Below are 461,373 nucleotides of genomic sequence, written 5' to 3' on the forward strand. Positions count from 1 at the left end.
TTGGCATAATACCAGCCACCAATGGCTGTGCGTTGGTATTGATACCACGTTTCTCTAGTGTGTCACGCAGATATAAATAGCTGTCTGCATTATAAAAGAACTGCGTAATCGACGCATTGGCACCAGCTTGGTATTTATTTACCAGATTATCGATATCAAACTCAAAGCTACGCGCTTGTGGGTGCATCTCAGGGTAGGAAGCCACTTCGATATGGAAGTGATCCCCTGAATGCTCACGAATGTACTTTACCAAATCTACCGCAAATGGTAGCTCACCCATGCCCACCTGACCTGATGGCAAGTCGCCACGCAATGCGACAAGACGTCTGATCCCTAAGCTTTTGTAAAACTCAAGCAATTCAGCGATCTCAGACTTGTCGTCACCGATACAAGACATGTGCGGCGCAATTTCGGTATCTCCGCGTGCGCTTAGTGCTTTTACGATATCTAAGGTACGGTTGCGGGTCGAACCACCAGCACCGTAGGTCACTGAAAAATACGCTGGTGACAGCGTATTCAACTCATCATAAGTTCTGAGAAGCTTTTCGTGACCCAGCTCGGTTTTTGCAGGAAAGAACTCAAAGGAGAAAGCAGGCTTACTCACAGTCAGGCTCCTTTTAGTATTTATAAGCATCAGGCTTGAACGGGCCTTCAACGGGCACACCCAAATACTCAGCTTGCTTTTCGGTCAGCTTAGTTAGGGTACCGTTAAAACCTGCAACCATAGCAGCGGCTACTTCTTCGTCCAGCTTCTTAGGCAATACTTTGACATATAAATTGTCAAAACGCTCATCAGTGGGCAGATCAGCGAACTTTTCTTCGAACAAGTACATTTGAGCCAATACTTGGTTGGCAAATGAGCCGTCCATTACGCGTGATGGGTGACCAGTAGCATTACCTAAGTTTACTAGGCGACCTTCAGCAAGCAAGATCAAATAATCGTTTTCGTCATCTGAGCGGAAGATTTGATGCACTTGTGGTTTGATCTCAACCCAGCGCCAGTTGTCACGCATAAACTGAGTGTCGATTTCGGTATCGAAATGACCGATGTTACATACAACAGCACCAGGTTTTAGGGCTGCTAGCATATGACGATCACAAACATGGTAGTTACCAGTGGTTGTGACGATCATGTCAGTGTCTTCAAGCAAGCGTTTGTTGATGTTGTCTGCGCCGCCAGTGTTGTCACCGTCGATGTATGGTGATAATACTTCAAAGCCGTCCATACATGCCTGCATGGCACAGATAGGATCAACTTCTGAGACACGTACGATCATGCCTTCTTGGCGTAAGCTCTGCGTAGAGCCTTTACCTACATCGCCGTAACCGATAACCAAAGCGCGGCGACCAGCAAGGAACATGTCGGTAGCGCGTTTAATAGCATCGTTTAAGCTATGGCGGCAGCCGTATTTGTTATCATTTTTAGACTTGGTAACTGCATCGTTGACGTTGATGGCAGGTACTTTGAGTGTGCCGTTGCCAAGCATTTCAACCAGACGATGTACACCAGTGGTGGTCTCTTCTGAGATACCATGGATGTTATCAAGAAGCTCAGCATAATCATCATGGATAAGAGCGGTCAAATCACCACCATCATCCAAGATTAAGTTGGCGTCCCAAAGCTGACCTGACGCTTCGCCGCCAACATGTACTTGCTGACGTAGGCACCATTCATACTCTTCTTCTGTTTCGCCTTTCCAAGCATAGACAGAGATACCAGCAGCAGCGATAGCCGCAGCAGCATGGTCTTGAGTTGAGAAGATGTTACATGATGTCCAGCGTACTTCAGCACCTAGCGCGACTAGTGTCTCGATAAGGACAGCCGTTTGGATGGTCATGTGGATACAGCCAGCGATTTTCGCGCCTTTAAGCGGCTGGTCTGCTTCGTAGCGACGACGCAAACCCATTAGGGCAGGCATTTCGGCTTCGGCTAGCGTGATTTCACGGCGGCCGTAATCAGCAAGGCTAATGTCAGCGACTTTATAGTCAGTGAAAGAGGGATCGATCGTATGGGCAGATGGTGTAGTAGACACTGCGTCCATAATATGCTCCTATCAGTGGTTAACGAATGATAAAAAGAATAAAAACGCAGGTGCCGTTGTTTGCGCTGTGAGCGACTAAAAATATGGTCTCTCGACAGTTAACCGAGCCTAACATAACCTGTGATTGCATAACTTTAGAATATTAATGCAGTAAATCACTATTATGGCGCAACACCTCTCGGAGGTCGTTATTGTAATAGATGAGTGGTTAATTGTCACCTATTGACTGAGATAAATGATAGGCAGTCATGGCATAAGCCTCTGTATACTTTTCATAGGTATAAAAAAAGGCCACCTGTAGATGACCTTTTATATTTAGATGTTTTTTGATACTACTCAGCCAAAATTAGTACCAGTTGTAGGTTAGAGAGGTAAAGTAGTTAATACCGTCAGTATTATAGCCAATATCTGTTATATAATCTTCGTTAGTAATATTATTTAGACGTGCAGTCATAGACAAGTTATCAGTAAGTTTGTAGTTACCACTGATATTCAACAGTCCATAATTGTCCACAAATTGAGCGTCAGTATTGGTAATTCTGCTGTAATAGTTTCCCACATACTGATATTCAGCGCGTATATCTAAACTTGGTAGACGGTATCCGACATATACCAATCCCTGATGCTTAGGGCGATAGGGAAGATAGTTGCCATCATCACTTCCACCACTATTGTCTTTTGCCTTCTGGTAATCATAGCTGCCGCCAAACAGATAGTCGTTCATTTCCCAGTCAGAAGTTAATGAGATACCTTTGATTTTAGCTTCATTGATATTTTGACTAGCTCCTGCATAAGGATTGCTAGGCGTAGGGCTTGCGACGTAACTGATTAAATTTTCAACATCATTATAATAGCCAGTGAGACGTGTAGACTGTAGCAGAGTGTTGTATTCAGCAAAAGCTTCGTAGTTGTCGCTAGTTTCAGGCTTTAGATCGGGGTTACCACTATATACAGGGCTTAAATCATTAAAAACAGGTGCGCGGAAGCCTTTAGCATAGCTCGCACCAACGCGGAAATCAGGACTAAGATGCATTGCACCGCCCAAATTATAGGTGGTTTCATCACCATAGCGTGAGTCATCATCGTAGCGTAGGTTGGCTTGTGCATCAAAGCGGTCATTGGCGATGACATAGCCAGCAAAGGCACTTTTGACATTACGGTCATCAATACTGTAAGCCGTGCTGTCTAAGTCTTGAGTGAGGTATTCGAGACCATAAACACCTTCACCAGCTAGCAGCTTGTTTTTACCAACTAAGCTAATCTGGTCTTGAGTACTATCGAATACATTTGGATACTTAGCATAAGACTCGCTTTTATCAATAGAGTGACCATATTGGAGCTTAACAGAGGCATCAGGCATATATTGCCAGTCGACATAAGCTTGTGCTGCGCCGTTTTCTTGATCAGCATGAGCGTCTTCAAAAGTACCATCGTCATATTCAGTAGTGGATTTACTGTACAAGATGCTAGCACCTGTCAGTAACGTGTCGCTAAAACGCTGATTGACTGCTAAGCTTACACTGTCGCTCTCAAAACCATCATCGTCTTTATTATAAGGGTCATTTTGATTACTGGGATCTGGACGGGTCGCATTGATACCATCTGTTTCGTTGTGACTGGCTGAAAGGCTTAATGTAGTACCATTAGTATTGGCAAGTTGTGCGCTTGCACCGTATACATAATGATCGTTTGAGCCGATACCTGCGGTAACTGACATACTGCTTCGATCTATATTGCCGCCTTTAGTGAATACTTGAATGACACCGCCCATCGCATCCGCACCGTAGATGCTAGAACCTGATGCTCCATAGAGAACTTCAATTCGATCAATTTGATCAGCAGGTAGCAAGTTTAACGCGGCGCCTCCAGCGCTGACTGAGCTATAACGTATACCATCAATTAACACGAGAATTTGTTTGCTGTCGTAGCCGCGCATGTAAAAATTTGAAGTAGTACCAAGACCACCGTTTTGTTTAAAAGCGACGCCTGGTTGACGTTTGAGTACGTCCAAAACAGTCTGACCTTGATAACGTTGTAGCTCTTCCTTATCGATCACCCGTGTCTGCGCAATTACATTACTTGTCTTAGTAGGTGTGCGAGTGGCTGTCACGACAATTTCATCAAGCTCAACTTGTGGTAGGTTACTATCATTGATGGAAGCGTTTTCAGAAATGGCTGCCATTGCGGTATTTACTGCAAGTAAGCCAAGCGCACTTAAGATACTTAGACGAAGATAGGTATTCGATGACGAACGTGAAAAAAACATAATCAATTCCAGAGTAATCCCATAAAGGATGGCAAAAATAAAAGGTAACTATTGTGATGTGATGGGCATTAAAAGTTACAAAAAAAAGCATATAAGTAAGGCTGCGCTCATTATCTATAAAAGTTAGCACTTTATAAACCACTTTAACTTAATATTTATTCAGGGTAGCGTGAGTGGAATTCATGATGAGATGTTGATCCTTTGATCAAAGGTAACTTCCTCTTGATTATGGAGAGAGATGAATAATTAGGATCGCTCATTCACATAGATGACAACAAAAACGCATAATCAAAAGCACTGCTGTTATAAATAATTGTTATCATAGTACAGATATTATATGTTCTTCATCGTGCCACCTATAAAGTTAAGAGGTTTGCCTTGTCTACTAAGCATAATCTGCCGTCTACTACTGCGTTTTTTTCACTAAACGCCATTACTAAAATACCGTTAGCAGTTATTTTGCTTTTGTTGGTCACGATAGTGGGTATTGCGGTGCCCAATAAGGCTTTTGCTCTTGAGGCAGGCGCGCTTGGGGTAGGTGGCGACAGTAGTGAAGAGATGGTAAGTGGACCATTACCTGATTCATTTGGGCGCGATACGCCGCGTGATACCGTGCAAGGATTTATCAGTGCGCTGGGCGAAAACGATTATTTGCTGGCGAGTAACTACCTAAACCTATCTAAGTCTGATAATCCAACGACCGTTGTGCGTCAGTTCAAACAAGCATTGGATGCAGGAGGGCGGTTCCAACCTGATTTGCAGATTAGTAATCTGCCTGGTGGTAATCTCACCGACCAGTTACCACCTAACCAAGAAAATGTGGGTGTGATCAGTATTGGTGAAAAAAACGTGTCATTGTTACTAGAAAGAGTAGTATCCGAAGATAACGAGCAGTACTGGCAGTTCTCAAGTGAAACGCTCGCTTCCGTACCAGAAGTCATAGAAAATACTGAGCCGACGTTGGTATCGCGTTATACCTTTGACTCACTTGACGGCAAAAAACTCTTTGGCTATCAGTTGGCTGACTTGGTCGCTGCGCTAACGATGATTGTGAGTAGTTTTGTGCTCACGTATATTGCTGTGTGGCTACTGTATCATTTACTAAGAATCACTTATCCTCGTGTGCGTGGTACGCCATTACCATTACCGAACAAAGTAATATTACCACTTGCTGTCGTTATTATGGCGCTGATATTGTCAGAGGTTATGGTCTATGCTGGCGTGTCAGTCACGCTGCGTGAGCCTGTCAATCGCTTTACTGATATTGCTTCATGGGTAGCAACCACTTGGCTGTTGCTGCGGGTTATCGATGCTATATTTACGCGCGCGGTCAATCTAAGCTATAAGAAAAACTACACTGAGCGTGTCTCGATACTGGGACTGATGCGAAAAGTGGTCAAAGCGTTGCTATTGATATTTGCGGTCATCGTGATTTTTGGCAATTTGGGTTTTGACTTGACGACTGGTATTGCTGCATTGGGTGTGGGTGGTTTAGCCTTAGCACTTGGTGCGCAAAAGACTATTGAAAACCTCGTTGGTAGTGTCGTGGTGGTGGCAGATTCGCCCGTACGTATCGGTGATTATTGTAAGTTTGGTACTTACGAAGGCACCGTTATCGATATTGGTATTCGCTCCTCGCGCGTACGCACCTTATCACGAACGATTGTCACCGTACCGAATGGTGATTTTTCGTCGATGCAAATTGAAAACTTTACCTCTCGTGATATGTTTCAGTTTTACCATAAGCTATATCTCAAACGTACCGCTGATATCGATGTGGTATTCAAAATGGTCACAGATTTGGATAATTTCCTAAAAGAACATGACATGACCAACCAAGAGTGGAACCAAGTCAATATTTCAGAGCTGCGTCAAGACTGTTACGTGATTCAGCTACAGGCGTATCTTAACGCCAATAACGTCGTTGATTTCTATGACAAGCAAAATGTATTGTTCGTTGAGGTATTGAACCAAGTGGCAAAATACAAGGTCGAACATGCATTGCCCACCCAGCAGCTGATCGTCAATCAGGCTGAGCTTGAACATCATATAGACAGTACGGCAGATGAAACAATAGAAGAAGATACGTCAAATGATAGCAGCGGTAATGGTGATGAGACAACGGTAAGCACAGACAGCAGTGACAATCATGCTAGTACTGGCCTTAACGACAATATCAAAAACGATACCAGTAAACCCAATTCATCTATGGCAACCGTTACCAGAAAAGGGGCGCTTAAAGCATTAAAACATAAAAGCCATATGCTTAGAAAAAGTAAATTTAAGCACACAAAAAACAAATTCAATCTCTCTATATGGAATCAACCATAAGCGCTATGCCGACAGGTGTGAAGTTCAACAGAGTTGTGTTCAATAGCATCATGTTTCATGACAGTAGTTGTTACAACGGCACAGCGGTTTTATTACGTAGTGAGCCGTAGTATGACCAAAGCAGTAGGCTGGCAGCGCTGCGATAGGGTGACCAATGCTGAGTAAGGTTTTTGAGTTGCTTAGGTGTTGGTCGTTCTGCTAATCCTAGTAAATGCATGGCGCCAACTTTGATGGCTAGATCATCAACAGCAAACACATCTGCACGCTTTAAAGAAAATAATAAGTACATCTCAGCAGTCCAGCGGCCAATGCCTATCACAGCTGTCAAGGTTGTTATAACCTCTTCATTTGGTAAGGTTTCCAATGCTGCAAAGTCGATATCATGATCGACTAATGAGCGGACGTAGCGGGTTTTTTGTTTAGATAGTCCTTGAGCTTTCAGGTCTTCGTCCGTCGCTTGATGTATTGCCTGCGGCGTTATTAACTCTGCATTAACCAAACGTTGCCATATACTAGCCGCCGCCGCTACAGATAATTGCTGACCGACCATCGCTCTCATCAACTGCTCAAACCCACCTGCATTGTGTCTTAGACTAGGTGTGCCTACCTGTTCATAGACGGAGGCAAATTTTGGCTCAATAGCAATCAACGCAGTGATGTTCTCCTGTAGCTCTTGACTGTTTTCAATAGTTTGTATGCTCATAATAAGATCGCTTTTCTAATGAGTAGATATTTTGATGGATATCATAGCAAAGAGTGGTGGGTTTATATCAGTAGGCAAGTGGCTAAACGTTAGTAGGCAGAGGGCTAAACGTTAAACAATTAGAAAAATGTATAAGCTACAGACAAAAAAAGGACTACTTGGTTGTAGTCCTTTTTTTAATACCGCTCAATTGTTAGCGAGTAATCTATTCGCCGTCTGCCTTTGGCTTCTTGAGCAATACGAGTACAGCGCCATTACCGCCGTCTTTTGGCGGTGCAGAGCAAAAGGCCAGTACTTCTGGTAATTGACGCAACCACCCGTTGATACAGGTTTTTAGAATTGCTTCACTACCTTTGCCATGTACGATTTTTACCATGGTCTCGTTACTTTGTTTTGCTTGGCTCAGCAGCTTAGTCATGGCATCGCGCGCTTCTTCTATCGTACAGCCATGAATATCTACTGCATCGTACCAGCGCAACTTACCTTTTTTAAGCTGATCGAAAATTTTGTTTTGGAGCGTTGGCTGCTTATAGGACAAATAAGCTTCAGCTGCAACAGGATTCAGTAGGGCTTGCATATCTGACAATCCTGCACCTAAATCACTGGCTTCGCTACCCTGAGCTGCTGCACGTTTTGAAAGTGTCGCTGCATCAGGTTTGCCTGCTTTAGTTGTGCTAGCAGGTGAGCGGACGTTCTTGTCTTCTAACTGATTCACCCCGTGCATGGCTTGCATGAACAGCACCTTATCATCATCGATATGTTCGCTATCGAGCTGTTTGACGGTTTTTTTGACTTGTTTTTGAGTCAATAGTGATACAGGCTCAGTTGGTTTTTGGTTCTCACCTTCAGGTGAATTGGTATCACGACCTTTACTCAATTGGCCTTTTAGTTCTTTGAGCTGGTCTTGCATTTCTTTTGAAAACAGAGAGTTTGACATAAAAGTTAACGTATCGTTGATTAATGAATGTTGGGTTAGCTGATAGCACGCCTGCTTTGTAGAAACTATTTGGTGCTATCGCCGCTTGAATATGTGAGTTACTTTACTCGTCTACTGTAACGCCCGCAAGTAAGGATTGTAACGCTTGTCCAGGATGGTCGGTTTTCATAAACTGTTCACCGATCAAAAAGTGCTGAATTTCATTGTTGAGCATCAGACGAATATCATCGCTACTATGAATACCACTTTCGGTCACGATCAGCGGTTTTTTATCAGCGTTATCTGCATCACTATCAGTAGCGAGTGCTTCGATCAACCTGCTTTTTAGATCAAGCGTGGTTTGTAGATCCACATCGAACGTATTCAAATCACGGTTATTGATACCATAGATATTATGCTCTGAACGTGGCAATTGTAGGGCTCGCTCAAGTTCGGACTGGGTATGTACTTCTATCAATACATCCATACCAAGCTCGATACTTAGCGCGTGCAGCTCTTGTACTTGTGCATCGTCTAAGCAGGCCATGATGAGCAGAATACAGTCAGCACCCATCAAGTAAGATTGATATATTTGATACGCATCAATCATAAAGTCTTTGCGCAGTATTGGCAGGCTTGAGGTGTTGGCTGCTTGAATCAGGTAGATGTCATCGCCCTGAAAGTAGTCACGATCTGTCAGCACGGACAGACAGGTGGCGCCTGCTTGCTCGTACTGCTGAGCAAACAGAGTAGGGGTAAAGTTATGATTGATGACCCCTTTAGATGGTGAAGCTTTTTTGATCTCAGCGATGATACCAACGCCATTGCTCGTAGAGCTGACGGCACGTAAGGCAGCTGCAAATCCACGACGGGATTTATGATCCGCTGCGACCTGTGCTTGCAAATCCTCAAGGGGTAGTGCTGCACGAGCTGCTTTTACTTCTTCTACTTTGGTGGCGACGATGCGTTGTAGTACCGAAGGTATGTCTGAGTGAGTTGTGGTCATACGAGTGTCCGAATATCGTTAAATTGAGTAGAAACTAATGAACAAGTTTATGTTTTATGAATGGCAGTAAACTAATCCTGAGCCACGAGCTGTTGTGTATAAGCAGCCAAAGATTCAAGTTTAAGTAAAGCATCACCATTTTGTATGACTTTTTGTGCTCGGCTGACACCATTAGGGTAGTTACTGGCAAGGCCTGCAGTATATATCGCCGCACCTGCATTCAACGCAATCATGTCACGTGCTTTGAGGACGGCGCGATCATGAGTATCATTACCAGACAGAGCGGCGCGAATAAGCTCAAGGCTTTGCGCTGGAGAATCAACATCGAGACCGATCAGGGTTTGGGATTCGATACCTGCGTCTTCTGGCATCATCTCATAAACAGAGATTTCTCCATCTTTCAGTTCAGCGACTGTGGTCGACGTTGCCAGACTGATCTCATCTAGACCATCTTTTGCACCGACAACCATGACATGACGTGCACCTAGGTTTTTCATTACTTTTGCGATCGGCTCACACAACTGCGCGGTAAACACACCGATGACTAGGTTAGGCGTACCTGCTGGATTGGTCAATGGTCCCAAAATATTAAAGATCGTGCGCGCTTTTAGTTCACGGCGCACAGGATTGGCATAGCGCATGGCGCTGTGATGATTGGGAGCGAACAAAAAGCCAATACCTTCGTTCTCAATACAGTCTTTTGCTTGTGCTGGACTAAGCGCTAGACTGATACCTGCCTGCTCAAGCAAGTCTGAGCTACCAGACTTGGTCGAGACGCCGCGATTACCGTGTTTGGCAACCTGAGCGCCAGCCGCCGCGACCACTAATGCTGATGCAGTCGAAACATTAAATAAATTAGCACCATCACCGCCAGTACCAACGATATCAACTAAATAATCGCAGTTCTTTGGTTCAATATTGGCGGCTAGTGCACGCATGGCACTGGCTGATGCGGTAATCTCATCGATCGATTCACCCTTCATGCGTAGACCTGTCAAGATAGCGCCCATCATGGCATCACTACATCTGCCTTGCATGATGATAAGCATCACTTGATACATCTCATCAAAGGTTAGGTCAATATGCTGAAAAATTCTACCGAGCGCTGACGTTAGCAGTTGATGCGTTTGGTCGTCAGACAGTTTTTCGATACTCTCTGGGGTGTGCGTTTCTTCTGTTTTTGTTGTATTCATTATGATCTCGCTTATGATTATTCTTTATGTAAATCTGTGTGAAATTTGGAATGAGTTTATGCAAACAGTATTTTTTATCGACATGCTTTTAGTTAGATCTAACCAACTTGTGGTAGCTCATCGGATGTCAGGGTAGCCAAACCATGAGTCTGCAAAAAGTTATTGAGCAACTGGTAACCTGCTTCGCTCAATATTGACTCAGGATGGAACTGGACGCCCTCTACAGCCAACTCTTTGTGACGAATACCCATGACTTCTCCGATACTACCGTCACTGCTCTGTGTCCATGCAGTGAGCTCAAGACAGTTGGGTAGGCTACTCTTGTCAATGACGAGTGAATGATAACGTGTCACTTTTGATGGGTTGGGTAGTCCAGAAAATATACCTTGGTCATTATGATACACAGCAGATAACCGCCCATGCATGACTTCACCAGCTTTAACAACTTGTCCACCAAATGCTTGCCCAATAGCCTGATGTCCCAAGCAAATACCAAGTATAGGAATCATCCCTTTGAACACTTCAATCACCTCTAGCGAAATACCAGCGCGATCAGGGTCGCAAGGACCTGGGCCAATAACAATCACAGTAGGGGCAAGGGTCTGAATCTGCTCAATAGTGACCTGATCATTACGCCAAACCATGATGTCTTGTTGCAATTCACCGAAGTACTGTACGATATTGTACGTAAAACTATCGTAATTATCGATCATCAGAATCATGAGCGTTCCAAATTATTGGTTTTTTATACTTCTCAGAATGGGGCATACATATGGGGTAGATATTGATAGAGAGCATCAAATAGCAAACATCAACAAGCCATGATGTTCTCGGCTTCTGGACGCCGCCGTTATCTTACCACTATTTTCTCCGCTATCAAATGTAGGACACATACAAGCTAGGCAACCGAGGCTCGAAATAGATTTTTTATCATACTGATCGACCTGGGTTAATTATTACAAATAAAATCGTAACTTAATATTTTGATAGCGCACCACAACAGAACAATGGCATCATTACGACTGTCATTAGCACTAACTTGGTGCTTTATGTTTACTGTTGGTGCGTTAAGTAAAAGCAAAATAAAAGGCGATTGAATAAATATTACTGCTGACAACTACTGGATTTTATTATAAGACGCTGTAATTATTGAAAATAAGCATTTGTATGAGCCGATTTTTGGTAATCAATTTAATATATTGGCACACCCTTTGCATTGACGCTGCTATGATTGTCTATGATTACAAAAAGTGGTCTCAAATGATCGTTAATCAGTGATCGTCAATAAGTGCCTGAAGCGTTCAGTATTATCAGTTATATACTGCTAGAATGACGTTAGAATTGACTTGGCGTATTTTAGACTATTAAGATGGAGCGGGTCTAATTAAGTAAACGTCTTAGATCAGTGTCTTGACTAATACGATAAATAGTGCTGATAATAAGCATAATATCGAATGCGCTGTTTGGTATTGAAAAGAGTACACTTGGAATACTTGAACAAGAAAATGGTACCAATAATTTTAAATTGCAATAACGTGACCAACACAACGGAGATTATGTATGTCGAACAAATTATTAGATCTTATTCAATCCTCTAATGCTAAATGGGTTGACTTTCGCTTTACTGATACACGCGGCAAAGAGCAGCACATCAGCTTTCCAGCATCTACTGTTGATGAAGATGTCATGGAAGATGGCAAAATGTTTGACGGTTCATCTATCGCTGGTTGGAAAGGTATCGAAGCGTCTGATATGATCTTGCGTCCTGATCCAGAAACGGCATTTATCGATCCGTTCTTTGATGCAGTTACTGTCGTCGTAACTTGCGATATCATCGAGCCATCAACGCTACAAGGCTATGATCGTGACCCACGTTCTATTGCTCGCCGCGCAGAAGAGTATTTGAAGTCTACTGGTATCGGTGACACGGCGTATTTCGGTCCTGAGCCTGAATTCTTCGTATTTGATGACGTTAAGTGGTCAGTTGACATGTCTGGCGTTAGTCATAAGATCACTGCTGAAGAAGCAGCATGGTCGACTAATGAGTCGTATGAATGGGGCAACATGGCGCATCGTCCACGTGTCAAAGGCGGTTACTTCCCAGTACCACCAATCGACAGCTCGCATGACATGCGCTCTGTTATGTGTGAACGTATCGAAGAAATTGTTGGTGAAGGCCGCGTCGAAGTTCATCACCACGAAGTTGCTTCTTGCCAGTCTGAAATCGGTGTTGCATTCAACACGATGGTACGTAAAGCGGATGAAGTTCAGCAATTGAAATATGTGGTGCATAACGTTGCTCACCAGTTTGGCAAAACAGCGACCTTTATGCCAAAACCAATCGTTGGTGATAATGGCTCAGGTATGCATGTTCATATGTCAATCTCAAAAGATGGCGTAAACACGTTCTCTGGTGATGAATATGCCGGTCTATCTGAGACAGCATTGTACTTTGTTGGTGGTATCATCAAACACGCTCGTGCATTGAACGCAATTACCAACCCATCAACGAACAGCTACAAGCGTCTGGTGCCACATTACGAAGCACCTATTAAGCTTGCTTACTCAGCGTCTAACCGTTCAGCGTCTATTCGTGTGCCACATGTAAGTAGCCCAAAAGCGGTACGTATCGAAGCTCGCTTCCCAGATCCAACAGCTAACCCATACTTAGCATTTGCTGCGCTATTGATGGCAGGTCTTGACGGTATTCAGAACAAGATGCATCCAGGCGAAGCTGCTGACAAGAACTTGTATGACTTGCCACCAGAAGAAGAAGCACAGATCCCAACGGTTGCAGAGAGTTTAGATGTTGCACTACAAGCATTGAAAGATGATCACGACTTCTTATTAAAAGGTGACGTGTTCACTAAAGATATGCTAGAAGCCTTTATTGCATTGAAAGAAGAAGAAGTACAACGCCTGAATGTTACTGTGCATCCTGTTGAGTTTGATATGTACTACAGCTGCTAATAATGAATTAATCTGTTGAGTTAATTCAACAAGAAAGAACCAGTCAAGTTAATCTTGGCTGGTTTTTTTGTGCCGTTAAGACAAGAATGTACTAGCATCAGATAATGCTATTTGAGATGAATAGTGAAGCCACACCAAACATTGCTGATTTTGCATCGAAAATATCGCATAATGATTGATATACTATTATATTAATAGCAGACACTAATTAGGCTGATTGACCATGACTTTGTTATCAACGCAACACTCTATACAAGGCAATGTAAAGGTAGGACTATTGATGGTTGCTGCGATAGCAAGTCTTTATGCACCGCTAAGCAATGCAGCACCTATCTATAAAGTGGTTGATGAGCAAACCGGTCAAGTCACTTTTACCGATCGACCGCAGGATTATGAGCAGCAAGCTGGCAAACAAGTCAGTCAGATGTCTATCACGACAGGCAATGAGACAAGCAGGTCAGCCAGCTCTAGCATGGCAGGTAGCTCTAATGCAAATAGCCTGCCATCGAATGTATCACAAATGGGAGTCACTCCTACGGCTTCTGCCGCCAATACTCAGACCAACGCACCAGTAAACTATCAATTGGCAATTGCTGAGCCTAGCAAAGAAAGAGCCTATCGTCGTCCAGCGCAAAGTATCGATGTCGCTGTACAGGTTAATCCTGCGCTACAAGCGGATGACAGCGTGGGTATTTATCTAGATGATAAGGAAGTAGCACAAGGATTGAGCGCGTCGATTGGGACTGTAGATGTGCTACCAGGTGCCCATACGATCAAAGTGGTCATACAAAATAAAACTGGTCAGGTGCTACGGCAAGTCACACGTACGGTATACGTCATCCAAAACAATACGACACTACAAAACAATAAAAAAATTGCGCAGCAGCTCTTGGCTTATCAGAACTTGCCTTGGTATCAAAAGGTACTGTTGAAACTGCGTCAACAGGAAGTGGCTCAGTCTCAGTAACGACTAATTGAGATAGATATCATTCGCCAAATAAAAAGGCAAGCACCACCGATGATGCTTGCCTTTTTTAATGTCAGTTGATTATTTGAGAGGTAAGTTAACTTACTTGGTTAGCTCGATGGTACCGTTAGCAGTGACTGAGATGGTACTGTTACCAGATTCAAAGCTTTGGCTTGGTACTGACTCGTCTGCCATGCCTGATTTCATGCTCATGGCGCTGTACATAGGACGTGGGTAGTTACTACCAGTGTTTAAGTTAACATTTATGACACGATAGCCACGCGCGTCCCAAGCACGGGTAAGGCTCTTAGCTTGCTGTTGAAATGCGCGGGAGGCTTCCGTCATTAGTTTTTGCTCTAACGCATCTTTTTTGGTATCTGAGACACCAAAGTTCAAATTGTCCATGACCAAGGTTGCTTGTAGATCAGCAATAAGTTGGCTAGTAGCGGCAAAATCGGTACTTTTCAAATCTATATTTGCTTGACCTGTCCAACCGATGATTTTATCGTTTTTATCGTAGCGTGGATAGGTACGTTGTTGTCCTGTGGTCACAGTAACGCTAGGATAGCGTTTGGCAATTTTTATGGCATTATTAATTGAGGTATTGAGCGTCGTGGCTAGCATTTTGGCATCCGTTGCCTGCGCCTTTTTGTACAAGCTGGCTCGTACTTCGTCGTTCTGGATTTCTTCTTTTATTTCTGTCTGAAATGTCAGTTGATCGTAGCCTGTTGGTTCTGCATGGGCGCTTCCCATCATTGCCGTCATTAGACAAACCGTACCAGACGCTAGCGCTGCTTTATTAAGTAACGTGTTTTTCATCATTATCTCCTTAATTGATTTTGTTAATTTTTATATGAATGTCTTACCATCCATTTTTATATGAGAAGCTGTCTCTTTTGTGCTCTAAATGTTGACATGTGTGCAACTTCATTCCCTAAAATAGCAAAATCTGTCTGATTTGCTGTGAGAATTTTGTGAGCTACGTTACTCAGTTATTAAATTAAACCATTAATATAATCGTGGCGGTTTTAGCAGGATTTTATTCTTTAGAGCACTAATAGTGTTTTGTGCGATTGAGCGTTTTTTACGAGCTACGGATAATGGGTTAGACACCAAGCTTTGGTCAGTGTCAGAAGAAAAAACATCGTTTGAGTGGGAGCTATAACCGACTTATTAAAAGCAGTTTGGCCGCAGGGGTTGCAAAATAAAAAAATCCTTGTATAATCTACATCCGGTGGCTCCATTGGTAGCCTCGCAACATTGTTCTATGAATCCCGCCAGGACCGGAAGGTAGCAACGGTAATAGTTATAATGTGTGCCGAGGATGTGCTGATGGAGTCGCTTTTTTTTGCCTAAAATTTGATACTGACATCGACAAAGCACTAAAGATACTTTTTATTAAAGCTAGTTTTTATTTGAAATGCTTTTACGATTTGCCCAGCCCTTCATTGCAGAGGGCTTTTTTTGTCCAAAATTTCATCCAAGCTTTGGTTTGATGTGCCACTTAATTTCTTGTTCAATTCAAAAGCTTCATTGGTTAATATGAGTTAAAATACAATGTATTAACTTTTATTAACATTCTAGACACTTTGAGGTTTGGTTATGAAAATGTTTGTTTGGCTATTCATTGCGTTTGTAGTACTGGTAGTCGTATTTGGCGTGTCAGTATTTAATAGATTGGTACGCGCACGTAACCAAGCAAAGAACGGCTTTGCTCAAATAGACGTGCAATTAAAGCGTCGTCATGATCTCATTCCAAACCTAGTCGAAACTGCTAAGCGTTATTTGAGCCACGAAGAAGAGACGCTGACACGAGTGATTAGCGCGCGTAATCATGCTCAAGACTTACAAGATTCTAATAAAAATCAGCCAGATTCACTAGAGCATATGGCACTGTTTGCCAAAGCAGAAGGGATGCTGTCTAAAGCGCTAAGTCAGTTTTCGGCAGTTGTGGAAGCCTATCCTGAGCTCAAAGCCGATAGGATGATCAAGGAGCTCATGGATGAGCTGACCAATACTGAAAACCGAATCGGTTTTGCCCGCCAGCATTACAATGACAGCGTCATGTTCTATAACAATGACCGAGAAGTATTTCCTAATAATCTTGTCAGTACGACCTTTGGCTTTCGTCCGCTCAGTCCTTTAGTGTTCGAGGACAGAGAAGCCATTGCTCAAGCACCGAACGTCAATATGGGCTAAGGCTTCGACAAATTTAGCAAATACTAGGTAGCCTACGATCATGGATTTTTTTGGTGAGCAGCGCATACGTACGCGGCGCAGTCTATTGCTATATGGGCTGTTTTTTTTAATTGTGCTTGCTCATATTGCAGTAGCGCTCGCTGTCATGGGCCTACTATTGACGATATTTACAGGCGGTGTATACCGCTGGGTATTGATACTGGTTATTATCCTGACGCTAGGCAGTTTTTTTGTTGGTAGTTTTTTAGAGTATCAGCGCTTAAGAGCGGGTGGACGTGCTATTGCTCAGCGGGTAGGGGGCGTTAGATTGTTCATTGATAATAGTCAGGTACCCTGGCAGCACAGTCAAGGGGTGACGCATCAACATAAAAGTGAAGACAAGGTTCGTTATAGCGCGCGCCATATTGCAGTAAGTGACGAGCGTGACTTTCCACCAGTTTATCGGCGCTATTATGAAATAGCACAGCAACTAGCAATTGCGTCGGGACTGAGTACACCAATACTATATGTATTGCCTGATGAGCAAGGTATTAATGGTTTTGTCGCTGGTCGCCACAGTCAAGATATGGTACTTGTCGTTACCCAAGGAGCGCTAGATAAACTATCTGATGAAGCGCTATATGGGCTCATTGGTCATGAGTATGGTCATATTTTGCATGGTGATGCCAATTTTAATTTAAAACTGATGGTGGTGCTGGCAGGTTTGCAAATACTGTATGACTGGAGTGATCCGATCTCTAATCACCGCTACTTTGATAGCGATACCACCTCCCAAAAGTCACTATCACAAAGGCAGGTTGATGTACTTGCACGCAGTACAGAAGCGCAAACGGCCAGTTTTACCACACATAGTGAGTGGGTGACGTACTGGCAGACACAGTCGCAGCAACAGCAGTCGTCTGCCAAGCGTCAATCTAAGTGGGTGCAAAATAAACCAACGTTTGATCGACGTGCCCCGCGTAGTATGTGGACATTGCTGCTGCATGGTTTGAGCTTCTCGAGCATGGCAAGTGCTCAGCTGATTAAGCATAGCTTTAACCGTCAGCGTGAGCTACTCGCTGATGCAACCAGCGTACAATTGACGCGCACACCTGCCATTTTAGAGACCTTAAAAGCCATTCACCAAGACTCGCTTGGGTCACGTTTGACTGGTATTGCCGATATCAATGGGCTTAGTCATTTTTTCTTTGCCAGTAGTGGTGCTGATTTGGGAGACGTATCATGGTTTGCCACTCATCCAAGCTTAACCGAGCGTATGAGTGCTATTAATGTAGATGCCTATCATGACTTTGCCATACAAGTGGCGACAGAAAAACGTCTCAACCAACAAAAAATTAAAGAAATATATAGGCAGCGCCGAATAGGTAACTGGGGTGAAGCAGAGGCAGTGACTACTCAAAATAGCCTAAGCAAAAAAACAAAAATAACAAATCAATCTTTACGCCGATTACCTTCAAGTTTCAGTCAAAAAAGTAGCACTGAATATGAGAGCATAGATGAGCCCATAAAGGGGTACTGTAATGATAGTTCTTGCGAACAGCGATCTATTTCTGATAGTCACAAAAATAAAAACAGTTATCAAGCAGACGAAGCTCTTGAATTCACTCAAGAGACAGACAAGATTATTGATGGTCGCTTACAATTAGAAGCTGTATCTGTAGATGACGATAGTACGCTAAAGCCATGGCAAGCAAAACCTGATGTTGATTTACCAAAAAATACATTGGTAGAAATCAGCGATAGGCAAAAGGTATTACTACCGCAATACATCATCGATCATAGCCATCATCCTCTAGGCGCGCTGGCATTGATTGAGGCAGTTATGCTTTGTCATCAAAGGCGACCACTATCAACGAATGTGTTTTATAGTTTGATAGATATTTGGAGCGCGGCTGGCGCGGTGGAAACTAACAACTCTAGCGATGAGCAGCTTTTATCACATAGGGTAGATACTAAGCTATTGACGCAAGTTGCCAGTGTGGATCGACGTCTAGATAGCGCTTTGATTGAGCTTGCATTAAAGCAACTAAGACAACATGATTTATCTGAAACATTCATAAAAAAATTAAAGCACAAGAGTCATGATAATCATAGTCATGACAGCCATCAGTACTATAAACAACAAGAGAACTGCCGTACGATGTTGTTGCGTTATCAGCAAGGGATATTAAGTTTATTGAACCAACAATTTACATCTGATGTCACCCAATGCCTCACTCATCATTTATCTGACAAAAAGTCAGTTAAGGACATCATTTATTCAAGCTCGACTTCTTGGAATGATTTGGCAGCTTTGGCGCAGCAGCAGTCACCAATATCTTCATTATGGCAAGCGCTACATCTACTGCAATTGCTACCGATGCTGTCTGAGGTTTTACACGATACAGACGCGCCATCTTTGGAGCTAGAGACACTGAGTTCTGGTATAAAAGACATATGTACGCAGCTAGATCCGTCAGGACAGGTATTTGAAAGTCTCAATACAGCTGAGGTATCGATTATAGTGTTACTGGCTTATCGATTATCAAAAGATGCCAAAGGTCAGATGATCTCAATGCATGCTCGGTCGCGATTGAGTGAAGGTGATGAGAGTGTGGTGCATTATATTGTTGACTTGAGACGTCATGTGCGCTTGATTGATATCGATCTGTCGACAGTTACAGATGCAAACTTACAATGGCTATTGTTGACTGCTCAACACTTAAATAGTATACAGTTATTGGCAGTTGTTGCTGCCGTTCCTGTTATTACCAAACAGTCGATCAATGGCTCCAAAAGTGCTCAGAATGTTGATAATGATCAAGAGAGACAACAGCATGACAGTCAAATAGATTATAATGATACTGATGCACTCAGACCTACTCATAATGACTATCGACAGTGGCTAAGTACATTGCATACTGTGATGCTACACGATACGATAATCAGCCAAGATGAGTATGATTGTTTGCTTGCGATGGCAGAATACTGGCTGGGTGTTCGAGAGCTTTTTTGACTCATGCTTGATTGATTCTTGCGCGATGATTCGCGCTCAATAGATAGTATGATGCCTGTGCCATCAAAACCATAACACCATCTGTAAATAGTATAGACAACATAACCAGGACAGTAGAGTCGTATGAGTGATATCCAAGACCCACTGAATGTATTGCAGCGCCGTATGCAGCAACGCCAAATACTAGCGATGATGGGTATCGATCACTGGGTGCAGCCTGCGTCAAAAACCATAAATATAGCGGATATTGCGGCAGTACCAGTTGATCAATCAAATACTGACCATCCTACTATTGAGTTAGCAAGTGACCAGTCGAGAAATACTGAGTTAACGAGTACCGATTCTATAGACGTAGTAGATCCGTCACTGATGGATTATGATACTGATAGCTCTGATATCGTAAGTTCTGATATCACAAGCTATGACGACATCAGTAGTGATGTTGATGGAAGAGATGACGGTGCGCCGCAAGCCAGCGCTCAAAACCCCGTCACATATAGCTTTGATACGCTGTCGGAATATGACAATACCTCAAGTTACGATGATACCTCAAATATAGAGCCAGACCAATCAACCATCAATGAAACAGGGCAGTCGACAACCGAACCTGTAGCGATGCATTCATTTGCTCAAGGCAGTAATAATGATGCTGGCTCAAAGAAGGTAGCGCCATTCAATTTGCAAGGTGGCCGTTATGGTGACTGGGTGATATTGGTAGATATTCAAGCACTCAATAGTGACAGCCAAAAGCTGTGGCAAAATATTACCCAAGCGTTATCACTCACTCATGAGACGACGTCGTTCCCTATTTGCGCTGGTATGGACACAGCTGAGCTTGCTAATGCCAGTCTTGCTGGTTATATCTTTCGAATCGGTCTGCGCGAAGAGATACAAGTTGCTGCATTGACGGCGCTACCTGATGGTCTTTATCATCCCAATCTGACTATCGTACCGACACTAGACGATATGCTTGCAGACAGTGATACTAAACGACAGTTGTGGGAACAGATATCTTTGTAAAATACGTCTACACTAATACTGCTATACCTTTTTTATCAACAAACCGAAATAAAATAAGCTTATTTATTTCCCTATACCTAGGATCGTGACTATGCCCACCAACCCAACTGACAGTACCTCACCACATCGCTTACCAAACTTCTGTGCTGGACCTGCGACGATGCCAACAGCGGTATTAGAGCGCGCCCAGAGTGAATTGCTTGACTGGCAAGGACGTGGCCTATCGGTCATGGAAGTGAGTCATCGTAGTAAAGAATACATGGCAATCACTGATAAAGCAGAAGCCAAGCTACGCACGCTTATGGAGATACCAGACAACTATAAAGTGCTGTTTTTGCAAGGCGGTGCCAGCTTGCAGTTCTCTGCTATTCCATTAAACCTATTAAATAATGGGCGTGGTGATTATTTGACGACAGGCGCGTGGTCAGGTAAGGCAATCAAAGAAGCCAAGCGTTATGAAGCGCTCGGTTTGGGTGAAATTAGCTTGGTTGCAACTGGCAAAGAAGGCAACTTTACTAGCGTACCGCCTCAAAGTGACTGGCGCGTAAGTGAAGATGCTGCTTATTTTCACTACTGTGCCAACGAGACCATTCATGGGTTGCAGATATTTGAGCCGCCACAAGTAGAGGCGCCAATCATTGCTGATATGTCATCCTCTATCTTGTCGCAGCCTATCGATGTGTCCAAATTCGGTATGATCTACGCGGGTGCTCAAAAGAACATTGGTCCTGCAGGTTTGGTTATCGTCATTATCCGTGATGATTTACTTGGGCAAGCTAGCGAGTGGTGCCCTATGCTGCTGAGTTATGAGCACCAAGCAGATAAAGAGTCGATGTCTAACACACCAGCAACGTATTCTTGGTACTTGGCTGGATTGGTATTTGATTGGTTAGAAGAGCAGGGCGGCGTCGCTGCTATCGGTAAGATCAATCAACAAAAAGCAGATCTACTCTACAAAACAATTGATGACAGTAGCTTTTATAACAACCCAGTAGACCCTCAGTACCGTTCTATCATGAACGTACCGTTTACGTTAGCGGACAGTAGTCTGGATAAGGTGTTTTTAGAAGAGTCAGAAAAAGCCGGCCTACTCAATCTAAAGGGCCATCGTGATGTGGGTGGTATGCGTGCCAGTATTTACAACGCCGTACCGCTTGAGTGGGTACAGCAGCTGGTTGACTTTATGATCGCGTTTGAACAAAAACACGCTTAAGTAAGTCGATCAAGAGGTGGCTATAGAATTTAATACGTACCTCAATGTCTCAATGTCGAAGGACGCAAGTACATAAACTTATAAGTAAGTAGGCGCAACTGATAACGGTTGCGCCTTTTTTGTGAGTCTATTTACTAGCATAAGTTTAAATATTTATGATTGATAATGCGACATCTATACTGGGCAACATAGCAAACCATTAGGTTAAAAAACCTAAGTTTGTTATGATAAAATTTTGCGATGATGATATTTTGCCGTCAGTATTTCATTTTTTGTACTTAAATTGGTTAGCACAGAGGTCGATTAGAAGAGCATGATGATAAAATATACTCTGCTAAAAGCTGCGTTGCTAACCGTCACTGTCAGCTGGATACCAAGCAGTATCGCTGCGCCCATTACAAAGACAGCGCTTGGGCATAATAGCCCTACCGAGTACGTTAATGCACCCTACATGCCCTATGCCAATCCAAGAGCACCATCAGGGGGTACGCTCTCTCTCGATGCCCGCGGCACGTTCAACAGTGCTAACAAATGGATGACCACGGGTGTGGCAATGATCGGTACCGATTATCTGTACGATACATTGATGACGGGTTCACTGAACGAAGCTTTTACCATGTATCCGCAGCTAGCAAGCAAAGTGACCTACGACCCAGATGATACGAGCTGGATTATTTATCATCTTAATCCTGCAGCCCGTTTTTGGGATGGATCACCTGTGACCAGTTACGATGTCAAAGCAACTTTTGATGCGCTATTGAATAAGGGTCCCATGTACATCCGGAGTTACTTGGGAGATATTAAGAACGTTGAGATTGTCGATAATCAGCAAGTAAAGTTCGTCTTTGCCTCTACTGAAAACAAAGAAATATTACTAACAGTCGGACAGTTTCCTATCTTTGCCAAATCCTCAATCGATGCAAATTTTGAGACCATTAGCCTGACGCCCTTAATGGGCAGTGGCCCTTACAAATTAGGGCGCGTTGATGCAGGCCGTTCAGTCAGTTATATACGTGACCCTAATTACTGGGGCCGTGATTTGATGGTCAATCGCGGTCGCTATAATTTTGACATGATTAAGTTTGTTTATTATCAAAGCGATGAGATTGCTTTTGAGGGTTTTAAGTCTGGTCAATACCGCTTCCGCCCCGAAAACAAAGCCTCGAACTGGGTAAGCGGCTATAACTTCCCAGCGGTAAAAGCAGGACTGATCAAAAAAGAAACGATAACCAGTCAAAACCCAGTGCCGATGCAAGCGCTGGTCATGAATATGCGTCGACCGATCTTTCAAGATATTAGGGTTCGTCAGGCTTTAACAGCGGCTTATGACTTTGAATGGATGAATAAAACTTTGTTTCATGGTCAGTATGAGCGATTGCAGAGCTTTTTTCATGGCTCGGAGCTTGCCGCAACAGGCACACCGTCTGACGCAGAGATGCAGGTACTAACGCCTCTATTGTCTGAGCTTGAACCTATTCAGCGCAAAGCAACAGTAGCCGAATGGCAGCTGCCTACCAGTGACGGCAATGGTTTTAATCGTGCAGGATTGTTAGAAGCGCGGCAGTTACTACTGGCGGCTGGGTTTTATTATGACGATATGAAGTTATATCAGCCTGATGGTCAGCGCGCCCAGATCGAGATGCTGATGACGGGTGAGACCATGGGCCGTGTATTATTGCCCTATATTCGTAATCTAAAGCGTTTGGGGTTTGATGCAAGTTTGCGTCAAGTAGACGGGCCGCAGTACTATGAGCGTATGCGCCGATTTGACTATGATATGGTCGTTGACGTGTTCGCTCAAAGTTTATCTCCTGGTGCTGAGCAGGCTGCGTTTTGGGGTAGCACTGCCGCTGATGAGCCAGGCAATCACAATAGCGCTGGTATCAAAAATGCTGCCATCGATAAGGTCGTTGCTGCACTTGGTAGTGCTAAAGACCGCGATGAGATTGTACTGTATACGCAAGTGCTAGATCGGTTGCTGCGAGCGGGTCATTATGTCGTGCCATTATATGGCAAGTCTGGGACCAATGTGGCGTATTGGGACCAATATCGCCATACAGCAACCTTGCCAACCAATGCCGTTGGTATCGACTACTGGTGGGTTGATAAAGAAGCAGAAGGGCGCATCAATAAGTATTTAAAGCAATAATCAGCGCTCAAAGTAATATCCCGCGTCTATTGACAGCGCTGATCTTACAATAACTGATGGTCAGATGTGCAAGCTTCGGTTATGGAATAAAATCGATATTAAATAACTCAAAAATAACGAGCAACAAAAATAACTATTGGTAAGGATTTAACATGAGTATCCGTATTCACCCTATTAAAGCATTCAATGATAACTATATTTGGACGTTAATTAATGACAATAATAAACAAGCAATCGTCATTGATCCCGGTCAAGCTGAACCAGTCATTGATTATTTGGAGACAAATGAGCTGGAGCTGACCTCGATTTGGACCACTCACCATCATCATGATCATATCGGCGGCGTTGTAGCGTTGCAAGAGTCGTATCCTATGACCCATCTGGTTGCGCATAGCGAGCATGGGGTTGATGAAGACCAAACGATAAAAGATGGTAGCACAGTAAGTGCATGGGGCTGCTCAGCACAGGTTTGGGATGTATCAGGGCATACGGCTAGCCATATGGCTTATATCTTAGATATCGATGGGCAAAAACATTGCTTTTGCGGTGACACGCTATTTAGTGCAGGTTGCGGTCGTGTATTTACAGGTACCATTGAGCAATTGCATGATAGCTTTAAGCGCTTAAATGGTCTGTCTGAAGATACGCTGTTGTACCCTGCACACGAGTATACGGCTAGTAATCTACGCTTTGGGCTATCTATCGAGCCTGCCAATGAGCAAATGCAGCAAGCGCTCGCGCAGGCTGAGACGAATACTGCCCAAGGCGTGCCAACCCTACCAGTGACCTTAGAGCATGAGCGCGCGGTCAATGTGTTTTTGCGTACGCAAGAGCCAAGTGTCATTGCTGGGGTTGAGTCCAAAACGAGTATCGATGATGAGAAGTCTTTAACGGTATTTGCGGCATTACGCGAGCTAAAAAACAACTTTTAAAGCACGTTTTTGATGCGGCGACTGCTTTCTTGCTTATACTCAACACAACATAATCCGCTGCTGTCGTTATTACCATCTCTCTCTATCTCATCTAGGAAGTCGCCATTATGGGTCGTTATATCTTAAAAAGACTACTGCTGATATTGCCGACACTATTTTTGATATTGCTTGCCAATTTTGTCATTGTACAAGCGGCGCCTGGGGGTCCTGTTGAGCAGCAGCTGGCGCTTATTGAGCAAGGCGCAAAAGACAGCGCGCTCAGTGGTAATATCGGTGCGGGTAGTGCAGGTGGTAGTGACAGTACTTATCAAGGTACGCGTGGTCTCTCTGAGGAGATGGTCGCTGCAATCAATGCTCAATATGGCTTTGATAAATCAGCACCAGAGCGGTTTTGGTTAATGCTAAAAAACTATGCTCAATTGGACTTTGGGGAGTCGTTTTTTAAGGGTCAAACAGTAACTGACCTTATTGTAGAGAAGCTACCAGTCTCAATATCGCTTGGGCTATGGAGCACACTGCTTATTTATATGATTGCCATTCCACTAGGTGTGTATAAAGCCATGCACCATGGTTCAGGTATTGATAAAGCCACAGCCATGCTGCTTGCTATTGGGCATGCGATACCTGTGTTTGTGTTTGCCGTGATCTTACTGGTGTTTTTTGCAGGGGGGAGCTACTGGAATATTTTCCCGCTACAAGGATTGACGTCTGAGAATTTTGATCAGTTAAGCGCGCTTGGTAAGGTTAAAGACTATTTTTGGCATCTGGCACTACCACTGCTGGCAAGCACAGTGGGCGGATTTGCAGGATTAACGTATCTGACCAAATTTAGCTTCTTAGAAGAGCTGGGCAAACAGTATGTATTGACTGCTCGCGCTAAGGGGTTAGGTGAGCGTCAAGTGCTATACGGACATGTATTTCGTAACGCGATGTTGATCATCATTGCTGGTATTCCTGCTGCTATTGTGGGTATTTTCTTTGCGGGTAACTTTTTGATTGAGATTATTTTTAAATTGGATGGCTTGGGCTTGTTAGGTTTTGAAGCGATTCAGCAGCGCGACTATCCAGTGATATTTGGTACGCTGTTTATCTTTACGTTGGTGGGACTGCTATTACAGTTGATTAGTGATTTGAGCTATCACTTGATCGATCCCCGCATTGATTTTGAGGGACGCTAATGTCAAGCAATCAATCTCCATTAAAGAGTAAGACTGGTAATAGTGAACCAGATAAATTGCAAACCCATGAGCAACCATCTATACCAATGAAACAGCGCTTAAATCCTATTTGGCAAGCAAGGCTCACGCGCTTTCGCCAAAACCGGCTTGGCGTGATATCGCTGTTTGTTTTTGCAGTGATATTTGTCATTTGTATGGCGGCCAATGTCATCGCCAATGACAAACCACTGCTGGTGAAGTATCAAGATGACTATTATTTCCCTGTCTTAAAAGCCTATCCTGAAACCACTTTTGGCGGTGTGTTCGAGACTGAGACCAATTATAAAGACCCTGCAGTGCAGTCGCTAATCGATGAGCAAGGTTACTATGTGATGCCGCCCATTCCGTTTGCTGATCAGACGCCCAACGTTGAGCTTGGTCTGCCTTATCCCGCGGCGCCCAATGCGCAGAACTGGCTAGGTACTGATGATATGGGGCGCGATGTGCTGGCGCGGATACTATATGGGTTGCGAGTGTCGTTATTGTTTGGTCTAGCGCTAACCCTAGCTGGTGCCTTGATTGGTATTATCGTAGGTGCAGTGCAGGGCTATTATGGTGGCTGGGTGGATCTGGCAGGACAGCGATTCATGGAAGTATGGGGCGGTATGCCGCAGCTCTTCATGATTATTATCTTAGTGAGTCTGTTTAGTCCCAGTATCAGCATGCTGTTTGCTATGATGCTGCTTTTTGGCTGGATGGGTCTGGTAGGTTTGGTACGGGCAGAGTTCCTACGCGCTCGTAACTTTGACTATGTACGCGCCGCCCGCAATTTGGGCGTTTCTGATAGTCAAATCATGCTCAGACATATTCTACCCAATGCGCTCGCGTCAAGCTTATCGCAGCTGCCTTTTATTTTAACCGCCAATATCATTGCGTTGACCGCGCTGGACTTTTTGGGATATGGGTTGCCACCTGGTTCACCATCTTTAGGGGAGCTTATGGTGCAAGGAAAAAACAACCTTGATGCCCCTTGGCTGGCTTTATCAGGGTTTTTTAGTCTGACTTTTATTTTGTCACTGCTCATCTTCGTCGGCGAAGCACTGCGTGATGCATTTGATCCGAGGCGCTCTTGATATGACTGATACTATAATTGCTACTAAAAACGACGTATTAGAGACGCCAGAAAAAGGCATTCATCAGACGAAAGGTAAGCTTGTGCTGAGCGTAGATCAGTTGATGATCACAACCGTTACAGGTATCAATTTAGTAGACAAGCTGTCTTATGAGCTACGACAAGGGCAGACTCTAGCGATCGTTGGTGAGTCAGGCTCTGGCAAATCGATTGCCAGCCTAGCGCTCCTAGGTCTGCTACCAGAGAGCTTGACTATTGATGGTACCGTTCAGCTGGCAAGTACATCAGGCATGTCCAAATTACCTATAGCGAATGACAAAGCACGTAACGCAGCTCTACGTCCTATTCGTGGGCAGCGTATAGGCATGGTATTCCAAGAACCAATGACAGCGTTAAATCCGCTGCATACAGTCGCTAAGCAAATTGCGGAGTCTTTACGTCTAAGCGGCGTACCCAAAAAGCAGTGGCGTGACACCAGCATCGCGCTGCTAAATGATGTCAATATTACCGATCCTGCTGATAAGTTAAATCGCTATCCGCATGAACTCTCAGGTGGTCAGCGTCAACGAGTGATGATTGCTATGGCGCTAGCACAGCAGCCTGACATATTGATTGCTGACGAACCTACCACAGCACTAGATTTGACCTTGCAGCATGAGATTTTGACACTATTGGATGATCTCAAACGCCAACATAATATGGCAATGATACTGATCAGCCATGATCTGAATTTGGTCAGGCGCTACAGCGACGAGGTTATCGTCATGCGTCAAGGTCAAACGATAGAGCAGGGTCATACCGCTACTGTATTTGAGCAGCCCGCAGCAGACTATACTCGTACGCTCATTCAGCAAGACTTCGGTCAAGCATTAACGCTAACGGGCGATAACGCAGATACACGCTTGAACGTACTACAAGTGAGTGATCTCAAAGTACAGTTCCCTATCGAAAAAAGTCTATTCGGCAGTACCAAGCGCTGGTTTGATGCGGTCAAAAATGTCGATATGACCCTGCAAAAAGGACAGGCACTCGGTATCGTTGGTGAGTCTGGCTCTGGCAAAACCACCATTGCTCTCGCGCTCAGTCAATTACTCAGTAATCAAGCACATATCGATGGACAGATAATGGTCAATGGGCAAGATATCTCGGCTTTGTCAAAGAGTGCATTGCGTACGTTCCGCTCGCAGATACAGATGGTGTTTCAAGACCCGTTTGCTAGTATCAATCCTCGCATGACAGTCATGCAGATCGTGGAAGAGGGACTGTTGGTACAAGGCGTGGATAAAGGTACTCGTCAGCAAGCAGTGATGGAGAGCCTAGCAACAGTACACCTGCCTTTATCCTTCGCGCAGCGCTATCCACATGAGCTATCTGGTGGACAACGTCAACGCGTGGCATTGGCGCGCGCGCTCATCATGAAACCAAGTCTACTCATATTGGATGAGCCTACCTCTGCACTAGACAGTACCACGCAAGTCGCTGTAGTCAGTCTACTGCGTGAAATTCAAGAAAAACTGCAAGTCAGTTACGTCTTTATCAGCCATGACCTAAAGGTAGTACGCGCACTATGTCAGCACATTATGGTACTAAAACAAGGCACGTGCGTGGAATCGGGACATACCGAGGATATTTTTAACAACCCACAGCACCCATATGCACAGCAGTTACTAAAAGCGAGTACAATTTAAGCTAGACGTATTATTTTGAGTGAAATGTTGAGCGAATCTACCAAATCGAAATTTAGAGTAGTAGCCTGGAGCAACGAGCTGCTAGCAATCAGGACATAGCAGTTCATAATAATAGCGACATACCAAAAAGCGCAGTGGTACAATTATTCTCAACAGTCGCCAGAGCTAACCAAATTTTAACTAAGTTCTAGCTGAGCCTTTTTGTTGTAGGCATAAGTATTTATTCTGCCAATAGTAATCAAACACCATCAACTGGTCACACAGTTGTTATCGCGGTTAAAATCATCATTGAAAAGGATTTTTGTACCCATGAAAAAACAAAACAGTATGACCAAGCTGGTCAATAGCACAGGACTCCAGCATGCTGGCTACTTGGCCGTTGCTAAGACACGTGCCAAAGTACTAAAAGCAGTCTCTTATGTGATACCTATCAGAAGACCGATGTTATTTGTTGGAGAGTCTTCTTGTGACGAGCTGTGTGATATGCTCATAAATGAAGGTAATACCAACGTGTTTATCGTCACTGATGCCGTGCTAAATAAGCTTGGTATACCTGCAAAGATTACTGACTATCTAGATGCAAAAAATATTCGTTATCATGTTTATGATGGTATTACGCCAGATCCAACCTTCAAGGTTGTTGAAGAAGGACTGCGTCAGTCTATAGATGCCAATTGCGATGCTGTCTTAGCTATTGGCGGTGGTTCAGTGATTGATGCTGCCAAAATGATCGCGATGTCTCAAGGCAACAAGTGCAAGCCTCAAAAACTAATCGGCATTCTTAAAGCAAGAAAGCCTTCAGCACCACTATATTGTGTGCCGACCACAGCAGGTACTGGTTCAGAAGCAACGCTTGGTGCGGTCGTCTCTGATGACAAAACACACCAAAAAGCCCTGTCTATCGACCCAAGAATGGTGCCGCTCGCCGCTGCGATTGACCCTGTTATCATGAAAGGCATGCCAGCCCATATCACAGCCGACACGGGCATTGACGTATTGACACATGCATTAGAAGCATGGATGAGCGCTAATGCAAGCGTAGAGACAGACTACTATGCAGCCTCTGCCGTCAAATCTGTTGTGAATTATCTGCCACTGGTGTATAAAGATGGCGGCAATCTAAAGGCTAGAGAGAAGATGGGGATCGCTGCCCATTATGGTGGAATCGCTTTTAACAAAGCAGGTTTGGGTTATGTTCATGCTATCGCGCATCAGTTAGGCGCTTATTATAGTATTCCTCATGGTCGCGCTAATGCCATCGTGTTGCCTTATGTACTTGACGTCAATCGCAAGGCAAGTAAAAAGAGACTGGCAGCACTGGCAAAAAGAACAGGTATGGTACAAGATGGTCAAGCAGGCAATGGTGATAGTGAAATAGCAAACCATCTCATTGCACAAGTCAGAGAGCTGATTGCCGACTTGAATATCGACCCAACCGTTAGTGGTATGCAAACCAGTGATTTTGATGACATTGCAAAAGCTGCTGCAAAAGAAGTCAGTGATACCTATGCGGTACCGACGTATCTCTCAGCATCTGAAATCAAAGAGATATTAACGAAAATTAAGCAGGCAAGTGACAATGAAGCAAAAGAAGACATCCAAAAGGTGTCATAGTTTTTTACTAACACGCTTATGATAAATAAAGAGCCTATTCTTCTTTTGAGGATAGGCTTTTTTAATACGTTTGAGACAATAACGTGATCAGAAGATCTGCCAAATATCTAGTTTTTCTTTATACATCGATCATAATTTTTATATACTGTATTGATTAAAATACAAGATGATCATCATATTATTGTTTAATTTATCTTCTACTCATTCGTATTTGATAAAAAATAACTTAATAAATTGTAATATGTAACAATACAGGAATGTTATGGTGACACATAGGCGTTAGGATAGTTAAATAACATTACGTTTAGGAGATTTTTATGAATCGCATATTGCCCTCTAAGATCATGGGACTGATTGTCATTGCGAGCAGTGCGCTTTATGCAGGCTGTGCATCTACCGAGAACAGCACCACTGTAAAAAATACAACAGATGCTAATCCCTATGCACCGACTACTCCAGGACTGGCAGTAGCCACAGTAGCTGGCGGGTGTTTTTGGTGTGTTGAAGCAGGCTATGAAAAAATCCCAGGCGTAGTTGAAGTGGTATCTGGCTACACGGGAGGCAATACCGAGAACCCAACCTATAAAGAAGTATCAGCAGGGGGTACGGGTCATACAGAAGCGGCGCAAGTATACTATGATCCCAAAAAAATCACATATAACGGTATAGTGCAAGCATTATGGAGAATTGCTGACCCCACTGACGATCAAGGACAATATGTCGATCGTGGTACACAGTATCGCCCAGCGATTTTTTATAACAATGCTCAAGAAAAGCAAATAGCAGAATCTGCCAAGCAAGCATTGCAAGATTCCGGGGTATACGAAAAACCAGTCGTGATTGAGATTGTACCTACGAGCACGTTTTATCCTGCTGAAGAGTATCATCAGGATTATTACAAAAAGAACCCAATACGCTATAAAGCTTACACGTTCAATTCTGGTCGATACCAGTTTATCGAAAGCGTATACGGCAAAGACTATGAGCTAGATTTTAGCCAGTTTGCACCTACTGCAAGTAGTGCAGAGCCAATGATATCTAGCCAAACGATCAGCAGTACAGTCAGCACAGGGTTCAATCCAGATACCTTTGTGAAACCTGCACAAGATGAGTTAAAAAAATCGCTCACTGATATTCAATATAAAGTCACTCAAAAAGACGGTACTGAGCGCGCCTTTGACAATGAATATTGGGATAATAAAGAACCTGGACTGTATGTCGATGTGATATCTGGTGAGCCATTGTTCTCTTCACGCGACAAATACAAATCTGGCACGGGCTGGCCAAGTTTTACTCGTCCATTAAATACTGAGCTGGTCGTTGAAAAAGAAGATCGCGGTCTTTTTTCGACGCGTACTGAGATTCGTAGCCGCTATGCGGACTCGCATGTCGGTCATGTATTCAATGATGGTCCAGCACCGACAGGTAAGCGATATTGCATGAACTCAGCAGCACTACGTTTTATTCCGCTCGCACAGATGGAAGCCGCTGGTTACGGTCAATGGATAGATGAAGTTAGACCAATGAGCTAGTACCGTTTTTTATAATCTACTCAAATAAAAAGGACGCTAAATGCGTCCTTTTTGCTATTTATAATAGGTGAAATCATCCACAGCATTTAGAAAGCAGGCTGACGTTTAGGTACAGCGCCCAAAAACTCGTTACGAGCTTGGATATTGTGACTGTATTCACCAAGCATCGCCGTACTACGCGTAGTCGAATGCTGTTTGCTGACGCCGCGCATCATCATGCACATATGTGATGCGTCCATAACGACCGCCACTCCGCGGCAGCCAGTGACATCCATGATAGTTTGTGCAATCTGCTCACTCAGGTTTTCTTGTATTTGTAGACGGCGAGCAAACATATCGACAATACGGGCAAACTTCGAAAGCCCTAGTACCTGGCCATCAGGTAGGTAGCCGATATGAGCGACACCATGGAACGGCAGCATATGATGCTCACACAATGAATAGAACTCAATGTTCTGCACCAGTACTAGCTCACGATTGGTCGATGGAAAAACAGCATCATTGACCACTTCCTCGATGCTTTGATGATAGCCTTGAGTCAAGTGAGCAAAGGCTTTTGCAGCACGTATAGGCGTATCTAGTAAACCCGGACGATCCAAGTCCTCGCCAGTCGATCCAATCAGTTGGCGATAAGATTCGGTACTTTCTTTATAATCTGGAGTTGTTATTGGGGTGTTACTCATAAGTTTGGCAGCCATCCAAAATGTGGGTGTAGCTTAACGCTGAGTCCTATCATGTGAGGACTCTTATAAAAATTGTGCAAGCTGGGAAGGGCTGTGATTATACTCGAAATCTGCTGAACTTCATACTGCTGTGGCGAGCGGTTGAGTCTTTAATCAATAAGGAAGTGTTTGGTACTTAATCGCAACAGTGCAGCGTTAGTATTTGAAGTACGATTTTGACAAACAATAAGCTAAATATTAACGTTCACGCGTTTTATTGTGAGGCGCCAATGCTAAAATGCACTTCAATGACTCGCAAACAGCGTTCGTTGATGACATTGCTTGAATTAATAAATCGCTGTTAGGCATTTTTATTTGATTAGCTGGTTGTATTAGCGAATCTACAGACAAGAATCAAATACAGTTTACGACTGTTTACTTAAATGAATTCGTGTATAATAACTCATCTTTTCATTTGTACTATTTAGTAGTCTCAATATTCTAATTACTCTAAATAAATTTTTATTCTAAATCATCTCGATTGATTCAAAAGGAAATCTTATGCTACTGCAAGGACAACGATTTGTCGTAACTGGCATCGCAAGTAAACTCTCTATCGCTTGGGCTATCGCAGAAGCGTTGCACCGCGAAGGTGCATCTTTGATTTTGACTTATCCAAACGACAAAATTAAAAAACGCGTCGATATGGCTGCCGAAAAGTTCGAAGCAGATTTGGTGCTAGAGTGTGATGTTGCTTCTGATGACTCAATCGCTGCTTGTTTTGAGCAAGTGACTGCCCACTGGGGTGATGGTATCGATGGCGTCGTACATGCGATTGGTTTTGCGCCGATGGATCAGCTAGATGGCGATTTTGTCAGTGCTACCACACGTGAAGGCAGCCATATTGCGCATGATATCTCAAGCTATAGCTTTGTTGCATTGGCAAAGGCCGCTCGTGAGTTGTTAGCGATGCGCCATGGCTCTATGTTGACCTTGACTTACGAAGGCAGTATTTCAGTGTTGCCAAACTACAATGTCATGGGTATGGCAAAAGCCAGTCTCGAAGCTAGCGTGCGTTACTTAGCGACGTCTATGGGCGGTGAAGGTATTCGTGTGAATGCAATCTCAGCTGGTCCTATCCGTACGCTTGCGGCTAGCGGTATTAAGTCATTCCGCAAAATGCTTGATGTCAGCGAAAAGATTGCACCACTGCAACGCAATATCACCCAGACCGAAGTAGGTAATGCAGCATTATTCTTACTATCGCCGTGGGCATCTGGTATCACGGGCGAGATTATGTTTGTAGATGCAGGGTTTAATACCGTTGCTATCAGCGAACAGCTGATGATGCTTGATGAACCAGCAAAGTAATGGGTTACACACTGTTTGTGAGTGAGAGTCATGTCTGTTCACTCAGCAGCGTGACTAGCATGCATAACGGTTGTTAAAATAATTCGTTCAGTGATATAAAAAGACAGCCGATAGGTTGTCTTTTTTGCTTATACTATCATTGTTGTTCGCTAGGCCACGCAGTTGTGTTGTCGACTGACTCCCGCACCATCTTATTATTAAGGTAGCATCGGATTCTTATACTATTATCGGGTATTGTTTTTTTGGTGCTAGTCTAGTAGGGTGTGATTTACTAATGTTGACTGTGATCCTCTGGTCGTTCTGACCACAGTCGTAGGACAACAAAGCTTGTGCAAAAATCAGTTTTTATATCTCTGTTAAAAAACGGTCAACATTAAAAAAGCGCTTATCAAAATGATAAACGCTTATTATGTTTACTGTTTGTGTTACATAAGCAAGCGACTATATTTAGAATTGGCCTGCCCTAAAACACTATTCTTTGTCTTACTCTTTGTGGTCTTCGTGTTCATGCATACCTTGCATCATATCGAGCATAGAATCATCAGTACGTTGCTGATCTTCTTTGGCTAAGCCATCTTGGTTGATGTCCTTTGGTGCCATTTTAGTCGTTGCATCGGTTTTATTTGAGTCTGTCATAAAGTGCTCCAGTTTATTTTTATTTGGTTTCCAATAGGAAAACTTACGCCAAGCCTGTACCAGTTATGACGTAGGTAATGTTTAACTCATCTAGTATGAAAGACCAATGCTACGTTGTACATATAAAATATACGCTTGTTTAGTGACGATGTGTAACCAACCATTAGTGCCAATTTTAGACAGAATACGTTACCAGAGGTAACCGCTTTAATTATTATCTATATTAGATATAGATAATAATTAAAAATATATATTAGTAGCATGTGTAGGGAATTTTACCTTAATTAAAGTTTGCATTTAAGGTAATGAGAAGAGAGTCGCTAGTAAGAAAAATGCGTCTTTATATTGGGTTTTTTATACCGTCTTTGATTCAATAAGGACATTTTATGTCAGAGCAAAAACTGGACAGCCATCTGCCTAATGATGGCAATGAATATTTATTTACCGATAGTTTTCCAAAGGGTACGGGTAAGGGGTTGATCGTTGTCGCCATTGCGGCGATTATTGCAATGGTTATCTACAATGTATTGCCATTCGATATCAATGCAAATAAGGGTCTTGCCGTACTGTTTTTTATTGGAGCGTTATGGCTCACAGAAGCTGTGCACGTCACTATTACAGCGCTGCTAGTAGTCGTGGTAGGCGCATTGGTTGGTATACCAGATTTCGATGCTGAGATTGGGTTGCAGAGCTTTGCTAGTCCCACTATTTATCTGTTTTTTGGTGGCTTTGCATTGGCAGCCGCGTTACACGTACAGCAGCTAGACAAAAAAATAGCCCTCAAGATTTTATCGATGTCCGGTGGCAAGCTCAGTACCGCTGTATTTTTGATATTTGGTGTGACTGCGTTCTTATCCATGTGGATATCGAACACAGCTACAGCAGCGATGATGCTACCGCTAGCTTTAGGTATTTTGACACAGGTCGATCGTGAAAAAGACCGAGGAACGTTTGTCTTTGTATTGTTAGGTATTGCTTACTCAGCCAGCCTTGGCGGACTAGGTACAATTGTCGGCTCCCCGCCGAATGCGATTGCGGCAAAAGCGCTAGATATTGCATTTGTTGATTGGATGAAGTTTGGTATCCCTATGATGCTGGTACTGCTACCGCTATTACTGGGTGCCATGTATGTATTCTTAAAACCCAATCTCAATCGCAAAGTCGTGCTCGCCGAAGATGAGCCCATTGCTTGGAATAAGCCACGTATCGCCACTATTATTGTCTTCATCATCACGGCACTGAGCTGGATTTTTTCTAAGAAAATTGGGGCGGCTTTCGATATTACGGATACGGATGCCATTATTGCACTGGCAGCCGCGGTGGCGGTAGTGAGTTTAGGACTGGTGTCTTGGAAACAAGTATCAGACAATACCGATTGGGGTGTACTCATGCTGTTCGGTGGCGGTATTGCGCTATCGACTATCTTAAAAGTATCAGGTGCGTCATTGGTGCTGGGTGAGACCGTGGCAAGTGCACTGTCTGCTGCACCGCTGTTGGTTGTTATGATAGCGGTATCTGCATTCATTATTTTCTTGACGGAGTTTGCTTCCAATACGGCATCGGCGGCGCTCCTAGTACCTGTATTTGCAGCGATTGCAGAGCAAATGGGCTTGCCACATGAAGTGCTGGTATTGGTCATTGGTATCGGTGCGTCGTGCGCCTTTATGCTGCCAGTTGCCACGCCGCCAAATGCTATTGTATTCGGTACGGGTTTAATTAAGCAGACAGAGATGGTGCGCACTGGTATTATATTGAATATTATTGCGACCATTATTATTGGCTTCTGGGCATATTTTTTCTTGCTATAGTTAAGTAGCCAAAAACCCAGTCATACGTACTGGTGACAAATCAAACCCGATGTTTAAGGCCGACTTAAGCATTGGGTTTTTTTATGACTTGTTATGCTACATAACGCTAAACTACTATAATTTGCTCTTATACCCATAGTGAGTAGCAGTTGGATAAACATTGATGATGTACGTCAGTTGTAGTCAGTCGCAACTGATCGTCAATCGATATCTAAAAACAGTACTTAAGAATAATACTTAAGAACAACACTTAGGATTATACCTAGGGATAATACTCGAAAGAATACTTAAAAAAATACTTAGAAAAAACGCCCTAACTTAATGTCATATTATTAAATGGACTTGATCACATGACACAGTATTTATTAAAAATAACGGTCTTTCTTATCTTGGCTATAGTTGTTGTGCTAGTAGCACTCATAGCATTATATTGGGCACCAGACCGTACTGTTACTGAGCTAAAGCGTTGGCAGCAACCTAATAGTGAATTTATAGACATACAAGGTACGCAGGCACATGTGACGCAATCCGGTATATGTCATGCAAACCGTAGAACAGCATCAATAGACGCAGGGGCTGATACCTCTCCTGATACCACTTCTACTAGCACCATTGTTTTGTTACATGGAACATCAGCAAGCTTGCATACGTGGAGTGGCTGGACAGAGGCGCTTTCTAATCAATACTGTGTTGTGAGTATGGATTTACCAGGATTTGGTCTAACAGGTCCTTATATTGACCAAAGCATACAATATAGCAGTGAGCGTTATGCTGAATTTGTCATCCAAGTGCTTGATCGCTTGGATATAGACCGTGTCATTCTAGCAGGCAATTCGCTGGGCGGTAAAATTGCTTGGCGTACCGCAGCCTTGTATCCTGAGCGTATAGGACGGCTCATATTAGTGGATTCAGTGGGTTATCCAGCAGCACCCAAACATATTCCTATTGGCTTTAAGGTTGCAGGCTATCCTGCAATAGCGCCTATTTTAAATTATATCTTGCCCAGAAGTGTCGTCGAAAAAAGCGTCGTGAGCGTGTATGCAGATGAGAGTAAGGTCGACGATGACTTAGTTGATAGATACTATGAATTGACACTACGCCAAGGCAATCGGCAAGCCTTGACTCGTCGTCTAAAAGAAACCGATAGTGATAGTCATCAAGAACAAATCAAGCAGTTGGATATACCGACATTGATATTATGGGGTGCAAAAGATAACCTCATACCTGTAGAAAACGCGGCATTATTTCACAGGGATATACGTAACAGTCAGCTTGTGGTGTTTGATGATTTGGGTCATGTACCGCATGAAGAAAATCCGATAGCAACTGTTGATGTTGTGAAGCAATTTTTGATGAATGAGTAGAGACATGAACAAGATAATAAAAACAACAACCATCGCTGCGATTTCAGACATTCATAGTAATGTCTTTGCTTTGGAGGCAGTGCTTGCTGATATCAAACAACGCGGTGCTGATCAGATCGTAAATCTTGGTGATATTTTATATGGGCCAATAGCGCCTCAGGCTACCTATGAGCTGTTAATGGAACATCAAGAAGACATTATTACCATACGAGGTAATCAGGATAGGCAGATTTATGAAGCAACGACAGCAGAAATTGTTAGCAATTCAACGTTGAGTTTTATTGTCACAGAATTATCTAAAGATGCGATTGAATGGATGCGGTTTTTGCCGTTCGATTATCATTTAAGTAAGGATGTCTACCTATGCCACGGCTCACCAACCGATGACATGATGTATTTACTAGAAGATATTAAAACAGGGCAGCCAGTAGTACGTGATGATGCCTCTATTTCATCACTGCTTGATGGTGTCGATAGTGCGGTCATTGTCTGTGGTCATACCCATATTCCACGAACAGTAGTATTATCATCAGGTCAAACAGTTATTAATTGTGGTAGCGTCGGTTACCCCGCTTACGAAGATGATTTGCCTATCATCCATAAAATGCAGACCTATTCACCTTATGCTAACTATGCTCTTATAACATCCATTGATACTCAACAAGGTAAACGTTGGCAAACTGAGCATATCAAGGTGGCTTATGATCATAAAAAAGCAGCTACACTGGCCTCCAAAAATGGACGCGAAGACTGGGCGTTTGCTTTAAATACTGGGCGAGTATTGTAGTGTGGAAGACTCAGCATTATTGCTAGCCGAAATGACTAAAGCCACCAACCATGATCTACCATTAAATTATTATAAGGACGGTGTTACATGCTCACTCTATATATGGTTCAACTTGGTGGTCGTCCCAAAGGGCGTCTGATAGAGCAGCACGACATGTTTTTTGGTGTCGCCAATCAGGTCAGTGGACTGGTAGCAGATATCAACCAACATTGGTCAGAGGTCAAAAATAAATGGCATATTGATTCGTATCGAGCGATTACTAAGGTTGATGGTTACACGATCAAACTGCTTGAGTCAGGTGAGCAAGTCAGTACAGAGGCCGACCTAAAGCTGTTCTTTATCAATTTGGGCGGTTATCAGCGGGGCAGTTTTGAAGAGTTTCATTATAAATTGCTTGTTGTCGCCACCAGTCAGGCACAAGCGATTAAGCAGGCTAAACAAAGCGATTTTTATAAACAGTTCACCTTCACAGGTATCGATTCACCTCTCGATGCCGCCTCTCATATCGATGATAAGTTTGAAGTGGATATAGATGATATCTATAACGTGAATGATCTGATCTCAAATGTTCAGCTGTTGATCGAGCCTATCGCTGAGATAGGGGAGGACAATATTGAGATTGGAGAAGATAAAGAGTATGTGGGATACTTGAGTATCAAGAATCTAAGGAAGTTGTCATAATATGTCTTTAAATATGCACTACAAAAGTGGTCTAATCCGCAAAGCGCGCTGCCAGATATCTGATGACCTACTGCCCATACTTTATCAAATTCATAATAACGCAAAATTTCCACGATTGACGTGGCTAATTGACAACCTTTATGAAAACCCGCAGATTTGTCCTGACGTAGCGAGAGAGTTGGCTAATGAGATGGTTGGGTTTGAAAAACTGATACTGTCGCTACATCTGCCTTTTCCTAGACTGTCATTACAAAAAATACATGCCTTTTTCGAGGGTGCTGCTACCAGTCAACAGATTATTTATACCAAAGCCTATCCCAATAGTGATTAATGTTACTAGCTGATCCTTCTCTGCGGCTTTAAGTATGTGCAATCTAATGTTTATATCCATGCTATCTCAGCTACGTGCGTCGATACTTTTATCACAGCTAAGACAGGCGTTCTATCGCGCATAGTTATAGTGTGAATTTCAGGTGTGTAATCAATACAGGACTCACTTGAATCGCCTGCTATTTGCCTCCATAATCTAATCACTTATTAATAATAAATAGCCTAAGCAAATATGCCAGATACTTCCGAGAAAAACAATTTAAGCACTCCTAGTACAAATGAAATTGAAGATACAAAAAGAGCGGTGGAACCATTAGCCGACCTACCTGTACTTGCTAAAGATAATTACTATTTAAACCGTCTTGAACGGGAGCTGACGCGTGCCGCCGTGTCTAAAAATAAAAAATCCAATCATGATTCTGAGCAAAAAAACAATCAAGACGATGTGCTGACTAAGAAGCGTGCCCAATACGATAAGATAAAAACGCGCTCTCAAGCAGCAGTACAAGCCCGCATCGACAGTATTCCAAGCGATTTGCCCGCTAAGTTAAATCTTGATCTGCCAGTAAGTCAACGTGCAGAAGATCTGGTACAAGCCATCATCGACAATCAAGTCATTATCGTGGCGGGTGAGACAGGTTCTGGTAAAACAACGCAATTACCTAAGCTTGCCATGCTAGCAGGACGCGGTATTACTGGACAGATAGGGCACACGCAGCCAAGACGCTTGGCCGCGCGTAGCGTCGCAAACCGTATTGCAGAAGAGCTCGGAGAGCAGCTAGGCAATACGGTCAGTTTCAAGATTCGCTTCAACGAGCAAGGATCAGCGCAATCTGTCGTTAAGCTAATGACTGATGGTATTTTGCTCGCTGAGCTGGGTCATGATCGTTTTTTGAGTAAATACGATACGATTATCATTGATGAAGCACATGAGCGTAGCTTAAATATCGACTTTATCATGGGTTATCTCAAAAAGATGCTACCCAAACGTCCAGATTTAAAAGTAATTATTACCTCAGCGACCCTTGATACCAAGCGCTTTAGTGAGTACTTTAGCCGTTATGATGCTAAGCTCAAACGGCAAGTGCCTGCGCCTATCTTCAATGTTGAAGGACGCAGCTTTCCAGTAGAGGTGCGCTATCGTCCACTGACCGATGAACCAGTAAATAGCTCAGAAGACGACAGCTATGATGATTTTGAAGAAAATCTACCGCGTGCGGTGGTTGCTGCTGTCGAGGAGTGTTTTAGCGATGCGCAGAGTAAAGGTCATGCTGACCAAGCAGATATATTGATATTTGCCGCGACTGAGGCAGAGATTCGCGAAACACAAGAAGTGCTTGAGCGCCACGGTCCACGCCATACCGAAGTGTTGCCACTGTTTGCACGGCAGACCTACGAAGAGCAGCAGCGTATCTTTCAGCCGTCAGGTCGAGGTCGACGTATTGTCATCGCGACCAACGTCGCTGAGACGGCGTTGACGGTACCGGGTATTCGATATGTAATCGACTTGGGATTTGCGCGTATTTCGCGTTACTCATATCGCTCACGCGTACAACGTCTACCGATTGAAGCAATTTCGCAAGCGGCAGCCAACCAGCGTAAAGGTCGTTGTGGCCGTGTCGCGCCAGGGGTTTGTATTCGCCTATATTCTGAGGAGGACTTTAGTGGTCGTCCTGAATTTACTGAGCCTGAGATCTTACGTACCAATCTAGCCTCTGTGATATTGCAGATGGCAAACCTGCGTTTGGGTAGTGTTGACAACTTTGATTTTATTGAGCCACCTGATAGTCGATTGGTCACTGATGGTCACAAGCTGCTTGATGAACTGGGCGCCATCACATCCAAACAAGATACTACGCAAGATAAAAACAAATCATCAAAGCGTCAAAAAGGGCTCGATCATCTTCGCCTAACAGCAACAGGTCAGAAAATGGCACGTATGCCAATCGATCCAAGGCTGGCACGTATGCTAGTGGCTGGTTCTGACTTTGATTGTATTCGTGAAATGCTCATCGTGGTTGCTGCGCTTGCGGTACAAGATCCACGTGAGCGTCCTGCTAATAAGCGCACGCAAGCCGATCAAAAACATGCGGTCTTCCGTCAAGACGACTCTGACTTTTTATTCTATCTAAGTCTGTGGAAGGCACTGTTTGAAAAAGACGAAGACGGCAATAAACTGTCCGGTAATCAGCGTAAGCAGTTTGCAAAAAAGAACTATCTAAGTTTCCCTCGTGTACGCGAATGGCACCAGACGCATCGTCAATTGGTACAAATGGTCACTGAGCTTAAGTTAACCGATGTCAATGACTCACAAATATCGGATAAAAATGTTGCCAAGAATGACCCAACAGCGATCGAAGACGAAGCGTTAAAAGCTGTCAAATATGCCAATTTGCATAGAGCCTTATTGACAGGTTTGTTGTCTATTATCGCGCACAAAACTGAAAGTCGCGGTGAGTATTTGGCGGCGCGCCAGCAAAAAGCCAAGATATTCCCAGCCAGTACGGTATTTAAACAGATACCGCCTTGGGTTATGGCATTTGAGATGGTCGAAACCTCCCAAGTGTTTATGCGTACCGTTGCCAAAATTGAACCCGAATGGATTACCTCGGCGGCAGGAGACCTACTCAAATATCATTACTTTGAGCCGCATTGGTCCAAAAAGACAGGACGAGTCAAAGCGTACGCGCAGATTAGTTTATTTGGCTTGATTATTATCAGTAAGCAGCTCACCAATTACGAGCAAGTAAACTTGGTCGAGTCACGAGAGATATTCATTCGTGATGGCCTTGTGACTGGTAATTTCGGTCGCAATGCGCCATTTTTGCAGCATAATATGGACAAAGTTGCTCATGTTGAGCGCATCGAAGACAAGCTACGTCGCCGTGATTTATTGGTTGATGAAGAAACGCTCTATCAGTTCTATGACAAAAAGATTCCTGAGTATGTTGCCAGCCGCAAAACATTTGAAGACTGGCGGGCAGAGGTAGAGAAAAACGACAACAAGTATCTGTTTTTTACTGACGAGGATGTACTCACTAGCCAAGCACCAACCACGGGCGACTTCCCAGAAGTATGGAAGCTGGGTGATCTAAAACTGCCGCTGCGTTATATCTTTGATCCAGCAAGCGATGATGATGGCGTGACCATACGCGTACCGCTTGCCGCATTACCACAGCTCGATGCGATTGAATTGCTATGGGGTGTGCCAGGATGGCGCTATGAGTTGGTGCTACAGTTGCTCAAATCATTACCAAAAGATATCCGTCGCCAGATCGTCCCGATACCTGATACCGCAGATAGCCTATTTGACGAGTTGCAGCAACAAGGCGGACAAGGGTTATTAAAACAACTGTGCCAAGCGCTCAATCGCCGCGGTATTATGTCTGTGACGCCGGAGAGTTTTAGCCCCTCTACGATTGATCGTTATTTGCAACCACAAATTTGTGTGGTTGATGACAAGAACCGTATCATCGAAAAAGGTCGTGATCTGCAAACGTTGCAGATTCGCCATGCTTCCGAGACTAGCCAAGCGGTTAATGAGCAACAAGGTGCGCATACTGACTTCCCTGAACATTTTGCCTTTAGCAAAAACCATCATAGCGCAGGCGTGGTCATGAAGCAGTTTGCTGCGCTCGTTGCTGATGAGGCAGGAGGGGCAGTATCCATTCACCAGTACACCGATGTCAATGCAGCACTACAAGCGCATCGTATCGGCGTATTAACCTTGATCAAAGGGAAGCTTGGTGCGAAGAAAAAACAGCTGACCAGTCAAGTAGATAAAATATTCAAACTGGCATTTGCACCGCTGGGTGATATGGAAAAACTAAAAACAATCGTTATTGATGCCACATTGGATGCCGCACTCGAAGAGCACTATGTCCTGTTTGACCATAGCGAAAACCTACCAGAGAGCGCTGATGATATCGCAGTGGGTCTGAGTGAGGAGCTACCATTTACCCCTGAAGAATATGCACAGACGCTCGAAGTTGTGCTGAGTAATTTCTTATTGACAGGTCAAAGCGTTATCAAAACGCTCAAAAATGTCTATACGCGCTGGCAGCGCATTCGCCAGGGGCTACTGATGCTAGACCGTGAGGTGTTTGGAGAGTCTATCGACGATATTGAAGATCAATTAGAAGACTTACATTTGGCTGATTTTGTTTACCGTATGGATTATAGCCATTGGCAACAGTATCCGCGTTATCTTGAAGCGCTAGAGATTCGCCTTGAGCGTTTAGAGCACAATTTAGACGCCGATCTTGATGGTGTCTACGCGCTAGACTTGCATATGGAACGATTAGCAGGACGTGCGGACAAGGAAGCCATCAGTGAGTATCGCTGGATGGTGGAGGAGTATCGGATCCAGCTATTTGCTCAGCCGATGAAAACCCGTATGGCGGTATCACCCAAACGTCTTAGCAAAATGTGGGATAAGGTAAGCTAGCATAGAGTATCTTTATATATTAAACCCAAAAAGAGGACTAGATTAGTCATTACTAATCTAGTCCTCTTTTTTATTGGTAGTTAATGACTGATTCTTTCTGTCAGTACTCCCATGCTATAGAGCATAAACGCAATGGCGGTAAATGCCACGATAAATGGTGTCAGTATCCAAATCACCACATTGATCAGGATGGATGGGAGTAAACCATTAAATAGCTCGATATCTGGGGTAAAAAAATCTGTCATTACATCCACTGCACGTTTGGCAATGGGGAAGAGTAGTGTGCTTAGGGCTAACATGTATAGATATTTACTAAAGCCGGGGTCACTCATGACAACCAAGAAGTAAAACACTGAAAAATAAGTGATACCTAATGCCCAGCATTTGAGGGTGTAGCTTAAACGAATCATGTCATTTCCTCCCCAGCGTATCTATTAATGAACGTAGATTTATTTACGTCTATATATTCTTTTATTTGAATATATAATACATGTTATAATACGAATATAAAGGCAAGTCAAACAATTTTTCCATATATTTAAAATACGCCATAAATTGTTTAATTTAAAAACGATCATTTCTGAAGAAGGGGTTTGAACGATACGATATAAAATAGCCTAAGTAGGACAACTTATACTATTGAAAGATAGCATAATAACTATAAATCACTGCTCGGATTCACACCGAACAGTCGCTTATATTCTCGGCTAAACTGGCTAGGGCTTTCATAACCTACTTGCATGGCGATCTGTGATATTTGTGCTCCGTGCCTCTTAATCAGACGCCTTGCCTCCATCAACCGCAGGTTTTTTTGATATTGCAATGGGCTTAATTGGGTTATCTCTTTAAAGTGCTGATAAAACCCCGAGACGCTCATACCGCATCGACTGGCGAGATGCTCGACCATGATAGGTTGATTTAAATGTGCCTTTATCCAGTCAGTAGCTTGGGCGATGCGATGTGTATGACTGCCATCGACGACCAATTGCCTAAGCTTGTTTCCTTGTTCTGCTGAGAGTAGGCGATAGTATATCTCCTGCTGAATCAAAGATGCCAAAAACCCGATACCATTTGGATAATCAAGCAAGTTTATCAACCGTTCAAACGCCGCCATTATCGTATCGTCTAATTGCCACTTTATGCCTGAGTGACCGCTTGCTATTGTTTGGTTAGCAGGTATTTGCGCTAAAATATCTCTAATCATCGCTAGGTCTAGTTTCATGGATAAGACAATGACAGGGTTTTCAATAGAAGCGTTTTTGATATGCATGCTGAGCGGGATATTTACTGGGCAAAACATCAGGTTGCTATTATCAAACCTTTGGCAGTCTGCTCCTAAATAAATCTCTCGCTCGCCTTGTAAGACAATACATATGCTTGGCTCTTGTATATAGCTGACAGCTTTGCTCGGCCTATCAGCACAATAAAAGAACAATCCTGCTACAGCTGATTCGATGGTTTTGTTTTTGGGTAGTACTCTGAGTAGTTGATCTATCGTTGTCTGATTCATCGTGGCAGCTTGTTTTAGGTTGTTGCCTGATATTATGAAAATTTATAGGATTAGGCAAGAGTTATAGAGGTCTGTTCTAACGCCTATAAGCAGACGTCACTATAATAGTCTTATCGCAACAGCGTAAGCACGACCTCTAATAATATGAAACAAGGAGTTATTGATCATGAAAATATTTTATAAAACTCGCGCGACAGCTACTGGTGGACGTTCTGGTCATACTGGACTAGACGATGGCTCATTGGGCTTTGATTTGGTTTCTTTTCAAGAGCAAGACAAAGAAGGCGTCAACCCAGAACAGCTTTTTGCTATGGGTTATGCAGCTTGTTTTGACAGCGCTTTGAGCATGACTGCGCAGCATATGAAACTGCCTATTACTTCTTCTAAAACTTCTGCGCAAGTAGGTATCGGTATGAAAGCAGATGGCAGTTACAACTTGGACGTAGAGTTGTATGTTGAAGTGTCAGGTATCGACGAAGCGCAGGCGCAGCAGTTGATTGAAGCCACGCATCAGGTATGTCCATACTCTAATGCAACGCGTGGCAACGTTGAGACTCGCTTAGAAGTTACTGTTGTCTAACGGTGTTTTATGTTGGCTTTGATTGGCCTCTAGTAGCCATTTGGCAAAAGTAATAGCTCATATAAAAACCGCCCCGATTTATACAAATCGGGGCGGTTTTCGCTTGTCTGATATATATCAAATGACTTGGTCTATAGACTATAAGTGAGCTCATAGCTATGACTGTATATCTCAACGATATTACCAAATGGATCTTCCATATAAATCATGCGGTAAGGTTTTTCGCCTGGATAGTAATAACGGGGTTGTTTCATACGTTTTTTGCCACCGGCAGCGATGATGCTCTCTACAAGCTCCTCAAGATTCGGATCTTGAACACAAAAATGAAAAATACCTGTTTTCCAGTATTCAAAATTATTTTCGGGATCTTCTTGGTTTTTGAATTGAAAAAGCTCTACACCGACTCGGTCAGCAGTAGACAGATGCGCTATATGGAGATGACTCCATCCCTCGCCAAATATTTCTGTACACATCTGACCGACAGGACTATCATCTTCTACGATTTTGGTAGGGGCTACGATAGTATACCAACCCATGACTTCAGTATAAAACTTGACGGCCTTGTCTATATCAGGGACTGACAGACCAACATGCGAAAAACTTCTAGGATAAACATTACTCATTACTTGTACTCCTATGTGGGTATGACTCAGTGGGCAAACATCCTTGTGCTGTTTAAAAATAGCACCATGAGGAATACCACTGCGTTGTAAAAACACAGGCATATTGCAATGAACTGTAAGGTGTCAGGTATAAATAATTTATATATTTCAATGCGATAGTGAGTAAAGGCTCTGTCTAAAATATAGATGACTCGTAAGATGGGCTAACACTTTGGTAAATCAGCATGGTCTAAACAGGCGCTCTTTTATTCAAAATAAATACTAAGACGGCGCCCAAAATCACGACGCTTGCAATAATAAATGGCATAGTGAGCTGCTCAGACAAAAATACCACACCTAGCACCGCTGCAATCACAGGTACACACAGCTGAACAATAGCCGCTTGTGTATTCTTCAATAATGGCATCGCGCTATACCAAATACTGTAACCCAGACCAGAAGCGATCGCTCCTGATGCACAGGCCAGCAGTATTCCTTCACTCGTGATGCTTTGCATCTCAATATTCGATAAACCCATATCGTCCAAATACATCATGCCCACCAACAGTAATATGGGAACGGCTACCAAACTTCGTACAAAGTTAAATCCTGTCGCTCGCAGTGGTGAGACACACGATTTGCCGCGTATGCTGTATACTCCCCAAGCTGCACCGCTCATCGCCATCAGTGATGCAGCCAAGGGTGAGGGGATAGCGGCTGATGGCAGCATCAGATAGACAAACCCTGCTACGGCAATGATAAATGCTAGCCACTGCAATGTACTCAGCGTCTCTTTTTGGTAGATACCCCAGCCAATCATCGTAAGCTGTACTGCTGAAAACAAAATCAATGCTCCAGTGCCTGTATCAAGCTCTACATAGGCAATCGAGAAGCACAATGCATAAACAACCAAGCTGATGCTACTGAGCCAGCTGCCTTTATCATTCAAAATTGCATCAGTGGCGGCGCTGTCAGTCGTGCGAGATTGACGCTTTAGACGGTAAGCGTGAATCGCCATAATAAAAACTAAGCACACAGCCGCACTTAGTAGGCGAATAATCGTAAAGCTCCAAGCGTCGATATAACCCTCTGCCAATGCCATTCGGCAAAAAAGAGAGTTTGCGGCAAAGGCAATTAACGCAATGATGGTATAAATAGTGGCTTTCAAAGATGATTCCTAAAATGAGTAAGTGTGTCTAAATAGACAAGCATTGTGTTTTGTTTTTATCTTAATTTTTGGCCTATAGTCTTGATTTCTAGTTTTTGGTTTTAACTTCTGGCTTTGATTTCTTAGGTATGTCGCTATAACGATAGCTTATTTATTAGTAGAAGTAATAATGAAAAAGATAAAAATTAGAGCGACAGTGGGTTTATAAGGTTAGATATTTTGTCGTACTTGTGACAAAAAATCTTTGTTAAATGAGAATAACGATAGTTGTATTAACGATAAGGTTTGGAGTATAGAGGTAATCTATTTTGCATCAAATGAACCATTAGCAAAACAAGCATTAAACACAATAAACCAGATAAATAAATAGGAAGTAGTAGTATGGATTGGGCAAGTATTTTTATTCATGACACCACTTGGTTGTTTGCCGTTGAAATTTTAATACGTGTCACTGTCATGTTTGTATTGATTATTACGTTCTTGCGATTCACAGGCAAGCGCGGCGTTCGTCAGCTCTCTATCTTTGAGCTGACCATTATTCTATCGCTAGGCTCTATTGCAGGCGATCCCATGTTCACCGAAGATCTGCCTATTATTCAGGCGGTATTGATCATGGGTACGGTCATCTCCCTCTACAGGTTTTGCACCTGGGCGATGATGAAGTTCCAGCCTTTTGAAGACCTGTTGGAGGGAAGATCACTTTATATTGTAGAAAATGGCATGTTGGTACTTGATAAAATTAAGCAAGGTGAGATGTCACATGATGAGTTTTTTGCTGAGATGCGCCAGCAAGGGGTTGAGCATTTAGGGCAAGTTCGTGTTGGTCTGCTCGAAGCTGACGGCAATTTTAGTATTTTATTGCACACCGCTGAAAAAACAGATTACGGTATGCCGTTGTTCCCTAAACAGTATCAGGCAGTCGAAGAAGTAGAAGAGGGGGTTTACTATGCTTGTATGTACTGTGGCTACATCGACTATCTCTCAGAGCATAATCAGTGCTGTCCGCGTTGTGAGGATAACTGTAACAACTGGGCTAAGGCGCTAAATAACAAGATCGTCAAATAATGAGTATACCGTGCTGTCTTATATACAATGATGTAAGACAGCACGATAGCTTATGACTCTGAAGCCAGGTAGCTCATAAACTAAGTTGCTCCTGTAAGTGTTACTTGTAAGTGTTCTAAGTATCAGTGCTTTTTGGTATCGCCGACCACTTTATCCATAACAGCAAATAATAAGCCTGACAATACAAAGGTCATGTGAATGATCACTTTCCACATCAGCTTATCAGCATCGAGCTCACTCATTCCGCTAGAGATATCCATAAAAGATTTCAGAAGATCGATTGCCGAGATCGCGACGATAGCTCCGATGACTTTGAGCTTTAAACCAGAAAAATCTACTTTGCCCATCCAGCTAGGACGGTCGTCATGAGCGCCAGTGTCAATTTTTGAGACAAAAATCTCGTAGCCACTAAATATAATGATGAGTAATAAACTGGCGACTAACGAGATATCAACTAATATCAATATATCTACAATCACACTGGCTTCCGAGGCTATGAGTATATCGGCAAACATATGCCATAGTTTTTGAACAAACTTAACAAATAGTAAAACGATGCCTAGTACCAATCCCAGATAAAAAGGTGCCAGTATCCAGCGGCTGTTGAATATTGTTTTTTCTAAGTACAGCTCAAACTTCTTTAGCATGGATATCTCTTAAGTTTTAAAAAACAAATGATATTAATGGTGGGTAAAGTACAGCCTTTTTTTAATAGTGCAATTTTTTAGTGTGTAGCACAATATCTACTCTATGTGTCTACGTGAGTAAGCTGCGCTACTACTTGCTGAACGCGCTGCTCCCTATCCCCGCCAACGCGCTGGAATGGCTTTTTATACTTGTTTAGTTGATTGATAAAGTAGTCACTTATCTCATCACGTTGGTGCGGACTATCACGTAAGTCATCAGCGACCCACGGTATATCTACATCAGTCAATAGTATCAAATCATAGTGATGTGCCAATGCTGCTTGCTCAAGGGCCTCAGGGCAATCGCCATAGTACCAATTAGAATAAGTCATCAGCTCAAACAAACTGGTATCACAAAATAAGTAACGGTTTTTATCAGGGGTTTGGGCGACTTGCTTGGCTAAGGTGTTCTCCAGTTGGATCTGTCCTTGTGCGATAGGCAGTAGATCCTCCCAAGTACAAGTCAGCTGCTCATTATCCCATTTTGCTTGTAAATAAGTGCGCATGTATTCTGATACCCACACACTGTCGAAATGCGCTGCCAAATCACGACACAACGTGGTTTTGCCCGTGCTTTCTGCGCCTAGTACAGCGACAGTAGTAACAGATTTAGGCGTATGCTGCTCGAGGTTGTACACGGTAGCGTCGTTGCCATTCATAATATGCCCAGATTGCGATAAGAGTGAAGACTACATACTGTAGTGCGGTAAAAGTGAAGCCTTTATAAAAGTATAGCGGTACTGATATCGCATCCGCGATAATCCAAAGTATCCAATGCTCGATTTTGCGCCGTGCCATGAGCCACATCGCCATAAGAAACAAAGCTGTAGTGAGCATGTCAGTATAGTCGACCCAAGTAAATAGATGCATGCCAAGTACTGCACCGTCGAAGCTAAAACCGTTATTGATCACTGGACGGAAATAATAAACCAATCCTACAAAAGCTACTGTCCCTGCTGCCAAAGCGGTAAGTATAGGAATATCCCTTGCGTGCAAATGCTCAATACGGACGCGATTGACGTCTGATTGCTTGTGTTCAATAGACTGATTTTTCTTGTTCTTTGACCAGTTGATCCAGCCATACAAGCTCATTACGGTATAGTAAGCATTGATGAACATATCGCCAAACAATTGCCATTTCCACAGTAGGTACACGAATATAGCAGTGCTAACCAATCCAATAGGAAAGACGAGGATATTGGTTTTGCTGGCAAGTAAGACACTAGCCACACCAAAGACAACGGCAATTAACTCAAGCACAATAAACGTTGTAGAGTAGTCGGCGTATTGACCAAATAACCAGTTGAAAAGTTCTACCATTAGCATTCCTAAATATGAGTGTATAGCGATATGTATGGTTGTTTAGAATAGAATGGCGCTAATTATAACGTAGCCATTACGAAATGAAGTCAGTCTTTGCTTATTTATGGCAAGAAACAGATTATTTGTAACAAAGTATTAGAAAAATTATAATATTCAGGCATAATAAACACACTGATTTTAAGTTTACAGTTATTCACTGAATTTGAATGGCTATTATTTTTTCACTTTTATGCTTATTCCAAGCACTATAGTAGTAGACAAGGAAGCTTATCATGACGACTTGTATCACAGGCACAGGCTTGTATATCCCACCTTATAGCATTAGTAACGAAGAGCTAGTAGAGTCATTCAACCAGTATGTTGAAAACTATAATACCGAACATGCTGACGAGATAGCAGCAGAGACTGTGACCGCACTTGAGCCTTCTTCAGCCGCTTTTATTGAAAAAGTATCTGGTATCAAATCACGTTATGTGATGGAAAAAGACGGTATCTTAAATACTGAAATCATGGCACCAGTTATCCCATACCGTAATTTGGGCGAAGAGCTATCAGTGATGGCTGAAATGGGTGCAGCAGCACTCAGAGACGCTTTGGCTGATGCAGGACTTGAAGCCAATGACTTAGACGGTATCATCCTTGCTTGCTCAAATTTCCAGCGTACTTATCCTGCTGTTGCTATCGAAATTCAGAATGAGATCGGCATGGTTGGTGGTTTTGCATACGATATGAACGTTGCGTGTAGTGCGGCGACTTTTGGCCTATCACAAGCCCACGGCTCTATTATCTCAGGTTTGGCCAAGCGTATTGCTGTGGTCAACGTTGAGATTACCTCAGCGCATCTAAACTGGCGCAACCGTGACAGCCACTTTATCTTCGGCGATGTAGCGACTGCCTCTATCGTAGAAGAGCTTGATACGCCAAAGGGTTACGAGATTCTAAACTCTAAACTATTTACGCAGTTTTCGACCAACATCAAAAACGAATATGGCTTTATGGATCGCTCAGAATACCTAGCGGCACAGACAGAGATGTATCCAGATATCAAAGCACCGGTCACTGACAAGCTATTTTTGCAAAACGGTCGCAAAGTATTCCGTGAAGTTTGCCCGAAAGTTTCTGAAATTATCACTGAGCACTTGCAAGAAAACGATATCCCAACATCTGATGTTAAGATGATGTGGTTACATCAAGCCAATGCCAATATGTTGGATTTGATCTTACGTACTGTCGTCGGTAAAGATGCAGATAAATCAATTGCACCAAGTGTGATTGCTGAATTTGCCAATACCAGCTCAGCGAGCCCTATGATTGTATTCCATCGCCACAAAGATGATCTATCATCAGGTGATTTGGGTGTTATCTGCTCATTCGGTGCAGGTTACTCTATCGGGTCAGTACTGGTGCGTAAAGTTTAATGCCTTAGTTTATTACTAAGGTTTAATACTAAGTGACCAGTAATTAGTACTAAGTAACTAGCAACTAGACAAAAAATAGCCAAGAATGTTCTTGGCTATTTTTTTGGCTATCATTTTTGCCATTGAAATTAGGTCCTGACATCTAAATATAAAGAGAGATGTTTAGAAAGATAACATCAAGATTACTGAGAATATCGACAAGAATGACCAGAGGTTTTAATTTAACCCAAAAAATTTGCTATAATCACGCTCTTATTCCCCTCATTTAAATAAAAGTCCTTTTATGAAAGAATCCTTACGCCTGCGTTTAGACCAGATGGTAGACCGTTATGAAGAGGTCACCGCCTTGTTATCAGATCCTAGTGTCATTAGTGATAATAATAAATTCCGTGAATTGTCTGTCGAACATAGCGACTTGATGGACATCACGACGTTATGGCAGAACTATCTGGGTGCAGAAACGGATCAGGCTGATGCAGAAGCAATGCTAGCCGATGCGACCGATCCTGACATGAAAGAGATGATGCAAGATGAAATTGAGACGGCACGCGATACCATCGTAGAGATGGAAGAAGCCCTCAATGTAATGATGCTACCAAAAGATCCGAATGATAAAGTACCTGCATTCTTGGAGATTCGTGCAGGGACTGGCGGTGATGAGGCGGCGATTTTCTCTGGTGATCTGTTCCGCATGTACCAAAAATATGCACAGACCCAAGGCTGGACACTAGAAGTGCTCTCTGCAAACGAAGGTGAGCATGGTGGTTATAAAGAGATTATCACTCGTGTATCTGGCAATAGTGTATATGGTCGCCTAAAGTTTGAATCGGGTGCTCACCGCGTACAGCGTGTTCCTGAAACCGAAAGCCAAGGTCGCGTGCATACATCAGCTTGTACGGTTGCCGTCATGCCAGAAGTTGAAATCGATGATACGGTAGACATCAATCCTGCGGATATCAAGATGGATACCTTTCGCTCAAGCGGTGCGGGTGGTCAGCACGTTAACACCACTGACTCAGCCGTACGTTTGACGCATATTCCGACGGGTACTGTGGTAGAGTGTCAGCAAGAGCGTAGTCAGCACAAAAACCGTGCACATGCGATGAAAATGCTGGTCTCTAAAATCCAGCAAGCCAAAGTACAAGCGCAGGTCGATGTAGCGGACTCTATACGCCGTGACTTGGTCGGTAGTGGCGACCGCTCAGAGCGTATTCGCACCTATAATTTCCCGCAAGGGCGCATGACCGATCATCGTATCAACCTTACCTTATACAAGCTTGATTCTATCATGGAAGGTGACTTGGATGAGATTCTTGATGCACTGTTACGTGAGCATCAGGCTGACTTGATGGCCAGTATCGGCGGCGAGATGTAAGCCATAGCGGTGAACTATGCGAGTGAGGTTAAGAAGGGGTATAGCGATTAGCGTTGCTATATTCCCAAATTGGGAATATAATTGGATGCTATATACTAAGTCATATGAGAGTTATTGCCAAAAGCAGTTTACGTAAATTCTGGGAACAGCCTAACAATGATGATGCAAAAGGTCAGCTAGAAGCTTGGCATGATTTTGCACTAAAAGCCAGTTGGCAATCACCGCAAGATATCAAAAACGATTTTAAGAATGCGAGTATTTGCGCTAATAATAGAGTCGTTTTTAATATTGCAGGCAATAAATACCGATTGGTGGTTGAGATGCAGTATCAGGCTGGTATTGCTTGGGTCAAGTTCATCGGTACTCATAGTGAATACGATAAAATTGATGTGGAGGTTGTCAGTGAATATTAAACCAATTCGTAATGATCAAGATCTAGCACATGCATTTGCTCAGCTACAAGCTGTGTTTCAAGCTGATGAGGGTACACCTGAGGCTGATGAGCGCGAAGTGCTAGTAACCTTAATTGAAGCTTACGAAAACAAATATTATCCTATCGAACATGCCGAAGCTGTCGATGCTATTATTTTTCAGATGGAAAATCTAAATTTAAGTAGAAAGGATTTGACACCTTATTTGGGATCGGCAAGTAAAGTATCTGAAGTATTAAATCGTAAACGCCGATTGAGTTTGCCAATGATAAGAAAACTACATGAAGGGCTGCACATTCCTTATGAAAGTCTTATTCACTAGGTCTCCTCTATTTGAGATACTATTGTTTTGAGTATCAAATATTAACTAAAGATAGTTTACGGCTATCGTATTATGAGAGTTTTATGTCAAGAAATAACCAAGACCAAACCCAAGCGCCAGAAGACACCAATGAACTGATCGCGCAACTTCAAGCCAAGCTAGATGATATCACTGCCTCAGATAAACAGCCGTACCCAAACACCTTTAAACGCACCCATTATGCAAAAGATTTGCAAACGGCTTTTGATGGTGTGTCAAAACAAGAAATTGAAGAAAAAGCGGCGAATGGTGACAAAACACAGGTCAATGTGGCGGGCCGTGTCATGTTAAACCGTGGCTCATTCATCGTTATCCAAGACATGACAGGTCGCATCCAATTATATGTGGCACGTAAAGAGCTTGATGAGGAGACGCGTGCAAGCATCAAATCTTTGGATTTGGGTGATATTGTTGGTGTGTCAGGCTATATTGGTCGCTCGGGTAAAGGCGATTTATATGTGCATATTGAAGAGATTACGCTGTTGACTAAGACCCTACGTCCGATGCCAAATAAGTTCCATGGCCTAGCAGATGTAGAAGCGCGCTATCGCAACCGTCATCTTGATTTGATGACCAATGAAACGACTCGCGATACCTTTATGGTTCGCAGTCAGATTATCAGCGGCATTCGTCAGTTTATGCTGAATGAGCGTTTTATGGAAGTTGAAACGCCAATGATGCATCCGATTCCAGGTGGCGCGGTAGCTCGTCCTTTTGAGACGCACCACAATGCTCTAGATATGCCTTTGTATTTGCGTATTGCGCCTGAGCTTTATCTCAAGCGCTTGGTCGTTGGTGGCTTTGAGCGTGTATTTGAGATCAACCGCAGTTTCCGTAATGAAGGGGTCTCAACCCGTCACAACCCTGAATTTACCATGATTGAGTTTTATCAAGCCTACGCTGACTATCATGATCTGATGGATTTGACTGAGCGTATGTTTAATCAGTTAGCAAATGATGTGTTGGGCACAACAGAGCTGACTTATCAAGAAGAAGCCATTAGCCTAAAAGCACCATTTGCTCGTCTATCTATGTCTGATGCGATTGCAAAGTATGCAGAAAACTTCGACATGGCACGTATCAATGATCGTGAATACCTAGCAGAGTACGCATCAACGACGCTGAAACAGCAAGTAAAAGATGTGTTTGGTGTGGGTAAACTACAAACGATTATTTTTGAAGAAACGGCTGAGCATCAACTGTGTCAACCAACCTTTATTACTGAGTATCCAGCTGAGACCTCACCACTCGCGCGCCGTAGTGATGACAATCCTGAGATTACTGATCGTTTTGAGCTGTTCGTTGGCGGTCGTGAGCTCGCTAATGGTTTTAGTGAGCTCAATGATCCAGCAGACCAAGCCGAGCGTTTCCGTGGTCAAGTTGCCGAAAAAGACGCAGGCGATGACGAAGCCATGCATTTTGACGAAGAGTACATCGAAGCATTGTCATACGGTTTGCCGCCGACAGCAGGTGAAGGTATTGGTATCGACCGCTTAGTAATGCTGTTTACTGACTCAGCCAGTATCCGTGATGTGATCTTGTTCCCGCATATGCGCCGCAAAAATGATTAATATTTAATTAGTCGTTAACCAAAGTCGCTTATTGAATGCGGCTCAGTCATAATCAAACTTGTGAGAAGCCAGACGAATGCGCTGGCTTTTTGCTATAATAAATATCGAAAAACAGCATCTAAAATAAGAATTTTAACCACTTGGCACAATGGATAGCTATGTCGCAGCAATATCAAGTTTTAGCTCGCAAATATCGACCCAAGAACTTTCATGAGTTGATTGGGCAGACGCATGTCTCGCAGGCGCTGATTAATGCAATTGATTATAATCGTCTGCATCATGCTTATTTATTTACTGGTACGCGCGGTGTGGGTAAGACGACGATTGCGCGTATTTTATCTAAATGCTTGAACTGTGATACTGGTATTACGAGCACACCGTGCGGGGTATGCGACAACTGCGTCGCTATCGATCAGGGGCGTTTTATTGATCTTATTGAGATTGACGCGGCTTCCCGTACCAAGGTCGAGGACACGCGCGAGCTGTTAGACAACGTGCCTTACGCGCCAAGCCAAGGGCGTTATAAAGTCTATCTGATTGATGAAGTGCATATGCTGTCGACGCATAGTTTCAATGCGCTTCTCAAAACGTTGGAAGAGCCACCTGAACACGTAAAGTTCTTGCTGGCGACGACTGATCCACAAAAACTGCCGATTACGATTATCTCGCGCTGCTTACAGTTTGTGCTACGCCCACTACCGCAGGTATTACTTAGCGAACATTTGGCAAATATTTTGACCAAAGAGCAGGTTGACTACACGCAGCCGGCCATTTGGCAATTAGCAAGCGCTGCCAAAGGCTCTGTGCGCGATGCTTTGTCACTGACAGATCAGGCGATTGCTTTTGGTCAAGGGTCACTGGATGATGCGACTGTCAATGCCATGCTCGGTCTCATTGATGCGGCTGACCTCATCAGCTTGATCACAGATATTTATAATCATGATAAATCAGCCGTTGCCGCACATATCGAGCAAATGCGCGCGCAGATGGTAGATGCGACCAGCATGTTTGATGGGTTGGCTGAGCTGTTGCATCAGTTGGCATTGACTCAGCTGTTGCCTGAGGTCGCTCTCAATGTTAATGAGGCGCAAGCAAAAGATATTTGTACGCTAGCTCAGCATATCAGCCCTGATGTCTTGCAGCTGTATTATGAGATTGTTGTGCAAGCACGTGAAGGCGTCAAGCTTGCTAGTACCCCTATGCAAGCGCTTGAGATGTGCATTTTGCGCTTACTAGCGTTTCGTCCTTTGCCGGTCGATGAAGTACTCAATAATACCTACGACGGGGAGGTATCTGCTACCAGTACACCAGTAATAGAGTCGACTGATTCGCCGTCTTCTTCAGAAAAAACGTCTTCAACTGTCACGACGCATGGCGCATCAGAACCACTACAGTCTTATGAGATTGATGACCAAGCGCAACGTTATGATGAGCAGCAAAGTAGCACTCATGATAACGAGAATTTTCGCTCTGAGTATATTAGTGACCAAGAGTACAACTTAGTACAGTCAGCTGTCAGTACTGAGCCTGAACCTGTTGTTGAGCCTGAACCTGTTGTTGAGCCTGAACCTGTTGTTGAGCCTGAACCTGTTGTTGAGCCTGAACCTGTTGTTGAGCCTGAACCTGTTGTTGAGCCTGAACCTGTTGTTGAGCCTGAACCTGTTGTTGAGCCTGAACCTGTTGTTGAGCCTGAACCTGTTGTTGAGCCTGAACCTGTTGTTGAGCCTGAACCTGTTGTTGAGCCTGATGCAAATAATTCTCAGTTACTATTACCATCTGATGAAGACCCGCGCACTTTGTTACGCTGTACGTCCCAAGAACTGACGGGGGAGTGGAACTCGGAAAAATGGGATTACTGGCTGCAGACTGCTCGTGAAGCAGAAGTATTAGCTCAAGATGAGTTGGCACTTGCTCGTCAAGGCACAATGACAGGTCAATGTAATGGCAATGCAACGTTCTTGACTAGTGTGGACAGCAAGCATTTACAAGCGACTTTTCAGCAACTGGCTGCAAAGTTGCAACAGCAATTCACACAGGCACAGATTGATTTAAAAATCGATAATAGCATCATGCAAAGTGATGATAAAACACCAGAGCGTCGTCAACAAAAACGATTAGAGCAAGCAAAAACGGTTGCTGAGACAAAATTGCTGAACACACCAGTGATGCAGTATTTGACGGAGCGGGGCGAGGGCAAAATGGGCAAGGTCCAACTGTATTAAGTTCTAAAAAACGGTTATTAAAACCATTTCAAATATGAATATGTTTTAAATACGGTTTTATATAAGATATCAAGGTGATGATACGCTATCGCCTTGATATTTTTGTTTTTACCGCAGCACAAATGGGCGCTCTTATATAAGAGAAAATATTTAGTAACGATAAGATAAATCAAAAGTCGTTATAATGATTAAGTTATATTAAAAACTGAAATGAAGTTTAGGTGAGAATATGTTGGATAATTTACGCGGTATGGCTGTGTTCGCCAGTGTGGTCGGACATGGTTCTTTTAGTGGCTCAGCTCGTGAGCTTGGTATTACCACCAGTGCAGTCAGTCAGCAGATTCGTTCACTAGAGAATGAGCTAGGTGTTGTGCTATTACACCGCTCAACTCGTAAGCTAAGCTTAACAGAAGCTGGTGAGAGCTTTTATGAGTCTGCAAAAGATGTGGTCAGTGCTGCTGAACAAGGTCGAATTAAAGTTAATCAGTTGCGTGATGAGCTCGCAGGTAGTTTACGTATATCGACGACGCCTGAGCTTGGTGTAAACCATATATTACCAGCGCTATCCACATGGATGGCGGCGCATGATGATCTTAGTGTCACCTATCTGGCAGATAATCACTATATCGATATGATTGATGAGCGTATCGATATTGCGATTCGTATGAGTCCATCGATCAATGATGCAAGCCTAAGTAGTCATCCGCTCACCGATGTACGTCAGTTGCTCGTAGCGTCGCCTCAATATCTACGTCACCACCCTAAGCTTAATACACCAAAAGACTTGGCCGACCATCAACTGATATCTATTGAAATCATGAAAGAGGCCAATCAGGTTGATATGATTCAAACAGAGACTGGTAAGAAAACACGTATCAAAATGAACTCGCGTATTTATACCAATAACGTCTTTATGGCCACGACTCTGGCAAAAGAAGGTCATGGCTTGATTAGAATGATGGAAATGGACATCAAAAAAGAGCTTGAGAGTGGAGAGCTAGTAGAAGTGTTAACTGGCTATCAACTGCCAAGCTTTGTTCTCTATGCGGTCACTCTAAACCGTGACCAACAACCTGCCAAAATCACTCGTTGTCTAGAAGTGTTAAAAAAATATTTCCATGCACATTAGAGCGGTTTGTTTTAGACAGTCGTATTATCAAATAAATAGCTAGAAAAAAGCCTATAGATAATGATATCTATAGGCTTTTTTGATTATATATATTCAAGCATTCCTTAGAATGAGGGTCTTAGTAGGTCAATCAAGCGCTCAGCAACTTGTGTGCTCTCATCACGGCTCATATTAAGTGGAGGTAGTAAACGGACGACATGACCCCCCGTTACATTGAGGATTAGGTTTTGCTCATCACGCGCACGATCTACCAACTGGCTACAGTCCATATCTTCTGGTAGCGCAATACCGATCATCATACCAGCCCCGCGGCTACTCACACCATGTTGTCCTAATGCATTAACGAGGCTTTCACGAATGAACAAACCTTCAGTCACTGCATTTTCCATAATGTCACTATTGGTGAGTACATCGTACACGCTATGTACCACGCGACTGGCTAAAGGTGTGCCACCGTAAGTAGAGCCATGGCTGCCTGCACCAAACAAACCATTAGCACGGCCTCGCACCATACAAGCGCCGACTGGAAAGCCATTACCTAAGCCTTTAGCAGTCGTCAATACATCAGGACGAGCACTGCTATGCTGATAAGCAAAATATTTACCAGTACGGCCATTACCTGTTTGTACTTCATCGAGCATAAATAGCCAGTTGTGAGCATCACACTCTGCCTGTAACTCTTCTAAATAAGTGAAACCATTTGCCGCAGTATTTAGACCACCTTCACCTTGGATTGGCTCTACAAAAATGGCGCAAATATCCTGATGATCCAAAGCTGCCTGCTTAACTGCAGCAATATCACCAAATGGCACACGGATAAAGTCTTCATCTAGCGTATAAAACCCTTCACGAGCCTTTGGGTTGGCAGTAGCTGATAGCGATAGTAATGTACGACCATGGAATGACTGCTCCATCACGATCACTTTTGGACGTGTAAATCCTTGCTTGTGTGCATACAAGCGTGCAATTTTCAGTGCGGCCTCATTTGCTTCAGCGCCACTATTTGCAAAAAACACACTGTCCATTTCGGCAGCCGTACATAAAGCCTCTCCCGCACGCTCTTGCCAGTCAATACCGAACAAGTTGCTGGTATGAATTAAGGTAGACGCCTGCTGCTCAATCGCCTCTGTCACTTGTGGGTGGCAGTGACCGAGCCCGCACACCGCGATACCAGTTAGAGCATCTAGGTATGGCGTATCATCTTTGGTATAGAGCCAACTACCTGCACCACGTGTAAAACTAATAGGTTGACGGTTGTAGGTAGGCATGAGGTAGGTAGCAGACATGTAAGACATCCTTGGTATAGTAAATTGAGTAAAATAGGGGGTTATAATTCGTCAGAGAAGGGCGTGGTTTCTGCAGGTAGCGTATAGTCTTCATTTGCCCAAGCCCCTAAGTCGATTAGCTTACAGCGACTACTACAAAATGGCTTGTATTTATTGTCTTGCCAGGCAGTCTGTGTGCCGCAGCGTGGGCAAGGGTAGGTTTTGGGCGTAGCATGGGAATTAGAGTCAGTCATAATAAAAGTGGGAGCATCCTTAATGTTATTAGTATCATTTACGCGCAGTCTTCTTCTATCATCATCTACATTAGGATGCATTTTGAAGGACTGGTCATCACTATATTACTATTAAATTAGATTGGCTATATAATAGCATGGGGCCGAATAATGACAAAAGACAAATGCTTTAAGGATAATAAATGACAGACAATACTGAGCTCACTCATCAGCAAGCGCGAGCGTTTCAACCACAGAGACTCTCAGCACCGCGTGACTTTGTGATACCTAAAATCATCAACGAAAATTTGAGTGAAAAACCGCTGATACTAGAGATCGGAGCAGGGAAGGGCAAGCACGCGCTAAGCTTTTCAGCGCAGAATCCTGACAAGCATTTAATAGCGATTGAGCGCACCCGTAATAAATTTGAAGCTTTCTCAAAACAGACTACGCTACAGGCCTTATCAAACCTAGATGCGATTCATGCGGATGCTATTGCTTGGACCGTACATGCTATAAAGCCCAATAGCCTGTGCAAGATTTTTATTCTTTATCCTAACCCCGAACAGCAGAACCCCAATCAACAATGGCTAAATATGCCTTTCTTTGAATTTCTATTGTCTCGCTTGCAGGTAAATGGTGAGGTAGTAGTGGTCACCAATATTGAAGCATATATGGACAACGCAGAGTTTCAGGCAACTAAGGTATGGTGTCTTCCAAATTCTCGTTATCAAGTCCCTGCAGATAGTCAGCGTACTCACTTTGAAGTGAAGTATTTGGCACGGCAAGAAGTGTGCTGGGAGTTGAATATCCGTAAGCCTAAATGGTATAAAACCAGATTTGATGATTGGCAAGCGACATCATTGTGTGAAGGAAAATAATCGAGGTAAAAGAAGAATGCTAAATATTAGGTTGAATATAAAATAGCCTAAGCGACTAAAAATAGAAAATAAAGAACTGCTCCTAAAGAGCAGTCCAAAAAATTTCAAACTTAAAGACTAGAATTAACGACTATAGGTAAGGTTTAACCAAATTATTAGAATTGGTATAAGCGTCAAGAACTGTCAAAAGAGTATATGCGCCAATGAATTTGCGACTAATGAACATAAACTCTTTTGGCGGGAGATTGAATTCGAAGGATTGCATTGCGCGAGTGGCTTTGGTGGATAGGCGCGAATGCAATTTACTGTTAGCCCAAATATAACACTTTTCCCCATCCAAGCACTCACTAGGAATATCTTTATTATTTTCAGGATCACTGAAAGGCTCTGTCGCCAGTAAAAATAGCGAGGCAATATCAGAGCGTACTTTGTCACTCATACTGTCGAAAAAGTCGTATCCTGTCATCGCAAGCATCATTGATTGATGATCATGACGGTATCCTGCTCGTAGCAGTCCGCGGGCTATAGTCAGTAAATGATTATCGAATTGGCGGATAGCGCCAAAATCTAACAAAACAAGCTTATCGATGTCGTCGCCTTCGCTGACTCGCACTAAGTAGTTGCCAAAGTTAGGATCTGTCTGCATCTCACCCCATACAAAAATCTCTTGCATCATGATTTCGATAGCAGCTTGACCGATTGCACTGCGGCGCTCATGAGGTAATAGTTGTAATTCATCAGAGACCACAGTGATACCTGGCTCATAAGACATGCAAAGTAAGCGCTTTTTAGAGTAGGTACGGTTGATCTTCGGAACGATATAGCGCGGGTCGTCACTTAAACGATCATAAAAGCGCTCTGTCGTTGCGGCCTCTGCTTCGTAATCAACCTCATGGTGGAGTAGGTCACGTATCTCCTCAAACCAAGCATCAAGTGCGCGTGTTTGAGGAACGATATTACTTACTTTTAGCAACTGCTTGAATAAAGCAAGGTCGGAGTTGATGGCATCAGCCACGCCTGGGTATTGAATCTTTAGTACCACTTGTTCACCTGTCGCCAGTACGGTAGCGCGATGAACTTGAGCAAGAGACGCTGTTCCAATAGGAATAGGGTCGACATCTAGCTCGCTTAGTTTTTCACCCAATAATTTATGCAATGTTTTTTCAATCGTAGGCCACGTCAACGTTGCGGTGTCATCATTGAGCGTTTGTAAGGCACGTGTAATCTCCGGCGGCAGTATGTGCTCGCCATAGATTGCTAGCATTTGACCGATTTTGACGACTGAACCTTTTAACTTGCCAAGCTCTGATGCCAGATAATTTGCCTGAGCTTCCATAAACGCTTGGTTACGTGCTGTGCGTGCTTCTTTATTTAAAAACATGCCAGACACGCTATTGCCCGCCCAACGACGACCAATATTCAAGGAGGTTTTGGCAATCGACATTCGGCGATCAAACCCTGAGGTTTTTAGACTATCAATTGATTGCTTGTTGCTAGAAGGTTTAGACGTATCATTTGCCATAAATATAATCATTCATCCAGTTGCTATTGATTTGCGGGTTCGATACCCACAATACAAGGGAGATGTGATGCACGGGTATAAAATTGTACCATATAAAGCACATTGGGTTTATGAGCGTAGGCTGGCTGTTGATAGTTACTTTGTAAGCCGTGAGATGGTTCGAGTATTATTACTGAGCGTTATACGGCGTACCAAAAATAAGACCCAGCATAAAGCTAGGTCAGATAGTGCTGTAAAGTATAAGCATCGATTTTGAAACGACAACGCAAGATGAGCGTTTAATGGCTCTTGATGGGTATAAGCTCGTTACGCATTTTCACGAGTGATGGCATGATGACCAATATCACGGCGATATTGTGCACCGTCAAAGCTAATGGCAGCAGTGACTGCTAGTGCTGCTTGCTGGGCTTCAGAGATATTGCTTGCTAAGGCAGTAATACATAATACACGACCACCATTAGTGACGATCTCATTTTCATTATTATCAGAAAACGCTGTACCTGCATGGAATACTTTGACAGCATTGTTGTTTGTCGAATCTAGTTCTGGCAAGCCTGCGATGACATCGCCCTTCGATGAGGTTTCAGGATAACCTTTTGAGGCAACAACGATACCCAAAGCAGGACGCTCATCCCATTTTGCTTCGCTAGGTAGTTGACCTGATAAGCCTTGCGCGACCAAATCTACCATCGATGATTGCAGACGCATCAAGATAGGCTGCGTCTCTGGATCACCAAAACGGCAGTTGAATTCGATCACATATGGGTCGCCTGCTTGGTCAATCATAAGACCTGCATATAAAAATCCAGTATAGGGATGTCCTGCGTCTTTCATTGCATCAACAACTGGCTGAATGACGCGCTCAATAACTTTATTATGCACATCTGCGGTCACGACAGGCGCAGGGGAATACGCACCCATCCCGCCTGTATTCGGACCTGTATCACCTTCAAAAGCACGCTTGTGATCTTGGCTGGTTGCCATGGGTAGGATGTTTTCCCCATCGACCATACAAATAAAGCTGGCTTCTTCGCCTTGCAAGAACTGCTCGATCACCACACGGCTACCAGCATCTCCAAATTTGTTGTCCGCGAGCATATCATCGATTGCTTCGTGCGCTTGCTCGACGGTCTCAGCCACGATGACGCCTTTACCAGCGGCAAGTCCATCCGCTTTGATCACGATGGGTGCGCCTTGCTCATCGACATAGGCTTTAGCCGCAGTAGCCTCTGTAAACCCTTGATAAGCGGCTGTTGGGATATGGTTCTGCTCCATAAACTCTTTGGCAAAGGTTTTAGAACCTTCTAGTTGCGCGCAGTGAGCAGTAGGACCCCATGCCTTAATACCAGCCTCGCGGCAGGCATCAACGATACCTGTAACCAAAGGTGCTTCTGGTCCAACAATAACCATATCAATACTATTATTTTGACAAAATTCGATGACAGCGGCATGCTCACTCGCATCAGCGTTCGCAGACGCTAAGACGACGTTTTGGCATTTAGGTTCAAGTGCACTGCCTGCATTGCCTGGAGCGACATAGACATTTTCGACATTGTTATCTTTTGCACACTGCCATGCCAGTGCGTGTTCGCGACCACCTGAGCCAATCACCAAAATATTCATCATACCGTTTGCCCTTAGCATTAAGTTAATAATGAGCTAGTCGTACGCTCGTAAATATGTCGACATATTCTAACAAAAAAACAGTCTTGATTACTATGAGTATCCACGTGCCAGCATTTAATCTTGAATATTACTGGCTGCGTCATCATTGTCTCATTAGCAAAGGTTATCGACATATCACTGATTCATGAAATGATGTTGTACGCTTTAGCTAACGCCGCAGGTGCGTTAAACTTCACTGTAATAGTAGGATTACATCCTGATTGCTACATATTTATAAAAATAAGAACGAAAAAGGAGAAAATCTGTAGAAGTTATAAAATAATAAGTCACGTGACTGGACACACTGCCATTATATTGCAATTTTTGACAACGATTCTGTGAAAAGAAATGTGCAATAAAAGCAGTTGATACGGATTGATAAACATAAATAAAGAGACAAACCAAATCTATAAAAAGGACGAAGGACAATGCCAAACTCCCTCAGTATCGCAAAAGAGCGCATTAGCCAGATAAGCGATATTGCTACCGGCTATGTACAAAAAGACAAATCACTATTTGATCATTTTATTCATAGCTACTATCAGCCGCTGCATCAAGAGACTGCAGAGGCGATTAGCAATGCTGACTTGGCGGGCATGGCGCTACATCATTTTACGTTGCTCAAAGCCTATGATTGCAGCAAGCCGCAGCTAGCCGTATTTAACCCATTGGCGGAAGAGCAACACTTTCATAGCTCACACACGGTGATCCAAATCGTCGCATATGATAGACCGTTTTTAGTCGATACCATCTTGATGAGCCTTGAGGCTGAAGGCATCGATGTGCACCGCACGTACAACATCATCGTTAGTGTTAAGCGTGATGATGACGGTCAGATTACCTATGTTGAAGGCGCACATGAAAGCGCAACCTCTCATTTGTCATTGATTCACTGTGAAATCGCTTATCAAGATAATGAAGACTTGGATGCTCTACAGCAAATGCTGCTGTCTAAAATCGATACGCTTGATACGGTCGTTGGTGACTGGAAACAAATGCGTACCCAGCTCAATGACATCAAAGCTGAGTTGTCTAACAAACCACTACCAGAAGTGTTTTATTCACAGCAAGAAATTCAAGCGTTCTTGGATTGGATATTAGATGACCACTTTATATTCTTAGGTTATCGCGAATATCGCTTAGAAGGTGGTCACGAAATCGAAGTAAGCGAACCGACCAATTTAGATCTGTTTGCCATTGGCAATAGTGGACTTGGTCTGTTACGCGGCTCTGAACAAGACAAATTGTCAGAGAGCTTTAGTCAACTACCTAAAGAGCTAAAGCAGTTATTGACTGAACCGCGCGTATTGATGCTGTCCAAATCAAGTCGTGTATCACCGATCCATCGCTCGGTATATATGGACTTTTTGGGTATCCATAAATTTGATGATAATGGTAAGTTGGTTGGTGAGTATCGCTTTATCGGTTTGCTCACGTCACAAGCGTATCAGCTGACGGTTCAGCAAATTCCGCTATTGCGCGAAAAAGCCAATAAGATTATGGCTATGGCAGACTTGCCACGTGATGGTCATGCTCATCATAAGATGATGCATGTGATCAATACCTTGCCGCGCGATGACTTGTTCCAAGCCAGCGTTGAAGAGCTATATCCAATTGTCTCTGGTATCAGCCAATTACAAGATAAGAAAAGCCTACGTCTATTTAGCCGTATCGATCATTACCAGCGCTTTGTGTCGTGCCTAGTCTATATCCCGCGTGATAAGTTCAACACGGAGCTACGCATTAAGGTACAGAACGTCCTAAAAGATGCCTACAACGGCATGTCATCAGGGTTTACGACTGAATTTAATGAATCTGCGCATGCCCGCGTACATGTCCATGTGCGTACTGTGCCCGGTCAGGTAAATGACGTCAACATTGCAACGCTTGAAGCCAAACTATCAGCACTCATGCAGTCATGGGATGATAACTACCAAAAAATGCTACTCGATAATGTCGGTGAGCAACAAGCCAATGCCTTGAGTCGTCGCTTTTTAGATTATATTCCCGCGGCATACCAAGAGCGTTTTGATGCGCGTACTGCCGTCGAGGATACCAAGCGTTTGGCTGGATTGACTACAGAGAACCCGATGCTGTGGCATTTATACCAGTCGACAGGCGATGCACGTAATCAGCTCCACCTAAAACTTTATGGTCGCGAGCAACCTGTTATCTTGTCAAAAGTATTACCGATACTCGAGAACTTTGGTGTGTCAGTCATCTCAGCACAGACATATGAGTTTGATTTGCCAGAGCAGCCTATCTGGATGCAAGAGTACGAGTTGACCCTTGAGCATGTCGATACCGTCAATATGCAAGTCGTACGTGGTCAGTTCGAAGACAGCCTAAAACAAATCTGGGCAGGACGTGTTGAGAGTGATTCATTCAATGAGCTTGTACTAACTACTAAGCTTGATACTTATGATGTGGTGGTGCTGCGTGCACTGTCGCGCTACATGTTACAAGCACGCGCGCCTTTCTCTAGTACCTATATCCAGCAAACGGTAGTCAAAAACAGTGATATCAGCGTGGCGTTAGGTAGTTTATTTGATGCGCGTATGAATCCTAAGCATAGTGAAGACGATCGCCAAGCAAAAGCTACGCAAATCCAAGAGCAAATAACCGCTGCACTTGTAGATGTAGATAGCCTAGATGAAGATCGTATCTTGCGTTGGTACTTAGATCTGATTAACGCGATGGTACGTACCAACTTCTATCAGACGGATAATGATGGTCAGCGCAAAGATCGCTTGTCGTTTAAGTTCTTGGCCGCAGATATTCCAAATCTGCCAAAGCCAAAACCAATGTTTGAGATATTTGTCTACTCACCGCGCGTCGAAGCCGTGCATTTACGTGGCGGAAAAGTGGCTCGTGGTGGTCTGCGCTGGTCAGATCGTATGGAAGATTTCCGTACCGAAGTACTGGGTCTCGTCAAAGCACAAATGGTCAAAAACGCAGTGATCGTGCCTGTTGGCTCTAAAGGTGGCTTCATCGTCAAGACCAAGAGTATGGCCGATGGTCGTGAGGCGTTCCAAGCCGAAGGTATCGCCTGTTATCAGACATTCTTGCGTGGTATGCTCGATGTCACAGACAACATCGTTGATGGCACGATTGTCCCGCCAGCCAACACGGTACGCCATGACGAAGACGATCCATACTTAGTTGTTGCTGCGGACAAAGGCACTGCGACATTCTCTGATATCGCCAACGCGCTAGCAGCAGAGTACAACTTCTGGCTTGATGATGCCTTTGCATCAGGTGGGTCAGTAGGGTATGACCATAAAGCGATGGGTATCACGGCGCGTGGTGGTTGGGAGTCAGTCAAACGTCATTTCCGTATGCAAGGCAAAGATATTCAAAACCGTGATGATTTCACTGTGGTCGGTATCGGTGATATGAGCGGGGATGTATTTGGCAATGGCATGCTGCTATCAACGCATACTAAGCTGGTTGCTGCCTTTAACCATCTGCATATTTTTATTGATCCCAATCCAGATACTGCATCCTCATATGCTGAGCGCGCACGCTTGTTTGAGTTGCCACGCTCATCATGGGCAGATTACGAAGCCTCATTGATCAGCCAAGGTGGCGGTATCTTCTCTCGCCAAGACAAAACCATCGCGATCAGTCCTGAGATGAAGTCTCTCTTTGAAATCAGTGCTGATACGTTAACTCCCAATGAGCTGATCAGTGCTTTACTCAAAGCGCCAGTCGACTTGCTATGGAATGGCGGTATTGGAACGTATGCAAAAAGTGTGAATGAGACGCATGCGGACGTTGGCGATCGTGCCAATGATGTGCTGCGTGTGAATGGTAGTGAGCTTGGCGCCGCAGTCATTGGCGAAGGTGGTAACTTAGGTTTCACCCAGCAAGCCCGCATTGAGTACGCCCAAAATGGTGGTCGTGTCTATACCGATGCGATTGACAATTCAGGTGGTGTTAACTGCTCGGATCATGAAGTTAATATCAAAATCCTACTGGGTAAAGTGGTTGAGCAAGGTGATATGACGCTCAAACAGCGTAATGAGCTACTTGAGAGTATGACGGATACCGTAGCAGAACTGGTACTGCGTCAGAACTACTTGCAGCCACAAGCGATTGAGCTGAGTCATATCAGAGCCGCTGCTAATTTAAGTGATCATCAGCGCTTTATTCAGATGCTAGAGGGTGAAGGGCGTCTTGATCGTGCGATTGAGTATCTACCATCAGACGAAGAGATTGCAAAACGTCAAAAAGCAGATAGTGGTCTGACCAATCCTGAGCTAGCAGTCGTCTTGGCATATGGCAAAATGTGGGTGTATGACAGCCTGCTATTGTCCGATCTTCCAGATGATCCATACTTCATTAATGAGCTACGTAAGTACTTCCCAGATGAGCTTGCCTCGCGTTTCTTTGATGAGATGACGGAACACCGCTTGCATCGTGAGATCATCAGTACTTACTTGACCAATAGCGTGGTCAACCGCTTAGGTATTGAGGCGCTATTCCGTCTATTTGAAGAAACTGATCAATCGTTGGCAACCATCGTCCGAGGTTATGTGATCAGCCGCGATGTATTTAATGTATCGCGCGCTTGGAAGGCACTAGAAGCGCTAGATAATCAGGTAGATGCAACACTGCTGTTGAACCTTGAGCTGCGTTTACGTGATTCATTAGAGCGCGGTGTGGTCTGGTTTATCAATGCCTTTGGGCAAAATCTGCAAGTCGCTGATATGATTAGCCGCTTTAGTGACAGTGTTGAAAAACTGACCAAACCAAGTGGCTTTATCGAGCAGCAATTTGCTCAATATCTGCAAGAAGATACCAAGCATTTAATGCAAAAAGAGCTGTCTGATAACGATGCTACGCTATTTGCAATGCTACCGTATCATGTCGATGCGCTTGATGCTGCGTTGCTTGCTGAGCAATATGAGCGTCCTGTCGATGAGATCGCAACTTTGTATTTCGAAGCTTATCAAGTGTTGCAGTTAGATTGGATGATGGACAATATTGCCAATTTACCACAGCAAGACTACTGGGATCGCCGTGCACGTCATGCACTAGTCAATGAGCTGTCACGCAGCTTGCGCCTACTGATGGATGCAATACTATCAAAACCAGATGCCAAGCAAGCCTTTAGTGAGTGGAGAGCACGACACGTTGACCAACTGGCAGCGGTCACTACAGAAATGCAGAAGCTTGACGATATGTATAGTGACGATGCAGACGCTCAAATTGGTCTCTCAACACTATCCGTACTGATGAGTGAGCTGAGTGGCCTAGTAACTAAATAAGTAGTCACTAAGTAACGAGTAGCTGAATGATTAGCCACTAAACACAAAATAGCCGTATGTTCAAAAAAACCACCGAGCGCAATGTTCGGTGGTTTTTTATTTTTGCCTTATGAGACGCGTGCAATAACAAAACGTTAGCTCGCGATTCGCTGACAGCCTTGTCCTGTTATCTGACTGAATCCACCTGAGAGCTTTTCTACTTTGATTTGGGTCAAAATACGATCTTTTAATGCCTGCACATGGGATATCACGCCAATTAATTTCCCTTCTTGCTGCAAATTAGTCAGCGTATCCAGCGCAATATCTAAAGACTCTTCATCCAATGTCCCAAAGCCTTCATCCAAAAATAGCGAGTCCACGCGAATGTTTTGACTGGCCATCTGTGATAGTCCGAGTGCTAGAGCAAGACTAATAATAAAGCCTTCACCGCCTGATAGGTTTTTGGTGCTACGAATCTCGCCGCCTTGATAGTTGTCAATGACATTGAGCTCAAGTGGGCTGTCATCGTCACGCGCTAGCAGATAGCGGTCACTCATTTTTTGCAGCTGAGTATTGGCATGATTAACCATGAGGTCAAAGGTCAAACCCTGTGCAAAGGTGCGATACTTTTTGCCATCGGATGAGCCAATCAATTTGTGTAGTTGTTGCCACACTTGCAGCTTATCCTTTTGAGCATTGATGGCCTCTATCTGTGCCTGTTGGGTGCTTTTCTTGTCCTCATTGTCTTTTAGTCGCTGACTAATAGCGCCAATTGCTTCAATGCGTTTATTAGACGCTTCTTGTGCTTGAGTATGCTGTTGAGTGAGTGTCTCTTTGTCGTCTGTTGTCAGCGGGTTAGCTTGCTTATCTTCCAATGCTTTCTGTGTTTCTTTTAATAAAGACTGCGCTTGCTTTAGCGCATAATCAATACGTTCTTGCTGCTGCTTGAGCGTATTACGTTCATCAATGGGCAGGCGCGCATTCGCAAAATCCGTTTCATTGGTGAAATTGGAGGCGGTAAGTATTGATTTAAAAGCGTCCTCTTGAGTATTGAGCGCACCTATTACGGTGGTCACTTGCTCAGTCACGTGAGATTGTTTGTTAAGCAATTGTTTAAGCTCAAGCTCAGAGTTATCGAGCTGCCGCTGTGCAGAGGTTTGCTCGATTTGTGCTTGTTCTAACGCCTCACGCAAACGCTTTTCTTCTGCTTCAGGGTCTTTATCAGCAAAAACATCTTCTCTGTTTGTTTTTAGCTGATAAAGCGTCTCTGTCTTTTCAGTCACGAGCTTAACCAGCTTATCAAGCTCCTGTTGGTTGTTGTCCAACTGGTTTTGTTTGGTATCGATCTGTATGTCTAGACGACCTAATGATGTCGTCAGCGTTTGCTGCGTTTCTTTAGATTGATTGAATTCATCTCTTATACTGAGTAACGCTGCACGCTGCTGACGAAATGTATTGATATGCGTATGGTAATCCGCCTCACTTAGTATGAATTGGTTATCAATACTATCCATCAGAGGGGATAAAGTGAGCTGCGAAGTACGTATCTGTGCTAGCGACTCTGACTGAAATCTGCCAGCAGTATATTTGGTTAACAACTGTACGATATCATTCTTGAGAGTTACCAATTTGGAGAAGTTATCGTGAACCTCTTTGTTAATATTATCTATACTCGCGGACTTAATTTTAATATCCGTCTCAATCTCATTAATATCGCTTGCCAGCTTATGCTGCTGTTGCGCTAGCGCGCTTATGTCATCGAGTATGGTAGATATATTCTCACCAAGTGTTTCGTAGTTGAACAGCGTGTCTTTAAGAGCAATTCTACGTTCAGCAAGTTGATGTTGAATACGATCTAATAGAGGTAGTATATTTACCTGTGGCTCACGTTGCTGCAATGGCAGTATCGTTGCCGCTATAAACGGCGAGTAGCTTCCATCAAGCACCAAACGGACTGACTGATTGGTATCAGCCGCTAGTTTTTGTGCTTGATCTTGTAGCGATTTTTTCTGATCTTGCTGCTGCTCAAGCTGCTGCTGTTTGGTCGCCTGACTGATACGATGCGCAGATAATCGGTTTTCCAAATTGGATATGGTAGTGTCTAAATCTGTTATATGCTGCTTAATCTGATCCGCTTCGGTATCTGATATCAAATGCGGATGGTTTGTGCGATAAGGATGCTCAAGCGATCCGCACAGCGGGCAGGCTTGACCGTCTTTTAAATCGGCAATGTGACTTTCTAGCGTGGCTACTTTTTGTAGTAGATACAGCTGTGTTTGTTTGTCTTTCCGCTTATCTTTAGCAGCGTGGATAGCAGATACTTTATCATCAATGATGTTAGTCAATTCTACTAACTCGTTTTTTATCACTGGTAGCGTGATATCTATGTTTTTGGTATGTGCACTAATCTCATTAAGCTGACCTGCTTTTAGCCCCATTTGTTCAAGTTGACGATTGAGGTTATCGATCTGCTCTTGTTCATTCCGCATCTCAGATAAAGATTGTACTTCAGTTAAAGTGGTTTGCTCTTGTTGCAGTGCTGTGGTCTTAGTTTGCAGCGATTGTTCTTCGATTACTTGTCTCTCTTGCTGTTCATGCAAGGTCTTAAGACGGCTTTGATACTGCTCTATATCGCTTTGCTGGCTGGTTTTGTTGATGTTTAGGTCAACATTGTCTTGTAGCAATGACTTTAGATGTTTGCAATAACTCTCAAATTTAGCAATATCGCTGTCAATGTCGCTAAGCTCGTTATTATGTGTGAGATAACCTTCTACCTCTACTAACTGAGTTTGATTATGCTCAGCTGACTTTTTATAATCATCTATTTCTTGACGCAAATGTTGAGTGCTCATAGATAAAGCGTGTTGTCTTTGTTCAGTCTCTTCTAAAGCGTACCTATTTTGCGCAATGTCTGTATCCAATTTACGCGCCTTTGCAATATCGGGCAGAGTATCTCGTAACGCGTTACTAGCCGTTTGCACTCGGACTTGTGCGGTCTCTAGACGGGTCTTAGCTTGTTTTTGATGGTCTTTTTGCTGAGGTAATGTCTGATTTATCTGCTGCTGCTCATCTTGCAAGCGTTTTAGGTTGTCGCGGCTATGAGTCAGCTGGCTAAACTGACTATCAAGCTCCAACGCCATATTGGCGGCAGTTAAACGCTTGGCATTAGGGATGAAATCTTGCTGCGCCTGCTGGGCACTATCAAGATTGCGTTGATAGCTACTCAGTTTTTCTTTTGCTTCTGCAACACTATCTAGCCATTTAATTTTTTCTGCCAAATTTTGAATGTCTTGCTGCTGCGTATTTTGAACACTTTGAGATGACTGCAATTCGGCTCTTAATTGACTTTCTTCTACAGTATCTAAAAGCGCTAAGCCATCTAAACCATACTGTAATTTACTCAGTATCTCTTGTTCGGTGCGATGCTTTTCATGAACCTGCTTGGAGATAATGGCATAAATGCTCGTGCCTGTTATTTTCTCTAATATTGCCCCTCTTTTATCAGAGTCTGATTTTAGAAAAGCAGCAAAACTGCCTTGAGCGAGCATGATAGAGCGCGTAAATTGATCAAAATCCATACCTAACAAATTTTGTATATAGGGAGCAGTTTTAATCTTCCCATCTTCTAGGATTTTGCCTGTTTCAACATCACTAACTTCATGTTTAATAGCTAACAAATTTCCCTTAGCTTTTTTATGAGCACGATGTTGATACCACGAGCACTGATAGCGTTTTGAGTTTATTTCAATAATAACTTCTGCTGAGCATTCTCCAGCGCCTTGAGTCATTATTTCATTATAAGCACCTGTTATTTTACCTAGTCTTGGCGTACAGCTATATAGCGCCAAACAAATCGCATCCAATATGGTGGTCTTGCCAGCGCCAGTCTGTCCTGTGATAGCAAAGATACCTTCATTGATAAATGCTGTATCAGCAAAATCAATATGCCATTCACCTTTGAGAGAGTTGAGGTTTTTGAGTCTGAGTTCGATTAGGCGCATGGAGGTGTCTTATTATTAGTGATAGCAGCAGCTGCGAAAATTTAGAAAGATAGAAAATAGAAGTGTGATAATGATTTATCCCTTATATCATTCCGCCTGTTTGTCCTCATGACGTAGATTATAGAGTATCTGACCATAGGCATCGCGCAACGAGTCTTTTTGTGACTCAGCCACGCCATTTAGATTTAAGCAGCGCTCAAACACATCCATTTCATTCAAATCCTGTAAGGTTTCGGAAGTCTGCTGCTGATTTAGTACTTTATTATAAGTGCGGGTGTTTTTAATCTTTAGCACCTCACATGGCAGTCCATCAACCATCGCTTGTACTTGCTCACGTAAGTCACTCACAATCTCGTCACCCGTATAGACCACCTCTAACCAAACAGATTCAGCTGGTGTGAGTGACTCTATCGTTTGTGAGATTATAGTCAGGTCACCAGATATCTGCGCCAGCTGTTGGAATTTTGGAATGGGTAGGGAAACTACTTGCATCTGATTGGCATCGTTTCGGTGCAGCATTTTATTGGCAGTGGTAGTCTTAGCAGGTATTGTTTGACTGCTTTGATCTTGCTGAGTAGAAGTGCCATTGGGAGTCACTGTTTTTTCTGCTTCTGTATCTTCTATTGGCTCGTCAAAACCAAACAAATCGTCCATGAACAGCTCTACTTGGCTAACTGCTTTTTTAGCTGTTTTCTCTATTGGCTTTTCAATTTTTGCGGTTTGGACAGTAGCGTCTGTGCTGACCAGCTGAGGGATAACGTTTAGACTTAAGCTATCATTATCAAAAGATTCGGAATTGCCAAATTGTATAAGTAGTACTTGTTTTTGTTGCTTGGCCTCTCCAAAACCCATGGCAATAGGTGAGCCTGAATAGCGAATACTCTCATGACCACCAACGCGCTGTGGCACATGTAAATGCCCAAGAGCGACATAATCAAAACCTTCATCGAACATATCAGCGGATATTTTGCCAAGTGAGCCAACATAGAGATCACGCACGCCATCATCGTCGGTTGTTTTGCCGCCTGCTGCGAATAGGTGACCTGTGGCAATGATGGGAATATGCCGTTGATGTGCCTTGATTAATTTGGCCTGTTGTGCCTTGGCAATGCTTGCTACTGCATCATAGTGGGCGCGAATACCTTGGATGACATTGGCGTCTTTGCTATCCGCAGACTCACCCGCGCTACTGCTACGCACATCACGATCGCGCAGGTAGGGTACGGCAGCGATGATGCAATGAGGATTGTTATCATCATCACCTAAAACCAATACCTCATCTTCTAAATCATCACAAGCCGTACCAATCACATGGACGTTCAAAAATTTGAGCACATTGCTTGGCGCATCCAAAAATGTTGGTGAGTCATGATTGCCTGCGACAATGACCACATGCTGACAGCACGAGCGCGAGACCCTACCTAAAAACTCATAATATAGCGCTTGGGCTTTATTGCTGGGGGTCATGGTATCAAAGATGTCACCTGCGACAATCAATATATCTACTTGCTGTGTGCTAATGATGTCTTCTAGCCACTGTAAAAACGCCTCGAACTCTTCATAACGCAGACGACCATATAGACGTCGACCCAAGTGCCAATCAGACGTGTGCAATATTTTTAAGGGTTTAGTAGAGGTATATTTAGGAGCAATAGATGGAGGCATAGTTCGGCTTATTATTAAACGTCAGAATAGGGGTTAGGTAGCTTTCATTCTAGCAAGAATCGTTGGGATTTTCTCTGTTGCCAAAATAAAACCCTACCAATAGATGATTGGCAGGGTTTTTTATAGTTATAAAGAAAAATCTTTTTGCTGATAAGCTTTACATAGTAAGGAAAGGCTAATCAATAATCAGTTGCTCGGGTCCATCCTCTTGCTGCATCGCGAGGTTTGCTACCATCGATAGTGCATGTGCTTGCTGGTCTATAGGCTGTTTAGTAGCTTCGCCTGTGACTCCTCCGCGCAGCCAATTCTTAGCCAAAGCATCACTATGTTGCTGATTTTGCAAGTTATACCAAGCCAAATCATGATGCAGACTAACCACATCTCCCATGATCAATAGGGCAGGCGTGGGCAGCTGAGCGTCCTCTTGTTTGGCAACAATCGTGGCAAGCGTACCTGTCAGTACTTGCTGATTGGGCATGCTCGCATTAGAGACGATGGCAATGGGTGTATCAGCGCTACGGCCAGCGTCAACCAAGCCTTCGGTCAAACGTGCCAGCGAGTGCAAGCCCATATAAAACACGATGGTCTCATCAGTGTTTAAGAAATTTTTAAAATTACTATTGGGTGCGCCTGCTTTTAAGAACCCTGTCACAAAACGTACGGATTGTGAATGATCACGGTGGGTGAGGGGAATACCAGCGTAACTTGCAGCGGCATTGGCAGCGGTAATACCCGGTACAACTTGGTAGGGCACATTGTTTGATCGTAAGCTTTCAATCTCCTCGCCACCGCGACCAAAGATAAAAGGATCACCGCCCTTTAAACGAACGACACGGCGACCTTCTTTGGCGCTATTGACCAACAACTCATTGATGCCAAGCTGAGCGACCGTATGGTTACTGCGTTTTTTACCAACAAATACTTTATCAGAATCACGGCGGCAAAGATCCAGCACTTGTGGCGATACCAAGGCATCATAATAGACAATATCTGCTTGCTGCATCAAACGCAGCGCTTTAAACGTCAATAGCTCCGGATCACCAGGACCTGCACCAACGATATAGACTTCACCGACAGGAGGTGCTTTGTTATCTGAATCATCTGATAGCGTAGGCGTTGTATTTACTGGGGTATCAGAGTGGGTTTTATCATGAATAGCAGCTGCGGTACTGTCTAAATCAGCTTGCAACTGGGCAGTAGCTTCTGTTTCGTTACCAGCAAACATGAGCTGGCTGACCTGACCTTCAAACGCGCGCTCCCAAAACTGACGACGCCCAGTAAGCGTGGGTATTTTTGCTTTTACCTCACTGCGGAAGTCACCAGCCAGCTTGGCCAATTTGCCATAGCCTTGTGGAATTAAGGTCTCAAGACGGGCACGTAATAGCCGTGCCAATACTGGCGCTTTACCATTTGATGAAATACCAATCACAATAGGGTTACGATCAATGATGGCTGGAAAGATAAAATCACACAAGGGCGGCGTATCGACCACATTGACCGGAATATTTAGCTCAGTTGCATCTGCGTGAATCTCATGGTTCAGCGTTTCATCGTCAGTCGCGGCAATGATCACGCGTGCCCCTAACATATAGCGCTTGTTATAATTCTCGTAGATAAACTGGTGTTTATCATCCGTTAGCAAAGCTTGCAACTCATGGCTGATATCTGGCGCAAGAATCGTAATGCACGCGCCAGCGCGGCTAAGCAAATCCGCTTTACGCAGTGCCACTTCGCCGCCGCCCACTATGAGCACTTTACGGTCTTCTAATTTAAAAAATAGCGGGAAGGTGTTCATAATGTCACCATATATTTAATTGTTTATTATAAAAGGTAGAAAAGATATAAGGAATGTCGCCATTATGAGGTATCACAGGCACACTCTCACCTAGTGAATTGGCATTAGTATATTCGTTTTTGTCATGTTAATGATGGTTTTTTGTGAGAAAGGGAATAGATTTTATGAGATATGATAGGCGTACTAGAGGTTTAGAAGGGCATAATTTTATATTTTTTAATTCAGAACAATTATGAAGGCATCATAATGAGTCAAAACAATACGTTTAATAGACTAAAAAAATCAAGTACTGTCTTTTTCGGACTTATTTTAGGGTTGCTAGTTAGTTCAGATGTACTAGCAGAATGCGCGTTGGCTGAAGGTTATAAGTTACCAAATGGGGTTGTATTTGATGAACACTGTGAGTTTGATGGTGAACTCGCGCCCGTAATAAAAGGTAGTAAGTATGGATTCATCGATAAGCAAGGTGTGATAAAAATACCAACACAGTATGACTTTCCAATTGCTTTTGTAGAAGGTCTAGCAAGTGTTCATAAGGACAACTTATCCGGATACATTAATATGCAGGGTGAAGTTGTTATACCTCTCAAATACAGCCTTACTTATCCATTTGAAGATGGTTTAGCTGTGGTTGTGGTAGATAATAGAAGAGGAGTCATTGATAAACAGGGACAGATAATTATTCCGATAATGTACGATGATTTAATGGGTTTTAATGAGGGTTTATCTGCAGTTGAGAACGAAGGGAAGTATGGATACATTGATATTAATAATAAGTTAGTTATTCCTTATGAATATGATTCTACTATTTCCTTTACAGAAGGCCTAGCAGCGGTTGAAAAAAATGAAAAGTTCGGATTTATAGATAGGCTAAATAATATCGTGATACCCATTGAATATTATAGTGTGACTTGGTTTTCAGGTGGTTTAGCCGTCGTTAATAATGATGATAAGTTTATGATCATTAATAGGTCGAATCAAGTAGTCAAAGAGCTAGACTATGCAATGGTCTTCCCCTTCATTAACGGATTAGCACTTGTCTATGATAACGGTAAGCATGGATTTATTGACAAAAATGGTGATGTAGCAATTGAATTAGACTATGATGACATTCCATTTATTGATCCTTTTAAAGATGGTACCGCCTATGTCAAAAAAGATGGTGAATGGTTCTACATTAATAGACAAGGTAAACGTGTAGAAAAAAAGTTTTAAGTCCAATGAAAAACTGAAAAAAGCCCTTTCTTAAATAAAAGAAAGGGCTTTTCAAATTCATAAACAGCTGAAATTACAGCTGAGTATGCAAGCCACACTCACGGCTTTCTTCTACTTTCGTTGGATCAAAGTAGTCATGCTCATTTGGTAAGTTATGCTCTTCTAGATATACGTCTAAATCAGCATCTGTTTTTTCAAACAATGGCGCTACTTTCAATACGCCATCTTTTGATAAGCTAAGCACATCAAGACCTTGACGGAATTCAGTTTGGTCTTTACGAATGGCATTGAACCATACATCTGGCTTTAGCTCATCTAGTGCACGGCGGAATGGCTCAAGCTTTACTTGCTCAGTGAACTCATCGTGCTGTGGGTTATCGATACCTGGGATACCGTTCATGGTCGCGTCACGGTGGGCGGCTGTTTGTTTTGGGATATAGGTCACAACGTTTAGATCAAGATCACGAATCAATTTGTTAGCAAACTGATAGGTTGCATCTGTGTTGTAACCTGAGTCTACCCACAGTACCGTGATATCAGGACGCTGCTTAGCAACCAAATGTAAAATCGCTGACTCATATGGACGGAAGTTGGTGGTGATAATTGGGTTTTTGGCTTGAGTCAGTGCCCACTCAACGATTTGCTCAGGTGATTTACCTTGCAAGTCTTGGTTGGCTTGGTCAATATCTAGGTTTGGGTGTAGTTGGCTCATAATACGTTCCTTAATGGTTATTAATATAAAATTATCAGTGATGAATATAAAGTTTTGTAGTTAATACGACAACTATGCGACCGATGGCTCTGATGATGCAAACATCGGTAAATCCGAAGCACTTCGACCATCATAGCTACTAGCAAGGGCAGTAAAGGCTTGCTCAATGCCAAATTTAGAATCAGCTTCTAGGTCATGCTCACTCAATACAAAGCTATCAACGCCCACACGTAACATATAAGCAATTTGATCACGGCCAAACGCGCCAGCAACACGAATCTCACCTGTATAGCCGATTTGGCGCAGGGTGCGTGCAAAACTAAAGTGACGACCATCAGCGAACTTAGGCACATCAATTACGATCAATGCCTGCGCTGATAGTAATTCACTAATGCCTTCTAGTGCATCAGCGTCAGTATCGGCGGTAACCCACAATCCAAGTCGGCTACTGTGCTGTACGATCAGCTCATAAACCTCTTTGATCAAACCACCAGCCTGCGCGCCTGACTCGTTTAATAGGTCAGCAAGCGGTACGATGACGTCAGGCTTTTCTTGCTTTTGTAGTAGCTCAAGCAACGTGATATTAGTCGATACGATACTCTCAGGCAGATCGTCCGTAGCAAGCACATGCCAGGTGTCTTGGCTGCTAATGTCTGCGCCATGATTGTCCAAAATATGATGATTAGCCATAGACCTTCTCCTTAAATGGATCAATACCAACGCGCTCAACCAATTGACCGAAACTCTCGACGTCATTGTCTGTGCTGGCACGTAAGTCCACATACACATCAACGATCTGTTGTATGGTGCTGGCGACCTCAAGCGCAGGGACAGACTTACCTAAGATTTTGCCAAGTTTGGCATCATCGCTAGAGTTACCGCCAAGACTGATCTGATACCAATGTTCACCTTTTTTATCAACACCCAAGATACCGATATCACCTGTATGATGGTGCGCACAGGCATTAATACAGCCAGACATGTTCAGACGAATCTCACCTAAATCATACAGATAATCAAGATCATCGAATTGCTTTTCGATTTGCTCAGCGATGTTATGTGTGGTCGCATTGGCAAGCGAACAATAGTCCCAACCTGGGCAGACAATCATATCTGTTAGGGTATTGATGTTTGCACGCGCTAAATGTAGGTCGGACAGCTGCTGCCACAACTCATAAAGGTTATTTGTCTGCACATCAGCGAATACTAGATTTTGCTGATACGTACCGCGCAGCTCACCAAAGCTGTATTTATCAGACAGATCAGCGAGTGCATCCATTTGCGAGTCACTGACATCACCAGATGGTACGTATTTACCATCAACCAAGCCCGCTTTAAGCGAGATTACGACTGCACGGTAACCTGCTACTTTATGCGCTACGGTGTTTTGGTTGTACCAATTGGCAAAGTCTCTATCAGCGTTTAGTTGCTGTTGTAGCTCAGACTGTACTTGTAGTGCGTCGAACGATGCATAGTCAGGCTCACTAAAGAAACCAGTCGCTGTTACAAAGTTCTCATCAGTCAAGGTAAGTGGGCCGTCTTTGGTGTGGGCTTCCCATTCAGCATTGACCAATTTGGCAAACGCTGGACCGCCCATGCTTTCGACCAAAATTTTGATACGAGATCTGTATTTGCTGCCTTTGTCACGGCGGCCATGCAAGTTATAGACACGCAAGATAGCATCTAAATAGCTCAGCAGATGCTGACGTGGCAAGAATTTATTGATAACTTTGCCAAGGACAGGAATACGTCCAAGACCGCCACCAACCAATACTTCAAAACCAATCTCACCGTCATCGTTGGTTTTTACGTGTAGACCGACATCGTGTACTTGCGTTGCTGCGCGGTCATCATTGGTACCGATCACAGCAATCTTAAATTTACGCGGCAAAAAAGCAAACTCAGGGTGGAAGGTTGACCACTGACGAATAATTTCACAATAGGGACGTGGGTCAGCAATCTCTTCTTTATGAATACCAGCGTACGGATCCGTTGTGGTATTACGGATACAATTGCCTGAGGTTTGGATGGCATGCATCTGTACCGATGCCAATTCAGCTAGGATATCTGGCACATCTTCAAGCTTTGGCCAGTTCAGCTGGATATTGGTACGCGTGGTAAAGTGCCCGTAGCCTTTATCATACTTGCGGGTAATCTCAGCCAATTTTCGTAATTGATAGCTGGCAAGTAAGCCATAAGGAATGGCAATACGCAACATTGGCGCATAACGCTGGATGTACAGGCCGTTTTGCAGTCGCAGTGGCAAAAACTGCTCTTCTGGCAGCTCGCCTGCCAAATATCGCTCAGTTTGGTCACGAAACTGGGCAACTCGTTCCTCTACCAAAGTCTGGTCAGCGTAATTATATTGATACATGACGTAATCTCAGTTTTGTTTTTAATTTTAAAATCAGCGACGAAAATGATTTGCGTGTGTAGTAGATTTTATTGCCGGGTGCAATGTGAATAATTCAGCTATACATGATATAAGCTTGCACTCAGAATCATAAATTCCTTTCAGACATATCCATATCCAAACACAGCATAAATTTTCATAACGAAAGTTAGGTAGCCTATGCGTATCAAATTCAACGCATAACTATTTTCAACGTATAACTATTATCGCTTTATTTATCTTCTATTAGGTATTTTATTGCTCATTTTTTATATAACGCTTCGTTTATTCGACCGTTTCTTTTATAAGAGGTTTCAATAACTATATGTCTCAGACCACAAATCAGACCCAATCAAAATTGGTTCCGCCACATGGCAGTGAAGTACTCAAGCCACTACTATTGAATGATGATGCGCGTGCTCAAGCCTTAGAGCTTGCCGGCACACTGCCGTCTATCACACTGAGCTCACGTGAGCGCGGTGATTTGATTATGTTCGGCATTGGTGGTTTCACTCCGTTGAATGGTTTTATGAATCAAGCGGACTGGCAGGGTGTGGTCGATAACATGCGCCTGCAAAGCGGTGAGAATGCTGGTTTGTTTTGGCCAATTCCTATCACGCTATCTGCACCAAAAGAGACTGCGGATAATTTGAGTCAAGGTGACAAAGTAGCCTTAGTTGCTCAAGATGGCGAAGTCATGGGCATCTTGACGGTAGAAGAAACCTACACTATCGATAAAGAGCACGAGTGCCAGCAAGTATTTACGACTACCGACCCAGAGCATCCAGGTGTTCAGCAAGTACTGAATCAAGAAGCCGTCAATATTGCCGGTAGCGTTGAAGTACTTAGCGAAGGCGAGTTCCCAACACTATATCCAGAGATCTATAAAACGCCAGCAGAGACGCGTGAAATCTTAGACGCTAAAGGCTGGAAGACTGTTGCGGCATTCCAAACGCGTAATCCAATGCACCGCTCACACGAATATCTGGCCAAAATTGCAATTGAGATCTGCGATGGGGTACTGATTCATTCATTATTAGGCGCGCTAAAGCCGGGCGACATCCCAGCAGAAGTTCGTCAAGAAGCGATCAAAACCTTGATTGATAACTACTTTAGACAGGATACCGTTATCCAAGCGGGTTATCCGTTAGATATGCGTTATGCTGGCCCACGTGAGGCGCTATTACATGCGCTATTCCGCCAAAACTATGGCTGTAGTCATCTGATTGTTGGCCGTGACCATGCGGGTGTTGGCGATTACTATGGTGCGTTTGATGCACAAACGATTTTTGAACATGTTGGTAAAGATGACCTTATCACCCAACCACTAAAAATTGGCTGGACGTTCTGGTGTAATGCTTGTAATGCAATGGCCTCTGACAAGACTTGTCCGCACGATGCCTCCGAGCACGTTAAAGTCTCAGGTACTAAACTGCGTAAAGCACTATCAGAAGACATGGATGTGCCAGACAACTTTAGTCGTCCAGAAGTATTACAGATTTTGCGTGATTACTACGCCGGTATCGCTCGCGAAGAACGTGCTGAGGTTAAATTAACAGGGGCGTCTGCGGTATAACGACTGGTTATCAGTATAAACAACGCGTACGAAACCAGTTATAAAAAAGGTGTCAGACTTATGGTCTGGCACCTTTTTTTCTACTATTTCCAAACACCAGCGCTGACTATTAGATCTCTAGACCTGCTGCCAACTTTTTATATTCTCCAGCAAGCGAGCCACCACCTGAGCAAAAATAGTTCAGTGCATACTTGTTGTCTGTACTGTCGATGGTGAGAGTGTCATCTTTAAATTGAAAAAAGGCGGTGCTGTCATTTACCTGTGCCTGAAAAATCGTACCGTGAGCGGCATCTTGCCCCATGAGTGTCGCCTTGCCATCGAAGTGACAAGTAGGTTTTTTGATATCGCTGCGTGAACGAACTTTAATGTCAATCTGCTGATCACTCTCTGCTCGTACCATTACGCCAACCCAGTCATAGCCTTGAGCACGTTTATCGTAGTCTGCAGAAGCATAATCCGCTGAAAGTTTGTCTGCAAAAACTTCATCTGCTGAACTAGTGACTGATTTGATAGTGCTGTGATTGGCGCTATTCATAGTAGGCGACACATTATTACAACCTATTAAAGTTACAAGGGTAGAGGTGATCATCATGAGTCTACCAGCAGAATAAAAGCGACGGTACGAAAGAGTCATATAAATGCCTTTGGTCGAGTAAGAGTATAGATTTTCAAATCACTATGGTCTGAAAACCTTATCGTATACAAACAATGGTACCGATTACCCAAATTATAGTCTACTGAATAAACCTGCCAGCAGTGATGTACCTTTTTTTACCCCTCATGCTGTCAAAAAAAGACTGACAGCACTTATGCCAACATCACTATTCGATAAGCGAATTCGTCACTAAGCGTTTGCTATTTATGCTGATAGCATAGCTTTCATCCTCCCCAAAACCCAAAAATAAAAACGTCCTCCAAAATAGTCATTCATAGTGAAAATTATTTTGGCACAAACGTTCTATTACCTTTACTGAGAATCTCATGCAAAAAACAACAAACATTCAGTTCGTGAGTGACCGCCGCCTATCCGCCAAGACTCTTGGTATCAGCAGTATCATTACTGCAGCGGCCATAATGACTGGGTGTAGCCCAACTGAAGCCACACAGAATGATGCCGCCGCAGCTGGCAATAACGACTCACAAGACGTTAGCCTGCTCAATGTCTCTTATGACGTATCTCGCGATTTTTATAGAGACTACAATGAGCTATTTCGTACTGATTATCTCAAATCCCATCCAGACAGCGAGGTAAAGGTCAACCAATCACATGGTGGCTCAAGTAAGCAAGCACTGTCCGTGGCCAATGGTTTGCAGGCTGATGTGGTGACTTTTAATCAAGAAACCGATATGAACTTATTGGTCGAGAGAGGCTTAGTCAGCACTGACTGGCAGCAAGCGTTACCCAATGGCGCTGTCCCTTATACCAGTACGATGGTGCTACTGGTTCGTACGGGCAATCCAAAAAACATTAAAGACTGGTCAGATTTGGCACGTAATGATGTCGAAGTCGTTATCCCTAACCCCAAGACCAGTGGCACGGCACGCTATGCGTTCTTAGGTGCTTATGGCTATGGGCTGCATCAATTTAAAGAAAAGAGCAGCGAAAACCCTACTAAAACTGATGGCTTTATCAAAAAGCTGCTAGCAAACGTAGTCACTTATGACAATGGCGCGCGTGCAGCAACTACCAGCTTCACTCAGCGCGGCCTAGGGGATGTGCTGATTACGACTGAAAACGAAGCGCATTTGACAGCCAAGCAGTTTGCCAAAGGTCAGGTCGATATCGTCTATCCAAGCTACTCTATTACCATCGCCAACCCAGTAGCAGTGGTCACGGCAGTGACTGAAAAATCAGGTAAGACGGCAGCGGCAAATGCTTATCTGAAAGGTTTATGGGACAAGCCTGCACAAGAGCTCATGGCAGAGATGTACATGCGCCCAAGTAACGAGCAAGTCCTAGCCACTCACAAAAATACATTACCTGATATCGAGACGTTTGATCCTGTGACGGTCTTTGGCTCATGGAACCAAATTATGGATGGATTTTTTGTCGATGGCGGCCGTTTTGATCAGCTGGCGAGCACCAAGACGAGCACCAAGTAGCCGCTGATGGTTTGATTTATAGAACTGTCTATCTTGCCTATCATTACTAAGGTACATACAAGAAGGCATATATAAGGCAGATCGCATTTGTGCCAGTAGCAACACTGTCCATTGCTAAACCAACAGTTATACATAATTTGAAGTGCGATAAATTATTGATATGTTTAGAGTTGTCCGCTTGTTATTCCCTTTTGGCAATAACATACGCATATTCATCATTAAACATAATAAGATGGCACTGTTAGCATACTTGCATCACACAACAGACATCTTTGAGGTATTTATGACAGACGTAGCCGGTTATCAACAAAAAAGTAAAACTCTCAGTGGCTTCAGTGCCTTAAGTATTGCTGGTGTTGCCTTGACACTTGGTCTGGCTGGCTGTAGCAATAGCGAGACGACTGATGCGGCTGCTAACGCTGATGGTGCAGCAGCAGAAGGGCAGAGCATTGAGCTACTGAATGTCTCATACGATGTGGCACGTGACTTTTATAAAGACTACAACCCATTGTTTGTTGAGCACTATAAAGCTGAGAACCCAGACAGCGATATCTTAATTAAGCAATCGCATGGCGGCTCAAGCAAGCAAGCGTTGTCTGTTGCTAACGGCCTACAAGCAGATGTTGCCACTATGAACCAAGGCTCTGATATCGAGCTACTTGAGAAAAAAGGCTTGGTTGAGTCAGATTGGGAAAGCAAATTCCCAGACAACGCAGTGCCGTTCACCAGTACAATCGTATTTTTGGTACGTAAAGACAATCCAAAAAATATTCAAGACTGGGAAGACTTGACCCAGGATGGTATTGAGATTGTCATGGCCAATCCGAAGGTCACAGGTAACGGTCGTTATGCGTTCTTAGGTGCATACGGTTATGGTCTACATGCTTTTAATGAAGATGAAACAAAAGCTAAAGGCTACGTCAAAGACATGCTAAAAAATGTCAAAGTTTATGAGAATGGCGGACGTGCAGCAACGACGACTTTCGTACAGCGCGGTATCGGTGATGTTTTGGTCACTTTTGAAAACGAAGCAAACCTAGCAGCGACTGATTTCGGTGCTGGTCAAGTCGATATCGTGTATCCAAAATACTCAATCAAATCAGAGAGCCCTGTGGCTGTCGTGAAGACCGTAACAGATAAAAAGGGCACTACAGACGCTGCCAAAGCGTATCTTGATTACTTGTGGAGTGAGCCTGCTCAGCAGCTAGCAGCTGACCTATACTTGCGTCCTAGCGTCCAAAGCGTACTTGAGAAAAACGGTGACAAACTGCCGCCAGTTGAGACTTTCCGTCCGAACGATGCCTTTGGCACATGGGACGAGATCATGAGCACGTACTTCAGCGATGGTGGTGTGTTTGATCAGTTAGCGATTAATGCACCGCAGTAATTGTTAGTCAATGATTTAGAGCCGCTACTGCGTCACAACTAAAACTGACCAACGCTTAGTTCAGTCAGTCATGAAGCACCCCATAAAGGACATGGTCGTACGCACTATGTCCTTTATATCATAAGCCGACCAATAATAATTTTTATAACAATAGTAATAATGGTCTTACGGTGAGCACCCTCGCTAAGTACCACCAGTTAGGCAATAGGACATCACTATGAGTGCAACATCTTCTTCTGCCAGTAAACCCGCCCACAAAAAGGGTTGGCTAACCCGTTTGCGTCAGCGCAATGTGCTACCTGGGTTTGGTCTGAGCATGGGTATAACTGTCTTTAGCTTGTCGTTATTGGTGGTACTACCGTTTGCCATGATGGCCTATACCACAACCCAGATGGGGTGGACTGGGTTTTGGGATACCATTACTCAGCCGCAGGTCACTGCTGCTATCAAGCTGAGCTTATGGATGTCGTTTTTGGCGATGCTGACCAATATGGTGTTTGGTACATTGGTCGCTTGGGTGCTGGTTCGCTATGAGTTTTGGGGAAAGTCACTCATCAATGCTTTGGTCGATCTACCATTTGCGTTGCCAACGGCAGTCACAGGTATCTCACTGGCGACGCTATATGCGCCTAATGGCTTGATTGGTCAATGGTTTGCCAAGTTTGATATTCAGGTGGCCTTTACGCCAATAGGTATTTGGTTGGCACTGGTCGTCGTCAGTTTCCCCTTTATCGTTCGTGCCGTGCAGCCAGTACTCGCTGAGCTATCAGTCGAGTTTGAAGAAGCATCTGCGGTTTTGGGTGCCAATCGTCTCACGACATTTCGTAAAGTGATCTTGCCAGAGTTATTGCCTGCCTTGCTGATGGGTGCAGGTATGATGTTTGCTCGTGCGACTGGTGAGTATGGCTCGGTTATCTTTATCGCTGGCAACATACCGATGCAGTCTGAAATTTTGCCACTCATTATCATCAGTAAGCTTGAGCAGTTTGACATTCAAGGCGCCTCTGCGGTCGCACTATTTATGCTGCTCATATCGTTTATTATCTTGTTGACCATTAATATCATGCAGTGGAAACTGTCGCGCCGTGTAGGAGCTCGCTAATATGCAAATATCTAATAGCTACGACTACCAAAAAAACGCAGCGACTAAAGATTCCCCATGGATACGCCGCACCTTTATTGTTATTGCCGTGCTGTTTATGGTCTTGATGCTTGTGGTGCCATTATTGGCTGTGTTTTATGAAGCGTTCAAAAATGGCTGGCAGTTATATCTTGCCTCATTAGTTGATCCTGAAGCACTACAAGCAATCAAGCTTACGTTGATTACCGCCGCCATTGTGTTGCCGATCAATATGGTGATGGGTATTGCGATTGCATGGTTGGTCACACGCTACCAGTTTAAAGGCAAGCAGCTGGTGACCACGTTGCTTGATTTACCATTCTCAGTATCACCAGTTGTTGCCGGTTTAATGTTTGTGCTGCTATTCGGTCTGAACTCTACAATCGGTGGCTGGCTTGAGAGTATGGGCTTTCAGGTGATTTATGCCGTACCTGGTATCATTTTGGCGACACTATTTGTGACCTTTCCTTTTGTTGCGCGTGAGTTGATACCGCTGATGCAGACCCAAGGCGACTCCGAGGAGCAAGCAGCGTTAACCTTAGGTGCGAGTGGTTGGCAGACTTTTTGGCATGTGACACTGCCTAATATCAAATGGGCACTGCTGTATGGTTTGATTTTGACCAATGCGCGTGCGATGGGTGAGTTTGGTGCTGTCAGCGTTGTATCTGGTCATATTCGCGGTGAGACCAACACCATGCCGCTATTGGTTGAGATTGCCTACAACGATTATAACTTTACTGCTGCGTTTGCTTTATCGAGCTTACTGGCCGCACTTGCCTTGATAACGCTATTGATTCAGCAAGTCATGACCAAAATGCAAGAACGTAAGTTTGCAAAGTCTGAGCGCTTAGCGAGTGCACCTGAGCTACCAGTAAGTGCCAATGCAACGACTGCAACAGCTGAGAGTGTTGATAAGTGATAAGTGACGCGATTCAACGATATCCAACTTGGCAGTGTTAATAGGACTGATATAGTAACTACCCAGTACCTTGCTACGATACGACAAAAGACATAATAAGAGATACGATTATGAGCATTGAGATTCGCAACGTTAATAAAAAATTCGGTAACTTTACGGCTTTAGATAATATCAATATCACTGTACCGACTGGCAAGTTGACGACGCTATTAGGTCCTTCAGGCTGCGGTAAGACCACGTTGCTACGTATTATCGCAGGCTTGGAATACGCTGACTCTGGGCAGGTATTGTTTGATGAGTTAGATGTCACCAATACCCCTGTACAAAAGCGCCATATTGGTTTTATGTTTCAGCACTATGCGCTATTTCGCCACAAGAACATCGCAGACAATGTCGCCTTTGGTCTAACACTACTACCAAAAAATGAGCGACCTAGTAAAGCGGATATCAATAAGCGTGTGGCAGAGCTACTAGATCTGGTACAGCTCCCACAAGTGGCCAATGCTTATCCACATCAGTTATCAGGTGGTCAACGTCAGCGTATTGCACTAGCGCGCGCACTCGCTGTAAAGCCAAAGCTATTACTGCTTGATGAGCCATTTGGCGCGCTAGATGCCAAAGTACGTAAAGAGCTACGTACTTGGCTAAAAAACATCCATCATGAGCTCGGTATCACAAGCATCATGGTGACTCACGATCAGGAAGAAGCTCGCGCCGTATCAGATGAGATTGTGGTGATGAACCAAGGGCGAGTAGAGCAGGTAGGGACGTCAGAGGAGCTGATACATCAGCCAGCCAATGCGTTTATCAGTGACTTCTTAGATCTGACATAAGCAGTTGACGAGCCAATAAAAAAGCCTACTTATGTAGGCTTTTTTATTGGCTGCTCTCATCATCTTAGTTACAGTGAACTGAACTGTCGCCATTATGATACTTAAGCAGGTTTTGACTCGTCTTTGTCGATATCACTTGGGGCGAGTTGATCATAAGTGATGTCTAGAATATCCTGACACCACTCTGGTAAATCATCAGCGACCTCATACCACATCCATGTACCGTCACGTACACAGCTTAAGATACCTAATTTTTTCAAATGGTTCAAATGCCGCGATATCGTGGGCTGCGGCTGATCAAGCATGTCTACTAGATCGCCCACGCAACGTGTTTCTTTTTTGAAAAGAATTTGAAATATTTTTAGGCGTGTCGGATCAGATAAGACTTTAAACAAATCAATAGGTCGTATCGTAAAATTATTATCAGACATAGGAAAATTCCAATGGGCTTCGTTTATAGGGGTTCAATATAACAGCAGTCATCTACAAAATCGATTAAAAAATAAGCAAAATTACAGTTCATCGTTAATTCACTACCTTCGACAATATTCGGTTACATGCACGCTTATATCCACTTACATAAATAGATGAAAAAAGACATAGTAATACTGCTGCGACTAAAAAAAGATGTTAAATGTTATTGAAAATGATAATAGTTATCGTTATTATACTGCATATCGTGATTCATCGAATAAGTAGTGGTATTCAGAGGAGCCTGTTCATGTACGTATGTATCTGCAACAACGTAAAAGAAAAGCAAATCAAGGCAGCTATTGCATCGGGTGTCGATACCCTTGATGGTCTAAAAGACACTCTAGATGTGGCAACGTGCTGTGGATGCTGCGAGCCTATGGTTAATGACTACTTGGACGAGCATCATGCCAGTCTCGATGTTTTAGCATATGCAGTTTAAGTATATTTAGCGTAAGCTATTGTATTTCCAACATAAAAATATATATTCAATATATTGCATTTACTCTTTCATTATACATAAGGGGTAGGTTGCAAGCGTCCATATAACCTCTTTGATACACCGACCTACTTGCTACAGACTTGTATCAAGTATCCTGATTAGCAATTGTAGACAATTATAATTCTCAATTAGCATCTTATTCTTAGTTCACAACATTACATGCTATATAGCGCCTGTATGCTACTATATCTGTCTAAGATTGTAAGATGTTTTGTTGACTTTGCTCTTTACTGACCAGTTTACCAATCATGCTGTCCTTATATATTTAATTGTGAATATAAGGTGAAGTGCAAAAAATAAATAGAGGAGTACGCATTATGATAGGTAGCCAAAAAGTTATTGATTATTTGAATTTTTTGCTAGGCGGCGAGCTTGCCGCTCGTGACCAATATTTTATCCACTCAGAGATGTATGCTGAATGGCACTACGGCAAATTATATGATCGTATCCATCACGAAATGGATGATGAGACGCTGCACGCACAGGCGATTGTCCGCCGTATTTTGATGCTGAGCGGCACCCCTAAGATGACAGTCGATAAAATCAACATCGGTAGCACTGTTCCTGAGATGTTGCAGCTTGATTTAGATTTAGAGTACCAAGTACAGCAGCATTTAAAAGATGGCATCGCGCTTTGTGAAGCAGAGCATGACTATGTCACGCGTGAGATGTTGGTTGAGCAGCTAAAAGATACGGAAGAGGATCATGCACACTGGTTAGAGCAGCAGCTGCGTTTGATTGATATGATTGGTCTGCCCAATTACCTACAAAGCCAAATGGCTGAGGTGACTCCTAATCTTGTCTGATATCATAATAGACATGAATAAAACACCATAGCATTTAGTATAAATATGAAAGGGAGAGAGGTAATGAGAGGGGATAAAGAAGTTATTCGCGCACTAAACAAAGTGCTTGGGCAGTCGTTGATTGCAATCAATCAGTATTTTTTGCACGCGCGTATCGCTCGTCACTGGGGATTAGAGGCGCTTAACGATTCACTCTATAAGCAATCTATTGCTGAGATGAAGTGGTCAGATGATTTGATTGCGCGTATTTTACTATTAGGTGGCCTGCCAAACTTACAAGAACTGGGTAAAGTGTTGGTTGGTGAAGATGTGCCAGAGGTCATCGATTGCAATCTACGTTTAGAGAAACAGAAATTTAGTATTATTACTGATGCCATCACTCTATGCGAGACAAAGTCTGATTATGTCTCTCGTCAACTATTAGTCACTTTGAAAGATGGTAATGAGGAATATCAGGACTGGTTAGAGACCCAAGAAGATCTGATTGAGAGTATTGGTGCAGAGCGCTATATCCAATCACAGATCAACGATGATGACGCGCCTTAGGTCATTATTATAGATAAGCATAATATGAACTTGCCAGCGTACTATTGGTTTTGAGCCAGTGATACGCTGGCTTTTTTATGTGTGTACGCTTTGCCTCTAAAAGTAATGATGTCATCTATGACATGATTTTTGACAGCATTGTCTTTTAACGACCTTTAACGATGTGTATTTTTAGAACCGTTATCGTCAATATTCAATATAAGCCGCGACCGTCTTCAGGTTTTAGGCGCAAAAAGTATAACCCTGATAGTATCGTCAAGATCCCTAATATCCAGTAGGTGGTTTGGAAGGCGACTAGCGTATCCATTTGCAAGCGCTCACGCAGGATATTTAGTACCGCTGCCCCAAAAGCAATGCCGAAGCTAATAGCCAACTGCTGATTGACCGCCATCAAGCTATTCCCGCTACTGGTCTGCGCTCCTTGCAAATCACCGATTGTAATGGTGTTCATTGCACTGAACTGCATTGAGTTACAAGCGCCCATTATGGTTAGTATGGGTATAAACCACAACCACTGCGAGGCATCATTAAACTGCGCCAATACAATGATGAGAGAGCCCATAAATAAAGTGTTGTATACCAGAACCTTGCGATAGCTAAAACGCTGGATAATTTTGCTAACCCAAGGCTTGATACCGATAGCGCCAACAGCAATGGGGGCGAGCAACCACCCTGCCTGCGAGGGTGAATATTCAAACACCACCTGTAGCAGTAGCGGTAGCAAAAACGGCACAGCACTGATACCAAGGCGAGTGAATAGATTGCCAGTAATTCCAATACGAAAGGTACGAATATCAAATAAACTCAAGGGGAATAGAGGCGTTGATCGTCGCTTGGCATGCCAAACATAGGCGCCCATCAATAAACTCGCGCCCAAACCAAATAATAAGCCATAAAGTCCGCGCCCTGTATGTGAGCCAAACTCGACGGCAAGCGTAAACCCACAAGCGGCAGCGGCAAACAGTAAGAACCCTGTCCAATCCAGACGCTTGGTATCTTCAAATAAAGCAGGCACCAGTTTTTTGCCCATGATAAACCCTGCTATCCCCATTGGTATGTTAATCAAAAATATCCAATGCCAGCTGGCATACTGCACGATATAGCCGCCCAGTACCGGCCCTACCAAGGGCGCGACCAACGCTGGTATGACCGCAAAGTTCATGACGGTGAGCAGCTTATTGCGTGGGTATGACTTCACCAATATCAAACGAGCAACGGGCGTCATCATCGCACCGCCAATACCTTGTATCACCCGTGAACCAATCAAAAAATCTAGGGTAGGCGAGGCGGCGCACAGTACTGAGCCAATACAGAAGATCACAATCGCTGATAAGAACACACGACGGGTGCCATATTTATCTGCCAAGAACCCGCTGATAGGAATAAAAATCGCTAATGTCAGTGCGTAACTGATGACTGCCCACTGCATCTTTAAGGGAGACTCACCCAATGCTTGCGCCATTTGCGGTAATGAGGTATTCAAGATAGTGGCGTCTAAAATTTGCATAAACAGCGCTACCGCCAGTACATAGGGTAGATATTTATCTTGTGTCGGGGTAAGCGTTAGCATGTCAATCCCATTAGGGGTCTGATTATGAAGTAGGAAAGATCGTAGGTTTGCGATCAGAGTGCGCCATACAAGCTGAGTAGTATAAGAAAGCCTGAATGATAATAAAAGTGACTCAAGGTAACGGAACTTGCTGATAGACTATGTGGCGAGCTATAGCATTTTCCATACGGTATCTATTAATCGCCTAACGTCATTACAGGCATGGAATCGCAACATTGATTACAAGATAGGACTTTAATGTCAGTAGAGGTTGTCGTTATAGTAAAGTCTTGCCAGCCAGTGGTATTATCGAGTGACTAAGAAGACAGTCGCCAAACAATAAGAGCAAATACAAGCTGAATAATAACGAATAGTCATCACTAAGGATATTTTATGAGTACTGAAGCAACCGACAATGTACACAATGACAAATATGTACCACCTAAAGTCTGGACACAAGATAAAGATAATGGCGGTAAGTTTGCCAGCATCAATCGCCCAACATCTGGAGCACGCTATGACAAAGAGCTACCGATAGGGGATGCGCCGCTACAACTATACTCCCTAAACACACCCAATGGTGTCAAAGTAAATATATTATTAGAGGAGCTGGCTGAAGCTGGTATTAGTGGCGCTGAGTACGATGCATATAAAATTGATATCTCTCAAGGTGAACAGTTTGGCTCTGGTTTTGTGGAAATAAATCCCAATTCAAAAATTCCAGCCTTGGTTGACCATTCTGCAGATACCGCAGGCGAGCCTATCGCACTTTTTGAGTCAGGTGCTATCTTGATGTACTTAGCAGAAAAGTTTGACAAATTCTTGCCTTTATCACCAGGCAAAGCGCGAGCAGATTGCCTATCTTGGATTATGTGGCAAATGGGTAGTGCGCCTTTCTTAGGTGGCGGTTTTGGACACTTCTATGCCTATGCACCAGAGCCATTAGAGTACCCAATCAACCGCTATACAATGGAGACTAAGCGTCAGCTTGATGTATTGGATACTCATCTAAAAGACAACCTATACCTATGTGGCAATGACGAGGCTGACTACAATATAGCGGATATGATCGTGTGGGCATGGTATGGACAGTTGGTACTCGGTAAGCTCTACGATGCGGCAGAGTTTTTACAAGTACAAGACTATAAACATGTACAGCGCTGGGCTCATGCCATTGCTGAGCGCCCTGCCGTCAAACGTGCGATAGCATTGGAGCTAAAGCCAATCAACTAACCTAGACGTTGTAGGCTGTATAAGCATCATAGCAAGGCTGATAAGTGGTTCACTTATCAGCCTTTTTTGCTTTAATGTTGGTTTATGGATATAGGGACAGAGGTGCACTTTATTTTATGCTTACATAATGCTACATTAGAATAACAGATAGAAACATTGGTACGTTAAGATAGCGGTTTATTGTCGTAATGGACAGGTGTTTATACTTATTCGATTGATGGGTAATGACTATGAAGGACTATAACAACACGAACACAGGATCACTGCTGAGCTGTTCTGATCATTTGGGCGTCAATGGCTTGAGTGATGATAATGAGGTTGATCACCGCATGGATGTAAAGGGACGAAATTGTGATGCTCATAACGTGGATAGTGACGGGCATTTGGAGTCTGATGCTAAAATAATAAAAAACGCCTCTGTCTTTCGCACAAAAAACAAAATGCGCTTACCCATGATTGCCGCTATCGGGGCTGCATTGTTCAGTACAGCGAGTGTGTCACATGCACACACCGAATTTACCAGTCAAGACTGGCAAGTGGTCTGTGACAATACCCGCACTTGCCGGCTGGCAGGGTATCAAGCAGAAAATAACAGCGAGTTTCCCGTATCTATATTGTTGACACGCCGTGCAGGGGCAGATGCCGGTGTGGATGGCAAGGTAAAACTTGGCGGCGCAAGAGACAGCTCTTCTAAAGCTTTAATGCAGTTGGGTAACCGTCATCGAATATCCCTATCTATCAATGACAGAAATTACGGTGAAACCAAGCCATACTCTACAGCGGCAGGTAACGCTGAGCTCACTCAAGCACAGGTGACAGCGCTCATCAATGCACTGCAGAGATCGAGTAAGATCACATTGACGCTGCGTAACTCACGCTGGGAGCTTTCAGACAAAGGCGCTAGTGCGGTCATGCTAAAAGCTGATGATGTCCAAGGACGAGTAGGCACGCCAAGCGCTTTTATCACTAGTGATGGCACAGCGAAGTCGAATAGCAGCGTACTACCCCCTAGAGCGGTACCAGTATTACGTTTTGTAGAGCCAAGTGGTAAAGCTGATTCGAGTAATGACAAAAAATTTGTCATGAAATCTTCTCAATTAGCGTCATTAATGAAGAGCACAATGAAGGATGTAGATGGCGACTGCCCAAATCTATCGGACAAGTCTCCTTGGCGTGTCAGTCGTTTGAATGGTTCACAATTGCTGGCACAGCATGATTGCTGGACAGCCGCTTATAACGCAGGTGGCGGTGCATGGGTCCTCAATGACAGCAAACCATATAAACCGACATTGGTGACGACCAGTGCCACAAGCTACGACAAAGGTAAGCTGAGCTCAGTACAAAAAGGACGCGGTATCGGCGACTGTATGAGCAAAGTCGACTGGGTATGGACAGGACGCGCGTTTGAGAAAAGTCACGAGAGCACCACTGGACTTTGCCGACTTATCGACGCGGGCGGTGCTTGGCAGCTACCGACCTATGTCACTGATGTCAAAGTCGTCAGATAGTCATATATCGTATGACATCAACTATTTAATAGTCTCAATATTGATGATATAAAGCCTATTTACTCGGTATCTGAAGAAATAGGTACATATAATTTTTTATTGTGCTATACTGCGTCGCCACGTTAGCTCAGGCTATCGTGAATTATGAGATTGATAACATCGCCTGCGATTTTGGGTCTAGGATGACCATAAGTAATTGTTGCCGATGATTTTGTGTACTTAAATAACCTTTTTATGACAATATCCGTTATTTTTGACTCATATCTTATCTACTGCCCCATAAATAGGGTCTAGATTGGTTGCTGTTTGCCTTTATCTGCTTTGGACAAAGCATCGATAATGAGCGTATATCAAGCAAGGATAAGACACTCGGCACTACCACCAAAATACGTCAGACAGCACGAACGCATTTATTATAAAGACGCTAAGCTCTATTGGCTTGGTTTCTAACTATCGACAATTTTATATTGCTCGGTCGTCAGTTAATAAGAGCAGCGTGGTGAACGGTTATCAGTGGTATGCATCAAGTTTGCTGAATTTACAGCAGCTTATACTTACCAAGGATTCTTATGACTGACATCTTATCTACAATTGCCGCTGAAAACGGTATCATCGAAAGCACTGACACGCCAAACACTACTACAAATACTGAAGCGGCTGCTACTGACGCCACTGAAGAAAACAAAGTCACCTTTACCGATCTTGGCATTGCTAAGCCAATTCTTACTGCGCTTGATCGCAGTGGATATACCAATCCAACCCCTATTCAAGAACAAGCCATTCCTTTTGCATTAGCAGGTCGTGACCTTCTATTATCAGCGCAAACGGGTAGTGGTAAAACAGCCGCATTCGTTATTCCTGTACTCGATCGCTTGAGCCGTGCGACTAGCTTTGACAAGCTAACTAAAGCACTTATCCTAACGCCAACGCGTGAGCTTGCTCAGCAGGTACACGATAGCGTACGTACATACTCTAAAGACATGCGCGGTTTGTTCTGTGTGCCACTAGTTGGCGGCGCACCATACAACGGTCAGATCACTGCTTTGAAAAAAGGCGTTCAAGTTATCGTGGCAACCCCTGGTCGTCTACTTGACCATATCAATGCAGGCCGTGTTGATCTATCAAACCTAGAAGTATTGGTACTTGATGAAGCAGATCGCATGCTAGACATGGGTTTTGCTGATGATATCAGTGACATCCTTCGTGCAGCGCCAACAGATCGTCAAACCATCATGTGTTCAGCGACTTGGGATGGCCCAGTAGGTAAAATCGCGGCTAGCTTCACTAAGAACCCTGAGCGTGTTTCTATCAAAGTAGAATCTGCACACATCGAAGAAAAAGTGTACTACTGTGATGATTTTGAACACAAAAATAAATTGCTTGATAAGATTGTTTGCCATAAAGATATGGAACAAATCATTATCTTTGCTGCTACTAAACGCAGTACTGAAAAACTGGCAAAACAGCTACAAGAAGCCGGTCATAAAGCAAGCTTCCTACATGGTGACTTGCCACAAAGCAAGCGTAACCGTATTGTTCAAGACTTACGTAATGGTAAATGCAAAATCCTAGTAGCGACTGATGTTGCTGCTCGTGGCCTAGACGTGCCAGCCATCTCGCATGTCATCAACTATGATTTACCACGTCAGACAGAAGATTACGTCCATCGTATCGGTCGTTGTGGTCGTGCTGGCCGTACTGGTGTCGCCATCAGCTTATGTAGCATGGATGATCGTCCACAGCTAAATGCCATCAACCGTTACTTAGATCGTAAGATGGAAGTATGTGTTATCGAAGGTATGGAGCCTAAGAAAACGTACGTACCTAGCGAAAACAAAGGTAAAGGTCGTGGCCGCGGCCGTGGTCGTTCTAACGGCGGTGGTGGTCAAGGTCGTGGTCGTTCAAGCGGTGGCTATGCTGGTAAATCTAGTGGCGGTGGTCAAGGCCGTGGTCGTTCAAGCGATAGTGCCTCAACTGGCCAACGTGCTAGTAACGACAGCGGTTATCAAGGTAAGCCACGTGACTCATCTGGCAAGCCAAATGAGCGTTCAGGTGGCAAGCCGTATCAAGGCAAGCGTACTGGTGGTCCTAGCCGTGGCGATAGCAATGGTGTTCCACGTGGTGAGCGCGCTGCAACAGGTCGCGGTCGTCCAAGCGGTAGCCAAGGTCGTCCAGCGGGTCGTTCTGACAGCCGTGGCCAAGGTCGCTCTAACGGCGGCAACCGTGGTAACAACTCGTAGTACTGTTATATTGAGCGATTGATATCATTGATCGCTTATATATAGTAATAAAAGGCCAGATACTTGTTATCTGGCTTTTTTGTGCGTGTCTGTTTTTTATGTGGTCTTGCCATACTTTTAAGTACTTAGTGAGTGTTTTGGCTACTGTGGTTTTGCTATTTCAATCAAAGAGCATTCAGCAAATTAATCATTGATGGCTGCTTGCGCGAGTTTTTTGCCTTGTCTATACTGATTTACTTTTGTCTGTTGTCTGTCTTGGAGCACGTTGATGCCTGCCACCTCAAATCTAGCAATCGATAACTTGCCATTGGCCTTTGGTATTATCATGGCCATCATTGGTCTGGTTTTTTATACTCAGGGCTTGCCAGGTAAGTTTTGGCGTCGGTTTTATGCAGTATTGCCTGGTATTGTGCTCTGCTGCTTTATCCCAGCAACCCTAAACAGCTTAGGGGTATTCGCTGATGGGGTTGGCGCGCAAATTTATGGGTTTACCGCCACTTATCTGTTGCCAGCCAGCTTGTTACTGATGACGCTATCTATGGATGTACCCAAAATATTGGGCTTAGGCTGGAAGGCCATTGCCATGTTCTTTGCCGCCAGTGTCGCTATTGTTATCAGTGGACCTATCAGCTTAGGGATTGCTAAGTGGGTGTCACCTGCCATGTTCACTGACGATACGTTATGGCGTGGGTTTTCTGCAGTGGCTGGCAGTTGGATAGGCGGTGCTGCTAACCAAGCGGCCATGAAGGAGCTGTTTGGGGTCAGTGATGATTTGTTTGGTATGATGATTTTGGTCGATGCTACCAACGCCTCATTGTGGCTACTCGCTATTTTGGTCATGGCAAAGCATAGTGCCAAGATTGATCGATTCTTAAGGGCAGATACCAGTAGTATCGATAAAGTCATTAAAGCTGTCGAGAGCTATGAGCGCGATCATGCCCGCCCAGCGACTATCAACGATTTGATGGTGATGTTTGGCTTATGTTTTGCCATGGTTGGGGTCGCACACTTTGTTGGTGGACAAATTGCTGCCTTCTTTGCGCCATACAAATGGGCAGTACAATATAGCTTTGCCAGTTCATTTTTTTGGATGGTTGTCATTATCACCTTGATAGGGGTGGTATTTTCGTTCACCAAAATTCGTCGCCTTGACCATGTGGGCGCATCCAAAGTAGGGACGGTATTTATTTTTGTACTGATCGCTGCGATCGGTATGCAAATCAATCTGGCCGGTATCGTCTCTCAGTGGCGATTATTGCTCATCGGCCTACTATGGATGAGCATCCATGTCGTGATTATCTTTGCTGTGGCTAGACTCATTCGGGCACCGTTTTTCTTCTTAGCAGTGGGTTCTAATGCCAATACGGGTGGTGCATCGTCAGCGCCTATTGTTGCAACTGCGTTTCATCCGTCGCTTGCACCCGTTGGTGTCTTCTTGGGTATTTTAGGTTATGCCGTCGGGACATTTGGCGGTTATATCAGTACCCAGTTGATGCGGTTGGTCGTGTCTTAACCTACAAGTCACTGTTATCCTAACTTTAGTACTAAATAAAACCCGCATTAATGTGGGTTTTTTATTACTAAATACTGGAGAGCTTGAGTTATTGTTTTGTCTATCTATGCTATTGATACGTAAGCCCAGCCATGGCCTTGCATGGGTACGTGTTAGTATTTCTGGTAATTAAATACAGATAACTAAGAATACAGACAACTAAACATGTCAGGAATCAATACGACTAAATAGGAAAATAGCATTATGGTCAACCCAAAAGAAATAGAAAAGACGGTCAATAAGACTAGCGCAGTGAAAAATGCTCTATACAACCCTGATCAAGAAAATATTCAGGTTAGAGGTGCACGCGTTCATAATCTAAAAAATATTGATGTTGATTTACCGCGTAACGCGTTGGTGGTCTTTACTGGTATATCAGGCTCAGGAAAATCATCATTGGCATTTGGTACATTGTTTGCCGAGTCACAACGTCGTTACCTTGACTCGGTGTCACCTTATGCCAGACGCCTGATTGATCAGGTTGATGAACCAGATGTCGACGCTATAGAAGGGCTACCGCCAGCAGTCGCCTTGCAGCAGCAGCGAGGGACACCTTCTGTACGCTCTTCTGTGGGTAGTGTGACGACGATATCAAATGGTTTGCGCATGTTGTACTCGCGTGCAGGGGACTATCCAGCAGACCAAGCAATATTATATGCCGATGCATTCTCGCCCAATACGCCAGATGGGGCTTGTCCGACCTGCTCAGGTATCGGCCGTGTGTTCGAAGTTACCGAAGAATTATTGGTTCCAGATAACACCAAGACTATACGTGAACGTGCGATTGCGGCGTGGCCACCAGCCTGGCAAGGACAAAATCTTAGCCGTATATTGACCACACTAGGCTATGATATTGATAAGCCTTGGCACACACTCCCCCAAAAAACACGCGATTGGATTTTGTTTACGGATGAGACACCAACAGTGCCTGTCTATCCTGAATACAATATTGAGCAAACACGCGAGGCGATTGAAAAGGGCGAAAAGCCAAACTACATGGGTACGTTTACCAGTGCCAAAAACTTCATTTTGCACTCTTTTGCTACCACCCAAAGCCCGCGTACCAAAAAACGTGTCTCGCAGTTCATGCAGATATCTGAGTGCCCAGAGTGCCACGGCAAAAAACTAAAAAAAGAATCGTTATCAGTCAAATTTGCAGGTCTTGATATCGGTGAGCTCTCACAGCTCACGCTTACAGATATGGCAAAAAAACTAGAGAAAACTGCGCGTACCAAAGTCGCTGATGACACCCCAAACCGCGAGAAGGCTATTGTCGCTCAGCGTATTGCCAGCGATATACTCTCTCGCGTTGAAGCACTGACGAGACTTGGCCTGGGTTATCTCTCGCTTGAACGTACCACTCCGACACTTTCTCCTGGTGAGCTACAACGACTACGACTGGCGACCCAGATACGCTCGCAGCTGTTCGGGGTGGTTTATGTGCTTGATGAACCTTCTGCTGGTCTACATCCTGCCGACACACAAGCACTACTTTGCGCGTTAGATGAGCTGATTGCCGCAGGTAACTCCGTGTTTGTTGTTGAGCATGATGTCAGTGTCATCAGACATGCTGATTGGGTGGTTGATGTTGGGCCAAAGGCGGGTACGCGCGGCGGCGAGATCGTTTATAGTGGTCCGGTAGAGGGGCTACGCGACGTCACGCAGTCGCATACGGGTCGATACCTCTTTGCCGATAAAACATCTAATGCTCAATCAAAATCTAATACAAGGCAACCCTCAGCATGGCTTAAGCTTGCAAGTATCGAGCGAAACAACATAGCAGATTTAGACGTTGAGTTTCCGCTTGGGGTGATGACGAGCGTCACAGGGGTATCAGGATCGGGCAAATCAAGCCTCGTCAGCCAAGCGCTGGTTGATCTTATCAATGAAGCACTGGGACAAAAAACAATTACAGAGGCGCCAGTAGGTGAGGCTGATTTTCTTGAACAAGAGCTTGAGTCGGTAACCGGCGGAGAGATTGTTGCTGGCATGGAGCATATACGCCGTCTTATCAACATCAATCAAAAAGCGATCGGACGGACGCCGCGCTCGAACCTAGCAACCTATACAGGGCTGTTCGATAACGTACGCAAGTTATTTGCCGCAACCGAGCAAGCAAAAGCATGCGGCTATGATGCTGGCAGGTTTTCGTTTAATACGACCAAAGGACGCTGCCCAAACTGTGAAGGTTTAGGGTTTGTTAGTGTGGAGCTATTATTTCTACCAAGCGTCTATGCGCCTTGCCAAGTCTGTCATGGACAGCGCTATGATGACGAGACGCTTGCTGTCACGTATCGAGACAAAAACATCGCTGAGGTGCTGAATCTAACCGTTGAGGCGGCTCATGAGTTTTTTGCTGATGAAGCGCCTATACTGCGTGCCCTAGATGCGTTGCTACAGGTTGGGCTTGGATATTTACGCTTAGGTCAGCCGGCTACTGAGCTATCAGGCGGTGAAGCCCAGCGAATTAAACTTGCTACCGAGCTGCAACGCACCCAGCGAGGTGATACCCTTTATATACTAGATGAGCCAACCACAGGACTACATCCTGCTGATGTGTCCATGCTGATGACTCAGTTAAATGGTCTCGTCGATGCAGGCAACACAGTCATCATGGTTGAGCATGATATGCAGGTGGCTAGCAATAGCGACTGGATGATTGATATTGGACCGGGGGCTGGTGATGCAGGCGGGCTGATTGTCGCTCAAGGGACACCAGAAGAAGTAGCCCAATCAAAAGACAGTCGTACCGCACCGTTTTTGATGGTGTGATTTTATGGATATGACGACTGGTCTTTAAATTGGGTTTAAGGGCACGCCCTAGTAGAAAACACTACCCCCAATAACCATCAGGACATTTAGGCAGTTCAACCAAAGTGCGACGTAGCGCCTCTGACCATTGATGACGAATCGTATTAAAGTATTCATCATTCTCATCGATACGGCGGCCTACTGGTAAGGTTAAACTGTCATTGTCATAAAGCACAAAATCTATAGGCATACCTACTGACAAGTTTGATTGGATGGTTGAGTCGAATGAGAGCATCAAGGCGCGCGCTGCATGTCTCACATCCGTGTCGTAGCTGACAGAACGATCCAAAATAGGTTTACCATACTTGCTTTCACCCAACTGAAAAAATGGCGTGTCTTCTGTGGCTTTGATGCAATTGCCTTCAGGATAAATCAGGTATAGCTCAGGTGGCTGACCTTTGATTTGACCACCAAGCATAAATGAGCTGGTAAAAGCACCATCGCGACTAGAATTAGCGACTGATTTGGCATAGTTCATTTTTTCACGCATACATTCACCAACCATTTGCGCAGCATCAAACAAAGTGGCGACCGTATTAAGATTACTCTCAAGACGCTGATCAATGTCGTTTTGTAGTTTGTTGAATACCGCTTGCGATGTCGCTAAGCTACCAGCAGTCTGCAGCACCATGAAGCGCTCGCCTTCAATTCCGTATTGATACAGTTTTCTAAATGTCGATATGTGATCAACACCAGCATTAGTGCGCGTGTCACTGGCAAAAACCATACCGTCTTTTAGACGAATGGCAGCACAATAGGTCATAAGGTATCCTCAATAAATAAACGTAATAATAATAGCAAACGCTATGATAGCTTTGTGACCAGTACAAGACTGTAAAGATTTTCGTAGCCGCCGCCCATGCGCACGCCGCGTACAGGTGCCGTATCTAGATAATCTCGTCCAATAGCCACATATACGTGTGAGTTCGGCGTAAATGCCTGATTTGAGATATCAAAAGTATACCAGTAACCATCCAGCCACACCTCAGCCCATGCGTGACTCGCCATATGATTTTCGGTATGGTCATACAGATAACCAGACACATAGCGCGCTGGAATCTGTTGATCTCGTAGGACACTCAAAAATACATGCGTATGGTCTTGGCATACACCTGCACCAATCGCAAAAGACTCTGCAGCAGTTGTGCCCACATGCGTGACGTCTTTGACAAAAGGCATTTTCATGATAAGTGCATTTGCCATCGACTTTAGGCTGTCATGGGTAGGCGTTTTTAGATACGGCGCTGCAAATTCGCGCATCTCTTGTGAGCATTTAGTCAGCGGGGTTTGTACCGTAAATAGCAGGTAGGGGACATGATCCATGTCCTCCAAGCGTTCGGTTTCGGTGTTGATCTCAACGACACCAGATGCTTGCATCTGTAAGTTGTTATGTGCCTCGTTACGACTGAGCGTGAGCCAATCATTACCGAACCCGTCCTTTTGGCTGGTTGCCACTTTAGGAAGCATGACATTCCATTTATGGATGGTCTGGTGCGGCATCTGCATGGGTGTCATGCGTATATACTGTACACTACGCTGCGCTAGGTCATCGTAATAATAGTTGGTTTGATGACTGATTTGAAGTTTCATGGCATTTTCCTTATAGCATCTTTCTATTTTTTGTTTATTTCATATGTCTAAATAGGCCGTTATTATTGATTTTGGCTAGACACCTCTATTCACACTCTAAACACCCTGACGCAGTATGAGGTTGAACTCCTTGCTAATCAGCTCAAAGTCACTAAATTTCTTCGATCGAATCATCTGATTGGTCAAGCGGATAAGCTCACGCCAGCGGGTGTTCTCTGGTAATTGATTGATCCAGTACTTGAAGTCAAGGCTGATCTCTATTGAGTCCTCCTGCAATAAGACGGCCCGCTCAAGCTGCTCAAAGTGACGTCCCAATTGCCAGAAGCAAGTCACTGTTGGGTTCTCTTGCTTCATCGCTGCATTACACGCATGTAGCTGCAAAGTCGCGGCGCGATAAGTACCAGCACTTGATAGACGCTTAATCAAGTTATAGAGCTCAGCCGTATCTTTACCAATGACACCTTTGGCTTCTTGTACATTGTCTTCAATCGACTGCACGATATTGGGAATGATGTTTTGTTCCAGATCAGACACCATTTGTACTTTCATGGCTCTAAGGGACTCTTCACTATCGGCATTGAACCCTAAGTGACTAATCAGATGTTTGACCTGAGATTTTTTGAGATCACCTTTGATGAGCTGTTTCATGACATCGTCATAGTGATAAAGGCGTTCGCTGTATCGACCTAGCCATATTAAATGACTGGCGGTAGAGAGTAGCAGTATCATAGGTGCATCGTCTAAACTCTCGTAACCTGCCTCCAAGGGTTGTACGCGATCATAGTAGTTTGCATGCCCTGAAACGTTGTTTGACGCATTGGCGTCGACTGATGATAAAGATGTACACTTGCCAGCTGGCTGAGTCTCTGAATGACTGTCATCGACAATCCAAGTGTCTTTGATACCGCCGCCTTGTGATGAGTTGACGACTAAAGAGCCCTCAACCATGGCCACGCGGGTCAATCCGCCCGGCACAATATCTACCGTGCCATCACCGTGACTGAGAATAAAGGGACGCAAGTCGATATGTCGCGGCGCGATACCGTCGCTTACAGCCGTAGGGTTGGTCGAGAGCGAGATGGTTGGCTGGGCAATGAAGCCGGCTGGATTTTCAAGCAGACGTACGCGATAGTCTTCGATTTCTTCTTTGGTTGATGTCGGACCAATAAGCATCCCGTAGCCGCCTGAGCCTTGCGTTTCTTTTACTACCAGCTTGTCCAGATTATCAAGCACATATTTGAGATCGTCGGGCTTACGGCACTGGTAGGTCTCGATATTAGGCAAGATAGGCTCTTCATTTAAGTAGAACTTAATCATATCTGGTACAAAAGGATATAAACTCTTATCATCGGCCACGCCCGTACCTGGTGCGTTAACAATAACCACGTTGCCAGCGCGATACGCACTCATGAGCCCCGACACACCCAAGATAGAATCTGAGCGGAATGCTAAAGGATCAATATAAGGATCATCAATGCGGCGATAGATCACATCGACCTGTACCTTACCGCGAATACCCTGCATATAGACTTTGCTGTCCTCAACGACCAAGTCATAACCATGTACGAGTGGCACATTCATCTCATGTGCTAAAAAGGCATGCTCATAATAGGCACTGTTGAAACGTCCTGGGGTCAAAATGACGACTTGTGGATCATATTTGGAGGTTGAGCTGGCAAGACAGGCTTTAAGACGGCTAGGGTAGTCGCTAATACCCATAATAGGAGTATCAGCGAACATGTCGGACAGTAGTGTCTCTGATATGTTACGGCTTTCAAGCATATATGAGACACCTGATGGTGTACGCAAATTGTCCTCTAGAACACAAAACTTACCCGACTCGTCTCGAATCAAATCGATACCACTGATATGTGAGTAGATCGGTTTGTCGAGTTCAATACCCATCATCCATGGCTCATAGCAGCCACTGGCATACACATAGCTGGCAGGTACGATATCGGCTTTCATAATGGCTTGGTCATGGTAAATATCATGCAAAAAAGCATTCAGAGCGGTAATACGTTGCTTGCAGCCAGCCTCTATTTGTTTCCACTCACTCGCGGCAATAATACGCGGAATAATATCAAACGGAATCATACGCTCAATATTTTTGGCATCGCTATAGACCGTGAAGGTAACCCCTTTGCGGTAAAAGATGTTTTCTGCCTGTTCGTTTAGATAATTGAGGGCGTCCATATTGATGTTATCAAGCCAATCACCAACGGCCTTTGCAACTGGACGATACTGACCTTCGCTTATTTGGAGTTCATCAAAGCTGGGTGCTTGTGAGGGGGTGGCATCTGCTGAATTTTGTGATTGGTTTTGCGCTTGCTCCGAAACATTATCCTTATTTTTTATACTGGTGTCAGAGGTGGCTTTGGCTTTATTCGAGTTTTGCGTCTGACTTTGTTCTTTGGTTTGATCTTTTGAAGAGTCTTCTTGAGATTGACTCTGAGACTGGGATTGAGATGATTTTTTGTTCATAAGTACCTCACGTATCCTTGGTAAAGTTATACTTTATGACGACTACGCTGTCTGTGCTAAGCTAGGCAGCACTTGTATTTCGCCCAACAGGCAGTCTATCTCCTGTATGAACTATACAACGGTTACTGAGTAACATACAACAAGAGTTAAATAATAGGTTTTAGAAAATAACAGCTTGATGATGATAAATTTAATTTAATTGGTATAGAAACAGGAGCAGGCATGAAGCTACGGGGACGGTTTTCGCTGCTGGCGAGTATAGGACTCTCATTTGGTATCGGATTGACTGGGTGCAGTAGTGAACCACAGAACCAGGTATTGCCCGCTGGTAGTACGGTGATAGCGCTTGGGGACTCACTCACCTATGGCTATGGCGCTAGTACAGAGACAGCTTACCCTAGCGTGCTTGCTGACTTGAGCCAGTGGAAAGTGGTGAATGCAGGTGTCAACGGTGATACCTCTGCCGATGTGCTGGCTCGAGTAGAAGATATCACCAAACAGTCCCCTGATTTGGTACTGCTTGGGGTGGGCGGGAACGATGTATTGCAGCGTATTAAGCCTGATACGACCCGTGCCAATATTGAGAGAACGGTTGACACCTTACACTCTGCAAATATTGATGTCGTCCTGATTGCTGAACCATACCTAAGTGCCAGTGCATTATTCGGTAAAGTAAGTGACAATCCGCTGTATGAAGAGGTAGCTGATGAGAAGGACATACCTCTATACTCAAACGGCTGGTCAGCGGTACTATCTGATGACACACTAAAATCCGATAGAATCCATGCCAATGCTATAGGATATCGTCAGTTTGCAGAAGGACTGCATGATTACTTACAAGAGGAAGGTTTGGCGCCTTGAGCTTGTTCAGCTTAGGTCTTGAAGTTATAGTCTCTAAAAACTTAACTTGAGACTTCCCAATAAAGACCTGACACAAAAAAGCAGCGAGCGCAGCAACTGGCTCTCTGCTTTTTTATATAATGTTATTAGCAGCTAATTAGTTATTAGTAACGAATAAACAGTCACTTTGACTTATATCAATCTTCATCCTTCATGACCACTACCAAGCCTTTATCAGCATCTATCCTGCCATCACAGATATCTTGATAAGCACTTAATAAACCATCTACTCCGTCAAGCTCTTGAATGTTCAGCCATGAACTGGTCTTTGCCATGCTCATCATAATGTAGCGCATAGAGCGCTCATTGAACGCTTCAGGGCCCCATTCTTTCATACGCTGCTGCACATGACTGGGTGCAAAGAACTGCTGACTACGCGCTTGAATGATGCCCTCAGAATGTCTCGGCTCATCCCAATGGGTAAGACCGACATTACTGGTGTAACGCATGTTGTCGCCTAAGTGCTTATGTAGCCTACTCAGGACATCGGTATTGGCTGACATATCTACAATAACAGTAGGTTTGGTTGCATCAATTCGCTCAAGAGCGTCATAGCTCAATACACTGTCATAAGTATCAATCGAATCAACGAAGTCTGTATGGCGGTCCGAGGTAAGACCGACGACATGCAGGGCATCTGTATCCTCGGCCAGACCGTATGCCAAACCTATACTGGTCTTGCTCGAGGCACTGATGATAACGATCTGGTCTGCATCAAACCAATCATTACTCTTTAGTAAGTCATATAAGCAAAATGAGGTGAGATGCAGTACAAATAGCAGCATCCGCTGGTTGTCGTTGGCGCGAACATAACCCTGCTCATGATTGACGCGCTGATATAGGTTATAACCAGGGGGTAGCTCGGCGCGGTGGGTGCTACCATCCATCAGATTGGTTTGCGTGACGCGTTTGGGCGTGATGATCAGCTCGTTCGCTGGCGGGAAATAACCGAATAGACGTTCACCAACAGGTAGGGCGTCGCTACTAGACTCCACTACATCACCAAACCCCCATACGGGAATGACTCCCCATTTCTCAGGCTCGTCACCATTCGGCGGAAAAAATTGCCAATATCGCAGCTGATTACCCATGACAGCGTAAGTAATATTATTAGCTGTAAAGGCAAAGCGATCGACTTTGACACGTACTTCACCCTCATTGAGGATACAAGCTGGTGTTTCCTGTAAACGTGCTTTGGAAAAATCTGTTTTGTTGGTCTGAAATTCTCGCATGTCTATCTCCTTGGTAACTATCTGTTTAGGCGTGGGTAGCATTAGTTTGACGCTCTGCATTGATTTGCACGACTTCACCCATCAGTTTAGGCATATTGGCGGCGGCTTGTGGCATCGCTTTTTTTAGACGCTGCAAGATAGCCAGCTCTTCAGGCGTTCTACTCTCACAGGGCTGTACCAACTTGGTAAAACCGTCCAAGCGATTGTTCACCAACCATTCACGTAGTGCAGGCTCTTGTGACCAGCGCATCTGGTTTTGCATTTGTGCCACGATACCTACCAACCAGTCCGTGTCATGATTGGGTAGTGGTACCACGCGGCATAGATTATTTTTGATGGCGTCATCATCATAACTGGCTTCAATGTGCGCGATAAATGCGGCACTAAATACAGGCTGGTAAGTACGCATATTTTGTACGATGATGGTGTTATCCTGAAATACGGTATAGGTCTCTGTTACTGGTACCGCACGGGCAGAGCAATCAATATGCATAGTGTTGGTCGTCGTTGGGATATGCGTATCAGCAAAATAAATAGTGTCTTTATCTATGCGAGTGATGCGGCCCTTACGTATGATGTTTTTGACTCGGCGTAGCTGTTTTATCTCTTCACTACTGACGGTGGCACCATGGAACATTTTCGGTCGTACATTTGGATCGATGCGCATCAACACGCCACCTTGCTCTAAACGATCAAACAAATCGCTGATACTTTTAGCTTCAGCAATTGCCTCTGCTTGAGTAGCCTGTGCCCCAATAGTATGCACAAAGAAGTCGCGTGATGGTTGAGTGTTTTTGCGATCAATCAACCAAGCATCCCTAGGCATAATCCACGTGATCTGATCAGGGTCAATTTGGTTTTCTAATAGCCACAAAACTGCATCAATACCTGTTTTACCTCCGCCAACGACCACATAACCATCGCATGGTTCAGTGAGGTTTGGTAAGTCGTTCAATGGACCAAATTTGACGCCATCAGCAATGTCAAAGCTTGGCGTGTGGGTTGCTGGCACGGAGGTTTTGAAATAAGTACCATCGATGACCTTTTTATTGACTTTGACCTTGTGAGTAGTGCCTGACAGCAATGATGTAAAGTGACCCTCTCCTTGATACTCACACATCGGGAAGTACTGGACACGCCCGCTGGGTAAAAAGGTATGTCGCATGACTTTATCGTAGTAAGACATGATCTCAGCGCCTGTCGCTAGCTCAGACAATCCTTTATTTGAGCCTATATTATCAAGGGTACTGCCGCATAGCTCGCGCGAACTGACGCCATAGAATGATGATGGCTGATGTAGTGTGACAAATGAATAGGCATCATTCCAATGACCGCCTGGCTTATGATGCTTATCAACGATAATGATATTGGCATCTGTCTCTGCTAGCAGTACGTCAGCAAAAGCCATGCCGACTGCACCACTGCCTATAATTAGGTAGTCCGTTTCTAGTTGTTTAATACTCATCGCATCCTTGCTCCTAAGGTAATGGTTCATCCATGATATTTAATAACAACTGTTTGTATATAACAGTGTTATATACTAAAATAACACTGTTATAATTGTCAAGACATAGTGAGAATCTAATGGACGCTAGAACTAAAATCCTAAATGCAGCCTCCCAACTGTTTTTGGAGGGTGGCGGGAGTGCTTTGAGTGTACGTGCTATCTCTAAGCGTGCAGGACTATCGACCATCGGTATATACAGTCATTTCCAAGGTAAGCAAGGTATATTAGATGCATTGTATATCGAGGGGTTTCATCTGGTACGTGAAGCCATGGATGTCATACCTGATGATGGCAGAGCCAGCAAAGCGCAGGTACTAGAGTCATGCCTGGGATATCTCAACGTGGCTGAAAAATATGAAGCGCATTATCGGCTAATTTTTGGAGAGTCTGATGCAGGCTATCAGCCATCAGAGGAAGCCATTGCTGCACGGGACAGCGCATTTGCAAAATTGGTACGAGTCGCAGGATCTTACTTATCCGAAGATACGAGTATGATAGAGCGTCAGCAAATCGCTCTAGACATATGGGCAATTGTGCACGGGTATGTCAGTATCAGTCATCATGTGGTATTTACTGATGGTTTGGACTTGGACTGGAAATCAATGGCGCTGCGTGTAGTGGAAGTACAGCTTGATTCGATAGGTTAGAAGAGGATGAATAAGGTAAAAAATAGTCCGATTTTATGAGTAATATAACGCTCATAAATTTGTAAACTATTTTAATATGATAAATATATTACTCATAATCAATAAATTCTATATATAATGAGTAATATATTTATCATATATCTGAGTTGATATGACTGATTTATCACTAACCATACAAGCCTTTCTTGATGATAGCTGGCAAGACATTGCTAAGCTAATATTTAATGATGACAAAGAATTGATAGAGCTTATATATAGTGATGAAACGACAAGTCTGTCTCAAGATAATAAAGGCAGTGATAATTATAGCTATGAGCATTTTTTAGCTGATAATCACTTTGCCGTATCTATCAATTATCCTGTAGAACTATTTGGTACGACAATAACAAAGGGTTGGTTACCTGTCTTAGATGACATGATACCAGCTGGTGCTAGTCGCAGATATTGGATGCAACGTTTAGATTTGACGCGGCTATCAAAGGCAGAGCAGGATTATGAGCTGCTCAGGCGTGCAACTATCGCACCGATAGGTCATTTGCGTATCAAAGAGGCTGTCCCTCTGCCTACACAAGACGAGCAGCGTTTATTTACGCTGGCTGATATAGCAGATCGTGACGTCACTTTTTTGGAGTATGCAAGTGAGCAGGGCGCCATGGCGGGCGGTGCAACGGGTGCTGGCGGTGAGGCTCCCAAGTTACTATTACGCTGGCGTGATGACGAAGCGATTTGGATCGATAATCAGCAACTGGCGGACAGCGAGGATAGGTATTATTTGGTCAAATACCCTCGAGGTCAGCGGACGAGTCTAGACTGTGACATCTTGCGTGCAGAGTATCATTATTATCATGAGTTGACGGCTATGGGGTTTAAGACGGTTGATATCGATGGTATGAGGCTAATCGAAGGTGATAGGTATCCTTCATTGTGGTTGCCTCGTTTTGATATTCAGATAGGTCAGTCAGCTTCGCCTTATAAGCGCTTTGCGATAGAGTCTATTTATAGCATGCTGAAAAAGGGTGCAGGTGCTATGTTGGATCATCATGCAGTGATACATGAGCTCATTGCACTCATTGAAAGCTCAAACATGGTGGATGAGGGCTTTTATTTTGATAAGCAAGCCTTTGTCATCGAATGGGTACAGCGTGATTTATTAAATATTGCTTTTGGCAACTCAGACAATCATGGACGTAATCATGCTTTTATGCGAGATGCAGACCAGATTTGGCTGACACCTATATACGACTTTGCACCGATGCGTGCAGACCCTGAAGGGATACCGCGCAGCATAAAATGGAAAACGGCAGATGCACGGTCACCTGATAAGCTTGAATCAGGAGGTCGTTATCGCTTTGATTTGATCGCTGAGCAACTAGCAGACGTAGTACCGCCTGAAGTGTTATTAGGCGAGCTTAAAACCACAGCCAAAAATCTGTTGAATTTGAAGACGCGCTTAGCTGCTAGGGGTGTGCCTGAGCGCATTTTATCCTTTCCAGCCATTGGTTTTGATTATTTACCCCAAAATTTAGAAGCATGGCGACTGCTGAATTAACATGACCCATATGAATTGCATGATATGCATAATTGAGAAACTTAAAGATCGACCGATAGCACAGGCACTATCAGACGTATCGAAGATAAAGGTAGGATGATGAATTACCATAAAGATATTCATGAAGACAAGGTTTTACTCATCAATAATAACCAAAAACAGCGTGCATCAAAAAACGCACTGCCACTTGACAGTCATGCACGTAAGGCATTCAAAAACAACGTCATCGAACAGTTACAAGATGGCATAATCACTCAAGGCGAAGCATTAAAGATATTGCGTGTACAAGTATTAAACGTACGCCAAGAGCAGTTTGCAACGCTTGTAAAAGTATCGCGTAAGACGATATCAGATATAGAAAATGATAATGGCAACTATAGTGTAGATCTGCTTAATCAAGTATTTCGCCCATTTGGCTTGCAGGTAGGCTTAGTACCAATGAAAAATAGATAATATATAACTTTAAAATAGGGTAGCGACTATGTTTGGCATTATAAAAGACTGGCGTGAGCAGCGTATATTAGACAATAGTGAATTCACTCATGCTGATTGGGTGCAGGCTGCCAAACGTATCGTTATCTTAGATCGGTTAAATGCTGATGAGAGGTCACATTTATTTGATTTAGCGACTTTATTCTTAGCTGACAAATCAATCACTGGTGCCCATGACTTTGAGATTACCGATGCTGTTAGACAGTCCATTGCACTACAAGCGTGTCTGCCGATCTTAAACCTAAGTCTTGAATGGTATGCTGGTTGGTCATCTATTATCATTTATCCTGGCTCATACAAGAGTAGCAGTAGCACAGTAGATGAGTTCGGTATTGTCCACGAAGGTACTCAGCACCGTAGTGGAGAAGCATGGCTGCGCGGGCCTGTCATTCTCTCGTGGAAGGATGCCAAGCATTCGGGTGAACGTGACGGGCACAACGTAGTTATTCATGAGTTTGTCCATAAGCTCGATATGATGAATGGCCGCGCCAATGGCTTTCCACCAATGCAACCCGATATGGATCCTGCGCGATGGACAAAGATTATGAGCCGTGATTTTGAGGATTTTCAAACACATCGCAAGTCAGGTTTAGATCGCTATGGAGCGACCAATCCCGCGGAGTTTTTTGCGGTGCTTAGTGAGGTGTTTTTTGAAACCCCGCAAAAGCTGTTAGATGCTTATCCCGATATTTATGAGATTATGGTGAAGTTTTTTCGTCAAGAGCCTCTCGAGTCAAAACAATAAAAAATTCTTTTAAATGAATATATATTATTAAAAATCAGAAAAGGGTAGTACGCTACGATAATTCTTCCTTAATTTTAGTATCCATCTTTGAAGTCTTTAAGTCGTCCATTGATCGTTAATAACCGCAATGAGATAACGTTTGCCTTGATATTCATCAAATACCAAGCGTAGTACGCGCCAGTCCATACCGGCATACGCTTCAGTACCATTATTATAAAACTCTACAACCTCAGCTTGTGGGTATATCTCTTTTAAATTATTGATTGAATTACCATTGTTAGTTGATTCGTTAATCCTAATGGCTACGTTATCGAACGTTTCACCATTCACCCATGTATCCAAATATGTAGGTAGTGTCGTGATGAGTAAATCGCCAGTGCCGTCTTTTTTGCCCCAAGTAAAGCGAATATTGGACTGACTCAAATATTGCTTATATTGCATGCGACTAAAGACTTTATCAGATTCAGGACGTACATAAGCATACATGGAAAAACGAACGCCGCGTGTGGGATGAATGTCATTAGTAATCCTAGAAAAGTCCTTATTTGCCAGTGCGTGTTGTATACGTAATGCTTGCTGTCTAAGGGTTTGTTGACTTATATCAGTACTGATAACTGTTGATGGACTACTCATAATCTGAGAGTTGGTAGTTTCGACGGGCTCAGCGGCAGACTGGCAACCAGTCGCAGTCAAAGTAGCTAATAAGAAGCTACTACAGGCCAATGTTACAGGTTTTTTCTTATAAGAAGTGGTCAATATAGCCATAGAAACGGTCCTTGGCAATGAATGAATTAGTCCCGTAAATCATCGTAGAAACCGATAAAGGGAACAATATAAAAGCACTATGTAATCAAGATCTTGGTAAGTAAACCTGAATGATACGATATTACATCATAGTCCTAATATGGCTATGATGTAATAGACCGTAACACTTATAGGATAAAGCTTGTAGAGACTGACATGTCAACGTATAGAACGCTAACATTGCTATCAATCATAGGACTGACAACCGTCGGTAGTGCTATAGCAGATGTAACACAAATAGATGACACAAAAGCCGCTATGAAAATCGCTGCCATCACCAAGATGTATAAACAAGACATCGATGACGAAGGTTTGAGTAATCCTACCGTGTTACGGCAGTATGCTGATGATGATCTGCAAGCAGCCATACAGCTCGAACAGGATTATTTTGACAAGCACCAAATGTCATGCAATGTAGATTACGATGTGCTGTGGAACTCTCAAGATCCTGACTATACGCAGGATAAAAAGTTTTCAGTAACTGATAAAGGATTGGTTCACGTCAGCTTAGCGCAAGGTAGCGATATTTATTATGAGTTATCATGTGATGATAAGAGTGCTAATTGCCAAGTTGCAGACGTGATTTTAAACAAAGATGGCGATACTTTGCGTAATCATTTGCTTGAAACTTGCCGCTAACAACGGCCAAACTAATATTGAAAATACTGAGCCAAGATAAAACACACGGCAAAGAATATAAATTATATTATGACTAACTGCTATTCAGTCATTTACTAAAACCGTTGGTTTGTTTTCGTATAATGTATATTATGTTAAATAAGGTCTATAAAAGATTGTGTTCATAGATTATGTTCATAGTTCCTTGTACATTAAGTACATGAAAACCAGAATAAGTTAAAACTATTCTATTATTTGAGTTGTCGCAAAATTTGCGACAACTGCTTTCTAAGTATTTAATAAATTATCGCTATTATTACTATGAGCTACCGAATCATCCTCGGTAATCTCAATTTCGCAAATGACATTTTGCGGAATGATTCAGATCTGGATTAGTACTATTGTCTGCAACCCAACCTTTATTTCAAACTATTTATTATTCTCAATTGAGCGCTAGCCTAGCGCTTAAACCCAACCTTCTTCTAACAGGTGCTCAGTATTGCTAACTTTGAACTCATTGCATAAGTCATAAAACGCCATTGGATCTTCAACATTACCGAGCAGCTCACGTTTATTTAGTGCCACAAACAGAGCCAGTGCGTAGGCTGCATTATGAATAGATTTTGCAGGATTAAAAGTAATATCAGTAAAGGCTTGATATTGCATTACCTCTTCATGCAAATGAGGATTTTGCTTGAGCGCATTCACATATAGCCAATCATAAAACGTCGTCAATGGCTCTACGCCCCATTCCATACCGAAGTAGTCGTAAACAGTGAGCTCTCCTGATGTCATCAATCGCTCATCTTTTCTGGCTTGTCTGGGTGCTACAGTCAACAAGTCTTCATAAGGACCACCATCTTCAAACACCATACTGGCTTGAAAGGCATTTTCGACACTATACTGCTTGCCATCATACTCATTAGTGATTTGTAGGCTAAATGGACTCAGCGGAAAACTCAGTTTATTGCCCGATTTACTGGACAGCTCCAGCACTTGTTTAAACCCATACTTTTTACGAATGACTTGATGCAAGTCATTGATCGTTTTTTTCTTTTGTCTACTCGCAAATCCCACATGCCGCTCAACTCTTACCATATCTGTTTTTACCAGATTATCACTGTTGACTTTGGGCATGAATACAGGTTTATGTTCTATAGCGTTTTGTGTTGGTTCCATAGTAATTCACCTTAATATCAATAATCTTTTATAAGCGCTCTTTTATGCTCGACCTACTATACTCCTAACTGATTACTCTATTCTCTTGCTCAGCGTTATCCGTTTTGGCTAATAACTCTTGGCAATCTAATACCACTGCTTAGTCTGAAATAAAATATATCAAGTCAACGCTTGCGATGGCAGTTTATCTTATTCTTTGTCATTTATCCTACCCTATTTAAATATTATTGATATCTTCTATAGATTCGGCGTAAGTAATCCATAAAACACTCACTGCTATTTTTAGATCTCTACGATCAATCATCTGTTACTTTTAGAACATATTTATTTTTAGGATAAAAGATACAAATATAGACCTCAAAATACGCTCTCCTACTTGCATAGAACCGTACTACCACCCTGTTTATTATATTCTATGCAAGTATAAGGCTACTGATTTAGTAAATAATCGTCTGTAGCGCTTACCAAATAAAGTGTTTGGCTTATTTTTTTATAAATTTATGTCTTTAAATAGTGGTTAAAAATGCTCTATAACTCAATTTTTACGTAGTCTACTGGATATATAGGTAAATATGGTACAATTATCCCCAAGTGAACCTTGGGGATAATTAAACGTTTCAGACCTTGTAAAATAAGATATTTTTTATTTTTAGAACAAATACCAGTGTCCATATTGGTGTCCAATGACTATTTGTACGTTTTTGAAGAATACTCTTCTTTGGTTATTAACCTTATGCAACTGCCCAATCAAATTTACGGATATACCTTATGGCTGTCGATCACATAAACGATATCAATAAGCTTGAATACCGAGACAAGGACTATTCAGTTAGTGTCTCAGGTGTGGCAGGCTTGAGCATTCGTGTCTACCCAAACGGCAAAAAAGAATACTACCTGCGTTACTCTCATCCGCATATCGAGGGCAAGCGCCCCAGAATGATGCTCGGTAAAGTTGAAGATATTGATTTATATGAGGTGAAGTACAAAGCCGAGACTATCCTCAACATGGTCGCCAAAGGCTCTGACCCTAAAGCTATTCAGCAAAAAGAACAAGTCAACAGATACACACACCTCAAAAATGCAACGTTTTCTGAGATTGCACAAGCATGGCGCGATCACAAGACAGCAGGTCGCCACCAAAATAAGTCTAAAAGATTCGCATTTAGTGACTCTACCCTCAAATTTTGGGATTTATGTTTGGGGTATATGTGTAGCGAGATTGGTGATTTGAGAATGAACGACATCACCAGCGAGATGATACTTAGTGTGTGTGAGTCAATTCAAAATAATGACAATCAAGCGACTTTCGTTGGTGCGAGCACTCGTTTGTATACGGAAAAAGTGTTTTCATTTGCTGTTGCCCGAGGATTATGCGATAGAAATGTGGCGATTGATACCCGTGGTGAGCTAGCACCTGCCAATTCAGGCAATCACTTGCCAGCCATTACTAAGCCTGACCAATTTGCGACGCTTCTAAAAGATATGTCTGAATTTAGAGGTGCAAGTAAAGTCACATTAGAGGCTATAAATCTACTACCTTATGTATTCGTACGTAGTATCGATCTGCGATCGATGCGCTGGGATGACATCGATTGGGATAATAATACATGGGCATTCTCCCCTACCAAAGGCGAAGGACGCGACGACATGGTCTCGCACTTAGTTATTCCCTTAGCCACGCAAGTAATTGTGCGATTACGAAACATTCAGTCAATTACTGGGCATAAGGAATATGTATTCGCGTCGATGCGCGGTTCAAGTAATGCGTATATCAGCAAAGCGACGTTGGTACAGGTTTTTCATCGGCTCGGATATAAAGACGTGCAATGTGCACATGGATTTCGAGCATCGGCTAAAACCTTGCTCATGGAACAGCCTGAGCTACGCTATTCAGATATCGTCACAGAGTTACAGCTGGGTCACAGGATAAAAGACACACATGGCGGGGCCTACAACAGACTCGATGAAATCGATACTAGGGTGCAGATGATGCAGGATTGGGCCGATTATATAGATGAGCTGCGAGGTAAATAAATTGTAAGACAATCATAGAACGTAATTAGGACAAACTTGTACTAAAACCAGTTAGATATATGAAGAAAGTTAGAAACAAACCAAGCCAAACATAAGCAATAGTATGATGAGGGTCAACAAAACAAACAATTGACCATTAACATTAAGCAGGTATCACCTATTTATGTTAAATTGCAAAAAACCATAAGGATATTGCGCATAAGATAACCATAGTATTATATCCATTCATTTGAGAAGGAGTTTGAAGATGACACTAGATAACAACGTACTACGTAAACGCACCAGCCTGTTGGGTTCATTATTAGGTGATGCTATTTCTCGCCAATCTGGTGAGCAGACGCTAGATACGATTGAGACGCTGCGTAAAGGCTTTATTCAACAGCGTCGTGAGCCGAATGAGGCACATAAACAGCAGCTTATCGATTTTATTGCTTCTTTGGATAATCAAACCTTAAAAAACGTCATACGCGGCTTTTCTATCTATTTTTTCCTAGCCAATCTAAGCGAAGAGAATTACTTACGTGAGCAGCGTCATGCGCAGCGTATGCAGTCTGAGCAAAGTTGGGAAGGATCATTTCGTCGTACCTTACTTGAGTGTCGTGAACGCAATATCGAGCCTGTTCAAATGCAAGAGCTGATTGATCAGCTAAAGTTTACACCTGTATTTACGGCGCATCCTACCGAAGCGCGTCGCCGTACTACGATGAATATCTTACAAAGTCTATTCACACATAGTGATGCTTTAAACAACGTGACCGAAAACAGCTTCGCCTACGAGCAAGCAAAAGAACAAACGGCGCAAACGATTGATCTATTATGGTCGTCTGATGAAGTACGTACCCGTAAGCCGTTGGTATATGATGAGATTAACAATGGCCTGCATTACTTTAATGCCAGTTTGTTCAACGCCATTCCTAAAGTGTATCGTAATATCAAAAAAGCCATTGTCGATATCTATCCAGAGCTCACAGACTATCCGCTACCTGCGTTTATGAGCTTTGGTTCATGGATTGGTGGTGATAGAGATGGCAATCCTTTTGTGACTTTTGAGACCACAGAACTTGCTGTATTGATGCATGCTGATACCGTGCTGCGTCACTATCAAGTACTACTCAAAAAACTGCGCCGCCAGCTGATTCATAGTGACACCATTGTCACCGTCTCACCTGACGTATATGCCAAAATCAAAAGTTATGATGAGCTCGATCAGCGTGTGTTTGACTATAACCTAGATGACTATGGCAATGAGCCATATCGTCGCCTGCTCTCTATCATTCTGACTAAAGTCAAAGCCACCAATCGCCGTATCCAAAGCAAAGGTACGGATATCGAGGCCGAAAAAGATGCCTATGCCAATCCAGAAGAATTACTAGAAGATCTGCGCATTATCCGTCGAAGTGTCAATACACACGATACGGCACACGCAGAAGGATTACTTCTAGATGTGATTCGTTTGGTCAAAACTTGCGGCTTTCATTTGGCAGCGCTGGATATCCGTCAAGAGTCGTCATACCATGGCGAAGTGATTGCAGATATCTTTGCCAGTGCTTCTAACCTGCCTGATTATCAAACGCTAAGCGAAACCGAACGTCAAGAGTGGTTGACGCGCTTGCTAGAAAAACCAGGCACGCCGCTTATCTATACTGACAACCTGACAGACAAAACTCGTGAACAATTGTCACTGATAAATTCGGTCGCTACTCTACGCAAACTGGTGGGACAGGCTACTTTTGGTAGCTATGTGATCTCGATGACCAACAATGCTAGCCAGCTACTAGAAGTGTTGCTATTGATGCGGTTTGCAGGCTTATGCAGAATTGATGACGAAGGCCAGTTGTCTGCTGATTTGCCAGTTGCACCATTGTTCGAAACCATTGAAGATCTAAAAAATATCGATAAAATATTGCCTGCCGTGTTAGATAATCCACTGTATCGTGGCCTGCTACAGAATACGGATAATACACAAGAGATCATGCTGGGTTATTCAGACTCATCAAAAGATGGCGGAATCATTACCTCAGCATGGCGACTTTATAGTGCCCAGCAGACTATCAATAGTATTGCTGAAAAATACGACATCAAAACGCGGTTGTTCCATGGTCGTGGTGGTTCAGTCAGCCGTGGTGGTGGATCAACGCACAAAGCCATTGCCGCACAGCCAGCCGGCACGCTACATGGGCAGATTAAAGTAACTGAGCAAGGCGAAGTGCTCTATGCTAAGTATGCCAATACAGATACTGCTGTATTTGAGCTGACCATGGCCATCACGGGTACACTCAAAGCCTGCTCAACAAGGTTTGTGGTACAACCGACCGAGCTGCCAGAGTATGAAGCGCTGTTTACACGCTTAGCGGACGCGGGCGAGCAACGTTATCGCGAGCTGACGGATCACACCGAAGGGTTTTATCAGTTTTATTCAGAGGTGACGCCTGTACAAGAGATATCTCTATTAAATATTGGCTCACGTCCTGCCCACCGCAAAAAAGGCCTCCCAAGTAAAACTACCTTAAGAGCCATCCCTTGGGTATTTGGCTGGTCATTGGCACGCTTTACCCTACCTGCTTGGTACGGCGTCGGCAGTGCCCTAGATAGCGTTAGGGCTGACGAAGCATTGATGAAAGAGATGAACGCTAAATGGCCGTTCTTTAGTGTGTTTATGAGCAATATTGAGATGGCCTTTACCAAAGCCAATATGAATATTGCCGAGGCCTATAGCCAACTGTGTGACGATGAGCCGTTACGTGAGAAAATTATGAGCGAAGTCCTCGATGAACATAAACTAACCTATTCAGGATTGAACTCCTTGCTTGAACAAGGTTCTTTATTGTCTAGCCAGCAGAATCTTGCTTCATCTCTGCAGTGGCGAGACGCTTATCTAGACCCCATCAACTATATACAGATTGAGCTATTAAAGCGTGCCAGACAGCAAGATACTGTGAGCAGTGACGATTCTGATGACATTAACGTAGAGGATCCATTAATCCGTAGTATCAATGCACTGGCAGCGGGTTTACGCAATACCGGTTAGAGCCGTTTTGGGACAAACAAAACACTTATATCAATTGAGGCTTCGTTCGCGAAGCCTCAATTTTTTTTAAAACCCTTCAAAAAATAGCTCACCAAATATTAATCGCAGTTTAGTACTGCGTTGATTGATATTGCCCATTAGGTGATTCGTAATTCAGTGTTTGAATAACCGATCTCAGCAATATACCGTAAAATATATTTTTACTTCATGTATATGTAGGGTCTGCTCCAATGGAAATGCCTCAAGCAACACCATCTCTAGACATCGCCGTAGCAAATGACTTTCAAATAGAATCCGTTGCACTCATTGACCGTGCTATTCAAATACGCTGGAGTGATGGTATTAATAGTACGTATCACTATATTTGGCTACGTGATAACTGCCCATCGGCTTTTCATCCGCAAACTGGCGAGCGTAGCTTTGATTTACTGAGTATCTCAAAAGATATCCATCCGCTATCCGTCTCTTTTGATGAGACAACACTGACGATTGAATGGTCAGAACAAAAACATGTCAGCCACTTTGAACAAAGCTGGTTACGTGAGTTTGGTTATTCTAGTGCATTGGCCAAGGACCATAGCAGTCCTTATGAAAGCTGGGATGGCACGTTTATTGACCACATTCCTATGTATGACCAACAGAACATCATGACCAGTGACAGTGCTTTATATGAGTGGATGAGTGCGCTGGATAAATATGGGCTTACTATCATTGATAATATGCCAGATGACTCTGATGCTGGTGTACAGACCGCCATGCGAGTTGATTACCTGCGTCAGACTAACTTCGGTATGACATTCGATGTGATATCAGAAAAGTCACCGATTAATTTGGCTTATACCTCGCTCTCATTACCTTTGCATACCGACTTACCAAATCAGGAGTTACCTCCAGGCTATCAATTTTTGCATTTTTTGAGTAATGAAAGTATAGGTGGCGAATCTACTTTTGTAGATGGGTTAAAGGTGTTAGAAGGGTTACGAGAAGAGCAGCCTGAATATTTTTGCTTGCTTGCAGAATATGCCATCCCCTTTCGTTTTCATGACACTGCTCATGATATCTGTGAGCACCACCCCGTCATCAATCTAGACAACTTTGGTAATATTGTCGAAATCAAATACAACGCCCATCTTGCAGATGTTTTTGATTTACCAAGTGATGTTATGTACGACTACTATCTTGCTTATCGAGAGCTGATGGCTCGATTAAAAGACAGTCGCTATAAGATTGAGTTGAAATTAGCAGCGGGTCAAATGGTGGTTTTTGATAATCGCCGCGTCCTGCACGGACGTAATGCATTTGATGAAAATATGGGCGAGCGTCGTCTCAAAGGCTGTTATGTTGACCGCTCAGAATTTAAAAGTCGTTTACGAACGCTTAAAAAGCAACTGGCTTAATTAAAACGAAAACCGTCTGATGCTGTTGGCAATACAGCATCAGATGGTTTGACGAGGGTTGGCCAAGGATTATTAGCCCTTCCCTTTTTCTACTTTATCTCTATCGCACTATAGCAATCTATCAAGCAGCTTTACGAGCTTTCACAAATAAAACCATGCTAATGATGACACTGAACACGCTGCACATAATAAACACGTTGTGCGCGCCGCCCGGCATGTACTCCATAAATGACGTAAAAAACTGACCCGAAAACACCGCCATCGTAAAGTAAGATAGGTTGCGGCCACGTACGTTAGCAGCACTTAGCTCGATGGTCATGTGGTTCAACAACGGAATACTGAAACCAAAGCCAATACCGATCAATAGCGCGCCTAATGTTAGTAGCAAGGTACTGGCTTGCGTAAAGCAGATGTATGACAATGCAAATGCTAAAAACGCCAATGCCAATACTTTAGGTTCATTTAACCGCTTGATTATTTTAGGCATAAAGCCTGCGGTAACGACCGCTACCAAAGAAATAAAGGCCAGAAGTTGACCAATTTGTGATTCGTTATAGCTCAACTCATTCATGGTGATGGGCAGTAACACGGTCGATGTGAAAAAGATGGTCATCGCTAAGGTTGAGATAAAATACACATTTTTTAGAGATAAGCCACTAATGATGGTTTTGCTATCGTCCTCATTAATCTGCTCATGGTTTACAGCAGTTGCATGATGCCGTGGTACAAACAGTAGTAGCATGGCTAAGAACACCCACGCAATCAAATAAATCGATAGCGGTAATGCCCAAAACTGTGAAGCCAGCAAGCCACCTAAAAACAAGAAGATGACCCCGCCCAGCTCAATGGACATCCCTTGCTTGGCAATCATTTTTAGGCGCGCCTCTCCCTGATACCATGTAGAAATTAGTACTGTACAGCTCGCCATGACGACTGACGTTATACCGCCCAATAGAAACCGATTACTAAACACCTGTGCTGGTCCATGTAAAAGATAAGCACTGGCGCCCGCAAGTCCATATAAAAACAAACCGATTATCAATAGTTTATACGCGCCATATTTATCGATTAACTTGCCAGCCAGTGGCGCAAATACCACCGCACCCAATGACGGCAAGGTAATTAACAGCACGCTGTTGTCGGTAATACCCAAGCCTGTCGAAATGCTAACTAAGCCGGGTGCCAGTAACGTACCGACCATAATGGTCAAACTGGCAATACACAGTAAGGTTAAACTACCTGCGGTTTTTAATTGGTTCATATGTGTCCTTAGTCGTTTCGATATCTATTACTGGTATAACTGTTCGGCTTAATAAATCATGCCGCAAGTATAGAATCTATCAAGCCATAACAAAAATGATAGTATGTGATTGAATCCATACAACTAACGTATGAATATATAAAATAGGCGTGGTGAGATGGTAGTGCTATGAATATAAAAACACTCAAAAGCTTTATGGCGGTGGCCAAATACCAGAGCTTTTCGGAAGCGGCGCGTGAGCTGTATACCGTACAACCTGCTATCAGTCGTCATATTTCATCATTAGAGACAGAATTGGGTGTTGTTCTGTTTAATCGCACTTCTCGTAAGGTAACTATCACGCCCGCTGGCGAGCAACTGCTAAAAGACGCTGCCACTATTTTGAGCTTAGCAGAGCAAGCGAAGACACAAGTCAAACGAGCCCATGATGGACAAGTCGGCACACTCAATATTGCGCATCTAAGCTCGGCCTGCCTAACCTTTATGGCTAAACTGGTACGCAGTTATAAAGAAAAATTTCCGCATGTGCATGTGTCACTGTTTGAGATGACGGTGACCGAACAAATAGAAGCATTCAACAATGACCGCATCGATATTTCTTTTTCAAGACCATTGCCAAGCGCCATTGCCAATGACTTTATCAGCCACAGTATTTATGTCGACAGGTTGGTAGCAATTGTGAACCAAAGCTATGCGTTAGCCGATCAGACAACCATTGATTTAGCGCAACTAAAAAACGATAAATTTATTATTTTTAATCGTGATGAAGCGGTTGGTCTCTTTGATGAGATCATCACACTGTGTAAGCAGGCTGGATTTTCACCCAATATCATTAGCCAACCAAAACACATGCAAACTTTGGTGACTGAAGTGGCTGCAAGCTTAGGGGTGGCGATTGCGCCCTATTGTGTACGCAAGCTTTATAGTGAAGGGTGTCACTTTATGACACTAAACAATGTCAGCACACACATACCCGTGCATATCCAATACAAGCAGTCTAATAACAGTGCGACAGTTGCCGCTTTCGTCGCGGTAACGTTGAGCGCAACAGATGACATACAAAAGAGCATGATGTATTAAACCAAAAAAATCCTCATCTCTGTGTACAGCAGATAAATGAGACGTGATATCAAGCGTATACCAAATCGTAATGATCATTAGCCAATAGCTTAGTGATAACTGGCAATGATCAAAGCACTATATATTTGCCGTGCAATCAAACAAAAGTTGTGCAATAATAAATTAGATATATTTGTTTTATGGTTTCTGTAGGCATCCTTAATAATTATTCTACTCACTAAACTGGTCACTGAAGGTGCTGAGCAGGTACATATAAAAACGCTACGTTGTATTGATAAACGCTCGAAATAATAATTTTGGAGAATAATCATGTCATCGAAAAAACACCTAATTACTACCGCTTTTCTTGCTATTAGTAGCTTAGTAGCCGTTTCTACTGCTCAGGCCGCGACTGCAACAGGCACCTTTGATGTTAAGCTAACAATCACTTCTTTTTGTTCTGTCGCCTCCACAACAGGCAATCAAGATATTAATTTTGGTGCTTATGTGGCCAATACAGCGATAGTAGATATTGCTGAACAATCATCTGCCAATGACATCTCCGTAACCTGCTCTAAGAACACGCCTTATATCGTGAACTTAACACCATCCAATAACGATACATCAGGCGCTGGTGTTATGACAGGACCTGATAGCGCCACGATTGGTTATCAGTTGACGCAGACAGCAGGTGGTTCTGCTTGGGGCAATACTGGAAACCTAACTGACGATGGCAATGGCGTCTCTGGTATCGGTAATGGATTGGCGATTGCGGCCGACAGCTATAAGGTCTATGCCAAAGTGACTTCTACAACAGACGTTGAGCCTGGTGTTTACTCTGACACTGTCGCTGTCAATGTGACCTACTGATAACCATGTTAGGTCACAGGTTACGACACATTGCGACATGCGGATTCTTTGGAATACTGATGTATGGCAGTGGCGCGGGCGCAAGTGGGCTACAGGTATCCCCTATCTCTCTTACACTACAGAGCCACCAAAATGCTGACGGTTTGACATTGATGAATACAGGCAATGATAGGATCAGTGCACAAATACGTGTGTATCACTGGACACAAGATAGTACGGGTGATCAATTACAGCTATCACGTGGGCTACTTGCCAGTCCGCCGATGCTATCGCTTAACCCTAGTGAACAGCAGCTTGTTCGTATAATCAAAACCAATACGCAAATAAAAAAGGGCGCAGGCGTAGAAGATGCCTATCGTTTATTGATCAATGAGTTGCCTGTTGACACGACCAATGAAAAACCTGGGATACAGTTTGTTTTAAGTTACTCTGTGCCAGTGTTTATTCAGCCCAAATTTGTAGAGAAACCTCAGCCGATATTACAGTGGCAGATGCAGACACAGCCTAGTACCAAGCAGATAACCTTGCAGGTGAGCAACAGTGGCAATGCTCATGCCCAGCTCGCCGCACTAGGCTTTGTAGACAAGCATAACAACCGTACTGTTCTTACCAGAGGTTTATTAGGTTACGTATTACCAGGTGCTACCATGACATGGGTGTTCGAGCTGCCACCCACCGTACTTACCACAGGTGGTCAATTTGAGGTGCTTATGAATGGAGATAAAATCATACCCGACATCACGCTATCAGGTATTGCTAACTAACCTGGTGCTAGGCATTACTATCACATCTAGTGGCCATGCTACCAACTCGCTAGTAGATCAAGCTGATCAGCAAAGACTGGCAAAACTTGGTCTAAGTGATCATAGCGATTCATATATAAAGGACGTACGTGCAGAGTTAGATGCAAACGACCCGGATGATGGTCTTGATTTATATCTAGAAGTGACGTTGAATGGATCGAATGTCGGCTTGGTTCATTTCATTCATCATGATGATCAGCTATGGGCAAGCGCCAATGTATTACGGCACATTGGTTTTTTGCTGCCCCCTAGCACAGTGACACCGCTCTCACTAAGTGATATCCCTGGACTGAGTATCGATTATAATGCTCGCTTGCAAACCCTAACCCTTATAGCGCCCATCGATGCTCTGGACATAGAACCAGCGGTATATCGCACTTATCGCCCTAAACATTCAACGGCTCATACATCGCCTGGCGTCTTGTTAAACTATTCGCTATATGGCACATACGGTGATGATAGTACCCATAGCCTCAATGCTTATACAGAGATGCGAGCATTCAATCAACTTGGGGTGCTAAAAAACACAGCAATCACGGCAGCACAAAGTCATGCTCAAGATGGTTGGGACCATCGTACGGTACGCTTAGATACCAGCTGGCGTCAGTCATTTCCTGATAGCCTGCTGAGTATTCAAGCAGGTGATATGCTGACCAGTGCATTGTCATGGACGCGCCCCACACGTCTAGGTGGCCTACAGATCGGTAGCAATTTTGCGCTGCAACCTTATAAGACAACCACACCGCTACCGTCATTTTTTGGTAAAGCGACGCTGCCGTCGGCAGTGGAACTCTATGTCAATGGACTTAAGCAGTTTGATACCAACGTGCCTGCAGGTCCCTTTGAGCTTACCACCGTGCCAAGCTTTGAGGGTGCAGGTATGGCACAATTGGTTGTAACTGATGCCCTAGGTCAAAACCAAACGCTCGATTTTCCTTTGTATAACACACATCGATTATTGCAAGCAGGGTTATCAGACTGGTCATTTGAAGTAGGCGCTGTCCGTAAAGATTACGGTATTGAGTCCTTTCATTATGCTAAAGACATCGCAGCTAGTGGTACGTGGCGTTACGGTCTAAACAATAGATTCACTGCAGAAACTCACATAGAAGCAACCAAGAATCTCAAAAATGTGGGTGTGGGCGGCACATGGCTGTTAGGACGTACCGGTGGGGTTTTGTTTGCATCGCTAGCGGGTAGCCAAGATATAGACGCTGATGGTATGCAATATAGTGCAAACTATTCGTGGAGCAACCGTCGTTTCAATGTGGGGATTGGGGTTACTGGTACACAGGGTAACTATCGCGATATTGCTGCTAAATACGGATCCACCCCTATTCATAGAAGCGAGCAGATTTCAGCAGGTTATAATACACAATATTCAGGAAGCTTTGGTATTGGCTACAATAAAGTCACGTACGATCAGCAGGACTCAATAAAGCTTGCACGTGCCTACTGGAGCAAAAACATAGGTCAGCGTATACGGCTGATTGCCAACCTGAACCATGACTTTCACAATGCTGATAATAGCAGTGTGCTCATTGGTGCCTCTATATCACTGGGTCAACAGCGCGCAGCAAGTAGCAGTTTGCAACAGCAAGGGCAGCAATCTTTGTTGGTCGCTGATATGGTACAAGCGGCGCCTAATACTGGCGGTATGGGCTGGCGCGCACAATCCCGCTATAGTGCGGACCGTCACGACATACTAGCAGAACTGGACCATCTGGGAGGCTATGGGCGATTAAAAGCAGGTATAACCGTAAGTGAGGATCATCACTCTTTGTATGGCGGTGCGTCAGGTGCTCTGGTTATGATGGGCGGCGGGCTATTTGCATCAAAGAATATCAACAGTAGCTTTGCCGTTGTCTCCACAAGCGGTGTGGCCGATGTGCCAATTCTATTGCAGAACAGTCCAATTGGTAGAACCAATGACAAAGGGTTATTGCTACTATCCCCGCTCAATGCCTATCAGGATAACAAAATAAGCATCGATCCTATGGACTTGCCTGCCAACATGAGAATCGATCAAGTCAGTATGACAGCAACGCCAGCAGAACAAGTGGGCATGATGGTAAATATAGACATGACACCAGTGAATGCAGCATCTGTCATTCTACAAGACGGTACAGGTACCCACTTACCCTTAGGTAGTCAGGTAAAGGTAATATCGAACAAAACTGTAAATAATGTAGATACATTAGATGCTTTCGTGGGCTTTGATGGTGAGGTATATCTAGATATATTGGCTGAAAAAAACGTACTACACGTCACTACACCTGATGGCAATACTTGCCAAGTACGCTTTGATTATCAGAATCAGGACAATAACATTCCGCTTATTGGTCCGATCACTTGCGAAAAGGAACAGCCATGAAGTCGGTATCTCAATGGTGTTATTGGTTTGTATTACTGATTGGCTGCTGTCTACCTGCTCACCATGCCAATGCTATTTTGACAGCAGACTGTAACGCAAGTGTCAGCCCTAGCCTTATTACTGTAAGCACAGCGCTCACACCCAGCAACGCTGATGACGCCAGCATCAACGCAACGCTGAACTACACCTGTAAAAATACTGACCTGTTGCTTAGTATGAAGGTATCTGTTTGCCTATCAGCTGATGGTGGTGACAACAACCCAAGTGTGATATCGCCACGATTTTTGAAGAACACCATTAATAACTCTCGCCTAGCCTTTAATATGACGTTACCAGGAGAGCGAATATGGGGCAATACGCCTGGTTCAGTCTACAAATCGGTCGTACATACCATTGCCCCCAGAGGTAGTATCTCAGTCGATGTGCCAATCAAGCTGTCTTTATTACCAAGCTATAGTAATAACCTTGCCACACAAGGCACATATATCAATAATTTTAACACCAGTGGTACCGCTATTACTTATTCGGATACCTTAGCGCTATTATCTACCCCTAACTGTATTACCGACACTGGCAAGGAAACAAAACCCTTACTATTTAGCGCTCAGGCAACAGTAGTGCCTAGCTGCCTTATCAATGCAACCTCTGATATCAATTTGGGCAATCAAATGGCCAATCAGACCACTGTTGTCGGCAGTAACAATGATGCTATCGACATAACTTGTACAAATGCAGCGCCCTACTATATCGGGCTGGCACCATCAAACGATGATACAGCTGGCGCTGGTGTGATGAGTGGTACTGGTAGCAATACAGACAAGGTACCTTATCAGTTACGCCGTACTGCAGGTCCTAGTGGTGCCATATGGGGTAACGTAGCAAACGCGACTGGCAATGGCGTCACTGGTAGTGGGACCGGTACGAGCACTTCTCAGACAGTATACGTCACTGTCCCGAGTACGGATTTTATGCCCGATCAGTACACCGATACGGTAACCATTACCATCAACTATTGAGGCTCAATACTCACTATCACGGTATAAGGTTTTATCCGCTTCAGATCTAAAGCCTTCCGCGCTAATCGTAGGCGCGATACTATGTGGATTGGACTGCGCCTGTATGATTTCCTCTTCTTCACGGAACAGTATGTTTTGAGCTTCTTGTTTAAACTCATTATAGTTAATAATAGTGTCTGTTTCTCTAGCATCAGTTATGACATGGCTGGCTTGGATACCTAGGCTCTGGGTGTGTTCTGGGCTAGAAAACAAGGAGAGGTCATGGTAGAGGTCATGGTTTGTAGTCAAACCAGTCCCCGAGTTTGAGGTTTGAGAGAGGGTTGATGAGATGCGATAAGAGACAAATGCGGTCACGACTACAAAAATAAGAAAGACACTAGCTATGGTAAACACAGTGCTTCGTCGTTTACTGTTATTTGTAGGAGATAATGTGCTGGTAGGTCGATTTATACCTTTACTATCTGAATTTTTTAAGCTGTCCATAAGTAAGTACCAAATCAGTCCATATGATTGACGGTTTGCTAATCGCCTTATATGTATAATAATATGGTATTTTTGTTACATTGCAATGTCTTTTGGTACCAATGGGCAGGATCAGATGACCGATGGCACTAAAGTGTCAGTTTTTTACAGCGTTTTTAATAAATTTAGAAAATAGCGGTTAGATGGTGTCAGTTGCTAGATAGAATGTTACGGGATGATGATAGATGCCAACACGATACTACATACTGAATTAATCGTTGGTCTCGCGATATAGTGTGGTCTGTGACTCTTCCCTGAAATCCTCATAAGTGATGGCTGCCTCGGCCTCTGAGGTAGCAACATCGCTGGTAGGCTCTTCCTCTCCCTCATCGCTCACAGGTATGTTTTGTACATCCTCCTCTAGATTGCTTTGTTGTACAACTGGTACTAGCTCGTCGTCGTCAGAGCTGGGTTCTACAGTAGGTTGATTTTCAGCATTAGCAGTAGTTGAATCAGGGTCTACAGCTGGCGTATCGGTTGCAACTGTTGCTTCTGTGCTATTGTCGAGACTACGATCAGCATCAGATGTAGAGGTTGATAATACACCTGTGAATATGAGTGTGAGCACTATTATAGCGATCAGTAATGAACCAAAAATCATACCAATGATGATAGGTTTTTTATTACTGGTGGCAGTACTCTGTGAGGGTGCTGTCTCTGCGATATGTGGTTCTGATGATGACCCTTTAGTATCCGAATCCTCATCAGTAAAAGAAGTATCCGTCTCCTCATTATTGTCTACATACTGATCATCCAAGCTGGTATCGAGGCGCTGGGTTTGCGTATGATCGTTCTTGCTCAGAGCACTGTTAATAACAATATTGTTATTAACAATATTGTTATTAACAGCCTTGTTCCTAGGCGCATCTATACTCGGTCGACTGGTCTGCGACACTGCATTTTGATTCGAAAAATCAAAGGTAGCATTTGTTGTTTTGATATCTACTGGTTCTAAAACTCGCGCTTGATCGCTATTGTCTTCTTCAAAAAGTAGCAGCTCTGTTGCACTCAAAGGCTCAAAAGCAGGTAGCTTATCTGCTGTGTTCAGTGGTTTTGACTTATCCGTGTTACTTATGTTTTCATCATCTTCAGTGCTTTCAACACGGCTAATAAAACGCTCATAAATGTTGTTTTTGGTACGCTTACGCGACTTTTCTTGCACCAGTTTGGCCAACTCTTCATCAAAGTCAGTACCGATGTTCTTTTTGTCGTCGCTCATAGAATAACACCAAGCCAGTTCGTTCTACTGGCAGTAAATGACTGCTAAGATGAATGATAATTTTCTTGCTAAAATGTAACAGCACCATTAGTTCTCAATATAGTTGCTCACACTCCTATCTTCAAGCACAATTTGTTCGATATCACTAATATTTATGCGTATCATCTCAAATGATTGCGCACACATCTATTCAGACAACACCTAATGAAGACTATATATCATGATAGGCTCAATAATATGGATTTAAAACAGCTTAATGCCTTTATTGCGGTCGCAGATTTACGTAGCTTTAGTGCTGCTGCGACAAAAACAGGGCTGTCGCAGCCAAGTTTGAGCCGTCTACTTAAGCAGCTAGAAACCGATATCGGTGTGGTGCTGATTGATCGTTACCATAGACCTCTGCATCTGACTGAAGCGGGCAGTTTCTTTTACGATAAGATAAGCACCATACTGACAGAAATCGAGACCGTGACCAGTATGACCCAGCGCTTATCCGCGCCAAGTACTGCGCTCAACATTGGGTTTGTGCCCTCGGTGCTATATGGTCTACTACCCGAAATCATCGCCAAGCTAAAGCAATCTAACCCTGATATCGAGGTTAATCTAAAAGATATTAGCTCATATCAGCAAATGGAGGCGCTCAAGTCTGGTGATATTGACGTGGGTTTTGGGCGTTTTGCGCATCAAGACCCTTGGATTCAGCAAATACTACTGCGTCATGAGCGCTATGTGGTCGCACTACCCAAATCGCATCCTCTTGCCTATGTAGATGAGCAGCGGTTGATAGATCTGGCAAACAACCGCTTGATTTTATACCATCAAACGCACTTACCGATAGCAGCCACAGTAACGCCTTCGGCGCACGCTCGTAGTTATTCAGACAACACCCAATTAGATAAACCAATCAGAGCTGATGCCGGTGAGCAGCTTGCATCTAATAAACCGATCACTGAACCTTTACTACATTTATTTGCACAGTACGGCATATCTCCGTATATGACGACGACGGTAAGTGACTTGCAAGTAGCACTAGGTTTGGTCGCGGCTGGAGAAGGTATTACTTTGGTACCTGCCAGCCTAAAAACCGTACGTACCGAACAAATAAGCTATCAACGTTTGGTGCACGAAAATGTCACCTCCCCTATCTACTTACATACCCTCAAAGACTTTGTCCACCCAAGTATCTCTAATTTATTGAGCGCCATCTATCAAGTATACGAGCAGCGAGGTATTACGTACCGACCGCAAAAGTTTGTCTCTCAAGCTTAAATGAGCAGATATCGGATAGATATTGTGTTATAAAGAACCGCTAAAAAATAGTCACTCACTAATGCTTGATATTAGCGAGTGATTATGCTAACCAAAAAGAATGGCAATGCAAACAAATAGTAATAACTATCACTATTAATAAATAGAATAATCATTCTCCTGAAGCGTATTGGTGTGCTAAAGTCGATACAAGATTAATCGTTATAGAGAAAACAACTCATAAATCGATTGTCTACTGATCATTGGCAAGCTGACACAGGTAAGTGATAATTTGCCGTTTTAAACATTTAGAGGTATTCATGACCACACAACCACTCAATAACCCAAGTACCACTGACGATACGGTCACTGCACAGCAAGAAGGCTTTAGTTGGCGCATCTTTGGTCCAGGTATTTTAATGGCGACCGCTGCAATCGGTGGATCGCATCTGATTTCGTCAACACAGGCTGGTGCCATATATGGCTGGCAGCTTGCAATCATGATTGTTTTGGCCAATGTTTTTAAGTATCCGTTTTTTCGCTTTGCAACGGATTATGTCTACGATACTGGTGAGAGCTTGATTGCAGGCTACGCCAAACGCTCAAAGCTATATCTATGGGTGTATTTTATTCTCTCTATCCTATCAGCGGTCATTAGCACTGGTGCGGTCTCACTGATTGCGGCAGTAATTTTGGGCTTTATGCTACCCGCCTCCCTTGGACTATCGACGATGGCGTTGTCTCTCATCATCGTTGCGGTCTCTTGGTTCTTTTTGATAGCCGGTCACTATAAGCTACTCGATGGCGTCACCAAGTGGATTATGATTGCGCTTACGACAACGACCATCGCAGCGGTTATCATTGCTGCTGGCAAGCCCACCGTGATGGCAGTAGATTTTGTTGCCGCCTCTCCTTGGAATTTGGCGACATTAGGCTTTATTGTAGCGCTGATGGGCTGGATGCCAGCACCGCTTGAATTTGCAGCGATCACTTCTATGTGGACTTCTGCCAAGGTGAAAGCAGATCACACGACACACAGCCAAGGCTTGTTAGATTTTAATGTGGGTTATGCGGTTTCAGCGGTTTTGGCGTTGTTTTTCTTATCATTAGGTGTATTCGTCCAGTATGGCTCAGGGCAAGAGATTGAATTGGTTGGCGGCGCGTATATCAACCAGCTGATTAATATGTATACCGCAACTATTGGTGAATGGTCGAGACTACTGGTAGCCTTTGTCGCCTTTATGTGTATGTTCGGCACGACTATTACCTGTGCTGATGGTTATGGACGCGCCAACGCTGAGTGCTGGCGTTTGCTTAAAGGTGAGAGTGAAATCAACAAAAAGCAGATCGCTTTTTGGACGACTTATGCTATCGGTGGCGGGCTCGTGATTATTACCTTCTTCACAGGGCAATTAGGCGCCATGCTTAAGTTTGCCATGATATCGGCATTTGTCTCTGCGCCTATCTTTGGTTGGTTGAATTACTCACTGGTCAAAAAACATAAGAAACTATCAGCAGGTATGAATGCACTATCTATCGCAGGTTTGGTATTCTTAGCAGGTTTTGCATTGTTATTCTTAGCAAACCTAGCAGGTCTATTCTCTTAAACTAAGATTTATAGTCTGGCTCAAACAAAAGCCCTAATAGCTAAGCTATTAGGGCTTTTTTGATAGTTAACTCTCAAAAAAGGAGAAAATATAGGTCTAGTAATTGTAACTAAATGTAAAATATGCACTATTATTTAATACGGTTATTTGAGCAATATGAATACTTATTCTAGTGGAACATTAGCATACACATAATGCTATTCATATTATGAATAATGTTAAATATTTTAATATGCATTTTTAGTTTAGATAATTAATAATTCTATTAGCAAGCTTTTTAGAGGTCAATAATTGGGTATAATCAGTCACAACAACGATAATACTTTCTCTATCTGCAAGGATACTAGCATGACAACTTCTTCAGCAGGCGCGCGCTTTCGCAGTGCTCTCACTCAAAAAAATGACAATAATCAACCATTACAAATCGCAGGTGCTATCAACGCTTATACAGCGATGATGGCTACCCAAGTCGGTCATCAAGCGTTGTATCTCTCTGGTGCTGGCGTGGCCAATGCTTCATTTGGTCTACCTGATCTTGGTATGACCAGTCTCGATAATGTATTAGAAGATGCTCGCCGTATCACTGACGCAGTCGATACACCGCTGCTGGTAGATATCGATACAGGCTTTGGTGGCGCGTTTAACATCGCTCAAACCATTAGAAAAATGGAAAAAGCAGGCGTCGCTGCTGTACATATCGAAGACCAAGTCGCTCAAAAGCGCTGTGGCCATCGCCCTAACAAAGAAATCGTCAGCATCTCAGAGATGGTAGATCGTCTAAAAGCAGCATTAGACGCCAAAACTGACCCTGATTTTGTAGTGATGGCTCGTACTGACGCCTTATCGGTAGAAGGGTTGGATGCTGCGGTTGAACGTGCTGTTGCATTCCAAGAAGCGGGTGCAGATATGATTTTTGCAGAAGCGCTAACCGATATCGAGATGTATCATAAGTTTACTGATGTATTGGACATTCCTGTACTGGCCAACATGACAGAGTTTGGTCAGACAGATCTATACACCACTGACCAGTTGTATAGTGTGGGCGTCGAGATGGTGCTGTATCCGCTATCAGCCTTCCGCGCCATGAACAAAGCGGCACTGAACGTCTATCAGCATCTACTCAATGATGGCACACAAGACAAAGTCGTCGATACCATGCAGACTCGCATGGAGCTTTATGACTTCTTAAATTATCATGAGTTTGAGCAGACATTAGACAAGCTATTTGCTAGTAACAAGTAACTAGCGATTGGTTGTTATTAATGCTGCGAAGATAAACTACCTCTGGGTGTTTTATCTTCTTAAAATTCGTATTCATTTACCTTTAGGTTATTTATGTCATTGCTTACTTCTCATACTGCTTTTAGAGCGTCACTACTCAGTAGTACGCTGGCTGCACTACTACTCATAACTGGCTGTGATAACACGCCAGAAACCGTCGATAACGTTGACACGACTACCAGTGAAGCAACCGATACAGTTGCGACCCAAGCTGTGCCATCAGATGCTGTCTCTCAAGACGACTTGGTCATGACGACAATTACGTTAGATACCGTTAACAGTCTACTGTTTGCGCCAATTATCAATAGTGGTGCGCTCAGTGAAGAGCAAGTCAGCTGCCTTGAATCGCGTGATAAGGACTTGGGTAAAGCCGAAGTTGATAGCTTTTATAGAGGTCAATTCACCGATGCAGAGTTAAAAGAGCTAGATAGCTTTTATACGTCGGATGTAGGTAAAAAGCTGCTTGCTTTTGGCAATGAGCAATTGCGCGTCATGAATGGCGAAGAAGTCGCAACCCCAATGGCTGACCCCACCCCAGAAGAAATGACTGAAATCCAGACATTTATGGAGTCGCCACTGGGTGTCAAGTATATGGAAATCAATAATGCAGAAGGCGAAGGCAGCGCGATGGAGGTCTTGAACGGCCCTATTGAAGCTGAGTTTAAGCGTTGTAATGTCGACTTAGACGGTCCACAGCCTGAACAGCCTGCATAACGCTCAACTGGCGCTATAGTCAGTCATTAACCAATAAATTTCTCATCAGAAACATCGTTAGATATACTGTTTTCACCCAAAAAAGCTACCCACAAAAGGAATGTAAACATGGCAGCACAAAACCAATCAACCAAAGTATTGTCAGGCGCAGGTCTACGCGGACAAGTCGCTGGTAAAACCGCTCTATCTACCGTCGGTAAATCAGGCTCTGGTCTGACCTATCGCGGCTATGACGTATCAGAGCTAGCCGACAAGTGTATTTTTGAAGAAGTGGCGTACCTGCTGCTATACGGTAACTTGCCTACGCAAAGCGAGCTTGATGCCTATCAAGCCAAGCTAAAAAAACTACGCGGGCTACCACAAGCATTAAAAGATGTGCTTGAGCGCATTCCAAGCGACGCGCATCCAATGGATGTGCTACGTACTGGTTGCTCAATGCTCGGTAACCTTGAAACTGAGACTGACTTTGCTCAGCAAAATGATCAAACTGACCGTATGCTGGCAGCTTTCCCGTCGATCATCAACTATTGGTATCGTTTTAGCCATGATAATGTGCGTATCGAGACTGATACAGATGATGCCACTATTGGCGGTCATTTCTTGCATTTGCTCAAAGGCGAAAAGCCAAACGAGCTACACGAAAAAGTCATGAACGTCTCGCTTATCTTATATGCAGAGCATGAGTTCAATGCGTCGACTTTTACTGCTCGTGTCTGTGCATCTACTTTATCTGACATCCACTCTTGTATTACTGGTGCCATCGGCTCATTACGTGGTCCATTGCATGGCGGCGCAAATGAAGCAGCGATGGATATGATTGAAGGTTTTAGCTCACCTGATGAAGCTGAAGAAGAGATGATGGGTATGCTGGCTCGTAAAGACAAAATCATGGGCTTTGGTCATGCGATCTATAGCGAGTCAGATCCACGTAACGTGGTGATTAAAGGCTGGGCTGAGAAGCTAGCTGCTGACGTCAGTGATGAAGTGTTATACCCAGTATCAGTACGCTGTGAAGAAGTCATGTGGCGCGAGAAAAAACTGTTCTGTAATGCTGATTTTTTCCATGCATCTGCCTATCACTTTATGGGGATTCCAACCAAGCTATTCACACCTATCTTTGTCTGCTCACGCTTGACTGGTTGGGCTGCTCACGTGTTTGAGCAACGTGCTAACAACCGTATCATTCGCCCAAGTGCAGAATATACGGGTGAAGATCTGCGTCCAGTGCCAGATATGAGCGCGCGTTAAGACAGTTAGTGTTAAATGCTTATTATTAGGCAGCTTATTAAGTAACGTTATCAGCGAGCAATAGTGCTGGCTGATAACGATATGACGATTGAGTATTGTTATCTGATTAGACTCAATTGTCATATCTTATGTTATGTACAACCCTTTTAAGTACGACCCCTGTCTTCCCAATTTCGTTTTTTTAGCAAAGTCTACAACAACTGATGATTTTGCTAAAGCAATGAATTTCTACCCAATATTGACGTTTAACTATTTATTAAAATTAGCCAACAGCCAAAGGTGACTTATGGACAACGCCCTCGTACAACCCATGAACGATGAATTCAAAAAACCACTTCCCGATACTGACCTTTACTACTTTGACACCCGTGAAGCGGTCGAGCGTATCGAAGAAGGTGCTTATGACAAGCTATCATTCTGCTCAAAAGTATTGTGTGAAAATTTAGTACGCCGTTGCCCACCAGAAGAGTTAACCGATGCCCTAAAACAGCATATCGAGGGTAAGCAAGATTTAGACTTTCCTTGGTACCCTGCCCGCGTAGTCTGTCATGATATCTTGGGTCAGACGGCCTTTGTTGATTTGGCAGGCTTGCGTGACGCCATCGCTGAGCAAGGTGGTGATCCGTCTAAAGTAAACCCTATTGTGCCAACTCAGCTTATTGTTGATCATTCTTTGGCCGTTGAGCATGCAGGCTTTGAAGAAGATGCATTTGAGAAAAACCGTGCGATTGAAGAGCGCCGCAACGATGACCGTTTTCACTTTATTAACTGGTGTCAGTATGCTTTTGACAATGTAAACGTCGTACCGCCTGGTAACGGCATCATGCATCAGATCAACCTAGAGAAAATGTCACCTGTCGTACAGGTTGTGCACAATAAAGCAGGTGAGGAAGTCGCGTTTGCCGATACGCTAGTTGGTACTGATAGTCACACGCCGATGGTCGACGCCCTAGGTGTGATCTCAATCGGTGTCGGCGGTCTAGAAGCTGAAAGCGTCATGCTAGGCAACCCATCATATATGCGTCTGCCTGATTACGTTGGTGTTAAACTAACGGGTAAATTACAAAAAGGCATTACCGGTACGGACTTGGTACTGGCGATGACTGAATTCTTACGTGATGCAGGTGTGGTCTCTACTTATATTGAGTTCTTTGGTGAAGGTGCCCGTCAGCTGACCGTTGGTGACCGTGCCTCAATCTCTAATATGACACCTGAATATGGTGCCACTGCCGCGATGTTCTATATCGATGAGCAAACCACTGACTATCTACGACTGACTGGTCGCAGTGAAGAACAAATAAAATTGGTTGAGCAGTATGCCAAGCAGACAGGTCTATGGGCTGACGGCATGGAAAAAGCCGAGTACGCACGTGTGCTTGAGTTTGATCTGTCATCAGTCGGTCGCAATATGGCAGGCCCGTCGCGTCCCCATGCCCGTGTATCTACCGATGATTTGGTGGCCAAAGGCATCGCCCACGCGCCCGATCAAAAGCTACCTGAACCAAAAGACGGTCTGATGCCAGATGGCGCTGTGATCATTGCGGCGATTACCAGCTGTACTAATACTTCAAACCCACGCAACATGGTGGCCGCAGGCCTCGTTGCCCGTAACGCCAATGCCAAAGGCTTATTACGTAAACCTTGGGTGAAGTCATCCTTAGCACCTGGCTCAAAAACGGTCAAAATGTACCTAGAAGAAGCAGGTCTGATGCCAGAATTGCAAGAAATCGGCTTTGATGTGGTTGGCTTTGCTTGTACGACGTGTAACGGTATGAGCGGTGCGCTAGACCCTGATATCGAAAAAGAAATCATTGATAATGATTTATTTACCACGGCAGTGCTGTCGGGTAACCGTAACTTTGATGGTCGTATTCATCCATACGCTAAGCAAGCATTCTTAGCGTCACCGCCACTGGTCATTGCTTATGCCATTGCAGGTAACATTCGTTTTGATATTGAAAAAGACGCATTGGGTAAAGACACGGATGGCAATGACGTCTATCTAAAAGACATCTGGTTCGATGATGATGAAGTCGATGCCATCGTTGCGGCGGCTGTTAAGCCTGAGCAGTTCAATTCTGTATATATTCCTATGTTTGATGAAGCCAAAAAAGACACAGGTAAGGCGTTAAGCCCACTATATGACTGGCGCGAAATGACCACTTATATCCGCCGTCCGCCGTATTGGGAAGGCAAAATGGCTAAGAAAAACAAACTGACAGGCCTACGTCCACTTGCTGTCCTAGGTGATAATATTACAACCGATCATATGTCACCATCGAATGCCATTCTTGGCTCATCGGCAGCTGGCGAGTACTTAGACACCATGGGCTTGCCTGCTGAGGACTATAACTCGTACGCGACCCATCGCGGCGATCATTTAACCGCACAACGTGCCACCTTTGCCAATCCTAAGCTATTGAACGAGATGGTACGTGATGAAAGTGGTGAGGTTGTCCAAGGTTCACTGGCACGCGTCGAACCAGAAGGCCAAGTCATGCGCATGTGGGAAGCCATTGAAACCTACATGAACCGTGAGCAGCCGCTTATCATCATCGCAGGTGATGGCTATGGTCAAGGCTCAAGCCGCGATTGGGCTGCCAAAGGCGTTCGTCTTGCTGGCGTAGAGGCCGTCGTTGCTGAAGATTTTGAGCGTATTCATCGCCAAAACTTGGTGGGTATGGGCGCGCTACCGCTACAGTTCGAAGAAGGTACGACTCGCCATACGCTAAATATCGATGGTACAGAAACATTTGATGTTACGGGCGAAGTGTCTGCTGGCGGGCTGATGACTCTAGTGATTCATCGTGCCGATGGTAGTACCACTGAGACACCTATTATCTGCCGCTTAGATACGGCTGATGAAGTAAAAATGTACAATGCTGGTGGTATGCTACAACGTTTTGCTAAAGAGTTTATCGAAGGTACGCTAGATATTGTCTAGAATTATCCTATAGGTTTTAGCATGATAAATAGCAAGATATAAAAGTCGCCGATGTTGTATAACTTGTTTATATGACATCGGCTTTTATTTGCTTTCACGTTCTATACATTGGCTTCCTCATTTGTATCTAAATATTAGGTAGTAGCTAAATATTGAGTTTGCTTAATTAATGGCGTAATATGTACTATATATTGTACAAGTTACAAAGTACATCATGAGAGGAGTGAGCCATGAGAGTCGTTAGTTTTTCAGAAGCCAGAAAGCATCTAAAGTCCGTCTTAGATACGGTAAACGATGATGCCAACGCTACTATCGTAACCCGCCGTGACGCTGATGATGCGGTTGTGATGTCGCTTGATTATTACAATAGCCTGATGGAAACCGTCTATCTACTAAAATCTCCTGCCAATGCGGCGCACTTAGCGGACTCTATTGCCCAATATAAAGCTGGCAAGACGATTAAGCGTGAGCTAATTGATATAGCAGAAGGCAGTGATAAAAGTAACGGTAGCAGCGATGACAATGAGCATACGGATAGCGACATTGAAAATGCTAGAACTCAAAGGCTCTAATCAATCCAAAGGGTCTAATAATGAGTGAGCACCTAGCATGGACAGATGCTGCGTGGAAAGATTACCTGTACTGGCAAACCCAAGACAAAAAAACACTCAAACGTATTAATAAACTCATCACCGAATGTAAGCGTAATCCGTTTGAAGGTATTGGCAAACCTGAACCTCTAAAAGAGAACCTATCCGGATTTTGGTCAAGACGCATCGATAATGCCAATCGCTTGGTATACGCCGTCGATGACAACTATCTGACGATTATCTCTTGTCGCTATCATTATTAACGAGTGCCCTTAGTCGTTCATACTTACTTGCTGATGACACCATACCCAATCTTATAACAATATAAAAAGGACTTAATGCAGTGGCTCAAACCAATTCTAAAATCAATCCTAAATCTAAGCCCTCTTTTGCCCCGCAACTATCAGTTCCGGCTACCTATATGCGAGGTGGTACCTCAAAAGGGACGTTTTTTAAATTGTCTGATCTACCTGAACGCTGCCAAGTTGCTGGTGAGTCACGTGATAACTTCTTATTGCGGGTCATTGGTAGCCCCGACCCTTATGGTAAGCAAATCGATGGCTTGGGCAATGGTAGCTCTAGCACCTCAAAAACAGTTATTTTATCGACCTCCTCTAGCTCAGATCACGATGTGAATTATCTGTTTGGACAAGTTAATATCGCAAAGCCTATGATTGATTGGGCGGGTAACTGTGGCAACTTAACTGCAGCCGTCGGCGCCTGTGCCATCAATATGGGTCTGGTTGATGCTGACAAGATTGCTAATAGCATCGATGAGCATGCAGACAGCAGCATTTGTGAAGTACGCATTTGGCAAGAGAATATCGGAAAAACCATCATTGCCCATGTGCCCGTCTATAAAGACACGAATGATAAAGTACAAGTTCAAGAGATGGGCGACTTTGAATTAGATGGTGTGACCTTCCCAGCGGCTGAAGTCAAAATTGAGTTTGTCGATCCTGTAGATGCCACCAGCGACATGTTCCCTACTGGTAACTTGGTCGATGATTTCGATGTGACGGGCTGTGGTCTAAATTCTGACAGCGTCAAAGCCACCTTTATCAGCGCAGGTATACCAACCATCTTTATGAACGCAGAAGATCTGGGTTTTACTGGTACTGAATTACAAGGCGACATCAATAGCAATGCTGAGCTACTTGCCACCCTTGAGAAAATCCGTGCCACAGGCGGCGTGGCGATGGGATTATTTAAAAACGTGGACGAGGCACAGACCAGCCAACACATTCCTAAAATCGCTTGGGTGGGTGCAGCACAGAGCTATACGGCCTCTAGTGGTAAATCGGTCGGTGCAGACGAGATTGATTTAGTCGTGCGTGCCATGAGTATGGGACAGCTGCATCATGCGATGATGGGCACAGCCGCGGTCGCGATTGCAGCAGCAGCGACCACACAAGGTACGCTTGTTAATAAGGCAGCTGGTGGTGGTGAGCTGACAGAGGTGCGTTTTGGTCATCCATCAGGGACATTGCTCGTCGGTGGAAAAACAGAACAAGTCGACGGTCGCTGGCAAGCCAAAAAAGTGTCTATGAGCCGCTCAGCAAGGCGTATCATGGTTGGTGAATTTTTTGTGCCAGCGGATGCGTTTTAGATAAATTTTTTTAATATTATTAAGTGAATAAGTCTTCTATACACCGTTTATCATATGGGAGACTTTATTTATTATAGTACTGAGTATCGCTTATTCATTATGTTTTAGGCATGTACCAAAACCATCACTTCTTATTGAGAACAGCCTTCATAAGCTTTGTTTTAGAGTCGATAGCACCCTTCATAGGCTGCTCATTTTCATTATTAGCTACTATTTAGTGTATGCTATGATTATACGCTGGCATTACTAAGGGCTTTTTCTGTCGTTCTCACTAAAAGGAAAAAACATGAAGCTATTGTCATTTTTAATTTTATTTTTATTTTCGAACCAATACGCTATGGCCCAAGAGGAAGCAGCCACTGAAAAATGTCAGAACTTAGAAACGACATTAGATAAAAAGACCGATTATTTAAACAACCTTAGACTAGAAATAGACAAAGAAGAAGATCATCTTAGAGATACCGTCAGGAGTATTAACAATACCGAAGTTGCACTAGAGTACCTCGTTGAAAGGTGCGAGGAAGACGGTAGAGGGTGTAGTTCTACGAATCGGAAGATAGATGCGCTCAATGATGATAAGAGATTCTATAGAAACAAGATTAGACAAATAGACGAAATGATAACTGAGTACAACGATGGGATTGAATATTTGCGAACTCTAGAAGAGGGTTATCAAATCAGGATATGCCGCGTTTTTTTAATGTGACTGAAGATAAAGTAGTTCGTAATTTACGTACATATCAAAAAGCTCTAATCAGGCTAAAGAGGAAGGAAGTATGAAGCTAATTCTATTATCATTATTCATCTTGTTTTTAGCTCAACACACCATGGCACAATCCTCTTTGGATCATGAAACAAGTATCAATCAATGCAATTCTTATGAAGAAATATTAAATGAAATGTTAATAAACCTAAACTCTTTTGAAGATAAGATATTTGAAAGAAGAAACTGGCTTAGAGAGATCAAGCTAGATCTCGATGATACAAGAGAGGAGTTGAAAGTTCTTTCAAGAAAATGTGAATATAACTACAGTCAATCCTGTGAATCAGCAAACCAAAGGATCGATCAGTACAATAATGGCAAAAGGTTTTTCGAAGATAAGATTGTAGTACTCAACGAAATGATAGATAGATACAATAAAGAAAATAGATATTTTAATACTCATAAAAGAAGTTATCAAAAAGAATGTAGACCTTAGAGATATAAATAAATTCTATCTATGCCAACATCTCCCCAGCCACGCCGTGTGCAATTAGATAAAAAACCTCCCGTCGAGAAAAAAGAACGACGGGCGCTGCTGTGGGATATTCTAAAAAAACTGGCGGTATTTGCTAAACCTTATCGCTTGCTTATTATCGCTACCTTGGCGCTGACCGCATTAGGCTCCTTTACCGCACAGGTCAATGCATTTGTACTGCGTTATACCGTCGATACCTTGACCGAGATTGCCACGCTTGCCGAGCCATGGCAGGCAGGTCTGCGTATGCTAGGCATTATTAGTGCGGTATTGCTGACCAAAGAGATACTGTCGATATTCATCTCTTTTGGTCAGCGTTTTTTTGGTGAAAAAATTCGCATCAACTTGTCTCGTGATTTGTCCCAAAAAATCATTGAACGCATCCTGACCTATCGCATGGCGTTTTATACCAGCAGTGAGAACGACAGTGGTAAATTGCAAACCCGTATTGATTACGGGGTCAGCAGTTTAACCAGCCTCGTGCAAAACTTCTTTATCGATATGCTACCGCTATTTGCCAATGCGATTGTGGCACTTATCATCATGTTTTCGACCAATTTTTGGGTTGGCATGGTCGGCCTTGTCATCATACCTATTTACTTTTTTATCAGCCAAAAGCAAGCACGCCGTCTGCAAGGCTTTCGTCGGCAGATGCGCGGGTTTCGCGAAGCCAAAAGTGGTTTGGTAATCTCCTTGATCAATTCGATCAGCGTCGTCAAATCTTTCGTTCGTGAGTCTATCGAAGCTGAGAAGCACTTAGCCATTCAAAAAGAAATGACGGATAATCAGCTGCGTATTCGCAGTATTGGTTTTGTTTATGACGCTATCAAAACCTTTATCGAGCAGATTGGCGTCGTGGTTATTATCTTACTCACCGCGTATTTTGTGCTACAAGGTGAGATGACTATTGGTATGATTTTGTTTCATGTCATGCTATTTCAGAATGTCGCCGCCCCTATCCGTCAATTACACCGTATCTACGACCAGATCAATAATGCATTGACCTATGCCGAAGGTTTCTTTGATATTTTAGAAGACGATAAACAAGTCGAAAATATTGCTGGCATCAGTAGCGAAAACCTAAAAGGCCATATCGAGCTTAAAAACGTTGATTTTACCTATCCGAATGGTACACAAGCGCTAAAAAACGTCAGTTTTACCATCAAGCCCAATCGTATCACTGCATTAGTGGGTCTCTCTGGTGCTGGCAAAAGCACCATTATTAATCTGTTGGTCAAGTTCTACGCGCCAGACGCTGGCACGATATGTTTAGATGGGCATGATTTGGCCGACTGCGATACCCACGAGCTGCGTCAGCGCATTGGGCTAGTACTACAGAGCAATCATATTTTTTCGGGTACGATCAGTGAAAACATCCGCTACGGCAATATGAATGCCAGCATTGATGACATTATTATTGCGGCAAAAAAAGCCTCTATCCACGAGCAGATTATAGGGTTAGCTGATGGCTATGAGAGTACCGCCAAATCCTTATCAGGTGGTCAGCAGCAGCGTATCGCGCTGGCAAGGATGTTTCTAAAAGACCCACCTATTGTGTTCTTGGACGAGCCGACCGCCAGCTTAGACGCTATCGCCAGTCAGCAGGTCAAAAAAAGCTTAGATCTCATCAAAAAAGACCGTACCGTCATCATGGTCTCACACAATATTGCTCAAATCATCGATGCTGATGATCTGGTAGTCATAGAAAATGGTGAAGTGGTCGAGACAGGCACACATGAAGTACTGTATGCCCAGCGCGGTAAGTATTTTGAGATCTTTAGTGCTATGTCCGATAGTCTAAACTTAGACAAAATCAGTCAAACCTTAAATGGTTAGGCATGGTGAATGCCTGTCTAAATCGTTATAATGCCCCTATTTTACCGCCTATTGCCAGAAGCTATACCATTATGAATTGTGAATTTTCTCTAAAAACCTTTGACGAGCTGACCTCAGTTGATCTTTATCATATTCTAAAAGCACGCTCGCAAGTTTTTGTTGTCGAACAAAACTGTGCGTATCAAGATATGGATGAGGTCGATTTTGATTGCTTGCACCTTATTGCTCATCAAAACGCAGCGTTAGTAGGCTATTGCCGCATCGTCCCGCCCGAATTTAATAAATTAAAATCAAATCTATCGGTTGCTGATCCTGCCATCAAAACCAACCACACTACTATGCCAGCTATTGGTAGAGTGCTCGTACTGTCCGAGCATAGAGGTGACGGTCTAGCACGGCAAATGATGACACAAGCGATTGCCCACTGCCGCAAAAAATATGGCAAAAAGCGCCCGATTATTATCTCGGCCCAGGTGTACTTGCTAAGTTTTTATGAGTCTTTGGGCTTTGTGCCTGAAGGCGAGCATTATCTCGAGGACAATATCGAGCATGTAAAAATGGTACTGTATGTCGCCAAGAAAAATAAAGTCAAAAAAGAGAGCACGGACACCGCATCAACCACAACCAAAGTTTTGAGTTTTCTGCTGTTTATTATAGCGGCGCTGTTTATCTTAGGGTTGCTATATCTCATGATTTAAACGGCAAGTAAGGTCTTAATTCTTAACACAATTCAAATTGGTTGTTCCATATTGAGTGTGCTACTTTTAAATGACGATGGCTTTAAAAGGATAACCAGAATCATTGGTTAATAAAGCGGCACACTCAAGGAAGAGGACACAACCATGTCAAATAATCATTCAAATACAGCCAATGCAAATACAAAAAATGCAACCGTAGAGAGCAATGTTCGTCCGGAATACGACGTCGAAATCCAAAAGATTGCCGATTATGTGCTTAATTATTCAATAGATGACGAATCATCGAACGCTGCTGAAGCATGGAGCACCGCGCGTTATTGCCTGATGGACACCATTGGCTGCGGTCTGCTGGCGCTGAGATTTCCTGAGTGTACCAAGCACTTAGGCCCTAATTGTTCCGACCAGATAACACCACATGGCGCGCGTGTTCCTGGTACTGCTTATCGGCTAGATCCAATCAAAGCCGCTTTTGATATCGGCTGTATCGTGCGCTGGCTTGACTACAATGACACGTGGCTCGCTGCCGAATGGGGACATCCTTCTGATAACTTGGGTGGTATCTTGGCGGTCGCGGACTATATCAGTCAGAAAAACATCAGTCAAGGACGAGCGCCGCTTACGATGAAGGCCGTGCTTGAAGCGATGATCATGGCGCATGAGATTCAAGGCGTACTCGCGCTTGAAAACTCATTCAACCGTGTGGGGCTCGATCATGTGTTTTTGGTCAAACTGGCTTCAACTGCGGTGGTTGCCAAACTCTACCAGTTACCCCGTGAGCGCATCATGGCAGCTATCTCACAAGCCCTCGTTGATGGTCAGGCACTGCGTACCTATCGCCATGCCCCCAATGCTGGCAGCCGCAAATCATGGGCAGCCGGTGACGCTACCAGTCGTGCAGTACGCCTAGTAGATATCACCGCGCGTGGCGAGATGGGTATCCCCGGCGCATTGACCGCATCGCAGTGGGGGTTTTATGATGTGCTATTTAGCCATACCAATCAGGATCTGGCTACAAAGCCGGAAGACGAGCGACGTTTTACCTTTCAGCGTGATTTTGGCAGTTACGTGATGGAAAATATTTTATTCAAAATAAGCTTCCCTGCTGAATTTCACGCCCAGACCGCTTGTGAAGCAGCGGTCATTTTGCATCCACATGTCAAAGGCCGAGTGGATGATATCGAAAAAATCGTTTTGACCACGCATGACTCTGCGATTCGTATCATCTCAAAAGAAGGCGCGCTTGATAACCCAGCGGATCGCGATCATTGCTTACAGTATATGGTAGCCGTGCCACTGTTGACGGGTGATCTAATGGCGGAGCACTACGAGGACGACTATCACGAGGAGCATCTATCCATCGATGAGCTGCGCGGCAAAATGGTAGTAGAAGAAAACGTAAAGTACTCAAAGGACTATCATGATCCCAGTAAGCGCTCTATCGCCAATGCCATTCAAATATTTTTTGCAGATGGCAGCAGCACAGAAAAAGTTGCCATTGAATATCCCATCGGTCATAAGCGCCGCCGCGCCGAAGGCATTCCTGTATTAGAGGCAAAGTTCCGTGCCAGTCTGGCAACCCGCTTTGTCGACAGCCGTTGTCAGCAGATCATTGAATTGTGTGACGATCAAGAAAGACTAGAACAAACACCGGTAAATGAGTTTATGGACTTATTTATGGCTTACTAATTACGGCTGATTAACGGCGCATCTTTTATGGTCTTATTTAGCTAATATAACTGCTACCAAGGTATGGACTCTCCTGCCCAATCGACGAAACTGCCTGATTGGGCTGCCGTCATCCCTAATAGGACATCTAATAAGCACTTCGCGCTATATGCTGGTGAGAACAGATGTCCTTCAGCAACATTGCCTTGGAACGGCGCGGAGAGCTGAGTATCAACAGTGCCTGGTTGCATGACAACCACGCACACTTCTTTTAGTGACCTGCCCCATTCGATACTTAGATTTTTCATACCCATATTGAGCGCCGCCTTACTCATTCTATAGCTATACCAACCGCCGAGCTGATTGTCAGTAATACTGCCAACACGGGCCGATATGGTCGCAAAAATCACTGGATGCTCAGCACTACGTTCAGCTTTGGCGAACAATGGCTTGATGTGCTTGGCGATGAGCAACCCTGCTAGCGCATTGATTTGCATATTTTGCAAAAAAAACTCGGTATCTATTTGTCGCAGCGCTTTCTCTGGCTGCGCGGTATCTGTATGCAATAACCCCACGCAGTTGATGACCCAATCTAGATGACCGACTGTTTGCTTAATGGTATCGGCCGCTCTTTTGATGCTGTCCTCATCGCTGATATCCACCGGTAGCCAGTGCAGGTTTTCTGTTTCGATATCAGGCTCAGTGCGATGATAAGTGGCAAATATTTGTACACCATGGCTGTTATTGGCTTGCACCAGCTGCTGGACCATAGCTTGACCAATACCGCCTGTACCACCGATAATCAGGTAAATTTTGTCATTCATATGATACTTTTCCTTGTTTATAAGTCTTTATTTATTTTGGCTGATTTTATGAGGGTTTGCTATAGTCAATATAGGCTACAATAATTGCTAGCGATTAGACCGACGTTTTGTTGTATCTTATTTTTATATTGATGTTTTTATACGGATATCAGCGCCTTATGCTATCACCTCAAGACCAATTGACCGAACTAGTACGTGCCTTAGAGAGCGATCAGCATGTGTTTGCTACTGACCCGTTACTTATCACTGAAAAACTACAGGGTGAGGATGGCACACCTATCCAAAAATTGCACAGACGTGCATCTCGTATCGATAGCAATGGGGCGCTCGCTCGGGTACTTGGTAAAATTGATGGTCGCATAAAAGGCATTATGATTGTTATGAGTGTGGTGTGGTGCCTATCAGGGTTTTTGGGATTGTTTACCCTCTTGCAGTCCAACGTCGTGAATTTCTTTTATGTACTGGTCTGCTTGCTTGGGTTTCACACTATTATGCTTGGCGGTTGGCTTGTCATGACACTCGTCAATCGAGACCAACAAGCACCCAGTTGGTTTGCCAGCTTTGTCAGTCCAAGCTACCTCATACGTGGTAAGGACGATGTGACCAAGGCGGCAGTCGATCTGTATGAGCGACAATTGCAGCATAGCGGTATGCGCTGGTATCTGGGTAGATTCAGCCATCAGTTGTGGCTTGCAACGCTGACGGGTATGCTGCTTGCGATTATATTTTTGTTAATTGTACGCCAGTATAGCTTTAGCTGGGAGTCGACTTTGCTCTCTGATCAGGCACTAGTAAGCTTGACTCAAATCCTCGGCTGGTTGCCAAGTATGGTTGGGTTCGATGTGCCAGACAGTACCGCCATTGCCCAAAGCCGCCTTGTGACAGACGCCATGCCATTGTCTGTTGCACGGCAATGGGCAGGCTTACTAGTGGGTAGCTTGCTTATGTACGGCATTGTGCCGCGCGCAATCGCATGGGCATTTTGTGCCTTGATGTTCCGCCGCAAAAAAATGCGTTTAGACATCAAGCAGCCGTATTATCAAAAGATAATCAATTTTTGGCAGCGCCATGTGGTTGATGCCGATGACTTTACAGAAGCGCCAGCACCTATCGCACCCAAAGCGGCGGTGAGTGCTGGCAAGAAACTGGTTGCCCTACTCGAATACCCCTCAGATCAGCAAACATGGTGGCAGTCAGGTCTTGAAAAATCAGAAAGCATTGAGAATTTCGGTATTGTGGATGACCGTGAGGACATGGCACGTCTCAAAGACTACTTGGATGAGCATCCAGTACAAGTACTACTGGGTATTCATAGCAAGGCATTGCCTGACCGTGGTACGCTACGTAAGCTTGACCAAATCGCCGCTCATGCAACAGATGGACTGATTGTACAGCTACTCGGTGACACTCAACCAGTTACTGATGCTAATCTGACATCTAACAATGTGCCCATAGACAAACAAGCCGTTCGCTATCAGCAGTGGCAAACCGCACTCTCTGCGCGAAACATTGGCTTAGTTGACGCTAATTATTAGACTATTGACTCTTTTAGAGTCGTATTTTTAACGGCACTTTTTTCATGGCAATTGTCATCGTAACTAAAACAACATAAAACAAGTATGATGGATAAACGGTTGGATTTCTCATGACCCGATAAAAATTAGCGATAAAGGTCATTGAGTTAACAAGGATGTTTTATAGTGGCTAGGAGCCCGATATGGCAGCAGACAATACTCTCTTGACGCTCGGTCAGTATGGTCAGGTATTAGACGATTACAAAGAGGCACTAAACCAAAGCATACTAGCGGCCGCCCCCGAGTCATGGCAGCCGATGCTGGCAAGTATCTTACCTGCACACTGGCAAGAATGGTTATTGCCGCTGGCAGGCGGCCCTTTTTTCTTATTGTTTTTGGCGGAGTGGTTCTATCAGTCTAGACGTGGTAACGGTAAGCACTTTAGCTGGCGCCGTGCGATGACCAATTTTAGTTTGGGCGGTTCTTATTTGGGGTTTGAGCTGATTGTTCAAGCACTGATCGTGCTACCTATTTGCCTGTGGCTGTATCAGTATCGATTGTTCACCATCGAGGTGACATGGCTGACAGCCATCCCTATATTTGTCGCTGTTGAATTTAGCTACTATTGGTTTCACCGTGCATCACACCGTATGAATTGGTTTTGGTCAGCGCATGTGGTACATCATTCAGATGATAATATGAATTTATCGACTGCTATGCGCCAGAGTCTGCTGTACTCAGTAACGGGATGGTGGTTGTTTTTTGTCCCACTGATGATGTTGGGCGTACATCCTGTCTGGGTATTCTTCTTTTACGCGTTAGATTTGATCTATCAGTTCTTTATCCATACCGAGACGGTTGGGAAATTCCCAAAATGGATTGAGTATATTTTTGACACACCATCCAATCACCGCGCCCATCATGGCACCAATAACGAATATATTGACCAAAACTACGGCGGCGTCCTTATTATTTTTGACCGTTGGTTTGGTACTTATGTAGAAGAAGATATAAGCAATAATCCCGTCAGATATGGTGCAGTTGGTGAGGATAGCCATGACAAGATTATTAGTCTGATATTTGGGGTCTTTTACCGCATGTGGCAGCGGTTTTTTCGTGCTAAAGGGTTTAAGAAAAAGCTCAAGGTACTATTACGCCCGCCTAGCGCAATCTCATAGGTGATTTATAACAGCGATGTATCGAAGCAATAGTACGTATGCATAACCAACACTCAACCAGATTTTTTTACTATATATGGCTATTTTAGTCATCAATAATTATAAGACGCAATTATGAATAATGATAATAAAAAAGATGATCACGAAAACCATAAGCCTGTTGGTCTCTTTGCAGATAAGGCGTTGCCTCGTGACTCAAATAACTACGACAATCTCAATAGTAGCCCCAATAGCTCGCAAACGGCAATCGATCAGCCAAAGCTGACTGATGACAATCAACCGGTATCAAATGAATCAGCAGCGCCAACTGCAACCAAAAATACGACAAAGAAAACCATTGCCAGTGGCGAAGCACTAAAATTAGCAGTGGTTGGTCATACCAATACCGGTAAAACGTCCATACTGCGTACCTTATTGCGAGATGTGTATTTTGGTGAGGTCAAAAACGAAGCAGCAACCACACGCCATGTAGAACAAGCAAGCCTGACAGACAGTAAAACGGGGGAGATACTGGTAGCATTGTACGACACGCCAGGTCTAGAGGATGCATCAGGACTGATGGACTGGTTGGAGGATAATACCGCCAGTCGCCGTGATGGTATTGAGCGTTTGCAGCAATTTTTGGCTGCCGATGTTGCTCAAGGTGCAGACAGCTATGACTTGTCCTATGATTATAGCCAAGAAGCCAAGGTGATTCGTCAGCTGCTAGCAAGTGATATGGCCATCTATGTGGTAGATGCGCGCGAGCCTGTATTGGGTAAATATAAAGACGAGCTGGCTATTTTATCTTGGGCGGCTATTCCTGTCATGCCCGTTTTTAATTTTACTGACAGTCAGGATGCCAATATCGATGACTGGCAGACCATGCTGGCAAGACGCAATCTACATATCTCTACACGTTTTGATTCCGTTGCGTTTGAGTTTGAGGACGAGATGCGTTTATGGACCAATCTTGCTACCATGCTCACCCACTCTGAGATGCTTGAGCAATTGATGCAGTGCCGGACTGAGGACTGGGCACAGCTGTATGATGAAGCCAATATCATCATTGCGGATTTTTTATTGAATGTCGCTGCATTCGTACGTGAGATTAACGAAGATGATGACCCGATGCCTGTATTGGCCCAAATGCAAGAAGCGGTCAGACAAAGTGAGCGTGCGATGCAGCACAACCTTCTTAATCTTTATAAATTCTATGACAATGCCGTCGCGGCAACCCCACTTGAACTGCAAGCCTACCAACAAGACCCATTCGATCCTGAATTGCTCAAAAGCTATGGTATCCGCACCACGTCTGGTGCCGCAGCGGGTGCGCTACTGGGGTTGGGTATTGATGCAGCGGCGCTTGGCACGACATTGGGTTTAGGTGCTGCAATTGGCGGTATCGCAGGCGGGTTACTGTCTAATACCAGTAGTATTGCTGATAGAATCACAGGAGTAAAACGCTTGTATATCGATCCTGCGACATTGACATTGCTTGCGACCCGAGCGATAGACTTACTCACTGCCTTGCGTCATCGCGGTCATGCTGCGACAGACGCCACTCAACTGTTATACAAAGGCGAAAAAGATAGCCTTGAGACATCGTTAAATAATGATGACGATAACGAAGAGGTTCAATCTATTACCGTGTGGCCCACACATAAATTACCAAGCGAGCTAAAAAAAGCTCGCGGCAAACCGCAATGGTCATCGCTTAGCAGTGGCAAGTCAGAACAAGCGCAGTTGCTACGCACAGACATGGCATGGTCGCTGTCAGGTAAGCTGCAATCGTATAAGCGCGAATCGTAACCATATACAGTAAGCAAAACCTAATAGGGCTACATTAGTTTTGTGCCGCTAGTTTTGTGCCTCCAATAAAGCACTTAATGCCTCTGTGCCGCGTACGTCTGTTTGCTGTAGATAAATCGGATACAAGGGATACTTGGAGAAATTCTTTTCAATATCCTGCATTAACTGCTGTTGGCGCTCCGCACGGCGGCGCCAAAACTCATCCGACTGAGTGGGCGTTATCAGCTGGTTAATAACTATCGCTGCTGGCGTGAGCTTGCTCTCTTCTAGCTGTTCAATAGCTCGCTTAGTCTCTGCTAACGGCAGAACATCCGCAGTCATAACCAACACAATTGAGGTTTGGGCGCGGTCATGTAGTAGCAACCCTGCCTGCCGAAATAATTGTTTGCGCCTCTCTAGCACTGATACCGCCTGCTCCCAGCGGTCAGATTTTTTTGCTGCAAATGGGTTTGGCACCTCTTTTGTAAGGGAGTCGGTTTGATTGCTCTTTTGATTACTTTTCTGATTATGACTGTCCAAATGCGTCGCCACTGAGCGCAGTTTGGCTTGTCTGCGCTGCTGCGCTAGTAGACCATCTGTCCATGCTCCCATCATCTCTGGTAGTACCAATAATCTTAAGGTATGTCCCGTAGGTGCAGTATCAAAGATAATATGTTCATAACCTGCACTCGCGCCTGCAACCAAATGCTGACACATTGATTCAAGCATCGCTGCTTCCTGGGCACCAGGTGCTGACTTTGATAGTCTCAAATGCTCACGAATTTTGGGCATCATATCTGGATTGGCATAGGACTTAATCGTACGCTCAACTTGGGCAAAGTGCTCGTCAACGATAATATCAGGGTCTAACTCGATGGCATCTAGGTAGGGAGAGATGACTGTTTTCTCGTTCTTTAAACGGGTATTTAGGACATCACCCAAACTGTGTGCGGGATCGGTTGAAACAATTAAGGTTTTTTGCTGTTGGCTTGCGTAATAGCTGGCAAGTGCAGCCGCAGTGGTGGTTTTCCCTACACCGCCCTTGCCTCCGATAAATATAATCGGTTGTGTCGTTAGCTGTTCTACGAATCCATGTAAGGGATGTAATGCCATATCTCTATCTCATTTTTCAAACTGTTTTTATTTTTCTCTAGCTACCAAACCACTAGCAACAACCAACATGATCAAATGGACATCTATCCATGCCCATACGCGTATGCCACTCATGAAAGTTCTCTAAAAACAACGGCTGCAACTCTAACGTATAAAAGCTGGCAGGATTATCGATGCCCAAACTCTCAGCAAACATGAGTAGCATAAAAAAATCTTCTTCATCACGGGCAGCTCGTGCCATTGTCTGTCGATAAGGCGCATGATAAAACTCATTTAGACCAGCAGCAAACCGTTGCCACCATGGTTGGGCGCTTTTGGTGTCTGCTAAGATATTTTTATCTTCCATAATATACTTACCCCTTTTCTTATTTATTGTTATCTATCATGCCTATATGATACAAAAAACGCCAGCAATTGCTGCTAGCGTTTTTGTTTGGTAAACATGTTAGACAGCTAAGAGCTTAAACCTCTCTGCCTTTACCTTTGTGTATCGACCACTCTTTACGGAGTACGGATAGACTCTCGAACGTCACTAAGACTGTAGCGATCAAGATAATGATATCCATAATGATCAGCAGCCAATTTCCATCCGTGAAGAAGGTTTTTAACTGAATCAGTAGTGCAAAAACAGTCATAACCAACAGGAACGACAACGGTGCTAAGGTGTACCAGACTGGCTTGCCTTTACGTAGCAAAATGACCGTTACAATCATTAAGGTCAAGGCTGCCATGAGCTGGTTAGTCGTACCGAATAATGGCCAAATAATCATACCACCAGCACCATCAATACCACCAGCACCAAAGGCTAATAGTAAACAGCTACCAACAGCAAGCAACGTCGCTACGACACTTTTATTCAGTATTGGTAAATTATAAAACTCGCCAAACTCTTGGAAAATATAACGTTGTAAGCGTACGCCAGTATCCATGGTCGTACCTGCAAACAATGCTGCCATAACTGTAAGCATCGTCTGTGATAACACCATATCGATACCCACACCAGCATTCAAAATCGTCGCACCGCCATCAATAAAGGCACCGATAGAACCATCACCAAATTTTTGATAGACCGCTTGCCAATCTCCGAGTGTCGCAAAGCCTGCTGTTGCTGCTAAAATTGCGCCCAGCGCCAACATGCCCTCACCTAATGCACCAAAATAACCAACGAAACGCGCGTCTTCTTCTTTATCAATCTGCTTAGATGTCGTCCCTGTTGCAACCAGTCCATGGAATCCAGATATCGCACCACAAGCAATGGTCACAAACAATAGTGGCATAAGTGACGGTGTATCAACGGGCAATGTTGTATTTATCGCTGGCGCCACGATGTCTGGCGTACCAATAAAAATAGCAGCATATAACAGAATCAAACCGACAAACAGCTGCAATCCGTTGATGTAATCACGAGGCTGAAGCAGCATCCATACAGGTAACAACGAGGCGACAGCTGCATAGCTGAACAAAATAATAATCCAGACCGCATTATCAGGCAGTCCAAAGACAGTCTCAGGCAATACAATCGGGAACATAGGGCCAAGATAGATAAGGCCATATAGTGCACTAACACCGATGATAGATACCCAAACGAGATTCATCTTGTAGCGGTAAATACACTGACCGATGATAAGCGCAACTACCAAGGCACCCCAAACTGGCAGTACAGCAGATGGGGTTTTGATCATCATGTTTGCAATAGCGACACCAAATACGGCGTTGACCATCAGCAATAGCAAGAAAATCACAACCATCATCAGACTACGGACACGCGTGCCCATGACAGTACCAGCAATAGAGCCAATCGATTGACCTCTGTTGCGCATACTTGCCCAAATGGCAGACATATCATGGACACCAGCCATAAAGATGGTACCAAATACTACCCAAATAACGGCAGGTACCCAGCCCCAAATGACGGCAATTGCAGGACCGATAATAGGTGCAGCACCTGCCACCGATGTAAAGTGATGTCCCCAAAGCACATACTTATTGGTTGGGACATAATCGACCCCATCTTTCATAGTGTGTGCTGGCGTGGGACGGCTGTTATCCAATGCCAATATCTTAGTAGCAATGAATTTTGAGTAAAACACGTAGCCGCACAGCATGGCAGCAACGCCGAATAGAAGTACAATAGCACTATTCATCTCATCTCTCCCTAGACAAGTAGTAGGTAGCCGTATAAGTTCAAGCTTTTTAAATCAAAATATAAAAAATATGCTAAATTAGTGTGCGGTGAGTGACTCATCTCACCCATAGTTGGATAAATCGTAGGAATGTCGAAAGACAAATATCAGTACAATCTTGCATTTTACAATTAGAGCACGTCACTAAGTAGCATATAGTGTTGTGAGTCTTTATTTAAAATTCTGGTTGAATAGTAACCGATTTCACGACAAATGTAACGTATGTAAGAGATGAAAAACAACAAATAAAGGAAGCGCAATGGCACATTATTTTGGATTCCACCCTTCAGATAAATTAAAAGCATTAATTAGTGAGGCCGAACAAGTCGTTGCTTCAGATGAACATGTGGAATATTATCCTTATCGCGACGCGCTTACACATCAGACTGCTCGTGACTTGACGGACAATTTATTGATTGGTTTGGTAGAGATTATTCCAAACCCTGAGCGTCAAGCATCTATGCGTAAAATCGTTGGAACGATTGAAAGTACCACCGATACCCTACTCAATATCTTATTGGGTAAAGAAAATAACGAAGAAGTATTACCGAGCTTTCATTTTTTGAGAGATCATGCGACATTTATCGATAATGAGGGAGCCAAACGGGTCGGCTTTAAACTGTCTGAAACAAACGCAAAAACCATCGTTGAAGGGTTTGCTGCTATCACGCCAGACCACGTAGATAGAGCCAAATTCAAGACAGCACTAGAAACGATGAACGATGCCACACTAACCCATTTTGTGACTCGCTATGCCGAAACGCTAAAGCTCGGTATGATCAAGCGTAAGTCAGTACCGGTTGCGAAATCGGCAATTGATAAGGGCATGAATATGGCTCTCAATAAGCTATTACCTGATCTACCCAATGACTCGCTTAACCGTTTAGCAAATTATTACCGCCCATTTATTGTAGAAAAGCCAGAATAACCCCAAAAGTTAGATTAATTTTGTCCTAAACGCTTTATGACGTTGGGCAAATTCACTAAAATTTGCTAAAATAAGCGGCACTTTTTACCAAAGGCGCACCCGATGACCCAAATCAGTAACCAAGAAATCGAAAAAACATTACGCAACTCAGAGTGCCTTATCAGCAGTATCGAAGTAGCCGCTGCTTATGAGCGCCTAGCCGCTCAGCTCAATCTACACTACGCTGGTCTGAACCCAATTGTAATGGTTGTTATGAATGGCGGATTGATTCCAGCTGGCCAGTTACTTACCCACCTGACGTTCTATCATCGTATGCACTATATCCATGCGACGCGTTATCGTGACAACGAAGGTACTAATGACCTCGACTGGAAATTCAAGCCTGACGTGAGCATTGAGGGCGAGCACGTATTGTTGATTGATGATATTTTTGACGAAGGCATTACCCTAAAAGCCGTTGTCGAAGAGCTAAGCAAAGAAAAACCGTTATCACTTGAGTGCTGTGTACTATTAAACAAAGAACACGAGCGTAAAGTTGCAGATTTTGACGTTGATTTTGTAGGTATCAACGTGGCGGATCGCTATGTATATGGCTGTGGTATGGATTTCCACGGTTACTTGCGTCACCTACCCGGTATTTATGCTATCAAAGAAGATAAAGTGTAAGCCTTATACTCTTTGAAATGTGTCAATCATAAAAAAGCATCCAACTTGGATGCTTTTTTATTGTATGAAAAACAGAATAAATACTACAATAGCTAAAACTGCAAGGCTAAACCAGTATGACGCTCCGTTGGCGTCTTAACTGCTATTTCAAAAGCATGTTTGGTGCTATATATCGTCACCTTTTTCTTGGCACGCGTGACTGCTGTATAAATAAGCTCTTTGCTCAGTAATCTAGTATGGCTGTTGTCAAAAGTAATTGCCACATGATCAAACTCAGACCCCTGTGACTTATGGATAGTCATTGCATATGCTGTAGCAATTAGTTCCTCATTCAGTAAGTTGACCGCAATCCCTTGCGTCTTATTTTCAAAAAACACCTCTAAACGGCTCTTATCATCTGAGGTTTGTAAACAAAACCCAATATCACCATTAAATAGTCCTAACTCATAATTGTTCTGTAGCACCATGATTGGGCGACCATGAAACCATGTGTTTTGACCGAGTGGTAGTTTTAGCTCAGTCAGATGCCACTGGGTAAGATAATTATTAATATAATGATCGCCCCATTCTCCACTATGACCAGCACTCAAAATTCTAAATTCGTTGAAGGTTTCTGTTAGTGATGCGACTGTAGTTTTTACCGAATGTGGCACAGATTTTTCTATCGGAATTTTCAAAAGACTTTTTACTTTTCTTAGATAGTTTTTATAACTCTCTGTTACTTTTAAAATATTTTTTTCATTGCTTAGGCTATTTACTAGTTTGTTACCTTTAGAGTCTTCTGTCTGGATCGTATTTATATGTTGAAAGTTCAATGCGTTATCATTTTTTAGGAGTTGCCAAATTGCTTTTGTGTCTGCTTTTGTATTGTTGATTTCGTAAGCTAATCTTCCGATACCTGAATCGGCACTAAATCGGCGACTTTCAGTTAACTCCGCATGTATAGGTTGTAGTAATGGAATGCGGCACAGGTCTGCCAATACTGCTCCTGCATCGACTGCTGCTAGTTGATTGGCGTCTCCTAATAATATAAGTCTTGCGCCTGGTTTTACCGCACTGACAAGATAATTTGCAAGCTCAACCCCTAACATTGATGCCTCGTCAACGATAATGATATCTTCGCCCAGTGGATTATCAGCACCATAGCGTGGACTACCCGTTCGACCAATACCTAATAAACGATGAATCGTTTTCGCTTCTTGCAATTGCAGCTTTACATCTGCTGCATCTAGAGCCACTTGTAGAGACTCTTGCATACGCTGCGCTGCTTTCCCAGTTGGTGCTGCTAACGCTAAGCTGGCACTATCTGTACTAAATATAATATTCTCTTCAGTACCCCTACCCTCTGAAGCCTGTTGTAGTGCGATCACTAGTTGAGCCACAGTATATGTCTTGCCCGTGCCTGGGCCACCGGTAATAATACTAAACGCGTTATTGTTAGCGACATTAATCGCCTTTATCTGATTTTCGTGAAGACTTTCAGGTATTGTTATTTGTAGAGGGCTTACTTGTTGATTCAAAATATTGTTGATATTTTTTGCTAAATTAAATTCAGCCTGCCACGCACGATGAAGCCAAAAAGTTATAGACCTTCCTGCACTTTTGTTGCAGATTTCTTTGTATATAATTGGTTTATTTTTTTTGCTTAGGCTATTTTTATTATTATTGCTACTAGTTTCAACTTTTTCGAACAAAGCATGAACATTAATTAAATGCATGAAAGAAACTAAATCCATATCTCTTAGTACTTGATATAGCATAGCAATCGTATCAAAACGCTTGTTTAGCATGTCCTTTTCATGGTTACTGAGCGAGAGCTGTGTCCAAAGCTGATCTCGCTTACTAAATAAAGTATCTAATAAATCAAACAAGGACATTTCGGCGCCAGCGTCATCACTTGGCTGTACATCATCTATCAGAACAAAAAGCGGCATAGCTAGCATTTCCAATAACTGTTGCTGCCAGCCATATAGCGTGACTACTTCATGGTTAATTTGACCTTGTAACGGTACTTCATGCTCAATAGCGGTGATAGTCAATACAGTATGCCCCTCCTCTAAATGAGTTGCTAGTATCATAAATAAAGCAGTAAATAAGTAGCTGTCTTCTAACTTATCGGTTGGATCATCGGTTAGGCTGCTACCAGTATCAGCTTCTATATCTATCGCTTGATACGCTGAGTAGGTTTGCCCGCGACGCAGTAGAATATAGTCACTAATAGTATTGGCCCAGCTTTGTTGTAGGCCAACCGTCGCTTTGCTTTTGTTGTTGCTCTTGTTACTCATGATATGTCTCTGTGATGATCTGGTGAATCAATATAATGTTTTTGGGTATCAAATCGTTGTACAGAGCCCACTAGTCAGGCATGCCAAACAGCGCATCCAACCCCTTAATAAAATCAATTGGAATATCCCAAATAACGAGCCCATAGCGACCGTTGTAGGGTGATTCGCTCGTTTCATTAGCCGCTTGCGATACGGTAGCAGCTGCTTGACCGTTGGGGTTATATACCCCTCGTAGGAAGATATACTCTACCGCTCCCAAATACTTGTCCTCATTACCCGCATAATCAGCGATTCTCATTGAAAGGAATCGATGTAATGCTACTTGGTAAATCGCTGCTTGTAGCCAGTAGCCTGCTTTAGACATGGCTTTTTTGAGTGTACTTTCATTATAATCGCTTAGGCTATTTCCTAAATAATTACTCTTATAATCGACTACGTAATACTTGCCAGCATGTTCATAAACCAAGTCAATCTCACCGCGCAAGTAACGATACAAGTGCGTTCTATTTTGCGGCACGAGATTGACATGTTTGTCTGTGTCATCCGGTAGATACTGTTGAAACAGTTTACTGATATCCTCTGCTTTAAAGCGCTCTGACAGTCCCATATTGAATTCTAACTCGGCAAAACGCTGTCCTGCATCCAGAGCACATAAGGGTTGATTGGACGCCAATAAGGGGGTATTTAGTACCTCTTCAATCCAAGCAATCAACGCCTCGTGCTTCGTTGTATCTATTGCGTCAGCGTTAAGTGAGACAGCACTCTCTTCTCGGTTGCCTTGTGCTCTACGGCTTTGATATTCAGCACTACTATACACCAGCGGTAGCTGATAACTACTGATAGCTCTATCGATCACGCCAGACCACTGCAATTTGTTATTAAAGTCAATTTTTTCGAATATCTCATGCAAAAACGTACCTGCATTAGCGCCTTTTATGAAGGTAAAGCGAATATCGTCTTCAGACTTAAGACTCATCTCATCAATTTTGTCGAGAGACGCATTACTATTAAGGCTACTATTAGGATAAGACTCAGCCAATCCAGCAGTGTCTGCCATATCAATATCTATCGCATCATCAATACGCTCATCTACGACAGCCATTGCTTGTGTTGATTCGTCTAGCTGACGAGCTAACGCCGTAAAGCTGGTCTTAGCCCAACCATAAAAATAGCTCGTTTTCATGACATCAGTAAAAGCAGCATACTCAATAGTTTCTGTCGTGGGTGCGATGGTAAGCTTGGTATCTGTCGACGTTACTGTTTTAGCATAATGACTATTATAAAACTCATTGATATTATGCCCTCTAAGCATGCCTATCGTGCCTTTTAGCCTGTCAGGTAATTCAAATTTTGCGTCTGCAGAGTCAAACCAATAAAATACTGGCCTTAATTCAGGATTTGTATTCTTCTTGGGATCTCGCAACACCACATAAAGTTGCTCACTAGCCCGCGTAAATGCCACATATCCAAGCCGGCGCAGCTCATCAAAACCTTCATTTGTCTCGATATCAGTGAAGTAAGCATCTTTAGTGGCAGATCCTTGTAACGCAGAAAAACGGCGCTGATTACCTATTGACTGACCTTCTGTGGATTGCTGTACTAACGCTGAAGGCGATTGCTGGGCATTATATAGATATAGACCATGCTTCTCATTATTGCCTGACTTCCTACTGGCGTCTCCCATACCCAGTACATAGACAATGGGGAACTCAAGCCCTTTTGACTTATGAATAGTCATGAGCTGCACGCCAGACTCTGTCGGTAGCGGATACTGCTTCGCCCAATCACTATTGGGTGCGGTCTCTATGTGTTGCCTAAACCAAGCCAGCAGCTCATGCTCACCCATGCCTAAGCCATACTGTGCCAATACATCCATCACATGGCGTAAATCCATGATATGTCGATCACCTTCTGGATGAGCGGCTAGAGCTTGCCAAACGCCTTGTGACTGTATGGGGCTTCTATCCAATAAATAGTGCAGCGCTGACAAGATACCAAAGTGCTGCCAACGCTGTGCCCCTTCCTTTAGATACGTAATAAAATCCTGATAGCTCTTTTTATATTCTATATTTTGAACATCGCTACTATTTGGATTAATACTATTAAGTCTGTCATCACTCTCAACCACACCTGATTCATGATCCGTCATCATAGCTTGGACATCTTTGATGCTCAGTCCGTACAGATGGCTGGTCAACACTCGATTAATCATGTCATGACGATACGGGTATAGCATGGCACTAAGTAGCGCTGCGATATCTTCTGCCATGATCGTTTCAAAGATGCTGACGTCGCTGGTGGTCAAGGTGGGTACGCCCAGTTTGACTAGCTCATCTTCAACCTGTTTTAGATCTTTTTTGGTACGGGCTAGCACCCCAATATCACTGGGCTGAATCGGCTGATCGTTTAATGTCTGACCACTACTGAGCAAGCTAGCAATATGACGTGCGGTGATTTCATACTCATCATAGTCAAGCTCGCTATCCTTTCCATTAGGCAAGTGTAGTACACTCACTGGCTGAGTAGAGAGTACCTCTGTCATCAAACCACTATCTTTTGCGTCTGAATTCTTAAACCAAGACAATTCACTCTGCTTTTTTGCGGCTTTGCTGTGCTGATAATAAATACCACTACCTAGCTGCGCCAGCTTGTTCTCAGCAGTTGTTGCTGTAGGTATACCAAACCAGCAGTTGAGGGCATTAATCAAACTGAGAGTGGAGCGCCGGTTAGTGTTGAGCGTCCAAATGGTACTTTTGTCAAACTGCGCTTTCATATAATTATAGTTGGTCACGTCACCGCCACGAAACCCGTAGATCGCCTGCTTTGGGTCACCAACCAGCAGTAAAAACTCATGGTTGGATTTTTTGGCGGTAGATTGCTTGTCATTATCCGACTGTTTGCGTTTACTCTTTGGAAAATAGATACTTTCGATCATAATGGCCTGCTCGCCATTAATATCTTGCGACTCATCAATTAATGCAATGGGGTAATGGTGACGTATATAACGCGCCAGCTTATCGCCTTGCCGACCCGTTAGTGCTTGGTTTAAGCGCACCATTTGCAGACTAAAGGTCGTCTCCCCTCGCTCCTCTAAAATCACTGGCAGTCTATTGCGTACCGCAAGCACGATATGACGATTAAGGTTGGCTAAAACCAATAAAACATGCTGATTTAACCCTTCAACCATATCTAAGAGCGCCATCAACTTACTAATGGTCTCTAACTCAAAAAGGGACTGATGCTCTTTCTCCCTATTCTTATTAAAGTTTTTAATTTTACCGTCTTCATTTGGATATCTGGCATCCTGCAAAGACGTTAATATCTTGTTTTCACGCTCATTCAAGTAACTGCTAAATGTCAGCTGATATTGCCCTACCTTTTGATGAACATCGACAAGAGCATCAAAATGATTGGTTAAATTAGAGTTTCCACGAAATCCTTGAGATTTTCTGTAATCAAGGCTTAGGTAAGGTTGGATATCTGCTAAATCTAACTGGGCAAACTCATAAATAAATTTCTCATACGTATTGAAATCAAAACCTTGCTCTAGCGTTATCTCATCAATCGGCGCAGAAATAAAATTAAGCGAGCGAGAAACGAATTTTTTATGATCACCTACTGCTGTCAGCTTACCTTGCTGATCCATAAGCGCATACAGTTTGGGCTGCTCATGATACAAACGGCTTTGAAACTGACGCAGCTCATCGTGAATAATACTATCGGTAACCTGCTCGATACTGCTGTCTTCAATAATCGCCATACCTTGCTGATGACCAGTTTCGCTACTGTACTCGATCAGCCACTTTTGAGCCAAGCTATCGAGCGTTCCGACAAATAGCTTATCTAACGTCGTTAACACTAGTGCGGTGCGCCGGATCGCCTCTGCCATAGGATAGCTATACACGTGATCAAGCAAATAACCGACCAAGTGCAGATTCACGGGATCTTGCATGATGCCATCTAGGCGTACATGTTCGGCTTGCTCTATTAACCACTCTTCACGCTGTTTTTTGACTTGTGCGCGCTTTTCTCTAGCCATCTGCTTATCATGGCTAGCATCCTGATTAAACTCATCAGCATCTATTTCGGTATTTGATTCGACGCTTGAATCATTGCTTTCCGACTTACCCTTGTTATTATTGTTATCGTTACTGTCAGGCAGTACCTGCAATAGGTTGGGATATAAGTTATCTTTATTATTGGTATCTGCACTCAGGTTGTTGACCCACTGTAATAGCTGATAGAACTCTACCAGACGGTCGTGGATGCGCTGACGCATTTCGGCGGCGGCAGCTCGAGTAAAGGTTGTGGCGATGATTTGCTCTGGCGCACGCCGTGCCTCAATCAATAGTCGCAGCACAATACCAGTCAGCGTCCACGTTTTGCCTGTACCTGCTGAGGCTTCGATAAGATGCCGACCCGTTAATGCAACCGCAACCGCTGGCGCTATTTCTTCTTTTTCTTCAGCTATAGCCCCTAAGTCACCCAAAACATCTGAATGATCATCAAATAGATTTGGTTGTACAGAAGGTTCAGTAATATCGGCTGTATCAGTAAAATCTGTCATATAAGCGCATACTTTTAATTATTATTAATGAGATCAAAAGAATAAAAATAGACACTAAGCACTAGTTATCCAATTTTTTTAGTGCCGTAAACATCGGCGCATACAATGGCTGCGCCAAAGTGGTTAGTGATGCTGATAACGCTCTAAATGCATCTTGGTCACGTAATACGTATTGCCAAATGGCATGCTGAGAGCAAGTGTCATATACCTTGTCTGAGTTATAATTAGGTCTTAGCCAGTCTGAGAAGTCACCTCGTTTTGGCCAATATCTGGTGGCATTCTCGCCCTCACTTTCTTCTACTTTTGAGCACTTATCCAAATAACTTAATGCATATTCAGGCAGTAATGTCATGGGGACTTGGCCCGACAACTTACCAAAGACTGCCCATTTTATCAGTTCGATCAGCGCATCTTCATAGACGATGGGGCTTAGCTGAAATGCGATGACATTCTTGTAGGCACTTACCTGTGCGGTGGGTTTATTAAAGCGCCAAATACTCACGCCATCATCCAACGCCACTTGCTCAGCCGTGGTGCGTCTGGCTACTTGCCAGTATAGATGGGACAGCCAAAACTTGAGTAGGTGTTTTGGACTGGCAGAATTGGGCAATATATTTAACCACTGCTTGGGTGACTGCTCAGCATAGGCAGTCGCTGTCTCAACAGCAGCGCGGCTAGCATGATTATTTATAGGGACTGATGGTGCTAGTGGTTGTGGTTGTGGTTGTGACTGTGATATCGGCACCATCCCTTTTATCTTAACCATTTCGGGTAATAGCTTGCACAGTATTTCGTTATCAGTACCATTCAAGATTATTGGCAGCGCCACCTGAATAGGATGCTCGGCGGTGGGCGTTAGTAGTCGTAGACCTGTAATATCGTCTTCTACGCCTTCACTTAGCACGCTACTGTCCCCAAATCCATTGGCAATTAATTGCTCTTCAAACTCTACGCACTGCTGCTGCAGCTTTTGTTGTTGGTTAGGCAAGGTTGTTTGGCGCGCTACCCCTGCTGGGATAATTTTTTGATACATCAAGGTTGAGATATCTTGCGGAGCAGTATTGTCAATACTCTTATCAGCAGCCAATTTATTGATTAAATACTCTTTAATCTGATAAGTCGTTAAGCTGTCCAAAAATAGCGGTTCCTGATGTGCTAACGCACCTTCACCTTGTACCACATGTACCTTTTGGGTACGCAAAAAAGCTTTGGCGGGATGGCGTACTTGATATATCAACATACCTTCAACATCGATCTCACCGATGTTGAATACGCTATCAGATACTGCTTGGATAAGCGCTGCTCTATTCATACTGTTAGTATCGCTATTGCCTAAAAGTGTCTCTAGACCCAGCATATCAGCCAATGTAGACATGGTTTGGTCATCTACCTGTCCAAGCTGACCCATACTACGACCAAGCAGCTTAGCTATTGACTCATACTGCGCTTTTGTAGGCAAACCAACCAGTTGTGGGTATTTGCTGGCTTCTCTTCTTTGTAGTGTCTCAAAAACAGCGTGCCACAGCGGCGCAGGTGGGAATTGTTTTTTCTGAGCAAGTTTGGTGCTTCGCATAGCTTTACTTAATAAATTGTCTAGCTCATCGGCCGCAGCGGTAGGACTGCTATTCTGAACATTGTCAGTAGCATTGTTTGAATTAAGATTAACACTGTAAGTGTCAGTCTGTGGCTCAGAGGCATGTTCAATATCTGTCTCAAATAGGCTCTTATGAAAAGGCAGGGCTGGGTGCTCAGTGACCAGCCATTGCTTGATGAGTCTTGGTAAATAACGCTTAAGGCTTTCTGTCGTTGGATCAATACTTTCAGGCAACGTATCAAGAGAGTTGACCTGCCACTGTACCTCACCTTGCAAGAATTGTAGCAATTCACTTACTGGGTTGGCAGGTAGGTGTTCATGGGTATCGGTCAAGCTTTGGCCATTGTAGAACATCCAGCATGCACTGCGAGCGCACAGTAGCGCATCCAAAAATGCCCCATTGTCGTCATCTTCGCTGACTCTGTCACCGCGACGTGAATTGGTCGCTTTCATCAAATCATACCGGTTGTCACGATCACGTCCAGGAAACTCAGAGAGATCCATATTGAGCATCACCACCAGTTCAAAAGGCACGTTTCTGAGCGCTCCAAACCGCCCAAAAGTAATCACTCCAGTAGGCTCCGCACTAACCTGCTGACTCTCAAGCTCCGCTTCGATACTGTCTAGCATAAAGCTCAGCTTTAGTGGCAGCTGTTCAACGCCTGCCAGCTTTTGCTCCACTTCTCTGTTGTCAATATCACCGCTAGAGTACTGTCTATAGTGACGATTGGCCCGTAAGCTTGATTTAAAACCATTCATCGCATTATAGATGGCACGCATCGTACGCGTCTGATCGACATCGCCAAAGTAGCGGTGGATCACTTGGGTCTCAATCTGATCTAACCAATCTTCTGCTTTCATTTTTTGTGTATGATCATCACGCCTTGCCACCAAACCTGTATATATACGGCAAAGCGCTTCTACAATCATGGCATCATTTAGGCTGACCTGCGCCAGTGGCAAGCTCATCTCGGGCACAGCAGTACCTGGCCATTCTCCCTCCTTTAAAGCGTATAAGCAGTCGCTGAGATTTGCTTCTGGCATCACAAGACCCAAGGTCAACCTATCTAATGCTTGCGCAAAACTAAAGCGATAATCATAGTCGTTAATATCTAGAGTTTGTTTCAGATGACGCTCATCAAAACCACGAACAAAGCCAGCTTCTAGCAGCAAATCGCAGCCACGGCTCATTTGCTCACGGGTCAATCCAAAACTCTCAAACAAGGGCGGTAGCATCAGCCAGTCTAAAACCTCGGCCGCCTCAAAACGGGCACTATGACTGCCGAGCAGCTTATAAAACCCAATGATCGCTTCCCACAACTGACGGATATCAGCATCGACAACGCCCGTCACTTTAGCAGGCAAGGTCAAGCCATCTTGACCCTTACCACTAACAAAAATAGAGCCAATCAGCGCATGATGACGTTCAACATCTGGCAATAACACCACGATATCTGATATATGGCGTTTTTTCTCACCAGTTTTAATAGGTTCATTGAGCCAACGGCCAATCATAATACGTAGTACTTCAAGCTGACGCTGCAAATTATGACAGGAGTGAATGCTTAGGCTATTGTCTTGAGCAGAGATTGCCCACAAACGATCCTTTTCAAAACGCTTGTTTTCTAGTACGTCATCGTCATACCATGGCGACTCTGGCTCAGCGCCCAACACTATTTGCTCATTTACGGCTTGAGAAACTGTTGTTGCCGCAGCTTGTTGGGTCGATTGCTCATCAAGCATCAATACGTCATTTTGCAAACGTCGCAATAAACTTGGGCTGTTTTGTATGGCTTGAGAGCGACCAGAATCAGCCATGCTGTGCTCACTTTCATCACTGATACGGCTCAGATCATCATCAAAACTATCGTGCCACTCTACCAAATCATCTTGATATTGCTCGTTACCTGATAAATTGGCAAGCATGGCAAAAGTATCACGAGACTGCTTGCCCAAACGTGACAGTAAGCTATGTCCATAATCACGTAAAAATACGCTTTCAGGGTTAATGATTTGCTGGCGCTGTAGCCAAGACTTATCGACAATATCTGCCCAGAATAGCTTAGAAGGATTATAATGTAATAGCGTGATTTTCATATATTTGGACAACTGCTGCAAAAAATCGAGCTCGGTTTGCGGCAGTTGCTGAATAGTAAAAATACGCAATACTTTGGGCAACTGAGCACGCTCATTCGCGTTATTATTTTCCAGAGCTGACCAAAAAGTGTTTTCAATGCTTACACGGTGTTGATGCACGTCGGCAAACAGATGCGACCATAAGAATCGCTGCGCTGCCTCAAGCTCTACATAATGCGCCACCAACCACTCCGGCGTGCCGCGTGCGTACTGATCAAAGCGTAGTGATAACGCATCTTTATCTGCTATCAATGCGTCTACATTGAGCGGCGTATTATGTGACCATAGCGCAAGCCAATCCTCACGGTGTGTTAAGTAACGATTAAACACTCTTGCCAAATCACTTGCCAGCTGCCAAATACGGGCGTCTTGTTGTGCCTTATCTTTTTGCGCATTGTCTTGTTGTACGCCCTCTTGCGTCGTTGCTACTTGCGGGTCATCAATCAAGGATGCCAATAGCGGATGTACTGGGTGGGTGTCATCCTTAACAATCAACTCTTGATAGTAAGTGAGATAACCAAACAGGCGCCACTGCATCACCGTTGGTGACAACACAGCAACTTCAGGCACATTCAATGTAGCCGCTTCAGGATCTGCTTCTAACAAATAGGCATTGTGCCGGGTGAGCACATCTTGCATGAGTGTCCATTGATACTGACCCCAAAACTTAGTACGCACCAATGTACTAATCCCCGCGCGGCTGGCAATTGTTTTATCCAACCAATCACCCAATACCATCGAGGGCACAATAACAATAAAGGGCTCAAAAACATGCTGGCTTTTTGACTGGTATTGTTCAAGTAGTTGATCGACAAGGTTTTCGGTACGGTGCGACTGAATGATGGTAAACATAGACAATAATCTGATTAAAGTAGGCGTAGAATATAAATGTCAAGAAAGGCTGTTTATTGTGACTGACAGGCTAAAACATACTAGTAAAAGCCTCGTATTAGCAATCAATCATGTATGGACAGCGCTGAAGACAACACTCATCAATGCATGTTTGGTAGTCGTTACTGTACGGCATTTCTGCTAGTATATGGGTCGTTATGCTAGTTATCATGAGCAAAAGTTATTATATATATGACCCAAGCGCATTGGTAATGATAGTAATAGATATTGAGAGGATAAAAAATCACTCTATTTATCAGTGTGCCATTGATGGTTATCGTTTGCTAGTATAAATACCAGTATTATAATATCTTGCGACATCTATTGTCGCATTGAGCATGAGCATAGTTACAAGTGTTTTGATTATGAAAAGATGAAGGGCGTGGCTTTTTTCAAATCAGCTGTTACACCCTATACTAAAACGATACTTTTTACAGGGTAATTGAATATTATGCCATTACGTCCTATTGATGCTATTTTTGTCCATCCTAAGCAGCGGTCGTACGTTGTTTATTATCGTGGTGAGCTTTGGTGCCTACCACGTATGAAAATCGATGACAGATCATGGCAAAACAGGCGTCCGTATGTTGATGATAGTCGCTCACTATACCTTAGTATTCATCAAGCTATTAGCGACCCTGTACTGGCACAAAAACTACGCACATTAGACTTACCTGCCGCAGTGCGTGGTAGCACATTATTGCGTTTTGAGTTGTGGTGGGAGACACATGGCTTTAAATGGTTAAAAGATAAGCTTACAACAGGTCAGTCACCATTAGCAGCCCATCAAGGCATGAGCTCTGAAGAAGTGACTGATAGCGAGACTATTTCATCATTTTCCATGGAAAAAGATGTGTTTGCAGATATGTTGGCCGAGTTAACTGATGAGGTTATGGATCACAAGCTTTGAATACAACGCTAATATATAGTGCCTGATACAAATTTTAAGATGACCCCATTAATAGATAGAGAGCAGTAATATATGAAAGACTACAAACTGCTACTGGTTGGACTAATTTCACTGCTAGTAGCAATTTTTATCGCTCTCTTTACTTGGTTGTGGACCAGTAATCACAAAAACACAGATCCACTGCCTATCATGACCAGTGAGAAGCAACCTGCACCTGCCACAAATGAAGAAAGCACAGATATCTCCCCTGAGAGTACGCTTTCTATTCGTGCAGAACAAAGCCTACAAGTACCGATAGATGACATTATTGTAAGCTTTGAGTCTCGCTATCCACATATACAAGTTTTGGCGAATTATATTCCTGCTAATACGTTACTAACGATATCGAACGACGAACGCTCTGATCTTATCTCTGATACAGATATTATTATTGCCAATAACGAGCTGTCCAAAGAGCGTCTCTCGCCCCTACAAGACAAGCTAAAGGCCACTCAACATAGTAGTAATCAAAATCAAACAGGTGCTAATTCGGTCAATAGCAATACGGATAACGATAAGGCTGATAAGGCTGACATTACTGCCAATAGCACCAACAAAGAAGCACGCACGCTAACCTCTTTCAATTATGCTCTAAAAGATGATCAAGCACTTGAAGGTGTGGTTTTGACCGATAATCCTGTTGCCGTTAGTTTCCGTAACTTTTTACTCTCAAGTGCTGGTCAAACTATATTAGAAAAATACGAGTACTATAATATCAATGGCTATGAGAACAGTGTAAATGACTTATTTGAACCCTCTTCGCAGGCGAGCAAGGCATCCGGTAATAACCCAGTAAATGTCGCTGATGCGCTTGGTAATAGCGAATCGCAATAAATTATTTGTATTTACCTTTTTGCTGATTGCTTTTGTTACTGCTTTTTTCTACAATGTCACTCCATAATGCGCCTATAGCTCAACAGGATAGAGCAGTTGCCTCCTAAGCGATCGATCCGAGTTCGAGTCTTGGTGGGCGCACCAATCATTGTATTTAGACATAACCTTGCATTACTTAAAACCTCCCTAAACCCTATCATACCTAAGCATCAGTCTTTATTAAACACTTGTCATTACCTACTAGCACCTCTACAATGTTGTACATACTGATGTACATAAATGAAATTACCGCTATTTTGTTGTACACAAATCGCACTATTGTTGTACATGGTAATTATTAATCATGGCTAATCGAGGTGTGGCAATGGCTGAGCGCGAAAACTACCTATTAAACGTCAATGGTGTGAAGGCTATTGCTAAGCTTGCACCACCAGCCAAACGCAAAAGATACAGTGATGGTGATAGCCTTCATCTAGTACACGATCCGAAGGGTTCGCTGTACTGGGTAATGACTTATCGTTATCAATCAGATAAAGATATTAAGCCCAAACAAAAAACCTTTCATATTGGAACATATAGATCATCTAAGAAAAATGTTGATACCGTGTTCAAACCTGATGTTAGCCTTAAACAAGCCCGTTCTTTGCGTGATAAAGCTAAGGCATTACTTGCTGATGGTATTGACCCTGCCATTGATAAGAACAAGCACAAGAATAATGTTGAGCAAAAAGACTTATTCAATGTGATAGCGCAAAGCTATATCAATGATAAGTCGGACACCACACCCAAAAACGTGCAAAAACTTCAAACCTATCTAGATAAGCATGTGGCGCCGCATATCGGTGACTACCCTATTCAAGCTATCACGGCTCAAGATGTGATCAAGACAGGATTAGCCGTACAAACTTACTTTGAGCAGCAAGGTAAATTGACAACTGACACCGCCCATAAGAGTGTGGCGTTTATAACGTCAGTGTTTGAGTATGCTATCAATACACTAGGCTATGACATTATCAATGTGGCTTACGGACGTAGTAAGGCGCTTAGACCGCACAAAGCCGAACGCATGAAAGCAGTAGAGCAACACCAATTCCCTGACCTACTCCGCAATATCGACAACTACGGTAAAGATAACCCCAACGGACATCTTCAGACAGTGGCAGCCATGCAGCTAATGACGCTGTGTTTTGTTAGAACTAAAGAGCTCAGGTTCTTTGAATGGTCAGAGATTGATTATCATAAAAACGTATGGCGCATACCAGCGCATAAGATGAAAATGCGTCAAGACCACATCATTCCACTGTCACCGCAAGCAATGACTATTATTGAGCGTATGCGTCCCCTAACGGAGCAGACGGGTTACGTGTTCTATAACTTTGAACGCAGTCAACCCTATAGTGAGGTATGGTTCAATCAAGCACTCAAACGCATGGGTTACACAGGCGACCCCTACCCTAAGATGACAGGTCATGGCTTTAGGCAGCTTGCCAGCACAGGATTGTACGAGTTGCAGTTTAGTCAGAACCTTATAGAAATACAATTAGCCCATCTTGAACAGTCAAGCGTCAAAAAGCGTTACGACTTATCAGCGCATTTAGCCGAGCGACAAATGATGATGAATAAATGGGCGAATCATCTTGATGATTTACGCGCTGGCAAAGCGGTCAGCTTTGATTTATTGACGCCTGATCAACTCAATAAAGAAATGGATAGCCGTAACGAGCAAGCTACTGATATAGCGCTACATGACAAGGACATACTGATAAAGAGCTTACAAGCACAAGGCGTATCGCCAGAAGTATTAGCCAAACTTGCCGAGCAGCTTTAACAACATCGTTTTACTAACTATCGTCAGCGTTACGCTGGCAACCTGATATTGATAGCATCAATCGCTGTCATAATCGATTGCAAGGCTAGGACTAATTACCCGAACGACAGCAACCGCACCCTTAGCTGTCAGTGCCTTGCTCCTATCTTGATTCAAGGGTGTGAGGGTGCGGATGATGGGGTTAATGGATAAGCCTAAAATGGTCTTTGATAATGAATATGTATCTATTGATAATTTTCTTTTCTATATTGCATTTACTCAAGAAGAAACAGTAGAAGACGTTACTTCATGGTTACTTTACAATTATTTTTCTGAAGATATTAAATCTTACGAAGTGGACCGTCATTATAGAGTGTGGCAGGGTAAGCGAAAATATGGGGCTGATAAAAACATAGAAAGGTTCTTTAATCAGATTACTGTTGATGGTTATCATTCTTATTTTGCATATATGAAATTTATGGAAGAAAAAGGTGATGATAGTAGCCCTTGGAAAGATGGCTTTGTAAATGAACAACACTATAAACTAGTTTCCCCCAACTTCTATCTCAATATTGAAGAACTTTACAAGCTAGATTATATAAAAAAGTTTGATATAGATTTTAGAAAAGCTAAAGATTATGTTTACCGTATTTATCTATGTGACAACATTGAAGCTAAGCCAAAAAGTAAAAATTCCCTTTACCATATTGGTACTATCTGGTGTGATAATACACTGAAAGAAGTCAAAAATAACAGAAAAAAACTTACACTAGAGCAAGAGGAATACTATAGACAACAGTCGGATGCTATTAGAGAAAATATAAGTAAAGTAATTGAATGGGCAGCATCTGGCGAGTTAACGCCGGAAGAGAGTAAAGAACCAACTAAAGAAATAACAGAAGATATTAAAGAGATTATTACAGATAAAGAGAAATATGAACGTTTGACGCCTATTCAAAAATATACATTCTATATGAAAAATATCGTATTGCCTTTATCTCGAAAAATATGGACTTTCGATAAAGAAACTAATCTGCTCATGCGAAAACAAGTAGCTAGATTAGTAGTAGAGCTTTTACCTAATTTTGACTTAACAGAAAATCAAGTTGATGACTGGTTGAAAGAGTCTAACTTAGTACCAACAGCAATCACTGACAGATGCGCACAACACGATTACGGAAACACCAAACCTGAAAAAGAAAAGCGTAAAGTGATTTTGCAGAAAATACGAGATAAAGTATCACCTGAGATACAATCACTTATCGAAAATACTCCCAAATTCTAGAATTACCCCCCTACTACTAGTACTCCCATCTACAAAGCATCTTTATCACCCCGTAACATTCATTCCATAGCGAAGCCAATTACTGGCCATAACCAACCCCGCTATGGAGTGACCTATCATGACACTTATCGACCAGTACCTAAGAATGGCAGACCTTGCCAATCAACCAGCGCGAACCGCTAAGACCTACATTGCAAAGTCAGGTCAACAGCGCACCATCACCGCAAAAGCCGCCACACGCGGTATCACCGGCTTTAGTGCTAAGCATATTTACCACCTTATCAATGAAGGCAAATTTCCAAAACCTTTAAAGATTGGAAGGGCGAGTCTATGGCGCTTGTCTGATATTAATCGCTGGCTAGAGAGTCATACCGAGACTTTAGACAGTCATGCCACTACTGATACGACAGAGAGGGCTTAATATGATGACTTCAACCACTGCCCCCATCACCAACGAGCCAGCTCCCAAGACCCAAATAGAGATAATCAGAGCGCACCTAATGACAGGCGCACCTATCACTATATGGGACTCTATCCGCCTTTATAGAATTACAAGTCTAGCCCCTCGCATATATGACTTGCGAGCGGAAGGACTGCTTATTCAAAGTGAAATGGTCAAGCATAATGATAAATGGTTCGCGGTCTATTGGCTCGATGAACAGACCTTACTTGAAAGCGAACTATCTAGCAGTAAGGTGACCCCATGAGCCAATCAAATGACATTCTACCGCCGCGCTTAGTCGCAGTTGATAGCCATACGCTTAGTCTAGTAGATGATTATATTCAGAGCTATTCAATGGAGTGTGAGAACTTAGGTCATGCACTCAACACTTTAAACCAAGCACTAGCAGACGATCACACTAGCAAGGGCGTTTTAGCAGCTGTACAGTCCGCTTTATTTAAAATAAGCCTACATGCTGAGGAAACAAGCGAAGGCATTATGGAGCAGCTTATTTTGATGCCTGAATTGGAGATGAATCCTTATGAGAAACGATAAGACCAAAACCAACTCAAAGCCCCATCACGGGGCACACAGTTGCAAGCGGACTGGCAAAAGCGGCTTATTGCTTAGCTCTATCATCTTCATGGCATGGGTAGCAACTATTAGCTTGCTACTGTCATTAATGTCGTGCCAGCCAAACGAACCTGTAATCTTTGCAAGGATGGCAACCCTATGAAAATCTACCCACAGCCAAAGGATAGCCGTAAGTATGCCAAGCGCAAAAGCTGCTATAAGAAATATAGAGCTACGCGCCAGCCGAACCAGTCGCAAGCAAGGGGGACTTGATGACCACTCAAACCACAGCCAATAAAAAAGCCCATGCGGACAACATGGGCGTTAATAGCGTATTGGGTGACCATGCACCAGTGACCGAACAAGTGCTTCAGGACGATAAGCTATTAAGTGAATTATACCATCTGCTTGAAAGCAATGTTTTGTTAGATATTCAATCAAAGATTGCTCCTAAAGCTGGAGATAATGCTGCAGTCTATCAACAGACTACAGGGACAGTGGCGCTACCACTACAGAATAAAGATTATGAAACGGTCAGCCTGTTATGTATCAGACCGAACGTGACCGACCACAGTAGATATCATGTGACCGATACCAGCAAGCTGTGTGCTGCATTTTTGGGTGTACCTACAGCTGGGCATGAGCTAGTTATGGTAGATGACTTAGTTGACGCGGTAGCTATGGCAAGCCACTTCCTATGCAATAAGGTAACCGTTTTAGTCAGCCCAACCTCGCATCTGTTTATAGATAGCGTCAAGCACTTTGCACAAGATGCCGCAGTAACGATATTCCCAGATATAAGTCACAAAGACAAAATGTCTAAGCAGCTGGCAGGTTATAACGTCAAAATGGTTATTCCTGAATTGCCAATGATGGCGCATGTTGAAGCCAATATAAGCTATGCAGAGATTTTGTCTTATCCTGACACACAGGTTATTGAGTTAGCACAATTAGGCTGGCCCGACCCCAGACCTATCAATCACACCTTGCCACCAGTGACTAGCATAACTAGAGATATGCTACCTGAACCTCTATATAACTATGCTATCAATACCGCTGAACGTCTAGGCGTACCGATTGAGTTTGTAGCTGTACCCCTAGTAGTAGCATTAGGCAGCGTTATTGGTACCAAGGTGGCTATTATGCCGAAGCGCTATGATAACTGGGATATAGTGCCTAACTTATGGGGCGCCGTTATAGGCAAGCCATCTAGTAAAAAAAGCCCATCGATTACAGAAGCAATGAAGCCCATTGATAACCTAGTCAGCAAAGCACGGGCAGACTATGAGCTGAATAAACAGGAGCATGAGACCCAAAAGCTCATTAATGACAGTAAAGCCAAGATAGCCGAAAAGGAGCTAAAGAAGCTCGCTGATACGCTGGCTAGTCAAACTGATGACGATGACAGCACTGACAAAGTGACTGATGATGACTTGCGACAAAAAGCTGCCTTTATAGCAGATAGCAAAAAGCAAGATGAAAGCATACCCATACCGCGCCGACACATGGTAGGTAATATTACTATGGAAAAGCTTGGTGAAATCGAGAACCAAAACAACAATGGCGTGTTACAGTTTCGTGATGAGCTATCAGGGTTTTTAGCCAGCCTTGAAAAGGACAGTGAGCAAGAACAAAGGGCATTTTATCTATCAGGGTTCAATGGCACAGGCAGCGAAATGGTGGATAGAATAGGACGCGGTTCACTATTCATCGAAAATCATTGTCTATCTGTCATGGGTGGCATACAGCCCGACAAGTTAGAGATGTACTTAGAACAGACAATGCGAGGGTTAGGCAACGATGGCTTAATGCAACGCTTTCAGATGATGGTTTACCCTGACCCACTGCCAAGACGTAAAGAAAAAGATATAGCAGTAAATAAAGAAAGCCGTGACGCTGTGTATGAGTTGTTTATAGCTGCTGATGGACTGTTTGAAGGCAAACTTGCCAGCTATGGCGCTAATAAGCCAAACGAGTATTACAAGCGCCCTTACTTCCGCTTTGCTGATGATGCTTATAACGTCTTTATGGGTTGGTACGATGCACTACAAGCCAAAGCTGATGATGCAGAACATGAAGTCATAGCCCAGCACTTACTTAAATATGGCAGGCTGATACCAGCACTGGCATTGATATTTCATTTAGTGGACTGTATCGAGATTGGCAGCCGTTTAGGTGGAGTTAGTCTAAATGCACTAAAGGCAGCCATTGCATGGGGTGATATGTTAGAAACACACATGCTGAGAGTGTATAGCTGTATTACTGATAATTCACACCTCAAAGCGTCTTTATTATCTAATAAAATACTGGCAATGCTTAAAAAGCCAAGTGACAAAACCGACAAAACCGATTGGATTAGTCACGGCTTTACTGCTCGCAGTCTTAAGCGCAAGAACTGGAAGGGTTTAACTGATGATAATGCTGTTCAAACTGCTATAGACGTATTGATAGAACATGACTGGCTCGCCTATAAGGAAGTCAAAAGCACAGGGCAAGGCGGCAGACCGACAGAACGCTACTGGATTAACCCTAAGTTAAAGAGTTTCATCTAGTTTCGTCAGTTTTGGCAGTACAAAAAAAGGGCATTATAAATAAATAACGCCCTTTTTTGATACTTATAGTGATGTAAGTATCTATTCAATGACTAATCGAGATAGCTATTATAGATGTGCTGTTCAAAGACAAGCGTGATCACCTGCTACCTTATACCAAAGCGAACATACTTAATAAAGTTATACGCTAGTTCCTAAGAAAGAAGAACCTGTGTATATTAGGAGCTAACTCAATTAAGATAAGTATTCCAATAAAATAGAGAATTGCCAAAGTAATATTATTTGAATGTAACCGTTGGTCTGGAGTTATTGAAAGCTCCTTATCTGAAAAATCTTGGTCGTAGTAAGAGCCACCATGTTTACTATTCCAACATCCTCCACCTAACTGATCAGCTTTATAATCCTCGAAAACTGTTCCATCCCTACATATCGAATAGACATCATCTCCTACTTCTTCTCTCAATTCTAGTTCTTCATGATAAAGTTGCCAAGCCCAAGACAAATCATCCTTGTCATTCGTCTGAACATATATAAAACTAGTGATTGCCGATAATATAAGTACACTTATCCAAAACCCACCAAGAGGTATGGCTTGCTCTATCTTTTCTAAAAGTTTATACATAAGCATCTACAACTATGTCATATAACCAACAAATCGAGGAATAATAGAGTTAGAGACTACAGCTCATAGTAAAAACACTGCAATCTCTCGTTGATCGCACTCGCTCACTTATCCGACGACATCTATCGTGTCAATTTGCTGCATAATCTCATTAGTCAAACTAAGAGCTGCAATGATATTCAGGTAATGCTTAATATCATGATGGTCTAGCATGCGATCACGGCGGTCTTTTAGCCACTTTTGCGCAGGCTGATAGCCACCGATATAGAACTCCCATGCCACTAAAGGTACATTGGTAAAATACTGAGTATCGTTAAGCCAAACTTTACCCATGCTGCTATCTACTTCGTCAGGCTCAAAGCCAACGCTGGTCTTGGTCATCTTACGGGTGACGCTGTTATCACCCACTATTGGATAGCCAAGACTGAGCGCCTTAATCTGTGCGGCAAGCTTTGACGATTCTAATAAGTGAATTTGGCGTAGCTCGCCACCGAGTGCGACCAACTGCCAAAAAGTATCGGCATCGTTGGGATAAGGCACGCGTGGGAAGTCAATTTTAAGGAACTCTTTATAAGTTTCACGATATGTCGGGCTGTGTAATACGGCATAGATATAATCAAGAATATCTATCGGCGCAAACGTGTCAGCCTCAGCCGTCTTTTCACTGGTAAAGGTTAATCCAACAGCTTTAGCAATGTCTGCCACAATTTCAGGATCAAGATTTGGCGTTCGAGCTGGCGTGTCTTGACCTTCTGAATCTAACAGCTTATTTTGCCCTACAGTTTTCAGGTCTGTGTATAGGTAAAGTGGAAATATACTTGGTCCACCTCTTCGATAAAAATTGGTATCTGTAATCATATTACTTATAAACAAACTGACCCCTGCCGTCAATCCCGTATATATAAACTTGGGAGATTTTGATTACGCAGCCTGACGATAATAATCAAACCACACCTGTCTTGGCGATTTATAGCCTAAACCCTTTTGAATCCTAGTCTGATTATAATATAACTCAATATATCCAATGATATCTCTGATAGCTGCAAACCTTGTTTTATAGTCTTGGTGATATACTAGCTCGTTCTTCAATATGCCCCAGAAGCTTTCTATGGGTGCGTTGTCAAAGCAGTTGCCTTTACCGCTCATTGAACCTGTAAACTGATGCTGCTTGATGATCTTGTGGTAAGCATGGCTACAGTACTGACTGCCTCTGTCAGAGTGAACGACTAGCCCTTTGCTTGGTTGTTTATTCTTGATGGCCATGTTCAATGCTTTGCATACTAGATCTGCGGTCATTCGCTTATTGATCGCATAGCCGACCAGCTCTTTGGTATATAAATCTTTGACTCCCGCTAAATACAACCAGCCCTCAAGCGTCCAAATATAGGTGATGTCACTGGCCCACGCTTGGTTAGGGCGACTGGCATCAAACTCTTGATCCAACACGTTTGGATAGACCAGTTTGTTGTGATTGGAGTCGGTGGTGACTTTAAAGTGTTTGTGGCGACGGCATTTGATGCTGTATTCCTCTTTGATGCTTCTGACCATGTAGGGACTGATGTTATGACCTTGCTCACTTAGATGCGCATGCAGACGCTCAACACCATAGCGCTCATGAGTTTCACTGTGAGCGGCTTTAACGAGTAGCTCACAATGGTTGCGATGTATCTGCTGCTCGCTGATATCGCGACTCAGCCAGTCGTAGTAACTTGAATGCTTAACCCTTAGCACGCGGCACATAGTGGTGATGGTAAAGAAGTGCTGGTTATCTTTGATGAAGGCGTACCTGACTAGCTGTTTTTCGCGAAGTACGCCGTCGCCTTTTTTAATATCTCTCGCTCCTCTTCGGCTACTTTAAGCTGCCGCTTGAGCTGCTTTATTTCTTGAAGAGCACTCATGAGATCAGGATCATATTGCTCTGTGCCAATCAGCTTGCCTTGATTGGCTTTGTTGTTCCAGTTCGATAAGGTTTGCATGGCGATGCCAAGCTGCTTTGCAGTCGCTGAGATATTGCCATTATTGTCTGATATCTTCTTAACGGCTTCAGCTTTAAATTCTGTGCTATAGGTTCTTATTTTCTTGACCATGATAAACTCCGATTAATATGCTTAGTTTACCAAGTTTACTTGTACGGTTTCTTCAGCATAGCTCAAACAATCAAAAAAGTCACTATTTGCAACCTGTGGTTGAGCCACCATAATTAAGCCAATATTATCTCTCAACATATGGTGCAAAGTATTTTTTCTAGATCTTTCAACTAAATCGTTTGAGTAATATATCCAACAAGTATCAAATGGACGGTAGCTTATTTTTTGGAATAGACTGCTGTCACTTTCTCCTTTTCTTTTTTCATGAAGCCAACTAGCTTTAGCTTTAAAATCACAAAACTCTAGGACATTATTATCACTATTACTTTCATCAAAAAAGACCTCAACTTTTTTTTCTAGAACGTCTCTTTTAGCATTAATTAAAAAAGAATCTCTATGAGTTTTTGTACCGCTAGAACTAAATTTGATAAGCTCAGTTACTTGAAAGCCCTCCCTGTATGATGCAGAAACTTTAGTATCTTGCTTTATAAAATAGTACTCTGGAGCTTCTATATCAACTTTTTCCCAGTCAATACTGTTAAGGCTAGAGTTATTAAGTTCTATGTACTTATCTTCTCTTTTACCAAATAAATCATAGGTAAAAACCTTGCCCAATTCACCTTTTTGCCTTTTACTATTTTTCACGAAAATATTAATAGATACACCAGCCATAATATCGAAGACATTTTCGTCTTTACTACCGTCAGGTGCAGTTTCCTGCTTGCGAGCATTGCCATGCAAGTTAAGGATATAAACCTTATCAAAGGCTTCTAATAAACTCTTACGCATTTGGCGATGAATGACACCATCGATAAAGCTATTATTAGTGATAAAAGCTAAGATACCCTCACCGTTCTTCTCTATATAGTGCTGACCATAACGGATGAACTTAATATAATCATCTGATAAAGGCTGAATATTGCGTTCATTCAAGTCCTTTTTATAATCAGTCATTAAGCTCTCAATCCATTCTCCTTTATTGGTACTACTCACCGCATACGGTGGATTACCAATCACTACCATCACTGGTGCATCGCGCTTTATGGCATTGGCTTCGTTCGCCTCAGCCGATAGCCAGCCAGCAAATAGCGTCCCTGTGTCAGGATTATGCTCCTCCAATGAGTTGGTGAGGTACACCTGCATACGTTTGGGCTTGATCGGTTCATACCCTGTATCAGCAAGTAGCATATCAAGCTTTAGATGTGCCATTGCATAACTTGCCATCAGTAGCTCAAAACCATGTAAGCGTGGCAATAAATCTTGCTCAACATAGCTGCTCCACATACCGCCCATATTCTCAAACTGACTATGAAATATATGCTGGATAACGGCAGCAAGGAACGTGCCTGTACCGGTGGCAGGATCAAGTATTTGTACTTTATGCACTAACTCTTTGATAGTTTTGAAACCTGATTTGGTTCGACTATCAGGGGTTTGTGTTTGTTTTTCAATTTCTATTTTGCTGGTATCTGCAATACCATCTACCAAATTAAATTCAGACTTCAAAATATCATCTACTGCACGGACAATAAATTGTACAACTGGCTCAGGTGTGTACCAAACACCGCGCTGTTTGCGAAGCTTTGGGTTATATTCAGCTAGAAAGGTTTCGTAAAAATGAATGATAGGGTCTTGTGTTTGTGTCGTTTTACCAAAGTTTTGCAGAATAGCCGCTACATCGGTAGCTCTAAAAACTTCAGCTAAATTATCTACCGTGGTCTTTATACGGTCGTCAATATCAACCCCAGCTACGTGAGAGAAAAGTTTTCTTAAGAATGGATTAGTCTTAGGGATAAGCTCAGCAGCCTCTTGGCGGCTAAAGGTATCTAGCGTGTCGTCATGCAAACGCGCCGCAAACATTCCATAAGCTAATGTTTGTGCATAAATATCAGCAAAATCTATGGGTGTTAAATCGTGGATCAAGACCGTCTTAAAAGTCTCAAACTGATCACGTAAGTCTGAGTTATCATCTGACTTTTCATCGCTGGTCAATGCATGATAAAGCGTATTTTCGAGTAGTCTTGCTTTACCAGCCATCATTACTGCAAGACGTTGAGCAGATTTTATGGTTTGACCTTCATAACCACAGAAACTCTCTAGTGTTTCAATAAAGGTTTCGTAGTTTTCTTCACAGTGCACGTTACCTACTAGAGAAGTTTCATAGTTTTTATCGTTCTCTGAAATATAAGCCAAACGAATGGTCTTTTTAAGCTCGCCATACTCATAAAATTCAAACACCGTGTAATCAGTGATTATCAAGTTATCAAGTGCGGCTTTATAACGATCAAACTGTTCTTTATACAGTTTAGAGCTTAAATCCTTGCCAACATCTTTAGCTTCAATAAAACCAATAGGAATATCTTTTTTACTGATTAAAAAGTCGGGGTTACCACAATCGGTAATTTGACTAGGCTCATTAGTGACATTGACTGCTGGCACGAGCGTATTGATAAGGATTTCAAGATCTCCACGAAAGCTGTGCTCAGAGGTATGACCAGCTTTAATGCGTTGGGCGATCTTATTGACATAGTTAGCGACAGATTGAATAGAGTTAGACATAGAATATTCTTAGTATATTGGAAGGCTATTGATTGAAATTTGAGACAGCAATTATTCTATCAATATTAGTTTGGAACGTGGGATATATTTAGGACTGTTTTAAACTGGATTATCTGGCAATAGCATATTCACTATTAAGATTTCCTTTTTGATTGAATCAAGCTAAATGGCTATCAACGCTAGTACAAATTAGTTAGATAACTTCATTACTATCAAAGTATAAATACAACGCACCAAGAGCGTTTAGCAAAACAACCCCATGTAAACAAAGTACAAGTTAATTTTAGTATCAGTAGCTCACAACAATATATTCCAATACCAGTCGTCACTGTGCACCCAAAGGTTAGTGTCTTTAGTACACAAACCTACTTCAGTTTTTACGAGTAAGTGCGAATAGTTGCGAGCTAATGCCGTGATTTGTGATGCTAATAATCGTACTGCAAACGCGCTATATGCTGGCAAGTATCATAAAACTCACTGGAAACGATGCAATGAAACGCATAATAAACGCACAAATTTAAGCGCCACTATTGCGTGTGCAATACTAACTATTAATAAGGTACGTCCATGACTGAGTGCATCTATTACAGCGCCTAATAGGCCCACCAGTAGCAGTGATAAGGTATATTTTCGGATAGTTGGAATATGAATTGATAAGCACAAACGCATAGAAAACGCGTGAAAAACGCTTAGCTTTTATCGGCATTATTGAGCGTGTGCAGCTATCAGCGACATGCCCCCATGACAACAAGTTGCAAGCAATTAATTATAGTTAGTCTGTGACAGATAATAGGACTCAACTAATACTATCTTGCCATAGTTTATATATTAAGAAATATTCCACTTCTACGATAAAAAATGACACAGATAAGAATATTATTTGTAATCAATCTTTATTAATCTCAATAGCGAAATAACAGAGTAGCGATAGCAAAATGTTGTACATAATGTTGTGCATGTAACAATATTAATAACCATAACCCTTACTAATAAAGGTTTACATCTTAAAGATTGAAGCGTGGTGGGCGCACCAATCATTGTATTTAGACACCTCCTTATCTCAGCCTGTTTTATCCCGCTCATATTCCATGGTTCTCTTTGTTGACTGCCTATTACTACCCAACAGCACTAATGCCCACTCTTTTATCACCATTAATTTGGTAGCGAATTACTAATATATCGCTTAATACCCATACCACCCTCTTCCCTTCTCCATAACTTTATTAATAGTTTTTTTGACATCAACAGTCATTAAAAGTGTCATCATGATATTAGATTAGCCTTCAGTTATCACAAAATAATTAGGTGTGAAGCTAGCAATGTATTCAGCAAATTATTGAATTTTTTGACAATATAAAAGTCAAGATAAGTTCGCATATCGGGTGCTTAACTAGCAATGTTTTCAGTACACTGATAAAAATTAAGGTTGAATAATCGCGCAAAACAATCTAATAATAGGTTTGTAGGTTCTAGACATTTATCTAGCAACTTATATCCACTATATTTAGGAAATGACTACAATGACGTATAAGAATGTAACTGTCGCGGGAAGCGGCGTCCTAGGCTACCAAATTGCCTTTCAAGCCGCGTTTCATGGTTTTAATGTCAGTGTCTATGACATCAATGACGAGGTATTAGAAAAGGCAAAATCAAAATTTCAATTGATGTGTAAGGCTTTTCGAAAAGACTTGAGAGCAACTCAAGAGCAGTTAGACAAGGCCTTTGACAATCTGAGCTATACTTCAGATCTAGCAGAATCAGTCAAAGATGCTGATCTCATGATTGAAGCCATTCCCGAAATCCCTAAGATCAAAATCGAATTTTACGAAAAACTTGCTAAGCTTGCCCCAGAGAAAACCATATTTGCCACCAATACTTCAACCTTACTTCCTAGCCATTTTGCAGAATCAACAGGCCGCCCTGCCCAGTTTTTAGCGCTACATTTTGCCAATAAAATCTGGATGCACAATGTCGCTGAAATCATGGGACATCCTGGCACAGATCCTCAAGTATTTGATGATGTTGTTGCCTTTGCTACTGCCATTGGTATGGTGGCAACGCCGCTAGATAAAGAGCAGCCTGGCTACATCATGAATAGTTTGTTAGCGCCTTTTATAGATGCAGCTTTGCAATTGGTGGCAAAAGAGGTTGCCGATCCGCATACGATAGATAAGACGTGGATGATAGTCACTGGCGCGCCGTCAGGTCCATTTGCCATATTGGACACTATCGGTATCAACACTGCCTATAACATCACCAAAATATCTGCTGAAGCCACTCAAAACCCGGTAAGGTTCAAAGCTGCTCAATATTTAAAAGAGCAGTTGATTGATCAAAACAAACTAGGGTCCGCAACTGGTGAAGGGTTCTACACTTATCCAAACCCTGCCTTTATGAGTCCTGATTTTTTGAAATAATAAAGAATATAAACTCTGCTAAATAAAGCGGTAACTCCACCAGTTATCGCTTAGTAGACTATTAGCTTGGTAGACTGGTAGAGCTGCACTGATGACTATTTGAAAAACAAAGAACCCTTGTAGATTAAATACTACAAGGGTTCTTTGTTGTCTATACCTTAAGTGGTAGCGTTTTCTTAAAGCATCGAAGCTCGCTGCTCTGTTTCATTAACTACTGATGATATCAACTACTCGATGTCATCAACTGCTGACCTATTCATAATTTTGGTTAAAGATAACAGACAATTCACTCGCGGCTTCTTGCATCAACGGCACATAGCTGAGTAACTCATCCATACTTTTTCTGACAGTTGGACCATGAGTAAACAACGTGGCAAATGCTTGCTGCTCGCCATTGGGAATCATCACCGCACAGGCGACCATCCCCGGAATAAACTCTTCGTTATCTATGCCCACCTCGGTCTCACGTGTCTTTACAATTGTCTGCATGAGTTGCTTTTTATCCGTTTGGGTATGGGTCGTGAGCGCATGTATCGACATCTTTTCAATGATACGCTCACATTTGTCATCTGACAGCTGTGCCAGTAGTAACTTGCCACTGGCACTGGCCCACACGGGTACATGAGTACCGGACGGTAGAAATATCTGTAGTGGCCAGTCTGACATGACGCGATCAACATACACCACATCTAAGTCTTGCAAAATCGCAATACCAACTGTCTCTCCTATCTTCGCTGATAGCTCATTTAGTATTGCCAATCGCTCATTTTTAAAATCACTATTTTGCAACAAGTTCATAGCAAGCTTGTACGTGCGCTTTCCGCAAGTGACTTTCCCTGGCAGGTCTAGTTGTATAAACCCCAGACCCTGCAATTGATCCAGTAATCGATACATACTGGGTACCGGTACCTCCAAGGTTTCTGATAAATCACTGACACTCATTGGTCTTTGAGAGCTTGCCAGCACCTCTACAATCTGTAAAACACGTTCAACACTCGATCCTTTCTTCTTTTTAGCCTCACTCATTAATTACTCCAAAACTTGTAGCTGACGCTCAGCAAATAAATTTATTCATTATAACGATAAAATTTATGCTTTTGCGTCTTGTCATTACAAACATATTCTGTTACCTTTCACATAACGAGAAAATATTTATCGTTATGTGAAATTTAATTGTTAGGTATGATTGATTGTGCCGGTAATACGCATGATAAATAAGCGACCTAGCAAGCTGATAATGGAAGTCATTAATACAAGGATTAGTAATTATGTCGCACAGTATCCTTCTGCCAAGGACCATGGAGATTGGACGCGATGCTTGCCAAAAGCTACCGCAGATATTAAAGAGTTTGGGTATCAAAAAACCCCTGATTATCACCGACGATATGATGGTCAAACTTGGCTATGTCGATAATATCCAACACATTTTAGAAGAAGCGAAAATCAGTGCTGATGTGTTTTCGGACACCGTTCCAGAACCTACTGAGATGTCTATCAGCGCAGGTGTCTCACAAGTCAAAGCGCAAGACTATGATGGTCTTATTGCACTAGGCGGCGGTAGCCCTATCGATAGCGCCAAAGCTATCTCAATACTGGGTAAGTTTGGCGGGGTCATGCGTGACTATAAGTTTCCTCGTCAAGTCGATGAAACTGGTTTACCTATCATCGCTATCCCAACAACTGCTGGTACAGGTTCAGAAGTCACCCGCTTTACCATCATCACTGATGATGAGAACAACGAAAAACTGTTGTGCGTGGGTATGGGATTCATGCCTATAGCAGCGATTATCGACTATACCCTAACGCTTAGCGTACCGCCGCGCACTACTGCAGATACAGGCATTGACGCGATGACTCATGCCATCGAAGCGTATATCAGTCCCAAACGAAATGCCTATAGCGATCAGCAAGCATTGGCGGCACTGCGTCTGATTGGACCCAATATCCAAACGGCTTATCATGACGGCAAAGATGACACGGCCCGCGAGACCATGATGCTCGGCTCTACCTTGGCTGGTATCGCTTTTTGCAACTCTTCAGTTGCGCTCGTACATGGTATGAGCCGTCCGATCGGTGCGTTTTTCCATGTGCCACATGGTCTATCGAACGCCATGCTACTGCCAACGATTACCGAATTTGGTATCTCAAGTGCGCCCGACCGCTATGCTGACTGCGCACGTGCATTAGGCGTCGCTGACTCTAGTGATACAGATGATGACGCCAACACCCGTTTAATCGACTTTCTCAAAAACTTAAACAAAGAATTGCATGTGCCCACATTGGCAGAGTTTGGTGTGCAGCGAGCCGACTTTGACAAGCTCGTCAATACCATGTGCGAGCAAGCATTTGCATCGGGCTCACCCAATAACAACCCACGCATACCCAATTTAGAAGAAATGATTCAGCTTTATACCATGCTGTGGGATGACAGCAGCACAGATCACGCCTAGCACTCTGTGATACCAACATTACACCCATTTACTATCGACCACCCAATAACATACCTGTTTAAAGGACATAAACTATGCAAACTATCGGTCATTTCATCAACGGTAGCTTAGTCAACAATGACAGCCAAACTCAAGACGTCTACAACCCTTCAACGGGCGATGTCAGCAAAAAAGTTGAGTTAGGTGGTGCAAAAACCATCGGCGAAGCGGTCGCTGCCGCCAAGGCTGCCTTTCCAGCGTGGAGCAAAACGTCGCCACTAAAACGTGCACGCGTAATGTTTAAGTTCAAAGCATTGCTCGAGCAAAATGCAGATGAGATTTGCCGCCTGATCGGTGAAGAGCATGGCAAAATCGTCCATGATGCGGCAGGTGAGCTACAGCGCGGTATTGAGAACGTCGAATACGCTTGCGGTGCACCTGAGTTATTAAAAGGGGAACACAGTCGTAATGTCAGTACAGATATAGACTCTTGGAGTGAATTTCACCCCTTAGGTGTTGTGGCTGGTATCACACCATTCAACTTCCCTGCTATGGTGCCCCTGTGGATGTTTCCGATGGCGATCGTTTGTGGTAATACCTTTATCCTAAAGCCATCTGAGCGTGATCCAAGCTCTACGCTGTTTATCGCGCAGCTACTACATGAAGCAGGGCTTCCAGAAGGCGTCATCAACGTCGTCAATGGTGGCAAAGAAGCGGTTGATGCTATTTTGCATCATCCAGATGTCAAAGCAGTCAGCTTTGTCGGCTCTACCCCTATCGCTGAATACATCTATACGACCGCAGCGGCACAAGGCAAACGCTGCCAAGCCTTAGGCGGTGCAAAAAACCATGCGATCGTGATGCCAGATGCGGACTTGGATAATGTCGTGACCTCATTACTTGGTGCTGCTTTTGGCTCATCAGGTGAGCGCTGTATGGCGTTGTCTGTCGCTGTGGCTGTCGGTGATGAAACTGCGGATAAGATGATTGCCGCTCTACAGCCAGCTATCGAAGCGCTAAAGTTTGGCGTCCATTCAGAGAAGAATAACGACTTTGGCCCTGTCATTACCAAGGCACATAAATCTAAAGTCGTCGAGCATATCAAGAGTGCTGCCGATCAAGGTGCCACCTTAGTTGCAGATGGCTCTGATGTTCAACCAGAAGGTTATGAAGATGGGTTTTTTGTTGGTCCAACGCTGATTGATCATGTCACAAAAGACATGGACAGCTACAAGTCTGAAATTTTTGGTCCAGTACTGCAAGTCATGCGCGTACAAACCATGGCCGAGGCAATACAGCTTATTAATGACCATGAATACGGTAATGGTACATGTATCTACACCCGCGATGGTGAAGCGGCACGTCACTTTATTGACAATATTGAAGTTGGCATGGTCGGTATTAATATCCCGCTACCCGTACCCGTAGCATCACAAAGCTTTGGTGGCTGGAAACGCTCATTATTTGGCGACTTGGCCATGTACGGACCAGACGGCGTGAGATTTTTCACTCGACGCAAGACCGTCACTCAGCGCTGGCCGAGCACGGCAGTGAGAGATGAGAAGCAATTCTCCATGCCCACTTAACCCTATTACCTCTTAAGAGCACCACCTCACCGTTGCTCTCAAAAACATTACATAGTATGTCAAAAACTGGTGCTTGCGTCTTACCCACATCACTCGTGGATAGATAGCGAGCACTCTGACTGTGTCAGTTTGATGGTCTCTTATGTCAGTTTGATGGCCTCTAGTGTATCGGCTATCAAACCCCATGACGTTCTGGCTTTTTGTAGTAACACCATAATATTCTAAGGATAGATAACTATGCGAGAAACTTTTGAATTACCACTCGTAGGTGTCAAAGTCATCGATTTTGGTCAATATATTGCAGGTCCTGCTGTTGGCATGATGCTTGGCGATCTCGGCGCTACCGTGGTTCATATAGACCCGCCGTCAGGTCCAAAATGGCACAGTCCGGCTAATGCCGTATTAAACCGCAATAAATTAATGCTAAAAATCGATCTTAAGACTGCTGAGGGCGTGGCGCAAGCTGAAGCGTTGATCTTGGAAAGTGACATTGTGATTGAAGGCTTTCGCCCTGGAAAAATGGCAGAGATGGGGCTTGATCTGGTAGCACTTCGCAAAAAACGTCCACAACTGATTGCCTTATCGATTCCTGGATTTGCCTCAAACGATGAACATCGCCGTGAGCTTCGTGCGTATGAGAGTATCATCTCAGCAAGCTCAGGGGTGTTTACTGACATGGGGCTCAACCGCGTACTCATGGGTATCAACCCATCGTTTTCGCCGCTACCGCTACCTTCTGCTTATGGTGCCATGCTGGCAGGCTCTGCCGTTGTCTTTGCTCTACAAGCTCGTGAAAACACCGGGCTTGGCGACGCCATTGAGGTTCCGCTTGCAGCGGCTGTCATGGAAGGTCTCTGCTACAATTCGATAGAAATCGAGGACTTACCTGAGCGCTATTTGACTCAGCGTGAGGTTGAGATTCAACGCCGCCGTGTCGAAGGCATTCCAATGAACATGGGCTATGAAGAGCTACAAGAATTACTAGATCCTTTTTATCGCAGCTATATGTGCAAAGACGGGCGTATGTTTTACGTGGTATGCCCCAGCCACAAACATCATGCAAAGCGTTGCCTAGAGGTTTTAGGGTTGTACGATGAATTAATTGAGGAAGGGTTAACTGAAGAGGAGGATACTTATGTACCTTCTAGTCAGTGGCAGTCTGATACCTCGCTTGGTGTTTATCCGATGCCAAAATACTGGGCAGATCATATCGCTGAAAAAATGAAAGGCGCTTTCTTGAAACGCACCTCAAAAGAGTGGCAAAAGATCTTTGGGAAACGCGGTATACCTGGGGCGCCCCAACGTTGGCTACAGGAGTGGATCCATGATGATCATGCCGAAACCACAGGACTGATGATCGAAGTCGAAGACCCCACCTATGGCAAGATGATTCAGCCAGGCCCAATTGTGTGGCTTGAAGAGTGCGGCGAACAAATGCTGCAACCCAAACCGCCGATGCCTATAGATTTTGATAAGGCTTTTAAAAAACTAAAGAGCATCAAGACCAAGCTGCCTTCAGTGAAAGACAGTGATGAGACCTATGGCTGGCTAGATGGTATCAAAGTTCTTGATCTATGTAATGTAATTGCCGGACCGCATTCAGCAGCTTACTTGGCACGGTTTGGTGCAGAGGTCATCAAGCTCGATCCTGCGTCACCACTGTACGATAGCTGGAACACCGTTATTTACGGTATGTCTCAAATGGTAGGCAAGCAGTCGATACTTGCTGATATTCGTTATGGACAAGGACGGGACGTATTCGAACAACTGGTTCGTTCCGCTGACGTCATTGTTTGGAATGCAACAGACACACAAATCAAAAAAATGGGCTTGGATACTGAGGGTTTAAAAGCATTAAACCCTGAGGCGATCTTCTGCAAGCTAGATTGTTTCAGTGGCGTTCGCAAAGGCCCATGCAGTGACTTCATTGGTTATGACGATGTCGTTCAGGCGTCTACTGGCATCATGTTACGCTGCGGCGGCGCTATGGATACGCCTGAAGAACATGCGCATGTCGGTACCATCGATGTTATGTGCGGTTTTGGCGGTGCAATGAGCATTGGCGTAGCGCTCTATCAAAAGTATCGTACAGGCCAAATTGGGCGTGGTCGTACCTCATTAGTCGCAAACAGCGCGTTGTTACAAATCCCATACTGCTATGACTTTGAAAAACGGGGTTTGTTCGAAGAACCCTCAGGCCGAGAGACCAACGGTTACGATGAATTGACGCGTTTTTACTACACCTCTTCGGGGAACTATTTGCTACTGAACGCTTATGAAGGCGACGTCGAAAACTTTGAGAAAGTCGAAGGTTTGGAAGGCTTTAGCCAGCTCGACAAAGATGACCGCGCGGCCTTCTTATCCAATATTTTCCAAAAAGCACCCGCTCATGATTGGATAGAACGCTTGCAAGCGGCTGATATTGCAGCGGTCATTTGTGCAGATATCAATGCGTTGCGTGCCGAATACAGTCACCCGGCAGACAACACGCCAGGCACTGATCGTGGTAGTTACTCTTTCTCAATTTATGAAGACCATCCAAGTGGTCATAGAGTTACGCAGCTTGACCCCTATGCCATTAGACCCTCTAATAGCAAAATATACGCGCTTTCTAGACCTGAAAAGTTCGGCAAATCAACCCGCCAAATCATGCTAGATCTTGGCTATAGTGAGGCGGACATCGAAGCGGGTATCGCCAGTGGCAGTTTGAGTGACAGTTGGGGTGATGAGTTTTTACCAAGTTAAATCAAAATTTAGCCCACAAAAAAGCACCAAGTGACCCAAAGGATTGTGGAACTTGGTGTTCACTTAAGCAAAGAGATATCATCTAAAGGATTAGTCATGAGATATAAAAACAAACCCCCTTTAACCAAACTGCCAATAAAGGTCGCAACCAAAGGCTTTTATGAAGGGTTTAACAAAGACGTTACCATCACCGCTAAAATATTACTTGGCCTACTCATTGTTTGGGCTGTCATATCTCCTGAAAACTCGATGACCGTATTGGGTTCGATCAATAGTTTTTTACTCAATCACTTCTCGACATGGTACATCTTAGCCGTCGCTTCTTTCTTGATTTTAGCGATGCTTTTGGCATTTATCCCACGCTATGGCAAGCTGATTTTGGGAGATTCAGGTGACACGCCTGAGTTCTCTAATTTTTCATGGTTTTCTATGATCTTCGGCGCAGGCATTGGTGTGGGTATGTTGACCTTTGCGACCGCAGAGCCCATGTATCATTTTGCCAATAATCCTGAAGTCATCAAAGGCATGGCAACTGGTTATGATGCTGATAATGTGCGATACGCCTACAAGTGGGCTTTTCTACATTGGGGCTTTAGTGCTTGGATTTGTTATTCCTTAGTCGGTCTGTCGATGGCGTACTTTTCTTTTCGGCGCAAATTACCGCTTACTATCCGTTCAGGACTTGCACCGTTATTTGGCAAAAGACTCTCCGGCAGGCTTGGTGATGCAATCGATATTGTCGCCGTTATTGCGACTATTTTGGGCGTGGCTCAGACACTAGGATTTGGGGTTGAGCAGTTTGTGTCTAGTATGCACCGTGTCGGTATGGGCGATTGGTTAATCAACACTGATGGAAAATCGTCAGCAGCAGCGATTATCGTCGCGCTGGTTGTTATCGTTGGCGTTGCCACACTCTCAGCACTTTCTGGTCTCGGCAAAGGGGTTAAATGGCTATCCAACCTAAATATGGGTTTAAGTGTTATTCTCTTTGCATTTTTCTTAATCTTTGGTTCAACATTCTTTGGCTTACAGTCCTTTTTCGTCGGTTTGTTTGACTATGTTGTCGCGTTGCCAGAATTGCTCGTGACCGTTTGGCAGCCAGATGGCACACCTGTTGGCGAGACCCTTGCTACCTGGCAAAAGGACTGGTCGGTGTTTTATTGGGCATGGTGGATTGCTTTTGGTCCCTTTGTTGGTGTGTTCTTTGCCCGTATCTCACGGGGTCGCAGTATTCGCGCTTATCTACTTGGTACGGTCGTTCTCCCCGCGCTCATGTGTTTTATTTGGTTTTCAATTGTGGGCGGTACCGCGATTGACTTAACGCTAGGTGGTACGGATGCCATATCAAGCGTAGGACAGGAGTCTCAATTACTAGCGATGCTCGATGTCATGCTATCGCCAACTGCTGCTTGGGCAATGGCTTTGTTGGTTTTAGTGTTACTCCTAACTTACTTAGTGACCACGTTAGATTCAGCCATTTTGGTCATCAATACGATCAACTCAGGCGGTAACGAAGGTCCAAAAGGTCGTCCACATATCATTTTTTGGGGCGTCATATTGGCATTGGTTGTTGGCGTGCTCCTGATCAGTGGTGGCTTAGGGGCGATCAAAACCGCAATGGTTATTGGTGCCCTGCCCTTTAGCTTTGTTATGGTACTGATGGGCATAGCGCTTATAAAAGCCATTCTCTACGACACCAGTCACGATAACGTGGACAACATAAAGTCAGTCGATGAATAATCATGCTAAAGCGCATCATGTGATACTGCAAGTCGCCTCAATGTTTCTATCTTGAGGCAACTTGATTGATCGTTCAACAAATCAATAACGGTTGACGTACAAACCCATAACGGCGAAGGCCATAATATTTTTAGCATTAATGTATTATGGATTTCGTCAGGTTGGTTTGTCTTACGTCAACAAGGTAGCTCTTGATAAAATCATGCTGTCCTATATTTTTGCCACCTCACGCTCTTGTTATTTCAGCAATATTACTGTTTGGCAAGACTGATGGGTTTGGTGTTCTATTGAGATGGAACAGTTGATCGAGCATAGAGAATGATAGTGAGATAAGACCATACACTTCCTGAATAATCACTTTACAAAACCACGATTACTGATATTCATCTTTAGGAGAATGGTATGAGCACTAATATAACAAGAAACAGTACATATATTGATGGGCATGAAATTTCATTTTTGGAGCAAGGTTCTGGTAGTCCAGTTATCTTGCTACATGGTATTCCAACCAACAGCCTTATGTGGCGCAATATCATTCCACAGCTTGCCAAAACACATCGTGTCATCGCCCCTGACCTTCTCAATTACGGCAAATCTGCGAAGCCAAAACGTGCTGACGTATCTATCAATGCTCAAAGCAGCATGGTGGTAAAGCTCATGGATGCGCTAGGTGCGCGTCAAGCGGATGTTATTGGGCATGATATTGGTGGAGGTGTTGCTCAACTGATAGCACTCAGCTATCCAGAAAAAGTTCGCAAGCTTGTATTGATCGATAGCATCTGTTTTGATTCGTGGCCTATCCCAGATTTTGAGCCGCTACAAGAGCCTGGCGCTGAATCAGACATGAGTTTAGAGGACTTTGTTAGCATGATGCATGGTTTTATGCCAAAAGGCGTAGAAGACAAAAACGTCATGACTGATGAGCTGATTGAGACTTACGTTAAGCCTTGGTCAACTGAAGACGGTAAGCAGGCGTTTTTCCGCAATCTGAGACGGTTAAACAAAGAATATACTCAGGCCATTACTGACGAGCTGCGCAATCTACCTCATCAGACCTTGATACTGTGGGGTGATCAAGACCCTTTCCAAAAGCCAAAATATGCGCCAAAATTAGAAAAGGCCATTCCAAATGCTCAGCTCATCTGGATCAATGACGTTGGTCATTGGCTGATTGATGAAAAACCAACTGAGATTGGTGAACACGTTATTCAATTCCTTGGCTAACGTATGAGCGGTAAATAAATATACTACCCTACCCGACAGAGCGCTGTACCAAATAGTAATGACATTATACTATTTGATACAGCGCTCTGTTATATAGCTTACTGTTTCCGATATGGCTATTTTCGGCATTGCTTTTTATCGTTAGAAAACCGTTATCAATACGGTCTTTTACTGATATTACCTATTATCGATATTGTCTGTTTTATAGGCTACTCACCATAGTATCAGGCGATAAAATAGCGGCTAACGCCTCATCACTGAGTAGTTTTTCTTGTTTGACCAATTCCGCCACACCTGAACCACTCAGCAATGCATGTCCTGCAATACGACTGGCATTTTCATAGCCAATATGCGGCACTAGTGCGGTGACAATACCGATACTGTTTTCGACATGCTGTGCGCAGCGCGTTTCATTTGCCGTAATTCCTTGAATACAGCGCTCATCCAACATACGAATCGATTTTTCCAATATACGTGTGTTGTTGAGGAGGTTATAAACGATTAGCGGCTCCATTGCATTTAACTGCAACTGACCTGCTTCTGCGGCCATAGTGATCGTCATATCTGTCCCCATCACCTGAAATACCGCTTGGTTCATGGCCTCAGGGATCACAGGATTAACTTTACCTGGCATAATGGATGAGCCAGGCTGCATGGCTGGTAGATTAATCTCTCCAAATCCTGTACGCGGTCCACTCGATAGCAATCGCAAATCATTGCTCAACTTAGATAACTTGATAGACAAGCGTTTGAGCGTACCAGAAAACGCCACAAACGCACCCATATCCGCACTCGCTGTAATGAGGTCTTCAGCTGTCTTTACAGGTAGATCGCTGATCGCAGCCAACTCATCAATCGCTACCGCAGCATAACCCTTTGGTGCATTGATACCCGTTCCAATAGCGGTGCCTCCTAAATTCAGCTCACACAGCTGCAGGCAAGCCTGTTCGATTTGTGCGATTTCGCTACCGATATCACTGGCAAAGGCACGGAACTCTTGACCCAATGTCATCGGCACAGCATCTTGTAATTGCGTACGCCCCATCTTTAGAACACCACTGAACGCCTCTGCCTTATCCATTAAACTGCCCTGTAGATTAATGATCGTATCCTTTAGAGGCGCTGCTGCAAATACAATAGCCAAACGCGCAGCACTAGGATAGACGTCGTTAGTAGACTGCGAGCGATTGACATCATTATTGGGATGTAGGTACTCATATTGACCGTACTTCAGCCCCATTTTTGCAAGTCCAATGTTAGCAATCACTTCATTGGCATTCATGTTTGTGGACGTGCCTGCCCCGCCTTGTATCAAATCAACAATGAACTGCTCATGGTACTTACCATCGATGATGTCTGTGCATGCATCGGTGATAGCGCTAAGCTTAGCATCACTGAGCAAGTCATAACGGTGATTGGCTTTGGCAGCCGCTGACTTAACCATAGCCAGCGCTCTAATCAACTCAGGAAAATGACTGATTGAAACTCCTGTGATATTAAAGTTCTGATACGCTCGCTGCGTTTGAATACCATACAAGGCAGTCGCTGGCACAGCTTGCTTGCCAAGTAGGTCTTTTTCAATACGGGTGGGTGTTTGGTCATTACTTAGACGTTCAGTATGGTTCATATATTCGTTCTTCTTATAAGTTAATCAAATAGAAAAGGTGGCAATATAAAAGTGGCAATATGATTGTTATATGCTGATCATTTGACAGCTCATTGATAGCAGTTGCTAAGCACAAAGGACTAGACGAACATGAGTATACTCAGCGCCATGCGCTATAACCGTTAGATCTAGAACCAATCAACAACTGCTCTCAACCACATAAAACAGAGCCATCGTAACGGAGAAGAGGCAACAAGAAAAACGTAAACATTCTGCTCTCAGCCCCAAAAATTTTGGTGCTTATTGACATAGGTAGCAAATAAGATTGTCCTACGAAGAGAACAATGTTATTTAAAACTGCTTTAAGAGATTTCTTGGAAGAATAAAGCTTGGAAAATACGAGGCACACAATAAATAGGAAAAGAGTTTTTAGACGCTCTTACTTATAAGAATAAGCGTTTTATGATTTGAGCATAGCGGATAAAGAAACGCTGTAGGGAGGATGACCATACAGACAACGACTGGCACGAGACTAGATATAAAAAACTGGTTATCACAGACCCAATACTTGCTTTAAGGCAATAATTTGTGGCTGCTGACGGTCTACGTAACGGTAGGCAAGCACCACCTCTCGAGCCAGACTATTATCACCCAAATGATGAATCTGGACTGGTGCCGTACTCCTGATCCACAGCCCAGCATATGGAATCAGCGCCACACCCAAACCAGACTCAACCATTCTGACAATTGCATCGAGATCATTGATCTCCATAATGGTGTTTACCTTGATGTCTTGCTGCTTAAAAAACTTGCTCAATTTTGCCCCAGAAGAAGACTGCAAGCTGTAATGAATAAAAGGATGTTGCTCAAAGGTTTGTTTTAGGCTATGAAAAGGCCATTTTTTTGGTGTGATCAGTACATAAGGCTCAGTCATAATAGACTGAGTAACGATGTCTTTGGGCAAGGTAAACGCCGGCTGTATCGTAATGGCAGCGTCGATACTCCCAACTGCCAGTTTTTCAAACAACTCTATAGAACGCCCTGGGATGATCTCAGTTTGCATCAGCGGCGCCAATATCGTAATGGCTTTTAGCGCCTCTGGCAAAATACCGACTTGAACTGAGTTGATAGCACCAATTCTAAGTTGACCATAATAGCTGGCAATATCTGTGTCTGAAGGCGACTGCATGGTTGCATAGAGCTGCAATATCTCTTTAGCGATTGGTAGTACCCGTGCCCCTTGCGGATTAAGCGTGACAGCACGAGCAGAGCGAATAAAGAGCGCCAAACCCAGCGTATCCTCCAGACTTTTTATCTGCGCACTCACAGCGGACTGGGTAAGATTGATGTGCCGAGCAGCCGCTGCAAAACTGTCCAATTCGCAAACTGCAACAAAGGTTTTAAGCTCTCTTATCATTGGTGTCACCGCATATAGTGTTGATATTTGCTTCAGACTTTTTTTAGGCTCTACGGCTATTATCACTTCTGTACAAAGGCAATAGCAATTGAAGTTAGCGTATAAATGAATACTTCGTTAAGTAGTATAAGCTAACGCTTCATTAACATCTAACAAATTGACAGCAAGGGTTGGCTTATACTACCATTGAAAACTCACTTTATTAATCTTACCTATCACATGTAAGATCGTTTCGGAGTAACCTCATGCAGTGGACTAAACCAGCTTTTCAAGACATCCGTATCGGTTTCGAAATCACTATGTATTTTGAAGCACGCTAAAAACTCATAAACCTGAATACATTAAAAGCCCTAGATGATTAGGGCTTTTACTTTTTTAGCAATTTGGAAATATTGATCTATGTATATTCACGTTTTAGGCTCAGCAGCGGGCGGCGGCTTTCCGCAGTGGAACTGTAACTGCGAAAACTGCCACGGTGTACGCCAAGGAACCATCGACGCACAGACCCGTACCCAGTCCTCAATTGCCATATCAGAAAATGGCGTTGACTGGATTTTATTTAACGCATCCCCTGATATTCGCCAGCAGCTATTTGACTTTAAAGCGGCTCAGCCAGCCCGTCATTTAAGAGACACAGGCATCACCGATGTGGTATTGATGGACAGTCAGCTTGACCATACCACGGGTCTATTAACACTACGTGAAGGCTGTCCCATCTCTGTTTGGTGTACCGACATGGTACATGAAGACCTCAGCACAGGGTTTCCGCTGTTTAACATGTTAAAGCATTGGAATGGCGGTCTACAATACAATCAAATCGACCCGAAACAAAGCTTTCAAATTGACGGTTACAGCAATTTAGAACTAACGCCTTTAGTCATTAGAAGCTCAGCACCGCCATACTCGCCGCATCGCAACGACCCTCATGATGGCGACAATATCGCACTGATTGTAAAAGATTTAAAAACACAAAAGCAGCTGTTCTATGCGCCAGGCTTGGGCAAAATTGATGATGAAGTGATGCAAATCATGAAAGCGTCTGATTGCGTGATGATTGACGGTACGCTATGGACAGACAACGAGATGCAAGAACGCGGCGTTGGTACGAAAACGGGCCAAGATATGGGTCATTTGCATATTAGCGGTGATAACGGCTCGCTGCATTATTTAGATCAGCTCGACAATGCTCGTAAGGTTCTCATTCATATCAACAATACCAACCCGATATTAAATGAGCAATCTGAACAAGCAGCGACATTAAAACAGTATGGTGTTGAAGTGGCCTTTGATGGTATGCAGATAGAGCTTTAAGACAAACGGTAAGACAAAGACAGCAATCGCAAGGTAAAAATAATGCAAGAACAAACCGCAGCACTCAGCCCAGAAGCGTTTGAACAAGCGATTATGGCAAAAGGTCAGTATTATCATATTCACCATCCTTTTCATATCATGATGCATGAAGGGCGCGCGACGCAGCAGCAAATCCAAGCGTGGGTCGCCAATCGATTTTATTACCAAATCAATATCCCACTAAAAGACGCGGCGATTATGGCAAACTGTCCCGATCAGCGCGTGCGTCAAGAGTGGATCCAGCGCATGATTGATCAAGATGGCGTTTATCCTGATGGTGGCGGCCGTGAAGCGTGGCTTGGTCTGGCAGAAGCGGTTGGACTGACGCGTGAGCAAGTGATTTCGGAAGAGTTGGTTTTGCCCGGTGTGCGTTTTGCTGTTGATGCTTATGTGAATTTTGCCCGCCGCACGTCATGGCGTGAGGCGGCGAGCAGCTCATTGACCGAGCTGTTTGCGCCGCAGATTCATCAGTCGCGTCTAGAGTCTTGGCCCAAACACTACCCTTGGATTAAAGAAGAAGGCTATACCTATTTTCGCTCGCGTTTGAGTCAAGCTCGCCGTGATGTTGAGCATGGCCTGACCATTACCCTTGATTCGTTCAAGACGGCCGAAGAACAAGAACGCATGCTTGAGATATTACAATTTAAACTCGATATTTTGTGGACGATATTGGATGCCTTGAGTCTCGCCTATGTGCATGACCAAGCGCCTTATCAAAGCGTCACCACTGACCATGTCTGGCATAAAGGATTGTTCAAATGAGTATACCCGCTAGTTTACCTGAGCTGGATCAATCGTTGGTTCCTACATGGCGTCATGGCTATCGCTTCCAGTTTGAGCCAGCGCAAGACGCGTATGTCTTGCTCTACCCTGAAGGGATGATCACACTCAACGACAGTGCCAGTATCATTGGACAGCATATTGATGGCACCGCATCGGTTGCTGATATTATTCAAAAAGTGAAAGCGATGTTTGGCGATGTCCCTGAAATCGAGCAAGATATCATTGAATATATGCTGGTTGCTCAGCGCGAACATTGGATTGATTTAGTATGACTGCACCCGTCGGACTGCCGCTATGGTTACTCGCTGAGTTGACCTATCGCTGCCCCTTACAATGCCCGTATTGCTCCAACCCCATTGATTATGCTCAGTATAAAGACGAGCTGACGACAGCGGAGTGGTTTGATGTGTTTGATCAGGCGCGGCAAATGGGCGCGGTGCAGCTTGGGTTTTCTGGCGGTGAGCCACTGGTGCGTCAAGACTTGGAAGAAATGGTCGCTTATGCGCATCAGAAAGGTTTTTATACCAATCTCATCACTTCAGGTATGGGACTGACTGAGGCTAGAATCGCGAGCCTAAAAGAAGCCGGCCTACAGCATATTCAGATCAGCTTCCAAGCCAGTGATCCATCAGTAAACAATGCCCTAGCAGGTTCCAAACATGCTTTTGAGCAAAAGTATGAGATGTCACGTCTGGTCAAGCAGTACGACTATCCGATGGTGCTTAACTTTGTGATTCATCGGCAAAACATCGATCAGATCGACCAGATTATTGAGCTGTGTTTAGAGTTAGAGGCCGATACGGTTGAATTAGCTATCTGTCAGTTTTATGGTTGGGCATTTGAAAACATCGAAGGCCTATTGCCGACCAAAGAACAAGTAGTCAGAGCCGAGCGCATCACTAATGAATACCGTAAAAAAATTGAAGAGCGCGGTATCAAATGCAAACTGATTTTTGTGGTGCCTGATTACTACGAAGAGCGGCCAAAACCTTGTATGGATGGCTGGGGCAAGATTTTCTTGACTGTGGCACCTGATGGCATCGCCTTACCTTGTCATGCTGCTAGACAGCTACCCATGTCCTTTCCCAATATCAGGCAAACGCCATTAAAAGAAATCTGGTATGACTCAGACAGCTTCAATCAGTATCGCGGTGATGAATGGATGCCTGACATGTGCCAAAGCTGCCCCGATAAAGAGCGCGATTATGGCGGCTGCCGTTGCCAAGCGTTTATGCTGACGGGCGATGCCAAAAACGCCGATCCTGTATGCGGCAAATCGCCATATCACTACCTGATCGAAGAAGCACGTGTTAATAGCGAGACGCCAACTCCGTTTGAAGAGCTGCGCTTTAGGAACCCTAAAAACTCTAAGCAGCTAAGTGGCAGAAAAGCCAATGAAACACAAACGAGTCAAGAGCAACTGATTCCCACGCGTACGGTCACGGATTAATGATGAATAACCAGCCTATAATTTTTGATGGTCATAATGATCTACTAACCCGCCTTTGGCTAAGCTCGGCTGATGATCCTGTGCATGATTTTATTTATGGCACACTACCGGGACATTTGGATCTAGATCGTTGTCGACAAGCAGGATGGATGGGCGGCTTGTTTTCTATCTTTTTGCCGCCCTACGCTTATGTGAAAAACAACCATCCTGATAAGTTATCCAACCCATCAAACTCAGACTTCACTGCGCAAGAAATCGTTGATATTTGCTGTGCGCAACTAGAACTTGCCCAGCAATTACAAGCACGATCAGACGGTCAGATTCAAATCTGTACGTCTGTTGCACAAATTCAAGCCTGTCAGCAGAACCAGCAACTGGCCATTGTTTTGCATCTTGAAGGCGCTGAGTTTTTGGCTATTGAGCCTGACTTGCTGGATGTATTTTATGAGGCAGGACTCAGAAGTATTGGCCCACTGTGGAATAGGAAAAGCCTATTCGGTGATGGTTTAAATGCGTCTTTTCCGCACTCGCCAAATACAGGCTCTGGTCTAACCCGTGAAGGCAAAGAACTTATTTTGGCATGCCGTGATAAGCATATGCTGATTGACGTGTCCCATATGAATGAGCGCGCGTTTTGGGATACGTTAGAGATTGCGAATCAGCCGATTGTCGCAACCCACTCCAATGCGCACGCATTATGTCCGCAAGCAAGAAACCTGACTGATCGACAGTTGGCTGCCATTAAACAAAATGGTGGTCTAGTTGGGGTGAACTTCGATGTGGCTTTTTTGCGTGCGGATGGGCAGCGAGATACGCAGACCTCCCTTGATGTCATTGTCGATCATCTTGCTTACTTGATTGACCATTTGGGCGAAGATCACGTTGGCTTTGGCTCTGATTTTGATGGTTGTCTATTGCCGGATGAATTGTCTGATATCAGTCAAATCGCCAAACTGATTGAGCGGATGCAGCAGCGGCACTTCTCTGATGCGCTTATTGAAAAAATCACGTCAAAGAACTGGTTTGCTGTGTTAGATAAGATATGGAAGGAGTAAGCTAGATGAGTTTTACGAAAAAAGGTAGCAGTAGGACTAGATAGCAAATATTTTTCAGTAAATAGTAATATAGTTAAGAGCGATGTAAAAACACTCAATATTGTTATCTAAAACGTTTTTAAGACAGCCATAAAGGGAGTCTATCTATAAGCATCAATTCCCTAGAAGCCTATCATTGACTACTTGTAAAAACTAGTACATATCTAAGATGAAATAATGGCTATCAGAACAAAGTAGGCGGCACTTGATGGTTAGTATCTACACGAATGAAAAAGACTGAGTCCTACAAATTGTAGAACTCAGTCTTTGAAGTAAAATAGCACACTCCAATTAAGCTTAACCGTCATTATGTATTTTACATAATTAATTGCTAAGCTCTATGCTAGCTCTAATCAATGGAAATAACTATTAATTAATAAGGAAAGAAACCCCTAAATTACCACCTTGTTCATCGCTGTTGCCGCCGAAAGCACTATTGAACCCAAATTTACCATCTACTGTTGTGTAGTTAACGCCTAGCGCGTAACCAGTTTCACCCGACCAGGTGCCACCTGCTAAACCAACACTGAACTTACCTGGTACAGTTGAATATTTAAGACCAGCAAATGCTAATGATGAGGCTAACCCTTTGTTTTGACGATCTTCTAATGAGTTAATCTCACGATCTGTATAGCCAAATGCTGCAGCTTGACTTTGGAATAATTGACCACCGTTCACAGCGTCGGTTGATGACGCAGAGACTTCGCCCGCTGCTACATTCCTTACAACATTATTGCCCATACTAACTGTAGCACCTCTACTAGCAATAAGTGACTCCGACACTTCTAGCGTTTGTGTACTAATGTCATCAGGTCTAAAAGTATTTGTTAGAACCAATTCATTAGCAGTCACACTACCTGCTACTGATAAATTACCTGTAGTACTGATGTCACCAGTATTAACAATACCATTAGTAGTCGTGGTACCTGTTGCTGTCAAGTTGGTAGTAGTCAGACTATCCGTATTGATAGCGCCTGTGTTAGCAATACCATTTGTAGTTGCTTGACCGGCAACACTTAATGTATTCCCTAGTGTAGCTGCGCCAGTATTCGTTAGTGTGCCTGTGTTGGTAATGTCACCATCGTTAGCCAAAAGACCTGTATTGTCAAGACCATTTGTAGTGATGGTACCTGTTGCTGTCAGGTTGGCCGTAGTCAAACTGTCCGTACTGATAGCACCGGTATTGTCTAAACCATTAGTACTAGATTGACCGGCTACGCTCAATGTATCTTCTAATGTTGTTGCGCCTGTGTTGGTCAGGGTGCCTGAGTTAGTCAAGTTGCCTGTGTTAGCCAAAAGACCGGTATTGTCTAAACCATTAGTACTAGATTGACCGGCTACGCTCAATGTATCTTCTAAGGTTGTTGCGCCTGTGTTGGTCAGGGTGCCTGAGTTAGTTAAGTTGCCTGTGTTAGCCAAAAGACCGGTATTGTCTAAACCATTAGTACTAGATTGACCAGCTACGCTCAATGTATCTTCTAAGGTTGTTGCGCCTGTGTTGGTCAGGGTACCTGAGTTAGTCAAGTTGCCTGTGTTAGCCAAAAGACCGGTATTGTCTAAACCATTAGTACTAGATTGACCGGCTACGCTCAATGTATCTTCTAAGGTAGTCGCGCCTGTGTTGGTCAGGGTGCCTGAGTTAGTCAAGTTGCCTGTGTTAGCCAAAAGACCGGTATTGTCTAAACCATTAGTACTAGATTGACCGGCTACGCTCAATGTATCTTCTAAGGTTGTTGCGCCTGTGTTGGTCAGGGTGCCTGAGTTAGTTAAGTTGCCTGTGTTAGCCAAAAGACCGGTATTGTCTAAACCATTAGTACTAGATTGACCGGCTACGCTCAATGTATCTTCTAAGGTTGTTGCGCCTGTGTTGGTCAGGGTGCCTGAGTTAGTTAAGTTGCCTGTGTTAGCCAAAAGACCGGTATTGTCTAAACCATTAGTACTAGATTGACCGGCTACGCTCAATGTATCTTCTAAGGTTGTTGCGCCTGTGTTGGTCAGGGTGCCTGAGTTAGTTAAGTTGCCTGTGTTAGCCAAAAGACCGGTATTGTCTAAACCATTAGTACTAGATTGACCGGCTACGCTCAATGTATCTTCTAAGGTTGTTGCGCCTGTGTTAGTCAGGGTGCCTGAGTTAGTTAAGTTGCCGGTGTTAGCCAAAAGACCGGTATTGTCTAAACCATTAGTACTAGATTGACCGGCTACGCTCAATGTATCTTCTAAGGTTGTTGCGCCTGTGTTGGTCAGGGTGCCTGAGTTAGTTAAGTTGCCTGTGTTAGCCAAAAGACCGGTATTGTCTAAACCATTAGTACTAGATTGACCAGCTACGCTCAATGTATCTTCTAAGGTTGTTGCGCCTGTGTTGGTCAGGGTACCTGAGTTAGTCAAGTTGCCTGTGTTAGCCAAAAGACCGGTATTGTCTAAACCATTAGTACTAGATTGACCGGCTACGCTCAATGTATCTTCTAAGGTAGTCGCGCCTGTGTTGGTCAGGGTGCCTGAGTTAGTCAAGTTGCCTGTGTTAGCCAAAAGACCGGTATTGTCTAAACCATTAGTACTAGATTGACCGGCTACGCTCAATGTATCTTCTAAGGTTGTTGCGCCTGTGTTGGTCAGGGTGCCTGAGTTAGTTAAGTTGCCTGTGTTAGCCAAAAGACCGGTATTGTCTAAACCATTAGTACTAGATTGACCGGCTACGCTCAATGTATCTTCTAAGGTTGTTGCGCCTGTGTTGGTCAGGGTGCCTGAGTTAGTTAAGTTGCCTGTGTTAGCCAAAAGACCGGTATTATCTAAACCATTAGTACTAGATTGACCGGCTACGCTCAATGTATCTTCTAAGGTTGTTGCGCCTGTGTTGGTCAGGGTGCCTGAGTTAGTTAAGTTGCCTGTGTTAGCCAAAAGACCGGTATTGTCTAAACCATTAGTACTAGATTGACCGGCTACGCTCAATGTATCTTCTAAGGTAGTCGCGCCTGTGTTGGTCAGGGTGCCTGAGTTAGTCAAGTTGCCGGTGTTAGCCAAAAGACCGGTATTGTCTAAACCATTAGTACTAGATTGACCGGCTACGCTCAATGTATCTTCTAAGGTTGTTGCGCCTGTGTTGGTCAGGGTGCCTGAGTTAGTTAAGTTGCCTGTGTTAGCCAAAAGACCGGTATTGTCTAAACCATTAGTACTAGATTGACCGGCTACGCTCAATGTATCTTCTAAGGTTGTTGCGCCTGTGTTGGTCAGGGTGCCTGAGTTAGTTAAGTTGCCGGTGTTAGCCAAAAGACCGGTATTGTCTAAACCATTAGTACTAGATTGACCAGCTACGCTCAATGTATCTTCTAAGGTTGTTGCGCCTGTGTTGGTCAGGGTGCCTGAGTTAGTTAAGTTGCCTGTGTTAGCCAAAAGACCGGTATTGTCTAAACCATTAGTACTAGATTGACCGGCAACATCTAGTGTGCTCTCTAAAGTAGTCGCATTTTGAACTGCTAGTGTACCATTTAGATCCGTTGCACCATTATTGGTTAAAAGACCTGTGTTGGTGACACCATTTGTGGTCGTTTGACCAGTAACGTCTAGTGTGCTCTCTAAAGTAGTCGCGTCTTGAACTGCTAGTATACCATTTAGATCTGTTGCACCATTATTGGTTAAAAGACCTGTGTTGGTGACACCACTTGTGGTCGTTTGACCAGTCGCATTAAGGGTATTAGTGCCAATATTACCAGTATTTGTAATATTACCTGTGTTGGCAATACCGTTTGTCGTCGTTTGACCTGTAACGCCTAGCGTACCATTTAGTTGACTTGCACCATTGTTAGTTAAAAGACCTGTGTTGGTGACGCCATTTGTGGTCGTTTGACCAGTCGCATTAAGGGTATTAGTGCCAATATTACCAGTATTTGTAATATTACCTGTGTTGGCAATACCGCTTGTCGTTGTTTGACCTGTAACACCTAGCGTACCATTTAGTTGACTTGCACCATTGTTGGTTAAAAGACCTGCGTTGGTAACACCATTTGTAGTCGTTTGACCAGTCGCATTGAGGGTATTAGTGCCAATATTGCCAGTATTTGTAATATTGCCAGTATTTGTAATGCCGTTGGTCGTCGTCGTACCAGTCGTAGTAATGGTACCTGTACTTATATTACCAGTGTTAGTAATACCGTTTGTCGTCGTTGTACCTGTTATTGTAGCTGGACCTGCTACCGATAGAGAACCACCATTGCTACCATTTGCAATAATTAAATCCGAGTTTAAAGTAGAACTGGTAGCACAGTTTACTGTCTCCGCTCCACCTGCTCCACATTGTACTACGCCCGGAGTACCAGCTGCCATAACTGGTGATACAAACAATGCACCTGTCGCGGTGGTAATTGCTATAGCCAAAAGCTTGCGCTGAAAGTTGGTTTGCATAATATTTCCTCTCTGAATAATTTAATTAAATACTAAACTGTGGTGTTGAAAGAACGTGTTATCGACCTATCGCGAAAGCAAGCCCACCTTGATATAGAATGTCGTCGCTTCCAGCATATGCAAATCCTCCTGTTATCTTATAGTTACTTTCCTTACTCAGATATGTCATCCCAAGTGCCATAGCTGTGTTACCCTTGAAACTTCCTACTCCAACCATACCTGCTAGCTGACCAGGTCTAGCTACCGCATCTGAGCCGTTAGACAACGCCGCTGACATTGCGATACCTTTATAGGCGATCTCATCACCTTGTCTGCTGTACTCATAAACTTTTGATAACTGTCCGACATTGACAGCATCGTTATAATTAATTCCTGGAGATACGTTGGTTATTCTAGTATTAGCAGCATTTATGCCATTACTAGACATGCTAGGACCATTGTTCACTCGAATACTATTCAACTGAATATCATTACTTAGTCCTACACTAATGCCATCCCCTGTCGTCTGAACAGACAGATTTTGGTTGGTACTCTTTATTGCAACTGTGTCACCTAACTGGTAAGTATTGCTACTATTGCCATCACTAAACGTCACTCCTTGAGCGATCTTAGTAGTATTCTGCTGGACGGCTGAACCCAGATTAGCAACGTTAGCATCAGTACTTACCAAGTCACTTTTGTTTTTGGCAATCGCTGTATTTGCAGTTACTAAGCTTTCGGTATTCTCTGTAATCGCTGTATTTGCTGCCATTAATCCTTCGGCATTCTCTGCAATAGCGATATTGGCCGTTGTTAGATTATTAGCATTCTCTGTAATCGCTGTATTTGCTGCCATTAATCCTTCGGCATTTTCTGTAATAGCGATATTGGCCGTTGTTAGATTGTTAGCATTCTCTGTAATCGCTGTATTTGCTGCCATTAATCCTTCGGCATTCTCTGCAATAGCGACATTGGCCGTTGTTAGATTATTAGCATTCTCTGTAATCGCTGTATTTGCTGCCATTAATCCTTCAGCGTTTTGTGAAATAGCGATATTGGCCGTTGTTAGATTGTTAGCATTCTCTGTAATCGCTGTATTTGCTACCATTAATCCTTCGGCATTCTCTGCAATAGCGACATTGGCCGTTGTTAGATTATTAGCATTCTCTGTAATCGCTGTATTTGCTGCCATTAATCCTTCAGCGTTTTGTGAAATACTACTGATGTTCCTAGTTATCTGACTATTAGCAGTAGATAGACTCTGACCGTATTTCAAAATATCATCCGTGTTTTTTGAAATTTTGGTATTGGCAACAACAAGATCTGTTGCATTTTGCGAGATATTATTGTTGTTTTGAGTTATTTGGCTACTCGCTAACGCTAAGTTTTGAGTGTTTTGCAGGATATTATTGGTGTTGTTTGAAATTTTGGTATTGGCATTTGCTAAATCGTTTGTGTTTTTTAAAACATTTGATTCAACGACAATCAACTTTCCTGAATTTTCTGCAATGGCAACTGTATTTTCAGAAATTAAATTATTAGCTGTAACCAAATCACCAGTGTTTTTTGCAATCGCTGCATTAGCAATAATTAACGCACTTTCATTATTGGACACACTTCTGTTAGTGTTGCCCAAAGCAGTGGAGTAATTAGCAATCGCATTAGTATTTTGAGAAATAGCATTATTAGCTGTCAATAAATCGGCAGTATTTTTAGAAGTTGAGGCTTTAACATTGACTAAATCAGTCTTATTAGTTGCAATATTTGACGTATTCTGAGAAATAAGATTATTCGCTGTGGTCAACGCAGTCCTGTTCTCATTAATTTCAACTTTCGCAGCGGTAATGTCACTCTGATTCTGAGTAGCCATATCTCTGTTTAGTGAGACATTTTTAGCCACAGAATACAATTGGCTGCCATTGATAGCATCTGAAGAGGTTTGCGAGATTTCACCAGCGGCTAGGTTTTGAATTCTTCGCTCGTCATTGGCTGACCCGACTGAGATGACACCATTTGCAGTACTTGCTGCAAAATTGCTGTAGTCGACGCTACCTATTACTGTGTTTATTACTCTGCCAGTATTGCCAGCAGTCGTTGTACTACCTTGTTGTCCATCACTCTGCAACAATTGTGTTCCTACTTTATCGCCAGTAGTGGCAATTGTATTGCTACCCAAATAAACCGAGTTTGTAACCGTATCACCTACTGGAATGGCATTACCAAAGCTATCAGTTTGTCCTGAGTTATTGATGTTGGAGCCTAGAACAAACGTATTACTAGAGGTAATAAGATTATTATTTCCAAGTGTGTGACTGTCTGATATATCATTTGCTGCTCTGATAGTGCTTGGGCTTGTAGCTCTTATAATATTAGACTGCCCAATAGTAGAGGATCCTTCTGCCTCAACGATGTTATTAGAACCGATCGATAGAGCCCTACTCGCCAAAGATTTATTCGATGAACCTATAGACAACGAATCGATACCACTCGCAATAGCACTACTCCCTAACGCTGTGGCACTATCTTGGGTAGCTTGTGCATTTTGTCCATTAGCCGTACTGTTTGAGCCTGTTGCTATTGAGTTTGCACCCGTTGCTGTGCTGTTTAGACCTGACGCTACGCTATCATAACCTGATGCTGTTGCACGATCTGCTGTTGCTTCACTTTGTGCACCACTTGCGGTTGTGCCAAACCCAGAAGCAATTGCTCTACTGCCTGAAGTAGTCGCATAAGCACCTGATGCTGTGGTCTCAAAGCCTGTTGTGGTAGCTTCTAGACCAGTCGCCCTGCTATTGACACCCATTGCGGTTGTGTTATCAGCAGTGGCTTGTGCATTTTGTCCATTAGCCGTGCTGTTTACACCTGTCGCTCTACTGCTTGCACCCATGGCTGTTGTGCTTACGGCCGTTGCTTGTGCATTTTGTCCGGTTGCTGTGCTGTTTTGACCAGTTGCGAGTGAGTTTGCACCGGTTGCTGTACTATTATTGGCTGAGGCCACACTGTCATAACCTGCTGCTGTTGCGCGATCTGCTGTTGCTTCACTTTGTGCACCACTTGCGGTTGTGCCAAACCCAGAAGCAATTGCTCTACTGCCTGAAGTAGTCGCATAAGCACCTGATGCTGTGGTCTCAAAGCCTGTTGTGGTAGCTTCTAGACCAGTCGCCCTGCTATTGACACCCATTGCGGTTGTGTTATCAGCAGTGGCTTGTGCATTTTGTCCATTAGCCGTGCTGTTTACACCTGTCGCTCTACTGCTTGCACCCATGGCTGTTGTGCTTACGGCCGTTGCTTGTGCATTTTGTCCGGTTGCTGTGCTGTTTTGACCAGTTGCGAGTGAGTTTGCACCGGTTGCTGTACTATTATTGGCTGAGGCCACACTGTCATAACCTGCTGCTGTTGCGCGATCTGCTGTTGCTTCACTTTGTGCACCACCTGCGGTTGTACCAAACCCAGAAGCAATTGCTCTACTACCTGAAGTAGTCGCATAAGCACCTGATGCTGTGGTTTCAAAACCGGTTGCGGTGGCTTCTATACCCGTCGCTTTACCTCTAACGCCCATTGTGGTGGTGTTTATATTGTCTGCCAATGAATCTTGGCCAATTGCCGTGCTGTTTACACCTGTCGCTCTACTGCTTGCACCCATGGCTGTTGTGCTTACGGCCGTTGCTTGTGCGTTTTGTCCGGTTGCTGTGCTGTTTTGACCAGTTGCGAGTGAGTTTGCACCGGTTGCTGTACTGTTATTGGCTGAGGCCACACTGTCATAACCTGATGCTGTTGCACGATCTGCTATTGCTTCACTTTGTGCACCACTTGCGGTTGTACCAAACCCAGAAGCAATTGATCTACTGCCTGAGGTAGTTGCATAAGCACCCGATGCTGTAGTCTCAAAACCTGTTGCGGTGGCTTCTATACCTTGCGCTGTACTATTGACACCAGTTGCGATTGTATTGACGGCGGTGGCTTTCGCATTGCGACCTAACGCTGTTGCATTCGCTTGGGTGGCTTGTGCGTTTTGTCCGGTTGCTGTACTGTTTAGACCAGTTGCGAGTGAGTTTGCACCGGTTGCTGTACTGTTATTGGCTGAGGCCACACTGTCATAACCTGCCGCTGTTGCACGATCTGCTGTTGCTTCACTTTGTGCACCACTTGCGGTTGTACCAAACCCAGAAGCAATTGCTCTACTGCCTGAAGTAGTCGCATAAGCACCTGATGCTGTGGTCTCAAAACCGGTTGCGGTGGCTTCTATACCTTGCGCTGTACTATTGACACCAGTTGCGATTGTATTGACGGCGGTGGCTTTCGCATTGCGACCTAACGCTGTTGCATTCGCTTGGGTGGCTTGTGCGTTTTGTCCGGTTGCTGTGCTGTTTAGACCAGTTGCGCTACTGCTCACACCGGTTGCAGTTGTGTTCAGTTTGTCGGCTAGTGCACCTTGTCCAAGTGCCGTTGCATTCTCTGCAATAGCTTGTGCATTTTGTCCGGTTGCTGTGCTGCTTAGACCCGTTGCTCTACTGCTTACACCTGTTGCTGTGCTGCTTGTATTGGTAGCTTGTGCGTCTTGTCCATTAGCCGTACTATCTGTACCCGTCGCTCTACTGCTCACGCCCATTGCTGTTGTATTCGTATTGGTAGCTTGTGCGTCTTGTCCATTAGCCGTACTATCTGTACCCGTCGCTCTACTGCTCACACCCATTGCCGTTGTATTTGTATTGGTGGCTTGCGCATCCTGTCCATTAGCCGTACTATCCGTACCCGTCGCTCTACTGCTCACACCCATTGCCGTTGTATTCGTATTGGTGGCTTGCGCATCCTGTCCATTAGCCGTACTATCCGTACCCGTCGCTCTACTGCTCACGCCCATTGCCGTTGTATTTGTATTGGTGGCTTGCGCATCCTGTCCATTAGCCGTACTATCCGTACCCGTCGCTCTACTATTCATACCTGTTGCTGTAGTATTCAGCTGGTTAGCTAATGCGCCTTGTCCAACAGCTGTACTGTTCTCTCCTATCGCTCTACTACTTGCACCCGTTGCGGTGGCGTTGTTTTCAGTTGCCTGAGCATCTCGTCCAATTGCAGTACTGTTTTCGCCTGTCGCTTGAGACTGTCCACCATAACTACTTGAATTTAATCCACTAGCTACGGCGGTTTCCCCAATAGCCGTACTATTCAAGGCTGTTGCTCTAGCACTGTTTCCGATCGCAATAGCAGTACGGTTTGATGCTGTGGCTAAGTTTCCATCACCTGCTCCTGTAATTTGTCCACCACCAATAGCTACGCCGGGTTGTAGGTTGCCGTTTCCATCAGGACCTAATGATATTGTTCTATTGCCTTGCGCATCACTAACGACGACATTTGCACCTTCTGTCACCTCTACATCACCGACAAACTCTTGCCCACATGATGGTGCATCAGCAGCTTGGGCATCTAGTTCCAATGCACCAAACCCCAGTGCAATATTAGCTGCTTGAGTCGCTAGTGACCCAACGATCAGAACGGAACCTCCAGCCCCTGCACCAAAAGGTGCCGCTTGTATTGCTTCACCAGCTGCTTCTATGGCTATTGCCGCTATATCGACACCTAGCTGTGTATATTCTATAGCACGAATATCATTTTCAATTGTTTCTGAACAGGTCCTACCACTCACAGGCGCTGATGTTAAATTTCCATTACCCCCAGATGATGGAGGCGGCGCATTTGGATCTGGCACAGTTGGTCCAGGTGGAACAACTGGTGTTGCTGGTGGATTATCTCTAAGATCTCTTAATTCTTGTATGAAAGGCTCATTGGCACCGATTCGATTACTGTTATCGATACTTCGATCACGATTACTGACAATAACTTGGCCTTCATCACCATACGTATAAGTATCATCACCAGGAGCTAGTGCATATGAGGGAAAGCTCACTGCACTCATAGCGATTATGAGCGCCGTTTTTTGTAGTGTAGGTTTTTTGGTAGTGGTCTTTATCATAAGTCATACTCTTTTTTTAAATAAAAATTCATTACAACACGCAGTAAAAATGTGCTTGAAACTATAAATAAATTTCGAGTTTTACCCATGTCTGATAGATACTACATACAAAAGGCTTGTAAGAAGTGAGACAGCTATATAAAAAATATTAAAAATTCATACCATAAAATTAGTTTACATACAATACCGTTTGTCATATAAAAATAACCGTTCACACCACTAAAATAACCGTTCGTCGCTCACACAATTTATGACATAAAATTAATTACAGTTGTATATTTGTAATTAATAGCTACTACTTTGTAAGAATATTACTGTTTCACAATTATTGCAAGAATATATTTATAAAATGATATAAATACACAACCAAGTGATTCCATACCTTAATAATCTTATAGAAATCACTGGTTAAGCTATGTATTGTTTATTTTTATAAAAATGCCTATAACAGAAAAATAGCGAAAGACAGGTCTTCTAAAACTCTTTGTCGAAAATAGTTTGTTAACTTTATAGCTGCTTAGTAGTTACTTTATAGAAATATTTATTACGAAAATGTGCAATGATAATCCATGTTGACTGGACCATCACTGAAAAAAGCAAACGATTAAATAAAATGCACATAAGCCAAATGAGAGATAAAGAACGTATAGAATGTCAGCTCGTAAACAAAAAAAACCACCCTCGCCATGCAAGCGAGGGTGGTTTTTTTGTTTTTAAAATAATGCTTTCTAATGTATATCTAAGTCTTACGCAGTCCAACCTTCTAATACAATCTTGCCATGCGCTTGTTGACTCTCTAGCATTTGATGTGCATGACGCACATGTTCAGCCGTGATAGTACCAAGATTGTGGGCAACGGTGGTTTTGATCTCGCCTGCATCAATCATGTTGGCGACGTCCGTCAATAAACGATGCTGTTCAATCATATCTGGTGTCTGGAACATAGAGCGCGTAAACATAAACTCCCAATGTAGGCTCAGACATTTAGTTTTAAGCGCTTTAATGTCTAATGACTCAGGATCATCGATGAGTCCTAATTTACCTTGTGGCTTTAAGCATTTGATAATCTCTGCATAATGCTCATCAGTGTTGTTTAGACTGATGACATAATCTACTTCACTGATACCTGTCTTCTGTAGCTCATCAAACAACGGGTTACGATGATTGATCACATGATTTGCGCCTAGATCCTTTAACCACTGTACACTCTCCTCTCGTGATGCCGTACCGATGACTGTGGCAGAGGTTCGTGCTTTTAATAGCTGCGTTAAAATAGAACCAACCCCGCCCGCTGCACCAATGACCAATACTGAAACGTCATTAGCACGCTCATCACTACCGTTTTTATCTGCCGAGCCATTATTAACAGGCACTTGCAAGCGCTCAAACAACATCTCCCAAGCCGTGATTGTGGTAAGTGGTAATGCCGCTGCCTCAGCAAATGACAGCGATGCTGGCATACGCCCAACGATGCGCTCATCAACCAGTTGATACTCAGCGTTGCTCCCTGAACGGGTCAGATCCCCCGCGTAATACACCTTGTCCCCAACTGAGAATAAGCTGACTTCTTCGCCAACCGCTGTCACGATGCCCGCGGCATCCCAACCAATCACTGCATACTCACCCTCTGGTGCAGGACGCGATTGACGGATCTTATAATCCACTGGATTTACGGATATGGCTTTGACCTCTACCAGAATGTCATGGCCTGTCGCAGTTGGCTTATCAAGGGTGATATCTTGTAGCGCTTTTTCGTTATCGATGGCGAGATTGTCTTGATAGCCAATGGCTTTGATGGTGGTCATAATGCTGTATCCTATTTTTAATAAAAGTGATTTTGATGGTTTAACAGTTAACTTCTAGCAGTTAACTGATGACATAAGTTATAAGCCCTATAAAATATAAGTGCTAGGCAAAAATGGACTGCAATACAGTTTGCGTTTGCTGTTCAAGCTCGGCAATAGTGTCTTTATTTAACGCATCGGTATGCGGTTTTCCAAACTCGCCTCTGGCATCGCCATGCACACCATCTTTGATATCGTTATCAAAGTATTTGCCCGTGTCGTCCGCGAACTCATCCGAGACCGCCAATGCCGTTAGGATATTTGCGCCTTTGTCTGCTGATGACCAATACTGACCATACGCTTCATCGACCATTTTGGTATTTAATAGCGACCCTGGGTTGACCGCAATCACGTTAATATTATCGCTAGCAACCCTATTCGCTAAGTGCCTACTCCACATCGTTAATGCCAGCTTACTTTGCGCGTAGGCGGCTTTATCATCCAGATGCGCTTGTCCCATAAATGCCTTATAAGATATCGGCGCTTGGGCAGCTGAGCTTAAGTTTATAATGCGCGGATTTGCGCTACTCGATTGAGCAGACTGTTTGAGTAACGGTAATAGCGCGTTGGTCAGCTCGTAAGGCGCAAGGTAATTGACCACAAAGCGTACATCTAGACCCTCTTTGGTCATCGCTGATGCCGTGGTATAAATTCCTGCATTATTTATGAGGACATCAAGCTTTGGCAGCTTTTCATTGACGTCTGCAGCCATCTTAAGTACCTCTGTCAGATTTGAGAAATCCGCGACAAACCCATCAATATGCTCTATCGCGTCGCCTGTTGACACTGCTTGGACTTCAGCTATCACACTAGCAAGCTTGTCAGCATCGCGGCCATGCAGGTAAACGTGATACCCAGCCTCTGCTAATTTTAAAGCAGCCAATTTACCGATACCGTCGGTGCTACCGGTGATCAAAATAGTTTTAGTTTTACTCATAGTTATCAACCATCCTTATGGTTCGAATTATAGTTATCGCTCTGGATATATGGTTTATTTTATCCACCGTCATGGCACCCATTGTAATGAAAGTGTTGTCATTCAAACAGCAGCCATTATCAAAAACACTTTCAATATTATTTTGAAAATAATTTATTTTATCGTCAGTTCTTTGCTATATTTTAGACAATAGTTTCTATTCGTGCCTCAAGCAAATAGCTGACATACCCTATATTTGGTACTCCGATAAGATAATATTATGAAAAATTTACAGGACTTACGTATTTTTATAGAGACAGCACGCATGGAGAGCTTATCTGCTTGCGCGCGCCACATGGACCTCTCTCCAGCAGTCGTTAGTGCCGCTATCAAACGTTTGGAGAGCGATATCAACACCGTATTGTTTATTCGCTCAACACGCAAAATTCGTCTCACTGATAAGGGTGTGCAGTTCTTGCAGCACTGTAAAGAAGCGGTGGGTATCTTGGACAATGCCTACGCTGAGCTACAGAATAATGATGCTGAGCTCACCGGTACTATCAGCATGTCAGCACCTTCAGACTTGGGGCGTAACTGTGTGTTGCACTGGTTAGACGATTTTATGCAGACTCATCCCAATGTTGATTTGCAACTTCATGTCTCTGATGGTCAGGTAGACCTATATGGACAACAGATTGACCTAGCATTGCGTTATGGCAACCCAAAAGACTCTTCACTAATTGCACTGCCTATCGTTTTAGACAATCGTCCTATCCTATGCGCTGCACCAGCGTATCTAGAAAAATTTGGTGAACCTAGAACGCCGCAAGATTTGACTGACCATAACTGTCTTTGTATTGGACACAATGACAAATACTTTAGTCAATGGGCGTTTGAGCGTGCAGGTAAGCAAGCGAGTGTCGCCGTGTCGGGCAATCGGCGCAGTAAGGATGGTGACGTTGCCAGACGTTGGGCTATATTGGGCCATGGTATTGCGCTAAAATCTCGTCTGGATGTTGCCTCTGACATAAAGGAAGGACAACTGATTGAGATCAAATTAGACGGCTGGCAAGTCGCGCGCTATCCGCTATATCTAATTTGCCCTGAAAGGCGTTTGATTGATCCCTTATTTAACGCAGTAAAGGACTACTTAATTAGCTGTGTACAGCACATATCACTCTGACCATAAGATAAGTAGAAAAATATAGCGGATACCTAAACGCTCAGAATTAAGAAGTGTAACAAGTCCGTTACTATAAAGTAATATCGGTGATGTTGGATATATCAATAGTGTATTATAGATACATATGTTGTGTACAAAAACTTAACTCGCGTGAGCGGAAACAAAAGATGAAACTTCAAAATTCATTTGGTGCAATAACCAGAAATCTAGGCTTGCCTCTATTAGTAGCGATTGGATTAACAGGATGTAATACGACTACTGATGAGAGTGCAGAACACTCACATGATAATGGTGAAGTGCACAGTCATGACCATGTAGAACCTCATACTGATGTAGAAATGTTTAAGCAAGCTTTTGCAAATGATGGCATCGAGATAGCAGATGAATTGGTGGAATGTACCTTGGCAAGTGGTACAAAAACTGAGTGTTTTCAGTTAACCGTGGAGCTAAATAAGAACAGAGGGCATGAAGTAGGTCCATGGTGTCCACGCAACGTCAGTGAAGGTGCTGATAGTGCTGGTATCTGGCTAGATGAAGGTCAAGTCTACGATGCGGATGGCAACTTTATAAAAAACCTAGCCACCTTCTATAAAGATGACGAATGGCAATTATATAATCCGATCACAGGTGATATTAAAGTCACAGACAGCAAGCAAGCGTGTTTGGCAGCAGCTAAACCTAATGTAGAAGCTGAATATCAAAATTACTGTGTTGAGTGCCAACCAGAATATGTAGAGACACAAACCCTTACTTATCTGATCCCAGCTTACCCAAAGACCGGTGCTGATATGTACCAAATTACTGCAGCTTCTGGTGTGGGACTTGCTTTAAATGGCGTAAAGTTTGATGCTTCGGCACCTGTTGATGCTATTTTGAGTGCGCATACGCTTGCGCCATTCGATGATTTTGGCGGTCATGTCAATCCTCACGTCGGCTATCATTATCATGCCGTTACTGACAAAACGACCAAAAGCTTGGGCGTCGCAAACGATCACGCGACGTTACTTGGCTACGCAGCAGATGGATTTACCCTTTGGAGCCATACTGATACTAAAGGCAGTGAGGTATCAGGCCTAGATCAATGCAATGGTCATAGTACGCAGGCGCTAGGCTATCATTACCATGCTGGAGCAGCAGGATCGAATAAAATTCTAGGTTGCTTCACATCAGAGCCCGGTTGTAGCGTTGAAGCGGGTGAAACTGAATGCAAGGCAGATATGCGTGGCAATAGAGGCGCTCCCCCTGTTGACGAAAATGGTAACCCTTTACCAAAGCCTGAATCTAACCAATAACGTATGCTATAAAGTAGGCACTGAATCAAAAAACCTCTGCTATCATATGAATGAATAGCAGAGGTTAGTGTCGTACATAAAGTTATGCTGCATTGCTCACCTAGCAACTATCGTAAATCATCAACGACGGCCAGCATAGCAACAAGCGAGGCCTCACCTAGCTGCACAGAACGCTCTGGCGACCAGCCCATCTCCTCATCAGGCAGATTATCGTTATCTTTGAACGGCATCTCCAAAGTATTGGCAAGACAATCAAAATGCTCAGCGACCCAATTGGTTGCAAGTGTCATATTTGCCTCTCCTGGGGCGTCAACGTCATAGCCGATTTTAGTCTGAAAGTCCGCACTGGCGAGTGTCAATACTTCTGAAAATCTATCGCGTAGATGTGCCAGACGCTCATTATAGCTTGGTATTCCTTGAGAGCCTGCGAGGAACGCATATGGCAGCGCCTCATCACCATGTACATCATAAAACAGATCAACGCCCGTTTCTTTCATCTTATGAATCACATAAAAGACTTCAGGGCTTTTGTCCAAACTTGGATTTGCCCATTCGCGATTGAGATTGGTTCCAGCAGCATTTTTACGTAGATGTCCACGCACACTACCATCGGGGTTCATATTGGGCACGATATAGAAATTGGCTTTTTCTAATAACTGTCTGCCTGTTGCGTTGTCACTATTTAACAAGCTATACAGCAACCCCTCAATTAGCCACTCCGCCATCGTCTCACCAGGGTGCTGACGCGCTGTAATCCAGATGTTGCGTTTATTAGCATCACCATCACCGATTTTTACTAACGTTAAATCACGCTTGTCGAGGGTGTCCCCTAAATGCTCTAGAGTCACGAATGGATGCGTCTGGACGGCAGCCAATAAGTCTTGATGACGCTCATAGCTATAAGGGGCAAAATAAGCAATTTGGATAGTTTCGCACTCTAACTCTGCCACGATGGTCAATGTGCCCTCCCTATAAGAAGTTGGTAGACGAAACCAATGCTGACGATCATACGACGCCACTGCTTGGTAGCCCTCCCACCCTTCTAGATAAGACGCCTCTCCTGCATTGACAATATTGAGAACGTACTCTTCGCCAACCTCGCCTGAGAGGCGAAAGTTAAACCACTGGAAAAATGCTTCGCCAACGTCCGGACGAATAGCCAGTTGGATATCTTTTTTATCTTCTATGTTAAGTATTTCAATGTTACCAGCGTCGAAATTAGCTGTAATGCGCATAATGGCTCCTTATCTAATTATTATAATCGTACTCTATCGGTGTGTTATAAACTGATGGTTTTATCCCAATACTTATTTTGCTAGCGCCTATAACTGCTATACTTAATTGGTCATGGTACAATTCTTTTCAAGTCAAAAGCTTACTAAGCTGACGGTACTAGCGTCCTATGTCTAAAAACACTAGGATACTACACCCACTATTGCTCAATCAGATTGCTTCTCATGCCATCAAATATTTATATCCGCACAATAAAATAACGGCTTCACATTAGCAAAGCCGTCATCAGCTATAGAACCCATTTAGAACGAGTAATCGGACCATAACATTCTGACATCGTGCTCAGGGTCATCGACCGCTTCAGAATCTATATCGAATCTCATAGTTGTTCGATCTGTAAGCTTATAACTGTCCCAGCTCACTTGCCCAGTACGAGCAAACTCAATCCAGTTTTGGTGTATGGTATTGGCAAGTTTTTGCGGTGGCTCATCGCCAACAAAACTTTTGGCTTGCTCGCTACCGAGCGCATTAAAGGTAAAAGGCACATCTACAAAGTGTGCCGCGCCTAGCCGTCCATCGAATGCTGGCGAAAACCACGAAAAGTTATAATGCCATACTTTATTACCGTTTTTGTTTAAATGCTCAGCGATGTGTACTGCTGGCATGCGAAAAGTATAATCTGATTGAATGTCAGCAAAGCTATCGCCAACAGACTTGTCGCTATTAGTAGGTGCATATACCTTAAGTGGCTTACCATTCAATGATAAGTCATTTAGCAACTGAGACCGTTGTGTAGAAGTAATCTTATCAATAGCACCTCCTGGTACAGAGTAAAGCCTTGCCTCTTGGTCGGTACTACCGACAATCACTGGAATAGACGCATCTGCATATTTTATCAGGTCTTTCATTGGTGATTCTTTGATGATATCACCATCGGTCACAGGCAAAAACGCCGTACCACCCCAAGACATCATGCCCCACTCGTCTCTATCTTTTACTGTGTTGCCAATATTAATCACTTCAGAGACCAAATCGTCAAGCGGTACCTGAGAGATACCGGTCGTCGTAGGTGCTACCCCAAGCGCTTCAGCAAAAAGGGTACTGACTCGACCTGCTTGTTCTGTGGTCACAAACTGCATCGGGGGACTTTGCATAATTGCCTGTTGAAACAGACCTTTTGCTTTATCAGTACCCAAAAGTACCGCGACGCTTTCAGCACCAGCTGATTGACCAAACAAGGTAACTTTGTTTGGATCACCACCAAAGTCAGCAATGTTTTGCTGCACCCATTTTAATGCAGCGATTTGATCTAGGATACCTCTGTTATCCGGGGCGCCATCTAGATGCATAAATCCGTCAACACCAACTCGGTAGTTTACCGTGACGACAATCGTGTCGTTTTTTGCAAAGCTAGTACCGTTATAGGCTTCCTCGCCTGCATCTGCTCGTATAAAGGCACCACCGGGTAGCCAAACCATGACAGGTAACTGCTTATCTGTCTTTAGGGCATTTGTGGGTGCCCATATATTTAATGTCAAGTCACCCGCAGCGCCCACAAGTTGAACTTTTTTCTCTCGTCCTGGCTGCGGTACTGGTGCTGTTTTGGCAGTAGCATCTAGCACGCCTTCCCACTTCTCGTAAGACTGCGGTGCCTTAAACCTAAGCGCTTTTGTGAAAGGGTTATGTGCATAAGGAATACCGTAAAAAGTAGTAACGCCATTATCTGCTTTGCCTTTTAACTCACCTTGAGAAACGGTAATGTTCATTTTTTCCCCTTCATTATTTGCAGCAAATGCAGAAACCATACTGACACTCAACAGTACAATGACCACCTTTTGACACGCCCTACTCACCTTGTTAATCATCATGGCTGCTACTCCTTTTTTATTTTTTGTCGATTGCCTACCTGCTATCTTCTTAATAGCCATCAAAACAGTGACTTTCCTCTAGGGCGTGTCTTTATTTTAAAGATGGTAATAAAAATGAGATAAATTGCCGTCAAACAAGGAAAATAGTGTAAATAATATCGAGATATTAACCAGCTATTTGACGCGGTTTGGCAAAATTTAGCCATTTTTAGTCCATTTAGATGACCATCGATTGAATTGAAGACACGCCCTAGAATAATACTGTTTTCTTGTGCAGATTTTTATGAGACAAACGTAAGGGTTTTATCGTTTGCAAGCCCGTTCTGATAAGACGATATGAGTCGTACTCGCAACTTTTGAGAGACCACTACTCTACATTACTAAGAAAACTAGAACTGTTGTATCAACATTTAGCCAAACTGAAAAGCGGATAACTGCGTTTTAAGTACTTGCTCGGAGTAAATTTTGGCGCCTTTATCATTACCTGCTGCACCTGCTATTACCATCAGCGGCAGTAAATGCTCCTCTGCATCTAAGGGATGTGAGTCAAGCGCGTGAGGCGCCATCGACCAGTCTCTAAGCGCTGCATCTCGCTGCTCTGAGTCAGATTCAATCGTTTGGGTCAACCAGTCATCGAAAATCTCTGACGGCGCTGTAAAATGTACATCGCCATAGCCCCTCATATTATGAAAGCTCATACCGCTTCCGATGATTAATACACCTTCTTGACGTAATGCCTGCAGTGCTTGACCTGCCGCCAAATGCACTTGCGGGTCTAGATTATTACGCAGTGACAACTGTACTACTGGAATATCTGCCTTAGGAAACATCATTTTTAGCGGTATAAATACCCCATGATCAAAACCGCGTGACGCATCTTGCGTATTCGGCATGCCTGCCGCTGTCAGCAGGTTACTGACTCGCTTGGACAATACTGGCTCACCTGATACTGGATAAATCAGCTGATACGTATGATCAGGAAAACCATAGTAATCATAAATGAGATCAGGCGCTATGCTCGTAGTAATTGTAAACTCAGGCGTCTGCCAGTGCGCGCTAATTATTAAGATAGCCTTTGGACGCTCCGGAAGTCGAGTATGAATACCTGTCAAAAAATCCGCCATACCATCCCATGTATTTGTAGGTTGCCAATCCATAAAAAAACAAGGTCCAGCACCATGTGGTATAAACAGGACAGGTTGAATAACTGTCTGGCCAGATGAACGTGCTGTCATAACTCTCTCCTTGTCATATTCGTCAAAGGCAACTCTCTAAAGCCAACTATGATGCATGTTCTAACTTTTCTGCCAATGCTTTGTCTATACTAAAAGAGCCACCACCTTGTACGGCCAAAGACAGTAAAGCAACCATCAAGGTCAATGCATACTCGTAGCCACCGTTAGCAGAGAATAGCCCGTTGCTGATATGGACAGAAAAAATAGCCACTAGCATTGTGAATGCAGCGACCAGTGCAGCAGGTCGTGTGAGTAACCCAAGTACTAGAGCGAGTCCACCGAAAAACTCAGCGCCGCCAGCCAATATGGCCATCAGCAACCCAGGCTCCATGCCCATACTGCTCAGCCACTGTGCCGTTCCTGCCAGCCCATTGCCATCAAACCAACCAAAGAGCTTTTGGGCACCGTGCGCCATCAAGATTATGCCGACAGGTACACGAAGAATTAGGGCAGCAACCCCAGCTTTAGAGGTCAACATTTTGTTTAGTAGCGATGATTTCATTGGTACTTACTCCATAACGTATTAGTGCGATAAGTGATTGAATATTGATATAAACATACTTTACTATCGTCGCTATAAAAGAGTAAGCCCACTTATATTGAATGATTATCAACACAGCGTTTATAGTTGGTTTGGTATTGAATAGTAGAAAAAATGGGTGGCAATGACATTGATGCAATCCCTCGACAAGCTATCACCGCACTACTTAAACGCTTGAGGCAATAAAGGTAGAAACAATAACCATACTAATATACGAGTGCCTAAATTACGTGTTGTCTGCGAGTACCATGATGGGCTGCCCATACTCAACACCTTGCCCACTTTCAACCAAGATTGCCGTGACAATACCATTCTTATCACTTACAACTGGTAGCAAACGGGTCAACTCATCAATAAAGCAAACGGTTTGACCTTTTTGAATACTATCCCCTTCTTTAATAAGATCATCTGTTGTAGCGTCCTCGCTTAAGTAGACCTGCCCCACATAGGTCGCACATATTTGCCTTATTTTACGGTCTGGTTTATTGGGCTCAGTAGCAACGCTAGTAACATCGTTAGTAGTATCGTTAGTGGCTACATGACTTGCCTTACTTGGCAATCCTAGATTGTTGACCACTCTGATGGACTGATCACCATCAGCAATAGTCACTTCATGCAATTGACTGCTTTCAACCAACTTGACCACACGCGCTATTTGCTCTATATCCATAATAGATTCCTTAACTCAATATTTAACTGAGACCGAGATATTTAGTAGGCAGATATGGTGATACCTTTGAGCTCTAGTTGTTTCTTTATTTCTTGGGCAAATAAAATGGCGTGTTCGCCATCCCCATGTAGGCAGATGCTTTGCGCTTCTACTGGTACGGTTTGGCCACAAACACTGGTGACCGTCCCTTCAGTAATCATCTGCAACACATGCTTAACCGCATCATCTGTGTCAGTTATCAGAGCGTTGTCTTTGCTACGAGAGACCAGCGAGCCGTCTTTTTCATAGTTCCTATCAGCGAACACTTCTGATATGGCTTCTAAACCATGTTTTTTGGCTGATTCAACCAAATAGCTGCCGGACAAACCCATGACCTTTAGGCTTGGATCAAATCGTTTGATTTCACTCACCAAGATGTCTGATAAATCTTCATCAATAGCGGCTTGGTTGTACAATGCTCCGTGCGGTTTTACGTAATCTAATGATACACCAACCAAGTCACAGAGCGCTTTGGTTGCACCCAACTGATACATCAATAAAGCACGATAATCGGCTTCGCTTAACGGCTCATGAATACGGCCAAAGTTTTCTCTATCGTTTAGACCAGGATGTGCGCCTACGCTCACGTTGTTTGCTTTTGCCAATTGCAACGTGGCTAGCATCTCGCTGTAAGAACCCGCGTGAAGACCGCAGCAGACATTCGCTGAGCTGACTATCGTTAGTAATTTATCGTCTTGCCCGCAGCCTTCCGCCACATCAGCATTTAAATCAATTTTCATTGGCATACTCCTTTATTTGATCGATATAGTGTTGTCTGTTTTGCTGTTCCTTTAACGCTTGCTCTAATGACACAACGACGAACTGACAGGTTTTGCTAAATCTAATCTGTGCCATCAGACCTATGTCTGCTTGAATCACGGTTGCAATTTTCGGATAGCCACCCGTTGTTTGCCCATCCGCCATCAAAATAATCGGCTGCCCTTGCGGTGGCACCTGAATCATTCCAATATCAACGCCATGTGAGCTCATTTCTACTGGCTTACCAAATTCAAGCGCTGTTGCTCCCTCAAGGCGGTAACCCATACGGTTGCTACTGGTTTGTAGTTTCCAAAGTTGTGTTTCCAAAGCTTGTTGAGACGACTCAGTGAAGCAATCATACTCACTGCTTTTTATCACTCTAATGACATCGGTTGGTGCAAGTCGAGCCACCCCAATGACAGGCAGGTTTGATTCAGTTTTTACCGTTAAGCTGTCATCGGCTTTTAGGTATCTGCCTTCAAATCCGCCAAATCCTGCTTTGAGATTGGTGCTAACCGACTGCAATACTGGCTCAATATCGAAGCCACCGTGCACACATAAATAGCTATACATACCCTGTAGCGGGCGCAAAAGTTTGAGCGTCTGCCCAGCTATCGCATTGATACGCCAATAGCAAGGAACACGCTTGTCGTCCAAATACGCCTCGTACAAAGCACCTGTTAAGCAAAAGCTGACGTTTTCTTCAAACTGTATGGTTAGCTCACCGAGCGCTATTTCAATAGCGGGTTCGTTGGCTTCGTTTTTCATCAAAGCGTTGCCGGCTTGTAGCGCCCAGCTGTCCATCACACCATTTCTACCCACACCCATACTGCGGTAACCCAGACGTCCCGAATCTTGAATACTGGCAAGGGCACTCGCGGTTAAAATTTTCATTGATACCACCTGTTTTTTTATCTTTTTGATTCATACATCTTTTTTTATTTATCGCTCATTGATGAATATCAATCGCTTTAAACGCCAAAGTATCGCCTGCGTTAAGCAACGTCGGAGAGGTTTTGGTTAAATCAAATAAAGCAGTATCCGTCTGGCCGAGTAACTGCCAACCGCCTGGAGACTCAAAAGGATAAACCCCTGTCTGCTCGCCGCCTATACCTACTGAGCCTGCGGGTACTTGCGTTCTAGGGATGGCATGCCTTGGGAAATACAGCGACTCAGATAATCCGCCAAGATAAGGAAATCCTGGCTGAAAACCGATAAAGTAAACGGTATAAGTGGCTTTGGTATGTAGATCGACAACGGCTTCAACTGAGAGATTTAGGTCATTCGCCATGGCCGCTAGATCGGGGCCATACTTTCCACCGTAATGCACTGGTATCTCGACGTGCTTACCTTGGATAGTTTTTGAAGGGATATCATTGAGTAGATCTGATAGCTTATCTTTGAAAGTATTCAGCTCAGCCCAAGTTAATGGCACGATGAACACACTGAGCGTATTCATGCCAATCACTACTTCGATGACTTCTGGCATTTTCTGGATGCTGTCTGATAAAGCCCAGCATTTTTGTTGTTTTTCTAAGGTGATCGGTTTAGGGAAAAACAACACTAGATTGGTTTCACTGCATAGTTGCCATTGTAGTTCCATCAGCACGCACTCCATTATTTTTTATCTACTACAGTCAAATCCTCTATAAATTGGATACGGTGTCAGGCTCGCTTAGTCTACAACTTGTAGTACTTTCACTCGCCTTCCTTGTATCCAAATTATATTGAACCGACTACATCTTGATTCTTATGCTTCCAACGCTAATGTCAAATTTGGTTTTCATTTTTGCGGGCAAGACCGATTTATATATTGTCTTTTATCCACTCTTCTAGATAATGGATGCTCATTTGACCTTCGCAAAACACCTCATCTTCAAAGAGTCGTTGATGCAAACCAATATTGGTATCAATACCCGTAATTTGCGCCTCCGATAATGCCGCACGCATTTTTTCTATCGCTTGTTCTCTTGATCGATCGTGTACACATATCTTGGCAATCAAACTGTCATAAGATGGCGGTACGGTGTAGTTCGATTCAGCATGACTGTCTACTCTGATACCAAACCCTGCTGGCATGTGGCAGTAGTCTATGCGTCCAGCATTTGGCAAAAATGTCTGCGCGTTTTCAGCATTGATACGGCACTCAAAAGCGTGTCCGGTAATGGCAATATCACGTTGCTTGTATGCTAGCGTAAGCCCTGCAGCCACTCTGATTTGCTCTTGCACAATATCCACGCCCGTCACCATCTCAGTGATGGTGTGCTCAACTTGCACACGAGTATTCATCTCGATAAAGAAGAACTCACCGTTTTCGTATAAAAACTCAAACGTGCCTGCGCCTCTATACTGCATTTGCTCACAAGCTGTGACACAGGCTTGGCCTATTTTCTGACGTTGCTCTTCGGTAATGCCGGGTGCTGGCGCTTCTTCAATGACTTTTTGATGACGGCGCTGCATAGAGCAATCACGCTCGCCTAAATAAATCGCATTGCCGTGGGTATCGGACATGACTTGCACTTCGATATGACGCGGTGCTTGTAGGTATTTTTCGAGATAAACGATAGCGCTACCAAAATTGGCTTTGGCTTCTGTTTGCGTCATAGAAATCGCAGAGAGTAAGTCGGCTTCTTTTTCGACCACACGCATACCACGCCCACCGCCGCCGCTTGCTGCCTTGATGATGACTGGATAACCAACGTTACGGGCAATCTTGATAACTTGCTCTGAATCAGCTGGCAAAGCGCCATTGGAGCCAGGTACACAAGGCACGCCAGCCTTCGTCATTTGTTTTTTGGCTTCAACCTTGTCGCCCATGTTTCTGATATTGTCAGCCGTTGGGCCAATAAACGTGAGACCTGAGTCTTCAATCAAGGCCGCAAAGTCAGCGTTTTCAGATAAAAATCCATAGCCTGGATGGATAGCTTGCGCATTGGTAAGCTTTGCAGCAGACACAATCGCTCGTTGGTTAAGATAACTGTGTGTGGCATGGGCAGGCCCGATGCAGATTTTTTCATCGGCTAGGCGTACGGGTAACGAGTCTTTGTCTGATTCAGAATGGGCAATGACTGACTGAATACCCAACTGCTTACAAGCTCGAATAATACGTAGCGCAATCTCGCCGCGATTGGCAATTAAGATTTTTGTGAACATGTTTATTCCCTTAAAAATATAGTGTCAAATACAGTGTTTGTGCAGCGTCTATACAATATTGAGCAACTGTTGAGTGACTTTAACTGTCTGGCACTATAATAAATAAGGGCTGTGCATATTCTACGACCTCACCTTCCTCGATCAGAATCTCTTGAATCGTACCGTTAACTTCTGCTTTTACCTCATGCATCATTTTCATGGCTTCAATGATACATAGTGTCTGCCCTACTGCTACCTGATCACCTTCCTCAAAGAACGCCTCAGCGGTCGGCTCAGAGCGAAGATAAAAAGTACCGAGCATAGGCGCTATTACTTGAGAATGAGTGTCTGCTGCCGCTGTAACGCCAGCCTTATAATCACCCTCTACATCGGTATCAATTTGCGGCTTTAGATGTGCTGTTTTGGAGTGGCTATTATTGATGTGATTTGAACTCTCTTCACTGTGATTAGATTGACAAACGATAGAGATACGCGCATCACCATCACTCACTTCTAAGGATTGTATATCGGCACCTTCTGCCAGTTCGATGAGTCTTTCTAGATCTGCAAAATTGATATTCATATGATTAGGCATTCCATCAGAGTGAAGTAAAAATTGTTATTCTAAGTTTTAAAAGTACTATTTGAGTGACTCCCTCAACAACCTGAGCTTAATTTGTGGGACGTCAGATAAGAACAATAATGAAAAACAGTAATCCGGCTAAAACCATAACGCACCCTATCCTTTCAAACAACTATTGGGCCTAAAAAAGTAATTTTCTCAAAACGCTACTCAGTAAAATCACCATTTATTTAAATAACGACACACTGTAAAGAAAATTAGACAGCAACGATCACAGGGTCTGTTACAGTGTCTGCCGTTTGGTTGTGCTAGGACTATCCCGTTTATGACTTATATGTTTAATTCTCAAACCCATTCAATCGCCATAATAATCACGACAATCAGCACACCGTTCGGTAGTTGGATACCGAACCTTTATGATAAAAGGAATAAGTCTATCCATGATCCAATTTATTGAACGACATCCTCAACTGCTCAGCTTGGGCGTGGTACTTATTTTTATTATGGCATTATTATGGCTGATACAGCACTTATTGATTCGTTATGGTAAGCGCGTATTGGCGTTGATCTCTCGCGCTGATTTTTGGCTAAGAGAGCATCTGGCACGCCTGCCAATGATGGTACGACTACAGCGTAAATACCCAGCGCTATTTGGCTTTATCGCAGAGCGCTTTGCACGTGGTCACTTTTCTGGATTGATACTCACTGTATCAACGCTGTTGAATATCTATATTTTGGCGCTGTTCGCAGGGTTGGTCGAGGATGTGGTGAGTGCCGACTCCATTGTGACCACCGATCTGTTTGTATCGCATCATATGAGTGTACTGCGCAAATCTGGCATTATAGATTTTTTTATTTTGATTACCAGCTCAGGCTCTACTCCCGTCACCTGTTTGATCATCTTGCTGACTGCTATTTTATGTATGATGTTGCGTCAGCCTTATATCGTTATAGGTTTACTGATCTCGACTATTGGCAGTACTGCTTTTACTTTTATAAATAAGATGGTCTTTCAGCGCGCTCGCCCGATTGATATTTTGCTGCAAGAGCATACCTATTCGTTTCCAAGTGGTCATGCCACCATCAGCATTGCACTGTATGGGTTTCTTGCGTACATGATGATTCATTTTAGCCAAAGTTTTGTTCGACAAGTACGTATCTTGTCACTTGCTCTGTTGCTATTTTTGCTTATAGGACTGAGTCGAATCGTCCTCAATGAGCATTATCTTAGCGATGTGATGGGTGGGTTTTTGGTAGGGTCATTATGGTTAATCATCGCTATTAGCATAATGGAATGGCTGACCGCGCGGGGCAAAATTAATTGGCGCATCGCATGGACAGCGCCTCAGCGATATATGGTGTGGTTCAGTGTCGTGGCTGTACTGATTGCTATCTTTGTTTATGCCAATATTTATCAGTTTCCGCTGCTCACGTAGCACTATAGGCTAGGATGATGAAAGCTGCATATTCAATATTATCATCCAACCTCTCCATAGCAAGCGCTTGATCCAACACCTCAAAATATGTGGATCGGTCGCTCGGACAATATGAAAGCACATAAAATGTTCCGTGATTTACGACTGATTAAATACATTAAAACAAATTTAAGTACCATCAGTTGGTACCCTTCCAAAAATTGCAGAAACCTTACCTCGTTATCAACACTCTGTCTGAGTCACCTTTAGATGATGTGCCGAATACGTATTAGATAGCGTATTGTCAGTCATTTACCTTGTTGCCATAACAGCATACGTTATTCGTATCATAATCCATGGATAATACAATCGATTAATATCGCGACTAACAAGCTTCCCAAAATGTATTAAGGTTCTAGTGAAAAAACGAATTTATGATGTTGAGTAAGCATCGTCTCTAGAGTATTGCTAACTTGCCTGCCGTTAGCACAAGGCACTTACAATGGTATCAATGGCTGAGTGATTGATGGAAAAGTCACCTTTCTTTAACTTTCATAAAAGTACGTAACACTACAACTCGCTATTATCTACTTATGCAATAGAGCGACGTTCTATTTATATATTTTTAATCACTTAACAATTACTCATACTTATAATGAGCTTAAAAGGACCCTACTATGAAAAACATCAACTTAAAAAATATTGCTATCAGCTCACTAATTGCTTTGTCTACTTGCTTTGCTGCTATTGGTCCAGCGAATGCTGCTCCTCAACAAGACACAAATCATTTAACCCAAAAACAGAAAAATACAATAGAAGCTAAGCAAAAAGCAAAATATAATGCCGAACTCAAAGCCAAACAACAAGCAGTATTAAAGGCTAAACAAAAAGCAGCTCAGCAGAAAGCAGCACTAAAGGCTAAGCAAAAATCTCAGCATGACAGTAAAACAAAACACATAGATAGTAAGGTTGAACAGAGCAGAAAACATAGCTAAGTGACGTCTATAGCTATTAGATAGGAAAACCCACTACCGCATCCCCTTCCTGCCATGGCTGAAACTGTGTCATGGCTTTTATAAGTAATGGATGCACCAACCAGTGTTGTAGCCATAGCTGAAATTTCGAATAAGGCAAACTATAAAAGATATCATAATCTACATGAGCAAATGGGCGCACGAACGGCATGATACCGATATCAGTAACAGTCACGCTATTACCTAGTAGATACGTATTCTTAGCCAATAATACTTCTGACTTCCATAACAACGCTTTGCCCTGCTGTCGATATTTAGTCTGAGTCATTATTTATTTTAGATAGCTGGTAATGGGTTAAACCTGATTTTTCAATAAAAGAAAATGCTTCCGGTTCGATGACGCGCTTTACTATGAGGCAAGCAACAGCGTAAGATAACTGACAATAGAGTGTTGATAATCGCTGGAAGGAAAGTCCAAATTATGGATAGAATTGATGCGATGCGGGCATTTGTATCAGTAGTGACTGAGGGCAGTTTTAGTAATGCCGCCACAGCCATGCAGCTGTCGCCGCAGCTGGTGAGCAAATATGTGTCAAAGTTAGAAGAGCGACTGGGTATACGTTTGCTGAACCGCACTACCCGTCAGGTTAGCTTGACTGAAGCAGGGACTCATTACTTTGAGCATGCACAGCAAGTATTACTCAGTATCGATGATATGGAGTCCAAGTTAGGTGGGCTGCAGCAAAACCCAAAAGGCACGTTAAGAATAAGCGCGCCTGTGTCCTTTGCCCTCAAACACATGGCACAATTGGTCACGGACTTTCAGGCACTTTACCCTTTGGTTAATGTCGACTTGCAACTGAACGATCGCAAAGTGGATATCGTTGAGGAAGGGTTTGATGTGGCACTGCGTATCGGTCAGCTCAAAAGCTCATCGCTGATTGCCAAGCAAGTTGCGCCTATCCGCGTCATCTTGTGCGCAGCCCCTGACTATCTCAAAAAGTATGGCGTGCCTAGCAAACCTGAAGATCTAAAAAACCATCGTTATTTGCATTACAGTTATATGGAAAAATACGGCAAAGAAGATATTTATCAGTGTCTACATACCAGCAATCAGCCCAGCTCGGAGCTAACCAGCAACAATGGAGATTTGCTTGTCAATGCTGCAGTGGCTGGCGCTGGAATAGCATTGCAGCCCACGTTTATTGCGAGTGAAGCACTGAGTAAAGGGGATCTGATGATGGTGTTGCCTGATTACGAGCCTGAGACGTTGGGATTGTATGCGGTGTATGCTCATAGAAAGCTATTGCCACACAAAATCAGATGTTTTATTGATTTTATCGAAGGATATTACGGTTCACCGCCCTATTGGGATGAACCGATACAGCATTTATAGATAGCTATTAGCTCCCCTCACCAAACAAAACACCCCATGCATTGATAAATGTCTGGGGTGTTTTTTAATGCGCTTAGCAACATGATAAGTTTATCATCAGCTAGATTATAAATGTCATTAAAAACAGCGCACCTCTCAATTCATCACTCTTAAAACTCGTATTTGGCCATTATTTCAATTTGCTGACCTGCTGGCATCCACGGAAAGGTCGTGACGTCTTGATTTCTCCACTCAATACCCAAATCCAAATCTGGTAGGTACTCATAGATGAGATTGGCGCTTTTGACACTAGCAGAGGTGTCTGCCGCATCCTCGACATTGACCTCCCCATAACGCAAATTACCACGCAGCTTTTGAGTAAATTGATGCTTATAGCCGACGCTATAGCCCGTTTGTGAGATCAGCTTACCATTTTCGGCATCACAATCAGCACCGCCATTCATAATAAGAGGCCCACCAACACAGACGGCAGAATAGGCACCCATGCCTTTACCATTAAACACACTACCATGAAGCGAATGCTCTCCCAAAGCCAACTTGCCTGCTAAGGACACACCAACGCCCACATCCGAATCGTCTCCATTCTCAGCTTCGCGAGCGGTCACCGCCACATTATAATCAAAATCAGCTATCTTATCTTTGTAGCTGACCACCATATCAGGCAGGCTGGCATCGTCATAGACAGGATCTTGGGCGGTAAAACGCAGTCCCTTATAAGTATAATGCACCGTCAAATCTGGACGAATATATGAGCCGCCACCTGAGGCTGTACCGATACCTGTACCCCAAAAGTCAAGCTGCTCGGTGGAGAGTGGCGCGACTGCCAAGAACTGACCATTCCACGTTTTACCCACTGTCAGATCATCCACTTGAATATAAGCATGACGTAAGCGTAGGTTCGATCCCCCCTTGGCATAATCGCCATAAAAATCACCTTCGATAAACCCAGTTAGTTTTTTATCATCCACCGACTTAGTTGTCTTAATATTAATGCGTGACTGGCGTAAGTTTCCCTTAAACTCCGAATCTTCGTCATCAGGAGAGTTAAACAATCCTTCTGCTTTTATATAACCACCGATACTCAACGTGGTATCACCCGTCGTCACAATATCTATCGCTTGTGCAGAGGCACATGTTGCCGCTATAGCCAAACCTACAGATAGCCTCTTTGTAAAAAGCATCATTCATCCATTCCCTGTTTTATGTTGATATCCTTATCAATCCAAATTGCTGTGACGTTTTTCGCTCCGTTACCATTAGCCTCGTCACTATCAGCTCCGTCGCTATCATTAGTGTTTCTGCGCTGCATTATCTTTTTATATAAAGGTTGGCTTCTCTTCACAAAAACAATCACGATGTGATCGACGTATTGGGCGTTATGCTTCTTGGTCAATATTCTCTAATGCCGCTATCGCCTCTTTTTGCGACTCATCAATTGGCTTTTTTTGTCCGCTCACTTTATCGAGATAGACCAGTACTGACTCACCGATTGCAACGACTGTCTCAAGCGCCTTACTATAATAGGTATATTCGTGAATCAAACTTGAGTTACCGATTTTTTTGACCTTGACGCCAATCCATAATTCATCAGGATAAGCAACCGATTTGAGGTATCGACATGACGAGGCTGCCATCACCGAAGATGTCTGTTCGTTAAACAAACCCAATCGCCTGTTGTAATAAATACGAGCGTTTTGAGCATATTCGTAATAAACCACATTATTGACATGACCAAAGGAATCCATATCACCCCATTCCACTTGCTGAGGATAGATAACCGTAAAGTCATGCAAAGGGTGATTGTCATTGCTTGTGACAATCTTTTGTATTTCTGAGAACGTTGGTGCAGCTTCCATAATTTTTCTCTTTTTATTAGACAGATCCTGTTATATAGATGATGAATGTGACTCAGGGTGCTCGTGGCTCACACACACCTTCCCTGTCCCTAGCATTTAGTCAGACACTAGGGAGATATAGTTTTTTCTATTATTAGGGTCACTATGATGGTAATAAGGTTGTTCGGTTAGATTAAATGTTCTGAGTACATCGAGCGCATGCGTTTTTTATCAAGTTTTCCAACGCTAGTTTTTGGCATTTCTGACAAAAACTTTACTTCGCTTGGGACGCCATATTTTGGCAAATGACCTCTATCAACCGCTTGATGACCCAGTGCCAAAATATCTGTCGATGTTGTATCGATATAATCTGGCTTTAGCACGACCAATGCGAGAGGACGCTCGCCCCAACGCTCATCTGGAACACCAATCACTGCGATATCAGCGACGCTCGGATGAAAAGAGAGAATTGTTTCGACCTCAAGCGAGGACACCCACTCACCGCCTGACTTGATGACGTCCTTTAGCCTATCGGTAATGCTGAGCGTACCATCAGCGGTCATACAAGCAATATCCTGCGTATGCATCCAGCCACCTTTCCACAGCTCATTACCTGCATCGGGGTTTTTGAAATAGCTTTGGGTCAGCCACGGCGCGCGTATCACAAGCTCGCCCGTCGATTTGCCATCCATTGGTTGAGGTTGTCCGTTTTCGTCCCAGATCTCCATCGATACCAGCATAATTGGCGAACCTGATAGACAGCGATAATTGAGATTGTCTTCTAAGCTCATCGACTCGGTCTTGTCATCAAATACCGCTCGAGACAGCACAGGGCATGATTCTGACATCCCAAACCCTGACATAAACTCGATACCGCACTCGATAGCAGCTTTGGCCAAGCCTTCATTGAGCTTTGAGCCACCTAGCAGTAGTTTTAGATTCTCAAATTTGCGACCGCGTTCTGCCATTTCTTTGAGGAGCATTTGCAGTATTGCAGGGACGCCATGTGACAGCGTGACCTTATGGTCCTCAATCAAATCGACCAATTTTGGTGCCAGATACCGTCCTGGATATACTTGTTTTAACCCGATCATGGTAGCGCCATACGGCCAGCACCATGCATGGACATGGAATAAAGGCGTCATCGGCATATAGACATCGTTATAGCGAGCGCCTTGACCTTCAGCATTGAGCGCTGATGCCAGTGTGCTTGCCATCGTCTGTAGTACAATCTGACGATGGGTGAAGAAAACCCCTTTTGGATCACCTGTGGTGCCACTGGTGTAGAACGTAGTGGCGATGGTGTTTTCATCAAAATCTGGAAAATCAAATTCATCACTAGCGGCTGCCAACAGCGCCTCGTACTCACCATCGACATAGTCAGGCAGCGCTGCTTTCTCACCACTTGTTTTGTCATCCTCTGCATCATCAGCCCACATCACATGCTCAATAGAAGGCGCATCGTCACGATAGTCTTTGATCATTGGTGCAAATTCAGCATTTAACAGCAATGCTTTTGGGGCAGCATGGTTGACGGTGTACAGCACTTTTTCTTCAGACAGACGCACATTGACGGTCTGTAAAATCATACCCGACATCGGTACGGCAAAATACGCCTCAAGATAACGATGACTGTCCCAATCCATGACCGCGACCACATCACCTGCCTGCAAGCCCATGTTTTTTAGCACATTGGCCAAGCGATTGATACGCTTAAAAAACTCAGCATAAGTATAAGTGACTTTGTCCGCATAGCTGATGGTTTGGTTGGTAGAAGCGATTTTGGCACGGTTGAGCAGCTGTTTAATAATTAACGGGAAACCATACGCGTCTTCGGCTTGATGGTAGTTATCGTGTTGGTTGAGTATGGTTGTCATAATGTCTTCCTTGATATTGAATAGTCCTTGATATAGTCAATCCTCTATAAAAGAGTTACCGTGCTGCCCTCACTTGAAGTATCACATAGTCATCTGCGCTCGGTGGCCTTGTCTCTCTTTTAAGCTAAACCAACTATAATCAATAATTCGGTGTGCGCGCTTTTGATATCAGACGCGCTCTATCACCATGGCAAGTCCTTGCCCGATGCCAATGCACAAGCTAACCACTGCGTATTTACCGCCCGTACGCTGTAGCTCTCGAGCGGCACTCAAAGCGATCCGTGCACCAGATGCGCCCAGCGGATGACCGACCGCGATAGCGCCGCCATTGGGGTTAACGCGTTTATCATCAAAATCAATATCCAACCCTTTTAGACAACCCAGTACCTGTGAAGCAAAAGCCTCATTGATCTCAATGACAGACATATCATCAAGGGTTAAATCCGCACGTTTTAGCGCCAGCTTAATCGCTTCAACAGGACCCACACCCATAATATTAGGTTCAACACCCATCGCCCCTGATGATAAGATCTTGGCAATCGGTTTGAAGCCTAGCTTTTCTTCTGCTTGTTTTGAGCCGATGATGAGCGCAGCAGCACCATCATTGATACCAGACGCATTACCTGCCGTAACAACACCATTTTCATTTAAGGGTTTAAGCTTTTTTAGCGCTGCAATATCAGAGCTGGCACGAGGATGCTCATCATCTGTAACGACTTTTTCGGGCAATTTTTTACCTTGGCGGGCGGTGATAGGCGTTATCTCATCGTCAAAGAACCCTGCTTGTTTGGCAGCTTGGTATTTGGCTTGTGATGCGGCTGCAAATTTATCGGCTTCCTCGCGCGTAATGCCATACTTTTGCGCGACGTTGTCACCCGTCTGCGGCATGGTATCGCTACCGAAATTCTCAATAATCTTTGGGTTGGGAAACCGGCTACCGATAGTCGTATCAAATACCTTAAAGTCACGGCTAAAGGGCTTTTCTGTCTTTGCAAAGACGAAGGGCGCACGCGTCATGGATTCGACGCCACCTGCTAATATAATGTCCCCTTCATGACACGTGATACTGCGTGCAGCATCGACCACAGTAGACAGACCTGACGCACATAGACGATTGACGGTCTGACCTGGCGTTGTGACATCTAATCCTGCTAATAGAGCCGCGTTACGTGCGATATTGCGAGAGTCCTCGCCAGCTTGGTTGGCACTGCCTAGCAACACTTCATCAAAAACATCACTAGACAACTGATGCTTTTCGACCAACGCTTTCATGACTGCAGCAACGAGATCATCAGGGCGCACGGTTGCTAATGCGCCAACATAGCGACCAAATGGGCTTCTTAATCCGTCATAAATATAAGCATCTAACATAACGTTTCCTTGTCGTATTTTTTAACTCTAAATAATGGTTTGGCGACAATACTTTGTCGTTCGTATTAATAGGTGGTTTGCTGAGTAAACAATGATACAGCTAGTTTGGCACGGCGTTGCAACCAAGGGCTTGGGCGGTAACGCGGATCACCTGTAAGCGCATAGATACGCTCTAAAATAAGCAATATACGCGAGGCACCAAGGTGATCGCCCCAAGAGATAGGACCATACGGATAACCTAGCCCAAGCTTGACAGCATTATCGATATCCTCTGGCGTGGCAATTCCTTGCATCGCGATATCACAGCCAAGATTGATCACCATCGCAACCACACGCTGCGCCACAAAACCTGTACTCTCAGCAATCAGCGTGGCACTACCCACATCCTGCGCTGCGACGTTATTATCTAAGCCTTTACTGAATAACGCATAAGCTTGTGCCACAAACTGCTCTTGTGTCACAAGGCTTGGCATCAACGTACGATGCTTAGTAAGCTCGGTGAGCATATCGACGGCAACCGCTTGCTTGGGATCGACCTGATAGCGAATCGCCGCGTTGGTCGTATCCTCTCCGTAGATGGCGAGCAGCACCAAACTATCAGGACTCGGCTTGTCGTTGTTATCAATCAGGACACCACGATTATTTAGATAGTCGACCAGCTGTGTTTTATCTTCTACCAAATCAGCCCCAATCCAAACTGAGGTGATGGTGGCATCAGATGCTAGTACTTTGGACGATTGATTTTGAGCGCTATCCACTGAAACCTTTTGACCGTTTTCGTAGTGGTAGAACCCCTCGCCAACTTTACGGCCGAGCTTTTTGCCTGTCAGCATCTGACGGGTTAGTGAATGCGGACGGTAGCGCGCTTCTTGGTAGTACTGCTCATAGATCGACTCCATCACAGGGTGCGACACGTCAACGCCAGTCAGATCCATCAGCTCAAACGGACCCATACGAAACCCAGCGCCATCACGCAAGATACGGTCGATTTGCTCAAAATTTGCGACACCCTCGCCCAGTATTTTTAAGGATTCGGTACCATACGCTCGGCCTGCATGATTGACGATAAATCCTGGTGTGTCTTTTGCGACCACACCCAGATGCCCCATGCGTTTGGCCAAATCGGTCAAAACCTCAACAACTGAATGCTGCGTGGATATTCCTGGAATAATCTCCACGATTTTCATCAGTGGCACTGGGTTAAAGAAATGAAAACCGACCACGCGCTCTGGATGGTCACAGTCAGCGGCAATTGCTGTGACAGATAGCGATGAGGTATTGGTCGCCAAAATAGCATCGGTATTAACAACCTCTTCTAACTGGGCAAACAGCTGTTTTTTGATGTCTAAGTTTTCGATAATGGCTTCTACCACTATTTCAGCGCTAGCAATCTGACTCAATTCTTGGACGACGGTTAAGTTGCTTAACATCGACTGTAGCTCATCATCGCTGAATTTTCCTTTGGCGGTGAGCTTTTCGAGCACGGCTTGTAGTGACGCTCGCCCTTGCTCAGCCGCGCCTGCCTTGGCGTCATATAAATGGACTTGGATACCCGCTTGAGCGGCAATTTGGGCAATCCCCATGCCCATGATGCCAGTGCCAACAATGGCAAGTGTATTCACGGTCATAATAACTCTCTATATAATTTACGATAGGATTTGGTCGGCGTGGACCTCAAAAGAAATAAGGAGCGTGATGGCGTTTAATAGCCTTTATACTCTGCAGGACGCTTCTCCAAAAAGGCTTTGGCACCTTCTTTTTGATCATGAGTGTCAAATAGGATTTGAAATGCCTTACGCTCTAACGCCAGCGCACTATCTAAAGGCATGTCGGGACCGAGCATCGATACTTCTTTAATCTGAGTCAATGCAATAGGCGAATAACCTGCCAGCTGCTTAGCAATCTCAATCGCACGGGTGAGCGTATTGTCGTCTGCGACCACTTCAGATACCAATCCCATTTGGTCAGCTTCATCAGCGCCAATCATGTCCCCTGTCAGTATCATCTTCATGGCTTTGTGTTTGCCAATAGCACGAAACAATCGCTGAGTGCCGCCTGCACCTGGCATAAGTCCTATTTTAATCTCGGGCTGTCCAAACTTGGCAGACTGTCCTGCCACAATAATGTCAGCATGCATGGCAAGCTCACAGCCACCGCCAAGCGCATAGCCGTTCACCGCGGCGATAATCGGCTTTTGGCAATCAGTAATCGCACGCCAATATCGCTCACTACGACGTAAGTACACATCGACTGTCTTAGCCGTTAAAAAATCATTGATGTCAGCACCTGCGGCAAACACCTTATCACCACCTGTTAGCACAATCGCTTTGGTTTCTGGATCCTCATTTAATTGAATGAACAGCTCTGCCATTTGCTGGCGTAGCTCGCTGTTTAGCGCATTGCGTACTTTGGGGCGATTTAGTGTGATGACACTCACTCCCTCTCCTTGTTTTTCACAAATAATGAGTGACTCTTCCATGACTACCTCTTTTCTACATTTGTTTGTTTTATAAACAATAATAAAGGCTACTTATTCTAAACACTTAATACCGCACAGCGATATTTAATACCAAAATATAGCGTTTATTTTAATTTGTAAAGTGAAAACTACTTAAATTTAGAAATAAGTATTTGGTATTGGATACAAATTATTAAATTTAAAACCGCATTGCGGTTTTTTAAACCAAAACTATTGTAATTTAATAAATCATCAATTATGCTGTTTACCCAAGACAATTAGATTGTTGTTCAGTATTAATCATATTGTTTATTAAAATCTAAGATTTTAAACACTCAGGACGCTTATAAAACCACTACTAAGAGTAGCGGTTAACCAAACAAGGAAGATTCACATGATTAGAGATAAAGAAACCCTCGACCACATTACCCAAACCATTCGTAACTTCGTAAACGATCAGCTCGTTCCATTAGAGCACTGGGTGGCAGAGAACGATCGTCTCCCAGAAGAGATTATTGAGCAGATGCGCGAGTTGGGGCTTTTTGGACTGACTATTCCTGAAGAGTACGGCGGACTGGGCGTCACGATGGAAGAAGAGGTCACGTTGGCGTTTGAGCTGGGTCGCACCTCCCCTGCGTTTCGTTCATTAATAGGGACCAATAACGGTATCGGCTCATCTGGGCTGGTAATCGACGGTACTGAAGCGCAAAAGCAGAAATACTTACCCAGGTTGGCCAGCGGTGAAATTATCGGTTCGTTCTGCTTGACCGAACCTGAGTCAGGCTCAGATGCGGCGTCACTGAAGACGACTGCTATAAAAGATGGCGATACCTATATCATCAACGGTACCAAGCGCTATATCACCAACGCCCCGCAGGCTGGCATATTTACCGTCATGGCACGCACAGATCCACAAAACAAACGTTCTGGCGGGATTTCAGCATTTATCGTTGAGAGTGACACACCTGGTATTACCTTGGGTAAAATCGATAAAAAAATGGGGCAAAAAGGCGCGCATACCTGCGATGTGATCTTTGATAATTGTGTTGTGCCAGCAGACGCGCTAATTGGCGGTATTGAAGGTGTTGGGTTTAAGACCGCCATGAAAGTGCTCGATAAAGGGCGCCTACATATTGCCGCTGCCAGTACTGGCGCTGCCACTCGTATGTTAGACGATGCCCTACACTATGCCGTCGATCGCAAACAGTTTGGTCAACCGATTGCCAGTTTTCAGCTGATCCAAGGCATGCTTGCTGACTCAAAAGCAGAGATATATGCGGCGCGTTCTATGGTATTAGATGCCTCACGTCTGCGCGATGAGGGTAAAGACGTCGTCACCGAATCGTCGTGTGCCAAGATGTTTGCCACCGAGATGTGTGGCCGCGTGGCTGATAGAGCCGTACAAATCCATGGCGGCGCAGGCTATATCGCTGACTACGGAATCGAGCGTTTTTATCGTGATGTGCGTCTCTATCGTTTGTATGAAGGTACCACTCAGATACAGCAAGTTATCATCGCTCGCAACATGATCAAAGAAGCCAGCGAGTAGTCTTGATTGAGCATTAGGATGTATCGCGGTATTGGCTAGGATGCCGGTACCGTCTTTTTTTGTACTTCATTACTCTTTTGTTCTCACAACGATAAGGATATACATTGTGAAAAGTGCTGTTATGACGTCAGACCCAAGCGCAAGCGCTGTCCAAAAACAACCTTGGAAACTGGCCTTTGTATTTTGTTTTTTGGTTCTGTTATGTGATGGGGCTGATATTGGTATTCTCTCCTTTACTTTATCCAGCCTAAAACTGGAGTTTGCATTGACCAATGTACAGGCAGGGGCGCTTGGCAGTTGGTCTCTATTTGGTATGGCTATCGGTGGATTTTTTGGTGGCTGGGCTTGCGACCGGTTTGGTCGAGTACGGGTGATTGTTCTGGCTACTGGGATGTTCTCTATACTGTCTGGGTTTAGTGGCATGGTGCAGAGCTACGAGCAGTTTATAGCCTTACGAACCTTTGCTTGCTTGGGTCTGGGCAGTCTTTATATCGCTACCAATACACTGATGTCAGAGATGGTACCTACCAAGCATCGTACTACCGTCCTTGCCGCCTTGATGACTGGCTTTACTTTAGGCTCATTGGTTATCACCAGTGTATCCGCTTGGATCATCCCCAGTTATGGTTGGCGCACATTATATCTTTTGACTTTTTTACCTATTATTCTCGCCGTTGCGATGTACTTTCTGGTTCCTGAACCTCAATCTTGGAAGGACGCTCGAGCGTTGAAGTTGAGCGGCGCACAAGATCCACTTAAAAAAGCCGAGAACCCCTACAAGGCGATATTAGACAACCCAAAACACCGTATCATGTTTATTCTATGGTCGATGAGCTCAGGGCTGTTGCTGTTCGGTTATTTTGGCGTAAGCAATTGGCTGCCCTCTTACCTAGAGACCGAGCTTGGGATTAAGTTTAAAGAAATGGCGCTATATATGGCGGGTACATACTTGACCATGATGTTTGCCAAAGTAGTCGCAGGATATATGGCAGATAAGATCGGTCGCAAAATCGTCTTTGCCTTTGGCACTATGGGTACCGCATTGTTTATCCCGATATTGGTCTATATGCATACCCCAGAAAACATTGGTTGGCTCATGATCACCTTTGGTTTCTTATATGGTATTCCTTATGCGATCAACGCCACTTATTTGACCGAAAGCTTCCCTACTGCTATTCGCGGTACGGCCATTGGTGGTGCGTTCAATATCGGTCGCTTGGGTTCTGTGATTGCCCCTGTTGCGATTGGTTATATGGCAATGCACAACTCTATCGGTGCAGGTCTGCTATTAATGGCAGGTGCTTACTTCTTATGTGGTCTTATCCCAACGCTATTCATCAAAGAAAAGCAGTACGACCCGCAACAAGCGTAGGCGCACGTTGAGTATAGTTGAGTGTAGGAGTACCTTTAGTAACCCCTTTTAGTAGCTTATGTCGCTACCGCTCATACCGCATAGCGAAACAATCTATACATATCGTGCTATGCTGAGCGTTCAATGATAACTTATTATAGTATAATTGAATGGATAGACTGTCCTAAGCACGTGGCTACAGGCTGATACTATTAGCCATTGCACGAGTCAATATAAGCTCTTGTATTGGCTCATAGTTGCCCTAGGTAGTGAAACTTATGATGTTTATATGGACTTAATTGGGAATAGTAGACTGCATATGACGAATGATACCCTTGCCAATGAAGATGCTAACACTGCGATGCATATCGAACTGTTAGAGCCCATTGCAGAGATGCGCGACAAAAACGACAGACAGTTTGTCACCGCGCTCGCTCGAGGATTAGAGCTACTACGCTGTTTTACGCCGCAGCGTCCTTATCTGGGCAATCAAGACTTAAGCCAGCTGACAGGACTGCCCAAAGGGACCATCACTCGTCTGACTTACACCTTAGTCAAATTAGGCTATCTAAAACAGTCTACCAATAGCAGTAAGTATCAGCTCTCAACAGGTGTACTTGGTTTTGGTTATACGATGATGACCAACATCTCTATCAATAACCTTGCCACCCCCTATATGGAAGAGTTGGCAGATTACGCCAATAGCGCTGTTGCCATGGCGACCCGCGATCGTCTGATGATGGTCTATCTCAATGTGGTCCAAGGTGCTGGTAGCACCACCATGCAGCGCAACGTCGGCTCTTATCTGCCTATTCATTTAAGCTCAATGGGGCGAGCCTGCCTAGCCAGTATGCCACCTGCTGAGCAAGAATTTATCTTGAATGCTATACGTAGCAAGTACAAGGATGATTGGCTCAAAATCAGACGAGGATTAGATAAAGCCTTTCAAGATTACGAAGAGTACGGCTATTGTTTTTCGATTAGTGAATGGCAAAAGGATGTCAACGCGGTGGCTATTGCGCTGATGCATCCGACGGAAGGCTTACTCACCTTTAACTGCGGCGCGCCCAGTTTTATCCTGAGTCGCACCAAGCTAGAAGAAGACATTGCCCCTCGCCTGCTGCATATGAAAAATATGATTGAGAGTAATTTGTATATTAGTTAGCATCATTTAAATGTGAGCACCGCAGTACCTAGCCCATAGCAGCAAATCTCTGTAGCAGCGAGCTTTCAAGTGTCTTTTGCAACTGCAGTAAAGGAAGCCGTCAATATACCCGTCATCGCAGTGGGCTTAATTACTGAAACCAAGCAAGCACAAAGCATCATCACCGAGCAGCAAGCGGGCGCGGTTGCATTGGCACACGGTATATTGTATGACCCGCCTTGGCATACGGCGGCAGGGTTTAGTACAATAGTATAAGCGCCTAAACAGTATCTGCGCTCAGGCCCGCATGGTAAGCCGTCTCCGATAGGATAACTGTATAGGTATATCGACTCAATTGGTTACAACCCATTGAGCCTTGTCGTAATAATTAGAACCGTTAGCGAGTATTTTTTAGCTTAGAAGTAGTTAAAACGCTAGGTTAAACTATTTTGAATAATTGGAAGGAAAATAAAGACTCATGCTGTTCAAGTAGTGCAGTAACTTTTACGTATGAGGTTTTAGCTCTTTATCAACGCCTGAAATAGTTACTTTAAACCCCCTTTGAGAAAGATTTTCAAATGTCTTCGATAAATTAACTTTGCTAAAGAATGGTAAGTTACTCTTTAAGCTTGCTGAATCCTCACCTAAAATTAAGAAGACGACTTCGACTCCATCACTTTTGAAATTGTCAAGCGATACGCTATCTTGCAATCCGCTGCTCACTTTTTTCAAAACTGTTCGTGCTTTTTTCCTGAACTCTTTGTCACCAAGTAATATCTCAGCAGAAACGCTACCTTGAGCGAACAAGTGGCTTAAACCGGCTGAGCCTCCTTTTCTATGCTTTACATGAATAAACTGTTTGTTATCGGTCATCAAATCGCAAAGTTCAATAGATGAAGTTGTCTTATTACTTTTTATCAGCTTCTTATCAAGCAAGTGGTAAGAATAATCATTAGCAACCCTTTCATTGTAATCGCCTTCAGTTTCAATTTTCGATTTTAGCTGCTCATCTTTTTTTTCTTCCCATACATAAATCTTGGGGAAAACCAAGTTTGATATGTTTATTTGAGCAAGAACAGCATCAATTCTGGATATAAAACTATTATCAATTTCGTACCACAAACCCGCGAACAATATATAAGTGTTATTTACTTCTTTGTTTTCAAAATAAATACATTTATATATTTTGTATGAAGATTCATTTTCGTGAACATCGTATACGAACAATTTATCCCGTTTGATTGAATTAATTGAAACCGATGCAATATCTAAACTGTCAAAATAATCGTTTGTCTCAATTATTGGCTTTACTGAACACTTAGATCGAGTAAAGCTAAACCCATAGATCATATCCCATTGAACAATCTCAGGAAGAGTTATTATTATGTCTGAACTCTTTAGTTTAATTTTTTCAAGCAGCTTTTTGTCTAGTCTATTGATTTCTGAGTTTTCTTTAACTTTCCTAATATTGTCAACCCATGAAAATCCATTTTTGTATGATTCGTTGCTATAATAGTTAGAAAGCAAGTCTGCCAAGCCCGATATTTCATCGACATCAATATCTATAGCAAAGGAGTATACAGAATCACCGCCTGAAATATTTTTTAAGTTCACGTTACTTTTTGGTGATCCAGTAATAGCTCGCAAAACATCTCTGGAAATATCAATACCAAATACTCCAACTGTTGATTCCCTCGATGCTTGCGACTTCTTTTGTACGGCTTGATCTTCCAACGTAAAGAGGTCAACGCTGCGTAAGCTGTCATGATTGAGCGTATTGAGTGCAGTTTTTATCCCAAAGTCATGAACAAAGTATTTTGTATCTATCAAGAAACGACCATAACCGAAGGTAAAAGCCATTGTGGTTTTTGCTGTTTTTATAATGAGAACTGCAGAGCTAGAACGATTAGCAAGTTCATCGAGTGAAACGCCTGTAACCTCTTCAGTAAACGCACTCCACTTTGGCTTCTTTTCTTCCGGCGTTTTTACGAACAGCTTTCCTTCAAGCTTATGCTTACTGTCTAGATCATAAGCGTTCACTTGGGATATTTCTTTTAAGAAATCAGACACTTTAAGCGAAGCATATTCCTCTTTTGCCAAGAATGCATTTAAGTATAAGTATGGTCTCTTTTCTCCCATTAAAATCAACTCCTTACTAATTTACAACGTTTTCCTAAATCCCATTTTGGTTTCCTGTGACATCCCAAAACGCCCTATATTTTTTTACTCATATTGCTACTGACAAATAAGCTTATAAATATGTAGATAATATATTTGACAGTATTCTCTATAATCCCACACCAAGCTATTTTTAGTTATATTACTGGAGAACTACAACTAATACATATATATTCGAACATTTTTAGCTAATCATAATATTTTACTTAGGCTATTTATTTAAACCTGCCACTTGTATTCTTTCAACCAAAAAATCTACCGCCGCTTTTACCTTGGGTACTAGGTAGCGCTGTTTTTGATACAGCAGATAAACCGCCATGTCAGAATGCTGAGTGATGGCTAACTTGTGTTCAAAGGTTAGCTCTTGCAGTGCGCCTGACTCAAGATACGACGCCAGCGCCCACCGAGTGGACATTAATATACCTTCGCCATTACTGGCTTTTTGTGCCAACCATGGTCCATTATTTGAGATCGCAACCACAGGCCCTGAGACATCGTGCCACTGATCATCTACATGACACAGCCACGGTGTTGGACCGTTTGGCGCTTTAAAGTACAGGCCACGATGATTCTTGAGTTCCATCACATGCTTGGGAGTACCATGCTTCTCTAGGTAGCTCGGAGAGGCAACGGGAATAAAGCTATTGTCCATAAGCCTGATAGCCAGCACACGTTCGTTTGGCGCGTAGCCACCGCGAATCGCAATATCAACGTCATCACGTCCGAGTGCCGATAGCTCGTCACTCAAGCTGACATCCAATATAATCTGAGGATATAGAGCACTAAAATCATCCAATAAAGGCAGTAGTATCCTCTCCCCAAACCCTACCATTGAGCTGATACGCAGGCGCCCCATTGGAGTGGTTTGGTAACTACGAACGGTCTCTTTGCTTTGCTCTAGTTGGTTCAGTATATGCTGCACATCATTATAGTAGACATGCCCCACTTCGGTCAGCTTAACCATTCGAGTCGAACGCTGTAATAGAGTCGCGCCCAAACTCTTTTCCAAATCAGACACGCGTCTTGATAGTGAGGATGGCGGTACGTCGAATGCCTTTGCAGCCTTGGTAAAGCTCCCTGTTTCGACCACTTTACTGAAATATCGTATTGCACGTAATTGATCCAACTAACTTCTCCATTGACTATCTAAGCTTGAGTAGCCAAGTATTTTGGCTCTATTGTTGTCTTAAAAGCAATAGTGATTGACGTTTTATCCTATATATAACCATGTTAAAACCAGTAATAATGTGGTTAACTTGAACGTCACGACTAAAACGTGATTAAAACACGACTAAAAATAACCCATCACGTCAATAATGGAAGAATGACATATGATTACTTTGCACGGTTTTGCTGCAAGCAACTATTACAACATCGTCAAACATACCCTACTGTACAAACAGATACCTTTTGAAGAAAACCTAATCTTCGCTGGTAGCGATGAGCTACTCTCAGTCAGCCCCGTGGGTAAAGTACCAGCCATCACTACTGATGACGGACTCAATATTTCAGAGTCGAGCGTGATTTGTGATTTTATTGAAGAGACTCATCCTGATATGCCGCTATACCCTGCAGATGCTGGTGAGCGTGCTGTGGTACGTCAAATTATGAAAATAGCAGAGCTTTACTTTGAGCTGCCAAGTCGCCGACTCATACCGTATGTGTTTTCGGGTGCTGCAGCACCTGAGCCACTCAAAGCTGAAGTACGCCAAGTATTGGAGCGCGGTATCGGCGCTTTAAATAGCTTGTGCCAGTTCTCACCTTGGATTGCAGGCGAGCAGTTCACCATGGCTGACATCTACGTCCACTATGTGAACCTTATTGTTAACACCTTTGCCTCAAGCCAGCTCGAATGGGACGTATTGGCACAAATCCCTGGCATGAAAGAGTGGAGCACCTCTATGACTCAGTCTGATATTGCCCAGACTGTCGAAAAAGATCGTTTGGCAAATATGCCTGAATTTATGCAGCATGTACAAGCTCAGATACAAGCGACCCAAGCTAAATAAAGTATGAAAGTAATGAGCAACAAAAACACCCACTATTAAAATAAGTGCGTTGATTAAACAACACTCAAAACCTAACCAACACACTAATATAAGTGGCCCAATACCTATAATTATTTGCAGGAGCAAATCTTATGACTGATAAAAATATCCAACTGACCTCGACCGTTAGTGATGACAATAAATTAACCCTAGCGCTACAAGATATCGAGATGCCAACCCCTGGTGCAGATGAAGTCGTTGTACGCATTGAAGCCGCCCCATTGAACCCTTCTGATTTTGGGGTGATGTTCAGCGCCGCTGATATGTCAACTGCCGTACAGTCAGGTACTGAGCAAAGCCCAGTCGTTACTGCCGATATACCTGCCAAATTCATGCCATCGCTGAAAACACGTGTCAATGAAGACACTCCAGTAGGTAATGAGGGCGCCGGTACCGTTGTTGCAGCAGGGTCATCTGAAGCTGCACAAGCATTGATGGGTAAGATGGTTGCTGTGATCGGTGGCGGTACTTATCGCCAATACCACTGCGTCAATGTGAAAAGCTGCCTTGAGTTAAAAGAAGGTACGACTGCCAAAGAAGGTGCGTCTTCTTTTGTGAACCCGCTTACTGCACTAGCAATGGTTGAAACCATGCGCGCTGAAGGCCACAAAGCCATCATTCATGCTGCAGCTGCCTCTAGTCTAGGTCAAATGCTCAACCGTATCTGTATGGCAGATGGTATCGACCTAATCAACATCGTGCGTAAAGAAGAACAAGAAAAACTACTGCGTGATATGGGCGCAAAGTACGTGGTCAACTCAAGCAACGATACGTTCTTAAAAGATTTGACAGCAGCGATTGTCGAAACAGGGGCTACTATTTCATTTGACCCTGTGGGCGGCGGTCAATTGACCAGCGATATCCTAAACTGCATGGAAGCGGCCATCACTCGCGATGTGGAAGAGTATAGCGTATACGGCTCAAACACCTTCAAACAAGCCTATATTTATGGCGCTCTTAACCGTGGACCTATCACGCTAAATCGTAACTTTGGTTTTGCTTGGGGTGTTAATGGTTTCTTACTATTCAATGCACTCGGCAAACTAGGCACCAAAACCGTTATGTCGATGCGTCAGAGAGTTGCAGAAGAAATCACCACCACGTTTGCAAGCAGCTATACCCATGAAGTGACGTTAGAGGAAGCATTGCAATTAAAGTCAATCGCTACTTATGGCAAGCAAGCCACTGGTGAGAAATACTTGATCACACCTCAAGGTTAATCACATCTATACATTAAGCCCCTAGCAACAGGTTGCTAACTATAGAGAGTGAAACAATATACCTAAAGTGAGATAAGGCAGATACTGATCATAGTATCTGCCTTATTTTGTGTTTGGACTAAAAATTCCTTAACACTGTCCTACTTTAAAAATTTCTTACTCTAACGCTGTCTTATGCGCTCAATCAACCAAACAGCGTCGACATGACAAGTCGGCATAACAAGTTTAACCAAGCACTTCTCATCGCCATTTTACTGTAACCAGCGTCATACTATCTTTGAAAAACCATCCGTTAACATTCTTACCAAACTTTTGGTTGCATCTATTGCATATAGCGCCTAGTATTTCGCCCCGTCAAAACACTCTATTTTTTAAGATACAGACTCAATAGATATATACATTTATTATCAAGAAGGATGCGTTATGCCAACCAAAAAAACCACAATTATCGATGGCGGCATGGGACGAGAATTAGCGAAGCGCGGCGCACCGTTTCGTCAACCTGAATGGTCGGCACTGGCGATGATAGAAGCGCCCGAAGTCGTTCGCGACGTACACCGCGCTTATATCAAAAGCGGCGCCGATGTCATCACCACCAACAGCTATGCCCTTGTGCCCTTTCATATTGGCGCAGAACGCTTTGCGCAGCAGGGGCAAGAGTTATCAGCATCAGCAGGCGAGATGGCTCGTGCAGCAGTTATCCTAGAAGGCACTACAACCCAAGTAGCAGGGTCTATCCCGCCATTATTTGGCTCTTACCGTGCCGATTTGTTTGATGCTAACCATGTAGAAGACATTGCGGCTCCGCTTATAAATGGATTGAGCCCGTATGTGGATTTTTGGCTCGCTGAAACCCAAAGTCTGATCGCAGAATCTATCGCTGTTCGTGAATTACTAAGTACGCTAGACACGGATAATAAGCCAATATGGATTGCTTTTACTTTAGAAGATAACATGGATATCGATGTACCACGCTTGCGTTCAGGAGAGACGGTAGCAGAAGCAGTTGCGGCAATGGCAGACCGCGACGTCGAAGCGATCCTGTTTAACTGCTGTCAGCCTGATGTTATCGATCAAGCATTAGATGTTGCCCAAAGCACGTTGCAAGATAAAAATGCGACCCATATTGAGCTTGGTGCCTATGCCAATGCCTTTCCGCCGCAACCGAAAAACGCCGCAGCAAATGATACGCTCAATCAGGTACGTGATGACCTAACGCCACCTGCCTATCTGCATTGGGCACAAAAATGGCAAGCACAGGGTGCCTCATTAATCGGAGGCTGCTGCGGTATTGGTCCTGAGCACATTCAGGAGTTGAGCAGCTACTTTTCGGGTACGCCTTCTGCATAGATACAACACACCTTAAGCACAATGCTTAAGCACAATGCTATTGAGTATGACTCTCTACAATTCACAATATCTATAATATCGAAGCTGATTACCCTCACTGCCATCGCGGTTAGCCTAATGGTTAGATCGATGGCAGTATAGATATTTTGGCTGATGACAAGACGTACTTAAAGTGGCAAGTGCCAGTATTTTAGCTGTCATTATAGCTTTCGATAAGCACTACAATAATTATTCCGATATTTATCACTAACTGATGCTGCCTGCCTGACAACCCTTTTACTCTTGTATCTTTCACAAACCCAACGCTATAACCTAGAACTTCAATACACTTTCCTCTACATCGCCTAACCTTCTATAGACCAACCTTCTATGGTCCAACTTTTTATAGAAAAATTTTCTATAGACCAACTTCCTGTTTTTCTATTTGACCAAACATCGACTGTCGTCCAGTCATATTACATAGACTTACACCGTTAATTCACCATAAACAATTATCGGCTAAATAGTTACCTAATTTTGTATTAGTATTCATTGATATTGATTGAGTCGTTGGAGATACACACCCCTACCTTTGCTACAAGCACACAATTTCTATAAAAGCTCTATTTCTTTATATAACTTTCACCTGCTTCATATGCCTAAGGACTAGATATGACTGCCAAACCAGAAGCTTTGACAACAGCAATGCTCAGTTTCCAATTGATGACGCGGGCTGAGCCTCCAGAGCTAGTTATTGCCACTATCAAGTCCTTATTAGCAGTCAAAAACGTTCACGATGAAATACTTATTATCGATAACAACAATACAGAGTCGGCGCTATATGAGCCCTTAGCAGCATTTTGTAACGGCTTGGATGATGCGCTAAATGTTCATTTTTATCATGTCGATCATGTCGCAGGATTTAAGGCAGGGGCTTTGAACTTAGCACTGGGGTTGATGGATCCAAGATGTACTCATATCGTTGTTGTCGATAGTGATTATCAGGCATTACCACATGCTAGACATGCTATCGCACAAGCTATCGCACAGTACCCTGACCATACGCTACTCCAGTTTCCGCAGTTCTATCGTAATGAGGGACAAGTAGATGCCCATAGCGAGTTAAATCATTACTTTAACCATCACTTATATCGACCTTTTAATCGTACACGTGCTTTATCAACGGGTACGTACGCAGTGATTCGGCGTTCAGATCTTCTGACCATAGGTGGCTGGTCAGGGGCGTCTATTACTGAGGATGCTCAGATGGGCGTCCTCATGCATCGACAAGGGTTTCGCAGTCAATTCATACCAGAGGTGATTGCCACAGGTCTACTACCCAATACACTACATGATCTCATCTGTCAGCGACGACGCTGGATATATGGCAATATGCAAGTGCTTACTGATTATCTATCAACGCCACACTCTTCTCAATCAACACCTCCTTCTAAATACAAAAGCATTGGTGACCATCTAGCATACATACGGGCTCATCTGTCTCAGCTGAGCGCTTGGGTGAACTTCACAGGGTTTTTTATCCTTATGCATGTTTGCTCTTTGTTTTTAATCGCCAATCTACTTTCGATGGATAATTCTGATACAGCTATGATTGCCCCCTTATACCTAGTCTATGCAGGGTACGCGTTTTTTATTATCAGGCGTCTATGGGCATACTGCCGTGATCAAACGCCTTTGAACAAACAGCTAGACCGCAGTCATCAACCACGCTTTATAAAAGGCGTACGAGCATGGCTGATGCACTTAAATTTTTGGGAGATTGGTGCATTGTCATGGCTACCTGTGTTGTGGGGTCAGAACAAACCGTTTGTCTGTACACCAAAACACAAGGACGTCCGTAGCCGTTATTCGTTACTTCTAAAAAACATCACAGCCTTACCAAAACTACTACTAATCGTAAATATCATTACCGCAGTGGCTGTTGCCCCGTTCTCACCACTTTACTCCCCTGTCTTATTCGTATGTGCCATGCTGGTTTGTATTTTAAAACTTGCAGCAACCAGCGTAGCCATAAACAATTTCACTGATATCGCATCAGGCACGTCTAGTATGAATGAAACGCTCAAGTACACCTTAAGAACAGCGCATGATAGGAACAAAGTCGTAACCACTTCTTATATGTCAGCGTTATTCAAAGACAAAAAAACCATCGACTCATAGAGGTGGATTTTAAGCATTATCAGCTTGTTTTTTACTATATCAGCCTGTTTTTTATTATTTGTATATTAGGGCTACTAAGTATCGTCTTACCAATAGCCAAAACGTTTATCATTATAAAGGTCTTAATAACATGACTCGGTCTTCAGCCTCGCCACTACGTATCGCTATCATTGCGCACTCACTGTACCCTATTGCCCAGCCCTATGCGGGGGGTCTAGAGATGATCACCCAATTGATTTGCGATGAACTGGTGGCACAAGGGCATGACGTGCTGCTTTATGCGCACGAATATAGCGAGACCAACGCAACGCTGGTACCATTATTGACTCGTCATGAATTTGATGACATGGTCTATGACAATGAGCACGAAGCAGTAGCGATGGATCGTGAGGAGATGTATCAGTATCTTGCTTATCAGATAGCCCTACGAGATATCATCGAACGTGACGAGCGCGGTGAAATCGATATCGTACACAACCACAGTTTGCATCACATCCCAATGATGACAGGTCAAGCGCTTGGCAAAAGATTTTTTACCACTTTTCATACGCCTATCTTCCCGCAACTGCGGTTGGCACTGTTGACCCTTCGTGCTGGTACAACCACTCAATTTACAGCCGTGAGCAAACATCAACAGCAACTGTTTTCTGAGTTTGTCCCCTCACACACCGTTTATAACGGTATCGACGTCGAGTCTTTTTTTGCCAATACTGAATCGAGTAAAAATAGCGATAAAGAAACCTATTTCTGGTATGGACGTATCTGCCCCGAAAAAGGCACTCACTTGGCCATGCAGTACTGCCTAGAAGCAGGAAAAAATCTCGTCATTGCAGGGCCTAAAAGCAACGAAGCATACTTCGATCAATATGTCGCTCCCTTATTATCTAAAGACAGTGAACGTGGCAATAACAAACTATTTAGTTATGTCGGTCATGCCACTAAAGACGAAATTAATCACTATTTGTGTCAAGCAACTGCCATGCTGTTCACCAGTACTTGGGACGAGCCTTATGGATTGATCTTGGCTGAGAGTTTGGCATGTGGTACGCCAGTGATTGGTTTTGATGTTGGCGCCAGTGCCGAAATCATTACCCCAGATACCGGCATCATCGTTCCTAAAGGCGATAAAGCCGCTTTTATTAGTGGCTTTTCTATGATCAAGCAAATATCACGTAAGGCTTGCCGCGAGCGCGCATTGCAATTTTGTTCCGTGGCGGCCATGGTCGAAGGTTACTTGACACTTTATAAAGCAGCGCTAAAAAAAGATAATTCCATAAAAGATTATCCGAGCGCTGATAGTAGTGATCAAACCAGTAGTCATCAAATACAGTCTGACATGACGCATAACTCTTTTGAGGTTTCTAATGATGGCGCTCATTCGTCCGTTACAACAGATCATGAGCTGGTCAGTATTGCGGGAGAAGCATAATGCGTATCGGCTATTATGCTCATCATCATGGCTCAGGACACTGCCGACAGGCCGACAAACTCGCAGCGCTACTACCTGATGATATCAGAGAACAACTGATAGTATTCACAAGTCTAGAAGCTGATACTTATCGCTTCACTTCGATCAATGAGCAGCAGATCATACGACTGTACCCAGAAGATGAGCGTCATGATGACGTGCTAACAGGACGGGCTGGAGAATACTGGAAACCTGCAGGTCTGCACTACTCTCCTGTAGGTAATATTGATATTCAAAGACGCAGCCATCAAATACTCGATGCTATTCATCACTATGATATTGATCTCATGATTATTGATGTCAGTGCCGAAATCGCTATGTTATGCCGCGTGTCCAGTGTCCCTTATCTGTATGTTAGACTGCCGGGTATCCGCGATGATACTGCCCATCTAGAGACATTCGCGGGCGCGCTTGCCCTGCTGGCACCTTATCCTCAGAGCCTAGAATCGACCCATACTGCTGGTTGGGTCTGCGATAAGACGCTATATCTTGATTTTATCTATACGCGCAACACCCAGTCACATACTCGTGAAGACTTTATAGACATACTGACGCAGCTAGACACGAATAATCGTCTCTCTACAACAGTTCAATCTACCAAACCTGAATCAACGTATGATCCTGAGCCTATGATATCGGCCATGCCTATAGCGACTACTCAGACTATTATCACAATTATAAAAGGCTATGGTGGACATCAATCAATTGATGAAAAATTGCCTGAACTTCGTGAATTACTGCCTCACGCACTGATTGTCTCTCTCGGTCCTATTGATGATGATAAACGAGGTTATGTCGATATCTCAGCACAAGTAGATGACGTCACACCGTTTATTAATCATAGCGATTATTTGATTATGGCATGCGGCTTGAATGCCGTGGCGCAGGCATACCATTGTGCAACCCCTCTTATCGTTATACCTGACGACCGACCACATCAAGAACACGTGGTCATGGCACAGGCATTAGTCGCCCAAGACAAGGCACTGAACTGGGAGCAGTTTAAAGCCTTGATGATAGCTCAACACAGTAAATCTGAATGTTTTGATACTACCAGTCAAGCTATGAGCCATGCATCAGAAAAACAATATAGGGCACCAGTGAGTGATGACAAGATCGATGAGACTCGTACATTGATGGCTGCTCAAGCTTTTATGAATAGTCTATGCGCTTATCCTAGTACGAAACTCTGGTTTGAGAATTGGCTACTTACCAAAATCAAATCAAAGCCTGAATCAACTCATAAGCAATGATACGTCAAACACGACAAATAATATAATAGCGAGACGAGCATACACAATGACCATTGTTAATAATACCAATACAGCACCGATAACCATTATCACGACTTGCTATGGACGTAACCGCCACCTTTATAACCTGCTCAGCAGTCTAGAGAACAGTAGCATAAGACCGGCTGAGGTCATCGTCGTCAATGATGATGCCGATTGTGACCGACTGGCTGAGTTCTCCTTAAATATCATAAAGTTACCGACTACTATTCAATCATCTACGAATGATAACTGCGATACACAGACTGCAGCGTTTGATATCGGTCACAATCGCAATCTTGGGGCGCAGCATGCTATTCATGACACCCTGATATTCTTAGATGTCGATTGTATCGTCGTCCCTACATTTATTGAGCACATGTATCGCAAGCTCAGGCAACATCCCGATGCGCTACTGATGGGACAACCACGCTATCTTACCCGACCTTTGTCAGATGTAGAGAGTACACAATTACAAAGCAATCACTTGTCTCTTTCTTTTCTAAATGAGTTGTCTGTTTATAATCCTTATCGGTATAACTTCGATGAGGCAGACTCAATTCCTACCGAAACTGGGATAACAGCGATCAAGAGAACTGATGATTACGGGGCGTTTTGGAGCTTATGTTTTGCTATTAAAAAACAGACTTTCGACGATATTGGTGGCTTTGATACTCAATATACAGGCTACGGAGCAGAGGACACAGATTTTGCCTTTAGCGCGCGTCAGTTGAATATTGATTTTTACCTTACTGCCGATGTGATCTATCATCAGCAGCATAGTGTGTATCGACCGCCCCTCAATCACTTAGATAGTATCATTATCAATGCCGATCGTTTTTATCAAAAATGGCAGTGTTGGCCCATGGCAGGATGGCTGTCACAATTTGCTGACATGGGGCTGATTGATTGGGCAGAAGAACAGTCTTCACCCATAGCTGTGAGACGGCAGCCTAGCGACGATGAAGTAAAGCATGCCCACTATCCAAACGCTCCTTATGTTTAGCTGTAACCGACACGCTCGGTGATAACGATCTTAGTATCGATGGATAGATACCCGGGACGGTAATGTGCTCATCTCCTGACGCTCAAACGCCCAGTTATGGCCGTGCCAAAAATGAGCCGTTTTATCATTGTTGTTAAAGCCGATTAAGAGCAACTCTAACGGTAGCTCTGTTTTTTGGGTATGATGCACATACTCTCGAGCTGCTAGCATCAACCGATATAACAAAAAACCTGACGAAGGTGCTGACGAATGAATATCTACAAAATATGGATAGTCAGCAACAACTGCATGACGTTCTGATAGCACGCTACAATAAGTAGGGCTCATCAACAACTCTTGCATTGGAAAAGGAACATTCAAAACGCGATGAGTGACAATAGGGTCAGGGTTTGGGTCGTCAGTCAGCGATGGAAACTGATAAGATTGATTGCTCGTAAATATACCTAACGGGGCTGTTTTTGCCATTTGCTCCATCATGGAGAGGTTATTGCTTCTAGGCGGTAAGCCAAAATGCAGTTTGCTATCGCCAATTTGCCGAAAAAATAAGAGCTTAGGTAATAAACTTATTGCCTGATGGTTGGCAAAGAAATCAGCGTGGATAAAATGGTTAAATAGCACTAGGACATCATCAGGCTGTAACAGTCTCTCAAGCTGCGCTGTCGTGATTGCAGGATTGTTTGCAATTAAGATAACTCGCTTGGATTGTTCTAATGCTGCTTGTATGACAACTGGTAGCGTTGAAAAAGCCGCTTTCGCCTTGTCTATGTTGGACATATATTTATTTTTATCCGATATCGATATGCTGTGTTGGTGCATTGGGGTATTTATATTAGACATAGTAGCCTTATTTTATATAGCGTTTTATATACTACTCTACTCTCACTGTAAGTTTTCCTAGATCGATTTGGCGCCTATGCTAAGTAGGAAAAACAACCACCTCATCGCCTTCCTGCCATGGTTGAAACTTAGTCATAGCTTGGACAAATAATGGATGCTCAAGCCAATGTTGTAGCCACCGCTGTAAGTTTGGATAGGGCAAATTATAGAAAACCTCACGATCCACATGGGCAAACTGACGCACAAAAGGCATGATACCGATGTCTGCAATGGTTGGATTATCTCCTAATAAATAGATATTATCAGTCAATAAGCTCTCTAAGACTTGTAAAAACACTTCTCCCTTCTCTCGGTACTCTGTTTGAGTCATCTCAGGGTGACGATCGGCATACTTGTAGCGATCGAGCCACTGTTTAAACTCATTATCGTTTTGTGCTATCAGTGCATTAGCCTCAGATGAAACCTTTTCGTCGAGCAGCCCCTGAGGATCGTTTTGCTCAAGCGCCCACATTGTAATCTCTACACTCTCTTCAATGACTGATCTATCTATCTTCTGTAAGACGGGTACAGTACCTTTTGGGCTGATTGCTAGCATTTGCTCTGGTTTGTTCTTTAGTGTGATTTCTCGCAGCTCAACTGGTATTTTAGCAAATAAAAGTGCAAGACGAGCGCGCATAGCATAGGGGCAACGGCGAAAGGTGTATAGGCGTGGTAGTGAAGCATTCATAGTTATTTCCATAATGGACAACGGGTTATATTTTGCTGACTTCTTATTGTGTGAGTTTATAGACTCTATTTTACAGCAACGGTAGTACTGTCTTTACCTCTAGTTATAACTGTTCTTGACTATAAGTAAGATAGATTTTTGAGTAATCTTATCAAATTATAATATTTCTATACCCACATATCAAAAAAACGCCCCCATCTGGGAGCGCTTTCTTTGCTGTTTGCTAGTGGCTAATGAATCTTAAATCACATTGTCATCAATGGCAGTTTGTACATATAGCTTGGCAGAGTTAGCACCATCTTGATATAAATCATAACCAACTTGATCAGATGTATCTGATTTAGTCATGCCCGATATATTAACCGTGTCCGTACTATCGCCTTTGATGAATAGCTCATTGTTATTATCAGTGATACTAACCACATCACTCAGTCCCAAGCTCAGGGTTTGAGCGGTGTTATTGGTTATATTGATACTTTCAATATTAGTCACATTACTTAAATTAGCACCTGATACAGTATTTATATCATTAATAATTAAAGTATCGATACCTTGACCGCCATCAATTAACACATCATCTGCATCAAATATTAAAATATCGTTCCCATCACCACCTAATAAAGTATCTGCACCGCTCAAACCGATTAAGGTATCGTCGCCTATATCGCCACTCAATGTTTCAGCTTGGTTAGTACCTACTAAGTAGTCATTATCAGCATTACGAGTAATATTTAATACCTGGGTAGCGGACACAATATCGCCGTCGTTGTCTTTTACTGAGAAGGCAATATTCTCTTGGTAACCAGTATCTGTAGCCCTAGCTTGGTACTCAAAAATACCCGTTTCAAAATTCAATGATACAACACCTCCAGTAAGCGTATTAATAGTTACTGTCGTGGTTGCTTGATCATAAGTGGAACGATTATCACCTTGTACAGTCATACTGCCGTCAGTAGCATTATATGTATACGTAGTACTATCTATAGTAATAGTTAATACGTTACCACCATCTGCTCCATACCCATACTCAGATACAGTGTCTGATAAGAGGTTTCCTCTAACCAAATCTCTGCTCACCTCAGGTTGACGATCACTCAATGAGTCCAGTAAGACGTTATTCAACTCATTTACATTCCTAACTATGTTTGCAAGGCCATTATCATCTACTCCTTGCTGTCCATCATAAGCGATTGGTAATATGCTGCTAAGCGATACTTCTGCCTCTGGTCCAAATGCATAGGCATAAGACTTAATACTATTGGCGGTTAGGAAATTTGTCCAGATAGCTTCTTCATTTTGTCCGATACCAAGATCAGGTACATTTTGATTAAAGGCACCTGACAATGAATCTATAGTACCCTGTGCAGCACTCGGATTACCATCTGTCAAAAAGTAAGAGTAATTTTGAGCTCCTACGATCTTACCGGGTCTACTAAAGCCTTGTATGCTAGTATTGAGTGCTGCGTCGTAATTTGTAACACCTGTAGTACCCGTAAGACTATTAACGTATGTTTTTGCGGCATCAACAGTTAACCATGCGTTTTGAGTTATAGCACTGGTTGCAAATAGAGTTATCTGTACCATCGTATCACCAAACTCAGCATAACCATCAATTAAGTTGATAGCTGCAGCTTTGGCTATATCTAAGCGAGTTTGGTTGGGGTTTACTAGTGTGTTCATACTACCTGACAAATCTAAAGTAATAGCTAAATTTGAGCTCACAGTATTCAAACTAAAATCGATAGGTCCTTCAGCCAACAAAGGGCGATCGTCTTCTACTGTAACTACCAGATCAGCAGTTAATGAATCATTACTACCATCATTGACAACTGCGCCGAATGTCACATCAAGCTCGTCCTCAATATTATTTGTTGGATGATCAATAGCGTGCAATAGCGTTACATCATAAGATGCAACAAAATTAGAACCATTAGCTGTGATATTATTGACTTCTATCGTCATCACATCAATTGCCGGCTCACCTGCAACCAATACTACCTGACCGGTTAAAGTATCTGTAGCATCATTCCACATCCATGTAACCGCATTGCCCTGAACAGTGATACCACTTGGTCCTGTCAACTCAATGCTAAAGTTAGAGATAGACACATTATCAACATCAGTAAATGTAATCTCACCTGTTACGGTAGCATTATTTGTAGTGTCGTTGCTCCCTACCGCATCAACAATACCTCCTTGAGAAATAAGACCTTCTTCCGAGACTCGGGTTGAAGTTGCTGCTGCCACGGGTGCATCGTTTACTGGTGTGACGGTGATGGTCTCGGTGGCCGTGTCTGTACCACCATTGCCATCAGTGATGGTGTAGTCAAAGCTGGTAACACCATTAAAGTTGGCAGCAGGCACAAAGGTAATCACCCCTTGCGCGTCGATGTTCACCACCCCATTGTTCACAGCAATGCTTTGTGCGGTACCTGGTGTCAAGTCAGTATTGTTGATGCTGCTGATACTGAGCGTGTCGCCATCTAAGTCGCTGTCTGCGGTGCCAGTAGTAAGCGGCGTCAACTCCACGCTACCATCTTCGGCAACGGTGTATGCGTCATCTACCGCTACTGGGTCATCGTTTACTGGTGTGACGGTGATGGTCTCGGTGGCCGTGTCTGTACCACCATTGCCATCAGTGATGGTGTAGTCAAAGCTGGTAACACCATTAAAGTTGGCAGCAGGCACAAAGGTAATCACCCCTTGCGCGTCGATGTTCACCACCCCATTGTTCACAGCAATGCTTTGTGCGGTACCTGGTGTCAAGTCAGTATTGTTGATGCTGCTGATACTGAGCGTGTCGCCATCTAAGTCGCTGTCTGCGGTGCCAGTAGTAAGCGGCGTCAACTCCACGCTACCATCTTCGGCAACGGTGTATGCGTCATCTACCGCTACTGGGTCATCGTTTACTGGTGTGACGGTGATGGTCTCGGTGGCCGTGTCTGTACCACCATTGCCATCAGTGATGGTGTAGTCAAAGCTGGTAACACCATTAAAGTTGGCAGCAGGCACAAAGGTAATCACCCCTTGCGCGTCGATGTTTACCACCCCATTGTTCACAGCAATGCTTTGTGCGGTACCTGGTGTCAAGTCAGTATTGTTGATGCTGCTGATACTGAGCGTGTCGCCATCTAAGTCGCTGTCTGCGGTGCCAGTAGTAAGCGGCGTCAACTCCACGCTACCATCTTCGGCAACGGTGTATGCGTCATCTACCGCTACTGGGTCATCGTTTACTGGTGTGACGGTGATGGTCTCGGTGGCCGTGTCTGTACCACCATTGCCATCAGTGATGGTGTAGTCAAAGCTGGTAACACCATTAAAGTTGGCAGCAGGCACAAAGGTAATCACCCCTTGCGCGTCGATGTTCACCACCCCATTGTTCACAGCAATGCTTTGTGCGGTACCTGGTGTCAAGTCAGTATTGTTGATGCTGCTGATACTGAGCGTGTCGCCATCTAAGTCGCTGTCTGCGGTGCCAGTAGTAAGCGGCGTCAACTCCACGCTACCATCTTCGGCAACGGTGTATGCGTCATCTACCGCTACTGGGTCATCGTTTACTGGTGTGACGGTGATGGTCTCGGTGGCCGTGTCTGTACCACCATTGCCATCAGTGATGGTGTAGTCAAAGCTGGTAACACCATTAAAGTTGGCAGCAGGCACAAAGGTAATCACCCCTTGCGCGTCGATGTTCACCACCCCATTGTTCACAGCAATGCTTTGTGCGGTACCTGGTGTCAAGTCAGTATTGTTGATGCTGCTGATACTGAGCGTGTCGCCATCTAAGTCGCTGTCTGCGGTGCCAGTAGTAAGCGGCGTCAACTCCACGCTACCATCTTCGGCAACGGTGTATGCGTCATCTACCGCTACTGGGTCATCGTTTACTGGTGTGACGGTGATGGTCTCGGTGGCCGTGTCTGTACCACCATTGCCATCAGTGATGGTGTAGTCAAAGCTGGTAACACCATTAAAGTTGGCAGCAGGCACAAAGGTAATCACCCCTTGCGCGTCGATGTTCACCACCCCATTGTTCACAGCAATGCTTTGTGCGGTACCTGGTGTCAAGTCAGTATTGTTGATGCTGCTGATACTGAGCGTGTCGCCATCTAAGTCGCTGTCTGCGGTGCCAGTAGTAAGCGGCGTCAACTCCACGCTACCATCTTCGGCAACGGTGTATGCGTCATCTACCGCTACTGGGTCATCGTTTACTGGTGTGACGGTGATGGTCTCGGTGGCCGTGTCTGTACCACCATTGCCATCAGTGATGGTGTAGTCAAAGCTGGTAACACCATTAAAGTTGGCAGCAGGCACAAAGGTAATCACCCCTTGCGCGTCGATGTTTACCACCCCATTGTTCACAGCAATGCTTTGTGCGGTACCTGGTGTCAAGTCAGTATTGTTGATGCTGCTGATACTGAGCGTGTCGCCATCTAAGTCGCTGTCTGCGGTGCCAGTAGTAAGCGGCGTCAACTCCACGCTACCATCTTCGGCAACGGTGTATGCGTCATCTACCGCTACTGGGTCATCGTTTACTGGTGTGACGGTGATGGTCTCGGTGGCCGTGTCTGTACCACCATTGCCATCAGTGATGGTGTAGTCAAAGCTGGTAACACCATTAAAGTTGGCAGCAGGCACAAAGGTAATCACCCCTTGCGCGTCGATGTTCACCACCCCATTGTTCACAGCAATGCTTTGTGCGGTACCTGGTGTCAAGTCAGTATTGTTGATGCTGCTGATACTGAGCGTGTCGCCATCTAAGTCGCTGTCTGCGGTGCCAGTAGTAAGCGGCGTCAACTCCACGCTACCATCTTCGGCAACGGTGTATGCGTCATCTACCGCTACTGGGTCATCGTTTACTGGTGTGACGGTGATGGTCTCGGTGGCCGTGTCTGTACCACCATTGCCATCAGTGATGGTGTAGTCAAAGCTGGTAACACCATTAAAGTTGGCAGCAGGCACAAAGGTAATCACCCCTTGCGCGTCGATGTTCACCACCCCATTGTTCACAGCAATGCTTTGTGCGGTACCTGGTGTCAAGTCAGTATTGTTGATGCTGCTGATACTGAGCGTGTCGCCATCTAAGTCGCTGTCTGCGGTGCCAGTAGTAAGCGGCGTCAACTCCACGCTACCATCTTCGGCAACGGTGTATGCGTCATCTACCGCTACTGGGTCATCGTTTACTGGTGTGACGGTGATGGTCTCGGTGGCCGTGTCTGTACCACCATTGCCATCAGTGATGGTGTAGTCAAAGCTGGTAACACCATTAAAGTTGGCAGCAGGCACAAAGGTAATCACCCCTTGCGCGTCGATGTTTACCACCCCATTGTTCACAGCAATGCTTTGTGCGGTACCTGGTGTCAAGTCAGTATTGTTGATGCTGCTGATACTGAGCGTGTCGCCATCTAAGTCGCTGTCTGCGGTGCCAGTAGTAAGCGGCGTCAACTCCACGCTACCATCTTCGGCAACGGTGTATGCGTCATCTACCGCTACTGGGTCATCGTTTACTGGTGTGACGGTGATGGTCTCGGTGGCCGTGTCTGTACCACCATTGCCATCAGTGATGGTGTAGTCAAAGCTGGTAACACCATTAAAGTTGGCAGCAGGCACAAAGGTAATCACCCCTTGCGCGTCGATGTTCACCACCCCATTGTTCACAGCAATGCTTTGTGCGGTACCTGGTGTCAAGTCAGTATTGTTGATGCTGCTGATACTGAGCGTGTCGCCATCTAAGTCGCTGTCTGCGGTGCCAGTAGTAAGCGGCGTCAACTCCACGCTACCATCTTCGGCAACGGTGTATGCGTCATCTACCGCTACTGGGTCATCGTTTACTGGTGTGACGGTGATGGTCTCGGTGGCCGTGTCTGTACCACCATTGCCATCAGTGATGGTGTAGTCAAAGCTGGTAACACCATTAAAGTTGGCAGCAGGCACAAAGGTAATCACCCCTTGCGCGTCGATGTTCACCACCCCATTGTTCACAGCAATGCTTTGTGCGGTACCTGGTGTCAAGTCAGTATTGTTGATGCTGCTGATACTGAGCGTGTCGCCATCTAAGTCGCTGTCTGCGGTGCCAGTAGTAAGCGGCGTCAACTCCACGCTACCATCTTCGGCAACGGTGTATGCGTCATCTACCGCTACTGGGTCATCGTTTACTGGTGTGACGGTGATGGTCTCGGTGGCCGTGTCTGTACCACCATTGCCATCAGTGATGGTGTAGTCAAAGCTGGTAACACCATTAAAGTTGGCAGCAGGCACAAAGGTAATCACCCCTTGCGCGTCGATGTTCACCACCCCATTGTTCACAGCAATGCTTTGTGCGGTACCTGGTGTCAAGTCAGTATTGTTGATGCTGCTGATACTGAGCGTGTCGCCATCTAAGTCGCTGTCTGCGGTGCCAGTAGTAAGCGGCGTCAACTCCACGCTACCATCTTCGGCAACGGTGTATGCGTCATCTACCGCTACTGGGTCATCGTTTACTGGTGTGACGGTGATGGTCTCGGTGGCCGTGTCTGTACCACCATTGCCATCAGTGATGGTGTAGTCAAAGCTGGTAACACCATTAAAGTTGGCAGCAGGCACAAAGGTAATCACCCCTTGCGCGTCGATGTTTACCACCCCATTGTTCACAGCAATGCTTTGTGCGGTACCTGGTGTCAAGTCAGTATTGTTGATGCTGCTGATACTGAGCGTGTCGCCATCTAAGTCGCTGTCTGCGGTGCCAGTAGTAAGCGGCGTCAACTCCACGCTACCATCTTCGGCAACAGTGTATGCGTCATCTACCGCTACTGGGTCATCGTTTACTGGTGTGACGGTGATGGTCTCGGTGGCCGTGTCTGTACCACCATTGCCATCAGTGATGGTGTAGTCAAAGCTGGTAACACCATTAAAGTTGGCAGCAGGCACAAAGGTAATCACCCCTTGCGCGTCGATGTTTACCACCCCATTGTTCACAGCAATGCTTTGTGCGGTACCTGGTGTCAAGTCAGTATTTTTGATGCTGCTGATACTGAGCGTGTCGCCATCTAAGTCGCTGTCTGCGGTGCCAGTAGTAAGCGGCGTCAACTCCACGCTACCATCTTCGGCAACGGTGTATGCGTCATCTACCGCTACTGGGTCATCGTTTACTGGTGTGACGGTGATGGTCTCGGTGGCCGTGTCTGTACCACCATTGCCATCAGTGATGGTGTAGTCAAAGCTGGTAACACCATTAAAGTTGGCAGCAGGCACAAAGGTAATCACCCCTTGCGCGTCGATGTTTACCACCCCATTGTTCACAGCAATGCTTTGTGCGGTACCTGGTGTCAAGTCAGTATTGTTGATGCTGCTGATACTGAGCGTGTCGCCATCTAAGTCGCTGTCTGCGGTGCCAGTAGTAAGCGGCGTCAACTCCACGCTACCATCTTCGGCAACGGTGTATGCGTCATCTACCGCTACTGGGTCATCGTTTACTGGTGTGACGGTGATATCTAAGGTGGTACTATCTGTTAAACCATCAGGGTCAGTAACCGTGTAGTTGACCGTCGGTACGCTGCCATTGAAATCAGGCGCAGGATTGAAGGTATAACTGCCATCAGTGTTTAAAGTCAAGTTACCAACTGGGTCACCGTTGACATCCGTAATAACTGTTACAACACCTAGCTCTAGAACCGTCTGTGTACCACTACCATTAATGTCTATGGTTGCTGATTCAACGGTCAATAGACTACCTTCCGCGTCAGTGTCATTGGTCAATACGTTATCTATTAAGGTGACATCCTCATTAATACGCTCTACTTCTGGAATTGCCACTGGGGCGGTTTGTGGGTAGTCGATGGTGATGGTAGCTGGGTCAGACTTTAAGTTGGTGCTGTCCACTACGATGTAGTCTACAGGTGTTGGATCACCTGTATAATCATCTTCTGGTGTAAAGGTCACAGCGCCTGAGGTAGGATCAACTACCCATTCTCCTTCACCTGTGACCGTCAACGTTGTTACTTCATCACCATTGTCTGGATCAATTAGCTTGACGGTCGTTGGGTCGATATCATTGTCAAAGTCTTCGTCATTACCTAATACAGCAACGGTAACTGGTGCTCCAGTGATACCTGTTTGGTTATCATCCGCTGCTCTTGGCGCCGTTGGTGGATAGTCGACAACGATTGTCGCTGAATTAGACGTTTGACCAGTGATATCAGAGACCACATAATCTACAGGCGTAGGGTCATTAGTATAACCAACTTCTGGTGTAAAGGTCACAGCGCCTGAGGTAGGATCAACGACCCATTCCCCTTCGCCTGTGACCGTCAACGTTGTTACTTCATCACCATTGTCTGGGTCAATTAGCTTGACGGTCGTTGGGTCAAGGTCACCCTCAGCATCGCTATCGTTATTCAAGATGTCGACAGTCACAGGGGCATTCAAAGGACCGACACCTACGTCATTCTGTGCCACTGGGGCGGTTTGTGGGTAGTCGATGGTGACCGTGGCTTCGTTTGATACCAAACCATTGATGTCTTCAACGCTGTAGCTGATCGGGGTTGGGTCTGCGGTAAAGCCATCTTCTGGGGTAAAGCTGATTGCCCCAGTGTCTGCATCCACATTCCAGCTGCCTTCGCCATCTACCACGACTGATTTGCCATCAGCGGCAATGGTGCCACCGGCTGGTGATTGGGTGATGATGACGGTGGTTGGGTCAAGATCTTCTTCAGCATCGGTGTCGTTGGCCACAACGTCTACCACGACAGTCTCACCAGAGTCACCAGTGTCTGCATCATTCTGTGCCACTGGGGCGGTTTGTGGGTAGTCGATGGTGACCGTGGCTTCGTTCGATACCAAACCATTGATGTCTTCAACGCTATAGCTGATTGGGGTTGGGTCTGCGGTAAAGCCATCTTCTGGGGTAAAGCTGATTGCCCCAGTGTCTGCATCCACATTCCAGCTGCCTTCGCCATCTACCACGACTGATTTGCCATCAGCGGCAATGGTGCCACCGGCTGGTGATTGGGTGATGATGACGGTGGTTGGGTCAAGATCTTCTTCAGCATCGGTGTCGTTGGCCACAACGTCTACCACGACAGTCTCACCAGAGTCACCAGTGTCTGCATCATTCTGTGCCACTGGGGCGGTTTGTGGGTAGTCGATGGTGACCGTGGCTTCGTTCGATACCAAACCATTGATGTCTTCAACGCTATAGCTGATTGGGGTTGGGTCTGCGGTAAAGCCATCTTCTGGGGTAAAGCTGATTGCCCCAGTGTCTGCATCCACATTCCAGCTGCCTTCGCCATCTACCACGACTGATTTGCCATCAGCGGCAATGGTGCCACCGGCTGGTGATTGGGTGATGATGACGGTGGTTGGGTCAAGATCTTCTTCAGCATCGGTGTCGTTGGCCACAACGTCTACCACGACAGTCTCACCAGAGTCACCAGTGTCTGCATCATTCTGTACCATTGGGGCGGTTTGTGGGTAGTCGATGGTGATGGTAGCTGGGTCAGACTTTAAGTTGGTGCTGTCCATTACGATGTAGTCTACAGGTGTTGGATCACCTGTATAATCATCTTCTGGTGTAAAGGTCACAGCGCCTGAGGTAGGATCAACTACCCATTCTCCTTCACCTGTGACCGTCAACGTTGTTACTTCATCACCATTGTCTGGATCAATTAGCTTGACGGTCGTTGGGTCGATATCATTGTCAAAGTCTTCGTCATTACCTAATACAGCAACGGTAACTGGTGCTCCAGTGATACCTGTTTGGTTATCATCCGCTGCTCTTGGCGCCGTTGGTGGATAGTCGACAACGATTGTCGCTGAATTAGACGTTTGACCAGTGATATCAGAGACCACATAATCTACAGGCGTAGGGTCATTAGTATAACCAACTTCTGGTGTAAAGGTCACAGCGCCTGAGGTAGGATCAACGACCCATTCCCCTTCGCCTGTGACCGTCAACGTTGTTACTTCATCACCATTGTCTGGGTCAATTAGCTTGACGGTCGTTGGGTCAAGGTCACCCTCAGCATCGCTATCGTTATTCAAGATGTCGACAGTCACAGGGGCATTCAAAGGACCGACACCTACGTCATTCTGTGCCACTGGGGCGGTTTGTGGGTAGTCGATGGTGACCGTGGCTTCGTTTGATACCAAACCATTGATGTCTTCAACGCTGTAGCTGATCGGGGTTGGGTCTGCGGTAAAGCCATCTTCTGGGGTAAAGCTGATTGCCCCAGTGTCTGCATCCACATTCCAGCTGCCTTCGCCATCTACCACGACTGATTTGCCATCAGCGGCAATGGTGCCACCGGCTGGTGATTGGGTGATGATGACGGTGGTTGGGTCAAGATCTTCTTCAGCATCGGTGTCGTTGGCCACAACGTCTACCACGACAGTCTCACCAGAGTCACCAGTGTCTGCATCATTCTGTGCCACTGGGGCGGTTTGTGGGTAGTCGATGGTGACCGTGGCTTCGTTCGATACCAAACCATTGATGTCTTCAACGCTATAGCTGATTGGGGTTGGGTCTGCGGTAAAGCCATCTTCTGGGGTAAAGCTGATTGCCCCAGTGTCTGCATCCACATTCCAGCTGCCTTCGCCATCTACCACGACTGATTTGCCATCAGCGGCAATGGTGCCACCGGCTGGTGATTGGGTGATGATGACGGTGGTTGGGTCAAGATCTTCTTCAGCATCGGTGTCGTTGGCCACAACGTCTACCACGACAGTCTCACCAGAGTCACCAGTGTCTGCATCATTCTGTGCCACTGGGGCGGTTTGTGGGTAGTCGATGGTGACCGTGGCTTCGTTTGATACCAAACCATTGATGTCTTCAACGCTGTAGCTGATCGGGGTTGGGTCTGCGGTAAAGCCATCTTCTGGGGTAAAGCTGATTGCCCCAGTGTCTGCATCCACATTCCAGCTGCCTTCGCCATCTACCACGACTGATTTGCCATCAGCGGCAATGGTGCCACCGGCTGGTGATTGGGTGATGATGACGGTGGTTGGGTCAAGATCTTCTTCAGCATCGGTGTCGTTGGCCACAACGTCTACCACGACAGTCTCACCAGAGTCACCAGTGTCTGCATCATTCTGTGCCACTGGGGCGGTTTGTGGGTAGTCGATGGTGACCGTGGCTTCGTTCGATACCAAACCATTGATGTCTTCAACGCTATAGCTGATTGGGGTTGGGTCTGCGGTAAAGCCATCTTCTGGGGTAAAGCTGATTGCCCCAGTGTCTGCATCCACATTCCAGCTGCCTTCGCCATCTACCACGACTGATTTGCCATCAGCGGCAATGGTGCCACCGGCTGGTGATTGGGTGATGATGACGGTGGTTGGGTCAAGATCTTCTTCAGCATCGGTGTCGTTGGCCACAACGTCTACCACGACAGTCTCACCAGAGTCACCAGTGTCTGCATCATTCTGTACCACTGGGGCGGTTTGTGGGTAGTCGATGGTGATGGTAGCTGGGTCAGACTTTAAGTTGGTGCTGTCCACTACGATGTAGTCTACAGGTGTTGGATCACCTGTATAATCATCTTCTGGTGTAAAGGTCACAGCGCCTGAGGTAGGATCAACTACCCATTCTCCTTCACCTGTGACCGTCAACGTTGTTACTTCATCACCATTGTCTGGATCAATTAGCTTGACGGTCGTTGGGTCGATATCATTGTCAAAGTCTTCGTCATTACCTAATACAGCAACGGTAACTGGTGCTCCAGTGATACCTGTTTGGTTATCATCCGCTGCTCTTGGCGCCGTTGGTGGATAGTCGACAACGATTGTCGCTGAATTAGACGTTTGACCAGTGATATCAGAGACCACATAATCTACAGGCGTAGGGTCATTAGTATAACCAACTTCTGGTGTAAAGGTCACAGCGCCTGAGGTAGGATCAACGACCCATTCCCCTTCGCCTGTGACCGTCAACGTTGTTACTTCATCACCATTGTCTGGGTCAATTAGCTTGACGGTCGTTGGGTCAAGGTCACCCTCAGCATCGCTATCGTTATTCAAGATGTCGACAGTCACAGGGGCATTCAAAGGACCGACACCTACGTCATTCTGTGCCACTGGGGCGGTTTGTGGGTAGTCGATGGTGACCGTGGCTTCGTTTGATACCAAACCATTGATGTCTTCAACGCTGTAGCTGATCGGGGTTGGGTCTGCGGTAAAGCCATCTTCTGGGGTAAAGCTGATTGCCCCAGTGTCTGCATCCACATTCCAGCTGCCTTCGCCATCTACCACGACTGATTTGCCATCAGCGGCAATGGTGCCACCGGCTGGTGATTGGGTGATGATGACGGTGGTTGGGTCAAGATCTTCTTCAGCATCGGTGTCGTTGGCCACAACGTCTACCACGACAGTCTCACCAGAGTCACCAGTGTCTGCATCATTCTGTGCCACTGGGGCGGTTTGTGGGTAGTCGATGGTGACCGTGGCTTCGTTCGATACCAAACCATTGATGTCTTCAACGCTATAGCTGATTGGGGTTGGGTCTGCGGTAAAGCCATCTTCTGGGGTAAAGCTGATTGCCCCAGTGTCTGCATCCACATTCCAGCTGCCTTCGCCATCTACCACGACTGATTTGCCATCAGCGGCAATGGTGCCACCGGCTGGTGATTGGGTGATGATGACGGTGGTTGGGTCAAGATCTTCTTCAGCATCGGTGTCGTTGGCCACAACGTCTACCACGACAGTCTCACCAGAGTCACCAGTGTCTGCATCATTCTGTACCATTGGGGCGGTTTGTGGGTAGTCGATGGTGATGGTAGCTGGGTCAGACTTTAAGTTGGTGCTGTCCACTACGATGTAGTCTACAGGTGTTGGATCACCTGTATAATCATCTTCTGGTGTAAAGGTCACAGCGCCTGAGGTAGGATCAACTACCCATTCTCCTTCACCTGTGACCGTCAACGTTGTTACTTCATCACCATTGTCTGGATCAATTAGCTTGACGGTCGTTGGGTCGATATCATTGTCAAAGTCTTCGTCATTACCTAATACAGCAACGGTAACTGGTGCTCCAGTGATACCTGTTTGGTTATCATCCGCTGCTCTTGGCGCCGTTGGTGGATAGTCGACAACGATTGTCGCTGAATTAGACGTTTGACCAGTGATATCAGAGACCACATAATCTACAGGCGTAGGGTCATTAGTATAACCAACTTCTGGTGTAAAGGTCACAGCGCCTGAGGTAGGATCAACGACCCATTCCCCTTCGCCTGTGACCGTCAACGTTGTTACTTCATCACCATTGTCTGGGTCAATTAGCTTGACGGTCGTTGGGTCAAGGTCACCCTCAGCATCGCTATCGTTATTCAAGATGTCGACAGTCACAGGGGCATTCAAAGGACCGACACCTACGTCATTCTGTGCCACTGGGGCGGTTTGTGGGTAGTCGATGGTGACCGTGGCTTCGTTTGATACCAAACCATTGATGTCTTCAACGCTGTAGCTGATCGGGGTTGGGTCTGCGGTAAAGCCATCTTCTGGGGTAAAGCTGATTGCCCCAGTGTCTGCATCCACATTCCAGCTGCCTTCGCCATCTACCACGACTGATTTGCCATCAGCGGCAATGGTGCCACCGGCTGGTGATTGGGTGATGATGACGGTGGTTGGGTCAAGATCTTCTTCAGCATCGGTGTCGTTGGCCACAACGTCTACCACGACAGTCTCACCAGAGTCACCAGTGTCTGCATCATTCTGTGCCACTGGGGCGGTTTGTGGGTAGTCGATGGTGACCGTGGCTTCGTTCGATACCAAACCATTGATGTCTTCAACGCTATAGCTGATTGGGGTTGGGTCTGCGGTAAAGCCATCTTCTGGGGTAAAGCTGATTGCCCCAGTGTCTGCATCCACATTCCAGCTGCCTTCGCCATCTACCACGACTGATTTGCCATCAGCGGCAATGGTGCCACCGGCTGGTGATTGGGTGATGATGACGGTGGTTGGGTCAAGATCTTCTTCAGCATCGGTGTCGTTGGCCACAACGTCTACCACGACAGTCTCACCAGAGTCACCAGTGTCTGCATCATTCTGTACCATTGGGGCGGTTTGTGGGTAGTCGATGGTGATGGTAGCTGGGTCAGACTTTAAGTTGGTGCTGTCCACTACGATGTAGTCTACAGGTGTTGGATCACCTGTATAATCATCTTCTGGTGTAAAGGTCACAGCGCCTGAGGTAGGATCAACTACCCATTCTCCTTCACCTGTGACCGTCAACGTTGTTACTTCATCACCATTGTCTGGATCAATTAGCTTGACGGTCGTTGGGTCGATATCATTGTCAAAGTCTTCGTCATTACCTAATACAGCAACGGTAACTGGTGCTCCAGTGATACCTGTTTGGTTATCATCCGCTGCTCTTGGCGCCGTTGGTGGATAGTCGACAACGATTGTCGCTGAATTAGACGTTTGACCAGTGATATCAGAGACCACATAATCTACAGGCGTAGGGTCATTAGTATAACCAACTTCTGGTGTAAAGGTCACAGCGCCTGAGGTAGGATCAACGACCCATTCCCCTTCGCCTGTGACCGTCAACGTTGTTACTTCATCACCATTGTCTGGGTCAATTAGCTTGACGGTCGTTGGGTCAAGGTCACCCTCAGCATCGCTATCGTTATTCAAGATGTCGACAGTCACAGGGGCATTCAAAGGACCGACACCTACGTCATTCTGTGCCACTGGGGCGGTTTGTGGGTAGTCGATGGTGACCGTGGCTTCGTTTGATACCAAACCATTGATGTCTTCAACGCTGTAGCTGATCGGGGTTGGGTCTGCGGTAAAGCCATCTTCTGGGGTAAAGCTGATTGCCCCAGTGTCTGCATCCACATTCCAGCTGCCTTCGCCATCTACCACGACTGATTTGCCATCAGCGGCAATGGTGCCACCGGCTGGTGATTGGGTGATGATGACGGTGGTTGGGTCAAGATCTTCTTCAGCATCGGTGTCGTTGGCCACAACGTCTACCACGACAGTCTCACCAGAGTCACCAGTGTCTGCATCATTCTGTGCCACTGGGGCGGTTTGTGGGTAGTCGATGGTGACCGTGGCTTCGTTCGATACCAAACCATTGATGTCTTCAACGCTATAGCTGATTGGGGTTGGGTCTGCGGTAAAGCCATCTTCTGGGGTAAAGCTGATTGCCCCAGTGTCTGCATCCACATTCCAGCTGCCTTCGCCATCTACCACGACTGATTTGCCATCAGCGGCAATGGTGCCACCGGCTGGTGATTGGGTGATGATGACGGTGGTTGGGTCAAGATCTTCTTCAGCATCGGTGTCGTTGGCCACAACGTCTACCACGACAGTCTCACCAGAGTCACCAGTGTCTGCATCATTCTGTGCCACTGGCGCCGTTGGTGGGTAGTCGACGGTTATAGTGGCTTGATTGGATTTGTTGCCAGTCAAGTCAGACACTATATATGCCACTGGAGTTGGATCAGCAGTAAAGCCCGCCTCTGGGGTGAAAGTCACTGCTCCTGTTTCTGGATTCACGCTCCATGTGCCTTCACCCGGTACGGTTAGACTAGTGACTTCAAGTCCAGTGTTTGGATTGATTAGTTTGACACTAGTTGGGTCGATGTCGCCCTCAAGGTCGGTGGCACTACTTAACAAAGTAATAGTAACCGACTGCCCCAAACTACCAGCTATAACTTCATTTTCTACCAATGGCGGCGTATTATCTTCAATGAGGGTGTTATCTCGACTATTGCTACTTGTACTCGCTAATAGTCCGGCAATTCCCAATCCAGCAGCAGGTATCCACCAAGGGATGACAGCTGCATAGACTTCCCCGCCCAATGCTTGCCCTTCCACGTCACCCACTTCTAATTGAGTAACATAATCATAGGTTTCACCAGTATCTGGAATATAGTAGTAATACTCACCATCTTCAGCAATACCTAGTAGAGCACTATCTGCACTGTCGTAAAAACCTTCAATAATAAGATCGCTCTCTTCGCCTTCTTTTTCAAATGAGACATGGAGGTCGTTCTTAATACGTTTAGTAATAATATGGTTAGGAGCACGGTTTATGGCATTGTCATGAAACTCGTAATTCACTCTTTCTGAGGCTTGAATAACTGTAGGTATGCCATCTTTTGTGACGACTTCTATCTGGCTTACAGTCTCAGTAGTATTATTAGTTTTTACGACGATAGTATTCATTGGTTACCCTTTTTTAAATGCTTTGTTGCCGCTTGAAATACTTTTATGATGCGGCTTTATTTATAATATAAATATACTTGTATCAATTACCCACGCGTTCTTCGACCACAGCGACAACACGGCGGTTAAGCTGACGGCCAGCAGCTGTATCGTTGGTAGCTCTAGGCTGTAGTTCACCATAACCGATAGCGTTGAGACGTTCAGGATCGATACCAAACTGAGTAATCAATACTTCTTTTACGGCATCTACGCGTCGTTGTGATAGTGATTGATTATAGCGCTCGCTTGCCCGACTATCGGTATGTCCCTCGATAGTAACCATAGTATTTGGGTATTGAGCCATGAATTCTGCGACTTCAGATATTTTAGAATAGTATTCAGGCTGTACTACAGATTTGTCCGTTTCAAACAGCACTTCAAGTTCGATGGTCACTTTTTCAGCCAATACTGGTACTACTGGCAAAGTCTCAGGTATCGGCGCTATAACTGCTGTCGGTACTGCGCAGTTGGGTACCACTCGGCTAATTTGATGAGTTTGATAACGTTTGGTTTCTAGTAATGGTAAAGCACTATCACTCGTTATTTGTTCCAGTGTGCTTTTGCCAGAAGCATCCATGTCAACATAGAAAAAGTATGTTTGTCCACCATCAAGTTTATAGTCTGTCTTATCTGCTAATAAATCATTGTCTTTAAAACCAGTAGCATGAGCACTTAACTGATTGCTACCAACGCAAGAGTTAACGGCCGTATAATTGCCAGGGTGTAAGCTCACCTGATATCTATTATTAACAGAAATATTGGCACTGGTTTGTTCTAGGTCATCATCACTTTTACGAATAAACACCAGTCTCGTTTCATTAGCATTGACTTCTTTTGCTAGCACATCACGAAAATCCATGTCGACTTGATTATTCCACATGACGTTATTCACTCTACGACTGTCACCTTCATTATCAATACCACTGTTGCCTGTGACAGCACAGCCAGAAATACCAAGTAGAATAGTAGGTAAAACAATAGTAGCCATAGCTTTCTTTAGTACTTTTTCCATGATGATTTCCTGATTAATAATTTTTGGGTAGGTATTTAAGTCTTACTTTAACTTCAGTTGTTGCACAAATCATGCCATGTGTTTGTGTGATGAAAACCTTTAAATATACGCAAGCTGCAAAATATTCGCGGTTCATTATCTGACATAGACGATACAAATAAAAGAAACTAACTGGTTGTTGTGTACTCTTATGGTAAGTCAATCACTGTGTCATCAACACTACAAAACGGATCTTATGCATTTAGACTGAGCCGCATTCACTGATACTTAGCAATTGGCAATTTACTAAGGTTTTAGCGCCAAAACTATACTATTCCATTCCAATGCATAGCTAACTTCCCACAAACTACAGCCTGCTTATGATTGGTGACTTTCTCAAACCCCAATGATAAAAGACCCTACCCTACAACCTAAAAGTATATTTAGCATTAATGCCGTAATAATATTGATAACGAAAATGATTATCATTACAATAGACGCTTAACATACTTGCTGGAAAACCCAATGCAACTGTCTCGCTTATATTCTGCTTTATCTCGCATCAATACTGTAAAAACATCTCGCCACACGCGATCATCAAGCGCGCGGCACTCAGCCTATCTGTCTACATCAATACTATTATTAGGCGCAAGTCATGCAGCATGGGCGCAGACAGATATAAACACTGATTCTTCGTCTGTCTCTCCCAGTGTAGTGCTTGATACCATCGTCGTCACCAGTAGCGCCGATGCGTCAGCATCTGGACTACCGAGCGCTTATGAGGGCGGACAAGTCGCAACCGGTAGCCGTGTTGGACTCTTGGGTAATCAAGATATTATGGATACTCCTTTCTCCACCACCTCATACACCAATGAATACATCACCAACCAGCAAGCACAAAGCGTAGGCGATCTACTCAAAAAAGACCCAACCGTGCGTGTCGCTAGAGGTTATGGTAATTTCCAAGAAGCGTACTTTATACGCGGCTTTGTGACGACCTCAGATGACACCATGTTCAATGGTCTATACGGTATTCTACCAAGACAATACATCGCAACTGAACTGTTCGAGCGCGTTGAGGTTCAACGCGGAGCATCAGCGATGTTAAATGGTGCTGCACCTAGCGGTAATAATGCGGGCGGTACTATCAACCTGTTACCTAAACGGGCTGACAATGAGCCTCTGCGCGAGATAACGGTTGGCTATGGTCAAGGTGATCAAGGTAAAGTCGCACTAGATGTCAGTGATCGCTTTGGTACGGATGACGCCATTGGTGTGCGCTTCAATGCCGCCTATCAAGATGGTGACAGCGCTATCGATGATGAATCCTCAACTTTAGGACTAGCAGCGCTTGGTTTGGATTACAGATCCGACAAGTACCGTTTATCCGCCGATCTTGGTTGGCAAGATAATAAGCTCAATGAGACGCGTACCAATGTCACGTTAGATGGTGTCACAGATGTGCCAAAAGCGCCAAAAGGTACGAAAAACTGGGCACAGCCTTGGACCTACTCTAACGAGGAAGACATCTTTGGCACCATTAGAGGTGAGTATGACTTTAATGACAGCATCACAGGCTACGGTGCCTATGGTATTCGAAGCAGTGACGAGTCCAACTCCTTAGCAAACCTCACCGTCACGGATGCCGACGGCACAGGCACGACTTATCGCTTCGATAATACTCGTGAAGATCTGGTGCAAAGTGCCCAGCTTGGACTACGGGGTAAGTGGCAAACAGGTAAGATTGATCACAATTGGGTACTAGCCGCTGATCTTTATGATCAAGAAGAAAAAGGCGCTTACGCTTTTGACTTTGGTAACCAACTCGCGACCAACCTCTATAATCCTATTGATTATGCTAATAACGCGTGGTCAAGTGCTGCTATTTTTGGTGGTGATCTAGATAATCCCAAACGTACGTCTGAGACCGAGCTACAGAGCGTTGCGCTCGCTGACACGCTCTCATTTTTTGATGACAAGCTAAAGACTACGGTAGGCGTGCGTCATCAGAATATAAAAACGACAAGCTATGACTATAACACTCAATCTCAACTGTCTGCATATGATGAGAGTAAATGGTCCCCAAGCATAGGCATTGTCTATCAGCCGACGCTAGATTGGTCTATTTATAGCAACTATATTGAAAGCTTAGCCAAAGGGGCTACAGCACCATTGAATGATAGCGATGGTAATGCTTTAACTAATGCCGGGCAAAACTTAGACCCTTATGTCAGCAAACAAACTGAAGTGGGCGTTAAATATGACAATGGCATGATTGGCAGCAGTCTAGCATTATTCAGTACTGATGAGCCGCGTGCCTATATCAATGACACCAGTACGTTTGTCGAAGCGGGTGAAAACCGTCACCAAGGTGCTGAGTTGACGGTCTTTGGTAGTCCAAGTGAAAACATGCGTCTCAATGCTGGTGTCAGCTACTTAAGTGCTAAGCAAAGAGACACGGGCAATGACGCGCTAAATGGCAACAGAGTCATCGGCATTCCTACGCTTCAAAGCAACGTCAACCTAGAGTATGATTTAGCCGCAGTTGAAGGGTTAACGTTAACGGGCGATATTATCCACACAGGGGCACGTTACGCAGATGCTGCCAATACTTTAAAAGTTGACGGCTATACGACCTTAGATTTAGGGGCTCGCTATCGCACGACGCTTGGCGGACAAGATGTCACCCTCAAAGGCATAGTCACCAATGTCACGGATGAAGATTATTGGCAATCAGTCGGTGGTCTGCCAGGTTATGGTTACTTAAATGCTGGCGAACCCACTGCATTAAAAGTATCCGCAACGTTCGATTTCTAGACATCATTGAGTTCCATAGAAGGGACTAGGCGCGACCTACTCCCTTTTCTGCTATCAAAAATTTATACTATTACTGAGTCATTATGTCTTCTCGTGCCAGCACTTCTTTGTATCATATGATTTGGGCACAGTATCGCTCGCCCTTTTTAAAAGTCATCTTACTTAACTTAATCAATGCTGCCGTTAGTGTCGGTATTATTGCTTATATCAATCACACCTTTATCAGTCAGCCTGTATTCAATACCTTATCGTGGGCAAGTTTAGGGCAATTTGTACTACTGGTACTATTATTATTGATGACCACCTTTATATCGCAATATGCACTGACATGCTTGGGGCACAAATTCGTCTATGAGCTCAGAACCAAACTGGTCAAGCAAATCATCGATACTACGGTTCCTCAAATCGATAATCTAGGTAGCGCACGGCTACTCGCCAGTCTGTCCGCAGATATTCAGTCCATTACCGTCGCTTTCGTGCGTATGCCGGAGTTGGTACAAGGCGTTATTTTGGCTGTTGGTGTTGGGTTTTATCTGGGCTGGCTCTCGCTACCACTATTACTGATCGTGATGTTTTGGATTGCGATGACGATTTGGATCAGCACTATCTTGGTCAAGCATGTGTATCATCATCTAAGAGCCATTAGAGAGATTAACGATGCGCTGTATCAAGACTATCAGTCAATCATCGATGGTCGTAAAGAGCTGGCACTCAACCATCACCGCGCCGAACAACTATACACGCATGACTTTTTAGAACACGCGGCAGCTTATAAAGAACGAGTGATCAAGTCTGACACTTATCATTTATCCGCTGTGAACTGGTCTAATATTATGATGTTTGCCGCGATTGGTGTGGTATTTGCGGTGGCCAATTACCTGGGTATCTCGATGGGTATCGCCACTACCTTTTCTTTGACCATCCTATTTATGCAGTCACCACTGCTCCATGCTGTCGGTGCCTATCCAACCCTACAAACAGCTCAAGTTGCCCTAGACAAAATACAATCACTAGCGTTAGCTGAGCACCAGCCTACATTTCAAACAAGTGGTACTAGCCAGCATTGGCAGACCATCTCGCTAACTGATGTAAACTATCGATACCATGTTTCTAGTAACGGTGTTTCCAGTAACGGTCTTCCTAGTGACAGTACCTCGAACAATACCGCTTTCAATGACAGCGAGGGTGACCATACCACTGGCAACGTTACTAGCAATATCTTAAAAGATGTTAATCTGACGCTCAAACGAGGCGACGTGGTGTTCCTTATTGGGGCTAACGGAAGTGGGAAATCCACACTTGCCAAGATTATTACGGGTATCTTTACCCCTACCACAGGCGCAGTGCAGATCGATACACAACGCGTTGAGCCACAGAACAATGCTGACTATAGACAGCTATATTCTGCTATCTTTAGCGATCAGCATCTATTTAAGCAACTGATTGGTCAGCAAGGACAGCAGCCAGATGAGTCTCTGGTAAGTGCGTGGCTGCATAAGTTGAACTTACAAGACAAAGTCAGCGTGACTGACAATCAATTGTCTACAGACAAGCTGTCACAAGGACAACGTAAACGCTTGGCTATGCTCATCACGGTCGCTGAACAAAAAGATATCTTACTACTCGATGAGTGGGCGGCTGACCAAGATCCTGCGTTTCGCCGCGTGTTCTACCAGACACTGATACCTGAACTAAAAGCATTGGGCAAAACGCTGTTTATCATCAGCCACGATGATGGTTACTTTGAGCACGCTGATCGGTTACTGCTCATGAAAGAAGGTCGCCTCACTGAGCTCAATGCTGAAGAAAGACAACGCGCTAGTAAGGACGCCATTGCTATGTTGTCATAAAGACCATCTCGGTACAGAGCCAACTCAAACAATAGAAAAAAGCGGGGCGTCTCTTAACAAGATGCCCCGCTTTTTCAAATAAGAATAACTTTTTGAGCCATTTATTTTAATAATCTGTGCAACAACCCAACACGAGAAATCACTAAAAAGTCTAATAGCACAATCACCACAATCGCAATAATAGCGGTTGGGAATATGATCGCCACTATTAATAAAGGAATGGCGAGCGGCCACCACACTGTAAAGTGCTGCCCACGTGCTGGCGGGTTTAACCCACTGCTCTGACTAGCATGACGCGGGCGACGTTGCCACCACATGACATAACCGCTGACACAGATAGCGATTACTGCAAGGCAAAATAGCACGTTGGCAAGTACACTCCACCATCCAAGCGTACCCATATGCAGCGCAATACCAGCCGCCATAAATTTACCAAAAGCATTATAATCATCGAAACGTATATCCGCCAAGATATTGCCCGAATAGCGGTCGATATGTACCGTACGGTCTGCTGTTGGACTTTTCATATCATAGCTCATTGAATCTTGGCTAATGGTCCAGACGCCTGTACTGCCTTGTGGTAGGTTTAGTTGATAGCGCCCTACAAACCCCATCTCACGAGCGAACCGATCTACCGTATCTATCATAATCGGTATATTGGGAGCGATACCATTTTCACCCATAGTTGTGCCTGATGCTGGCATCGGCGTCAGTTCAAGCACCCAAGGTACTTCTTTAGTGCTTCCTGAGTTTAAGGCGCTACCATGTGTAGGCACGTCAGACGCGGCTGCACCATGTACATGTGGTGCTGCAGCAGATTCCTGCATGGTGCTATGTTGGCTATGATCGATGGATACTGGTACTGGTGCCACACCCCACTTACCCGCAGGAAACTGGCTCCATGCTTGCACGACTCTCTCGCCCCATACGCCTGCCCACGCCATTCCTGAAATACAAAAAAACAGCAGTAATATAGAGACCCAACTGCCGAGCGTGGCATGAATGGTACGCATAAAAGACCGTTTTTTCTTGTTGGTTGCCGTATCGTTAGGTATTAACATCGCTTTGACGGACTTGCGTTTTTGCCACCAGAGGTACCAGCCAGACAATATCATCAATATAGTCAAGGACGCCGCGGTCTCTAGGAGGTAATCACCAACTTTTCCAATCAACAAATCACTGTGAATATCATTAAAGGTGCTATATAGCCCGCTATTAGACGGTGTACTTTGGACGATATCAGCCGTATAGGGATTGACCGCCACCATGTTGCTGTGTTCGTCTGATTTTATCTGAAACAAGGCGACCGTATCTGTATCGCGAGGCGCGATATACTTAACCAGTGTGCTATTGGGCAAAGTGCTCAGCGCGTTTTTGGCTTGGATAGAAACAGGTGCTTGGCTGGTCAACTCTGGTATAGCCACGGTGAGACCATCATCATCACGGCCTGCAGTGTTGGACATGAACAGCATACCAAGTGCAGTGATGGCCAAAACAATCAAAAAAGGAGCCGCGAATATCCCAGCATAAAAGTGCCAACGCCATACCGTAAAGTAGCGTTGGTTGTTCGTGGGTTTCGGCATAGGTTCGTTCATAAATATGGCCTTTAGCGCTTTTTAGTCACTGATAAACAAGAGCGCTCTATCAGTAGTTGCCCTTAACAATGCCTACTGGTTTACTTAAGCCCAAATAGACGCCTGCATCATACGAGAAAAGCCATATAAACGCTATTACTTGTAGCAGCAATTATCGATAAGTTACGCCTTTTAGCGGATAGGCGGTACCTACTAGCGTTGATGATGATAACTACTGGTCATGCGCAGGCTATAGACACAGCACCATCTCGCTTAATATCCCTCTAAAACCTTTTTATTTGTAAATTTTAATGATAATGATTATCGTTAATGTTATTATTCCTTTTCTTCTATTTCTGATACTCAATAACACCTTACAAGGAAACATGATGCGTTCTGTCTCAACGTCCAAATTCATTCGCCAAAAACGTTTAACCTTAGCCGTCCAACTGGGACTAGCAATGGGTCTGAGCCATTCAGCCTATGCTGAGAACACCCCAAACAGTATCGAAAACAATACGGCTGACAGTATTGAAAATAACGTGATTGAGACAAGCGTAGAAAATTCTGTTGATATTAATAAAGTGGGCAATGACACAGCGCCATCGACTACCTTAGACGCTATTACCGTCTATTCAGATGGCTATCGCAGTACCGGTACCAAAACTGCATTGGACCCAGACGATGCCCCAATGAGCTATACCAGAATCGATCAAGACTTATTACAAAAACGACAAGCAGATAGCGTTAATGCGGCTCTACGTTATGAGCCAGGCGTGAGCACTGAAAGCCGTGGCACAGTATCGATATTTGATGAGTACAACATCCGCGGGTTCAAAACTTACTCTAATTTTTATGATGGACTGAGACTACCCTACGATGGCGCTTGGAACCTTATGCCGCAAGTCGACGTCTATGCTACAGAGGCAGTAGAAGTTATCAAAGGACCAGCATCCTCGCTTTATGGCTACGCAGCACCTGGAGGTATGGTCAACCAAATAGCCAAGACACCCAAAAGCACACAAGAAAATGAAGTACAGCTGCGATTCGGTAATCAAAACCTAAAGGAAGTCGCCGTCGATAGTACAGGCCCTATCACAGACACGCTGAACTACCGGCTAGTGGCGCTAAAACGTCAAAAAGACGGTCAAATGCAAACCACAGAAGAAGAGCGATTGCTGATTAACCCGTCGCTTGAATGGCAAGCGACCGACGATGTCTCAATACTTGCCAACTTGTTTTATCAAGATGATCCAGAGATGGTGCCCTCTACCCCGCTCCCTGCTATCGGTACGGTCTACAAAGCAAGCTATGGCAAATTGGACAGTGACGCCTATGCAGGTGATGAATGGAATAAATTTAGCAAAGAAGTCTTTATGCCAAGTGTCACCGTGAACTGGGATATCAATGATCAGTTGACCTTTAAACACATCACGCGCTATACCGATGCTGAGGCGCAGCAGCGCAATATGTACAATAGAGGGTTTGTAGAAGGTAGTGACACGATTCTCAATCGCGTCGCCTATACCACTGATGAGAACATGAATAACTGGACCACAGACAATCAACTGGCCTATACATTTGATACTGGCAACACCTCACATAACTTATTGTTTGGTGCTGAATATCAAGAGACAGACAGCAGCGCGATTTACTATGATGCTGGTGCAAATGGCACGCCAAATCTTGACTTGTCTAATCCAGACTTTTCACAAATAAATACGGCTACGCTACCGCTGGATACCTATCGTCAGACACAAGATATCGAACAAAGCCAGCTTGGATTCTATGTGCAAGACGAAATGAAGTGGCAAGATTTAACCGTTGTCGCTGGACTACGTCACGACAACTTTGAGAGTACGACTAAGCAAACCGACGCCTCTCAAGGTGCAGTTTATAATAACGAGACGTTTGGTAATGACGCGTCCGAAACCAGCGGCCGTTTTGCTGCAATTTATGATTTTGACAATGGACTCTCCCCATTTGTCAGCTATTCAGAGTCGTTCCAGCCTGTGGTTGGTAGCAACTTTATTACCAATGAACCCTTTGACCCTAGCACTGCTGATCAGCTCGAAGCTGGGGTGAAGTACTTGTCTCCAGACCGTGCGACCAAAGGAACGCTAGCCGTATTCGATATCACACAGCAAAATGTCGTCGTCACCAATCCCGCTGACTATCGACAGAAAGTTCAGACGGGTGAGATTGAATCACAAGGGTTTGAGATATCAGGTAGCCGCATGCTTAATGACTGGGTAGACGTGGCTGCAAGCTACAGCTATACCGATGCTGAGATTACCGAAGATGAGTTCAATCCAGATGTGGTCGGCAACACTCCTGCCCAAACGGCGAAGCACAAAGCCACGCTATGGGCAGACTACTATGCGACAGACAAACTGACTCTAAATGCTGGCGTTCGCTATGAAGATGGCATGCAGATCGATAAGCAAAACTCAGACGAGCTCCCAAGCGTGACGTTGGTCGATATTGGTGGTAGTTATCAGATTAACCCTATGCTCGCGCTGGGTGCTAGTATCAATAATCTGTTTGACAAGACTTACGTCGGCGCTTGTTACGATACCGAGAACTGCTGGATGGGACCTGAACGCCAAATGTCCGTTAGCTTAAAAGCCAATTTTTAAACCTTATGAGCTCAGTTATCGTTAGAATGGTGTTTGGCAGTCGACCATTCTAGCGATGTGTTTTTAAGACAGTATAGATTTTTAAGACAATAGACTATCAAAGCAGTGCTCTTGCCTTATAAACTATCAAACGAACGTACATAATAGTTTGAGCACCAATGTTATACGCGAAAAGCTACACGCGCTAAAAGAAGGAAGATAATATATGGCAAAACCAACCCCTAGATTACTTGATGTTATTGGTAGCAGATACCTCACCCCAAACATGTGCCGTGTCACGCTTGGTGGCACAGGACTGACTGATTTTCCAGTGGATCAAGAAAGCGCTTATATCAAACTGATGTTTCCTCAAGGCGAGGAAAAGCCAGTGGTACGTACCTACACCGTCAGCGTTCAGCGCGATGATGAGATAGACGTAGATTTTGCCTTACATGAGGCTGCAGGCCCTGCATCGACGTGGGCACGCAACACTCAAGCTGGTGATCAAGTACTAGTAGGCGGACCCGGACCCAAAAAACTCATCAACAATGACGCCGATTGGTTTTTGTTAGTCGGTGATATGACGGCGCTACCAGCAATCACGGTCAATCTGGCACAATTACCCACTGATGCACGTGGTTATGCCGTGCTTGAAGTGACGACTGAGGCAGACCAGCAATCACTTAAAAAACCAGATAACGTCGAGATTCATTGGGTAATTAACGCGCATCCGAATGCAGATAGCAGCCCTTTGCTTGACTCGGTCAAATCATTGACTTGGCTTGAGGGACAGCCTGCAGCTTGGGCGGCTTGTGAGTTCCATAGCATGCGCGCACTGCGCCAGTATTTTAAAATGGAGCGCGACATACCAAAGACGCATTTATATGTGTCTAGCTACTGGAAAGTCGACAGCACAGAGGATCAGCATAAAGTGGTGAAAAGTCAGGATGCCCAAACGGCAGAGCAATAACTACAGATTTTAAATTCAAAAAAGGCGTGACTCATGTGAGCCACGCCTTGTTTATAGATTATTGCCTATCATGCCTCAATCACCTTCCCCTCTTTCACCCGACTAATCGTCAGCCCCGTAAAGCCAAACAGCAGTGTTAATAGTAATGACAAATAACAGAAGAACGCATACGGCAAGTAATCCAACACTGGCACCTCTAACGCCTGACTGATAAATACCCCGCAGACACTCCAAGGCACCAGTGGATTGATCACCGTTCCTGCATCCTCAATCGTCCGAGACAAATTCTTCGGATGTAAGTGCAGGCGCTCAAACGTCGACCGAAACGCCGTACCGGATAATAAAATACTCAAATACTGCTCACCGATTAATACATTGATACTGAGCGCCGACATCGCTGCGGCAAATATCGCCCGTCCTGATGTCGTGAGGGTATTCTTAATACCAGACAGTAGTGCAGGCAGAATACCTAATGCCGTTAGTAACCCACCTAAGCTTAGTGCCAGTATCACGATCGCTTGGGTAAAGAACATACTCTGTACACCGCCACGCGACAGCATACCGCCAACTTCCCCTAGCTCTAATGACTCAGCAGGAGTATAGCCGGCAAACAGATAACCACCCAACTGTCCAAAGCTGGGTGAGCTGTGCACATAGGTAATAATCAGTGCTGCTGCAATCGTACAGATAATTGTATAAATCGCATTGACCCGAAACAGTGCCAATCCTACCAATACCACAAATGGCAGTACCGAATACCCATGTACTAAACCACTGTCTATCAGCTGACCTTGTAATATAGTCACTTGACTCAGATCAGCGCTGGTTGTCTGTCCTGAGAACATCCAAAACAATATCACCGTCAGTATCCATGCTGGTACTGTCGTATACATCATATTGCGAATGTGCTCAAACAGGTCGATACCCACTACTGAGGACGCAATGGTACAAGTATCAGACAATGGCGACATCTTATCACCGAAGAACGCGCCTGATACTACCGCACCCGCTGCTATCGCCACATTGGCATCAAACGCATTACTCATACCAATAAATGCCACGCCCAAAGTAGCCGCAGTCGTTAAACTACTACCTAGGGCAATACCGATAATAGAGGTTAAGACAAAGGCAGAGATATAGTAGTACTCAGGTGAGATAAGCTGAAAGCCTACATACATCAAAGTAGGAATCGCTCCTGACATCATGAGAGCCGCCACCATAAGACCAATAAAGAAGAATAGGTAGATGGCACCGATACCGCGCATGACCCCTGAGGCCATTTGCGCTTGCATGTCGTCAAAGCTGAGACCTTTGGTCATACCAATAGCCAGCAATACGCAGATGGCAAGAATAAGAGAAAGATGCGGTACCCAGCCAAAGCCGATCATGGTGATACCCATGATCGCGATGACGATGGCGGATATAATAAAGGCGAGCTTGGCGCTGATCTCGGTGAGCGGTTTTGGTGGCATGACACATCCTTAAAATGCCAGTAGATACTGGCATTAGAGTGGGTTTGAATTTGGGAGTGTTAATTTTATAGCGTTAGAAAACGGGTTTGCTAGCGAATAACCGAATGACTTATGCGTTACTTATCAAGTAGTTTATCGGTCTTAGCCGCCATGACGAAGTCATTACGATGCAACCCTTTAATACTATGTGACCACCATGTGACGGTCGCTTTGCCCCACTCTACCAAAATGCCTGGGTGATGCCCTTCTGCTTCAGCGATATCTGCCAGTTGATTGGCAAATGCCATCGCTGCGACGAAATTTTTAAATTTGTACTGACGCTGCAATTGCTGGATGCCATCTATCTCAATCAATGACCAATCAGGAATTTGTGTTAATAGCTCACGTGCCTCAGCATCGTCGACTTTCGGTGCGCCAATGCGGCAGGCTTCGCAGCTGCTTTGTGATAGTGCTGTCATAATAAAATCCTTTTAAGTTGTTTGTTTTTAATAGCTGTTTCTCTAATACTCGTATATCCATATTGAAATAGCTTTAGCGCTACTTCAATACTCCGTACTGAAATGACTGCATTGATGTTTATGTTTATATTTGAATTTTAACGAGTTTTTTCTGGATAAGTCGGCTCAAACAACCCAAGTGACATCGCCTGCTTGACCGTCCCCATGATGTCACTATCGACGATATCAAATAGCATGTCTAATTCGTCAATCACATAGTAGATCGGTTGTATCCGATCGATACGATAAGGCGTACGCAACACATCGAGCAAATCAAATTCGCGATGCTCAGGTTGAGATTGCTGCTTATTTTGAGCGGTTGAGAGTTCTTGCGACGTATGATTAAGCGCATAAATCGTTTCAGAAGGCGAGCTTAATATACCACCACCATAGATTCTACGGTCCTCAGGCTGACTGCCGACCAGTCCAAACTCGATAGTAAACCAATACAGCCGTGCAAGAAACCATCTCTCTTCTTTGGTTGCACTTAAACCCAGCTTGCCGTATGTTTCGTTAAACGTCGCAAATGCCGGGTGAGTCAATAATGGACAGTGCCCGACAATTTCGTGAAAGATATCCGGCTCTTCAATATAGTCCATGTCCTCAAATCGGCGAATAAACGTCGCGACAGGAAAGGATTTATTGGCCAGCAGTTTGAAGAACTTACCAAAACTGATCAATGCAGGTACCGCTGCGGTTTGCCAACCGGTGGTTGCTTGTAATACCTCATCGATGTCTTGCAACTGCGGGATATGCGTTGCCGATAGATTTAATTTGGTCAAACCCTCTAGATATGCAGTACATGCGCGGTTGGGGATTTGCGCAGCCTGACGCGTCAGCAAAGCTTGCCACATTGCATTTTCATCATCACTATAATGAATATGACCGTTGGTATCTGGCTGATGTGAGATATAGGGCTTTTTATCGGTCGTGTGATCAGTCGCAGTATCACTTTGCTGACTGGTCGCAACATGATCGGTACCGATGACTGTATTCGGAGAGTCTGTATATGAGAGGCGTTCCATGCCCGTATTCCTTCTATCGCAGTGAGTACGTTACCTTTGCGTTTATGTGTATCAGTAACTGCGCTTATGTTTTTCAATAACTGCACTTGTATTTGCCAGTAACTGCACTTGTATTTATCAGTAACGTATCTATTAAAAAGTAGCTGTTGAAGCCTACCTATTAAGGACAAGCCAAACTCCTTTTGCCTTGTCCGTTTGTTTTTTAAATTTTTTCTAGATGTAGCGTGGCCTACGGCGTTTCTGTTTCTGATTGATTGGTCTCTTGCTGACCGACCGTGCCACGACGCACTTGGTCACGCTCTATCGATTCAAACAACGCTTTAAAATTACCTTCACCGAACCCATCTGCATAGTCACCTTTACGCTGGATAAATTCAAAGAACACTGGGCTACCCAAGATAGTTTCGGAGAAAATCTGTAGCAGTAGACGCGGTGCGCCGCCCTCTGTCGTGCCGTCTAGCAAGATACCGCGCGTTTGTAGATCCGCGACGTTTTCACCGTGGTTTGGCAAGCGCTCACTGAGCATTTCATAATAAGAGGCAGTAGGTGCAGTCATAAGCGGAATACCAGCGGCTTTTAGCTTATCGATACTGGCAAACAAGTCATCACTAGCCAGCGCAATGTGCTGAATGCCTTCACCATTGAAATGCATCAAGTACTCTTCGATCTGTCCACCGCCCTGCTTGGCTTCTTCATTGAGTGGAATACGGATTTTGCCATCTGGCGCGGTCATGGCTTTACTAGCCAGTCCTGTATATTCACCCTTAATATCAAAATAGCGAATCTCACGGAAATTAAAGATGCGCTCATAGAATTTTGCCCAGTACGCCATGCGTCCACGGTAGACATTATGTGTCAGATGATCGATGACTTTGAAGCCATGTCCTACGGGCTTTCTGTCCACATCTGCAAAAAACTCAAAGTCAACATCATAGATAGACGCACCCTCTTCATAACGGTCAATCAAATAGATTAATGAGCCGCCAATACCCTTAATCGCTGGTAGCCTGAGCTCCATTACGCCTGTTGGCACGTCTACGGGCTGAGCGCCCATCTCAATAGCACGCTCATAGGCTTTTTTGGCGTCTTTTACCCGAAATCCCATGCTGCAAGCGCCTGCGCCGTGCTCTTCAACGAAGTAACTGGCTTGGCTTTTTGGCTCACGGTTTAGGATAAGGTTGATGTCCCCTTGACGATATAGCGCAACGTCTTTTGATCTGTGATTGGCCACATGAGAAAAACCAAGCTGCTTAAACAATGCATCAACCGCATAAGGCTGCGGGGATGCAAACTCGACGAAATCAAACCCATTTAGTCCCATTGGGTTGTCAAATAAATCTGCCATTGCAATCATCCTTAATGTCAATTAGTAGTAAAGTCGATTAATGAGTAGTAAATAGTTAATCAATAGTGAAAGTCGCTAAAACGGTTCGTAATGAATCTTTATTGTTGACGTTGTATTTATATTAGATTAGCTTTATTTATAAGACTAATTGTTTTTTATGATTTATTTATCAGGTTTACTTATGAATATCAGCATTCGTCAATTAAACGCCTTTATCAAAGTCGCTGACAACGGCAGCTTCACTCGTGCCAGCGAGCAGATGTATCTGACCCAATCTGCCGTTAGTGGACTGATTAAAGAGCTAGAGTCTAGCCTTGGTATCGTGCTGTTTGATCGCACTACCCGCCAGCTGTCCCTATCCGCAGTAGGGCGGCACCTATTACCACAAGCGCGGCGTATCTTGAATGAGATGCAGTTGTTCGAAAACGAAGCAAGCAGCCTGACCAGCTTGGCACAAGGTCAGGTACGCTTGGCAGTATCACAGTTTGCCGCGTCCTCCCTGCCAGCAGTCATCGCTCAGTTTGCCAAACAGCACCCCAATATCAGCGTGTCATTATTGGACTGTTCAGCAGAAAATCTGCTCAAGCATGTTCAAGATATTGAGGTTGATTTGGGCGTGGGGACTGAGCTGGGTGTCTTTGAGGTAGAAGACGATATTGGCGCTGATTTGTTGTATCAGCTACCCTTTTGTGTGGTCATGCCAGACAGCCATGTATTGGCCGAGCAAAATGAAATCACTTGGCAAGATTTATTAGATATTCCACTCATCACCCTGCAGGGACCATTTCTTGAGCAAGTGACCGCAGAGCTGGAGGACTCTATTGCAGCCCATATCCAGCAAGCGCGCTATAAGGTGAATTTTATGTCTACCGCGCTTGAGATGACGCGCCAAGGGTTTGGCATTACGTTGTGTCTTCCCTATATGCCTGAGGTCATCGACTGGGTCAGCGCTAATGGTCTACAAATGCGACCACTCACGCAGCCTGTCAAGATGCGGCAATTCTTTATTTATCAACGGGCTTCTCGGGCTTTGTCTCCGGCTACGGTTGCCTTCAAGCAGTTTTTGCAAACGTACTTTGCCACCCACTACAACGATCTGCATCAATCTGACACACTGGCACTTAAGTAATAAATTATGATTCAAACGCTTTTGCTGGATAGACAGTCAGATGCGCAAAAAAGATATTTGATGATTTATTTGGTTAATTGTCAAAGATAGCGCACTCTCGTGTTGAGTTCATCGGCAATTTGCTCTATGATTTTCGGCTGCTTGGTTTATATTCTTATAAGGAAATGGCATGTTTGAACGTATCGATTATTACGCTGGTGATCCAATTTTGGGTCTGATGGAAAAATACTCAGCAGATAGCAATCCTAACAAGGTCAACTTAGGTATTGGCATCTATTATGATGAGAATGGCGTACTACCTGTGCTCGACTGTGTAAAAACAGCCGAAGCGCGTATTGCTGATCCTGTCTCTCCTCGTCCCTACTTACCAATGGCGGGTTTGCCTGGACATCGCAAAGGCTGTCAGGAATTACTGTTCGGTAAAGACGCCCAAATTTTAAAAGACGGTCTGGTCGCAACGATTGCCACTATCGGTGGTTCTGGCGCTCTAAAAGTGGGTGCCGAATTTATCAATCAATGGTTCCCTCAATCTAAATGCTATGTGAGCGATCCTACGTGGGGCAACCATATTGCTATTTTTGAAGGTTCTGACGTTGAAGTGGGCAAATATCCCTACTACGACAAAGCCAATAGCAGCATCAAATTTGATGAAATGATTGCGTTTTTTGAAACACTGAACAAAAACGATGTCGTCTTGCTGCACCCTTGCTGTCATAACCCAACAGGCTTGGATTTAACCCAAGCACAATGGGATACGGTACTCAATGTCATCAAAGCGCGTGAATTGATTCCATTCATGGATATCGCTTACCAAGGGTTTGGCGAAGATATGGACAGCGATGCTTACGCTATTCGTAAAGCCGTTGAGATGAAGCTGCCATTGTTTGTCAGTAACTCATTCTCTAAGAATTTGTCGCTATATGGCGAGCGTGTTGGCGGCCTGTCAGTCGTCTGTCTCACCGTAGATGAATCTGAGCGCGTATTTGGTCAGCTAAACGCGATGGTACGTCGTATCTACTCAAGCCCGCCATCACATGGTGGTCGTGTGGTCGATATCGTCATGAACGATGAAGCCCTACACGAGCAATGGGTTGGTGAGGTCTATGCCATGCGTGATCGTATCAAATCCATGCGTCTAAAACTAAAATCAGTCTTAGAAGCCAAAATTCCTAACCGTAACTTTGACTACATCACCCGTCAAAACGGTATGTTTAGCTTTACTGGTCTGACGCCTGAGCAGGTTGAGCGCTTGCAAAGTGAGTTTGGTATTTACATGGTATCCAACTCGCGTATGTGTGTTGCTGGCCTAAATACCAGCAACATCGACTATGTCGCCAACGCAATGGCAGACGTCCTAAAAGGCTAGCGTTATCAGCAAGCTATCGTAATAAGTAATAAAAAAGCCGAGCGATTGCTCGGCTTTTTTGTGCTTACCTTTTGCTTTTCTAATCGAAGTGTCTACTCCCCTAAAATGTGTGACTAACCAAGATAAGGTGAGCGCTATAGGTAACACTTACTACGCTTAGGTTATTTCTGCGATAGCATAAGTGTAGTCCCTAGCAAGATGAGTCACAAAGCACACTCCATAAAAAGCTTGCAATCAATATATCAATAAATTACATTATACGTAAGTAATTAATTATAACGTAATTAACTATATTTTTAGCAAGGAGCAAATTATGTCAACGATTGACAGTACTCTCACTTCTTTTATCGATATCAAAGCGGACTCTGACTTTTCTATTCACAATCTACCTTATGGCATCTTTAGCGACACTAAAGATAGCGCTCGCCGTGCGGGCGTTGCCATTGGTGAGCATGTGCTTGATTTATCCGTACTAGAGACAGAAGGGCTATTGAGTCTACAAGGCGGGCCTTACTTTAATCAGCCTACTTTAAATGCCTTTATTGACTCTGGCCCAGACAATTGGATGCACGCACGTGCAACTATTCAAACGCTACTGTCTAGCGACAATGAGGCGTTACGCGACAATACTGATTTGCAAAAAAAGGCGCTGTTTAAGCAAGCAGACGTCACCATGCATCTGCCCGTTCAAGTACCAGGATTTACTGACTTTTATTCGTCTAAAGAGCACGCCACCAACGTCGGTACCATGTTTCGCGACCCAAACAATGCCCTACTCCCCAACTGGACCGAAATGCCAGTCGGTTACAACGGGCGCGCCAGTACTGTCATCGTTAGCGGCATGGATATCGTGCGTCCATCAGGTCAGCTAAAGCCAATCCCTGATGAGCGTCCTATTTTTTCTGCCTGTAAGCGCTTAGATTTTGAGTTAGAAACGGCGTTCGTCGTGGGTAAAGGCAATCGTATCGGTCAACCAATCGCTGTCGATGAGGCAGCTAGTCATATCTTTGGCATGGTACTACTCAATGACTGGTCTGCTCGAGATATCCAAAAGTGGGAATATGTACCGCTAGGACCATTCAATGCCAAAACGTTTGCCTCCCAAGTCTCCCCGTGGATTGTCACTATGGAGGCATTGGCGCCGTTTAGTACCGCGTGCCCAGTCCAAGAACCTAAGCCACTTGCTTATCTAAACGAAAAAGATAGCGATAGCAGTTTTGATATTACTCTATCCGTTGAACTACTGCCTGAAGAGGCAGAAACCGCAACAGTAATCTGCGAGACCAATTTCAAATATATGTACTGGTCAATGGCGCAGCAGTTGACGCACCACACTATAACGGGCTGCAAAGTAGAAGTTGGCGATATGATGGGTTCAGGTACTATTTCAGGGCCAACGCCTGATTCTTATGGCTCGATGCTAGAGATTGCATGGAATGCTACCAAACCCGTCACACTTGAAGGTGGGGCAACCCGTAGCTTCATCGAAGATGGTGACACCGTCATTATGAAAGGCTATAGCGAAAAAGACGGCATTCGTGTTGGGTTTGGTGAAGTACGTGGCACCGTGCTACCAGCTCTTGACTTTAATTTTAACGAATAATAACGGAATAAAAGAAGGCGTAGTGACAGTAGATTTGAGTGGTTAGAACCATTTAAAACTAAAATGATATTTGGTCTATGAGCTCTAGCATCATGTTCTCTAATATTCTCGCTACGCCCTATCAAAAGGAGTTTGATATGAGCTTTCAAATTGAGAAAATCCATCATGTGGCTTATCGCTGCAAAGATGCCAAAGAAACGGTCGAGTGGTACCAAAAAAACCTAAACATGGATTTTATTTTGGCATTCGCAGAAGATCACGTGCCGTCAACCAAGGCATTTGACCCTTATATGCACGTATTCTTAAACGCTGGTAATGGTAATGTTTTAGCGTTCTTCGAAGTGCCCAACCAGCCTGAAATGGGTTTTGACCCCAACACCCCAAACTGGGTACAGCATCTGGCTCTAAAGGTTAAAGACCGTGAAGAGCTAATGGTTGCCAAAAAACATTTAGAGAACGCAGGTATTGATGTCATCGGCGTGACCAATCACGGTATCTTTCACTCTATTTATTTCTTTGACCCCAATGGTCATCGCCTTGAGCTAACCTATGATGATCCGACCTCAGAAGACAAGGTCTCGATGATTACAGATGCCATCAAACAAGATATGTTAGATGAGTGGTCACGTACCAAACGCGCGCCAGCACATACGCAGTTTTTGCACAGTGATGAGCTGGCTGAAGCACGCGACGTTGCGCCTGTCGGTGAGTAGCACGCTATACTATAGTGCTCTCAAAGCACTTTAGTATACTGGCTACGCTATTTGATAACGCTGCGCTATTGCTAATAATTTTTCGACCACATTGCTCTGCTCGCTTATCGGTAACTGCTCTGTGGTACCGATAATAGTAATGGCATACTCTATAGGTAGGTTGTCACTAGGCACCTCACTCTCAGTCGCGGACTGACTCTTAGTATGACTGGTAAGCGTTGGCACAATCACAGGAATAGTAATGGCATTGATACCCATAAGCATATCACCCGTAACGGTCGCATAGCCCTGAGTACGTATCTTGGTTTGTAGGTGGGTAAAATTCTGCCATTTTTCCGACGTATCTGCTGCGGTATCCTTTGTCTGCCATTCAGCCATGACCAACGGCTGGATCATACTCTGAGGTTGATAGCTGGCGAACAGCTGCCCTGTGGCTGATGTCGTCAAGGGCATCCGTGAGCCGATACGCGTAATAATACTAATCGGACTGTCTGGTTCAACGGACTGAATAATAATAGGGCCTTCACTAAACCATTTGGCAATTTGCACACCGCAGTTTAGGGTGTCTTTGATCTCATTGGCGACCTGTGTGAGACGTGCCAAGATATTGTTTTGGTTCAGTCCGGTGTATCCCAATGCCGCCAATGCATGCACTCTATCGCCGAGCCCATAACGCCCATCCTCAAGCTTACACGCGTAGTTTTTGCGGATGAGACTGACCAAGTAACGATGCGATTTTGCTGGATGCATGTTCATGGTTTCAGCGATGTCTTTTAGCATCATAGGCTCATTGTGATCAATGAGCACATCAAGTATCGATAGCCCAATCTCAAGCGACTGCACCCCGCTCTGGTTTTTACTGATGCCTAGGTTATCTAAAGCGTTTTTGGCTGCTGGCATGATGGGCTCAATTATATTTATTTGATTATATGCTTGATGGTTGTTTGCTGGTGGACTATGTAGCCAACCAACAATGAGAGACAGGTTTCATATACATAGAGTTTTTGTATGACCATTCTATAGTAGTCGTTTTTTACAGTACATACTCGTCACGCACTCATTTGATATACCAATAACCTATCACAATAAGGACATGAATAATGATGACACTTTATGGCTATTTCCGTAGTAGCACCGCTTACCGTACTCGTATCGCCCTGAATCTAAAAGGTTTAAATTATGAGGATGTCGCTATCAATCTAGCTCAAGATGAGCAACTAGAAGCAGCCTTTAAGGCTCTTAACCCTCAAGGACTGGTGCCTGTCCTGCAAGCTGATGACTTACTATTATACCAAAGTCCAGCCATCTTGGAGTGGTTAGAGGACGTCTATCCTGAACACGCGTTATTGCCTAATGATGCTACTGGGCGTATGCACGTGCGGGCGCTTAGTGCGATGATTGGCTGCGATATTCATCCGATCAATAACCGCCGTATCCTACAATATTTACGCAACGAGCTGTCCATCGAGGATAAGGACGTCATTGCATGGTGCAATCGCTGGATTACGGATGGGTTCTTGGCATTAGAGACGCGACTGGCAGCAGATAAGAATCGCGGAAACTACTGCTACGGTGATAGACCGACTCTCGCAGACTGCTATTTGATTCCGCAAGTGGCCTCTGCCCGACGTTTTAAGGTAGACCTCACTGCGTATCCCAACATTGTAGCCATTGATGCCCATTGCCAAGCACTAAAAGCCTTTATAGATGCCGCTCCTATGATGCAACCTGACGCACCAAAAAATTAAGAGATATCAAAAAGTTAAAACGGATAAAATCGTAGACACAATACAGCAAACAAGTGTATAGTTAAAACCAACTTAATAAGGACATTATTTCGTTAACTGGTAATTGCAAGTGAGACTCAATATCAACTGCCCCATCACTTAAAGCTTTTCTACAAGGATCCGTATGAAATATACTACCAAAGCGCTAATAGCCGCGATGACATTATGTATGAGTGCAAGCGCCTTTGCCTCCAGTCACCGCGAAGCCCCTTCCATCACCAAGACCCCAAAAGTCGATGCGTCTGACTTTTATATGTTCAATAGCTATGAGAATAATCGATCGGACTACGTGACGATTATTGCCAACTACCTGCCTCTACAAGATGCGTATGGCGGGCCCAACTACTTTGCTCTAGATCCAGATGCCCTTTATGAAATTCATATTGACAATAATGGTGATGCAGTCGAAGACATTACCTTTCAGTTTGATTTTACGCAAAATTTAAATTCTGGTTTCGACATACCTTCGGGTGGTCCGTCAAACGTTAACATTCCTTTAGTCAATGCTGGTGTATATGATTCCTCAAAAGCTGTCAACTTTCAGACAAATGAAAGCTATGAAGTCACTATGGTAAAAGGCGATCGTCGTAGTGGCGCGCGCACCCCATTAGGTAATTTTGATAAGCCATTCGATTATATTGGAACCAAATCATTTAAAGACTATCCTACCTATGCGCGTGGCTTTATCCAACCGCTCAATCTAGGTAGCTGTGGTACAGGCAAAGTATTTGTCGGTCAGCGCGCTGAAGGTTTTGCGATTGATTTAGGTAGAGTGTTTGATTTAATCAATCTTAATCCTTTAGGTGATCGCGATGGCGGGACCAACATTCTAGCGAACAAAAACATTACTTCTATTGCCATGGAAGTGCCAAAAGCATGTCTAACTAATGGATCTGATCCTGTTATAGGCGGATGGACAACCGCTAGCGTTCGTCAAGCGACCTTGGTAAATGGCAATCCCGCTTCAGGCATCAGTACAACAGCCAAAAAAGGCGGTGCATGGACACAAGTCTCAAGATTGGGTATGCCGCTGGTCAATGAAGTGGTCATTGGTCTAAAAGACAAAGACAAGTTTAATGCATCGGAGCCAAAAGATGATGTGGCTAATTTTGCCCCTTATGTATTTTATCCAACGCTTCCAGCATTGATTGAAACCCTATACCCTAGTGCGCCAGCACCGACGAACTTCCCTCGTCAAGATTTGGTTACTGCATTTTTGACAGGTGTTCCAGGTGTCAACAAGCCGGCTAATGCAAAACAAGTACCTGCTGACATGTTGCGCTTAAATACTAATAGCGCTACAAAAACTGCCAATAATCAAAACGATTTAGGGGTTATAGCTGGTGATGCTTCAGGATTCCCTAATGGACGTCGACCTGGTGATGATGTCACTGATATCGCTTTAAGAGTTGCTATGGGTGCCTTATGTCATGCTGGTCTTGATGCTGATGCTACCTGTATCCCTGAAGACGCTGCTGCTGGTACAGCCCCATTCACCGACGGTGCTCGTAAAACTGCTGACAAGTTTGACCCAGTTTTTCCTTATTTGACAACGCCTAATCCAGGTGCCCGAACCTCTACCACAGATGACCAATAAGCTGAAATCCAACCAAGGAGAAATACTATGCGCTATGTAATGTTAGCCGTATTGATCACTGGATCAGCTGCGCTTTCTGGTTGTTTCAATGATAACGATAGTTCATCAAATATAGGTAAAAGTGACGTTGCAGTAGACCAAGCAAAAGCTGAGCTGGCTGCTAAAAGAACCTCTGATGTGATTGACGCCAGTAACCGTCCAGACACTGATGAGCCTCAGGATATCGATAGAATTGTTCTTCCTGAAGCCAATTTGGCTGAGCCTGTTGCTGTCACAGACGCCAACGCTTCACTATAGTGTGATATGAGATCGTTCCAGCACCTAATCAGCCTACTGATTAGGTGCTTCTTTATATATTGAGCCAAGGTAATTTTTATGCATTGGATTAAGACACTTGTCAAATTACTGTTTTTAGTATTTATCGGTAGCCAAGCGGTTTATGCTGCCCCATTTATTCCCACAGACGGTCAACAAATTCTCGCCACTCTACCAGAAAACTCGCCGCCACCTCGCTACCTAAGCGTAGCTGACTTTGCCTCTGATAAACAAGAAAGTAACCTTGAGCAGACCAGTCAATTGCTCGAGCGTGCTTATTTGCAAGGTGACCCAAGGGCACTCGGGCAAGCACGTGCGCAATTAGACCAGAGTACAGACAACAGTATAAATACCTTGATGCTACAGGCGCGAGCATTCCAATCGGATCACAAATTCGCTGAAGCAAAACAGACGTTGCAGCAAATACTAAATCAAGAACCCGCTCATCCAGATGCTCTGCTAACGCTTTCTTCATTACTGCTTGTACAAGGGCAATTTACAGAAGCGATGCGCTACTGTAAAAAACTTGACGATCCTGACCTGCGTGTCTATGAGCTGGCATGTGCCGCTCAGATACAAACCATGACAGGAGAGCTTGACACTGCAAAAACAACGCTCAATGGTCTAGCCACTATTGCACCTGGTCTGGACGCTTCGACAGCGCGCTGGGTGTATCTGATTCAAGCTGACGCTGCATTACGTAGCCACGATACAGTGCTTGCCACTCAAGTATTTGATGCGATAGATGATCAGACCGTGCCTGCACTTATGGCGCGCGCTGATTGGCTACTCAGTATTGGTGAATACAAAAAAGTCCGTGAGCTGCTAAAGACGCATACCGAAAAAGATGCCCTGCTACTACGTCTGATTACTGCTCAAATGGCGCTCAATGACCCAAAAGCCAAGCAAAATTTAGCATTAATAAAAGAGCGTATTAACGTCTGGCAAATACGTCGAGAAGATGCCCATATGCGCGAACAGGCCACCTATGCGCTACTTGCCAATCAAGTGGACTCAGCTCTACAACTGGCGCAAGAAAATTGGCAACAGCAGCGCGAAACGGCAGACATCGTACTATACGCTACTGCAGCGATAAAAGCTGACAGCCAAAAAGATATCGAACTGATACGCGAGTTTATGGCCGATACGCAGTTTGAATATCCTGCATTAGAGCATGCTCTACGTGAGGGTAAAATAAGCGATTGCCTACATTGTCAAGCTGCAAGTGAACGACAATCAAGCCTGCAAGCGGCAAACGCTTCTGTTCACAATGACCACGTTCACGGCAACCAAGTTCACAGTAACCAAGTTCACAGTAACCAAGTGAGTACCAAAGCGTATACATGGATACCAGTTAAGCATAAGGATGAGACTTTATGAGCATTCTTTGTAGACTTATTTGGCATCATACGTACCGCTACTTGACTGTATTATTGCTCATGCTGACCTGCACGCTAGCACAAGCGCATGAGTCTAGTACCGCCTACCTCAATCTCGCACTTGAGGAGTCTGACAGCACGACCGATATTATATATGACGCTACCTACGAGCTATCACTACGCGATTTGGCATTATTAATAGATATCGATGCAAACTCTGATAATCAAGTGAGCTGGGCAGAAGTGACGTCACAGACGCCGCTCATAGAGCAGCTTATAATCTCTAAAGTAACATTGGCTCACGCAGCGCAAGCATGTCAAGTAGCACGTTTTGCACCATTAGCTGTCAACACTCGTGGCGGTTTTAATTACTTATATACTCGTTTTTCATTGAACTGTGATCAGCCAATCGATAGTCTTGATTATCAGATATTGGCAGGTATTGATGCCAATCATCGCTTAATATTGACACAAGCGAACACTGACACACCCTTGCAAGTACTGACAGTCGGACAGAACCCATTGGGCACAGAAGCAGACTCTGGTTGGATGGCAATAGCCACAAACTTCCTAAAAAGTGGCATACACCATTTGCTAATCGGTTTGGACCATTTGCTATTTTTGTTCGTACTACTCATCCCTGCCGTATACATACGTCAGCAAAAACAGTTGGTAGCTGTTTCTAACCCAAAAGCGGCGTTAATCGAAGTTTTCTGGATTGCCACATCTTTTACGCTTGCCCACTCAATCACATTGAGCTTAGCAGCATTACAAATCGTTAGTATTCCTGCGCGCTTTATTGAGTCCGTCATCGCACTGTCTATTGCGTTTGCTGCGCTAAATAATTTGGTACCGATGCTACGCGTTCGAGCCGTTTATTTGGCTTTCTTTTTTGGACTCATTCACGGTTTTGGTTTTGCCAATGTACTGGTCGACTTGCCACTTGCCACAAGTGCACGCGTATTGGCGCTATTGAGCTTCAATATCGGTATCGAATTGGGACAGCTGGTATTTATCGCTGTGGTCTTTCCGATAGCACTATTACTACGTCACACGCAGTTTTATAAATGGGGTGTGTTTTATATAGGATCATTGATTGGTATTCTAGTGGCGCTATGGTGGTTCTTCGAGCGGGCATTTTAGCCCTTCGCTCGCTCATAGACCAATGACATCGGTACGATAGCATCGACTGCTACGCCATTTTGTTGTATTGGATTGAGTTGCCCTGCTCTTACTTGGGTCGTTGCTATGGCATCGATGATAGGACTGCCCGACGATTCAAGTAACTGCACTTCGGTAATACTGCCCGCTGTGTCGACGTGTAGCTCAAGCATTACAATAAAGACGTCACCCAACTCCCCATCGACACTACGCCATACTAGCGATGGGATACTAGTAATGGGTTCCTGTCCCTCAATCCAGCTGCCATACTCTGCCAAAAAAACAGCCTCGTCAATTGCCTGACTAGCATCATTGTCTGATGCCGATCGATCCATCGTTTGTTCTTCAGCTTGAGCAGCAGCCAGCGCTAGCATTTTTCTGACCGTTTCGTTGGCAGCTTGTTCTTGCCACTGCGCCTGTTCGTTGCGCTTTCTGTTGGCCTGTTTGGCTGCTGCCTGCTTCTGTACGGCTTGTTCCCTATTGTATTTCTCTGTCACAGCACGAATCATATAGGACAGATAATCCTCTTCTTTGGCTTCTGTTTGGTTTGCTTGCTTAGAGGTCTTCGCTACCTTTTTAGACTCCACTATCGTGAGGTTTGCTGCCGATGACGGTGTATCAATCGTCATGTTTTTTTTGGTTGATTCTTCTGATGACGGTATATCTTTGTTTTGTTGCTGTTGCTGTTGCTGTTGCTGTTGCTGTTGCTGTTGCTGTTGCTGTATATGATGTATGAAAGGCTCAGGTGTCGAGGATTTAGGTATAGCGGACTCAACCTCTAAAGTTTCAGTCTCAGAGGTTTCGGGTGTTTTTGCAACTGACAATGACTGGCTAGGCTCTGTCCCTTCTGTTGATATGGTTTCAATAGGCTGTCGCTCTATTGAAGGCGGCTTCACGGTAGGCGCATTAGACTGTGCAGGCTTTGTCGTCACTGTTTTGGGCTGCATATCCGTACTGATTGATTCTTTGGGCTGTGAAGACAGTGTAATAAACTCCACCTCTATAGCGTTGGCGCTGCTCGTCTCTATCAGCGGTGGTGGACTGTCCATAGATACCATCGCCCACACCGTAACCCCGTGCAGTAAAATAACGAACACAGTGATCCAAGCAGTGATAGGACGGGCAAATGGGTTTGGTATCATCATAGCTAATAGAATACGCATTAAAAACAACCCTGTATATGGATTTTTTTGATGACTTGACAAATAAAAAAGCGTGCAAGATCTACTGCCCATCCTCTTGCATTTTCAATAAATCCAGCTGACAAGACGTAGCAAATTGAGCAAAAAACACCAATATAACAACCAATAACAGCTAATAGCAGCTAATAGCAGCTAATAGCAGCTAATAGCAGCTAATAGTAGAATCGTTATGCCATCATTGGTTGAGATGCTTATTGTTCAGCCACAAAAAAAAGCAAGATATCTAATATCTTGCTTTTTATAGGTCACTAAGCGTCATAATCCAAAACCTTTTAGTCAAAATGGAAACCTGCACCCACTGCGCCGCCTACGTTGCCTTGGGTATCTGCTGTACCGTTCACTTTGATAACCCAGCGACCATCGTTAGATAGCTTAGAGAAACCAATCGCTACGGCACTTTCTCCATTGTACGTACCGATACCACCGCCGATCAGTGACTTACCTGAGATATAGGCTTGAGGTAGTGAAGACATAGCCATCGCAGCCGAAATACCTGCATTGGCATCATCTTCTACTTCATCGATCTTATAGCCAAGATCGCTCATATTGCGACCTAGTCTACTATCGAGCGCACTCAGCTGACTATAGTTGACGGCATCTGTTGCCTCGACACCATCAGCGACTCCAGTCATGCGCTGATTACCAGCATATAGACCTTGGGCTGTCATACTCGGTCCATCTTGCATACTGATACCATTACTATTGATGACTGTCGTCCCAGCTGTGACACTATCAACGCTGATATTACCATTCAGATCAAACTTAATGCTACTGCCCTCTGCTGCGGTGGTGATGTTACTGCCACCTGTGAAGCTTAGGACACTGCTGTCTCCGACTGGTTTATTGATGTCATCACCACTGTCTGCACCAAAGCTAAGTCCTGAATCGAGCCTATCCGTGTTGGTCTCAATGTTAGTGGTATTGGTTGTGATACTGCTGGCGTTATTAGCAATATTCGTCGTATTGGTGGCGATACTGGTCGAGTTAGTAGCTATACTTGTGGTATTCACTTGCACGCTTTCGTTGATCTCAATCGTCCCTTGTCTAATAGAAGCAATGGCACCGTCTATATTGCTCTGACCTGTTCCACCGATATCGCTATTAGTAAAGGTGCCACTCTCAGCATTGTAGACAGTGTCGCCGCCAATGATGCTACTGATACCAACTCCTTGAGTATAGAGCTGGCTACCGTTGATCGCATCCTGACTGGTCGCTGAAACCTCACCATTTTGAACATTGATGACTTTGTTATTAGCAGCATCAATACCACTTTTCGTGATGCTTGGACCATCAGTTATGGTCAGCCCATTATCACTGATGGTGGTATCACCAGTAGTGACACTGTCCAAGGTAATATCTGGATTTAGATCAAAACTGATGTCATTAGGATTGCTAGGTACAGCTGCTGCACGTAAACCTGTGCTAGCATCCAAGGTGGCCGTATCATTGACTAACGTTCTAGATACTTTGATATTACCATCTCTACTATTTAGGTCGATTGCATCTCCTTGTCTTACCTGAGTCGCAATATCACCTTGAGCGGTGATATCCCAACCTCGATCCAAGGCAATGGTCACTTCTCTCAATTGCCCAACGTTTACAGCATCAGAGTTTAGCTCGCCTCGACCAACATTGCTGATAGGGTTGCCGCCATTATCCAAACCACGACTGCTGAGTGTGACCGTTCTGCCCAGACCACTATCAATGAAAGTAAAGCCTGTATTATTCATAATGCTATTGCCTATCTGCATACTACCCTCATCACCAAGATCTAACTGGTTGTTGAGCTGGACTGCTACCCCAGTCGCAGAAGCAGTGGTGGTTACATTGCTATCACCTGTGACATTGATCGTATCGCCTAATGCAAACTGCTGATCATTATCGCTATTGCCATCGCCAACCCTAATACCTTTGGCGATTTCATCATTGGTCATAGTGAGCTGTGCAAAGTTTACGGCATCAGTTGGTGCAATCCCCTTATCAACTTTGATGATTCTATTATTACCATTATCAAGACCCTCGTTGCTTAAAGTGATGGTCTCGTTAGGACCGTCAGTGATGGTCACACCTGCATTATTAAGTACAGTGCTTTCCATTCTCACACTGCCGTTTCGACCAAGCCTCACATCTTCAGCCAACCTAACGTTTAGGTTGCCATCTTCATCAGCGACCACACCGATGTTGTTATCAGTCAGCTCTGTCCCACCTCCTTGAATCGTTAAGGTTTGTCCTAATTTACGATTGATAACAGCTGCGGTGTCATCTCCTGTGAAGTTCAGTCCCAAGTCGACTGTACTATTGGTTGCATTTAACTGTCTAACATTGACAGCGTCCGTATCTTCATCACCATCGGCTACCTCAGTGATTCTGTTGCCGCCATTATCCAGTCCTTCATTACTCAAACGGACTGTACTGTCAGTGAAACTGACACTAGTGAAGGTGACGTCGTCTTTTGTAGCGACTCTAATACCACTATCCTCAGCACTCAGAACGATGTTGTCGCCTGTGAGGAAGTTGGCAGTATTGTCCGCTTGGTTCAGGGTTTTGACCTCGTCACCATCGATTTGGGTAACTACCGTTTGTAACGCACTATCCGCTTTACCCAAACTGGCTTTGCTGTCATCGCTCAAGTCAACGGCATAATCAGTGATGTTGGTCATCTCGTCTGTTTCACCCGCTGTGACGGTGACTGCAGCAGATCCAGCTGAAGCGCTGACGCCATTAGCATTGACGGTGTAGACGTCTTGACCTGTATTGCTGTCAGTTGAAAAGTCCACACTGGCGACATTGGTGCCTTTCACCACTTTGGTTCTAGCAGCGCTCGATGCACGATTCACATCACCGATGTTTGCGGCATTGAACTCATCACCTACTCCGCTTGCGACGTTGGTGATTTGATTGCCACCATTATCCAGACCGGTATTGCTGAGTCTAACGGTGCTACCACCTAAGAAGCTCACACCACCTGTATTTAATACCGTATCGCCTGTGGTCACACTGGTGAACCTCACATCTGCTGCTGTGGCCATTCTAATACCACCATCATCAGCACTCAGAACGATGTTGTCGCCTGTGAGGAAGTTGGCAGTATTATCCGCTTGGTTCAGGGTTTTGACCTCGTTACCATCGATTTGGGTAACTACCGTTTGTAACGCACTATCCGCTTTACCCAAACTGGCTTTACTGTCATCGCTTAGGTCAACGGCATAATCAGTAATGTTGGTCATCTCGTCTGTTTCACCCGCTGTGACGGTGACTGCAGCAGATCCAGCTGAAGCGCTGACGCCGTTAGCATTGATAGTGTAGACGTCTTGCTCATTATCTCCTGTAGATTTCATCACACTAGCCACGTTGGTACCTGCAACGACCTCTGTTCTAGCGGCAGCAGATGAGCTATTGAGCTGGCTGACGTTGACGGCGTCGTTTGGATTCTCACCATCGTCAACATTTACAATCTTTTTATTTCCAGCGTTGATACCATTAGATTTAGTAATACTTGGGCCATTGAACATGCTTAGACCATCACTGGTCAACGTTGCCTTAGATAGTGGATTTGTACCTATTACTTTCACGCCAAGCCCGCTAACCGTTGTCACCCCGCCCATAGCTAGGCCACCTGTGACCATACCCAAACGATTAACTTGAGTACCACCAAAGATATTACCTGTACTAACGCTACCGTTGTTGCCTAGATCAAGATTGTCATTAAGCTCGAACGAGACATCATTGCTGTTTGCGGTTTTGGAGACGGTGATGTTGCTATTCTTACTATTGAAGTCTACTGCGTCGCCAGGTTCTACCGTACTTGCAGTAGTACTGTCGCCCTGTGCACTGATGTCCCAGCCTCTATTGGCTGTTTCTGTGACACTGTTTAGCTGACTGAGGTTGACTGCGTCATCTAACTCAATAGCATCACCAACCTCAGTGACTCTGTTACCACCATTATTAAGACCGGTGCTGCTCAGTCTGACGCTGCTACCACCTAAGAAGCTAACACCACCTGTATTGAGTAAGGTGTCTCCTGTAGTGACGCTAGTGAAGTCAACTACAGCGGCTGTTGCGACTTCGATATCACCATTTTTATCGGTGAGAACGATGTTCTTACCAGTTAAGAAATTGGCAGTATTGTCAGCTTGGTCCAGGGTTTTAACCTCGTCACCATCGATTTGGGTGACGACCATTTGTAGCGCGCTATCCGCTTTACCCAAACTGGCTTTACTGTCATCGCTTAAGTCAACGGCGTAGTCAGTAAAATTATTGCCATCAGTAGTATTGCTTACTTTTACTGCTGACGATCCTTCTGATACTTTGGTACCATTAGCATTGACGGTGTAAACGTCTTGGCCTGTATTATTGTCAGTTGAAAAGTCCACACTGGCCACATTAGTGCCTTTGACCACTTTGGTTCTGGCAGCAGCAGATGAGCTATTGAGCTGGCTGACGTTGACGGCGTCATTTGGATTCTCACCATTATCAACATTTACAATCTTTTTATTTCCGGCGTTAATACCACCAGACCTTGTTACGCTTGGGCCACCGATAATGGTTAACCCATTCCCAGTTAAAGCAGTACTAGGAATACCCAATGGACCATTTACAAATACGCCTAAGCCATTGACTGTCGTACTAGCCAATGCATTGCCTGTTCTGACCCCTAAGCCATCTACCGTTGTACTAAAGTATGAGTTGCCTGTTGTCAGACCAGAGCGATCAAGTGTTGTGGTGCTACCGAATCCAAAGGGAGCATTTGATCCCATTTCCACGCTACCGTTACTGCCTAGGTCTAGGTTGTTGTTAAGCTCGAACGAGACATCATTGCTGTTTGCGGTTTTGGAGACGGTGATGTTGCTATTCTTACTATTGAAGTCTACTGAGTCGCCAGGTTCTACCGTACTTGCGGTAGTACTGTCGCCTTGTGCGCTGATGTCCCAGCCTTCATTTGCAATGTCTGCAACCGCTTTTAACTGAGATACATTCACTGCATCAGTGTCTGCTGAGCCACCTGCCACATTGATGATACGACGTTCGCTTCCAACAGCGCCCACTGAGACTGTACCGTTATTGGCATCAGCAGCAACGTTGGTTAAAAATGAAGCACCACTTTGTAACGCAGCAACAGAGTTTTGACCTAAAGACACGCTGTTTAGAGCATTGGCACTAGCACCTTTACCAAGTGCCACACCGCCTTGCGCTTTGGCTTGCGCACCAAGACCAAGTGCAACGGTGTCTTGGGCAGTTGCTTTTGCTTCATAGCCTATTGCAACTGCACGACTTGCATTTCCATTTGTGGCTCGTTGACCTATCGCAACTGAATTAACACCTGCTTTTGCATCTTGACCACCCGCGAAGCCATTGAATGAAGATCGTGCACCTTCACCAATGACGGTCGCATTTCCTTTTCCAAACGCATTTTCTCCAATAACGGTTGAGCTACTACCGTCTGCATTGGCATTAGAGCCAACGGCAAGCGCATCAGTGCCTGTTACTGATGTGGTGTATGGCTGTGTATTGCTAGAGCGGATAGGAAAATCAATGTCAGCAACGACAGCATCTAACGCTTTTAGCTGAGACACGTTCACTGCATCGCTATCATTGGTACCAGCAGCGACATTTACAATCTGACGAGTACCACCTGCTTCTCCGGTCCCGATTGAAACAGCACCATAACTTGCGCCACTTTGGGTTGCTATGATTGCAGCATTATCATTACCTGTTGGATCATAACCTATAGCGCCACCTGCAACATTGGCCACTGACCCTGCACCAAGTGCGACTGATCCTTTTTCGCTTGCTGAAGCACCGATGCCAAAGGCAGAAGACGCAACACCAGATGAAGAGGACTGTACGCCAACAGCGGTAGATAGTGCACCTTCAGATAACGACTTTGCCCCAATAGCTATAGAGGCGGCACCACCTGACTCGGTATTTACCTTGTAGCGCGGCGTCTCAACCAAATCACGTCCTGTATAGGAGAAGAAAGTAGTATTAACATCACCGCCATTGAGTGTGGATACTGAGGTCCCATCGATATTGGCTTTTGAGGCATCATCTAGATCATCGCCGCCAATGGCGATAGAAGAATGCCCTGTTGACACGACGTTTGCACCGATGGCGATAGACTGTTGTCCACTCGCTACGGTGTTCTGACCGCTTTGACCACTACCAATAGCAATAGCTTGCCCGCCAGTAGCACTAGCATTACCACCCATTGCCATAGCATTGGGTCCGGTTGCGCCATCGTTATTGGCATTGCCAGAGGCAGTTGAATTGACACTATAGTACTTGGTTTTGTTAGCGGCGACGGTATTGGTTAAACTATGCAGTTGTGAGCCATTGACCGCCTCTTTACTACTAGCACTAACCAGCCCATTATCTACATTGGTTATTTTCTTATTACCAGCATTGATACCAGTGGATGAAATAACAATACCGCTGTTAAAGGTAGTACTTTCCAAACCCGTCAAATCTTCTGCTAGTTTAACGGTCAAAGTATCACCTATACCAAAGACCCCGATGTTGCCATTCGTTAGCGCTCCTGTTGCACCGCCCAAAATATTGAGCGTCTCACCATTACTGCGTGTAATAGTTGTAGCATTATCGCCTTCAAATTTTAGTGCTATTGAACTTCCGGGGTTGCCTTGACCTGAATTGTTATGGCTGTTGTTACCAGCGGTGTGGCTATGGACACCATGACTACCATGACTGTGACTATAGTTACCATTATGGTGATTTTCTGTGCCCACAGCGCTTGCCTGCATGCCGAATCCAGCCGTTATGAGCCCAAGTGCTATGGCACTCAGGCGTAGTGTATTGATAGTAGATGAACGAGATGTCGTGCTGATGGTTGTGTTAGCACTGACACTAGATTTGGAAGATTTGCCATGCCCTTTTGCATACTCACCGACTGCGGTAAAGCAATTTAGGGCTTCATTCCAGATGACTTTATAGATGCGGTTCATGATATGTACTCCCTTACAGATTTGTCAGATTTAAAAAATCAGAGATAAAATCCATCTTGCAAGAGAGTCGATATGACAAAATAAGACGAGTTATGTGTGCGGTAGTAAAGCCTTTTTAAGTATTACTGATATTAAGGTTTAAGAAGTAAGACGTTTCGTTTTGTAAGTTATGTATCACTCTCTTATATATTAGTATTACCGAATATATAGAGAGAGACAATACCGTTCGTCCGTGATTTAATACCGTTCATCTATTATATTCATATTTGTGAATATAATAGATTTTTATTATTGAGTGCATTTGTCAAGACGATGCTTCTTTATAAACATAAGTCCATAATCTCATACAGGTTATGGACTTATGTACACTACATATATGCATGAGCGAAAACGATTCATTTAAGCTGCTTTTTAATACTTTATTTTCTCTTTCATAGGCAAAACGATTTGTACTATCAATCCTTTGATACCATCCTGTCGGTTGTAGGCCGTGATAGAGCCTTTGTGCGCCATCACAACAGCGTGAACGATAGCCAATCCCAACCCATACCCCCCAGTATCACGATGACGCGCAGAGTCTAACCGCACAAATGGCTGAAAGATACGTTCTAGGTCCTTATCCGCTATACCGCCGCCTTCATCTTTTACGCTAATTTGAATGGCAGATCGACCATCATCTGTCTGAACTGCTTTCATCTCAGCAATGACTGTCGAACCTGCAGCCGTATGCATAAAAGCATTGCGAATGATGTTTTCGAGCGCGCTATGCAATTGCTCCTGATTGCCCTGTATCGTCCAAGCATCTTTTACGTTTTTTGTCTCAGTGGACATCAAATCTTCAGGTGGTTGCCACTGCCAGTGAACTTCTTTATGCTGAAACTCAAAACACACATCCTGTCCGATATCACTGATAATTTCAGTCAAATTGACGACGTCACTTTCTAGATTGTCGATCGTATATTGCTGCATTTGTAATGATTGAATATGAATGATTTGTTCAATCAGCTCATTCATCCGCGTAGACTCTTTGTCAATACGGTCTAGATAGCGATTGGCATTGGGGGCAAAGTCGCGAGTCAGCTCAGTTGCCACATCAAGTCGTGCAAGCGGTGAGCGTAGCTCATGAGAGATATCGCTTAGCATTTGTTTGCGCGCCAGCTCACTCTCAGCCAGTCTCGTCGACAAATGCGCCACGTCTTTGGCCAGTAACCCAAGCTCATCATCACCCATTTTTGACAATGCTGGATTGGCTTGATAATCCCCATCAATCATACGGTGAACCGTGCTTTGTACATGCCCGATACGCTGGGTCAATGTACGGCTAAGCCATACACAGATCAACACACTAAAAACGATAATCAAGAGCAGACGTATCGGAAAATTGCCGTGTTGCAACGCAACGACATCTGAGAAACGCAAGTGCGGGCGCAGCTGTATGATAACTGACTGCCCATCGGGCAGCTCAACCGAGATGTCGGCCAGCTCAGGACGAGCATCTATCTCTGCAATTGCAGCACTACTCGAGGTTAATGGCTTCAAAATCTCATGCAAGACCGTCGGCGGTTTTTTTGGTACCTCGTCATTATAATTTCTTGGTCTATCGTTGTTGTCCATTCTGGGCTGCGGCATCGGTGGTATAGCACGCTCAACTGACTGCTGACCGTTCTGTAGCCGCTCTTGTGCTCGATCCTCTCGGTCTCGATATCGCGGAAATATAATAGCGCCCTGCTCGTCGTAGACTCTGATTTGATTCATCAGCCGTCTATCCTGACGATACATCTGCGTGACCGTGGTCAAGTCGCCTACTCGTAGTGCTGCAGCCATCTCTTGACGTTTAATTAATAGGCTCTCAATTTGCACATCCATCCGAGCAGTCAGCTCCTTTTCGGCCAACCAGCGCTCGACCACAATGGATAAAATAGAGGTAATCAGGATCGTCAGCAATAAGCTCAAAAACAAACGCCAAAACAGCGTCACACGCACCTTTAGCTTGGGTGATTTTTGAGCGTTTTTGTTAGTGTCCTGCTGGGGCGCTTTTATTGATGAGTTTGTCATTAGATCACCAGTTGATAGCCTTTTCCACGCACCGCTTTAATTGGTTCGTCATGAAAAGGCTGTAATTTTTTGCGCAAGCGAGACACATGCACATCGAGGCTACGGTCAAAAGGCTGCAACTCACGTTGCAAGACATTCTCTGATAACCATGCCTTACTCACCACTTCTCCTTTTTGCTTAAGTAGTGCCACAAGCAAGTCAAACTCTGTCCCAGTCACTTGTAACGCCACGCCGTCTATCTCGCAGACACGCTGGTTTTGGTCAAGATATAAGCGACTCTCTGGTAGCGGTGTATGCTCAGATGTGGTGGTATTGGTTCGTTTGATCACCGCATTGATACGTGCCAGCAGTTCGCGCGGGTTACAGGGCTTGGTGATATAATCATCAGCGCCTAACTCCAAGCCGATGATACGATCGATCTCCTCCCCCTTTGCTGTCAGCATAATCACAGGAATATCACTGATACTTGGCAGTTGACGCAGTACGCTCAGCCCATCTATTTTGGGCATCATGATATCGAGCACGAGTAAATCGTAGGCAGCATCGTCGTGCGCCACCGCTTTTAATCGCTGTATAACCGCAGCGCCATCGTGAACACAGTCACAATGGATGCCATGATTGTACAAATACTCTTGTAATAACTGAGTTAACTCTTCGTCATCATCACCTATCAGTATATTTGGCATACGCCTCTCCTTTTACTTTTGATGATTTCAATTGGCTTTCATTGGTCCGGTTATCCATATTATCAGGCATGCGCGTATCAGTTCGCTATAAACGTTACCTTTCTTAATACTTCATAAATGTTCGTAACCTTTAACTGTCGTAATATAGCTCCTATCAGCAGCGAGTGCCGCAGTCTGGAAAAGGATGCTCGCAAGATAAGATTTTAGTGTCTACTAAACCACACTCAACTTCATAAAGGATCTCATCATGAAAAAATTATTATTAGGTTCAGTATTAGCAGCTTCTAGCGTGTTTACCGTGACCGCCTGTACTAGTGTTAATGCAACCACCGATACAACACCCGCGACTCAAATGCAACAAAAACATAAAAATGGCGCTATGAAAGGTCCAATGTCAAAGCTGGATCTAACGGCCACACAGCAAGCCCAAATCAAAGCCATCATGCAAGAAAAGCGTGGCGATCGTACTGCTGATCGTGCACAGCATCAAGCAGAGCGTGCGCAGATGGATCAGCAAATACAAGCTTTGACCAACGCAAGCACACTAAATAACGCTGCGCTAAACCGCTTGGCTGATCAACAAGCGGCCAAAACCAAACAACGCTTTATCGAGCGTGTACAAACTCAGCATGCTATCTCTCAAGTCCTAACGGCTGAACAGCGTGCAAAAATGGAACAAATGAAATCAGAAAGACAAGAAAAAGGACGCAAGCACTCAAAAGACCGTAAAGGTCATGATGAGCAACGTCCAGGTATGTAAGCGGACACCACTGTACTGATCGGTACTAATTTGTCTTTATAGTGCTTATCGACATAGTACCCATCGCTACAGTGCCTATCGCTATATGAACAAAAAAGCGCATCGTATAAACGGTGCGCTTTTTTATTGAAAATCTTTCTGCTCATCAACGACTGGTCTTACGCATTAATCAATCGAACTAAGACGCTCTTTGGCCATCGGTAGCATATTGAACATCATCTTACCCACTACCGTGCCATTACCATCACGGTAATATTGCAGTAACTCTGGCGCGTATTCTCTAAGATCGATACTATTGCTTGTATTCGGCGACTGAACATCACGTGGTAGATTTGGGAACGCCATATTTTTGGTATTGATAGCAGCGTACTGCTGCAACACGTCTATCATCATATGATTGCTTTTATCAGAGGCGTTGTCGATATCAAGCTTGCGATGGACATGCTGCCATTTGAGCTGACCCTTTTTATCAAAACCATATAGCTCTTGTACCTCTGTGTGGGCAGCTGCTTGCGCCTCTGATACGTCATCGTTCATTTGTTCTTTTATCATCGCTAGTATTTTTTGTACCATCGCTTTGCTAGTGAATGCCTGTGGGTTTTGAATCGTCTCAAAGGCTGTCATAGGCGCCGCTTCTTCAATGAGTTCTGGATATTGCTTGCTGATACGATCATAGAAAATCTGCATATAACTCTTATAATCGTCAAGATAATCATCAAAACTCTGTACTCGGCGAATAATAGATTCGCTTGGCAACATTGCTGATAGCTGATGGGCAGGTAGCTTCGGGGATACTGACGTAAGTGTGTTGGGCGCGACATAATCAAACTGACCAACTGGGGCTGCATCATAAGTCATATCTAACGCGGCAAAGTGGCTTTTTATTACCGCACGACCAAACCCTTTGGGCAATGTACCATCATCGATGGCTATTTTTAGCCATTTGTTACGCCATTTTTCTCCAAGCTTATCATCTAACAGCTCAGAGTTGATCAGCGCAAGGTTATCTGCCCATAGATAGATATCACCGTTTTTTAAATCAACGTAAATAGGCTGATTGATACTACTATAGTGGTTGCGCGCCTGATACTGGGCGCTGGCAAGCATCGTCGTCTTGCCCGCTAGTGGTTGGTAGATTCCTTGCGCATCGATAGATAATGGTTGTAGCAAATACTCATCAAGCAATTGCGCTTTTTTGTTATCTAGTGGTTTTGGTTTGTCTTCATAATCATCGAATAGCGCCTGATACTCTGGTGCAACCTTGATAGTGCTATCATAATAATGATCGTTCCAAGCATTGTAAGCCTTTACGCATTCGACGTACGACTGCTTGATGTTACCGCGCTCAGCATCGTAATCAGCTGTTAGAACCTCTTTGTTTTGGTTTTCTGCCTCCAATATCAGCGCTGCATACGCTTGGTCATGCGCCTCCTCACAGTGTTGATCCACATAGTCTGCTACGGCCATGTGTCGGCTGTCTGTAGCAGTCAGCGGTCGGTTATTGCTGATTCCATTACTTATTTCAAGGTTGCTATGGTAGCTAAACGATTGACGGCGCTGTTTTTGCAACGCATTTGCCAATGTCTTTTTTGCAGTACTAGGTAATGGCTTAGCTGCCGTACTTGCCTGACTGACATTAGTGGCTTGACAACCTGTTAATAGTAGTGCCCCTGATAGACAGGCACTGGTCAACAAATGATTGGCTTTCATCATAGGTGGTAAACGTAGAGCGATGGTTTTATATATTGTTTTCATTATTTATTCCTAATAGATATGAGCGTAAATGCAGTGAGATAATGCAGCTGAGTCGTTATTTATTATCTGTATCATCTTCGCCATTATAGGTACGGCTCTGCTCGATGGCCTCTTCGCCATAGTTATGCTCATAGTCATCACTGTTATAGTCATCACTATTGTAATAATTCTCTAGCTCATCATCCTGATAGTCATAACGGGCATAGCGTGCCAGCTGTAGTCTGTCTTTTTTCTCACGCTGTGCGGCTATCCATGCATTACCATCGATAGGAGCGGTAGCTTTTGGACCAAACGATTCCGCCAATAATGGCGTTAATGCATGACGATTAAAGCTGGTTTTGTCATAACGTATTTGATTGAGCATAGTCGTCGTAGAGCCCATAAAATCGCTACCAATATTGACACGCTGCTGCTTGGCAAGTAGGCGATCTGAGCTGTCTAAGTAGTAATAATTGATTTGATTAAATGAGATGGGGCCAATAGCTTCGATGAGCTGCAACAGTGAGCCCACATCAGCACTTTGATAGCCTTTGTTGTACAGCTGCGCTTTGGCAAGTGCAGTCTTTAGCATAGCGCCATCAGGGTATTTTTTTGGATTGGCATCGACATGCGCTTGTAACGACTGCGTCACATACTTTAGCACTTTACCAATCATCTCACCGCTTTGCTGACTACCAAAATAGACTTTTACTGCGCGGGTCGCGCCGACTTCTTTGGCAAATGCATCACCATCAATATCTACCGCGCTAAAGTGCTCAGGTGCCAATTCTGCCATGCTTTGCTGTATAGCGTTAAGCACAGCGTCATACAGTACTGCTGGTGGCAACTGAGCGGTAACACTTTCAGGTAAACCAAAACTTACCGTATGTGCAGCCATTTGTTCAGGTAAAGGAGTGTTTTCAGGATTGACCATGGCGACAAGTGGCATAATGGCCGATGGATCGACGGTGACTTTACTGTTATTAAAATCAAATGCGAGAGGAATCTGTATAGATGAGCTGATCGTTGGTGTGGCGTAATCGTAGCTATAGACACTTTGTAGTTGTCGTAGCTTAGGGTTATATTGGCTAACGCTATTGAACGTCAAGTTCTGATACTGATAGGCGTTAGTTGCGGCGATTTGCTCTGGCGTACGGTGGAACATGGTCAGTATATTACCAATCAACCCAGTAGGAGACATCGAGGGCTTATCATCAGCTGATGCCTCTGTCTTAGCCTGCTGTTTTGCCAATTGCATGGCTTCATATTTTGCAGCCATTGTCTTTGGGTTTAACCTTGACATACCTGAGAGCGCACCCCCTGTACCACTGCCATAGTCGTCATAGTCCTCATAGTCGTCACTGCTATAGTAGTCATCGCTGCCATAACCGTCTTTATCATAGCCATACTTATTATCAGCGTTGGGATCACCTACTGGTTCATTTTCACCGGCTTCGGCCAATATCGCGGCAATGGCTTTTCTTTCTACCTCGGCAGGGTCACTCTCACCGTATTTGTCTTTGTAATAGTCAGACTGCAATGAATCGTCATAATCATCGCTATAAGGCTGATATTCATCGACCATCCCTTCAGGCTGATAGGCATAGGTTTCTATGATCGTTCTGAGCAAGCTGGTTGATCCTGCATCGATACTGTCTGCATCGATGAACGGTACTGACTGATAGTTCGCTTGGGCGACAGCCACATGCTCTGTCGCTAAGTGCTGACGAATCGCAGCTAGTAAATGCGTCTTAGCTTGGTTCTCAGTACTCGGGTATTTTTCTTGATCAAACAGTTGCGCGTAACGCTCGGCCTGAGCATCTTGACTGGCTGTAAAGGCGCGTCCTTGGCTTTGACTCTGCGCGGTATCTGCACTGCTAAAGTCTATCAGTGTGCTGGTCGACCCTGTATTCGATGATATAGGAGATGCAGATTGACAACCTGCGAGCACTAGTGATGCACTACTCACTAACAGTGCGATAGAAGTCAGTTTGCAGGTTTGATATAAACGATCATTATGGCGCTTAGTATTAGAAAAACAGGCAGGCGTAGTCTCAGTAAAACGTTGTTGATTGCAGGTGTTCAAATGACGTAATGGCATAGCAGTCTCTTTTTGTAAATAGACTCATCGATAATGAGTGTACAGTAGTACTGTTATTTATATCACAAGACGTTACAGTTTAGTAAGCTTAGCGTATATTTTTTAAAGGAAAACTTCAATGAGAAGTAATTTCCTCTATACAACGAGGCAATTATGCTAGGTCGTGCTTGAATGAAAACAACTGAAATTACTGACAGAGTTGCTCATCTTGTATCAACACCTCATTGTAGAAGTTAATAAACAACTTTCTACTATTCGTTATTTTCGCTATCATTCAGACATCTCTCTAATGGTTTATCTTTACTCGCCCAAAAAGGACTTTGCGATGTCACGACTCCCTTTTCATGCTGATCAGACTGCTCAGCAGATTCATTCAAAAACCAAAAACCAGCTAAAAACTAATATATTGCTGATCACAAGCGCCTTGCTACTGTCTGTCTCAGCCCATGCACTTGAGCCAACCGTTCCGGCAAACAGCGCGACGCTTAATAATACCTCTATCAATACCAGTGCAATCAATTTAGCCATCATGACGGACAATCCAACCGTCCTATCTGAAACCAAACGCATCACACGAGCCAAAACCAGCACTCTCAAAACCACGTCCAACAATGCCAATAGCGATCAGGCAATCTACTCTGAAGATGCGATTCACCATCCGCTATGGGCAAAAAATGGCATGGTTGCCACCCAAGAAGCGCTTGCTTCTGATATTGGCTTGCAGATTTTAAAAGACGGTGGCAATGCCGTCGATGCTGGGGTCGCAGTGGGCTTTGCCTTAGCAGTGACCTTACCGCGCGCGGGCAACCTTGGCGGTGGTGGTTTTATGATGATTTATGATGCCAATCAAGGCAAAACAGTCGCCCTTGATTACCGTGAAAAGGCACCAAGTAGCGCCTCTCGTGATATGTATCTCGACGATGAGGGCAACGCAGTTAGTGACTTATCTCGTTATCATGGCTTAGCCATTGGGGTGCCGGGGACGGTAGCGGGACTGTTAAAAGCACTAGAAGAGCATGGTACGATGAGCCGCGAGCAAGTCATGGCACCAGCGATTGCATTGGCAGAAGATGGTATAGAGGTCACCGCAGGTTTGTCCGATTCGCTTACTGCTTTGAGTGATCGATTGCAAAAATGGCCAAGCACCAAAAAAGTGTTTTTTAAAGCGGATGGCAGCGCTTATCAGCCGGGTGAGCAGTTAAAACAGCCTGAACTTGCCCAATCATTAAAACGGATTTCGGCACAAGGGGCGGACGGATTTTATAAAGGGGAAACCGCACGTAAAATTGTCAACGCGGTCAATACGGCAGGCGGTACTATGAGCTTACAAGACTTAGCCGATTACGATGCCATCGCCCGTGTGCCTGTAAAAGGCGACTACCGTGGCTATGAGATTGTCTCGATGCCACCGCCCTCCTCTGGCGGTATACATATCGTGCAGATTTTAAATATTCTAGAAGGCTACCCACTGGGTGACTACGGTCAAAACAGCGCACAAACCATTCACTTGATGAGCGAGGCCATGCAACTGGCGTATGCGGATCGCGCTGAGTATCTCGGTGATTCTGACTTTATTGATGTCCCTGCCAGTGGCCTAACCTCACAAGCTTATGCAGATAAACTGCGTACGTTAATCGACTCGAACAAAGCCACGCCAGCAGCTACCATCAAAGCCAACAACCCGCTTCCCTATGAAAGCGATCAGACCACGCACTTCTCTATTGTTGATAAAGACGGCAATGCCATCGCCAACACCTATACGTTGAACTTCTCTTATGGCACTGGTCTCGTGGCTGAGGGCACAGGTATTCTGCTCAATAATGAAATGGATGACTTTTCTGCCAAGCCGGGTGTACCCAATGGTTACGGCCTGCTAGGCGGCGAAGCAAATGCCGTTGAAGCCAATAAACGTCCGCTCTCCTCGATGAGCCCGACACTGGTATTCAAAGACAGCAAACCTTATATCGTCACGGGCAGTCCAGGTGGCAGTCGTATCATTACCACGGTCACCCAAATCATCTCCAACGTCATCGACCACGACATGAATATCGCGGAAGCAACGCACGCGCCGCGCATTCATGACCAGTGGTTGCCTGACGAGATTCGAGTCGAAAAGGCACTGAATATCGATACGATCAAAAAATTGGAATCTATGGGTCACACGGTCAGTCCAAAATCAGCCATGGGCTCCACGCAGTCGATTATGCTCACACCAAACGGCGTTTATGGCTCTTCTGATCCCCGTATAGTTGATGCAGCGGTGGTTGGATACTAGATCAAACTGTTTTTAATTATCAATAACATAGCCCTCTATACATTATGTATAGAGGGCTTTTTAATATGCAATTTGACCTATTGGAAGTCGTATAGTGACTTATTTCACTCAGATTAAACCCTTGCAATCAGTGGCTGTCTGCCGCAAATAATGATATTATTAACGACCCCATTTAAAGCGTATCAAGATGGCTGTCGAAGTCTTAATTACTTTTCGACATCGCTATAACCGATTGATAATCATCATTTATTTATAGTGACAGCTTATTTTTGATCGTACTAGTAAGAGTCTTCTATGGCATTTGTACACCTTGGCATCCACAGCGAATACTCCATCACCGATTCTATCGTGCGTATCAAACCGCTCGTAAAAGCGGCCGCAGCCGACAATCAGCGTGCGCTGGCACTGACTGATTTGTCTAACCTGTACGCCACAGTGAAGTTTTATCGTGCTTGCCTAGGTGCGGGTATCAAGCCCATTATCGGCAGTGACGTCATTATGGATAATGAGGACACACGCCTGACCCTACTTGCGATGAATAATGAAGGGTATCACAACATTACTCGCATCGTGTCGCTTGGGTTTACCGAAGGTCGCGCTGATCCTGTCAACCATGGCACACCTGTGATTAAACGCAGTCATATTTTAGAGCATGCGGCAGGTGTCATTGTACTACTGACCGAAAAATCAGACGTTGGCCAAGCACTGGTTGGCTCGATGCCAGAAAAAGCCGATGAGCTGCTCACAGAATGGCAAGCAAAATTTGACGATCGTTTATACTTTGCCATCAAGCGTACCAATCGCTCAGGCGAAGATGCCTTTATTAGGGCGGCCATTCACTCAGGTGCCAAACACAACATTCCTATCATTGCCCACAACGATGTGCGTTTTTTAGCGCAAGATGATTTTGATGCGCATGAGGCTCGCGTGTGTATCGCAGGCTCTTATGTCTTAGCAGACCCCAGCCGCCCGCAGACCTATTCAGATGAGCAGTATCTAAAAACCCAAGACCAAATGGCGCAGCTGTTTGCTGATATTCCGCAAGTGGTTGATAACACTTTAAGTTTGGCTACCCGCTGCAATGTAACCTTGACGCTAGGCATTAATGTATTGCCCGATTTTCCTGTCCCTGAAGGCGAGACGATTGAGTCGTTTTTCCGTGCAGAGTCCCAGCGCGGTCTTGAGCGGCGCTTAGATAAGCTCTTTCCAGTCGAGGCACGTACAGATAACTGGAGCGACTTTCGTCAAAGATACGACGAGCGCCTAGTATATGAGCTGGATATTATTCTATCGATGGGCTTTCCCGGTTACTTCCTTATCGTAATGGACTTTATCCGCTGGGCGAAAGCCAACGGCGTACCCGTAGGTCCTGGACGTGGTTCTGGTGCAGGGTCTCTGGTCGCCTACGCGCTCAATATTACCGACCTTGACCCTATTCATTATGATCTGTTATTCGAGCGCTTCTTGAACCCTGAGCGGGTATCCATGCCCGATTTCGATATCGACTTTTGTATCGAGGGTCGCGATCGCGTGATTGACTATGTGGCGCAGACCTATGGTCGTGATGCGGTCTCACAGATTATCACCTTTGGTACCATGGCCGCAAAAGCGGTGGTGCGCGATGTGGCACGTGTACAAAGCAAATCGTACTTTTTGGCTAATAAAATATCCAAACTGATTCCCAAAACACCCGGCATCACCCTCAGCCAAGCGCTTGAGCAAGAGCCACAGCTCAAAGACTTAATCTCTAACCCTGATAACATGGACTATGAAGATGCTATTGAGATTTGGGAGATGGCAATTAAGCTTGAAGGTGTCTGCCGAAATGTCGGCAAACATGCTGGTGGTGTACTGATTGCACCGCATAAGATCACGGACTTTAGCGCGATTTATTGTGATGATGATGGGCACCGTGTCAGTCAGTTCGATAAAGACGATGTCGAAGCGGTCGGTCTGGTAAAATTTGACTTTTTGGGTCTACGTAACTTAACCGTTATCAACGCAGCGGTTGAGAACATCAACTTGCGCCGTGTCAAAGAAAACGTGCCCGCCTTAGTTTTAGAAGACTTACCATTAGACGATGTCAAAGCCTACAAATTACTGCAAGATGCCAAAACAACAGCCGTCTTTCAGCTAGAAAGTATGGGCATGAAAAAGTATCTGGCCAAACTACAGCCGACCAATATCGAAGATGTGATCGCCATGTGTGCGCTCTATCGTCCCGGCCCGCTTGATGCAGGTATGGTAGAGATGTATATCGACCGTAAGCACGGCCGTGAGGAAGTCATTTATGACCATCCCAATCTCGAACCGATTTTAGAAAACACTAACGGCGTTATCGTTTATCAAGAACAGGTCATGCAGATCTCACAGGTGATGGCAGGCTATAGCTTAGGCGGTGCTGATATGCTGCGCCGTGCGATGGGTAAGAAAAAACCTGAAGAGATGGCAAAGCAGCGCGATATCTTTGTGACTGGGGCAACTTCGCAAGGTATCGACGAGGTCACCTCAGGCGGCGTGTTTGACCTAATGGAAAAATTCGCAGGCTACGGCTTTAACCGCTCGCATTCTGCCGCTTACGGGGTGCTCGCCTACCAAACGGCTTATCTAAAACAGTACTACCCTGCCGAGTTCATGGCAGCGGTATTAACGTCAGATATGAACAATACCGACAACGTGGTGTTCTTTATCAATGACTGTCGCGAAAATTTTGAGTTGACGGTGGTCAATCCATCGGTCAATCGCAGTGAATGGCACTTCGTCGCGGATACCCCGACCAATATTATTTATGGTCTTGGAGCGATTAAAGGCGTGGGCGAAGGGGCTGTCGAGTCGATCGTTAATGCCCGTCGCACTGATGGTCCTTTTAAAGACTTATATGATTTCTGCCGCCGTGTGGACATCAAAAAGGTCAATAAGCGTACTCTCGAAGCATTGGTTAGTGCAGGCTGTTTTGATGACTTTGCCGCGACGCTACGACCCGACTTACCAGCCGATGCAGCTTATGAGATTCGCGGTGCATTGATGAGCCAGCTACCAAGCGCGGTACAAGCTGCTGAGCAAGATCGGCAAAATAATGAGCTTGGCATGATGGACTTGTTCGGTGAGATGGATGGGGTCGTTGCCGCGCCGCCGCTCGTGATGACGCCTGAGCTGATTTGGGGTGACAAGCATCGCCTAAAAGCGGAAAAAAACACTTTAGGGTTGTACCTAACGGGTCATCCAATTAATGAATACTTGGATGAGTTAAAACGCTATACCTCAGGCGCTCGCCTCAATAAACTGGCAGATACTGGCTACAACGGCAGCTGCTATTTTGCAGGACTCATTATAGATATCGCAAACTTCGGTAATCGCAACGTGATTACGTTAGATGATGGCACATCAAGGCTAGAAGTCAGTTGCTACGCTGAGCGATTCAACCGTGTCAAAGAACAATTGAAAATCGATGAAGTCGTCATCATCAAAGGCAGCATCCGCGAGCGTGACGGGCGCTTGTTTGCGCGCCTTGATAGCGCCATGAGTATGGTCGATGCCCGCTTGCGTTGGCTCAAAAAAATCAGTATCAAAGTTCATGGCAATGACATTGACCTGCTCACGCGCTTGCAGCCATTACTCAAGTCAGCCCAAGCTGACATCATACCTGAACCGCGATTAACTTATAATCAAGAACAAGACGAACAAGGCGGTGCTGGCAGTAACGCCTACGATCCTGCCATGGGCGGCAGCTTATATGATGAAAATGGCAATGATCTGTTGGCGCTAGAGAACGATATGAACCATGATGCAATGAACCAAAACGGCATGCTCCAAAGTTATGCAAACAATGCATTAAGTAATACGGATGCCTCTATCAATGACAACTGCTTACCACTTGGACTAAGCATCTATGACGTATATGGTATTGCCAATGTAGGACTATCCGAGCACTGGCGCGTCTACCCAAATGATGACAACTTGCAACAATTGAAGACTTTAGTGAGTGAAGATAATTTACACTTTCATTACAGCTAAAATGCACAATACCCCAAAAATTTACTATAGTAATCTTACCGCTTTAACTTTTAATAATCGGACAAAAACAATGACTGACATGACAAATAATAATACAACTGGTCAGACTGATGAAGAGATTGTCAATCATGAACAGTTTGAAGACATGCGTGACTTGCTAGAAGAAGACTTTGTCGATTTGATACATGTATATTTCACGGACAGTCGTCAAAGAATTGAGACATTACGTAGTGCCCAGCAAGAGAATGATAACGCTACCGGCTTTGAGGCAGCTCACGCTCTAAAAGGGGCAAGTGCAAACTTAGGTACCACTCAATTAGTCCGCCTGAGCAGCGAGCTACAAGAGTACTGCCGTGAGCGCCATATCAGTGAGCACGCAGATCTGATTGAAAACATCGCTGGCGCATTACAACGCGCCGAACAAGAAATCAATCAAAGACTGGGGCAATAATGAGTAACGACGCTTTATTATCTACTGAGCACGCCCGTACAGTGAATAATTATCTTAACTGTCTACAAGTCGTTATGGTCAATACGACTCTACCTGCTAATATTGGCTCTGCTGCCCGTGCCATGCATACTATGGGCTTGTCTCGCTTGACAGTCGTCGATCCCAAACTACCGATTGATGATACCAGTGTCTCACATGCAGCTGGTGGCAGTGATCTGTTGTCCGCTGCTGTGATTGCGCCTACCCTAGAGGCGTCTATCTCTGATTGTCAGTTGGTATTTGCTGCCAGTAGTCGCAGTCGTCATTTGCCTCGCCCTGTCGTGACACCCACACAGGCCGCCAAAATCATGTTTGACTTTATTGATGCACAAGCAGCTTTAAGTACAGATCATAGTGATACTTTATCTGCTGCGCCTTCTTGCAAGCCAAATATCGCTATACTATTTGGACGTGAAGACCGCGGATTGACCAATGAAGAATTGGCTTATGCAGACTATCACATTCAAATCGATGCCAATCCTGCCTATCCAGTACTAAATGTCGCCTCCGCAGTGCAAGTCATTGCTAGCTTTATTTTTGCTTATGCTCAGACACACGTTCAGACAGCAGATGATTTGGATACAGAGTCAGATGACACGACTCAGCCGACACTTGATGTGCATTTGCGTCAGCAATGGGACGAGCCTGCTATCACTCAGCAGCAATTACAGCAGCTCACCCAGCGTACTACGGATCTTATGATCAATCGTGGTCTGGCAAATAGCGAACATCTAAAATCATTGCCATCGCGGCTGTCTCGACTTGGGTCGCGTTTGCAGCTTGATCAAAAAGAGTATCAACTATTAAGTGCTTTGATTGCGAAACTCTCAAAAGACTAAGGTAAGTTATCGCTCATCACCTCAGTTTATTTGATAGCGCCTTACTATATTTTAGGGCATAAAGCTGTTATAACTTGAGAGAGACTAGCGGCTATACGTTTCCATTGTTATCCGAATATCATGACCACAGATGAGAGACCCTGCTATGTTAGCAGCGGTGCTCTATAGACAAATAGATAGGACGCTTTATGTCAGTGCCAGCCAAATTGTTCAAAACACTTGCCAGCATCAAAAAAGATCTAAAAGAAGATGTTGAAGCAGTATTTACCCGTGATCCTGCAGCACGTAATAGCTTGGAGGTTGTTTTGACCTACCCTGGTATTCATGCGCTGATATTGCACCGCGGTGCCCACTGTTTGTGGAACAACGAACAAAAATTGGCGGCGCGCGTCATCTCTTATGGCTCACGTATTATTACCGGTATCGAGATTCACCCTGCTGCCAAGATTGGTAAGCGCTTTTTTATCGATCACGGTGTCGGCGTCGTCATCGGTGAGACCGCTGAGATTGGGAACGATGTGACCTTATACCACGGTGTCACTTTAGGCGGAGTGTCTTGGAACAATGGCAAGCGACATCCAACACTAGAAGATGGTGTGACAGTCGGCGCTGGGGCCAAAGTACTGGGGCCATTCACTGTCGGTAAAAATGCCAAAATTGGCTCAAATGCAGTGGTGGTCAAACCGGTACCAGCAGGTGCAACGATGGTCGGTAGTGCGGCTCGTATGATCTCAGATTATCATGATGAAAAAGGCAACCCGCTTACGACTAAGGTACAAGATGCCAAGCAGCAAGAGAAAATTGCGAAAGCAGGTGACAGCAGCGAAGATCAAACAGCTGATACCACCCCTACCGCAAAACGTACCAATACCTTCCGCGCTTATGGTATCGACCCCTATTCACAAGACCCTGTTGCAGAAGCTTTTGCTAAAATGCTTGAGCACATTCAGCAATCAGAGAATCGCCTAGATCAATTGCAGTCAGCAATGTGCGATATCGACCCTAGCTTCTGCAAGAAAAAATACGATAAGCTGTGTCTAGAGGATTTAGATGTGATTGGTCGTGCTGATATTAACGAAGTAGAAGCAGGTACCGAGAAAAAATAATAGAAGTATTCAGACTTAACGTTCAATATTGACGATATTATGGCGCTTACAGAGAAGTAAAATGTACGCGCTATAATATTTTTATCAAATCACCCTTTACAAATTCGATTGCCAGCAGTCTGCCTATCAGACGTTACTGGTTCTCAAAACAATATTGGAAACGATAGATTGGCTATTGCTAACTCTTGAACCCCCCCCTCCTCATGCGCTTTAAACGGATAACGATCGGCCATTACTATCCAATCAGGCATTGGTTTGGATGCTAATTTTCTGCTTAGGCTATTTTCTACATTAGCCAATTTAATCATCAGAATATCAATATCCATTGTCACCCGCCGCACTTGATTCGGTTCAGTTTTTCGGCATCTATTACAGTCCCCTTCAAGAGATTTGAAGGTTTGCTGTAGTCGCTGCAGGCTCATTGGCGTTGTCAGTACTAGATGGACACATTGATTGGTATAGTCAGGTTTTGGCTGGTCTAAACTCGCGGTAAAGTCAGGATTTTGAAACGCTGTGGACAGATGTACTTTGCCTAACGCTGCTAAACGCTTTCGAGCAAGCGGAAGATATTTGTCAGCTTGATAGTTGCTACCCAGCGCTAACACTACCTCTACCACAGGCTGTGTCTGCAGAGTCTCAGGCTCGCCCTGTGTTAGCGTTTCTAAATCTATCGACGTTTTATGCGTCATCGGCTTGGCTGTCATTAGCGTCTTTAGTAGCTGACTCGTTAGCTGACGCTGGTGCATAGCGTGTTATTTGCACCCCGACCGCGTCGGCTTGAGTGATAGCAGTCGGCTTGGCAATACTTAACGTGATTTTTTGACAGTCGTACTTTGCAAATAGCTTATCAGAGATCTGACCTGCTAAATGCTCAAGTAGCTTTGCTTGTATCTCTTTACACCACTCGCTCACATCATCGCAGACTTCTTTATAGCTGAGTGCATCACTCACATCATCTGACAGTGCAGCAGCGCTAATGTCCGTCTCAAGTGCGATATCAATGAGCAACGGCTGGGTAATTGCGCGCTCCCAGTCAAAAACGCCAATTACCGCTTCAACTTTTAGACCCTTTATAAATACGACATCAGACTGTGTATGGAACATACGTCTATCCTTATTTGCGAATTTTTATTTGAGTGATAAATTTTTATCCAAAACTATTGCAAAGTTTCTTCGCGTAGGCGCGCCGCTTTTAACATTTTACTTGGGCGATGGCGCCAAAGGTCGATGCTAAATAGTAGCAGACCTAACCAAATCAAACCGAATACTGCTAAACGATGTAAATCGAATGGTTCTTTATAATAAAATACCGCCAAGAAGAAAATAAAGGTTGGCGTCAAATAGTTCATAAAGCTTAGGATACTATACGCGACAAGCTTGGTAGATTTATTGAACAACAGTAGCGGTATCAGCGTAATCGGGCCTGCAATCATAAGCAGCCAAATGTTTGAGCTAAACCAAAAGCTCAGCTGGTGACTGACCACATCAGACTGCCAAAACCACCACAAACATAACGGTACCAACATCGCTGTCTCAACAAACATAGCATCAACAGCAGTCAATGGCGTTTGTCGTTGAATAGTCCCGTAAGTACTAAAGCTAAACGCCAAAATCAACGATATCCACGGCAAACTGCCAATCATCACTACTTGAATGACGACAGAAAATAATGCAAACCCAATAGCAACCCACTGTAAAGGGCGCAAGCGCTCTTTGAATAATATCATTGATAATGCGACGCCTACCAACGGTCCAATAAAGTATCCCAAACTGGCCTCAAGGATACGGTCATGATTAACCGCCCACACATAGGTGAGCCAATTAGTGGCGATAATCAAACCAGATACTAGCGATAGCGCAATCCATCTTGGGTTCTTTTTGAGTGTCTCTATCCACCCCCAGCGTTTGGTAGCCACTAACACAATCAGTAGGCAGCAAAACGTCCAGACGATACGATGCCCAATGATCTCAGTCGCATCATAATCAGATAGTTTTTTGAAGTATAACGGAAATCCGCCCCAGATAAAAAACGCAATAAGCGCTGTAATGATACCGCGCCTGGTAGTAGTAATGGGAGCAACAGGTTTTTTGATGACATTTTGGGTAGTCATAATATAGGACAACTTTTTAGAGCAAAGCGCGCCATCACCTAGTTTTGATTGTTATTATCGACATCATGGTGAAAGCGCAGGGTTACTACAGTGAGATTATAAGGTAAAAAGCAATGTACTCATGCCAGTAGTGACATGAGTACATTGCTAACGATGTAATACTAAATTTTTATTGATGCGCTGTGTTGTCAATCAAGAAGATAACACTAACTGGCATTTGATGATCTATTGGGCACCAGTATCCAATTGATCAACGTCAATAGACATACCGATTTGGTTGGCAAGCGTCGCAAATCCTGGGAAGCTGGTGTTGACTGTCTCAACCCCTTCGATAGTAATTTGCTTGGATGCACGTAAACTGGCAACAGAGAAACTCATCGCAATACGATGATCATGATGCGAGACAATGTGACCACCACCAAAGACAGGTTGGCTATTATTTATATCGCCGTTCTCAGTAGCAGTGCCTTTGCCTTCAATAATCAGCCCATCATCAGTGACAGTACAATCGATGCCAAGCGTCTGTAAGCCTTCTGCCATTACGGCAATACGGTCTGACTCCTTGACGCGTAACTCTTTAGCCCCAGTCAATACGGTACGCCCTTGCGCACAGCTAGCCGCGACAAACAGTACAGGGAACTCATCAATTGCTAGTGGCACAAGATGCTCTGGTATGTCGATACCGACCAAGTTTGAGCTGCGAATGGTAATATCAGCCACTGGCTCGCCGCCAACGTGTGTCTTGTTACTTAGGCTAATATCTGCATTCATTAATTTTAGAATATCAATGACACCCGTACGTGTCGGATTGATACCGACTTGGGTCAACGTCAGTTCGCTATTTTGACTGATAGCAGCTGCTACCATAAAAAATGCCGCAGAAGAAATATCAGCAGGAACCGCAATATCACCACCTGTTAACTCACCGCCGCCAGTGACACTAATACGATTGCCTTCTACAGTCACAGGATAACCAAAAGCCGATAACATACGCTCAGTATGGTCGCGGCTGACCTCAGGCTGTGTGACGGTTGTCGTACCCTCTGCCCACAGGCCTGCTAGAAGTAAGCAGGACTTGACCTGCGCTGACGCAACTGGCATATCATACTCAGCACCTTGCAGTGGCTTACCGACTGTGTCACGACCAGTGATGCTCAGTGGCGCGGTGCCACTGTGACCCGTACTCTGAATCACTGCCCCCATAGACCGTAGCGGTGCCGCCACACGCTCCATCGGGCGTTTATTTAGACTGGTATCGCCAGTCAACACACTATCAAACGATTGCGCCGCTAAAATACCAGATAGCAGGCGCATACTGGTGCCTGAATTGCCCATATATAGTGGGGTCTTGCTTGGTTTTAGACCATTCATACCGACACCATGGATGATCAAGTTTCCATTGTCAGGACCTTCGATGGTGACGCCCATGTCACGGAATGCTTGTAGTGTTGCAAGAGCATCCTCTCCTTCCAAAAATCCGGTCACATTGGTCACGCCTGTGGCAAGACTGCCAAGCATGATACTGCGATGCGAGATGGATTTATCACCAGGGATCGCAATGGTGCCAGAGACAGTGTTGCTAGGGGTAATATTATAAGAAGCTGACATGGCAGAAGTATCCGTATAAGGGGTGCTGGCTAACATATGGCCAAAATGTCGCCGTGCGGCTTGCGCACGGCCTAAAAGTCCCATCAGGGCGGTTGAATCTTGATCAATGATGAGCTGGCGCATGGTTTGTAGATAGACACCATACTCATCAAGAGCGCTCACAATGGCGCTTTGATTGGCAAAAAATATATCATGCCACATTTTAGGGTCACTGGCGGCGATACGGCTAAAATCGCGAAACCCGCCAGCGGCATATCGAAACATATCTAAATTATCATCATGGCTCGCCAACTGCTCAACCAAGTTAAAGGCAAGCAAATGCGGTAAGTGACTGGTATGCGCCAATATACGATCATGGTGATCGGCTGGCATAGACATCACATTTGCGCCTACTGCTTCCCACAATAGACGCAACCTTGCGATTGACCTTGTGTTGGTAGTCGGTAGTTCGCAGACAATGACGCTATGGTTGACAAACAAGCTGGCGCGTCTGGCATGATACCCTGAATTTTCAGCCCCAGCAATCGGATGCGCAGGCACAAGCCCTATTGGCAACGAACCAAACACGACTTTTGCAGCATCAATGATATTGACCTTGGTACTACAAACATCCGTAATGATGCAATCGGTAGCAAGCTGTCCATCACCCATTGCTTGCTTGATATCGACAAACACTGCTTGTACTGCCTGTACTGGCACGGCAATGATAATCAAGTCACTGCCGCGAGCAACGTCTAGAAGGGTGGCGCTACCTGCATCCAATAAGCCGTGCTCAATAGCCTCAGCAATACTTGGTGCATATCTGTCCACTGCTACCAGACGCTCGCTTAGATTATTATCTTTGATGGCTTGCGCAAAGCTGGCACCAATCAGTCCAAGTCCGATCACACAAACTTGTTTAAACATAGGTTGGGGTATATTCAAAGACGGTCGAATGTTGTTTTTTTTCTGATGACTCACGGCTTTTCTCGTTGAACACGCTAAGATAAACTTAGATAAAGCATACCCTAGCGTTATAAAATTTAATGATTCATTATCATATTATTTGGTTAAAACCATCTATCAAGCAGCTTAATCTTCGGTCAATATAGAGCGCAGCGTATCTATCAAACGCAGATTGTCTTCAGCCAAACCTACCGTAATGCGTAGCCAGTTAGGGAGACCATAAGCTGCCAGTGGACGGACAATGACACCTTGCTCAAGTAGTGCTTGGTGAATGGAATCAGCGGTTATATCTTCCATCTCAACTTTTACCTCAACCATAATAAAATTGGCATGCGACTTCACAAAACCCAGACCTAACGCATCAAACTGCTTTTCTAACCAGCGCATTTGCTCGTCGTTCATCACACGAGTCTCTTCGATAAAGTCTTGATCAGCAAGTGCCGCTGCTGCTGCTGCTAGACCTACGCGGCTGACATTGAACGGTTGACGAATACGGTTTAATAAGTGCGCAACAGCGACTGAGCTTAGGGCGTAGCCCACGCGTAACCCTGCCAGTCCATAAGCTTTAGAAAACGTACGTACGATAACCACATTATCAAACTCATCTAATAGCGCGCGGTTATTACTCTCAGGGCTATACTCGATATAAGCTTCATCCAATACGATCAGTACTGAGGGTGGTACACTATCAAAAAATTGACGCAGCGCTTTTTGCGCTAGCTGAGTACCCGTTGGATTATTAGGGTTGGCAATAAAAACAATTTTGGTATTGGGATTATCCTGAACCGCTTGGCTCATGGCTTTTAAATCATGACCAAAACGCTGGGCAGGCACTTCAATATCTACAGCGCCTTGCATTTTCGCTAACATCGAATACACTACAAAAGCGTACTGGCTATAGACGATAGCATCATCAGTGCCAACAAAACTACGCGCCAAGATATCAAGCAAATCATCAGAGCCATTACCAAGCGTAATCTGATCAGCACTGACATCATTAAAGTCAGCCAAAGCTTGCTTTAGGTAATAGCCATTGCCATCAGGATATCGTGCCAGTTGACCCAATTGCTCGGTCACTGCTAGGGTCACACGCGGTGAGCACCCCATTGGATTCTCATTGCTAGCCAGCTTGACCACATCTGAAACACCATACTCGCGGGTCAACTCCTCAATCGGCTTACCTATTTGATAGGGTGTTAATGCCAGAATACTGTCATAAGCAGGCACAAGTGGTAATAAGTCTGATGATGTCAATTGAGAATCTTGCATGGTTCATCCCTAAATGTTGTCTCTAAATACTGCCTTTAAAATCTAAGACCCACTTATTGTATGTTCATACCAATAAGTGCTGCCTACATATTTTATAGGACGGCTTTTGGATACGAGCCTAATATGCGCAAATCTTTCACCAATGGGCGAATATCATTGATAGCCGCACTGACATTTGGATCATTGATATGACCATTCATATCAATAAAGAACACATATGCCCATTTATTAGGACGCTCAGGACGGGTCTCAATACTGGTCATCGATACGCCATGATAGGACAAAGGCTTTAATATCTCGATAAGCGCACCCGCTTTGTCGTGTGCTGACACAACGATAGAGGTTTTATCTTGACCAGATGGCGCGATGGCTTCATGACCGATGATTAGGAAGCGCGTGGTATTGCTTGGGTTGTCTTCGATGTTTGAGTAAAGCTTGTGCAGGTCATACTCTGCCGCTGCCACATCACCTGCAATCGCTGCTGAATGCCACTCGTTTTTTAGACGGCGGGCGGCTTCACCATTGCTCGATACGGCAACGCGCTCAACATTGGGAAAGTTCACATCTAGCCAATGGCGACACTGAGCAAGCGATTGCTGATGTGAGTAAATGCGGCTCAAGCCATCAATTTTGGTGTGTTCAGCAACTAAGAAGTTTTGATGAATCGGTAGCTCAACTTCACCAATGATCTTTAGGGTAGAAGATAAGAATCCATCCAAGGTATGATTGACCACCCCTTCTGAAGAGTTTTCGACAGGGACCACGCCATACATCGCAGTACCCGCTTCAACTTCACGGAACACATCCGTAATCGTCGTCATAGGCACGGTATCTGCGGCCTTACCAAAATGCTTGAGCGCGGCGGCATGCGTAAAGGTACCGACTGGTCCCAAGAAGGCAATGCGCTGCGGTGCTTCTAAATCCAAGCATACTGACATGATTTCACGGAACAAACGCGCCATTTTTTCGTCAGCGATAGGACCAGTATTACGCTCCATTACTGCTTTTAGTACTTGTGCTTCGCGCTCAGGACGATAAAAGATAGGGTTACTGGTATCATCAGTGGCAATATGGTTTTTCTTTACTGTAGCGACTTGCTGAGCCAGCTTGGCGCGGTTATTGATGAGTGTTTGGATCTCGCAGTCGACTGCGTCAATATTTTGACGAATATTGTCTAAAAACTCTTTTTCAGTTGCGGTATCGCTAGCGCCTGCGGTGGTTTGATTTAGATTGTCCATATTTTGATCTGGTGACTGCTCGCTCATTACCGCCCATCCTTTTTAGATTTTATCACTGTTAGGTATTGCTATTGTTTAGGTGTTAATACTGCTTAATCCTACTGTCTTTTATATACTTTAATTGCTAGGCGCCTCAATAATTAGGTGCCTCAATCATTAAGTATTTTAACTATTAGGCGCTTTGATTGTCTTTACATATCGATGATTATATACAATGTTATTTGTGTATAGCCCCATGATGGAGTCATTCGAAAGTCAGTTACGCATTAGCGTCATTTGCTGCTGATACTATATGTATCATCAAATACAGCTGCTCGACATATAGACGGCTCTACTATAACAAAAACTTGAGTCAGTGCCCATTCGTAAATGCGCATAAATATATCAATAGCCATTAATATTAGCACAGTTAAGGCACATAACAGCGTCGCACAGCACAACTCTGGGCAAACACATGCTCAAAACTGTGTTACAGTCTCAGTTCAGCTCCCTACCCTGCTATATATAAGAGGAGCATCATATCATTACCAAAAAATAGGATACCTGATGAGCGCATTACAACAGCTACGCACCATGACTACCATTGTTGCTGATACTGGTGACCTTTCGGCCATTGCACGTTTAAAACCTATCGATGCGACCACCAATCCAAGTCTAATTACCAAGGCTATGATTCACCCTGACAATCAAGGCATGCTATCAGAGACAATGAGCCGTCATAATGGTGACGTTGATGCCGTGATTGATGCACTGACCATTCAAGTGGGCTGTGATATTTTAGAGCTGATTGAAGGACGGGTTTCAACCGAAGTTGATGCGCGTTTGTCTTACGATACTGGGGCAACTATAGATAAAGCCCTCGCCTTTATGGACGCGTATCAAAAAGCTGGCGTCAACTCAGAGCGAGTCTTGATAAAAATGGCAGCAACGTGGCAAGGCATTGAAGCAGCACGCTATCTTGAGACCCAAGGTATTCACTGTAATTTGACTCTGTTGTTTGGACAACATCAGGCTATCGCTTGTGCAGATGCTGGCGTGACCTTGATTTCACCTTTTGTGGGACGTATCTTAGACTGGCAAAAACGCCAACAGAACCGTCAAAACGTACCAGCTTCTGATGACATGGGCGTACAATCAGTCAAGCTCATCTATCAATACTACAAACAGCATGGTTACCAGACGCAAGTAATGGGTGCCAGCTTCCGTTCGACTGAGCAAATTTTGGCATTAGCAGGCTGTGATTTGTTAACCATTGCGCCCAATCTCATTGATGAGCTAGCAACCATGGACACTGAGGTGACACGCCAGCTCTCGCCTAGTATGTCAATGGACGTACAAGCAATGACCCAAGTCAGCTTAACCCATGAGGAATTTAGCGCCGCCTACCAAAAAGATAAAGTCACACAAGACTTATTACCTAAAGGTATCGATGGCTTTATTGGTGCACGTGATGAGCTTGCCAAAGCACTAACTGCAATCCGTGGGTAATAAAAGAGACAAGATTCACACTGGTGTCACACAAAAGATATTTGCCTGCCCACAGTAAGTTGGCTATCATGAGCGACTTCAGATAACAAGAAGCAAGGCTTAAGTATGAAACGGCTATCAATGTTATTGGCAGGCAGTGCTTTAGCGTTCAGCGCCCATGCAGCCAATTGGGTAGAAGTGTCCAAGAGCGGCTCTGGATCGGTTTTTAGTTTAGATTTGGACTCTATTGAGAGCTCTGACATCAAGATCATTGATGAAAAAGAGGTCGAAAATATCACTGTCTCTATGCTAAGAACCTATCCTAAGCAAAAAGAAAAAGATACAGTGAAAGAAAAAACTATTCACCATAGTGACCAGCAGCTCCTGATTTCTTGCAAAGACGCCAGTTACTACAAAAGAGCTTATGTCAATTATGGCGCTGACAATAAGGTCATCAAGTCATGGCAATCAGAAAAACCCATACTGACCACTAAAGACTTTAAAGTCACGACACCAAAGACAGTCGGACGCACACTGGTTGAACGCGCTTGCAAAAGCTACGAACAAGACGAAGCATAATATATCAGACCAATCATAAAAAAAGCGCCCTGATTATTTTCAGGGCGCTTTTTTGTGGCTGACAGCAACGACTTACGATTGATCTTAGTCTTTTAGTATTGGTCTTAGGCTTTTAATACCGTATAGACGGGTACTGGAAACGCGCCATGCAGATCTACTAAATCTAATAATACCAACGCACCGACCACCGTATGCTCCGCTGATTGACACAGCTCATACGCTGTCGTCAGCGTACCACCAGTCGCCAAAATATCATCGACCAATAGTACACGCTCAGGTGGCAGATTGTTTTGCATCTCAAGTGTATCTTTACCGTACTCAAGCGCGTATGCCTTATTGGCAACAGGTGGTGGCAGCTTGCCGGGTTTACGGAGCAAGATCATACCTTTACCCAAACGGCCTGCCAACATACTGGCAAATACAAAACCGCGTGCCTCAACAGCGCCTAAACAGTCCACTTCATCCATCAAACCTTCTGGTAACGCATCAAGTAGTGCATCGATGACAGCATCAACATGACTGCGCAGTAACGGGGTAATATCATAAAAATCAATGCCAGGTTTTGGAAAGTCTGGTACTGTGCGAATAATCTGCCAAAACGGATGGTCAGTGTTGAGCATGGTAGTCGTCTCATTTTCGGTAGTGGCAGATGCGGCGGCGGCATTAATACTCATGTTAACCCTTAACTTATATGTTTATCTGGTTTGAATGATGAATGGGTATGGCTTCTATACTAATTGGTTAATCGTATATCAGCGTTCAATAACGGGTGACTCTGTGAATTTAGCGGCGATTATTATAGCATAACTGGCTTTCGTATTGCGGACTGGCGCCTTAGATTGTATTACATTACAGCAAAACAGAGCACATGCTAGCCTTGATAAAAGGCAAGTCATCTCAATATACAAGTGTAAACTTAACTATGAAAATAACGGTTATATGCTAAACTACGTGCGTTTTTGCAGTCTAATATGATGACTGTGATGCTACACATGAGTGTTTATGATGCACTATAACACTAGCAATGATCGATAGGACTATTTATGAAACGTTATGAATGTATTGTCTGCGGCTGGATATATGATGAAGCACTTGGCTGCCCTGAAGAAGGTATTGCACCAGGTACCAAATGGGAAGATATCCCTGATGACTGGACGTGTCCTGAGTGCGGTGTCGGCAAGCTTGATTTTGAGATGCTTGAGCTGTAATAGACGACCCTCTAATTAGGACACTTCATGACAAAATCAGATGACATCAATAGTGCCAAATTGCGTGAAACTTCAGACACAGATCTAGATAATACGCCAGATTTTTATCCAGCGCCTGAATGGCAAAAGTTTGGGGATCACCAATGGCGAGACTCCGATCTTAGCAAACACCTCTACCAAGCGATGATTGATATTGGTGATGGTATTGAGCTATGTATCGAAGCTGGCGGCAACCCCAACAATCCACCTTTGTTAATGATTATGGGGTTGGGGTCGCAAATGGTATTTTGGCCGGATAATTTTATCAAACGCTTTATTGATGCTGGGTTTTTTGTGATTCGTTTTGATAATCGTGATATCGGCCTGTCCTCTAAAGTTCAGATCGATGGTCTGCCTCGTATTAGTCAGCTCAAAATGATGATGCGTCTACAAACGGGGCTGTCAAATAAGAGCACTCAGGTTGCCTATAACCTGACTGATATGGCAGAGGACACTGCGCGTCTGATTAAAGTTCTAAAACTCGGTAGAACGCACCTGCTTGGTGCCTCTATGGGCGGTATGATTGCACAAATCGTGGCCGCGCGTTATCCAAGTTTGGTTCAGCGTATGGCACTGATGTTCACCACAACCAATCGTGCTTTTTTAAAACCGCCAAAGCCCAAGCAGCTATATACTCTCATCAATCGCCCAGAGAGTCACTCTGAGCGTGATATCGTACGCCATAGCGTTTGGTTTATGAAGACAGTTGGTACGCCAGGTCATGTCAATGTACGTATGGTGCGCGAAATTGCCAAAATCCGTTATCAACGCAACTTTCATCCCCTTGGTACTGTACAGCAGCTCAATGCGATCTTGGCATCAGGCTCTATCAGTCGCTTCAGTAAGCAAGTCAAGGCACCGACTATCGTACTGCACGGCAGCGCTGATGGGCTATTACCTGCATCACAAGGCCGAGTAGTTGCTAAGACCATTCCTAATGCTACGTTTCATCTGATCGAAGGCATGGCGCATGATATTCCAGAGTACTATCAGCCTTATATGGTCGATTTGATCAGCAATCACTTGTCAGATAAATAACCATTTGTCTATGATAAAGAGCTGACGAATAGCTGTTGTACAAAAGAGTGTAAACCTTATCAATCACTGATGGGGTTTACACTCTTTTTTTGCCTACTTATATAAGCACGGCGCTGCTCTACTCACAGCTAATAGCAGTACCCTCTTTATCAATACACATCTTATTGCCACTTTTTAGGTTACCAATCCATGCTTTGCCATCCGTGAATAAAAACGACGGCTTGCCTTTGTAGCTATCATTGGCCAATACCCCATCATTGGTAAAGCGAAAAGGAATCACCAGCTCACCGCCAAGATTCACAAACCCCCACTCATTACCAATACGTACACCAGCTAATTGCTCAGAAAATGCTCGGGCTTCATCAAATGAATAAGTAATCATCGTAACGCCACTATCATCTACAAAACCCCACTTTCCATCTTGCTGTCGGGGTTGCAACGTCGTAAAGGGTCTAGGTGTGGGTCGCTCCGATTGTGATGATGATACATTGGTATTGCTAGACGTGGTCGGTTGTTTAGTTGTCTGACTGCTACTCCGAGCGTTTGGATCGTTAGCTGCATTGCCGTTTTTGTCCAACCAGCTGGTTGTGCTGTTTTTGCGGACGCGCGTCACACCATTACGATAGTCATCGATCTCATTGATTGCGGCTGAAAACGAGACAACGGTACTGTTGGACGTATCAATAACGCCATAGTTGCCGTCCTTTTTTACCACGATACGCCCATCGGATACTGGGCGCGCCCATCCTTGGTTTCCTGTGATCATATCGTACATTACCGGTATAACCTCACGGCCCTGCATATTGAGATAACCGACATGGCTGTTGCGTAGCACAGGTAGTAGACCGCCTGATATCTTATTGGCATCAACTTTTTGATAGCGTGATAAGTCGACAACTCTTTTACCCTTGCTATCAATCAAAGCCACTGGTGCACCAAAGTCTTTCTCTGCTAAAAAGTAACGACTACTAGCCGTACAGGAGACATTTTTGTAGTAGCTTTTGGGAAGCTTACAGCTGGCTGCTTGTGCGCTTGGTATCAAAAGTACAGCACTAGAGAGAACACCAATAGCAACGCTAAACTGCGATACTCTTAGGGAAGATTTAGAAATCACATTTGACGGTATATTTGACAAAAAATGTCGGAGCATGAGCAAACCTAGGCAAATAATATAGAGTGTTTGGTATAGCACATTGAGCGCTAGCCACATCATAAGGCATTAGACTAACAAATAGTCATGTGCACGCCAACGCCATTCCTGTAAGGATGTGACTCGATTATATAAGCGCTGTTGTATAAATATCAACACCGCCACATAGCGCATAAACTCTCAAATAGTGTATAAATTCTTAAAAACTTGAACTTTTGGAAATTAATGCTCGTGAATGTCTGACTTTGTATCTGCCCTTTATTTAAGCACTTTCACTACCTATCGTAGTAATCTTTCTAAAACTAAAATAAATTTTGGTTTTACCATTTCATTTCTCGCCTAAAACCACGACAATATGCCTTTGGTCAACCGACATATGTGCCGACTAAAATAATAATATAAGGACGATTTATGGCAATTGCTTCTTCACGCGCCGCCCCTATTGGCTTGGTTATTGGTTGTATTATTTTTGGCTTGGGCAGTCTGATTGTCGCTCATGTCGATATCGGTGGCTGGGCGATGTCGTTTTGGCGACTGGCCATATCAGGTGTCGTATTTGCCTTTTTAGCCAAAATAATGGGACAACGAATACCTCAATCAAGGCGTGCTATTTTTTATGGTTTGTTATCAGGTGCCTTTTTGGGATTAGATTTGGCGCTTTGGCACGAGAGTATCTATGCCGTTGGTCCTGGTATCTCGACCCTACTCAACAGCTTACAGATCTTTTTCTTGGCGGCAATCGGGTTCTTATACTTCAATGAACGCCAATCTATCGTACAGATCATCAGTTTGTTTTTGGCGATGTTGGGCGTGGCCATGATTGGCAGTCCTGAGTTTGCGCATAATACAGCTGCTACTTGGGGCTTTGTCACCGGTATTGTCTCAGGCGCGATGCTGGCCGCATCAATGACCTTTATTCGTAAGACACACGATACCGAACCTGTACCAATCTTTATGCTGATGCAGCTGATCAGTGTTGGCGGTGTTTTAGCGATGATTATACCGATGTTCGTATTTGATACTGGTCATATATTACCCAATACATGGTCTGAGATTGGCTGGGTACTTGTTTACGGTACAGTGATGCAGTGCTTGGCATGGGGTCTGATTGCCTACTCGATTCCGAAGCTGTCTCTGGCACTGACTGGGTTATTACTATTGACTGAACCTATCGCCGCTCTCGTGATTGATTACAGTTGGCTGGACAAACCCATCAATAGCTTACAATGGGGCGGCGCCTTATTGACTATGTTTGCTATTTATTTAGGATCACTGAAACCCAAGCCTCGTGCACTACGTCGTTATGGATTTTTCTCAAAATTTTATAAGCGGGACTATAAGTAAAACTGCGTTTTTGACTGAATACGGTCAGCCAATAAAAAGTGCCCACACTATCAATAGTATGGGCGCTTTTTATTGGCATAATAGACTGTATTACTTATTTAAGCATTTCAGATTTACTTATTATATAGTCTAATTATTTAGCCAATGATTGCTTAGTTGCTTTGGTCTCAGCGCTTTGGTTAAATAACGCATTTAATACGATAGCAGCCAAAGTAGCCGTACCAATACCGCCCAGATCAAAACCACCTAAGTGCAAGCTAAAGTTTCCCGTACCCATGATTATGGTCACTGCCGCGATAATGAGGTTGCTGTTTTTACTGAAGTCGATCTTGCTGTCTATCCAGATTTTTATGCCCGCCACCGTGATAAGACCAAATACCACAATAGACGCACCGCCCAATAACGCAGCTGGTATCGTTTGGATAATCGCCCCAAACTTTGGTGATAGACCCAATATAATTGCAACGATACCTGCAACGACAAATATTGTTGTGCTATATACTTTGGTAACTGCCATCACACCAATATTTTCCGCATAAGTGGTTACCCCTGTACCACCAAATCCAGCCGAAAAAGTCGTAGCCAAACCATCCGCCAAAAACGCTCGACCCATATAAGGGGTGACACGAGCCTTAGTCATGCCTTCTACTGCCTTAAAATGCCCTAAATTTTCAGCTACCAAAATAAAAGCAACAGGAGCAATTAAAATAATAGCGCTCATCTCAAAACTTGGGGTATGAATACTGGGTAACCCCAACCATGAGGCAGCGGCGACCGTACTAAAATCAATTGGCGTACCAAACCCTAAAACATTGGTCATGACAAAATAAGCAAAATAGGACAGCACCAAACCTACCAGTAATAACAGACGACGTAACATGCCGCGCGTAAATATCGCTACACTGCTAATGAGTAATACCGTCAACGTGGCCATCCACGCATCAAACTGATTGGCAGAGACACCCTGAATGGTCACTGGTGCCAAATTCAGACCAATAATCATAACGATGGCACCAGTCACAATGGGCGGCATCAAACGCTCAATCCAGCCTGTACCCGTCTTCATCACCAGCAAACCAATTAGCGCATAAATAATACCGCAAGCCATGATGCCGCCTAGCGCGACATTCAAATTATCATTGAACCCTGCCCCTGCATAAGCGGTCACCGCAATGACGGGCCCAATAAACGCAAAGCTCGATCCCAAGTAACTTGGCATACGTCCACCAGTGATCATAAAGAACATCACCGTACAGATACCAGACATCAAGATAGCTAGGTTAGGATCAAACCCCATCAATAATGGCGCAAGCACGGTCGCACCAAACATTGCAAACGTATGCTGTATCCCTAGCAAGACACTCTTTGATGGTGGCAGATATTCATTAATACCAACTGGATCACGGTCTAAGTTACCTTTGTAGGCTCGCCATGTCGGAAACCAGCGACCATTTTCAAAATCTGGATTTTTTGGGTAGTTTATGGCTGCGGAATCAATACCTGCAGCCTCTAATGCATTGTGAGCTGACTGATCTTGAGCGCTGTTCTCTGGAGCTGATGATGGGTCTTTTTGTGATGGCATGCGCGCTTGTCCTATGTGAGCTGAGCTAAAGTAATAGGCTAAAATAACTAATGAGATAAAAACTGAATGAGGTTGATAGACTGACCAACAAAACCGCGTAAGTTACAGATGATTTAAATCGAAGAAACCTAATGTCCCCTATCAATAATATGTCATCTTAATTCATTCATTTATGTTGTAATATGACAAACCAAAAGTATTATTTGGTATGATAGCCAAGTCTTGATAGCTGCATAAGGTTGAAAATTGTTGTCAAAAACATACTTACCCTTTTGCACGCTAGCATACTCAGTAGCGATATTTACTTACAGGATGTTACATAGTCGTTGACTCCGAGCATGATAGCGGAGTTTCAAAATAAATAAAAGTTATTATTCAGTCATCACTTGTACTCTTTCGTGTTAAACCTTTTATAGACAATGTCTCGCATACCCCTATTAATGGTGGCTGCGGGCGATAACCGTCTGTTGTATTCTCAATAAAAGCGCTCAATGTAATCGTGAGGATTGCTAAGGCTCTTAAACTTTTCGGTAACTTATTATGATTAGTGTTTTTGATTTATTTAAAATCGGAATTGGTCCATCAAGCTCACATACTGTCGGGCCAATGGTAGCCGCCAACCTGTTTTTGGACTCATTAACCAAACAGATAGCATTGACTGCCGTTGCTAAGATAGAAATCGAGCTTTATGGCTCGCTGGCAGCAACAGGAAAAGGGCATGCTACGGATACGGCCATATTGCTAGGGTTACTAGGTCATACGCCAAGCACTATTGATACGCGCATGAGTAGTGACTACTTATCTCCTATTTTTTCTGAAAAAATATTGAATGTGTCAGGTACTCACACCATTGCCTTTGATACAGAGCAGGATATTCATTGGTACGATGACACTGTATTGCCCTACCATCCTAACGCACTGACACTGCGTGCCATATCAAACGATGGCACTCGCTATCAACAGACCTACTATTCGATTGGGGGCGGCTTTGTTATCAATGAAGAAGATGCTACCGACCCAGACGAAGATCATGCCAGCCCAACCATCGATAGCGTGCCTTACCCGTTCAACAACGCAGCAGAACTTCTAGAGCAATGTCGTCAGCATGACTTGAGTATTAGCGAATTGGTACTGGCAAATGAGTGCCACTTCCATGATAAAGCAGAGATATTTGCTTACTTAGATAGTATTTGGGAGGTCATGCAAGACTGTGTAAAGCAAGGCTGTGAAAATGGTGGTATCTTGCCAGGTGGCTTAGATGTTAAGCGCCGTGCACAAGACTTGTACGGTCAACTGTGTGCTGAAAAAGATCAGCCTATCACTAAAACGGATAAACTCGCCGCTATGGATTGGGTAGACTTATACGCACTCGCCGTCAATGAAGAAAACGCCAATGGCGGTAAGGTCGTGACAGCACCAACTAATGGCGCCGCAGGTATTATCCCTGCCGTACTGCACTATTACCGTGACTTTTTGCCCAACTATAGCCAAGACGGCGTCCGCAAATTCTTGTTGAACGCTACTGCTATCGGTAGTCTAATCAAACAAAATGCATCTATATCTGGTGCCGAGGTCGGCTGTCAAGGTGAAGTAGGCTCTGCCTGTGCGATGGCAGGATCTGCATTAGCAGAAATTATGGATGGCACACCAGCCAAGTGCTTAAACGCCGCCGAAATTGGTATTGAGCACAACCTAGGCCTAACCTGTGATCCTATTGGCGGTCTGGTACAAGTACCTTGTATAGAGCGTAATGCGATGGGTGCGGTCAAGGCAATTAATGCTGCACGCCTAGCTTGTAGAGGTAATGGCCAGCACTTTGTCTCTTTGGACAAAGCCATAGAAACCATGAAGCAGACAGGCGCAGATATGTCTGATAAATATAAAGAGACTGCACGTGGTGGGCTTGCTGTTTATGCTGATAACAGAATTCCTACTGCCACTCGAGGTGTTAGTGTCAACTACAGTCAATGCTAATCTGAGTTACCGGTTGTGCTAACGGTGAATCGTAATCGTTAACAGTGATAGCAATAAAAAAGACCTCTAAAAAATTAGAGGTCTTTTTCATGAACAGCATCGTAACGCTAAATCATGACGTTAAGTATTAGAATTACTCAGCAGTTTTCGAAACCACTTCGTTTAGAATCCAGACAGGCTGCACCATATTTGATCCTTCAGCAGCGACTGCTTCTTGGCGTACATCTAAAACATAGCGATAGTTTGGCTCGTAAGTAAAGCCTTGAATGTTACCATTTAAAGTTGTGTAGTTTTTCTGATAGGTTTGACGATACTGTAAGCACTGTGACTCTACCATGCTGCCATCTGTTGCAGTCAGATCACAAACTGCTTTACGCGGTGCAATTTCTACTTCAAAACTTGGGATATTAACCACTTTTACGTTCATAGGCTGTCCTTCCACAACCATTGTACGCTCGTCATCCATGCTCATAGTAGAGCAACCAGAAAGGGCAAAAGTTGTCATCAATGCTGCGAGTGCTAGTTTTTTCATTGTGTATTCCTCAAGTGAGTGGTAATAATTATTTATTGTGTGTCTAGATTTATTATTGAAACTATTTTTCTATGGCAGTGATATTGCTAATTAATCGACAGCAATCAAAAAATATTTCTTTTCAAAAGACTTCTTTTTATCATCAAAATAACAAGTGCCATTTATTTACTTAGGCAAGTATATGCTGCAAACCAACTTACTCTCTACGACTGCTTTGTAAACTAACGTCAGCTTTTGCAACTCATGTTAATAGTATGTATTAAATAACAGAGTGTTTTGATACTCGGCTTACGTTAGAATGCAAAAAGGATTAGAAACCAAAAAGGCCAAAGCAACGTTTGCTTTGGCCTTTCTTGGACGTATTTGAATATTATTTTGAGTTAAGCTTGTTAGCTACGATAATCCGCATTGATCTTGACATAGTCGTATGACAAATCACAGGTATATACTGTATCGCTAGCCTCACCACGAGCAAGATCAATATGAATAGTAATCTCAGCGCGGCTCATGACAGCTTTACCTGCCTCTTCCGTATAGCTCGGCGCAACACCACCATTTTGGCAAATCATGACCTCATCTAAATATACATCAACTTGCTCAGTGTCTAGGTCGTCGATACCCGCATAACCAACTGCTGCTAGGATACGTCCCCAGTTTGCATCACTTGCAAAAAAGGCGGTTTTTACTAGCGGTGAATGCGCCACTGCGTAAGCCACATCGCAGCACTCTTGCGTGGTCTGACCGCCAGTTACCTTGACCGTCATGAACTTAGTCGCGCCCTCACCATCACGTACAATCAACTGTGCCAGACGCACAAAGACTTGGGTCAATGCGTCAAAGACAGGCTGATAATGCGGATGTGCTGGACTATCAATCACATCTGAGCTGGCAGCCCCTGTTGCAATCAATACACAGCAGTCATTGGTTGAGGTATCACCATCGACGGTAATGCGATTAAAAGACTGCTCACTAATAGCGCTCAACATCTCTTGCAATAAATCAGCGGCAATATTGGCGTCCGTTGCTACGTAGCCAAGCATGGTTGCCATATTTGGGCGTATCATGCCTGAGCCTTTTGACATACCAGTGATATGATAACTGGTACCTGACACCTCAATCTTTTGGCTAGTAAGTTTAGGAATAGTATCTGTCGTTCGAATACCATTAGCGGCAGCCAGCCAGCTATCATCAGCTAAAGTTGCCAACGCATCATCTAAACCCGCAATGACTGCATCACTATTTAACGGCTCGCCAATCACACCAGTAGAAAACGGCAATATCGCATGAGTATCTACGCCTGCTTTATCAGCTAAGGCTGTACAGATGTCAACGGCGCGGCGTTTGCCATCAGCGCCTGTACCTGCATTCGCATTACCAGTATTAGTGACTAAATAACGAGGACTGGTCTTGGCAAAGTGCTCACGTAATATGCGCACAGGTGCGGCACAGAATGTATTTTTGGTCGTGACAACTGCCGTGGTCGCTTGTTCCGCAATTTCTATGACAACCAAATCATCACGGTTTTTGTAGCGCACGCCTGCTGCGGTCGCACTGAGTCTAATGCCGTCAATCGGATAGATGGTATCAGGTACTGCTACATTTCCAACAGCCATAATAAAATCCTTACTTTTTAATTGTTATCGTTGTTTTTAAGGGTAACGTAATAAACACTATAGGTATATTACGGTTTTTTTAGATCAAATGCCGACCAAATTGGTGCGTGGTCAGAGGGCTTTTCCATAGCGCGTAGCTCATAGCTGATTCCAGCATCGATACACTCACTAAGAAGATCAGATGTGCACAGAATATGATCAATACGTAAACCGCGCTTAGGCTCATCATTAAAACCGCGACTGCGGTAATCAAACCAACTATATAACTCTGTGCTCTCGGGATAATGCAAACGGTATGTGTCAGTCAATTCACGTGACATCAATGCTGAATACCACTCACGCTCTTCTGGCAAAAACGAGGTCTTTCTATTTTTCAACCAGCGCTTTGCATTAACCTCACCAATACCGATATCGGTGTCTTCTGGTGCAATGTTCATATCACCCATCACAATGAGTGAGCGACCTTCTGCCTTTAGCGTATCAATATAAGCCATCAAATTGGCATAATAAGCGCGCTTCATTGGAAACTTGGTCGGATGATCTTGACTCTCTCCTTGTGGAAAATAGCCATTGAGCACATCTATCTCACGCCCTTCAATCTCATAGCGCGCATGGATAAAACGCTTTTGCGCCTCTACATCTTCACCAGGAAAACCTTTTTGTACAAATATAGGGGCAGTTTTCGATAGTAGTGCCACACCATAATGTCCTTTTTGCCCAAAATACTCTACGTGGTAGCCCAAGCTTTCTATATTATCAAGTGGAAACTGATCATCATGAACTTTGGTCTCTTGTAGACCCATGACATCAGGATCGATTACTTCACGCACCGCCTCAAGCTGATGCTGGCGAGCACGGATACCATTGATATTAAAACTGACAAAACGGGTCATAAAATGTCCTATACTGATTGGTTAAAATACGATGCTAATAAAAACGAATGCGCTATAAATGTCTATGATAACAGACCTCGTCTGTTCGAGCAGTTGCATGGCCTTATATCTTGAGCTAGAGTAGCTCTTATTATAAATATAATAGACGTTTTTTTATTGGCACAAACATATATAGCGTCTTCATCAAACAATACTTATTAGAATACTGAGCACTATTATGACAATGACTGATCAAAAAAATAAAAATGCCGCCCTTAATAACACAGCCCCTAATAACAATATCGAACCACTATTTGCTAAAAACTATAACGTCTACATCAACCACACTGATGCTGGCGGTATAGTTTATCATGCCAACCATCTAGTATTTTTTGAAAACTGTCGCCGCGATTGGTTTACCAAGCTGGGTCTAAATGGTTATTTTTTGCAGACTGATGATGGCGATGTACAGCATTTTGTCGTGAGTCAGGCAGATTTACAATACAAAAGAGCCATTCTCTTAGATGAAATCATCAGTGTCCGTATCGATAAAGTAGAGCTAAAACCTGCCAGCATGATATTTTATCAAAGCATTCATCGAACCCTATCTGATGATGACACTGCCAAAACAACCCGTAGTCAGCTATTAAGCAGCGCCAAGATCGTCATCGCCTGTGTACAGAATCTTGTCAAACCAGAGCCAATGGCCAATGAGCAAACAGACAATAACAAAACTGACACGACAGTGAATACCACCCCAATGCGCCCTATTCGTGTACCAAAACAACTGCGCGATAGTATTGGGCAAGCGATTAGCGCGCAAATGAGTGGACACCAATAGTACTTTATGAGTATCGATAGTGATAAGCCATTACTTGCATTTGAAAATCTCTGGGTATATGGCAGACGAGCAGTCAGCATGTCTGATAATGAAGCTACAACAGGCACGCGAGCAAACGCTTTTACTTTGCAAAAAATATATCAGAACTGGTCAGATAAGCTAAAGAACAATACGACGCCCGATGACCGGACGACTCATAACAGCGCACTAATCAGTGGCGCAAGCGGCGAGCTACATTCAGGTCAAATAACTGTTTTGACAGGGGCTTCTGGTAGTGGGAAATCCGTATTGTTACGCGTGCTTGCAGGGTTACTGCCAATGAGTGCTGGTGTTATTCTCTTACAGAGTAGCAGTGCGCCTATTGGCAGCAACAGTATTGAAATCATTGAGCCTACAGAATGGCGCAAACAAGTTGCTTTACTTGCTCAGCACCCGCAACTGATGGAAGGCCGTGTCCTTGACAACCTAAAGATGCCTTATCAACTGCAAGCACATCAATCTCAAAGCTTTGATATCGACTGGCATATTACGCAACTTGAGACGCTTAATAGAAATGCAGGATTTTTGCAGCAAGACGCTTATCATTTGTCTGGTGGTGAGCGTCAACTCGTCAATACGTTGCGTCTATTACAACTGAATCCAAGAGTGTTATTACTAGATGAACCAACAGCTGCACTAGATGTTGATACCTCAGCGCAATTGGTAACTCTGTTGATGAGCTGGTTACAGACCAATAAACAGCGCACGTTATTGTGGGTCACTCACGATACCAAAGATATCATGCCGCTGGCTAATAGACATTGGCAAATGCAGGCGGGTGTCTTAACTGAGATATCTTGAGACAATTATCCAACGCTAGATAAGCAGTTTAATCCCCCTTGCCCCCACTTTTTTACTCGTTTATTTTTTCATATCTAGAGTTGATCCAATTTAAGAGTGCTACAAGACAACCGAGTACAGATATATATGTCATACTTCAAGCGAGGTTAACGCTGTAGCTCTTTTATAGTGGATCGACAATATAATGAGCACCTATGATTGGTACAGATGATATGCAAGTATTACTAACTTATGGTGATATCACTCTTGCCAGCGGTCTAATTATTATCGTGCTTTTGGTGTCATGGCAGCTGCGCTTAAAACTGACAAAGACACTCTTAATCGCGGCTGTCCGTACCATCGTACAGTTGAGCTTTATTGGTCTGATCCTGGCGTGGATTTTTGCACGTGAGCAGTGGTATGAAGTTTTGCTGATTTTGACCATCATGACGCTTATTGCCGGCAGTGCTGCAAAAAATCGTGTTAAACGCAGCTATAAGGGTTTACTAACTGACACCTTATTAGCAGTGAGCACCTCGGCTGTACTCGTTACCGCGATAGCTATTGTGGTTATTTTAGGGGTTCAGCCTTGGTATACACCGCAATTCATCATTCCTGTACTAGGTTTGATACTGGGCAATTCTTTGACGGCTATCTCGTTGACCAGCAACCAGTTGATTGAAGCTTTTCACGAGCAGCAAGGGCGTATTGAGATGATGCTCAGCCTTTCTGCGAAGCCATTTGAGGCAGTACATGAACAGATACGCGCAGCAATAACTAATGGTATGACCCCAACACTGAACTCTATGCTAGTCGTCGGTATTGTCAGCTTACCAGGTATGATGACCGGTCAGATATTAGCAGGTGCTGAGCCTACACAGGCTGTTCGCTATCAGATTGTCACTATGTTTTTGATCTGTGCAAGTAGCACGCTTGGTTGTACTATCAGTGCTTTATTGATTTATCGACGCTTTTTTAATAAGCGCAAGCAATTTATGCTCCCCCAGTAGCTTCCTCTTTCTCTCCTCTCTATAAATTGATGATCAGACTTCACCGCTCTAAAGCGTTTATGATATCGTCGAGTAGTACTGGCTCCGTGACAAATCTCATCATTAAGTCAATTTATAGAATAGTCATTTCCCATTCGCACATCCATTGTGATAAAAAAAGCACCTCTCATATCTGCCAAATACTTGTACGTCACATATTTTTCAGTTTTTTAGCTTTATGTATAGACTGCTCAGTTTTGCTTTCTGTTGTTGTTTTCAACGCTATTCATGCTAATGTATTGCTTAAATGTATCATTTTTTGATACCTGAGTTGCAAAGAGCAGATAATACTTACCTGAAATATCTATAATTTCTCTTAGGTGATTATCTACTCGTTCAACGTTACTTAATTAATTAGCCAATTGCTTTGGTAATTAAGAAGCATTGAACAACAGCAACACAAGTGAGTAGCCAGTCGATAGACAAGGACGTTGTCGAACACAGCAGAAAATAAAGTAGGTTACTGCTGTTTTGTTATGTTTACGTGCAGATGGCTGCTTTCTTACAACACTTTAACCCATCCTAAATTGCAAGGACGCTGACCATGATGCCGAATAAACCTTGGCTTGCCCAATATCCAGCAAGTGTACCAAAAACCATTAATCCTGATACCTATGGCAGCTTAATGGAGTTGTATGAAGAGTCCTTCGATCGTTTTCGCGGACATCCAATGAGTATCTGTATGGGGGTAACTCATACTTATAACGATGTGGATACTGCCTCTCTTGCAATTGCAGCATGGCTACAAGCACAGGGGTTACCAAAAGGCAGTATTGTGGCACTTATGATGCCAAATTTACCTCAATACTTACCAACCATGATCGGTATCCTGCGTGCAGGTTATGTTTGTACGCCAATCAATCCACTTTATACTGGTCGTGAGCTTCGTCATCAACTGAACGACTCTGGTGCACAAGTTATTTTTGTGGTCGATAATTTTGCACAAGCGCTTGAGCAAGTGGTTGATGAAACTGCTATCAAACGCATTGTTTTGTCCAAATTGGGCGATATGATGGGCTTAAAAGGTATGCTGGTAAATACCATCGTCCGTCAAGTTAAACGCTTGATACCCAAATACAAGCTAAATGATCCCAAGCATGAAGTGACCAAGTTCCCTGATGTGCTCAAGCAAGGCAAAAATCTGCCCTTTCATGCGCCAAAAATGACATTGGATCAACTGGCTATCTTACAGTATACAGGTGGTACCACAGGACTATCTAAGGGTACCGTATTAACTCAGCGCAATATCGTATCCGCCGCTTTAATGGCGGAAGCTTGGTATCGCCCAATTACCTCAGAGATTAACGAGGTATATATCAATATGGTTATGGCGCTACCGCTGTATCACATTTTCGCATTTTCGCTCAGTCTACTGGGTATGCGCTCAGGTTATACCTTTATATTGGTACCCAATCCGCGCGATATGCCAGGGTTTGTCAAAACCTTATCAAAACAACCGTTCCATATATTCCCTGCTGTCAACACCTTGTTCAAAGGATTGCTGGATACTCCTTCCTTTAAAACCTTAGATTTTACACCACTACGTATCTCTCAAGCGGGTGGTATGGCAGCGACCAAACAAACAGCAGAGCGTTGGTTAGAAATCACAGGCTGTCCTATGGTTGAAGGTTGGGGTATGACCGAAGGGGTGGCTGGCGGGACTGCCAATATCCTTACTGATGATAAATTCAATGGCACTATCGGTATACCAGTACCAAGTGTTGATATCATACTCATTGATGAGAATGGTCAACGTGTGGGCGTCAACCAAGCTGGTGAAATGTGTATCAAAGGACCTAATATCACCTCCGGATATTACAATAGAGACAGTACCAATGACTTTACAAGCGATGGGTACTTCTTGACTGGTGATATCGCTAGCATGGATGAAAGAGGCTACTTCACTCTATTGGATCGCAAAAAAGATATGATCTTGGTATCAGGTTTTAATGTGTTCCCTAATGAGCTTGAGTCAGTCATGCTTGATTGTAAAGGTATTTTGGACTGCGCAGTAATCGGTATCCCTGATGAACGTCAAGGTGAAGCAGTCAAACTATATGTAGTCCCTGAAGATAACAATGTTACTAAAGAATATATTAAAGAGTTTGCGTTAGACAATCTAACTGGTTACAAATGTCCGCGTTATATTGAGTTTGTCAGCGAATTGCCGAAAAGTAATGTCGGTAAAGTACTACGTCAAAAACTACGTGAAAAACATAATGCTGAGCACCCTCAGCTATAAGTAGTTTATATTGATCCCGAATATCATTTCATGTTAATTCATGATTTCAGAAAAAAGCCCCACATCAAATGCGGGGCTTTTTTTGTAGTGATTTTTTATATACAAAAACTTATAATGCTGTAACCGGTCTGTTAGTTGTACAATGCTGTTGATTTTTGGCTCGTATCAATTTTTAGGCTTTCAAATCTTATCAATAATTTTATCCATTTAAAATAACCACTTATCTTTTTTAGCTTGCAACATATTTTTTTTGTTATATCAAACTTAAATATAAACTATTAAGTTCTTGTATAGCAATAACAAGATTAGTTGTAGTTGTGTTAATGTAATGCCGCAATGTGTCAGTATGCTTTCTATCGATTTAATTTGATTCTAGGCTAAAAACAGGACACATTATTGCTACCGCTCTAAATGAATGTTTTGATTGTAGAATCAGTAACCAGTCGTTTAATCTACTCAGATGTCTGCTATTCGAACGGCTTACTCTTAGTAGTTAAATAAAACTTTATAAAGGCCTCTGTATTTTAGCTGTATGTGAAAAATAGGATAGCACTCGACAATGCACTGCTTATAAGGCAGCGACTTATATTGTTGACATGGATGTGACTACTTCTCTATAGAACCTTAGCTTATCTTAATTTAAGGACGCTAGGCATGACAGTAGATAAACCTTGGCTTGCTCAATACCCAGACAATGTACCCAAGACTATTAATCCTGACCAATATGAAAGCCTCATAGAGCTATATGAAGAGTGCTTTAACCGTTTTCGTATGCATCCTATGACTATTTGTATGGGTGTTACTCATACTTATGGTGACGTTGATAAGGCATCACTTGCAGTGGCGGCATGGTTACAAGCTCAAGGCCTACCTAAAGGCAGCGTTGTGGCACTTATGATGCCAAACGTACCACAGTATCTACCAACTATGATTGGCATCTTACGCGCAGGTTACGTTTGCACCCCTGTCAACCCCTTATATACTGGCCGTGAGCTGCGTCATCAACTAAATGACTCTGGTGCTCAGGTTATTTTTGTCGTCGACAACTTCGCTCAAGCGCTAGAGCAAGTCATTGAAGAGACTAATATCAAGCGTATTGTCCTCTCAAAAATGGGCGATATGATGGGCTTGAAAGGTATTTTGGTAAATACCGTTATCCGTCAGGTGAAACGCTTAGTACCTAAATACAACCTTAACGATCCTAAGTACCATGTTACCAAATTTCCTGAAGTGCTTAAGAAAGGTAAGAACCTCCCTATTCAAGCACCTAAAGCCACCATGCAGCAAAAAGCTATCTTGCAATATACTGGTGGAACAACAGGGTTATCTAAAGGTGCCGTGCTGACTCAGCGTAACGTCGTCGCTGCTGCTATGCAATCAGAAGCATGGTATCGTCCAGTTACCTCAGATATCAATGAGGTATATATAAATATGGTGATGGCATTGCCGCTATATCATATTTTTGCATTCATGCTTAGCTTGCTTGGTATGCGTTCAGGTTATACCTTTGTGCTGATACCTAACCCACGTGATATGCCAGGGTTTATCAAAACGTTATCAAAACAACCATTCCATATTTTCCCTGCTGTAAATACCTTGTTTAAAGGTTTGCTTGATCAGCCAAACTTCAAAGATTTGGACTTTAGCTCATTGCGTATCACGCAAGCCGGTGGTATGGCAGCAACAGAACAAACGGCAGCACGCTGGTTAGAAGTGACTGGCTGCCCGATGGTTGAAGGTTGGGGTATGACTGAAGGTGTTGCAGCTGGTACCGCAAACGTCATTACTGATCGCAAGTTCAACGGTACAATCGGTATACCAGTTCCGAGCGTTGACATCATCGTGGTTGATGATAATGGCAAACGTGTTGGATTGAATCAAGCTGGTGAGATGTGCATTAAAGGTCCTAACATTACTTCCGGTTATTTCAACAAAGACAATACGAACGATTTTACCAGCGATGGTTATTTCCGTACTGGCGATATCATTAGCATGGACGAAAAAGGCTATATCACCTTGCTGGATCGCAAAAAAGACATGATTCTAGTATCAGGGTTCAACGTGTTTCCTAATGAGATTGAAGCGGTCATGCTTGATTGCGACGGTATTGTCGACTGTGCTGTCATTGGCATTCCTGATGATCATCAAGGTGAAGCCGTTAAGATTTATATCGTACCTGCAGACAACAATGTCACTAAAGAGGATATTAAAGAGTTTGCATTGGATAATTTGACCGGTTACAAATGCCCGCGTCATATTGAGTTTGTCAGCGAACTACCAAAAAGCAATGTGGGTAAGGTACTACGTCAAAAGCTGCGTGAGCAGCATATTGCAGACAACCCACAAACACTATAGTACTCATACTATGATTTTTGGATAAATACAAAACAGCCTACTATCATAATAGTGGGCTGCTTTGTTTGTCATATCTAATATTTTGCCATTTTACTCTATTAGCTTAATTTACTCATTACTTGCAACGGCAAATGTTTCATCGCATGACTGACCATTGACCACGGTAGACTTGGTACACAGGCTTCATCTACTTCCGCTTCAATCGCTGCCACAATCGCTTTGGTACCAGTATCTGCATCGACCTCGAATGGCAATGGCTTGGAGCCCTCGTTGATCTCTGTACGGATATACCCTGGATAGATAGTAGATACTTTGATGGGCAATTTGGTCAATAGCATATCCGCGCGAATACCTTCTGCTAAGTGAGCCAAGCCAGCCTTGCTCGCGCCATAGGTAGTTAGATGTCTAGGCAGTCCGCGCATGGCTGACATACTTGATATCACTACTAAGTGTCCACTGTTTTGGGCACGAAAGATGCTCATTGCCGCTTCACACTGTGCCAATGCTGCCACAAAGTTGATATCTGCAGTACGGCGATTGGTCTCGAAATGCCCTTGACCAATTCGGCGACTGTCACCAATGCCAGCATTGACTACTACGCGCTCAATACTACCGAAGTCCTCTGTAAAAGCCGCAAATACTTGGAAAATCGCATCGTAGTCACTGACATCTAAAGCACGATACTCAATACGGATATCAGGGTATTGCGCCGTTAGCTCTGACTTTAGCTGCTCTAAACGATCCGTACGGCGCGCACATATTGCCAGGTTATACCCTAATTTGGCAAAAAGTCTCGCCATCCCCTCGCCTAAACCTGAGCTTGCCCCTGTGATAAGTACCGTTTTACCCTTGCCTACTTGCTGCCTGTTCAGACCTTTTAAGTAACGTGCAGGTTGAACCGCACCGACTAACTGGTTTTTACTATTGCGGGCACTTTTGGCAACCAAATTTATCAATTTATTTTGCATATACAGTCCTTTGAATATCAGTAATGAATAGCGTTAACGTCATGTCCGCTTGTATCAGTGCATCTTATCAGTACAGACGGTGTACTTCACGCACAAACAATGTACTTCCTTTATATATACACAACGCCGTATCACTAACAAGTTTATCGCCATGTCACAAACGGCTTACCTTCAGAGAACAAATGGCTATATTCATTTAAAGACAGCAAGCGAGTACTCTGTTTTTTTAGAGTGATCGAGGTCACACCTGTATTAACCAAGCTTTTATTTAACTGGTAGGCTGTCTGGCTACCTTGACGTAACAACTGCGCAGTGATTGCAGCAATAACACCGCCTGACGTAAATACAAGTACTGTGCTGTCCTGATCTAAGCTCATATTTGCTATTTTTGCACGTACTTGCTCAAGCGCTTGCTGTGCACGCTCATTAAACTGTGGCCAACTTTCAACATAATCTTGATCATTGTTACCACCGTGCCAGCGCTGCATTGCCTGATCGAATAATTCTGCCAGTCGCGTGGCTGGTGATTCCGCTTTAGCAATTTCAGCTGAGATATCGGCTCGATTACTGAGTCCGTCAGTTGACTTAATAAAGACGTCCTTGTGATTAAACTCATCGAATTGTGGCACAATATAGCTATTAGGCTGATCAAAATCGATTGCTGGCATCATTGGTTTGCCATCGCCATTATTGGTACAAACAAAGGGCTGATAGCCCTCCCAAAAATGGCGTGCTGAATCTTGCTGGCGAACCAAATTACCAGTGAATATTGCATCTATACGGCGCTGCGTTGCAGCGTAGTGCTGACCTAGCATTTTTGCTTGAATACTACCTAACTCTGAAAGTTGATCGTAGTTTTCTTGACCAAAAGAAGCCTGGCCGTGACGGGCTAAAAGTATGGTTGTCATAACTTACTACCTTTTATCATATTTACCAAAGTACAGTTTATTCAGGAGAGCGAGGTGATTTTGCAAAATACCCCTTTGGTAAAATACTTTTAACAACCTTTTGTACAGGGCTCGGCAGCTGCTCGATAGTAGCAGCATCTACCCCTCTGTCTTCTAAATGCGGCTGAACGTGTGTATTGAACAGCGCTTCGCCTTCATATTGCGCGATCAGTTTGAGACACTTGGCGTGCATGACGTGTATAGCAAGCCATGCATTTTTGAATGCTGGATTGGTGGTTTGTTTGTGATAGTAGCGATAGTAGATTTGCTGAATAATACCTGATAGACGGAATAGACCGAATACTTCATAAAAGGTCCAGTTATCTATCTTGAGTCCAGATTTTTCTAGATAATAAGCAACCACTTCATCACGCGTCATCATGCCTTCTAAGTGAGTTGGCTGCCGACGGAACTGCTGCATAACAATATTGTCATCTTCTTCAATCCAGTAGGCCAATGCACTACCCAAATCCATTAATGGGTCACCAAGGGTTGCCATCTCCCAATCAAGTACACCAATCACCTTGGTCGGCTCATCCGCATCGAGTATGACATTGTCAAAACGCCAGTCATTGTGAATAATGCACGTTTTGCTATCCGCAGGTGTGTGTTTTTTAAGCCACTGTCTGACCAATGCAAAGCTCGGTACGTTAGGTGTTTTTGCTTTGACGTAACGTTTATCCCAGCCACTAATTTGGCGCTCGCAATAACCATCACCGCGTCCTAAATCGACCAAATCAGGATGCTCTGTATAGTCTATCTGGTGTAGCTCTACCAACGCATCTAAAACATTGGTACAAAGCAGACGAGTTTGGGCAGGGTCCAGCTCAACGCCTTTTGGTAAGTTGGCTCGAGGAATGATACCTTCCATACGCTCCATCACATAGAAATCAGCACCAATGACATTGTCATCAGTGCATAATGCAACCATTTCAGGTACATAAGGATAAGCGTCTTTCAATGCCTTTTGAACTGTATGCTCACGTACCATGTCATGAGCAGATTTTGCTTTGGTACCTTTTGGTGGACGGCGTAAGATAAGATCCTGGTTTTTACCTTCACCTTCATATTGTAATCGATACGTCCAGTTTGACGCCCCGCCAGAGAACTGAGTAACTTTAGGCTCGCCTACGACCTCGACACCCTGACTGCGAAGCCATTCGCTCACTGCTGTAGCATCAAGCTCTTCACCTTCACGTACGGCACCGCCTTTATCAAGTACTTTATTATCAGTTGCCATGAGACATTCCTTATCGTGTGATCATGTATTTTTATAGCCAGTAGTCAACTATTTAATAGCAATGAGCTACTGTTAGTGATGAAAAATTCACTACTAAATCGTTAATAGTGAATTTTCAATTTTTTTATTTTCGGCAATAGTGGTATGAGCAACTTCAGGTTTACTCATACCTATTGATGAGTCTTAACCTTTGTCAGATTTAGAACGACTAAAACCTTGACGTTTTAGCTCTAGCTTGGCAATCATCGTTTGGTGTACTTCATCAGGGCCATCTGCGAGGCGTAATACACGAGCTTGGGCATAGAACCCTGGTAGCATCGTGTCTTGACATACACCCATGCCACCATGAATTTGAATCGCCATGTCGACCACTTCTTGTAGTACAGTTGGCGCGACTACTTTAATAGCAGAGATTTCAGTCAATGCCGCTTTGGTACCTTGGGCGTCCATTTTTTGCGCCGCGTAAAGGGTTAGCAAGCGTGCTTGATCAATCTTGATACGGGCATCGCTGATACGCTCAAAGTTGCCGCCCAATTGTAGTAATGGCTTACCAAAAGCGGTACGTGACATGCCGCGCTTAACAGCCAATTCTAGTGATTTTTCAGCCGCACCGATACAACGCATGCAATGGTGAATACGTCCTGGTCCTAGGCGGCCTTGTGCAATCTCAAAACCTTTGCCTGGTCCACCGATAAAGTGACTGACTGGCACACGTACATTCTCAAAGCTAATTTCACCATGACCATGTGGCGCATCATAATCACCGAATACTTTGAGCATGCGCTTGATCTTAACACCCGCAGTATTGACTGGAACTAATACCATCGAATGCTGATGATGGCGACCGGCAGTTTCGTCAGCGGTATATGCCATAACAATCAAGATATCAACTGCAGGATCACCAAGACCCGATGACCACCATTTACTACCGTTGATAACGATTTCATCACCATCAACCACAGCAGTGGCTTGCATATTGGTGGCATCACTTGACGCCACATCAGGCTCAGTCATACAAAAGACAGAACGCGTCTCACCTTCTAACAACGGGGTGAGCCATTTGTCTTGCTGCTCTTGTGTACCATAACGCCATAGTAGCTCCATGTTACCGCTATCAGGCGCATTGCAGTTAAATACATGTGGCGCGAGCAAACTACGACCAGTCAGCTCTGCAATAGGCGCATAATCAGTAACCGAAAGCCCTGCACCTAAAGTATCATCTGGCAAGAACAGGTTCCACAATCCTTCCTCACGCGCTTGTTTGCGTAAGTTGTCATAGGCTTCTGGCCATTCCCAGTTCTCCCAGTTACCGTCAGGGTTTTTCTTATGACACTCTTCCCAGAACTGGGCTTCGATGGGTTCAATATGCGTTTCAATGAACGCTTTGACTTTGGCATGCATGGCTTGACCATGTTCTGTTGCGGTAAACATTAAATTGTCGTTAGACATAAATGACTTCCTTTTCTTTATTGATTGTCTAAATCGAGTTTTGATAAAAAGCGCTGTTAGACCTTTAGCGCAAGCTTTAGTGTACGGACGTATACTGTTTTTAGTATGCTACATTTATAACACAGCAATTATGAATAAACAGCAAAAAGGCGCGACCAGCTAGGACACGCCTTTTACAAAATACAAACAATGCGTAGTTAAGAGTAAAGCGACTAAAACACTAACTATTAGACATCATAATGATATCTAACACTATTTTAAGATATTCAGACGACTATTTAACTCAAAACGTGCTAATGCATCCGGTAATTTATCCACTGCAATGCTAAGGGTTGCTTCGGCAGCTTGTGCCAGACCCAGCTTCTCTGCAAGCGTTGGCTTTTGGCGTGAATGCAATGAATATACTTCACTGTTTTCCATACGCTCCAAAATATAGCTATCAGAGGTCTGCAAGCTATCAACGAGGTTGAGCTTCAACGCGTCTTCGCCATACCAGTGCTCACCTGTGGCTACTTTGGCAACATCCAACTCTGGGCGGTAAGCATTAACGAAATGCTTAAATAGCTCGTGCGTCTGCTCTAGCTCTTCTTGATACTTAGCACGATCTTCGGCGTCATTTTCCCCAAACACAGTCACCGTACGTTTGTAGTCGCCAGCGGTAAACATTTCATAATCGACGTCGTGATTTTTGAGCCATTTGTGAAAATTTGGCAATTGTGATACCACGCCAATTGAGCCAATAATCGCAAATGGTGCTGCCACGACATTGTCTGCCACACACGCCATCATATAGCCGCCGCTCGCTGCCACTTTATCAACACATACTGTCAGCTTTAGACCAGCGTCCTTTAAGCGCACCAATTGCGCGGCTGCCAGACCATAACCATGCACCAAACCGCCGCCTGACTCAAGACGTACGATCACTTCATCGCCTTTATTAGCTGTACTGATAAGGGTACTAATTTCTTCACGTAAATGATTGACGGCAGTGGCTTTGATGTCACCGTCAAAGTCGAGTACAAAAACTTGTGACGCAGTGTCAGTATTTTTTTTCTGCTTTTTGCTTTTTGTCTTTAGAGCTTGCTTGGCTTTTTTTGCCATTGCTTTTTTGAATGCTTTAAGCGCGGCTTTGCCCTGGGTCGCTTCCATCAAATCTTCGCGACGCTGTTTTTGGGCTTCATTTAGATGTCTTACTTTTAGCTCAACCGGGTTTTTAGGGGGATGAAATAGCATGATTACAAATCCTCAAGTCAGTAGATATATCAATATAGATGTTTTTATTCAGGTGCGGTTGATATGCGCACGCTTGTTGGTGTTTTCAAGCAAAATGACAATATTTAACCTAATCTAGATATCGCTCAATGAATACAGCCGATACCGGTGCATGGCTGCACTTTGATTGAACTCAGCCGGTTGTATAACAAGGGCATATTAGGCATAATATGCGTTTATATCAAATTTTCTGCAGCCAACGTGATGACCCTTTGTCTTGATCGCGTTGTTTGTGTGTTTTTTTTGCAAATCGCTTGAAACACACAGCAATGGCTGCATTACTGTATTTCGAATTGGGCTGATAACTGGATAACTATATTATGACGCAAAGCACTATGACGCATAGCGAATACCGAGACGAATATTGCGGAGCCGTAACCGAGAGCTTACTTGAGCAAACCATTAGCATCGTAGGTTGGGTACATCGTCGTCGCGATCACGGTGGTGTGATTTTCTTAGACATGCGTGACCGCGCTGGTATCTTGCAGGTCGTGGTCGACCCTGACACACCAGAAGCTTTCGCAACCGCTGATGCGGTACGTCCTGAATACGTACTAAAAATCACTGGCCGCGTACGTCGTCGTTATGAAGGTACTGAAAATAATAATATGACCAGTGGCCAGATCGAGCTATTGGGCAAAGAAATTGAAGTATTGGCTAAATCTGAAACACCGCCATTCCCATTGAATGACGAAAAAACCACGGTATCAGAAGACTTGCGTCTAAAGTATCGCTATCTTGATATGCGTCGTCCGCAAATGCAAGAGCGTATGGTGTTCCGTGCCAAGGCAACTTCAGCAATTCGTCGCTACTTAGACGATCATGGTTTCTTGGATGTCGAGACGCCTATTTTGACTCGTGCAACGCCTGAAGGTGCGCGTGATTATCTCGTACCATCACGTACGCGTCCTGGTAACTTCTTTGCCCTGCCGCAGTCACCACAGCTATTTAAGCAATTATTAATGGTGTCAGGTTTTGACCGTTATTATCAAATCGCTAAATGCTTCCGTGATGAAGACTTACGTGCTGATCGTCAGCCTGAATTTACTCAGGTGGATATCGAGACGTCTTTCTTAAACGAAGAAGAGATCATGAACATCAACGAAGGTCTGATCAAGCATTTGTTCAAGACCATGATGGACGTTGAGTTTGAGCAGTTCCCTCGCATGACTTATGCTGAAGCAATGCGCGACTATGCATCAGACAAGCCTGATTTACGTATTCCATTGAAACTGGTCGACGTTGCAGACTTGATGAAAGACGTTGATTTCAAAGTATTCGCTGGCCCTGCTAACGATCCTAAAGGTCGCGTTGCTGCCCTACGTATCCCTGGCGGTGCTTCATTGAGCCGTAAGCAAATCGATGCTTATACCAAGTTTGTTGGTATCTATGGCGCACGCGGTTTGGCTTATATCAAAGTCAATGATGCAAGTAGCATCAACAATGGCGTAGATAAAGAGTCTGGCCTACAGTCTCCGATCATCAAAAACATGACTGATGATGTGCTTGTTAGCTTAATTGAGCGTACTGCTGCAGAAGATGGTGATATTATCTTCTTTGGTGCAGATAAAGCCAGTGTCGTGAACGACGCAATCGGCGCATTACGCCAAAAAATCGGTCTTGACCTTGAGATGGTAACCTGTGAGTGGGCGCCGCTTTGGGTGACTGACTTCCCAATGTTCGAAGAAACTGACAACGGTCAATGGACGTCAATGCATCATCCATTTACTAAGCCTAAAGGCTCAGTTGAAGAGTTGAAAAACAACCCAGAAGCTGCGCTTTCTATCGCTTATGACATGGTATTGAATGGTACAGAAGTTGGCGGTGGTAGCTTGCGTATCAATACTTACGATATGCAGCAAGCTGTCCTTGATGCTTTAGGTATCGGCGAGCAAGAAGCAGAAGACAAATTTGGCTTCTTGCTTGATGCATTGAAATTTGGTGCACCGCCGCATGGTGGCTTGGCTTTCGGTTTGGATCGCTTGATTATGCTTATGGTAGGTGCAGACTCTATCCGTGACGTGATTGCCTTCCCAAAAACCAAAACTGCTGAATGCCCACTAACCCAAGCACCTGCTGAAGTTGATAGCAAACAGTTACGTGATCTTGGTATCCGTGTGCGTGAAAAAGCACAGGCTGATGCCAACAAACCTGCTCAATAAAACCTTTGATGATGCGTAGTTGCTATCTACCGTGCTTGTTACGTGATTCATTGCCATGTGAGTGGTTATGAATCCGTATCATATTTTCAAATTCGTGCCACTGTCTGTACTGCAGATGCTGGCACGTTTTGTCGCTTGGGTTATCGTTAAGATACCTAATCTAAGTATCATGCGCACCATTCGTATCAATATGGCGCTGATTACTGATACCTTGTCTGAGCAGCAAAAGCGCGCACTAACTAAAGACATCATCTACCATCAATGTTTGACCAGTATCGAATCTATCAAAAGCTGGGCTATGCCACCTGAATGGAGCATTGCTCAAATTTGTGATGTCCATAATAAAGACATTCTATTAGAAGGGCTTGCCAATCCCAATGGCATGCTTGCCATCGTACCCCATCTTGGTACCTGGGAGATAATGAACGCCTGGCTCAATCAGTTTGGTTCGCCAACTATTATGTACAAGCCCGTAGAAGGCAGATTCGCTAATGAGTTTATCTTGCAAGGTCGTGCGCGTCTTAATGCCACGTTGGTACCTACCGATGGTAGCGGCGTAAAAGCCGTCTTTAAAACACTCAAGCAAGGGGGGTTTAGTATTGTACTGCCAGACCATGTCCCAGATCCCTCTGGCGGCGTTGTCGTGCCCTTCTTTGGCATTGAAACATTAACCAGCACCCTTGCCTCAAAATTGGCGAGTAAAACCAAATGCGCCTTAGTTGGCCTCGCATGTATTCGCCGTACTGATGGACGCGGTTTTGATATTTACTGCTATCAGCTCGATGACTCTGCTTTATACGACCGTAATGCTGAAGTGGCGACTCACGCGCTCAATCAGGCTATGGAGCATATGATCAACGAACACTGCAGTCATTATATGTGGGGCTACCGACGGTTTAAACGCATACCAAATCTAGGCAACCCTTACCGAAAGGATAAGGCAAAACTAGCAGCCTTTATTCAAGCACATCATGCTATTGCTGACCTTTCGAACAATGATCTCAACGATTCTCAGCGATAGCACCGAGCTTAATAAGCGCTAGCAACAACCGTGCTATCATGTAGTGATTTAGACATATCATCAATCACAGTTATGCTAATATTGCCTAACTTTCAAATTCTTTTCTTTTTTATTGATCCTATATTCACTTTATTATTATCTCATCACGAGTGTATTATGACATCTGACGTAACCAAAGCCGCACCTACAGACCCAGCGCAGCGCAATAGCGACACTACTGAACAGCGTTATATTATTTGTATGAAATGGGGCGATAAATATGGTCCTGAATACGTCAATCGTCTTTACAACATGGTAAACCGTCATCTGACACTAGATTTTCAAATGGTTTGCTTGACCGATGACAGTACAGGTATCGATCCTGCGATTGCTTGTTACCCCATACCTGAGATGGATTTGCCCGCAGGTCCTGAACGTGGCTGGAAAAAGCTCACGACCTTTAAGCCTGAGCTGTATGATTTAAAAGGTGTGGCACTATTTTTGGATATTGACATCGTCATTGTTGATAATATCGATGCTTTTTTTACTTATGCAGCAAAGCATGAAGATAGTGTGGTCATCATTCGCGATTGGAAAAAACCATGGCGTATGATTGGTAATAGCTCTGTCTATCGTTTCAATATTGGTATGAACACCTACCCTGATCTATTAGCAAACTTTGAGCGAAATTTTGAGACCATTCGCACTCAAGTACGTCATGAACAGGCCTACTTGTCTAACTACCTGCGTGAGCATCATCATCTAGAGTATTGGGATAAAACCTGGTGTGTGAGTTTTAAATACCAATGTATCGCGCCCATTCCGTTTAACTTTGTACGAGCGCCCACACTACCTGACGATGCAAAGATTGTTATATTCCATGGCGAGATTAATCCACCAGACGCCATTGCTGGTAGCGGCGGCAAATGGTATCGGCATGTGAAGCCAAGTCCTTGGTTAAAAGAACACTGGCAGTAAACGTTTAGTCATTAAAATATCAAATAATTGAGGTCAACTACTGGAAAATGGTATGGCGTTGTATTTAAGATTACCGGCTACTGCTAGTTTCAATATTGATAACGAGCTCGTCGTTATCAATGCTTTTAATGCTAATGAAGCAGAGCAAAGTTTGCTTGAAAAAGACGTCAATATTATCGCCTCAGGCCCATCAATACAGCAGCTGGTATTGTCAGATTTATCAGACACGCCAACTATTTTTGTAAACGGCAGTATCAGCCTTACCGCAGAGCATGATTTCAATAATATTGTCGGCTATGTTATCAGTGATGCCCGCTTTATCAATCATCAACCTGAAATTCTATGGCAGCATTATACGGGTCAACCTTTGTACGCGACATTGGCTGTCTTTGAAGCAATGGCAACCACTCACCCGGACATCATGCGCACTTACCATCATGCCATGCGGGTATTGTACCCAGTAGATAGACCGTGGGGAGTTAAGTCAAATAAGCTATCATTCAATAAGCTTATATTTAAGAAAAAACGACTGAATAAAAAAACGCCATTGTCTTACTTTATAAATCATCCAAACTTTGTTATTGCGAGCACTCATAGCGCTGCTGAAATTGGCGTTTCTCTTAATGTCACTCATGGATTTGTCGAGGCAGGTACCGTTGCTTATGTCGCCACCCAACTGGCTTTTTCTCGTCTTGCAGCTACTATTCATCTATACGGTATTGACTTACTCAATAGTGATCAACCGCGTTTTTATGAAAATGATGGCAACAGTGCGCCAAGTACATTGAGTAAAGTTATGAGCGAGCGCATTGTACCCTCGTTTAATTTACTGGGTAGAGCGTACAGAGCACATGGGGTTGCTGTTATCAATCATTCACCCGTCTCCAAAGATTTGTTTGATGGTCTATAATCTTTTTTCTAACTTTCATTACCTAGTAAATTCGACATGAGACCAAATTCCAAATATTGCTGCGCGATATGTTTTGGCAATAGTTGCTCATTTAACGGCACGATATAACGTATAAGATTGTCTACCGCTTGATCGATAAGTATGGCTAATCCTTCAATGTCTCCGACAGCTATCAAGTTTCTAGTTGGTAACAGCTCCCTTGGACCAAAAGGACAGTCGGTACTGATCACGGGTACACCAAGTGCTTGCGCTTCGACAATAACATAGCCAAAACCTTCGAACTTAGAGGTGACTAACATCAATGCCGCTGACGCAATCAGAGGATAAGGATTGGTCTGAAAACCCAAAAACCTAACATGGTTATTAATATTAAGCTCAACTGCTAACGCCTTAATCTCTGTTTCAAGCGTGCCTTTACCCACCAGTACTAGCGGCAGCTTCTGCGCCGTCTGTGCATAGGCCTGTAATAGCTCGCGATGCCCCTTCATAGTGTCAAATGAGGCAACATGAATCATATACTGTTTATGCGTTAAACCAAATGCTTCAATATGTGATGTTTGCGATGATTTGCTTTTGATCCAAGCAGCGTCGCAAGGATTATAGATTGTTGTGGTAGCAGTCACTTCTCCTAAAAGCGAGACTAAGTCTTTACGTGCACCTTCACTGACGCAGCTACAAGGGTGTGTACCATACACCATTCTTAAATGATTAAGAGTCTGCACTGGTGTGTCTAATAACTGGTGCTCGAACTGTTTAGATAGCGCTGTATGTAGCACATCTACGACATTTGGCAATCGGCTATACGTCATGATCCAGTTCAATTTATAAATGTTAACCAAGGTTAGATTTGGTGTTCCTATTTGACTAAGCACATAATTGTCAATACGCGTAGCAACTTTCTTATAAGCCTGTGCCTGTTTGGAATCTGGATCAAGATTTTGCTCAATGAACACTTCATCGTATGGTACGACATGATAGTGAATACCAGCATCCAACGGCATATCCTGCGTCCCTTCCAGACATAGTATATGTACGTTATAGCCCATCTGTACATAAGTACTCGCTAGCGTAGTAACCATACGCTCAGCACCGCGACCTTCAAGTGCTTTTAGAATAAATAAAATAATGGGTGGCATGCGTGTCTCAGCTTAGCTTGGTAAGCGTATTAGTATGATTGATTGACCAAATAAGTGTATCAATAGCCATATTTATTGCAGCATTCTGGCTTTATATGCTAGTCTCATCTACCTTTGCCCTCCTAATTTTACTGAATCAAGTATAGGCGTAACTGGTCTGCCTGCCCATAGCAAACTTGTGATAAACATTGTTCTTATAAATTGATGAAGCCTTGGTAACACTGATATCAGTAAATATCGTAGCTGAGCTAACGTCACTACTAAAAATAATAGCATTTTGATAAAATGCATTCCCAAAAGGTAGGATCTATTATGAAGCAGTTTAATGAAAAAGTAGTAGACGTTGTCATCGCTTGGGTGGATGGCGCAGATCCTATCCTCAAACAAAAAAGAGAGCATTATAAGTCAGGTAAGGCAGTAGCGTCAGATGCGACATCTGCGACGCGTTTCGCAAGCGACGATGAGATATATTATAATATTGCCTCTATCATCAAATATATGCCTTTTTGCCGTCATATCTATATTGTCACCGATGAACAGAAACCTGCATTTATCGATGAGTTTGCCAAGCAGAATATCTGCTCGACAGATAAAATACGTATCGTCGATCATAAAGAAATATTTTCAGGTTATGAGCAGTTTTTGCCTACGTTTAATACTCGGTCAATTGAGACAATGATATGGAATATCGAAGGGCTATCTGACTATTTTATTTATATGAATGATGATTTCTTTTTTAACCAGCCTGTGACGATAGATGATTTCTTAGATGGTAACCACCTGATCATTCACGGTCAGTGGCGCAATAATGCTGTTTTGAGCGCTAAGCTTAATTTCCGAAAATCTCGCTTGAAATTATTTGGCACCCCCGTTCAACCACGCCATACTATAGCCCAAATGTTAAGTGCTAAAATATTAGGTATGGATCAATTTTTTGAGATACACCACTACCCTCATATTGTTGATAGAAATATTTTAAAAGCTCACCTGTTAAATAACCCTAAACTGCTAGAAGAACAGATAAAATATAAATTCAGGGATGTTGCACAGGTCAATCCTATAACCCTGATGAATCATCTGAAAATTCAAAAGAGTGAAGTACATTTAAAATCTGATACCTCTGTCAATTATCTAAAAAATGAGAGTAGCGTAGAAGATTTTGTTCTTGCATTAGAAGACAAAACCATCAAATATGGTTGCATTCAAAGCTTGGACCTACTCAAGCCAGATTTGCACAATAAAATCAGCCAAGCCATGACACATAAACTCACAGCTTATCTACCTACGTCTGTGGTAGCAAGCATTAATGAATAAGTCTAAAGCAGGTTAGCTCAAGCTTGAGCAGCTACCAATCTTAAACAACTATAAGAACTAGCCAATTTTGGTTTGAACCAATAAAAGCATAAACATTACTTGGATATATTATGAAAATAACAGTCGTAGGTACAGGCTACGTAGGTTTATCAAATGCAATGCTACTGGCACAGCATAATGAAGTCATCGCTGTCGATGTGGTTGCTGAAAAGATAGAGATGTTAAATACCAAGCAATCTCCTATTGAAGATGAAGATATTGAAGACTTTTTATCGCATAAAAACCTCAACTTTTCTGCGACGCTGGATGCCAGTACAGCTTACAAAGATGCTGACTTTATCATCGTTGCCACACCAACTGATTATGATACTAAGACCAACTATTTCAATACCTCCACAGTAGAAGCGGTCATTGAACAAGTACTCTTAGTCAACCAGCAAGCGACTATTATCATAAAGTCTACAGTACCAGTGGGTTATACGGCAAGTATCAGAGAACGTTACGCGACTGATCGCATTGTATTTTCACCTGAATTTTTGCGCGAAGGTAAAGCACTACATGACAACCTTTACCCTTCTCGAATCATTGTAGGTGCACAGTCTGAGCAGGCTCGCGTGTTTGCCAACCTATTGCTTGAAGGCGCAATCAAAAAGGACGTACCGCTATTATTTGTAGAATCTACCGAAGCTGAAGCGATTAAGTTATTTTCTAATACCTATCTAGCGATGCGCGTGGCTTATTTTAATGAGCTTGACACTTATGCTCAAACCTTTGGACTTGACACCAAACAAATCATCGAAGGTATCGGCTTAGACCCACGCATTGGTGATCATTATAATAACCCTTCATTTGGCTATGGCGGTTACTGTCTACCCAAAGATACCAAGCAGCTACTTGCAAATTACGATGAAGTACCAAGCAACCTGATAAAGGCTATTGTCGATTCTAATAGAACTCGCAAAGATTTTATTGCTGATAAAGTTATCGAAAGACAGCCAAAGATCGTAGGCATACATCGCTTAGTGATGAAAAGCGGGTCAGATAATTTTAGAGCGTCTGCGATCCAAGGTATCATGAAGCGTATCAAAGCAAAAGGGATTGAAGTGGTGGTTTATGAACCTGTATTAAAAGAAGACAATTTCTTCAACTCGCAGGTTATTCAGGACTTAGAAACCTTTAAATCAATGAGTGATGTGATTGTCGCCAACCGCTTATCTGATGAGATAAAAGATGTGGCGGACAAAGTATTTACTAGAGATCTATTTGGGAACGATTAATGAAAATTTTAGTCACTGGTGCGGCGGGCTTTATTGGTTTCCACTTAATCAAAGCATTATTGGAAACGGGCGTATCTGATAGCGAATATTGTATTATTGGTATCGATAATATCAATGACTATTATGATGTAGATTTAAAAAAAGAGCGTTTAAGAATATTAGGTGAGATAGCATCGCCAGACACATTTACGTTCATCAAATTAGACCTTGCTGATCGCAAAGCCATGTCTGAGCTTTTTGCCACCCATCAATTCGATACCGTTGTTAATCTGGGCGCTCAAGCAGGCGTACGCTACTCTATCGAAAACCCAAATGCCTATATCGACTCAAACGTGGTTGGATTCGTCAATATATTAGAAGGGTGCCGTCACCACGATATCAAGCACTTGATTTATGCAAGCTCGAGCTCTGTTTATGGTATGAATATCAAACAACCATTTACCACCGCTGACTGCGTTGACTTTCCTATCAGCTTGTATGCGGCTACGAAAAAATCAAACGAGCTGATGGCACATAGCTATAGTCATTTATACAATATCCCTACCACAGGTCTGCGCTTTTTTACGGTTTACGGCCCTTATGGTCGACCAGATATGGCATATTTTTCTTTTACTAAGAAAATTTTGGCGGGCGAACCCATCAACGTCTTCAATAATGGTGTTATGCAGCGTGACTTTACGTATATTGATGATATCGTCAACGGCATTATTCGTATAATCAACAAAGCGCCCTCTCCTCAGTGTTCTACTGTCACAACAGCAACCGCCCCCTACAAGATTTATAATATTGGTAACAATCAGCCAGTCACGCTGCGGCGTTTCATTACTGCTATCGAAGACGCATGTGGTAAAAAAGCGCAGGAAAACTTATTACCCATGCAAGCAGGTGATGTGCCTATTACCTATGCTGATATAGATGAGTTAGTAGAGGATATCGGCTTTAAACCTGAGACTAGTATCGAAGAGGGTATTAAACAATTTGTCGATTGGTATCAACGATATTATTCAGTTTAGATAAGCAGTGATAATCTTTCAGACTTATATTATAGAGATTAAAACGCGAGCATCTTTGTATTTTTTCAAAGGATTTTGATGACATGACTACATCTGCAAACTGGCAAAAAAAACTGCTATTACTGTTTCGAAGCGAAAAAAGACTAAATGCAGGTAAGGTTGTCAATAACTATAATGATAAAAGTTTTGATGAGATGAAAGCGACAACGATTACTGAGTCGATGTGTGATATTGAAGCGTTAACCGATGAGCGCAAAAGCACAGACTTAGAAAGTCATTTAAATAATTTGAAATATAAATCACTTGGTGAATCTGAGCTCTGCTTTTATCATAATACTCTTGTTATCTTGATACGCCGTAAATATAGGATAGCTAAAACGTTTGCTGAATTTGAGAGATTATGGGAGGTGGAAAGCGACTACTTATTAGAGCACCTCTCGCTACGCTGGATTGTTTCTGCCTGCGACACATTCATTGACCATTCAGACGATACTTGTAGAGCAGCTATCTTGATGAATGTCGTGACTCTCATGAATACTTTGCGCACTTACGAAACCAAAAACTTCCTGCAGTTGCCCGCTACTTCTGAATCTCTGCCATTGCTAACTGAAAAAACCGATATGCTTTATGCAGGTGATCTGCCTCTATACGATGGTCTTACTTATTTTCGCATCGGCACTGATGACAGCTTGAGAAACATGCGCAAACGTTATAATAAATTTCAGAAAGTCGATAAATTAGCCACTAGCATACTATTATCTGTTTTTGAGAAACTACAGCATACTGATAGTGCGTTTGCCACATTGCGAGCATTACACAGAGACGATTGGTCTAAATGGTGGTTGGATTAGGCTACCTTTTTTATACTTTTACTCAGAACCACTGCTTTCAATTTTTATCGATGCTACGACTAAGAAGAACCTAATTACTGCTTGCCATAAACTCTATATATTGTTGAGCAATATTCGTTGGTAGCAGCTCATTATCGAATGTGGACTCATACACACTAGCATCTATCATTGCCTCATCCATTTTTTCTGCTAAAGCGTCAATATCTCCTACAGGGACAAGATTGTATGATGGTAATAGCTCACTTGGACCTGATGGGCAGTCTGTACTGATGACAGGCGTGCCTAAAGCCATTGACTCAGCAATGACTCGTCCAAACCCTTCGAATATTGATGATAACACCATAAATTTTGCCTTCCGGATATAGGGATACGGATTCTTTTGAAAACCTAAAAAATGTACATGATGGTCTAGATCTAAAGAGGCAACCAACATCTTCATTTGCTCTAACAAAGCTCCCTCACCTAACAACAAAAGCGGAACCATTTTTCTTGTTTTTGCATAGCTTCTAAGTAAGACCTCATGAGCTTTTTGAGTCTTAAAACTACCGACATGAATAATATAACTATTAAACTCTGGCTCAAACTCTGACGCCGATTGCATGATCTGTATTTGGTCAATCGGGTTATATATTGTCGTGGTATTTGTAACACCTAATGTAGACTGAAAGTCTTTTTCGACTCCTTTGCTAATACATATGCAAGGATGCCGAGAATATATATTGCTTAACCTTTTCTCATTTGCTTTTTTGCCTTGGCTTCTAAACAACTCAATTTTTTTAGAAAGATTATTTCTAATTACGTGTGCAATATTAGGTAGCTTGCTGTGGCGCAAGACCATATCAGCTTTGTCTAAATTCGCAAGCGTCAGTATTGGAGTGCCAATCTCTTTGATCACGTATCTGTCTAATACTTTTGCAAAGTACCAGTGCCTCAGTTGTTTAGTAGGTATAGACTTATAGTCGTTCAAGTCAATCTGATGATAGGAAATATCATCGCTGAGTTCGTAAGATGTTTTAGATTTGAAGCGTAGAATATGGACGTCGTAACCTAACTCATGAAAACCTTGCCCAAGAGTTAAAACCGAACGTTCGGCACCCCCGCCTTGTAGGCAATTAATCACAAGTAACACTTTTTCTTTCTTATTCAGATCTTCTTTTATTTCTATAGTATTATTAATCATGTATCAGGTATTCTTAAAGATAAGTATTTCGATTTAAAAAAACAGTGATATCACTGTTTTTTCAGTTATTGCTTCTGAGTGAACTCTGCGTATTTTTCTGCTATTTTGACTGGTAGCAGCGCTTCATCAAATGGCGCACAAAATGCTTGTGGATCACTCATAGCTTGACGCATTTTTTCAGCAATGGCATCAATATCACCCATTGGCATCAAGTTACTTTCTGGCAGTAACTCACTTGGGCCTGATGGACAGTTGGTACTAATAACAGGCGTATTTAGTACGAGGGCTTCGGCAATAACCAAAGCAAAGCCTTCCCAGTCAGAGGTTAATATTTTGAATTGCGCATGCTTAATATAGGGAAAAGGGTTGTCACGAAACCCTAGAAATACCACTTTGCCTACTAAACTCAACTCTGCCACCAGCTGCTCTGTCTCAGTCTTGTGCTTGCCCTGACCTAAGAGTAATAACGGCATAGATTGATCAGTCTGTGCGTAAGCCTTTACTAAGATATCATGACGTTTTGCGTCTTTGAAACTGCCAACATGAATAATATAGTTTTGATATTCAGGAACAAAAGCATCAGCCTGCTTTTGAATACTGTCTCTATCAATTGGATTGTGGATGGCAGTGGTTGGCGTAATACGACCAAAGCTCTTGATAAAATCTTTTTGCGCGCCTTCGCTCACACACACACATGGGTGCTTTGCGTATATCTCCACCATTCTTTGCTTTAATTGTTCAGCATCGTGATTTTTATTGAACTTATAGAGTAATGATACTGTGTTATGAATAATATAAGTAATATTAGACAGCTTGCTATTACTTAGAATACTATCTGCACGATCTAGATTAGACAAAATGACGTCAGGCTGACCGATATGTTGCAGAACGTATTTATCAACAGCGCGCGCAAACACTCTATCGCGTCTTTGTGCCCCTGGTATTAATTTGTAGGGCTTAAACTTTAGGACATGATAATTAAGGTTCTGGCTCAAATCATACTGTACCAGTGGCTTGAATCTTAGAATATGTACTTCGTATCCTAATTCATAGAACCCTTGCCCCAATGTCAACACAACACGTTCCGCACCGCCGCCTTGTAAACAATTAATAACGAGTAACGCTATTTTTTTATGCTGCTTCATAAACGACAACCTATAGAATAAATCTTTGACTTTTTAAAAAGGTTTATCACTGCTTCATTAAAAACTAGCGTTTGAATAGTTTTGAGAAAAATGACTTAGAGGCATGTGGACGAGTTACCTTATTGCCAATATAACCTTGCTGAGATTTTTTAGGGAAATCACCAAAAGGCTCAACCCGATAATTATCTAAACAATATTTATTATCAAGCGCTTCATTATAATAGATATCAAAAATCTCGGACAAATCCTCTCTTGGGTGCGGCATTACCTCACCATCAAACCAATGCTCAATCCCTTCTTTTTTCACTCTTGGCAGTGCATATTTATGACTAAATTGCGTACCCATATCTGAGTAATGCAAAATCCTAATATCTTCTAATGCTAGGTCCTCACCGTCTATACAGTTGTAACTGTCTTGATAAGGCTCAATCAGTTGTGTATTTTTTTTGAAGACAGCCATCATCTCTTTATGGCTTTTAGGATCTTTCCTGAGCCTTTGTATTGGTAGAACAATACTTTTTGCAGCTTTACAATCCCATACGCACGTGCATAGTCGTGTCATATCAGCATTTGTCTTGGCAGCTACTATAGACTGCCCTTCAATAGGGTGCTGCCATAACTTTACTAGATCATCTAATATGACAACATCGGCATCCATATAGATAGCTCGTCCAGAATAATTACAGTATTCCGGAATTGCCCAGCGAAATCCTGAAAACGGCGTTGACCATTTGATGGTATTCCAACCATCACCAGTCTCAGGATTGGAATACCAATAGCTGCTAGGATCACGCGACAACTGCATCCACACTATCTCAACAGGTACACTGGTATGTTTATGAATACTATAATCTAATACCATCATCTGCTCTAGATCACAGTTATTTGGGTCACAGCCAACAAAGACTTTAATAGTATCTTCTGTGTTCATAATTTTATCCGCTTACTGGAGAGTTTGTTCTATTCTAATTTCCATTAGAATAGAACAACTCAATACTGACTTCTACTAATACAATAACGCTCAGCCTACTCTTTCCAATACTTCTCAATCCATCCTACTGGTAAAATAAAATGACGCAAATGACGTAGTGGTCTTTTTAGGTTTTTGGGCTCAGTAAGTCTTTTCAGATGGTCTTTGGCATTGTTGGCAGCATTTTTGTTGTATCTACCTTCAATAGCATGGGTTGGATACAAGTCGCCTGGGAAGATAACAATACGAGCGCCTTTAGGAATCTTTGGCTCTTTAACATAGTTAAGTGGAAACGGCTGACGGCACTTACGTCTAAAATGGGCGACCCATGCCTTTGGAAACAGTTTCACGCCACCTGGCGCATTACGAGTAACAAAACGCTGCTCAAAACGATATTCGTCAGCGATGCCTTGTGGATCTGCCTTGAACTTCTCTTGTAATGAAACAAGCGAGCCTACCTGAAATCTAAAGCAAGACGTCTGTCCCAAGCGCTCTAATGGATTACTCGGATTATAAGATAAAATAACGTCATCTGGCGCGCCATATTCAAAGAAAGGGTCAAGACTGTCTACTATAATGACATCCAAATCTACAAACAGTACTGTGCCTGTCAAATCACCTAGCTTTTCACCCCACAAACGAGATTTTGGCCATTTACCCAGTGTATTGGTTGGCATACTAACATCAAGTGGTGGTAACTCTTGACACTCAATCTCTGAACGTACATCGGTTGTATCATCTGTAAAACAAACAAAACGAAACGGCGGTGTGATATTGCGAGATACCATGCCATATAGTTTATTGGCGTAATCAGCACCGTACTTTGTGCCCCATTTGATACAAATGATTTGCTTAATGTTTTTATCATCTACTATATTAGAATCTGTTGGCATTGACTGCTCGCTTTAATCTTATGAATAAATATGATGGCTATATTAGCATAAAAAAAAGACTGAACAATTATGTTCAGCCTTTTCGGTCTTCAAAGTAGTGACATTGTTAATCAATAAAGCTTAACCAGTCCATATACTGTTCATTACGACCATGAACCACATCGAAATACAAGGTTTGTAGTTTTTCAGTGATTTCACCGCGGCCACCGTTACCAATGATGCGATCATCATATTCGCGGATAGGCGTAACTTCAGCGGCTGTACCTGTCATAAAGATTTCATCTGCTAAGTAGAACTCATCACGAGTGATACGACGCTCAACGACTTTAATTCCTAAGTCATCAGCAAACTGAATAATAGTACGACGCGTGATACCATCAAGTGCACCGCCCGCTAGATCTGGGGTATGTAACACGCCATTTTTTACCAAGAACAAGTTTTCGCCAGCACCTTGGCAAACATACCCTTGCGGATCCATTAAAATAGCTTCGTCGTAACCATTACGAGTGACTTCTTGGTTCGCCATGATAGACACAGGATAGTTGCTTGATGCTTTTGCCTTACACATGGTCACATTGGTCATATGATGTGTAAATGAAGAGGTTTTTACGCGGATACCGTTTTTGATACCTTCTTCACCAAGATAAGCACCCCAATGCCAAGCGGCAACCATAGCATTGATGCTGTTTTCACGTGAAGACAGACCAAGTTTTTCTGCACCGACCCAAATGAGTGGACGAATATACGCTTCTGCTAAGTTGTTTTGTTTGACCACATCTTTATGTGCTTGCTCTAGTGTGGCTGCATCAAAAGGCACATCCATTTGGAAGATTTTGGCTGAGCCAAGCAGACGCTCAGTATGCTCTTTTAGGCGAAAAATAGCCGTGCGATTGTCAGCCGTTTGGTAAGCGCGCACACCTTCAAACACAGCCATGCCGTAATGCAAGCTGTGTGTAAGCACATGAACTTTAGCATCTGGCTGTTCAATTATTGTGCCATTCATCCAAAGCTTGCCATCTTGTGTTGCCATATTCATTTTATAGTCCTTATGCTAGCACTGACGTCTAACTTTTTTAGGTAGGTTTTATTTAACAGTAGTGATTAACACCCTATGATAACACTGCAGTGCCTTTATTTATTGCTTAAAATCCAGCATTATTATGATAAATGGCTGACAGTGCTATGACGATGCGCGACCGATTATATCACTGGCCGTGTTGGCAAATGAAATCTTTTGGTTTGGGAGCACATGGCTTTTAATTACGCTTATCAATCATCATAGGGCCCTACAGTGTAAGCGTCTCTGTAGCTATCAGCAAGACCTTAATAACACAAGTATCAATCACTTTTTGGTAGATTCAACACCCATTAGGTGTTGCCACTGTGCTTGTACCAATGCGCGTGTCTCCTGCCAAAGTGACTCATCGACCAGCAACGACTGCTCTGATAATGCCAGTTGATGCGTGGCAGCACGTATCCTGAGATAAGCATCGCTCAAGTCTTGACAGACCTGCTCTTGCCATATACCAAGTAAGGCTACCTCTTCGAAGATACGAACGTTGTCGCTCCACTTGGTCAAGCTTGGATACTCATGCGAATAAGCCAATACCGCAAACTGTGCCAAGAACTCAATATCTACGATACCGCCTGCATCTTGTTTAAGATGGAACTTGCCCGCTTGCTGCTGCCACTGATTGGTGCCCAAATGCTTTTGCATTTTTATACGCATACTGGTGACTTCACTGCGCACTTGATCCAGTGTCCGTGGCAGGGCCAACACATCTCGGCGAATGTCACAAAAAAGCGCCGTCACTCGTCTGTCACCACAAATTGCTCGGGCACGCACCAACGCTTGATGCTCCCACGACCAGGCTTTGTCCATTTGATAGGTTTCAAACGCATGATAAGACACCACCATCATGCCAGCATTGCCTGAAGGGCGTAGACGCATGTCAATCTCGTATGCTCTGCCATCTCGCGTTTGGGTATTGAGATAGTTCATCAATTTCTGTACCAAGCGCGCAGCAAACTTCATTCCGCTCACTGATTTTTCGCCTGTGGTCATACCCCGCTCTTTTATCTTATGCAAAAACACCAAATCCAAGTCAGACGAGTATGAGAGCTCTAAGCCGCCAAGCTTCCCATAACCAATGATAGCAAAGCCACAGTCCGCTTCGGTGACAGGGTCTCCATCTTGGCCAATAGGATAACCATAACGGTTGACGATCTCGGCAAAAGCACGCTCTAGTGCGGCCTCCAGTACTACTTCGGCAATATACGTCAAAGAGTCCGATACTTTCATGATTGGGCGCTCAGCCAATACATCGCTCGCAGCCACAGCCAATATTTGGTTTTTCTTGAATAGTCGTAAAACGCTTAGTAGTTCTTCTTCATCGTTCGGCTCTACGCGCAGTAGCTGTTGACGCAAAATATCACGCAGTTCACGCTTGTCTGGCAAATGACGGTAGCGCTGCTGTAAAAAGGTGTCTAGCAATACAGGATACTGTGCCAGCTCTTTTGCAATCCATGGGCTGGCAGACAGCATCGGGATCAGCTCAATCGTTGCATTGGGGTTTTCTGCAATCATGACCAGATAGATGGAACGACGGCAAATGGCTTCAAGCAGTGAAATCAGTCGAGGCAGGGCGGCATTAGCAAGTTTTTGCTGCTCTTGATGAGCAAGTAACGCATGGACAATAACAGGGTAAGCGTCATCTAAGCGTTCTCTTGCTTCCTCACTTAAGTTCACCACCATCTTTGATTGCCAAAAATTCTGTAATAGCTCTCGGTTATCTTCTGTTAATACCTCATTTAAACGAGCAATTTGCTCATCTAAGTTTTCAGGCTCTAGGCCAGTATCTTCGTTACCAGGTACTTGGCGCTCAGTGACCATACGCTCAAACGGATCATTCACATGCTCTCGGTGACAATTGAGCTGATCTAGCAATGCATGCCAGTTTTCAAAATTGAGCGTCACGGCTAGATTATGCTGCCACTGTATATCGTGTGGTAAACGCTGGGTTTGCTGATCATTAATTGCTTGAATGCCATGCTCAAGCCGGCGCAAAAAACGATACGCAGCTTGTAGGTTATCGTAGGTTGACTGCTCTAGATATCCAAGCTCACGCAACACTTTCATTGCTTGTAGACAAGGTTTTGTTTGCAGCTGTGGATGCCGGCCACCATAGATCAACTGAAATGCTTGTACGATAAACTCAATATCCCTGATACCGCCCGCACCAAGTTTGATATTATCTAAATCTTCACGCTGTGCCACTTGATTTTGAATAAGAGACTTCATCTCTCTAAGTGCCGAGAATGCACTGTAGTCCACATAATAACGGAAGACAAAGGGTTTGATCAGTGCCTGTATCTCATCATAGAACGGCTGTTCTATTTGTCCAACGACGCGCGCCTTTAGCCAAGCAAAACGCTCCCACGCCCGCCCATGCATCGTGAAGTATTTTTGTAATGCTGACAGGTGAATGGCCAAATCACTGCCATCACCCCATGGACGCAGGCGCATATCCACTCGAAACACGAAACCATCAGCCGTCTTGTTATCGAGTAGTTTAATGATGCCTTGACCAAGCCTAGTCATAAAGCGTTTGTTGTCTATACTACGTGTGCCTTTGGTTTTGTCACCATCGGTCTCACCGCGCGCTTGATGCACAAAAATTAGGTCGATATCACTTGATAAATTCAGCTCCTGAGCGCCAAGCTTACCCATAGCCATGATTGCCATGTCATCAATCTGTACATTACCTTGGGCATTGATAAAGGTTGGTTCACCATATTTAGCAACTAAGTGCTGGTAGGTATAGCCTTTAGCAAAAGAAATACAACCATCTGCAAATTCAGACAACTCATCGGTCAATTGCTCAAGACTGATCATCTGTAAAGCGTCTTGCCAAATCCAGCGCATCATCAACAGTGTACGCAGATTACGCAAGCCGCTCATGACTTTGGCTTCATCAGCGAGTTGGTAGTTTTCATCCAGCGTATAATCTTGTATCAGATCATCGATTTGTTGACGGGTTAGCGTACTACTCAAAGGGTAACTACGCAAAAACGTCTGACATGAAACCGTTCGACTCTCCCAAATCTGATAAGCAAATTCACTTGCTGTTTGTAGTACTTGTAGTTGCTCCGCTGTCGGCTGATAATCTGTACCACTGTTCATACGTGAGGGCATAGCAGGTAACATAGTGACAAAAACTCCTTACATAGAATGGTAAGACTACGTGAACCAAGCTCATAAGTTTATTGTTTTTTCTTACGAGACAGTCACAACGTTAGATAGATATACTTGGTATATCAGCACAAAAGATAAAGGCGCGTTTAGTAATTAGTCGCTCTATTTGATGTGAAGCGCTTTATGGTAGCATACTAAAATGCGTCGCTGATCCGTCACTGTCGTTACACCACTATAGCGACGTGGCAATGTAGCTAAATGCTCTTCTCACCAATAAAAATAGTATTTTGATATAATAGTGTTTAAAGACTATATACCTGACCATAAACCAATGAAGCAAATCAAAGAAACAAACCGCTGTCTACAAAACAGTCGCAACCACTCACTACTATCTTCTAATTCTCATAACACTCTTATTGACAATATGTGATACCGCACCTTATGACTACTACTCCATTACTGCTCATCACTGCTGATCCCGCCCACCCACTGGCGCACCTAGCACTACGTTATGCACACGCTTATCTTAGAGAGGCCTCAAACCATTCTGAGAATAGTAGAATTGACGATAACGACATAAACGATAGTGACAATCCTAACACCAAACGGGCGTTGCTCAATGTCTTTTTTTACGGCGATTCAGCTCATACTGCCAACCGTCTACGTTGGCAGTCAGCAGATCAAATAGATTTAACAAAAGAATGGCAATCGTTGGCTGAGCAGTATCAATTATCACTACCCGTTTGTGTCAGCACTGCACTGAGCCGCGGTGTGAGTGACGCTGACAACAGCACACGACATCAGCTAGAGGGTGCCAATCTTGCTGCAGGATTTACGTTGGTAGGACTCAGTGAGCTTGCTCTAATGATGCAAGATGACTGCCGATTGATACAGTTTTGATAACATTACGATGACGACTGTCAACAGCGACAAACCTATTTAGGAATATAATATGAAATTATTAATTCAGTTGCATACGCCCACTGAAGCGGCTAGTTATGAAGGCTGTGCCCTTGCTTTGACGCTGGCGACTTTCGGACATGAGGTGCAGTTATCATTGGATGCGCCTGTATTTGGTTTATTGATGCAAACGGAGTCCCGTTTGCACGGTATGATTCAGTCGCTTGATCTTTACGATATGCCCGCAGCTTGGCTACCTGACGATGTCTTTAGCGGTTGGGTCATTGGTATGCTACCGACAGATCTGGCATCACAGCTTACACTGGTACCAGAGATCATCAGCTCGCAAGACTTTGAGCAGATTTTAACTTTTTAAATGACTATATCATCAGAAAAATAACAAAACACATCATCGGATACTTTTATGGCGACTTTATATCAATTACACAGTACGATGGACACGCTCAGACGTAGCACTGAAGAAATGTCTCGCACTTGGCACAATGGCGACAGCATTGTTTTGCTCGGTACAACGGTCGCTTTTATCGACTGGCTAAGTGCTTATTTAAATGATAATGAGATAGATGACATCGCTGCTATTTATGCATTGGCAGATGATGTCGCGCAGCTCTCGAAGAATACTACTGGCAAGCTAAATTTAGATACTAAGCTAACTGGCGTGTTAACAGACGCCGAATGGGTCAATCTGACTCAGGACCGTCAATTTGATAAAGTGGTGACCATTGCCTTATGACAGATCACAACTCCACGCCCAACAACAACGTAATGATAGCAGCCACTGAGGCTGCATTGGATCAAGACGGTCACTTATGTGACCACACTATTTGGACACCTGACATCGCGCAGCAACTGGCTGACACATTAGACGTTCATTTGAAAGCTGAGCATTTACAGGTTTTGCAGCAAGTGCGTGCATTTTTTGACAAGTTCAACCACGCGCCAGCCACACGCCCATTGATAAAATGGCTACAAAAAACCTTGCCAGAACATGACATTAGCAATCAAAAGTTGCAGCAGCTGTTTCATACTGGTTTGGTTGCACGTCATGTCAACCGCTTAGCGGGTCTACCCAAACCGCCAAACTGCCTATAATACATATCATTGCTTATTCTGTTTTTATGAAACAAGGATAATCAATCCTATCGGTCTTATCAGACAAATCGCTATTCGTTAAAGTAACTACTTTGGGTCGTAGACTGTCAAACTCTCATAACCGACACTACGACCTTCATCACCCAAAAACCCTTGATGCCGCCATATTTCATACAGGCAGATAGCAACGCTGTTGGATAAATTTAAACTGCGCGAATCAGCCAGCATGGGTAGTCTTAACCAATTATCAGCACCAATATCTTCACGTATATCCTCTGTAAGGCCTGCCGTTTCAGAACCAAATACCAGTGCGATATTAGGTACTACGTCGTCATTAGCCTCTTCAGCAGCTACTCGCCCGCCAAAATCATAATCGTAAAAGGGCTTACTCAGTTTAGTCGTCAGCGCGGTAATGACATGGCAGTCCGCTGTCTGTAACGCCTGCTTCGCTGTTGCCCAGTCATCGTGTACTTGTAGATGCGCGTATTCGTGATAATCGAGTCCTGCGCGGCGTAGCTTTTTATCATCAAGCTCGAACCCTAACGGTCTGACTAAATGCAGCTGTGCCCCGCTATTGGCACACAGGCGAATGATATTGCCTGTGTTACTCGGCATCTTTGGGCCAACCAGCACGATATGAATGGTCATGTTTATTTACTCCAAAAATGGTTAACGCTCTGTTATTTAAGTTTATGAGCGACAGGTAATTAAAAGTTACAGTTTACTGCCAATAATTACATTTTGATACTGTGCAGCGTTTTTAACTTTCTCTATGATGTCTGTAATGGATAACGCGATAGCATTTAAGTGTGACTGTCTCATCCAATACCCCTTCAGTGACGCTTAAGCAGACCGCTTTGCATCACTGTTGTTATTTATAACCATCCATTTATCTTTGAGGATACTATTATGAAAAAAGTAATCATCGCATCTTTAACTGCTATGTTCGTTCTAACTGGTTGCAACACATTCAAAGGCTTTGGTCAAGACGTATCAAGTGCTGGCGATGCTGTCACTGGTGGCGCACAAGAAGTACAAAACAAAATCTAAGGTATGATTTTTTTAGATTTGTTAAGGGCTTACCATTTTTTGGTAAGCCTTTTTTATTTTTGGCTATTTATCTTATAAAAAAGCACGTAGTATCTGATTAAGGTAGCGCTGCCCTAACAGTGTCGGTTGTAACTGCGTATCACTGTCTATCAGCAACCCTTGTTTTATCAAACCAGCCACTTGCTCATTAATACTATCAAGATTCAGCCCCGTTCTTTCCTCAAACAATGACCAAGCCACACCTCCATGCAACCTCAGCGCATTCAACATAAACTCGCTTACCAGCTCATCACGATCAATCTCTTGCCAGCCAACCATTTTGGGTGCGCTTTGCTTGACAGGAGACTGCTCAGTGATATCTGTAGAACCAACGTAATCCTTCGGCAGACGTGACTTACTGAATCGATAAATACCTGCTTCTGCTACTAGGTCAGTCTCTAGCATATTGCTTTGCGTTGACGGCTCATTGTTTAGGTTATAACCAACCGTCACTTTGCCATGCGCCCCTGCACCTATTGCTAAATAGTCGCCAAACTGCCAATAGTTTATATTATGACGGCATGGCTTGTCTGATGCGCCTGCCCATGCCGACACTTCATAATTGCTATAGCCTAATTGCTGCAATAGCGACTGACCTGCTTGTTCAATATCTGCCAAGTTGTCTTCATCAGGTAAGACCGGCTGACTGCGATAGAACACTGTATTGGGCTCAATTGTCAATTGATACCAAGAAATATGTGTGGCGCCAGCATCGTGCGCCATTTGAATGTCATTAAGAGCTTCTTTCATAGTTTGCTGTGGTAGACCGTGCATCAAATCGACATTAACACGCGTAAATCCAGCAGATTTGGCAGCCTTAATTGCTGATAATGCTTGCGCAGGGTCATGGATACGTCCAAGCGCTGTCAGCTTATCAGCAGCAAAGCTCTGTACGCCGATAGACAACCGATTGATGCCAACCTCTAGATACTGCGCAAATGGCGCATGCTCAAGCGTACCTGGATTGGCCTCCATCGTGACTTCTATATCTGCTGCAAACTCAAAACATGACCGTAGACCAGAGAACAATCTCTGATACTGAGCAATAGGTAACAAAGATGGCGTGCCGCCACCGATAAATATAGAAGAAATTTTGCGACCTTGCACCAGTGATTGCTGCATCGTTGCATCTAGCAGTAACGCATCGACATAGTCATCATACATGGAGATCTGACTGTCTACAGGCAACTCATGCGAATTAAAATCACAATAAGGACACTTCTTCACACACCACGGAATGTGAATGTAAAGAGACAATGGAATGTCAGTCACGTTTACCGCGATAGTATCCGTTGTTGGTTCAGTAAGACTTAATGTATTTAGGTCGTTTGGCATGCTTTCTGTATTCACTTTGGGCATAAATAAACTTATTTTGTAGTGAGCAATAATAATCGATATTAAAAGTAACGCTAGGATAGCGACTAGATTGGATAAAGAAAAGCCTATCTATCATAAAACTATTAACAAAAACACGTATAAACGCTCTATTCACCATAACAACTTATGGGCAGTATATAGAGAATCTATTAAAAACAGCCTCTACTAAGAATAGACACGATTTAAAACATGTTTGAGGGTGAGTTAATCGAAACTAACCCTAGTAGTTTTAAGAACGAATTAAAGAATAAACAAAAATTCAAAGGATAGATATATGGCGTATTGGTTAATGAAATCCAACCCTAAATTTTTTGGTATTGAAGATTTGCAGCGCTTGGGCACCGACGGTTGGGACGGTGTTCGTAACTACCGCGCGCGTAACTTTATGCGCGATGATATGAAAGTTGGTGACAAGGTTTTCTTTTATCACTCTAGTGCCAAACCCTCTGGTGTGGCTGGTATTATGACTGTGAGCCAAGCAGGCTATCCTGACCCTAGCCAGTTTCACCCTGAGCATCGACACTACGACCCTATTGCGACCGAAGAAGCGCCGCGTTGGTACATGGTAGATCTCACTTTTGAGCACGCTTTTACCGAGGTATTGCCCTTATCAGAGCTAAAATTTTTGCCTGCGCTCGAAGATTCCTTACTACTGAGAAAAGGCTGTCAACAATTAACAGTGATCCCATTAGAACCCAAGCACTGGCGCGCGATTATGAATATGGCGGAGACACTTGAGATATTACCAGAGCAGACAACGAATCATTAATTAATTTATTGATTCAACACATCACTTATCGGTGATAAGCAGTGAAGTACAAAGCGTCTATGATTAATATGTATATAGACCCTTCAAAGCGTTGACATCATAGCGCCGCTTCTTTACCATCTTATCTATATATGACCTGTCAATCCACTGCTTGGATCGACGGGTTATTTTTATTTTAGTGTCTTTATTCTAGAACCCTTATTTTAAGACCTTTATTTTCATTGCCGTGCTTGGTCTTTATGAGCTTGCTCATAACGTTTATCGAGGTATCATCATCGGCACGACTTTTCTGCTCATGCTATTGCTTCATTTTTGATGCATTGCTCTCTTCGGATTAATAGTAGTGCGGGCTCATTCATAATAATGCTCTTAATAACAATTACCGCAAAGAATAAAAAGTTGCTCACCATGGTTTTTCCATTGTCTTTCAAAGATTTTAAAAGCTACAGTTTACGTTTAGGCGTACTTGCCCTACCTATTTTGATCACTCAGTTTTGCCAAGCGGCACTTGGTGTTGTTGACGCTATCATGGCAGGCCAGGTGTCTGCGCTTGATTTGGCAGCAGTGGCAGTTGGGTCTGGTATTTGGCTCCCACTGTTTTTGTTAGCGACAGGTATATTAATCGCGACGACCCCTCTGATTGGTGAAGCGGTTGGTCAAAACCAGCATGACCAGGTTCCACATATCACGCAGCAGTCCTTATGGGCCGCAGGGGTGATTGGGATTATTGGGTTTATTGCTGTCAATTTGGCACCCAATGTTCTGGGTCTCATGGGTGTACCTGAGAATATTCAGCCGATCGCAACACAGTATTTGCATGGTGTGTCCTTTGGTTTCCCTGCACTAGCAGTCTATGCCGTACTGCGCAGTTACTGTGAGGCACTGGGTCGACCTGAGCCTGTGACTGTCATTAGTATTATTGGTCTGATGGCCGACATACCGCTCAACTATATCTTTATTCATGGTTTATTTGGTATGCCTGAGATGGGCGGCGCTGGCTGCGGTGTAGCAACTGCATTAGTATTATGGATAAATGTGCTTTTATTAGCCGCTTATACAGGTTTTACCAAGCGAAAAGAGTTTGCCACTACTCGCTTTTTTTATGGTTTTACACGTCCAAATCGTACACAGATCAAAAAACTTTTAAAGCTTGGCATCCCTATTGGTATTTCTATCTTTTTTGAAGCCAGCTTATTTAGTTTGGGAGCCTTGGTTATTAGTCCATTGGGTGAGATTGCGACAGCAGCGCATCAAGTGGCTCTATCCGTGACCTCGCAACTATTCATGATACCGATATCCGTCGCTATGGCACTCACTATCATGATCTCAAATCGATTTGGTCAAAAAAACCTCTTGGCACTACGCCAAGTGCAAGCTACTGGGCTTATTTGGACAGTCCTGATTGCTATAGTTTGTATGCTCGGTATATGGTTATTTAGGCCAGAATTGGCAGCTGCGTTTACTGATAATCCCGTTGTGAGAGCTCAGTCTATGCATCTGCTTATCTTTGCCCTTGCCTACCAGCTCTTTGATGGCTGGCAGGTCAATGTCGCTGGCATATTACGCGGTATGCAAGATACAACGATACCGATGTGGGTGACGCTCTTTTGCTATTGGCTGGTTGCATTGCCACTGGGTATCTATTTAGTGCGTTTTACCGATGTTGGCGCACAAGGATTTTGGATGGCCCTTATCACTGGTCTGTTTTTGTCCTCTGTTCTATTGACGCTGCGTCTACGTTATCAACAAAAACGTCTGACAGCATTGTGGGGCTAATATCGACTTAATAGAGCATTCTATCTCACAACATGACTGGCGCTGCTTGGTGACATAGACTATGATAAATCGTAGAAGATTTCTTACTAAACAGCTAGCTTACGTCAAAATATGTAAAAATTCTCAGTTAACAACTGTACATTGATTGCTCATTGCCCTGAATCTAGGTATCATTAGCGACTAATTAGACAATATTTAGTTACACTATTTCTCGAATTTAGTACAAGGTCAGATAAAAACTATGGATATTGAAAAAATACGCACCCTCATCGCCCTTATGGAAGAAAGTGAACTGGTAAATTTAGAAATCAGTTCAGATGATGAACATATTAGTTTGACTCGTCACTATGATGCGCCTGTACCAGCTATGATGGCAGCTCCAACTGCTGGCGCTGCCCCAACGACAGCTGCTGATGCAAAACCTGCGGCAAAAGCTGGAAATGTCGAAAGCTCACCTATGGTTGGCGTGTTCTATTCAGCACCAACGCCAAATGATCCACCATTTGTAAAAGTCGGGCAAAAAGTTCAAGCAGGTGATACCTTAGGTATTATCGAAGCCATGAAAATCATGAATCCACTTGAAGCGACTCAAAGCGGTATCATTGATGAAATCTTGGTAGACAATTCTGAAGTCGTACAGTTCGGCCAACCTGTCATACGCTATAAAGCGTAACGATATTTGCCATACTTTATTTCATAATGGCTGAGTTTTGGTGTACCTATCGTATCAATATTGAATAATACGATGCTATATTAAACTTGGTCAATGACTGACGCTTCGACAAGGATGAACCCATGATAAAAAAATTGCTCATTGCCAATAGAGGTGAGATTGCCCTGCGCATCGTTCGAGCTTGTAAAGCGCTAGGTATTGAAACAGTAGGTGTCTACTCTACCGCTGACGCCAATTTGATGCACCTGCGCTTTGTTGATGAGGCAATTTGTATTGGCAAACCTAATGCCAACCAAAGCTATCTGGATATCAATACCATCTTAACCGCTGCTGAAATCACTGGCGCAGATGCTATCCACCCAGGCTATGGTTTTTTGTCTGAAAATGCCGAATTTGCTGAACGAGTAGAAGAAGCAGGATTGACTTTCGTTGGTCCAAATGCAGATCACATCCGCTTGATGGGCAATAAAGTCTCTGCTATCAACGCGATGAAAAAAGCAGGCGTGCCGACTGTGCCAGGCTCTGTTGGCGCTGTGACACTCCACAACGCTGAAGAGCAAGCACGTAATATCGGTTTTCCATTACTGATCAAAGCCGCCTCTGGTGGCGGTGGACGCGGTATGCGTGTGGTTGAGCGCTTTGATGAGTTGGTTGGTCAAGTACAAGCTGCCAAACAAGAAGCTGAGCTATGGTTCGGTGATGATACAGTCTATATGGAGCGCTATCTACAAAACCCGCGCCACGTAGAAGTACAGGTACTTGGTGATGGGAATGGTAATGCCATCCATCTGTATGACCGTGACTGCTCATTACAACGTCGTCACCAAAAAGTACTAGAAGAAGCGCCTGCACCAGATATCCCAGATGATGTACGCGAACCAATTCTAAAAGCTTGTGTGAAAGCCTGTGAGCTTGTGAAGTATCGCGGTGCAGGTACGTTTGAGTTTTTATTTGAAAACAACGAGTTTTTCTTCATTGAGATGAACACTCGAGTGCAGGTTGAACATCCCGTAACTGAGATGATTACTGGCATCGATGTCGTTGTCGAGCAGCTCAAAATTGCCGCTGGTTATGGTCTATCTTATCGCCAAAGTGAGATTGAAATCCAAGGTCATGCGATCGAATGCCGTATTAATGCTGAAGACCCAGCTACCTTTGTGCCGTGCCCTGGTACTATTAGCCAATTGTTCACACCAAGTGGTTCTGGTATTCGTTTTGACTCGCATTTATATCCTGGTTATGAAATACCGACTTATTATGATTCGTTGATCGGTAAGCTTATCTGTCACGGTCAAACGCGTCAGCAAGCTATCGCTAAGACAGTACATGCCCTTGATGAATTAATCATCGAAGGTATCAAGACCAATATTCCACTTCATCGTGATGTGATTTTGGCGGATGATCAGTTTGTTCAAGAAGCACAAAACATTCACTATCTTGAAAGAGAGATGTTGAGTGCGGACAAAACCAAGAAAGAATCATAAATTATAGCAATTAGAGTTATTACAATTAGAGGATTGATAGTTAAAGACTTTAATCTGCTTATTATTACTCTCTAAACCAGACTTATTAGAAACTTAATACGAAAAAGCCGCTAGATCGATAGCGGCTTTTTTCTGTCGTTTTAGAACAGGACGATTAGTGTTCTATATGATAGATAATGTACTATTAACACCACTTCCTATGGCAAAACTCTATTGAAATTCATAAAGCATTCTTTTCCATCAGGATCAGCACACCACTGCATCTGATTGCCATCATGATTGATAAAGGCAATCAACGCTTCATCAGTCTGGTCTATCTGATTGCCCGAGCAGTCTACCTCGTTATTGTCATAGACTGTCTTGATCGCGATAATAGGCAGACCTTCTTCGCGATGAGTGATCAAGTAACGACCATAGGTCCACTCTTTGCCACTCGACGCTCGCATCTCGTTATCAGCACCGAAATTGTACAACTCGCGGCACTGCGCAGACTTATTTGCTGAACTAATAAGGTTCTTGTTAGTAGTGGGCGGAATCTTTAAAACTCGCTCTTCGTTTTGGGTCAGTATACCGCCATCTATCCCAGCCATCACTTTAGGCTCTGCACTACTGGGTTTTTGCTCACTCACAGTCGCTTGCTTAGCCCTCGCCTCTTTGGTCATAGTGATAGGGCTGTCCAAATCGATCTCCCACTGCCCTGCAATAGCGGGGCTGATATGAGTAGTGATTGTCGGCTCAGTAACCGCTTCACCGTTTGCAGGTAATGAAGCTAGAATAGATGCTAATGTAAACGAAGCAAATGAGGTAGGTTCCATGGTTAACCTTTTATTTATAATATTTTAATATATACGTTAGCGTAAGTCGTAGGCACCAAAAACACAAGTAACATTATGCTATTAGTCGCAGCATTATATATATAAAGTATTCAAAAATATCCGCATAACCGTAGGCTATATCCATAAGAAGATAGAACATTGACCAACACTCAGTCTTCTTTTTACCCAAAAAATAACGCCATAACTTTTCTTGTTAGACACAAGGAGCTATGGCGCTATATATTTATGAAGTTAAGATCAGCGCAGGTCACCGGACTACTCAGTGATTGCTGTTTAGTACACTTTTTAGTATTAGGCTACTTCTGTATTCAATGCTTGAGCAAAAGCTGACAGCGCCCCTTTGAGCATCGCTGATACCGTGCTACTACATGTACCGATACCAGAGTATACTTCACCATCTACATTTAGCTGAATATAGGCAGCAGCATTGGCATTAGTCTTGTTGTCACTGTTGGTATCGTCATCGATGCCATTGCCGCTGTTATGGTGCGGGTTAATCGCATGCTCAGCATAGTTAATGATATGCAAAGACTTACCCGTATGCTGTGCAAGACCATCAATAAACGATGACAACGGACCGTTACCAGTACCATCAATATCAATAGTGTCACTATTCATCTGTACCTGACCACTAAAATACACCTCGCCGCCTTTGTTATTGACACTATAGTCTAATAGCTCGAACTTACCTTGCTGTAAGTAAGTATCTTCAAAGGTCTGTAGGATTTCATCGTTTTGCAATTCGCGGGCAACCGCTTCAGCCTGCTTTTGTACTACGCGACTAAAGTCAATCTGCATCCAGCGCGGTAAATTAAAGCCATAATTACGCTGTAGAATATAAGCAACGCCACCTTTTCCTGACTGACTATTGATACGCACCACATCTTGGTAGCTACGACCAATATGTGCAGGATCGATTGGCAAGTAAGCCACATCCCAAACGTTATCCGTCTCATTTTGATGGTTTTCATTATAATCGAGAGACTTTTTGATGGCATCTTGGTGTGAGCCACTAAATGCCGTAAAGACCAACTCGCCTACATAAGGGTGACGTGGATGCAACGGTAAATTATTGCACTCGCTCACGACTTGTACGATTTCACTCATATTACTAAAATCAAGATCAGGATCGATACCTTGGCTAAACAAGTTCATAGCCATGACCATGATGTCCATATTACCGGTACGCTCGCCATTGCCAAGCAGAGTACCCTCGATACGATCAGCGCCTGCAAGTACACCCAATTCAGCTGCCGCTACTGCACAGCCGCGATCGTTATGCGTATGCAAACTAATAATGACATGCTCACGCTGGGCAAGATGACGACAGAAGTACTCGACTTGGTCAGCAAAGACATTGGGCATAGATGCCTCAACAGTCGCTGGTAGGTTAAAAATAACTTCTTGACCGTTCTGTGGCTGCCACACATCACAAACTGCGTCGCAGACTTCTACAGCATACTCAGTCTCTGTCTGGCTAAAACTCTCAGGAGAGTATTGAAATACCCAATCCGTCTCAGGATACTTTGCTGCATACTCTTGTAGTAGCTTGGCACCGGCAATAGCAATCTCTTTGATTTCAGCTTTGTCTTTGCCATATACTTTTTCGCGTTGTACACGACTGGTTGAGTTATAAACATGAACGACTGCGCGTTTTGCGCCTTTCAATGATTCAAAGGTACGGGCAATCAAATGCTCTCGCGCTTGTACCAATACTTGTAATGTCACATCATCAGGTACATGGTTTTCTTCAATGAGCTTACGAGCAAAGTCAAACTCAACCTGTGCCGCTGATGGGAAACCAATCTCAATTTCTTTAAAACCAACATCGACTAGCGTCTTAAAAAAACGCATTTTTTGTTCAATAGTCATCGGGTCAATCAATGCTTGGTTACCATCACGCAGATCTACGCTTGCCCATATCGGTGACTTTTCGATTGTTTTGCTCGGCCACGTCCGATCTGGCAGCGAGGGTGCAAATGCAAATGGACGGTATTTACGAAAGTCAAAAGCGGCACTTTTTGGTGTGATCTTTGCAGTCCCTGAGACTGCAGTGCGAGTGGCTTGGTCAGACATAATCAATCCTTAGACGGTATCGTTATTTGTATATTTAGTGGGCGATTAGCTGCTGGTTAGATCAATACTTATCATACAAGATAGCTAGTGTTTATATCACAATAATAGCAAAGTTTGATGCTCAGAAACCTGCTTTTTTTCACTCTATTTATTGTTATTTTAGTGAATAATACTATATTAGGCTCTATAATCGAGTTAATTCACTATTGAGACAATAAAAATGCCAGACCATCAGATCGAGAATACAGTAATAGCAGATATAGATGAGATCGATAGGCAACTACTGCGCTTATTACAGACACAAGCCCGCATGAGTGTGACTGAACTTGCTGAGCGCGTTAATCTATCTGCCACGCCCTGCGCGCGGCGAATCAAACGCTTAGAAGATGCAAATGTTATCACAGGATATCAAACCAAGACCGATGCACAAAAACTCGGTTATCCACTTGCTGTGTTTATCGCTGTCAGTATGGACCGTCATACAGCTGAGCGTTTCGAACAGTTTGAGCGCAAAGTTCAAAGTTTTGAGGAAGTTATTAGCTGTAGTATTGTCACAGGACGCACAGAGGACTATCTAATCAAAGTGAGGGTACGCGATATGGCGCATTACGAGGAGTTTTTGTTACATAGACTCAATCGTATCGAAGGCGTTGCCCAAGTACATACCAGCTTTGAGTTACGAGAAGTGTTTAGTCGGAGCGTGGTTTAGAGAATCTAAGCCACTAATTCAAGCCACCATCAGTGCAGGACGACGGAGTATTAGCATTATCATTCTGCCCTGCCTGCATGCCTATGACCAATAAGCCAAGAAACTGCCCTAGTCCATAGATAAGAGTTGCCAATGCAATCAGTAAGTCGGAGTAGGCAGCAGTGGTATTTGGCATAGTGTGAGTATCATCGCTACCCTGCCGACAGAGATTGATTGCAAACATCTTAACCCTACAATAGCGGCATTGCCATGTAGCCCAAATGCCCATCGAATCAGATATTCAGGCACTCATCAATAGCAAAAACGACAAACCTATGATTTACTAATCGAATCAACATTTACGAGACGTTTAGCGGCGGCATTTCTGTCTCACCTTGTCCTAGCATCTGTACACGTTGATCACTGAACATATCCATATCAGGGGCTAACGTACGCATAAACCGATCAAAATATAGCATCTGTTTGGTCAGTAAAGCAAAATCACGCGGAAAATGGATACCATGACGCTTACCTACTTCGACAATCTCAAGCATCATTTGATTCAGCTCATCGGCTTGTTCTTTGCTGTTGAAAGGTACGCCACTGGTAAACGCCTTATCTTCTGCCATGATGGTTTTCATCATGCGCTGTAAGTCATTACCCAATGCAGCCACATCGACCTTGTTATCACCATGCGTCATTTCCATATCTATCATATGACGTGCCATCGCTTGATAGTCATTGTCCTGCATCGCCTGCATCATACCCATGCACGCGCGCCAGCTCTGAGCTTTTAGTTTACCCACGATACCGAAGTCTAAAAAGCCAATACGGCCGTCGGTCAATAGCATCAAATTGCCAGCATGTAAGTCAGCATGAAAACTGTTGCACAGCATGAGACTGGCAAACCACGTGTTTAGAGTATCTGCCATCACTTGTGCAGGATCGCTACAGTACTGACGCATGAGTGACTCATCGACCATCGAGACGCCATATAGTCGGCTCATTGTGAGTACACGCTTGGTGGTCAACGCCTCGTATACTTGCGGCGCCACTACGCGCGTATTCCCTGATACCGCTAGGAACTGCTGAAAATCACGGATATTTTGCGCTTCAGCGATAAAGTCAGTCTCAGCAAGCATACGCAGACGAATCTCATCGATGATCGGTGCGATGCTGGCAAATTTCATCGACGGCATTACAATTTCGAGCAGTTTAGTTACCCCATGCAAGACACCCAAATCAGTCTGCATAATAGTTTCAACGCCAGGTTTTTGCACTTTTAGCACCACTTCATCACCGTTATGCAACCGTGCTGCATGCACTTGGGCAATAGAAGCTGATGCGAGCGGCTCTGAGTCAATATGTGCAAACGTGTCATCGAGGGTCATGCCTTCAGTCGCTAGCTCTTCTTTTAACACTTGCTCAATATAAGCATAAGACAATGGCGTGGTCTGATCCAGACAGCTTTGGAATGCTTTGACATACTCTCGTGGAAATAGCGACGGCGTACTGGCAATAAACTGACCAATCTTGATATAAGTGGTGCCGAGCTGCTCAAAAGTCTCTTTGAGTAACATCGCATCAGGTCTTTCCCCTTTTGCTACTCTCAGCGCAGACAAACCCGCCACACTCGCTGTTTGGCGAACACGGTTGACAACATTAAAGGTATGTTTTAATAAATGCGGACGATGAATTTTCATAAAAAACAACTATGGTAATAAGAAGGATGTTTGAAAATAGATAATATGATAAAAGTATTTATAAAGGGTTACAGCACTAGCATATTAATTAACACTACTACAGACAGGGCATTGGGGATCTTTTCTATAACCCATCAGCCGCTGCTGCATTTGACTACCATCCCATATGAGCAGCTTGTTTGTCAGTGGATTTTTGGTTAATCCCAAATACTGTAAGGCGGCATTGGCTTGCAGATTACCCATGACGGCTGTAGTACTAGCGAGCACACCCGAATTAGCACAAGTACGTTCATCAGCGGCATCATCGCGCACAACCGAGCCAAACACGCAGTGGTAGCAGCCAGTATCGAGCTGAGGCTCAAACAACGCCAGCTGTCCTTGCATTGCAATTGCTGAGGCTGATAACAGCGGTATTTGATAGCGCACGCTGATACGGTTAATACTATCACGCGTCGCAAAATTATCAGTACAGTCTAAAAGTAAGTCAGGCTTGTTTATCGCCATACCTAGCAGCTCATAAGCATTGTTTTCATCTAAACGTGCGACTGTCCCGTGAGCTTGTATCAGAGGATTGATACGCGCTAACATGGCAGCTGCACTCAATGCTTTAGATTTGCCAATATCTTCTGGCAAAAACAACGTTTGTCGTTGTAGGTTACTCGCCTCAATCTCATCATCATCAATCAGGTGAACATGACCTACCCCTGCACGTACCAGTGTCTCAGACGCTGGGCAACCAAGACCGCCTGCCCCTATCATAACCACGCGTGCTGATTTTAATCGCAGTTGAGCATCCATATCCCAACCGTCTAATAAAACGTGTCGAGCATAACGGAGCAGCTCATCATCGGATAGCGGTACCACCTCTTCTACCATATTTATCTACAACCTATAATCAAAGAAATCTACTACCAAAAAACTTGTCTATTGAACTTGCCCTAGCGTGACACGGTCATTACCACCATAATCTTGTACCGTATGCACCGACTCAAAATCATTATCCAAAAATAACTGTCGAACAGCAGGACCTTGATCATAGCCATGTTCGATAGCCAATAACCCATTTGTGCATAGGTATATCGATGCGTGCTGAATAATATGCTCGATATCTGCCAAGCCATGATTGGGCGCACTCAGCGCGCTTATCGGCTCAGCCTTTAACGCAGCCAAATGCTCATCTGTCTCATCGATATATGGTGGATTAGAGACAATCACATCAAACTGATGTTCAGAACCAGTAGCGAGTGCCTGATACCAACTGCTTTGGACGAACTCAATATCAGCAACGTCATTGCTCACAGCATTATGCTGAGCAACCTTCAGCGCGTCGAGCGATAAATCGACCGCAACAACTTGCCAGTTAGCGTGCTTAAGTTCATGAGCAAGACTGATAGCGATACAACCTGAACCCGTCCCCAAATCTAGCAAACGCTTATTATTAATACATGTCGGCTGAGCATTGATCCACTGTAGTACCTGCTCGACCAATACCTCGGTATCCGGTCTAGGAATCAGAGTATGCTCATTGACATTAAAATTAAGTGACCAAAATTCTTGCTGCCCAGTCAAGTACGCAAGCGGTATGCCTTGCTGCATCTTATTCACACCATCAGTGAACTGTGCAAGCTCGCTGTCACTCAATTGGTAATCTTCATCCGTCATCAACGCTATCGCGGGCTTATCAATGACATATAGCAACCAGTCCGTTAGCCAAAACGACGGCAGCTGGTTGCTCGTATTATCATTCGTCAGTTGTCCAATGTGTTGCTTAATTTGACCGATGGTTGATGCTGACATAAGTCACTCTTAAAAATAATAGAAAGATCAGTAAAGGGACTAAACTACTCTGACGCGCGCGGTGGCTCTTTGGTATCAGCCAGGTTTGGATTTGCCTTAGCTAATTTATCGCCGCTGCCATCGTCGTCGCCATAAATGTCATCGTTATCACCAATGACAATATGTTTATCAACGAAATAAATCAGTGCCAAGATAGGAATACCAATCGCAAAGGTAAAGATAAAGAAGAACGGGTAGCCCATATTATCGACGATAGCACCTGAGTACCCACCCATGACCTTAGGTATGAGCGTCATCAGTGAAGAAAAAATAGCATACTGTACGGCGGTAAAGCGAATAGAGGTCAGTGCCGACAAGAAGGCAATAAATACAGCGCTTGCTAGTCCTGCAGCTAAGTTATCAAAAATGACTGCCAAATACATGAATGGTAAGCTACCTGGATTATACGTCAATAGTACAAATAACAAATTGGTCGCACAGGCTAAAATAGCACCAATCATCATAGCGTGCATAATACGGAAGCGCTGGGCTAAAATCCCGCCCAAAAACCCACCTCCAATCGCCATAATCACACCGACCAGCTTCACGGCATTCGCAATGTCCGTCTTACTAAAGCCCATGTCTTGATAAAAGACGTTTGAGATCACGCCGGCTACGATATCAGATATACGATACAGACCAATCAACGCCAGCAGCAACAGGGCTTTTTTGCCATAACGACGGAAGAAATCCAAAACAGGCTCGATCCATGTTGCCATGGCTACTTCTTTCTTGACTAATCCTACTTGTACCAATGCGTAGCCTGCTACCATCGCCGCCCCTAAACTCACCAGTAAATGGAAAGTTTCTACAAAGAAGCTAGAAAATGCGCCTTCAAATTCTGGTAGGACTTGTCCCATCACTATGTAAGCAGCAATAAAGGCAATCACTGAAAACACAAACAACGCCACCAGTCTGACGTAATCCTCACGAGTCTCAGCGACCAGTGGGGCTTTGTTGATGATTTTGGGTTGGTTGACGATGAAGTACAGTAGTAATAATGGGGCACAAGCAACCAAAGCCAAAAAGTAAAACTTGATAGCCGGCATTATCATTAGCGGTATCAATGCCACTGTGCTATCAAATACTGTATTGATTAAGATGTTGATCAGATAAATGATACCGAATAGCAAACCTGGTATCAGCAGTAACGCAGAATAAATAAGAAATACTTTTAAATTGCCTTTTTGCTTGTTGTTTTGTAAAACGTCAGCCGTCGGCTCATAACTGGCAAACGTCGTCAAGACCCCTAAAGTCATGACCCCTGCCATAATATAATAGGTATTGCGCCATGCTTCGTAACTATAAAAAGTCTCATTTGAGCCAAAATAGTCCGCCAAATACAACGCGCCTGCCCCAGCAACGATCATACCAATACGGTAACCTGACACATAAATAGAAGACAAAATAGACTGCATAGACGGCGGTGCAAGCTCGATACGGTAGGCGTCAATCACAATATCTTGCGTCGCAGAAGAGAAGCCAAGCAACACCGCAGCACCTGCCATATAGACCAAAACATCTTCACTGACAGGGTTTACCCTTGCCATTAGAACGATGGCCAGCACAATGAGCAGCTGTGATACCACCATCCAACTGCGGCGGCGACCGAGCCATTTTGTCAAAAACGGTACAGGTAGCGCATCGATTAATGGCGCCCAAATAAACTTAAATGAATATCCTAATGCCGCCCAACTAAACATGGTGACGACGCTACGATCGATTCCTGCCTCTCTGAGCCATAATGATAAGCTTGAGAAAATAAGCAGAATAGGGATACCCGCTGAAAAACCCAAAAACAACATGATAATCACACGTGGGTCTAGATAGGCTTTTGTCGCCTCGCCCCATGATTTTTTGGCAATTGGTTGATTGGGCGGCACAGATTTGACAGCAGACATAATAACTCACCAACAATTGAGACAAGGAACACAACTGCACACCATTCTTATCACTCTTCAAAATCGGTTACTCAGCAAAGGAGCGACAAAAAAGAATCGATAAAAACTGCTCGACGTTGTACCAATATAAAGTTGTACCAATATAGATATGACAACAAAATCCAGTTATGGTACTTGAGAACCTTCACCTTGACTAGATGTTTTTGCACTAACTCACTGACTATATTGCTTTTACGATGGCTTATGTTTCGTAGTAGTCTCGCAGATTATAACAATATTTCTCTAAGGTTAAATTAACCCTTATTTTTCTTGCTACATTCTCTCTTAAGCCATACCTGACAACGTCATGATATATAGGTAATATAAAGGTAGCTATAAAATTGAAATAGATCTAATTGATTGAGCGTAATCTGCTGGTTTATTCTCAACTAGCGATAACGAGTACAGGCGTTAATGACGATTTAGATAAACAAAACATCAAGCTTTTTACGATTAATAATTTAAAACTTATAATTCTTATATATTAGTTTTATAAATACACAGTGCTTCGCTATGCTCTATGTATAAACAATGATTATTTCGATTAACTGTTTGTTCTTTCTATTATCATAGCCCAGGAGTTTTACCATGTCCGATTCGACCAATACCCCAACCAACAAAGACGCTACGCAGGATACTGCTGGTTGCCCTGTGGATCATAGCAACAATGCACCAACCAATACCACTTATGATCAAGGAGATAACAAGGGTCCAACGATTCATAGTGAAAACGTTGACAAATCACATGCGCCGCAGCGTCCTAGCATGGGTGGCTGTCCTGTCATACAACAAGCTCATACCACTACTGCTTCTGCTGCAACCGATTGGTGGCCAAACAGCTTGAACTTAGACATATTACATCAGCAAGACAAAAAGACCGATCCTATGGGAGCGGATTTTGACTATAACGAAGCGTTTAAACAACTCGATCTAGAAGCGGTAAAAACAGATTTGAAAAATCTAATGACTGAGTCGCAAGAATGGTGGCCAGCAGACTGGGGACACTATGGTGGCTTGATGATTCGCATGGCATGGCACTCAGCTGGTACATATCGCGGCGCTGATGGTCGCGGTGGCTCTAATACCGGTAACCAACGTTTTGCACCATTGAACAGCTGGCCAGATAACGTCAACCTAGACAAAGCGCGCCGTTTATTATGGCCGATTAAGAAAAAATACGGCAATAAACTGTCTTGGGCTGACTTGATGATTTTGGCAGGTAACATGGCTTATGAGTCTATGGGTTTCAAAACCATAGGTTTTGCTGGTGGTCGCGCTGATACTTGGCATCCAGAAAAAGACATCTACTGGGGTTCTGAGCGTGAATGGTTAGCAGATACAGAGAACCGTTACGACGATGACGAAGACCGTACCTCGCTCGAAAACCCACTAGCAGCAGTACAAATGGGCTTGATCTATGTTAACCCTGAAGGTGTGGACGGCAACCCTGACCCACTAAAAACAGCTCAAGATATGCGTACTACCTTTGCTCGTATGTCAATGAATGATGAAGAGACTGTGGCATTAACAGCTGGTGGTCACACCGTGGGTAAATGTCATGGTAATGGTGATGCAACAACCCTAGAAGATGAGCCAGAAGCCGCTGATGTGAAGGAGCAAGGTCTAGGCTGGCGCAACCCTAAAGGTAACGGCAATGCAGGTAACACGGTCTCAAGTGGTATCGAGGGCGCATGGACGACCAACCCTACTCAGTGGGATCACGGTTATTTTGAGCTATTATTAAACCAAAACTGGGCATTGACCAAAAGTCCAGCAGGTGCATGGCAGTGGGAACCAACGGATATAAAAGAAGAAGATCGTCCATTAGATGCTCATGATCCAAGCGTACGCCGCAATCCAATCATGACTGATGCCGATATGGCGTTGATTAAAGATCCTATCTATCGTGAGATCTCTGAGAAATTCCACAACAACCCAGAGTATTTTGATGAAGTATTTGCCAAAGCATGGTTCAAGCTGACTCACCGTGATTTGGGACCTAAAGCTCGCTATTTAGGTGCCGATGTACCAAGCGAAGATTTTATCTGGCAAGATCCTATCCCAGCAGGCAATGCAGAGTTAACTGCTGATGATATTGCAACGCTAAAATCGCAGGTATTAGATAGTGAGTTGAGCCGCCGTGAACTTATCATTACCGCATGGGATAGCGCACGTACATTCCGTGCCTCAGACTATCGTGGCGGTGCCAACGGTGCACGTATCCGTTTGGCCCCTCAAAAAGACTGGGCGGGTAATGAGCCAGAGCAGCTACAACGTGTACTTGAGACATTGACACGCATTCAAGCTGACTTTGACAAAGACATCAGTTTGGCCGATCTAATTGTGTTGGCTGGTAACGCGGCTATCGAGCAAGCAGCAAAAGAGGCAAGTGTAGACATAACCGTTCCATTTACACCGGGTCGCGGTGATGCCGATGCATCAATGACTGATGCTGAATCTTTTGCTGATTTAGAGCCATTACATGATGGATATCGTAACTGGGTCAAAGAAGATTATGCCGTTTCTCCTGAGGAGATGCTACTTGATCGCTCTCAGTTGATGGGATTGACAGCGCCTGAGATGGTTGTATTGATTGGTGGTATGCGAGTCCTCGATACCAACTATGGTCACAGCCAACATGGTGTCTTTACGGAACGTGCTGGTGTTCTCACCAATGACTTCTTTGTTAACTTGACAGACATGAACTACACTTGGCATCCTGTAAAATCGGACGACAAAGCAAGTGATACTGTTGATAACTATGAAGTGCGTGAGCGCAGCACTGGAAAAGTCAAATGGCAAGCACGCCGTGTCGATCTAGTATTTGGCTCAAACTCTATCTTACGTGCTTATGCTGAACTATATGCACAAGACGATAATGTAGAGAAGTTTGTTCGTGACTTTGTGAGCGCTTGGAATAAAGTGATGAACGCAGATCGCTATGATGTTGCTAAGTAAGCGTTATTTATTGGATTCATGAACATTAAGTAAGTCTATAAATCATGAACAGCTACCTTCTAGAAGGTAGCTGTTTTTTTGTGCTGAAAATTTACCCGTTTGAAATCTATTTTCTAGAAAGCTGTAATTTTCTGTGCTTTATAAACCGCTTATCCTTCATAAGACATTTGTCTTTTATGAGCGGCTACCATCTTATAAGCCATTCACGTTTTACTGACATAAGCCATCATGACCGATGTTGAGAGCTATGTCGCCACATGAACTGCCTCTATATTCATTATTATTATAAATTGATAGCTATTTATTATATACAAGAATAATAGGTTTGTTTTACACTAGCCTATTGCGGTATATTCATATGTTTTTACTTTCATATACAGACCTTTCAAACATAGATAAGGTTTATATAGTTATACAATAGGATTAGGTTATGGCAATCGACGTAGTGGTCAACCAGCGACATTTGCAGATTCAGCTTAAACAGTTGGAAACAGTATGGCATACGGTGATCAATGGCTATAACTTAAGTCAAGCAGCGACGGTACTACACACGAGCCAGTCGAGCTTATCTAAGCATATCGCAGCCCTCGAAAACCAACTAAAGACCGAAGTATTCATTCGTCAAGGCAAGCGCTTGACAGGTTTGACCACTATGGGTACAGCACTCATGCCTCATATCGAGTCTATCTTTGCTGAAATCCGTACCATTGAAAATTTGAGTCTAGATTTTAACAATCCCAATATAGGCACACTAACGATTGCCACCACTCACACACAAGCACGCTATGTGTTGCCGCAAGTGGTCAAAGAGTTCAAAGATCGCTTTCCCAAAGTAAATCTCATCTTGCAACAGGCAGATCCTGAGACCATCGCGCAGATGGTGATTCGTGGTCAGGCGGATATTGGTATCGCAACCGAGTCGTTGCTGCAAAACAATTACCTCAGATGCTACCGTTACTATGACTGGACGCACCGCGTTATCGTACCGAGCGATCATGAGCTTGCTAGTCAAGAATCTATCGACTTGCCTACCCTTGCCAGCTATCCTATTGTCACCTATCATGGCGGCTTTACTGGACGCGGCGCCATCGATAAAACCTTTGAAGAAGCAGGTTTAGATCCAGATATCGTACTAGCGGCGCTGGATGCTGATGTGATCAGTACCTATGTTGGGCTGGGCCTAGGAATTGGCATCATCGCAGAAATGGCGTTTGAACCTAGCCATTATCAGAACCTAACTGCCATACCAGTAGATCATTTTGGCCGCTTTACCAGTTGGATGGCAGTACGCGATGATGCCGAAATCCGCCAATACGGTCGCGCCTTTATGGAACTGTGTCAGAAACAATTCAACAACTAAAACAACCCTACCAAACCGTTACTGCTAGCTTGCGTCACCTTTACCCAACTTATGCATAAATGATAAAATAGAGTCTAAAACGTCATCCAACGTTTTATTTTTTATTTATGCATGTATTGCTGGACACCTAGACATTTAATGGCCTAAATATTTGAAAATTTAGGCTTTGATGGCTACTGGGTATCGATCACTACATGTCCATTTGCTCTTATGTAACAGGTGATACCGCTCATGGAAAAACTCGTAGCGATCATTATGGCAGTTTTTGCCGCCCCTTTGCTTATCGGCGGCGCTTATCTGCTCTCTCTAGGCGGTAGTCCTTACTATCTTTTCGCTGGCGTTATCATGTTAACGACAGCTTTTTTATTGTTCAAAAAACATTGGAGTGCTTACGGACTCTACGCCCTCTTTATCGTGGCGACCATGGTGTGGGCACTATGGGAATCTGGATTTTATTGGTGGGCGCTAGCACCTCGCGTTGGTTTCCCACTGATATTTGGTTTGCTCATGCTATTACCATGGGTAGCTAATAAGATGCGTGGACATAAGCCTCAAGTAGCCGCGAGCACATCACCAACCACAGACTCTGTTAAGAAAAGTCCCCTATATTATTGGGGTCTGCTCGCTAGTGTCGTTGTGGGCGCATTGCTCTCTTTTGGGAGCTTGGCAAATAACGCTACTGACAAACTAGGCGAGCTTGATTTGTCTGCGACCGATAAAAGCGACCAAGATGACAGTACAGATGAAACGTCAGCCAATCTTGGTGACCCATTATCCAATGGTCAACAAACGCCAGATGGCGAGTGGAGCGCGTATGGTCGTACAGACTACGGACAGCGCTACTCTCCTCTGACACAGATCAACACTGATAATGTCAAAGATTTAGAACTGGCTTGGCAGATCCAGACAGGTGATGTCAAAGGTCCTAACGATGTCGGTGAGACCACCTATCAGGTAACCCCGCTCAAAATCGGCAATGCACTATATCTATGTACACCTCACAACTGGGTTATGGCATTAGATGCAGACTCTGGTGAGACACTATGGAAGTTTGACCCTCAAGTAGAAGAGAATTTACAACGTCAGCACCAAACATGCCGCGGCGTCTCTTATTATGCGGGGCAAGCTGGCACTGATAACACGCCTTTGATTGCTGATGATACTACTGCGACTAACGAAGCGGATACTCGCGATACGATGGTTCAAAAAATTGCTGGCAATACATTTGACAACGCCTCTAAGCAATGTGATGCCAAAATATTTATCCCGACGTCTGATGCCAAGCTATATGCACTTGATCCAAATACTGGACAGCGCTGCCAAGACTTTGGTGATGATGGTGCATTAGATTTGATGCATAACATGCCATTTACTCAGGCAGGATACTACTACTCTACCTCGCCGCCAGTAGTAGCAGGCGACGTTATTATTGTAGCTGGCGCTGTCAATGACAACTATGATGTCAACTCGCCTTCTGGTGTGATACGTGCTTATGATGTCAATACTGGTGAGCTCATGTGGAACTGGGATTCAGGTGATCCTGAAAACACCGCACCTTTTGATGTTAATGATCCAACCCAAACTTACAAAACCAGCTCACCAAATTCATGGGCGATTGCTAGTGCTGATGAAGAGCTTGGATTGGCATATTTCCCAATGGGCAACCGTACTCCCGATCAGCTGGGTAGCTATCGTAACGCTGCTGAAGAAAAGTATGCAACGTCTGTGGTTGCGCTAGATATCGAAACGGGTGAAGCGCGCTGGGTTCAGCAGTTTGTGCATCATGACCTTTGGGACATGGACACCCCTGCTCAGCCTACGTTGCTTGACTTAGATACTGCTGACGGCGTTCAGCCTGCGTTGGTCGTACCGACCAAACAAGGCGACGTCTACGTATTGAACCGTGCAACAGGCGAGCCTATTGTACCGATCAAAGAACGTGAAGCGCCGCAGGGATATCTGGTAGCAGGCGAGCACGCCGCACCGACTCAGCCTTACTCTGGTTTGAGCTTTGAGCCTGAAATGATGACTGAAAAAGACATGTGGGGCGCTAGTCTCATTGATCAAATGATGTGCCGTATCGAGTTCAATCAGCTCAACTATGATGGTCGCTATACACCGCCATCAACCAATGGTAGCTTGGTCTATCCTGGTAACTTCGGTACCTTTAACTGGGGCGGCATCGCGGTCGATCCTGAAAATGGCGTGATGTTTGGTATGCCGACGTATTTAGCATTTACCTCAAAACTCATTCCTAGAGAAACGCTAGGCGATGCGGAGACCAATAAAGGCGAACAAGGGGTCAATGCAAACGAAGGCGCAGACTATGCAGTCGAGCTAGGTCCTTTCTTATCGCCACTAGGCGTCCCTTGCCAGCAGCCACCATGGGGCACGGTAGCAGGTGCTGATCTGGCGACTGGCGAGATTGCCTATCAGCGCAAAAACGGTACAGTACAAGATCTGTCTCCTATCCCAATTAAACTGGAATTAGGGGTCCCTGGTATTGGCGGACCTATGATCACCAAAGGCGGCGTTGCGTTCTTATCAGCGGCGACCGAAAACAACTTCCGCGCTTATGACCTAAAGAATGGTGATGTGCTGTGGAATGTTCGTATTCCAGCGGGTGGTCAGGCTACACCAATGACTTACCTAAACTCTAAAGGTGAGCAGATGGTACTACTGGTTGCTGGTGGACATGGTTCAGTAGGTACAACTATTGGTGACTACGTCATGGCTTATAAACTTGGTGACCAGTCTAAGTAGCATTTACCTAAACAGCTATTAAGCTAAATAGCTATTAGGCTAAACAGCCGCTCAGCTATAGGACGTTATGTTGATAAAGTACCAATGATTCATATCATGGCTATTTTATCAATAACCAAAAAAAGCAGGTAACCTAGGTTGCCTGCTTTTTTGTTCTCTATGATGGTGCAATATTGCTTGTACTACCTCTATATCGTATGACAACGTTATATGTAACACTTAATGGTTAACGAGTGATTATTAAGTGGAATTAAATACTGAGTTAGCTTACTTTGTTATGATTGATTAACACCGACTAGCAGCACTTGAAACTATCACCAATCATGAGCATATCGGTAGACAGTAATTTACACACTACTGGATAATTTATGAATAACAACATCCCTTTATCTTTTTTAGATCTAGCACCCGTACCTGAAGACCATACTATCGCTGAAGGTATCGCCCAAACGGTCGAAACCGCACAGCAAGCAGAAAAGTCTGGCTTGAATCGTTATTGGATGGCAGAGCATCATAATATGCCAGGTATTGCTAGTGCAGCAACCTCGGTACTACTGTCACATATTGGTAGTCAAACCAAGCGCATTCGTATTGGCGCAGGCGGCGTCATGTTACCTAACCATGCGCCCCTCGTGATCGCTGAGCAGTTTGGTACCTTGCAAGCGCTCTACGGCGACCGTGTTGACTTGGGTTTGGGACGCGCACCTGGTACTGATGGGGCGACGTTTCAGGCACTTCGCCGACAAATGAAAGACGCTGAGCGTTTTCCGCAGGATGTGCAAGAGCTGATGTACTTTTTGGGCAATGATACTGACGGTAGTCCTGTACAGGCATTCCCAGGTGCAAAATCAGGCATTCCTATTTGGATATTGGGCTCTTCTCTTTTTGGCGCGACTTTGGCCGCCCATTTAGGACTGCCTTACGTGTTTGCCTCGCACTTTGCACCGCAGATGCTTGGACAAGCAATCGCTGCCTATCGTGAACAGTTCAAACCATCTGCATATCTGGACAAGCCTTATGTGATGCTGGCTGCGAACTTATTACTCGCTGATGACGATGAAACCGCCGAGTATCATTTTACTTCAGCGCAGCAAAGCTTTGTACGGTTGCGCCGCGGTGAAACCGGTCAGATGCCAAAACCTACTTACGATATGGACAGTATCTGGAGTCAAGCAGAAAAAATGATGGTAGACAATGCGCTGTCAGTGTCTTTCATTGGATCTGTTGAGACCGTTAAACCTAAGTTATCTGCATTTTTGGCAAGATACCAGCCAGATGAGCTGATTGTGACGGCCAATATCTATGACCAAGCCGCCCGTATCCGTTCACTTGAACTTACACCGGAGCTAAACTTATTTACTTTACAATGAAATGAGAGACTTGCATAATTATTGGTAAACCTAAAACTGGATCTTTGACATGGAAGCAACTCCCATTATTGGCGCGTCATTGATGATTGGCTCATCAATATTTATGTATATCGTGGCGCTCCTTGCAGTACTGGCTATTTTTGCATACCTTACCTATCGTACTAGCCCTAAACGCAAACAGCGCCGAGAAGATAAGCGCAATCGAGACAATTTAAATCGATAACGAAAAGCCCTTTCTCAAATAAGAAAAAGGGCTTTTTTTGGCTCAAAGATATGCCAACACTCAATAATGCTGTTGATTTGAATGTAACCGATGTCCTTAATAAAATAAATACTACATCAAGCCAAGTGCACGTAGCGCTGCCGCCCCAAACGCCATTCCGAACATGCCAACGACCGTAGTAAACGCTAAAATATTTGCCGCCAGTATGTCATTGCCACCCATCGCTTTTGCCATCACATAACTGGCTGCTGCTGTTGGTGACGCTACCATCAAAAACAACACGCCCATATGCACACCTGACAAGCCAAATGCCAGTCCAATCGCGACAGCTACCAATGGTGCAACAACAATGCGTCCAATACTAGCCTGCATGGACAATCCTGACGCACTCAGCATTGATTTCAAATCAATGCTCGCACCAGCGCAAATCAATGCTAAGGGTAATGCGACCGCTGCCAATAAGTCACCTGTTGTATGTATCACACCTGTCAGTGGTGGCAATGGCAGTGCTTTATATGCAAATGCTGATAACAATGCCAAGATAAGCGGATTAGTGAATACTTTTTTGATGATCATAATACTACGACTGATCAAGGTATCATCTATACTTTTTGAAACACGGCTCAAGGTAATGACCGCTAAAATATTGAACAGTATCGTCACCACGCCCATATAAACAGCGCCGATACTTAAACCTTGCGCGCCATAAGCGTTGGCAACCGTTGCAAGACCAATAATTGCCATATTACTACGGAAAATACCCTGTACGAACACGCCTTGATCTTCAGGACGTTTGACAAACCGCTTGGCATAAAGCTCTGCGCCAATAAACAAAACAAAGGTTACCAAGATACCAACGAAGATTAGCTTAATTTGCTGACCATAGTCGACATCACTATCGACCACGCTAAAGAACAACAAGCACGGCAAGCAGTAGTTAAAGACAAAACTTGATGCTTGATCGATAAAAGTTTGGCTGGTCTCACCTCGCCTTTGCATAAAAAAACCCAACCACATCAGTGCAAGGTTGGGAAAGACAATGGTAATCGCAAAAATAACAGCATCGATCATAAATAAGCTCAGTTCGCTGACAAGCCCACCATCATATGGGCATCAGCGATATAAATTAATAAATAGTAGTGAGATTTGGTGAATTTGGTAACCTAGTTTCAGTGACCTAGTATAGAGATAAAGTAGCCAGTAAAACAAGCTCACATACTTCTTTCTTGTCAGAATGATGTATATCTTGACAAACAAAAGCCTGTAACGAAGTGCCGTTACAGGCTTCTTATATCATAAGTGCTTTATTATAAAAGGCTTTATTACATACCTATTGTGAGTCCAATACAGCTATGAGTCCAATGCCGCCTTTGCTTTCTTATGTTTTTTGACCGTCATCGCTAACAGCTGTATAGCAGCAGGTGTCACGCCGCTGACTCGCCCAGCCTGAGCAAGCGTTGCAGGACGCACTTGCGTGAGTTTCTGCACAATCTCGTTTGATAGACCTGAGACGACGCTATAATCAAAATCTAGCGGTAACGCTGTGTTCTCTAGTCGCTTCATCTGATCGATGTCTTCCTGCTGACGATCGATATAGCCTGCATATTTCACAGAAATCTCGATCTGCTCGCCCACTTGTGCATCTACTGTTGAATCAGTAATAGCAGCGATATCCGCAAAGTGAATCTGCGGACGCTTCAGCAAATCAAAGGCTGTCGATTCTTTAGACAGCACTTCACCTGTTTGCTCAGTTACTTGCTTACCTAGTGCATTACTAGGCGTTGCCCACATGTCTTTTAAGCGTGACGTCTCTGTCGAAATGGCTTCCATTTTCTCTTGGTAGACCTGCCAGCGCACGTCATCTACCAGTCCTAGCTTACGACCTGTCTCAGTTAAACGCTGATCGGCATTGTCTTCACGTAGCAATAGACGATACTCTGCGCGGCTCGTGAACATACGATATGGCTCGGTCGTACCGTGCGTAATCAAATCATCGACAAGCACACCAAGATAAGCTTCATCACGGCGCGGTGTCCAAGTGTCAAACTCGCTGTTATTGGTCGTCACGAGTGCGGCATTAGTACCTGCTAGTAGACCCTGTACGCCCGCTTCCTCATAACCCGTCGTACCATTAATTTGACCAGCAAAATACAAGCGATCGATAGACTTGGTCTCAAGCGTTGGTTTTAAGTTCTGCGGATCAAAGTAATCATATTCAATTGCATAGCCTGGACGTGTGATATGAGCGTTTTCTAGTCCTTTCATACTATGAATAAATTCTAGTTGCACATCAAACGGCAAACTGGTCGAAATACCATTTGGATATAGCTCATGCGTGGTGAGACCTTCAGGCTCGATAAAGATCTGATGGCTGTCTTTATCCGCAAAACGATGGATTTTGTCTTCAATCGATGGGCAATAACGCGGGCCTACGCCTTCGATTTTTCCAGAGAACATCGGTGAGCGGTCAAGGTTCTCACGGATGATGTCATGAGTACGCGCGTTGGTATGGGTGATATAGCAATTGACCTGTTCAGGATGCATAGAGACGTCACCCATATAGCTCATGACTGGTAGTGGCGTATCACCCGGCTGTACCGTCATCACGCTAAAATCAACGCTACGGGCATCGATACGCGCTGGTGTGCCTGTTTTTAAACGACCTACTGGTAGTTTAAGCTCACGCAAACGATCTGCAAGTTTGATAGACGGCTGGTCTCCTGCACGGCCACCCTTTGAGTTTTCCATACCAATATGAATGACACCGCCCAAAAAAGTCCCTGAGGTCAGTACCACTGTTTCGGTCTTAAAGATAATACCTGTAGAAGTAACGACTGCCGTCGCACGGCCGTTTTCGACCAAGATATCATCAGCAGCTTGTTGAAATATATCCAGATTTGGCTGATTTTCTAACGTATGGCGGATAGCTGCTTTATACAAGATGCGATCTGCTTGCGCACGCGTGGCACGAACGGCAGCCCCTTTACGGCTGTTCAATACGCGGAACTGGATACCTGCTTTATCAGTTGCCAATGCCATTGCACCGCCCAACGCATCAATCTCACGTACTAGATGCGATTTACCGATACCGCCAATCGCAGGGTTACAACTCATCTGCCCGAGCGTCTCAATATTATGCGTCAACAATAAGGTCTGTGCGCCCATACGTGCAGCCGCCAAAGCAGCTTCTGTACCAGCATGACCACCGCCGATCACTATCACGTCGTAATGTTTTGGGTATTGCATGTGTGCCTCACTTGACTCATAACGCTGTTGATTGCCATATCCTATGTTCAAATAAGAAAACAATCAGCAAATAAACGTCAGTCGAATTTATAAGAAGATAACGACTCAGATAAGTCGTTCATAATTGGTTAGATAACCTGTCATTATAACAATTTTTTGACGCTTAAAAAACGCTAGGACAAAAACTATTATAATTAAGCGCAAAGATATTTATACCAGTAATGACGATGTTGACAGTAACACCGTCATTACTGGTGCAGCCACCATCACTTTAGCGGTTAGCTTTTTAGTTTATGATGATATCTTAGCCATTACCGTTACCACGGCTCAGCGGTACTATTTGATCTGACTGACCACTAGACAGCATATGGTGACTGCCATACCCTTCTGGATTGATCTGTAAATAGGCATTCATTTGACCAATGGCATCACCGTCATCACTCGCTAAGATCTGCTCTTTGATGAGCTCGACTGGTGGTAATGGTAAATTTTTAAGCAATGCTAAGCGTTGGTCGTTGTCACCCTTGTTGACCACCAACTCGATTAGCTGGCGCGCATCAATAGGTAGATCAGGGGTATTTTGTGCCAATAATGCCAAATGATAAGCACCTGCCGTATCTTGGTCTGCAACGACGCGCTGCTCGATAGCGATATAGGTCGCTTCTGTCGCACCGCCTGCCACACTCAACTGGTGAATACACTTGAGTGCTGAGTTTGACTCATTACTAGCAATCTCAATGATACGCGTAGATTCGTTTTTTAGACGCGCGCGGCGTTTTTCAATCGCCGCCTGCTCAGCCGCTTCTTTTTGCTCGTTTAACTGTTCATTGGTTTTGTTATTCATAAAGCTCTCTTACTCATCTAGTAATTATTATTTATATCGCTAATATCTTGGACACTATATGGGGGTAAATACTATAAAAACAACGAAGCCTAATGATATAGGCGCGTGAGAATACTAATGGGGACAATAAAAAACCCAAATAGCCATTAATAGCTATCTGGGTTTGCTATGCTCATATCTTGCAAAGGCTAATTGGACATCAAAGACATCCAACCAACACTCTCAATTATTAAGCAGCAGGGCTGTTTGCTTCAACCAATGGCTTTAGCTCACCTGATTGATACATTTGCAAAATAATGTCAGATCCGCCCATCAACTCACCATCGATCCATAACTGTGGGAACGTTGGCCAGTTAGCAACTTTCGGGAGTGTTGCGCGGATTTCTGGGTTTTCTAAAATGTTTACAAATGCAAATGGACGACCAATCTGAGTCAACACTTCAATAGAGCGTGCAGAAAAACCACACTGCGGAAATTGCGGCGTGCCTTTCATGTAGATAATGACTTTATTGTCACGGATTTGATCACGGATCAATTGTTCAACGTCGTTTGCAGCAGTATTTGGGGTTTGCTCACTCATAAAAGCTCCTATTGATAAAGCGGTTTATTAAAATGATTATTTATATAAAAATAATTATGTGAAGATATGGCTGATACATGGGGTGACTGCTTGTATATTACAAGCGCCCTTTCATATTGTTTTAGCCAGTTGTTGTTTACTAAATCTAAAAGCTCTAGATTCAACAGCTCCTAGATTCGATAGCATTATGGACCAACCGCATTAGGCACCAATAATACCACGGCGTTGGCCATGATGCCTTCTTGTCGACCAGTAAATCCCAATTTTTCCGTCGTAGTGGCTTTCACACTGATATTGCTAATATCTGTTTGCAAGTCGCTCGCAATATTAGCGCGCATCGCTTGGTTGTGCGGTGCCAGTTTAGGCCGTTCACACATCACCGTGATATCGGCATTGCCTAGGCTATAACCTGCCTCTTGTACTTTGCCATAAACGTAGCGTAGCAATATACGCGAGTCTAGGCCTGCATGGGCGGCGTCTGTATCAGGGAAATGCTGACCAATATCACCAAGTGCTAAAGCGCCAAGTAGTGCGTCAGCCAAGGCATGCAAAACCACGTCGCCGTCAGAGTGTGCCAGCAAACTGTGCGAATGCTCAATGGGCACCCCTGCCAATACGACGTATTGCTGCTGCTGACCGTTGTTATGAAACGCGTGAACATCAATACCTTGACCGATTTTTATCATTTTCATTCCAAGATGAGTTAGACGTGATTAAAATAATTCAAAATAACTATCTGAATTTTCAAAGTGGTTTTCCCAATAGCTAGATAGCATCGGTCGCCACCAGTTTCAATTAACTGGTATAATATGACGTTTATTTTATCATAATACCAGATCCAAAAGACAAGCTGACACTGTTATGCTGAGACTATACGTTATAGTAATTGCATAACTCTTGGCGTCGGCATTTACTTTGGATAACGTATAAATAGTTGAGCCGTTCTATGTCAGCCACAAAAAACACCTCAAACGCAGTCGTTTCTGAGTCTTTTAATGCTCATCGCCCGTTGACACTTGCCGACGTCGAAAACCCTAGCACCAAACATGTGATTGTTGGTATGTCAGGTGGGGTCGATTCTTCTGTGTCAGCCGTATTACTTCAACAAGCAGGCTTCAAGGTCGAAGGCCTGTTTATGAAGAACTGGGAAGAAGACGATGGTACAGAATACTGTACGGCAATGGACGATTTAGCGGATGCTCAAGCAGTATGTGACAAAATCGGTATGAAGCTACATACCGCCAACTTTGCTATGGAATATTGGGACCGTGTTTTTGAGCATTTTTTGGCAGAATACAAGGCAGGACGCACCCCTAACCCTGATATCTTGTGCAACAAGGAAATTAAGTTTAAGGCGTTTTTGGACTACGCGTTGACCCTTGGTGCAGATTATATCGCTACAGGTCACTATACGCGCCGCAGTGTGAATTACAAAAATGCCGAGGGTGACGAGGTTGCCCAGTTATTGCGCGGCCTTGATAACAATAAAGACCAAAGCTATTTCTTACATGCGGTTGGCGGCGATAAAATCGCCAAAACACTGTTCCCAGTTGGTGAGCTTGAAAAGCCAGTGGTACGTCAAATTGCCGAAGAGCATGACCTAGCGACGGCTAAAAAGAAAGACTCTACAGGTATTTGCTTTATTGGTGAGCGCCGCTTTAAAGACTTCTTACAGCAATATCTGCCTGCGCAAAAAGGCGAGATACTTACTGATGACAATAAAGTCATCGGTACTCATGACGGCCTCATGTATTACACACTGGGTCAACGCGGCGGCATCGGTATTGGCGGTGTTAAAGACCGTCCTGAAGAACCGTGGTTTGTATTGGCAAAAGACTTAGAAAAAAACCGTTTAATCGTTGGTCAAGGGCATGAACATCCCATGTTAATGAGCAACGAGCTAAAAGCTTATAAGCTCGATTGGACGAATGGTCTGCCGCCTGCTGATGTGTTTAGTGACAAAGGTCTAGCCTGTATGGAAAAGTCTCGCTATCGCCAGCCAGACCAAGCATGTCGCGTATTTGCGACCAATACTGATGGCAGCGAAGTGCGTGTGGTATTTGATGAGCCACAGCGCGCCGTCACTCCTGGTCAGTCAGCCGTATTTTATATCGATGACGTATGTCTGGGCGGCGGCGTGATTGAATCTATCGATGCACCTTGTGGATTTTAGACATTTCTCTTTGATGTTGTTAGTTGAGGCATAGATATTGAAACCGTATATGATGTTGAAGCCTTATATCTCGAAGCCATAGACAGCAAAAACGCGCTGGCTTCAACATTGCTTTTTTTGCATAGACCGCTTTTTTAATAACATATTTCTGCTATATTACGCGCAGCGATTTCGATGTCGTTTTTTGTATGGTAATTTTTAGCCAGACTCTTGCAGTTTTTTATTTCATAACTACTGAGGCATAACCATGACCCCACTTACCGCTCTCTCTCCAATTGATGGTCGTTACGCATCAAAGGCTGACAGCTTACGTCCTTATTTATCTGAATTTGGTCTAATCAAAGCCCGCGTTACGGTAGAGATTCGCTGGTTGCAGTCATTGGCTGACAACAGCGCAATTGGTGAATTAGCAGCATTTGATGAACAGACCAATGTTTTTTTGAATGCGATTGTTGATGACTTTAGCGAAGCCGATGCTCAAGCGATCAAAGACATCGAAGCAACGACCAATCATGATGTAAAAGCGGTTGAGTATTTTATCAAAGACAAATTCCGTGGTCAGGATGCCTTAATTGATTCGCTTGAGTTCATTCACTTTGCCTGTACCAGCGAAGATATCAATAACCTATCATACGCATTGATGCTAAAAGACAGCCGCGAGCTCGTCGTTGCCAAAATGCAGCAAGTGACTGACAGCATCGTTGACTTAGCGATCACCCATGCTGACCAACCAATGCTATCACGCACACATGGTCAGACCGCTAGTCCAACGACGCTTGGTAAAGAGATGGCAAACGTCGCCTACCGCCTTGCTCGTCAAATCAAGCAAATCGGTCAAGTAGAGCTACTTGGTAAAATAAACGGTGCCGTTGGTAACTATAATGCGCATTTTTCAGCGTACCCTGACGTCGACTGGCAAAGCCATGCTGAAGCCTTCATCAATCAGCGTCTAGAGCTGACTTTTAACCCTTATACGACTCAGATTGAGCCGCATGACTATATTGCTGAGTTGTTTGATGCTGTTAAGCGCTTCAATACAATACTGATAGACTTTAACCGCGATATTTGGCAGTACATCAGCTTAGGCTATTTTAAACAGCGTCTAAAAGATGGTGAAGTTGGATCTTCTACCATGCCGCACAAGGTTAACCCAATTGACTTTGAAAACTCTGAAGGTAACTTGGGCGTTGCCAATGCTATGTTGGCACACTTAGGTGAAAAACTACCAATTTCACGTATGCAGCGCGATCTATCGGACTCAACGGTACTGCGTAATATTGGTGTTGGTCTAGCACAGAGCATGATTGCATTTGATGCGTGTCTAAAAGGCGTGGGTAAACTTGAGCTAAATGCGCAGCGTTTAAATGATGACTTAAATCAAGCGCAAGAAGTGTTGGCAGAGCCAATTCAAACGGTCATGCGCCGCTACCGTGTTGAAAACCCATATGAGAAATTAAAAGCATTAACTCGCGGCAATGCTATGACTCGCGAAGCCATGTTAACCTTCGTCGAAAGTGATGAGCTATCGGCAGTTAGTGATGCGGATAAAGCAAGTCTACGCGCATTGACACCAGCTACTTATATTGGTAATGCTGCTGAACAGGCGCGCACTATCAAAGAATGGATTGCCAAGCTTTAATAGCAGCAAGCGGATACCAAAAAATAAGAGCGTGTAAAATAATTTACGCGCTCTTATTTCAATAATATTACTGTCTGATTCAGCTAATGTCTTACTGGTTTTGTGACCACATAATAGCCTTACTTTGAATGCTATGATATTGATTTAAAATTCATAGTCGACAAGTGAGGCTTTATTTTTTGTCATCATCGTCATCACTGTCGCCTGGTATGATGGCCTTGCCGACCGCTACTGTCCCTTTTACCACGCCTTTAGTGGTTTTATAAGCAACTTTAGCGGGCACCGTGACGATTTTGTGGACACAGGCTTGTAGCAAAAACACGCTAGCGATGATTGCGATCAAGTGCAATTTTTTCATAACTTTCCTACGATTTAGTGGCTACTCTGATGATAACCATCAGATAGACCATAATCATAGACTATTAAAACCTTCCTATAAAGCGTCCCTTATTATTAATATTGTACGTATTTAAAATATGGATTTATCAATGACTTCTATTCCGCTTTGTCTACCTGACACCATAACGCCTGAGCAGTTTCTAGCAGAATACTGGCAAAAAAAGCCACTCCTTATTAAGCAAGGGTTGTCGCAACTGATTGACATGTTTGAGCCTGATGACATGATCGGTCTTGCCCTTGAAGAAGACGCTAGCGCACGACTGCTAACCCAAGCAGCCAGTAAAAAAGAAGGTCAAGCGCAGTGGCAGCTCAAAAAAAGTCCACTAGCTGAGACTGACTTTGAAGACTTACCAGAGCAATGGACGGTATTGGTACAAAATCTCGAACAATGGTCACCAGAGCTGGGTCATTTGTGGCAAGCATTTGACTTTATTCCGCAGTGGCAGCGGGATGATATTATGGTGTCTTATGCACCAGCAGGTGGATCGGTCGGTAAGCATTATGACGACTATGATGTATTTTTGGCGCAAGGCTATGGCTCTAGACGTTGGCAATTGGGTAAATTCTGTGATGAACAAACAGAATTTGTTGCTGATGAGCCGCTTCGTTTATTTGATGATATGGGCGAGATTATCTTTGATGAGGTACTAGAAGCAGGTGACGTGCTTTATGTACCGCCCAAGCTATCACATTTCGGTGTGGCACAAGACGATTGTCTGACCTTCTCTTTTGGGTGCCGCCGTCCAAACCTGATGCAAATTATCGATAGCGTGGCAGATATTGCGACCAATGACAGCAGCTTGTTTGTCCCGATGCTACTGCCACAAGCACTACAGAACTCAGGTGAGCTGCAAACGGATAGTATCGCTGCTATCAAAGCGCAGTTGCTAGAGATGCTACAATCTAGTCGCGGTGACGACATGATTCGTCAAGCAGTCTCGGAGGTGGTCAGTAAGCGTCAATATGATGCGCTGATGCCAGAAGAAACGTTAGATACCGATGAGCTCATGCAAGCGCTATCAGAAGGTGCCACATTACAAGCAGACTATAGCAATCGCATCCTCTATAGCCAGACCAATGATAGCACCGTGCTGTATGCCAACGGTCAACGTATCGATGGGCTTGATGAAGTGGCAATATCAGTACTGGTACGCTTGGCCAATGGTGAAACACTGCAACATAGCGACGTGACGGGTATCGATGCAGATGATTTGAGCGAATGGCTAGAGAACGGCTGGGTATGGGTGGATATTGCTGAATAATACTCAGTAATAAAATTTCAGTTAAATAACGCAAAAAACCGCTATCTGATAATTACTCAGATAGCGGTTTTTTCTTATACATTTTTTGCAATTACTGGTTTGGTACTTATAGCGCTACCAAACACCGCTTAATCTTTATGAAGATTGATATAAAAGCTGAGCGGATTCGTAATTAATGCAACTACTCTACTCTGTACCCAGCTCAAGCAAGCTCGCGTTACCACCGATTGCTGTGGTATTGATAGTCTTAACACGCTCAGTGACAAACCGATGCAAATAATCAGGCGTCAGCATCTCTGATAGGCCTTCCATATCAGTGACACTAATGACTTGGGTCAAAATACCGTCAGTATTGGCAAGCTCTTGACTGATCGCCTGTACTTCGCTATGACTACCAGACACTGCCACTTGCGCAAGACGGTCGATATATAAAAGCGTGACCGTTTGTGAGTCGTTAGCAACGCTCAGTACGTCTTCGCTGATACCAGTATCATGTAGTATCTTGGCCGCTTCGCTACACATGTCATCTTGGCTTGGGCAATGTAGTATGACTTCATTACCTGTCAATAGCGCAGCGATAAGTTGTCCTAGTACGGCCATGGCTCTAGCAGACTCACCGCCAATGACCATGGTTTTACCACGGCCAGTCACATACAAGTCGTTTGACTCGCCAGTTGCACCCGTCATGCGGTGCGTCTCATCTAGACTAGGAGCCGCACTCAATAGATGGTTGAACAAACGCTTTGCTTTATTAGCATCACCAGTGAGCAGCGCCAGTTTTGACACTCCCGCTTGCAGGTACGTTGCGCGATTGACTGCGCCAAGTAGTCGCCAAGATTCACAAACCTGGGCATGATTTTTTTTGAATTCAGTCGCCATGTTGCTACTCCTTATGCGAGTTCTGTTTGAGTGGTAGATTGGGTGGTTGTCGCTGTCATGCTAGCGGCTGGTTGTGCAGCATTGACTGACTCTGATTTGAGCTGCATCAGACGCGCAACATAGTGCGGTCCGCCAGCCTTTGGACCAGTACCAGATAAACCACAACCGCCAAATGGCTGGACGTTTACAACTGCGCCGATTTGGTTACGGTTGATGTAGGTGTTCCCTACAAAAGCACGACGCTCAATGTGCTCAACCGTATTTTCGATACGGCTATGGATACCCAAAGTCAAACCAAACCCTGTATTATTGATGGCATCAATCAGCTTATTCAGATCACGCGCTTGATAACGCAGCACATGTAGAATGGGACCAAAGTGCTCACCGCCGATGACGTCAATGCTTTTGACTTCGATCGCGGTTGGCAGTACAAAGGTAGATTTTTCTTGGCTGACCACTGAACTTGAGCTCATTGGCGTTTGCGCCAAAATATTCGCTGTCGGTTCAGCATCCATACGCGCAATATGCGCCTCCAAACCATGCTTGGCGTCAGCATCAATTACTGGACCTACATCTGTCGCAGCATACAAAGGATTGCCTACAGACAGCTCAGCCATATTGCCTTGCAGTAGCTCGATCAAGTCATCAGCCATCTCTTCTTGCACGCATAGTATGCGGCAAGCTGAACAACGCTGACCCGCTGAGCCAAATGCTGATAGCACCGCATCTCTCACGACTTGCTCTGGCAATGCTGTTGAATCAACAATCATAGCGTTCTGACCGCCAGTCTCAGCGATAAAGACAGGCAACTCACCGCTGGCTTGTGCATGATCATTCAAGCTTTGGTTGATACGCTGGGCAGTTTGCGTCGAACCTGTGAATATCACCCCTGATATGTTGTCAGCAGTTGTCAATGCGCCGCCTACATCACCTGCACCAGTAACTAACTGTAGCGCTTCAGCTGGTACGCCCGCTTGATACATCAACTGTGCACCAAAATGAGCAATTAAGCTGGTTTGTTCGGCAGGTTTAGCCACGACAGTATTACCTGCTGCTAATGCTGCTACGATTTGACCTGTGTAAATCGCTAGTGGGAAGTTCCACGGACTGATACAAACAAAGGTGCCTCGTGGCTTATACACTTGACGAGATTGCTTACCAGACAAATCGGTAAACTCATGTACAACATCGTCTAATCGTTCTGCTTCATCAGCATAAAAACGGCAGAAATCAACGGCTTCTTTGATTTCATCGATACTGTCTTGCATGGTCTTACCTGCTTCGACTTGGCATAGTGCCATCAGCTCAGCATAGTTTTCTTCAAATAGTTCACCAATCTTACGCAAGATAGCAGCACGCTCAGCGACCTTCACGTTTTGCCACAGACTTTGTCCAGCAACAGCCACATCAATCGCTTGACGCGCTAGTGCTGCATTGGCATATTTGACTTCACCAGCGCTTACATCGTGGTTCCAAGGCGCAAGTACAGTCTGCGCATTCAGCTGATGGATGGCACCATCTACTTCATACTCATTGATCGCTTGACCATTAATGATAGGTGTCGCTGACCATTTGTTATTTAGATGACTATCAATAGCTGATTTGAACGGCAGCCATTGCGACTCAACAAATATATTAGGGCCAAAGCTTGCACGTCGCTCACCATAAATCTCTAGTGGTAACGGGATATCTGGATTGTGCAAGGTGGCATTAGCAAGTAGCTTGTCGTACGGATGTACGGTTAGCTTTTCAATTGGATAAGACTTGTCTAGCAACTGATGGACAAACGAGCTGTTAGCCCCGTTCTCAAGCAAACGGCGTACCAAGTACGGTAGCAAGTCTTTGTGTGCGCCCACTGGTGCATAGATACGCACAGGGATCTCGTAAGCTTGCAAGATATGATCATACAGCGCATCACCCATACCGTGCAGACGTTGGAACTCAAAGTCTCTGTGCGCACTCATGGTCATGATTGACGACAATGTATGGGCATTGTGCGTGGCGAACTGTGGCCAGATAAGACCACGTATTTGCTCTGACAATAAGAAACGCGCGCAAGCAAGGTATGCGGTATCCGTACCTTCTTTGCGTGTCCATACCGGATAGCCTGATAGACCTTTTTGCTGAGCAAGTTTGATCTCAGTATCCCAGTAAGCACCTTTTACCAGACGTACTGGAATGCGGTCGCCTACTTCAGTCGATATACGAGCAAGCCAAGCCAATACAGCGATAGCACGCTTAGAGTACCCTTGTACAACGATACCCAAACCATCCCAGCCAGCCGTCAAATTATCACGGTACAAAGACTCAAACAGTTTTAGAGAAATCTCAAGGCGATCTGCTTCTTCAGCATCGATACTGATATCGACATTGACTTCGCGCGCAGCTTCAATAAGCAGTAGGCAACGCTGACGCAATAGCCCCATAACTTGAGCTTCTTGCGTGGCTTCATAGCGAGGATGTAGTGCTGATAATTTAATAGATACAGATGGCTTAGGCATGCCTTCTTTGACTTTAACATTAGCCGTTGCTCTGATCGCATGCAGGTAGTCATTGAAATATTTTTCAGCGTCTTTGTGCGTGATCGCCGCCTCACCCAACATATCGAACGAATAGGTATAGCCTCTATTACGATATGGTTGGCTGTTTTTATTGGCGTCTTCAATAGTCTCACCCAATACAAACTGGTGACCCATGATACGCATGGCTTTTTGCATGGCACTACGAATGACAGGCTCACCCATCTTTTTGGTCATACGATCCAAGAAACCTGATGCAGTGGTGCTACTATCGATACTGACAACACGGCCTGTCATCATCATGCCCCATGTAGAAGCATTGACCATAAAGCCATTGTCGTTTTTGATGTGCTTTTTCCAATCAGCGACACTCATTTTGTCATGGATCAGCGCATCAGCCGTATAATTATCTGGTACACGAATCAATGCTTCTGCCAAACTCATGAGCAAGATACCTTCTTGGGTATCAAGGCTATACTCGAGCAGTAATGAGTCAACCATCTTGACGGCTTTGCCATCGTTACGCACATGCTCAACCAGATTGCGTGTCTGCTCAGCAGCAGCATCGCGCTCTTCTATACTAGGCTTGGCAAGTGGCAATAAATCAGACAACCAACGTTCTTCATCAACGCTATATAATGGCGAAATACGCTTATGTAGCTCTGCTGCTGACTGCGCAAGATACTCTGGCGACAGCAAATCAACAGGATTGAACAAAATCGGCTCTTGCGGGGTAAACTGGTCTACTGGGTTCATAACAACTCCATAACTATCGTTTAAAAACCATAATAAATGGTGCTTTAGGAAGTCTGATCGTCCTGTATAACTGCTCGTAACCGCTATCAAAAAATAGAGGTTATTGACGGATATTCACAGCAATAATCAAAAGACCAAACGGCGCCATCACAAAACTAGAAAATCCAGCACATGCTGGAGACGGTTAAGTAGGTCGTTCGACTGTTAAACGGGCTACGTTAACAATACAAAGGCAACAACGAAAAATTAAGCGGCATTAGTGCCTTCTTCTTGTTAGTAGTGAAAGGAGTGTGATGACCAGATATCGCTTGAGAGAGTCTAAATCTGTCATCTTTATGTGCTAATTCACTGTAAGAAAAACCTCTACGGCGTTGATTGAGGTGATGCGCTTAACTCGGCTATAATATCATGAAAAAAAATTTCAAACTAACGAATTTTTCTTAATTTCATAAATTAATATATACATAAATAACAATAGCTTACAAGCAATTTATTGACTATGACGCTTTGGTTATATATTTCTATTTACTATTGCCTGTTTTTTGGCATGTCAAAATCCAGCACAAACACCCAAAATGTAAGGGTGAAAGCTGAAGCAGTAGATCTACATTACTGACAAAGAAAAACCCTCTTTATCATTCAATGATAAAGAGGGTTTGCTTTTTAGATACTAGCTAATCTCTGGTTATACCTTACAAGAAGACAATCTTAACCAGTAGTATAATAGTCAAAATCCATACCGCGATACTGATATCAGAGAACTTGCCTGCGATAGCTTTTACCGCAGCAAATGTAATGAAACCTAGTGCTATACCATCAGCGATAGAATATGTCAGCGGTGTGAATAACAACACGACGACTACAGGCGCCGCTTCTGTTAAATCGCTCCAGTTGATGTCTTTTAGAGTGCCCATCATCAGTACAGCAACATAGAAGATTGCACCAGCCGTTGCATACGCTGGAATCATACCTGCTAGTGGCGAGAAGAAGATACTGAATAAAAATAGCACACCAACAGTCACTGCCATTAAGCCCGTACGGCCACCTGAGGCGATACCAGAGATACTCTCAATATAACTGGTCGTCGATGACGTACCCAGCAAAGAGCCTGCTACTGTCGCTGACGAATCAGCCAATAGTGCTTTGCCCATATTAGGGATATTACCGTCCTTGTCGGTCAGCTTGGCTTGGCTAGTGGTTGCAATCAAAGTACCCGCAGTATCAAATAAATCGACAAACAAGAAAGCAAAAATCACACTGATCATACCCACATCGAACGCACCTGCGATATCAAGCTGCATGAGCGTTGGTGCGACTGAAGGTGGCGTAGAGATAATACCCGTGAACTGTGTATAGCCCATTAGTAAGCTAATCAGAGCAACCAATAAAATACCGATGGTAACCGCGCCTGGTACTTTTTTGTAAGACAAGCCGATAATAACCACAAAACCCAGTGAGGCCATAACAGGTCCAAATGACGTCATGTCACCAAGACCAACCAAGGTTGCATCATGATTGACAATAATGCCAGCGCTCTGTAGAGCAATGAAAGCCAAGAACGCGCCAATACCAGCGACTACGCCATTTTTGAGCGAGTTTGGAATCGCATTAATAATCGCTTCACGGATCTTAAACAGGCTTAACAGTACAAAGATACAACCCGATAAGAACACCGCACCTAACGCTGTTTGCCATGCATAGCCCATGCCTAGCACAACACCATAGGTGAAAAAAGCGTTGAGCCCCATTCCTGGTGCTAACGCTACTGGTAGTCGGGCATATATGCCCATGATAAAACAACCTATCGCTGCAGCTACACAAGTCGCTACAAATACTGCCCCTTTGTCCATCCCCGCATCAGCTAAAACATTTGGGTTCACAAAAATGATATATGCCATCGTCAAAAACGTGGTTATACCTGCGATGATTTCTGTTTTGATCGTGGTATTCTCACCGTTGATCCCAAAATAGCGTTCAATTGCATTCATAAGTGTCGCCCCCGACTGGCCAATAAAAAGTCACCACTACTTAAAATCAAACGTAACTTCAGCAAAAATGACGACGCCACAGTGAGAATAATGTAGTAACAAAGCGTAACATATTAGACCAGTTATCTTACAAACTCAATCGTTGATAATGCCTAATTCGTATAAAAACACAATTCGAGATGCCACTGGCGTAAGGGCTAAACGTCTATACAAATATGCGACTCTCTATATTACTCTAAGTGTATCGAGGTATATCAGTTGTCAATAAAAGCGTTCGTTGCTCTGCAATTATTTCTATATATACTCGCTACTTGCCATTTGATATATGCGCTATCTATTTGTTTAACACATTAATAATGACCTTTCTTTCATTTAGAAGTAAACTAGGGGGTTATTGTGTCGATACCTTAATTATAGCTCGACCCCTATGGGCGATTATCTTTGCTGTTGTAAACATAGCATTGCCTTGAGGGCGACCAATAAAGCATAAGCGTTATATTTTGAGGTTGGTCTGGTTCATATACTTTTATTCAATCCAGCTGTTGTCAATTATCCGTGAGTCCATTACATGCCTGAATCATTAAATATTATTGATCTTATTACCCAAGCCAGTTTATTGGTACAGATTGTGATGGCGTTATTGCTATTAGCGTCTTTATTCAGTTGGGTTATTATTTTTCGTATGAGTGCGCGTCTCGGTACGGCCAAGAACTTTGATCAGCAGTTTGAGACTTGGTTTTGGTCAGGTGAAGACTTGGCAAAGCTATATCAAGGTATCCAAGGCTCACCTGATCGCCAAGGGCTTGAGCAGATTTTTTATGTGGGATTTTCAGAATACCTCAGAATGCATAAAAAGCGCCAACCCAAAGACGATATTATCGATGGTGTCGAGCGTAAGTTGCGCGTGGGCTTAGGTCGTCAGCAGCAGCTATTAGAGTCAGGACTGACGGCGCTTGCCAGTATCGGTTCGGTCGCGCCTTATATTGGCTTATTTGGCACTGTTTGGGGCATTATGAATGCCTTTTTGGGACTGTCGCAAACGGAGCAGGCCACCCTTGCCTCTGTTGCACCCGGTATCGCTGAGGCATTAATTGCAACGGCGATGGGCTTATTTGCTGCTATTCCTGCGGTTCTGGCTTACAACCATTTCACTGCAAAATCGAGTAACCTTTATGACTCACGTGCCTTATTCTGCGATGAGATGACAGGTATGCTCCAGCGTGAAACTAGCGTACAAAGCCCTGTCAACAGAGAAACTCAAGTGAGTGCCAGTCAGGTGAATGGGCTATGAAACCAAACCCCTATCGCCGTGAAAAAAAAGCACTCAATGCAGAGATGAATGTCGTGCCTTATATCGATGTCATGCTGGTGCTGTTGGTGATATTTATGGTGACCGCGCCGATGCTCATTACGGGTGTCGATGTTGATTTGCCAAAAGAGCAAACCAATACGATGAGTCAGAGCCAATTACCCGTCATTGTCTCTTTGACTGATAATGGTGAGATTTTTGTCAGCTATGAGAGCAACATCGATTTACCTATGAGTGAGCCTGAGCTGATCAACACACTATCAAACTTACAGTCTCAGAGCGGTAGTACCAACGCCGAGCCATTGCAAGTGATGATCAATGCCGATCAAAATAACCAATACGGCGCTATTATGACGCTAATGGCGACCTTGCAGCAGGCCGGTATTGAAAAAGTGGGATTGTTGACTGGTGCGCCTCTACCAACGCCTGCGCTCCAATAGTGGTACGCTCCATAAATACTGACTCAATAGCCAGCCCGATAATTCTCGTTTCTGATAACTACCGTTCATGAGTATCTATACCATGCATAATGCGCCTGCCGTCTATGTACCTACCGAACCTGAAAGTAATGGGCTGACCCTACCTACGTTGCTCAGCTTGCTAGCACATGGTCTTATCATCGGTGTACTGGTTTATAATTATCAAACCGCTGACGTCGAAACCTCTGGTAGTATCGAAACCGTAATGGTATCGCCTGAGCAACTCGCTGAGATGCAAGGACAGATACTGGCCAACCGTGCAGCAGCAAGTGCCATGCAAATGGAAAGTAGCACCAGCGACTCGCCCAGTAGCGCTCAACCGCAAACATCAAGCAGTAGTACCAGCGCGCAAAGCGCAAGCCAGCCAGATTCTCAGCGCGTTCCTGTGTTTACACGATCTGACGAGCCAGCTAGCCAGCCCATGCTCATGAGCGAAGAGCAGCATCAGCGATTGCGCGAACAAAACCAAGAGTATGAGCGCAGAATGGCCGAGTGGGCATCTCAGTTGGACGAGACAACCATGGAAGAGCTCGAGCAAGTTGAACAAAATAAAAGAGAGCAGATGATCGAAGAGCAAAAAAGGCTTGGGGATTTTCGCCAAAAGCAAAACAATCCACCTAAAATAAAAAGACCTACTGCCAACGATCGTAATATAGAGATTGATACCGATGGCTCTGGCAATGCAGGCCGAACCTTTAGCTTATCTGATGGTCAGTCAACCATCACAGGTGATACCTCAACGGCTAGCACCTCTAGAGGCAGCAGTCGTTCCGCCTCCAGTGGTAGCCGCGGTGCCAGCAACAACGAGATTATAAATCTTATCAAGCGTAACTATACACCGCCTACCGCAGCGAGAGGTTCCACCCAGCGTGCTACTTTGACCATCACTGTCAATGCCAATGGCGACGTCATCAATGTTACCGCCTCCGGACCTGATAACACCGTCAACGAAGCCGCCAAACAAGCCGTACTCAATACAGGTAGCCTACCCATCAATACTGATGATCCTAAATACCCTACTTTTACCATACAGTTCAGAGGTAGCAACTAATCAGTTGCTAGCGTCTTGTATTATTGATAACGTAACGTTAATCGGCTTGTATCGTATCGGTTTTTTCTATTTAAATGCGTGCCTTATTGACTATAAAAATGAATATCATACTACTGTTAGGAGCTCCATTAACTCATGCGTACTCATAAAAAACTACTCGTCTCTTTATTGACTGGCACCTCGGCACTGCTTGCTTCGCAAAGTTTGCTAGCAGCACCTGTCGTACTAGAACTCGACTATGATATTCCTGTTCAACAGAACCAAGTCGCGTTTGTACCATTCGCAGGCGACTCTGTTTTATCTCCTATCATCCTAAACGACTTGAGCAACACAGAGCTGACAGTCACCAGCCAAAACTTGCCGCAGCAGCCGCGCAGTAGTAGCGAGCTGGCAGGTACGCTACCTGTGTGGCAAAACATGGGCATCCCTTATCTCGTTGTCGGTAGCACCCGCACCAATCGTGGCAAAGTCGTCACCGATTACGAGGTTATCGATGTTAAATCTGGCCGCGTGATAGAGGGTAAGCAAAGCCTAACGGCAGATAACAACAGAGAAAGTATGCGTTACGCCGGCCACGTGATCGCAGATAAGGTCTATGAGCTGATTACTGGTATTCCAGGGGATTTCTCGGGACGTATTGCCTACATTGAAGAGACAGGCACTGGCAAGCAAAAAGTCTCTCGTCTAAAAGTAATGGATGCTGATGGTGAAAACGCCAAAACCATTACCGAAGTAGCAGGGTCTATTTTCTCACCAGCATGGTCACCTGATGGCAACCGTATCGCCTACTCGGTACAACGTGAAAAGTCGTACCCTGTCATCTACATTCAGAACGTCAGTGGCGGCGGTGCCAGCGTATTGACACCTTTTTCTGGTAGTAATCTAAGCCCATCATTCTCTCCTGATGGTAGCAAGATACTGTTCTCCAGTAGCTTTGAGGGCAGCGCTGATATTTATGAGATGAGTGTCAGCGGCGGTACACCTAGAAGACTCACCAACTTGCCAAGCAGTGAAGTACAGCCAAGTTATGCCCCTGACGGCAAGTCATTTGTCTATGTCAGTGACAAAACAGGGTTTAATAAGCCGCAAGTCTATCGTTATGAGTTCGGCTCAGGACGCACAACCAAAGTGTCCAATGGTGGCTATGCGACTAGCCCACAGTTTAGTAGTGATGGGACGCAAATTGCCTTTTTGAGCGGGCGCTCAGCCGCTATTATGAATAACAGTGGTGCGGTAACGACCAACCTTGGTAATACTGGTATCGACGAAGCGCCAAGCTTCTCGCCCAATGGTAAACGTGTGGTCTATGCGTCGACCCAAGGTGGCAAAGGTGTACTGACGATTAAATCACTCAATGGTGGTGCAGCCTTTGGCAAGTCAGGACAAGGCATTATTCGCTCACCAGTATGGTCATCAAGTCCAAAATAAACTTGCGATTTTATTGCAATGTAGCTATCCAAAAAAGCCCCAATCATAATAAGTATGGTCGGGGTTTTTTTGTGGGTGTTCGAAAAATAAACGCGATGAGATGGACTGTCACCTTATGATATTTACTTTCTAAAATCTCTCTATTTAGGTTAACCCTTTCTTTCTAATACGTAACGATCACGTAAACCTACTAGTACCAAAAAAAACATTGCATTCACTCATAATTTATCTATATCCTAAATAGACCTGACCAAATGGTCAGAATTTAACGGTATTAGCCAACAAATATGGGTTTTTTGGCTAGTATTCAATCGGATGTGTGCCCCCATTGTATAAATCGATAAAAAACTGCTCAAAGGTTAGATATTAATTCTTATCTAATGACCTCCATGTTATCTGAGGTCCACTTGATTGCCATGTTATCTGATATATGCCGTTGCGCGGGTGCCAAGTAGTTATTTTAGGAGGAAACCACCATGAGTGAAAACGTTCCAGAAAATACCGATTTACTGTATAAACTGCATGACCGCCCAACCCCTATCAAAGCATTCTTAGGTGCTATACAGCACGTGCTAGCAGCCTTTGTTGGTATTATCACTCCCTCCCTAATTATCGGTGGTACTCTAGGTTTGGGTAAGCATATCCCCTACCTTCTCAGCATGTCTTTGATTGTTTCTGGGGTGGCAACCTTTATTCAAACTCGAAAAGTAGGTCCTGTGGGCTCTGGGTTAATGGCGCTACAAGGTACCAGTTTTGGGTTTTTAGCGGCGGTATTGACCGCAGGGTTTGTGGTAAAAAACCGTGGCGGTAGTCCTGAAGAGATTTTATCAGTCATCTTTGGCGTTTCATTTCTCGGTGCATTTGTCGAGATATTTTTGAGTCAATTTATTACCAAACTCAAATCATTTATGAGCCCTATTGTTACAGGGTGTGTGATTGTCACGATTGGTTTGTCCTTAACCAAGGTAGGTTTGACTGATTTGGCAGGCGGGTTTGGTGCGGAGGATTTCGGTAGTATTCCAAATTTACTCTTAGGTGGTGGCGTACTTGCAAGTGTCGTGCTCATCAGCATTATTAATAACAAGGTTATTCGCTCAAGCGCTATCTTTATCGGTTTGATGCTTGGACTCGTCGCTGCTGTCTTTATGGGTCGTATTGACTTTTCATTGGTATCTGAGGCGGCGTTTTTTACCGTGCCCGTACCGTTCAAATATGGCTTTGGTTTTGATTGGCAGGCGTTTATTCCTATTGCCTTTATGTACATCATTACCAGTATTGAGACGTCTGGCGATCTGACGGCTACCTCGATGATATCAGGGGAGCCAATCAAAGGCCCTCTCTATGAAAAACGCATCAAAGGCGGCGTATTGGGTGACGGTGTCAACTCTCTGATTGCGGCGGTCTTTAATACCTTTCCGGTCACTACCTTTAGCCAAAACAACGGTGTGATTCAGATGACGGGGATTGCCAGTCGCTATGTCGGTTTTTATGTTGGTGGTATATTGTGCTTGATGGGATTATTCCCCGTGCTTGGGGCTGTTTTTACGCAATTACCCAAACCTGTCGTTGGCGGTGTCACGCTATTGATGTTTGCTACTGTGGCGACTGCGGGTATCCGTATTTTGTCTACCGTGAACTTCACCCACCGTAATGTATTGATTATCGCTACCTCTCTAGGTTTGGCGACAGGTATTGCGTTCGTACCTGATGTACTGTCACAAACCCCGCAGTTTTTTCAGAATATCTTTGGCTCAGCGGTGACGATGTCAGGAATTGTCGCGATTACGCTTGATATGATTTTGCCGAAGAACTACGGCGTTGAGTTTGATACCAAAGCGCAGCACCAAAAAGACTCGCTAGAGCAAGCTCAAGAAGCAACTTGATAAGCCTCTGTACATAGTGCTTGATTGACTACGCTTGGCTGACTTATCTTATCTGACTTATCTTATCTGGCTGTTCTTAACTGACTGATCTTGACTGACAACCTTCAATCACCAAACAGCGAAAAACACAGTAGAGCTGCTTGGTGATGAGAGGTAGACTACTCAACGTAGACAACCCATACGACATAAAGCCTGTGACTTTAATCCGTAATTACTCTAGCCCGCAACCTCGCAGAATAAAGGGCACTAAAAACGCTTCTGCGCGTGCCTGGTCTTCTGCATCATAAGCGGTCTTGTCCATCAAACCGACAATTTCTATCTCAAACTCAGCATAGCGCTGGGTCGTCGCCCATATCAAAATCAATAGTTGCAAGGGATCCGTAATACCTATTTTTCCTTGCTTATGCCATTCTTTCATGACTTGTGCTTTGTCGTTTACCCAGTCCTTCATCGTGGTAGACATAAATTCGTGTAAATGCGGCGCACCGCCAATAACCTCAATAGCAAACAGTTTATGACGACTCGGGTTGGTAAAGGCTTGATGCAATTTGGTACGGACGAACTTTTCGATGACAGTTTTTGGATCACTCTCTACAGTCATGGTGACCAAACCCTCATTCCATTCCTGAATGATTGAGCGCAGTACCGCCATGTACAGGTTTTTTTTGTTTTTAAAATAGTAATGAACATTGGCTTTGGGTAGCCCTGCTCTATCCGCAATTCCTTGCATCGTAGCACCGCGATAGCTTTGGAGCACAAACTCCTCTTCGGCTGCTGCCAGTATCAAGGCTTGATTGTGTGCACGCGTCGCTTGCTGGCTTCGATGCGAGGGTGCGTCAGTAGTAAGGGTATCTTCTTTTTGGTTGTCTTTAGTCATGGTAGTGGTATCTCACTCCGAGTGGCAGGTTCGACAAAACAGTCGTTATATTCCCTGAGACGTTTGGTTATAAATGCACAGAGTTGTGCAGCATTATTCTCTGGATAAAAATATTTCTAATAAAACAGTTGACCAATTAGTCAGGTTTTAGCAAAATGGTAACTATAAATTCATCACATTACTACTAAAATCATGTTGCCATGCTTTTTTACCACTGAATTGTTAGCATTTATTCGATAAAGCAATTTTTTATTATCAATGCTATTCCACACAAATCATGGTTATTAGCAATAAAGAATTAAATGCATCAAGTGAAATATATACGCATGCAAAGCAACATGTATATAGTAAAACGTCTACTGCTACCGTCACATTTATGCCCATAACCATAATGTATAAATCATTATTAGACAACCGTTACCCGATAGGTAAACGGACTGTCCTATTATAAAAGGATATCATCGTGAGCTTAACCTTAGCGCAATTTAATGATCTGTCTCAAGAGTTGGCTGCCGAGTACCTGCTAACGTGTTGTACCAGCAGCACGTGGGCGAGCAAACTTGCTGATGCGCGTCCTTTTACAGACTTGGATACACTGCTAACGAGTAGCGATACTATCTGGCATGAGGTACAAACCAACGAGGCAGACTTGCTAGAAGCGTTCGATGGTCATCCACAAATCGGTAACGTGGCAACCCTAAAAGAAAAATATCGCAATACACAAGGTAGCGCCGCCCACGAGCAGTCAGGTGCTAATGATGCAGCTGACGATGTGCTCGAAGCACTTGCCAAAGGCAATCAGGACTATCTGGAAAAGTTTGGTTTTATTTTTATTGTCTTTGCCACTGGCAAAAGCGCGCAGCAAATGCTTGATTTACTATTGGCTCGTCTGCCTAATGAGCGTACCACTGAGCTGGCGAACGCAGCCACTGAACAAAACAAGATCACACGCCTGCGTCTACATAAATTATTCGGTCAAGCATAGATAACTGCGACTTGATGAACCGTAAGATCAACATTCATACAATGGTTTGTTCATCAATCACTCTAGACTCATTCACATCGTTACTGAATTTACATCGCTAACAAATATAAAGGAAGCATCATGTCTGCCACCCTATCGTCACATATCTTGGATACTCATCTTGGTAAGCCTGCCGCCAATATTGCTGTCACCTTACACCGTATACAGGACAGCGGCGGCGCTACCCTACTTGCACACGGTACAACTAATGAAGATGGCCGTGTCACCCCAGATGCTTGGCAATTTGATACCACGCTTGATAGCGCAGCGCAGCAGCTAAGCATCGGACGCTATACCGTGACTTTCGATACTCAGTCTTATTTTGATGCCCAGCAGTTGACTGCATTTTATCCGCAAGTCATTATCGATTTTGTGGTGAATGATGCCAGTCACTATCACGTACCACTACTACTGAGTGCCCATGGTTATAGCACGTACCGTGGATCGTAGCCTATAGAGCGTGGTGTCCTTTAATGTGTATTCGCGTTATATGATCATAACTCATTGCTGACATTTTGCTGACGTTGCCACTTTATCTCATTACTTTATATCAAAGCGACTGTAAACCATGGTCGTTGTTAATTATCAAAAAAGCTTATCAATATATTTTATCAAGACACGGTCATATTAAAGGACAATTACTACATGGGTGCCTATCTTCTCGAATGGTTGAGTTTATTTTTCCGCTGGTTTCATGTTATCGCTGGGGTAGCATGGATTGGTGCCTCATTTTATTTTGTGTGGCTAGATCTGAGCCTACGCAAGCCGCCACAGTGGAAAGCAGACAAAGGGATCTCAGGCGATCTTTGGGCCGTACATGGTGGCGGGTTTTATGAGATTGCCAAATACAAGCTCGAACCAGAAGAGATGCCAAAAACCCTACATTGGTTTAAGTGGGAAGCATATACCACGTGGCTAACGGGTGCGGCGATGATGTCTATCGTCTATTATGCCAATGCAACTGCTTACCTAATTGACCCGAGTAAGGTACCCTTTACCAGTATCGGCGCTATTGCCACAAGTTTGCTGTTTTTGTTTGGTAGTTACTTTATTTATGAGGTCATCGTCCGCAGTCATTTGGGTAAAAACGCCCTAATATTTAGTACGTTGATTTTTATTCTTTCGATCATTGCCTGTTGGGGTTCGTACCAGCTGTTTAGTGATCGCGCCTCATTTATCCATATCGGTGCTATCTTGGGTACGGTGATGGTCGGTAATGTGTTCTTTGGTATCATGCCGGCACAGCGCGCCCTCGTAGATTGCGTAAGGCGCGGCGAAAAACCGGGTAAAGAAGTGGCTGAATTGGCGCTACAAGCCAAAAATAGATCACTGATGAACAACTACTTTACCTTACCACTCATCTTTACCATGATCAGTAACCACTATCCAATGATGTATGCTCACGAGCAAGGTTGGTTGGTGTTGGTCTTCGTCGGTATCATTACCGCGACTGCCCGTCATTACTTTAACCAAAAGCACTTGGGACACAAAAAACCGCGTTACCTAGTCATACCAGCGATACTGACCGTATTGCTCATTATCTGGATGCGACCTGAGCCGATTGAGCCAGCGCCTGCAATGCCTTCTACTGCCTCAGTAACGTCTACGACGACTGATAGCACGCCACCAGCTGCAAGCATGACTCCTGACTCAAACACTGATACCGCTACTAATGCTAATGCCAATCCTAATAGTAGTACTAATAACAGTGTTACCGATAATACTGCCACTGCTGAAGCCGTACCCGTAAGCGCGTCAGCAGATGACGCGATTATGGATGTGGTGCATACACGCTGTAGCACTTGTCATGCCGTACAACCAACGCAACAGGGGTTTGCCGCGCCTCCAGCAGGTATTATCTTACAGACACCAGAAGATTTGAGAATACATAAAGCAAAAGTCGTCACTGCGGTACAGACCGGTTACATGCCACTTGGTAATATCACGCAGCTGACAGATACAGAGCGCCAGCAGCTTATCGCATATGCATCATCGCTTTAATTTACAATCTAAGAAAAGCTATCCTTGGCCAGTAACCTTTAAATAAATATTTAAGGCTCTAAGAGATATAGGAACATCGATAATGACCCAAAAAATTACCAGTGACTTTGATCTAAGTACATATCCACGAGATCTAAAGGGCTACGGCGACAATCCACCAAAAGCAAACTGGCCTGGCGGCGCGAGAATCGCCGTACAGTTTGTACTCAATATCGAAGAAGGTGCAGAGAATAGCGTCATTCATGGCGATGGACAATCAGAGCGCTTTTTATCTGATATCTTGGGCACACCAGAATTCAATAACCGTCACCAGTCTATTGAGTCTGCTTTCGAGTACGGTAGTCGTGTCGGTGTATGGCGTGTATTAGACGTCTTTAAAGAGTACGGCATCCCTATCACCACATTTACTTGTGCTGCCGCTGCCGAAAAAACGCCGCACATTATTGAGCGTGTATTAGAAGACGGTCATGAGATTGCCAGTCATGGTCTACGCTGGATTACCTATCAGGACATGTACCGTGAGACTGAACGCGAGCACATTCGCTGTGCGACTACTATCTTCAAGCGTATGCTAGGTAATCAGCCTCTCGGCTGGTATACCGGACGCGATAGCCCAAATACTCGCGAGTTAGTCGCTGAGCAAGGCGGCTATGTCTACGACTCTGACTCGTATGGGGATGAGCTACCCTACTGGCTCAATGTAAAAGTGCAAGATGGCAATGTCATCACGCGTAAGCCGCATCTGGTCATACCCTATAGTTTAGAAACCAATGATATGCGTTTTTCTTCAAGCCCAGGGTTTACTCATGCAGAGCCGTTTTATCAGTATCTCAAAGACAGCTTTGATACCCTTTACGAAGAAGGCGCGCACACGCCTAAAATGCTGACGATTGGTTTGCACTGCCGAATTATCGGACGTGCAGGACGCATCAAAGCGTTAAAGCAGTTTTTGCAATATATCACCAATAAACCTGACGTATGGATATGTCGCCGTGATGACATCGCCAAGCACTGGTACGACAATCATCCTGCCACGTCAGACAACACTGCCAACTGGATGTGAGCTCCGTCATTATCTTGATATATTGACCATATAAGACAGACCGCATACGATAAATACAACCTAATATAGAATAAAGGAAATAACGATGAGTCAAAGTAGTTCAGAAGTCGGACAAATACTCTCAGCAAACAATTTACCTGAGACATTGCCAGCATTTACCAAAAAATCAAACGTGGCTGACAGTCGCTTAGGCGCAAAATCACTGTTTGCGACTGATGATTTTTTTGCAGATAAAAGCCGTATTCTAAATCCGGATGCGCCTATTTTTGTGGTTGGTAAATTCGATGACAATGGTAAATGGATGGACGGCTGGGAGACGCGTCGTAAGCGTCATTTAGGTTATGACTACTTGGTTATTCAACTTGCCCGCCCAACCAAAATCGCTGGGCTCGATATCGATACCAGTCACTTTACTGGCAACTTCCCCTCTTCTGCCAGTGTCGATGCTTTGTATGCACCAGAGCTATTACAGCAGGCTGATACTGAACTTGCCAACCTAAGCAAAGAAGACTGGGACGGTAAAAACTGGCAAACGCTTGTAGGTATGACGCCGCTACAAGGACACAATCATGAGTTTGTCGAGATCGATCATGAGCAAACGGTGACCCATATTCGTTTGAATATCTATCCAGATGGCGGCGTTGCTAGGCTACGTGTCTACGGTGATATCCAGCTTGATGCGAGCCTCAATACTCAAGGCGAGTTGCTCGATTTGGCAGGTGCGCTAAATGGTGGTCGCGCGATTGCTAGCAATGATGCGCACTTTGGCGCAGCCAGCAACTTACTGTTACCGACCAAAGCACCCAATATGGGGGATGGCTGGGAGACTCGTCGTCGCCGTGAGCCAGGTAACGACTGGTGTATTATTGCTTTAGGCCAAGCAGGTATCGTTGATTCTATTGAGATTGATACGGCTCATTTTAAGGGCAACTATCCTGACAAAGTCTCGATCCAAGCGGTCTACTCACCAAACACACCAGAGCAAACGCTAGTGACTCAAAGCATGTTTTGGGAGACGTTACTTGAGCCGCAAAAGACCAATGCCAATGACGTCCATACTTTTAGTAAAGATAAGCTTCAGATAGACCAGCCTATTACTCATATTCGAGTCAATATCTTTCCAGATGGTGGTATCAGCCGCGTGCGTATATATGGACAGATTGCTGACAATGCCGCAGCCCAGCCTAACGATAGCGAGACTACCTAATGTCTGTCATATTAACCGCCATACCTTTAACCAAGGAAAATTTTGCCCCCTATGGTTCGGTCATCGAGCGCTATAGTGATGATGAGCAAACCGCTGACAACACTTATGAGATCAATAATGGCTATGCCGTTCGCCATCATGCACTTGCTGAAAGCCAGCTTGAGGATGGTACAGTAGGTATGAGTATCTTTCGTGCCAAAAAGCGCGAGAACCCTATTGCGCTCTCCGTCATGGAGTACCACCCACTTGGAACACAAGCGTTTGTGTCTATGGAAGGTCAGGACTATGTCGTCGTTGTTGCAAAAGCGGGTACACCGCCCCAGTCTGCTGACGACCTCGCTGTATTCTATGCCACCTCTCATCAGGGTGTGCAATATGACGCTAACGTCTGGCATCATCCACTACTGGCACTAGGGCGTGATAGTGATTTCCTGGTGGTTGATCGCATCAATGGCGACGGTAACAATTGCCATGAGATAGATATTACTGACTGGCATGTATTTATTAAACTAGCAGACGAGTGCAGCTAACCAGCTAATACGGCACGTACGATACAAACTAAAAGCCAGCTAATTCCTATTAGCTGGCTTTTTTATGTTTGGCAGATTGGCAAGTTCTATCTATGTTGACTCAAAGGTATTTTATACAGCCCAAATTGGGGCATAAAAAGGTCCATTCTGGTGCTTTTCTTACGTGCTTTTTCATCCAAAAGCACTGTTTTCTGTATTTACTCAAATATATAGAAGATGCGTCTGGCATTTAAGAAAAACTAAGGACTATTTTGCTTATTTTATACCCTGATAATAGCAAATAAGCATAAAAGCCAGTAAATGCTGCAGAGCATATATTTTATAGGTTCGTGGCACGATTATTGAATACTCTTTAGGGGTAAGCGTATGAATGCTATTTATTGATTACTACTTAAAAACAGAACCGGTCAATAGCACGCTTATTGTTAGTTGATAGTGATTTTCAAACAACAACCTATTTTATGAATTATCAAAGATAAATTTAGGGTAATTAATATTCCATCGTACATAAAGGAGTTACATTTTGCATTTTGATTTACGAACGAGCCCACTCTCCACCTCTAAACTGTCTAATCAGAAACCATTTAGCCCAAAGCCGTCTTTGCTTAAACCGTTGTCAATGGTAGCAGTTGCTGTCGCCGCTTTCGGTAGCATGTCTAACCTCCAAGCTGAGACCTATTTTACCGATACGAGCGTTTCTGTACTTTACGGCAGTGACTATGACCTTGTAGAGGATGGAGAGCTGACGACTGTTACATTAGAGCATGTCTCTGCGCACGACTGGGGCGGTGTATTCTTCTTTGTCGATCGAAATCAAGGTGCCAATGATATTGAAAACAATAGATTTAGAGAAACTTATGGCGAGCTGTCTCCTACACTCAAAATGGCGACTTTTGACAATAGCTTTATAAAGCAAGTTAATTTAGCCGCTACTTATGAATTTGGCTCAAACAGTACTGGCTTTGATCAAGACAATTATTTGGTTGGTATTGGTGCCGATCTAAATATCCCTATTCCAGGGACAACGTACGCGTCTGCAACGCTATACCATGCTTTTAATGACAATATCGATGATGATCAACAAATCACCTTGACCTACGGTTGGGAGCGTAACAATTTTGTAGTGGACGGCTTTATCGATTATTCATTTAATAACGATGATATTGAAGATAATATTCATATCAATCCGCAAATCAAATACAATCTACAGGAGGTGCTCGGTATTGATAACCGCCTAGAAGTCGGCATGGAGTATAGTTATTGGAAAAACAAATACGGTGTCGATGGTGTCAATCAAAGCGCTCCTAGCGCCCTAGTAAAGTTCCATTTTTAACACCGGATAAAGATACCTTTATTCATAAAACCCCCTGCTCCTATTTGGTAGAAGCAGGGGGTTTGTTCTTAAGAGATATCTACTGGCTGCGCTATTGGTGCAAGCACACACTGATATATTTGTCCTGTAAGGCAGCGCTGCAATAGCGACTCACGCCTGCAACGACTGTCTGTTCGATCACTCTATCATCACCCAGCATCATAAGTACAAACAGCTGCTCTTCAAGCGTTTTGGTCTGTGCCATACGTCGCTCCATCAGCTCCGTCGCACCCATATCTATGATGACAAAATCGGCTTCTTTATTGGGCATAAAGTTACCGATCTTATCATCCAATAGCAGCGACTGTGCATTACCCAAAGTAATCTGATACAACCCTTGATGCGCTGACAACTGATTGCTCTGTAGTTGCTGAACTTTATAAGCCTCTGATAACGTCGTGAGCATAGACAGACTCGTCCCTGCCCCAACATCGGTGGCGATACTGACACCAGTATAACTTAACGTCTTGGGTAAATCGAACAGTCCACTACCCAAAAATAGATTGGACGTCGGACAATGTGATATCTGTGTCCCAGTCGCGCGTAGGCGCTCATACTCTGATGTCTCAAGATAGATCCCATGCGCCAAAGTCGTGCGCCGACCTAACAGACCCATATCATCATAGACATCGAGATAGCCTTTGTGATTGGGATACAGCTGCTGAACAAAGGCCACCTCATCACGGTTTTCTGCCAAATGCGTCTGCAAATAGACACTATCATAACTGGCATATAACTCGCCTGCCAGCCGTAGCTGCTTCGGTGTCGAAGTAATAGCAAAGCGCGGGGTGATGGCGACATGCTGACGTCCGCGCTCATGCCAGTTATCAATGATGTCTTGAGTATCGCGGATACTTTGCTCAGCAGGAACGCACAGTTGCTCAGGCGCATTTTGATCCATCAATACATTGCCCGTGATCATACGCGTGTTGAGCTTGTGGCTTTCGGCAAAAAATGCCTCGGCAGATAGCGGGTGACTGGTAGAGAAAACCATGGCACTGGTCGTACCATTTGCCAGCAGTTGGTTTAAGAAGAACTGCGCAGTGTCGTGCGCGACTTTTGGATCAGCAAAATTGGCTTCGGTGACAAAGGTATAGTTGTTGAGCCAGTCGAGCAGTTGCTCACCATAAGCGGCAATCATATCGATTTGCGGATAGTGCACATGGGTATCGATAAAACCTGGCATGATGAGTTTATCGCGATAGTCATGCACTTTAACTGCTGGCTTGCCCTCTGCATTAGCATACGTCGATAAGATAGTCTCGCTACGACCGTACTCTACAATGCGTCCTGTCACATCATCTACAACAAGCGCACCATCAGCAATATATTCAGGGTAAATGCGCTCGCCTGCAATCACGGGTAATAACATTGTGCTTTGATCAATGGTTGATACCTGTGCATGATCAGGTTGATTGGTGTTCGCTATTTTAGAGGGTGTACGCTCAGTACGATCGCTTTCGGTCAAATAATGCAGCAGTCGAGCTTGATAAATATGTAGGGTCATTTGGTGGTCTCACATGGCTTAATAGTACTGAGCGTTTTGATAAATAAGTACTGAGCATTTTGATTGTTTAATAAAAAGTGACACGGTTTTATGAGGTAATTAGTTCCTTCAAAGAGCAGCCTGATGATAACGCTGTAGCAACTGTGCCACGATAGAGACTGCTACTGCCATCGGTTCTTTGCCGCCGATTGATAGTCCAATGGGCATGACGAGCTGACTCACTAATGACTCACTATAACCGCGCTGAATCAAACGGTCTCTAAAACGTTTGGCTTTGGTGGCCGAAGCAATGCAGCCGATATAAGGTACTGGGATATCTGAGCGCTTATCATCAGCTGAGCTGCTATCAGAAATAGTATCTAATGCTGCTCGCACCAGCTCAAAATCAACACTATGGTCATGCGTCATAACTAAAATAAAACGCTGACCGCCCTGCTCTATAAATGGACGCACAAAATCTACAGGATCGTCATCGATATGCGGACGGATATGCGCTGGTAATTTGTAAGAGGTTGGTTGGGTTGATGCTGTTTTGTTTGATGCTAATGGTCGTGCTTCAGCATCGTTATGTGATATTGAAGTGTGGCGGTTACAGTCTGTCTGATCTGCTTTATCAGTATTTGGCTTGTTGTTTAAATAACGCTCAAACATCTCTGGGCGACTATCTACCCAATCTACCTGACATGGCAATTCAGCAAGAATGGTCATGAGTGCTGAGGCCACATGCCCTGCCCCAAATACCAGTACTGACATCGGCGGTATCACATTAAAGCACTCGAACATAACGGTGACGCTACCCCCGCAACACTGTGCCAATTTCGCACCCAACGGGTAATGCTTGGTATAAACCGCGTCTCGGCGTACCGCTTTAGAAGGATTTGGCGCGCTTGTATCATTGACTTCAGATACTTTTGGTTTGACTTCCTTTGATACCGTTGCTGAAATCTCACCGTTCAGTAGCTGACGAGCAGTAGTAATCACATCATGCTCTAGACCACCGCCGCCCAGCGTATCTACGATGCCATCCTGCGTGACGATCATTTTTGCCTGTAGCGAACGTGGGGCTGAACCATTCACAGCCACAACCGTCGCCAACACATGAGCGGTACCTTGCTGCTGATATCGTGCCAGACCTTCATACCAGATCACTGGCGGTGCTAATGACTCACTCACTGTGCGCAGGGCCTCTCGCCCCTGCAACATTCGGATGCTCTATCGCTTCTGGCTGCTCATCGGTCCTTTTGCCTGTCACCTCTTTTGGATCGATGTCTTTTGCATGGCGCACATCTTGCGGCATGACCTTGTCGTTATAAAGGTCGCCATTTTCTTCTACGCCTGTGGCAAGGCTATCCATCGTATCCTTGTCTGCTTTGGTCTCTAGCTCCCATGAGGCACCTTCCATACGCATCACTGCCTTTAGTACCGCTTCTGGCGTTGCAGGCATGGTCAGCTCTGGATTCTTTTTATACTCACCGAGACTAGCCACTGCATTATTGAGTGCGCACCAGACACTGGCTGCCAACATAAACGGCGGCTCACCAACGGCTTTAGAGTTATAGATAGTTTGTTCTTCGTTTTTGCGGTCGTATAATTTGACATTCCACTGCTTAGGTAAGTCATGCGCAGTTGGAATTTTATAGTTGGCAGGACTGTCAGATGCAAGCTTCCCTTTATCATTCCAGATCAGCTCTTCTGCTGTGAGCCAGCCCATGCCTTGCACAAAACCGCCCTCAATCTGACCGATATCAATGGAAGGGTTAATCGACTGCCCTGCATCATGTAGCACGTCACAGCGCAGCACTTTGTACTCCCCTGTCAGCGTATCAATCTCAACCTCAGCGCAGGCGGCACCTAGCGCAAAGTAAAAGAACGGACGACCCCATGCTTTAGAGCGATCATAAAATATCTTAGGCGTTTTGTAGTAGCCAGTAGACGACAGACTGATACGATTCTGGTACGACAGCTGAATCATCTCAGCAAAGGTTAGCGTTTCTTTATCACCGATATAGACATGGTTATTTTCAAAGCGTATGTCTTCTTGTGCCACTTTAAAATGCTCAGCTGCAAATTCAACGATGCGCGCTTTGATGCTCAAGCAAGCATTTTGCGCCGCTTTACCATTGATATCAGTACCTGATGACGCTGCCGTTGGCGAGGTGTTAGGTACTTTATCTGTACGCGTCGCTGATACCTTGACCGTATCCAGATCCACATCGAACTCATTAGCGACGATCTGGGCGATTTTGATATATAGTCCTTGCCCCATCTCTGTACCACCGTGATTGAGATGGATACTGCCATCGGTATAAATATGTACCAGCGCACCTGCCTGATTGAGCGTCTGCACCGTAAATGAAATACCGAATTTGACGGGCGTTAGCGCGATGCCTAAACGCTTGTCACTACCTTCAGCAGCAGCTTTTTGATTGGCTTCTATGATTTGCTGACGTCGATTGTCATAATCGCAATCTTCTGCCAGTGTGCTCATGATGGTCGCCAAATCGAAATGCTCAATGGTCTGACCATAATGCGTACTTTGACCATCTTGATATAGATTGGCTAAGCGCACTTGAAGTGGATCTTGACCCAAGGTATAGGCAATATGATCCATCATATATTCAGCCGTCATCAGCCCTTGTGGTCCACCAAACCCGCGATAGGCTGTATTAGATACCGTATGTGTCTTGCAGCGATGACCTGCCACATGAGCCGCTGGATAATAATAGGCATTATCACAATGGAACATCGCTCTGTCGACAATGGCATCAGACAGATCTGGCGCATAACCGCACAGACCAGCCAACTGCATGTCGACGCCTAATATACGACCTGACTCATCCAAGCCAACCTCATAGCGATTGGCAAACTCATGACGCTTACCGGTCACAACCATGTCGTCTTGACGGTCTAGACGCATACTGACAGGAACGTTATGGCGCTTGGCAATGATACCGCACAGACACGCCCATGCCGCGGCTTGCGTTTCTTTGCCGCCAAAACCGCCGCCCATACGGCGCACGACCGTATTGACCGCATTGAATGGCAAGTCTGTCACTTCAGCGACGAGCTGCTGCACTTCGCTTGGATGCTGCGACGACGTGTATACTTCCAGCCCACCATCATCACACGGCACCACGTAAGACACTTGCCCTTCAAGATAAAAGTGCTCTTGCCCGCGCATATGAATATGACCTTCGATACGAACTGGCGCGTTCTCAAGCGCCGTCGCGGCGTCACCGCGCTTCATAAAATGACTCGGACGCACAAAAAACTCTTGCTCTAGCGCTTTATCGATACTCAGCACCGCTGGCAATGGCTCATATTCAACCACGGCTTTAGTAGCCGCTTTTTTAGCGGCGCGATGACTGCTCGCTACTACCACAAATAGTGTCTGACCCACATACTCTGTAATATCATCAACCATGAGTGGCTCACCATCGAACACCGCACCGATATCTGTTTGCGCCGGTAAATCCTGGAAACTTAGAACGTCTACAACCCCATCCGCCTCTCTAACAGCACTCAAATCCATACTCAGGACACGTGCATGAGCATGGCTGCTCTTGCCAACTGCTAAATGTAGCGTACCTTGTGGTTTTGCAATATCATCTACATAGGTTGCCGTCCCCATGACATGACTGATCGCACTATCATGCTTGGCCGAGGTGCCAATTTTGTTTTTTGGCGGACGCACACGGCGAATACTATAACTGTCGAATAAGGACGAATGATGGCTCATGGCAAGTCTCTTCTATTAATACGCTTTTATTGATGCTGTTTTTAATTTTTGACAATGATGACGATTAGGCACTCTCAGTCTGCATAGCTGCTGCCAACTGCTTACCGCATTTCATCAGTAGACGCTGTACCACATGCATGCGGTATTCACGGCTGGCTCTGACATCAGTCATCGGTGTCACATCAGCAGATAAGCGTTGGGCTGCCTTCTCAAAACTTGCCACTTCAGTAGCTTGTCCCATAAGTGCTTGCTGGCACTTGGTCGCTAACAATGGTATCGCTGCCATACCACCAAGGCCTAGCTTAGCACTCTCAATGGTTGCACCATCTGCTGACACATCCAGTCGCGCCGCAAGCAAGCACGCTGAGATATCATCTTCGTAACGTTTGCTAATCTTATGAATAAATAAGTGCTGATTGTCTTTCATCAAAGGAATATGAATAGCGACGACGTAGCTGCCTGCTTGTAGCTTAGTCTTTTTATAATCTAAGAAAAATTCTGATAACGGTATGATCTCATCCGTATGAGACGAGCCACTTGACGCTTCAGTATTAGTCGCACAGTGACGCAAATGAATTGCAGCGTCCAATGCTAAAAGAATCGGTGGCAGATCACCAATCGGCGACGCGTTGGCTATATTGCCCCCAATGGTGCCCATATTACGAATTTGCGGAGAGGCAATACGCTCAAACACTTGCGCAAAGGTTGGGAAGTGTTGCTCAAGCACAGGCAGCATCTGTTGATAGCTCATGCCAGCACCTAGTACTAGTGACTGAGCTGTCAGCTGTTCGCTATCCGACTTATCACTATTAGAGTCAGGTTTTGCGTCAAGTAGCGACCATGACTTTAATGCCTCAACACCTGAGAGCTGAATAATGACGTCATGATCGATTAGATGCTGGGTTACGCTCAGGCCTAAATCCGTGCCACCTGCCCAAATCGTTGCCTGCGGATTGGCTGCCAATACTTGATTAAGCTCATCTACTGTTTTAGGCATATACAACTGTCGTCCAGCATCAGTCAATGCAGCTTCAGTATTTTTTTGCGCTGTATTATCTGGTTCAACTTCAGTTAAGGCAGTATGAGGGGCTGCTGATTGTTTTGTACTACTCATGGCATCTGTCGCCAAACTGACCGTCAGATCTTTCACCGCTGACTGCTCTACCTGTCTTTGCTGACCGATATCACCCATCAGTAGACCCGCTTCAATAATCGGACGATAACCTGTACAGCGACATAGGTTGCCAGATATCGACGCGACTACCTCATCATAGCTTAATGGCTTGGCATCACTTTGTTCACTGTCATTCTGATTGGTTTGCAAACGCTTGTTTTCGTAAACACAAGCCAGCGACATCACAAACCCAGGGGTACAAAAACCACACTGTGATCCATGACACTCGACCATCGCTTGCTGGGCGGGATGCAACAAGGCACGATCGGGGTGATGATCAGGATTGTCTGCTAAGTAAGCCGCTGTCATCACATGATGGCCATCCATGAGCGAGACTAGCGTGATACAGGCATTGATAGTATAGAACGGCGACGCAGTGCTTTCATTACTGCCGTTTTCGACATCAGACGACTGCTGGTTGGTTGTGGGTAAACGCTGAACCATCACCGTACAGGCACCGCAGTCACCACTACCGCAGCCTTCTTTTGTGTCCATTTGGCCTTCATACAATCGTAGATACTCAAGCACCGTCGTATTGGGGTTAAGCTGGGTTAGCTCTTGGATTTTTCCATTGAGATAAAAACTAATCATAGCAAGGCTCGGCTAAAATAATGAAGATAAAAATAAGGAATTTGACGGCTCAAACACTCAGCTTAAGCATCCGACTTGTATCGTATTGCAACTGTTTTCGTATCATTCATGGGTGCTACAGCCTGTAATTTATTGACTGCTCTGTGGCACACTTGCAAGATACCAATACATTGACGACAGTACACTTTTATAGTAAATAAACGGATAAAAAATATCAGCAATCATCAGGCAGTTTCGTTAGAAATTCACAAACAGTTTAGAAACTAATGCTAGAGATATAATTTTAAAGATACAAGATACCTGACTATTTGGTCAGCTTTCAACATATTATCACTATTCTTATTTACAATACAACCCATTAGGATGCCTACCAATACTACCGAATAGTTGATATATAGACGGATGCTCACTGGTTCTGATTGATATGTGTAGTAGCAAATATATTGCCACTACACATCAGCTTTAATCATGTGCGGAACAGAAAAAGCGAAGTAATCAATAAAGTAGGTTGCCATTGAATAAATAATTCTTTTAAAAACAAAGCCAAACACATATATCTTGTCTAAACTTTTATAGCTGGCTGGTTTTTATATATAATAGCTAAAATACATCCAATACTTTACTGCCATCGCTTATGATAATCGGTAGTAGAAAAATATTACTGGTCAACACTGCCCTCGAGATACGATCATGAAGTCATTTAGCTTTATTTATTTGTTGGTAGTGACGATAATGCTGACAGGGTGTCAGGCATTTCAGTTTGTTGACAGCCCCATCCCTGTGACCGCTGCCCCTACTACTACGCTAATTGCTCAATAGAGACTCGGTACAAAAACTCTCTCCAAGATAAATTTGGCATAAAAAAAAGCAGACATCATAAGGTGTCTGCTTTTTTCTTCTACTAGTCTGTTAGCTATCCGCTCGTCTAGCTTTTAGTATCAGTTGGTTGGTGCTTGATAATAGTCTTTGCCAAATGATCACCGAACCAAATAGCGGTGTCGATATCCCCTTTTCCTGGTGTCTCTTCAGGTGGACCATCAAGCGACTGCGTCATCAAACCCAAAAAGCTAGATAAACGGTTTAAGTCATGTGACTCATGACCTGTCGGCATCAAGGGCAGACCGATCCAGTTCATGCCATGCTGCATCGCATATAACGAAATTTGCTGTAGTACAGCAAGCTTATCACCGCTCAAACCGCCCGAGTTGGCAAAGGCTGCGGCCCACTTACCTTCCCACTTACGGTTGTACCAGCGCTTTGAAGTCTCATCCATAAAGGTCTTAAATTCAGCGGTCACGCTACCCATATATACTGCACTACCGAAAACCAGCAAATCTGCCTGATCTAAATAGTCCCAATCAATATCATAAATATCGACTGCCTTTGCTTGAGCTTGCGGCAACTGCTGATGCGCACCTTCTACGATCGCTTCAGCGACACGCTTGGTATGACCATAATTACTATGAAAAATAACAGCGATTGATACGTTGGGCGTGCTATCAATAGATGTTTCAGACGATTTAACAGGTGTATTCATACGTACTCTAATAATAAATAATTGGTTGGATAATGAAGATTATAAAATATCGGCTACTTAGCGATAGTCAGTAGCTTGTGACATCGCTTTGATTGGTAAAGGCGTCATCATTATCACTGATAAGTAATCGAGTGCTGACAAGCGACTCTAGGCAATTGATTACTAAATCAATCACTTTCATGGACAAAAGCGTCGATGACAACATTTCTAAATGGTAAAATCTCTAAATGACAAAGCTTCCACATGACTTTTATACGTCAGCGTACACGTATCATCATATATGCGATGAACTTCATTGAATTCAAGCCTATTGTATCAGACGTATTTTTATTTTTGAGTTATTTGTTAGATTCCAACCTATCAAACTATCAGGCTACGCGGTTTACCAAACGAGGCGCTAGGCACGATCAATACAGCCTAGAGTCTTACCTTAAATAGACGTAATGGCCTTCATATGCTGATAACCCTTATGTTTAGTAACTATATAGACGACTATCAACCTCGAACAATATCAGCAACTACCTCCTATATTCCAAATAATTATATGCTAATTCAAATTATTCTACTCGCTTCAGGTTTACATTACGCTTAATAGGATTAAGATGTAGCGCTTCTCTTAATTTGACCGTGATACGACTTTTCAACTCTGTAGACCTGCATATATATAAAACAAAAATTCTCATAAAAACGATATCTGATAAAACTATCGGATAAGGAAGCTATTACCTTGACTACTACTCTCGTTCAACCTGTAAACGATACAAAAGACCCCATTGTCAGAGACGATCTTGCTCTGAATCCCCCGCAAAAACCCTTGATCATAGGGGGCGGTATCGTAGGATTAATGGTGCTTGTGTATCTACTGGCTACCCAGCATATCTCTCAATCATTGCTACTTGGCATTGGGCTGTTGTTGGGCTATACCCTCTTTCATGCACGCTTTGGCTTTACCTCTGCTTTTAGACGCATCATGGCGGTAGGCAATGGTCAGGCGATGCGCTCACACATGCTGATGCTAGCGGTTGCCGTAACCTTGTTTGCGCCCATACTTGCTTATGGTACGACGCTATTCGGTGGACCTGTGGCAGGTTATGTCGCACCGTTAGGTGTCAGTCTGATCGTCGGTGCATTCGTGTTTGGTATCGGCATGCAGCTTGGTGGAGGCTGTGCCTCTGGTACGCTCTATGCGGTAGGCGGCGGCCGTTCAGTGATGTTTATCACCTTTATCTTCTTCATCATAGGCGCGACGATTGGCGCTTATCATCTGCCGTTTTGGACAGAGGAGATGCCCGCAGCTGCGCCTTTTTCTTTGGCAACATCCACAGATCTCGGTTATACGGGGGCATGGCTATTGTCTCTTGCGATATTCGGTATCATCGCGTGGGTGACTCTGATCGTTGAGAAAAAAAGAAACGCACCAAAGATGGCGCCCGTACCCTCTGAGTCTGGCTGGAGAAGAATCTTTCGCGGTTCTTGGCCACTGTTTGCTGCCGCTATCGTATTGGCTCTACTTAACGGACTGACACTGCTCACGCGTGGTCAACCGTGGGGGATTACCTCTGCCTTTACATTATGGGGTTCTAAAATTGCAAGCGGCTTTGGTATGGATGTCGCCAGCTGGGGCTACTGGCAGGGTGCTAATGCAGCAGCTCTAGAAGCCTCTATCTTCGCAGATTCGACCACGGTACTAAATATCGGTATCATCGTCGGTGCGTTTATCGCTTCTGCAGCGGGCGGCTTATTCAAATTTACCAAGATTACCACAGGTAATTTTGCAGCGTCTGTCATTGGCGGGTTGATGATGGGATATGGCGCACGTTTAGCATTCGGCTGCAACATTGGCGCTTATTTTGGCGGTATCGCTTCTTTTAGCTTACATGGTTATATCTGGGGCATACTCGCAATGGCAGGTACGTTCTTAGCACTGTATTTACGCCCTTTGTTTGGCTTATCAGTGCCAAAATCTAGCGATTCTGTTTGTTAATACAAATTTAGTTCTTAAATAAAAAAACAGCAGATTATTCTGCTGTTTTTTATTGCCTGCTAAATCTGTATATAATTAGAGCGCTTCTAACGGCGCACAACGACCAGTGCCATGCGGCCCGTTGCTGGCTGCTGCATATGGGTCTGACGACGGTAAGAGTAATAGTGAGTATCTGCGTAACTACAGTTAACTGGCAAATCATTCATAATGGTAGCGCCAGCCGCTTCTAACTGCATGGCAGCAAGCTTCGGTAAATCCAGCTTGACCTTGTCATCGATAGATGGGATAGAAAACAGCGTCGCAAAATTATCGATATGTTCCTGTGATAATGCCTGATGCTCTATGCATCCTGCTAGTAGCTTATCGCGAACGTCTGTATTTACTTCGTAGTTAGCCTGACTGATACAGACCCCTATCCAAGCCTGTATAGCCCCTGAATCGATAAAGCGCTGTACCGTCTCTTGAATGACGCCACACGCCAGCCCTTGCCAGCCTGCATGGATCGCCGCTATTTTGTCACTGGTGGGCTGATATAAGACAATCGGCACACAGTCTGCCGTCATTATCGCTAGTCCGCGCCCACGTTGTTGGCTGACCATTGCATCAGCAGCCAATGGCGTCATACTCAACGTCGTCGCATCAATATCGTGGATTTGCTGTCCATGGACTTGACTGACCCAATGTATACTATTGATACTGCCATACTGCCCATCTGTCGATGACTCACTTGCCAGCTGCTCATTGATAGCAGCTAATAGACTCATGCGGTTATCTAGTACTTGCAGTGCATTATCATTGACATGAAGACCTAGATTCAGCTCACCATAATTTGACTGACCCTCATACCCCATACACTGGTTTTTGGTAACAGAGTCATCCATATCATCATACGCAAACGCAGCCGTTTGAAAAACAGCCACTTCGTCCATTTGCGCAAGCATTGTCATTGGGAAGTTATTTGTTATCGGAAGCTTGTTTATCATGACTGCTCTACCCCTTTATCCACCGATTACCTCACGATGAGGTTGGTTGTATCACTGCCGTAGACTAGATAGGTATCATACCTGTGTATAGCAATGACTCAACCGCAGCATTGTTTCCGTAGCTTTGTTTCAGCAGGTTTTACTCTTCATCATAACCATCGCTTAATACGGCTATTAGTTTTTGCATGTCTTCTGGTAGTGGCGTAGTGACTTCGATATCTTCACCAGTCGCTGGATGAACAAAACCCAAAGTATAAGCATGCAGTGCTTGGCGCGGGAAATTATTAATGGCTTGGCGCTGTGCTTCTGACAACCCTGCACGCAATTGACGACGACCACCATAAACACGGTCCCCTACTAGCGGATAAGTCACATGACTCAAATGCACACGAATCTGATGGGTACGACCCGTCTCAAGCCCCACATCTAGCAGGCAGTAGTTGTCATTAAGGGGCGTCACTTTCAGCAAATGAGTCACCGCTTCACGGCCTGCTGTCATAACTGTCATTTTGGTACGCTGCGTACGATGGCGTCCAATCGGTGCATCAATACGGCGATGACGCAGCAAACTTGCTTGGTCACCTGCTACCACACACTTATAGTGACGATAAACAGACTTGTCTTTTAGCTGCTCCATGAGTGCCATTTGAGCAGGTTTGGTCTTACCAATAAGCAGCAGCCCAGAGGTGTCCTTGTCAATACGGTGTACCAGACCAGCACGCGGTAGATGGTGCTGCTGCGGATAATGGTATAGCAAGGCATTGACTAAAGTGCCAGTTTGATTGCCTGCCCCAGGATGGACCACCATGCCGACAGGCTTATCGATCACCAGTACCTCATCATCTTCGTAGACCACATTGATATCAATATCTTCTGGCTGATCTTCGCTATGCTGCTGCAGCGTCGTTGATAGATGTAGCACATCATCTGCTTTTACACGGACCTTTGGCTTTTGCACTTTGCCGTTATATAGCAAACTGCCGTCAGTTATCCAGCCTTGTAACTGCACACGCGAAAAGTCTGAAAATACTTGCGAGGCGACTTTATCAATGCGCAAACCAGACTCTTCTTCTGTGACGATGTGTGTCATATCTACGACTACTGGCACCGCTTGACCTGCTACTGGCGCTTCATCATCGTCGCTATCATCTATATCATCTGCATCGCCATCATCAATGCCATGCTCTTCAACACCATAATCGTCGATGAGCATATCGTCGTTATCCAGTATTTCATCATGTGCTTCATCAATCATTGTCTGATTATCAGGTAGCTCTTCATTATTTAAAACGTTATTTGGCATTGGTGGCTCTTGTGCTGATGAATCAGTCTTTGACGATTGATTCTGTGATAAATGGGTAGTCATGGCGTTATTGTTCATAGCGAATTTATACATATTAAGACCCTTAACAGATAATGATAAGGCAGCCTTAAAAAAAGTAATAAAAAAATTATAAAACGTTGGCGTTTTTTGACCTTTAGCTGACATACAAAAGTAATCAGGACTCAAAAAATCGGAAACAATATCGCCATAGTGTACCATGTCACGCGCCCAAGCCCTATAAAAGTGGCTGGTATCTATCGATTTTGAGCGTTTAACATTTACCCCTTAGCTCTCTGGAACATAACATTGCTGTAATTTACTGTATATTTGTTCCAGCCAGTGATATTCGATATCGCTCGTGATAGCCGCTCATGTTAAACTGCTTGTAAAATACCTGTGGCGAAAAAATAGACGAAGCTGACGTTATTCTATAAAGTGTAGCCATGTTTTGCTGTATGCTATTGCACTATATTTGAATGCTTTGTATTTGAATGCCCTGTTGATATGCCGTATTTGAGTGCCGTTGTATTTTATCAACAACGTTTGCTCTCTATATCGTTTGACTGTGATAAAACACGCATGCGCGGCTGAACATTTATAAATTTTTCATAGCTTAATCAGTTCTATGAGTAAAACACGTCATAACAAAAACTGCATTCGATAAAAACCTTATTATTCGTGAATTGTTTTTATCACTAACCTTTTATATAGCATGATAGCGCTGCTGCTATTATGCGTCTTGTGTCGGAGAAGAAGTATGCAAGCTGTTGGCAATACGTTTATCAAGCTGTCCTCAATAACCTTACTTGCGCTTAGCGTCAATCTAGTGGGTTGCCAAACTTTTAAAAACCTAACGGGTGCCAAAGACGTCGATGCGGTAGAAACTGCAGAAAAATCAGAGCAAGGTTACTATAGCGATGCCGTTGCTCAAATCGATAAAGGTCGTTATCTCCAAGGTATTGAAGAATTGACCAATTTGCGTACTTTTTATCCAACTGGACAATATGCTGAGCAAGCATTGCTCGACATGATGTACGCACAGTATGAGGCTGATAAATACGAGATGGCAGCGGCAAGTGCTGAGCAATTCATCCGTCTATATCCGTCTAACCCGCAAGTCAGCTATGCTTACTATGTACGCGGCGTTGCCAATATGGAAGGCTCATCTGAGAGCTTAAAGCTATTTAAACTCAACCAAGCAGAGCGTGATACTGCGTATTTGCGTATTGCTTTTGCCAACTTCCAAGAACTTATCAACAAGTATCCAAACAGCCCTTACGCACCAGATGCCGCTCAGCGTATGACCTTCATCTACAATCAATTTGCTCAAAGCGAGATGAGCGCAGCCAACTGGTATATCGAGCGTGAAGCTTATGTGGCAGCTGTCAACCGTGCCAAATGGGTGTTCCAGTACTACCCGCTTAGCGAATCGATTCCAGATGCCCTAGCCGTCTTAGCCTATAGCCACGACAAGCTTGGTCTAACAGATTTAGCAGACGAGTACAAAACTCTCTTGCAAATCAACTATCCAGACATGTTGACCAGCAACGGCAGTGTGAAGCTAAGTACCAAACGTGATCGCTCTTGGCTCAACAAAGTGACTTTTGGTAAGCTTGGTCGCTCAAACACAACTGACAACTCAGTGGCAACTGGCGAATATAACGGCGCGACTAAAACTCAGATGATTCGCAATGCCAATCAGCTCAGACTACCAAGCGATAATGGTGTAAGCGCTGCTCGTGCAACCGCTGCCAATACTGCGATGGCCTCAGGCAACAACGGCATCAATGTGGGTCTAGGTCTGCCAGAAGCATCGGCTGAACGCGTGACCAGTCAATCAAGCACTGGCTCTACGGCGAGAGAAGCCAACGTTGATCCACAAAACATCAACCCAACACGCCGCACCACCCTAGATGATAGTAGCAATAGCATACTACTGACCCCATCAGATATGGACGACGAATAATCCCATTCAGTGACTGGGTTAAGTCGACACCATCTGTATGATTAATAATAAGGCCAACACCATGTTGGCCTTATTTTTCTAGTGGTATGCTATTCGCTCTGCCCCAATATAATTGACCTATGGTAAACTGTTTTTTGTATGAGCATCCCTAACCATATTCTTGAACAATTAAATAGCCAAGCTGACCTGATCAGCATTATTGGTCGACATACCACGCTCAAACGTGCTGGTAGTGAATATAAAGGCTGTTGCCCCTTTCATGGTGAAAAATCACCCTCATTTTATGTCAATCCACAAAAAAACATCTACCACTGTTTTGGCTGTAGTGTTGGTGGCAATGCCATCAGTTTTTTGCGTGATTATGAGAGCTTGACCTTCATTGAGGCGGTCAATGAGCTGTCCAAACAAACGGGCATTGAGGTACCAAAAGAAGAACAAAAAAACGTCAGCTACCAGCGCCGCGCACCCAAACCTGTGCCTCCGCCGCAGGAACCAAACCGTTCTAGCGTAGCCGTAGATCAAGCTGTCAATCAAAGCCATCCAAATGATAGCGACTCAAGCAAGAGCAATATAAAGCAAGCCCATTCAGATCCTAGTCATGCAGATCAGAGCCACGCAGATCAGAGCCATGCAGATAACCGCGACCAAAGCTACATGGATCAGCCCAGTTATCCAGATGCTCAGGGCTACGATAATTTCCCGCCGATAGATGCTTACGATTCAGTGCCATACGCAGCGGACTCATATCCGTCCGATTATTCACAGGATGATGGCTACCCGCCAGCATGGCTGACGGACACCGATGCAGGCATAGCTAGTATTGAGACGACTGACCAAGATGGCAATTTATACGAGCTGCTAGAGCAAATTCAACAATTTTATCAGCATAACCTAACCACTCACCCCCATGCCAAGCAGTACTTTTTGTCTCGCGGACTCACTGAAGAGACTTTTGAGACTTTTGGTTTAGGTTACGCGCCATTTGGGTGGCAACATCTTGAGCATCAGTTTCCACAAGATATCGAAGGACTCAAAGCCTTGGGGCTAGTGCGCCAGTCAGAATCTGGCCGCGACTATGATCTGCTACGCGATCGGGTGATTTTCCCTATTCGTGATAATCAAGGTCGTACCATCGGTTTTGGTGGTCGAGCGCTTGACGATGAAGTTAAGCCCAAATATATCAATTCCTCAGACTCGCCTGTCTTTCACAAGCAGCACGTACTCTATGGCTATTACGAGTCGCGTCAGCAGCGTGCCAACGACTGGCTGGTGGTCGAAGGCTATATGGATGTGATTGCACTGTACCAAGCCGGTATCTATGGCGCTATTGCGTCAATGGGTACGGCCATCAACGAAAGCCAGATATCACGTTTATTGACTCTAAACCCAACCTTGACCTTGAGCTTTGATGGCGATAGTGCCGGACAAAAAGCGGCTTGGCGTACGCTTGAAGTTGCACTGCCTGTATTGGCCGATGACAAAGAGCTACGGTTTTTGACCCTGCCCAACAATCATGATCCTGACACGTTTATTAAAAGTCAGGGCAGCGATGCCATGCGTGAGCAAATCGCTAATGCCATGCCGCTATCACAGTATATTTTTGCATACTTGAGTGAGCGCTATGACATGAGTCTGGCTGAAGGCAAAGCCAAACTCATGTCGCAAGTACGCTCGTTGACCACCGCCTTACCTAAAGGCAGTAGCTTTCGCTATTTGCTCAACAATGATGTGTATCAAAAGCTGGGCGGCAAGCGTAGTCAAAATGTCGAGGCCAAAGATGCATTGTTAGATTTTGATGGTGACATGACCATCAGTCAGCAACTGCAGCTTTGTTTTTTGTTTCAGCCGCGCGCGTTAGTCGATGATCCTATTGAGTCAATATGGCAACAGTCTGGTCTTACAAGACTAAAACTGCCAGCCCACATACAAAAAAAGGCCGCGAGCGATGCATTGCGCGCTATCGCATGGGAAGACTTGCAAGATGCTGCGCTATTGAATGTCGTCACGACCATCAAGCGTTGTATCACGCACTTACCGACAGACGCCAATGCGGCGGCACACTTTGTATTATCCAACCTTGATCATACCAATCAAGTAACATTGAGCGGTAGCTGGGGCGGGTTTTATAGAGCATTAACAGCAAGGAACGTCCTCAGTCTTGATGACTTAATACAAGAGCTCGTAAGCTCACTACTTGAACGTAATATAAAGAAAAAAATGCAAGAGCTGATAAAAAACCCTGATCATATCAAACAAGCAATCGTACGCATGCAAGCCCAGCACTTGAGTAATTGGCTGCGCGCGCAACATGCCGAACGCTCATCACAGATGGTCACTGTCCAGTCTTAATGCTTAATTTCAAATGTCGACCCTTTAAAAGTTTATCCACTGCCCCCACTACTAATGATTATGCCCAGTAGCATGAGCAGCTCCTATATCATTCAACTGATAATAAATAATCAGTAAAAATGGTCAGTAGCTATCACTAGCTCGTGCTTGAGAGCTGCGGTCTGTGTTAAACTGTGTCGCTGTATATTGACAGCACTGCTTGGTGAATGACTGCGAGCATGCATCGTTAAGCACAAATTTTAGGTATTATTTTTACGTATCCGCTTTTAGATACTATTTTTAAGTACTGTATTTTGAGTACTATATTCTTTTAAGCACCATATTGAAGTTTTTTAGCTGTTTTTTAGCATAGTTATTTTTTTAGCATTGTTATTGTAGTGTTTTGAGCCTTTATTCATATCAACTCATTTTTGATATTATTGACAACCTCTACGCCATATTTTGATCAATCGACTGATAAGATCAACGCAAAGAGCGAGCGATAGCGCGTCACAATATAAAAATGTCCGATGCAAGTAAGCGAGTATTTATGAACGATAAGTCAGTTTCTAAGTCCACATCTCAACTGGCCACCTTAATCCAAATGGGCAAAGAGCAAGGGTATCTTACCTACGCTGAGGTGAATGACCAGCTGCCCGACTCTATTACCGAAAGCGATCAGATCGAAGATATTGTGCAGATGCTAACCGATGTTGGTATCAAAATCTTTGAGTCTGCTCCTGATGCCGATGACATCTTGATGAATGATGATTCAAGTGACGATGACATGGCAGCAGATGAAGCAGCAGCGGTACTTGCCTCTGTTGAGACCGAGCCTGGCCGTACCACTGACCCTGTCCGTATGTATATGCGTGAGATGGGTACCGTTGATCTACTGACCCGTGAGGGCGAGATCTCTATTGCTAAACGTATCGAAGAAGGTATTCGTGACGTACAGCACGCTATGTCTTACTGGCCGGGTACCGTACAGTTCGTCCTTGATGAATATCAAAAAGTACAAGACGGCGAAAAAAAGCTGTCTGATGTCATCACTGGTTTTTTAGACCCTGAAACCGAAGAAGACAAAATCGCTGCTCAAGAAGCAAAAGAAGCGGCGAAAGAAGAGCGTGAGCGCATCAAAGAAGAAAAAGAAAACCCACCAGTTATCAAAGCCAAGGTCAATGCCAAAGCCGAAGCCCTTGATGATGAAGACGAAGATGAAGACGACGTTGAAGAAGAAGCTGAAGAAGAAACCAGCGGTCTTGATCCAGAAGAAGTACGTCTACGTCTAGAAGAGATCGAGCATCTATTCATCAAAGCCAAGCAAGCCTTGCTAGATTATGGTCGTGGTAGCGTACAGGCAGATACTGCGTATGCCCTACTTGCTGAACGCTTTATGATGCTAAAGCTAAACAACCGCCTATCAGATCAAGTCATGGCAATTATGCATGATGTCTATGACGATGTGCGTAAGCAAGAGCGTCAGATCATGCGTCTGGTAATTCGCCGTGGTCGTATGCCGCGCGAAGAGTTCCGCAAGACTTTCCCAAGCAATGAAACCAATGTTGATTGGCTCATTGAGCGTATCAAAGGTAAGCCTGCATTTGCTGGTACGCTAGAAAAAGTCACTGATGACGTCATCTTACTACAACGTCGTATCCGTGACTACGAGCAGCAGCTCGATATGAAAATCCACGATATGAAAGACGTGGCACGCCGTATGGCAGTTGGTGAAGCAAAAGCTCGCCGTGCTAAGAAAGAGATGGTCGAAGCCAACCTACGTCTGGTTATCTCTATTGCGAAAAAATACACCAACCGTGGTCTACAGTTCTTGGATCTGATCCAAGAAGGTAATATCGGTCTGATGAAAGCCGTTGATAAGTTTGAATATCGCCGTGGTTATAAGTTCTCAACCTATGCCACGTGGTGGATTCGTCAGGCAATCACCCGTTCTATTGCTGACCAAGCGCGTACCATTCGTATTCCGGTACATATGATTGAGACCATCAATAAGATCAATCGTGTCTCACGTCAGCTGCTACAGGAAATGGGACGCGAGCCAACGCCTGAGGAATTAGGTGAACGTCTAGAGATGGACGAAGTCAAAGTCCGTAAGGTGCTCAAGATCGCTAAAGAGCCTATTTCTATGGAGACGCCTATCGGTGATGATGAAGATTCACACCTAGGTGACTTCATCGAAGATGGTACGATCTCAAGCCCTGTCGACGATGCGACGTCTGCTGGACTACAAGAAGCCACTCGTGATGTACTCGGCAACTTAACTGAACGTGAAGCGCGCGTGCTCAAGATGCGTTTCGGTATCGATATGCCAACGGATCATACGTTAGAAGAAGTCGGTAAGCAGTTCGACGTCACGCGTGAGCGTATTCGTCAGATTGAGGCAAAAGCACTACGTAAACTGCGTCATCCATCGCGCTCTGAGCATCTGCGTTCGTTCTTAGAGAACGACTAATACTCAAGCCAGCGACACAAAAAAGCCGAGTTTATCTCGGCTTTTTTGTGTTTAACGAATCAACTACAGCGTTATTAACTGCTCACACAGGTTGCTACGTTCTAGGCTGACCTGTGGCTATTGAAGTCAATATTGATGTTAATGCTAATGCTAATGCTAATGCTAATGCTAATGCTAATGCTGTTAGTGTGACCACAAAACCCACCGCTAGGACGCCGATATGATTGTCCGCCAAACCCCAAACGCACTCAAAATATTTTTTACCCTGCGTGGCTCTATTGTTCCCAAGATCTATCCGCAGATTTTACTGACTACTCTACTTAGCACGCTGATAACGGTTATCCAGCACTGGTATCCTAACTCGTTCCCTTATTATGGTACGGCGACCTTTACCTTGATAGGTATTGCACTATCGTTGTTCCTTGGGTTTCGGAACAATGCTAGCTATCAGCGTTGGTGGGAAGCGCGGACGCTATGGGGTCAGCTGGTCTATGATTCTCGTAGCTTAGCCCGCCAAGTGCTGTCCTTTATAGATGAGGACAATACGACTGCCATAGAGGATGGTAAGGATAGCAACGAGACTGCACGCGATACTCAGCGAACGATGATATATCTGACCATTGCTTTTGCCCATGCTGTACGTCATCGATTGCGTGGTACTGAACCATGGGAGGATATCGAGCCTTTTGTCGCATCGACGCATCATGACCATATGCACCAAGCGAAAAACGCCCCTGACTATATAATGCGCCTGATGGGTAAGCAGCTTAGCGATATTCGGCGTCAGGGACTGGTATCGGAGCAAGTCATACAGAACATGGACGAGCGCCTGACCTCGATGACGATTGTACTGGCAGCTTGTGAGCGTATTCACAACACCCCACTGCCATTTGCTTATATGCTGCTGGTACATCGCACGACCTACCTGTATTGCATTATGTTGCCCTTTGGTCTGGTAGCCTCACTCGGTTGGGCAACGCCATTGATTTGCGCGGTGATTGCTTATACCTTTTTTGGTCTGGACGCGCTGAGTGAAGAGTTAGAAGAGCCTTTTGGCTTTGCCGCGAACCAGCTACCTTTGACTGCCTTGTCACGCACTATCGAGATCAATCTACGAGAGGCATTGGGAGAGACGGATATCCCGCCTGATATCACTCCCATCAACGGCTATTTGCAATAGTTTTTATCAATAGCTATTGATAAAAAGCCATTTGGCTTATTACCTAGCTTCAAAACAGACTAAATACAGACTTCACTTGAATAATTGCCGATAGACCACTATAAACAGTGCATATATTTTCTACCTAATATAGCTATTCCACTATAAAAGTAGACAGCGTTGACCTCGCTTGAAGTATCACAGTTAAATCTACACTCGGTTGCCTTGTACTACTTTTAAATTGAATCGACTATAGCTTGACTGATTCAAATGCCATTTACGACCATACTGAGCCTGTCTCAGATTTTTGCGTTATGATTTTGGCATGACTCAAGCAGATGTCTGACTCACTGGATGTCTATAGCGGTGATTTTTTCATTATTAGTTACTTACTACTAGTTACTGATTGACTTTTTCTTATTTCCCTATACAAGCGAGGCTCATATCATGAGTGATGATTCAAACGACAACAATTCAAATAACCCAACCAGCAATCAGCCATCAGTGAAAGTCACTGATCTGACGCCAAATAAAGGCGTCCTAAAAGGCAAAAAAACGGATATCCAAAATCCAGAGCTTTGGGATTTTCCAATGAACTACCCGCTCAGTATCATCGGTCATGAAGGCGAGCATGAAAGCTTACTCAATGAGATAAAGCTCATCTTGGGTAGTCAGTTCCCTGATTTTGATCTGGCGTCTATCGAAGTTAAGCCATCAAAGACAGGTCGTTTTCACTCAGCACGGGTCAATCTATACCTAACGGCTGCTGAGCAAGTCAACGCGCTTTATGCGTCACTTGATAATGCAAAAACGGTTCGTATTGTGCTGTAGACAGCTTAGAAAACTTTAACGCCTTTTTAGTCCAAGTCGTCACTCGCTAGTAATAAGATACGGGTGGCGATTTTTTGTGGTTTGATGTACAATCTGCGCCCGCATTATTGTCGTCATGACTGCCCTTTTCAGTCAACAATAACCGAGAGAATGAAAAGCGAAACGTCACGATATTTTTACAAAAAATTTATTATTGACCGCATTCGCGTCTAACCCTTATCCCATCGTCCTTTGCCAAAATTTGGACCGCCTACAACCTTGTAGCAACATAGTTTTATTCTAAAATCAATATAGCATTTTCAAAATTTTCCCGCTATATTGTGCCTACCAATTAACAAACACGCTATATGTAGTACTCAGTGATTTTAACCATCACTATGAGTAGTGGCAGTCTTTTGTCCAAAAAACGACCTATCACAACCCCGCATAATAGCGTTATAAAGAATGTCTGCCGCCCACTCGGCGCGTAGCATCACTATAAGCAATCACAATAGAGGCTAGCATGACACATATTGATAAAATCCAAGTAACCAAACGTGATGGACGTTTAGAGCCTATTGATTTAGACAAAATTCACAAGGTGATCGCATGGGCCGCAGATGGCTTGGACAATGTGTCGGTATCACAAGTTGAGCTAAAGTCGCACATCCAGTTTTATGAAGGTATCAAGACGCGTGACATTCACGAAACCATCATCAAGTCTGCTGCCGACCTCATCTCTGAGACCACGCCTGACTATCAATATCTAGCTGCGCGTTTGGCTATCTTCCATCTACGTAAGATTGCTTACAACCGATTCACGCCGCCGCATCTGTATGACCATGTCAAAACGCTAACAGACGCTGGCAAATACGACCAACATATTCTAGCGGACTATAGCCGTGCTGAATTTGATGAGTTAGAAGAATACCTCGACCACTGGCGTGATATGAATCTTGCTTATGCGGCTGTTGAGCAAATGGCTGGTAAATATCTGGTACAGGATCGCGTGAGCAAGACGGTTTATGAGAGCCCGCAGTTCTTATACATGCTCGTCGGTATGTGTCTGTTTAGCCAATACGACAAGTCAGATCGTCTTGATTTCGTCAAACGCTTCTATGATGCGACCTCAGAATTCAAAATTTCCCTACCGACACCTATCATGTCAGGTGTACGTACGCCATCGCGCCAGTTTAGCTCGTGCGTACTGATCGAATGTGGTGATAGCCTAGACTCTATCAACGCCACCACTAGCGCCATCGTACGCTATGTGTCACAGCGTGCTGGCATCGGCATCAACGCAGGTCGTATCCGCGCCCTTGGTAGCCCTATCCGTGGCGGTGAAGCGCAGCATACTGGCTGTATCCCGTTCTACAAACTGTTCCAAACGGCTGTGAAATGCTGCTCACAAGGCGGCGTACGTGGTGGTGCAGCGACGTTGTTCTACCCACTATGGCATTTAGAAGTTGAGTCATTACTGGTACTAAAAAACAACCGCGGCGTCGAAGACAACCGTGTCCGTCATATGGATTACGGCGTACAGTTAAACAAGACAATGTACACGCGCCTAATCAAAGGCCAAGACATCTCGCTATTCTCACCAGGCGACACGCCAGGCTTGTACGATGCATTCTTTGAAGATCAAGACAAATTCGAAGAGCTATATACCAAGTACGAAAATGATCCTAACGTACGTAGCCGTCAAATCCCAGCAGCAGATTTGTTCAGCCTAATGATGCAAGAGCGCGCCAGTACGGGTCGTATCTATATCCAAAACGTCGATCATTGCAACACGCATAGCCCATTTGACGCGACGGTTGCGCCAATTCGCCAGTCAAACCTATGTATGGAAATCGCCCTACCAACCAAGCCACTTGATAACATCAATGACGAAGAAGGCGAAATCGCCCTTTGTACACTATCAGCGGTCAACTTGGGTAAAGTCGACAACGTCAGCGATATCGAAGAGCCAGCTGAGCTAATCGTCCGTGCACTTGATGCCCTGCTCGATTATCAAGACTATCCAGTAAAAGCCGCTCAAAACGGCAGCATGCGTCGTCGCACGCTTGGTGTGGGCGTGATTAACTACGCTTACTACTTGGCTAAGAATGGCGCACGCTACTCTGACGACAGCGCGCTTGGTCTGACCCATCAGACGTTTGAAGCATTGCAATTCTATCTCTTGAAAGCATCAAACAAATTGGCAAAAGAGCAAGGCGCGTGCCCTGCGTTCAATGAGACCACGTATTCGCAAGGTATCTTGCCGATTGATACGTACAAAGCCGACTTGGACAAAATCTGCCAAGAGCCGCTACATCTAGATTGGGAAACGCTACGCGGCGAGATCACTGAGCACGGTCTACGCAACTCTACCCTAACCGCCTTGATGCCGTCTGAGACCTCAAGTCAGATCGCCAACGCGACCAACGGTATCGAGCCACCACGCGGTCTGGTCTCTATCAAAGCGTCAAAAGACGGTATCCTAAAGCAAGTCGTGCCTGAGATTGATAAGCTAAAAGATCAGTACGAGCTACTATGGCAAATGCCAAACAATGACGGCTACCTAAAGCTGGTCGCTATCATGCAAAAATTCGTCGATCAAAGTATCTCTGCCAATACCAACTACGATCCAGTTCGTTATGCTGGTGGCCGTGTACCGATGAAGATATTGCTAAAAGACTTGCTAAACGCTTATAAGATGGGTGTAAAAACGTTGTACTACCATAACACTCGTGATGGTGCGAACGATGCCCAAGCGGATATGGAAGATGATTGTGCTGGCGGTGCATGTAAGATTTAAGGTTCGACTATCCAGCTCTCTCATTCAATTAAGAGAGCTGGATAGATATTTTATTTTTATTTAGCCAAAGGAGGTAAAACAGCAATATAGATAGCATAAAATCCCTAAAACTAACCAATAAAGAGGTAAATTAATTATGGCTAAGAATACAGGCCGTAGTACTCGCAAAGGTTCGGTAACAGCTCGAACTCAAATGAAGCATCCTAGTAACCCTAAGCATTCGCTTAAGAGAGACGCTACTACAGGTCAATTTATGAGTGGTATGAAAGGTAGTTACAAAGGAGTCGCACAGGAGGTAGATAGTAGAAGATAAAAATGGCATTGATGATAAATCACCAATGCCATCGGAGATACTGAATACGCCAATATTCAATATCAG

Annotated in this window: 335 protein-coding genes, 1 tRNA gene, 1 other RNA gene and 2 pseudogenes (1 of these 339 running past the window's edge); 194 read left to right on the plus strand and 145 right to left on the minus strand. The window is 44.2% G+C overall.

Going from position 1 to position 461,373, the window contains the following annotated elements:
• From AC5JP1_RS03040 to AC5JP1_RS03050, 3 genes are all read right to left on the minus strand, one after another.
• On the minus strand, positions 1 to 634 hold the 5' portion of the coding sequence (locus tag AC5JP1_RS03040) for a methylenetetrahydrofolate reductase (protein WP_493843075.1). The gene continues 248 nt to the left of window position 1, outside the view; 634 of the gene's 882 nt are visible here — the first part of the coding sequence; it begins with the start codon at positions 632 to 634; its stop codon lies off the left edge, out of view.
• Positions 618 to 2,042, minus strand: coding sequence for an adenosylhomocysteinase (gene ahcY / locus AC5JP1_RS03045; protein WP_493843076.1), 1,425 nt, complete (start codon positions 2,040 to 2,042; stop codon positions 618 to 620). The genes AC5JP1_RS03040 and ahcY overlap by 17 nt, the downstream gene beginning before the upstream one ends.
• 346 nt (positions 2,043 to 2,388) lie before the next feature.
• The gene (locus AC5JP1_RS03050; protein WP_493843077.1) at positions 2,389 to 4,308 is read right to left on the minus strand and encodes a TonB-dependent receptor plug domain-containing protein; all 1,920 of its coding nucleotides are present in this window, start codon (positions 4,306 to 4,308) and stop codon (positions 2,389 to 2,391) included.
• A 378-nt stretch (positions 4,309 to 4,686) separates the two neighbouring features.
• Between AC5JP1_RS03050 and AC5JP1_RS03055 the strand changes: the two genes are divergently transcribed.
• Entirely contained in the window at positions 4,687 to 6,639 is a 1,953-nt protein-coding gene (locus AC5JP1_RS03055; RefSeq protein ID WP_493843078.1) for a mechanosensitive ion channel family protein, read from the plus strand.
• Positions 6,640 to 6,709: 70 nt separating this feature from the next.
• On the opposite strand, the gene AC5JP1_RS03060 is transcribed toward AC5JP1_RS03055, so the two are convergent.
• The 5 genes from AC5JP1_RS03060 to AC5JP1_RS03080 form a co-directional block, all read right to left on the minus strand.
• Complete coding sequence (locus tag AC5JP1_RS03060) at positions 6,710 to 7,342, minus strand: DNA-3-methyladenine glycosylase family protein (protein ID WP_493843079.1); 633 nt, start codon at positions 7,340 to 7,342, stop codon at positions 6,710 to 6,712.
• A 205-nt stretch (positions 7,343 to 7,547) separates the two neighbouring features.
• A complete protein-coding gene (locus AC5JP1_RS03065) occupies positions 7,548 to 8,279 on the minus strand; it encodes a Smr/MutS family protein (protein ID WP_319051959.1) in 732 nt (243 codons plus the stop codon).
• A 103-nt stretch (positions 8,280 to 8,382) separates the two neighbouring features.
• Positions 8,383 to 9,264 carry an indole-3-glycerol phosphate synthase TrpC gene (gene trpC / locus AC5JP1_RS03070; protein WP_493843080.1) on the minus strand — a complete coding sequence of 294 codons (882 nt, stop codon included), beginning with the start codon at positions 9,262 to 9,264 and terminating at the stop codon, positions 8,383 to 8,385.
• 71 nt (positions 9,265 to 9,335) lie between these two features.
• Complete coding sequence (gene trpD, locus AC5JP1_RS03075; protein WP_493843081.1) at positions 9,336 to 10,457, minus strand: anthranilate phosphoribosyltransferase; 1,122 nt, start codon at positions 10,455 to 10,457, stop codon at positions 9,336 to 9,338.
• 98 nt (positions 10,458 to 10,555) lie between these two features.
• Positions 10,556 to 11,179 carry an anthranilate synthase component II gene (locus tag AC5JP1_RS03080; protein WP_319051962.1) on the minus strand — a complete coding sequence of 208 codons (624 nt, stop codon included), beginning with the start codon at positions 11,177 to 11,179 and terminating at the stop codon, positions 10,556 to 10,558.
• A gap of 838 nt (positions 11,180 to 12,017) precedes the next feature.
• Between AC5JP1_RS03080 and glnA the strand changes: the two genes are divergently transcribed.
• Together glnA and AC5JP1_RS03090 are read left to right on the plus strand one after the other, a co-directional pair.
• Positions 12,018 to 13,427 (plus strand): type I glutamate--ammonia ligase, encoded by a 1,410-nt coding sequence (glnA, locus tag AC5JP1_RS03085; RefSeq protein ID WP_319051963.1) that lies wholly within the window; start codon positions 12,018 to 12,020, stop codon positions 13,425 to 13,427.
• A 223-nt stretch (positions 13,428 to 13,650) separates the two neighbouring features.
• Positions 13,651 to 14,394 carry a DUF4124 domain-containing protein gene (locus AC5JP1_RS03090; protein WP_493843082.1) on the plus strand — a complete coding sequence of 248 codons (744 nt, stop codon included), beginning with the start codon at positions 13,651 to 13,653 and terminating at the stop codon, positions 14,392 to 14,394.
• Positions 14,395 to 14,496: 102 nt separating this feature from the next.
• Here the strand turns inward: AC5JP1_RS03090 and AC5JP1_RS03095 are convergent, their stop codons facing one another.
• Entirely contained in the window at positions 14,497 to 15,213 is a 717-nt protein-coding gene (locus AC5JP1_RS03095; RefSeq protein WP_493843083.1) for an SIMPL domain-containing protein, read from the minus strand.
• A 422-nt stretch (positions 15,214 to 15,635) separates the two neighbouring features.
• Between AC5JP1_RS03095 and ffs the strand changes: the two genes are divergently transcribed.
• From ffs to msrB, 12 genes are all read left to right on the plus strand, one after another.
• Positions 15,636 to 15,732: signal recognition particle sRNA small type (ffs, locus tag AC5JP1_RS03100), an RNA gene on the plus strand.
• 264 nt (positions 15,733 to 15,996) lie between these two features.
• A complete protein-coding gene (locus AC5JP1_RS03105) occupies positions 15,997 to 16,593 on the plus strand; it encodes a LemA family protein (protein WP_493843084.1) in 597 nt (198 codons plus the stop codon).
• Positions 16,594 to 16,633: 40 nt separating this feature from the next.
• Entirely contained in the window at positions 16,634 to 19,588 is a 2,955-nt protein-coding gene (locus AC5JP1_RS03110) for a M48 family metalloprotease (protein WP_493843085.1), read from the plus strand.
• Positions 19,589 to 19,711: 123 nt separating this feature from the next.
• On the plus strand, positions 19,712 to 20,608 hold the full coding sequence (locus AC5JP1_RS03115; RefSeq protein WP_493843086.1) for a DNA polymerase III subunit psi: 897 nt from the start codon (positions 19,712 to 19,714) through the stop codon (positions 20,606 to 20,608).
• 91 nt (positions 20,609 to 20,699) lie between these two features.
• Positions 20,700 to 21,821 carry a 3-phosphoserine/phosphohydroxythreonine transaminase gene (gene serC, locus AC5JP1_RS03120; protein ID WP_493843087.1) on the plus strand — a complete coding sequence of 374 codons (1,122 nt, stop codon included), beginning with the start codon at positions 20,700 to 20,702 and terminating at the stop codon, positions 21,819 to 21,821.
• Positions 21,822 to 22,137: 316 nt separating this feature from the next.
• Positions 22,138 to 23,970: an extracellular solute-binding protein gene (locus AC5JP1_RS03125; protein WP_493843088.1), complete on the plus strand. Its 1,833-nt coding sequence runs from the start codon at positions 22,138 to 22,140 to the stop codon at positions 23,968 to 23,970.
• Between the two features lie 152 nt (positions 23,971 to 24,122).
• Positions 24,123 to 24,902, plus strand: coding sequence for a hydroxyacylglutathione hydrolase (gloB, locus tag AC5JP1_RS03130; RefSeq protein ID WP_493843089.1), 780 nt, complete (start codon positions 24,123 to 24,125; stop codon positions 24,900 to 24,902).
• Positions 24,903 to 25,009: 107 nt separating this feature from the next.
• Complete coding sequence (yejB, locus tag AC5JP1_RS03135; protein ID WP_493843090.1) at positions 25,010 to 26,080, plus strand: microcin C ABC transporter permease YejB; 1,071 nt, start codon at positions 25,010 to 25,012, stop codon at positions 26,078 to 26,080.
• A gap of 86 nt (positions 26,081 to 26,166) precedes the next feature.
• Positions 26,167 to 27,192, plus strand: a complete 1,026-nt coding sequence (locus tag AC5JP1_RS03140) for an ABC transporter permease (protein ID WP_493844421.1) — start codon at positions 26,167 to 26,169, stop codon at positions 27,190 to 27,192.
• 1 nt (position 27,193) lies between these two features.
• Entirely contained in the window at positions 27,194 to 28,879 is a 1,686-nt protein-coding gene (locus AC5JP1_RS03145; protein WP_493843091.1) for an ABC transporter ATP-binding protein, read from the plus strand.
• Between the two features lie 309 nt (positions 28,880 to 29,188).
• On the plus strand, positions 29,189 to 30,493 hold the full coding sequence (locus AC5JP1_RS03150) for an iron-containing alcohol dehydrogenase (protein WP_443527071.1): 1,305 nt from the start codon (positions 29,189 to 29,191) through the stop codon (positions 30,491 to 30,493).
• A gap of 317 nt (positions 30,494 to 30,810) precedes the next feature.
• Positions 30,811 to 32,025: a peptide-methionine (R)-S-oxide reductase MsrB gene (gene msrB / locus AC5JP1_RS03155; RefSeq protein WP_443527072.1), complete on the plus strand. Its 1,215-nt coding sequence runs from the start codon at positions 30,811 to 30,813 to the stop codon at positions 32,023 to 32,025.
• An 86-nt stretch (positions 32,026 to 32,111) separates the two neighbouring features.
• On the opposite strand, the gene folE is transcribed toward msrB, so the two are convergent.
• Positions 32,112 to 32,708, minus strand: coding sequence for a GTP cyclohydrolase I FolE (gene folE / locus AC5JP1_RS03160; protein ID WP_493843092.1), 597 nt, complete (start codon positions 32,706 to 32,708; stop codon positions 32,112 to 32,114).
• A 540-nt stretch (positions 32,709 to 33,248) separates the two neighbouring features.
• Here folE and AC5JP1_RS03165 point away from each other — a divergent pair.
• A complete protein-coding gene (locus tag AC5JP1_RS03165; RefSeq protein ID WP_319052298.1) occupies positions 33,249 to 34,058 on the plus strand; it encodes an enoyl-ACP reductase FabI in 810 nt (269 codons plus the stop codon).
• A gap of 483 nt (positions 34,059 to 34,541) precedes the next feature.
• Here AC5JP1_RS03165 and AC5JP1_RS03170 read toward each other — a convergent pair whose 3' ends face one another.
• Positions 34,542 to 34,694 carry a hypothetical protein gene (locus AC5JP1_RS03170; RefSeq protein ID WP_319052297.1) on the minus strand — a complete coding sequence of 51 codons (153 nt, stop codon included), beginning with the start codon at positions 34,692 to 34,694 and terminating at the stop codon, positions 34,542 to 34,544.
• Positions 34,695 to 35,080: 386 nt separating this feature from the next.
• Between AC5JP1_RS03170 and AC5JP1_RS03175 the strand changes: the two genes are divergently transcribed.
• From AC5JP1_RS03175 to hrpA, 6 genes are all read left to right on the plus strand, one after another.
• Entirely contained in the window at positions 35,081 to 36,502 is a 1,422-nt protein-coding gene (locus AC5JP1_RS03175; RefSeq protein ID WP_493843093.1) for an SLC13 family permease, read from the plus strand.
• Between the two features lie 350 nt (positions 36,503 to 36,852).
• Positions 36,853 to 37,866, plus strand: a complete 1,014-nt coding sequence (locus AC5JP1_RS03180; RefSeq protein ID WP_493843094.1) for an alpha/beta fold hydrolase — start codon at positions 36,853 to 36,855, stop codon at positions 37,864 to 37,866.
• 4 nt (positions 37,867 to 37,870) lie between these two features.
• On the plus strand, positions 37,871 to 38,653 hold the full coding sequence (locus AC5JP1_RS03185) for a metallophosphoesterase family protein (RefSeq protein ID WP_493843095.1): 783 nt from the start codon (positions 37,871 to 37,873) through the stop codon (positions 38,651 to 38,653).
• Between the two features lie 87 nt (positions 38,654 to 38,740).
• Positions 38,741 to 39,334: a DUF1543 domain-containing protein gene (locus AC5JP1_RS03190; RefSeq protein WP_493843096.1), complete on the plus strand. Its 594-nt coding sequence runs from the start codon at positions 38,741 to 38,743 to the stop codon at positions 39,332 to 39,334.
• 1 nt (position 39,335) lies between these two features.
• Complete coding sequence (locus tag AC5JP1_RS03195; protein WP_493843097.1) at positions 39,336 to 39,665, plus strand: hypothetical protein; 330 nt, start codon at positions 39,336 to 39,338, stop codon at positions 39,663 to 39,665.
• Positions 39,666 to 39,968: 303 nt separating this feature from the next.
• Positions 39,969 to 44,111, plus strand: coding sequence for an ATP-dependent RNA helicase HrpA (hrpA, locus tag AC5JP1_RS03200; RefSeq protein ID WP_493844422.1), 4,143 nt, complete (start codon positions 39,969 to 39,971; stop codon positions 44,109 to 44,111).
• Between the two features lie 80 nt (positions 44,112 to 44,191).
• Here the strand turns inward: hrpA and AC5JP1_RS03205 are convergent, their stop codons facing one another.
• Both AC5JP1_RS03205 and AC5JP1_RS03210 read right to left on the minus strand, forming a co-directional pair.
• A complete protein-coding gene (locus AC5JP1_RS03205) occupies positions 44,192 to 44,521 on the minus strand; it encodes a hypothetical protein (RefSeq protein ID WP_319052290.1) in 330 nt (109 codons plus the stop codon).
• Between the two features lie 248 nt (positions 44,522 to 44,769).
• The gene (locus tag AC5JP1_RS03210) at positions 44,770 to 45,621 is read right to left on the minus strand and encodes an AraC family transcriptional regulator (RefSeq protein WP_493843098.1); all 852 of its coding nucleotides are present in this window, start codon (positions 45,619 to 45,621) and stop codon (positions 44,770 to 44,772) included.
• A 166-nt stretch (positions 45,622 to 45,787) separates the two neighbouring features.
• Here AC5JP1_RS03210 and AC5JP1_RS03215 point away from each other — a divergent pair, with 166 nt between their 5' ends.
• The gene (locus tag AC5JP1_RS03215) at positions 45,788 to 46,201 is read left to right on the plus strand and encodes an organic hydroperoxide resistance protein (RefSeq protein ID WP_443527081.1); all 414 of its coding nucleotides are present in this window, start codon (positions 45,788 to 45,790) and stop codon (positions 46,199 to 46,201) included.
• A gap of 131 nt (positions 46,202 to 46,332) precedes the next feature.
• Here AC5JP1_RS03215 and AC5JP1_RS03220 read toward each other — a convergent pair whose 3' ends face one another.
• Both AC5JP1_RS03220 and AC5JP1_RS03225 read right to left on the minus strand, forming a co-directional pair.
• Positions 46,333 to 46,824 (minus strand): lactoylglutathione lyase family protein, encoded by a 492-nt coding sequence (locus AC5JP1_RS03220; RefSeq protein ID WP_493843099.1) that lies wholly within the window; start codon positions 46,822 to 46,824, stop codon positions 46,333 to 46,335.
• 229 nt (positions 46,825 to 47,053) lie between these two features.
• Positions 47,054 to 47,971: a DMT family transporter gene (locus AC5JP1_RS03225; RefSeq protein WP_493843100.1), complete on the minus strand. Its 918-nt coding sequence runs from the start codon at positions 47,969 to 47,971 to the stop codon at positions 47,054 to 47,056.
• 381 nt (positions 47,972 to 48,352) lie between these two features.
• Here AC5JP1_RS03225 and AC5JP1_RS03230 point away from each other — a divergent pair, with 381 nt between their 5' ends.
• Positions 48,353 to 49,036 (plus strand): DUF421 domain-containing protein, encoded by a 684-nt coding sequence (locus tag AC5JP1_RS03230; protein WP_493843101.1) that lies wholly within the window; start codon positions 48,353 to 48,355, stop codon positions 49,034 to 49,036.
• A 122-nt stretch (positions 49,037 to 49,158) separates the two neighbouring features.
• Here the strand turns inward: AC5JP1_RS03230 and AC5JP1_RS03235 are convergent, their stop codons facing one another.
• The 3 genes from AC5JP1_RS03235 to pnuC all read right to left on the minus strand — a co-directional run bounded on the left by AC5JP1_RS03235 (position 49,159) and on the right by pnuC (position 51,042).
• A complete protein-coding gene (locus AC5JP1_RS03235) occupies positions 49,159 to 49,683 on the minus strand; it encodes a TIGR00645 family protein (RefSeq protein WP_319052285.1) in 525 nt (174 codons plus the stop codon).
• A 101-nt stretch (positions 49,684 to 49,784) separates the two neighbouring features.
• Complete coding sequence (locus AC5JP1_RS03240) at positions 49,785 to 50,360, minus strand: AAA family ATPase (protein WP_493843102.1); 576 nt, start codon at positions 50,358 to 50,360, stop codon at positions 49,785 to 49,787.
• Positions 50,332 to 51,042, minus strand: coding sequence for a nicotinamide riboside transporter PnuC (gene pnuC, locus AC5JP1_RS03245; protein WP_493843103.1), 711 nt, complete (start codon positions 51,040 to 51,042; stop codon positions 50,332 to 50,334). The genes AC5JP1_RS03240 and pnuC overlap by 29 nt, the downstream gene beginning before the upstream one ends.
• A 275-nt stretch (positions 51,043 to 51,317) precedes the next feature.
• Here pnuC and AC5JP1_RS03250 point away from each other — a divergent pair, with 275 nt between their 5' ends.
• The 7 genes from AC5JP1_RS03250 (at position 51,318) to AC5JP1_RS03280 (ending at position 59,552) form a co-directional block, all read left to right on the plus strand.
• Positions 51,318 to 52,463, plus strand: a complete 1,146-nt coding sequence (locus AC5JP1_RS03250; protein ID WP_443527087.1) for a beta-ketoacyl-ACP synthase III — start codon at positions 51,318 to 51,320, stop codon at positions 52,461 to 52,463.
• Between the two features lie 283 nt (positions 52,464 to 52,746).
• Positions 52,747 to 53,838, plus strand: coding sequence for a peptide chain release factor 1 (gene prfA / locus AC5JP1_RS03255; protein ID WP_493843104.1), 1,092 nt, complete (start codon positions 52,747 to 52,749; stop codon positions 53,836 to 53,838).
• Between the two features lie 104 nt (positions 53,839 to 53,942).
• On the plus strand, positions 53,943 to 54,251 hold the full coding sequence (locus AC5JP1_RS03260; protein ID WP_493843105.1) for a type II toxin-antitoxin system HigB family toxin: 309 nt from the start codon (positions 53,943 to 53,945) through the stop codon (positions 54,249 to 54,251).
• Positions 54,241 to 54,591 carry a helix-turn-helix domain-containing protein gene (locus AC5JP1_RS03265; RefSeq protein WP_071001597.1) on the plus strand — a complete coding sequence of 117 codons (351 nt, stop codon included), beginning with the start codon at positions 54,241 to 54,243 and terminating at the stop codon, positions 54,589 to 54,591. The genes AC5JP1_RS03260 and AC5JP1_RS03265 overlap by 11 nt, the downstream gene beginning before the upstream one ends.
• An 83-nt stretch (positions 54,592 to 54,674) precedes the next feature.
• On the plus strand, positions 54,675 to 56,201 hold the full coding sequence (gene lysS, locus AC5JP1_RS03270; RefSeq protein WP_493843106.1) for a lysine--tRNA ligase: 1,527 nt from the start codon (positions 54,675 to 54,677) through the stop codon (positions 56,199 to 56,201).
• Between the two features lie 158 nt (positions 56,202 to 56,359).
• Positions 56,360 to 58,423: a DNA polymerase III subunit gamma/tau gene (gene dnaX, locus AC5JP1_RS03275; RefSeq protein ID WP_493843107.1), complete on the plus strand. Its 2,064-nt coding sequence runs from the start codon at positions 56,360 to 56,362 to the stop codon at positions 58,421 to 58,423.
• A 229-nt stretch (positions 58,424 to 58,652) separates the two neighbouring features.
• Complete coding sequence (locus AC5JP1_RS03280; RefSeq protein WP_319051723.1) at positions 58,653 to 59,552, plus strand: LysR family transcriptional regulator; 900 nt, start codon at positions 58,653 to 58,655, stop codon at positions 59,550 to 59,552.
• A 104-nt stretch (positions 59,553 to 59,656) separates the two neighbouring features.
• Here the strand turns inward: AC5JP1_RS03280 and AC5JP1_RS03285 are convergent, their stop codons facing one another.
• Positions 59,657 to 60,838: an aspartate aminotransferase family protein gene (locus AC5JP1_RS03285; protein WP_493843108.1), complete on the minus strand. Its 1,182-nt coding sequence runs from the start codon at positions 60,836 to 60,838 to the stop codon at positions 59,657 to 59,659.
• Positions 60,839 to 60,879: 41 nt separating this feature from the next.
• Complete coding sequence (locus AC5JP1_RS03290; protein WP_493843109.1) at positions 60,880 to 61,071, minus strand: DNA gyrase inhibitor YacG; 192 nt, start codon at positions 61,069 to 61,071, stop codon at positions 60,880 to 60,882.
• A 182-nt stretch (positions 61,072 to 61,253) separates the two neighbouring features.
• Here AC5JP1_RS03290 and AC5JP1_RS03295 point away from each other — a divergent pair, with 182 nt between their 5' ends.
• On the plus strand, positions 61,254 to 61,931 hold the full coding sequence (locus tag AC5JP1_RS03295; RefSeq protein WP_493843110.1) for a class I SAM-dependent methyltransferase: 678 nt from the start codon (positions 61,254 to 61,256) through the stop codon (positions 61,929 to 61,931).
• A gap of 130 nt (positions 61,932 to 62,061) precedes the next feature.
• On the opposite strand, the gene AC5JP1_RS03300 is transcribed toward AC5JP1_RS03295, so the two are convergent.
• Positions 62,062 to 63,453: an ABC1 kinase family protein gene (locus AC5JP1_RS03300; protein WP_443526416.1), complete on the minus strand. Its 1,392-nt coding sequence runs from the start codon at positions 63,451 to 63,453 to the stop codon at positions 62,062 to 62,064.
• Between the two features lie 306 nt (positions 63,454 to 63,759).
• A complete protein-coding gene (gene purD, locus AC5JP1_RS03305; RefSeq protein ID WP_493844423.1) occupies positions 63,760 to 65,076 on the minus strand; it encodes a phosphoribosylamine--glycine ligase in 1,317 nt (438 codons plus the stop codon).
• 470 nt (positions 65,077 to 65,546) lie between these two features.
• On the opposite strand from purD, the gene AC5JP1_RS03310 reads away from it, so the two are divergent.
• A complete protein-coding gene (locus AC5JP1_RS03310) occupies positions 65,547 to 70,391 on the plus strand; it encodes an NAD-glutamate dehydrogenase (RefSeq protein ID WP_493843111.1) in 4,845 nt (1,614 codons plus the stop codon).
• 134 nt (positions 70,392 to 70,525) lie between these two features.
• Here AC5JP1_RS03310 and AC5JP1_RS03315 read toward each other — a convergent pair whose 3' ends face one another.
• The 3 genes from AC5JP1_RS03315 to cysG all read right to left on the minus strand — a co-directional run bounded on the left by AC5JP1_RS03315 (position 70,526) and on the right by cysG (position 77,831).
• The gene (locus AC5JP1_RS03315) at positions 70,526 to 74,371 is read right to left on the minus strand and encodes an AAA family ATPase (RefSeq protein WP_493843112.1); all 3,846 of its coding nucleotides are present in this window, start codon (positions 74,369 to 74,371) and stop codon (positions 70,526 to 70,528) included.
• A gap of 87 nt (positions 74,372 to 74,458) precedes the next feature.
• Positions 74,459 to 76,036: an exonuclease SbcCD subunit D C-terminal domain-containing protein gene (locus tag AC5JP1_RS03320; protein ID WP_493843113.1), complete on the minus strand. Its 1,578-nt coding sequence runs from the start codon at positions 76,034 to 76,036 to the stop codon at positions 74,459 to 74,461.
• A gap of 175 nt (positions 76,037 to 76,211) precedes the next feature.
• Positions 76,212 to 77,831 (minus strand): siroheme synthase CysG, encoded by a 1,620-nt coding sequence (gene cysG / locus AC5JP1_RS03325; RefSeq protein ID WP_493843114.1) that lies wholly within the window; start codon positions 77,829 to 77,831, stop codon positions 76,212 to 76,214.
• 246 nt (positions 77,832 to 78,077) lie between these two features.
• Here cysG and AC5JP1_RS03330 point away from each other — a divergent pair, with 246 nt between their 5' ends.
• Positions 78,078 to 79,046, plus strand: a complete 969-nt coding sequence (locus AC5JP1_RS03330) for a WG repeat-containing protein (protein WP_102093561.1) — start codon at positions 78,078 to 78,080, stop codon at positions 79,044 to 79,046.
• 73 nt (positions 79,047 to 79,119) lie between these two features.
• Here the strand turns inward: AC5JP1_RS03330 and AC5JP1_RS03335 are convergent, their stop codons facing one another.
• The 3 genes from AC5JP1_RS03335 to AC5JP1_RS03345 all read right to left on the minus strand — a co-directional run bounded on the left by AC5JP1_RS03335 (position 79,120) and on the right by AC5JP1_RS03345 (position 82,132).
• Positions 79,120 to 79,758, minus strand: coding sequence for a phosphoadenosine phosphosulfate reductase domain-containing protein (locus tag AC5JP1_RS03335; RefSeq protein WP_493843115.1), 639 nt, complete (start codon positions 79,756 to 79,758; stop codon positions 79,120 to 79,122).
• A 72-nt stretch (positions 79,759 to 79,830) separates the two neighbouring features.
• Positions 79,831 to 80,448, minus strand: a complete 618-nt coding sequence (locus AC5JP1_RS03340) for a DUF934 domain-containing protein (protein WP_493843116.1) — start codon at positions 80,446 to 80,448, stop codon at positions 79,831 to 79,833.
• Positions 80,441 to 82,132: a nitrite/sulfite reductase gene (locus tag AC5JP1_RS03345; protein WP_493843117.1), complete on the minus strand. Its 1,692-nt coding sequence runs from the start codon at positions 82,130 to 82,132 to the stop codon at positions 80,441 to 80,443. The genes AC5JP1_RS03340 and AC5JP1_RS03345 overlap by 8 nt, the downstream gene beginning before the upstream one ends.
• 343 nt (positions 82,133 to 82,475) lie before the next feature.
• On the opposite strand from AC5JP1_RS03345, the gene sat reads away from it, so the two are divergent.
• Complete coding sequence (gene sat, locus AC5JP1_RS03350; RefSeq protein ID WP_493843118.1) at positions 82,476 to 83,726, plus strand: sulfate adenylyltransferase; 1,251 nt, start codon at positions 82,476 to 82,478, stop codon at positions 83,724 to 83,726.
• A gap of 109 nt (positions 83,727 to 83,835) precedes the next feature.
• On the opposite strand, the gene AC5JP1_RS03355 is transcribed toward sat, so the two are convergent.
• Complete coding sequence (locus AC5JP1_RS03355; protein WP_493843119.1) at positions 83,836 to 84,360, minus strand: hypothetical protein; 525 nt, start codon at positions 84,358 to 84,360, stop codon at positions 83,836 to 83,838.
• A gap of 440 nt (positions 84,361 to 84,800) precedes the next feature.
• Here AC5JP1_RS03355 and AC5JP1_RS03360 point away from each other — a divergent pair, with 440 nt between their 5' ends.
• The 5 genes from AC5JP1_RS03360 to AC5JP1_RS03380 all read left to right on the plus strand — a co-directional run bounded on the left by AC5JP1_RS03360 (position 84,801) and on the right by AC5JP1_RS03380 (position 90,088).
• The gene (locus AC5JP1_RS03360) at positions 84,801 to 85,829 is read left to right on the plus strand and encodes a sulfate ABC transporter substrate-binding protein (RefSeq protein ID WP_493844424.1); all 1,029 of its coding nucleotides are present in this window, start codon (positions 84,801 to 84,803) and stop codon (positions 85,827 to 85,829) included.
• A gap of 283 nt (positions 85,830 to 86,112) precedes the next feature.
• Complete coding sequence (locus AC5JP1_RS03365) at positions 86,113 to 87,216, plus strand: sulfate ABC transporter substrate-binding protein (RefSeq protein WP_493843120.1); 1,104 nt, start codon at positions 86,113 to 86,115, stop codon at positions 87,214 to 87,216.
• 217 nt (positions 87,217 to 87,433) lie between these two features.
• A complete protein-coding gene (gene cysT / locus AC5JP1_RS03370) occupies positions 87,434 to 88,318 on the plus strand; it encodes a sulfate ABC transporter permease subunit CysT (protein ID WP_319051707.1) in 885 nt (294 codons plus the stop codon).
• Position 88,319: 1 nt separating this feature from the next.
• Positions 88,320 to 89,255, plus strand: a complete 936-nt coding sequence (cysW, locus tag AC5JP1_RS03375) for a sulfate ABC transporter permease subunit CysW (protein ID WP_443526436.1) — start codon at positions 88,320 to 88,322, stop codon at positions 89,253 to 89,255.
• Positions 89,256 to 89,365: 110 nt separating this feature from the next.
• Positions 89,366 to 90,088: a sulfate/molybdate ABC transporter ATP-binding protein gene (locus AC5JP1_RS03380; protein ID WP_319051705.1), complete on the plus strand. Its 723-nt coding sequence runs from the start codon at positions 89,366 to 89,368 to the stop codon at positions 90,086 to 90,088.
• 101 nt (positions 90,089 to 90,189) lie between these two features.
• On the opposite strand, the gene AC5JP1_RS03385 is transcribed toward AC5JP1_RS03380, so the two are convergent.
• Complete coding sequence (locus AC5JP1_RS03385; RefSeq protein ID WP_493843121.1) at positions 90,190 to 90,519, minus strand: ArsR/SmtB family transcription factor; 330 nt, start codon at positions 90,517 to 90,519, stop codon at positions 90,190 to 90,192.
• A 290-nt stretch (positions 90,520 to 90,809) separates the two neighbouring features.
• On the opposite strand from AC5JP1_RS03385, the gene AC5JP1_RS03390 reads away from it, so the two are divergent.
• From AC5JP1_RS03390 to bfr (AC5JP1_RS03400), 3 genes are all read left to right on the plus strand, one after another.
• A complete protein-coding gene (locus AC5JP1_RS03390) occupies positions 90,810 to 91,001 on the plus strand; it encodes a (2Fe-2S)-binding protein (protein WP_319051702.1) in 192 nt (63 codons plus the stop codon).
• 377 nt (positions 91,002 to 91,378) lie between these two features.
• Entirely contained in the window at positions 91,379 to 91,867 is a 489-nt protein-coding gene (bfr, locus tag AC5JP1_RS03395) for a bacterioferritin (RefSeq protein WP_319051701.1), read from the plus strand.
• A gap of 63 nt (positions 91,868 to 91,930) precedes the next feature.
• The gene (gene bfr, locus AC5JP1_RS03400; protein WP_443526441.1) at positions 91,931 to 92,413 is read left to right on the plus strand and encodes a bacterioferritin; all 483 of its coding nucleotides are present in this window, start codon (positions 91,931 to 91,933) and stop codon (positions 92,411 to 92,413) included.
• A gap of 193 nt (positions 92,414 to 92,606) precedes the next feature.
• Here bfr (AC5JP1_RS03400) and AC5JP1_RS03405 read toward each other — a convergent pair whose 3' ends face one another.
• Positions 92,607 to 93,983 carry a DHA2 family efflux MFS transporter permease subunit gene (locus tag AC5JP1_RS03405; RefSeq protein WP_493843122.1) on the minus strand — a complete coding sequence of 459 codons (1,377 nt, stop codon included), beginning with the start codon at positions 93,981 to 93,983 and terminating at the stop codon, positions 92,607 to 92,609.
• A gap of 372 nt (positions 93,984 to 94,355) precedes the next feature.
• Between AC5JP1_RS03405 and yghU the strand changes: the two genes are divergently transcribed.
• From yghU to uvrA, 5 genes are all read left to right on the plus strand, one after another.
• On the plus strand, positions 94,356 to 95,195 hold the full coding sequence (gene yghU, locus AC5JP1_RS03410; RefSeq protein WP_493843123.1) for a glutathione-dependent disulfide-bond oxidoreductase: 840 nt from the start codon (positions 94,356 to 94,358) through the stop codon (positions 95,193 to 95,195).
• 230 nt (positions 95,196 to 95,425) lie between these two features.
• Positions 95,426 to 96,703 (plus strand): DUF1176 domain-containing protein, encoded by a 1,278-nt coding sequence (locus AC5JP1_RS03415; protein WP_493843124.1) that lies wholly within the window; start codon positions 95,426 to 95,428, stop codon positions 96,701 to 96,703.
• Positions 96,704 to 97,272: 569 nt separating this feature from the next.
• The gene (gene csdA, locus AC5JP1_RS03420) at positions 97,273 to 98,943 is read left to right on the plus strand and encodes a DEAD/DEAH box helicase CsdA (protein ID WP_493843125.1); all 1,671 of its coding nucleotides are present in this window, start codon (positions 97,273 to 97,275) and stop codon (positions 98,941 to 98,943) included.
• 268 nt (positions 98,944 to 99,211) lie between these two features.
• Positions 99,212 to 100,456, plus strand: coding sequence for a DUF819 family protein (locus tag AC5JP1_RS03425; RefSeq protein WP_493843126.1), 1,245 nt, complete (start codon positions 99,212 to 99,214; stop codon positions 100,454 to 100,456).
• 243 nt (positions 100,457 to 100,699) lie between these two features.
• Positions 100,700 to 103,267: an excinuclease ABC subunit UvrA gene (uvrA, locus tag AC5JP1_RS03430; RefSeq protein WP_493843127.1), complete on the plus strand. Its 2,568-nt coding sequence runs from the start codon at positions 100,700 to 100,702 to the stop codon at positions 103,265 to 103,267.
• A gap of 61 nt (positions 103,268 to 103,328) precedes the next feature.
• Here uvrA and AC5JP1_RS03435 read toward each other — a convergent pair whose 3' ends face one another.
• From AC5JP1_RS03435 to AC5JP1_RS03450, 4 genes and pseudogenes are all read right to left on the minus strand, one after another.
• Positions 103,329 to 104,069, minus strand: a complete 741-nt coding sequence (locus tag AC5JP1_RS03435; RefSeq protein ID WP_319051692.1) for a proteasome-type protease — start codon at positions 104,067 to 104,069, stop codon at positions 103,329 to 103,331.
• Positions 104,070 to 104,110: 41 nt separating this feature from the next.
• Positions 104,111 to 104,896, minus strand: a complete 786-nt coding sequence (locus AC5JP1_RS03440; RefSeq protein ID WP_493843128.1) for a transglutaminase family protein — start codon at positions 104,894 to 104,896, stop codon at positions 104,111 to 104,113.
• Between the two features lie 96 nt (positions 104,897 to 104,992).
• Positions 104,993 to 105,625, minus strand: a complete 633-nt coding sequence (locus tag AC5JP1_RS03445) for an alpha-E domain-containing protein (protein ID WP_443526639.1) — start codon at positions 105,623 to 105,625, stop codon at positions 104,993 to 104,995.
• A gap of 138 nt (positions 105,626 to 105,763) precedes the next feature.
• A pseudogene (locus tag AC5JP1_RS03450) lies at positions 105,764 to 107,380 on the minus strand (circularly permuted type 2 ATP-grasp protein); the annotation flags it as partial.
• Positions 107,381 to 107,602: 222 nt separating this feature from the next.
• Between AC5JP1_RS03450 and AC5JP1_RS03455 the strand changes: the two are divergent.
• The gene (locus tag AC5JP1_RS03455; RefSeq protein ID WP_493843129.1) at positions 107,603 to 108,241 is read left to right on the plus strand and encodes a GDSL-type esterase/lipase family protein; all 639 of its coding nucleotides are present in this window, start codon (positions 107,603 to 107,605) and stop codon (positions 108,239 to 108,241) included.
• 176 nt (positions 108,242 to 108,417) lie between these two features.
• On the opposite strand, the gene AC5JP1_RS03460 is transcribed toward AC5JP1_RS03455, so the two are convergent.
• The gene (locus AC5JP1_RS03460) at positions 108,418 to 109,512 is read right to left on the minus strand and encodes a DUF2855 family protein (protein WP_493843130.1); all 1,095 of its coding nucleotides are present in this window, start codon (positions 109,510 to 109,512) and stop codon (positions 108,418 to 108,420) included.
• A 25-nt stretch (positions 109,513 to 109,537) separates the two neighbouring features.
• A complete protein-coding gene (locus tag AC5JP1_RS03465) occupies positions 109,538 to 110,977 on the minus strand; it encodes an NAD(P)-binding protein (protein ID WP_493843131.1) in 1,440 nt (479 codons plus the stop codon).
• Between the two features lie 119 nt (positions 110,978 to 111,096).
• Here AC5JP1_RS03465 and AC5JP1_RS03470 point away from each other — a divergent pair, with 119 nt between their 5' ends.
• The 4 genes from AC5JP1_RS03470 to AC5JP1_RS03485 all read left to right on the plus strand — a co-directional run bounded on the left by AC5JP1_RS03470 (position 111,097) and on the right by AC5JP1_RS03485 (position 114,452).
• Positions 111,097 to 111,666, plus strand: coding sequence for a TetR/AcrR family transcriptional regulator (locus tag AC5JP1_RS03470; protein ID WP_319051687.1), 570 nt, complete (start codon positions 111,097 to 111,099; stop codon positions 111,664 to 111,666).
• 151 nt (positions 111,667 to 111,817) lie between these two features.
• Positions 111,818 to 113,215: a type II toxin-antitoxin system HipA family toxin gene (locus tag AC5JP1_RS03475; RefSeq protein ID WP_493843132.1), complete on the plus strand. Its 1,398-nt coding sequence runs from the start codon at positions 111,818 to 111,820 to the stop codon at positions 113,213 to 113,215.
• 99 nt (positions 113,216 to 113,314) lie between these two features.
• Complete coding sequence (locus AC5JP1_RS03480) at positions 113,315 to 113,668, plus strand: helix-turn-helix transcriptional regulator (protein ID WP_493843133.1); 354 nt, start codon at positions 113,315 to 113,317, stop codon at positions 113,666 to 113,668.
• Between the two features lie 28 nt (positions 113,669 to 113,696).
• Complete coding sequence (locus tag AC5JP1_RS03485) at positions 113,697 to 114,452, plus strand: M90 family metallopeptidase (protein WP_493843134.1); 756 nt, start codon at positions 113,697 to 113,699, stop codon at positions 114,450 to 114,452.
• A 96-nt stretch (positions 114,453 to 114,548) separates the two neighbouring features.
• Here AC5JP1_RS03485 and AC5JP1_RS03490 read toward each other — a convergent pair whose 3' ends face one another.
• On the minus strand, positions 114,549 to 115,217 hold the full coding sequence (locus AC5JP1_RS03490) for a hypothetical protein (RefSeq protein ID WP_493843135.1): 669 nt from the start codon (positions 115,215 to 115,217) through the stop codon (positions 114,549 to 114,551).
• A gap of 195 nt (positions 115,218 to 115,412) precedes the next feature.
• Here AC5JP1_RS03490 and AC5JP1_RS03495 point away from each other — a divergent pair, with 195 nt between their 5' ends.
• Positions 115,413 to 115,895: a hypothetical protein gene (locus tag AC5JP1_RS03495; RefSeq protein WP_493843136.1), complete on the plus strand. Its 483-nt coding sequence runs from the start codon at positions 115,413 to 115,415 to the stop codon at positions 115,893 to 115,895.
• Positions 115,896 to 116,339: 444 nt separating this feature from the next.
• Here AC5JP1_RS03495 and AC5JP1_RS03500 read toward each other — a convergent pair whose 3' ends face one another.
• Positions 116,340 to 117,053 carry a DarT1-associated NADAR antitoxin family protein gene (locus AC5JP1_RS03500; RefSeq protein WP_493843137.1) on the minus strand — a complete coding sequence of 238 codons (714 nt, stop codon included), beginning with the start codon at positions 117,051 to 117,053 and terminating at the stop codon, positions 116,340 to 116,342.
• A gap of 768 nt (positions 117,054 to 117,821) precedes the next feature.
• On the opposite strand from AC5JP1_RS03500, the gene AC5JP1_RS03505 reads away from it, so the two are divergent.
• From AC5JP1_RS03505 to AC5JP1_RS03515, 3 genes are all read left to right on the plus strand, one after another.
• A complete protein-coding gene (locus AC5JP1_RS03505; protein ID WP_493843138.1) occupies positions 117,822 to 119,087 on the plus strand; it encodes a tyrosine-type recombinase/integrase in 1,266 nt (421 codons plus the stop codon).
• A 247-nt stretch (positions 119,088 to 119,334) separates the two neighbouring features.
• Complete coding sequence (gene ppc / locus AC5JP1_RS03510) at positions 119,335 to 122,115, plus strand: phosphoenolpyruvate carboxylase (protein ID WP_493843139.1); 2,781 nt, start codon at positions 119,335 to 119,337, stop codon at positions 122,113 to 122,115.
• A gap of 230 nt (positions 122,116 to 122,345) precedes the next feature.
• Positions 122,346 to 123,512 (plus strand): TauD/TfdA family dioxygenase, encoded by a 1,167-nt coding sequence (locus AC5JP1_RS03515; protein ID WP_493843140.1) that lies wholly within the window; start codon positions 122,346 to 122,348, stop codon positions 123,510 to 123,512.
• 121 nt (positions 123,513 to 123,633) lie between these two features.
• Here the strand turns inward: AC5JP1_RS03515 and AC5JP1_RS03520 are convergent, their stop codons facing one another.
• Positions 123,634 to 124,773, minus strand: coding sequence for an MFS transporter (locus AC5JP1_RS03520; protein ID WP_493843141.1), 1,140 nt, complete (start codon positions 124,771 to 124,773; stop codon positions 123,634 to 123,636).
• A gap of 168 nt (positions 124,774 to 124,941) precedes the next feature.
• On the opposite strand from AC5JP1_RS03520, the gene AC5JP1_RS03525 reads away from it, so the two are divergent.
• From AC5JP1_RS03525 to AC5JP1_RS03545, 5 genes are all read left to right on the plus strand, one after another.
• Positions 124,942 to 125,853 (plus strand): LysR family transcriptional regulator, encoded by a 912-nt coding sequence (locus AC5JP1_RS03525; RefSeq protein ID WP_493843142.1) that lies wholly within the window; start codon positions 124,942 to 124,944, stop codon positions 125,851 to 125,853.
• A 309-nt stretch (positions 125,854 to 126,162) separates the two neighbouring features.
• Entirely contained in the window at positions 126,163 to 126,702 is a 540-nt protein-coding gene (locus AC5JP1_RS03530) for a Csu type fimbrial protein (RefSeq protein WP_493843143.1), read from the plus strand.
• 5 nt (positions 126,703 to 126,707) lie between these two features.
• Positions 126,708 to 127,466: a fimbrial biogenesis chaperone gene (locus tag AC5JP1_RS03535; protein WP_493843144.1), complete on the plus strand. Its 759-nt coding sequence runs from the start codon at positions 126,708 to 126,710 to the stop codon at positions 127,464 to 127,466.
• On the plus strand, positions 127,417 to 129,879 hold the full coding sequence (locus AC5JP1_RS03540; RefSeq protein WP_493843145.1) for a fimbria/pilus outer membrane usher protein: 2,463 nt from the start codon (positions 127,417 to 127,419) through the stop codon (positions 129,877 to 129,879). The genes AC5JP1_RS03535 and AC5JP1_RS03540 overlap by 50 nt, the downstream gene beginning before the upstream one ends.
• A complete protein-coding gene (locus AC5JP1_RS03545) occupies positions 129,876 to 130,895 on the plus strand; it encodes a Csu type fimbrial protein (protein ID WP_493843146.1) in 1,020 nt (339 codons plus the stop codon). Before AC5JP1_RS03540 ends, AC5JP1_RS03545 begins: the two co-directional genes overlap by 4 nt.
• A 3-nt stretch (positions 130,896 to 130,898) precedes the next feature.
• Here AC5JP1_RS03545 and AC5JP1_RS03550 read toward each other — a convergent pair whose 3' ends face one another.
• The gene (locus AC5JP1_RS03550; protein WP_493843147.1) at positions 130,899 to 131,288 is read right to left on the minus strand and encodes a hypothetical protein; all 390 of its coding nucleotides are present in this window, start codon (positions 131,286 to 131,288) and stop codon (positions 130,899 to 130,901) included.
• A 340-nt stretch (positions 131,289 to 131,628) separates the two neighbouring features.
• A complete protein-coding gene (locus AC5JP1_RS03555) occupies positions 131,629 to 132,636 on the minus strand; it encodes a hypothetical protein (RefSeq protein ID WP_493843148.1) in 1,008 nt (335 codons plus the stop codon).
• Positions 132,637 to 132,873: 237 nt separating this feature from the next.
• Here AC5JP1_RS03555 and AC5JP1_RS03560 point away from each other — a divergent pair, with 237 nt between their 5' ends.
• The 14 genes and pseudogenes from AC5JP1_RS03560 (at position 132,874) to AC5JP1_RS03625 (ending at position 149,335) form a co-directional block, all read left to right on the plus strand.
• The gene (locus AC5JP1_RS03560) at positions 132,874 to 133,905 is read left to right on the plus strand and encodes a LysR family transcriptional regulator (protein WP_493843149.1); all 1,032 of its coding nucleotides are present in this window, start codon (positions 132,874 to 132,876) and stop codon (positions 133,903 to 133,905) included.
• 299 nt (positions 133,906 to 134,204) lie between these two features.
• Positions 134,205 to 135,491 carry an NRAMP family divalent metal transporter gene (locus AC5JP1_RS03565; protein ID WP_493843150.1) on the plus strand — a complete coding sequence of 429 codons (1,287 nt, stop codon included), beginning with the start codon at positions 134,205 to 134,207 and terminating at the stop codon, positions 135,489 to 135,491.
• 348 nt (positions 135,492 to 135,839) lie between these two features.
• Positions 135,840 to 136,733: a methylisocitrate lyase gene (gene prpB / locus AC5JP1_RS03570; protein ID WP_319051673.1), complete on the plus strand. Its 894-nt coding sequence runs from the start codon at positions 135,840 to 135,842 to the stop codon at positions 136,731 to 136,733.
• A gap of 93 nt (positions 136,734 to 136,826) precedes the next feature.
• Positions 136,827 to 137,486, plus strand: coding sequence for a DUF2059 domain-containing protein (locus tag AC5JP1_RS03575; RefSeq protein ID WP_493843151.1), 660 nt, complete (start codon positions 136,827 to 136,829; stop codon positions 137,484 to 137,486).
• A gap of 108 nt (positions 137,487 to 137,594) precedes the next feature.
• Positions 137,595 to 138,734 carry a bifunctional 2-methylcitrate synthase/citrate synthase gene (prpC, locus tag AC5JP1_RS03580; protein WP_493843152.1) on the plus strand — a complete coding sequence of 380 codons (1,140 nt, stop codon included), beginning with the start codon at positions 137,595 to 137,597 and terminating at the stop codon, positions 138,732 to 138,734.
• Positions 138,735 to 139,020: 286 nt separating this feature from the next.
• Complete coding sequence (gene acnD / locus AC5JP1_RS03585) at positions 139,021 to 141,678, plus strand: Fe/S-dependent 2-methylisocitrate dehydratase AcnD (RefSeq protein WP_493843153.1); 2,658 nt, start codon at positions 139,021 to 139,023, stop codon at positions 141,676 to 141,678.
• Between the two features lie 230 nt (positions 141,679 to 141,908).
• A pseudogene (locus AC5JP1_RS03590) lies at positions 141,909 to 142,166 on the plus strand (type II toxin-antitoxin system Phd/YefM family antitoxin); the annotation flags it as partial.
• 104 nt (positions 142,167 to 142,270) lie between these two features.
• Complete coding sequence (locus tag AC5JP1_RS03595) at positions 142,271 to 142,531, plus strand: Txe/YoeB family addiction module toxin (RefSeq protein WP_493843154.1); 261 nt, start codon at positions 142,271 to 142,273, stop codon at positions 142,529 to 142,531.
• Positions 142,532 to 142,611: 80 nt separating this feature from the next.
• Entirely contained in the window at positions 142,612 to 143,877 is a 1,266-nt protein-coding gene (gene prpF / locus AC5JP1_RS03600; protein WP_493843155.1) for a 2-methylaconitate cis-trans isomerase PrpF, read from the plus strand.
• A gap of 286 nt (positions 143,878 to 144,163) precedes the next feature.
• Positions 144,164 to 144,583 carry a hypothetical protein gene (locus tag AC5JP1_RS03605; protein WP_493843156.1) on the plus strand — a complete coding sequence of 140 codons (420 nt, stop codon included), beginning with the start codon at positions 144,164 to 144,166 and terminating at the stop codon, positions 144,581 to 144,583.
• A 70-nt stretch (positions 144,584 to 144,653) separates the two neighbouring features.
• A complete protein-coding gene (locus AC5JP1_RS03610; protein WP_493843157.1) occupies positions 144,654 to 145,076 on the plus strand; it encodes a hypothetical protein in 423 nt (140 codons plus the stop codon).
• Between the two features lie 21 nt (positions 145,077 to 145,097).
• Positions 145,098 to 146,951: an ABC transporter ATP-binding protein gene (locus AC5JP1_RS03615; RefSeq protein WP_493843158.1), complete on the plus strand. Its 1,854-nt coding sequence runs from the start codon at positions 145,098 to 145,100 to the stop codon at positions 146,949 to 146,951.
• A gap of 71 nt (positions 146,952 to 147,022) precedes the next feature.
• Entirely contained in the window at positions 147,023 to 147,649 is a 627-nt protein-coding gene (locus AC5JP1_RS03620; protein WP_493844425.1) for a GNAT family N-acetyltransferase, read from the plus strand.
• A 144-nt stretch (positions 147,650 to 147,793) separates the two neighbouring features.
• Positions 147,794 to 149,335 carry a bifunctional 2-methylcitrate dehydratase/aconitate hydratase gene (locus AC5JP1_RS03625; protein WP_493843159.1) on the plus strand — a complete coding sequence of 514 codons (1,542 nt, stop codon included), beginning with the start codon at positions 147,794 to 147,796 and terminating at the stop codon, positions 149,333 to 149,335.
• 53 nt (positions 149,336 to 149,388) lie between these two features.
• Here AC5JP1_RS03625 and AC5JP1_RS03630 read toward each other — a convergent pair whose 3' ends face one another.
• On the minus strand, positions 149,389 to 150,138 hold the full coding sequence (locus AC5JP1_RS03630; protein ID WP_493843160.1) for an SDR family oxidoreductase: 750 nt from the start codon (positions 150,136 to 150,138) through the stop codon (positions 149,389 to 149,391).
• Positions 150,139 to 150,296: 158 nt separating this feature from the next.
• Between AC5JP1_RS03630 and AC5JP1_RS03635 the strand changes: the two genes are divergently transcribed.
• From AC5JP1_RS03635 to AC5JP1_RS03645, 3 genes are all read left to right on the plus strand, one after another.
• Positions 150,297 to 151,673: a DUF2868 domain-containing protein gene (locus AC5JP1_RS03635; RefSeq protein WP_493843161.1), complete on the plus strand. Its 1,377-nt coding sequence runs from the start codon at positions 150,297 to 150,299 to the stop codon at positions 151,671 to 151,673.
• 182 nt (positions 151,674 to 151,855) lie between these two features.
• Complete coding sequence (locus tag AC5JP1_RS03640; protein WP_493843162.1) at positions 151,856 to 152,830, plus strand: sterol desaturase family protein; 975 nt, start codon at positions 151,856 to 151,858, stop codon at positions 152,828 to 152,830.
• A gap of 114 nt (positions 152,831 to 152,944) precedes the next feature.
• The gene (locus tag AC5JP1_RS03645) at positions 152,945 to 154,621 is read left to right on the plus strand and encodes a DUF3482 domain-containing protein (protein WP_493843163.1); all 1,677 of its coding nucleotides are present in this window, start codon (positions 152,945 to 152,947) and stop codon (positions 154,619 to 154,621) included.
• A 48-nt stretch (positions 154,622 to 154,669) separates the two neighbouring features.
• Here AC5JP1_RS03645 and AC5JP1_RS03650 read toward each other — a convergent pair whose 3' ends face one another.
• The 3 genes from AC5JP1_RS03650 to AC5JP1_RS03660 form a co-directional block, all read right to left on the minus strand.
• Positions 154,670 to 155,713 (minus strand): ArsA family ATPase, encoded by a 1,044-nt coding sequence (locus tag AC5JP1_RS03650; protein WP_493843164.1) that lies wholly within the window; start codon positions 155,711 to 155,713, stop codon positions 154,670 to 154,672.
• 52 nt (positions 155,714 to 155,765) lie between these two features.
• Positions 155,766 to 156,059 (minus strand): cory-CC-star protein, encoded by a 294-nt coding sequence (locus AC5JP1_RS03655; RefSeq protein WP_493843165.1) that lies wholly within the window; start codon positions 156,057 to 156,059, stop codon positions 155,766 to 155,768.
• 115 nt (positions 156,060 to 156,174) lie between these two features.
• Positions 156,175 to 157,857 carry a carbon starvation CstA family protein gene (locus AC5JP1_RS03660; RefSeq protein WP_493843166.1) on the minus strand — a complete coding sequence of 561 codons (1,683 nt, stop codon included), beginning with the start codon at positions 157,855 to 157,857 and terminating at the stop codon, positions 156,175 to 156,177.
• Between the two features lie 298 nt (positions 157,858 to 158,155).
• Between AC5JP1_RS03660 and AC5JP1_RS03665 the strand changes: the two genes are divergently transcribed.
• Positions 158,156 to 158,824, plus strand: coding sequence for a hypothetical protein (locus tag AC5JP1_RS03665; RefSeq protein ID WP_493843167.1), 669 nt, complete (start codon positions 158,156 to 158,158; stop codon positions 158,822 to 158,824).
• Positions 158,825 to 158,926: 102 nt separating this feature from the next.
• Positions 158,927 to 159,490 (plus strand): hypoxanthine-guanine phosphoribosyltransferase, encoded by a 564-nt coding sequence (locus tag AC5JP1_RS03670; RefSeq protein WP_319051655.1) that lies wholly within the window; start codon positions 158,927 to 158,929, stop codon positions 159,488 to 159,490.
• A 92-nt stretch (positions 159,491 to 159,582) separates the two neighbouring features.
• On the opposite strand, the gene recD is transcribed toward AC5JP1_RS03670, so the two are convergent.
• The 3 genes from recD to AC5JP1_RS03685 all read right to left on the minus strand — a co-directional run bounded on the left by recD (position 159,583) and on the right by AC5JP1_RS03685 (position 170,924).
• Positions 159,583 to 161,775: an exodeoxyribonuclease V subunit alpha gene (gene recD, locus AC5JP1_RS03675; protein WP_493843168.1), complete on the minus strand. Its 2,193-nt coding sequence runs from the start codon at positions 161,773 to 161,775 to the stop codon at positions 159,583 to 159,585.
• A 70-nt stretch (positions 161,776 to 161,845) separates the two neighbouring features.
• Entirely contained in the window at positions 161,846 to 166,342 is a 4,497-nt protein-coding gene (locus AC5JP1_RS03680) for a UvrD-helicase domain-containing protein (RefSeq protein WP_493843169.1), read from the minus strand.
• A gap of 61 nt (positions 166,343 to 166,403) precedes the next feature.
• Entirely contained in the window at positions 166,404 to 170,924 is a 4,521-nt protein-coding gene (locus AC5JP1_RS03685) for an exodeoxyribonuclease V subunit gamma (protein WP_493843170.1), read from the minus strand.
• A 490-nt stretch (positions 170,925 to 171,414) separates the two neighbouring features.
• On the opposite strand from AC5JP1_RS03685, the gene AC5JP1_RS03690 reads away from it, so the two are divergent.
• From AC5JP1_RS03690 to AC5JP1_RS03730, 9 genes are all read left to right on the plus strand, one after another.
• Entirely contained in the window at positions 171,415 to 171,873 is a 459-nt protein-coding gene (locus AC5JP1_RS03690; protein WP_493843171.1) for a hypothetical protein, read from the plus strand.
• A gap of 72 nt (positions 171,874 to 171,945) precedes the next feature.
• Positions 171,946 to 172,746, plus strand: coding sequence for a hypothetical protein (locus tag AC5JP1_RS03695; RefSeq protein WP_493843172.1), 801 nt, complete (start codon positions 171,946 to 171,948; stop codon positions 172,744 to 172,746).
• A gap of 68 nt (positions 172,747 to 172,814) precedes the next feature.
• A tRNA-Arg gene (locus tag AC5JP1_RS03700) sits at positions 172,815 to 172,890 on the plus strand.
• 199 nt (positions 172,891 to 173,089) lie between these two features.
• Positions 173,090 to 174,574 (plus strand): tyrosine-type recombinase/integrase, encoded by a 1,485-nt coding sequence (locus AC5JP1_RS03705; protein ID WP_493843173.1) that lies wholly within the window; start codon positions 173,090 to 173,092, stop codon positions 174,572 to 174,574.
• 184 nt (positions 174,575 to 174,758) lie between these two features.
• The gene (locus AC5JP1_RS03710) at positions 174,759 to 175,838 is read left to right on the plus strand and encodes a hypothetical protein (RefSeq protein ID WP_493843174.1); all 1,080 of its coding nucleotides are present in this window, start codon (positions 174,759 to 174,761) and stop codon (positions 175,836 to 175,838) included.
• Between the two features lie 118 nt (positions 175,839 to 175,956).
• Positions 175,957 to 176,259 (plus strand): helix-turn-helix transcriptional regulator, encoded by a 303-nt coding sequence (locus tag AC5JP1_RS03715; protein WP_493843175.1) that lies wholly within the window; start codon positions 175,957 to 175,959, stop codon positions 176,257 to 176,259.
• Between the two features lies 1 nt (position 176,260).
• Positions 176,261 to 176,545: a helix-turn-helix domain-containing protein gene (locus AC5JP1_RS03720; protein WP_493843176.1), complete on the plus strand. Its 285-nt coding sequence runs from the start codon at positions 176,261 to 176,263 to the stop codon at positions 176,543 to 176,545.
• Entirely contained in the window at positions 176,542 to 176,835 is a 294-nt protein-coding gene (locus AC5JP1_RS03725) for a hypothetical protein (RefSeq protein ID WP_493843177.1), read from the plus strand. The genes AC5JP1_RS03720 and AC5JP1_RS03725 overlap by 4 nt, the downstream gene beginning before the upstream one ends.
• 290 nt (positions 176,836 to 177,125) lie before the next feature.
• Positions 177,126 to 179,405, plus strand: a complete 2,280-nt coding sequence (locus AC5JP1_RS03730) for a YfjI family protein (protein ID WP_493843178.1) — start codon at positions 177,126 to 177,128, stop codon at positions 179,403 to 179,405.
• 187 nt (positions 179,406 to 179,592) lie between these two features.
• Here the strand turns inward: AC5JP1_RS03730 and AC5JP1_RS03735 are convergent, their stop codons facing one another.
• The 4 genes from AC5JP1_RS03735 to AC5JP1_RS03750 all read right to left on the minus strand — a co-directional run bounded on the left by AC5JP1_RS03735 (position 179,593) and on the right by AC5JP1_RS03750 (position 184,673).
• Positions 179,593 to 180,027: a hypothetical protein gene (locus AC5JP1_RS03735; protein ID WP_493843179.1), complete on the minus strand. Its 435-nt coding sequence runs from the start codon at positions 180,025 to 180,027 to the stop codon at positions 179,593 to 179,595.
• Positions 180,028 to 180,135: 108 nt separating this feature from the next.
• A complete protein-coding gene (locus tag AC5JP1_RS03740) occupies positions 180,136 to 180,918 on the minus strand; it encodes a type ISP restriction/modification enzyme (RefSeq protein ID WP_493843180.1) in 783 nt (260 codons plus the stop codon).
• A 30-nt stretch (positions 180,919 to 180,948) separates the two neighbouring features.
• Positions 180,949 to 182,114, minus strand: a protein-coding gene (locus AC5JP1_RS03745; protein ID WP_493842780.1) for an IS3 family transposase whose coding sequence is annotated in 2 segments (ribosomal slippage) — positions 180,949 to 181,856 and positions 181,856 to 182,114 — 1,167 coding nt in all. Because the reading frame shifts where the segments join, the coding sequence is not laid out codon by codon here.
• Between the two features lie 21 nt (positions 182,115 to 182,135).
• Complete coding sequence (locus AC5JP1_RS03750) at positions 182,136 to 184,673, minus strand: type ISP restriction/modification enzyme (RefSeq protein ID WP_493843181.1); 2,538 nt, start codon at positions 184,671 to 184,673, stop codon at positions 182,136 to 182,138.
• 1,520 nt (positions 184,674 to 186,193) lie between these two features.
• On the opposite strand from AC5JP1_RS03750, the gene AC5JP1_RS03755 reads away from it, so the two are divergent.
• Positions 186,194 to 187,090 carry a 3-hydroxyacyl-CoA dehydrogenase gene (locus AC5JP1_RS03755; protein WP_493843182.1) on the plus strand — a complete coding sequence of 299 codons (897 nt, stop codon included), beginning with the start codon at positions 186,194 to 186,196 and terminating at the stop codon, positions 187,088 to 187,090.
• 252 nt (positions 187,091 to 187,342) lie between these two features.
• On the opposite strand, the gene AC5JP1_RS03760 is transcribed toward AC5JP1_RS03755, so the two are convergent.
• A complete protein-coding gene (locus AC5JP1_RS03760) occupies positions 187,343 to 188,116 on the minus strand; it encodes an IclR family transcriptional regulator (RefSeq protein ID WP_493843183.1) in 774 nt (257 codons plus the stop codon).
• 242 nt (positions 188,117 to 188,358) lie between these two features.
• On the opposite strand from AC5JP1_RS03760, the gene AC5JP1_RS03765 reads away from it, so the two are divergent.
• From AC5JP1_RS03765 to AC5JP1_RS03785, 5 genes are all read left to right on the plus strand, one after another.
• The gene (locus tag AC5JP1_RS03765) at positions 188,359 to 189,540 is read left to right on the plus strand and encodes an iron-containing alcohol dehydrogenase (protein WP_493843184.1); all 1,182 of its coding nucleotides are present in this window, start codon (positions 188,359 to 188,361) and stop codon (positions 189,538 to 189,540) included.
• Positions 189,541 to 189,614: 74 nt separating this feature from the next.
• Entirely contained in the window at positions 189,615 to 191,105 is a 1,491-nt protein-coding gene (locus tag AC5JP1_RS03770) for a CoA-acylating methylmalonate-semialdehyde dehydrogenase (RefSeq protein ID WP_493843185.1), read from the plus strand.
• A gap of 237 nt (positions 191,106 to 191,342) precedes the next feature.
• A complete protein-coding gene (locus tag AC5JP1_RS03775; RefSeq protein ID WP_493843186.1) occupies positions 191,343 to 193,850 on the plus strand; it encodes a CoA transferase in 2,508 nt (835 codons plus the stop codon).
• Between the two features lie 96 nt (positions 193,851 to 193,946).
• Positions 193,947 to 195,590: a BCCT family transporter gene (locus AC5JP1_RS03780; RefSeq protein ID WP_493843187.1), complete on the plus strand. Its 1,644-nt coding sequence runs from the start codon at positions 193,947 to 193,949 to the stop codon at positions 195,588 to 195,590.
• 402 nt (positions 195,591 to 195,992) lie between these two features.
• Complete coding sequence (locus AC5JP1_RS03785) at positions 195,993 to 196,814, plus strand: alpha/beta fold hydrolase (RefSeq protein ID WP_493843188.1); 822 nt, start codon at positions 195,993 to 195,995, stop codon at positions 196,812 to 196,814.
• Positions 196,815 to 197,016: 202 nt separating this feature from the next.
• On the opposite strand, the gene AC5JP1_RS03790 is transcribed toward AC5JP1_RS03785, so the two are convergent.
• On the minus strand, positions 197,017 to 198,441 hold the full coding sequence (locus tag AC5JP1_RS03790; RefSeq protein ID WP_493843189.1) for an aspartate ammonia-lyase: 1,425 nt from the start codon (positions 198,439 to 198,441) through the stop codon (positions 197,017 to 197,019).
• A 532-nt stretch (positions 198,442 to 198,973) separates the two neighbouring features.
• Positions 198,974 to 199,837, minus strand: a complete 864-nt coding sequence (locus AC5JP1_RS03795; protein ID WP_493843190.1) for a LysR substrate-binding domain-containing protein — start codon at positions 199,835 to 199,837, stop codon at positions 198,974 to 198,976.
• Positions 199,838 to 200,082: 245 nt separating this feature from the next.
• On the opposite strand from AC5JP1_RS03795, the gene pqqA reads away from it, so the two are divergent.
• From pqqA to AC5JP1_RS03825, 6 genes are all read left to right on the plus strand, one after another.
• Positions 200,083 to 200,157 carry a pyrroloquinoline quinone precursor peptide PqqA gene (gene pqqA / locus AC5JP1_RS03800; RefSeq protein ID WP_075107140.1) on the plus strand — a complete coding sequence of 25 codons (75 nt, stop codon included), beginning with the start codon at positions 200,083 to 200,085 and terminating at the stop codon, positions 200,155 to 200,157.
• 79 nt (positions 200,158 to 200,236) lie between these two features.
• The gene (gene pqqB / locus AC5JP1_RS03805; RefSeq protein ID WP_493843191.1) at positions 200,237 to 201,148 is read left to right on the plus strand and encodes a pyrroloquinoline quinone biosynthesis protein PqqB; all 912 of its coding nucleotides are present in this window, start codon (positions 200,237 to 200,239) and stop codon (positions 201,146 to 201,148) included.
• A 42-nt stretch (positions 201,149 to 201,190) separates the two neighbouring features.
• A complete protein-coding gene (pqqC, locus tag AC5JP1_RS03810; protein WP_493843192.1) occupies positions 201,191 to 201,949 on the plus strand; it encodes a pyrroloquinoline-quinone synthase PqqC in 759 nt (252 codons plus the stop codon).
• A complete protein-coding gene (gene pqqD / locus AC5JP1_RS03815; protein WP_238038351.1) occupies positions 201,946 to 202,242 on the plus strand; it encodes a pyrroloquinoline quinone biosynthesis peptide chaperone PqqD in 297 nt (98 codons plus the stop codon). Before pqqC ends, pqqD begins: the two co-directional genes overlap by 4 nt.
• Complete coding sequence (pqqE, locus tag AC5JP1_RS03820; RefSeq protein ID WP_493843193.1) at positions 202,239 to 203,420, plus strand: pyrroloquinoline quinone biosynthesis protein PqqE; 1,182 nt, start codon at positions 202,239 to 202,241, stop codon at positions 203,418 to 203,420. Before pqqD ends, pqqE begins: the two co-directional genes overlap by 4 nt.
• 2 nt (positions 203,421 to 203,422) lie before the next feature.
• Positions 203,423 to 204,475, plus strand: coding sequence for a dipeptidase (locus tag AC5JP1_RS03825; protein WP_493843194.1), 1,053 nt, complete (start codon positions 203,423 to 203,425; stop codon positions 204,473 to 204,475).
• A 408-nt stretch (positions 204,476 to 204,883) separates the two neighbouring features.
• Here AC5JP1_RS03825 and AC5JP1_RS03830 read toward each other — a convergent pair whose 3' ends face one another.
• The 4 genes from AC5JP1_RS03830 to AC5JP1_RS03845 form a co-directional block, all read right to left on the minus strand.
• The gene (locus AC5JP1_RS03830; protein WP_493843195.1) at positions 204,884 to 208,909 is read right to left on the minus strand and encodes a beta strand repeat-containing protein; all 4,026 of its coding nucleotides are present in this window, start codon (positions 208,907 to 208,909) and stop codon (positions 204,884 to 204,886) included.
• A gap of 58 nt (positions 208,910 to 208,967) precedes the next feature.
• On the minus strand, positions 208,968 to 214,859 hold the full coding sequence (locus AC5JP1_RS03835; protein ID WP_493843196.1) for a beta strand repeat-containing protein: 5,892 nt from the start codon (positions 214,857 to 214,859) through the stop codon (positions 208,968 to 208,970).
• 746 nt (positions 214,860 to 215,605) lie between these two features.
• Positions 215,606 to 216,655: a zinc-binding alcohol dehydrogenase family protein gene (locus AC5JP1_RS03840; RefSeq protein ID WP_493844426.1), complete on the minus strand. Its 1,050-nt coding sequence runs from the start codon at positions 216,653 to 216,655 to the stop codon at positions 215,606 to 215,608.
• 112 nt (positions 216,656 to 216,767) lie between these two features.
• Positions 216,768 to 217,640 (minus strand): SDR family NAD(P)-dependent oxidoreductase, encoded by an 873-nt coding sequence (locus AC5JP1_RS03845; RefSeq protein ID WP_493843197.1) that lies wholly within the window; start codon positions 217,638 to 217,640, stop codon positions 216,768 to 216,770.
• A gap of 259 nt (positions 217,641 to 217,899) precedes the next feature.
• On the opposite strand from AC5JP1_RS03845, the gene AC5JP1_RS03850 reads away from it, so the two are divergent.
• A complete protein-coding gene (locus AC5JP1_RS03850) occupies positions 217,900 to 218,802 on the plus strand; it encodes a LysR family transcriptional regulator (RefSeq protein ID WP_443527231.1) in 903 nt (300 codons plus the stop codon).
• A 167-nt stretch (positions 218,803 to 218,969) separates the two neighbouring features.
• Positions 218,970 to 220,094 (plus strand): YHYH protein, encoded by a 1,125-nt coding sequence (locus AC5JP1_RS03855; protein ID WP_493843198.1) that lies wholly within the window; start codon positions 218,970 to 218,972, stop codon positions 220,092 to 220,094.
• Positions 220,095 to 220,201: 107 nt separating this feature from the next.
• Here AC5JP1_RS03855 and AC5JP1_RS03860 read toward each other — a convergent pair whose 3' ends face one another.
• The 10 genes from AC5JP1_RS03860 to accB (AC5JP1_RS03905) all read right to left on the minus strand — a co-directional run bounded on the left by AC5JP1_RS03860 (position 220,202) and on the right by accB (AC5JP1_RS03905) (position 230,154).
• Positions 220,202 to 221,329 (minus strand): M14 family metallopeptidase, encoded by a 1,128-nt coding sequence (locus AC5JP1_RS03860; protein ID WP_493843199.1) that lies wholly within the window; start codon positions 221,327 to 221,329, stop codon positions 220,202 to 220,204.
• Positions 221,330 to 221,629: 300 nt separating this feature from the next.
• Positions 221,630 to 223,195 (minus strand): carboxylesterase/lipase family protein, encoded by a 1,566-nt coding sequence (locus tag AC5JP1_RS03865; RefSeq protein ID WP_493843200.1) that lies wholly within the window; start codon positions 223,193 to 223,195, stop codon positions 221,630 to 221,632.
• 410 nt (positions 223,196 to 223,605) lie between these two features.
• Positions 223,606 to 224,430, minus strand: coding sequence for a DODA-type extradiol aromatic ring-opening family dioxygenase (locus AC5JP1_RS03870; RefSeq protein WP_493843201.1), 825 nt, complete (start codon positions 224,428 to 224,430; stop codon positions 223,606 to 223,608).
• A 46-nt stretch (positions 224,431 to 224,476) separates the two neighbouring features.
• Positions 224,477 to 224,932 (minus strand): DoxX family protein, encoded by a 456-nt coding sequence (locus tag AC5JP1_RS03875; protein ID WP_493843202.1) that lies wholly within the window; start codon positions 224,930 to 224,932, stop codon positions 224,477 to 224,479.
• A 265-nt stretch (positions 224,933 to 225,197) separates the two neighbouring features.
• Positions 225,198 to 225,641 (minus strand): acetyl-CoA carboxylase biotin carboxyl carrier protein, encoded by a 444-nt coding sequence (locus AC5JP1_RS03880; RefSeq protein WP_493843203.1) that lies wholly within the window; start codon positions 225,639 to 225,641, stop codon positions 225,198 to 225,200.
• Between the two features lie 41 nt (positions 225,642 to 225,682).
• Positions 225,683 to 226,420: a 5-oxoprolinase subunit PxpA gene (pxpA, locus tag AC5JP1_RS03885; RefSeq protein WP_493843204.1), complete on the minus strand. Its 738-nt coding sequence runs from the start codon at positions 226,418 to 226,420 to the stop codon at positions 225,683 to 225,685.
• A complete protein-coding gene (locus AC5JP1_RS03890; protein ID WP_493843205.1) occupies positions 226,410 to 227,333 on the minus strand; it encodes a 5-oxoprolinase subunit C family protein in 924 nt (307 codons plus the stop codon). The genes pxpA and AC5JP1_RS03890 overlap by 11 nt, the downstream gene beginning before the upstream one ends.
• 55 nt (positions 227,334 to 227,388) lie before the next feature.
• Positions 227,389 to 228,042 carry a 5-oxoprolinase subunit PxpB gene (pxpB, locus tag AC5JP1_RS03895; RefSeq protein ID WP_493843206.1) on the minus strand — a complete coding sequence of 218 codons (654 nt, stop codon included), beginning with the start codon at positions 228,040 to 228,042 and terminating at the stop codon, positions 227,389 to 227,391.
• 203 nt (positions 228,043 to 228,245) lie between these two features.
• Positions 228,246 to 229,592: an acetyl-CoA carboxylase biotin carboxylase subunit gene (gene accC, locus AC5JP1_RS03900; protein WP_493843207.1), complete on the minus strand. Its 1,347-nt coding sequence runs from the start codon at positions 229,590 to 229,592 to the stop codon at positions 228,246 to 228,248.
• Positions 229,593 to 229,671: 79 nt separating this feature from the next.
• The gene (gene accB, locus AC5JP1_RS03905; RefSeq protein ID WP_493843208.1) at positions 229,672 to 230,154 is read right to left on the minus strand and encodes an acetyl-CoA carboxylase biotin carboxyl carrier protein; all 483 of its coding nucleotides are present in this window, start codon (positions 230,152 to 230,154) and stop codon (positions 229,672 to 229,674) included.
• 440 nt (positions 230,155 to 230,594) lie between these two features.
• Here accB (AC5JP1_RS03905) and AC5JP1_RS03910 point away from each other — a divergent pair, with 440 nt between their 5' ends.
• Together AC5JP1_RS03910 and AC5JP1_RS03915 are read left to right on the plus strand one after the other, a co-directional pair.
• Positions 230,595 to 231,590, plus strand: coding sequence for a phosphatase PAP2 family protein (locus AC5JP1_RS03910; protein ID WP_493843209.1), 996 nt, complete (start codon positions 230,595 to 230,597; stop codon positions 231,588 to 231,590).
• Between the two features lie 656 nt (positions 231,591 to 232,246).
• Positions 232,247 to 232,564: a hypothetical protein gene (locus tag AC5JP1_RS03915; RefSeq protein WP_493843210.1), complete on the plus strand. Its 318-nt coding sequence runs from the start codon at positions 232,247 to 232,249 to the stop codon at positions 232,562 to 232,564.
• Between the two features lie 16 nt (positions 232,565 to 232,580).
• On the opposite strand, the gene AC5JP1_RS03920 is transcribed toward AC5JP1_RS03915, so the two are convergent.
• Complete coding sequence (locus AC5JP1_RS03920; RefSeq protein ID WP_493843211.1) at positions 232,581 to 232,871, minus strand: glutathione S-transferase family protein; 291 nt, start codon at positions 232,869 to 232,871, stop codon at positions 232,581 to 232,583.
• A gap of 153 nt (positions 232,872 to 233,024) precedes the next feature.
• Between AC5JP1_RS03920 and AC5JP1_RS03925 the strand changes: the two genes are divergently transcribed.
• Complete coding sequence (locus AC5JP1_RS03925) at positions 233,025 to 233,939, plus strand: LysR family transcriptional regulator (protein WP_493843212.1); 915 nt, start codon at positions 233,025 to 233,027, stop codon at positions 233,937 to 233,939.
• A gap of 149 nt (positions 233,940 to 234,088) precedes the next feature.
• Here AC5JP1_RS03925 and AC5JP1_RS03930 read toward each other — a convergent pair whose 3' ends face one another.
• The 6 genes from AC5JP1_RS03930 to AC5JP1_RS03955 all read right to left on the minus strand — a co-directional run bounded on the left by AC5JP1_RS03930 (position 234,089) and on the right by AC5JP1_RS03955 (position 241,501).
• A complete protein-coding gene (locus AC5JP1_RS03930) occupies positions 234,089 to 235,123 on the minus strand; it encodes a hypothetical protein (RefSeq protein ID WP_493843213.1) in 1,035 nt (344 codons plus the stop codon).
• 192 nt (positions 235,124 to 235,315) lie between these two features.
• A complete protein-coding gene (locus tag AC5JP1_RS03935; protein WP_493843214.1) occupies positions 235,316 to 235,795 on the minus strand; it encodes an acyl-CoA thioesterase in 480 nt (159 codons plus the stop codon).
• A gap of 167 nt (positions 235,796 to 235,962) precedes the next feature.
• Positions 235,963 to 237,651, minus strand: coding sequence for a fatty acid--CoA ligase (locus AC5JP1_RS03940; protein WP_493843215.1), 1,689 nt, complete (start codon positions 237,649 to 237,651; stop codon positions 235,963 to 235,965).
• A 168-nt stretch (positions 237,652 to 237,819) separates the two neighbouring features.
• Positions 237,820 to 239,022 (minus strand): 3-oxoadipyl-CoA thiolase, encoded by a 1,203-nt coding sequence (locus AC5JP1_RS03945; protein WP_493843216.1) that lies wholly within the window; start codon positions 239,020 to 239,022, stop codon positions 237,820 to 237,822.
• A gap of 65 nt (positions 239,023 to 239,087) precedes the next feature.
• Positions 239,088 to 240,650, minus strand: a complete 1,563-nt coding sequence (locus AC5JP1_RS03950) for a 3-hydroxyacyl-CoA dehydrogenase (RefSeq protein ID WP_493843217.1) — start codon at positions 240,648 to 240,650, stop codon at positions 239,088 to 239,090.
• 74 nt (positions 240,651 to 240,724) lie between these two features.
• Entirely contained in the window at positions 240,725 to 241,501 is a 777-nt protein-coding gene (locus AC5JP1_RS03955; protein WP_493843218.1) for an enoyl-CoA hydratase, read from the minus strand.
• A 373-nt stretch (positions 241,502 to 241,874) separates the two neighbouring features.
• Here AC5JP1_RS03955 and AC5JP1_RS03960 point away from each other — a divergent pair, with 373 nt between their 5' ends.
• From AC5JP1_RS03960 to AC5JP1_RS03975, 4 genes are all read left to right on the plus strand, one after another.
• The gene (locus tag AC5JP1_RS03960) at positions 241,875 to 243,029 is read left to right on the plus strand and encodes an acyl-CoA dehydrogenase family protein (RefSeq protein WP_493843219.1); all 1,155 of its coding nucleotides are present in this window, start codon (positions 241,875 to 241,877) and stop codon (positions 243,027 to 243,029) included.
• A gap of 121 nt (positions 243,030 to 243,150) precedes the next feature.
• Positions 243,151 to 244,401, plus strand: coding sequence for an MFS transporter (locus AC5JP1_RS03965; RefSeq protein WP_493844427.1), 1,251 nt, complete (start codon positions 243,151 to 243,153; stop codon positions 244,399 to 244,401).
• Positions 244,402 to 244,699: 298 nt separating this feature from the next.
• Positions 244,700 to 245,545 (plus strand): IclR family transcriptional regulator, encoded by an 846-nt coding sequence (locus AC5JP1_RS03970; RefSeq protein ID WP_493843220.1) that lies wholly within the window; start codon positions 244,700 to 244,702, stop codon positions 245,543 to 245,545.
• Between the two features lie 69 nt (positions 245,546 to 245,614).
• Entirely contained in the window at positions 245,615 to 245,800 is a 186-nt protein-coding gene (locus tag AC5JP1_RS03975; RefSeq protein ID WP_493843221.1) for a tRNA-dihydrouridine synthase, read from the plus strand.
• Positions 245,801 to 246,028: 228 nt separating this feature from the next.
• Here the strand turns inward: AC5JP1_RS03975 and AC5JP1_RS03980 are convergent, their stop codons facing one another.
• Positions 246,029 to 247,663 (minus strand): TIGR04141 family sporadically distributed protein, encoded by a 1,635-nt coding sequence (locus AC5JP1_RS03980; protein ID WP_493843222.1) that lies wholly within the window; start codon positions 247,661 to 247,663, stop codon positions 246,029 to 246,031.
• Positions 247,664 to 247,913: 250 nt separating this feature from the next.
• Entirely contained in the window at positions 247,914 to 248,828 is a 915-nt protein-coding gene (locus tag AC5JP1_RS03985; RefSeq protein ID WP_493843223.1) for a LysR family transcriptional regulator, read from the minus strand.
• Between the two features lie 205 nt (positions 248,829 to 249,033).
• Between AC5JP1_RS03985 and AC5JP1_RS03990 the strand changes: the two genes are divergently transcribed.
• The 7 genes from AC5JP1_RS03990 to AC5JP1_RS04020 all read left to right on the plus strand — a co-directional run bounded on the left by AC5JP1_RS03990 (position 249,034) and on the right by AC5JP1_RS04020 (position 258,225).
• Positions 249,034 to 249,711, plus strand: a complete 678-nt coding sequence (locus AC5JP1_RS03990; RefSeq protein WP_493843224.1) for a glutathione S-transferase family protein — start codon at positions 249,034 to 249,036, stop codon at positions 249,709 to 249,711.
• 131 nt (positions 249,712 to 249,842) lie between these two features.
• Complete coding sequence (locus tag AC5JP1_RS03995) at positions 249,843 to 250,970, plus strand: zinc-binding dehydrogenase (protein ID WP_493843225.1); 1,128 nt, start codon at positions 249,843 to 249,845, stop codon at positions 250,968 to 250,970.
• A gap of 423 nt (positions 250,971 to 251,393) precedes the next feature.
• Positions 251,394 to 252,320 (plus strand): homocysteine S-methyltransferase family protein, encoded by a 927-nt coding sequence (locus AC5JP1_RS04000; protein WP_493843226.1) that lies wholly within the window; start codon positions 251,394 to 251,396, stop codon positions 252,318 to 252,320.
• Positions 252,321 to 252,971: 651 nt separating this feature from the next.
• On the plus strand, positions 252,972 to 254,480 hold the full coding sequence (locus AC5JP1_RS04005; protein WP_493843227.1) for a glycosyltransferase family 2 protein: 1,509 nt from the start codon (positions 252,972 to 252,974) through the stop codon (positions 254,478 to 254,480).
• A 130-nt stretch (positions 254,481 to 254,610) separates the two neighbouring features.
• Positions 254,611 to 255,909, plus strand: a complete 1,299-nt coding sequence (locus tag AC5JP1_RS04010) for a glycosyltransferase (protein WP_493843228.1) — start codon at positions 254,611 to 254,613, stop codon at positions 255,907 to 255,909.
• On the plus strand, positions 255,909 to 257,201 hold the full coding sequence (locus tag AC5JP1_RS04015) for a hypothetical protein (RefSeq protein WP_493843229.1): 1,293 nt from the start codon (positions 255,909 to 255,911) through the stop codon (positions 257,199 to 257,201). The genes AC5JP1_RS04010 and AC5JP1_RS04015 overlap by 1 nt, the downstream gene beginning before the upstream one ends.
• A 46-nt stretch (positions 257,202 to 257,247) precedes the next feature.
• On the plus strand, positions 257,248 to 258,225 hold the full coding sequence (locus AC5JP1_RS04020) for a glycosyltransferase family 2 protein (RefSeq protein ID WP_493843230.1): 978 nt from the start codon (positions 257,248 to 257,250) through the stop codon (positions 258,223 to 258,225).
• 30 nt (positions 258,226 to 258,255) lie between these two features.
• On the opposite strand, the gene AC5JP1_RS04025 is transcribed toward AC5JP1_RS04020, so the two are convergent.
• The 4 genes from AC5JP1_RS04025 to AC5JP1_RS04040 form a co-directional block, all read right to left on the minus strand.
• Positions 258,256 to 259,062, minus strand: coding sequence for a hypothetical protein (locus AC5JP1_RS04025; protein ID WP_493843231.1), 807 nt, complete (start codon positions 259,060 to 259,062; stop codon positions 258,256 to 258,258).
• Between the two features lie 79 nt (positions 259,063 to 259,141).
• Positions 259,142 to 259,789 carry a glutathione S-transferase gene (locus AC5JP1_RS04030; protein WP_493843232.1) on the minus strand — a complete coding sequence of 216 codons (648 nt, stop codon included), beginning with the start codon at positions 259,787 to 259,789 and terminating at the stop codon, positions 259,142 to 259,144.
• A 240-nt stretch (positions 259,790 to 260,029) separates the two neighbouring features.
• On the minus strand, positions 260,030 to 275,932 hold the full coding sequence (locus AC5JP1_RS04035) for a cadherin-like domain-containing protein (protein ID WP_493843233.1): 15,903 nt from the start codon (positions 275,930 to 275,932) through the stop codon (positions 260,030 to 260,032).
• A gap of 82 nt (positions 275,933 to 276,014) precedes the next feature.
• Positions 276,015 to 276,983 (minus strand): OmpA family protein, encoded by a 969-nt coding sequence (locus AC5JP1_RS04040; protein WP_493843234.1) that lies wholly within the window; start codon positions 276,981 to 276,983, stop codon positions 276,015 to 276,017.
• A gap of 504 nt (positions 276,984 to 277,487) precedes the next feature.
• Between AC5JP1_RS04040 and AC5JP1_RS04045 the strand changes: the two genes are divergently transcribed.
• Positions 277,488 to 279,779: a TonB-dependent receptor gene (locus AC5JP1_RS04045; RefSeq protein ID WP_493843235.1), complete on the plus strand. Its 2,292-nt coding sequence runs from the start codon at positions 277,488 to 277,490 to the stop codon at positions 279,777 to 279,779.
• A gap of 83 nt (positions 279,780 to 279,862) precedes the next feature.
• Complete coding sequence (locus tag AC5JP1_RS04050; protein ID WP_493843236.1) at positions 279,863 to 281,629, plus strand: cyclic peptide export ABC transporter; 1,767 nt, start codon at positions 279,863 to 279,865, stop codon at positions 281,627 to 281,629.
• 101 nt (positions 281,630 to 281,730) lie between these two features.
• On the opposite strand, the gene AC5JP1_RS04055 is transcribed toward AC5JP1_RS04050, so the two are convergent.
• Complete coding sequence (locus tag AC5JP1_RS04055) at positions 281,731 to 283,224, minus strand: PepSY-associated TM helix domain-containing protein (RefSeq protein ID WP_493843237.1); 1,494 nt, start codon at positions 283,222 to 283,224, stop codon at positions 281,731 to 281,733.
• A 368-nt stretch (positions 283,225 to 283,592) separates the two neighbouring features.
• Between AC5JP1_RS04055 and AC5JP1_RS04060 the strand changes: the two genes are divergently transcribed.
• Together AC5JP1_RS04060 and AC5JP1_RS04065 are read left to right on the plus strand one after the other, a co-directional pair.
• On the plus strand, positions 283,593 to 285,842 hold the full coding sequence (locus tag AC5JP1_RS04060) for a TonB-dependent siderophore receptor (RefSeq protein ID WP_493843238.1): 2,250 nt from the start codon (positions 283,593 to 283,595) through the stop codon (positions 285,840 to 285,842).
• Between the two features lie 205 nt (positions 285,843 to 286,047).
• Positions 286,048 to 286,791, plus strand: coding sequence for a siderophore-interacting protein (locus tag AC5JP1_RS04065; protein ID WP_493843239.1), 744 nt, complete (start codon positions 286,048 to 286,050; stop codon positions 286,789 to 286,791).
• A 68-nt stretch (positions 286,792 to 286,859) separates the two neighbouring features.
• Here AC5JP1_RS04065 and AC5JP1_RS04070 read toward each other — a convergent pair whose 3' ends face one another.
• The 4 genes from AC5JP1_RS04070 to hppD all read right to left on the minus strand — a co-directional run bounded on the left by AC5JP1_RS04070 (position 286,860) and on the right by hppD (position 291,130).
• The gene (locus AC5JP1_RS04070; RefSeq protein WP_493843240.1) at positions 286,860 to 288,263 is read right to left on the minus strand and encodes a Na+/H+ antiporter NhaC family protein; all 1,404 of its coding nucleotides are present in this window, start codon (positions 288,261 to 288,263) and stop codon (positions 286,860 to 286,862) included.
• A 116-nt stretch (positions 288,264 to 288,379) separates the two neighbouring features.
• Positions 288,380 to 288,721, minus strand: coding sequence for a 4a-hydroxytetrahydrobiopterin dehydratase (locus AC5JP1_RS04075; RefSeq protein ID WP_443524006.1), 342 nt, complete (start codon positions 288,719 to 288,721; stop codon positions 288,380 to 288,382).
• Between the two features lie 137 nt (positions 288,722 to 288,858).
• Entirely contained in the window at positions 288,859 to 289,785 is a 927-nt protein-coding gene (gene phhA / locus AC5JP1_RS04080) for a phenylalanine 4-monooxygenase (RefSeq protein WP_493843241.1), read from the minus strand.
• A gap of 229 nt (positions 289,786 to 290,014) precedes the next feature.
• Entirely contained in the window at positions 290,015 to 291,130 is a 1,116-nt protein-coding gene (gene hppD / locus AC5JP1_RS04085) for a 4-hydroxyphenylpyruvate dioxygenase (RefSeq protein ID WP_493843242.1), read from the minus strand.
• A gap of 181 nt (positions 291,131 to 291,311) precedes the next feature.
• Here hppD and AC5JP1_RS04090 point away from each other — a divergent pair, with 181 nt between their 5' ends.
• The 4 genes from AC5JP1_RS04090 to AC5JP1_RS04105 all read left to right on the plus strand — a co-directional run bounded on the left by AC5JP1_RS04090 (position 291,312) and on the right by AC5JP1_RS04105 (position 295,941).
• Positions 291,312 to 292,259, plus strand: a complete 948-nt coding sequence (locus AC5JP1_RS04090) for a LysR family transcriptional regulator (protein WP_493843243.1) — start codon at positions 291,312 to 291,314, stop codon at positions 292,257 to 292,259.
• Between the two features lie 169 nt (positions 292,260 to 292,428).
• Entirely contained in the window at positions 292,429 to 293,625 is a 1,197-nt protein-coding gene (locus AC5JP1_RS04095; RefSeq protein WP_493843244.1) for an amino acid aminotransferase, read from the plus strand.
• A 313-nt stretch (positions 293,626 to 293,938) separates the two neighbouring features.
• The gene (fahA, locus tag AC5JP1_RS04100; protein WP_493843245.1) at positions 293,939 to 295,228 is read left to right on the plus strand and encodes a fumarylacetoacetase; all 1,290 of its coding nucleotides are present in this window, start codon (positions 293,939 to 293,941) and stop codon (positions 295,226 to 295,228) included.
• A 137-nt stretch (positions 295,229 to 295,365) separates the two neighbouring features.
• Positions 295,366 to 295,941 (plus strand): VOC family protein, encoded by a 576-nt coding sequence (locus AC5JP1_RS04105; protein ID WP_493843246.1) that lies wholly within the window; start codon positions 295,366 to 295,368, stop codon positions 295,939 to 295,941.
• A gap of 42 nt (positions 295,942 to 295,983) precedes the next feature.
• Here AC5JP1_RS04105 and AC5JP1_RS04110 read toward each other — a convergent pair whose 3' ends face one another.
• Positions 295,984 to 296,841, minus strand: a complete 858-nt coding sequence (locus tag AC5JP1_RS04110) for an IclR family transcriptional regulator (protein ID WP_493843247.1) — start codon at positions 296,839 to 296,841, stop codon at positions 295,984 to 295,986.
• A gap of 203 nt (positions 296,842 to 297,044) precedes the next feature.
• Between AC5JP1_RS04110 and maiA the strand changes: the two genes are divergently transcribed.
• The 5 genes from maiA (at position 297,045) to AC5JP1_RS04135 (ending at position 302,162) form a co-directional block, all read left to right on the plus strand.
• Positions 297,045 to 297,689 carry a maleylacetoacetate isomerase gene (gene maiA, locus AC5JP1_RS04115; protein ID WP_493844428.1) on the plus strand — a complete coding sequence of 215 codons (645 nt, stop codon included), beginning with the start codon at positions 297,045 to 297,047 and terminating at the stop codon, positions 297,687 to 297,689.
• A gap of 163 nt (positions 297,690 to 297,852) precedes the next feature.
• Positions 297,853 to 299,325 carry a DUF4331 domain-containing protein gene (locus AC5JP1_RS04120; RefSeq protein WP_493843248.1) on the plus strand — a complete coding sequence of 491 codons (1,473 nt, stop codon included), beginning with the start codon at positions 297,853 to 297,855 and terminating at the stop codon, positions 299,323 to 299,325.
• A 27-nt stretch (positions 299,326 to 299,352) separates the two neighbouring features.
• Positions 299,353 to 299,622, plus strand: a complete 270-nt coding sequence (locus AC5JP1_RS04125; protein ID WP_443524020.1) for a hypothetical protein — start codon at positions 299,353 to 299,355, stop codon at positions 299,620 to 299,622.
• 78 nt (positions 299,623 to 299,700) lie between these two features.
• A complete protein-coding gene (locus AC5JP1_RS04130; protein WP_493843249.1) occupies positions 299,701 to 301,020 on the plus strand; it encodes a tetratricopeptide repeat protein in 1,320 nt (439 codons plus the stop codon).
• Positions 301,017 to 302,162 carry a HupE/UreJ family protein gene (locus tag AC5JP1_RS04135; RefSeq protein WP_493843250.1) on the plus strand — a complete coding sequence of 382 codons (1,146 nt, stop codon included), beginning with the start codon at positions 301,017 to 301,019 and terminating at the stop codon, positions 302,160 to 302,162. Before AC5JP1_RS04130 ends, AC5JP1_RS04135 begins: the two co-directional genes overlap by 4 nt.
• On the opposite strand, the gene AC5JP1_RS04140 is transcribed toward AC5JP1_RS04135, so the two are convergent.
• From AC5JP1_RS04140 to AC5JP1_RS04155, 4 genes are all read right to left on the minus strand, one after another.
• Positions 302,159 to 303,343, minus strand: a complete 1,185-nt coding sequence (locus AC5JP1_RS04140) for a TonB family protein (protein WP_493843251.1) — start codon at positions 303,341 to 303,343, stop codon at positions 302,159 to 302,161. The two genes, AC5JP1_RS04135 and AC5JP1_RS04140, sit on opposite strands and share 4 nt — an antisense overlap.
• Positions 303,344 to 303,654: 311 nt before the next feature.
• A complete protein-coding gene (locus tag AC5JP1_RS04145; RefSeq protein ID WP_493843252.1) occupies positions 303,655 to 310,341 on the minus strand; it encodes an ESPR-type extended signal peptide-containing protein in 6,687 nt (2,228 codons plus the stop codon).
• 411 nt (positions 310,342 to 310,752) lie between these two features.
• Positions 310,753 to 312,396: a sensor histidine kinase gene (locus AC5JP1_RS04150; RefSeq protein WP_493843253.1), complete on the minus strand. Its 1,644-nt coding sequence runs from the start codon at positions 312,394 to 312,396 to the stop codon at positions 310,753 to 310,755.
• The gene (locus AC5JP1_RS04155) at positions 312,396 to 313,082 is read right to left on the minus strand and encodes a response regulator transcription factor (protein WP_493843254.1); all 687 of its coding nucleotides are present in this window, start codon (positions 313,080 to 313,082) and stop codon (positions 312,396 to 312,398) included. The genes AC5JP1_RS04150 and AC5JP1_RS04155 overlap by 1 nt, the downstream gene beginning before the upstream one ends.
• Before the next feature lie 247 nt (positions 313,083 to 313,329).
• Between AC5JP1_RS04155 and AC5JP1_RS04160 the strand changes: the two genes are divergently transcribed.
• Positions 313,330 to 313,842 carry a Spy/CpxP family protein refolding chaperone gene (locus tag AC5JP1_RS04160; RefSeq protein WP_443524029.1) on the plus strand — a complete coding sequence of 171 codons (513 nt, stop codon included), beginning with the start codon at positions 313,330 to 313,332 and terminating at the stop codon, positions 313,840 to 313,842.
• Positions 313,843 to 314,007: 165 nt separating this feature from the next.
• On the opposite strand, the gene AC5JP1_RS04165 is transcribed toward AC5JP1_RS04160, so the two are convergent.
• Positions 314,008 to 315,597: a hypothetical protein gene (locus tag AC5JP1_RS04165; RefSeq protein ID WP_493843255.1), complete on the minus strand. Its 1,590-nt coding sequence runs from the start codon at positions 315,595 to 315,597 to the stop codon at positions 314,008 to 314,010.
• A gap of 55 nt (positions 315,598 to 315,652) precedes the next feature.
• The gene (locus AC5JP1_RS04170; protein WP_493843256.1) at positions 315,653 to 317,677 is read right to left on the minus strand and encodes a hypothetical protein; all 2,025 of its coding nucleotides are present in this window, start codon (positions 317,675 to 317,677) and stop codon (positions 315,653 to 315,655) included.
• Positions 317,678 to 318,002: 325 nt separating this feature from the next.
• Here AC5JP1_RS04170 and ggt point away from each other — a divergent pair, with 325 nt between their 5' ends.
• From ggt to cysE, 5 genes are all read left to right on the plus strand, one after another.
• Entirely contained in the window at positions 318,003 to 319,952 is a 1,950-nt protein-coding gene (gene ggt, locus AC5JP1_RS04175; RefSeq protein WP_493843257.1) for a gamma-glutamyltransferase, read from the plus strand.
• A gap of 294 nt (positions 319,953 to 320,246) precedes the next feature.
• The gene (dnaE, locus tag AC5JP1_RS04180; protein ID WP_493843258.1) at positions 320,247 to 323,966 is read left to right on the plus strand and encodes a DNA polymerase III subunit alpha; all 3,720 of its coding nucleotides are present in this window, start codon (positions 320,247 to 320,249) and stop codon (positions 323,964 to 323,966) included.
• 70 nt (positions 323,967 to 324,036) lie between these two features.
• Complete coding sequence (locus tag AC5JP1_RS04185) at positions 324,037 to 324,417, plus strand: Hpt domain-containing protein (RefSeq protein WP_493843259.1); 381 nt, start codon at positions 324,037 to 324,039, stop codon at positions 324,415 to 324,417.
• Positions 324,417 to 325,295 (plus strand): RNA methyltransferase, encoded by an 879-nt coding sequence (locus tag AC5JP1_RS04190; protein WP_493843260.1) that lies wholly within the window; start codon positions 324,417 to 324,419, stop codon positions 325,293 to 325,295. Before AC5JP1_RS04185 ends, AC5JP1_RS04190 begins: the two co-directional genes overlap by 1 nt.
• 188 nt (positions 325,296 to 325,483) lie before the next feature.
• Positions 325,484 to 326,401 carry a serine O-acetyltransferase gene (gene cysE, locus AC5JP1_RS04195; protein ID WP_493843261.1) on the plus strand — a complete coding sequence of 306 codons (918 nt, stop codon included), beginning with the start codon at positions 325,484 to 325,486 and terminating at the stop codon, positions 326,399 to 326,401.
• A 143-nt stretch (positions 326,402 to 326,544) separates the two neighbouring features.
• On the opposite strand, the gene AC5JP1_RS04200 is transcribed toward cysE, so the two are convergent.
• The 6 genes from AC5JP1_RS04200 to pheA all read right to left on the minus strand — a co-directional run bounded on the left by AC5JP1_RS04200 (position 326,545) and on the right by pheA (position 333,599).
• The gene (locus tag AC5JP1_RS04200; protein ID WP_493843262.1) at positions 326,545 to 327,105 is read right to left on the minus strand and encodes a 2-amino-4-hydroxy-6-hydroxymethyldihydropteridine diphosphokinase; all 561 of its coding nucleotides are present in this window, start codon (positions 327,103 to 327,105) and stop codon (positions 326,545 to 326,547) included.
• Positions 327,080 to 327,505 carry a dihydroneopterin aldolase gene (gene folB, locus AC5JP1_RS04205; RefSeq protein ID WP_493843263.1) on the minus strand — a complete coding sequence of 142 codons (426 nt, stop codon included), beginning with the start codon at positions 327,503 to 327,505 and terminating at the stop codon, positions 327,080 to 327,082. The genes AC5JP1_RS04200 and folB overlap by 26 nt, the downstream gene beginning before the upstream one ends.
• A 53-nt stretch (positions 327,506 to 327,558) precedes the next feature.
• Positions 327,559 to 328,512, minus strand: coding sequence for an EamA family transporter RarD (rarD, locus tag AC5JP1_RS04210; RefSeq protein ID WP_493843264.1), 954 nt, complete (start codon positions 328,510 to 328,512; stop codon positions 327,559 to 327,561).
• Between the two features lie 225 nt (positions 328,513 to 328,737).
• Complete coding sequence (locus AC5JP1_RS04215; protein ID WP_493843265.1) at positions 328,738 to 331,026, minus strand: bifunctional prephenate dehydrogenase/3-phosphoshikimate 1-carboxyvinyltransferase; 2,289 nt, start codon at positions 331,024 to 331,026, stop codon at positions 328,738 to 328,740.
• Positions 331,027 to 331,191: 165 nt separating this feature from the next.
• Positions 331,192 to 332,334: a histidinol-phosphate transaminase gene (gene hisC, locus AC5JP1_RS04220; protein WP_493843266.1), complete on the minus strand. Its 1,143-nt coding sequence runs from the start codon at positions 332,332 to 332,334 to the stop codon at positions 331,192 to 331,194.
• A gap of 92 nt (positions 332,335 to 332,426) precedes the next feature.
• Complete coding sequence (pheA, locus tag AC5JP1_RS04225) at positions 332,427 to 333,599, minus strand: prephenate dehydratase (protein ID WP_319050389.1); 1,173 nt, start codon at positions 333,597 to 333,599, stop codon at positions 332,427 to 332,429.
• A gap of 519 nt (positions 333,600 to 334,118) precedes the next feature.
• Here pheA and AC5JP1_RS04230 point away from each other — a divergent pair.
• Positions 334,119 to 335,060 carry a transaldolase gene (locus AC5JP1_RS04230; RefSeq protein WP_493843267.1) on the plus strand — a complete coding sequence of 314 codons (942 nt, stop codon included), beginning with the start codon at positions 334,119 to 334,121 and terminating at the stop codon, positions 335,058 to 335,060.
• A gap of 105 nt (positions 335,061 to 335,165) precedes the next feature.
• A complete protein-coding gene (locus AC5JP1_RS04235) occupies positions 335,166 to 335,618 on the plus strand; it encodes a surface-adhesin E family protein (protein WP_319050387.1) in 453 nt (150 codons plus the stop codon).
• 104 nt (positions 335,619 to 335,722) lie between these two features.
• Here the strand turns inward: AC5JP1_RS04235 and AC5JP1_RS04240 are convergent, their stop codons facing one another.
• The gene (locus AC5JP1_RS04240) at positions 335,723 to 336,238 is read right to left on the minus strand and encodes an adenine phosphoribosyltransferase (protein WP_443524811.1); all 516 of its coding nucleotides are present in this window, start codon (positions 336,236 to 336,238) and stop codon (positions 335,723 to 335,725) included.
• 423 nt (positions 336,239 to 336,661) lie between these two features.
• Between AC5JP1_RS04240 and AC5JP1_RS04245 the strand changes: the two genes are divergently transcribed.
• The gene (locus AC5JP1_RS04245; RefSeq protein ID WP_057759803.1) at positions 336,662 to 336,826 is read left to right on the plus strand and encodes a rubredoxin; all 165 of its coding nucleotides are present in this window, start codon (positions 336,662 to 336,664) and stop codon (positions 336,824 to 336,826) included.
• 27 nt (positions 336,827 to 336,853) lie between these two features.
• Positions 336,854 to 337,903 (plus strand): alpha/beta fold hydrolase, encoded by a 1,050-nt coding sequence (locus AC5JP1_RS04250; protein ID WP_319050386.1) that lies wholly within the window; start codon positions 336,854 to 336,856, stop codon positions 337,901 to 337,903.
• 118 nt (positions 337,904 to 338,021) lie between these two features.
• On the opposite strand, the gene AC5JP1_RS04255 is transcribed toward AC5JP1_RS04250, so the two are convergent.
• Positions 338,022 to 339,053, minus strand: coding sequence for a WG repeat-containing protein (locus AC5JP1_RS04255; protein WP_493843268.1), 1,032 nt, complete (start codon positions 339,051 to 339,053; stop codon positions 338,022 to 338,024).
• A 411-nt stretch (positions 339,054 to 339,464) separates the two neighbouring features.
• On the opposite strand from AC5JP1_RS04255, the gene AC5JP1_RS04260 reads away from it, so the two are divergent.
• On the plus strand, positions 339,465 to 340,397 hold the full coding sequence (locus AC5JP1_RS04260; protein ID WP_493843269.1) for a DMT family transporter: 933 nt from the start codon (positions 339,465 to 339,467) through the stop codon (positions 340,395 to 340,397).
• Between the two features lie 133 nt (positions 340,398 to 340,530).
• Here AC5JP1_RS04260 and AC5JP1_RS04265 read toward each other — a convergent pair whose 3' ends face one another.
• A complete protein-coding gene (locus tag AC5JP1_RS04265) occupies positions 340,531 to 341,979 on the minus strand; it encodes a solute carrier family 23 protein (protein ID WP_493843270.1) in 1,449 nt (482 codons plus the stop codon).
• 537 nt (positions 341,980 to 342,516) lie between these two features.
• Between AC5JP1_RS04265 and AC5JP1_RS04270 the strand changes: the two genes are divergently transcribed.
• Positions 342,517 to 343,953 (plus strand): L-serine ammonia-lyase, encoded by a 1,437-nt coding sequence (locus tag AC5JP1_RS04270; protein ID WP_493844429.1) that lies wholly within the window; start codon positions 342,517 to 342,519, stop codon positions 343,951 to 343,953.
• 133 nt (positions 343,954 to 344,086) lie between these two features.
• Here AC5JP1_RS04270 and AC5JP1_RS04275 read toward each other — a convergent pair whose 3' ends face one another.
• The 3 genes from AC5JP1_RS04275 to xthA form a co-directional block, all read right to left on the minus strand.
• Positions 344,087 to 344,485 (minus strand): DUF4377 domain-containing protein, encoded by a 399-nt coding sequence (locus tag AC5JP1_RS04275; protein WP_443524055.1) that lies wholly within the window; start codon positions 344,483 to 344,485, stop codon positions 344,087 to 344,089.
• A 389-nt stretch (positions 344,486 to 344,874) separates the two neighbouring features.
• Positions 344,875 to 346,098 (minus strand): bifunctional glutamate N-acetyltransferase/amino-acid acetyltransferase ArgJ, encoded by a 1,224-nt coding sequence (gene argJ / locus AC5JP1_RS04280; protein ID WP_493843271.1) that lies wholly within the window; start codon positions 346,096 to 346,098, stop codon positions 344,875 to 344,877.
• 68 nt (positions 346,099 to 346,166) lie between these two features.
• Entirely contained in the window at positions 346,167 to 346,991 is an 825-nt protein-coding gene (gene xthA, locus AC5JP1_RS04285) for an exodeoxyribonuclease III (protein WP_493843272.1), read from the minus strand.
• Between the two features lie 217 nt (positions 346,992 to 347,208).
• On the opposite strand from xthA, the gene AC5JP1_RS04290 reads away from it, so the two are divergent.
• The 5 genes from AC5JP1_RS04290 to AC5JP1_RS04310 all read left to right on the plus strand — a co-directional run bounded on the left by AC5JP1_RS04290 (position 347,209) and on the right by AC5JP1_RS04310 (position 354,276).
• Positions 347,209 to 347,811: a hotdog domain-containing protein gene (locus tag AC5JP1_RS04290; RefSeq protein ID WP_493843273.1), complete on the plus strand. Its 603-nt coding sequence runs from the start codon at positions 347,209 to 347,211 to the stop codon at positions 347,809 to 347,811.
• A gap of 6 nt (positions 347,812 to 347,817) precedes the next feature.
• The gene (locus AC5JP1_RS04295; RefSeq protein ID WP_493843274.1) at positions 347,818 to 348,651 is read left to right on the plus strand and encodes an ABC transporter ATP-binding protein; all 834 of its coding nucleotides are present in this window, start codon (positions 347,818 to 347,820) and stop codon (positions 348,649 to 348,651) included.
• Between the two features lie 194 nt (positions 348,652 to 348,845).
• The gene (locus tag AC5JP1_RS04300) at positions 348,846 to 349,640 is read left to right on the plus strand and encodes an ABC transporter permease (protein ID WP_493843275.1); all 795 of its coding nucleotides are present in this window, start codon (positions 348,846 to 348,848) and stop codon (positions 349,638 to 349,640) included.
• Positions 349,641 to 350,223: 583 nt separating this feature from the next.
• On the plus strand, positions 350,224 to 351,921 hold the full coding sequence (locus tag AC5JP1_RS04305; protein WP_493843276.1) for an AMP-binding protein: 1,698 nt from the start codon (positions 350,224 to 350,226) through the stop codon (positions 351,919 to 351,921).
• A gap of 654 nt (positions 351,922 to 352,575) precedes the next feature.
• On the plus strand, positions 352,576 to 354,276 hold the full coding sequence (locus tag AC5JP1_RS04310; RefSeq protein WP_443524065.1) for an AMP-binding protein: 1,701 nt from the start codon (positions 352,576 to 352,578) through the stop codon (positions 354,274 to 354,276).
• A gap of 98 nt (positions 354,277 to 354,374) precedes the next feature.
• Here the strand turns inward: AC5JP1_RS04310 and AC5JP1_RS04315 are convergent, their stop codons facing one another.
• From AC5JP1_RS04315 to sohB, 5 genes are all read right to left on the minus strand, one after another.
• Entirely contained in the window at positions 354,375 to 355,244 is an 870-nt protein-coding gene (locus AC5JP1_RS04315; protein ID WP_319050374.1) for an SDR family oxidoreductase, read from the minus strand.
• 143 nt (positions 355,245 to 355,387) lie between these two features.
• Positions 355,388 to 356,152: a histidine phosphatase family protein gene (locus tag AC5JP1_RS04320; protein WP_493843277.1), complete on the minus strand. Its 765-nt coding sequence runs from the start codon at positions 356,150 to 356,152 to the stop codon at positions 355,388 to 355,390.
• Between the two features lie 37 nt (positions 356,153 to 356,189).
• Positions 356,190 to 357,431, minus strand: a complete 1,242-nt coding sequence (locus AC5JP1_RS04325; protein ID WP_493843278.1) for a phosphotransferase family protein — start codon at positions 357,429 to 357,431, stop codon at positions 356,190 to 356,192.
• A 183-nt stretch (positions 357,432 to 357,614) separates the two neighbouring features.
• Positions 357,615 to 358,862, minus strand: coding sequence for an acyl-CoA dehydrogenase family protein (locus AC5JP1_RS04330; protein ID WP_493844430.1), 1,248 nt, complete (start codon positions 358,860 to 358,862; stop codon positions 357,615 to 357,617).
• 270 nt (positions 358,863 to 359,132) lie between these two features.
• Positions 359,133 to 360,113, minus strand: coding sequence for a protease SohB (gene sohB, locus AC5JP1_RS04335; protein ID WP_493843279.1), 981 nt, complete (start codon positions 360,111 to 360,113; stop codon positions 359,133 to 359,135).
• Positions 360,114 to 360,487: 374 nt separating this feature from the next.
• Here sohB and aspS point away from each other — a divergent pair, with 374 nt between their 5' ends.
• The 4 genes from aspS to AC5JP1_RS04355 all read left to right on the plus strand — a co-directional run bounded on the left by aspS (position 360,488) and on the right by AC5JP1_RS04355 (position 365,202).
• Positions 360,488 to 362,314: an aspartate--tRNA ligase gene (gene aspS / locus AC5JP1_RS04340; RefSeq protein ID WP_443524817.1), complete on the plus strand. Its 1,827-nt coding sequence runs from the start codon at positions 360,488 to 360,490 to the stop codon at positions 362,312 to 362,314.
• 67 nt (positions 362,315 to 362,381) lie between these two features.
• Entirely contained in the window at positions 362,382 to 363,335 is a 954-nt protein-coding gene (locus AC5JP1_RS04345) for a lysophospholipid acyltransferase family protein (RefSeq protein ID WP_493843280.1), read from the plus strand.
• A 156-nt stretch (positions 363,336 to 363,491) separates the two neighbouring features.
• Positions 363,492 to 364,292: a glycosyltransferase gene (locus tag AC5JP1_RS04350; RefSeq protein WP_493843281.1), complete on the plus strand. Its 801-nt coding sequence runs from the start codon at positions 363,492 to 363,494 to the stop codon at positions 364,290 to 364,292.
• 52 nt (positions 364,293 to 364,344) lie between these two features.
• The gene (locus AC5JP1_RS04355) at positions 364,345 to 365,202 is read left to right on the plus strand and encodes a WaaZ-like lipopolysaccharide core biosynthesis protein (protein ID WP_493843282.1); all 858 of its coding nucleotides are present in this window, start codon (positions 364,345 to 364,347) and stop codon (positions 365,200 to 365,202) included.
• Positions 365,203 to 365,210: 8 nt separating this feature from the next.
• On the opposite strand, the gene AC5JP1_RS04360 is transcribed toward AC5JP1_RS04355, so the two are convergent.
• Positions 365,211 to 366,338 (minus strand): glycosyltransferase, encoded by a 1,128-nt coding sequence (locus AC5JP1_RS04360; RefSeq protein WP_493843283.1) that lies wholly within the window; start codon positions 366,336 to 366,338, stop codon positions 365,211 to 365,213.
• A gap of 312 nt (positions 366,339 to 366,650) precedes the next feature.
• On the opposite strand from AC5JP1_RS04360, the gene AC5JP1_RS04365 reads away from it, so the two are divergent.
• The 4 genes from AC5JP1_RS04365 (at position 366,651) to AC5JP1_RS04380 (ending at position 370,793) form a co-directional block, all read left to right on the plus strand.
• Positions 366,651 to 367,652 carry a capsular polysaccharide biosynthesis protein gene (locus tag AC5JP1_RS04365; protein ID WP_493843284.1) on the plus strand — a complete coding sequence of 334 codons (1,002 nt, stop codon included), beginning with the start codon at positions 366,651 to 366,653 and terminating at the stop codon, positions 367,650 to 367,652.
• A 110-nt stretch (positions 367,653 to 367,762) separates the two neighbouring features.
• Positions 367,763 to 368,929, plus strand: a complete 1,167-nt coding sequence (locus AC5JP1_RS04370) for a nucleotide sugar dehydrogenase (RefSeq protein ID WP_493843285.1) — start codon at positions 367,763 to 367,765, stop codon at positions 368,927 to 368,929.
• On the plus strand, positions 368,929 to 369,942 hold the full coding sequence (locus AC5JP1_RS04375) for an NAD-dependent epimerase (protein WP_493843286.1): 1,014 nt from the start codon (positions 368,929 to 368,931) through the stop codon (positions 369,940 to 369,942). The genes AC5JP1_RS04370 and AC5JP1_RS04375 overlap by 1 nt, the downstream gene beginning before the upstream one ends.
• An 83-nt stretch (positions 369,943 to 370,025) precedes the next feature.
• Positions 370,026 to 370,793 carry a hypothetical protein gene (locus AC5JP1_RS04380; RefSeq protein ID WP_493843287.1) on the plus strand — a complete coding sequence of 256 codons (768 nt, stop codon included), beginning with the start codon at positions 370,026 to 370,028 and terminating at the stop codon, positions 370,791 to 370,793.
• A gap of 70 nt (positions 370,794 to 370,863) precedes the next feature.
• Here AC5JP1_RS04380 and AC5JP1_RS04385 read toward each other — a convergent pair whose 3' ends face one another.
• The 6 genes from AC5JP1_RS04385 to glnE all read right to left on the minus strand — a co-directional run bounded on the left by AC5JP1_RS04385 (position 370,864) and on the right by glnE (position 379,188).
• The gene (locus AC5JP1_RS04385) at positions 370,864 to 371,973 is read right to left on the minus strand and encodes a glycosyltransferase (RefSeq protein ID WP_493843288.1); all 1,110 of its coding nucleotides are present in this window, start codon (positions 371,971 to 371,973) and stop codon (positions 370,864 to 370,866) included.
• A 65-nt stretch (positions 371,974 to 372,038) separates the two neighbouring features.
• On the minus strand, positions 372,039 to 373,118 hold the full coding sequence (locus AC5JP1_RS04390; RefSeq protein WP_493843289.1) for a glycosyltransferase: 1,080 nt from the start codon (positions 373,116 to 373,118) through the stop codon (positions 372,039 to 372,041).
• Positions 373,119 to 373,182: 64 nt separating this feature from the next.
• Complete coding sequence (locus AC5JP1_RS04395) at positions 373,183 to 374,049, minus strand: glycosyltransferase (protein WP_493843290.1); 867 nt, start codon at positions 374,047 to 374,049, stop codon at positions 373,183 to 373,185.
• A 95-nt stretch (positions 374,050 to 374,144) separates the two neighbouring features.
• The gene (locus AC5JP1_RS04400; protein WP_493843291.1) at positions 374,145 to 374,981 is read right to left on the minus strand and encodes a glycosyl transferase; all 837 of its coding nucleotides are present in this window, start codon (positions 374,979 to 374,981) and stop codon (positions 374,145 to 374,147) included.
• A 106-nt stretch (positions 374,982 to 375,087) separates the two neighbouring features.
• Positions 375,088 to 376,017, minus strand: coding sequence for a branched-chain amino acid transaminase (locus AC5JP1_RS04405; protein ID WP_493843292.1), 930 nt, complete (start codon positions 376,015 to 376,017; stop codon positions 375,088 to 375,090).
• Positions 376,018 to 376,323: 306 nt separating this feature from the next.
• Positions 376,324 to 379,188 (minus strand): bifunctional [glutamate--ammonia ligase]-adenylyl-L-tyrosine phosphorylase/[glutamate--ammonia-ligase] adenylyltransferase, encoded by a 2,865-nt coding sequence (glnE, locus tag AC5JP1_RS04410; RefSeq protein WP_493843293.1) that lies wholly within the window; start codon positions 379,186 to 379,188, stop codon positions 376,324 to 376,326.
• Between the two features lie 429 nt (positions 379,189 to 379,617).
• Here glnE and tusD point away from each other — a divergent pair, with 429 nt between their 5' ends.
• Genes tusD through AC5JP1_RS04430 form a run of 4 tightly spaced genes read left to right on the plus strand, consistent with a single transcriptional unit; the run spans position 379,618 to position 381,189 of the window.
• Positions 379,618 to 380,076 (plus strand): sulfurtransferase complex subunit TusD, encoded by a 459-nt coding sequence (gene tusD / locus AC5JP1_RS04415; RefSeq protein ID WP_319050354.1) that lies wholly within the window; start codon positions 379,618 to 379,620, stop codon positions 380,074 to 380,076.
• Positions 380,077 to 380,128: 52 nt separating this feature from the next.
• Positions 380,129 to 380,452 (plus strand): hypothetical protein, encoded by a 324-nt coding sequence (locus tag AC5JP1_RS04420; RefSeq protein ID WP_319050353.1) that lies wholly within the window; start codon positions 380,129 to 380,131, stop codon positions 380,450 to 380,452.
• 48 nt (positions 380,453 to 380,500) lie between these two features.
• Positions 380,501 to 380,830 (plus strand): hypothetical protein, encoded by a 330-nt coding sequence (locus tag AC5JP1_RS04425; RefSeq protein WP_493843294.1) that lies wholly within the window; start codon positions 380,501 to 380,503, stop codon positions 380,828 to 380,830.
• Between the two features lie 32 nt (positions 380,831 to 380,862).
• Complete coding sequence (locus AC5JP1_RS04430; protein ID WP_319050440.1) at positions 380,863 to 381,189, plus strand: TusE/DsrC/DsvC family sulfur relay protein; 327 nt, start codon at positions 380,863 to 380,865, stop codon at positions 381,187 to 381,189.
• A gap of 87 nt (positions 381,190 to 381,276) precedes the next feature.
• Here AC5JP1_RS04430 and AC5JP1_RS04435 read toward each other — a convergent pair whose 3' ends face one another.
• A complete protein-coding gene (locus AC5JP1_RS04435; RefSeq protein ID WP_493843295.1) occupies positions 381,277 to 381,837 on the minus strand; it encodes a tRNA (cytidine(34)-2'-O)-methyltransferase in 561 nt (186 codons plus the stop codon).
• A gap of 261 nt (positions 381,838 to 382,098) precedes the next feature.
• Between AC5JP1_RS04435 and AC5JP1_RS04440 the strand changes: the two genes are divergently transcribed.
• The gene (locus AC5JP1_RS04440; RefSeq protein ID WP_057759705.1) at positions 382,099 to 382,239 is read left to right on the plus strand and encodes an entericidin A/B family lipoprotein; all 141 of its coding nucleotides are present in this window, start codon (positions 382,099 to 382,101) and stop codon (positions 382,237 to 382,239) included.
• Positions 382,240 to 382,311: 72 nt separating this feature from the next.
• Here AC5JP1_RS04440 and hemW read toward each other — a convergent pair whose 3' ends face one another.
• Positions 382,312 to 383,613, minus strand: coding sequence for a radical SAM family heme chaperone HemW (gene hemW / locus AC5JP1_RS04445; protein WP_493844431.1), 1,302 nt, complete (start codon positions 383,611 to 383,613; stop codon positions 382,312 to 382,314).
• 316 nt (positions 383,614 to 383,929) lie between these two features.
• Between hemW and AC5JP1_RS04450 the strand changes: the two genes are divergently transcribed.
• The 4 genes from AC5JP1_RS04450 (at position 383,930) to accC (AC5JP1_RS04465) (ending at position 388,357) form a co-directional block, all read left to right on the plus strand.
• Entirely contained in the window at positions 383,930 to 384,424 is a 495-nt protein-coding gene (locus AC5JP1_RS04450) for an EVE domain-containing protein (protein ID WP_319050350.1), read from the plus strand.
• A gap of 408 nt (positions 384,425 to 384,832) precedes the next feature.
• Positions 384,833 to 386,200 (plus strand): MATE family efflux transporter, encoded by a 1,368-nt coding sequence (locus tag AC5JP1_RS04455; RefSeq protein ID WP_493844432.1) that lies wholly within the window; start codon positions 384,833 to 384,835, stop codon positions 386,198 to 386,200.
• Between the two features lie 241 nt (positions 386,201 to 386,441).
• Positions 386,442 to 386,873 (plus strand): acetyl-CoA carboxylase biotin carboxyl carrier protein, encoded by a 432-nt coding sequence (gene accB, locus AC5JP1_RS04460; protein WP_493843296.1) that lies wholly within the window; start codon positions 386,442 to 386,444, stop codon positions 386,871 to 386,873.
• Positions 386,874 to 386,995: 122 nt separating this feature from the next.
• Positions 386,996 to 388,357 (plus strand): acetyl-CoA carboxylase biotin carboxylase subunit, encoded by a 1,362-nt coding sequence (gene accC, locus AC5JP1_RS04465; protein ID WP_319050348.1) that lies wholly within the window; start codon positions 386,996 to 386,998, stop codon positions 388,355 to 388,357.
• 197 nt (positions 388,358 to 388,554) lie between these two features.
• Here accC (AC5JP1_RS04465) and AC5JP1_RS04470 read toward each other — a convergent pair whose 3' ends face one another.
• Together AC5JP1_RS04470 and leuA are read right to left on the minus strand one after the other, a co-directional pair.
• Positions 388,555 to 389,172, minus strand: coding sequence for a hypothetical protein (locus AC5JP1_RS04470; RefSeq protein ID WP_493843297.1), 618 nt, complete (start codon positions 389,170 to 389,172; stop codon positions 388,555 to 388,557).
• A 312-nt stretch (positions 389,173 to 389,484) separates the two neighbouring features.
• Positions 389,485 to 391,269: a 2-isopropylmalate synthase gene (gene leuA / locus AC5JP1_RS04475; protein WP_493843298.1), complete on the minus strand. Its 1,785-nt coding sequence runs from the start codon at positions 391,267 to 391,269 to the stop codon at positions 389,485 to 389,487.
• 220 nt (positions 391,270 to 391,489) lie between these two features.
• On the opposite strand from leuA, the gene AC5JP1_RS04480 reads away from it, so the two are divergent.
• A complete protein-coding gene (locus AC5JP1_RS04480; RefSeq protein ID WP_493843299.1) occupies positions 391,490 to 391,978 on the plus strand; it encodes an Lrp/AsnC family transcriptional regulator in 489 nt (162 codons plus the stop codon).
• Between the two features lie 13 nt (positions 391,979 to 391,991).
• Here AC5JP1_RS04480 and AC5JP1_RS04485 read toward each other — a convergent pair whose 3' ends face one another.
• The 5 genes from AC5JP1_RS04485 to AC5JP1_RS04505 all read right to left on the minus strand — a co-directional run bounded on the left by AC5JP1_RS04485 (position 391,992) and on the right by AC5JP1_RS04505 (position 397,397).
• Positions 391,992 to 392,201, minus strand: coding sequence for a hypothetical protein (locus AC5JP1_RS04485; RefSeq protein WP_493843300.1), 210 nt, complete (start codon positions 392,199 to 392,201; stop codon positions 391,992 to 391,994).
• Positions 392,202 to 392,316: 115 nt separating this feature from the next.
• Complete coding sequence (locus tag AC5JP1_RS04490; RefSeq protein WP_493843301.1) at positions 392,317 to 393,660, minus strand: ABC1 kinase family protein; 1,344 nt, start codon at positions 393,658 to 393,660, stop codon at positions 392,317 to 392,319.
• Positions 393,661 to 393,744: 84 nt separating this feature from the next.
• Entirely contained in the window at positions 393,745 to 394,536 is a 792-nt protein-coding gene (locus AC5JP1_RS04495; RefSeq protein ID WP_493843302.1) for a HesA/MoeB/ThiF family protein, read from the minus strand.
• 48 nt (positions 394,537 to 394,584) lie between these two features.
• Complete coding sequence (gene prmC, locus AC5JP1_RS04500; protein ID WP_493843303.1) at positions 394,585 to 395,457, minus strand: peptide chain release factor N(5)-glutamine methyltransferase; 873 nt, start codon at positions 395,455 to 395,457, stop codon at positions 394,585 to 394,587.
• Positions 395,458 to 395,501: 44 nt separating this feature from the next.
• Positions 395,502 to 397,397, minus strand: a complete 1,896-nt coding sequence (locus tag AC5JP1_RS04505) for an AmpG family muropeptide MFS transporter (RefSeq protein WP_493843304.1) — start codon at positions 397,395 to 397,397, stop codon at positions 395,502 to 395,504.
• 804 nt (positions 397,398 to 398,201) lie between these two features.
• Here AC5JP1_RS04505 and katG point away from each other — a divergent pair.
• The 5 genes from katG to AC5JP1_RS04530 all read left to right on the plus strand — a co-directional run bounded on the left by katG (position 398,202) and on the right by AC5JP1_RS04530 (position 406,110).
• Complete coding sequence (katG, locus tag AC5JP1_RS04510; protein ID WP_493844433.1) at positions 398,202 to 400,394, plus strand: catalase/peroxidase HPI; 2,193 nt, start codon at positions 398,202 to 398,204, stop codon at positions 400,392 to 400,394.
• A gap of 430 nt (positions 400,395 to 400,824) precedes the next feature.
• Complete coding sequence (locus tag AC5JP1_RS04515; RefSeq protein WP_493843305.1) at positions 400,825 to 401,754, plus strand: LysR substrate-binding domain-containing protein; 930 nt, start codon at positions 400,825 to 400,827, stop codon at positions 401,752 to 401,754.
• Between the two features lie 231 nt (positions 401,755 to 401,985).
• A complete protein-coding gene (locus AC5JP1_RS04520; protein WP_493843306.1) occupies positions 401,986 to 404,517 on the plus strand; it encodes a membrane-bound PQQ-dependent dehydrogenase, glucose/quinate/shikimate family in 2,532 nt (843 codons plus the stop codon).
• 368 nt (positions 404,518 to 404,885) lie between these two features.
• Positions 404,886 to 405,887, plus strand: coding sequence for an LLM class flavin-dependent oxidoreductase (locus tag AC5JP1_RS04525; RefSeq protein ID WP_493843307.1), 1,002 nt, complete (start codon positions 404,886 to 404,888; stop codon positions 405,885 to 405,887).
• Positions 405,888 to 405,936: 49 nt separating this feature from the next.
• On the plus strand, positions 405,937 to 406,110 hold the full coding sequence (locus AC5JP1_RS04530) for a hypothetical protein (RefSeq protein ID WP_319050336.1): 174 nt from the start codon (positions 405,937 to 405,939) through the stop codon (positions 406,108 to 406,110).
• Positions 406,111 to 406,221: 111 nt separating this feature from the next.
• Here AC5JP1_RS04530 and AC5JP1_RS04535 read toward each other — a convergent pair whose 3' ends face one another.
• The 5 genes from AC5JP1_RS04535 to ispF all read right to left on the minus strand — a co-directional run bounded on the left by AC5JP1_RS04535 (position 406,222) and on the right by ispF (position 411,472).
• Entirely contained in the window at positions 406,222 to 407,181 is a 960-nt protein-coding gene (locus AC5JP1_RS04535; protein ID WP_493843308.1) for an AEC family transporter, read from the minus strand.
• Between the two features lie 279 nt (positions 407,182 to 407,460).
• Complete coding sequence (gene mnmG / locus AC5JP1_RS04540) at positions 407,461 to 409,356, minus strand: tRNA uridine-5-carboxymethylaminomethyl(34) synthesis enzyme MnmG (protein WP_493843309.1); 1,896 nt, start codon at positions 409,354 to 409,356, stop codon at positions 407,461 to 407,463.
• Between the two features lie 304 nt (positions 409,357 to 409,660).
• Positions 409,661 to 410,200, minus strand: a complete 540-nt coding sequence (locus AC5JP1_RS04545; protein ID WP_493843310.1) for a hypothetical protein — start codon at positions 410,198 to 410,200, stop codon at positions 409,661 to 409,663.
• Between the two features lie 229 nt (positions 410,201 to 410,429).
• Complete coding sequence (gene grxD / locus AC5JP1_RS04550) at positions 410,430 to 410,780, minus strand: Grx4 family monothiol glutaredoxin (protein ID WP_193012410.1); 351 nt, start codon at positions 410,778 to 410,780, stop codon at positions 410,430 to 410,432.
• A 185-nt stretch (positions 410,781 to 410,965) separates the two neighbouring features.
• Positions 410,966 to 411,472 (minus strand): 2-C-methyl-D-erythritol 2,4-cyclodiphosphate synthase, encoded by a 507-nt coding sequence (gene ispF, locus AC5JP1_RS04555; protein ID WP_319050332.1) that lies wholly within the window; start codon positions 411,470 to 411,472, stop codon positions 410,966 to 410,968.
• Between the two features lie 254 nt (positions 411,473 to 411,726).
• On the opposite strand from ispF, the gene mnmA reads away from it, so the two are divergent.
• Together mnmA and purB are read left to right on the plus strand one after the other, a co-directional pair.
• Positions 411,727 to 412,953, plus strand: a complete 1,227-nt coding sequence (gene mnmA, locus AC5JP1_RS04560; RefSeq protein WP_493843311.1) for a tRNA 2-thiouridine(34) synthase MnmA — start codon at positions 411,727 to 411,729, stop codon at positions 412,951 to 412,953.
• A 247-nt stretch (positions 412,954 to 413,200) separates the two neighbouring features.
• Positions 413,201 to 414,592, plus strand: a complete 1,392-nt coding sequence (gene purB, locus AC5JP1_RS04565) for an adenylosuccinate lyase (protein ID WP_493843312.1) — start codon at positions 413,201 to 413,203, stop codon at positions 414,590 to 414,592.
• Positions 414,593 to 414,764: 172 nt separating this feature from the next.
• Here the strand turns inward: purB and AC5JP1_RS04570 are convergent, their stop codons facing one another.
• Positions 414,765 to 414,950, minus strand: coding sequence for an NF038104 family lipoprotein (locus tag AC5JP1_RS04570; protein WP_201571421.1), 186 nt, complete (start codon positions 414,948 to 414,950; stop codon positions 414,765 to 414,767).
• Between the two features lie 130 nt (positions 414,951 to 415,080).
• Between AC5JP1_RS04570 and AC5JP1_RS04575 the strand changes: the two genes are divergently transcribed.
• Positions 415,081 to 416,253 carry a JmjC domain-containing protein gene (locus AC5JP1_RS04575; RefSeq protein WP_493843313.1) on the plus strand — a complete coding sequence of 391 codons (1,173 nt, stop codon included), beginning with the start codon at positions 415,081 to 415,083 and terminating at the stop codon, positions 416,251 to 416,253.
• Between the two features lie 186 nt (positions 416,254 to 416,439).
• On the opposite strand, the gene AC5JP1_RS04580 is transcribed toward AC5JP1_RS04575, so the two are convergent.
• The 3 genes from AC5JP1_RS04580 to AC5JP1_RS04590 form a co-directional block, all read right to left on the minus strand.
• Positions 416,440 to 417,132, minus strand: a complete 693-nt coding sequence (locus tag AC5JP1_RS04580) for a 1-pyrroline-5-carboxylate dehydrogenase (RefSeq protein ID WP_493843314.1) — start codon at positions 417,130 to 417,132, stop codon at positions 416,440 to 416,442.
• Between the two features lie 11 nt (positions 417,133 to 417,143).
• Positions 417,144 to 420,407: a bifunctional proline dehydrogenase/L-glutamate gamma-semialdehyde dehydrogenase PutA gene (gene putA, locus AC5JP1_RS04585; protein ID WP_493843315.1), complete on the minus strand. Its 3,264-nt coding sequence runs from the start codon at positions 420,405 to 420,407 to the stop codon at positions 417,144 to 417,146.
• Positions 420,408 to 421,099: 692 nt separating this feature from the next.
• Positions 421,100 to 422,395 (minus strand): NCS2 family permease, encoded by a 1,296-nt coding sequence (locus AC5JP1_RS04590; protein WP_443524136.1) that lies wholly within the window; start codon positions 422,393 to 422,395, stop codon positions 421,100 to 421,102.
• A 568-nt stretch (positions 422,396 to 422,963) separates the two neighbouring features.
• On the opposite strand from AC5JP1_RS04590, the gene tolQ reads away from it, so the two are divergent.
• The 5 genes from tolQ to AC5JP1_RS04615 all read left to right on the plus strand — a co-directional run bounded on the left by tolQ (position 422,964) and on the right by AC5JP1_RS04615 (position 428,545).
• Positions 422,964 to 423,686 carry a protein TolQ gene (tolQ, locus tag AC5JP1_RS04595; RefSeq protein WP_493843316.1) on the plus strand — a complete coding sequence of 241 codons (723 nt, stop codon included), beginning with the start codon at positions 422,964 to 422,966 and terminating at the stop codon, positions 423,684 to 423,686.
• A complete protein-coding gene (gene tolR / locus AC5JP1_RS04600) occupies positions 423,683 to 424,144 on the plus strand; it encodes a protein TolR (RefSeq protein WP_493843317.1) in 462 nt (153 codons plus the stop codon). Before tolQ ends, tolR begins: the two co-directional genes overlap by 4 nt.
• Before the next feature lie 67 nt (positions 424,145 to 424,211).
• Positions 424,212 to 425,234 carry a cell envelope integrity TolA family protein gene (locus tag AC5JP1_RS04605; protein ID WP_443524138.1) on the plus strand — a complete coding sequence of 341 codons (1,023 nt, stop codon included), beginning with the start codon at positions 424,212 to 424,214 and terminating at the stop codon, positions 425,232 to 425,234.
• Between the two features lie 135 nt (positions 425,235 to 425,369).
• Positions 425,370 to 426,662 (plus strand): translocation protein TolB, encoded by a 1,293-nt coding sequence (locus tag AC5JP1_RS04610; RefSeq protein WP_493843318.1) that lies wholly within the window; start codon positions 425,370 to 425,372, stop codon positions 426,660 to 426,662.
• A 476-nt stretch (positions 426,663 to 427,138) separates the two neighbouring features.
• Positions 427,139 to 428,545: a nucleobase:cation symporter-2 family protein gene (locus AC5JP1_RS04615; RefSeq protein ID WP_493843319.1), complete on the plus strand. Its 1,407-nt coding sequence runs from the start codon at positions 427,139 to 427,141 to the stop codon at positions 428,543 to 428,545.
• A gap of 211 nt (positions 428,546 to 428,756) precedes the next feature.
• On the opposite strand, the gene AC5JP1_RS04620 is transcribed toward AC5JP1_RS04615, so the two are convergent.
• Positions 428,757 to 429,422 carry a TetR/AcrR family transcriptional regulator gene (locus tag AC5JP1_RS04620; RefSeq protein ID WP_493843320.1) on the minus strand — a complete coding sequence of 222 codons (666 nt, stop codon included), beginning with the start codon at positions 429,420 to 429,422 and terminating at the stop codon, positions 428,757 to 428,759.
• Between the two features lie 463 nt (positions 429,423 to 429,885).
• Here AC5JP1_RS04620 and uraD point away from each other — a divergent pair, with 463 nt between their 5' ends.
• The 7 genes from uraD (at position 429,886) to AC5JP1_RS04655 (ending at position 436,580) form a co-directional block, all read left to right on the plus strand.
• Positions 429,886 to 430,407, plus strand: coding sequence for a 2-oxo-4-hydroxy-4-carboxy-5-ureidoimidazoline decarboxylase (gene uraD / locus AC5JP1_RS04625; protein WP_493843321.1), 522 nt, complete (start codon positions 429,886 to 429,888; stop codon positions 430,405 to 430,407).
• A 120-nt stretch (positions 430,408 to 430,527) separates the two neighbouring features.
• A complete protein-coding gene (gene uraH / locus AC5JP1_RS04630) occupies positions 430,528 to 430,896 on the plus strand; it encodes a hydroxyisourate hydrolase (protein ID WP_319050317.1) in 369 nt (122 codons plus the stop codon).
• Positions 430,897 to 431,091: 195 nt separating this feature from the next.
• Positions 431,092 to 432,447: a urate hydroxylase PuuD gene (locus tag AC5JP1_RS04635; RefSeq protein WP_493843322.1), complete on the plus strand. Its 1,356-nt coding sequence runs from the start codon at positions 431,092 to 431,094 to the stop codon at positions 432,445 to 432,447.
• Between the two features lie 82 nt (positions 432,448 to 432,529).
• Positions 432,530 to 433,510: an allantoinase PuuE gene (gene puuE / locus AC5JP1_RS04640; RefSeq protein WP_493843323.1), complete on the plus strand. Its 981-nt coding sequence runs from the start codon at positions 432,530 to 432,532 to the stop codon at positions 433,508 to 433,510.
• An 85-nt stretch (positions 433,511 to 433,595) separates the two neighbouring features.
• Positions 433,596 to 434,717 (plus strand): allantoicase, encoded by a 1,122-nt coding sequence (gene alc, locus AC5JP1_RS04645; protein ID WP_493843324.1) that lies wholly within the window; start codon positions 433,596 to 433,598, stop codon positions 434,715 to 434,717.
• Positions 434,717 to 435,247, plus strand: a complete 531-nt coding sequence (locus AC5JP1_RS04650) for an ureidoglycolate lyase (RefSeq protein WP_493843325.1) — start codon at positions 434,717 to 434,719, stop codon at positions 435,245 to 435,247. The genes alc and AC5JP1_RS04650 overlap by 1 nt, the downstream gene beginning before the upstream one ends.
• A 523-nt stretch (positions 435,248 to 435,770) precedes the next feature.
• Positions 435,771 to 436,580 carry a DUF5020 family protein gene (locus AC5JP1_RS04655; protein WP_493843326.1) on the plus strand — a complete coding sequence of 270 codons (810 nt, stop codon included), beginning with the start codon at positions 435,771 to 435,773 and terminating at the stop codon, positions 436,578 to 436,580.
• Positions 436,581 to 436,671: 91 nt separating this feature from the next.
• On the opposite strand, the gene guaD is transcribed toward AC5JP1_RS04655, so the two are convergent.
• The 5 genes from guaD to AC5JP1_RS04680 form a co-directional block, all read right to left on the minus strand.
• Positions 436,672 to 438,126 (minus strand): guanine deaminase, encoded by a 1,455-nt coding sequence (gene guaD / locus AC5JP1_RS04660; protein WP_493843327.1) that lies wholly within the window; start codon positions 438,124 to 438,126, stop codon positions 436,672 to 436,674.
• 108 nt (positions 438,127 to 438,234) lie between these two features.
• The gene (locus AC5JP1_RS04665) at positions 438,235 to 439,299 is read right to left on the minus strand and encodes an XdhC family protein (protein ID WP_493843328.1); all 1,065 of its coding nucleotides are present in this window, start codon (positions 439,297 to 439,299) and stop codon (positions 438,235 to 438,237) included.
• Entirely contained in the window at positions 439,292 to 441,865 is a 2,574-nt protein-coding gene (xdhB, locus tag AC5JP1_RS04670; RefSeq protein WP_493843329.1) for a xanthine dehydrogenase molybdopterin binding subunit, read from the minus strand. Before xdhB ends, AC5JP1_RS04665 begins: the two co-directional genes overlap by 8 nt.
• Positions 441,866 to 441,929: 64 nt before the next feature.
• Positions 441,930 to 443,630 carry a xanthine dehydrogenase small subunit gene (locus AC5JP1_RS04675; RefSeq protein ID WP_493843330.1) on the minus strand — a complete coding sequence of 567 codons (1,701 nt, stop codon included), beginning with the start codon at positions 443,628 to 443,630 and terminating at the stop codon, positions 441,930 to 441,932.
• Between the two features lie 925 nt (positions 443,631 to 444,555).
• Positions 444,556 to 445,167, minus strand: a complete 612-nt coding sequence (locus AC5JP1_RS04680) for a flavodoxin family protein (RefSeq protein ID WP_493843331.1) — start codon at positions 445,165 to 445,167, stop codon at positions 444,556 to 444,558.
• 727 nt (positions 445,168 to 445,894) lie between these two features.
• Between AC5JP1_RS04680 and AC5JP1_RS04685 the strand changes: the two genes are divergently transcribed.
• Complete coding sequence (locus AC5JP1_RS04685) at positions 445,895 to 447,151, plus strand: YeeE/YedE family protein (protein ID WP_493843332.1); 1,257 nt, start codon at positions 445,895 to 445,897, stop codon at positions 447,149 to 447,151.
• 86 nt (positions 447,152 to 447,237) lie between these two features.
• Here the strand turns inward: AC5JP1_RS04685 and AC5JP1_RS04690 are convergent, their stop codons facing one another.
• Together AC5JP1_RS04690 and AC5JP1_RS04695 are read right to left on the minus strand one after the other, a co-directional pair.
• Positions 447,238 to 448,134, minus strand: a complete 897-nt coding sequence (locus AC5JP1_RS04690; RefSeq protein WP_493843333.1) for a purine nucleoside phosphorylase YfiH/LACC1 family protein — start codon at positions 448,132 to 448,134, stop codon at positions 447,238 to 447,240.
• 139 nt (positions 448,135 to 448,273) lie between these two features.
• Positions 448,274 to 449,389, minus strand: a complete 1,116-nt coding sequence (locus AC5JP1_RS04695; RefSeq protein WP_493844434.1) for an RluA family pseudouridine synthase — start codon at positions 449,387 to 449,389, stop codon at positions 448,274 to 448,276.
• Positions 449,390 to 450,215: 826 nt separating this feature from the next.
• On the opposite strand from AC5JP1_RS04695, the gene AC5JP1_RS04700 reads away from it, so the two are divergent.
• The 7 genes from AC5JP1_RS04700 (at position 450,216) to AC5JP1_RS04730 (ending at position 461,307) form a co-directional block, all read left to right on the plus strand.
• A complete protein-coding gene (locus AC5JP1_RS04700) occupies positions 450,216 to 451,424 on the plus strand; it encodes an outer membrane protein assembly factor BamD (protein WP_493843334.1) in 1,209 nt (402 codons plus the stop codon).
• A 138-nt stretch (positions 451,425 to 451,562) separates the two neighbouring features.
• Positions 451,563 to 453,773, plus strand: coding sequence for a DNA primase (locus AC5JP1_RS04705; RefSeq protein ID WP_493843335.1), 2,211 nt, complete (start codon positions 451,563 to 451,565; stop codon positions 453,771 to 453,773).
• A gap of 529 nt (positions 453,774 to 454,302) precedes the next feature.
• Positions 454,303 to 456,225 (plus strand): RNA polymerase sigma factor RpoD, encoded by a 1,923-nt coding sequence (rpoD, locus tag AC5JP1_RS04710; RefSeq protein ID WP_493843336.1) that lies wholly within the window; start codon positions 454,303 to 454,305, stop codon positions 456,223 to 456,225.
• Positions 456,226 to 456,445: 220 nt separating this feature from the next.
• Positions 456,446 to 457,405, plus strand: a complete 960-nt coding sequence (locus AC5JP1_RS04715) for a bestrophin family protein (RefSeq protein WP_493843337.1) — start codon at positions 456,446 to 456,448, stop codon at positions 457,403 to 457,405.
• A gap of 426 nt (positions 457,406 to 457,831) precedes the next feature.
• Positions 457,832 to 458,215 (plus strand): YbeD family protein, encoded by a 384-nt coding sequence (locus AC5JP1_RS04720; RefSeq protein WP_493843338.1) that lies wholly within the window; start codon positions 457,832 to 457,834, stop codon positions 458,213 to 458,215.
• A 502-nt stretch (positions 458,216 to 458,717) separates the two neighbouring features.
• Positions 458,718 to 460,994, plus strand: coding sequence for a class 1a ribonucleoside-diphosphate reductase subunit alpha (gene nrdA, locus AC5JP1_RS04725; RefSeq protein ID WP_493843339.1), 2,277 nt, complete (start codon positions 458,718 to 458,720; stop codon positions 460,992 to 460,994).
• Positions 460,995 to 461,130: 136 nt separating this feature from the next.
• The gene (locus tag AC5JP1_RS04730; RefSeq protein WP_347162118.1) at positions 461,131 to 461,307 is read left to right on the plus strand and encodes a hypothetical protein; all 177 of its coding nucleotides are present in this window, start codon (positions 461,131 to 461,133) and stop codon (positions 461,305 to 461,307) included.
• Positions 461,308 to 461,373: the final 66 nt, after the last annotated feature.

This window comes from Psychrobacter sp. H29, assembly GCF_059073055.1.

Coding starts and splice junctions, on each gene's coding strand:
- ahcY (WP_493843076.1), bottom strand. CDS start 2,042: ATGGACGCAGTGTCTACTACACCATCTGCCCATACGATCGATCCCTCT.
- AC5JP1_RS03050 (WP_493843077.1), bottom strand. CDS start 4,308: ATGTTTTTTTCACGTTCGTCATCGAATACCTATCTTCGTCTAAGTATC.
- AC5JP1_RS03060 (WP_493843079.1), bottom strand. CDS start 7,342: ATGAGCATACAAACTATTGAAAACAGTCAAGAGCTACAGGAGAACATC.
- AC5JP1_RS03065 (WP_319051959.1), bottom strand. CDS start 8,279: ATGTCAAACTCTCTGTTTTCAAAAGAAATGCAAGACCAGCTCAAAGAA.
- trpC (WP_493843080.1), bottom strand. CDS start 9,264: ATGACCACAACTCACTCAGACATACCTTCGGTACTACAACGCATCGTC.
- trpD (WP_493843081.1), bottom strand. CDS start 10,457: ATGAATACAACAAAAACAGAAGAAACGCACACCCCAGAGAGTATCGAA.
- AC5JP1_RS03080 (WP_319051962.1), bottom strand. CDS start 11,179: ATGATTCTGATGATCGATAATTACGATAGTTTTACGTACAATATCGTA.
- glnA (WP_319051963.1), top strand. CDS start 12,018: ATGTCGAACAAATTATTAGATCTTATTCAATCCTCTAATGCTAAATGG.
- AC5JP1_RS03090 (WP_493843082.1), top strand. CDS start 13,651: ATGACTTTGTTATCAACGCAACACTCTATACAAGGCAATGTAAAGGTA.
- AC5JP1_RS03095 (WP_493843083.1), bottom strand. CDS start 15,213: ATGAAAAACACGTTACTTAATAAAGCAGCGCTAGCGTCTGGTACGGTT.
- AC5JP1_RS03105 (WP_493843084.1), top strand. CDS start 15,997: ATGAAAATGTTTGTTTGGCTATTCATTGCGTTTGTAGTACTGGTAGTC.
- AC5JP1_RS03110 (WP_493843085.1), top strand. CDS start 16,634: ATGGATTTTTTTGGTGAGCAGCGCATACGTACGCGGCGCAGTCTATTG.
- AC5JP1_RS03115 (WP_493843086.1), top strand. CDS start 19,712: ATGAGTGATATCCAAGACCCACTGAATGTATTGCAGCGCCGTATGCAG.
- serC (WP_493843087.1), top strand. CDS start 20,700: ATGCCCACCAACCCAACTGACAGTACCTCACCACATCGCTTACCAAAC.
- AC5JP1_RS03125 (WP_493843088.1), top strand. CDS start 22,138: ATGATAAAATATACTCTGCTAAAAGCTGCGTTGCTAACCGTCACTGTC.
- gloB (WP_493843089.1), top strand. CDS start 24,123: ATGAGTATCCGTATTCACCCTATTAAAGCATTCAATGATAACTATATT.
- yejB (WP_493843090.1), top strand. CDS start 25,010: ATGGGTCGTTATATCTTAAAAAGACTACTGCTGATATTGCCGACACTA.
- AC5JP1_RS03140 (WP_493844421.1), top strand. CDS start 26,167: ATGAAACAGCGCTTAAATCCTATTTGGCAAGCAAGGCTCACGCGCTTT.
- AC5JP1_RS03145 (WP_493843091.1), top strand. CDS start 27,194: ATGACTGATACTATAATTGCTACTAAAAACGACGTATTAGAGACGCCA.
- AC5JP1_RS03150 (WP_443527071.1), top strand. CDS start 29,189: ATGAAAAAACAAAACAGTATGACCAAGCTGGTCAATAGCACAGGACTC.
- msrB (WP_443527072.1), top strand. CDS start 30,811: ATGAATCGCATATTGCCCTCTAAGATCATGGGACTGATTGTCATTGCG.
- folE (WP_493843092.1), bottom strand. CDS start 32,708: ATGAGTAACACCCCAATAACAACTCCAGATTATAAAGAAAGTACCGAA.
- AC5JP1_RS03165 (WP_319052298.1), top strand. CDS start 33,249: ATGCTACTGCAAGGACAACGATTTGTCGTAACTGGCATCGCAAGTAAA.
- AC5JP1_RS03170 (WP_319052297.1), bottom strand. CDS start 34,694: ATGACAGACTCAAATAAAACCGATGCAACGACTAAAATGGCACCAAAG.
- AC5JP1_RS03175 (WP_493843093.1), top strand. CDS start 35,081: ATGTCAGAGCAAAAACTGGACAGCCATCTGCCTAATGATGGCAATGAA.
- AC5JP1_RS03180 (WP_493843094.1), top strand. CDS start 36,853: ATGACACAGTATTTATTAAAAATAACGGTCTTTCTTATCTTGGCTATA.
- AC5JP1_RS03185 (WP_493843095.1), top strand. CDS start 37,871: ATGAACAAGATAATAAAAACAACAACCATCGCTGCGATTTCAGACATT.
- AC5JP1_RS03190 (WP_493843096.1), top strand. CDS start 38,741: ATGCTCACTCTATATATGGTTCAACTTGGTGGTCGTCCCAAAGGGCGT.
- AC5JP1_RS03195 (WP_493843097.1), top strand. CDS start 39,336: ATGTCTTTAAATATGCACTACAAAAGTGGTCTAATCCGCAAAGCGCGC.
- AC5JP1_RS03205 (WP_319052290.1), bottom strand. CDS start 44,521: ATGATTCGTTTAAGCTACACCCTCAAATGCTGGGCATTAGGTATCACT.
- AC5JP1_RS03210 (WP_493843098.1), bottom strand. CDS start 45,621: ATGAATCAGACAACGATAGATCAACTACTCAGAGTACTACCCAAAAAC.
- AC5JP1_RS03215 (WP_443527081.1), top strand. CDS start 45,788: ATGAAAATATTTTATAAAACTCGCGCGACAGCTACTGGTGGACGTTCT.
- AC5JP1_RS03220 (WP_493843099.1), bottom strand. CDS start 46,824: ATGAGTAATGTTTATCCTAGAAGTTTTTCGCATGTTGGTCTGTCAGTC.
- AC5JP1_RS03230 (WP_493843101.1), top strand. CDS start 48,353: ATGGATTGGGCAAGTATTTTTATTCATGACACCACTTGGTTGTTTGCC.
- AC5JP1_RS03235 (WP_319052285.1), bottom strand. CDS start 49,683: ATGCTAAAGAAGTTTGAGCTGTACTTAGAAAAAACAATATTCAACAGC.
- pnuC (WP_493843103.1), bottom strand. CDS start 51,042: ATGGTAGAACTTTTCAACTGGTTATTTGGTCAATACGCCGACTACTCT.
- AC5JP1_RS03250 (WP_443527087.1), top strand. CDS start 51,318: ATGACGACTTGTATCACAGGCACAGGCTTGTATATCCCACCTTATAGC.
- prfA (WP_493843104.1), top strand. CDS start 52,747: ATGAAAGAATCCTTACGCCTGCGTTTAGACCAGATGGTAGACCGTTAT.
- AC5JP1_RS03260 (WP_493843105.1), top strand. CDS start 53,943: ATGAGAGTTATTGCCAAAAGCAGTTTACGTAAATTCTGGGAACAGCCT.
- lysS (WP_493843106.1), top strand. CDS start 54,675: ATGTCAAGAAATAACCAAGACCAAACCCAAGCGCCAGAAGACACCAAT.
- dnaX (WP_493843107.1), top strand. CDS start 56,360: ATGTCGCAGCAATATCAAGTTTTAGCTCGCAAATATCGACCCAAGAAC.
- AC5JP1_RS03280 (WP_319051723.1), top strand. CDS start 58,653: ATGTTGGATAATTTACGCGGTATGGCTGTGTTCGCCAGTGTGGTCGGA.
- AC5JP1_RS03285 (WP_493843108.1), bottom strand. CDS start 60,838: ATGTCTGCTACCTACCTCATGCCTACCTACAACCGTCAACCTATTAGT.
- AC5JP1_RS03290 (WP_493843109.1), bottom strand. CDS start 61,071: ATGACTGACTCTAATTCCCATGCTACGCCCAAAACCTACCCTTGCCCA.
- AC5JP1_RS03295 (WP_493843110.1), top strand. CDS start 61,254: ATGACAGACAATACTGAGCTCACTCATCAGCAAGCGCGAGCGTTTCAA.
- AC5JP1_RS03300 (WP_443526416.1), bottom strand. CDS start 63,453: ATGGCAAATGATACGTCTAAACCTTCTAGCAACAAGCAATCAATTGAT.
- purD (WP_493844423.1), bottom strand. CDS start 65,076: ATGAATATTTTGGTGATTGGCTCAGGTGGTCGCGAACACGCACTGGCA.
- AC5JP1_RS03310 (WP_493843111.1), top strand. CDS start 65,547: ATGCCAAACTCCCTCAGTATCGCAAAAGAGCGCATTAGCCAGATAAGC.
- AC5JP1_RS03315 (WP_493843112.1), bottom strand. CDS start 74,371: ATGCGCCTAATCGAACTCAGACTCAAAAACCTCAACTCTCTCAAAGGT.
- AC5JP1_RS03320 (WP_493843113.1), bottom strand. CDS start 76,036: ATGCCTCCATCTATTGCTCCTAAATATACCTCTACTAAACCCTTAAAA.
- cysG (WP_493843114.1), bottom strand. CDS start 77,831: ATGAACACCTTCCCGCTATTTTTTAAATTAGAAGACCGTAAAGTGCTC.
- AC5JP1_RS03330 (WP_102093561.1), top strand. CDS start 78,078: ATGAGTCAAAACAATACGTTTAATAGACTAAAAAAATCAAGTACTGTC.
- AC5JP1_RS03335 (WP_493843115.1), bottom strand. CDS start 79,758: ATGAGCCAACTACACCCAAACCTAGATATTGACCAAGCCAACCAAGAC.
- AC5JP1_RS03340 (WP_493843116.1), bottom strand. CDS start 80,448: ATGGCTAATCATCATATTTTGGACAATCATGGCGCAGACATTAGCAGC.
- AC5JP1_RS03345 (WP_493843117.1), bottom strand. CDS start 82,132: ATGTATCAATATAATTACGCTGACCAGACTTTGGTAGAGGAACGAGTT.
- sat (WP_493843118.1), top strand. CDS start 82,476: ATGTCTCAGACCACAAATCAGACCCAATCAAAATTGGTTCCGCCACAT.
- AC5JP1_RS03355 (WP_493843119.1), bottom strand. CDS start 84,360: ATGACTCTTTCGTACCGTCGCTTTTATTCTGCTGGTAGACTCATGATG.
- AC5JP1_RS03360 (WP_493844424.1), top strand. CDS start 84,801: ATGACTGGGTGTAGCCCAACTGAAGCCACACAGAATGATGCCGCCGCA.
- AC5JP1_RS03365 (WP_493843120.1), top strand. CDS start 86,113: ATGACAGACGTAGCCGGTTATCAACAAAAAAGTAAAACTCTCAGTGGC.
- cysT (WP_319051707.1), top strand. CDS start 87,434: ATGAGTGCAACATCTTCTTCTGCCAGTAAACCCGCCCACAAAAAGGGT.
- cysW (WP_443526436.1), top strand. CDS start 88,320: ATGCAAATATCTAATAGCTACGACTACCAAAAAAACGCAGCGACTAAA.
- AC5JP1_RS03380 (WP_319051705.1), top strand. CDS start 89,366: ATGAGCATTGAGATTCGCAACGTTAATAAAAAATTCGGTAACTTTACG.
- AC5JP1_RS03385 (WP_493843121.1), bottom strand. CDS start 90,519: ATGTCTGATAATAATTTTACGATACGACCTATTGATTTGTTTAAAGTC.
- AC5JP1_RS03390 (WP_319051702.1), top strand. CDS start 90,810: ATGTACGTATGTATCTGCAACAACGTAAAAGAAAAGCAAATCAAGGCA.
- bfr (WP_319051701.1), top strand. CDS start 91,379: ATGATAGGTAGCCAAAAAGTTATTGATTATTTGAATTTTTTGCTAGGC.
- bfr (WP_443526441.1), top strand. CDS start 91,931: ATGAGAGGGGATAAAGAAGTTATTCGCGCACTAAACAAAGTGCTTGGG.
- AC5JP1_RS03405 (WP_493843122.1), bottom strand. CDS start 93,983: ATGCTAACGCTTACCCCGACACAAGATAAATATCTACCCTATGTACTG.
- yghU (WP_493843123.1), top strand. CDS start 94,356: ATGAGTACTGAAGCAACCGACAATGTACACAATGACAAATATGTACCA.
- AC5JP1_RS03415 (WP_493843124.1), top strand. CDS start 95,426: ATGAAGGACTATAACAACACGAACACAGGATCACTGCTGAGCTGTTCT.
- csdA (WP_493843125.1), top strand. CDS start 97,273: ATGACTGACATCTTATCTACAATTGCCGCTGAAAACGGTATCATCGAA.
- AC5JP1_RS03425 (WP_493843126.1), top strand. CDS start 99,212: ATGCCTGCCACCTCAAATCTAGCAATCGATAACTTGCCATTGGCCTTT.
- uvrA (WP_493843127.1), top strand. CDS start 100,700: ATGGTCAACCCAAAAGAAATAGAAAAGACGGTCAATAAGACTAGCGCA.
- AC5JP1_RS03435 (WP_319051692.1), bottom strand. CDS start 104,069: ATGACCTATTGTGCTGCCATTCGTCTAAAAGACGGTATGGTTTTTGCC.
- AC5JP1_RS03440 (WP_493843128.1), bottom strand. CDS start 104,896: ATGAAACTTCAAATCAGTCATCAAACCAACTATTATTACGATGACCTA.
- AC5JP1_RS03445 (WP_443526639.1), bottom strand. CDS start 105,625: ATGATACTGCTACTCTCTACCGCCAGTCATTTAATATGGCTAGGTCGA.
- AC5JP1_RS03455 (WP_493843129.1), top strand. CDS start 107,603: ATGAAGCTACGGGGACGGTTTTCGCTGCTGGCGAGTATAGGACTCTCA.
- AC5JP1_RS03460 (WP_493843130.1), bottom strand. CDS start 109,512: ATGCGAGAATTTCAGACCAACAAAACAGATTTTTCCAAAGCACGTTTA.
- AC5JP1_RS03465 (WP_493843131.1), bottom strand. CDS start 110,977: ATGAGTATTAAACAACTAGAAACGGACTACCTAATTATAGGCAGTGGT.
- AC5JP1_RS03470 (WP_319051687.1), top strand. CDS start 111,097: ATGGACGCTAGAACTAAAATCCTAAATGCAGCCTCCCAACTGTTTTTG.
- AC5JP1_RS03475 (WP_493843132.1), top strand. CDS start 111,818: ATGACTGATTTATCACTAACCATACAAGCCTTTCTTGATGATAGCTGG.
- AC5JP1_RS03480 (WP_493843133.1), top strand. CDS start 113,315: ATGAATTACCATAAAGATATTCATGAAGACAAGGTTTTACTCATCAAT.
- AC5JP1_RS03485 (WP_493843134.1), top strand. CDS start 113,697: ATGTTTGGCATTATAAAAGACTGGCGTGAGCAGCGTATATTAGACAAT.
- AC5JP1_RS03490 (WP_493843135.1), bottom strand. CDS start 115,217: ATGGCTATATTGACCACTTCTTATAAGAAAAAACCTGTAACATTGGCC.
- AC5JP1_RS03495 (WP_493843136.1), top strand. CDS start 115,413: ATGTCAACGTATAGAACGCTAACATTGCTATCAATCATAGGACTGACA.
- AC5JP1_RS03500 (WP_493843137.1), bottom strand. CDS start 117,053: ATGGAACCAACACAAAACGCTATAGAACATAAACCTGTATTCATGCCC.
- AC5JP1_RS03505 (WP_493843138.1), top strand. CDS start 117,822: ATGGCTGTCGATCACATAAACGATATCAATAAGCTTGAATACCGAGAC.
- ppc (WP_493843139.1), top strand. CDS start 119,335: ATGACACTAGATAACAACGTACTACGTAAACGCACCAGCCTGTTGGGT.
- AC5JP1_RS03515 (WP_493843140.1), top strand. CDS start 122,346: ATGGAAATGCCTCAAGCAACACCATCTCTAGACATCGCCGTAGCAAAT.
- AC5JP1_RS03520 (WP_493843141.1), bottom strand. CDS start 124,773: ATGAACCAATTAAAAACCGCAGGTAGTTTAACCTTACTGTGTATTGCC.
- AC5JP1_RS03525 (WP_493843142.1), top strand. CDS start 124,942: ATGAATATAAAAACACTCAAAAGCTTTATGGCGGTGGCCAAATACCAG.
- AC5JP1_RS03530 (WP_493843143.1), top strand. CDS start 126,163: ATGTCATCGAAAAAACACCTAATTACTACCGCTTTTCTTGCTATTAGT.
- AC5JP1_RS03535 (WP_493843144.1), top strand. CDS start 126,708: ATGTTAGGTCACAGGTTACGACACATTGCGACATGCGGATTCTTTGGA.
- AC5JP1_RS03540 (WP_493843145.1), top strand. CDS start 127,417: ATGGAGATAAAATCATACCCGACATCACGCTATCAGGTATTGCTAACT.
- AC5JP1_RS03545 (WP_493843146.1), top strand. CDS start 129,876: ATGAAGTCGGTATCTCAATGGTGTTATTGGTTTGTATTACTGATTGGC.
- AC5JP1_RS03555 (WP_493843148.1), bottom strand. CDS start 132,636: ATGAGCGACGACAAAAAGAACATCGGTACTGACTTTGATGAAGAGTTG.
- AC5JP1_RS03560 (WP_493843149.1), top strand. CDS start 132,874: ATGGATTTAAAACAGCTTAATGCCTTTATTGCGGTCGCAGATTTACGT.
- AC5JP1_RS03565 (WP_493843150.1), top strand. CDS start 134,205: ATGACCACACAACCACTCAATAACCCAAGTACCACTGACGATACGGTC.
- prpB (WP_319051673.1), top strand. CDS start 135,840: ATGACAACTTCTTCAGCAGGCGCGCGCTTTCGCAGTGCTCTCACTCAA.
- AC5JP1_RS03575 (WP_493843151.1), top strand. CDS start 136,827: ATGTCATTGCTTACTTCTCATACTGCTTTTAGAGCGTCACTACTCAGT.
- prpC (WP_493843152.1), top strand. CDS start 137,595: ATGGCAGCACAAAACCAATCAACCAAAGTATTGTCAGGCGCAGGTCTA.
- acnD (WP_493843153.1), top strand. CDS start 139,021: ATGGACAACGCCCTCGTACAACCCATGAACGATGAATTCAAAAAACCA.
- AC5JP1_RS03595 (WP_493843154.1), top strand. CDS start 142,271: ATGAGTGAGCACCTAGCATGGACAGATGCTGCGTGGAAAGATTACCTG.
- AC5JP1_RS03605 (WP_493843156.1), top strand. CDS start 144,164: ATGAAGCTATTGTCATTTTTAATTTTATTTTTATTTTCGAACCAATAC.
- AC5JP1_RS03610 (WP_493843157.1), top strand. CDS start 144,654: ATGAAGCTAATTCTATTATCATTATTCATCTTGTTTTTAGCTCAACAC.
- AC5JP1_RS03615 (WP_493843158.1), top strand. CDS start 145,098: ATGCCAACATCTCCCCAGCCACGCCGTGTGCAATTAGATAAAAAACCT.
- AC5JP1_RS03620 (WP_493844425.1), top strand. CDS start 147,023: ATGAATTGTGAATTTTCTCTAAAAACCTTTGACGAGCTGACCTCAGTT.
- AC5JP1_RS03625 (WP_493843159.1), top strand. CDS start 147,794: ATGTCAAATAATCATTCAAATACAGCCAATGCAAATACAAAAAATGCA.
- AC5JP1_RS03630 (WP_493843160.1), bottom strand. CDS start 150,138: ATGAATGACAAAATTTACCTGATTATCGGTGGTACAGGCGGTATTGGT.
- AC5JP1_RS03635 (WP_493843161.1), top strand. CDS start 150,297: ATGCTATCACCTCAAGACCAATTGACCGAACTAGTACGTGCCTTAGAG.
- AC5JP1_RS03640 (WP_493843162.1), top strand. CDS start 151,856: ATGGCAGCAGACAATACTCTCTTGACGCTCGGTCAGTATGGTCAGGTA.
- AC5JP1_RS03645 (WP_493843163.1), top strand. CDS start 152,945: ATGAATAATGATAATAAAAAAGATGATCACGAAAACCATAAGCCTGTT.
- AC5JP1_RS03650 (WP_493843164.1), bottom strand. CDS start 155,713: ATGGCATTACATCCCTTACATGGATTCGTAGAACAGCTAACGACACAA.
- AC5JP1_RS03655 (WP_493843165.1), bottom strand. CDS start 156,059: ATGGAAGATAAAAATATCTTAGCAGACACCAAAAGCGCCCAACCATGG.
- AC5JP1_RS03660 (WP_493843166.1), bottom strand. CDS start 157,857: ATGAATAGTGCTATTGTACTTCTATTCGGCGTTGCTGCCATGCTGTGC.
- AC5JP1_RS03665 (WP_493843167.1), top strand. CDS start 158,156: ATGGCACATTATTTTGGATTCCACCCTTCAGATAAATTAAAAGCATTA.
- AC5JP1_RS03670 (WP_319051655.1), top strand. CDS start 158,927: ATGACCCAAATCAGTAACCAAGAAATCGAAAAAACATTACGCAACTCA.
- recD (WP_493843168.1), bottom strand. CDS start 161,775: ATGAGTAACAAGAGCAACAACAAAAGCAAAGCGACGGTTGGCCTACAA.
- AC5JP1_RS03680 (WP_493843169.1), bottom strand. CDS start 166,342: ATGACAGATTTTACTGATACAGCCGATATTACTGAACCTTCTGTACAA.
- AC5JP1_RS03685 (WP_493843170.1), bottom strand. CDS start 170,924: ATGTTTACCATCATTCAGTCGCACCGTACCGAAAACCTTGTCGATCAA.
- AC5JP1_RS03690 (WP_493843171.1), top strand. CDS start 171,415: ATGCCATTACGTCCTATTGATGCTATTTTTGTCCATCCTAAGCAGCGG.
- AC5JP1_RS03695 (WP_493843172.1), top strand. CDS start 171,946: ATGAAAGACTACAAACTGCTACTGGTTGGACTAATTTCACTGCTAGTA.
- AC5JP1_RS03705 (WP_493843173.1), top strand. CDS start 173,090: ATGGCTAATCGAGGTGTGGCAATGGCTGAGCGCGAAAACTACCTATTA.
- AC5JP1_RS03710 (WP_493843174.1), top strand. CDS start 174,759: ATGGATAAGCCTAAAATGGTCTTTGATAATGAATATGTATCTATTGAT.
- AC5JP1_RS03715 (WP_493843175.1), top strand. CDS start 175,957: ATGACACTTATCGACCAGTACCTAAGAATGGCAGACCTTGCCAATCAA.
- AC5JP1_RS03720 (WP_493843176.1), top strand. CDS start 176,261: ATGATGACTTCAACCACTGCCCCCATCACCAACGAGCCAGCTCCCAAG.
- AC5JP1_RS03725 (WP_493843177.1), top strand. CDS start 176,542: ATGAGCCAATCAAATGACATTCTACCGCCGCGCTTAGTCGCAGTTGAT.
- AC5JP1_RS03730 (WP_493843178.1), top strand. CDS start 177,126: ATGACCACTCAAACCACAGCCAATAAAAAAGCCCATGCGGACAACATG.
- AC5JP1_RS03735 (WP_493843179.1), bottom strand. CDS start 180,027: ATGTATAAACTTTTAGAAAAGATAGAGCAAGCCATACCTCTTGGTGGG.
- AC5JP1_RS03750 (WP_493843181.1), bottom strand. CDS start 184,673: ATGTCTAACTCTATTCAATCTGTCGCTAACTATGTCAATAAGATCGCC.
- AC5JP1_RS03755 (WP_493843182.1), top strand. CDS start 186,194: ATGACGTATAAGAATGTAACTGTCGCGGGAAGCGGCGTCCTAGGCTAC.
- AC5JP1_RS03760 (WP_493843183.1), bottom strand. CDS start 188,116: ATGAGTGAGGCTAAAAAGAAGAAAGGATCGAGTGTTGAACGTGTTTTA.
- AC5JP1_RS03765 (WP_493843184.1), top strand. CDS start 188,359: ATGTCGCACAGTATCCTTCTGCCAAGGACCATGGAGATTGGACGCGAT.
- AC5JP1_RS03770 (WP_493843185.1), top strand. CDS start 189,615: ATGCAAACTATCGGTCATTTCATCAACGGTAGCTTAGTCAACAATGAC.
- AC5JP1_RS03775 (WP_493843186.1), top strand. CDS start 191,343: ATGCGAGAAACTTTTGAATTACCACTCGTAGGTGTCAAAGTCATCGAT.
- AC5JP1_RS03780 (WP_493843187.1), top strand. CDS start 193,947: ATGAGATATAAAAACAAACCCCCTTTAACCAAACTGCCAATAAAGGTC.
- AC5JP1_RS03785 (WP_493843188.1), top strand. CDS start 195,993: ATGAGCACTAATATAACAAGAAACAGTACATATATTGATGGGCATGAA.
- AC5JP1_RS03790 (WP_493843189.1), bottom strand. CDS start 198,441: ATGAACCATACTGAACGTCTAAGTAATGACCAAACACCCACCCGTATT.
- AC5JP1_RS03795 (WP_493843190.1), bottom strand. CDS start 199,837: ATGATAAGAGAGCTTAAAACCTTTGTTGCAGTTTGCGAATTGGACAGT.
- pqqB (WP_493843191.1), top strand. CDS start 200,237: ATGTATATTCACGTTTTAGGCTCAGCAGCGGGCGGCGGCTTTCCGCAG.
- pqqC (WP_493843192.1), top strand. CDS start 201,191: ATGCAAGAACAAACCGCAGCACTCAGCCCAGAAGCGTTTGAACAAGCG.
- pqqD (WP_238038351.1), top strand. CDS start 201,946: ATGAGTATACCCGCTAGTTTACCTGAGCTGGATCAATCGTTGGTTCCT.
- pqqE (WP_493843193.1), top strand. CDS start 202,239: ATGACTGCACCCGTCGGACTGCCGCTATGGTTACTCGCTGAGTTGACC.
- AC5JP1_RS03825 (WP_493843194.1), top strand. CDS start 203,423: ATGAATAACCAGCCTATAATTTTTGATGGTCATAATGATCTACTAACC.
- AC5JP1_RS03830 (WP_493843195.1), bottom strand. CDS start 208,909: ATGCAAACCAACTTTCAGCGCAAGCTTTTGGCTATAGCAATTACCACC.
- AC5JP1_RS03835 (WP_493843196.1), bottom strand. CDS start 214,859: ATGATAAAGACCACTACCAAAAAACCTACACTACAAAAAACGGCGCTC.
- AC5JP1_RS03845 (WP_493843197.1), bottom strand. CDS start 217,640: ATGAGTAAAACTAAAACTATTTTGATCACCGGTAGCACCGACGGTATC.
- AC5JP1_RS03850 (WP_443527231.1), top strand. CDS start 217,900: ATGAAAAATTTACAGGACTTACGTATTTTTATAGAGACAGCACGCATG.
- AC5JP1_RS03855 (WP_493843198.1), top strand. CDS start 218,970: ATGAAACTTCAAAATTCATTTGGTGCAATAACCAGAAATCTAGGCTTG.
- AC5JP1_RS03860 (WP_493843199.1), bottom strand. CDS start 221,329: ATGCGCATTACAGCTAATTTCGACGCTGGTAACATTGAAATACTTAAC.
- AC5JP1_RS03865 (WP_493843200.1), bottom strand. CDS start 223,195: ATGATGATTAACAAGGTGAGTAGGGCGTGTCAAAAGGTGGTCATTGTA.
- AC5JP1_RS03870 (WP_493843201.1), bottom strand. CDS start 224,430: ATGACAGCACGTTCATCTGGCCAGACAGTTATTCAACCTGTCCTGTTT.
- AC5JP1_RS03875 (WP_493843202.1), bottom strand. CDS start 224,932: ATGAAATCATCGCTACTAAACAAAATGTTGACCTCTAAAGCTGGGGTT.
- AC5JP1_RS03880 (WP_493843203.1), bottom strand. CDS start 225,641: ATGGATATAGAGCAAATAGCGCGTGTGGTCAAGTTGGTTGAAAGCAGT.
- pxpA (WP_493843204.1), bottom strand. CDS start 226,420: ATGAAAATTGATTTAAATGCTGATGTGGCGGAAGGCTGCGGGCAAGAC.
- AC5JP1_RS03890 (WP_493843205.1), bottom strand. CDS start 227,333: ATGAAAATTTTAACCGCGAGTGCCCTTGCCAGTATTCAAGATTCGGGA.
- pxpB (WP_493843206.1), bottom strand. CDS start 228,042: ATGGAACTACAATGGCAACTATGCAGTGAAACCAATCTAGTGTTGTTT.
- accC (WP_493843207.1), bottom strand. CDS start 229,592: ATGTTCACAAAAATCTTAATTGCCAATCGCGGCGAGATTGCGCTACGT.
- accB (WP_493843208.1), bottom strand. CDS start 230,154: ATGAATATCAATTTTGCAGATCTAGAAAGACTCATCGAACTGGCAGAA.
- AC5JP1_RS03910 (WP_493843209.1), top strand. CDS start 230,595: ATGATCCAATTTATTGAACGACATCCTCAACTGCTCAGCTTGGGCGTG.
- AC5JP1_RS03915 (WP_493843210.1), top strand. CDS start 232,247: ATGAAAAACATCAACTTAAAAAATATTGCTATCAGCTCACTAATTGCT.
- AC5JP1_RS03920 (WP_493843211.1), bottom strand. CDS start 232,871: ATGACTCAGACTAAATATCGACAGCAGGGCAAAGCGTTGTTATGGAAG.
- AC5JP1_RS03925 (WP_493843212.1), top strand. CDS start 233,025: ATGGATAGAATTGATGCGATGCGGGCATTTGTATCAGTAGTGACTGAG.
- AC5JP1_RS03930 (WP_493843213.1), bottom strand. CDS start 235,123: ATGATGCTTTTTACAAAGAGGCTATCTGTAGGTTTGGCTATAGCGGCA.
- AC5JP1_RS03935 (WP_493843214.1), bottom strand. CDS start 235,795: ATGGAAGCTGCACCAACGTTCTCAGAAATACAAAAGATTGTCACAAGC.
- AC5JP1_RS03940 (WP_493843215.1), bottom strand. CDS start 237,651: ATGACAACCATACTCAACCAACACGATAACTACCATCAAGCCGAAGAC.
- AC5JP1_RS03945 (WP_493843216.1), bottom strand. CDS start 239,022: ATGTTAGATGCTTATATTTATGACGGATTAAGAAGCCCATTTGGTCGC.
- AC5JP1_RS03950 (WP_493843217.1), bottom strand. CDS start 240,650: ATGACCGTGAATACACTTGCCATTGTTGGCACTGGCATCATGGGCATG.
- AC5JP1_RS03955 (WP_493843218.1), bottom strand. CDS start 241,501: ATGGAAGAGTCACTCATTATTTGTGAAAAACAAGGAGAGGGAGTGAGT.
- AC5JP1_RS03960 (WP_493843219.1), top strand. CDS start 241,875: ATGATTAGAGATAAAGAAACCCTCGACCACATTACCCAAACCATTCGT.
- AC5JP1_RS03965 (WP_493844427.1), top strand. CDS start 243,151: ATGACGTCAGACCCAAGCGCAAGCGCTGTCCAAAAACAACCTTGGAAA.
- AC5JP1_RS03970 (WP_493843220.1), top strand. CDS start 244,700: ATGACGAATGATACCCTTGCCAATGAAGATGCTAACACTGCGATGCAT.
- AC5JP1_RS03980 (WP_493843222.1), bottom strand. CDS start 247,663: ATGGGAGAAAAGAGACCATACTTATACTTAAATGCATTCTTGGCAAAA.
- AC5JP1_RS03990 (WP_493843224.1), top strand. CDS start 249,034: ATGATTACTTTGCACGGTTTTGCTGCAAGCAACTATTACAACATCGTC.
- AC5JP1_RS03995 (WP_493843225.1), top strand. CDS start 249,843: ATGACTGATAAAAATATCCAACTGACCTCGACCGTTAGTGATGACAAT.
- AC5JP1_RS04000 (WP_493843226.1), top strand. CDS start 251,394: ATGCCAACCAAAAAAACCACAATTATCGATGGCGGCATGGGACGAGAA.
- AC5JP1_RS04005 (WP_493843227.1), top strand. CDS start 252,972: ATGACTGCCAAACCAGAAGCTTTGACAACAGCAATGCTCAGTTTCCAA.
- AC5JP1_RS04010 (WP_493843228.1), top strand. CDS start 254,611: ATGACTCGGTCTTCAGCCTCGCCACTACGTATCGCTATCATTGCGCAC.
- AC5JP1_RS04015 (WP_493843229.1), top strand. CDS start 255,909: ATGCGTATCGGCTATTATGCTCATCATCATGGCTCAGGACACTGCCGA.
- AC5JP1_RS04020 (WP_493843230.1), top strand. CDS start 257,248: ATGACCATTGTTAATAATACCAATACAGCACCGATAACCATTATCACG.
- AC5JP1_RS04025 (WP_493843231.1), bottom strand. CDS start 259,062: ATGTCTAATATAAATACCCCAATGCACCAACACAGCATATCGATATCG.
- AC5JP1_RS04030 (WP_493843232.1), bottom strand. CDS start 259,789: ATGAATGCTTCACTACCACGCCTATACACCTTTCGCCGTTGCCCCTAT.
- AC5JP1_RS04035 (WP_493843233.1), bottom strand. CDS start 275,932: ATGAATACTATCGTCGTAAAAACTAATAATACTACTGAGACTGTAAGC.
- AC5JP1_RS04040 (WP_493843234.1), bottom strand. CDS start 276,983: ATGGAAAAAGTACTAAAGAAAGCTATGGCTACTATTGTTTTACCTACT.
- AC5JP1_RS04045 (WP_493843235.1), top strand. CDS start 277,488: ATGCAACTGTCTCGCTTATATTCTGCTTTATCTCGCATCAATACTGTA.
- AC5JP1_RS04050 (WP_493843236.1), top strand. CDS start 279,863: ATGTCTTCTCGTGCCAGCACTTCTTTGTATCATATGATTTGGGCACAG.
- AC5JP1_RS04055 (WP_493843237.1), bottom strand. CDS start 283,224: ATGAACGAACCTATGCCGAAACCCACGAACAACCAACGCTACTTTACG.
- AC5JP1_RS04060 (WP_493843238.1), top strand. CDS start 283,593: ATGCGTTCTGTCTCAACGTCCAAATTCATTCGCCAAAAACGTTTAACC.
- AC5JP1_RS04065 (WP_493843239.1), top strand. CDS start 286,048: ATGGCAAAACCAACCCCTAGATTACTTGATGTTATTGGTAGCAGATAC.
- AC5JP1_RS04070 (WP_493843240.1), bottom strand. CDS start 288,263: ATGCCACCAAAACCGCTCACCGAGATCAGCGCCAAGCTCGCCTTTATT.
- AC5JP1_RS04075 (WP_443524006.1), bottom strand. CDS start 288,721: ATGACAGCACTATCACAAAGCAGCTGCGAAGCCTGCCGCATTGGCGCA.
- phhA (WP_493843241.1), bottom strand. CDS start 289,785: ATGGAACGCCTCTCATATACAGACTCTCCGAATACAGTCATCGGTACC.
- hppD (WP_493843242.1), bottom strand. CDS start 291,130: ATGGCAGATTTATTTGACAACCCAATGGGACTAAATGGGTTTGATTTC.
- AC5JP1_RS04090 (WP_493843243.1), top strand. CDS start 291,312: ATGAATATCAGCATTCGTCAATTAAACGCCTTTATCAAAGTCGCTGAC.
- AC5JP1_RS04095 (WP_493843244.1), top strand. CDS start 292,429: ATGTTTGAACGTATCGATTATTACGCTGGTGATCCAATTTTGGGTCTG.
- fahA (WP_493843245.1), top strand. CDS start 293,939: ATGTCAACGATTGACAGTACTCTCACTTCTTTTATCGATATCAAAGCG.
- AC5JP1_RS04105 (WP_493843246.1), top strand. CDS start 295,366: ATGAGCTTTCAAATTGAGAAAATCCATCATGTGGCTTATCGCTGCAAA.
- AC5JP1_RS04110 (WP_493843247.1), bottom strand. CDS start 296,841: ATGCCAGCAGCCAAAAACGCTTTAGATAACCTAGGCATCAGTAAAAAC.
- maiA (WP_493844428.1), top strand. CDS start 297,045: ATGACACTTTATGGCTATTTCCGTAGTAGCACCGCTTACCGTACTCGT.
- AC5JP1_RS04120 (WP_493843248.1), top strand. CDS start 297,853: ATGAAATATACTACCAAAGCGCTAATAGCCGCGATGACATTATGTATG.
- AC5JP1_RS04125 (WP_443524020.1), top strand. CDS start 299,353: ATGCGCTATGTAATGTTAGCCGTATTGATCACTGGATCAGCTGCGCTT.
- AC5JP1_RS04130 (WP_493843249.1), top strand. CDS start 299,701: ATGCATTGGATTAAGACACTTGTCAAATTACTGTTTTTAGTATTTATC.
- AC5JP1_RS04135 (WP_493843250.1), top strand. CDS start 301,017: ATGAGCATTCTTTGTAGACTTATTTGGCATCATACGTACCGCTACTTG.
- AC5JP1_RS04140 (WP_493843251.1), bottom strand. CDS start 303,343: ATGCGTATTCTATTAGCTATGATGATACCAAACCCATTTGCCCGTCCT.
- AC5JP1_RS04145 (WP_493843252.1), bottom strand. CDS start 310,341: ATGAACCGCATCTATAAAGTCATCTGGAATGAAGCCCTAAATTGCTTT.
- AC5JP1_RS04150 (WP_493843253.1), bottom strand. CDS start 312,396: ATGACAAACTCATCAATAAAAGCGCCCCAGCAGGACACTAACAAAAAC.
- AC5JP1_RS04155 (WP_493843254.1), bottom strand. CDS start 313,082: ATGCCAAATATACTGATAGGTGATGATGACGAAGAGTTAACTCAGTTA.
- AC5JP1_RS04160 (WP_443524029.1), top strand. CDS start 313,330: ATGAAAAAATTATTATTAGGTTCAGTATTAGCAGCTTCTAGCGTGTTT.
- AC5JP1_RS04165 (WP_493843255.1), bottom strand. CDS start 315,597: ATGAAAACAATATATAAAACCATCGCTCTACGTTTACCACCTATGATG.
- AC5JP1_RS04170 (WP_493843256.1), bottom strand. CDS start 317,677: ATGCCATTACGTCATTTGAACACCTGCAATCAACAACGTTTTACTGAG.
- ggt (WP_493843257.1), top strand. CDS start 318,003: ATGTCACGACTCCCTTTTCATGCTGATCAGACTGCTCAGCAGATTCAT.
- dnaE (WP_493843258.1), top strand. CDS start 320,247: ATGGCATTTGTACACCTTGGCATCCACAGCGAATACTCCATCACCGAT.
- AC5JP1_RS04185 (WP_493843259.1), top strand. CDS start 324,037: ATGACTGACATGACAAATAATAATACAACTGGTCAGACTGATGAAGAG.
- AC5JP1_RS04190 (WP_493843260.1), top strand. CDS start 324,417: ATGAGTAACGACGCTTTATTATCTACTGAGCACGCCCGTACAGTGAAT.
- cysE (WP_493843261.1), top strand. CDS start 325,484: ATGTCAGTGCCAGCCAAATTGTTCAAAACACTTGCCAGCATCAAAAAA.
- AC5JP1_RS04200 (WP_493843262.1), bottom strand. CDS start 327,105: ATGACAGCCAAGCCGATGACGCATAAAACGTCGATAGATTTAGAAACG.
- folB (WP_493843263.1), bottom strand. CDS start 327,505: ATGTTCCATACACAGTCTGATGTCGTATTTATAAAGGGTCTAAAAGTT.
- rarD (WP_493843264.1), bottom strand. CDS start 328,512: ATGACTACCCAAAATGTCATCAAAAAACCTGTTGCTCCCATTACTACT.
- AC5JP1_RS04215 (WP_493843265.1), bottom strand. CDS start 331,026: ATGTTTAAACAAGTTTGTGTGATCGGACTTGGACTGATTGGTGCCAGC.
- hisC (WP_493843266.1), bottom strand. CDS start 332,334: ATGCAAGATTCTCAATTGACATCATCAGACTTATTACCACTTGTGCCT.
- pheA (WP_319050389.1), bottom strand. CDS start 333,599: ATGAGCGAGCAGTCACCAGATCAAAATATGGACAATCTAAATCAAACC.
- AC5JP1_RS04230 (WP_493843267.1), top strand. CDS start 334,119: ATGAGCGCATTACAACAGCTACGCACCATGACTACCATTGTTGCTGAT.
- AC5JP1_RS04235 (WP_319050387.1), top strand. CDS start 335,166: ATGAAACGGCTATCAATGTTATTGGCAGGCAGTGCTTTAGCGTTCAGC.
- AC5JP1_RS04240 (WP_443524811.1), bottom strand. CDS start 336,238: ATGCTCAACACTGACCATCCGTTTTGGCAGATTATTCGCACAGTACCA.
- AC5JP1_RS04245 (WP_057759803.1), top strand. CDS start 336,662: ATGAAACGTTATGAATGTATTGTCTGCGGCTGGATATATGATGAAGCA.
- AC5JP1_RS04250 (WP_319050386.1), top strand. CDS start 336,854: ATGACAAAATCAGATGACATCAATAGTGCCAAATTGCGTGAAACTTCA.
- AC5JP1_RS04255 (WP_493843268.1), bottom strand. CDS start 339,053: ATGCTCCGACATTTTTTGTCAAATATACCGTCAAATGTGATTTCTAAA.
- AC5JP1_RS04260 (WP_493843269.1), top strand. CDS start 339,465: ATGGCAATTGCTTCTTCACGCGCCGCCCCTATTGGCTTGGTTATTGGT.
- AC5JP1_RS04265 (WP_493843270.1), bottom strand. CDS start 341,979: ATGCCATCACAAAAAGACCCATCATCAGCTCCAGAGAACAGCGCTCAA.
- AC5JP1_RS04275 (WP_443524055.1), bottom strand. CDS start 344,485: ATGAAAAAACTAGCACTCGCAGCATTGATGACAACTTTTGCCCTTTCT.
- argJ (WP_493843271.1), bottom strand. CDS start 346,098: ATGGCTGTTGGAAATGTAGCAGTACCTGATACCATCTATCCGATTGAC.
- xthA (WP_493843272.1), bottom strand. CDS start 346,991: ATGACCCGTTTTGTCAGTTTTAATATCAATGGTATCCGTGCTCGCCAG.
- AC5JP1_RS04290 (WP_493843273.1), top strand. CDS start 347,209: ATGACAATGACTGATCAAAAAAATAAAAATGCCGCCCTTAATAACACA.
- AC5JP1_RS04295 (WP_493843274.1), top strand. CDS start 347,818: ATGAGTATCGATAGTGATAAGCCATTACTTGCATTTGAAAATCTCTGG.
- AC5JP1_RS04300 (WP_493843275.1), top strand. CDS start 348,846: ATGATTGGTACAGATGATATGCAAGTATTACTAACTTATGGTGATATC.
- AC5JP1_RS04305 (WP_493843276.1), top strand. CDS start 350,224: ATGATGCCGAATAAACCTTGGCTTGCCCAATATCCAGCAAGTGTACCA.
- AC5JP1_RS04310 (WP_443524065.1), top strand. CDS start 352,576: ATGACAGTAGATAAACCTTGGCTTGCTCAATACCCAGACAATGTACCC.
- AC5JP1_RS04315 (WP_319050374.1), bottom strand. CDS start 355,244: ATGCAAAATAAATTGATAAATTTGGTTGCCAAAAGTGCCCGCAATAGT.
- AC5JP1_RS04320 (WP_493843277.1), bottom strand. CDS start 356,152: ATGACAACCATACTTTTAGCCCGTCACGGCCAGGCTTCTTTTGGTCAA.
- AC5JP1_RS04325 (WP_493843278.1), bottom strand. CDS start 357,431: ATGGCAACTGATAATAAAGTACTTGATAAAGGCGGTGCCGTACGTGAA.
- AC5JP1_RS04330 (WP_493844430.1), bottom strand. CDS start 358,862: ATGTTTACCGCAACAGAACATGGTCAAGCCATGCATGCCAAAGTCAAA.
- sohB (WP_493843279.1), bottom strand. CDS start 360,113: ATGCTATTTCATCCCCCTAAAAACCCGGTTGAGCTAAAAGTAAGACAT.
- aspS (WP_443524817.1), top strand. CDS start 360,488: ATGACGCATAGCGAATACCGAGACGAATATTGCGGAGCCGTAACCGAG.
- AC5JP1_RS04345 (WP_493843280.1), top strand. CDS start 362,382: ATGAATCCGTATCATATTTTCAAATTCGTGCCACTGTCTGTACTGCAG.
- AC5JP1_RS04350 (WP_493843281.1), top strand. CDS start 363,492: ATGACATCTGACGTAACCAAAGCCGCACCTACAGACCCAGCGCAGCGC.
- AC5JP1_RS04355 (WP_493843282.1), top strand. CDS start 364,345: ATGGCGTTGTATTTAAGATTACCGGCTACTGCTAGTTTCAATATTGAT.
- AC5JP1_RS04360 (WP_493843283.1), bottom strand. CDS start 366,338: ATGCCACCCATTATTTTATTTATTCTAAAAGCACTTGAAGGTCGCGGT.
- AC5JP1_RS04365 (WP_493843284.1), top strand. CDS start 366,651: ATGAAGCAGTTTAATGAAAAAGTAGTAGACGTTGTCATCGCTTGGGTG.
- AC5JP1_RS04370 (WP_493843285.1), top strand. CDS start 367,763: ATGAAAATAACAGTCGTAGGTACAGGCTACGTAGGTTTATCAAATGCA.
- AC5JP1_RS04375 (WP_493843286.1), top strand. CDS start 368,929: ATGAAAATTTTAGTCACTGGTGCGGCGGGCTTTATTGGTTTCCACTTA.
- AC5JP1_RS04380 (WP_493843287.1), top strand. CDS start 370,026: ATGACTACATCTGCAAACTGGCAAAAAAAACTGCTATTACTGTTTCGA.
- AC5JP1_RS04385 (WP_493843288.1), bottom strand. CDS start 371,973: ATGATTAATAATACTATAGAAATAAAAGAAGATCTGAATAAGAAAGAA.
- AC5JP1_RS04390 (WP_493843289.1), bottom strand. CDS start 373,118: ATGAAGCAGCATAAAAAAATAGCGTTACTCGTTATTAATTGTTTACAA.
- AC5JP1_RS04395 (WP_493843290.1), bottom strand. CDS start 374,049: ATGAACACAGAAGATACTATTAAAGTCTTTGTTGGCTGTGACCCAAAT.
- AC5JP1_RS04400 (WP_493843291.1), bottom strand. CDS start 374,981: ATGCCAACAGATTCTAATATAGTAGATGATAAAAACATTAAGCAAATC.
- AC5JP1_RS04405 (WP_493843292.1), bottom strand. CDS start 376,017: ATGAATATGGCAACACAAGATGGCAAGCTTTGGATGAATGGCACAATA.
- glnE (WP_493843293.1), bottom strand. CDS start 379,188: ATGTTACCTGCTATGCCCTCACGTATGAACAGTGGTACAGATTATCAG.
- tusD (WP_319050354.1), top strand. CDS start 379,618: ATGACTACTACTCCATTACTGCTCATCACTGCTGATCCCGCCCACCCA.
- AC5JP1_RS04420 (WP_319050353.1), top strand. CDS start 380,129: ATGAAATTATTAATTCAGTTGCATACGCCCACTGAAGCGGCTAGTTAT.
- AC5JP1_RS04425 (WP_493843294.1), top strand. CDS start 380,501: ATGGCGACTTTATATCAATTACACAGTACGATGGACACGCTCAGACGT.
- AC5JP1_RS04430 (WP_319050440.1), top strand. CDS start 380,863: ATGATAGCAGCCACTGAGGCTGCATTGGATCAAGACGGTCACTTATGT.
- AC5JP1_RS04435 (WP_493843295.1), bottom strand. CDS start 381,837: ATGACCATTCATATCGTGCTGGTTGGCCCAAAGATGCCGAGTAACACA.
- AC5JP1_RS04440 (WP_057759705.1), top strand. CDS start 382,099: ATGAAAAAAGTAATCATCGCATCTTTAACTGCTATGTTCGTTCTAACT.
- hemW (WP_493844431.1), bottom strand. CDS start 383,613: ATGCCAAACGACCTAAATACATTAAGTCTTACTGAACCAACAACGGAT.
- AC5JP1_RS04450 (WP_319050350.1), top strand. CDS start 383,930: ATGGCGTATTGGTTAATGAAATCCAACCCTAAATTTTTTGGTATTGAA.
- AC5JP1_RS04455 (WP_493844432.1), top strand. CDS start 384,833: ATGGTTTTTCCATTGTCTTTCAAAGATTTTAAAAGCTACAGTTTACGT.
- accB (WP_493843296.1), top strand. CDS start 386,442: ATGGATATTGAAAAAATACGCACCCTCATCGCCCTTATGGAAGAAAGT.
- accC (WP_319050348.1), top strand. CDS start 386,996: ATGATAAAAAAATTGCTCATTGCCAATAGAGGTGAGATTGCCCTGCGC.
- AC5JP1_RS04470 (WP_493843297.1), bottom strand. CDS start 389,172: ATGGAACCTACCTCATTTGCTTCGTTTACATTAGCATCTATTCTAGCT.
- leuA (WP_493843298.1), bottom strand. CDS start 391,269: ATGTCTGACCAAGCCACTCGCACTGCAGTCTCAGGGACTGCAAAGATC.
- AC5JP1_RS04480 (WP_493843299.1), top strand. CDS start 391,490: ATGCCAGACCATCAGATCGAGAATACAGTAATAGCAGATATAGATGAG.
- AC5JP1_RS04485 (WP_493843300.1), bottom strand. CDS start 392,201: ATGTTTGCAATCAATCTCTGTCGGCAGGGTAGCGATGATACTCACACT.
- AC5JP1_RS04490 (WP_493843301.1), bottom strand. CDS start 393,660: ATGAAAATTCATCGTCCGCATTTATTAAAACATACCTTTAATGTTGTC.
- AC5JP1_RS04495 (WP_493843302.1), bottom strand. CDS start 394,536: ATGGTAGAAGAGGTGGTACCGCTATCCGATGATGAGCTGCTCCGTTAT.
- prmC (WP_493843303.1), bottom strand. CDS start 395,457: ATGTCAGCATCAACCATCGGTCAAATTAAGCAACACATTGGACAACTG.
- AC5JP1_RS04505 (WP_493843304.1), bottom strand. CDS start 397,397: ATGTCTGCTGTCAAATCTGTGCCGCCCAATCAACCAATTGCCAAAAAA.
- katG (WP_493844433.1), top strand. CDS start 398,202: ATGGGTGGCTGTCCTGTCATACAACAAGCTCATACCACTACTGCTTCT.
- AC5JP1_RS04515 (WP_493843305.1), top strand. CDS start 400,825: ATGGCAATCGACGTAGTGGTCAACCAGCGACATTTGCAGATTCAGCTT.
- AC5JP1_RS04520 (WP_493843306.1), top strand. CDS start 401,986: ATGGAAAAACTCGTAGCGATCATTATGGCAGTTTTTGCCGCCCCTTTG.
- AC5JP1_RS04525 (WP_493843307.1), top strand. CDS start 404,886: ATGAATAACAACATCCCTTTATCTTTTTTAGATCTAGCACCCGTACCT.
- AC5JP1_RS04530 (WP_319050336.1), top strand. CDS start 405,937: ATGGAAGCAACTCCCATTATTGGCGCGTCATTGATGATTGGCTCATCA.
- AC5JP1_RS04535 (WP_493843308.1), bottom strand. CDS start 407,181: ATGATCGATGCTGTTATTTTTGCGATTACCATTGTCTTTCCCAACCTT.
- mnmG (WP_493843309.1), bottom strand. CDS start 409,356: ATGCAATACCCAAAACATTACGACGTGATAGTGATCGGCGGTGGTCAT.
- AC5JP1_RS04545 (WP_493843310.1), bottom strand. CDS start 410,200: ATGAATAACAAAACCAATGAACAGTTAAACGAGCAAAAAGAAGCGGCT.
- grxD (WP_193012410.1), bottom strand. CDS start 410,780: ATGAGTGAGCAAACCCCAAATACTGCTGCAAACGACGTTGAACAATTG.
- ispF (WP_319050332.1), bottom strand. CDS start 411,472: ATGAAAATGATAAAAATCGGTCAAGGTATTGATGTTCACGCGTTTCAT.
- mnmA (WP_493843311.1), top strand. CDS start 411,727: ATGTCAGCCACAAAAAACACCTCAAACGCAGTCGTTTCTGAGTCTTTT.
- purB (WP_493843312.1), top strand. CDS start 413,201: ATGACCCCACTTACCGCTCTCTCTCCAATTGATGGTCGTTACGCATCA.
- AC5JP1_RS04570 (WP_201571421.1), bottom strand. CDS start 414,950: ATGAAAAAATTGCACTTGATCGCAATCATCGCTAGCGTGTTTTTGCTA.
- AC5JP1_RS04575 (WP_493843313.1), top strand. CDS start 415,081: ATGACTTCTATTCCGCTTTGTCTACCTGACACCATAACGCCTGAGCAG.
- AC5JP1_RS04580 (WP_493843314.1), bottom strand. CDS start 417,132: ATGGCGACTGAATTCAAAAAAAATCATGCCCAGGTTTGTGAATCTTGG.
- putA (WP_493843315.1), bottom strand. CDS start 420,407: ATGAACCCAGTAGACCAGTTTACCCCGCAAGAGCCGATTTTGTTCAAT.
- AC5JP1_RS04590 (WP_443524136.1), bottom strand. CDS start 422,395: ATGAATGCAATTGAACGCTATTTTGGGATCAACGGTGAGAATACCACG.
- tolQ (WP_493843316.1), top strand. CDS start 422,964: ATGCCTGAATCATTAAATATTATTGATCTTATTACCCAAGCCAGTTTA.
- tolR (WP_493843317.1), top strand. CDS start 423,683: ATGAAACCAAACCCCTATCGCCGTGAAAAAAAAGCACTCAATGCAGAG.
- AC5JP1_RS04605 (WP_443524138.1), top strand. CDS start 424,212: ATGAGTATCTATACCATGCATAATGCGCCTGCCGTCTATGTACCTACC.
- AC5JP1_RS04610 (WP_493843318.1), top strand. CDS start 425,370: ATGCGTACTCATAAAAAACTACTCGTCTCTTTATTGACTGGCACCTCG.
- AC5JP1_RS04615 (WP_493843319.1), top strand. CDS start 427,139: ATGAGTGAAAACGTTCCAGAAAATACCGATTTACTGTATAAACTGCAT.
- AC5JP1_RS04620 (WP_493843320.1), bottom strand. CDS start 429,422: ATGACTAAAGACAACCAAAAAGAAGATACCCTTACTACTGACGCACCC.
- uraH (WP_319050317.1), top strand. CDS start 430,528: ATGTCTGCCACCCTATCGTCACATATCTTGGATACTCATCTTGGTAAG.
- AC5JP1_RS04635 (WP_493843322.1), top strand. CDS start 431,092: ATGGGTGCCTATCTTCTCGAATGGTTGAGTTTATTTTTCCGCTGGTTT.
- puuE (WP_493843323.1), top strand. CDS start 432,530: ATGACCCAAAAAATTACCAGTGACTTTGATCTAAGTACATATCCACGA.
- alc (WP_493843324.1), top strand. CDS start 433,596: ATGAGTCAAAGTAGTTCAGAAGTCGGACAAATACTCTCAGCAAACAAT.
- AC5JP1_RS04650 (WP_493843325.1), top strand. CDS start 434,717: ATGTCTGTCATATTAACCGCCATACCTTTAACCAAGGAAAATTTTGCC.
- guaD (WP_493843327.1), bottom strand. CDS start 438,126: ATGACCCTACATATTTATCAAGCTCGACTGCTGCATTATTTGACCGAA.
- xdhB (WP_493843329.1), bottom strand. CDS start 441,865: ATGAGCCATCATTCGTCCTTATTCGACAGTTATAGTATTCGCCGTGTG.
- AC5JP1_RS04675 (WP_493843330.1), bottom strand. CDS start 443,630: ATGATTAGTTTTTATCTCAATGGAAAAATCCAAGAGCTAACCCAGCTT.
- AC5JP1_RS04680 (WP_493843331.1), bottom strand. CDS start 445,167: ATGAATACACCTGTTAAATCGTCTGAAACATCTATTGATAGCACGCCC.
- AC5JP1_RS04690 (WP_493843333.1), bottom strand. CDS start 448,134: ATGATAAACAAGCTTCCGATAACAAATAACTTCCCAATGACAATGCTT.
- AC5JP1_RS04695 (WP_493844434.1), bottom strand. CDS start 449,389: ATGATTGATGAAGCACATGATGAAATACTGGATAACGACGATATGCTC.
- AC5JP1_RS04700 (WP_493843334.1), top strand. CDS start 450,216: ATGCAAGCTGTTGGCAATACGTTTATCAAGCTGTCCTCAATAACCTTA.
- AC5JP1_RS04705 (WP_493843335.1), top strand. CDS start 451,563: ATGAGCATCCCTAACCATATTCTTGAACAATTAAATAGCCAAGCTGAC.
- rpoD (WP_493843336.1), top strand. CDS start 454,303: ATGAACGATAAGTCAGTTTCTAAGTCCACATCTCAACTGGCCACCTTA.
- AC5JP1_RS04715 (WP_493843337.1), top strand. CDS start 456,446: ATGATTGTCCGCCAAACCCCAAACGCACTCAAAATATTTTTTACCCTG.
- AC5JP1_RS04720 (WP_493843338.1), top strand. CDS start 457,832: ATGAGTGATGATTCAAACGACAACAATTCAAATAACCCAACCAGCAAT.
- nrdA (WP_493843339.1), top strand. CDS start 458,718: ATGACACATATTGATAAAATCCAAGTAACCAAACGTGATGGACGTTTA.
- AC5JP1_RS04730 (WP_347162118.1), top strand. CDS start 461,131: ATGGCTAAGAATACAGGCCGTAGTACTCGCAAAGGTTCGGTAACAGCT.